This is a genomic window from Streptomyces sp. NPDC087263 (assembly GCF_044744645.1).
Classification (GTDB): Bacteria; Actinomycetota; Actinomycetes; order Streptomycetales; family Streptomycetaceae; genus Streptomyces.
In genome coordinates, this window is the sequence record NZ_JBIUYT010000005.1 from 227574 (window position 1) to 683369 (window position 455796).

General features: G+C 70.0%; 397 protein-coding genes and 22 pseudogenes (2 of these 419 running past the window's edge). 188 read left to right on the forward strand and 231 right to left on the reverse strand.

Annotated elements, in window-relative coordinates; all coding sequences use genetic code 11:
* The 13 genes and pseudogenes from ACIPC1_RS18095 to ACIPC1_RS18155 all read left to right on the forward strand — a co-directional run.
* Positions 1 to 364, forward strand: partial view of an NtaA/DmoA family FMN-dependent monooxygenase gene (locus ACIPC1_RS18095; protein ID WP_402518060.1) — the end only. 974 nt of this gene lie to the left of the window's left edge; only the last 364 of its 1338 coding nucleotides appear in the window; its start codon lies beyond the left edge, outside the window; it ends in the stop codon at positions 362 to 364.
* Positions 365 to 489: 125 nt separating this feature from the next.
* A pseudogene (locus ACIPC1_RS18100) lies at positions 490 to 1485 on the forward strand (PLP-dependent cysteine synthase family protein); the annotation flags it as partial.
* 239 nt (positions 1486 to 1724) lie between these two features.
* Positions 1725 to 2492 carry a class I SAM-dependent methyltransferase gene (locus tag ACIPC1_RS18105; protein WP_402518062.1) on the forward strand — a complete coding sequence of 256 codons (768 nt, stop codon included), beginning with the start codon at positions 1725 to 1727 and terminating at the stop codon, positions 2490 to 2492.
* A gap of 81 nt (positions 2493 to 2573) precedes the next feature.
* On the forward strand, positions 2574 to 3698 hold the full coding sequence (locus tag ACIPC1_RS18110; protein ID WP_402518063.1) for a FecCD family ABC transporter permease: 1125 nt from the start codon (positions 2574 to 2576) through the stop codon (positions 3696 to 3698).
* Positions 3699 to 4529, forward strand: a complete 831-nt coding sequence (locus tag ACIPC1_RS18115; protein ID WP_402518066.1) for an ABC transporter ATP-binding protein — start codon at positions 3699 to 3701, stop codon at positions 4527 to 4529.
* A complete protein-coding gene (locus tag ACIPC1_RS18120; protein ID WP_402518069.1) occupies positions 4526 to 5533 on the forward strand; it encodes an ABC transporter substrate-binding protein in 1008 nt (335 codons plus the stop codon). The genes ACIPC1_RS18115 and ACIPC1_RS18120 overlap by 4 nt, the downstream gene beginning before the upstream one ends.
* The gene (locus tag ACIPC1_RS18125; RefSeq protein ID WP_402518070.1) at positions 5530 to 6708 is read left to right on the forward strand and encodes a pyridoxal-phosphate dependent enzyme; all 1179 of its coding nucleotides are present in this window, start codon (positions 5530 to 5532) and stop codon (positions 6706 to 6708) included. The genes ACIPC1_RS18120 and ACIPC1_RS18125 overlap by 4 nt, the downstream gene beginning before the upstream one ends.
* A complete protein-coding gene (locus tag ACIPC1_RS18130) occupies positions 6705 to 7949 on the forward strand; it encodes an ATP-grasp domain-containing protein (RefSeq protein ID WP_402518073.1) in 1245 nt (414 codons plus the stop codon). Before ACIPC1_RS18125 ends, ACIPC1_RS18130 begins: the two co-directional genes overlap by 4 nt.
* Positions 7946 to 9226 carry an MFS transporter gene (locus ACIPC1_RS18135; RefSeq protein ID WP_402518075.1) on the forward strand — a complete coding sequence of 427 codons (1281 nt, stop codon included), beginning with the start codon at positions 7946 to 7948 and terminating at the stop codon, positions 9224 to 9226. The genes ACIPC1_RS18130 and ACIPC1_RS18135 overlap by 4 nt, the downstream gene beginning before the upstream one ends.
* A 145-nt stretch (positions 9227 to 9371) precedes the next feature.
* On the forward strand, positions 9372 to 9812 hold the full coding sequence (locus tag ACIPC1_RS18140; RefSeq protein WP_384382950.1) for a VOC family protein: 441 nt from the start codon (positions 9372 to 9374) through the stop codon (positions 9810 to 9812).
* 87 nt (positions 9813 to 9899) lie between these two features.
* Positions 9900 to 10016 (forward strand): annotated as a pseudogene (locus ACIPC1_RS18145) (fumarylacetoacetase); the annotation flags it as partial.
* 17 nt (positions 10017 to 10033) lie between these two features.
* Positions 10034 to 11617 (forward strand): bifunctional 3-(3-hydroxy-phenyl)propionate/3-hydroxycinnamic acid hydroxylase, encoded by a 1584-nt coding sequence (locus ACIPC1_RS18150; protein ID WP_402518080.1) that lies wholly within the window; start codon positions 10034 to 10036, stop codon positions 11615 to 11617.
* Between the two features lie 256 nt (positions 11618 to 11873).
* Complete coding sequence (locus ACIPC1_RS18155; RefSeq protein ID WP_402518081.1) at positions 11874 to 12509, forward strand: TetR/AcrR family transcriptional regulator; 636 nt, start codon at positions 11874 to 11876, stop codon at positions 12507 to 12509.
* A gap of 101 nt (positions 12510 to 12610) precedes the next feature.
* Here the strand turns inward: ACIPC1_RS18155 and pknB are convergent, their stop codons facing one another.
* The 6 genes from pknB to ACIPC1_RS18185 all read right to left on the reverse strand — a co-directional run bounded on the left by pknB (position 12611) and on the right by ACIPC1_RS18185 (position 20586).
* Positions 12611 to 14554, reverse strand: a complete 1944-nt coding sequence (gene pknB, locus ACIPC1_RS18160; RefSeq protein WP_402518084.1) for a Stk1 family PASTA domain-containing Ser/Thr kinase — start codon at positions 14552 to 14554, stop codon at positions 12611 to 12613.
* 260 nt (positions 14555 to 14814) lie between these two features.
* On the reverse strand, positions 14815 to 15450 hold the full coding sequence (locus ACIPC1_RS18165) for a TetR family transcriptional regulator (protein ID WP_402518086.1): 636 nt from the start codon (positions 15448 to 15450) through the stop codon (positions 14815 to 14817).
* Between the two features lie 220 nt (positions 15451 to 15670).
* Positions 15671 to 17644, reverse strand: coding sequence for an acetoacetate--CoA ligase (locus ACIPC1_RS18170; protein WP_402518089.1), 1974 nt, complete (start codon positions 17642 to 17644; stop codon positions 15671 to 15673).
* A gap of 54 nt (positions 17645 to 17698) precedes the next feature.
* Positions 17699 to 18637, reverse strand: coding sequence for a fumarylacetoacetate hydrolase family protein (locus tag ACIPC1_RS18175; RefSeq protein WP_402518092.1), 939 nt, complete (start codon positions 18635 to 18637; stop codon positions 17699 to 17701).
* Between the two features lie 35 nt (positions 18638 to 18672).
* Complete coding sequence (locus ACIPC1_RS18180; protein WP_402518095.1) at positions 18673 to 19818, reverse strand: VOC family protein; 1146 nt, start codon at positions 19816 to 19818, stop codon at positions 18673 to 18675.
* A gap of 216 nt (positions 19819 to 20034) precedes the next feature.
* Positions 20035 to 20586 carry a TetR/AcrR family transcriptional regulator gene (locus tag ACIPC1_RS18185; RefSeq protein ID WP_402518097.1) on the reverse strand — a complete coding sequence of 184 codons (552 nt, stop codon included), beginning with the start codon at positions 20584 to 20586 and terminating at the stop codon, positions 20035 to 20037.
* A gap of 715 nt (positions 20587 to 21301) precedes the next feature.
* Between ACIPC1_RS18185 and ACIPC1_RS18190 the strand changes: the two genes are divergently transcribed.
* On the forward strand, positions 21302 to 21835 hold the full coding sequence (locus ACIPC1_RS18190) for a GNAT family N-acetyltransferase (protein WP_384382940.1): 534 nt from the start codon (positions 21302 to 21304) through the stop codon (positions 21833 to 21835).
* A 495-nt stretch (positions 21836 to 22330) separates the two neighbouring features.
* Positions 22331 to 23974 (forward strand): GMC oxidoreductase, encoded by a 1644-nt coding sequence (locus ACIPC1_RS18195; protein ID WP_402518099.1) that lies wholly within the window; start codon positions 22331 to 22333, stop codon positions 23972 to 23974.
* Between the two features lie 24 nt (positions 23975 to 23998).
* Here the strand turns inward: ACIPC1_RS18195 and ACIPC1_RS18200 are convergent, their stop codons facing one another.
* Both ACIPC1_RS18200 and ACIPC1_RS18205 read right to left on the reverse strand, forming a co-directional pair.
* A complete protein-coding gene (locus ACIPC1_RS18200) occupies positions 23999 to 24478 on the reverse strand; it encodes a carboxymuconolactone decarboxylase family protein (protein ID WP_384382991.1) in 480 nt (159 codons plus the stop codon).
* Between the two features lie 10 nt (positions 24479 to 24488).
* A complete protein-coding gene (locus tag ACIPC1_RS18205) occupies positions 24489 to 25565 on the reverse strand; it encodes a dihydrodipicolinate reductase (protein WP_402518101.1) in 1077 nt (358 codons plus the stop codon).
* A 286-nt stretch (positions 25566 to 25851) separates the two neighbouring features.
* Here ACIPC1_RS18205 and ACIPC1_RS18210 point away from each other — a divergent pair, with 286 nt between their 5' ends.
* On the forward strand, positions 25852 to 27897 hold the full coding sequence (locus ACIPC1_RS18210; RefSeq protein ID WP_402518103.1) for a SpoIIE family protein phosphatase: 2046 nt from the start codon (positions 25852 to 25854) through the stop codon (positions 27895 to 27897).
* 7 nt (positions 27898 to 27904) lie between these two features.
* Here ACIPC1_RS18210 and ACIPC1_RS18215 read toward each other — a convergent pair whose 3' ends face one another.
* A complete protein-coding gene (locus tag ACIPC1_RS18215) occupies positions 27905 to 28909 on the reverse strand; it encodes a GlxA family transcriptional regulator (RefSeq protein ID WP_402518105.1) in 1005 nt (334 codons plus the stop codon).
* The gene (locus ACIPC1_RS18220) at positions 28897 to 29544 is read right to left on the reverse strand and encodes an HD domain-containing protein (RefSeq protein ID WP_402518107.1); all 648 of its coding nucleotides are present in this window, start codon (positions 29542 to 29544) and stop codon (positions 28897 to 28899) included. Before ACIPC1_RS18220 ends, ACIPC1_RS18215 begins: the two co-directional genes overlap by 13 nt.
* A 300-nt stretch (positions 29545 to 29844) precedes the next feature.
* Between ACIPC1_RS18220 and ACIPC1_RS18225 the strand changes: the two genes are divergently transcribed.
* The 5 genes and pseudogenes from ACIPC1_RS18225 to ACIPC1_RS18245 all read left to right on the forward strand — a co-directional run bounded on the left by ACIPC1_RS18225 (position 29845) and on the right by ACIPC1_RS18245 (position 34579).
* Positions 29845 to 30996 carry a S1 family peptidase gene (locus ACIPC1_RS18225; RefSeq protein ID WP_402518109.1) on the forward strand — a complete coding sequence of 384 codons (1152 nt, stop codon included), beginning with the start codon at positions 29845 to 29847 and terminating at the stop codon, positions 30994 to 30996.
* A gap of 144 nt (positions 30997 to 31140) precedes the next feature.
* Positions 31141 to 32152: pseudogene (locus ACIPC1_RS18230) on the forward strand (metallophosphoesterase).
* A 151-nt stretch (positions 32153 to 32303) separates the two neighbouring features.
* Positions 32304 to 32939, forward strand: coding sequence for a DUF1345 domain-containing protein (locus ACIPC1_RS18235; RefSeq protein ID WP_402518111.1), 636 nt, complete (start codon positions 32304 to 32306; stop codon positions 32937 to 32939).
* Positions 32940 to 33377: 438 nt separating this feature from the next.
* Positions 33378 to 33743: a cupin domain-containing protein gene (locus ACIPC1_RS18240; protein WP_402518113.1), complete on the forward strand. Its 366-nt coding sequence runs from the start codon at positions 33378 to 33380 to the stop codon at positions 33741 to 33743.
* A gap of 215 nt (positions 33744 to 33958) precedes the next feature.
* Complete coding sequence (locus ACIPC1_RS18245; protein WP_384382931.1) at positions 33959 to 34579, forward strand: L-threonylcarbamoyladenylate synthase; 621 nt, start codon at positions 33959 to 33961, stop codon at positions 34577 to 34579.
* A 36-nt stretch (positions 34580 to 34615) separates the two neighbouring features.
* Here ACIPC1_RS18245 and ACIPC1_RS18250 read toward each other — a convergent pair whose 3' ends face one another.
* The 4 genes from ACIPC1_RS18250 to ACIPC1_RS18265 form a co-directional block, all read right to left on the reverse strand.
* Positions 34616 to 34924, reverse strand: a complete 309-nt coding sequence (locus ACIPC1_RS18250) for a hypothetical protein (RefSeq protein ID WP_402518787.1) — start codon at positions 34922 to 34924, stop codon at positions 34616 to 34618.
* Positions 34924 to 35118, reverse strand: coding sequence for a hypothetical protein (locus ACIPC1_RS18255; protein ID WP_384382929.1), 195 nt, complete (start codon positions 35116 to 35118; stop codon positions 34924 to 34926). The genes ACIPC1_RS18250 and ACIPC1_RS18255 overlap by 1 nt, the downstream gene beginning before the upstream one ends.
* A gap of 116 nt (positions 35119 to 35234) precedes the next feature.
* The gene (locus tag ACIPC1_RS18260) at positions 35235 to 35945 is read right to left on the reverse strand and encodes an AAA family ATPase (protein ID WP_402518115.1); all 711 of its coding nucleotides are present in this window, start codon (positions 35943 to 35945) and stop codon (positions 35235 to 35237) included.
* 47 nt (positions 35946 to 35992) lie between these two features.
* Entirely contained in the window at positions 35993 to 36229 is a 237-nt protein-coding gene (locus ACIPC1_RS18265; protein ID WP_402518117.1) for a DUF6296 family protein, read from the reverse strand.
* 180 nt (positions 36230 to 36409) lie between these two features.
* Between ACIPC1_RS18265 and ACIPC1_RS18270 the strand changes: the two genes are divergently transcribed.
* Complete coding sequence (locus tag ACIPC1_RS18270) at positions 36410 to 39154, forward strand: SpoIIE family protein phosphatase (RefSeq protein ID WP_402518120.1); 2745 nt, start codon at positions 36410 to 36412, stop codon at positions 39152 to 39154.
* On the opposite strand, the gene ACIPC1_RS18275 is transcribed toward ACIPC1_RS18270, so the two are convergent.
* Positions 39145 to 40761 carry a DHA2 family efflux MFS transporter permease subunit gene (locus tag ACIPC1_RS18275; protein WP_402518123.1) on the reverse strand — a complete coding sequence of 539 codons (1617 nt, stop codon included), beginning with the start codon at positions 40759 to 40761 and terminating at the stop codon, positions 39145 to 39147. The two genes, ACIPC1_RS18270 and ACIPC1_RS18275, sit on opposite strands and share 10 nt — an antisense overlap.
* A gap of 195 nt (positions 40762 to 40956) precedes the next feature.
* On the opposite strand from ACIPC1_RS18275, the gene ACIPC1_RS18280 reads away from it, so the two are divergent.
* Complete coding sequence (locus ACIPC1_RS18280; RefSeq protein WP_384382924.1) at positions 40957 to 41139, forward strand: antitoxin; 183 nt, start codon at positions 40957 to 40959, stop codon at positions 41137 to 41139.
* A gap of 39 nt (positions 41140 to 41178) precedes the next feature.
* On the opposite strand, the gene ACIPC1_RS18285 is transcribed toward ACIPC1_RS18280, so the two are convergent.
* The 5 genes from ACIPC1_RS18285 to ACIPC1_RS18305 all read right to left on the reverse strand — a co-directional run bounded on the left by ACIPC1_RS18285 (position 41179) and on the right by ACIPC1_RS18305 (position 45242).
* The gene (locus ACIPC1_RS18285) at positions 41179 to 42039 is read right to left on the reverse strand and encodes an ABC transporter permease (protein WP_402518126.1); all 861 of its coding nucleotides are present in this window, start codon (positions 42037 to 42039) and stop codon (positions 41179 to 41181) included.
* Positions 41999 to 42931, reverse strand: coding sequence for an ABC transporter ATP-binding protein (locus tag ACIPC1_RS18290; protein WP_402518129.1), 933 nt, complete (start codon positions 42929 to 42931; stop codon positions 41999 to 42001). Before ACIPC1_RS18290 ends, ACIPC1_RS18285 begins: the two co-directional genes overlap by 41 nt.
* Positions 42928 to 43383 carry a MarR family winged helix-turn-helix transcriptional regulator gene (locus tag ACIPC1_RS18295; protein ID WP_402518130.1) on the reverse strand — a complete coding sequence of 152 codons (456 nt, stop codon included), beginning with the start codon at positions 43381 to 43383 and terminating at the stop codon, positions 42928 to 42930. The genes ACIPC1_RS18290 and ACIPC1_RS18295 overlap by 4 nt, the downstream gene beginning before the upstream one ends.
* Positions 43384 to 43452: 69 nt before the next feature.
* On the reverse strand, positions 43453 to 44517 hold the full coding sequence (locus ACIPC1_RS18300; protein WP_402518133.1) for an NAD(+)/NADH kinase: 1065 nt from the start codon (positions 44515 to 44517) through the stop codon (positions 43453 to 43455).
* Positions 44518 to 44537: 20 nt separating this feature from the next.
* Positions 44538 to 45242, reverse strand: coding sequence for a GAF and ANTAR domain-containing protein (locus ACIPC1_RS18305; RefSeq protein WP_402518136.1), 705 nt, complete (start codon positions 45240 to 45242; stop codon positions 44538 to 44540).
* Between the two features lie 158 nt (positions 45243 to 45400).
* Between ACIPC1_RS18305 and ACIPC1_RS18310 the strand changes: the two genes are divergently transcribed.
* Together ACIPC1_RS18310 and ACIPC1_RS18315 are read left to right on the forward strand one after the other, a co-directional pair.
* The gene (locus tag ACIPC1_RS18310; protein ID WP_402518788.1) at positions 45401 to 46240 is read left to right on the forward strand and encodes an alpha/beta fold hydrolase; all 840 of its coding nucleotides are present in this window, start codon (positions 45401 to 45403) and stop codon (positions 46238 to 46240) included.
* A 310-nt stretch (positions 46241 to 46550) separates the two neighbouring features.
* On the forward strand, positions 46551 to 46958 hold the full coding sequence (locus tag ACIPC1_RS18315; protein ID WP_402518139.1) for a hypothetical protein: 408 nt from the start codon (positions 46551 to 46553) through the stop codon (positions 46956 to 46958).
* A gap of 171 nt (positions 46959 to 47129) precedes the next feature.
* Here ACIPC1_RS18315 and ACIPC1_RS18320 read toward each other — a convergent pair whose 3' ends face one another.
* Positions 47130 to 47303, reverse strand: a complete 174-nt coding sequence (locus ACIPC1_RS18320; RefSeq protein ID WP_384382916.1) for a CsbD family protein — start codon at positions 47301 to 47303, stop codon at positions 47130 to 47132.
* A gap of 206 nt (positions 47304 to 47509) precedes the next feature.
* Between ACIPC1_RS18320 and ACIPC1_RS18325 the strand changes: the two genes are divergently transcribed.
* Both ACIPC1_RS18325 and ACIPC1_RS18330 read left to right on the forward strand, forming a co-directional pair.
* On the forward strand, positions 47510 to 47896 hold the full coding sequence (locus ACIPC1_RS18325; RefSeq protein WP_402518142.1) for a DoxX family protein: 387 nt from the start codon (positions 47510 to 47512) through the stop codon (positions 47894 to 47896).
* On the forward strand, positions 47886 to 48353 hold the full coding sequence (locus tag ACIPC1_RS18330) for a peroxiredoxin (RefSeq protein WP_402518144.1): 468 nt from the start codon (positions 47886 to 47888) through the stop codon (positions 48351 to 48353). Before ACIPC1_RS18325 ends, ACIPC1_RS18330 begins: the two co-directional genes overlap by 11 nt.
* 387 nt (positions 48354 to 48740) lie before the next feature.
* Here the strand turns inward: ACIPC1_RS18330 and ACIPC1_RS18335 are convergent, their stop codons facing one another.
* Complete coding sequence (locus ACIPC1_RS18335) at positions 48741 to 51563, reverse strand: AAA family ATPase (RefSeq protein WP_402518146.1); 2823 nt, start codon at positions 51561 to 51563, stop codon at positions 48741 to 48743.
* 155 nt (positions 51564 to 51718) lie between these two features.
* Between ACIPC1_RS18335 and ACIPC1_RS18340 the strand changes: the two genes are divergently transcribed.
* Positions 51719 to 52390 (forward strand): LuxR C-terminal-related transcriptional regulator, encoded by a 672-nt coding sequence (locus ACIPC1_RS18340; RefSeq protein ID WP_402518148.1) that lies wholly within the window; start codon positions 51719 to 51721, stop codon positions 52388 to 52390.
* 219 nt (positions 52391 to 52609) lie between these two features.
* Positions 52610 to 52825 carry a hypothetical protein gene (locus ACIPC1_RS18345; protein ID WP_402518150.1) on the forward strand — a complete coding sequence of 72 codons (216 nt, stop codon included), beginning with the start codon at positions 52610 to 52612 and terminating at the stop codon, positions 52823 to 52825.
* Positions 52826 to 52881: 56 nt separating this feature from the next.
* On the opposite strand, the gene ACIPC1_RS18350 is transcribed toward ACIPC1_RS18345, so the two are convergent.
* From ACIPC1_RS18350 to ACIPC1_RS18385, 8 genes are all read right to left on the reverse strand, one after another.
* A complete protein-coding gene (locus tag ACIPC1_RS18350; RefSeq protein ID WP_402518152.1) occupies positions 52882 to 54081 on the reverse strand; it encodes an SPFH domain-containing protein in 1200 nt (399 codons plus the stop codon).
* Between the two features lie 11 nt (positions 54082 to 54092).
* The gene (locus ACIPC1_RS18355) at positions 54093 to 54344 is read right to left on the reverse strand and encodes a hypothetical protein (protein ID WP_384382909.1); all 252 of its coding nucleotides are present in this window, start codon (positions 54342 to 54344) and stop codon (positions 54093 to 54095) included.
* Between the two features lie 500 nt (positions 54345 to 54844).
* On the reverse strand, positions 54845 to 55726 hold the full coding sequence (locus ACIPC1_RS18360) for a hypothetical protein (RefSeq protein WP_402518155.1): 882 nt from the start codon (positions 55724 to 55726) through the stop codon (positions 54845 to 54847).
* A gap of 117 nt (positions 55727 to 55843) precedes the next feature.
* Positions 55844 to 56758: an ROK family protein gene (locus tag ACIPC1_RS18365; RefSeq protein ID WP_402518789.1), complete on the reverse strand. Its 915-nt coding sequence runs from the start codon at positions 56756 to 56758 to the stop codon at positions 55844 to 55846.
* 29 nt (positions 56759 to 56787) lie between these two features.
* A complete protein-coding gene (locus ACIPC1_RS18370; RefSeq protein ID WP_402518156.1) occupies positions 56788 to 58566 on the reverse strand; it encodes a dipeptide ABC transporter ATP-binding protein in 1779 nt (592 codons plus the stop codon).
* A complete protein-coding gene (locus ACIPC1_RS18375) occupies positions 58563 to 59432 on the reverse strand; it encodes an ABC transporter permease (protein WP_402518158.1) in 870 nt (289 codons plus the stop codon). The genes ACIPC1_RS18370 and ACIPC1_RS18375 overlap by 4 nt, the downstream gene beginning before the upstream one ends.
* A complete protein-coding gene (locus ACIPC1_RS18380) occupies positions 59429 to 60388 on the reverse strand; it encodes an ABC transporter permease (protein WP_402518160.1) in 960 nt (319 codons plus the stop codon). Before ACIPC1_RS18380 ends, ACIPC1_RS18375 begins: the two co-directional genes overlap by 4 nt.
* 4 nt (positions 60389 to 60392) lie before the next feature.
* Positions 60393 to 62186, reverse strand: coding sequence for a peptide ABC transporter substrate-binding protein (locus ACIPC1_RS18385; protein ID WP_402518163.1), 1794 nt, complete (start codon positions 62184 to 62186; stop codon positions 60393 to 60395).
* Between the two features lie 201 nt (positions 62187 to 62387).
* Here ACIPC1_RS18385 and ACIPC1_RS18390 point away from each other — a divergent pair, with 201 nt between their 5' ends.
* A complete protein-coding gene (locus ACIPC1_RS18390) occupies positions 62388 to 63575 on the forward strand; it encodes an ROK family protein (RefSeq protein ID WP_402518164.1) in 1188 nt (395 codons plus the stop codon).
* Positions 63576 to 63609: 34 nt separating this feature from the next.
* Positions 63610 to 65139, forward strand: coding sequence for a M81 family metallopeptidase (locus ACIPC1_RS18395; protein WP_402518165.1), 1530 nt, complete (start codon positions 63610 to 63612; stop codon positions 65137 to 65139).
* Between the two features lie 51 nt (positions 65140 to 65190).
* Here ACIPC1_RS18395 and ACIPC1_RS18400 read toward each other — a convergent pair whose 3' ends face one another.
* Positions 65191 to 65418, reverse strand: a complete 228-nt coding sequence (locus ACIPC1_RS18400; protein WP_402518168.1) for a chaplin — start codon at positions 65416 to 65418, stop codon at positions 65191 to 65193.
* Between the two features lie 203 nt (positions 65419 to 65621).
* Here ACIPC1_RS18400 and ACIPC1_RS18405 point away from each other — a divergent pair, with 203 nt between their 5' ends.
* The 3 genes and pseudogenes from ACIPC1_RS18405 to ACIPC1_RS18415 all read left to right on the forward strand — a co-directional run bounded on the left by ACIPC1_RS18405 (position 65622) and on the right by ACIPC1_RS18415 (position 67121).
* Positions 65622 to 65828, forward strand: a complete 207-nt coding sequence (locus ACIPC1_RS18405) for a hypothetical protein (protein ID WP_402518170.1) — start codon at positions 65622 to 65624, stop codon at positions 65826 to 65828.
* A gap of 253 nt (positions 65829 to 66081) precedes the next feature.
* A pseudogene (locus tag ACIPC1_RS18410) lies at positions 66082 to 66489 on the forward strand (SAM-dependent methyltransferase); the annotation flags it as partial.
* Between the two features lie 89 nt (positions 66490 to 66578).
* Positions 66579 to 67121 (forward strand): hypothetical protein, encoded by a 543-nt coding sequence (locus tag ACIPC1_RS18415; protein ID WP_402518171.1) that lies wholly within the window; start codon positions 66579 to 66581, stop codon positions 67119 to 67121.
* 81 nt (positions 67122 to 67202) lie between these two features.
* Here the strand turns inward: ACIPC1_RS18415 and ACIPC1_RS18420 are convergent, their stop codons facing one another.
* The 3 genes from ACIPC1_RS18420 to ACIPC1_RS18430 form a co-directional block, all read right to left on the reverse strand.
* Positions 67203 to 67721: a hypothetical protein gene (locus tag ACIPC1_RS18420; RefSeq protein ID WP_402518173.1), complete on the reverse strand. Its 519-nt coding sequence runs from the start codon at positions 67719 to 67721 to the stop codon at positions 67203 to 67205.
* 190 nt (positions 67722 to 67911) lie between these two features.
* Positions 67912 to 68415 carry a DUF6624 domain-containing protein gene (locus tag ACIPC1_RS18425; RefSeq protein WP_402518791.1) on the reverse strand — a complete coding sequence of 168 codons (504 nt, stop codon included), beginning with the start codon at positions 68413 to 68415 and terminating at the stop codon, positions 67912 to 67914.
* 65 nt (positions 68416 to 68480) lie between these two features.
* Complete coding sequence (locus ACIPC1_RS18430; RefSeq protein ID WP_402518175.1) at positions 68481 to 69035, reverse strand: ATP-binding protein; 555 nt, start codon at positions 69033 to 69035, stop codon at positions 68481 to 68483.
* A 152-nt stretch (positions 69036 to 69187) separates the two neighbouring features.
* On the opposite strand from ACIPC1_RS18430, the gene ACIPC1_RS18435 reads away from it, so the two are divergent.
* Positions 69188 to 70000 carry an SDR family NAD(P)-dependent oxidoreductase gene (locus ACIPC1_RS18435; protein WP_402518793.1) on the forward strand — a complete coding sequence of 271 codons (813 nt, stop codon included), beginning with the start codon at positions 69188 to 69190 and terminating at the stop codon, positions 69998 to 70000.
* A 35-nt stretch (positions 70001 to 70035) separates the two neighbouring features.
* On the opposite strand, the gene ACIPC1_RS18440 is transcribed toward ACIPC1_RS18435, so the two are convergent.
* Positions 70036 to 71448: a hypothetical protein gene (locus tag ACIPC1_RS18440; protein ID WP_402518177.1), complete on the reverse strand. Its 1413-nt coding sequence runs from the start codon at positions 71446 to 71448 to the stop codon at positions 70036 to 70038.
* A 300-nt stretch (positions 71449 to 71748) separates the two neighbouring features.
* On the opposite strand from ACIPC1_RS18440, the gene ACIPC1_RS18445 reads away from it, so the two are divergent.
* The 4 genes from ACIPC1_RS18445 to ACIPC1_RS18460 all read left to right on the forward strand — a co-directional run bounded on the left by ACIPC1_RS18445 (position 71749) and on the right by ACIPC1_RS18460 (position 74328).
* The gene (locus ACIPC1_RS18445) at positions 71749 to 72570 is read left to right on the forward strand and encodes a helix-turn-helix domain-containing protein (RefSeq protein ID WP_384382987.1); all 822 of its coding nucleotides are present in this window, start codon (positions 71749 to 71751) and stop codon (positions 72568 to 72570) included.
* Positions 72571 to 72573: 3 nt separating this feature from the next.
* The gene (locus tag ACIPC1_RS18450) at positions 72574 to 72819 is read left to right on the forward strand and encodes a DUF397 domain-containing protein (protein WP_384382894.1); all 246 of its coding nucleotides are present in this window, start codon (positions 72574 to 72576) and stop codon (positions 72817 to 72819) included.
* A gap of 157 nt (positions 72820 to 72976) precedes the next feature.
* Positions 72977 to 73492, forward strand: a complete 516-nt coding sequence (locus ACIPC1_RS18455) for a hypothetical protein (RefSeq protein ID WP_402518180.1) — start codon at positions 72977 to 72979, stop codon at positions 73490 to 73492.
* A gap of 26 nt (positions 73493 to 73518) precedes the next feature.
* The gene (locus tag ACIPC1_RS18460; protein WP_402518182.1) at positions 73519 to 74328 is read left to right on the forward strand and encodes an SAM-dependent methyltransferase; all 810 of its coding nucleotides are present in this window, start codon (positions 73519 to 73521) and stop codon (positions 74326 to 74328) included.
* A gap of 20 nt (positions 74329 to 74348) precedes the next feature.
* Here the strand turns inward: ACIPC1_RS18460 and ACIPC1_RS18465 are convergent, their stop codons facing one another.
* The 4 genes from ACIPC1_RS18465 to ACIPC1_RS18480 all read right to left on the reverse strand — a co-directional run bounded on the left by ACIPC1_RS18465 (position 74349) and on the right by ACIPC1_RS18480 (position 81455).
* A complete protein-coding gene (locus ACIPC1_RS18465) occupies positions 74349 to 75746 on the reverse strand; it encodes an FAD-binding oxidoreductase (RefSeq protein ID WP_402518184.1) in 1398 nt (465 codons plus the stop codon).
* A 158-nt stretch (positions 75747 to 75904) separates the two neighbouring features.
* The gene (locus tag ACIPC1_RS18470) at positions 75905 to 78499 is read right to left on the reverse strand and encodes an AAA family ATPase (RefSeq protein ID WP_402518187.1); all 2595 of its coding nucleotides are present in this window, start codon (positions 78497 to 78499) and stop codon (positions 75905 to 75907) included.
* A 37-nt stretch (positions 78500 to 78536) separates the two neighbouring features.
* Positions 78537 to 80675, reverse strand: a complete 2139-nt coding sequence (glgX, locus tag ACIPC1_RS18475; RefSeq protein ID WP_402518189.1) for a glycogen debranching protein GlgX — start codon at positions 80673 to 80675, stop codon at positions 78537 to 78539.
* A 237-nt stretch (positions 80676 to 80912) separates the two neighbouring features.
* Positions 80913 to 81455, reverse strand: a complete 543-nt coding sequence (locus ACIPC1_RS18480; RefSeq protein WP_402518191.1) for a pep a2 — start codon at positions 81453 to 81455, stop codon at positions 80913 to 80915.
* Between the two features lie 305 nt (positions 81456 to 81760).
* On the opposite strand from ACIPC1_RS18480, the gene ACIPC1_RS18485 reads away from it, so the two are divergent.
* From ACIPC1_RS18485 to glgB, 5 genes are all read left to right on the forward strand, one after another.
* Positions 81761 to 82027 carry a DUF5133 domain-containing protein gene (locus ACIPC1_RS18485; RefSeq protein ID WP_384394008.1) on the forward strand — a complete coding sequence of 89 codons (267 nt, stop codon included), beginning with the start codon at positions 81761 to 81763 and terminating at the stop codon, positions 82025 to 82027.
* 78 nt (positions 82028 to 82105) lie between these two features.
* Positions 82106 to 84250 (forward strand): alpha-1,4-glucan--maltose-1-phosphate maltosyltransferase, encoded by a 2145-nt coding sequence (locus tag ACIPC1_RS18490; protein ID WP_402518193.1) that lies wholly within the window; start codon positions 82106 to 82108, stop codon positions 84248 to 84250.
* A complete protein-coding gene (treS, locus tag ACIPC1_RS18495; RefSeq protein ID WP_402518195.1) occupies positions 84247 to 85968 on the forward strand; it encodes a maltose alpha-D-glucosyltransferase in 1722 nt (573 codons plus the stop codon). The genes ACIPC1_RS18490 and treS overlap by 4 nt, the downstream gene beginning before the upstream one ends.
* A gap of 89 nt (positions 85969 to 86057) precedes the next feature.
* Entirely contained in the window at positions 86058 to 87431 is a 1374-nt protein-coding gene (locus ACIPC1_RS18500; protein WP_402518197.1) for a maltokinase, read from the forward strand.
* Between the two features lie 103 nt (positions 87432 to 87534).
* Complete coding sequence (glgB, locus tag ACIPC1_RS18505; RefSeq protein ID WP_402518796.1) at positions 87535 to 89718, forward strand: 1,4-alpha-glucan branching enzyme; 2184 nt, start codon at positions 87535 to 87537, stop codon at positions 89716 to 89718.
* Positions 89719 to 89724: 6 nt separating this feature from the next.
* On the opposite strand, the gene ACIPC1_RS18510 is transcribed toward glgB, so the two are convergent.
* The gene (locus ACIPC1_RS18510; RefSeq protein ID WP_402518199.1) at positions 89725 to 90828 is read right to left on the reverse strand and encodes an FAD-dependent oxidoreductase; all 1104 of its coding nucleotides are present in this window, start codon (positions 90826 to 90828) and stop codon (positions 89725 to 89727) included.
* A gap of 174 nt (positions 90829 to 91002) precedes the next feature.
* On the opposite strand from ACIPC1_RS18510, the gene ACIPC1_RS18515 reads away from it, so the two are divergent.
* Positions 91003 to 91620, forward strand: a complete 618-nt coding sequence (locus ACIPC1_RS18515) for a TetR/AcrR family transcriptional regulator (protein ID WP_402518200.1) — start codon at positions 91003 to 91005, stop codon at positions 91618 to 91620.
* 43 nt (positions 91621 to 91663) lie between these two features.
* On the opposite strand, the gene ACIPC1_RS18520 is transcribed toward ACIPC1_RS18515, so the two are convergent.
* The 14 genes from ACIPC1_RS18520 to ACIPC1_RS18585 form a co-directional block, all read right to left on the reverse strand.
* The gene (locus tag ACIPC1_RS18520; protein WP_402518202.1) at positions 91664 to 92452 is read right to left on the reverse strand and encodes a PIG-L deacetylase family protein; all 789 of its coding nucleotides are present in this window, start codon (positions 92450 to 92452) and stop codon (positions 91664 to 91666) included.
* Between the two features lie 107 nt (positions 92453 to 92559).
* Entirely contained in the window at positions 92560 to 93234 is a 675-nt protein-coding gene (locus tag ACIPC1_RS18525) for a response regulator (RefSeq protein WP_402518203.1), read from the reverse strand.
* Between the two features lie 99 nt (positions 93235 to 93333).
* Positions 93334 to 94656 carry a lasso peptide C-terminal Trp epimerase gene (gene mslH, locus ACIPC1_RS18530; protein ID WP_402518206.1) on the reverse strand — a complete coding sequence of 441 codons (1323 nt, stop codon included), beginning with the start codon at positions 94654 to 94656 and terminating at the stop codon, positions 93334 to 93336.
* Entirely contained in the window at positions 94653 to 95402 is a 750-nt protein-coding gene (locus tag ACIPC1_RS18535) for a DsbA family protein (protein WP_402518208.1), read from the reverse strand. The genes mslH and ACIPC1_RS18535 overlap by 4 nt, the downstream gene beginning before the upstream one ends.
* A gap of 2 nt (positions 95403 to 95404) precedes the next feature.
* Complete coding sequence (locus ACIPC1_RS18540; RefSeq protein ID WP_402518210.1) at positions 95405 to 95878, reverse strand: MauE/DoxX family redox-associated membrane protein; 474 nt, start codon at positions 95876 to 95878, stop codon at positions 95405 to 95407.
* Between the two features lie 20 nt (positions 95879 to 95898).
* Positions 95899 to 96774 carry an ABC transporter permease gene (locus ACIPC1_RS18545; protein ID WP_402518212.1) on the reverse strand — a complete coding sequence of 292 codons (876 nt, stop codon included), beginning with the start codon at positions 96772 to 96774 and terminating at the stop codon, positions 95899 to 95901.
* Positions 96771 to 97736 (reverse strand): ATP-binding cassette domain-containing protein, encoded by a 966-nt coding sequence (locus tag ACIPC1_RS18550; protein ID WP_402518215.1) that lies wholly within the window; start codon positions 97734 to 97736, stop codon positions 96771 to 96773. The genes ACIPC1_RS18545 and ACIPC1_RS18550 overlap by 4 nt, the downstream gene beginning before the upstream one ends.
* Positions 97733 to 98161 carry a lasso peptide biosynthesis B2 protein gene (locus ACIPC1_RS18555; protein ID WP_402518216.1) on the reverse strand — a complete coding sequence of 143 codons (429 nt, stop codon included), beginning with the start codon at positions 98159 to 98161 and terminating at the stop codon, positions 97733 to 97735. Before ACIPC1_RS18555 ends, ACIPC1_RS18550 begins: the two co-directional genes overlap by 4 nt.
* Positions 98158 to 98421 (reverse strand): lasso peptide biosynthesis PqqD family chaperone, encoded by a 264-nt coding sequence (locus tag ACIPC1_RS18560; RefSeq protein WP_365442559.1) that lies wholly within the window; start codon positions 98419 to 98421, stop codon positions 98158 to 98160. The genes ACIPC1_RS18555 and ACIPC1_RS18560 overlap by 4 nt, the downstream gene beginning before the upstream one ends.
* Positions 98418 to 100229 (reverse strand): lasso peptide isopeptide bond-forming cyclase, encoded by a 1812-nt coding sequence (locus ACIPC1_RS18565; protein WP_402518219.1) that lies wholly within the window; start codon positions 100227 to 100229, stop codon positions 98418 to 98420. The genes ACIPC1_RS18560 and ACIPC1_RS18565 overlap by 4 nt, the downstream gene beginning before the upstream one ends.
* A 60-nt stretch (positions 100230 to 100289) precedes the next feature.
* Positions 100290 to 100421, reverse strand: a complete 132-nt coding sequence (locus ACIPC1_RS18570; RefSeq protein ID WP_266822533.1) for an aborycin family tricyclic lasso peptide — start codon at positions 100419 to 100421, stop codon at positions 100290 to 100292.
* 119 nt (positions 100422 to 100540) lie between these two features.
* Entirely contained in the window at positions 100541 to 101293 is a 753-nt protein-coding gene (locus tag ACIPC1_RS18575) for an ABC transporter permease (RefSeq protein ID WP_402518221.1), read from the reverse strand.
* Entirely contained in the window at positions 101286 to 102188 is a 903-nt protein-coding gene (locus ACIPC1_RS18580; RefSeq protein ID WP_402518224.1) for an ABC transporter ATP-binding protein, read from the reverse strand. Before ACIPC1_RS18580 ends, ACIPC1_RS18575 begins: the two co-directional genes overlap by 8 nt.
* A 101-nt stretch (positions 102189 to 102289) precedes the next feature.
* Positions 102290 to 103420: a sensor histidine kinase gene (locus ACIPC1_RS18585; RefSeq protein WP_402518226.1), complete on the reverse strand. Its 1131-nt coding sequence runs from the start codon at positions 103418 to 103420 to the stop codon at positions 102290 to 102292.
* 334 nt (positions 103421 to 103754) lie between these two features.
* Here ACIPC1_RS18585 and ACIPC1_RS18590 point away from each other — a divergent pair, with 334 nt between their 5' ends.
* The 4 genes from ACIPC1_RS18590 to ACIPC1_RS18605 all read left to right on the forward strand — a co-directional run bounded on the left by ACIPC1_RS18590 (position 103755) and on the right by ACIPC1_RS18605 (position 107798).
* On the forward strand, positions 103755 to 104558 hold the full coding sequence (locus tag ACIPC1_RS18590; RefSeq protein WP_402518227.1) for a DNA-binding response regulator: 804 nt from the start codon (positions 103755 to 103757) through the stop codon (positions 104556 to 104558).
* 127 nt (positions 104559 to 104685) lie between these two features.
* Positions 104686 to 105579 (forward strand): Gfo/Idh/MocA family protein, encoded by an 894-nt coding sequence (locus ACIPC1_RS18595; RefSeq protein WP_402518228.1) that lies wholly within the window; start codon positions 104686 to 104688, stop codon positions 105577 to 105579.
* A 76-nt stretch (positions 105580 to 105655) separates the two neighbouring features.
* Positions 105656 to 106651, forward strand: a complete 996-nt coding sequence (locus ACIPC1_RS18600; protein WP_402518230.1) for an NADPH:quinone oxidoreductase family protein — start codon at positions 105656 to 105658, stop codon at positions 106649 to 106651.
* Between the two features lie 205 nt (positions 106652 to 106856).
* Positions 106857 to 107798 carry an ATP-dependent DNA ligase gene (locus tag ACIPC1_RS18605; RefSeq protein WP_402518233.1) on the forward strand — a complete coding sequence of 314 codons (942 nt, stop codon included), beginning with the start codon at positions 106857 to 106859 and terminating at the stop codon, positions 107796 to 107798.
* Between the two features lie 62 nt (positions 107799 to 107860).
* Here ACIPC1_RS18605 and ACIPC1_RS18610 read toward each other — a convergent pair whose 3' ends face one another.
* The 3 genes from ACIPC1_RS18610 to ACIPC1_RS18620 form a co-directional block, all read right to left on the reverse strand.
* A complete protein-coding gene (locus ACIPC1_RS18610) occupies positions 107861 to 108229 on the reverse strand; it encodes a DUF6479 family protein (RefSeq protein ID WP_402518234.1) in 369 nt (122 codons plus the stop codon).
* A gap of 124 nt (positions 108230 to 108353) precedes the next feature.
* Positions 108354 to 109169 (reverse strand): methyltransferase domain-containing protein, encoded by an 816-nt coding sequence (locus tag ACIPC1_RS18615; RefSeq protein ID WP_402518236.1) that lies wholly within the window; start codon positions 109167 to 109169, stop codon positions 108354 to 108356.
* 38 nt (positions 109170 to 109207) lie between these two features.
* Positions 109208 to 110524, reverse strand: a complete 1317-nt coding sequence (locus ACIPC1_RS18620) for an MFS transporter (protein ID WP_402518238.1) — start codon at positions 110522 to 110524, stop codon at positions 109208 to 109210.
* Positions 110525 to 110990: 466 nt separating this feature from the next.
* On the opposite strand from ACIPC1_RS18620, the gene ACIPC1_RS18625 reads away from it, so the two are divergent.
* Positions 110991 to 113522 (forward strand): SpoIIE family protein phosphatase, encoded by a 2532-nt coding sequence (locus ACIPC1_RS18625; protein ID WP_402518239.1) that lies wholly within the window; start codon positions 110991 to 110993, stop codon positions 113520 to 113522.
* A 77-nt stretch (positions 113523 to 113599) separates the two neighbouring features.
* On the opposite strand, the gene ACIPC1_RS18630 is transcribed toward ACIPC1_RS18625, so the two are convergent.
* Positions 113600 to 114271 (reverse strand): NUDIX domain-containing protein, encoded by a 672-nt coding sequence (locus ACIPC1_RS18630; RefSeq protein ID WP_402518242.1) that lies wholly within the window; start codon positions 114269 to 114271, stop codon positions 113600 to 113602.
* Positions 114272 to 114378: 107 nt separating this feature from the next.
* Between ACIPC1_RS18630 and ACIPC1_RS18635 the strand changes: the two genes are divergently transcribed.
* A complete protein-coding gene (locus ACIPC1_RS18635) occupies positions 114379 to 114747 on the forward strand; it encodes a hypothetical protein (RefSeq protein WP_402518244.1) in 369 nt (122 codons plus the stop codon).
* A 3-nt stretch (positions 114748 to 114750) separates the two neighbouring features.
* Here ACIPC1_RS18635 and ACIPC1_RS18640 read toward each other — a convergent pair whose 3' ends face one another.
* The 4 genes from ACIPC1_RS18640 to ACIPC1_RS18655 form a co-directional block, all read right to left on the reverse strand.
* Positions 114751 to 115494, reverse strand: a complete 744-nt coding sequence (locus ACIPC1_RS18640) for a fibronectin type III domain-containing protein (RefSeq protein ID WP_402518245.1) — start codon at positions 115492 to 115494, stop codon at positions 114751 to 114753.
* 10 nt (positions 115495 to 115504) lie between these two features.
* A complete protein-coding gene (locus tag ACIPC1_RS18645) occupies positions 115505 to 116107 on the reverse strand; it encodes a hypothetical protein (protein ID WP_402518247.1) in 603 nt (200 codons plus the stop codon).
* A 147-nt stretch (positions 116108 to 116254) separates the two neighbouring features.
* Positions 116255 to 118147, reverse strand: a complete 1893-nt coding sequence (locus ACIPC1_RS18650; RefSeq protein WP_402518249.1) for a discoidin domain-containing protein — start codon at positions 118145 to 118147, stop codon at positions 116255 to 116257.
* A 246-nt stretch (positions 118148 to 118393) separates the two neighbouring features.
* Positions 118394 to 119389: a LacI family DNA-binding transcriptional regulator gene (locus ACIPC1_RS18655; protein ID WP_402518250.1), complete on the reverse strand. Its 996-nt coding sequence runs from the start codon at positions 119387 to 119389 to the stop codon at positions 118394 to 118396.
* Between the two features lie 242 nt (positions 119390 to 119631).
* Here ACIPC1_RS18655 and ACIPC1_RS18660 point away from each other — a divergent pair, with 242 nt between their 5' ends.
* Positions 119632 to 120159 (forward strand): DinB family protein, encoded by a 528-nt coding sequence (locus ACIPC1_RS18660; protein ID WP_402518252.1) that lies wholly within the window; start codon positions 119632 to 119634, stop codon positions 120157 to 120159.
* A gap of 184 nt (positions 120160 to 120343) precedes the next feature.
* Here ACIPC1_RS18660 and ACIPC1_RS18665 read toward each other — a convergent pair whose 3' ends face one another.
* On the reverse strand, positions 120344 to 121216 hold the full coding sequence (locus ACIPC1_RS18665) for a universal stress protein (protein WP_402518254.1): 873 nt from the start codon (positions 121214 to 121216) through the stop codon (positions 120344 to 120346).
* A gap of 434 nt (positions 121217 to 121650) precedes the next feature.
* Here ACIPC1_RS18665 and ACIPC1_RS18670 point away from each other — a divergent pair, with 434 nt between their 5' ends.
* A complete protein-coding gene (locus ACIPC1_RS18670; RefSeq protein WP_402518256.1) occupies positions 121651 to 123447 on the forward strand; it encodes a coagulation factor 5/8 type domain-containing protein in 1797 nt (598 codons plus the stop codon).
* A 25-nt stretch (positions 123448 to 123472) separates the two neighbouring features.
* Here the strand turns inward: ACIPC1_RS18670 and ACIPC1_RS18675 are convergent, their stop codons facing one another.
* The 7 genes from ACIPC1_RS18675 to ACIPC1_RS18705 form a co-directional block, all read right to left on the reverse strand.
* A complete protein-coding gene (locus ACIPC1_RS18675) occupies positions 123473 to 124729 on the reverse strand; it encodes an SGNH/GDSL hydrolase family protein (protein WP_402518257.1) in 1257 nt (418 codons plus the stop codon).
* Entirely contained in the window at positions 124726 to 127143 is a 2418-nt protein-coding gene (locus tag ACIPC1_RS18680) for a glycosyl hydrolase family 95 catalytic domain-containing protein (RefSeq protein WP_402518260.1), read from the reverse strand. Before ACIPC1_RS18680 ends, ACIPC1_RS18675 begins: the two co-directional genes overlap by 4 nt.
* Positions 127144 to 127361: 218 nt before the next feature.
* Positions 127362 to 129203: an alpha-galactosidase D gene (locus ACIPC1_RS18685; RefSeq protein WP_402518263.1), complete on the reverse strand. Its 1842-nt coding sequence runs from the start codon at positions 129201 to 129203 to the stop codon at positions 127362 to 127364.
* Between the two features lie 77 nt (positions 129204 to 129280).
* A complete protein-coding gene (locus tag ACIPC1_RS18690; protein ID WP_402518266.1) occupies positions 129281 to 130207 on the reverse strand; it encodes a carbohydrate ABC transporter permease in 927 nt (308 codons plus the stop codon).
* Positions 130204 to 131136 carry a carbohydrate ABC transporter permease gene (locus ACIPC1_RS18695; RefSeq protein WP_384386047.1) on the reverse strand — a complete coding sequence of 311 codons (933 nt, stop codon included), beginning with the start codon at positions 131134 to 131136 and terminating at the stop codon, positions 130204 to 130206. Before ACIPC1_RS18695 ends, ACIPC1_RS18690 begins: the two co-directional genes overlap by 4 nt.
* A 26-nt stretch (positions 131137 to 131162) precedes the next feature.
* Positions 131163 to 132476: an ABC transporter substrate-binding protein gene (locus ACIPC1_RS18700; RefSeq protein WP_402518268.1), complete on the reverse strand. Its 1314-nt coding sequence runs from the start codon at positions 132474 to 132476 to the stop codon at positions 131163 to 131165.
* A 67-nt stretch (positions 132477 to 132543) separates the two neighbouring features.
* Positions 132544 to 133722, reverse strand: coding sequence for an ROK family protein (locus ACIPC1_RS18705; protein ID WP_402518270.1), 1179 nt, complete (start codon positions 133720 to 133722; stop codon positions 132544 to 132546).
* Between the two features lie 185 nt (positions 133723 to 133907).
* Between ACIPC1_RS18705 and ACIPC1_RS18710 the strand changes: the two genes are divergently transcribed.
* On the forward strand, positions 133908 to 136016 hold the full coding sequence (locus tag ACIPC1_RS18710) for an alpha-galactosidase (RefSeq protein WP_402518272.1): 2109 nt from the start codon (positions 133908 to 133910) through the stop codon (positions 136014 to 136016).
* A 98-nt stretch (positions 136017 to 136114) separates the two neighbouring features.
* On the opposite strand, the gene ACIPC1_RS18715 is transcribed toward ACIPC1_RS18710, so the two are convergent.
* Positions 136115 to 136753, reverse strand: coding sequence for a hypothetical protein (locus ACIPC1_RS18715; RefSeq protein ID WP_402518274.1), 639 nt, complete (start codon positions 136751 to 136753; stop codon positions 136115 to 136117).
* A 224-nt stretch (positions 136754 to 136977) separates the two neighbouring features.
* Between ACIPC1_RS18715 and ACIPC1_RS18720 the strand changes: the two genes are divergently transcribed.
* Positions 136978 to 138174 (forward strand): glycoside hydrolase family 64 protein, encoded by a 1197-nt coding sequence (locus ACIPC1_RS18720; protein ID WP_402518276.1) that lies wholly within the window; start codon positions 136978 to 136980, stop codon positions 138172 to 138174.
* 60 nt (positions 138175 to 138234) lie between these two features.
* Here the strand turns inward: ACIPC1_RS18720 and ACIPC1_RS18725 are convergent, their stop codons facing one another.
* Complete coding sequence (locus ACIPC1_RS18725) at positions 138235 to 139353, reverse strand: sulfite oxidase (protein ID WP_402518278.1); 1119 nt, start codon at positions 139351 to 139353, stop codon at positions 138235 to 138237.
* A gap of 36 nt (positions 139354 to 139389) precedes the next feature.
* Positions 139390 to 140043, reverse strand: coding sequence for a TetR/AcrR family transcriptional regulator (locus ACIPC1_RS18730; RefSeq protein ID WP_402518280.1), 654 nt, complete (start codon positions 140041 to 140043; stop codon positions 139390 to 139392).
* A 116-nt stretch (positions 140044 to 140159) separates the two neighbouring features.
* Between ACIPC1_RS18730 and ACIPC1_RS18735 the strand changes: the two genes are divergently transcribed.
* Both ACIPC1_RS18735 and ACIPC1_RS18740 read left to right on the forward strand, forming a co-directional pair.
* Positions 140160 to 140723 carry an NADPH-dependent FMN reductase gene (locus ACIPC1_RS18735; RefSeq protein ID WP_402518281.1) on the forward strand — a complete coding sequence of 188 codons (564 nt, stop codon included), beginning with the start codon at positions 140160 to 140162 and terminating at the stop codon, positions 140721 to 140723.
* 105 nt (positions 140724 to 140828) lie between these two features.
* Positions 140829 to 141506, forward strand: a complete 678-nt coding sequence (locus ACIPC1_RS18740) for an AIM24 family protein (protein WP_402518283.1) — start codon at positions 140829 to 140831, stop codon at positions 141504 to 141506.
* Positions 141507 to 141574: 68 nt separating this feature from the next.
* On the opposite strand, the gene ACIPC1_RS18745 is transcribed toward ACIPC1_RS18740, so the two are convergent.
* The 3 genes from ACIPC1_RS18745 to ACIPC1_RS18755 form a co-directional block, all read right to left on the reverse strand.
* Positions 141575 to 143329 (reverse strand): M4 family metallopeptidase, encoded by a 1755-nt coding sequence (locus ACIPC1_RS18745; RefSeq protein ID WP_402518285.1) that lies wholly within the window; start codon positions 143327 to 143329, stop codon positions 141575 to 141577.
* A gap of 205 nt (positions 143330 to 143534) precedes the next feature.
* On the reverse strand, positions 143535 to 144599 hold the full coding sequence (locus tag ACIPC1_RS18750) for a polyprenyl synthetase family protein (protein WP_402518286.1): 1065 nt from the start codon (positions 144597 to 144599) through the stop codon (positions 143535 to 143537).
* The gene (locus ACIPC1_RS18755; RefSeq protein ID WP_402518798.1) at positions 144596 to 145657 is read right to left on the reverse strand and encodes a tetratricopeptide repeat protein; all 1062 of its coding nucleotides are present in this window, start codon (positions 145655 to 145657) and stop codon (positions 144596 to 144598) included. Before ACIPC1_RS18755 ends, ACIPC1_RS18750 begins: the two co-directional genes overlap by 4 nt.
* Positions 145658 to 145958: 301 nt before the next feature.
* Here ACIPC1_RS18755 and ACIPC1_RS18760 point away from each other — a divergent pair, with 301 nt between their 5' ends.
* Together ACIPC1_RS18760 and ACIPC1_RS18765 are read left to right on the forward strand one after the other, a co-directional pair.
* Positions 145959 to 146870 carry an aminoglycoside phosphotransferase family protein gene (locus tag ACIPC1_RS18760; RefSeq protein ID WP_402518287.1) on the forward strand — a complete coding sequence of 304 codons (912 nt, stop codon included), beginning with the start codon at positions 145959 to 145961 and terminating at the stop codon, positions 146868 to 146870.
* 78 nt (positions 146871 to 146948) lie between these two features.
* Entirely contained in the window at positions 146949 to 147575 is a 627-nt protein-coding gene (locus ACIPC1_RS18765; RefSeq protein WP_402518289.1) for an alpha-ketoglutarate-dependent dioxygenase AlkB, read from the forward strand.
* 12 nt (positions 147576 to 147587) lie between these two features.
* Here the strand turns inward: ACIPC1_RS18765 and ACIPC1_RS18770 are convergent, their stop codons facing one another.
* The 3 genes from ACIPC1_RS18770 to ACIPC1_RS18780 all read right to left on the reverse strand — a co-directional run bounded on the left by ACIPC1_RS18770 (position 147588) and on the right by ACIPC1_RS18780 (position 150930).
* Positions 147588 to 148193 carry a TetR family transcriptional regulator gene (locus ACIPC1_RS18770; RefSeq protein ID WP_402518799.1) on the reverse strand — a complete coding sequence of 202 codons (606 nt, stop codon included), beginning with the start codon at positions 148191 to 148193 and terminating at the stop codon, positions 147588 to 147590.
* Positions 148190 to 149614: an MFS transporter gene (locus ACIPC1_RS18775; protein WP_402518801.1), complete on the reverse strand. Its 1425-nt coding sequence runs from the start codon at positions 149612 to 149614 to the stop codon at positions 148190 to 148192. Before ACIPC1_RS18775 ends, ACIPC1_RS18770 begins: the two co-directional genes overlap by 4 nt.
* Positions 149615 to 149724: 110 nt before the next feature.
* Positions 149725 to 150930, reverse strand: coding sequence for an FAD-dependent monooxygenase (locus tag ACIPC1_RS18780; RefSeq protein WP_402518290.1), 1206 nt, complete (start codon positions 150928 to 150930; stop codon positions 149725 to 149727).
* Positions 150931 to 151126: 196 nt separating this feature from the next.
* On the opposite strand from ACIPC1_RS18780, the gene ACIPC1_RS18785 reads away from it, so the two are divergent.
* Complete coding sequence (locus tag ACIPC1_RS18785; RefSeq protein WP_402518292.1) at positions 151127 to 151495, forward strand: tyrosinase cofactor; 369 nt, start codon at positions 151127 to 151129, stop codon at positions 151493 to 151495.
* Between the two features lie 33 nt (positions 151496 to 151528).
* On the forward strand, positions 151529 to 152353 hold the full coding sequence (locus ACIPC1_RS18790; protein ID WP_402518294.1) for a tyrosinase family protein: 825 nt from the start codon (positions 151529 to 151531) through the stop codon (positions 152351 to 152353).
* A 154-nt stretch (positions 152354 to 152507) separates the two neighbouring features.
* Here the strand turns inward: ACIPC1_RS18790 and ACIPC1_RS18795 are convergent.
* From ACIPC1_RS18795 to ACIPC1_RS18805, 3 genes and pseudogenes are all read right to left on the reverse strand, one after another.
* Positions 152508 to 153205, reverse strand: a pseudogene (locus tag ACIPC1_RS18795) (ribonuclease H).
* Positions 153206 to 153218: 13 nt separating this feature from the next.
* A complete protein-coding gene (locus tag ACIPC1_RS18800; protein ID WP_402518295.1) occupies positions 153219 to 154238 on the reverse strand; it encodes an ArsR/SmtB family transcription factor in 1020 nt (339 codons plus the stop codon).
* A 105-nt stretch (positions 154239 to 154343) separates the two neighbouring features.
* Complete coding sequence (locus ACIPC1_RS18805; RefSeq protein ID WP_402518297.1) at positions 154344 to 155141, reverse strand: VOC family protein; 798 nt, start codon at positions 155139 to 155141, stop codon at positions 154344 to 154346.
* Between the two features lie 143 nt (positions 155142 to 155284).
* On the opposite strand from ACIPC1_RS18805, the gene ACIPC1_RS18810 reads away from it, so the two are divergent.
* The 6 genes and pseudogenes from ACIPC1_RS18810 to ACIPC1_RS18835 form a co-directional block, all read left to right on the forward strand.
* Positions 155285 to 156301: a zinc-binding alcohol dehydrogenase family protein gene (locus ACIPC1_RS18810; protein WP_402518802.1), complete on the forward strand. Its 1017-nt coding sequence runs from the start codon at positions 155285 to 155287 to the stop codon at positions 156299 to 156301.
* Positions 156302 to 156365: 64 nt separating this feature from the next.
* Positions 156366 to 157040, forward strand: coding sequence for a SpoIIE family protein phosphatase (locus tag ACIPC1_RS18815; RefSeq protein ID WP_402518298.1), 675 nt, complete (start codon positions 156366 to 156368; stop codon positions 157038 to 157040).
* Between the two features lie 383 nt (positions 157041 to 157423).
* Complete coding sequence (locus ACIPC1_RS18820; protein ID WP_402518300.1) at positions 157424 to 158098, forward strand: response regulator transcription factor; 675 nt, start codon at positions 157424 to 157426, stop codon at positions 158096 to 158098.
* 7 nt (positions 158099 to 158105) lie between these two features.
* Positions 158106 to 159791: an ATP-binding protein gene (locus ACIPC1_RS18825; RefSeq protein WP_402518302.1), complete on the forward strand. Its 1686-nt coding sequence runs from the start codon at positions 158106 to 158108 to the stop codon at positions 159789 to 159791.
* A gap of 126 nt (positions 159792 to 159917) precedes the next feature.
* On the forward strand, positions 159918 to 160847 hold the full coding sequence (locus tag ACIPC1_RS18830; RefSeq protein WP_402518304.1) for an SGNH/GDSL hydrolase family protein: 930 nt from the start codon (positions 159918 to 159920) through the stop codon (positions 160845 to 160847).
* Between the two features lie 93 nt (positions 160848 to 160940).
* A pseudogene (locus ACIPC1_RS18835) lies at positions 160941 to 161437 on the forward strand (ATP-binding cassette domain-containing protein); the annotation flags it as partial.
* Between the two features lie 65 nt (positions 161438 to 161502).
* Here ACIPC1_RS18835 and ACIPC1_RS18840 read toward each other — a convergent pair.
* A complete protein-coding gene (locus ACIPC1_RS18840) occupies positions 161503 to 161985 on the reverse strand; it encodes a VOC family protein (RefSeq protein WP_384386104.1) in 483 nt (160 codons plus the stop codon).
* Between the two features lie 320 nt (positions 161986 to 162305).
* On the opposite strand from ACIPC1_RS18840, the gene ACIPC1_RS18845 reads away from it, so the two are divergent.
* From ACIPC1_RS18845 to ACIPC1_RS18855, 3 genes are all read left to right on the forward strand, one after another.
* Positions 162306 to 162959 carry an ATP-dependent Clp protease proteolytic subunit gene (locus ACIPC1_RS18845; RefSeq protein WP_365442448.1) on the forward strand — a complete coding sequence of 218 codons (654 nt, stop codon included), beginning with the start codon at positions 162306 to 162308 and terminating at the stop codon, positions 162957 to 162959.
* Position 162960: 1 nt separating this feature from the next.
* The gene (locus ACIPC1_RS18850) at positions 162961 to 163563 is read left to right on the forward strand and encodes a ClpP family protease (protein WP_384386108.1); all 603 of its coding nucleotides are present in this window, start codon (positions 162961 to 162963) and stop codon (positions 163561 to 163563) included.
* A 548-nt stretch (positions 163564 to 164111) separates the two neighbouring features.
* Positions 164112 to 165317, forward strand: coding sequence for a serine hydrolase domain-containing protein (locus tag ACIPC1_RS18855; RefSeq protein ID WP_402518306.1), 1206 nt, complete (start codon positions 164112 to 164114; stop codon positions 165315 to 165317).
* A gap of 137 nt (positions 165318 to 165454) precedes the next feature.
* On the opposite strand, the pseudogene ACIPC1_RS18860 reads toward ACIPC1_RS18855, so the two are convergent.
* The 5 genes and pseudogenes from ACIPC1_RS18860 to ACIPC1_RS18880 all read right to left on the reverse strand — a co-directional run.
* Positions 165455 to 165565 (reverse strand): annotated as a pseudogene (locus ACIPC1_RS18860) (IS5/IS1182 family transposase); the annotation flags it as partial.
* 163 nt (positions 165566 to 165728) lie between these two features.
* Positions 165729 to 167498 carry a hypothetical protein gene (locus ACIPC1_RS18865; protein WP_402518308.1) on the reverse strand — a complete coding sequence of 590 codons (1770 nt, stop codon included), beginning with the start codon at positions 167496 to 167498 and terminating at the stop codon, positions 165729 to 165731.
* A gap of 12 nt (positions 167499 to 167510) precedes the next feature.
* Positions 167511 to 167765: pseudogene (locus tag ACIPC1_RS18870) on the reverse strand (hypothetical protein); the annotation flags it as partial.
* 28 nt (positions 167766 to 167793) lie between these two features.
* On the reverse strand, positions 167794 to 168249 hold the full coding sequence (locus tag ACIPC1_RS18875) for a helix-turn-helix domain-containing protein (RefSeq protein WP_402518311.1): 456 nt from the start codon (positions 168247 to 168249) through the stop codon (positions 167794 to 167796).
* Positions 168250 to 168351: 102 nt separating this feature from the next.
* Positions 168352 to 169191, reverse strand: coding sequence for a helix-turn-helix domain-containing protein (locus ACIPC1_RS18880; RefSeq protein WP_402518314.1), 840 nt, complete (start codon positions 169189 to 169191; stop codon positions 168352 to 168354).
* A 154-nt stretch (positions 169192 to 169345) separates the two neighbouring features.
* Between ACIPC1_RS18880 and ACIPC1_RS18885 the strand changes: the two genes are divergently transcribed.
* Positions 169346 to 170095: an SDR family oxidoreductase gene (locus ACIPC1_RS18885; protein ID WP_402518316.1), complete on the forward strand. Its 750-nt coding sequence runs from the start codon at positions 169346 to 169348 to the stop codon at positions 170093 to 170095.
* A 5-nt stretch (positions 170096 to 170100) separates the two neighbouring features.
* The gene (locus ACIPC1_RS18890) at positions 170101 to 170457 is read left to right on the forward strand and encodes a nuclear transport factor 2 family protein (protein ID WP_402518318.1); all 357 of its coding nucleotides are present in this window, start codon (positions 170101 to 170103) and stop codon (positions 170455 to 170457) included.
* A gap of 99 nt (positions 170458 to 170556) precedes the next feature.
* Here the strand turns inward: ACIPC1_RS18890 and ACIPC1_RS18895 are convergent, their stop codons facing one another.
* Positions 170557 to 171924 carry a DUF6777 domain-containing protein gene (locus ACIPC1_RS18895; protein ID WP_402518321.1) on the reverse strand — a complete coding sequence of 456 codons (1368 nt, stop codon included), beginning with the start codon at positions 171922 to 171924 and terminating at the stop codon, positions 170557 to 170559.
* A gap of 226 nt (positions 171925 to 172150) precedes the next feature.
* On the opposite strand from ACIPC1_RS18895, the gene ACIPC1_RS18900 reads away from it, so the two are divergent.
* On the forward strand, positions 172151 to 173464 hold the full coding sequence (locus tag ACIPC1_RS18900) for a streptophobe family protein (protein WP_402518324.1): 1314 nt from the start codon (positions 172151 to 172153) through the stop codon (positions 173462 to 173464).
* Here ACIPC1_RS18900 and ACIPC1_RS18905 read toward each other — a convergent pair.
* The 5 genes from ACIPC1_RS18905 to ACIPC1_RS18925 all read right to left on the reverse strand — a co-directional run bounded on the left by ACIPC1_RS18905 (position 173461) and on the right by ACIPC1_RS18925 (position 179494).
* On the reverse strand, positions 173461 to 174945 hold the full coding sequence (locus tag ACIPC1_RS18905) for an alpha/beta hydrolase (RefSeq protein WP_402518326.1): 1485 nt from the start codon (positions 174943 to 174945) through the stop codon (positions 173461 to 173463). The genes ACIPC1_RS18900 and ACIPC1_RS18905 overlap by 4 nt on opposite strands.
* Before the next feature lie 76 nt (positions 174946 to 175021).
* On the reverse strand, positions 175022 to 176026 hold the full coding sequence (locus ACIPC1_RS18910) for a serine/threonine-protein kinase (protein ID WP_384386138.1): 1005 nt from the start codon (positions 176024 to 176026) through the stop codon (positions 175022 to 175024).
* Positions 176027 to 176057: 31 nt separating this feature from the next.
* Entirely contained in the window at positions 176058 to 176639 is a 582-nt protein-coding gene (locus ACIPC1_RS18915; RefSeq protein ID WP_402518328.1) for a hypothetical protein, read from the reverse strand.
* A 5-nt stretch (positions 176640 to 176644) separates the two neighbouring features.
* Positions 176645 to 178978: an FHA domain-containing protein gene (locus ACIPC1_RS18920; RefSeq protein WP_402518330.1), complete on the reverse strand. Its 2334-nt coding sequence runs from the start codon at positions 178976 to 178978 to the stop codon at positions 176645 to 176647.
* Between the two features lie 105 nt (positions 178979 to 179083).
* A complete protein-coding gene (locus ACIPC1_RS18925; RefSeq protein ID WP_402518333.1) occupies positions 179084 to 179494 on the reverse strand; it encodes a hypothetical protein in 411 nt (136 codons plus the stop codon).
* Positions 179495 to 179850: 356 nt separating this feature from the next.
* Between ACIPC1_RS18925 and ACIPC1_RS18930 the strand changes: the two genes are divergently transcribed.
* A complete protein-coding gene (locus ACIPC1_RS18930; RefSeq protein WP_402518336.1) occupies positions 179851 to 180228 on the forward strand; it encodes a nuclear transport factor 2 family protein in 378 nt (125 codons plus the stop codon).
* A gap of 92 nt (positions 180229 to 180320) precedes the next feature.
* On the forward strand, positions 180321 to 180608 hold the full coding sequence (locus ACIPC1_RS18935; RefSeq protein WP_402518339.1) for a DUF1905 domain-containing protein: 288 nt from the start codon (positions 180321 to 180323) through the stop codon (positions 180606 to 180608).
* 13 nt (positions 180609 to 180621) lie between these two features.
* On the opposite strand, the gene ACIPC1_RS18940 is transcribed toward ACIPC1_RS18935, so the two are convergent.
* Positions 180622 to 181551 carry an AraC family transcriptional regulator gene (locus ACIPC1_RS18940; protein ID WP_402518342.1) on the reverse strand — a complete coding sequence of 310 codons (930 nt, stop codon included), beginning with the start codon at positions 181549 to 181551 and terminating at the stop codon, positions 180622 to 180624.
* 99 nt (positions 181552 to 181650) lie between these two features.
* Here ACIPC1_RS18940 and ACIPC1_RS18945 point away from each other — a divergent pair, with 99 nt between their 5' ends.
* Entirely contained in the window at positions 181651 to 182649 is a 999-nt protein-coding gene (locus ACIPC1_RS18945) for an oxidoreductase (RefSeq protein WP_402518344.1), read from the forward strand.
* Here ACIPC1_RS18945 and mgrA read toward each other — a convergent pair.
* The gene (gene mgrA, locus ACIPC1_RS18950; protein ID WP_402518345.1) at positions 182630 to 183631 is read right to left on the reverse strand and encodes an L-glyceraldehyde 3-phosphate reductase; all 1002 of its coding nucleotides are present in this window, start codon (positions 183629 to 183631) and stop codon (positions 182630 to 182632) included. The two genes, ACIPC1_RS18945 and mgrA, sit on opposite strands and share 20 nt — an antisense overlap.
* A 148-nt stretch (positions 183632 to 183779) precedes the next feature.
* Between mgrA and ACIPC1_RS18955 the strand changes: the two genes are divergently transcribed.
* Positions 183780 to 184664, forward strand: coding sequence for a LysR family transcriptional regulator (locus tag ACIPC1_RS18955; RefSeq protein ID WP_402518347.1), 885 nt, complete (start codon positions 183780 to 183782; stop codon positions 184662 to 184664).
* 61 nt (positions 184665 to 184725) lie between these two features.
* Positions 184726 to 185226: a DinB family protein gene (locus ACIPC1_RS18960; protein WP_402518350.1), complete on the forward strand. Its 501-nt coding sequence runs from the start codon at positions 184726 to 184728 to the stop codon at positions 185224 to 185226.
* A gap of 41 nt (positions 185227 to 185267) precedes the next feature.
* On the opposite strand, the gene ACIPC1_RS18965 is transcribed toward ACIPC1_RS18960, so the two are convergent.
* On the reverse strand, positions 185268 to 186338 hold the full coding sequence (locus ACIPC1_RS18965; protein ID WP_402518352.1) for an adenosine deaminase: 1071 nt from the start codon (positions 186336 to 186338) through the stop codon (positions 185268 to 185270).
* A 33-nt stretch (positions 186339 to 186371) separates the two neighbouring features.
* A complete protein-coding gene (locus ACIPC1_RS18970) occupies positions 186372 to 186779 on the reverse strand; it encodes a VOC family protein (protein ID WP_402518354.1) in 408 nt (135 codons plus the stop codon).
* Positions 186780 to 187350: 571 nt separating this feature from the next.
* Between ACIPC1_RS18970 and ACIPC1_RS18975 the strand changes: the two are divergent.
* Positions 187351 to 187584, forward strand: a pseudogene (locus tag ACIPC1_RS18975) (phosphatase PAP2 family protein); the annotation flags it as partial.
* A gap of 348 nt (positions 187585 to 187932) precedes the next feature.
* Positions 187933 to 188643 carry a dienelactone hydrolase family protein gene (locus ACIPC1_RS18980; protein ID WP_402518803.1) on the forward strand — a complete coding sequence of 237 codons (711 nt, stop codon included), beginning with the start codon at positions 187933 to 187935 and terminating at the stop codon, positions 188641 to 188643.
* A gap of 33 nt (positions 188644 to 188676) precedes the next feature.
* On the opposite strand, the gene ACIPC1_RS18985 is transcribed toward ACIPC1_RS18980, so the two are convergent.
* The 6 genes from ACIPC1_RS18985 to ACIPC1_RS19010 form a co-directional block, all read right to left on the reverse strand.
* Positions 188677 to 189351: an NAD-dependent epimerase/dehydratase family protein gene (locus ACIPC1_RS18985; protein ID WP_402518355.1), complete on the reverse strand. Its 675-nt coding sequence runs from the start codon at positions 189349 to 189351 to the stop codon at positions 188677 to 188679.
* A gap of 184 nt (positions 189352 to 189535) precedes the next feature.
* The gene (locus ACIPC1_RS18990) at positions 189536 to 189706 is read right to left on the reverse strand and encodes a hypothetical protein (RefSeq protein ID WP_402518356.1); all 171 of its coding nucleotides are present in this window, start codon (positions 189704 to 189706) and stop codon (positions 189536 to 189538) included.
* A gap of 336 nt (positions 189707 to 190042) precedes the next feature.
* Positions 190043 to 190948 (reverse strand): aldo/keto reductase, encoded by a 906-nt coding sequence (locus tag ACIPC1_RS18995; RefSeq protein ID WP_402518359.1) that lies wholly within the window; start codon positions 190946 to 190948, stop codon positions 190043 to 190045.
* Positions 190949 to 191032: 84 nt separating this feature from the next.
* A complete protein-coding gene (locus ACIPC1_RS19000; protein ID WP_402518361.1) occupies positions 191033 to 191923 on the reverse strand; it encodes a glycoside hydrolase family 19 protein in 891 nt (296 codons plus the stop codon).
* A gap of 334 nt (positions 191924 to 192257) precedes the next feature.
* Positions 192258 to 193580: an aldehyde dehydrogenase family protein gene (locus tag ACIPC1_RS19005; protein WP_402518363.1), complete on the reverse strand. Its 1323-nt coding sequence runs from the start codon at positions 193578 to 193580 to the stop codon at positions 192258 to 192260.
* 196 nt (positions 193581 to 193776) lie between these two features.
* On the reverse strand, positions 193777 to 194223 hold the full coding sequence (locus ACIPC1_RS19010) for a MarR family winged helix-turn-helix transcriptional regulator (RefSeq protein WP_402518365.1): 447 nt from the start codon (positions 194221 to 194223) through the stop codon (positions 193777 to 193779).
* A gap of 99 nt (positions 194224 to 194322) precedes the next feature.
* On the opposite strand from ACIPC1_RS19010, the gene ACIPC1_RS19015 reads away from it, so the two are divergent.
* From ACIPC1_RS19015 to ACIPC1_RS19045, 7 genes are all read left to right on the forward strand, one after another.
* Complete coding sequence (locus ACIPC1_RS19015; protein WP_402518368.1) at positions 194323 to 195435, forward strand: substrate-binding domain-containing protein; 1113 nt, start codon at positions 194323 to 194325, stop codon at positions 195433 to 195435.
* Positions 195436 to 195767: 332 nt separating this feature from the next.
* Positions 195768 to 196991, forward strand: coding sequence for an urea ABC transporter substrate-binding protein (gene urtA, locus ACIPC1_RS19020; protein WP_384376683.1), 1224 nt, complete (start codon positions 195768 to 195770; stop codon positions 196989 to 196991).
* A gap of 63 nt (positions 196992 to 197054) precedes the next feature.
* Positions 197055 to 197951, forward strand: coding sequence for an urea ABC transporter permease subunit UrtB (gene urtB, locus ACIPC1_RS19025; RefSeq protein ID WP_402518371.1), 897 nt, complete (start codon positions 197055 to 197057; stop codon positions 197949 to 197951).
* Positions 197948 to 199099, forward strand: coding sequence for an urea ABC transporter permease subunit UrtC (gene urtC / locus ACIPC1_RS19030; RefSeq protein WP_402518373.1), 1152 nt, complete (start codon positions 197948 to 197950; stop codon positions 199097 to 199099). Before urtB ends, urtC begins: the two co-directional genes overlap by 4 nt.
* Positions 199096 to 199911 (forward strand): urea ABC transporter ATP-binding protein UrtD, encoded by an 816-nt coding sequence (gene urtD, locus ACIPC1_RS19035; protein ID WP_402518376.1) that lies wholly within the window; start codon positions 199096 to 199098, stop codon positions 199909 to 199911. The genes urtC and urtD overlap by 4 nt, the downstream gene beginning before the upstream one ends.
* A 9-nt stretch (positions 199912 to 199920) precedes the next feature.
* Entirely contained in the window at positions 199921 to 200613 is a 693-nt protein-coding gene (gene urtE, locus ACIPC1_RS19040) for an urea ABC transporter ATP-binding subunit UrtE (protein ID WP_402518804.1), read from the forward strand.
* 155 nt (positions 200614 to 200768) lie between these two features.
* Positions 200769 to 201830, forward strand: coding sequence for an acyl-CoA dehydrogenase family protein (locus tag ACIPC1_RS19045; protein WP_402518377.1), 1062 nt, complete (start codon positions 200769 to 200771; stop codon positions 201828 to 201830).
* A 1-nt stretch (position 201831) separates the two neighbouring features.
* Here ACIPC1_RS19045 and ACIPC1_RS19050 read toward each other — a convergent pair whose 3' ends face one another.
* The 6 genes from ACIPC1_RS19050 to ACIPC1_RS19075 all read right to left on the reverse strand — a co-directional run bounded on the left by ACIPC1_RS19050 (position 201832) and on the right by ACIPC1_RS19075 (position 207485).
* Positions 201832 to 202974 (reverse strand): LLM class flavin-dependent oxidoreductase, encoded by a 1143-nt coding sequence (locus tag ACIPC1_RS19050; RefSeq protein WP_402518380.1) that lies wholly within the window; start codon positions 202972 to 202974, stop codon positions 201832 to 201834.
* Between the two features lie 13 nt (positions 202975 to 202987).
* Positions 202988 to 204172, reverse strand: a complete 1185-nt coding sequence (locus tag ACIPC1_RS19055) for an SfnB family sulfur acquisition oxidoreductase (protein ID WP_402518381.1) — start codon at positions 204170 to 204172, stop codon at positions 202988 to 202990.
* Positions 204173 to 204176: 4 nt separating this feature from the next.
* Positions 204177 to 204731, reverse strand: a complete 555-nt coding sequence (gene ssuE, locus ACIPC1_RS19060) for an NADPH-dependent FMN reductase (protein ID WP_402518383.1) — start codon at positions 204729 to 204731, stop codon at positions 204177 to 204179.
* Between the two features lie 56 nt (positions 204732 to 204787).
* Positions 204788 to 206005, reverse strand: a complete 1218-nt coding sequence (locus ACIPC1_RS19065; RefSeq protein WP_402518385.1) for an acyl-CoA dehydrogenase family protein — start codon at positions 206003 to 206005, stop codon at positions 204788 to 204790.
* Positions 206006 to 206064: 59 nt separating this feature from the next.
* Positions 206065 to 207186 (reverse strand): dimethylsulfone monooxygenase SfnG, encoded by a 1122-nt coding sequence (gene sfnG, locus ACIPC1_RS19070; protein ID WP_384377175.1) that lies wholly within the window; start codon positions 207184 to 207186, stop codon positions 206065 to 206067.
* Positions 207187 to 207401: 215 nt separating this feature from the next.
* Positions 207402 to 207485, reverse strand: a complete 84-nt coding sequence (locus ACIPC1_RS19075; protein ID WP_384377178.1) for a putative leader peptide — start codon at positions 207483 to 207485, stop codon at positions 207402 to 207404.
* Positions 207486 to 207622: 137 nt separating this feature from the next.
* Between ACIPC1_RS19075 and ACIPC1_RS19080 the strand changes: the two genes are divergently transcribed.
* On the forward strand, positions 207623 to 208558 hold the full coding sequence (locus ACIPC1_RS19080) for a LysR family transcriptional regulator (RefSeq protein WP_402518386.1): 936 nt from the start codon (positions 207623 to 207625) through the stop codon (positions 208556 to 208558).
* Here the strand turns inward: ACIPC1_RS19080 and ACIPC1_RS19085 are convergent.
* On the reverse strand, positions 208533 to 208973 hold the full coding sequence (locus ACIPC1_RS19085; RefSeq protein WP_402518388.1) for a hydrolase: 441 nt from the start codon (positions 208971 to 208973) through the stop codon (positions 208533 to 208535). The genes ACIPC1_RS19080 and ACIPC1_RS19085 overlap by 26 nt on opposite strands.
* A 374-nt stretch (positions 208974 to 209347) precedes the next feature.
* Between ACIPC1_RS19085 and ACIPC1_RS19090 the strand changes: the two genes are divergently transcribed.
* Positions 209348 to 211603 (forward strand): carbohydrate-binding protein, encoded by a 2256-nt coding sequence (locus tag ACIPC1_RS19090; protein WP_402518390.1) that lies wholly within the window; start codon positions 209348 to 209350, stop codon positions 211601 to 211603.
* Positions 211604 to 211723: 120 nt separating this feature from the next.
* Positions 211724 to 212164, forward strand: coding sequence for an SPW repeat protein (locus ACIPC1_RS19095; RefSeq protein ID WP_402518392.1), 441 nt, complete (start codon positions 211724 to 211726; stop codon positions 212162 to 212164).
* Between the two features lie 93 nt (positions 212165 to 212257).
* Here the strand turns inward: ACIPC1_RS19095 and ACIPC1_RS19100 are convergent, their stop codons facing one another.
* Positions 212258 to 213025, reverse strand: coding sequence for an ArsR/SmtB family transcription factor (locus tag ACIPC1_RS19100; RefSeq protein ID WP_402518394.1), 768 nt, complete (start codon positions 213023 to 213025; stop codon positions 212258 to 212260).
* Between the two features lie 135 nt (positions 213026 to 213160).
* Here ACIPC1_RS19100 and ACIPC1_RS19105 point away from each other — a divergent pair, with 135 nt between their 5' ends.
* Complete coding sequence (locus tag ACIPC1_RS19105) at positions 213161 to 213700, forward strand: hypothetical protein (RefSeq protein ID WP_402518396.1); 540 nt, start codon at positions 213161 to 213163, stop codon at positions 213698 to 213700.
* A gap of 42 nt (positions 213701 to 213742) precedes the next feature.
* Here ACIPC1_RS19105 and ACIPC1_RS19110 read toward each other — a convergent pair whose 3' ends face one another.
* Positions 213743 to 215179, reverse strand: coding sequence for a hydrolase (locus tag ACIPC1_RS19110; RefSeq protein WP_402518398.1), 1437 nt, complete (start codon positions 215177 to 215179; stop codon positions 213743 to 213745).
* A 277-nt stretch (positions 215180 to 215456) separates the two neighbouring features.
* Between ACIPC1_RS19110 and ACIPC1_RS19115 the strand changes: the two genes are divergently transcribed.
* Both ACIPC1_RS19115 and ACIPC1_RS19120 read left to right on the forward strand, forming a co-directional pair.
* Complete coding sequence (locus ACIPC1_RS19115) at positions 215457 to 215738, forward strand: GlsB/YeaQ/YmgE family stress response membrane protein (protein ID WP_402518401.1); 282 nt, start codon at positions 215457 to 215459, stop codon at positions 215736 to 215738.
* 382 nt (positions 215739 to 216120) lie between these two features.
* Positions 216121 to 217002 (forward strand): GNAT family N-acetyltransferase, encoded by an 882-nt coding sequence (locus ACIPC1_RS19120; RefSeq protein WP_402518402.1) that lies wholly within the window; start codon positions 216121 to 216123, stop codon positions 217000 to 217002.
* A gap of 45 nt (positions 217003 to 217047) precedes the next feature.
* Here the strand turns inward: ACIPC1_RS19120 and ACIPC1_RS19125 are convergent, their stop codons facing one another.
* The 4 genes and pseudogenes from ACIPC1_RS19125 to ACIPC1_RS19140 form a co-directional block, all read right to left on the reverse strand.
* A complete protein-coding gene (locus ACIPC1_RS19125) occupies positions 217048 to 217842 on the reverse strand; it encodes a GNAT family N-acetyltransferase (RefSeq protein ID WP_402518405.1) in 795 nt (264 codons plus the stop codon).
* Between the two features lie 135 nt (positions 217843 to 217977).
* Positions 217978 to 218178, reverse strand: a pseudogene (locus ACIPC1_RS19130) (catechol 2,3-dioxygenase); the annotation flags it as partial.
* Positions 218168 to 218436, reverse strand: a pseudogene (locus ACIPC1_RS19135) (PIG-L family deacetylase); the annotation flags it as partial. The pseudogenes ACIPC1_RS19130 and ACIPC1_RS19135, both read right to left, overlap by 11 nt.
* A 136-nt stretch (positions 218437 to 218572) precedes the next feature.
* On the reverse strand, positions 218573 to 219223 hold the full coding sequence (locus ACIPC1_RS19140; protein ID WP_402518407.1) for a GntR family transcriptional regulator: 651 nt from the start codon (positions 219221 to 219223) through the stop codon (positions 218573 to 218575).
* 166 nt (positions 219224 to 219389) lie between these two features.
* On the opposite strand from ACIPC1_RS19140, the gene ACIPC1_RS19145 reads away from it, so the two are divergent.
* From ACIPC1_RS19145 to ACIPC1_RS19190, 10 genes are all read left to right on the forward strand, one after another.
* Positions 219390 to 220070 (forward strand): DUF998 domain-containing protein, encoded by a 681-nt coding sequence (locus ACIPC1_RS19145; RefSeq protein ID WP_402518410.1) that lies wholly within the window; start codon positions 219390 to 219392, stop codon positions 220068 to 220070.
* On the forward strand, positions 220070 to 222184 hold the full coding sequence (locus ACIPC1_RS19150) for a glycosyltransferase (protein ID WP_402518413.1): 2115 nt from the start codon (positions 220070 to 220072) through the stop codon (positions 222182 to 222184). Before ACIPC1_RS19145 ends, ACIPC1_RS19150 begins: the two co-directional genes overlap by 1 nt.
* Complete coding sequence (locus tag ACIPC1_RS19155) at positions 222153 to 222896, forward strand: response regulator transcription factor (RefSeq protein ID WP_384376747.1); 744 nt, start codon at positions 222153 to 222155, stop codon at positions 222894 to 222896. The genes ACIPC1_RS19150 and ACIPC1_RS19155 overlap by 32 nt, the downstream gene beginning before the upstream one ends.
* Positions 222896 to 224023, forward strand: coding sequence for a sensor histidine kinase (locus ACIPC1_RS19160; RefSeq protein WP_402518415.1), 1128 nt, complete (start codon positions 222896 to 222898; stop codon positions 224021 to 224023). The genes ACIPC1_RS19155 and ACIPC1_RS19160 overlap by 1 nt, the downstream gene beginning before the upstream one ends.
* Before the next feature lie 293 nt (positions 224024 to 224316).
* A complete protein-coding gene (locus tag ACIPC1_RS19165; protein ID WP_402518417.1) occupies positions 224317 to 225108 on the forward strand; it encodes a 2,3-dihydro-2,3-dihydroxybenzoate dehydrogenase in 792 nt (263 codons plus the stop codon).
* Between the two features lie 57 nt (positions 225109 to 225165).
* Positions 225166 to 226362 carry an isochorismate synthase gene (locus tag ACIPC1_RS19170; protein WP_402518419.1) on the forward strand — a complete coding sequence of 399 codons (1197 nt, stop codon included), beginning with the start codon at positions 225166 to 225168 and terminating at the stop codon, positions 226360 to 226362.
* Positions 226359 to 228026, forward strand: coding sequence for a (2,3-dihydroxybenzoyl)adenylate synthase (locus tag ACIPC1_RS19175; RefSeq protein WP_402518420.1), 1668 nt, complete (start codon positions 226359 to 226361; stop codon positions 228024 to 228026). Before ACIPC1_RS19170 ends, ACIPC1_RS19175 begins: the two co-directional genes overlap by 4 nt.
* A 16-nt stretch (positions 228027 to 228042) precedes the next feature.
* Positions 228043 to 228675 carry an isochorismatase family protein gene (locus ACIPC1_RS19180; RefSeq protein ID WP_402518422.1) on the forward strand — a complete coding sequence of 211 codons (633 nt, stop codon included), beginning with the start codon at positions 228043 to 228045 and terminating at the stop codon, positions 228673 to 228675.
* A 5-nt stretch (positions 228676 to 228680) separates the two neighbouring features.
* Entirely contained in the window at positions 228681 to 228911 is a 231-nt protein-coding gene (locus ACIPC1_RS19185) for a phosphopantetheine-binding protein (protein ID WP_402518425.1), read from the forward strand.
* Complete coding sequence (locus ACIPC1_RS19190) at positions 228908 to 232840, forward strand: amino acid adenylation domain-containing protein (RefSeq protein ID WP_402518426.1); 3933 nt, start codon at positions 228908 to 228910, stop codon at positions 232838 to 232840. Before ACIPC1_RS19185 ends, ACIPC1_RS19190 begins: the two co-directional genes overlap by 4 nt.
* Positions 232841 to 232875: 35 nt before the next feature.
* Here ACIPC1_RS19190 and fes read toward each other — a convergent pair whose 3' ends face one another.
* Positions 232876 to 234141 carry an enterochelin esterase gene (fes, locus tag ACIPC1_RS19195; RefSeq protein WP_402518427.1) on the reverse strand — a complete coding sequence of 422 codons (1266 nt, stop codon included), beginning with the start codon at positions 234139 to 234141 and terminating at the stop codon, positions 232876 to 232878.
* Between the two features lie 431 nt (positions 234142 to 234572).
* On the opposite strand from fes, the gene ACIPC1_RS19200 reads away from it, so the two are divergent.
* Positions 234573 to 235334 carry an MBL fold metallo-hydrolase gene (locus ACIPC1_RS19200; protein WP_402518429.1) on the forward strand — a complete coding sequence of 254 codons (762 nt, stop codon included), beginning with the start codon at positions 234573 to 234575 and terminating at the stop codon, positions 235332 to 235334.
* On the opposite strand, the gene ACIPC1_RS19205 is transcribed toward ACIPC1_RS19200, so the two are convergent.
* Positions 235327 to 235710, reverse strand: coding sequence for a MerR family transcriptional regulator (locus ACIPC1_RS19205; protein ID WP_402518431.1), 384 nt, complete (start codon positions 235708 to 235710; stop codon positions 235327 to 235329). The two genes, ACIPC1_RS19200 and ACIPC1_RS19205, sit on opposite strands and share 8 nt — an antisense overlap.
* 74 nt (positions 235711 to 235784) lie before the next feature.
* On the opposite strand from ACIPC1_RS19205, the gene ACIPC1_RS19210 reads away from it, so the two are divergent.
* On the forward strand, positions 235785 to 237029 hold the full coding sequence (locus tag ACIPC1_RS19210; RefSeq protein WP_402518432.1) for an MFS transporter: 1245 nt from the start codon (positions 235785 to 235787) through the stop codon (positions 237027 to 237029).
* Here the strand turns inward: ACIPC1_RS19210 and ACIPC1_RS19215 are convergent.
* Positions 237026 to 237880 carry a GNAT family N-acetyltransferase gene (locus ACIPC1_RS19215; protein WP_402518436.1) on the reverse strand — a complete coding sequence of 285 codons (855 nt, stop codon included), beginning with the start codon at positions 237878 to 237880 and terminating at the stop codon, positions 237026 to 237028. The two genes, ACIPC1_RS19210 and ACIPC1_RS19215, sit on opposite strands and share 4 nt — an antisense overlap.
* Before the next feature lie 152 nt (positions 237881 to 238032).
* Between ACIPC1_RS19215 and ACIPC1_RS19220 the strand changes: the two genes are divergently transcribed.
* Complete coding sequence (locus ACIPC1_RS19220; RefSeq protein ID WP_402518437.1) at positions 238033 to 238560, forward strand: GNAT family N-acetyltransferase; 528 nt, start codon at positions 238033 to 238035, stop codon at positions 238558 to 238560.
* Positions 238561 to 238667: 107 nt separating this feature from the next.
* Here the strand turns inward: ACIPC1_RS19220 and ACIPC1_RS19225 are convergent, their stop codons facing one another.
* On the reverse strand, positions 238668 to 239399 hold the full coding sequence (locus ACIPC1_RS19225) for a chaplin (RefSeq protein ID WP_402518438.1): 732 nt from the start codon (positions 239397 to 239399) through the stop codon (positions 238668 to 238670).
* Positions 239400 to 239689: 290 nt separating this feature from the next.
* Between ACIPC1_RS19225 and ACIPC1_RS19230 the strand changes: the two genes are divergently transcribed.
* From ACIPC1_RS19230 to ACIPC1_RS19245, 4 genes are all read left to right on the forward strand, one after another.
* Positions 239690 to 241411, forward strand: coding sequence for an alpha/beta hydrolase (locus ACIPC1_RS19230; RefSeq protein WP_402518441.1), 1722 nt, complete (start codon positions 239690 to 239692; stop codon positions 241409 to 241411).
* A gap of 180 nt (positions 241412 to 241591) precedes the next feature.
* Positions 241592 to 242119 (forward strand): DUF4232 domain-containing protein, encoded by a 528-nt coding sequence (locus ACIPC1_RS19235; protein WP_402518443.1) that lies wholly within the window; start codon positions 241592 to 241594, stop codon positions 242117 to 242119.
* Positions 242120 to 242235: 116 nt separating this feature from the next.
* Positions 242236 to 243333 (forward strand): chemotaxis protein, encoded by a 1098-nt coding sequence (locus tag ACIPC1_RS19240; RefSeq protein ID WP_402518446.1) that lies wholly within the window; start codon positions 242236 to 242238, stop codon positions 243331 to 243333.
* A gap of 51 nt (positions 243334 to 243384) precedes the next feature.
* Positions 243385 to 244410 carry a Gfo/Idh/MocA family protein gene (locus tag ACIPC1_RS19245; protein ID WP_402518449.1) on the forward strand — a complete coding sequence of 342 codons (1026 nt, stop codon included), beginning with the start codon at positions 243385 to 243387 and terminating at the stop codon, positions 244408 to 244410.
* A gap of 60 nt (positions 244411 to 244470) precedes the next feature.
* Here the strand turns inward: ACIPC1_RS19245 and ACIPC1_RS19250 are convergent, their stop codons facing one another.
* On the reverse strand, positions 244471 to 245523 hold the full coding sequence (locus ACIPC1_RS19250; RefSeq protein WP_402518452.1) for a medium chain dehydrogenase/reductase family protein: 1053 nt from the start codon (positions 245521 to 245523) through the stop codon (positions 244471 to 244473).
* 114 nt (positions 245524 to 245637) lie between these two features.
* Between ACIPC1_RS19250 and ACIPC1_RS19255 the strand changes: the two genes are divergently transcribed.
* Both ACIPC1_RS19255 and ACIPC1_RS19260 read left to right on the forward strand, forming a co-directional pair.
* Positions 245638 to 246318, forward strand: a complete 681-nt coding sequence (locus tag ACIPC1_RS19255; RefSeq protein ID WP_402518453.1) for a TetR/AcrR family transcriptional regulator — start codon at positions 245638 to 245640, stop codon at positions 246316 to 246318.
* 329 nt (positions 246319 to 246647) lie between these two features.
* On the forward strand, positions 246648 to 248114 hold the full coding sequence (locus tag ACIPC1_RS19260) for a PP2C family protein-serine/threonine phosphatase (RefSeq protein WP_402518456.1): 1467 nt from the start codon (positions 246648 to 246650) through the stop codon (positions 248112 to 248114).
* A 24-nt stretch (positions 248115 to 248138) separates the two neighbouring features.
* On the opposite strand, the gene ACIPC1_RS19265 is transcribed toward ACIPC1_RS19260, so the two are convergent.
* Complete coding sequence (locus ACIPC1_RS19265) at positions 248139 to 249635, reverse strand: hypothetical protein (protein WP_402518459.1); 1497 nt, start codon at positions 249633 to 249635, stop codon at positions 248139 to 248141.
* A gap of 232 nt (positions 249636 to 249867) precedes the next feature.
* Here ACIPC1_RS19265 and ACIPC1_RS19270 point away from each other — a divergent pair, with 232 nt between their 5' ends.
* Together ACIPC1_RS19270 and ACIPC1_RS19275 are read left to right on the forward strand one after the other, a co-directional pair.
* On the forward strand, positions 249868 to 251010 hold the full coding sequence (locus ACIPC1_RS19270) for an aminoglycoside phosphotransferase family protein (RefSeq protein ID WP_402518460.1): 1143 nt from the start codon (positions 249868 to 249870) through the stop codon (positions 251008 to 251010).
* Between the two features lie 492 nt (positions 251011 to 251502).
* Positions 251503 to 253482 carry an N-acetylmuramoyl-L-alanine amidase gene (locus tag ACIPC1_RS19275; RefSeq protein ID WP_402518463.1) on the forward strand — a complete coding sequence of 660 codons (1980 nt, stop codon included), beginning with the start codon at positions 251503 to 251505 and terminating at the stop codon, positions 253480 to 253482.
* A 39-nt stretch (positions 253483 to 253521) separates the two neighbouring features.
* Here the strand turns inward: ACIPC1_RS19275 and ACIPC1_RS19280 are convergent, their stop codons facing one another.
* The 7 genes from ACIPC1_RS19280 to ACIPC1_RS19310 form a co-directional block, all read right to left on the reverse strand.
* Positions 253522 to 254019, reverse strand: a complete 498-nt coding sequence (locus ACIPC1_RS19280; protein ID WP_402518467.1) for a hypothetical protein — start codon at positions 254017 to 254019, stop codon at positions 253522 to 253524.
* Between the two features lie 81 nt (positions 254020 to 254100).
* Positions 254101 to 256992: an ATP-binding protein gene (locus ACIPC1_RS19285; RefSeq protein ID WP_402518470.1), complete on the reverse strand. Its 2892-nt coding sequence runs from the start codon at positions 256990 to 256992 to the stop codon at positions 254101 to 254103.
* A 269-nt stretch (positions 256993 to 257261) separates the two neighbouring features.
* Positions 257262 to 257504: a DUF397 domain-containing protein gene (locus ACIPC1_RS19290; protein ID WP_384376807.1), complete on the reverse strand. Its 243-nt coding sequence runs from the start codon at positions 257502 to 257504 to the stop codon at positions 257262 to 257264.
* 83 nt (positions 257505 to 257587) lie between these two features.
* Positions 257588 to 258754, reverse strand: coding sequence for a thiolase domain-containing protein (locus ACIPC1_RS19295; RefSeq protein ID WP_402518472.1), 1167 nt, complete (start codon positions 258752 to 258754; stop codon positions 257588 to 257590).
* A complete protein-coding gene (locus ACIPC1_RS19300; RefSeq protein WP_402518475.1) occupies positions 258751 to 259800 on the reverse strand; it encodes a thiolase domain-containing protein in 1050 nt (349 codons plus the stop codon). The genes ACIPC1_RS19295 and ACIPC1_RS19300 overlap by 4 nt, the downstream gene beginning before the upstream one ends.
* The gene (locus ACIPC1_RS19305; protein WP_402518477.1) at positions 259797 to 260753 is read right to left on the reverse strand and encodes a Zn-ribbon domain-containing OB-fold protein; all 957 of its coding nucleotides are present in this window, start codon (positions 260751 to 260753) and stop codon (positions 259797 to 259799) included. Before ACIPC1_RS19305 ends, ACIPC1_RS19300 begins: the two co-directional genes overlap by 4 nt.
* Before the next feature lie 45 nt (positions 260754 to 260798).
* Positions 260799 to 261599 carry a crotonase/enoyl-CoA hydratase family protein gene (locus tag ACIPC1_RS19310; protein ID WP_384376819.1) on the reverse strand — a complete coding sequence of 267 codons (801 nt, stop codon included), beginning with the start codon at positions 261597 to 261599 and terminating at the stop codon, positions 260799 to 260801.
* Between the two features lie 318 nt (positions 261600 to 261917).
* Between ACIPC1_RS19310 and ACIPC1_RS19315 the strand changes: the two genes are divergently transcribed.
* The gene (locus ACIPC1_RS19315; protein ID WP_402518479.1) at positions 261918 to 263537 is read left to right on the forward strand and encodes an acyl-CoA synthetase; all 1620 of its coding nucleotides are present in this window, start codon (positions 261918 to 261920) and stop codon (positions 263535 to 263537) included.
* Positions 263538 to 263617: 80 nt separating this feature from the next.
* Here ACIPC1_RS19315 and ACIPC1_RS19320 read toward each other — a convergent pair.
* A pseudogene (locus ACIPC1_RS19320) lies at positions 263618 to 264588 on the reverse strand (transposase).
* A 58-nt stretch (positions 264589 to 264646) separates the two neighbouring features.
* Positions 264647 to 265108 (reverse strand): GNAT family N-acetyltransferase, encoded by a 462-nt coding sequence (locus tag ACIPC1_RS19325; protein WP_402518482.1) that lies wholly within the window; start codon positions 265106 to 265108, stop codon positions 264647 to 264649.
* A gap of 147 nt (positions 265109 to 265255) precedes the next feature.
* Between ACIPC1_RS19325 and ACIPC1_RS19330 the strand changes: the two genes are divergently transcribed.
* Positions 265256 to 265798, forward strand: a complete 543-nt coding sequence (locus ACIPC1_RS19330; RefSeq protein ID WP_402518485.1) for a DUF1707 domain-containing protein — start codon at positions 265256 to 265258, stop codon at positions 265796 to 265798.
* A gap of 371 nt (positions 265799 to 266169) precedes the next feature.
* Positions 266170 to 266712: pseudogene (locus tag ACIPC1_RS19335) on the forward strand (AMP-binding protein); the annotation flags it as partial.
* Between the two features lie 204 nt (positions 266713 to 266916).
* Here the strand turns inward: ACIPC1_RS19335 and ACIPC1_RS19340 are convergent.
* Positions 266917 to 268410 (reverse strand): acyl-CoA synthetase, encoded by a 1494-nt coding sequence (locus ACIPC1_RS19340; protein WP_402518488.1) that lies wholly within the window; start codon positions 268408 to 268410, stop codon positions 266917 to 266919.
* A 140-nt stretch (positions 268411 to 268550) separates the two neighbouring features.
* Between ACIPC1_RS19340 and ACIPC1_RS19345 the strand changes: the two genes are divergently transcribed.
* Positions 268551 to 270962: a penicillin acylase family protein gene (locus ACIPC1_RS19345; protein ID WP_402518491.1), complete on the forward strand. Its 2412-nt coding sequence runs from the start codon at positions 268551 to 268553 to the stop codon at positions 270960 to 270962.
* A 69-nt stretch (positions 270963 to 271031) separates the two neighbouring features.
* Here the strand turns inward: ACIPC1_RS19345 and ACIPC1_RS19350 are convergent, their stop codons facing one another.
* Both ACIPC1_RS19350 and ACIPC1_RS19355 read right to left on the reverse strand, forming a co-directional pair.
* On the reverse strand, positions 271032 to 272585 hold the full coding sequence (locus ACIPC1_RS19350) for an acyl-CoA synthetase (RefSeq protein ID WP_402518806.1): 1554 nt from the start codon (positions 272583 to 272585) through the stop codon (positions 271032 to 271034).
* Positions 272586 to 272590: 5 nt separating this feature from the next.
* Complete coding sequence (locus tag ACIPC1_RS19355) at positions 272591 to 273703, reverse strand: NAD(P)H-dependent flavin oxidoreductase (protein WP_402518493.1); 1113 nt, start codon at positions 273701 to 273703, stop codon at positions 272591 to 272593.
* A 172-nt stretch (positions 273704 to 273875) separates the two neighbouring features.
* Between ACIPC1_RS19355 and ACIPC1_RS19360 the strand changes: the two genes are divergently transcribed.
* Entirely contained in the window at positions 273876 to 275669 is a 1794-nt protein-coding gene (locus ACIPC1_RS19360; protein WP_402518495.1) for a serine hydrolase, read from the forward strand.
* Positions 275670 to 275741: 72 nt separating this feature from the next.
* Here ACIPC1_RS19360 and ACIPC1_RS19365 read toward each other — a convergent pair whose 3' ends face one another.
* The 4 genes from ACIPC1_RS19365 to ACIPC1_RS19380 all read right to left on the reverse strand — a co-directional run bounded on the left by ACIPC1_RS19365 (position 275742) and on the right by ACIPC1_RS19380 (position 281294).
* Positions 275742 to 277313, reverse strand: coding sequence for a phytoene desaturase family protein (locus tag ACIPC1_RS19365; RefSeq protein WP_402518497.1), 1572 nt, complete (start codon positions 277311 to 277313; stop codon positions 275742 to 275744).
* A 218-nt stretch (positions 277314 to 277531) separates the two neighbouring features.
* Positions 277532 to 279811 carry a tetratricopeptide repeat protein gene (locus ACIPC1_RS19370; RefSeq protein WP_402518500.1) on the reverse strand — a complete coding sequence of 760 codons (2280 nt, stop codon included), beginning with the start codon at positions 279809 to 279811 and terminating at the stop codon, positions 277532 to 277534.
* 63 nt (positions 279812 to 279874) lie between these two features.
* On the reverse strand, positions 279875 to 280768 hold the full coding sequence (locus tag ACIPC1_RS19375) for an oxygenase MpaB family protein (protein WP_402518502.1): 894 nt from the start codon (positions 280766 to 280768) through the stop codon (positions 279875 to 279877).
* A 49-nt stretch (positions 280769 to 280817) separates the two neighbouring features.
* Positions 280818 to 281294, reverse strand: coding sequence for a MarR family winged helix-turn-helix transcriptional regulator (locus ACIPC1_RS19380; RefSeq protein ID WP_402518503.1), 477 nt, complete (start codon positions 281292 to 281294; stop codon positions 280818 to 280820).
* A gap of 287 nt (positions 281295 to 281581) precedes the next feature.
* Between ACIPC1_RS19380 and ACIPC1_RS19385 the strand changes: the two genes are divergently transcribed.
* The 3 genes from ACIPC1_RS19385 to ACIPC1_RS19395 all read left to right on the forward strand — a co-directional run bounded on the left by ACIPC1_RS19385 (position 281582) and on the right by ACIPC1_RS19395 (position 286236).
* The gene (locus ACIPC1_RS19385; protein WP_402518505.1) at positions 281582 to 281998 is read left to right on the forward strand and encodes a nuclear transport factor 2 family protein; all 417 of its coding nucleotides are present in this window, start codon (positions 281582 to 281584) and stop codon (positions 281996 to 281998) included.
* Between the two features lie 99 nt (positions 281999 to 282097).
* A complete protein-coding gene (locus ACIPC1_RS19390; RefSeq protein WP_402518507.1) occupies positions 282098 to 284785 on the forward strand; it encodes an MGH1-like glycoside hydrolase domain-containing protein in 2688 nt (895 codons plus the stop codon).
* Positions 284782 to 286236, forward strand: coding sequence for an alpha-amylase (locus ACIPC1_RS19395; RefSeq protein WP_402518508.1), 1455 nt, complete (start codon positions 284782 to 284784; stop codon positions 286234 to 286236). The genes ACIPC1_RS19390 and ACIPC1_RS19395 overlap by 4 nt, the downstream gene beginning before the upstream one ends.
* A gap of 377 nt (positions 286237 to 286613) precedes the next feature.
* Here the strand turns inward: ACIPC1_RS19395 and ACIPC1_RS19400 are convergent, their stop codons facing one another.
* The 14 genes and pseudogenes from ACIPC1_RS19400 to ACIPC1_RS19465 form a co-directional block, all read right to left on the reverse strand.
* On the reverse strand, positions 286614 to 287381 hold the full coding sequence (locus ACIPC1_RS19400; protein WP_402518509.1) for an MMPL family transporter: 768 nt from the start codon (positions 287379 to 287381) through the stop codon (positions 286614 to 286616).
* Positions 287345 to 287884 carry a lipocalin-like domain-containing protein gene (locus tag ACIPC1_RS19405; protein WP_402518511.1) on the reverse strand — a complete coding sequence of 180 codons (540 nt, stop codon included), beginning with the start codon at positions 287882 to 287884 and terminating at the stop codon, positions 287345 to 287347. The genes ACIPC1_RS19400 and ACIPC1_RS19405 overlap by 37 nt, the downstream gene beginning before the upstream one ends.
* Positions 287885 to 288023: 139 nt before the next feature.
* Entirely contained in the window at positions 288024 to 288179 is a 156-nt protein-coding gene (locus ACIPC1_RS19410) for a hypothetical protein (protein ID WP_402518512.1), read from the reverse strand.
* Between the two features lie 190 nt (positions 288180 to 288369).
* Positions 288370 to 288837, reverse strand: a complete 468-nt coding sequence (locus ACIPC1_RS19415) for a MarR family winged helix-turn-helix transcriptional regulator (protein WP_402518514.1) — start codon at positions 288835 to 288837, stop codon at positions 288370 to 288372.
* A 4-nt stretch (positions 288838 to 288841) separates the two neighbouring features.
* Positions 288842 to 289333 (reverse strand): transposase, encoded by a 492-nt coding sequence (locus tag ACIPC1_RS19420; protein WP_402518516.1) that lies wholly within the window; start codon positions 289331 to 289333, stop codon positions 288842 to 288844.
* A 94-nt stretch (positions 289334 to 289427) separates the two neighbouring features.
* A pseudogene (locus ACIPC1_RS19425) lies at positions 289428 to 290192 on the reverse strand (hypothetical protein); the annotation flags it as partial.
* Between the two features lie 94 nt (positions 290193 to 290286).
* Complete coding sequence (locus ACIPC1_RS19430) at positions 290287 to 290841, reverse strand: ABC transporter permease (RefSeq protein WP_402518518.1); 555 nt, start codon at positions 290839 to 290841, stop codon at positions 290287 to 290289.
* 39 nt (positions 290842 to 290880) lie between these two features.
* Positions 290881 to 291819, reverse strand: coding sequence for a fumarylacetoacetate hydrolase family protein (locus tag ACIPC1_RS19435; RefSeq protein ID WP_402518520.1), 939 nt, complete (start codon positions 291817 to 291819; stop codon positions 290881 to 290883).
* 71 nt (positions 291820 to 291890) lie between these two features.
* Positions 291891 to 292451, reverse strand: a complete 561-nt coding sequence (locus ACIPC1_RS19440; protein WP_402518522.1) for a VOC family protein — start codon at positions 292449 to 292451, stop codon at positions 291891 to 291893.
* A gap of 573 nt (positions 292452 to 293024) precedes the next feature.
* Positions 293025 to 293897 carry an enoyl-CoA hydratase-related protein gene (locus tag ACIPC1_RS19445; RefSeq protein WP_402518523.1) on the reverse strand — a complete coding sequence of 291 codons (873 nt, stop codon included), beginning with the start codon at positions 293895 to 293897 and terminating at the stop codon, positions 293025 to 293027.
* A 68-nt stretch (positions 293898 to 293965) separates the two neighbouring features.
* On the reverse strand, positions 293966 to 295678 hold the full coding sequence (locus ACIPC1_RS19450) for an FAD-dependent monooxygenase (RefSeq protein WP_402518525.1): 1713 nt from the start codon (positions 295676 to 295678) through the stop codon (positions 293966 to 293968).
* Between the two features lie 181 nt (positions 295679 to 295859).
* Positions 295860 to 296561, reverse strand: a complete 702-nt coding sequence (locus tag ACIPC1_RS19455) for an alpha/beta fold hydrolase (RefSeq protein WP_402518527.1) — start codon at positions 296559 to 296561, stop codon at positions 295860 to 295862.
* A gap of 454 nt (positions 296562 to 297015) precedes the next feature.
* Positions 297016 to 297666 (reverse strand): FMN-dependent NADH-azoreductase, encoded by a 651-nt coding sequence (locus tag ACIPC1_RS19460; protein ID WP_402518529.1) that lies wholly within the window; start codon positions 297664 to 297666, stop codon positions 297016 to 297018.
* Positions 297667 to 297839: 173 nt separating this feature from the next.
* Positions 297840 to 298163 carry a DUF6059 family protein gene (locus ACIPC1_RS19465; protein ID WP_402518531.1) on the reverse strand — a complete coding sequence of 108 codons (324 nt, stop codon included), beginning with the start codon at positions 298161 to 298163 and terminating at the stop codon, positions 297840 to 297842.
* 503 nt (positions 298164 to 298666) lie between these two features.
* Between ACIPC1_RS19465 and ACIPC1_RS19470 the strand changes: the two genes are divergently transcribed.
* Positions 298667 to 299287, forward strand: a complete 621-nt coding sequence (locus ACIPC1_RS19470) for a TetR/AcrR family transcriptional regulator (protein WP_402518532.1) — start codon at positions 298667 to 298669, stop codon at positions 299285 to 299287.
* Between the two features lie 176 nt (positions 299288 to 299463).
* On the opposite strand, the gene ACIPC1_RS19475 is transcribed toward ACIPC1_RS19470, so the two are convergent.
* Positions 299464 to 299604, reverse strand: a complete 141-nt coding sequence (locus ACIPC1_RS19475) for a hypothetical protein (RefSeq protein WP_402518533.1) — start codon at positions 299602 to 299604, stop codon at positions 299464 to 299466.
* A 115-nt stretch (positions 299605 to 299719) separates the two neighbouring features.
* On the opposite strand from ACIPC1_RS19475, the pseudogene ACIPC1_RS19480 reads away from it, so the two are divergent.
* Positions 299720 to 300407, forward strand: a pseudogene (locus ACIPC1_RS19480) (response regulator transcription factor); the annotation flags it as partial.
* 101 nt (positions 300408 to 300508) lie between these two features.
* On the forward strand, positions 300509 to 301621 hold the full coding sequence (locus tag ACIPC1_RS19485) for a sensor histidine kinase (RefSeq protein ID WP_402518534.1): 1113 nt from the start codon (positions 300509 to 300511) through the stop codon (positions 301619 to 301621).
* Between the two features lie 588 nt (positions 301622 to 302209).
* Here ACIPC1_RS19485 and ACIPC1_RS19490 read toward each other — a convergent pair.
* From ACIPC1_RS19490 to ACIPC1_RS19505, 4 genes are all read right to left on the reverse strand, one after another.
* Entirely contained in the window at positions 302210 to 302935 is a 726-nt protein-coding gene (locus ACIPC1_RS19490) for a molybdopterin-dependent oxidoreductase (protein WP_402518536.1), read from the reverse strand.
* Positions 302936 to 303253: 318 nt separating this feature from the next.
* The gene (locus ACIPC1_RS19495; RefSeq protein WP_402518538.1) at positions 303254 to 304432 is read right to left on the reverse strand and encodes an acyl-CoA dehydrogenase family protein; all 1179 of its coding nucleotides are present in this window, start codon (positions 304430 to 304432) and stop codon (positions 303254 to 303256) included.
* Positions 304433 to 304561: 129 nt separating this feature from the next.
* Positions 304562 to 304936 carry a ferredoxin gene (locus ACIPC1_RS19500; protein ID WP_402518539.1) on the reverse strand — a complete coding sequence of 125 codons (375 nt, stop codon included), beginning with the start codon at positions 304934 to 304936 and terminating at the stop codon, positions 304562 to 304564.
* 57 nt (positions 304937 to 304993) lie between these two features.
* The gene (locus tag ACIPC1_RS19505) at positions 304994 to 305386 is read right to left on the reverse strand and encodes a nuclear transport factor 2 family protein (protein WP_402518808.1); all 393 of its coding nucleotides are present in this window, start codon (positions 305384 to 305386) and stop codon (positions 304994 to 304996) included.
* A gap of 102 nt (positions 305387 to 305488) precedes the next feature.
* On the opposite strand from ACIPC1_RS19505, the gene ACIPC1_RS19510 reads away from it, so the two are divergent.
* Together ACIPC1_RS19510 and ACIPC1_RS19515 are read left to right on the forward strand one after the other, a co-directional pair.
* Positions 305489 to 306076 (forward strand): PadR family transcriptional regulator, encoded by a 588-nt coding sequence (locus tag ACIPC1_RS19510; protein WP_402518541.1) that lies wholly within the window; start codon positions 305489 to 305491, stop codon positions 306074 to 306076.
* A 158-nt stretch (positions 306077 to 306234) separates the two neighbouring features.
* On the forward strand, positions 306235 to 306930 hold the full coding sequence (locus tag ACIPC1_RS19515; RefSeq protein WP_402518543.1) for a type 1 glutamine amidotransferase domain-containing protein: 696 nt from the start codon (positions 306235 to 306237) through the stop codon (positions 306928 to 306930).
* 83 nt (positions 306931 to 307013) lie between these two features.
* Here the strand turns inward: ACIPC1_RS19515 and ACIPC1_RS19520 are convergent, their stop codons facing one another.
* The 4 genes and pseudogenes from ACIPC1_RS19520 to ACIPC1_RS19535 form a co-directional block, all read right to left on the reverse strand.
* Positions 307014 to 307904 (reverse strand): NAD(P)-dependent oxidoreductase, encoded by an 891-nt coding sequence (locus tag ACIPC1_RS19520; RefSeq protein ID WP_402518545.1) that lies wholly within the window; start codon positions 307902 to 307904, stop codon positions 307014 to 307016.
* 131 nt (positions 307905 to 308035) lie between these two features.
* Complete coding sequence (locus ACIPC1_RS19525; RefSeq protein ID WP_402518547.1) at positions 308036 to 308458, reverse strand: PPOX class F420-dependent oxidoreductase; 423 nt, start codon at positions 308456 to 308458, stop codon at positions 308036 to 308038.
* Positions 308459 to 308600: 142 nt separating this feature from the next.
* Positions 308601 to 309119 (reverse strand): hypothetical protein, encoded by a 519-nt coding sequence (locus tag ACIPC1_RS19530; protein ID WP_402518549.1) that lies wholly within the window; start codon positions 309117 to 309119, stop codon positions 308601 to 308603.
* Positions 309120 to 309131: 12 nt separating this feature from the next.
* Positions 309132 to 310034, reverse strand: a pseudogene (locus ACIPC1_RS19535) (sensor histidine kinase); the annotation flags it as partial.
* Here ACIPC1_RS19535 and ACIPC1_RS19540 point away from each other — a divergent pair.
* A pseudogene (locus ACIPC1_RS19540) lies at positions 310026 to 310212 on the forward strand (DUF3152 domain-containing protein); the annotation flags it as partial. The pseudogenes ACIPC1_RS19535 and ACIPC1_RS19540 sit on opposite strands and share 9 nt — an antisense overlap.
* Before the next feature lie 216 nt (positions 310213 to 310428).
* Here ACIPC1_RS19540 and ACIPC1_RS19545 read toward each other — a convergent pair.
* A complete protein-coding gene (locus tag ACIPC1_RS19545; RefSeq protein WP_402518550.1) occupies positions 310429 to 311337 on the reverse strand; it encodes an NAD(P)-dependent oxidoreductase in 909 nt (302 codons plus the stop codon).
* An 83-nt stretch (positions 311338 to 311420) separates the two neighbouring features.
* On the opposite strand from ACIPC1_RS19545, the gene ACIPC1_RS19550 reads away from it, so the two are divergent.
* The gene (locus ACIPC1_RS19550) at positions 311421 to 311792 is read left to right on the forward strand and encodes a winged helix-turn-helix transcriptional regulator (RefSeq protein ID WP_402518552.1); all 372 of its coding nucleotides are present in this window, start codon (positions 311421 to 311423) and stop codon (positions 311790 to 311792) included.
* Between the two features lie 423 nt (positions 311793 to 312215).
* Positions 312216 to 312792, forward strand: a pseudogene (locus ACIPC1_RS19555) (carboxylesterase family protein); the annotation flags it as partial.
* A gap of 55 nt (positions 312793 to 312847) precedes the next feature.
* On the opposite strand, the gene ACIPC1_RS19560 reads toward ACIPC1_RS19555, so the two are convergent.
* Positions 312848 to 313963, reverse strand: a complete 1116-nt coding sequence (locus tag ACIPC1_RS19560) for a Gfo/Idh/MocA family protein (RefSeq protein ID WP_402518554.1) — start codon at positions 313961 to 313963, stop codon at positions 312848 to 312850.
* A gap of 112 nt (positions 313964 to 314075) precedes the next feature.
* On the opposite strand from ACIPC1_RS19560, the gene ACIPC1_RS19565 reads away from it, so the two are divergent.
* Positions 314076 to 314429: an ArsR/SmtB family transcription factor gene (locus ACIPC1_RS19565; protein ID WP_402518555.1), complete on the forward strand. Its 354-nt coding sequence runs from the start codon at positions 314076 to 314078 to the stop codon at positions 314427 to 314429.
* 47 nt (positions 314430 to 314476) lie between these two features.
* On the opposite strand, the pseudogene ACIPC1_RS19570 reads toward ACIPC1_RS19565, so the two are convergent.
* Positions 314477 to 315052: pseudogene (locus ACIPC1_RS19570) on the reverse strand (transposase); the annotation flags it as partial.
* Positions 315053 to 315644: 592 nt separating this feature from the next.
* Between ACIPC1_RS19570 and dhaK the strand changes: the two are divergent.
* Genes dhaK through ACIPC1_RS19585 form a run of 3 tightly spaced genes read left to right on the forward strand, consistent with a single transcriptional unit; the run spans position 315645 to position 317710 of the window.
* Positions 315645 to 316637 (forward strand): dihydroxyacetone kinase subunit DhaK, encoded by a 993-nt coding sequence (dhaK, locus tag ACIPC1_RS19575; protein WP_384376911.1) that lies wholly within the window; start codon positions 315645 to 315647, stop codon positions 316635 to 316637.
* A gap of 46 nt (positions 316638 to 316683) precedes the next feature.
* Entirely contained in the window at positions 316684 to 317283 is a 600-nt protein-coding gene (dhaL, locus tag ACIPC1_RS19580) for a dihydroxyacetone kinase subunit DhaL (RefSeq protein ID WP_402518557.1), read from the forward strand.
* Positions 317276 to 317710: a PTS-dependent dihydroxyacetone kinase phosphotransferase subunit DhaM gene (locus tag ACIPC1_RS19585; RefSeq protein ID WP_402518559.1), complete on the forward strand. Its 435-nt coding sequence runs from the start codon at positions 317276 to 317278 to the stop codon at positions 317708 to 317710. Before dhaL ends, ACIPC1_RS19585 begins: the two co-directional genes overlap by 8 nt.
* 27 nt (positions 317711 to 317737) lie before the next feature.
* On the opposite strand, the gene ACIPC1_RS19590 is transcribed toward ACIPC1_RS19585, so the two are convergent.
* Positions 317738 to 318439 carry a glycoside hydrolase family 75 protein gene (locus ACIPC1_RS19590; protein ID WP_402518561.1) on the reverse strand — a complete coding sequence of 234 codons (702 nt, stop codon included), beginning with the start codon at positions 318437 to 318439 and terminating at the stop codon, positions 317738 to 317740.
* 433 nt (positions 318440 to 318872) lie between these two features.
* Between ACIPC1_RS19590 and ACIPC1_RS19595 the strand changes: the two genes are divergently transcribed.
* Positions 318873 to 319850 carry a fibronectin type III domain-containing protein gene (locus tag ACIPC1_RS19595; RefSeq protein ID WP_402518563.1) on the forward strand — a complete coding sequence of 326 codons (978 nt, stop codon included), beginning with the start codon at positions 318873 to 318875 and terminating at the stop codon, positions 319848 to 319850.
* Between the two features lie 215 nt (positions 319851 to 320065).
* Positions 320066 to 320599 carry a hypothetical protein gene (locus ACIPC1_RS19600; RefSeq protein ID WP_402518565.1) on the forward strand — a complete coding sequence of 178 codons (534 nt, stop codon included), beginning with the start codon at positions 320066 to 320068 and terminating at the stop codon, positions 320597 to 320599.
* A 57-nt stretch (positions 320600 to 320656) separates the two neighbouring features.
* Here the strand turns inward: ACIPC1_RS19600 and ACIPC1_RS19605 are convergent, their stop codons facing one another.
* From ACIPC1_RS19605 to ACIPC1_RS19615, 3 genes are all read right to left on the reverse strand, one after another.
* Positions 320657 to 321202, reverse strand: a complete 546-nt coding sequence (locus tag ACIPC1_RS19605) for a PadR family transcriptional regulator (RefSeq protein WP_402518567.1) — start codon at positions 321200 to 321202, stop codon at positions 320657 to 320659.
* 31 nt (positions 321203 to 321233) lie between these two features.
* Complete coding sequence (locus tag ACIPC1_RS19610; protein WP_402518569.1) at positions 321234 to 323249, reverse strand: FAD-dependent oxidoreductase; 2016 nt, start codon at positions 323247 to 323249, stop codon at positions 321234 to 321236.
* 136 nt (positions 323250 to 323385) lie between these two features.
* A complete protein-coding gene (locus tag ACIPC1_RS19615) occupies positions 323386 to 324159 on the reverse strand; it encodes a putative protein N(5)-glutamine methyltransferase (RefSeq protein WP_402518570.1) in 774 nt (257 codons plus the stop codon).
* A gap of 274 nt (positions 324160 to 324433) precedes the next feature.
* On the opposite strand from ACIPC1_RS19615, the gene ACIPC1_RS19620 reads away from it, so the two are divergent.
* Positions 324434 to 324925, forward strand: coding sequence for a MarR family winged helix-turn-helix transcriptional regulator (locus ACIPC1_RS19620; protein ID WP_402518572.1), 492 nt, complete (start codon positions 324434 to 324436; stop codon positions 324923 to 324925).
* Between the two features lie 33 nt (positions 324926 to 324958).
* Here ACIPC1_RS19620 and ACIPC1_RS19625 read toward each other — a convergent pair whose 3' ends face one another.
* From ACIPC1_RS19625 to ACIPC1_RS19635, 3 genes are all read right to left on the reverse strand, one after another.
* On the reverse strand, positions 324959 to 325651 hold the full coding sequence (locus tag ACIPC1_RS19625; protein ID WP_402518573.1) for a GNAT family N-acetyltransferase: 693 nt from the start codon (positions 325649 to 325651) through the stop codon (positions 324959 to 324961).
* Positions 325648 to 326568: an NADP-dependent oxidoreductase gene (locus tag ACIPC1_RS19630; protein ID WP_402518574.1), complete on the reverse strand. Its 921-nt coding sequence runs from the start codon at positions 326566 to 326568 to the stop codon at positions 325648 to 325650. Before ACIPC1_RS19630 ends, ACIPC1_RS19625 begins: the two co-directional genes overlap by 4 nt.
* 766 nt (positions 326569 to 327334) lie before the next feature.
* The gene (locus ACIPC1_RS19635; protein ID WP_402518575.1) at positions 327335 to 328228 is read right to left on the reverse strand and encodes a universal stress protein; all 894 of its coding nucleotides are present in this window, start codon (positions 328226 to 328228) and stop codon (positions 327335 to 327337) included.
* A 291-nt stretch (positions 328229 to 328519) separates the two neighbouring features.
* Here ACIPC1_RS19635 and ACIPC1_RS19640 point away from each other — a divergent pair, with 291 nt between their 5' ends.
* On the forward strand, positions 328520 to 329485 hold the full coding sequence (locus ACIPC1_RS19640) for an acetylxylan esterase (protein ID WP_402518576.1): 966 nt from the start codon (positions 328520 to 328522) through the stop codon (positions 329483 to 329485).
* A gap of 16 nt (positions 329486 to 329501) precedes the next feature.
* Here the strand turns inward: ACIPC1_RS19640 and ACIPC1_RS19645 are convergent, their stop codons facing one another.
* Complete coding sequence (locus ACIPC1_RS19645; RefSeq protein WP_402518577.1) at positions 329502 to 330542, reverse strand: phosphatidylinositol-specific phospholipase C domain-containing protein; 1041 nt, start codon at positions 330540 to 330542, stop codon at positions 329502 to 329504.
* 195 nt (positions 330543 to 330737) lie between these two features.
* Here ACIPC1_RS19645 and ACIPC1_RS19650 point away from each other — a divergent pair, with 195 nt between their 5' ends.
* Entirely contained in the window at positions 330738 to 331904 is a 1167-nt protein-coding gene (locus tag ACIPC1_RS19650; protein ID WP_402518578.1) for a serine hydrolase domain-containing protein, read from the forward strand.
* 180 nt (positions 331905 to 332084) lie between these two features.
* A complete protein-coding gene (locus ACIPC1_RS19655) occupies positions 332085 to 332810 on the forward strand; it encodes a GntR family transcriptional regulator (RefSeq protein WP_402518579.1) in 726 nt (241 codons plus the stop codon).
* On the opposite strand, the gene ACIPC1_RS19660 is transcribed toward ACIPC1_RS19655, so the two are convergent.
* Complete coding sequence (locus tag ACIPC1_RS19660) at positions 332780 to 333271, reverse strand: hypothetical protein (RefSeq protein ID WP_402518580.1); 492 nt, start codon at positions 333269 to 333271, stop codon at positions 332780 to 332782. The two genes, ACIPC1_RS19655 and ACIPC1_RS19660, sit on opposite strands and share 31 nt — an antisense overlap.
* A 206-nt stretch (positions 333272 to 333477) precedes the next feature.
* Between ACIPC1_RS19660 and ACIPC1_RS19665 the strand changes: the two genes are divergently transcribed.
* Complete coding sequence (locus ACIPC1_RS19665; protein WP_402518582.1) at positions 333478 to 334299, forward strand: alpha/beta fold hydrolase; 822 nt, start codon at positions 333478 to 333480, stop codon at positions 334297 to 334299.
* Between the two features lie 104 nt (positions 334300 to 334403).
* Here the strand turns inward: ACIPC1_RS19665 and ACIPC1_RS19670 are convergent, their stop codons facing one another.
* From ACIPC1_RS19670 to ACIPC1_RS19680, 3 genes are all read right to left on the reverse strand, one after another.
* Positions 334404 to 335858, reverse strand: coding sequence for an MFS transporter (locus tag ACIPC1_RS19670; RefSeq protein WP_402518583.1), 1455 nt, complete (start codon positions 335856 to 335858; stop codon positions 334404 to 334406).
* Positions 335848 to 336714, reverse strand: a complete 867-nt coding sequence (locus ACIPC1_RS19675; protein WP_402518585.1) for an acyl-CoA thioesterase — start codon at positions 336712 to 336714, stop codon at positions 335848 to 335850. Before ACIPC1_RS19675 ends, ACIPC1_RS19670 begins: the two co-directional genes overlap by 11 nt.
* Positions 336715 to 336913: 199 nt before the next feature.
* Positions 336914 to 338014, reverse strand: a complete 1101-nt coding sequence (locus tag ACIPC1_RS19680; protein WP_402518587.1) for a class I SAM-dependent methyltransferase — start codon at positions 338012 to 338014, stop codon at positions 336914 to 336916.
* Between the two features lie 54 nt (positions 338015 to 338068).
* Here ACIPC1_RS19680 and ACIPC1_RS19685 point away from each other — a divergent pair, with 54 nt between their 5' ends.
* The gene (locus tag ACIPC1_RS19685; RefSeq protein WP_402518589.1) at positions 338069 to 339658 is read left to right on the forward strand and encodes an alpha-amylase family glycosyl hydrolase; all 1590 of its coding nucleotides are present in this window, start codon (positions 338069 to 338071) and stop codon (positions 339656 to 339658) included.
* Between the two features lie 97 nt (positions 339659 to 339755).
* Here ACIPC1_RS19685 and ACIPC1_RS19690 read toward each other — a convergent pair whose 3' ends face one another.
* Positions 339756 to 340535, reverse strand: coding sequence for a nuclear transport factor 2 family protein (locus ACIPC1_RS19690; protein ID WP_402518591.1), 780 nt, complete (start codon positions 340533 to 340535; stop codon positions 339756 to 339758).
* Between the two features lie 149 nt (positions 340536 to 340684).
* Between ACIPC1_RS19690 and ACIPC1_RS19695 the strand changes: the two genes are divergently transcribed.
* The 3 genes and pseudogenes from ACIPC1_RS19695 to ACIPC1_RS19705 form a co-directional block, all read left to right on the forward strand.
* The gene (locus ACIPC1_RS19695) at positions 340685 to 341545 is read left to right on the forward strand and encodes a class I SAM-dependent methyltransferase (protein ID WP_402518592.1); all 861 of its coding nucleotides are present in this window, start codon (positions 340685 to 340687) and stop codon (positions 341543 to 341545) included.
* 302 nt (positions 341546 to 341847) lie between these two features.
* Positions 341848 to 342987: a transcription termination factor Rho gene (rho, locus tag ACIPC1_RS19700; protein ID WP_402518594.1), complete on the forward strand. Its 1140-nt coding sequence runs from the start codon at positions 341848 to 341850 to the stop codon at positions 342985 to 342987.
* 89 nt (positions 342988 to 343076) lie between these two features.
* Positions 343077 to 343973: pseudogene (locus ACIPC1_RS19705) on the forward strand (D-alanyl-D-alanine carboxypeptidase family protein); the annotation flags it as partial.
* 11 nt (positions 343974 to 343984) lie between these two features.
* On the opposite strand, the gene ACIPC1_RS19710 reads toward ACIPC1_RS19705, so the two are convergent.
* From ACIPC1_RS19710 to ACIPC1_RS19750, 9 genes are all read right to left on the reverse strand, one after another.
* Positions 343985 to 345421 carry a glycosyltransferase 87 family protein gene (locus ACIPC1_RS19710; RefSeq protein ID WP_402518596.1) on the reverse strand — a complete coding sequence of 479 codons (1437 nt, stop codon included), beginning with the start codon at positions 345419 to 345421 and terminating at the stop codon, positions 343985 to 343987.
* Positions 345418 to 346806, reverse strand: a complete 1389-nt coding sequence (gene mptB, locus ACIPC1_RS19715) for a polyprenol phosphomannose-dependent alpha 1,6 mannosyltransferase MptB (protein WP_402518598.1) — start codon at positions 346804 to 346806, stop codon at positions 345418 to 345420. The genes ACIPC1_RS19710 and mptB overlap by 4 nt, the downstream gene beginning before the upstream one ends.
* 145 nt (positions 346807 to 346951) lie before the next feature.
* Positions 346952 to 347875: a glutaminase gene (locus tag ACIPC1_RS19720; RefSeq protein WP_384376985.1), complete on the reverse strand. Its 924-nt coding sequence runs from the start codon at positions 347873 to 347875 to the stop codon at positions 346952 to 346954.
* A gap of 553 nt (positions 347876 to 348428) precedes the next feature.
* On the reverse strand, positions 348429 to 349451 hold the full coding sequence (locus tag ACIPC1_RS19725) for an asparaginase (RefSeq protein WP_402518810.1): 1023 nt from the start codon (positions 349449 to 349451) through the stop codon (positions 348429 to 348431).
* A 118-nt stretch (positions 349452 to 349569) separates the two neighbouring features.
* Positions 349570 to 350247 carry a FadR/GntR family transcriptional regulator gene (locus ACIPC1_RS19730; protein WP_402518811.1) on the reverse strand — a complete coding sequence of 226 codons (678 nt, stop codon included), beginning with the start codon at positions 350245 to 350247 and terminating at the stop codon, positions 349570 to 349572.
* Between the two features lie 118 nt (positions 350248 to 350365).
* On the reverse strand, positions 350366 to 351199 hold the full coding sequence (locus ACIPC1_RS19735; RefSeq protein WP_402518599.1) for an undecaprenyl-diphosphate phosphatase: 834 nt from the start codon (positions 351197 to 351199) through the stop codon (positions 350366 to 350368).
* Positions 351200 to 351271: 72 nt separating this feature from the next.
* Entirely contained in the window at positions 351272 to 351646 is a 375-nt protein-coding gene (gene crcB / locus ACIPC1_RS19740; protein ID WP_402518601.1) for a fluoride efflux transporter CrcB, read from the reverse strand.
* A gap of 26 nt (positions 351647 to 351672) precedes the next feature.
* Positions 351673 to 352137 carry a fluoride efflux transporter CrcB gene (gene crcB / locus ACIPC1_RS19745; protein ID WP_402518603.1) on the reverse strand — a complete coding sequence of 155 codons (465 nt, stop codon included), beginning with the start codon at positions 352135 to 352137 and terminating at the stop codon, positions 351673 to 351675.
* A 299-nt stretch (positions 352138 to 352436) separates the two neighbouring features.
* The gene (locus ACIPC1_RS19750) at positions 352437 to 352724 is read right to left on the reverse strand and encodes an ArsR family transcriptional regulator (protein ID WP_384376997.1); all 288 of its coding nucleotides are present in this window, start codon (positions 352722 to 352724) and stop codon (positions 352437 to 352439) included.
* Between the two features lie 649 nt (positions 352725 to 353373).
* On the opposite strand from ACIPC1_RS19750, the gene ACIPC1_RS19755 reads away from it, so the two are divergent.
* Positions 353374 to 353766 (forward strand): MarR family transcriptional regulator, encoded by a 393-nt coding sequence (locus ACIPC1_RS19755; protein ID WP_402518605.1) that lies wholly within the window; start codon positions 353374 to 353376, stop codon positions 353764 to 353766.
* A gap of 88 nt (positions 353767 to 353854) precedes the next feature.
* Here the strand turns inward: ACIPC1_RS19755 and ACIPC1_RS19760 are convergent, their stop codons facing one another.
* Positions 353855 to 355045 (reverse strand): hypothetical protein, encoded by a 1191-nt coding sequence (locus ACIPC1_RS19760; protein ID WP_402518607.1) that lies wholly within the window; start codon positions 355043 to 355045, stop codon positions 353855 to 353857.
* Positions 355046 to 355207: 162 nt separating this feature from the next.
* On the reverse strand, positions 355208 to 356056 hold the full coding sequence (locus tag ACIPC1_RS19765) for a LysR family transcriptional regulator (protein ID WP_402518608.1): 849 nt from the start codon (positions 356054 to 356056) through the stop codon (positions 355208 to 355210).
* Positions 356057 to 356424: 368 nt separating this feature from the next.
* On the opposite strand from ACIPC1_RS19765, the gene ACIPC1_RS19770 reads away from it, so the two are divergent.
* From ACIPC1_RS19770 to ACIPC1_RS19810, 9 genes are read left to right on the forward strand one after another with little or no spacing between them, the layout of a single operon-like run.
* A complete protein-coding gene (locus ACIPC1_RS19770) occupies positions 356425 to 357156 on the forward strand; it encodes an alpha/beta hydrolase (RefSeq protein ID WP_402518610.1) in 732 nt (243 codons plus the stop codon).
* Positions 357153 to 358001 carry a sulfurtransferase gene (locus tag ACIPC1_RS19775; RefSeq protein ID WP_402518612.1) on the forward strand — a complete coding sequence of 283 codons (849 nt, stop codon included), beginning with the start codon at positions 357153 to 357155 and terminating at the stop codon, positions 357999 to 358001. The genes ACIPC1_RS19770 and ACIPC1_RS19775 overlap by 4 nt, the downstream gene beginning before the upstream one ends.
* Before the next feature lie 23 nt (positions 358002 to 358024).
* The gene (locus tag ACIPC1_RS19780; RefSeq protein WP_402518614.1) at positions 358025 to 358921 is read left to right on the forward strand and encodes an ABC transporter permease; all 897 of its coding nucleotides are present in this window, start codon (positions 358025 to 358027) and stop codon (positions 358919 to 358921) included.
* Between the two features lie 2 nt (positions 358922 to 358923).
* The gene (locus ACIPC1_RS19785; protein WP_402518616.1) at positions 358924 to 359640 is read left to right on the forward strand and encodes an ABC transporter ATP-binding protein; all 717 of its coding nucleotides are present in this window, start codon (positions 358924 to 358926) and stop codon (positions 359638 to 359640) included.
* Positions 359637 to 360608, forward strand: coding sequence for an ABC transporter substrate-binding protein (locus tag ACIPC1_RS19790; protein WP_402518618.1), 972 nt, complete (start codon positions 359637 to 359639; stop codon positions 360606 to 360608). Before ACIPC1_RS19785 ends, ACIPC1_RS19790 begins: the two co-directional genes overlap by 4 nt.
* A 57-nt stretch (positions 360609 to 360665) precedes the next feature.
* A complete protein-coding gene (locus ACIPC1_RS19795; protein ID WP_402518620.1) occupies positions 360666 to 361766 on the forward strand; it encodes an LLM class flavin-dependent oxidoreductase in 1101 nt (366 codons plus the stop codon).
* 28 nt (positions 361767 to 361794) lie between these two features.
* Complete coding sequence (locus ACIPC1_RS19800; RefSeq protein WP_402518622.1) at positions 361795 to 362799, forward strand: ABC transporter substrate-binding protein; 1005 nt, start codon at positions 361795 to 361797, stop codon at positions 362797 to 362799.
* On the forward strand, positions 362796 to 364004 hold the full coding sequence (locus tag ACIPC1_RS19805) for an acyl-CoA dehydrogenase family protein (protein WP_402518624.1): 1209 nt from the start codon (positions 362796 to 362798) through the stop codon (positions 364002 to 364004). The genes ACIPC1_RS19800 and ACIPC1_RS19805 overlap by 4 nt, the downstream gene beginning before the upstream one ends.
* Positions 364001 to 365374 carry an FAD-binding oxidoreductase gene (locus tag ACIPC1_RS19810; protein WP_402518626.1) on the forward strand — a complete coding sequence of 458 codons (1374 nt, stop codon included), beginning with the start codon at positions 364001 to 364003 and terminating at the stop codon, positions 365372 to 365374. Before ACIPC1_RS19805 ends, ACIPC1_RS19810 begins: the two co-directional genes overlap by 4 nt.
* A gap of 170 nt (positions 365375 to 365544) precedes the next feature.
* Here the strand turns inward: ACIPC1_RS19810 and ACIPC1_RS19815 are convergent, their stop codons facing one another.
* From ACIPC1_RS19815 to ACIPC1_RS19840, 6 genes are all read right to left on the reverse strand, one after another.
* A complete protein-coding gene (locus ACIPC1_RS19815; RefSeq protein ID WP_402518628.1) occupies positions 365545 to 365958 on the reverse strand; it encodes an SseB family protein in 414 nt (137 codons plus the stop codon).
* A 438-nt stretch (positions 365959 to 366396) separates the two neighbouring features.
* Positions 366397 to 367329: a PfkB family carbohydrate kinase gene (locus ACIPC1_RS19820; RefSeq protein ID WP_384377038.1), complete on the reverse strand. Its 933-nt coding sequence runs from the start codon at positions 367327 to 367329 to the stop codon at positions 366397 to 366399.
* Positions 367326 to 368330, reverse strand: a complete 1005-nt coding sequence (locus ACIPC1_RS19825) for an ADP-ribosylglycohydrolase family protein (protein WP_402518630.1) — start codon at positions 368328 to 368330, stop codon at positions 367326 to 367328. Before ACIPC1_RS19825 ends, ACIPC1_RS19820 begins: the two co-directional genes overlap by 4 nt.
* 34 nt (positions 368331 to 368364) lie before the next feature.
* Positions 368365 to 369072: a GntR family transcriptional regulator gene (locus ACIPC1_RS19830; RefSeq protein WP_402518632.1), complete on the reverse strand. Its 708-nt coding sequence runs from the start codon at positions 369070 to 369072 to the stop codon at positions 368365 to 368367.
* Positions 369069 to 369632 carry a cysteine hydrolase family protein gene (locus tag ACIPC1_RS19835; protein WP_402518634.1) on the reverse strand — a complete coding sequence of 188 codons (564 nt, stop codon included), beginning with the start codon at positions 369630 to 369632 and terminating at the stop codon, positions 369069 to 369071. The genes ACIPC1_RS19830 and ACIPC1_RS19835 overlap by 4 nt, the downstream gene beginning before the upstream one ends.
* Positions 369629 to 371137 carry a purine-cytosine permease family protein gene (locus ACIPC1_RS19840; RefSeq protein WP_402518636.1) on the reverse strand — a complete coding sequence of 503 codons (1509 nt, stop codon included), beginning with the start codon at positions 371135 to 371137 and terminating at the stop codon, positions 369629 to 369631. The genes ACIPC1_RS19835 and ACIPC1_RS19840 overlap by 4 nt, the downstream gene beginning before the upstream one ends.
* Positions 371138 to 371328: 191 nt before the next feature.
* On the opposite strand from ACIPC1_RS19840, the gene ACIPC1_RS19845 reads away from it, so the two are divergent.
* The 5 genes from ACIPC1_RS19845 (at position 371329) to ACIPC1_RS19865 (ending at position 379389) form a co-directional block, all read left to right on the forward strand.
* Positions 371329 to 372348 carry a permease gene (locus ACIPC1_RS19845; protein ID WP_402518638.1) on the forward strand — a complete coding sequence of 340 codons (1020 nt, stop codon included), beginning with the start codon at positions 371329 to 371331 and terminating at the stop codon, positions 372346 to 372348.
* Positions 372345 to 373100, forward strand: coding sequence for a TIGR03943 family putative permease subunit (locus ACIPC1_RS19850; protein ID WP_402518639.1), 756 nt, complete (start codon positions 372345 to 372347; stop codon positions 373098 to 373100). Before ACIPC1_RS19845 ends, ACIPC1_RS19850 begins: the two co-directional genes overlap by 4 nt.
* A gap of 435 nt (positions 373101 to 373535) precedes the next feature.
* Entirely contained in the window at positions 373536 to 375863 is a 2328-nt protein-coding gene (locus ACIPC1_RS19855; RefSeq protein ID WP_402518641.1) for a transglycosylase domain-containing protein, read from the forward strand.
* 60 nt (positions 375864 to 375923) lie between these two features.
* Complete coding sequence (locus tag ACIPC1_RS19860) at positions 375924 to 377228, forward strand: hypothetical protein (RefSeq protein WP_402518643.1); 1305 nt, start codon at positions 375924 to 375926, stop codon at positions 377226 to 377228.
* 139 nt (positions 377229 to 377367) lie between these two features.
* Complete coding sequence (locus ACIPC1_RS19865; RefSeq protein ID WP_402518645.1) at positions 377368 to 379389, forward strand: trypsin-like serine peptidase; 2022 nt, start codon at positions 377368 to 377370, stop codon at positions 379387 to 379389.
* A 15-nt stretch (positions 379390 to 379404) separates the two neighbouring features.
* Here ACIPC1_RS19865 and ACIPC1_RS19870 read toward each other — a convergent pair whose 3' ends face one another.
* The 9 genes from ACIPC1_RS19870 to lnt all read right to left on the reverse strand — a co-directional run bounded on the left by ACIPC1_RS19870 (position 379405) and on the right by lnt (position 393199).
* Positions 379405 to 382293 (reverse strand): AAA family ATPase, encoded by a 2889-nt coding sequence (locus ACIPC1_RS19870; RefSeq protein WP_402518647.1) that lies wholly within the window; start codon positions 382291 to 382293, stop codon positions 379405 to 379407.
* Positions 382294 to 382492: 199 nt separating this feature from the next.
* Positions 382493 to 384106 carry a serine/threonine-protein kinase gene (locus ACIPC1_RS19875; RefSeq protein ID WP_402518649.1) on the reverse strand — a complete coding sequence of 538 codons (1614 nt, stop codon included), beginning with the start codon at positions 384104 to 384106 and terminating at the stop codon, positions 382493 to 382495.
* Positions 384107 to 384274: 168 nt separating this feature from the next.
* On the reverse strand, positions 384275 to 385633 hold the full coding sequence (locus ACIPC1_RS19880; RefSeq protein ID WP_402518651.1) for an MFS transporter: 1359 nt from the start codon (positions 385631 to 385633) through the stop codon (positions 384275 to 384277).
* A gap of 232 nt (positions 385634 to 385865) precedes the next feature.
* Positions 385866 to 387086 (reverse strand): alpha/beta hydrolase fold domain-containing protein, encoded by a 1221-nt coding sequence (locus tag ACIPC1_RS19885; protein ID WP_402518652.1) that lies wholly within the window; start codon positions 387084 to 387086, stop codon positions 385866 to 385868.
* A gap of 233 nt (positions 387087 to 387319) precedes the next feature.
* Entirely contained in the window at positions 387320 to 388000 is a 681-nt protein-coding gene (locus ACIPC1_RS19890) for a TetR/AcrR family transcriptional regulator (protein ID WP_402518653.1), read from the reverse strand.
* A gap of 118 nt (positions 388001 to 388118) precedes the next feature.
* Positions 388119 to 390119 (reverse strand): helix-turn-helix domain-containing protein, encoded by a 2001-nt coding sequence (locus tag ACIPC1_RS19895; protein ID WP_402518654.1) that lies wholly within the window; start codon positions 390117 to 390119, stop codon positions 388119 to 388121.
* Between the two features lie 76 nt (positions 390120 to 390195).
* Complete coding sequence (locus tag ACIPC1_RS19900; RefSeq protein ID WP_402518656.1) at positions 390196 to 390996, reverse strand: 3-hydroxybutyrate dehydrogenase; 801 nt, start codon at positions 390994 to 390996, stop codon at positions 390196 to 390198.
* A gap of 60 nt (positions 390997 to 391056) precedes the next feature.
* Entirely contained in the window at positions 391057 to 391530 is a 474-nt protein-coding gene (locus tag ACIPC1_RS19905) for an NUDIX domain-containing protein (RefSeq protein ID WP_384377075.1), read from the reverse strand.
* A 34-nt stretch (positions 391531 to 391564) separates the two neighbouring features.
* Positions 391565 to 393199: an apolipoprotein N-acyltransferase gene (lnt, locus tag ACIPC1_RS19910; protein ID WP_402518658.1), complete on the reverse strand. Its 1635-nt coding sequence runs from the start codon at positions 393197 to 393199 to the stop codon at positions 391565 to 391567.
* 251 nt (positions 393200 to 393450) lie between these two features.
* Here lnt and ACIPC1_RS19915 point away from each other — a divergent pair, with 251 nt between their 5' ends.
* Positions 393451 to 394518: an O-antigen ligase family protein gene (locus tag ACIPC1_RS19915; protein ID WP_402518659.1), complete on the forward strand. Its 1068-nt coding sequence runs from the start codon at positions 393451 to 393453 to the stop codon at positions 394516 to 394518.
* Positions 394519 to 394536: 18 nt separating this feature from the next.
* Here ACIPC1_RS19915 and ACIPC1_RS19920 read toward each other — a convergent pair whose 3' ends face one another.
* The gene (locus ACIPC1_RS19920) at positions 394537 to 395082 is read right to left on the reverse strand and encodes a hypothetical protein (protein WP_384377084.1); all 546 of its coding nucleotides are present in this window, start codon (positions 395080 to 395082) and stop codon (positions 394537 to 394539) included.
* Positions 395083 to 395208: 126 nt separating this feature from the next.
* Complete coding sequence (locus ACIPC1_RS19925) at positions 395209 to 395994, reverse strand: glutamate racemase (protein ID WP_402518661.1); 786 nt, start codon at positions 395992 to 395994, stop codon at positions 395209 to 395211.
* A gap of 58 nt (positions 395995 to 396052) precedes the next feature.
* Here ACIPC1_RS19925 and ACIPC1_RS19930 point away from each other — a divergent pair, with 58 nt between their 5' ends.
* Positions 396053 to 397228: a glycosyltransferase gene (locus tag ACIPC1_RS19930; protein WP_402518663.1), complete on the forward strand. Its 1176-nt coding sequence runs from the start codon at positions 396053 to 396055 to the stop codon at positions 397226 to 397228.
* A 4-nt stretch (positions 397229 to 397232) separates the two neighbouring features.
* On the opposite strand, the gene ACIPC1_RS19935 is transcribed toward ACIPC1_RS19930, so the two are convergent.
* Positions 397233 to 398573, reverse strand: a complete 1341-nt coding sequence (locus ACIPC1_RS19935; protein WP_402518665.1) for a TerD family protein — start codon at positions 398571 to 398573, stop codon at positions 397233 to 397235.
* A 280-nt stretch (positions 398574 to 398853) separates the two neighbouring features.
* Here ACIPC1_RS19935 and ACIPC1_RS19940 point away from each other — a divergent pair, with 280 nt between their 5' ends.
* From ACIPC1_RS19940 to ACIPC1_RS19955, 4 genes are all read left to right on the forward strand, one after another.
* Positions 398854 to 399294 carry a DUF6643 family protein gene (locus tag ACIPC1_RS19940; protein ID WP_402518667.1) on the forward strand — a complete coding sequence of 147 codons (441 nt, stop codon included), beginning with the start codon at positions 398854 to 398856 and terminating at the stop codon, positions 399292 to 399294.
* A 60-nt stretch (positions 399295 to 399354) separates the two neighbouring features.
* A complete protein-coding gene (locus tag ACIPC1_RS19945) occupies positions 399355 to 400179 on the forward strand; it encodes an MOSC domain-containing protein (protein ID WP_402518669.1) in 825 nt (274 codons plus the stop codon).
* A 188-nt stretch (positions 400180 to 400367) separates the two neighbouring features.
* Complete coding sequence (locus tag ACIPC1_RS19950; protein WP_402518671.1) at positions 400368 to 400973, forward strand: hypothetical protein; 606 nt, start codon at positions 400368 to 400370, stop codon at positions 400971 to 400973.
* A 157-nt stretch (positions 400974 to 401130) separates the two neighbouring features.
* The gene (locus ACIPC1_RS19955; protein ID WP_402518673.1) at positions 401131 to 403566 is read left to right on the forward strand and encodes a right-handed parallel beta-helix repeat-containing protein; all 2436 of its coding nucleotides are present in this window, start codon (positions 401131 to 401133) and stop codon (positions 403564 to 403566) included.
* On the opposite strand, the gene ACIPC1_RS19960 is transcribed toward ACIPC1_RS19955, so the two are convergent.
* The gene (locus tag ACIPC1_RS19960; protein WP_402518675.1) at positions 403536 to 405938 is read right to left on the reverse strand and encodes a hypothetical protein; all 2403 of its coding nucleotides are present in this window, start codon (positions 405936 to 405938) and stop codon (positions 403536 to 403538) included. The genes ACIPC1_RS19955 and ACIPC1_RS19960 overlap by 31 nt on opposite strands.
* A 273-nt stretch (positions 405939 to 406211) precedes the next feature.
* Between ACIPC1_RS19960 and ACIPC1_RS19965 the strand changes: the two genes are divergently transcribed.
* Together ACIPC1_RS19965 and ACIPC1_RS19970 are read left to right on the forward strand one after the other, a co-directional pair.
* Positions 406212 to 407042: a DeoR/GlpR family DNA-binding transcription regulator gene (locus ACIPC1_RS19965; RefSeq protein ID WP_384377110.1), complete on the forward strand. Its 831-nt coding sequence runs from the start codon at positions 406212 to 406214 to the stop codon at positions 407040 to 407042.
* A gap of 106 nt (positions 407043 to 407148) precedes the next feature.
* Positions 407149 to 407628, forward strand: coding sequence for an SRPBCC family protein (locus tag ACIPC1_RS19970; protein WP_402518677.1), 480 nt, complete (start codon positions 407149 to 407151; stop codon positions 407626 to 407628).
* 56 nt (positions 407629 to 407684) lie between these two features.
* On the opposite strand, the gene ACIPC1_RS19975 is transcribed toward ACIPC1_RS19970, so the two are convergent.
* On the reverse strand, positions 407685 to 408809 hold the full coding sequence (locus tag ACIPC1_RS19975) for a PLP-dependent cysteine synthase family protein (RefSeq protein ID WP_402518679.1): 1125 nt from the start codon (positions 408807 to 408809) through the stop codon (positions 407685 to 407687).
* 347 nt (positions 408810 to 409156) lie between these two features.
* Here ACIPC1_RS19975 and ACIPC1_RS19980 point away from each other — a divergent pair, with 347 nt between their 5' ends.
* Both ACIPC1_RS19980 and ACIPC1_RS19985 read left to right on the forward strand, forming a co-directional pair.
* Positions 409157 to 409480 (forward strand): hypothetical protein, encoded by a 324-nt coding sequence (locus ACIPC1_RS19980; RefSeq protein ID WP_384377119.1) that lies wholly within the window; start codon positions 409157 to 409159, stop codon positions 409478 to 409480.
* A gap of 216 nt (positions 409481 to 409696) precedes the next feature.
* Positions 409697 to 410212 carry an ATP-binding protein gene (locus tag ACIPC1_RS19985; RefSeq protein ID WP_384377122.1) on the forward strand — a complete coding sequence of 172 codons (516 nt, stop codon included), beginning with the start codon at positions 409697 to 409699 and terminating at the stop codon, positions 410210 to 410212.
* A gap of 26 nt (positions 410213 to 410238) precedes the next feature.
* Here ACIPC1_RS19985 and ACIPC1_RS19990 read toward each other — a convergent pair whose 3' ends face one another.
* From ACIPC1_RS19990 to ACIPC1_RS20000, 3 genes are read right to left on the reverse strand one after another with little or no spacing between them, the layout of a single operon-like run.
* Positions 410239 to 412800 carry an ABC transporter permease gene (locus tag ACIPC1_RS19990; RefSeq protein ID WP_402518681.1) on the reverse strand — a complete coding sequence of 854 codons (2562 nt, stop codon included), beginning with the start codon at positions 412798 to 412800 and terminating at the stop codon, positions 410239 to 410241.
* Complete coding sequence (locus ACIPC1_RS19995; protein ID WP_402518683.1) at positions 412797 to 413555, reverse strand: ABC transporter ATP-binding protein; 759 nt, start codon at positions 413553 to 413555, stop codon at positions 412797 to 412799. The genes ACIPC1_RS19990 and ACIPC1_RS19995 overlap by 4 nt, the downstream gene beginning before the upstream one ends.
* The gene (locus ACIPC1_RS20000) at positions 413552 to 413842 is read right to left on the reverse strand and encodes an SHOCT domain-containing protein (RefSeq protein WP_402518813.1); all 291 of its coding nucleotides are present in this window, start codon (positions 413840 to 413842) and stop codon (positions 413552 to 413554) included. The genes ACIPC1_RS19995 and ACIPC1_RS20000 overlap by 4 nt, the downstream gene beginning before the upstream one ends.
* Positions 413843 to 414040: 198 nt before the next feature.
* Between ACIPC1_RS20000 and ACIPC1_RS20005 the strand changes: the two genes are divergently transcribed.
* From ACIPC1_RS20005 to ACIPC1_RS20025, 5 genes and pseudogenes are all read left to right on the forward strand, one after another.
* The gene (locus ACIPC1_RS20005) at positions 414041 to 414622 is read left to right on the forward strand and encodes a TetR/AcrR family transcriptional regulator (RefSeq protein ID WP_402518685.1); all 582 of its coding nucleotides are present in this window, start codon (positions 414041 to 414043) and stop codon (positions 414620 to 414622) included.
* A gap of 18 nt (positions 414623 to 414640) precedes the next feature.
* Entirely contained in the window at positions 414641 to 415225 is a 585-nt protein-coding gene (locus ACIPC1_RS20010; protein ID WP_402518686.1) for a DUF4865 family protein, read from the forward strand.
* Positions 415222 to 416154, forward strand: coding sequence for a phosphotriesterase (locus ACIPC1_RS20015; protein ID WP_402518687.1), 933 nt, complete (start codon positions 415222 to 415224; stop codon positions 416152 to 416154). The genes ACIPC1_RS20010 and ACIPC1_RS20015 overlap by 4 nt, the downstream gene beginning before the upstream one ends.
* A gap of 34 nt (positions 416155 to 416188) precedes the next feature.
* Positions 416189 to 416788: a TetR/AcrR family transcriptional regulator gene (locus ACIPC1_RS20020; RefSeq protein WP_402518688.1), complete on the forward strand. Its 600-nt coding sequence runs from the start codon at positions 416189 to 416191 to the stop codon at positions 416786 to 416788.
* 90 nt (positions 416789 to 416878) lie between these two features.
* Positions 416879 to 418016, forward strand: a pseudogene (locus tag ACIPC1_RS20025) (MFS transporter); the annotation flags it as partial.
* Between the two features lie 35 nt (positions 418017 to 418051).
* Here ACIPC1_RS20025 and ACIPC1_RS20030 read toward each other — a convergent pair.
* Entirely contained in the window at positions 418052 to 419299 is a 1248-nt protein-coding gene (locus ACIPC1_RS20030; RefSeq protein WP_402518690.1) for an ROK family protein, read from the reverse strand.
* 63 nt (positions 419300 to 419362) lie between these two features.
* Entirely contained in the window at positions 419363 to 420007 is a 645-nt protein-coding gene (locus ACIPC1_RS20035; RefSeq protein ID WP_402518692.1) for an alpha-ketoglutarate-dependent dioxygenase AlkB family protein, read from the reverse strand.
* A 66-nt stretch (positions 420008 to 420073) separates the two neighbouring features.
* Between ACIPC1_RS20035 and ACIPC1_RS20040 the strand changes: the two genes are divergently transcribed.
* Complete coding sequence (locus tag ACIPC1_RS20040) at positions 420074 to 421207, forward strand: methyltransferase (protein WP_384377151.1); 1134 nt, start codon at positions 420074 to 420076, stop codon at positions 421205 to 421207.
* A gap of 518 nt (positions 421208 to 421725) precedes the next feature.
* Here ACIPC1_RS20040 and ACIPC1_RS20045 read toward each other — a convergent pair.
* Together ACIPC1_RS20045 and ACIPC1_RS20050 are read right to left on the reverse strand one after the other, a co-directional pair.
* Positions 421726 to 422577 carry a class II fructose-bisphosphate aldolase gene (locus ACIPC1_RS20045; RefSeq protein ID WP_402518693.1) on the reverse strand — a complete coding sequence of 284 codons (852 nt, stop codon included), beginning with the start codon at positions 422575 to 422577 and terminating at the stop codon, positions 421726 to 421728.
* 33 nt (positions 422578 to 422610) lie between these two features.
* Positions 422611 to 423501: an SIS domain-containing protein gene (locus ACIPC1_RS20050; RefSeq protein ID WP_402518695.1), complete on the reverse strand. Its 891-nt coding sequence runs from the start codon at positions 423499 to 423501 to the stop codon at positions 422611 to 422613.
* Positions 423502 to 423622: 121 nt separating this feature from the next.
* Here ACIPC1_RS20050 and ACIPC1_RS20055 point away from each other — a divergent pair, with 121 nt between their 5' ends.
* From ACIPC1_RS20055 to ACIPC1_RS20065, 3 genes are all read left to right on the forward strand, one after another.
* The gene (locus tag ACIPC1_RS20055; protein WP_402518697.1) at positions 423623 to 424402 is read left to right on the forward strand and encodes a DeoR/GlpR family DNA-binding transcription regulator; all 780 of its coding nucleotides are present in this window, start codon (positions 423623 to 423625) and stop codon (positions 424400 to 424402) included.
* Positions 424403 to 424570: 168 nt separating this feature from the next.
* The gene (locus tag ACIPC1_RS20060; RefSeq protein ID WP_402518699.1) at positions 424571 to 425377 is read left to right on the forward strand and encodes a DUF427 domain-containing protein; all 807 of its coding nucleotides are present in this window, start codon (positions 424571 to 424573) and stop codon (positions 425375 to 425377) included.
* A 128-nt stretch (positions 425378 to 425505) separates the two neighbouring features.
* Positions 425506 to 427035, forward strand: a complete 1530-nt coding sequence (locus tag ACIPC1_RS20065) for a metallophosphoesterase (RefSeq protein ID WP_402518701.1) — start codon at positions 425506 to 425508, stop codon at positions 427033 to 427035.
* A 64-nt stretch (positions 427036 to 427099) separates the two neighbouring features.
* On the opposite strand, the gene ACIPC1_RS20070 is transcribed toward ACIPC1_RS20065, so the two are convergent.
* From ACIPC1_RS20070 to ACIPC1_RS20100, 7 genes are all read right to left on the reverse strand, one after another.
* Positions 427100 to 427552 carry a phospholipase gene (locus ACIPC1_RS20070; RefSeq protein ID WP_384377169.1) on the reverse strand — a complete coding sequence of 151 codons (453 nt, stop codon included), beginning with the start codon at positions 427550 to 427552 and terminating at the stop codon, positions 427100 to 427102.
* 235 nt (positions 427553 to 427787) lie between these two features.
* Positions 427788 to 428453, reverse strand: a complete 666-nt coding sequence (locus ACIPC1_RS20075; RefSeq protein ID WP_402518703.1) for a hypothetical protein — start codon at positions 428451 to 428453, stop codon at positions 427788 to 427790.
* A gap of 202 nt (positions 428454 to 428655) precedes the next feature.
* Positions 428656 to 429519, reverse strand: a complete 864-nt coding sequence (locus ACIPC1_RS20080) for a MurR/RpiR family transcriptional regulator (protein WP_402518705.1) — start codon at positions 429517 to 429519, stop codon at positions 428656 to 428658.
* 196 nt (positions 429520 to 429715) lie between these two features.
* The gene (locus tag ACIPC1_RS20085; RefSeq protein WP_402518815.1) at positions 429716 to 430636 is read right to left on the reverse strand and encodes an ABC transporter substrate-binding protein; all 921 of its coding nucleotides are present in this window, start codon (positions 430634 to 430636) and stop codon (positions 429716 to 429718) included.
* Positions 430637 to 430683: 47 nt separating this feature from the next.
* The gene (locus ACIPC1_RS20090) at positions 430684 to 431373 is read right to left on the reverse strand and encodes an ABC transporter permease (RefSeq protein WP_384382310.1); all 690 of its coding nucleotides are present in this window, start codon (positions 431371 to 431373) and stop codon (positions 430684 to 430686) included.
* Positions 431370 to 432035 (reverse strand): ABC transporter permease, encoded by a 666-nt coding sequence (locus ACIPC1_RS20095; RefSeq protein WP_402518708.1) that lies wholly within the window; start codon positions 432033 to 432035, stop codon positions 431370 to 431372. Before ACIPC1_RS20095 ends, ACIPC1_RS20090 begins: the two co-directional genes overlap by 4 nt.
* Positions 432032 to 433195 (reverse strand): ABC transporter ATP-binding protein, encoded by a 1164-nt coding sequence (locus ACIPC1_RS20100; protein WP_402518710.1) that lies wholly within the window; start codon positions 433193 to 433195, stop codon positions 432032 to 432034. Before ACIPC1_RS20100 ends, ACIPC1_RS20095 begins: the two co-directional genes overlap by 4 nt.
* 260 nt (positions 433196 to 433455) lie before the next feature.
* Here ACIPC1_RS20100 and ACIPC1_RS20105 point away from each other — a divergent pair, with 260 nt between their 5' ends.
* Genes ACIPC1_RS20105 through ACIPC1_RS20115 form a run of 3 tightly spaced genes read left to right on the forward strand, consistent with a single transcriptional unit; the run spans position 433456 to position 437032 of the window.
* Positions 433456 to 434457 carry an ornithine cyclodeaminase family protein gene (locus ACIPC1_RS20105; RefSeq protein WP_402518712.1) on the forward strand — a complete coding sequence of 334 codons (1002 nt, stop codon included), beginning with the start codon at positions 433456 to 433458 and terminating at the stop codon, positions 434455 to 434457.
* Positions 434454 to 436136: a histidine ammonia-lyase gene (gene hutH, locus ACIPC1_RS20110; RefSeq protein ID WP_402518714.1), complete on the forward strand. Its 1683-nt coding sequence runs from the start codon at positions 434454 to 434456 to the stop codon at positions 436134 to 436136. The genes ACIPC1_RS20105 and hutH overlap by 4 nt, the downstream gene beginning before the upstream one ends.
* Entirely contained in the window at positions 436133 to 437032 is a 900-nt protein-coding gene (locus ACIPC1_RS20115; protein WP_402518715.1) for an amidohydrolase family protein, read from the forward strand. The genes hutH and ACIPC1_RS20115 overlap by 4 nt, the downstream gene beginning before the upstream one ends.
* Here ACIPC1_RS20115 and ACIPC1_RS20120 read toward each other — a convergent pair.
* From ACIPC1_RS20120 to ACIPC1_RS20155, 8 genes and pseudogenes are all read right to left on the reverse strand, one after another.
* Positions 437016 to 437372 (reverse strand): annotated as a pseudogene (locus tag ACIPC1_RS20120) (hypothetical protein). The gene ACIPC1_RS20115 and the pseudogene ACIPC1_RS20120 sit on opposite strands and share 17 nt — an antisense overlap.
* Before the next feature lie 329 nt (positions 437373 to 437701).
* Positions 437702 to 441118, reverse strand: a complete 3417-nt coding sequence (locus ACIPC1_RS20125; protein ID WP_402518717.1) for a CARDB domain-containing protein — start codon at positions 441116 to 441118, stop codon at positions 437702 to 437704.
* Between the two features lie 612 nt (positions 441119 to 441730).
* The gene (locus tag ACIPC1_RS20130; RefSeq protein WP_402518718.1) at positions 441731 to 442627 is read right to left on the reverse strand and encodes a S1 family peptidase; all 897 of its coding nucleotides are present in this window, start codon (positions 442625 to 442627) and stop codon (positions 441731 to 441733) included.
* Between the two features lie 420 nt (positions 442628 to 443047).
* Entirely contained in the window at positions 443048 to 444238 is a 1191-nt protein-coding gene (locus ACIPC1_RS20135) for an MFS transporter (protein WP_402518720.1), read from the reverse strand.
* The gene (locus tag ACIPC1_RS20140; protein WP_402518722.1) at positions 444216 to 444821 is read right to left on the reverse strand and encodes a GNAT family N-acetyltransferase; all 606 of its coding nucleotides are present in this window, start codon (positions 444819 to 444821) and stop codon (positions 444216 to 444218) included. The genes ACIPC1_RS20135 and ACIPC1_RS20140 overlap by 23 nt, the downstream gene beginning before the upstream one ends.
* Positions 444818 to 446008: a type III PLP-dependent enzyme gene (locus ACIPC1_RS20145; RefSeq protein ID WP_402518724.1), complete on the reverse strand. Its 1191-nt coding sequence runs from the start codon at positions 446006 to 446008 to the stop codon at positions 444818 to 444820. The genes ACIPC1_RS20140 and ACIPC1_RS20145 overlap by 4 nt, the downstream gene beginning before the upstream one ends.
* Positions 446005 to 447324 carry a DUF6271 family protein gene (locus tag ACIPC1_RS20150; RefSeq protein ID WP_402518726.1) on the reverse strand — a complete coding sequence of 440 codons (1320 nt, stop codon included), beginning with the start codon at positions 447322 to 447324 and terminating at the stop codon, positions 446005 to 446007. The genes ACIPC1_RS20145 and ACIPC1_RS20150 overlap by 4 nt, the downstream gene beginning before the upstream one ends.
* Positions 447306 to 448370, reverse strand: coding sequence for a phytanoyl-CoA dioxygenase family protein (locus tag ACIPC1_RS20155; protein WP_402518727.1), 1065 nt, complete (start codon positions 448368 to 448370; stop codon positions 447306 to 447308). The genes ACIPC1_RS20150 and ACIPC1_RS20155 overlap by 19 nt, the downstream gene beginning before the upstream one ends.
* A 558-nt stretch (positions 448371 to 448928) precedes the next feature.
* Here ACIPC1_RS20155 and ACIPC1_RS20160 point away from each other — a divergent pair.
* From ACIPC1_RS20160 to ACIPC1_RS20185, 6 genes are all read left to right on the forward strand, one after another.
* A complete protein-coding gene (locus ACIPC1_RS20160; protein WP_402518728.1) occupies positions 448929 to 450440 on the forward strand; it encodes a glycoside hydrolase family 3 protein in 1512 nt (503 codons plus the stop codon).
* A gap of 238 nt (positions 450441 to 450678) precedes the next feature.
* Complete coding sequence (hppD, locus tag ACIPC1_RS20165; protein ID WP_402518729.1) at positions 450679 to 451884, forward strand: 4-hydroxyphenylpyruvate dioxygenase; 1206 nt, start codon at positions 450679 to 450681, stop codon at positions 451882 to 451884.
* A gap of 90 nt (positions 451885 to 451974) precedes the next feature.
* A complete protein-coding gene (fahA, locus tag ACIPC1_RS20170; protein WP_402518731.1) occupies positions 451975 to 453165 on the forward strand; it encodes a fumarylacetoacetase in 1191 nt (396 codons plus the stop codon).
* 82 nt (positions 453166 to 453247) lie between these two features.
* Entirely contained in the window at positions 453248 to 453925 is a 678-nt protein-coding gene (locus ACIPC1_RS20175; protein ID WP_402518732.1) for a GntR family transcriptional regulator, read from the forward strand.
* Positions 453926 to 454360: 435 nt separating this feature from the next.
* Positions 454361 to 455584 carry an amino acid ABC transporter substrate-binding protein gene (locus ACIPC1_RS20180; RefSeq protein WP_402518733.1) on the forward strand — a complete coding sequence of 408 codons (1224 nt, stop codon included), beginning with the start codon at positions 454361 to 454363 and terminating at the stop codon, positions 455582 to 455584.
* A protein-coding gene (locus tag ACIPC1_RS20185; RefSeq protein ID WP_365430740.1) for a branched-chain amino acid ABC transporter permease crosses the window boundary here: on the forward strand, positions 455584 to 455796 show its beginning. 672 nt of this gene lie beyond the right edge of the window; only the first 213 of its 885 coding nucleotides appear in the window; the start codon lies at positions 455584 to 455586; its stop codon lies beyond the right edge, outside the window. Before ACIPC1_RS20180 ends, ACIPC1_RS20185 begins: the two co-directional genes overlap by 1 nt.

Here is a 455796-nt window from a genome sequence, read left to right on the forward strand (position 1 = left end):
CCGCCGTCGCGGCCGGGTCGACATCTTCACCGGCTACGCGCGACAGGGCTACACCCTGCGGGAGCTCGTCATCGCGGCCCAGGACACCGGGCACTGGGCCGTCGCGGGAACACCCGAGCAGCTCGCCGACGCCATTGAGGAACGGTTCCGGGCAGGTGTTCTGGACGTGATCTCGCTCGGCGGCCTCGCGGACCCACGGCTGCACGACTTCGTCGTCAACGGCCTGCTGCACGAGCTGCGCAAACGAAAGATCGTCGCCGACGACTACACCGGCACCACCCTGCGCGAGAACCTCGGACTCGAACTGCCGCCCCGCGCCGGCGTGCCGGTCCAGGTCGGACCCGAAATGCGGAGGAGTCAATAGCCGAGCAGGCCGACGCCGAGCCTCCACTCGCCGTACGCGGTCGGCCTCGTCTCGTTCGTCCCGGACCCCACCGCGGCCCCGGTTTCCAGAATTCGGCGGCACAGTCTGACGCAAGGAGCACAGCCTTGGACGTCCACGCATCCCTGGCCGACGTGGTCGGCAACACCCCACTGGTGCGGCTCAACCGCGTCACCGGCGCGGTGTCCACTCCGGTCTACGTGAAACTGGAGTACGTCAACCCCGGCGGCAGCGTGAAGGACCGCATCGCGCTGGCCATGGTCGAGGCGGCCGAGCAGGCCGGGTTGCTGTTGCCCGGCGGCACCATTGTCGAGGGCACCTCGGGCAATACGGGAGTCGGCCTGGCCATGGTCGCCGCGCAGCGCGGCTACGGTTGCGTTTTCGCGGTCCCGGAGAAGAGCAGCGCGGAGAAGATCGCCGTACTGCGTGCCTACGGCGCCGAGGTCATCGTCTGCCCGTCCGACGTACCGCGCGAGCATCCCGACCATGTGCACTCCGTGGCCGTCCGTCTCGCCGAGGAGACGCCGGGTGGCTGGCTGGCCAACCAGTACGACAACCCGGCCAATCCGCAGGCTCACTACCGCACCACGGGACCGGAGATCTGGCGGCAGACCGACGGACGGATCACCCACCTGGTGTGCGGCATCGGCACCGGCGGCACCATCACCGGGACCGGCGAATACCTCAAGAAGGTGAGTGACGGCCGGGTGACGGTCGTCGGCGCCGACCCGGAGGCCTCGCTCTACTCCGGCGGCGACGGGAGCCCGTACTACGTGGAGAGCATCGGCCGCTTCCGCCACCCGGAGACCGTGGACGACACCTGGCCGGAGTCCTACCACCCGGCGGTCGTCGACCGGTTCGAGCGGATCAGCGACCGCGACTCGCTGTGGACCGCCCGGCGGCTGGCCCGCGAGGAGGGACTGCTGGTCGGCGGCTCCGCAGGCACCGCGGTGGCCGCCGCACTTCGGGTGACGGCCGAACTGGGCCCGGACGACCTCGTCGTCGTCCTGCTGCCCGATTCCGGCCGCAACTATCTCTCCAAGGTCTTCGACGACGACTGGTTGCACCGACTGGGCCTGCTGGACGACGACGGTTCACATCCGGAAGACCACGGCTGAGCTCTCCGTACGACTCGTCACCGAACGCCCGAAACCGGAAGGCGTTCGGGCCGTGCCCTCTTGAACCCGCCCGAAACCGGAAGACGTTCGCGCCACGCCCCTCCTGAACCCTCCTGGAACCAGAGCCGATCGGCATCCGACCACTGCAGGAGAAGCACCGCGCTCACGAGGTCGCGGCGCTCCGGCTTCCGGTCCCACCCGGCCCGGTGAGAGGTTGCAGCCGTATGCACTGGTACGAGGACGACGGATTCTGGTCGGACTTCTCCGAGACCATGTTCTCCGAGCGCAGGCGATCAGAGACGGCGGACGTCGTCGCCGAGTCGCCACTGCTGCAATTCCCGCCCGACAGCCGGGTGTTGGACCTGTGTTGCGGGCCCGGCCTGTATCTGGTGCCGCTGGCCCGTCGGGGTCACCCGGTGACGGGGGTGGATCTGAGCCCGGTCATGCTGAAACGGGCCGAAGCCGCCTGCGCGGCGGCCGGGGTCGAAGTCCGGCTGATCCAGGCGGACATGCTGACGCACGTCGAGCCGGAGTCGTACGACGTGATACTCAACGTCTTCACGTCGTTCGGCTACTTCGACGAACCGACCGACAACGCACGCGTGTTACGCAACGCCCACGACTCACTCGCACCGGGCGGGCAGCTGCTGATCGACGTGCTGGGCAAGGAGGTCCTCGCGGGCTGGATCGGCCGGCCCAAGATCGTCGAGCTCGACGGCGGCGCGTACGTGGTGCAGCGCGACACCGTCCTGGACAACTGGACACGGCTGCGCACCGACTGGACGCTGGTGCGCGACGGGGTGGCGCGCGAGGCGTCGATCACCTCCTTCCTCTACAGCGCGGCCGAACTGCGCGCCCTCCTCGAGGCGGCCGGCTTCACCGACGTGCGGTGCTACGGCGACTTCGACGGCGGCCCGTACGACAACCACGCGCGACGGCTGATCGTGCGCGGAACACGGCCGAAACTCAATCCCGGTACGCGGGAACTCTGAGGCACCCCGCTCCGACTACTGATCAGTGGGCGGAGTTCGACGCGCCCCGCCGAGCAACTTCCGTGCGAATGAGGGGACTTCATGACCGGGGCCGCATCCGGGACCTCTTCCGCAGGCCCCGCCGTCTCCTCGGAGAGTGAGCCGCACCAGGATCCGGAGGACCGCCCCGCAGGCCGCGGCAGACTGCTGAGCACACTCGTGGCGCTGTCCGTCACGCTGGTGGTCTCCGTCGTGGCCGGCATCGCGCTGGGGCCGACCGTCGTACCGCCGGCCGACGTCGTGCACTTCCTGTGGGCGGCTCTCACCGGCGGCGGCATCGGGGCGGACGAGGTGACCGGGTACTCCATCGTCTGGCATGTGCGCACCCCCAGGGTGCTGCTCGCGGCGGTCGTCGGCGCCGGGCTCTCCGTCGTCGGCGTCGCCATCCAGGCACTGGTGCGCAACGCTCTCGCGGACCCGTTCGTGCTGGGTATCTCGTCGGGTGCGTCCGTGGGGGCGACGGCCGTCGTGGTGTTCGGGATCTTCGCGGGTCTTGGGGTCTTCGCCCTGTCGGCCGCCGCGTTCCTCGGGGCCCTCGGTGCGACGGTGCTGGTGTACCTGGCCGCGCGCGGTCCGCTCGGCCTGACGCCGCTGCGGCTGGTGCTGACCGGGGTGGCGCTGGCGTACGGATTCCAGGCGTTGATGAGTGTCCTGGTCTTCCTCTCCCCGAACGGGCAGGCCGCGCGGACGGTGCTGTTCTGGCTGCTCGGCAGCCTGGGGTCGGCGACTTGGGAGTCGCTGCCCCTGGTGGCGGCGGCGGTTCTGGTCGCGGTCGTGGTGCTGTTGCGGCAGAGCCGGTCGCTGGACGTGCTGTCGCTGGGGGACGAGACGGCGGCGAGCCTGGGCGTGGACGCCGACGCCCTGCGGCGGAGGCTGTTCGTGCTCACCGCGGCCGTCACCGGGCTGATCGTGGCGGTCAGCGGCGCGATCGGCTTCGTCGGTCTGGTGCTCCCCCATGTCGTACGGATCTGGGTCGGCTCGACTCACCGGCGGGTGCTGGCCGTGGCGCCGCTCGCCGGGGCCTGCTTCATGGTCTGGGTCGACCTGGTGGCCCGTACCGCCTTCGCGCCCGAGGAGTTGCCGCTCGGCGTGATCACGGCACTGATCGGTGTGCCCGTGTTCGTCGTGCTGATGCGGCGGCGCGGCTATCTGTTCGGAGGCCAGTAGATGGCCCCCTCTGTCCTCTCGCTGCGCGACCTGTCCGTCCAAGCGGCCGGGCGGGCGCTCGTCGACCGGTTGACCATCGACGTGGCCGCCGGTTCGATCGTGGGGCTCGTCGGGCCCAACGGCAGCGGCAAGTCCACCGCTCTGCGCTGCGTCTACCGGGCGCTGAAGCCGACCTCCGGTGCCGTCCTGCTCGACGGCACCGACCTGACCTCGCTGAAGCTGCGTGACAGCGCCCGCTCGATCGCCGCCCTGACCCAGGAGAGCCACAGCGAACTCGACTTCACCGTCGAGGAGGTGGTGGCCCTCGGCCGCGCTCCGCACGCACGCGGCAACCATCCGCTGACCGCTCGCGAGCGCGAGCTGTGCCGGCAGGCGATGGACCGGCTGGACATCGCCCACCTCGCGGACCGCAGCGTGCTGACCCTGTCCGGCGGCGAGCGCCAGCGCGTACTCGTCGCCCGCGCCCTCGTCCAGGAGCCCCGCGTCCTGGTCCTGGACGAGCCCACCAACCACCTGGACGTACGGCACCAGGTCGAGCTGCTCTCCTTCCTGCGCTCATCCGAACTGACCGTCCTCACCGCCCTGCACGACCTCAACCTGGCGGCCCAGGTCTGCGACCGCATCGCCGTGCTCGGCTCCGGATGTCTGGTCTCCTCGGGTACTCCCGCGGAGGTCCTGACGCCCGAGCTGGTCCGCAAGGTGTTCGGCGTCGACGCCATGGTCGTGCCCCATCCACGGACCGGAACCCCGCAACTGCTCTACGACCTCGCCCCGGCGCCCGCCGGCACCCCCACAGCAGCCGACGCTCCCCCGGAAGGACCACACTCGTGATCAGACCACCGTTCCCCCGCGCCCTCACCGCCGGACTACTGGCGACCGGGTTCCTGGTGACCACAGGATGCGGCGCGGACGTCGAGCCCGCTGCAAAGGCCGGGCCCGCCACCGTCACCGTCTCCAACTGCGGCGAGGACGTCACGTACGCCCGGCCCGAACGCCCGGTCGCCTACGACGTCAGCGGCGCGGAGAAGATGTTCTCCCTGGGCCTGGCGGACCAGATGCGCGGTTACGTCATGAACGAGCTCGGCGACCCGTCCATCGAGGGCTCGCCCTGGCGCAAGGACTACTCCGAGGTCGAACGGCTGGGCACCGAGCGCATCACCCGGGAGATCGTCGTCGACGCCAAGGCCGACTGGGTACTGGCCGGATGGAACTCCGGCTTCAGCGAGGAACGCGGTATCACCCCGGCCCTGCTCGACAAGGTCGGCATCGCCAGCTATCTGCACACCGAGACCTGCTGGGACTACGGCGACAAGAGCGTCGACGTGACACCGCTGGAGGCGCTCTACACCGACCTCGACAACCTGGGGAAGATCTTCGGTGTCGAGAAGCGGGCCGACGAACTCGTCACGGACCTCAAGGACCGTGTCACCGCCCTGAAGAAGACCTGGCCCGCCGGGGACGACCCGGCCAAGGTGTTCGTCTACGACTCGGGCACCGACCAGCCGTTCACCGCCGGCCGGCACGCCGCTCCGAACGACGTCATCACCGCGGCCGGAGGCACCAACGTCTTCGGTGATCTCGACAAGGGCTGGACATCGGTGGGCTGGGAACCGGTCATCAAGGCCAGGCCCGAGGTGATCGTGATCATCGACTACGCCGACCAGCCGGCCAAGGACAAGATCGCCTACCTCAAGTCGCTGCCCAGCCTGAAGTCGATACCGGCGGTGCAGGACAACCACTTCCTCGTCATGTCCTACGGCGACGCGGTCAGCGGCCCGCGCAACGTCACGGGTGCCGAGGACCTGGGCCGCTACCTGCGCTCGGTCGGGCTGTGACGGTGACCCCAGCGCGCATCGCACCCGCCGCACCGGGCGCCCCGGTCCACGAGCACATCACCGACGCGATCAAGGCTCCGGACCTGCTGCGGCTGTCCGGCAACGTGGTCCTGGCCCGCTTCGAGACGCTGAAGGTGTACGCCGCCCTCGGCGCGGTCCGCACCCTGCTGGAGCGCGGGACCGTGAAACCGGGGCAGACCCTCGTCGACAGCTCCAGCGGCATCTACGCCCTGGCCCTGGCGATGGCCTGCCACCGCTACGGCCTGCACTGCCACATCGTCGCCTCCACCACCGTCGACGCCACGATGCGCGCCCAGTTGGAGATCCTCGGCGCCACCGTGGACCAGATGCCGCCCTCGAAGGATCTGAGACTCGACCAGGAGGGGCGGGTCCGGCGGGTCCGGCAGCTGCTGGCCGAACGGCCGGGCCTGTACTGGATGCGTCAGTACCACGACGGCGTCCACTACACCGGCTACCAGGAGTTCGCCGACCTGGTGGACCGGGCGCTGCCCGATGTGCCGCTGACCGTGGTGGGAGCCGTCGGCACAGGCTCGTCGAGCGGCGGGCTGGCCGAGGCGCTTCGCGGACGCGGGCGAGACGTACGCCTGCTGGGACTCCAGCCCTTCGGCAGCGTCACCTTCGGCAGCGAGGGGTTCAGCGACCCCGAGGCGATCATCGCCGGGATCGGCAGCTCGATCCCGTTCGACAACGTCCGCCACGACCTCTACGACACCCTTCACTGGCTCGACTTCCGGCACGCCATGGCCGGCGCCGTCGGTCTGCTGCGGGAACACGCCGTGTTCGCCGGCCTGTCCACCGGCGCCGCCCACCTCGTCGCGGGCTGGGAGGCCGCCCGCGACCCCGAGCGCACGCACCTGGTCATCGGCGCCGACACCGGTCACCGCTACACCGAACGCGTCTTCGCCCGCCACCACGAGGCCCTCGACCCGCGCACGCTCAAGCCCCACCAGATCACCAGCCTCACCGACCTCGCGCTGCCCTGGTCGGTCATGGAGTGGAAACGGCGGCGGTACGACGTACGGCAATCTGCCGTGCCCTCTGCTCCGACTGTTCCCGCCGTGCCCGCTGTTCCGACTGTTCCCGCTGTTCCCGCTGTTCCCGCGCAGGCAGCGGTCTCGCTCGCCGCATCGACCAAGGAGGACCAGGCATCGTGACCATCGCCGCCCTGGAGGCACTCACCTTCGGCCTGGGACGCCTGATCGAGGCGGCCGACAACGCCGGACACCGCCTGTGTCTGCTCACCGGCAACCGGGACGTCTACCGCCACGAACTCGCCCACCTCGACCCCACGGCACTGGACATCGTCGACCTCGACACGACCGACGAAGCCGCCTGCGCCGCCGCTCTGGCCGCCGTGCCCGACCTGCGCGGGCTCATCAACTCGACCGACACCTGGAGCGTCCCGGGCGCCGACCTCGCCGCCAAACTCGGGCTGCCGGGACCCGACCCGACCGCGGTCCGTCAACTGCGGGACAAGAGCCGGGTGCGCAACCTCCTCCACGAGCGTGGTCTCAGCCGCGGTGGCGCTCTCGCCGTTCCCGTCGATCCCTCCTCGGCGGCCGTCGAGATCCTCCGTGAGGTCGGTCTGCCCGCCATCCTGAAGGACTCCGCGGGCACCTCCTCCCGCAACGTCTGGCCGGTACGCGACGAGCACCAGCTGCATACGGCCCTCACCGAGGCCGCCCAACGCCCCTTCAACGGACGACTGTTCGCCGAACCCTTCTTCTCCGGCCCCGTCTACAGCGCGGAGACCCTCAGCTGGGAGAACGAGACGAAACTGCTCGGTGTCCTCAGCCGGCAGATGTCCCCCGAGCCCTCCGTACGCGAGGAGGCGGCGGCCTTCCCCGTCGCCCTCCCCCGCCCCGAACTCGACCTGATCCAGGACTGGGTGGCGCGCGTACTGGCGATCGCCGGCCACGACAGCGGCTTCGCACACGTGGAGTTCGTCCTCACCACCGAGGGCCCGGAACTGGTGGAGATCAACCGTCGTATCGGTGGCGCGCTCGTCGGCGAGGCACTGTGCCGCGCCCTGGGCACAAATGTCTACGACGCCATGGTCGACACGGCTCTCGGCCGCCGCCCCGCGCTGCTGGACACCGTTGCTGTCGATGACACCCCCGGTCCCGCGACCGCCTTCGTGCTCGTCTACCCCGACCGGCCCGGCACCCTCACCGGCTGGACGGGCCTGGGCGGTCTGTCCGCCTTCCCCGGCTCGCCCGAGTGGTACCCCACCGCCGTCCCCGGCCGGCGCGTGGAGCACCTGAGCGACCAGCGCAGCTGCACAGGCATCGTCCTGGCCGAGGCTGCGACGGCCGAACTGGCCCTGCACCGGGCGCTCAGCGCCGCCGGGAGCGTACGGCCGGTCATCGCGACGGACGACGACGACCGAGGATGACCACGACGTCGTCGCGGAAGCCGGGCGGAGGTCCGCGCTCCCGCCTCGCTCCGCTCAAGGCACTCACCGGCCCGCAGTACTTCCTGCTGGCCGGTTCATTCCTGATCCCCTTGGGCAGCTTCGCCGTGCTGCCGTTCATGTCGATCCTGCTGCACGAGCGGCTGGGCATCGGGCTCGGCACCGTCGGCGTGGTGCTCGCCATCGCCTCGCTCGTGCAGTTCTCCGGCGGCGTCGTCGGGGCCGCGATCGCCGAGCGGATCGGACTGCAGCGCACCATGCTGCTCGCCCTGGTGATCCGTACGGCGGGCTTCGCCTGCTTCCTGCCGGGGCTGAGTCATCCGGCCGCGGCTGTCACCGCGCTCTTCCTCGTGTCCTGCGGCGCAGCGCTCTATCTGCCTGCCAACAAGGGGTACTTGGTGCACCACGTGGAGGAGGAGCAGCGCCCGCTGCTGCTGTCCGCGAGCAGTTCCGCCCTCAACGCCGGTGTCGCCCTCGGCCCGATCGCCGCCGCGCCCTTCGTACTCAGCGCCTCAGCGGGGCTGTTCACGGCGGTCTCCGTGCTGTTCGCAGCGATCACGGTGGGGCACGCGCTGCTGCCCGTGGAGAAACCCGACCGCCGACCGGACGAAGGGAGAGTCGACATCGAGGGGCCGCCCCGGCGCCGGGAGAAGACACTCGCCGGACTGGCTCCGATGCCCTTCGCGATCACCGTGCTCAGCGTGTACGTCTTCATGTTCTTCCAGCACTACCTCGCGGTCTACGCGGTGCCCCGGACCTCGACGTTCTTCTACGCCCTGGTCCTCGCGCTGTACGCCCTGCTTCTGGTCGTCGCTCAGCCCCTCCTGTCGGACTGGATAGCCCGCCTGCCCTACCCCCGGGCCCTGCGACTCGGCTTCGCCGCGCTGGCCACCGGGATGGCCACCCTCGCCCTCGGCCACCCGGCCGCCATCCTGGCCGGAGCCCTGCTCATCTGCCTCGGCGAGATCATCCTCTTCCTCAAGAACGACCTCGAAGCCCTGAACCGGTCCAGCCGCACACCCGCCGTCGTCTTCGGCCACCAACGCCTGGCGGCCGGAATCGGCGCGTTCGCCAGCGGCATCGCAGGAGGCGGGGGCTACGAACTGGCAGAACGCTCCGGTCACGCCGGACTCTTCTGGACAGCGGTCGCGGTGCAGGGCGCGCTGCTCCCCCCGCTGCTGATCCATACGCTGCGCCGTCTCCGGCCCGGCGCCACCACAGCCGACCCGGACCGCCCGGCCACAGCACGGACGCGTTGACTCGGTCGGGACAGGCACTGGTACTAGTACTGGTGCGTCAAAGGGGTCTCGGCGAAGAAGGGGCAGAGGATGTCGAGAACGGCCTGGCGGCTCCGTCCCAGGGGCAGATGCCGCCACCGGGGCACTACCACCAAGGAGACCCGTCATGACGATCCAGCGGATGGACAACGTCCTCATCGTTGTCGCCGACCTTGACGCCGCTATCGCGTTCTTCGTGGAACTCGGCATGGAGTTGGAGGGCAGGATGCCGATCGAGGGACGTTGGGTGGACCGTGTCATCGGGCTCGACAACGCCCGACAGGACCTGGCGATGCTGAGGACCCCGGACGGCCACAGTCGGCTGGAGCTCACGCAGTTCCATACACCGCAGGCGATCAGCGCCGAGCCTGCCGTCGCACCGACGAACACGCTGGGCATTCGCCGCATCATGTTCGCCGTCGACGACATCCAGGACGTCCTGGCCCGCCTCCAAGCCCATGGCGCCGAACTCGTCGGCGAGGTGGCGCAGTTCGAGGACAGCTATCTGCTCTGTTACGTCCGCGGACCCGAGGGCATTCTCGTCGGACTGGCCGAACAGCTCAGTTGATGGCCTGAGGAATCTATTGACGATCGCATTACCAGATCTGATAATTTCATCATTACAGCAACGTTGCCGGGAGGGCACCGTGAGTAGAACAGTGATCCGCGTCAGGACCGCGCCCTCACCGCCACGAGCCTCCGCCCGGCACAGGCCCTCCCGCTGCTCGCCCGCTTCAAGCCCCTGGACCCCGGCGAGCTGCTGCTGACCGGACCCGAAATGAGCCGCGCATGAGCATCGAGCACCCCTCCTCGGACATCCCCGTCGCCATCATCGGCGCCGGGCCGGTAGGCGTGACCACCGCACTCCTCCTCGCCCGCCGCGGAATCCGCAGCATCATTCTCGAACGCCACCAGGACGTCTATCCGCTCCCCCGTGCCGTCGTCGTCGACGACGAGGTACGCAGGATCCTCCAGGCCGCGGGCGTCGGCGAGGCGTTCGCCGCGATGGCCCGCCCTGGCAAGGGGCTGCGGCTGCTCGACGCCCGGCACCGGGTGATGGCCGAGTTCCGCCGCGTTGAGCAGGGCCCGCACGGCTACCCGCAGACCAGCATGTTCGAGCAGCCCGCACTGGAACGACTGCTGCGCGACGCCCTGGCCCGGCGCCCGGAGTGCGAACTGCGGAACGGAGTGGAGGTCACCGGTATCGCACCGGACACCGAGGGCCCGGTGCGCGTGACGTACCGCGCTCCCGACGGCGAGCACCACCTGTGGGCCGACGCGGTCCTCGGCTGCGACGGTGCGAACAGCCTCACCCGCGAGGCGATCAGCGCCGTATGGGAGGACCTGCGCTTCGAGGAACGCTGGACCGTCATCGACGTACGGACGAAGGCCGAGGTCCGCTCCTGGGAGGGCGTCGACCAGGTCTGCGACCCGGACCGGCCGGCGACCTTCATGCGCGTCGGCGAAGACCGCTACCGCTGGGAGTTCCGGCTGCGCGACGGGCGGGAGCCGGTCCGCGAGCTGGTCGCTCCGTGGCTGCCGCCCTCGTACGACGGGGACTTCGAGATCGTCCGCGAGAGCGAGTACACCTTCCGGGCGCGGGTCGCGAACCGTTGGCGAAGCGGCCGGGTCCTTCTCCTGGGCGACGCGGCCCACCTCACGCCGCCGTTCATCGGACAGGGGCTGTGCTCGGGGTTGCGCGACGCCTACAACCTCACCTGGAAGCTCGCCCGGGTCCTCCAACAAGGCGGTGACGAGCGGCTGTTGGACACCTACGAGAGTGAGCGCAAGCCGCACGCACGGCATGTGATCCGGCTCGCGGTCGCCCTGGGCTGGGCCATGACCGGCGGTCAGGACGGCGCCGCCGCGCTGCGCCGCAGGCTCCTGGCCGTGATCTGCCGCATACCCGGCCTGACGGAGGCGGCCAACCGCGACCTCAGCCCGGCACTGGCCGCCGGGCCTCTCGTGAGGCGCCGTACCCGCCGGGGCAGCCGCCTCGTGGGAACCCACTGTCCGCAGCCGTGGATCGACACCGACGGACGGCGGGCCCGTCTCGACGACGTACTCGGCGACACCTTCACCATCCTGACCGCCGCCGACCCCTCACCCTCGCTGAAGGCACTCGCCCACGGGCTCGGCACCCGGGCGGTGCCCGTGGGCGAACTCCGCGACGACGGCACCCTCGCCGCCTGGCTGCGGGGAGGCCGCGCCGACGCCGTCCTGCTGCGCCCCGACCGCGTCGTGATGGACGTTGTCCCGACGAACGGCCGGGCCTTCTTCGACACAGCCGTCTGGGCACCCCTGCTGTGCACCACCCGCGGGTACGTCGCACAGAGCTCGCTCGCCGCCCTGTCGTGGAGTGCCACGCGATGACTGACACCGCCGCTCAAGGCGGTCTGCCACACCCGAGTCAGGAAGTTCTGGGGGACTCCGCAATGTCGTACGACGCGACCCCGTACGGATCCCTCGAGCAGCACTCCGGCACAGGCACCGAACCCGGCAGCGCATCGGCCATGTGAAGGGAGAACGCCTCGTCCGTCAATTTCAGGGTGGTGATGAGTTCATCAGCGATGTACTGACCAACTCATCAGAACTGTGGCGGATGGGTCACATTGATAGAGTCGCACGTATGCCCACGTCAGCGCCCCCTCGCAACCGCTTCGAACGACGCCGCGCCGAGAGTCGTCAGGCGCTCGTCCGCGCGGCCCGGCAGATACTCGCCGAGACCGGCGACACCAGCGCGAGCATCCAGACGATCGCCGACCGGGCGGACGTCGGCTTCGGCACCTTCTACAACCACTTCGAGTCGAAGGTCGAGTTGTTCGACGCGGCGGTGCGGGACGCCCTCGAAGAGTTCGGCCAAGCCTTCGACGAGCACCTTCAGGGAGTCGACGACCCTGCGGAACTCCTCGCGGGTGGATTCCGCCTCAGCGCACGCCTGGCCGACTCCCGGCCCGAGCTGATGCAGGTTCTGCGTCACCGTGGCCTCAGCCACCTCCACGCGGACTCGGGCCTGGCTCCGCGCGCCATGCGTGACCTGGAGGTCGGCATGGCCTCCGGCCGCTTCGCCATCACCGACCCGACCATCGCGGTGACCGCCCTGGGCGGTTCCTTGCTGGCACTGGTGGAGCTCCGGTTCGCCCAGCCCGAGCGCGATGGCGACGAGGCGGCATCAAGCCTGGCCGAAATGCTGCTGCGCATGCTGGGCGTCCCGCCCGAGGACGCCCGCGAAGTCGCCTGGCGACCCCTGCCCGATCTTGACTGAAGAGAGAGTCCTGAGGGCCGACACCGTCGTCGCCCACCCGAGCCCTCAACCGCATGCGGTCGGTTGAGGGCTCGCGGACGTCCGGCGTCGGTGAGGTCGTCTCACTGACCGCCGTCCGTCGGCGACGTCGCCGCCGTGTCGTCGGCCGGTGTCTCGTCGCCCGACGACTCGTCACTCGTGTCCTCGGTGACGACGATCACGGTGCTGCCCGCTTCGACCTCACTTCCCGCCGCCGGGGTACTCGACGTCACCACGGCGTCGGACGCCTGGGAGTACCCGGAGGCGACCCCGACCTGGAGTCCGAGCCCGCCCAGTTCGTCCTGGACATCGCCGAGGGTGCTGCCGACGATGTCGGTGGGGATCTGCACGGTCTCCACGGTTTTGGCGACCTGGATGTCGATCGTGGAGCCCGGATCGACCTCTTCGCCGGAGGGGACGCTCTGTCCGACGACCGTGCCGGCCTCGGCTCCGTTGTCGACCTCGGTCGTGTCACCCAGCTTCAGGTCATTTTCGGCCAGCAGTTCCCGGGCCTCGCTCGCCGTTTTGCCCGTGAGGTCCGGAACAGTGGATTTATCGGCCTCCTTGGCCACCGTGAGGGTGATCTCGGTGCCCTTCTCGACCTTGTCGCCGCCCTCGGGGTCCTGCTCGAGGACAGTGCCGGGGTCCTCCGTGGACTCGACGTGCCGGAGCTTCACCTTGAAACCCTCGTCCTCCAGGATGCCGGAGGCGTCGTCCTCGTCCTTGTCGACGACATCCGGCACCTCCACCTTCGGCGCGCCGGTGGAGACGGTCACCGACACGGCCTCCCCCTTGTCGAGTTCGCCGTCCGTCGGACTCTGCGTACAGACGTAGTCCGTGGGCTGGTCGGCGCAGGCCTCCCGCTTCGCCACGGTGAGCGTGAGGCCGACGTTGTCCGCCGCGCTCCGAGCCTCGTCGAGAGTCATGCCTACCAGCGCCGGAACGGCCACCTTGCCGTCGTCGGCCCCGCCCCGCCCGAAAATGAACCAGCCGACCACGAGCGCCGCGACCAGCACGGCGACGCCGGCCACGACCAGCGCCACGCTCCCTCGGCGGCGCCCGGCCCCCTCCTCGCCACCCTGCGAGGCGTCGCGGTCGTACGAGCCGCCTCCGTCGTACGAGTCGTCGGTCCCCTCCGTCCAGGGCGCGGCACCCGCCGCCGATCCCGTAGTCGATCCCGTACTCAACAGTGCCTCGATGTCGGCGAGCATCTCCCCGGCGGACTGGTGGCGGTACCAGGGATTCTTCTGCAGGGCGCGCAGGACGATCGCGTCCACGTCGGGACCGATCCCGGGGTTGAAGAGGCTCGGCGGGCTCGGAGCCTCCTGGATGTGCTGGTACATCACCGCCATCGGCGAGTCACCGGTGAACGGCGTGCGGAAGGTGAGCAGTTCGTACAGCAGGCAGCCCACCGAGTACAGGTCGGACCGGGCGTCGATGTCCTGCCCGAGCGCCTGTTCCGGCGAGAGGTACTGAGCGGTGCCGATGACGACGGACGTCTGCGTCATACCGACGTCCCGCGCGTCGCGGGCGATCCCGAAGTCCATGACCTTGACCTGACCGGCCTGCGTCACCATGACGTTGGCCGGTTTGATGTCCCGGTGCACGATGCCCTGTTGGTGGGAGTGGTCGAGGGCCCGCAGGACACCGGCCGTCAGCTCCAGAGCACGTTCGACGGTCAACGGCGGTCCGGAGTAAAGGGCTTCACGCAACGTCGTCCCGTCGACGTACTCCATCACGAGGTACGGCAGCGGGAATCCGGCGCCCGCCCATCCGCCGCCGTACGACATGGTGGCGTCCTCGCCCGTGTCGTACACCGCGGCTATGGCGGGGTGGTTGAGCGACGCCGTCGACTGGGCCTCCCGGCGGAACCGTTCCTGGAACTCCGCGTCGTGGGCGAGATCGGCGCGCGGGGTCTTCACGGCGACGAGTCGGTCGAGCCGGGCGTCGTGCGCGAGGTGCACTTCGGCCATCCCCCCGGAACCGAGCAGCAGGCGCAGCTCGTACCGGCCCCCGACGACGGCCACCGGCACCGGATGGGAGAAAGTCAGGTCGTCTGGTCCGCCGAAATTCACTGGCTTCTCCACTACGGGATCGGGAAGTCGGGGCCTGCGCAGGGGTCGACAGCGCGCCGAGCCACCACGTCACAGCAGCACGAGCACGAGCAGATAATTGCACAGCTGAGGGTAATTAAAGAAGTTGGCTTATGCGGGACGGCCCCGGTGCCTTCGCGCCAGGGTCCGTTCGAACCGTTTTGTCGACAGCCACGCCGCGGCCCAACCGTCGGCTACAGGCTCCCTGCGGCCGTCGCGGCCGCGTCATCGACCACGACGCGTGCCTGCTTCTCCGGCACACCGGCCGCGATGAGGGTGGCGACGGCCGTGCGCGTCCCGTCGTCCTCCAGTGCCCCGGTGTTGACCTCCGCCAGCAGGGCGACCGTCATCGCCTCCAGACCGGCGCTCAGTACCGCGGGTGGCAGATGGGAGGGGAAGACTCCCTCCCGCTGCCCCCGCTCCACGATCGCCGTGACTTTGAGCCGGGCGGGTTCGAGGATCTCGGCGACACGTTCCATGCCCAAGTCCCGCTGGGCAAGCGCCAGGAGCATCCGGTACTGGTCGCCGACCGGCCACACCGACAAGGAGAAGTGCGCGAGGGCCCGCTCGGCCGGCTCCGTCACCTTCCCGCCGACCGCCACGGCGGCCCGGACAGCCTCGGCGGCCTCCTCGGCCAACGCGTCCAGGAGCGCCGCCCGTCCCGGGAAGTGCCCGAAAAGAGTGCGCCTGACCACACCGGAGGCGCGGGCCAGCTCCTCCAGAGTGATGTCGGGGTTCCGCCCGAGCTCCTGGCGCGCGGTGGCCAGGATGCGCGCCCGGTTGGACCGTGCATTGCGTCGCTGCGGCACGCGGCCAACGGACTGGGACACGGAAGAACCTCGATGAAGGCGGGACGAAGAACGGGCACCTTCATTCTGTCACGCACGCCCCGGCCCGAACCGTGGCCGATTCGCGAGGCCCGAACCGTGGCCCATCCGAGCAGCCCGAACCGTGGTCGATCCGAGGGCCGGGCCACCTGAAACCCCGCCTCGTACGACGGCACTCATAAGACCGGGGAGAGCACGGACGCGAGGGTGATCGGGGCGGTTGTCACGCGGACCCTTCCCGGCGTTCGGCGCCCAGCCGAACGAAGTAGTCGATGAGGCCGGGCTCGTCCACGACATCCGGGTTGACGACCTGCTCCACCGGCGCGCCCTGGAGCAGGCGCTTGATCGGGACCTCCAGCTTCTTGCCGGTGCGGGTGTGCGGGATGCCCGGCACGCCGAGGATCTCGTCGGGGACGTGGCGCGGGGAGACCTCACTGCGGATGGCGCCGCGGATCTTCTCCTGGAGGGTGTCGTCCAGGCTCGCGCCGGCGGCGAGGACCACGAAGAGTGGCATCCAGTAGCCGCCGTCCGGCTCCTCGGCGCCGATCACCAGCGCCTCGGTGATCTCCGGAAGCCGTTCGACGACGTCGTGGATGTCGGCGCTGCCGAGCCGTACGCCGTTGCGGTTCAGGGTGGAGTCCGAACGGCCGTGCACGGTCACCGAGCCGTGTCCCGTGACCGTGATCCAGTCGCCGTGCCGCCACACGCCGGGATACGTGGAGAAGTAGGCGTCGTGGTAACGGCTGCCGTCGGGGTCGTTCCAGAAGTACAACGGCATCGACGGCATCGGCCGGGTGACGACCAGCTCGCCGACCTGGTCCACGACCGGGAAGCCCTCGTCGTCGAACGCCGCCAGCGACACTCCCAGGTGCGGCGCCGACAACTCGCCCGCCCAGATGGGGGTGTTGGGCGCGCTGCCCGCAAAGCCGGCCACCACGTCCGTGCCACCGCAGATCGAGGCCAGCAGCACGCGGTCGCCCACGTGGTCGCGGACCCATGGGTAGGCGGAGGCGGGCAGCGCGGAGCCGGTACAGCCCACCACGCGGACGGAGGACAGGTCGTGCTCGGACGGATCGATACCGAACTTGGCCATGCCCAGCAGGTACTGAGGGCTGGTGCCGAACGCGGTGACCCGGTGGCGCGCCGCCAGCTCCCACAGGATGTCGGGCTTGGCGAAGGGCGCCGGGCTGCCGTCGTAGGTGCATGTCGTGGCACCGGTCAGCAGCGTCGAGGCGACCATGTTCCACAGCATCCAGTTGGTGGTGGTGTACCACAGGAGGCGGTCTCCGGGGCCCAGGTCGGAGTGCAGGCCCAGGGTCTTCAGGTGCTCCACCAGCACGCCGCCATGGCCGTGCACGATGCCCTTGGGCAGACCTGTCGTGCCGGAGGAGAAGACGACCCACAGAGGGTGGTCGAACGGTACCGGCGTGCAGGCGAGTTCCTCGATGCGGGTGGACGCGTCCTCCCACGGGACGACCAGCGACGGGTACGCCCTCGACGGCCACGGCAGGCCCACGTGGTCCACCAGCAGCGTCGCCTTCAACGCCGGGAGCGCGGCGGCGAGTTCGAGGGCGGCGTCGCGTCGGTCGTGGGTGGTGCCGTTGAACAGGTAGCCGTCGGCGGCGATCAGCACGGTGGGTTCGAGCTGGCCGAACCGGTCGGCGGCCGCCTGGGGCGCGTAGTCCTGCCCGCACACCGACCACACGGCACCCAGGCTCGCGGCGGCCAGGAACGCGACGATCGCGTGCGGGGTGTTGGGCAGGTAACCCACCACCCGGTCGCCCGCCCCCACGCCCAGGTCGCGCAGGGTTGCCGCGACGGAGGCGACCTGGGCACGCAGTTGTTCTCCCGTCACCTCGTAGCCGCTGCCGGTCTCGTCCAGGGCGATGATCGCCGGACCGTCGGAGGGCAGGTTGCGCAGGGCGTGGTGGGCGTAGTTGAGGGTGGCACCCGGGAACCAGCGGGCGCCGGGCATGATTTCCTCGGCAAGTACCCGTTCGTACGGAGTGTCCGCGTCGATGTCGAAGTACTCCCACACCGCAGCCCAGAAGCCGGTCAGATCGGTGACCGACCAGCTGTGCAGGGCAGCGTAGTCGGTGCCGTCCAGGCCGACATGGCGGGCGAAGTCCACGATGCGGCTGTCGGCGACAGCCTGCGGATCGGGTGTCGTGAAGGGTTCAGGGCACGGCCTGATCATCGTGCGGCGCTCCTCAAATTGTGCTCGGCGCTCATGTGCGGCTCGTTTCGGGTTCTACTTCGCGTGCGTGACGGGTGTGTGCTGCTCGCCGAGGTCGATCCGGCCGTCCGGGGTCGCGATGGTCGCCGTGATCACGTCGCCCGTGTGCAGGTAACGCGGGTTCCTGGCCTGGCTCTTGAAGAACGCCTTCCACTTCACGGCGGGCGGCAACAGCGCGCCGATCTTCTCGACCGGCTTCGGCGGGGCCTTGAGGGCGGTCCCGCCGGGGGTGCCGGTCAGGAGCAGGTCGCCGGGGTCCAGCGCCTGGAAGCGGGCGAGCAGGGTGAGGGCCTGCGCCGGACGGACGATCATGTCGGCGAGGGTGCGGTCCTGGCGCAGCTCACCGTTGACGGACAACTTCAGTCGCAGATCGAGAAGACGAACGAAGTCCTCCGGATCGAGGAGCGCCAGGTAGGGGCCGGTCGGCGTGAACGTCGGGTACGACTTGCTCTCGTAGAACTGCGTCTTGGTCAGCTGTACGTCACGGGCGCTGACGTCGTTGGTGATCACGAGCCCGGCGACGTACGACGGCAGGTCCCGCTCCTCGACCACGGTGCCCACCGGCAGCGGTGCGCCCATGACGAGGCCGAGTTCGATCTCGTAGTCGAGGAGCTTCACATGGGAGGGCCGGACGATGCTGTCCCGCGGGCCGCCGACCGAGCCGGACGCCTTGCGGAAGAAGGCGGGCGGGATGTCACCGGTGAAGCCGGAATCACGGGCGTGGCTGCGGTAGTTGACCATCTGCGCGACCACTCGGCAGGGGGTGGTCACCGGGCTGAGCGCCACCAGGTCGGTGACCGGCGTGCCCGCTTCACCCGAAAGGGCTGCCTCTCGCACGGCGGCACGGTCGGCGATCAGTTCGGCCGTGGTGACGGCCTTGGTGTCGACGGGGACGGCTCGGTCGTCGAGAACGACCCACCAGCCGTTGGCGGTGCGCAGGACGTTGGTGCTCATGTCTTTGCCTTCATCAGAGGGGTGGGGGGTGGGGGTCAGGAGTTGGCGGCCTTGAGCAGACCCAGCAGACGCGCCGGGTCCATCTCACTGTCGCCGCGCAGGGCTTCGAGGACGTCTCGGACCCGCTGCGGGGAGGGGCTCGCGCCGAGGAAGTCCCTGGTGGCGGGTGGGCCCCACTGAGCCAGTCCGCTCGTCGACATGGGAGCCCAGCCGGGTTCCAGGTCGCAGGAGAACAGGTCGCCGTCGGCGAAGTGCTCCAGCATGAAGCGGTCCGGGTCACGCCAGTAGTCGAAGAGCTGACTGCCCAGGACGTGCCGCCCGATGCCCCAACTACGCTTGTAGCCACGCTCGTTCAGGTACTCGCCGCCGGCCGCGATCGAGTCCAGGTCGGCCACCTGGTAGGCGGAGTGCACATAGCCGTTGCCCGGCCCCAGATGCATGGCCAGGGTGTGGTGGTCGACGGCCCGGCCGCCCAGATCGCAGCGGATGAACGCCATGGACGGGCCACGCCCGCGTTGCCCGTCCAGGAACAGGAAGTCGGACACGATCATCCCGAGGGTGTCCAGGTACCAGTCCAGAGCCCGGGCGAACACCCGCGTCTCCAGCACCACATGGCCCAGCCGCTGAATGCGGGACGGCTCCCGCGGCGGGCGCTGGGTTGCGTTCGTACGACGGTGTTCCGTGCCGAAGTTGAGCAGCAGCGGCTGCTGTCCGGGTAGCTCCGGGAGCGGTTCGGCGCAGTGCACGACCCGCACCGGAAACCCGGACGGGTCGAGCAGGCCGACCACCGTGCCGCCGCCGGGGACGTCCGCGTCCCGTACGTCCGTCCCCGTCGCCCGGGCCAGCCGGTCCAGGTCGGCCCGCTCGGCCGCGCGGAACGCCGGGCCGATGAAACGGGACGTACGGCCGCGTCTGATCACCATGCAGGGTGAGCCGGCGAAGGTGCCGCGCAGCCACAGCTCGTTCTTGGTGCGCGCGGCGATGTGAAAGCCGAAGTCACGGGCGAAGACCTCGGCCCGGTCCAGGTCGGGCTTCTCGAACTCCAGCCAGGCCAGGTCCGCCACCTTGATCACGGGATTCCGGGATCTGCCCGGATGCTCGCCGCGCAGGGCGCCCTGCTCGCTGTGGAGGTCCTGGTGAGCGGTCTTGGCATCGGCCCCGTGGATGCGGGTTTCAGACATGGTGTCCTCCGAGCAACATCATTTCAATGATGAAATCATCAAGTGTGAGCATCGCGTCGTCAAGACAACAACAGCAGAACTTGATGAATCTATCAAGACTGCTACTGCCATCATCCAAACAGCTGGACGCGTCCGAGCTCTACGCGCCGATGCACTCGGACCGGTCGAGCCTTCGGACACGCGTGACGGCGAGACCGTCGTCCACTCCTACAGCGATCAGGGCGGCGATCGCCGTGCGCGTGCCGTCGTCGGCCCAGGTCCCGGCGTTGACACACTCCAGGAGCCCCACCACGAACCCTCCAGCGCCCGACTCAGCGGGCCGGGCGGAATGCTGGTCTGGAAGACCCCCTGCCGCTGCCCCCGGGCGATGATCGCCGCCGCCATGTCGCGGGCGGGGGCGAGGAGTTCATCCACCCGCTCGGCCCGGAGGTCCTGGAGGGCGAGGCGGAGCAGGATGCGGTAGCGGTCGCCGACGGGCCACACGGCGAGGACGAAGCGCGCCAGCTCCGTGACGGCGTCCGACGCGTGATCCTCCGGTACCGCCAGCGCCTGCCGCAGCGCCCGTGCGGCTTCCTCCGCCAGCCCCTCCACCAGCGCCGCCCTGCCGCTGAAGTGGCCGTAGACCGTACGACGCACCACACCGGCCGCCTCGGCGATGTCACCGACACTGCTGTCGGGGTCGCGGCCGAGTTCCTGCCTGGCCGCCTCGAGGATGCGGGCCCGCGTGAGGCGGGTGCGGCTGCGTTCCGCGACGTATGCACTGGTCATGCCGGGACCTCCGGTCGTCGTTGGGGAGGGCAGCCCGATAGTTGCACGCTAACGGGTAATTAACTAGCCTGCGCGTCCATGGGCAGACACGGCCAAGGACCTGGATCTGTCCAGCAGCGACATGCAGGGGGGGCATCGACGGCTACACCGCCCTACGGCGCACCGATGCCGGTGCCGGGCTCGATCGGCGTCACGTACAGCCGCCGCAGCGCGCTGTCATCGGCCCCGGAGGCATCGGCAGACCGCTGATCGGGAGCTTGGCCACCGGCTTCACCCGAGCCGGAAGAGCTCTCCGTGACGTGGAGGTGGTAGCTCGGTGCCGTGCAAAGGCGGGCCGGAAGCGTCAGCGGAGAGGCCTGCGGGTGATCGACACCGGCGGCATCAAACTCACCGGCGGCCCGTTCACGGACAGGCACAAATCGTCCAGCTCGATCAGGACGGCCTTCCACCCGCATCTCTGCGTCTCCGCGTGGTCGCGGCGGCCCGGGGCAGGGACCTGGAACCCTGCCGCACGCACATCTGCAAAGCCGTCCGGGCACCCACTCCCGCCGGCTGGATCTACGAGTAACACCGGGCCGACACAGCAACGGACGACTGACACTCCCACCGAGGACCTCCTCAGGCGCCCACCGAGCGGTAAGTGCTGCTCACCGTGGCGAGCAGGTCTCCCCCTGCCATTGGCCGGACGATCCGTCCGTCAGGCAGGATGGGCGCCATGACCGAGATCCACACCCCCCGCCTCCTCCTCCGCCGCTGGTACGACGACGACCTCACGCCGATGGCGGACATCAACGCGGACTCCCAGGTCATGCACTGGATCGACGACGGCTCGGTGCGCGACCTGGAGTACACCGCCGAGGAGATCGAGCGGTGGGAGGAGGAGTGGGACGAGGAGGGGTTCGGGATCTTCGCGGTCGAGCTGCTGGCCTCGGGCGAAGTGGCCGGCTTCGCGGGGCTGTCCGTGCCCGAGTTCCTGCCGGAGGTGCTGCCCGCCGTGTCGATCAGCTGGCGGCTCGGCTCACAGTTCTGGGGCCAGGGGTACGCGTCCGAAGCCGCCCATGCCACGCTGGAGTTCGCGCTCCAGGACCGCGGCCTCGACCGTGTCATCGCCATCAACCGGATGGGCAACGACGCCTCCGAGAACATCATCACCAAGCTCGGCATGGTGCAGGAACGCGAGACGACCCACCCGGTGTACGGCTATCCGCTGCACGTTCATGCCATCGATCTCACCGAGTTCGAAGGCTGATCACGAGGCGCCGGCCGCGATGTCCGGCGCCGCGATGTAGGCAGGTCCGCCGCGTCGGCCATGCCCGGGAGGCCGGCCGCGAGCGCGAGGGAGGCTCCCGTCACGCCGAGCACCCGGCGCCGCGACGTCCCGGGGCGGCGGCGGTTTCGGTACGTCGCGCAGGGGTCGCACTCGTGGACATGGCGGGGCGCTCCAACCGGGCGGAGGGACGGAAGAGCGTGCTGTACCCCGGGAAGCAACGGGCGCCCGGCGTCCCGGTTCTGATGCGGCGTCAGGAAGGCTGCGCGGGGGTCTTGTGAAGTCAAGGGGCGGCACGCCTGGCGCCGAGAAGCACCGCGCCAAGGGGTGGTTCACCCAGGACGACCCGTCGCTCCCCATGGCCGGGAGCCGCCCGCCGTCCCGAAATCGGACGCAAGTTACCTAGAGGTATGTAGTGACTTAACACGCTCGCAACAGTAGAACGTGTTCTCACTCGTCAAGAGTGAGGAGTGTCACATGAACGACACTATCATGCACAACAAGCCCACCAGGGGTGTCTCGCGTCGTAGATTCATCACTGGAACAGGTTCTATTCTCGGCGCGGTAACCCTCTCGGCTCACGTCGCGTCGGCCCAGACGCAGGCGGTCACGGCAGCCGGACCGATCACTCCCGGCGCCCATGTCGCCGCCCTGGTGATCGGCACCGGGTACGGCGGTTCCGTCGCCGCCCTGCGTCTCGCCCAGGCCGGCGTCGACGTACACATGATCGAGATGGGCATGGCCTGGGACACCCCCGGCACGGACGGCAAGATCTTCGCCAACACCACCACCCCGGACTACCGGTCGTACTGGCTCCGCACCAGGACCAAGCAGCCCCTCAGCAACTTCCTCGGCTTCCCGATCGACAAGGACATCCCCCGCTACACCGGGATCCTGGACGCCGAGGAGATGGGCGGCATCATCGTCTACCAGGGCCGCGGGGTCGGCGGCGGTTCCCTGGTCAACGGCGGCATGGCCGTCACACCCAAGCGCGAGAACTTCGCCGCCGTCCTCCCCTCGGTCAACGCCGATGAGATGTACGGCACTTACTACCCGCGGGCCAACGCCGCGCTCGGGGTCGGCACCATCGACCCGGCCTGGTTCGACACCACGCCCGGGTACCAGTACGCGCGGGTCGGCCGCAAGCACGCCCAGCGGTCCGGGTTCCCGTTCGTCTTCGTCCCCGACGTATACGACTGGGACTACATGAAGCAGGAGGCAGCCGGAACGGTTCCCAAGTCGGCGATGGCGGGCGAGATCCTCTACGGCAACAACTACGGCAAGAAGTCACTGCAGAAGACCTACCTCGCTCAGGTCGCGGCCACCGGCAGGGTCACCATCTCGCCGCTCCACAAGGTCACTTCCGTCGCCCCGGCGGCCGGCGGCGGCTACACGGTCCTCATCGACCAGATCAACACCAACGGTGACACCACGACCACCAAGACCGTGACGGCGGACCGCGTCTTCTTCGCGGCCGGCAGCGTCGGCACCAGCAAGCTGCTGGTCAAGCTGAAGGCCACCGGCGCGCTGCCCGCCCTCAACTCCGAGATCGGCAAGGGCTGGGGCGACAACGGCAACGTCATGTGCGGTCGCGCCAACCACCTGTGGGACGCGACCGGCTCCCTCCAGGCGAGCATCCCGTGCGGCGGCATCGACAACTGGACCGCCGGTGGCGCGTTCGCCGAGGTCGCACCGCTGCCCACCGGAATCGAGACGTGGGCCTCGTTCTATCTGTCGATCACCAAGAACCCGAACCGCGCACAGTTCACCTGGAACGCCGCGACAGGCAAGGCCGAACTCGACTGGCAGACCGCCTGGAAGCAGCCGTCCATCGACATGGCCAAGTCAATCTTCGACAAGATCAACGCGACGGAAGGCACGATCTACCGCACCGACCTCTTCGGCGTCTACAAGATCTGGGGCGATCACCTGACCTACCATCCGCTCGGCGGCGCGGTGCTCAACAAGGCCACCGACAACTACGGGCGCCTGCATGGCTATTCGGGCCTGTACGTCATCGACGGTTCGCTCATTCCCGGCAACACCAGCGTGAACCCGTTCGTCACCATCACCGCACTCGCCGAACGGAACATCGAGAAGATCATCGCCACTGACCTGTAACGGCGGCGACCACGCCCACCCGGTTCAGTGCGTGGGCAGCACGCACACGGCGTCGAGGCCGAGAACATGGTTGAGCCGGCCGAACGCCAGCCAGGAACCGATGCTCATGCTCAGCTCCACGATCTCGTGCTGACTGTAGTGCGCGGTCATCCGCGTCCAGAACTCGTCATCGAGACCGTGGTGGTCCAGGGCGTACCGCTCGGCGTACTCCGCGGCCAGCCTGGTGCGGTCGTCGAAAACGTCGGTGGTACGCCACTGGGTCACCGCCTGCGCGAACTCCTCCTCGACCTTCTGGCCCTCGCGTTCGGTCCGCCAGTCGAGGCAGAAGAGACAGCCGTTGATCTGCGCGATGCGCAGCCGGGCGGCCTCGAACTCGCGCAGCCCCAGGGTGGTGTGCTCGTACACGGACAGTGAGAAGTTCGCGGCGGCCATGCCGATACCGGGGACCATCTCGCCCCACACGTACCCGATCGGTTCCTGGCCCTCGGGGATGTCGATCTGCATGGTCATGGGGTCACTTCCTTCCGAGTCGGCCGACTGCCGGGCGCAGCGGGACGTCGAGCGCGTCGTAGAGTCCGGGTTCGGCGTCCACCAGCCAGTCGATGGCGCCCACCAGCCGGCCCACCGCGGTGGCGTTCCCGCCCGCGGACCGGTTCTCGCCCTCGTCGGTGGCCTCGACGGTGACCTCGATGCGGGGGCTGCCCTCGATGATGACGCGGTGTGCTCCGTCGCCGCCGTCGGGCGGTGTCGGCCAGTCCGGTGCGCAGGACGCGTGGATGCGGGTGACATGCTCGATGACGATGCGGGGTTCGCCTCCGACGATCCCCTGCACCTCGAACCGGACGGCGCCCTGGGTACCCGCCTCGAACTCCCCCATCGTCCGGGTGGTCACCGTGGTGTCGAGCGCCCTGCGTTCCAACGTCTCGCGGATGTCGTCGAGTTCGACGCCGAGGGCCCGGGCCATCAGCCGTATCTGTCCGCCCCAGACCATGGTCGGGATCGACGGCGCGAGCATCAGCGGCTCGTAGTCCATGGCATGCCCCATACCGATCAGGTGGCGTACGGAGTCCTCCTGCTCGTACGTGGAGTAGTCGAAGATCTCCTGGCAGCGGACGGCGTCGATCGTGGTGCCGAGTCCGCTGATCAGCAGGGGCAGCACGTCGTTGCCCCAGCCCGGGTCGACACCGGAGACGAAGAGCGAGCCGCCGCCGTCGGCGATGGCTCCCAGCACCGGATCGCGGAACTCGGGCGGGGCGTTGCGCTGGTCGTAGAGCGGGTACAGCGCGGGGGTGACGACGACTGCGCCGGCGCGGATCGCCCTGCCGATGTCGTCGAGCGCCTCGTCGGGTCGGATGTCGCCGGTCGCCGCGTAGACGACGGCCCCGGGAGCGGCGGCCAGTACGGCGTCGATGTCGTCGGTCGCCGTGACCCCCAGTCCGTGGTCGAGACCGGCGAGCTCGCCCGCGTCGCGGCCGACCTTGGCGGAGTTGTGGACGAGTACCGCCGCGAGTTTCAGCGCCGGGTGGGCGTCGACGGCGCGGATCGCCGCGCGGCCCACATTGCCGGTGCCCCAGACCACCGTGGAAATCATGCGGCGGAGAGTAGCCAGAGGACCGCGAGGTTCATAGGGCCATGACCGGTGAAAATGTCTGACCGGGCGCGAGCCACGGAGGTCCGATTTCGGACAGCGCGGGCCGTCACCCGTACGGCCGCGTGCGGGATACCGGGCAATCCTGGCACTACGCCCGCCACCTGCGGTTTCCGGGCTGCTCCGTGGTTCAGGTGTTGCCCTCCGGGGCACGGTGTGACGTAATCGGAGGACCCGAAGGGCGGGACTTGGCGATGCCGATGGTGCCGCGCCGGAAGGAGCGGCTGGAATGCACGGGTACGCAACCGGGAACGACGACGGGGTCACCGCCGCGCCGGGAGGACTGCTCGACCTGTTGCAGGTCGCGGCCGTGGTGGTCGACAGCTACGGGCACATCATGCTGTGGAGTCCCGAGGCCGAACAGCTGCTCGGATACCGGGCCGAGGAAGCTCTCGGCCACCGTACCGACGAACTCCTCGTCTCGGCCGACAACCTGCAACGGGCACGCCAGGTGTTCGCCCAGGTACGGTCGGGAGCACGCTGGGCGGGGGTCTTCCCGATGCGGCACAAGGACGGCACGGAACGCCCCGTCGAGTTCCGCACCATGCGGCTGCACGACAGGGACGGGCGCATCCACCTGCTGAGCCTGGTGACGGACGCCACCACCGTACGGCGCGTGGAGCGGGACCTCGCCCTGTCCCACAGCTTTGTGCAGCAGACGCCGATGGGCATCGCGGTCTTCGACAACGATCTGCGCTGGGTGGGCCTCAATCCGGCGCTGGAGCGGATCAACGGCCTCCCTGAGGAGGCGGTCCTCGGGCACCGGATGGCGGAGATGCTGCCGGGACTCGACGTGGCGGCCATCGAGTCGCGCATGCGCCTCGTCCTGGCCAGCGGCAGGCCCCTGCTGGACCAGCAGTCCGTCGGCAGGACGCCGGCCGACACCGAGGACCACGCGTACTCGGAGTCCTACCACCGCATCCAGGACGCGGAGGGCCGCGTCCTGGGCCTCGCGATGTCCATCATCGACGTCTCGGAGCGGCAGCAGGCGGCGGCCGAGATCTCCCAGGCACGCGAGCACCTGTCCGTGATCGCGGATGCCGGTGCCCGCATCGGCACCACACTGGATCTTCAGCAGACCGCGCGGGAGCTGGCCGACGTGGCCGTACCACAGCTCGCGGACCTGGCCGCCGTCGACGTACTCGAAGCCGTGGTCGCCCATGGCACCACCACGGCGGTCGTCGGGGACGCCCAGGCCGAGTTCCGGGCGCTGGCCGTGGCGGCCGGATACCTCACGGACGCCATCCACGCCGCCGACCCGGTCGGCGAACTGGCCACCTACAGTTCGACGCGGATCATCACCCAGTGCGTCCGGGAAGCCAGGCCGATCCTGGTGGAACAGGTGGATTCCGCCACGATGCGGAGCATCGCCAGGGACTCGCACGCCGCTCAGACCCTGCGGGCGGCCGGAGTCCATTCCTACCTGGCCGTCCCGCTGGTCGCCCGGGGCGAGGTACTGGGCACGCTCAGTCTCTATCGCACGATCAACACCCGGCCGTTCGACGAGCAGGACCGCATCCTCGCGTCGGAACTCGCCGCGCGCGCCGCGATCTGTGTCGACAACGCCCGGCTCTACGGCCGCGAACGCAGCGCCGCGCTCACCCTCCAGCGCAGTCTGCTCCCCCGCACTCCCGTGAACCACGACGGTCTCGACATCGCCGTCCGCTATCTGCCTGCCCTGAGCGAGGTCGGCGGGGACTGGTACGACGTGCTGCCGCTGAGCCGGGGACGGACCGGTCTGATCGTCGGTGACGTGATGGGCAAGGGAGTCCAAGCGGCCGCGGTCATGGGGCAGTTGAGCACCGCCACCCGCGCCCTGGCGCGGCTCGACCCGTCTCCCGCCGAGCTGTTGGGCCACCTCGACGACATCGCGGGTTCGCTCGGTGACGCGATCGCCACCTGTGTCTACGCCGTGTGCGATCCGCGTAGGGGCACCTGCGAGTTGTCCAGCGCCGGTCACCTCCCGCCGGTCCTGATCCGTCCCGACAGCGATGCGGACCTGCTCGACATCCCCGGCGGCGTACCCCTCGGCGTCGGCGGCGTGCCCTTCGGCACGATGGAGGTGGAGCTGCCGCCGGGCTCGTTGCTCGCCCTGTACACCGATGGTCTGATCGAGAACCGCACCGAGCCCATCGACGCGGGCCTGGACACGATGACGCGGCTCCTTCAGAGCACGCGGCTGCCCTTGGAGCGGATCAGCGACATGCTGCTGGACGCGTTGCGCCCCGAGCCCGACGACGATGTCGCCCTGCTGCTGGCCCGCATGCACGAGTGACGGCCGCTCACGCCTCCGCCGCCCGGCCCGTCGTACGGAAGCGTGCCCGGTACGCCGTCGGTGAGACGCCCAGGGACTGCTGGAAGACCCGGCGCATGGACTCCGCCGAGCCGAAGCCCGCCTCCTCGGCGACCGCGTCGACGGTGTCGGTGCCGGATTCCAGGAGGGCCCGCGCGGCTTCGAGGCGTACCGACTCGACGTACTGGCCCACGGTCATCCCCGTCTGTGCGCGGAAGAGTCTGCTGAGGTGGCGGGTGCTGACTCCGGCGCCGCGGGCGAGCGCGTCCAGATCGCGGGCCGCGGCGGGGTCGGCTCCCACCAGGTTCATGACGCGGCGGACGACCAGGTGGGTGGCGTCCCGTGGCGTCAGGCGGGCGCTGAACTGGGACTGACCGCCGGGGCGCGCCATGAAGACGACGAGTTCGCGGGCGACCTCGCGGGCCACGTCGGGGCCGTGATCCTCCTCGACGAGGGCCAGGGCGAGGTCGATGCCCGAGGTGACGCCCGCGGAGCTGATGACGTTGCCGTCCCGTACGAACAGCGGATCCGTCTCGACCGTCACCCTCGGATAGGCGGCGGCCAGCTCGGGGGCGAGCTGCCAATGGGTCGCGGCCCGGCGGTCGTCGAGCGCTCCCGCCTCCGCCAGCAGGAAGGCGCCGGCGCACACGGACGCGACCCTCTTCGCGCGCCCCGCGAGGTTCACGGCGGCGGCCACCAGGTCGTCGTCGGTGACCACCTGCCGCCATTCGCGTCTGCCGGGGACGATCAACGTGCCCAGTCGGCCCGGTAGTTCGGCCCAGCTGCCGTCGACGCCGATGCGCACGTTCGCCGAGGTGCGGATGTCGGCGCCGGTGACGGACACCAGGCGCAGGTCGTATCGGGCTCCGTAGGCGTTGGCCGTAGTCAGGACCTCCACCGGACCGGTGACGTCCAGCAGTTGTACGCCGTCGAAGGCCAGCACCGCGACGACGTGGGCCGCGGTGCCGAAGACGGCGGGGGTCACTCGGGCCACGGAGAGTCCAGGATGGTCCGGACGAAGTCGCCCCGCTCGAAACCGGGTACGTAGTGCTCCAGTACGTCGGCCTTGACGTTGCCGAAGGTGGTCTCCGGCTTGGGGCTGATGCCGTCGGTGAAGGCGCCGAGGATCTGGTTCTTGAAGTCGGGCCGGGGGTGCAGGGCGACGATGCGCGCGCGGTCGGCGGCGGAGATGTCCTCGTATCCGATGCCCAGGACGTCGTATTCGACGCCCGCGGTCACCAGGGCCACCTCCGGTTCCATGAACTGCGGGATGCCGGGCGTGGTGTGCAGGGCGATCGCCGTCCACACGCGGCGGATGCTGTCCTCGGGCACGTCGTGCGTCCGCAGGAAGCGGCGGGCCTCGTCCGCTCCGTCCACCTCGAAGCGGCGTCCGCTGGAGTGGAAACGCTCGGACAGTCCGAGGTCGTGGAACATCGCGCCGAAGTAGAGGAGTTCGGGGTCGAAGCTCAGGTCGCGGTTGCGGCCCTGAAGCGCGCCGAACAGGTACACGCGGCGCGAGTGGTGATAAACGAGGTCGCTCGTGGTGTCCCTGACCAGTTCGGTCGCCTCCCTGGCCAGCTTGGTGTCCAGCACGCTCACCCCGGCGACCGGGTTGGAGTCGGTGGTCATCGCGTTCACCCATCCCTCTTGCTCGCTGTCGCCGCCGGTCCGTCCGGCGTCACAGTCCAGCCTCGTCGGATCGGTCGCGCGGCGCCACGGCGGCAGGGCCAGACAACCCACAGATACGGACACGCGGGCCGTACGCAGCTGGTGGCGCCCCTTTGGAGACGCAGGTCAACAATTCCCTGCGCTTGGCATGGACCTGCCCATGATCACCGGCTACCGTCATCGGCGCACGCTTCAGAGAGCGCTCTCACCCTGCCCTTCCGCTCCCCTACCCCACGACCGGAACGACGAAAGGCAACTCCCTTGAGACGCACCACAGTTCTGCGATCCTGTCTGTCCGCGACCCTGCTCCTCAGCACCGTGGCCGCCGGTGTCGGCACCCAGGCATCCGCTGCCGAGACCCCCACCGCCGCGGACAGCGCTCCGGCGTCGGCGGGCCTGATCACTGCCATGCAACGAGACCTGGGCCTGACCGAGACCCAGACCACCGCCCGGCTCAAGGCCGAGGCCACGGCCCGTACCGTCGAGCGCGCGGCCGAGCGGGCCGCGGGCGGCTCGTACGGCGGGTCGTGGTTCGAGGCGGAGAGCGGAGAGCTCACCGTCGCGATCACCGACAACGCACGGAGGCAGGCCGTCGAGGCCACCGGCGCCCGGGTCGCTCTCGTCGAGCACAGCGAGCGGCAGCTCGACGCCGCCATGGCGCGGATCGACAAGCTCGACGCCCCCTCCGGCGTCAGCGGCTGGCACGTCGACCCCAAGAGCAGCTCGGTCGTCGTCGACGTGGTCGCGGCGCAGAAGAATGACAACGATGTCCAGGCCTTCGTGACCCAGGCCCGCCAGGCCGGTCCGGTGACGCTCGACGAGACGGGACGGACGCCGCGCACCCTCGCCGCCGGGACCGTCGGCGGAGACCCGTACTACACGGGCAACGTCCGCTGTTCCATCGGCTTCTCCGTGTACGGGGGCTTCGTCACCGCCGGACACTGCGGACAGCCCAGCGCCGGTGTCAGCGGCTGGGACGGCAGCTACATCGGCAACTTCCAGGGTTCCTCCTTCCCCGAGAACGACTACGCCTGGGTCAACGTCGGCAGCGGCTGGTGGACCGCGCCGGTCGTCCTGGGCTGGGGAACCGTCTCCGACCAGCTCGTCCGCGGCTCGGGTGAGGCTCCCATCGGCGCCTCCATCTGCCGTTCGGGCTCGACCACCCACTGGCACTGCGGCACCGTGCTCGCCAAGAACGAGACCGTCAACTACAGCCAGGGCGCCGTGCGCCAGATGACGAAGACGAACGTCTGCGCCGAAGGCGGCGACTCCGGCGGCTCCTTCATCAGCGGCGACCAGGCCCAGGGCGTCACCTCGGGCGGCTGGGGCAACTGCGGCAGCGGCGGCGAAACCTGGTTCCAGCCGATCAACGAGATCCTCAGCCGTTACGGGCTGACCCTGCACACCGCCTGATCGGTCGTCAGGACCGTTCCGGCACGCGCCATGTGCCGGAACGGTACGGCGCCCACCTCGAAGTCGTTCCCACTCACTGTGAGTTGTCCAGCTCGAACCATTCCCACCCCTCAGGTGTCAAAAGATCGTTGTCACGGTTCACCGATGTCCGACTCATCACGCGACACCTCTGAGGGCGCCGGCTGGGGAACACCGGAACCCGGCGACTACAAGCAACTGATGCCGCACCGGGCGTGGGGCGGGGTGAAGGACCTGATCCGGACGACTTCTCCTTCATGGTCATCGGCGACACCGGCGAGGGCGACGACCGTCAATACGCCGTGGTTCCAGGCTTTCTGAAGGTCAGTCAGGACACGAGGTTCGCCGTACTCGTCGGCGACGTGATCTATCCGGTCGGCAGCGCCGCGGACTACGGCACGAAGTTCTACCGCCCGTACAGCGACTGTCAGGCACCCATCCACGCGATACCCGGCAACCACGACTGGTACGAGGACCTCCAAGTCTTCATGCGCGAGTTCTGCGACGCGCCGACGCCGCAGGTCTCGCCGCAGGCCGCGCCGCGTCGGCCGTCGAGGGCCTGGCTGCGGTCGCTGCTGTGGGCACACACCGGGCCCGCCCGACGAGCAACGCCTCACCAAGGCACGGGAGATGCGTTCCGCGGCCGCCCAACAGGCCGTCCAGCCGGGCCCGTACTGGGCCATCGATGCCGGACCGGTACGCGGCGACTCCCGCGCCTTCTCCAGCAGGCTCCACGGTCGCCGCCTCCGCATGCGCCGCTTCTTCACGCTCGCCGAGGCGCAGGCCACGGCTGTCGTCGCCGAGCGCCTGGGCATCCCCCCGACCCGTGACCAGGGTGAGCCCGCCGAGGTCGCCCTGCGCACCCGCCTGGTGACGAGCCTGCTGGGCGCCGGCCGCCGCCCCGGTGCCCCCTCTCGATTCCGCCTCCCGGTGCGCAAGACCTACACCCAACTGTTTCTCGCCCGGCTCGGCGACGTACAGCCCGCCCTTCTTCAAGTGCTTCCTGCGTCTGGACGCCACCCCGGACTCCATCCGGCTGCGCTGCTTCTCCGCGACAGGGAACCGGAGGCAGGAACTCGACCCGCCCGTCGAGGCCGAAGTGACCATTCCTCCCGGGACAGTTCCTCCGGGCCCGTAGTTTCCTTCTGACGTGCACTGATGCCTGGCGTTCGCGTATGCACACCAGACTCCAACTGCTTCGCGGTCACCACGCCGAGTCGGGGCGCCCCGCTCCCGGAGTCACGGGGCCGTCGGGCTCACCTGCCGCGACACGGCTAACGTGCCTGTGTATGAGGATGAAGCTCCCCCTGGATGCCGTGCCGCGCCTGACGGGCTCGGTGGTTCTCGGTGCCGGGGTCGGTGCGGCCGTAGGTCTTCAGACGGACGTCCTTCTGGGGCTGCTGGCGGGGATCGCCGCGACGGAGCTGTTCTTCGTTGTGGCGGGCTGGCTGGTGCTGTGGCCCATGGACGCCGCCGCCACCCGCCGCAATGCGCGGCGCGAGGACTTCCAGCCCTTGACCGACGAGATCGTGGTGGTCGCGGTGGCCCTGTGCGGGCTGTCCGCGATCGTGCTCCTGCTGGTGCGCGGCAGCAAGGCCGCCGACGGCCAGGCCGCGGCCGTCACCGCCCTGTGCGCGGTGTTCCTGGCCTGGTCCGCCCTGCACCTGATGTACGCAGCCCGCTACGCCTACGTGTACTACGAGGACAACGGCGGAATCGACTTCAACTCCGACCAGCCGCCCTCGTACCGCGACTTCTTCTATTTCAGCTACAACCTCGGAATGACCTATCAGGTCTCCGACACCGACGTCTCGAGCTCCAAGATCCGCTCAATCGTGCTCAGACACACGCTGCTGTCGTACGTATTCGGCACCAGCATTCTCGCCACGGTCATCAACGTCGTCGTGGGGATCGTGAGCGTCTGACGGACAGCGGCGCGTGACCTCCTGAAGGAAGAGGCTGGCGCGCGACCTGCCACATGTTCCTGTACTGATTGGCCTTGCTCGGGCGGCGCAACGCCAGCGATGCTAGGGCGGTGCCAGGACAGCGGAAGAGGAAACGCCAGCAGCAGGACCTCAGTCGGCGGGCTACCGCTCGCACTGCTCCTGGCACGGGCCGCTGGACAGTGATCTTCGAAACTCAGGACGCGTCGGAGTGGCGTTCACACCTACGCCACCTGCGTTCCGTGGAGGAGCGGATCGACTGGGCCATGACCCGGGTCGACACGCTCTGTGGGCGACTGGTGCAGCCAACCACCTACCGGCTGAGCCTGTTCGTGCCGGGCCCGGAACTCCCCCCAATGGCGCACCCAGCTGGACAGGCAGAAGATGGAGTGCAGGGGTTCTGATGTGAAGGGAGCCGTCATGATCGAGGTCAAGACGGTCGACAAGCCGGATGAGCGGCGGGATTTCCCTCGCGGTCATCTCGAAGCCGTGCACCTCACCGGGCTCGACTTCGCCGTGGGTACCTTCGAGCCGGGCTGGCGCTGGTCCGAGTCCGTGGCCCCCATCGCGGGGACCGAGAGCTGCCAGGTCCACCACAACGGTTATGTCGTCCAGGGACGAATGCATCTGCGCATGGACGACGGCGGCGAGAGCGAGGTCGGGCCCGGCGACGTGTTCGTCGTCCCGCCCGGACACGACGCGTGGGTCGTGGGAGACGAACAGGCCGTGGTCCACGACTTCGCCGGGGGCATGGCCAAGGAGTACGCGAGGGCATCGGACGCTTAACCGGTAGCACCGGTAGCACCAGTGGTCCGGGGCGGGTCGTCGGCACGTCGGCGCACGACGGGCAGCAGGCGACCTACCGCGGGCTGCGGGCACCTGGGGAGGCGGTCGGTGGGGAGCATCGACGTGACACCGCTGGAGGTGAGGCGCTCCACACCGACCTCGACAACCTGGGGACGCGGTCGGAAACGGTGCCTCCGCGGTTCTAAGCTCGGCGTATGGCCAAGTACTTTGACGTGCACCCGGAGAACCCGCAGCCGCGCACCATCAGCCAGGTGGCTGAGATCATCCGCGGCGGAGGTCTCGTCGCCTATCCGACGGACTCGTGTTTCGCGCTCGGGTGCCAGCTCGGCAACCGCGAGGGGCTCGACCGGATCCGCTCGATCCGCAGGCTCGACGACCGCCACCACTTCACGCTGATGTGCCAGGACTTCGCGCAGCTGGGCAATTTCGTGCACCTCGACAACACGGTGTTCCGGGCGATCAAATCGTCGACCCCAGGCAGCTACACCTTCATCCTCCCGGCATCGAAGGAGGCACCGCGCAGGCTGCTGCACCCGAAGAAGAAGACCGTCGGCGTCCGGATTCCCGACCATGTCGCAGCCCAGGCTCTCCTCGCCGAACTCGGCGAGCCGCTGCTGTCGAGCACCCTGCTCCTGCCCGACGAGGACAAGCCCCTGACCCAGGGGTGGGAGATCAAGGAGGAACTCGATCACGTGGTGGACGCCGTCCTCGACTCCGGTGACTGCGGTACCGAGCCGACGACCGTCATCGACTTCTCCAGCGGGGAAGCCGAAATCGTACGGCGGGGAGCCGGAGACCCTTCCCGGTTCGAGTAGTCCGCCCTCGGGGCCGGGGGCTGCGCACACCGCAGGTCACAAGTCGAGGACCGCGCGGAGTGCGTTGTCGACGAGCGCCTGCTGTTCGGAGCCGATGTTGCCGTGCGGGGTCCCCGTCTCGAAGCGGGATGCCGACAGCTGAACGAGGTTGACGGCGACGACCGACGCCTCCACCGGGGCGGCCAGGCGCACGCTCATGGCGGTGTCGGGGTGCACGGCCGGGGCATGCAGGATGAGCGCGACCACGGCCCCGTAGGCGTCGGCGAGCCCGTCGAGGCTGACGACCAGCACCGTGCGGGTGCCTTTGCCGGTGTCGACATCCCACACGTCGCCCTTGCGGATCATCACAGGGCGTCGCCCTCACCGTCGAGGTCGAGGGCGGCGTGGGCAGCGACGACGGCCAGCTTGCGGGCGGCGTCGAGCGTCATCTGTCGGCGCACGGCCTGCACGATGTACGCGTTCAGCGAGGGCGCGTCGGCGGCTGCTGCGCGCAACGCGTGGTCCATGGTGTCGGGGATCCGCACGGTGACTACACTCATGCAGCCAAATGTAGTGGCACAGAGCGAGCCGCCGCCAGTGCCACCGGCCCGGGGAGAGCGCGACGTCGTCTCCCGTCCCGTGACCGACGGCGAACCGACCGAGCAGCAACTGAGCTCTACGGCTCGACGATGTGCCGCAGATAGGCGTGAGGATCGGCGAGGTAGCGGCGCCAATGGTCCACCACGCCGAGTTCCCGCCAGGCGACCCTGCGCATGCCGTGCTCGCCGACCTCGACGATGTCCGCGCCCGGCAGGGCGGTCAGCAGTGGGGAGTGGGTCGCGCAGATGACCTGGCCGCCCTCCTTGGTCAACCGGTCGATGTGGCCGATGAGTTCGAGGCAGGAGGAGAACGAGAGGGCGGCCTCCGGCTCGTCCAGGACATAGAGCCCGGCCTGGAGGAACTTGCCGCGGAACGCGGCCAGAAAGCCTTCGCCGTGGCTCACCGACTCCGGCGAGAGGCCCTCCCTCCCCAGGGCGTCGAGCGCGGTCTCGGCCCGCAGGAAGAAGCCCTTGCGGGCCGACCAGCTGGACGCCATACGGCGCCCGCGCGGGGCCGCGTCGAACCTCATCCGCTCGCCGAGCACCGACTTCCCGCGCCGGGAGGCATAGCGCCAGTCGTGCGAGCCGCCGTAGGAGTCCAGACCGAACGCCTCCGCCAGCGCCTCGACCAGGGTCGACTTCCCCGAGCCGTTCTCGCCGACAAGAAAGGTCACCGGCGCAGTGAAGCGCAGCCCCTCGTCGAGCAGCTGCCGTACGCAGGGCACCGACCACGGCCAGGTGTCCTGGTCGTACGAGGAGAGGTGGGCATACGCACGTTCGACAATCACCTGGCCAGTGTCACCCACCGCACGGACACGCCGAGGGGCGCGGGCTCTCAGGGAAGCGGTTCGGCGGAGGGGGACGCCGGCGCCTGGTAGGCGCCGCTGGCCAGCATCCGGACCTCCCCCGCCGGGCTGATCTCGGCACGGAGGATGCCGGTCGGGTCGCAGTACACCGGGTTGCCACCCGGCCCCACGGTGTCGGTCCGTTCGACTATCACCTCATCCGTCGTGGTGTCCCTGTCTGATCGCTGATGGGTGAAGGACAGCCGGTAGCGGTCCGTGGTTTCCATGACGACCTCCAGCGCTTGAGACGGCCCCGAGAGACAAATGATGCTAAATAGACCCACCTCCATGATGCAGCCGGACGAACCCGGCAGAGATGCGCAACGGGCTCGCCGAGTCACCCCTGCCTCTGTCACAACGGGTGACGCCTCTCGCCTCCGGGCGCCGGGCAGTGTAGACATATGCACATGGTCCGACTAATGGGTCGATCCCGGGCTCGGTCGACCCGGACACCCCACAGACCGCCTCATCCGCGGGCGCCCCAGGGCCTGTCCCCCCGGAAGCCGTACGGACGGCTGTGGTCGGCGGTGAGCGGGCGCAGCGTCGCCGGTCAGGTGTTCCTGCTGCAAGTGGCGATCGTGCTGCTGCTGGTCGTGTCCGCGGTCGTGGCGCTGGTCCTACAGGTACGGCATGACAGCACGGTGGAGGCCCACAACCGTTCGCTCTCCGTCGCCGAGACGTTCGCCAACTCGCCCGGCATGGTCGAGGCGCTGCGCTCCCCCGACCCCACGGCTGTGCTCCAGCCGCGGGCCGAAGCCGCGCGGAAGGCGACGAAGGTGGACTTCATCGTCGTCATGAACACGGACGGGATCCGCTACACCCACCGCTTCCCGGACCGGATCGGCAAGAAGTTCGTCGGGGACATCTCACCCGCCCTGGCCGGTCACTCCATCACCGAGGACATCACCGGGACCATCGGCCCGCTGGTGCAGGCGGTGGTTCCCGTCAAGGGGCCGGACGGATCGGTCGTGGGCCTGGTGTCGGCCGGTATCACGACGGCGAACGTGGGCGGTGTCGCGGACCGGCAGCTGCCGCTCCTGCTGGCCGCCGCGGCCGCCGCGCTAGCCCTGGCCACGGCCGGGACGGCACTCGTGAGCAGACGGCTACTGCGCCAGACCCGGGGACTGGGCCCGTACGAGATGACCCGGATGTACGAGCACCATGACGCGGTACTGCACGCCGTCCGGGAGGGCGTGATCATCATCAGCGACGAGGGACGGCTGCTGCTCGCCAACGACGAGGCGCACCGACTGCTCGACCTGCCCAAGGACGCCGACGGAAGGCTGGTCGTCGATCTCGACCTCGATGCGGACATCGCCGGCCTGCTGGCCTCGGGACGGGTCGCCACCGACGAGGTACACCTGGTCGGAGACCGGTTGCTTGCGGTCAACCAGCGGCTGACGGATCTCCAGGGCGGCCCGTCCGGCAGCGTCGCGACGCTGCGTGACTCGACCGAGCTGAGGGCACTGTCCGGCAGGGCCGAGGTGGCACGCGAACGCCTCAAACTCCTCTACGACGCGGGGGTGGGCGTCGGCACGAGCCTGGATGTGACCCGCACCGCCGAGGAGCTGGCGGAGGTGGCCGTGCCGCGGTTCGCGGACTTCGTCACCGTGGACCTGGCCGAGGCCGTGCACAGCGGAGAGGAGCCGGAGACGATCGGCAGGATGCGCCGCACGGCGTCCAGCGGAATCCGCGACGACGCTCCCCTTTACCCGGTGGGCAAACAGATCACTTTCGTAGCCACCTCGCCGCAGGCCCGCACCCTCAGTACCGGGCAGTCCGTCGTCGAACCCGACCTCAGCAAGGCCACCGGCTGGCACGCCCAGGACCTGGAGCGCTCCGCGCAGGTCATGGAGTACGGAATCCACTCGCTGATCACCGTCCCGCTGCGGGTGGGCCCGCTGGTGATGGGCGTGGTCCAGTTCTGGCGTTCCGAGAAGCCGGAGCCCTTCGACGTGGAGGAGCTGACGCTCGCCGAGGAACTGGTGGCCCGTGCCGCGGTGTCCATCGACAACGCGCGCCGCTACACACGCGAGCACACCATGGCCGTGACGCTGCAGCGCAGTCTGCTGCCGCGCAACCTGCCCGAGCAGGCCGCCCTGGACATCGCCTACCGCTATCTCCCCGCGCAGGCGGGGGTGGGCGGTGACTGGTTCGACGTACTGCCGCTGTCGGGCACCCGGGTCGCCGTCGTCGTGGGCGACGTCGTCGGACACGGGCTGCACGCCGCGGCCACGATGGGGCGGCTGCGTACCGCCGTGCACAACTTCTCGGCGCTGGACCTGCCGCCCGACGAACTGCTGGGTCTCCTCGACGAGTTGGTCGGCCGTATCGACCAGGACGAGGACACGGAGGACGGCGGCGGCGCCGTCACAGGTGCCACCTGCCTGTACGCGATCTATGACCCGACGTCCCGGAAGTGCACGATCGCCCGGGCCGGCCACCCACCGCCGGCGCTGGTCCTTCCGGACGGCAGCGTGGAGTTCCCCGAGGTGCCCGCCGGTCCGCCGCTGGGCCTCGGCGGTCTTCCGTTCGAGACGGTCGATCTCGTACTGGAGGAGGGCAGCCGGCTGGTTCTCTACACGGACGGGCTCGTCGAGGACAGGGAACGGGACATCGATGTGGGTCTTGAGATGCTGCGTACCGCCCTGGCCGGGGCCGACCGGTCACCGGAGGACACCTGCCGGGTCGTGCTGGACGCTCTGCTCCCGGCCCGGCCCAGCGACGACATCGCGCTGATCGTGGCCCGCACCCACGCACTCGGTGCCGACCGGATCGCCGAGTGGCAGGTGCCCTCCGACCCGGCGGCCGTCGGTGAGGTACGCGCGTCGGTCACCCGGCAGCTCGCCCGATGGGGACTGGACGACATGGTGTTCGCCACGGAGCTGATACTCAGCGAGCTGGTCACCAACGCGATCCGTTACGGCAGTGGACCTATCCGGGTCCGGATGCTGCGCGACCGCAGTCTGATCTGCGAGGTGTTCGACGCCGGCAGTACCTCACCCCACCTGCGGTACGCGGCCAGCACCGACGAGGGCGGACGCGGACTGTTCCTTGTCGCGCAGCTCTCCGAACGCTGGGGCACCCGCTACAGCCCCGCGGGCAAAGTCATCTGGACCGAGCAGCCGCTGCCTTCCGAGGCTCAGGCCTGAGGAGGACGGGTGTCACGCGCGCCTGTGTCGGCCACCGGCGGCTCCTGAGCGTCCTCGGGCTGGGCGAGCGGCAGGCCGGCGCCGCCCTGGAGACGCTTAAGGTCGTCGGGGCGCACCTGGATGACGAGCAGAGCGACCAGCGCGGCCACGACGGCGAAGATCGCGGCGACGATGAACGAGCCGGAGATGCCGGAGGCGAGCACCTGATCGCTCCAGGGCTTCGGGAGCTGCCCCGTCCTGCGGAACTCCAGCCGCTGGGCCGGGGTCCCGTCCGCCATGAACCGGGCGACCTGGTCGGTGGCCTCGTTGCGGCTGGCCGTGCCGTAGACGGTGACCAGTACGGACAGACCGAGGGACCCGCCCACCTGCTGGGTGGCGTTGAGGATTCCGGAGGCCGCTCCCGCCTCCTGGGGCGCTACGCCCGACACCGCCATCAGCGTCAGTGACACGAACTGCAGGCCCATGCCGAAGCCGAAGACCAGTATGGGACCGAGGATGCTGCCCGCGTACGTACTGTCGACATCGGTCAGCGCCAGCCAGCCGAGTCCCACGGCGGCCAGGATCGCGCCCACCGCCATGAAGGGCTTGGGACCCCATTTGGGCAGCAGTTGCGAGGCGAACCCGGCGCCGATCGCGATGATCACGCTCACCGGCAGGAAGGCGAGTCCGGCCCGCAGCGGGCTGAACCCCAGGATGTTCTGCACGAAGAGGGTCAGGAAGAAGAACATGCCGAACATCGCCGCGGCCAGGGTCAGCATCATCGCGTAGACGCCGGCGCGGTTGCGGTCGCGGAACATCCAGAGCGGGGTGATGGGCTGCCTCGACCGGCGCTCGACAATGATGAACAGGGCCAGGAACACGACCGCGGCCACGAAGGCCATGACACTCACGCTGTCGCTCCAGCCCTCCTCCGAGGCACGGATGAAGCCGTAGACCAGCAACACCATGCCGAGGGTGGAGGTGAGCGCGCCGAGGAGGTCGAAGTGGCCCGGGTGGCGCTCGGATTCGCGGATGTAGCGGGGTGTCGCGAGCACGATCAGCAGGCCGATGGGCACGTTGACGAAGAGGACCCAGCGCCAGTCGAGCCACTCCACGAGCACCCCGCCCGCGAGCAGCCCGATCGCGCTGCCGCCCGCCGAGACGGCCGCGAAGACGCCGAACGCCCTGTTGCGGTCGGGCCCTTCACGGAAGGTCGTGGTGATCAGCGACAGAGCGGTGGGGGAAGCGATGGCGCCGCCGACACCCTGAAGCGCGCGTGCGGCCAGCAACTGCCAGGATTCCTGGGAGAGTCCGCCGAGCAGCGACGCGAACACGAAGAGCAGCACGCCGAAGATGAAGACCCTGCGCCGGCCGAGGATGTCGCCCAGCCGCCCGCCGAGCAGCAGGAGACCACCGAAGGTCAGCGTGTAGGCGTTGATCACCCAGGACAGGTTCTCGGTCGAGAAACCGAGCGAGGTCTGGATGTGCGGCAGTGCGATGTTCACGATGGTGATGTCGAGGACCACCATCAGCTGACACGAGGCGATGACGAGGAGTGCGATACCACTGCCTTTGCCCCGCTCCGGGGATTCGGCAGGCTCCGTGGGTGTCGTCTGAGCGCCTGTCATGGGATGTCCTGCGTGCGTCTCAGGTCAGAAGTGAACGTGGACGTTCACCAGACCGACGTTAGTGCCGCGTGGCCGACCCCACCAATCGATCATGTCCGCGTCGGGGCGGGCGCCGTTTCCCGCAGCGCTGAGATGCGGGGACCCGGCTCCACGGGAACACTGGGACCGAGGGGGCAAGAGCGAGAGGACACCATCATGTCCGTAATGGACAAGCTGAAGAGCATGCTCAAGGGCCACGAAGCGCAGGCCGACAAGGGCATCGACAAGGCGGGCGACGCCATCGACGACAAGACCCAGGGCAAGTACAGCGGTCAGGTCGACACCGGCCAGGACAAGCTCAGGGACCAGTTCGGTACGCGCCCCGACGACAACCGGTAGCCACCGGCCGCGTGTACGCGGCCGGATGCCTCGCCGGGCTCAACGGGCCAGGCGGCCCAGCAGCGACGAGGCGGACCAGATGCCGAGAGCCGCGGCCACGGCCAGAACGCCGAAGTCGAGTGCCAGGTGGGCGGGCGTGCCGAGCAAGAGCCCGCGCAGCGCGTCCACTTGGTAACTCAGTGGGTTGATCCTGCTGATGACCTGGAGCCAGCCGGGCATGATGTTCACCGGGTAAAGGGCGTTGGAGCCGAAGAACAGCGGCATCGTGATGGCCTGGCCGATGCCCATCAGGCGGTCCCTGCTGAGCACGATGCCCGCGATGGTCATCGAGAGGCAGGAGAAGAAGGCCGACCCGAGGATGACGGCCACCACAACGCCCAGCAGGCGAAGGGGGTTCCACGTCATCCCCACCCCGAGCAGTGCGGCGATGAGGACAACCACGACCGCTTGGATCACCGCTTTGACCCCGGACGCGAAGGCCTTGCCCGTGATGAGCGCCGAGCGCGGGGTCGGGGTGACGAGCAGTTTCGTGAGGATGCCGGCGTCGCGCTCCCAGATGATCTGGATGCCGTAGAAGATGGCGATGAACATCGCGGACTGCGCGATGATGCCGGGCGCCATGTAGTCGATGTAGGGGATGCCACCGGTGGGTATCGCCTTGATCTTGGTGAAGGTCTCGCCGAAGATCAGCAGCCAGAGCGCCGGCTGGACGGCCCGCGTGTACAACTCGGTGCGGTCGTGGCGGATCTTCTGCAGCTCCACCGCGCACATCGCGGCGACCCGGGCGGGCAGCACGCGCCAGCCGGTACGGGCCTGCGGCGGTACGAGGAGCAGGTCGAGGCCGGTCGGGTGGACGTGGTCAGCCGACACGGGTCGCGGTACGGCGGGTGCTTCGGACATCGCTGAAGTCTCCTGACTTGTCGCCGAGGCCGCTGCCCGCGATGTCGCGGAAGACGTCCTCCAGCGTGGGCAGTTCGCCGGGCTTCGTGATTCCACGCCGTTCGCCGAGGCCCTCCCTCAGCTCTTCGGGGGTGCCGAGGGCGTGGACGCGGCCCTGGTGCATCAGCGCGACGCGGTCGCAGTACTGGTCGGCCTCGTCCATGTAGTGGGTCGTCACGAGGACGGTCATGCCGGTGGCGGCGCGTACGGCGTTGATGTGGTCCCACACGCTGGTCCGGGCGATCGGGTCGAGGCCGATCGTCGGTTCGTCGAGGATCAGCAGCCGGGGCGCACTGACCAGGGCCTGGGCGAGTTCGAGGCGGCGGACCATGCCTCCGGAGTACGTCTTGGCGAGCCGGTCGGCCACCTCGGAGAGGTCGACCGCGGCGAGCGCCTGGTTCACACGTGCCGCGCGTTCCTTGCGCGAGACGTCGAAGACGCGGGCGAACAGCTCCACGTTCTCCCGGCCGGTGAGCCCGGAGTCGGCGGAGAGCTGCTGCGGTACGTAGCCCAACAGGCGGCGTACCGGCATACGTTCGCGGGTGGCGTCGTGCCCGAACACGCGGACCATACCGGCGGGGACCGGCAGGAGCGTGGTGATGCAGCGGATGGCGGTGGTCTTCCCGGCGCCGTTGGGGCCCAGCAGGCCGAACACCTCGCCGTCGCGGACGGAGAGGTCGAGTGCGTCGACCGCGGTCGTCTCGCCGAAGGTGTAGGTGAGGCCGGAGCAGGTGACGGCGTCCGTACGGGGATCGGTTGCTCCCGCCCGTATGTCGTCGGCGGGTGCCTCCTCGCCGTTCACCGTGTTCCCCTGCCGCACGGGGTCTCCCCTTCCGGTCGTGTCGCTCGTCATGTCTCCTCGGCCTCCTCGTGCAGGTTCGCCGCCAGCTTGCGCAGGGCCGGGAGGGCTGCCTCCAGTGCGGCGCGGTCGGCCTCGTCGAGACGGGTCACCTGCCGGCGTACGAGCGCGGCGCGGCGCTCTCGCCAGTCGCGCAGCCGTGCTTCGGCCGCCGGTGTGGGCAGCAGTCGCGCGGCCCGCCGGTCGGCGGGGTCCGTCTCGCGGATCAGATAGCCGTCCCGCACCAGCTGGTTGACCAGCGTCGAGACCGAATTGCCCGCCAGATAAAGGTCCTTGGCGGCCTCCGACACACCGATGCCCGGGCGGCCCACGACCAGGCGCAACAGGCCGATCTCGGCTCCGCGCAGTTGCGGTGTGGTCATGCCGCTGCGCAGCCGCCGCCTGATCAGCCGTTGCACTCCGGCCAAGGTGTCGGCCAGGGCCTCGGGAAAGCTCTCTGACTCCACACCTCGACAATAGCTCTGCATCAGAGGTATTTCGGGAAAGGGAGAGTCAAGAAGGGGCAAGCAGTGGGTTCAGCGGGGCACGGGGGGCGGCGGGAGTCGCAGGTTCGCGAGATCCGCCGGTACCGGGGAGTCGGGCCGGAAGAACGGCGCCGGTTCCCCGTCCGTCGCCGTGGCGGGTGCGTCGGTGAGCCGGAAGCGGTCGCGGAGCCTGCCGTAGAAGTCGGTGGGGCGCAGGCGGATGAGGCGCGCTCGCTGCGGGGCGCGGAAGACGCCGATCCAGTCGCCGGGGTCGAGCACCCCGCGCAGCTGGCCGTCGACACTGACCGCGGCCTGTCCCGAATGCGGCAGGACACGCAGGGCCACCGGTTCGTCGGGGGCGGCCACGACACTGCGGTTGAAGGTCATGTGGGGTGCGATCGGGGTGAAGACGAGCCCGTCCATGTGCGGGGAGAGGATCGGGCCGCCGGCGGCGAAGCAGTAGGCGGTGGAGCCGGTGGGGGTGGCGACCGCGACGGCGTCGGCCGAGTAGAAGGCCAGCAGGCGGCCCGCCAGGTAGACACCCAGGCTCACCTGGTGGTCCCGGGCCAGCTTCTCCACGACGATGTCGTTCAGGGCCAGGACGTCGAGGGCCAGGCCCCAGCCCTCCCCCTCGGTGGTCTCGGGGCGTACCTGGGGCGGCGGAAGCGCGGGGCCGCGGCCGTAGCGCAGCAGGGCTTCCATCCGCTCGGGGATCTCCAGGGCCCGGGAGGCGCGCATGGTCAGCGTCATGCGTTCCTCGACGGTGGCACTGCCGTGGTGGACGGCTTCGAGCGCTTCTACGACGTCGCACGCCTGTACTTCGGTGAGGAAGCCCACCTTGCCCAGGTCGACGCCCAGGACGCTCGCCCCGCTCTTGAGCGCGATCCGCGCCCCTCTGAGGAACGTACCGTCACCACCGAGGGTGACCACGAGGTCGGGGTTGCCCGCTGCCTGCGCCTCCGCCCGGCCGCCCAGGCGTTGGCGGTCCTTGGCCCACACATCGATGTCGGTGCAGGGGATGTCGTGGGCGTCGCACCAGTCGTGGACCGTGCGGGCGACGTCCTTGGCGGCCGGGCGGCCCAGGTGGACCACCAGGCCCACACGCTGTACGGCCATGGAAACCTCCAGGTACGCGCTCAGGCCGGTCTGTCGCCCGTCTCGCAGATCCGGCGGGCGATCTCGCGGAGTTTGATGTTGTGGTCCTGGGAGGCCTTCTTGAGAACGCCGAAGGCCGTTTCCTCGGTCAGGCCATGGCGTTCCATGAGGATTCCCATGGCCTCACCGATCTCGTGGCGGGTTTCCATGGCGTGGCCGAGCTGCTGGTGGGTGCGGGCCGCGGAGAAGGCGACGGCGGCGTGCGAGGCGAGGATCCAACCCGCTCTCTGGGCCACCTCGTCGAAGGTGCGCGGGTGGTGGGAGTAGAGGTTGAGCGCGCCGAGTTCGTCGTCCTCGGTGAAGAGCAGAAAGCCCATCATGCTTCCCATGCCCAGCTTCCGCAGCTCGGGGGCGAAGCGGGACCAGCGCTCGTGCGGGCGGTTCAGGTCCTCGATGGCGTAGACCTGCGTGCGGTCGGTCACCGCGTCGAAGCACGGCCCCTCTTCGAGGTCCTGCTGGATCCGGTCCGCCGTGCGCACCACCTCGCTCGTCGCCGACAGGGCCTTCACTTCGCCCCGGTGCACGGTGAGGATGCCGGCCTCGTCGCAGCCGTTGATCAGAACCGTCGCATGCTCCACGATGCGGTCCATGGTGGCCTGGACCGAGTCCTGGGCCAGCAGATCCCGTGCCATCTCCGCCAGAGCGACGGCGAACCGTTCCCAGTCCTCGCGGGTCTCCTGCGACATGTACCACCTGCTTCTCCGTGGAAGCGTGACCGCCGCCCACCAGGATTACCATCGTGCCACCAGGAGGCCTCGCCCGCGCAGAGCAGCCCCTTCCCGGGCCTTCCGGCACCGGTCGAATCCGGTTGCTCCAGCGGTACGACGCTGTCAGGGTCATGGCCATGCCCCACTTCTCCGCACCTGACGCCACCAAACTCGCCTACCACGTGTTCGGAGAAGGCACTCCCGTGATCTGCCTGCCCGGCGGACCGATGCAGGCGTCGGTGTACCTCGGTGACCTCGGCGGCCTCTCCGCGCACCGGCAGTTGGTCATGCCGGACCTCCGGGGCACGGGACAGTCACAGACACCGGAGGACGCCTCCTCCTACCGCTGCGACCGTCTTGTCGACGACGTGGAGGCCCTGCGCGAGCATCTCGGTCTGGAGAGGGTGGACCTGCTCGCTCATTCCGGCGGTACGAATCTGGCGGCGCTGTACGCCGCCCGGCACCCCGAGCGGGTGGGCAGGCTCGCCCTGATCACGCCGAGCGTCATGGCCGTCGGGCTTGCGATCACCGGAGAACTACGGCGCGAGACCGCGCGGCTGCGCCGGGACGAGCCGTGGTTCCCGGCCGCTTTCGCGGCCCTGGAAGCGATCACCGCGGGCCGGGCGACGGACGACTCCTGGGAGGCCATCGCGCCGTTTCTCTACGGCCGTTGGGACGAGAGGGCACGAGCTCATCACGCCGCCGAGGACGGTCAACGGAACAACGAGGCCGCGGCCGCCTACGGTACCGAGGGCGCTTTCGACCCGGACGCCACGCGCGCGGCGCTGGCACAACTCGGGGCGCCGGTCCTTCTGCTCGCCGGCGAGGCCGACCTGAACTCACCTCCTCGTGCGATGACCGAGTTCGCGGAGCTTTTCCCGAACGCCACGCTGGTGGTTCAGCCGGGCGCCGGACACTTCCCGTGGCTCGACGACGCCGAACGGTTCGTGGCGACCACTGCTGCGTTCCTGGGGTAGGTGACCGGCAGTGCGGGGACATCCGCGCGTATACGAGGCGAATGCGGACGTCGAAGATGTGAGGGACCCGGGAACATCACCGAGGTGTGGAACGCGTGAAGTTGAGCATGCGTCTGACAAGACAGGTGGCGCTCCGGAGCGCTGCCCCACCCGCGTTGTCAGTGCCCTCGGGAACAATGCTCAGCAGCGAGAACGTCACTGCTCCCGGCGGTGCGCGATCGATCCCCGTCCGTCGAAAGGCCGCCCGCACATGACGCCCCCTCTCCACCGCCGCGCCATGCCGCAGGCCCCGACCGAAGGCCGGTGACCCATGCTCCGAGCACTCCCCCGCACAGGCGCTCCGCTCAGCCCCGGTAGCGCCGAAGTCCTGCGTCTCGTCATGGAGCAGCGCGGTCCCGTCTTCCTCACGGTGCACGCCAACGGGCGTCGGCGGTACGGCTACTGGCAGTCCGTCGGTTCGCAGGCCGCGCGCGGAGGCTGCCATGTCGCGCTGCCCACCGACGAGTGCGACGCGTTGCACGCGGCGGGCCTGCTCGTGCTGGGAGATCCGGTGGTGGACCCGGCGAAGACCACGTATCCGGTGGGGGTGGCGGTGCGCGACGCAGCATCCCTGGCAGCCGCACCGCGGCAGGCACTGGCAGCCGCGCCGCGACAGACGCTGATGGCCGCACCGCGGCACACGCCGACGGCCGCCCCGCGGCAGGCGCTGACGGCGTGAGGGCGCGGGCGGGGGCCGCCTTTTGTCCGTGCCCGGGAACGCTGACCGGGGTCACCTTTTGCCCGCCCCGGGAACGCACACGGAGGCCGTCTTTTGTGCGCCCCCAGGAACGCACGACGAAGCGGGTCCGCCACACCTGAGTGCGGCGGACCCTGCGGCGTAGGTGTGGCGTCAGTGCCGGAAGGCGTCCTTCGCCTTCTCCTTGGCCTGGCGGGCGTCGCCCTTCGCCTGATCCGTCTTTCCCTCGGCGGTCAGACGCTCGTTGCCGACCGTGTGTCCGGCGGCCTCCTTGGCCTTGCCCTTGGCCTGCTCCATCTTGGCCTTCGCCTTCTGGTTCTTGGCCATCGCGGTTCACATCCTCGCTCGCTCGACACTTGCGATCCACCTGTACGACTCACCGAGAAAATCCGCTCCAAACACACTGATCGCGCCTGGCCGGTCCTTCTCGGGTGCGGGCGTCGGCCCGGAGGAACATCAGGCGAGCGGCACCCCCCGCAATCCCACCGACTTACCATCCAGTAATGTCGCGCGACAGGTCCAGAGGAGGAACCGTGCCACGGTCGGAACGCTCGCCCCTGTTGCTCGCCGGCCTGTTGGCTGCCTCAGGCGCCGCTCACTTCATCGCTCCGCGCCCGTTCGACGCGATCATCCCGAGTGCTCTGCCCGGGACGCCCAGGGCGTGGACGTACGCGAGTGGTGCGGCGGAACTCGCGCTGGCGGCCGGGGTGGCGCTGCCGCGTACCCGGCGAGTCGCCGCGCTGGCCACCGCCGCCTTCTTCGTCGGGGTGTTTCCGGCCAATGTGCAGATGGCCGTGGACTGGCGTCACAGGCCCGCACCGCTCAAAGCGGCGGCCCTGGCGCGGCTTCCGCTGCAAGTACCGCTCGTGCTGTGGGCACGTGGCGTCGCCAAGGGTGGAGAGGAACGGCATGTCGAGTAGTGCGGTTGTGGGTGACACGGTCGAGGACTTCGCTCTGCCGGACGAGACGGGTACGGTCCGGCAACTTTCGGAGCTGCTCGGCGAGGGACCGGTGGTGCTGTTCTTCTATCCCGCCGCCCTCACCGCGGGCTGCACCGCCGAGGCGTGCCACTTCCGTGATCTGGCCGCCGAGTTCGCCGCCGCCGGAGGGCGGCCGGTCGGGATCAGTGGTGACTCGGTCGACCGGCAGCAGGAGTTCGCCGGGCGCCACACGCTCGGCTTTCCGCTGCTGTCGGACACCGAGGGAACGGTCCGTGAGCAGTTCGGGGTGAAGCGTGGCTTCGCCCTGGCGCCCACGAAGCGGGTCACCTTCGTCATCGCGCAGGACCGCACGGTCCTGGAGGTGGTCCGCAGCGAACTGCGGATGAGCGCCCACGCCGACCGCGCCCTCGCCGCGCTGCATGCCCACAAAGGCTGAGTCGCCCATCGGGCCAGTACTCCGACAGGTACATCGCCCCGATCGAGGGGGCGTGCGCACCCGATTCGGCGTCATCGGCCGGTCCGGGCGTACCACCGCGAGTCATCCCGCGTTGCGGCGGCATCGACAGCACATCCGCCACGACCGGGAGCCTCCTGGGCCCGACACGGTGGCGCGCCCACGTGAACAGGCCCCGCCCCTCTGCGGATGGTGGGCGGGACCTGTTCACCGGGCCTCATTCTCAGCGCCTCGTCCGGCTTCCGGGAGGGAGTGAGACCGGGCGCTCCGGCAAGGCGGGTGGCGCCCCGTGTGAAGGGTGCGCCTCCCGTGTGCGAACCCAGGACAGCGGCATCGCTGCGCGAAGGGCCGAGGATGTGCCCCCCGGCCTCAGGCGCCCCGCGTCGGGTCTGGCGTCCGTTCGCCCATCGCGGCGGGGAGTTCCGCCCTGCGGCGGATGCCGAGCTTGCGGTAGGCGCTGGTGAGGTGGGTCTCGACGGTGCGCCGGGCCAGGTGCAGGAGCTCCGCGATCTCGGTGTTCGTCCGGCCGTCGGCGGCGAGCGCGGCGATGCGGCGTTCGCTGCCGGTCAGTGCCGCCCAGCCGGTGAGCGCCGTCACGGCGCCGCGGGAGCGTGCTTCGGGCAGCGCCTGCTCGGCGAGGGCCCGCATGCGCACCGCGCCCAGCCGTTCCGCACGCTCGGCGGCCTCCCGCAGAGCCGCCCGGGCCCGGGCCCGGTCACCCGTCGCAGAGAGCTGCCGCCCCTGCGCGATCAGGGCGGGGATCAGCTCGGTCTGCGCGGCGGCGTCCCGGAGCATGCGCACGGCTCTGTCGGCCAGTTCCAGGCCGCGCCGGCCTCCGGTCGCCGTGGCGAGCCCCCGCAGCGCGCGGCCCACCACCCGCGGGGTGTTCCACACCAGCGCGAGCCGCATTTCCTCCCGGGCCAGGGCGAGGGCCTCCTGCGGGCGTCCGAGCGCGACACGGCAGTCGGCGGCCGCGCTCCGCCAGGGCGTGACGACCGGGCTCACCACATCGCGCGCGGACTGCCGCCGCCCACATTCCAGGAAGTCGGCGAGCGCGCCCGCCTGATCACCCGACGCGGACCGCAGCACGCCCCGCGCGTACAGGAATCGGTTGAGTTCCCAGGAGTCGTGCGCGTCCCGGAGATCGAAGCTGTCCGCGAGATGCGCCGCCTCCGCTGTGCGCCCCGTCTCGACCAGGGCGAGTACGGCGTGTGCGTGCGCGTTGGACGGATCGGACCGGTGGGGACGGGATTCGGTGACCTGCCAGTCCCAGGGGTCGGCCAGCAGATCCGGGTACGCTCCGCGGCCCGCGGCGATGTCCGCCCGTACGTTCAGCAGCGCCGGATGCATGGGGTGGAGCAGTGACGGGCGCTGCCCCGCCAGTCCGCGGGCCACCAGTCCTTCGGCCTCGTCCGGTTCGTCGGCCCACTGCGCGACGGCGGCGGCGGTGCCCAGCAGGAAGGGTTCCGCGTACGGGTCGGCGGGTTCGTCGAGGAGTTCGCGGATCCGCTCCATCGCCGTGGCCGCGGAAATGTGGCCTGCCGTGGACTCGTAGCGCACCAGGAGTGCCCGGCCTGCCGTCCCGATGAGGTGCGGTGACCGTTCGGCGGTGTCGTACAGCCATCGGTAGGCCTCCTGCCTGATCGCCCGGTCGTGGTCCGACAGCAGCGCCGAGGCGAGTTGCAGCAGACGGATCAGGTCGGGGTGGTCCGCCAGCTGCTCGTCCAGGCCGCGGAGCGCGTCGACCGCCGCACGCCCCTCGCCCCGCAGGGCCAGCGCCGTACCCAGAGCGACCGCCGCCCGCGCCCGGTCCCGGGGCATGCCCGGCAGCCGTACCGCCTCGGCGAGCCGCGGTATCCCGGCCGAGGAGCGGGCGGCCGCGAACTCCAGGGAGCCCAGTTCCATGAGGACCGTCGCCCGGCGGGCGGGTGTCAGCGGTTCCTCCAGCGTCCGGCGCAGATAGGACACGGCGTCCTTGGTTCTGCCGTGCCGGACCGCGACGCTCGCGCCGTCCAGGAGCGCGGCCGTGGCCCATTCCGCGCCCGCGCCGACCGCGGGCGTCCGCAGGAGCTGTCCGGCCACCGCTTCGGCGTGAGCGCCGCGGCGCAGCATCACCTCGGCCGCCGTACGGTGGGCCGCCTGCCGCCGGGCGCCGGGCCAGCCGCTCAGCACCGCGTCCCGCAACAGGGGGTGGGCATAGCGCGGCCTGCCGTCCGGATCGGGGCGCAGCAGTCCCAGGCGGGTCATGGCGGTGAGCCAGCCCGGCACTCTCGCGGGGTCGACTCCTGCCATCCGGGCGAGCAATTCGGCCGTCCCCTCGCCCTGCCCGTCGTCCAGGACGTCACCGTCGAGCGCCGCGAGGGCGCGGGCGACATCGGCCGTCGCGGGTCCCGCGCTGTCCAGCCACCAGGCGACGGCGGCCGGGTAGGCACCCGGATACAGGGCCGCGCAGGTCTCCGGCACGGCTTCGGGCGGGGTGCCCTCTGGCTCGGCCGCACGGAGATCGTCCAATAGGGCGCGCAGCAGCAGCGGACTGCCCGCACCGGCCCGTACGCAGTCGTCCACCCACTCGGGTTTCGCGGCCGCGGCGTCCGAACGGACCAGCTGCGCGGCGGCGTTCGCGCTCAGCGGGGCGAGCGTGTGGGTGTGTACGAGGGTCGGTGAGAGCGTGTGTGCCAGGCCCTGCGAGGGCGGATCGATGTCGTACTGGCAACGCTCGGTCACGACCAGCAGAAGGGGTAGTCCGTCGAGTCGCCGGGCGGCGTCGACGAGCCAGCGGCGCGAGGACTCGTCGGCGAAGTGCACGTCGTCCACGGCCACCAGGAGGGGCTCGCCGTCGGCGTACGCGCGCAACCGGTTCCACAGCTGTGCGGCGTACGTCCGGTCGTACCCCGTGTCGCCGTGCTCCGGGCAGGGCTCGGCAGCGCTTGTCACCCCGGCCGTGAAGGACAGCAGCCGGAGCACCGCGGCGAAGGGGAGGGCGTCGTCGTCGGGCGGGCAGCGGGCCCACAGCACCCGCGTACCGCGCGCCTGTGCCTGTTCGGCGACGGCTTCCAGGAGTGCTGTGCGGCCTGTGCCGGTCGCCCCTCTGAGCAGCACCAGGCGGCCGGACCCGGCCCGGGCACGATCCGCCTCGGCCGCCAGCAGCCGCAGGGCCTCCCGGCGTTCACGCAGCGGTCCGGGTTCACACATCGATACCTCCTCCGGTGGGGGTTTCATGATCGATCTCGTGGTGCGTCTCGTGGTCCTCCACGATTGCGCGGGCGCACCCGGCCCAGAAGTCTGGAACAAGCCCATCGGGCACTGACGGCACGGGGGCCACCGGCATGCGGACTTGGGAGTAACGGTTGCGCAGCTCACCACCGACCACTGACGCAGGCGGGTCGCACCGGCCCACCGGGCGCATCCCCGTGGTGGTCCAGGCACCGGACCCGATCTCCCGGGCCGGAGTACGCAGTCTGCTGGGGCAGCAGCCGGTGATCGATCTTCTCGACGAGGTGGAGGCCGGTCCCGGCACGGTGGCCGTCATGGTGAGCGAGACGCCGGACGAGAGCACCCTCTCGCTGTTGCGCAAGCTGGTGCGCGGCGACGGCGCGAGTGCCGTCCTCGTGGTGGGCGCGATCCGTGAGGCCGAGCTCCTCGATGTCGTCGAGTGCGGAGTAGGGGCGATCGTCTGGCGCCACGAGGCCGGTGCGGACCGGCTGGTGCAGGCCGTGCTCGCCGCTTCTCGGGGCGACGGTGATCTGCCGGCGGATCTCCTGGGACGCCTCATCACTCAGGTGGGTTCACTCCAGCGCACTGCCGCCGGCCAGGCCGGTGTCCCGCTCACCGGCCTGGTACCACGTGAGGTCGATGTCCTGAGGCTGGTGGCCGAGGGAATGGACACCGGGGAGATAGCGGGCAAGCTGTCCTACTCCGAACGCACGGTCAAGAACGTCATGCACGGGCTGACCACCCGGCTGCAGCTGCGCAACCGCGCACACGCCGTGGCCTATGCCCTCCGCGAAGGCTACCTCTGATCGAACGGACCTTCGCACAGGGGCCGTTCGGGCAACTCCATCGACGGACAGACGCAGGCGGACCCGTATCGCCCGCGCCGACACACCAACTCGCGCCCTGAACATGTCACTCCTTGGCCGCGTGCTTCCGGTTCTGTCCGAACTGGGAGGATGAGTCCTGCGGCGACGCCGCGGCCTTACCGTAGAGGCGAGGCACCGACCCGAGGAGAAGCACCAACCGTGCACGACGCACCCATCTACGCCCAACTGATATCCGAGCGCGGCGACATACCGCTCCAGGTCCGCACCGAGGCGCGCAGGCTCCAGCGCGAACTGGACTGGATCGTCAACGCCGATCCCGCATCGGGGGGTCTTCTTCCCAGACCCCCCGCCGCCTCCGTCCCGAACTCCCGTGCTCTTCCCCCGGGGTCGGGATCCACCGGCTGGCTCGCCTGACGCAGCGTCAACTGCGGAGCGCGGTCCCGTGTTCGCGCGGTCGCACCGAAACCGCCCTAACGGGCGTCACCGGGGCCGTCCTCCCGCTCTCCCTCGCCGGCGCCCTTCCCCGACGTACTCGAGTACCCCTGCAGTTCCGGTAGCCCCTTGACCTTCTCGGCGCCGCCGTCGGCGTTCTGGCCGTTCAGGTTCTGGCGGACGGAGTCCAGGATCGTCAGGCCCTGGGCGACCAGGCCCGCGGCGATCTCACCAAGGCCGTCCGCACCGTTGAGGACATTGACGTTGGCGCCCGCGAGGCCGCCCGCGGCCTCCTTCACGATGAGCGGAAGCTGGTCGATCAGCATCCGGTCGAGGGCGACGCGGTCGTACGACGCGGCAGCCGCGGCCTGGATCTTCATGCGCTCCGCCTCCGCGATGGCGAGCACCCGGATCCGCTCGGCCTCGGCCTCGGCGGGCTTCACGATCTCGGCCACCAGCTGCTGCTGCCGCAACTTGGCGGCGCGCTGGGCCAGTTCGGTCTGGGCGGCGAGTACTTCCTGCTGCGCGTGGGCCTGCGCGAGCGGTCCGGCCTGCGCGGCCTGCGCCTGCGCGCGGTCCACCTCGGCCGAGTACTCCGCGCGCACGATCGCGGTCTGCCGGGCGTACTCGGCCTGGTTGCGCGCGGCGACCTGTTCCGCCTCCACCGAGGCCTGGGTGGCCTGGGCCTGGGCTATCTGCGCCTGCCGCTGGATGGCCGCCTTGTGCGGAGCGGACATGGCCTCGATATAGCCGGTGTCGCCGTCGTCGATCGACTGGATCTGCAGCGAGTCCACGATCAGGCCGATCTTCGCCATCTCGATCTTCGAGGTGTCCAGGACCTCCGCGGCGAGCTTCTGCCGCTCGGTGACGATCTCCTCGACCGTCATCGAGCCGATGATGGAGCGCAGGTGCCCGGCGAAGATCCGGCCGGTCAGCACCGACATCTGTTCCTGGTCGGAGAGGAAGCGCTGCCCCGCGTTGATGATGCTCTCCGTGTCGTTGCCGACCTTGAAGGCGATGACGGCACGGACGTGCAGCGAGATGCCCTGCCGGGTGACACAGGTCTCGGTGACTTCGGCCTCGCACATCGACAGCGTGAGGAAGCGGGTCTTGCGGAAGACCGGGAGCACGAACTTGCCATGCCCCGTCACCACGCGGAAGGGCGCGCCGCCCAGTCCCCGCCTGCCTCCCGAGATCAGCATCGCCTCATCGGGAGCGGGAACGCGGTAACCAAACATGCTTCTCCTCCTCAGCCGGCGTCGGCGTGGCCGTCGCCCAGTACATCCAGCGGATCGGCCCACTTGATGACGTCGACCTCACGACAGCCCCGGGACTCGATCACGAGCACCGTCGCTCCCGTGGGCAGGGGCTCCTGGGACCAGGCGAGAAAGGTCTCGGAACCGCCTCTGACGCGCACCAGGATCTCGCCGGGGCCGGCGGTTCCGCGCGTGCCGATGATCAGCTCCCCCGTGCAGCCGATCACGGCCTCATCCTGCACCACCGCCGGAATCCCCCCATCAATAGGGTTGTGCTATCGACTGTAGTCCTACCGGTACTGCTTGGGCAGTTTGACCCCGCTCGATCGGCAGGGTGCGCGGCAGGTCCGGGGGGGGTCCAGGATCCGCACGCCGGTCTCCGGGCCGTGAGCGAAGGGGGCGGGTGTCTTCTCCGGGCGCAGTCCGAGCCCGGAGCGGTGGGCCTGGACGCAGGTCGAAGGCCCTGGGCTTGGGCCGGTGCTGCTCGCTCGCGCCGACGGGGCCCGCGAGGACGCCCGCGGGGCGGCGGTGTCGGCGGGCGTGGTGGCAGCGGCGGGGGTACGCCATCCGATACCCGGTGGGCCATTCCTCTCGGTCCGTTCACGCGTCCGCGCCGAGTCCGGCCCACAGGGTGGAGCGAGGTGGCCGCGCCGGGGAGGGCCCGAGGTGGTGGCGGGGCGGAGTCCGGCTCAGATCCGGCCGGACGGGCACCACGTACCCCTCGGACACCCCCCGGCGTCGGTGCTCAGCTCTTGGTGAACTTGTAGGTCATGCTGTCGGTCAGGACGCAGAAGCCGGGCGAGATGACGATGACGCGCAGGGTGCCGGTGCGCCGGTCGTAGTCGATGCCCTCCGCCTCGAAGGTGCCCGTGCAGCCGCTGCGCAGCGGGAGTTGACGCAGGGCCGTGACGTGACCCGTCACATTGGCGCTGCCCGGCTCGGCGGACAGGTCGATCTGGAGCAGCGGCTTGGTGTAGCCGAAGAGCGTGCCCGCCGGGTCGTCGGACGAGCAGAGCAACTGCGTCGAGGTGACGAAGTCGCAGCCCTGTACGTCACGTACGGCGTGGTCCAGGGTGATGGTGGAAGCCAGCGGGAGGTCCGCCGAGGGCGAGGTGCTCGGGTTCACTCCCGGGGTCGGGAAGACCAGGAATCTGGTCATGGTGCCGTACTCGCCGTTGACCATCCACGAGCCGCTCGGTGAGATGGCGACCCAGGAGTTGTTCAGCGCTTCCCAGGAGTTCAGCGTGTGGACGTACTCCGACCACGCGCCGCCGCCCGGCGCCTGCACCCGGAACATCTTGGCGGTGCCGCCGTCTGCCTGGTACGGCTCGATGTAGTAGCCGTTGGAGGAGGCGTCCGGGTCGCCGACGTGGTTCCAGCCGCGGGCGTAGACGTCGACGGGGATGGTGCCGACCCCGGTGTAGCGGTTCGGGCTTCCGGCCGGCACCTCGACCGAGGTCAGGCCCTGGCTCTCGGCCAGCGGGTCGGCGCGGTCCGAGCCCACCTCGGTCCAGGTGTCCGCCGCGGCGGCGGGCGCGGTGGCGGAGACGGTGAGGACACCGGCCGTGGCGAGCGTGACGAGACCGGCCAAAGCTGCCTGACAACGTTGCCTGACGAGCATGCGCATGTGTCTACTCCTCGGTGGGGGGCGCTGGTTCGGCGCACAGTCTGGCCTGGAAACGCGGGCATGTACAAACCAATGCTGAGAACGCCAGGCGTCAACTCGGCATCCAGGACAGGACAGTTACACCTGTGCGACCACGCCGAGTTCCGTACGCGCACGGGAGGCGGCCCCGATCGCGACGGCGCCGCTACCGAGCCCGGCCTGCACGACCCGGATCGGATGCCCGCTGACGGGCGGCTCGGCGGCTAGTGCGGCCCGTATCGATGGCTGGAGCAGATCCCATGCCCCGCTGACACCGCCGCCGATCACGACCGTCGTGATGTCGGCCAGGCCCGCCGCGATCAGGATCGCGCGTGCCACTCCCGCGCCCGCCGCCTCGTACACGGCGATCGCGTCGGGGTCACCGTCGACTGCCGCCTCCGCGACACCTCGTGCGGTGAGCAGCCGTCCGGTCCGCTCGCCGTACCTCGCCCGGATCGCGCGGCCCGAGGCGAGTGTCTCCAGGTGCCCGCGACCGCCGCAGGTGCAGGGGAGGTCGCCGAATCCCGGGACGTGGCCCACCTCGCCCGCCGCTCCGTGCGGGCCGTCGAGCAGTTCGCCGTTCAGCCACAGCGCACCGCCGACGCCCGTGCCGAGCGTCATCCCGAGCACGTACGGTTCGCCCCTGACGGCGCCCTTGGCCGCCTCGCCGCGGAGAAAGGCGTTCACGTCGTTGTCGAGGAAGGCCGGCACGCCGAGCGCCTCCTCCACGGTCGCCGTCACCGCGAAGCCGGCCCAGGAGTTGAAGGAGTCGCTCGCCACGAGGATGCGCCCGGCGCGGCTGTCCACGACACCGGCGGCGCCGATGCCGATCCCGAGCAGCCGTGCGGGAACCCGGGCTCGCAGGACGCCGAGTGCATCGAGCGCGGCGCGGACCATCGCCTGCCCGCCCTCGCTCGCCGGTGTCGGCACTTCCGTGGAGTCGACCACGTCGAGGTCGGGCGTACAGAGCAGGACCTGTGTGGTCGTGCCGCCGATGTCGACACCGGCGAACACCCCGGGCGCCGGGCGGACTTCGGAGGTGCTCACGCCTTCACCCCCTGGACGGCCTGACGTTCCTCGCGCCGTCGGCGTTGCAGGACCGGGTCGGGCACGGGTACGGCGGCGATCAGTCGGCGCGTGTAGTCCGTCCTCGGGTGCAGGAGCGTGGTCGCGGTACTGCCCTCCTCCTCGATGCGCCCGGCACGCATGACGACGACATGCTGGGCGAACTGCTGCACGACGGCGAGGTCGTGGGACACGAACAGACAGGCGAAGCCCAGCTCGTCCTGGAGCTCGGCGATCACTTCCAGTACCGACTGCTGCACGCTCACGTCGAGGGCGCTCGTCGGTTCGTCGGCGACCAGCAGCCGCGGCTCAAGGACCAGTGCGCGGGCGAGACTCACCCGCTGACGCTGGCCGCCCGACAGCTCGCGCGGGCCGCGCTGCGCCAAGTCCCTAGGCAGCCGGACGAGTTCGAGCACCTCGCCGACCCGGGCCCGGATCTCCGCCGATGACATCCCGCGGCGGTGGACACGCAACGGCTCGGCGACGCACTCCCCCACGCTCATCCGGGCGTCGAGGGAGGCCACCGGGTCCTGGAGGACCACACCGACGCCGGAGAGCAGGGCGCGGCGGGCCCGTCCCCGGGTCCGGCCGAGGTCGGCGCCGAAGAGCGCGACCGAACCGGACGACGGCGACAGGAGGCCGAGGGCGACACGGGCCGCGGTCGACTTGCCCGAGCCGGACTCGCCGACGAGGCCGACGGTCTCGCCGGGCCGGACCGTGAGCGAGACCTCGCTCAGCGCCCGTACGGCCCGCGGCCCACGCCCGAACCGCACCGACACCTCCCGCAGATCCACCACTGGATCGGCGGAGGGCCGACCGTCGACGGGGCTGTCCCGCACCGCCCCCGGCTCGGCAACCGTCACCTGCGGCACCGCCCCCCGCAGATCCACCACCGCGCCGGCGGAGGACCGACCGTGGACGGCCCCGTCCCGCACCGCCCCGGGCTCGGCGACCTCAGCGACCTCAGCGACTGTCAACCGTGGCACCGCCCCCAGCAGTCGCTGGGTGTACTCGTGCGTGGGACGCAACAGCACCTCCTCCACCGGACCCGTCTCCACGACCTCTCCCTGGAGCATCACGGCGACACGGTCCGCGAAGTCCGCCACGACCCCCATGTTGTGGGTGACCAGCAGAACCCCCGTGCCGGAGTCGGCGGCCAGTGCGCGCAGCAGGTCGAGGATCTCGGCCTGCACGGTGACGTCGAGCGCGGTGGTGGGCTCGTCCGCGATGAGCAGGCTCGGCGCGTTCGCGATCGCCATGGCGATGACCACGCGCTGCCGCTGTCCGCCGGAGAGCTGGAAGGGGAACGCGGACGCCCTCGTCTCCGGGTCCGGGATGCCGACGCGGCGCAGGAGTTCGACCGCTTCCCGGGCCGCGTCCTTGGAAGTGACGCGCCGGTGGTTACGTACGACTTCGGCTATCTGCGCGCCGATCCGGGTCAGCGGATCGAGTGCGGTCGCCGGCTCCTGGAACACCATCGACGCCGTACGGCCCCGGAGGCCGATGAGGTCGGCCTCGGCGGCGGCGATGACGTCGGTCCCGTCGACCAGGGCGCGGCCGGTGGCGCGGGCGCTGCCCGGCAGCAGCCCCATCGCGGCGAGCGCGACCGTCGACTTGCCGGAGCCCGACTCGCCGACGAGGGCGAGCGTTTCACCGGGGCGCACGTGCAGCGACACCTCACGTACGGCGGGCACGTCGCCCGTCTCGGTCGAGAACGTGACGCCCAGGTTCTCGATCCGCAGGATGTCGGCGGTCATCCGCGCCCCCGTACGTCGAAGGCGTCGCGCAGACCGTCGCCGATCGCGTTGAACGCGCAGACGACGACGATGATGGCGAGCCCGGGCGGCACGATGAGCCACCAGCGGCCGGAGTACGCGGCGGTGAGACCGGCCGACAGCATGCCGCCCCAGTCGGTGGCCGGTGGCTGGACTCCCAGGCCCAGATAGGAGACGTAGGCGACGAGCAGGATGGCGTCGGCGACCTGGAACGTCGCCGCCACCACGATCGTCGAGACCGAGTTCGGCAGGATATGCCGGGCGATCGCCCGGCCGTGCGTGCCGCCGATCGCGCGGAGGGTCAGTACGTAGTCGCGGCCCTTGAGGGTGAGCGTCTCGGCCCGGATGAGGCGTGAGGGCACGAGCCAGGACACCAGTCCGAGGATGAGGACGAGGCCCCAGGTGTCCGGGGTCGTGATGGCGGAGACGACGAGGAGGATGAAGAGCGCCGGGATGGCGATCCCGGCGTCGACGACGCGCATCATCACCGCGTCGATCCAGCCTCCCGCGTACCCGGCGACCGCTCCCCAGAGCGTGCCGATGACGGTCGCGAGGATGCCGGCCGCGAGGCCGACGAGGAGCGACACCTTGCCGCCGAACATGAGCCGCCCGAGCTCGTCGTGCCCGACGGCGTCGGTGCCGAGCAGGTGCGCGCCGCTCGGCGCGAGATTCACCTGGGTCAGGTCCGTGTGGGTCTGGTCGGTCGAGTAGATCCACGGGCCGACGAAGCAGAAGAGCAGGAAGAGGACGACGACGGCCAGTCCGGCCACCGCGAGCCTGTTCCGCCTGAACCGGCGTACGGAGAGGCTGTAGCCGGCGGCGGTCTCCACGGTCAGTACGGCGCTCATGTCCGGCCCGCCTTCACTCGGGGATCGACGATCCGTTGGACGATGTCGGCGAGCAGGGTGCCGATGACGGTCGCGACGGAGATGACCAGGACGCAGCCGAGCAGGACCGGATAGTCGGAGGACTGCGCGGCGCTCCAGAACAGCAGCCCCATTCCTGGGTAGTTGAAGAGCTGCTCGACCACGAGCGCACCGCCGAAGAGCACCGGAATGTAGTAGCCGAGCATCGCGATGACGGGCGTGAGCGAGTTGCGGAACACATGCCGCCACAGGATCGCGCGCGGCCGCGCGCCACAGGCCCGCGCGGTCCGTACGTAATCCTCGGAGAGGTTCTCCAGGGTCGCGGCGCGCATGTACCGGCTGAACACGGCGACCATCGAGGCGGCTCCCGCGACGACCGGCAGGACGAGTGCGTTCGGCTGTGCGAGCACCTGCCCGAGTGTGTCGCCCTGGGGCGCCTGCGAGGGGAACCAGGGCAGGAGTTGAGTGAACACGAGGACCAGCACGAGGCCGAGGAAGTAGACCGGCGTCGCGTACGCGACGAAGCTCAGCGTCGTGATGACGTAGTCCGCCGGCTTGTTGCGCCGCACCGCCTGCCACATGCCGAGCGGGATCGCGAGCGCGAGCCCGACCAGCGCGGACAGCACGGTGAGGACGAGGGTCTTGGGGAGTCGCTGCTCGATGAGCCGCGACACCGCCTCGTTCAGGGTGTACGAGGTGCCGAGGTCGCCGTGCAGGAGGGTGCGCAGGTAGTAGACGTACTGCACGGGGAGTGAACGGTCCAGGCCCTGCTCGTGGTTGAACTGCGCGATCTGCTGGGCCGTGGCCTGCGGGCCGAGGATCCCGCGTGCGGGACCCCCGGGCAGCGCGTGCAGGAGACAGAAGACCACCACCGTCACGATGAGGATCACCGCGAGGGACTGGAGGACGCGCCGGGTCAGATAGAGGAGCGTGTCCATGCGGTCAGCTGTTCCACTTCCACTGGGCCGGGTGGAAGTTGGCGAGCGAGTCCTGCGAGAAACCGCCGAGGCCTTCCTTGACGACCGAGATCTGGTAGTCGGGCTCCGGCAGCCAGATGACCGGCAGGTCCTTCGCGACGGCCGCGCTGTAGTCCTGCACCGCCTGCGCGTCGTTCGACGTCGTGGACGCGGAGATGAGCTGGTCGACCTCCGGGTTGGAGTAGTTGCCGAAGTTCGAGCCGCCCTTGGTCTGGAAGAGCGAGTCACCGGTGGGGAAGGCGTTGAAGTACCAGCTGCCCGCGGTGCCGAAGTACGAGAGCTGCCACTTGCAGATCGACTCGCTCGCGGTGCACGGCGGAGTCTGGGACAGCACCGAGTTGACGGGCGCGGTCTTGATGGTGAACTTGATCCCGGTCTTCTCCAGCGAGGACTGGATCGCGCTCATCATGTTGTCGGTGACCGTCGAGCCGGACTGCGACAGCACCTCCATCTGGAACTTGGTGCCCTTGGCGACCCCCGCGCCGCACTGCGAGGCACCACTGCCGGCGTCCGTGCAGACCATGACGCCGTCCTGTTCGGTCCAACCGTGGCCGGTCAGCAGCGACTTGGCGGCCGAGGTCGAGAACGGGTACGGGTTGTTCTTCTGCGTCGGCGAGAGGAAGTCCGAGGACTGGCCCTGCGGGATCGGGCCGTAACCCGGGACGGCGGTGCCGTTGAAGATGACCTTCGCCAGGGTGTCCTGGTCGATCGACTTCTGGACCGCCTGGCGCGCGTACAGCTGCTTGAACACGGCGCCCATGGAAGGGTTGTTGAAGTTGTACGGCATGTACGTGATCGCCCAGCCGGACCACGGCTTCACCGAGTAGCCCTGCGCGGTGAAGCTGTCCTTCTGGTCGAGGTCGGTCGCCTCGATGTAGCCGTAGTCGACGCTTCCGGAGCGCAGCGCGTTCTTCTCGGCGTCGGCCGTGGTGAACGGAAGCAGGTTCACGGTCGCGATGCCGGGCTTCTCACCGCCGTCGTACTTCGTGTTGGCGGCGAGCACGACCTTGCCGGAGGTCGAGAAGGACTTGACCGAGTAGGGGCCGCTGATGGTCTTCCACAGCGAGTCCTTCGCGTACCCGGAGATGTTCTTCGCCGCGTTGTTGAGGTAAGTCCACACCTGCTTGGCGCCCGCGGCCGTCCGGTCGGCGTCCGACACCGCGGCCGTGGCGCTCGTCCTGTCCCAGGCGTGCTGCGGGAGCGGGTGGATGTCGACCAGCTCGTTGGCGAGCATCCACTGCGAGTTGTAGGCCTTGTCGAAGGTGATCGTGAAGTGACGGTCGTCGACGGTCTTGAGCGAGGTCCAGTTGTCCGGCGCCTTACCAGGGTTGTAGCCCGCCCACTCCTCCTTGTTCGCCTTGATGAGGTTGAACCAGAACTCGACGTCGCGTGAGGTGATCGGCTTGCCGTCGCTCCAGGTGCGGTCGCCGAGCGTGATCTTGACGCTCTTGCCGTCGGAGGCGAAGTCGGCGGCGGTGGCTATCGACGCCTTCTTGTTCCAGGCGACCTTGCCGGTCGAGCCGTCGTACGCGACCAGCCGCTCCCACAGGCTGTCGGAGATGGAGCTGTTGTTGGTGTTGAGGTGGGCCGCGGTGCCGATCGGCAGGATCCAGTTCGGGGTGAAGTTCGCCGGCAGCGCGTAGTTGATGGAGTCGGGGGACGCGGACGAGGTGCCGCCCGTCCCTGAGCATCCGGCGAGCAGCAGTGCGCCCGCCGTGACGACGGCACCGGCGACAAGTGTCGTGCGAGCAGGGGACATGGCTCTCCTCGGAATCCGCAGGGGGAACAACGGCGGGTGGCGGGAGCCAGTCAACGACCCGACTGGTCGAAGAAACAGACGCGTTCCTGTAAAAAGTCTGTTTCTGCTGTTCTGAAAAAAGTAGAAGAGCCGCTTCTGGACGTACTCTCATCGCCTCGGACCCCACGTCGGAAGTTATTTCGTCCATGACTGAAAAAACCCATGCCTGACAAGGGCGCGACGCACCGCAGGGGTGTCACCGGCGTCTCGTCCCTGGCCGAGCGGGTCCTCGAACTGCTCTCCTCCGGGCAGGCGACCACCCGCACCGAGCTCGCCGAACTGCTCGGCGCCGCGCCGTCGACGATCTCGCTCACGGTCGGCCAGCTCGTCGCCCTCGGACTCGTCGCGGAGGAAGGCACGCGCTCCTCCACCGGAGGCCGCCCGCGCAAGGTCCTGCGCCTCGGCGGCAGCGAGGGGTTCGCGATCGCCGCCGAGCTCGGCGGCAGACATGCTCACGTCGGCGTCGTACTCCCCGGTGGCGGGATCACCGATGTCTCGACCGTGCCGTTCCCGACGGCTGACGGGCCCGAGGCCGCGCTTCCCGGGCTCGCCGAGACACTGGAGTCCCTCGCGGAGCAGCACGGCCGGCACCTGCTCAGAGGTGTCGGCCTCTCCCTGCCGGGGCCGGTCGACGTGGCCTCCGGCGTGGTGACACTGCCGTCCCGCATGCCCGGCTGGAACCGGTTTCCCGTCCGGGCCTGGCTTCAGGACCGCTTCGGCGTGCCGGCCGCGATCGAGAACGACGCCAACTGCATGGCCGTCGGCGAGCACAGCGTCCAGCCTGCCGGGCGACGGCAGTCGATCATGGTGAAGACGGGGTCCGCGATCGGGGCGGGGGTCATCGTCGACGGGCGGCTGTACCGGGGCGGGTCCGGCGCCGCGGGCGAGATCACCCACGTACGGGTCGAGGCGGGCCACGCCATCCCCTGCTCCTGCGGCAACACCGGCTGTCTGGAGACCGTCGCCTCGGGCGCGGCGCTGGTCCGGATCCTGCACGAGAAGGGACTCGACGTCACGTCGATCGAGGACGTGGTCCGTCTCGCGTCCGACGCCGACCCGGAGGCGACCCGCGCCGTCCGCCAGGCCGGCCGCTACCTCGGCATGGTGCTGGCCGCGAACGTCAACTTCTTCAACCCCGACGCCGTGTACCTCGGGGGCATCGTCTCCACCCTCGAACCGTTCGTCGCCGCCGTACGCAGTCAGCTGTACGAGGGCTGCCATCCGCTGGTGACCAAGCATCTGGTGATCGAGCGGGCGAGCCTCGGGGCCGATGCCGGGCTCGTCGGCGCCGGGCAGTTCGCGCTCCAGCACGCCCTGGCGCACGCGCTCCAGGCCGTGACCACCACCTGACCCACCGGCCAAGGCCATGTCGCAAGGAGGAGCCATGCCGCGATCCCGTACAGCAGTCGCCCGTCCCGTCATCGCCATCGCCGGACTCGGCATCGAGTCGTCGACGTTCTCGCCCGCGCGGACCGGCGCTCCCGCCTTCCATCCACTGCGCGGCGAGGACGTCCTGACGCGCTATCCCTTCCTCGCACCCCGGACACCGCTGCGCGAGGCCGCCGAGTGGCACGGCGCGCTCGTCGGCAAGGCGCTGCCCGGCGGCACGGTGACCGCCGCCGCCTTCGCCGAGCTGAGCGACGAACTCGTCGAGCGGCTCGCGGACCTGCCGCGTCCGGACGGCCTCTGGTACGACATCCACGGCGCCATGACGGTGGAGGGCATCGACGACGCCGAGGCCGTCCTGCTGGCCCGGGTCCGCGCGACCGTCGGGCCCGAGGTGATCGTGTCCACCTCGATGGACCTGCACGGCAACGTGTCGCGCGAGCTGGCCCACATGAGCGACCTGATCACCTGCTACCGGATGGCCCCGCACGAGGACCACCTGGAGACGAAGGAGCGGGCCGCGCGCAATCTCGTGAACCTGCTCACGACCGGTGCACCCCGGCCGCTCAAGGCCTGGATCCCGGTGCCCGTCCTGCTGGCCGGCGAGCAGACCTCCACGCGCATCGAACCGGCCAGGAGCGTCTACGCCGCGGTCGAGGAGGTGGAGGCGACGGACGGCGTCCTGGACGCCGCGATCTGGGTCGGATACGCCTGGGCGGACGAGCCGCGCAACCGGGCCGCGGTCCTCGTCACCGGCCCGTCCGCGCCCGCCGTCACCGCGGGTGCGGAGCGGCTGGCCCGCGGATTCTGGGAGGCACGGCGCGCGTTCGCGTTCGTCGCGCCGACCGGGTCGCTGGACGAGTGCCTCGACGAGGCGCTCGCCTCCTCCGCCGACGCCCGGCCGTACTTCGTCAGCGACACCGGCGACAACCCGACGGCGGGCGGCGCCGGAGATGTCACCTGGGGGCTCCAACGCGTGCTCGCCCGGCCGGAGTTCAAGGACCCGTCAGGCCCTGTGGTCATCTACGCCTCGGTGCCGGGCCCGGACGCCGTCGAGGTCGCCGAGAAGGCGGGCGTCGGTGCGACCGTCACGGTCACGGCCGGAGCGGAGGTGGACGACCGGCATGCCGGTCCGCTCACGATGACCGGGGTGGTCCACGCGGTGCGGCACGGGGACCGGGACGCCGGGACCGAGGTCGTCCTGCGGGTCGGCAGCGTGCACGTGATCCTGACCCGGCTGCGCAAGCCGTACCACCACGAGCACGACTTCACCGACCTCGCGCTCGACCCGCGCGGCGCCGACGTCGTGATCGTCAAGATCGGCTACCTCGAACCGGAACTGTTCGACATGTCCGAAGGCTGGAAGCTCGCGCTCACCCCGGGAGGTGTCGACCAGGACCTCGTCCGCCTGGGCCACCGCCGCATCCGCCGCCCCATGTTCCCGTTCGACCCGGACATGACCGAGCCCGACCTCACGGCCCGGCTCATCGCGCCCTCGAACGAGCCGCTCACCGGGGAGGACGACTGAGCGGGCGGAGCAACGCCGGGCAGGGAATCCCTGCCCGGCACCGCACTCCAATCAGGGGCACTCGTTCCCGGAGGCCGGGTTCAGCAGCCCCACCACGTTGATGGAGTTGCCGCAGACATTGAGGTCGAGGTCGACAGGGATCTGGACGACGTTGCCCGACAGGACACCGGGGCTGTCCACGGCGACACCGTCCGGGTGGGGGTCGGCCGCGGCGGCTCCGGCGGTGAGCAGCAGGGCGGCGCCCGCCAGCCCGGTGGCGGCCATCAGACGGATACGCATGACAAGCTCCGATCAGTCGCGGGGTTGCGAGTGCCTCCACCATCACCTCGGCGGCCGCCGGACGACATTGCTGTACGCCCGAACGGGGACGCCCCTCGGCGAGGGCCACCGAGCTGCGCCTGGGCAGGACGCGTCACGCGGGGCAGCGGGGCTCGCGGAATACCCGTAGCGTGAGAGGAGATCAGGTGGAACAGGGAGAGATCATGTCAACCAGCCAGCCCGATTCGTCCTTGCCGTCCGACGACATGGCGACCCCCGACGCGCTGCTGCACACCGGCTCCGGAGGCGATGTGACGCCCGAGGACCTGGTCCTCGCGGCAGGCCGGGACATCACCCCGAAGAACCTCGCCTGGGCCGAGCGCAAACTGGCGGCGGAGGGGCCCGCGGCCCTTGACAAGCTGCTGCCGTAGGTTCGAAATTCCGCTGGTCCCTCCAAGCGGCCGGAGTCCTCCGGCCGCTTGGCCAAAATCCCTATCCCCGCAAGGAGTTGGGGCATCGGATCGAGGCGTGGAGCGCACCCGTTCGTCCAGGTTGACGGTCGACCGTCGAACACCGCTGCTCAGGAGGCGCCCTCGTGCCGGACCCGGACCCTCAACTCGTTGCCGCCGGGATGCGTGCTCGTATCGACACCACCAAGCCGCACTCGGCGCGCTTTGGGAACTACTTCATGAACCCGACGCCATCCTCAAAGCCGCCACGGCCACGCTCGACCTGTCCCAGCCTGTCGCGCTGATGATCCTCAACACCCTCGGCCACGTCGCCGACCACGACCAGGCGCGTGGTCCGGTGTCCCGGATCCTGGGCGGGCTCCCCGCGGACAGCTACCTCGTGATCAGTGACGGCACCGCCACCCGTGAGGCAATGGTCGCCGCCTCGGACGCGTACAACTCCAGCGGCGCCGTGCCGTACTACGTCCGCAGCGTCGAGGAGATCGGCGGCTTCTTCGACGGGCTCGATCTGGTGGAGCCGGGCATCGTCCAGGTCACGAAGTGGCGTCCGGACGCCGGGGGTTCCGAGGGCACCGGCATCGCCGTCGACGCCTACGGCGGGGTGGGCCGCACGGTGTCCTGATCCGGACGTACCTGATGGGGCGGTGAGCCCTTGCGCGAAATCACCCGCCCCCTCACTCCGGAACAGGCCCTCCTGCGACACTGAACCGTATGGATCCCCGACACCTGAGGCTCGGCCGCCGTCGCATCTGGATGCTCAGCGGGGTCTGCTTTCTGGTGCTCGGGCCCATCGGTTTCTCCCTGGGTGGCTGGATTCCCCTCGTGGTGCTTGCCGTCGCCCTCCTCGTGGCCACCTCGGTCTCGCACTGGCGGGCACCGAAATGGCTCGCGCCCGCCGTCGCGAAGGGACAGCGCGAGAGCCGCCAGGACATCGCCACCTTCTGTGTCGTCATCGCCGTCAGCGGGTACGCACAGCCCGCGGCGCTGCCTTCCGCTTCTTCCCGGGACATGGCGGCCCTCCGTCTGGAGGCGCACCGGGCCGCGGCCGACGACGATCTGGCCGAGGAACTGCGGGGTCTCGCGGCCGACGCACTCGGCGCCGCGGACCACGCGCACGCGGAGGACACGCCGGCGGCCTGGCGGGCGGCGCGGGCGGGCTCCGAACGGCTGGCGCACGCCGCCCAGGAGGGCAACCCCTATGTGCGCCAACTGCTCATTCAGTGGGTCGAGGGGAACCCGGCCGCGGAACACTGAGGACTGCCCGGCACGTCCTGGCGTGCGGGAGACGCCGACCGTGCCGGAGGCAGCCGCGCCCCGCCCGCCGGAACGCGCGGTTCACGGCCCCGCTTCCTTCCGCAGAAAGTTGCTCACCTGGCAGGCCAGGCTGTCCCTGCCCGGGTCGGGACGCTCTCCGGTGTCCTCGGGAAGCTCGCGGGAGGCGATTCCGCCGGCCCACAGATAGCGCTCGGTCCACTCCTCGTCGACCTTCAGCTGGATCTGGATGTCCACCCGGGACAGCCGGGCGTCGGGGCAGGCGGCGTACAGGACGGAGGTGGCCCGGCGCAGCGGGTAGAGGTCGTAGCCCTCGATGAACTGCGAGTTCCGCCAGTCGAGGAACGCGCTCTCGCCGTCGTCGCCGACGCGGATATCGATCTGACCGTCTTCGAGATGGATACCGAAGTGCTCACTCGTGCGGTTTTCCACGGTGACGCGAAATCGGAAGTAGGTGAGTTCCTCGGCGGCGTCGTCACGCCCTCGTGGTGGCTCCGCCTTTTCCACACCGTGGACGCGGACGCGGAGGCCGGCATGCTCCTCGTACTCCTGCCAGTCCCCGACCACGTTCAGCTCGCGCACAGTGCACCTCTCCACCTCAGAGAGCTGTTTCCTATCTGTGCTCCCGACACAGTGTCAAATGAGCGGGACATGCCGTGGCCAGGGATTTCCCTCTGCTTGATCGGCGATCAAGCCGTGCGCAGCCACAACCCCTCGCGGGGCGGTTCGCCGGTCTTTCGGTACGTGCCGCACATCACGTTCCCCGGCTGTCTCACCCGCCCGCGCGCAGCGTCCGCATCTGCTCGTCGAGCGGGCCCAGGCCGACATCGTGGCGGCGCTCGTCGAGGGTCTGCGGTCGGCGGATCGGATAAGGGCGCAGGGTCACGGGATTGACGCGGGTGCCGTAGAACTGCGGCTGCCCCTGTTCGACGGCGCAATGGTCGGCGATATAGGCGTGATGCAGGGCGGGGCAGCGCCCGTCCGCCGCGGCCTGCGCGATCAGATCGCGGCACTTGAGCTGGAAATCGAGGTCCGTGGCGTGCAGAAGGATCACGAGGGCTGCCGTGGAGGCGGGTGTGCCGACGAGGTCGGCGTCCGGCCAGCCATGGTGGTCGACGATCGCCCTGAGGGCCGCGGCGTTGGCCCGGCGGCGCTCGTTGATGGCACGGCGGGACTGCGGGGCGGGCCTGGCCCCGGCCTGGCGCATCAGGCGACGCTCCTCGTCGGCCCTGCGTTCCAGTTCGTCGGCGAGCGCCGTCGCGAGTGCCGGAACCATCCGGCGCTCCTCCGTCCGGTCTCGCCGCGCGTCAGGACTGACGGCCAGGTGACCTGCGTAACTCTTCATCGCGTCTCCTGAAGCGCCAGCGCGAACCACACCCTCTTGCCCGTGGTGCCGGGTTCGGGCGGCGCGATGCCCCAGTCGTCGGCCAGCGCGGCCACGATGGCCAGTCCGCGTCCCGACTCCTCGGCTCCCGCCGCCGTACGGGGGCGCGGTAGGGCGGACGAGCGGTCGGCGACCGTCACGCGCAGGTCGCGCCGGGTGCACTCGACGGTGACGGTGATCGAGTCGCCCGCGCCGGGGCGGCTGCCGTGTCTGATGGCGTTGGCGAACAGCTCGCCCGTCGCCAAGACAGCGTTGTCAACGCTCTCCGACGGAACGCTCAGGCGCGTCAGGTACTCGGCCACCATGGACCGCACGCCCGACGCGCGTGACGGGTGGGCGGGGACCGTCGTCCGCAGGAGGTGGGTCCTGCTCTCGGGGATCAGTGGGGCAACCGGAGTCACGGCGGCCCCGGCGGGCCTGCTCCGCCCCGCCGGTGCGTGGTCATCGGCCGGGTGGACGTCACGTGCCAGTGAGGGCGACGGCCCGCGGCGATGCGCCCTGGATGCCGTCATCGATCCTCCTTCGAGTGCAGCACGGTGGGGACGGTCTCGATGGCTACTTCTGCAGCCAACACGCCGGACCAGGGCGGGGACCAGGGGGAACAGGGGTTGTCCGGTTGCTGGGCCGTAGTGGCGTGGCAGGTATGTTCGATCATGTGAGGGATGTGAGCGAGGGCCGAGCAGGGGTGCACCGAAGCGGTGGCGCCGGGTGGCCCGGCGTGCGCGGCAAGCGCGTACTGGTCACCGGTGGCACCCGAGGGCTCGGTGAGCAGATCGTGCGGCTGTTGGCGGCCGAGGGGGCGCGGGTGGCGACCTGTGCACGGACCCCGCTCGGCCTGGCGGCACTGGCCGGCTCGCTGGACGCTCCCCTGTTCACCCAGCCGCTCGATGTCACCGAGCCGGAGCGCCTGGAGGCTTTTGTCATGGCCACGGCAAAACGTTTCGGCGGTCTCGACGGAGTGGTGGCCTGCGCGGGCGGATCTCGCGGGGGCTCCTTCGAGCAGGCGCAGGCCGCGGACTGGGCGGCCACCTGGGAAGTGAACGTCGGCCATACGGCACGGCTGGTGCGGGCCGCGGTCCCGCATCTGCGGGCCGCCGGCGGCGGCTCGGTCGTGGTGATCTCGTCGATCTCCGGCTGGAAGCCCGGTCCGCCCATCCAGTACGGGGTCGCGAAGTCCGCGCAGATCCACCTGGCGGCATCGCTCGCCCGGGAGCTGGGTCCGGACGGGATCCGGGTGAACGCGGTCTCGCCCGGGTCGATGCTCATCCCGGGCAGGCGCTGGGACCGTATGCGGCGGGAGGACCCCGAGGCCTTCGCCGGATTCCTGGCTGCGGAGTTCCCGGGCGGACAGCCGGTCGCGCCCCAGGAGGTCGCCCGTGTGGTGGCCTTCCTGCTGTCCGACTGGTCGAGCGGGATCTCCGGAGCACATCTCCCCGTCGACCGGGCCCAGAACGCGCCCTCGCCCGACGGCTACTAAGAGGCCGGGGGTTTCCAGGACACGAGGTCGCTCCGTCATGCCACCGCCCCCAGCACCGGACGGGCCTTGCGTTCGAAGTCCTGCACAAGGGGCTCGCCGCGGCGCGACTCCAGCCGCCCGCGAAAGTCGCGCAAGGCCTGGATGGACCGTTCGCTGTGCACCGTGCTCAAGGTGTCGAGAGCCTCGGTGGCGGTGCCGAGGGCCTCGTCGAGGCGGCCCTGCTGGAGATGGGCGGTCGCCAGCACGGAGCGGCTGATGGCCTGGCGCCTGCGCCGGTCGGCGTTGGCGCTCAGCGACTCGCCCGCGGTGCGCTCCGCCTGCGCGGCAAGCCCGAGGTCGCGGAAGCAGAGCGCGGACTCGGCCTGGAGATAGTGATGGTCGAGGTAGCGCACCCAGGCGGATTCCTGCCCGGATCCCCGGCTGGCGTCCAGTTGCCGCTCCGCCATGCGCAGGGCCTCGGTGGCCTCGCCCGAGCGGCCCTGGGCGGCGTGTCCGCGGGCCGACATCGCGTACAGGCGCATCAGACCGAGCGGGCTGCCCGCGTCCTTCGCGGTGGCGATACCGGCCCGGGCCAGGGCCACCCCCTCGTCGGGGCGGCCGAGGTTGGTGGCCAGATGGGAGAGCCCGGCCAGGATCTGGCCGCCGAGGACCCGGTCGCACCCTTCGGCGCACAGGCGCAGCGCCTGGGTCATGTAGCGCTGGGCGAGGCCGTACTCCCCCGCGTCGTACGAGCTCCAGCCGGCCATCGCGGCCAGGCGCGCGGCGGCGGCGTACAACGAGCGCTGCAGATGCGGCGGCGTACCGCGACGCTGCAACATCGGGACGACCTCGGTGGAGAGGTAGTGAATGATGCTGGTGCGCACTCCGCCGCCGCCGTACTGGTTGTCCATCTGGTCGAACATGGCGATCATCGCGTGGACCTGCTCGACCGGTCCGCCGCTCGCCGCCAGGTTCGGCCGGTCGTCGTCCTGGTGCTCCAACAGCCAGAGCAACCACTCACGTTGGGGGTTCGTCAGCGCGGCGGCGACGAAGGGGACCGAGCCGAGGAGGCTGCGGCGGGAGATGTCGGTGGACCCCAGCTCGGCCAGGGTGTGAAGAGTTTCCGCGACGTCCTCGCCGTAGACCAGCGCCCGGCCCGCGACGGGCCGCTGCTGATCGGCGAGGAAGCCGAGGTCCGCGGGCGACACGGCGCGACCGAGCCGCTCGGACAGCACGGCTGCGATCAACTCGGGCGTGGTGCCCCGTGGTTGCTGACCCTGGAGCCAGCGAGTGACCGATGCCTTGTCGTAGTGGGAGTCGGCGCCCTGACGGCGGCCCAGTTCATTGACCCGGAGGGCGAGTGAGGCGTAGGAGCAGGCAGCGTCCTTGAGGGTCACCGCCAGCGCCTTGTTGGCCCCTGCGGGTGCCCTGCCCGGGTTCCTCGATTGTCCGTCGGTCACGGTGGCCATCCCGGTCTCGCATCACGGTCACGTGCAGCCGCATCCGGCCGTATGTGCCCCGATGCACCAATTCCCGTACGGCCCAACACAGTTGACCCTTTCTCACCAGTGACGGTGCGACAGGTCACTCGATCACTATGGTCGCCGACACACTCAACATGCAACCGGCGTTCTGATAATTTCAGAACGATCCGCATCGCTCTGTCTCTGTCAACGACCGCGTGGCACACTGCACGCTGTGATTGCCGTTCAGGGAGGTAGGACGTGAGCGACAACCGCTCCGGCGGCAGCGCACCGACCGTCCTGCGGATGGTTCTCGGCAAACGGCTGAGGCACCTGCGGGAGACGGCCGGGGTGTCGTTCGAGGACGCGGCCCGCGCGATCGAGGTCACCCCCCTCACCGTTCGCAGGATGGAGAAGGCCGAGGTCGGACTCCGCATCCCGTATGTAAGGGAGTTGCTGCACACCTACGGTGTTCCGGCGGCGGAGATCGACGACTTCCTCACCATGGCCAGGGAAGCCAACCAGCCGGGGTGGTGGTACAAGTACCGCGACGTGCTGCCCGACTGGTTCAGCGCCTACGTGAGCCTGGAGAGCGAAGCCAGCGTCATCCGTCTCTACGAACCCCACTACGTTCCCGGCCTGTTGCAGACGTACGACTACGTCACCGCGCTCATGCGGGTCGGCTTCCCCAACGAGTCGAAGGAGGAGATCGCCCGCCGCGTCGACCTGCGCGTCAGGCGCCAGGACCTGTTCGCCAAGCCGGACGCGCCCGCGATCTGGGCCATCCTGGACGAGACGGTGCTGCGCCGTCCGGTGGGCGGCGTCGAGGTGATGCGGGCTCAGATCGACCGGCTCCAGGAGGTCCTGGACATGCCGAAGGTCAGAATCCAGATCATGCGCTTCGAGGTGGGGGCACACCCCGGCGCGTTCGGTCCCTTCCACCACTTCCGCTTCGGCTTCTCCGAACTGCCCGACGTCATCTACACCGAGAGCCTCGCCGGCGCGGTCTACGTCGACCGTCCCGACGACGTCGTCACCTATCTCGAAGTACTGGACCGGATGTCCGTGCAGGCGGAGCCGGTCGCTCGAACCAGGACCATCCTGGCTGAACTGCGTAAGGAGTTGTGATCCATGGAACCCATGGGCCCCATCCACAGCGGCATGCCGGCCGTCGACCTGGGTACCGAGGGCTGGCAGAAGCCCTGGAGCGGTACCAACGGCGGGAGTTGCGTCGAGGCGAAGCGGCTGCCCGACGGCAGTGTCGCCTTCCGTCAGTCCAGGGATCCGGAGGGTCCCGCGCTGGTGTACACCCGGGACGAGATGGTCTCGTTCCTCCAGGGCGCCAAGTCGGGCCAGGCGGACTTCCTGATCGCCTGAGGCCCGCCATCGTTTTGCCGTAGGGCCGCCACCGCGTCACCCGCGGGCCGCCACCACGGCTGCACAACCGGACAACCCGCACGCACCCTCCCGCCGTGCGGGTTGTCCCCTCCATACTGAGGAAGTCGGTCGTCCTGCGGAGGGAGTGGGTGCGGGGATGCTCCTCCACCAGGCCCTCACCGAGTGCCGGACGCTGGTCGTCGAGGGCCCGGACGGCATCGGCAGGAGCGGCCTGACCTCCGAGCTCACCCAGCATGGATTCCTGATCCGGCGCTCGCGCGGGCACCTCCACCACGTGGACCCGATCCGCCCCTACCGCGAACTCCTCGACGCCCCGGGGCGGTTGGCCGTCGAGGGCGGCATCATCCACGAGCTCGTCTACGGGCCACTGCGCCATGGGTGCTCCCGGGTGACCTGGATCCAGGCGCTCGACTTCGCCGAGGCGGTCGCCGAGCGCGACGGCGCGCTCGTCCATGTGAGAGGCACAGCGGACGACGATGCCGAGGCGGTCAGTGCGTACGAGCGGGCGTTCCGCACCCTGGCCGAGCACGCCCCCGTCGTGACCGTGGACGCGGGAGACCCGGGCCGGCCAGACCACGGCCCCTCGCCGCCCCGCCCCCAACTCAGGCGCTGCACACAGAAGTTGACGATAGGTTGGCGACAGACCGCGTGACGCACGGTAAAGGTAGGAGATATTCCATGGCAGACGGCCGGCCCACCCCCGACCAAGAGGCATTGTCCAAGATCGACACCACGGTGCCGCACTCGGCCCGCATCTGGAACTACTGGATGGGCGGGAAGGACAACTACGAGGTCGACCGGGAGGCGGGCGACGCCTACCGCGAAGTCGCCCCGAACATCGAGACGATGGCCCGCGCCTCCCGCGACTACCTGATCCGCACGGTGACCTTCGTGACGGCCGAACTCGGCATCCGCCAGTTCCTCGACATCGGCACCGGCCTTCCCTCGTACGACAACACCCACCAGGTCGCCCAGCGCATCGCGCCCGAGTCGCGCATCGTGTACGTGGACAACGACCCTCTGGTGCTCCGCCACGCGCAGGCCCTGCTCACCAGCACTCCCGAGGGCGTCACGAACTACATCGACGCCGACCTGCACGAGCCCGAGAAGATCATCGAGGCGGCAGCGGAGATCCTGGACTTCGACCAGCCGATCGCCCTGATGCTGATGGGCATTCTCGGCCATGTCCAGGACTACGAGGAGGCCAAGTCGATCGTCAGCCGGCTCCAGGCCGCGCTGCCCTCCGGCAGCTACTTCGTGCACTACGACAGCACCGACACCGACGCCGCGCTCAAGGAGGCTCAGCAGGGCTACGACGACACCGGCGCCGTCCCGTACGTGCTGCGCAGTCCCGAGCAGGTCGGCGCGTACTACGAAGGTCTCGAACTGGTGGAACCCGGCATCGTGTCGTGCCCGCTGTGGCGTCCGGAGCCCGGTACCTCGCCCGAGCCCACGGACGTCCACGGCGGTGTGGCCCGCAAGCCGTGACGGTCAGGACGCTGTGACCGTCAGGACCCCGACGCCGGTTCGATGTTCTGGTTGAGCCGGAACAGGTTGTCGGGGTCGCGGTCGGCCTTGATACGGGCCAGGCGTGCGTAGTTGTCGCGATAGCTGGCCCGCACGCGCTCCTGGCCCTCGTCCATCATCATGTTCACGTAGGCCCCGCCCGCGGAGTACGGGTGCAGTGCGTCGAAGTAGTCGACCGTCCACCGCTTGATGAGGTCGGCGTGGGCCGGGTCGGGGTCCACGCCGGCGAAGACGGACGCCCAGCGGGCGTCGCGGTAGCTCCACGCGGTTTCCGTCGGGGCGTGGTCGTGGACGGCGCCGTCGATCGGGTACAGGTGCATCGTCGACTTCCACGAAGGCAGTTCGGCACCGAACTTGGCGTGTGCGTCGACCGCCTCGGCGGGGATGTCGTTGACGAAGTCCGCACGCCAGTACCACTGGTCGCCGGGCGGGTAGACCGGGTCGAAGGCCGACTGGATCGCGGGGTGCGGCATCGGCGCGGGGCCGTGCAGCAGCGGCTGGGGCAGGCCGTCGAGGAGCGGTGCCATCAGTCGCGCGGCCTCGTCCGTGTCGTCTCCGATGTAGCACCACACGACGCCGCAGACCTTGCGCAGATGGAGTTCCTCGGGGAACGGCGGGGCCGGCGGGACGGACCCGATCAGGAAGAAGGCGTTCAGCTCGCGGGGCGCGTGGGAGATGAAGTCCCGGTAGGCGGGCAGGACTTCGGCGGTGAGTTCGACGGGCCAGAAGGTGGGGCCCGCGACGACCGTGTTCACCTCGTGCAGCCGCAGGAGGAACGAGGTGACGACTCCGAAGTTGCCGCCTCCCCCGCGGATCGCCCAGTACAGGTCGGTGTTCTCGTCGGCGCTCGCGTGCACCTGCTCGCCGCTCGCGAGTACGAGGTCGGCCTCGATGATGTTGTCGATGGTGAGCCCGCACTTGCGGGTGAGATGCCCGAGACCGCCGCCGAGGGCGAGGCCTCCGACGCCCGTCGTGGAGATGATGCCGCTGGGTGTGGCCAGACCGTGCACGTTGGTGGCGCGGTCGACCTCGCCCCAGACGCAGCCGCCGCCGACCCGTACCGTGCGTGCCCGCGGATCGACCTCGACGTCCTTGAGCAGGGAGAGATCGAGGACCACGCCTTCGTCGCAGGTGCCCAGGCCCGCTCCGTGATGGCCACCGCCGCGGACCGCGAGCGGGAGGCCGTGGTCGCGGGCGAAGCCCACCACCTGTGAGACGTCGTCGGCGCTCGTACAGAGCGCCACCAGGGCGGGCCGCCTGTCGATCATCCCGTTGTACACACTGCGGGCCTCGTCGTACCCGGAGTCGTTCGGGCCGATCAACTTGCCCTTGAATCCGGCGAGTTCCTGACTTGCTGCTTGCGCAGGCGAAATGGACATGTGCGTCCCCCGTGTCCGGGGAGCGGTTCCGGGTTCCCCTGTCCGGGTCCCCCGTTCCAGTCTCCCTCTGATGGATCCGATTCGCCTGTTCTAGTCCGGTTCGTGGTACGCGGATATCCGTGCCCGCCACCCACCTCGCCCCGGCGGCTACCTACCTTTCACCGACGGGGCAGCATGCCCAGCTGCACGGCACGGGCGGCGGCCTCGCGCCGGGTGCGGACGCCGAGCTTGTCCAGGACGGCGGAGACGTGGTTGTCGACCGTGCGCACCGACACCACGAGCCGCTCGGCGATCTCGACGTTGGTCATCCCCTGCGCCAGCAGCCCCATGACCTGCAACTGGCGTTCCGTGAGACCTGCGGGATTCTCCCGTGTCGCCGCGTGCGGGCCCCGCGGGATCCGGCGCACGCCCAGTGCGCGCAGCTCCGTGCGAATCAGGTGGGCGAGCGGCTCCGCGCCCAGCGTGTCCAGCTCGGCGAGGGCGCCGAGCTTGTCGTCGGGGTCCGGGCTCTCGGCGAGGGCGGCGGCATGCTCGTAGGGGCATCCGGCCGCCTGCCAGGCCCGTGCCGCTGCGCGCCAGTGCCCCGCGGTCTGGAGCGCGTACGGATGCTCCGATCCGTCCGCGGGAACCGGGTGCCCGGCCTTGGCGAGCCAGTAGCCGAGTTCCGCCCGGTGCGCCGCGGCATCCAGCCGACCGGCCTCCGCGAACGTGGTACTCGCGGCGGCGGTCACCGCGGGGTGATCGCCGCGCAGCCAGGCCGACTCCGCCCGGGCGGCCGCGACCGGTCCGGTGCGCTGGAGTTCGCTGCTGCGCACCGCGATCTCCCAGGCCTGCGTGAGCAGTTCGTCGCCGCCGCTCCTGCCGCGGCGCACCCGTACCCGGCCCAGCACGGTCAGCGCGGGGCAGCGGGCGGGCACGAAGTCGTGCGCACCGACCTCGGCGTATTTCTCGGCGTCGTCCCAGGCGCCGGCGGCGAACCGGCGCAGGGCCATCTCGACGTTGAGATAGCTGAGGAAGCCCAGGTGTTCCGCCCGGTCGGCCAGTTCCATCGCCGGGGCCAGGAAACGGTCCGCCTCGGCGAACTCCAGGTTCTCCAGCAGGCTCCAGATGATGTTGGCGTAGGCCCGGCAGGCGTGCTCGACCTCGTCCGCTCCCAGGGCCACCTTCAGGCTCTCCTCGACCTGTGCCCGCCCCAGCGGGTCACCGGCCCGCCACCGGGCGGAGCCGACGTTGTTCAGGGCGTGCGCGAGGATCTCCGCGTCGCCCTCCCGACGGGCCAGGTCGATGGCGCGCTCGCCGAACGCGATCGCCTGCGCATGCCGGTCGGACAGCATGTGCAGCTGGGAGGTGTTGCTCAGAGCGAGCGCGAGCAGCCGGTCGTCGCCCGCCCCCTCCAGTACGGCGATGGCTTCTCTTGCCGCCGTCCGCGCCTCCTCGGCGTCACCGGCCCACCAGTGGATCCGCGACAGCCACCGCAGGTCCGCGCCGAGCGCCCGCGCGTCTCCCAGGGACCGGCGCAGCGCGACCGCCTCCCGCTCCGCTTCGACGGCGGCCACGGAGTCCGCGATGGTGTAGCTCTCCACCGCGTACCGCTCAAGGAGTCCGGCCAGCTCGGCCGGGGTGAGCCGCTCACGGTGACGGAGTACGAGCCCGAGATGGGCGGCGGCTTCGCGGTGGGCGCCCGCGCGGGACGCGTCGTGTGCGGCGCCTGGGCCGTGCCGGGCGATCGCCTCCAAGTCGCCTGCCTCCGCCGCGTGGTGGACGATCCGGGAGGCGTCGGAGCCCGGTACGGCGACGAGCGCGGCCAGTACGCTCCGGTTCAGCTCGATCCGCCGTGCGGCGGGCAGGGAGTCGGCGATGGCGCGGCGGATCAACTCGTGCCGGAAGTCCGCCCGTTCCGGGGTGACGACCATCAGCCCGCGCTGCTCGGCCGCCGCCAGCTCGGCCACGTCGTCCCTCAACAGAGCCTTGACCAGCGGGCGTTCCACCGCGGAGGGGACGACGGCCAGCTGCTCCAGCGCATCCCTGGTGGCGTCGTCCAGTCCCCGCAGCCGGGCCAGTACGGCGTCCACCACCGTCGGCGGCACACCACCGGTACCGCCTGCCGCCACCACCTCGGCCACGAAGAACGGGTTGCCCGACGTCACCTCGTACACCTGCACCGGATCCAGTTCACTGGCCGCGCTGAGCCGGCGTACGGCACCCGGGGAGAGCCGGGACAGCGGCAGACGGTGCACGCGCTCCGCCCGGGACACCTGGCCGAGCAGATGGCGCAGCGGGTGTTCGCGGCCCAACTCGTCGTCCCGGTAGGTCAGGACCAGCACGGCGGGGAGCCGCTCCACCCGGCGGACGAGAAAGCGCAGCGCGTCGAGGGAGGCCTCGTCGGCCCAGTGCACGTCCTCGACGACGAGTACCGCAGGATGCGGCGCTCTTCTCAGCTCCGCCCGCAGGGCGTCGTACACCAGATGGCGGTCGCCTCCCACGGTGAGCACCCGCGCGAGTTCCGGGCCGACGCTCCCGACCAGATCACGGAAGGGCCCCAGTGGCCGTCGGGTCGTGAGGTCGTCGCACTCCCCCAGCAGCACGCGTGCGTCGGGGGGCAGCACCTCCGGCAGTACCTTCACCAGGCTGGACTTGCCGATGCCGGCCTCTCCGAAGACGAGCGCCACGGATCCGGCGCCGTCGGCCGCTTCGCGCGCGGCGGCTGCCAGTTGGGCGAGCTCGTGGTCGCGCTCGAGGAGCCCCCGTTCCACGGGACGATTCTGGCACGCGCGACGCCCGTCCAGTACGTCAGAACGCGGACCGCGCCTTCACCGCCTCGCCCCGGTGGGGCCGGGACAGCAGCAGCAGACTGCGTGCCTCGACGCAGACTTCGGTGTCCGCCTTGCGTTCGGACTCGTCCGGCAGCCCCTGCGGATCCGCGGTGTCGATCCGTACGGTCCACCGCTCGCCGTAGGACACGTCGGGAAGGCGGAAGGTCACCGGCTCCCAGTGGCTGTTCAGAAGCAGCAGGAAGGAGTCGTCGACCATCGGGTCGCCGTAGGGGTCCGGCTCGGCGATGGCGTCGCCGTTGAGGAAGACGGCGACGGCGTGGGCGTCGGGGCGCAGCCAGTCCTCGTCCGTCATCTCGCCCGCGTCGGGGCGCAGCCACATCAGGTCGGGCAGCGGCTGGTGTTCGTCTCTCGGGGTGTCGCCGAGGAAGAAGCGGCGGCGGCGCAGGACGGGATGGGCGGCGCGCAGCTCGATGGCACGCCGGGTGAAGTCCATGAGCTCGCGCTGCTCTTCGCTCAACCGCCAGTCGATCCAGGAGACTTCGTTGTCCTGGCAGTAGGCGTTGTTGTTGCCCAGCTGGGTGCGGCCCAGTTCGTCGCCGTGGGCGAGCATCGGGATGCCCTGGGACAGCAGCAGGGTGGCGAGGAGGTTGCGCTGCTGGCGGGCGCGCAGTTCCAGCACCCCTTCGTCGTCGGTGGGACCTTCGGCGCCGCAGTTCCAGGAGCGGTTGGTGCTCTCGCCGTCCTTGTTGTCCTCGCCGTTGGCCTCGTTGTGCTTGTCGTTGTACGAGACCAGGTCGCGCAGGGTGAATCCGTCGTGCGCGGTGACGAAGTTGATGCTGGCGCGGGGCCGCCGCCGGTCGTGCTGGTAGAGGTCCGAGGAGCCGGTCAGCCGGGAGGCGAACTCGCCGAGCGTGTGGTCGCCGGAGCGCCAGAAGTCCCGTACGCAGTCACGGTACTTGCCGTTCCATTCCGACCACAGGGGCGGGAAGTTGCCGACCTGGTAGCCGCCTTCGCCGACGTCCCAGGGCTCGGCGATGAGCTTCACGCGACCGACCACCGGATCCTGCTGGATCAGGTCGAAGAAGGCGGAGAGGCGGTCCACCTCGTGGAACTGCCGGGCCAGGGTGGCCGCCAGATCGAAGCGGAACCCGTCGACGCGCATCTCGGTGACCCAGTACCGCAGCGAGTCCATGATCAGTTGGAGCACGTTCGGGTGCCGCATCAGCAGGCTGTTCCCGGTACCGGTGGTGTCGTAGTAGTGCGCCTGGTCGCCTTCCACCAGGCGGTAGTAGGAGGCGTTGTCGATCCCGCGGAAGGAAAGGGTGGGGCCGAATCCGTTGCCCTCGGCGGTGTGGTTGTAGACGACGTCGAGGATCACTTCGAGGCCGGCGGCGTGCAGGGCCTTCACCATCGACTTGAACTCGGTGACCTGCTCCCCGCGCGTGCCGTGCGCCGCGTAGGCGTTGTGCGGCGCGAAGAAGCCGATCGTGTTGTAGCCCCAGTAGTTGGACAGCCCACGGTCACGCAGGAAACCGTCCTGGACGAACTGGTGCACCGGCATCAGCTCGACCGCCGTGACTCCGAGCGAGGTCAGGTGCTTGATGACCGCCGGGTGGGCGAGCCCGGCGTAGGTGCCACGCAGTTCGGCGGGGACCTCCGGGTGCGTACGGGTCAGTCCCCGCACATGGGCCTCGTAGATCACCGTCTCGGCGTACGGGCGCATCGGCGGGCGGTCGTAGCCCCAGTCGAAGAACGGGTCGGTCACGACGCCGAGCAGGGTGTGATCGGCGCTGTCCGCCGGATCGGGCCCGTGCGCCGCGCGCTCGAAGAGGGAGGCGTCGTTGTCCGGCTGGCCGTCGACCGCCCTGGCGTACGGGTCGAGCAGCAGCTTCGCCGGATTGCAGCGGTGTCCGGCTACCGGGTCCCAAGGTCCGTGCACCCGGTAGCCGTAGCGCTGCCCCGGCCCGACGCCCGGCAGGTAGCAGTGCCAGACAAAGCCGTCGACCTCGGTGAGCGTGACGGTGCGAGGAACGCCGAGCGCGTCGATCAGTACGAGATCGACGCGCTCGGCGACTTCGGTGAACAGGGCGAAGTTGGTTCCTTCGCCGTCGAATACCGCGCCCAGTGGATAGGGGCGGCCGGTTCGGATGCGCACGTGATCACGGTACGACGATCACGGCGTCCGCGCCGTGGCGAGACCTGTGGTTGGCGACCACGGCCTCGTTGCCGTCACGGGACCTGCGGTCGGCTACCACGGCGCCGCGCGGTTACCGGACCTGCGGTCGACGACCACGGCGTCCGCGGCGTCACAGAACCTGCGGTCGACTACCACGGCGTCCGCTCCGTCAGGGGGGATGTGGTTCACGTCCACCACGTCCGTACCGTCGCGGGATCACTGGACGGCGACCGCTGGCTCGGTGTCGTCATGGGAGTCGATGAGCACGACTCCGGGGTGATCGCGGGATCCGGCGAGCGCCGGCACGGACAGGGCGCGAGGCATCCCGCGCGCCTCCCGCAGGCTGGGCGCGGGTGCCGGCGGCATGAGCGGGGCGCGTTCGGCGGCCCGGGCCCGCCACGAGAACCAGATGATCTTGCCGCCGGCTCCGGTGGCGCAGCAGCCCCAGCCGTCGCTCAGAGCGGCGATCTGCGCGAGGCAGCCTTGTGGTGTGTTGTGCGGACGGATGTCCTGGTCGTTGTCCGACACGGCGGTGATGAGGTGCTGACCGTTCCACCACATCTCGATGGTCGTGTTCTTGTCCGCCGCGTGCTCCTCGATCGTATGGAGCAGCGCTTCGGCACAGTGACAGACGGACTCGACGAGATTCTCCAGGTTCCAGTACCGGAGGTGAGCGGCCAGAATGCGTCTGACCTGTCCTACCCGTTCCGGGCTGACCTCCACGTCGAGGTGGTAGTAGCAGGGCACTGCAGCTTTCATTGTCGTTGGCTCCTCACCGGCGAAGCTCCCGCTCCTCCTCGCCCCTGCGGGCCGAGCCCCGAACACGTAGCGTGAGCGCTGGTCGCTTCTGAGTCAGTACCAGAGTGGGAGTACTGCTCCATTCGTGCAACACGAGGCCGGTCCCGATGTTGTTGAAGAGCCAACAAGACGCTCGGTGTCCGCGCAGGCACCATGGGTGAGGGTGTTGATCTCCGTAACGGATCGGTGCCCCTGCGTGCACGGCCCTCACTCGCCATCCGGGCGAGCCGTGACGCGTTTGAGAGAGAGGGAAGGTGACCAGCGTGATGCTGCTGCCTGCCAAGGCCGAGGTCGCCAGGCATCTTGAGCGGTACCGGGCCTGGGAACGTCTGCTGCTCGCGGCCCCCGCCGACCACACGGTGCGGGGCAACTTCGAGAACACGGGATACACGCTGTGCGTGCTGATGGGCAAGCGCTGCGCGCGCGAGGCCGCGGACGCCGCCGAGCACTATCTGCGTGCCGCTTCGTCGCTGGCAAGGGCGCGAGGTGCCCAGGGCCGGGGGCCGAGCCGGACGGTGGGCCAGTGCCCCTGAGCGCTCCGAGGCGTCGGGGCGTTCCGACGCGGATCTGAAACCGCAGGCTGGGCGAGAGGACGGCGGAGGCGAATACCCATGGACGTTAATCCGGACAGCGGCCGTATCCCGACCGTGGATGTCGGCGCGCTCGACATCCCGACCAGGGGAGGCCGCTCGTTCAGTGTGCCGATCAGGGATACGCGCTCGGCCTCCGTGCCGGCCGTGGACGCCCGCTCGGCCTCCGTCCCAGCCGTAGCGGTGCCTGTTTCGGATGCCCACGCTGTCGGCATCCCGGTCGTGGACGTCCACCCGGTCGTCGAGTGCGGCAGGCGGCCGGCCAAGGCGGTGTGCGGCGAGACCTTCCAGGTCACGGCGACCCTCTTCGGCGAGGGCCATGACGCGGTCGCCGCGAATGTCGTCCTGTGCGACCCGAGCGGCCGCCCGGGGCCGTGGACCCCGATGCGCGAGCTGGCCCCCGGCACCGACCGCTGGGGCGCCGACATCACGCCGGGAGAAATGGGTCACTGGACCTACCTGGTGGAGGCGTGGCGCGATCCCCTGGCCGCCTGGCGCCGCGCCGCCGGGATCAAGGTTCCGGCCGGTATCGACTCCGGGCTGATGCTGGAGGAGGGCGCCGAGCTGTACGAGCGGGCCGCCGCCGGAATCCCGGAAGCGGCAGGCCGGGGCATGGTGCTCGCCGCCGCGAACGCCCTGCGCGACGAGTCCCGTCCGCCGACCGACCGTCTCGCGGCCGCCCTCACCCCGGCGGCGGACGCCGTCCTCGCGGAGCACCCGCTGCGTGAACGGGTCTCCCGTTCCCTGCCGTTGCCCCTGCTCGTCGAGCGGAAGCGGGCCCTGTACGGCTCCTGGTACGAGTTCTTCCCGCGCTCCGAGGGCACGCCCGAGCGACCGCACGGCACGTTCCGTACCGCCGCCGAACGCCTGCCCGCCATCGCGGAGATGGGCTTCGACGTCGTCTACCTGCCGCCGATCCACCCCATCGGCACGACGTTCCGCAAGGGCCCCAACAACACGCTGTCGGCGAGCCGATCGGATGTGGGCGTGCCCTGGGCGATCGGTTCCCCGGAGGGCGGGCACGACGCCGTCCACCCGGACCTCGGCACGATCGACGACTTCGACGCGTTCGTACGCCGGGCAGCGGACCTGCGTCTCGAGGTCGCCCTGGACTTCGCGCTCCAGTGCTCTCCCGACCACCCGTGGGTGCAGAAGCATCCGGACTGGTTCCATCACCGCCCGGACGGCACGATCGCGTACGCCGAGAACCCGCCGAAGAAGTACCAGGACATCTACCCGATCGCCTTCGACAAGGACATGCCGGGCCTGGTCTCCGAGACCGTGCGGCTGCTCCGTTTCTGGATGGACCATGGCGTACGGATCTTCCGCGTCGACAACCCGCACACCAAACCGGTGGTGTTCTGGGAGCGGGTCATCGCGGAGGTCAATCACACCGACCCGGACGTGATCTTCCTGGCGGAGGCGTTCACCCGGCCCGCGGTCATGCACAGGCTCGCGGCGGTCGGTTTCCAGCAGTCGTACACCTATTTCACCTGGCGCGACACCAAGGAGGAGCTGACCGACTATCTCTCCGAACTCGCCGGTGAGACAGCCGCGTTCATGCGCCCCAACTTCTTCGTGAACACGCCGGACATCCTGCCCGAGTACCTCCAGCACGGCGGGCGGGCCGCCTTCGAGGTGCGTGCCGTCCTTGCCGCGACCCTCTCGCCGGCGTGGGGAATCTACGCCGGGTACGAGCTGTGCGAGAACACGCCGGTCAGGGCGGGCAGTGAGGAGTACCAGGACTCCGAGAAGTACCAACTCCGGCCGCGCGACTGGGAGTCCGCGGAACGCGAGGGCGACACGATCACTCCGCTGATCACGGAGCTGAACGCGATCAGGCGGCGCCACAAGGCCCTGCACGAACTCAGGAATCTCCACTTCCACCAAGCCGACAACGACGCCCTGATCGCGTACAGCAAACGCACGGGCGACGACACGGTCGTGGTGGTGGCCAATCTGGATCCTCACCACGCTCAGGAGGCGACGGTCTCGTTGGACATGCAACGACTCGGCCTGGACAGGGACGACACCGTGCCGGTGCGCGACGAGCTCACCGGCGAGACCTACCGCTGGGGCAGCGCCAACTACGTACGCCTGGAGCCGGGCGCCGCGCATGTGCTCGCCGTCGGTGCCGCACAGCGGATCGGAGGGTCTCCCGCATGATGGTCAACGAGCCCGTCCCGGACACGTTCGAGGACACCCCGGCCAAGGACCGCGATCCCGAGTGGTTCAAACGCGCCGTCTTCTACGAGGTCCTGGTCCGCTCCTTCCAGGACAGCAACGGCGACGGAATCGGCGACCTCAAGGGCCTGACCGCGAAACTGGACTACCTGCAATGGCTGGGCGTGGACTGCCTCTGGCTGCCCCCCTTCTTCAAATCACCCCTGCGCGACGGCGGCTACGACGTCTCCGACTACACCGCCGTCCTGCCCGAATTCGGTGACCTCGCCGACTTCGTGGAGTTCGTCGACGCCGCCCACCAGCGCGGCATGCGCGTCGTCATCGACTTCGTCATGAACCACACCAGCGACCAGCATCCGTGGTTCCAAGAATCCCGCGCCAACCCCGACGGCCCCTACGGCGACTACTACGTCTGGGCCGACGACGACAAGCAGTACCAGGACGCCCGGATCATCTTCGTCGACACCGAGGCCTCCAACTGGACCTTCGACCCGGTCCGCAAGCAGTACTACTGGCACCGCTTCTTCTCCCACCAACCCGACCTCAACTACGAGAACACCCGGGTCCAGGAAGAGATTCTGGCCGCGCTGCGGTTCTGGCTGGACCTGGGGATCGACGGCTTCCGCCTCGACGCGGTGCCCTACCTGTACCAGGTCGAGGGAACCAACTGCGAAAACCTTCCGGCAACCCACGAGTTCCTCAAACGGGTCCGCAAGGACATCGACACGCACTACCCCGACACGGTCCTCCTCGCCGAGGCGAACCAGTGGCCCGAGGACGTCGTCGACTACTTCGGCGACTACTCCGCCGGCGGCGACGAATGCCACATGGCCTTCCACTTCCCCGTCATGCCCCGCATCTTCATGGCCGTACGCCGCGAATCGCGCTACCCCGTCTCCGAAATCCTCGCGAAGACCCCCGCCATCCCCTCAGGCTGCCAATGGGGCATCTTCCTGCGCAACCACGACGAGCTCACCCTCGAAATGGTCACCGACGAGGAACGCGACTACATGTACGCGGAATACGCCAAAGACCCCCGCATGCGCGCCAACATCGGCATCAGGCGACGGCTCGCCACCCTCCTGGACAACGACCGCAACCAGATCGAACTCTTCACCGCCCTGCTCCTGTCACTCCCAGGCTCGCCGATCCTCTACTACGGCGACGAGATCGGCATGGGCGACAACATCTGGCTCGGCGACCGCGACGCCGTCCGCACCCCCATGCAGTGGACCCCCGACCGCAACGCGGGCTTCTCCTCCTGCGACCCCGGCCGCCTCTTCCTCCCCACGATCATGGACCCCGTCTACGGCTACCAGGTCACCAACGTCGAAGCCGCCATGTCCTCCCCCTCGTCACTGCTGCACTGGACCCGCCGCATGATCGAGATCCGCAAACAGAACATGGCCTTCGGCCTCGGCTCCTACACAGAACTCCCCTCCTCCAACCCCGCCGTCATCGCCTTCCTGCGCGAGTACAAGGACGACCTCGTCCTGTGCGTCCACAACTTCTCCCGCTTCGCACAACCCACAGAACTGGATTTGCGGGAGTTCGACGGCCGCCACCCGGTCGAGCTGATCGGCGGGGTGCGTTTCCCGGCCATCGGCGAACTCCCCTACCTGCTGACCCTCGCGGGTCACGGCTTCTACTGGTTCCGGCTCCGCCGCGCGGTCGCCCCCACCGTCATCAGGCGATCCTGACCGTCTCTCTCCCCCCGATCCCGATCGCGTGCCTCTCATCCCCACCGCGTGCCCTTGAAATCCGCCCGCCCTTGAAAGGACGTGTCGCCATGCAGAAGACCGCGCCGCACCGTCCGAGCGGCCTCAGCCCCGCTCCGCTGCTCACCTCGCTCGCCGAGCTGCTGCACGCATGGCTGCCCCGGCAGCGGTGGTTCGCGGGCAAGGGCCGCCCCGTCACGGATCTGACGCTGGTGTCGACGACCGAGCTGTACCCGGGGTGCCTGCACCTCCTGGTCCGCACCGAACACTTCGGGCTGCCCGCCCACGGCGGCACCGGCACTCCCCCGCCCGACGACTGCTACCAACTCCTCCTGGGGGTGGGGAAGTCACTGCCGCCCCGCCTCGCCCACGCCGTCATCGGACGGCCGAGCAAGGGCCCGCTCGCCGACCTGATCGTGTACGACGCCCTCCACGACCCCAAGGCGGCGGGCATGCTCCTTGAGCGGCTGCGCGCTCCGGGAACGGTGGGCCCGCTGCGCTTCGAACGCGACGTGCAATTCGCGGTTCCCGCCGGCCTCGCCCCGCGCCTCCTCGATGCCGAGCAATCCAACTCCTCGCTGGTGTACGGGGATTCGTTCATCCTGAAGGTCTTCCGCCGCGTCCAGCCCGGCATCAACCCGGACTTGGAGGTACCGGCGGCACTGGCCAGGCAGGGCTGCACCCGGGTACCGGCGCCCGCGGCCTGGATCCGGACCTCGTACCCGCGCGACGCGACGCTCGGCGTCCTCCAGCCGTTCCTGCGCGAAGCCGACGACGGCTGGACCCTGGCGCTCCAGTCGCTGGCCTCGGGACGGGGGTTCACGTCCGAGGCGTACGAACTGGGGCGCGCCACCGCCGAGGTGCATCTCGCGCTGTCCGCGGCCTTCCCCGTCGAGGCCCCAAGCCGGCGGCGGAACGGGCTGCTCGCGGAGGGAATGAGCGAGCGCCTCGACGCGGCCGCGCGATCCGTGCCCGAACTGCGGCCGTACGCGGCCGGGCTGTGGTCCGCCTTCGACACGCTCGCCGCCCTCGAGTCGGCGGTCCGTCCCGCACAGCGGATTCACGGCGATCTCCACCTCGGGCAGGTACTGAGGGCCGGCCGGCAGTGGTCGGTCATCGACTTCGAGGGTGAACCGGCCCGCCCGCTCGCCGAGCGCCGCCGCGTGCAGTCCCCGATACGCGATGTCGCGGGCATGCTCCGCTCCTTCGACTACGCCGCCCTGTCCCGCCATCCGTGGCGCCCCGAGTGGGCGCAGCACTGCCGGGAGGCCTTCTGCGCGGGCTACGCCGCCGAGGCGGACTGGGACCCGCGCGAAGAGCCCGAGCTGCTGCGCGCGTACGAGACGGACAGGGCCGTGTACGAGGTGCTGTACGAGGCGAGGCACCGTCCCGACTGGCTGCCCGTGCCGATGGCGGCGGTCAAGCGCCTGGCCGAGGGCCGCTGACATGCGCCCGGCGACCAACCCCACCCATCCCCTTTACCCCCTTGAGGAGGCTGAAGCCGTGACAGTCCGCACCGCATCGGTCGGCGTACGGCCGGCCACTTCGATGGACGCATTGCTGGACACCGCGCTGGACGCGACGGACCGGGCGCGTCTGCTGTCCGGCACCCACCACGATCCGCACGCGCTGCTCGGCGCACACCCGGTGCCGGACGGCGTCCTGTTCCGCGTGCTGCGTCCGTACGCCCAGGCCGTGGCCGTGGTGGTGAACGGGCTGCGCAGTGAGCTGGAGGACGTGGGTGACGGGCTCTTCTCGGGCGTACTGCCCCTCGACACGATCCCCGAGTACACCCTGTCGGTGACGTACGACGGCACCGAGTTCGCGGTGCAGGACCCGTACCGCTTCCTGCCCGCGCTCGGCAAGCTCGATCTGCACCTGATCGGCGAAGGACGACACGAGGAGCTGTGGCGGGCGCTCGGGGCCCACCCGATGACCCACCAGGGCGTCGTCGGCACCCGCTTCACGGTGTGGGCGCCGAACGCCCAAGGGGTCAGGGTCTGTGGGGACTTCTGCCACTGGGACGGCGCCGCGGGATATCCGATGCGGTCGCTCGGTTCCTCCGGGGTGTGGGAACTGTTCGTGCCCGCCATCGGTGACGGCGAGCTCTACAAGTTCGACATCACCCGCCCGGACGGTTCACACACCCTGCGCGCGGACCCGATGGCCCGGCGCACCGAGGTCCCGCCCAACACCTCCTCGATCGTGACCTCGTCGTCGTACGTGTGGGACGACGCCGCATGGATGGCGACCCGCGCCTCACGTCCCGTCCACGAAGCACCCTTCTCCGTCTACGAGATCCACCTGGCGTCCTGGCGCCCGGGACTGACCTACCGCCAACTGGCCCAGGAACTCCCTGCCTATGTAACCGACTTGGGCTTCACGCATGTGCAGTTCATGCCGGTGGCGGAGCATCCCTTCGGGGGCTCCTGGGGCTACCAGGTCACCGGCTTCTACGCGCCCACCGCCCGCCTCGGCACCCCCGACGACTTCAAATTCCTGGTCGACGCACTCCACCGGGCCGGCATCGGCGTCCTCATGGACTGGGTCCCCGCGCACTTCCCCCGCGACGACTGGGCCCTGGCCGAATTCGACGGCCGCCCCCTGTACGAACACGAAGACCCCCTCCGCGCCGCTCATCCCGACTGGGGCACCCTGGAGTTCGACTACGGCCGCCGCGAGGTCCGCAACTTCCTCGTCGCCAACGCCGTGTACTGGTGCGAGGAATTCCACATCGACGGCCTCCGCGTCGACGCCGTCGCCTCCATGCTCTACCTCGACTACTCCCGCGAACCCGGCCAGTGGACCCCCAACGAACACGGCGGCCGCGAGAACCCCGACGCCGTCGCCTTCCTCCAGGAGATGAACGCCACCGTCTACCGCCGCAACCCCGGCGTCATCATGATCGCCGAGGAGTCGACGGCGTGGGAGGGCGTGACGCGGCCGACCGCCGACGGTGGTCTGGGTTTCGGTCTGAAGTGGAACATGGGCTGGATGCACGACTCCCTCGAGTACGTGGAGCACGAGCCGGTTCACCGCAAGTACCACCACGACGAGATGACCTTCTCCATGGTGTACGCCTACAGCGAGAACTACGTCCTGCCCATCTCCCACGACGAAGTCGTCCACGGCAAACGCTCACTGGTATCGAAAATGCCGGGCGACTGGTGGCAACAACGCGCCACCCTCCGCGCCTATCTGGGCTTCATGTGGGCCCACCCCGGCAAACAACTCCTCTTCATGGGCCAGGAATTCGCCCAGGGCGCCGAATGGTCCGAAACCCACGGACCCGACTGGTGGCTCCTGGACCCCGCCTACAGCGCCGAACCCGACCACCGCGGCATCCGCGACCTCGTCCGCGACCTCAACACCACCTACCAACGAGAGCCTGCGCTGTGGGAGCGCGACACCGACCCCGCAGGCTTCACCTGGATCGCCGGCGACGCCGCCGACGACAACGTCTTCGCCTTCCTCCGCCACGACGCCGACGGCAACCCCCTCCTGGCCGTCACCCACTTCTCCCCCGTCGTCCGCCACGGCTACCAACTCGGCGTCCCCGACGACATCCCCGCCTGGCACGAAATCCTCAACACCGACACCACCCGCTACGGCGGCAGCAACGTCCACAACCCCGACCCCGTCAAACCAGAACCCCACCCCGCCCACGGCCGCCCCGCCAGCATCCAACTCACCCTGCCCCCACTGGCAACGGTGTGGCTGCGACCCGCCTGACAACGGCTAGGACAGAAGTTGTTCAGCGCCGCCTTCGAGCTTCTGGGCTATTTCGGCCGAGCGCTGGAGCATCGACTTCTCGTAGGTGTGTACAGCCTCGTCGATGGTGGCGGAGTGGACGAGTGCGAGCGCGAGTTCGACGGCATCGAGCATGGCGAGGTTGACACCGACGCCGAGCGGCGGCATGAGGTGGGCGGCGTCTCCCAGGAGGGTCACGCAGGGCGAGTGCTCCCATGTGTGCGGCACCGGCAGCGCGAAGAGCGGACGATCGACATAAGGGCCGTCGTTGTCGGTGATCATCCGGAGTGTCCCCGGTGACCAGGCCGCGTACTCGCTCAGCAGATGGGCGCGGATGCCCTCGGTGTCCTCGGGGCGAAGCCCGCTCGCGGTGATCCAGTCCGCCGGGATGCGCTGCATGATGTAGACGCGCATGTGGCTGCCGCTGTTTCGCTGTGCGAAGAGGCCGCGCTCGCCGTCGGCGATGTGGGCGCTGCCCTTCCCGACCAGTTCGGAAAGCGCGGGGTGCGCGGTCTCCATGTCGTCGAACCGTGCCTCGAGGAAGCTCACCCCGGTGTAGCGCGGTGTGGCGGGCGACACGGCGGTGCGGACGCGGGAGGAGGCGCCGTCCGCACCGATCACGAGATCCGCGTCAACGGCCGTCCCGTCGGTGAAGGTCAGCGTTCGCGGCCCGTCGGCCGGTCCGCTCACTGATTCGAGGGTGCGTCCCCACTGAACCGTCCCCGTAGCAAGTGAGCGCAGCAGGAGATCGCGAAGCTGTCCGCGGTCGATCTCCGGCCTGGACGTCTCACCCTCGTCCGGCAGATGGTGGGCAAGGACGCGCCCCGCAGGGTCCATGCGGCGCATTTCCTGGCCCTCGATCCTGGCGAGGGCGAAGAACTCATCCAGTAGACCCGCTTCGCGGAGTGCGAGCTGGCCGTCGTCCTCGTGCAGGTCGAGCGAGCCGCCCTGGTTGCGGGAGTTCGCATCCGGATCGCGGTCGTACACGGTCACCGCGATGCCGTGCTGCTGGAGGACGCGTGCGCAGGTGAGGCCTCCCGGGCCGGCGCCGATGATGCTGATTCGCGCGTTTGCGGGCGTCGGAGAGTCCACGGTGGATTCCTTTCGTCGGTGGGGCTCCCGGTGACGCCACGGCGCGGCGGTGACCGGCGCCGCGACCCCACCGGGATGCGGCAACCCCTACGGAGACCACCAAAGCAGAAGCGAGTCCATAAGTGCAACCGTTACAGTTTCTGCCTCATTCCAGTTGTGCGGTACAGTGACGTCATGCCCGACTCCCCGACCGTTGGCCGCCGCGAGCGCAAGAAGGCCGCCACTAGGCAGGCCCTCGCCGACGCCGCCCTGGAGCTCTTCCTGGAGCACGGTTTCGAACAGGTGAGCGTCCGCGACATCGCCGAAAAGGCCGATGTATCGACGACGACACTCTTCGCGCACTTCCCGAGCAAGGAGGCGCTGGTCTTCGACCGCGAGGAGGAAGTTGACGCAGCGCTGACCGCCGCCGTCCGCGAACGGCCCAAGGGCCAGAGCGTGGTCGAGGCGCTCCGCACCCACGCGCTGCAGTCCTGGGTGCTGATCGCGTCGGATCCGCGCCTGCATCAGCTCACCGCACTGGTGGACCGAACGCCCGCGCTCCGCGAGTACTCGGAGCGGATGTGGATGCGGCACGCGGGCACCCTCAGCGCCGTAATCGCGGAGGCACTCGGCCGAGAAGCGGATGATGTCGCGTGCTCGGCGCTCGCGCGGTTCGTCCTGGAAGTCCCGACCCTGTCCAAGGGCCGACACGATCCACGCGCGACCGTGGAGACGGTGTTCGACCTACTGATCCACGGTTGGCAGTCACAGCACGATTCCGGGGATGCCCTCACAAGCTCACCCAAGAACTGACGCCGCGAGCCGCCCGCCCACCACATTCATGGACGACCTGTCATCACACCCAGGGCGGCGGGCCCTCCGGAATCAGCTCATGGACCTCGAAGAGGATCGCGGATTCGACGCCCAGCGCCGGGCCGCCCATTCCCGCCGCCCAGGTCAGGAACGGGCGCGGCTCGAAGGCCCCGGCGCCAAGGCCCTTGGTGTATTCGGCATGGGCCTCGAGCGAGGCGATCCCGCGTTCGAGGGGGTCTCCCGAGACGTCCACGGCGTGGGTGGGCTGCTGAGGGCCCGCAAGGCACACCATCCGGATTCCGTTCCAGGGTTCGAGCCCTTCGTCGGCGAGTTCCGGGAAGATCCAGCGGTTTCCCGCGTCGCGTGCGGCGTCCAGGGTGGCGAGGCCCACCACACGGTGGTCCGCCTGGTTCGTGATGCCGCCGATCATGCGCACCGTGAACGCGCCTGTCACCACGACCTGGGGCCGGTGCCGGCGCATGGCTCGCACGATGTCGCGGCGCAGCACGGGCCCGTACTCGACGACGCCGTCACGGTGATCGAGGAACTCGACGGTGTCGACGCCTACTTCGCGAGCCCCCGCCCGCTCCTCCGCCTCGCGCAGGGGCGCCGCCCGGTCCGGGTGCAGGCTGTCGATGCCGGCTTCGCCACGGGTCGCCAGCAGATACGTGACCTTCTTGCCCTGCGTGGTCCAGCGGGCGACGGCGCACGCCGTCCCGTACTCGATGTCGTCCGGGTGGGCGGCCACGGCCAGACATCGCTGCCAGTCCTCCGGGAGCGCGAGCAGAACAGGGCCCTCCGCGGTGCCTGGTTTGTCTTTTGTGGGATTCATACACCGAATGATGGCGCGGAATGCACCTTGACCGTCAGAGGCGCGAACGCGCCTGCCGCGCGCGCCGGTGCACACAAGGCCTGGGCATCAGCCCTTCACCAGCCTCGTCAGGTCGGCATCCCACGCTCGGCGAGACCGCTCTCGTAGGCGATGATGACGAGCTGCGCGCGGTCGCGAGCATGCAACTTGGCCAAGAGGCTGCTGACATGGGTTTTCACGGTCGGCAGGCTGATCACCAGTTGCCCGGAGATCTCGGCGTTCGACAGCCCATTCGCGATCAGGACGAGCACCTCCTGTTCCCGTTTGGTGAGCCCGACCAGCCTTGGCGCGGGCCTGATCGCTTCGCTACGGCGCGAGAAGTTCCCGATGAGGCGTCGCGTGACCGTCGGTGCCAGCACACCTTCGCCGGTGGCGATGACGCGAATTCCGGCGACCAGGTCGGACGGCGAGGCGTCCTTCAGCATGAATCCGCTAGCACCCGCCTGAAGGGCCGGGTACACGTACTCATCCATGTCGAACATGGTGAGGGCCAGTACCCGTACGCCTGCCATCGTCTCGTCGGAGCAGATCTGCCGCGTGGCCGCGATGCCGTCCATGACCGGCATGCGTAGATCCATCAGAACGACGTGTGGTCTGAGTTGGCGGGCCAGTTCAACGGCCATGGCGCCGTCACTCGCTTCGCCGATCGCTTCCATTCCGGGTGTCGAATCGACGAGGAGTCGAAAGCTGCCGCGCAACAGTGCCTGATCGTCCGCGATCAGCACCCGGACCACCTCGGCCATCACGTATTCCTCGCACACTGCTCGTTCTCGGGCTATCGATTTCCGCTATTTTAACAGTGCCGCTTTCTCAACGACCTTGACTTCCAGGGCTGTTGGGGACTACTCGATCACCAACTCGCCCGTACTCGTGTCCCCCACCGTGATAGTCGTGCCGTACGGCTCCGCGAGCCGGGCGAAGTCGGTGAGGATCTCCTTGGCTTCGGCCGGTCCGGCCGCACGCGGGCGGCCCCGACGATGGACCGGCTCGCCGAAGCCCAGCTCGATCGGATGGAGACGGCCGCCGACGAGCGCCCCGTCGTCGAACGTGAGGAGCGGCACGAGCGACTGCCAGTACCGGCGATGCGGGGCGAACAACCGTCGCCCGTGGCCGCTGAGTTCGTCGAAGTACCGTCCCGGTGTGAGCTGCCCGGCGGCGGCGACGTTCGCGTAGTCCTCGGCCGGGATGCGGTCGGCGAGCTCGATCTGGCTGACGATGTTGCCCAGGCTGTAGAAGATGGGTTTGTTCCGGTAGAGCTCCACGCCACGGAGGAAGTGCGGGCCATGACCGACCACGATGTCGGCGCCTTCGTCGATCACGCGGTGGGCGAACGCGCGGAGGAACTCGCCCGGCGTCTCCGGCGTCGGGCCGGGCTCGTGGGAGTGCACGCTGACCATGACGAGGTCCGCGCGGCGCCGGGCCTCGCCGACCCACTGGGAGATCTCGTCGAGGTCGGTCCGGTCGCACACGGTCGTGAAGCCCGGTTCGTCCGCCATACGGAAACGGGCGCCGAACAGGGTGAGCCACTCGGGCGAGGGCATGGCGGGATCGATGCCGAGCAGAGTGCGCGCCTCGGCCCGCCGGGCCCGTAAGCCCGTCTCGGCGTCGATCTCCCGGAGCACGCCCATCTGGGCGGCCGTCACCTCCAGCGTGGAGCTGTGCCTCAGTGGATTCAGTCCGGGCCTGCCCGGCAACTCCGGTGACGGGGCGGCCGCTTCCTGCCCGGGCAGGAAGGTCGAGCTGCATGAGATCAGGGCCAGGCTGCCGCCGGGGCGGTCGACGTAGACGGGTCGCCGGGCGGCGGGGAGGTCGGCGCCGATCCCGGCGAAGGGGATCTGCTTCTCCGTCAGCAGCTCCGCCGTGCGGAGCACACCGTCCACGCCCATGTCCAGCGCGTGGTTGTTGGCGCAGCCGAGCACCGTGAAGCCCGCGTTCACGATCTCGTCGAGCACGCGGGAGTCCGCGATCAGGCCGCCGCCGCCCGCCGCGTTGTGCACCGGGTGGCCGCGCCCGTCACTGGGGACCACCTCGAGGTTGGTGAAGGCGAAGTCCGCGGCGTGCAGCAGTTCGCGGAGTTCCACGGCGGCGGGATCGGAGGTGATCAACGCTCCTCTGGTCGCCATACAGTCCCCGGACAGCGCCACGGTCAGCCGTGTCCGCGTCATCGGCCGGCCTCGTCCACCGCGCGGGCGAGTGAGGCGCCCGGGTCCGAGCCGGTGACGTCGACGCGCCGGCCGTCCACCATGACGACCGGGGTCAGCGCCACGTTGTCCGAGGCAGCCACGTCGGACACATACGTCACCCAGGGGTCGTACGTACCGTCATGAACGCAGGTCGCGAAGGAGTCCTCGGTGATTCCCGCGTCCCGGCCCCCGGCGACGATTTGGGCCTCGCTGAGCCCCGGGCCCCGTTCCGCGGGCTGCTTGTCGAACAGCACCGCGGCGTACTGCTCGAACTTCCCCTCGTCCGCCGCGCACGCCGCGGCGGAGGCGGCCCGCGCCGAATAGCCGCTGGGGCTGCTGTAGTCGTTGAGGAAGGCTACCGGGTGATAGACGAGCGTCACGCTCCCGCTCGCTTTCAAGGTCAACAGGTCGGCGGCCAGGGCCCGTTCGGTGTTGCGGCATTCGGGGCAGAGGTAGTCGAGGTAGAGATCGACCCGTACCGCACCGCTGGAGAAGACCAGCCCGGCCTTGTCGCCCGTCGCCCCGGCGGGCACCCGGCTCGGCGCCTCGCCGGCGTCGGAGTTGGTGGCCCTGACCAGGCCGGCGCCGACCAGCGCGGCGGCGCCGATGACGACCGTGGCCACGAGCGACACCACTAGGGTGCGCCGCCGCCGGTGCCGCCTCAGCACCATCTCCCGCACCAGGGTGTCCGTGCTCTCCGCTGTACCTGTGGTGTCCGTTGACTGCATGCCTAGCCCTCCTTCACGTCCAGGACCCAGCGGTCCAACGCGTAGCGAGTTCGCGGATTCCAGATGAGGAGGACGGCCGCGCCGAGGAAGAGGAGGTCCCGCGCGATGTCAATGACGTAGCCGCGCTCGGCCCCGTCCGTGAGGGTGCCTCCGCCGCCGAAGCAGCCGCAGTCGATGGACAGTCCCCGTGCCCATACCGAGACGATGGCGGCGATGTACATCGCCATCAGGGCGGCCGTGGCGGTCGCCGCCGCCCTGGTGGCCAGCCCGGCGATCAGCAGCAGAGCGACCGCCATCTCGACGAACGGCAGTGCCCCGCCGACTAACTGAGCGGCATCGGTGGGCACGATCTGGTAGACGGCGACCGAGCGGCCAGCCTCACTGAGGTCCTTGATCTTCACCAGGCCCGCGTAGCCCAGCATCGCCGCCAGGAGCAGCCGTGCCGCGGTTCCCGTCCATGCCTTCGTGACACGCACCGTGCGCACCATCCTTCTGCTCACTTCGTACGGGAGAACCGGTACGTGGCCAGGCCGAGCGTGACGGCCGCGATGGCCGCCAGCAGGCCCAGCTCCGCCACCACGGGTGGGTTCCAGTCCCCGATCAGCAGGCGCGTCTGTTCCGAACTCAGGGAGTCCGGACCGGGCAGTGTCCGGCGGACCGCGTCGACGCCGTACGTGAGCGGATTCAGTTTGACCACGATGGCGAGCCAGCCCGGCAGCCCGTTCGGCGGGAACATCGCGCCGGAGAAGAACATCAGCGGCATCAGGCTCAGGTTCACCACGATCTGGAACGTCTCGACCTGTCTGATCGTCACCGCAGCGAGCAGCCCGAGCGATGTGAACATCAGTGAGACGAGCAGTACTTCCACCAGCACGACGAGCAGGATCGGCGTGTACCGGATACTGGCGATGCCTCCGACCGACAGGACCAGGAGTCCGTAGATCGCGCCCGTGGTGGCTCCGCCGAAGGCGAGACCTAGCACGATGCTCGACCGGGGAAACGGCGCGACGAGCATCTGCCGGAGTACGCCGAGCCGGCGGTCCCACACGAGCGAGATACCCACCGCGATCGCCGGGGCCTGCACGGACATGATCAGCACGCCGGGGAAGAGGTAGGCCCGGTAGTCGTTCAACTGCGCCTTGCCGAGGCTGGACGACGCGGCGTCGAGACCGGTGCCGAGGACGACGAGGAACAGCAGCGGAGTCACCAGACCCATGGCGAGCCGTACGGGGTTGTGCCGCAGCCGGATCATCTCCCGCCGCCAGAGCAGCAGGACCGGCCTGAGGGCATGCCGAGGCCTGCCGATGGGCGGCGGGCCGACGGTGACGGGCTTGCCGCCGGGCGTCTCCAGCACCGTGTCCGTCCGGGTCATCGCAGTCCCTCCCCGATGTTGCTGAGCGTGTGCGCGCCCGTCCCGCTCTCCCGGATGGCGGACCCGGTGTGGTGCAGGAAGACGTCGTCGAGCGTCGGTGGTACGACGGTCACCGAGTGCACGGTCAGGCCGAGTTCGGTGCACAGCCGCGGCACCAGGGTGGAACCGTTCGCGACCCGGAGCAGCAGCCCGTCCGGGGTGAGCTCCGCCGCCAGGCCGAAGCGCTCTGACACGGCGTCCGCGGCGCGCGAGTCGCACTCCGTGCGCAGCACGACGACATCGGATCCGATGATGGACTTCAGCTCCGTGGGCGACCCCTCGGTGATCATTTTGCCCCGGTCGATGATCGCGATCCGGTCGCAGTGCTCGGCCTCCTCCAGCTGGTGCGTGGTGAAGAAGACGGTGATGCCCAGCTCCCGTCGCAGCCGGTCCAGGTGGTCCCAGACGGCCGCGCGGGTCTGTGTGTCGAGGCCGGTCGTCGGCTCGTCGAGGAAGAGGACCCGGGGAGCGCCGAGCAGTCCCCGTGCGATCTCCAGCCGGCGGCGGAGCCCTGTGGAGAACTGTCGTACGGGGGTCCTGCCGCGCTCTGACAGTTCCATCAGGTCGAGCATCGCGGAGATGGCGCCGCGTGCCTCGCGGCGGGGAAGCCCGCACAGGTCGGCCTGGAAGCGGAGGTTCTCGGCCGCCGTGAGGTCCAGGTCGAGCGTCGATTCCTGGAAGACGATGCCGATCCGGCGGCGGACCTCGGCAGGCCGGGTCGCCACGTCGAAGCCCGCCACCTCCGCCCGGCCCGCCGTGGGCTTGAGCAGCGTGGTCAGCATGCTGATCGTGGTCGTCTTGCCGGCGCCGTTCGGGCCGAGGAAGCCGTACGTCGCGCCGGTGGGCACCGTAAGGTCGAGACCGTTGACGGCCGGTGTGGTGCCGTAGAAGGCGTAGAGGCCTTCGGCTCTGATCGCCGTCATGAGCGGCTCCCGTCGGGACTGCGCACCGCGAGTACCGTTCGGAAGGCACTCAGTTCACCGGGCTCGTCGACCGGACGTCCGTCGACCTCGACCCAGGCGTGCGCGCCGAAGGGCTGGGTCCTGAACCCGGTGCACCAGTCGGCCCACCGGCCCCGCGCTCGGCACAGCAGGACGGTGGCCACGGACCGCTGGAGGCAACCGAGGCCCGCGCAGCGCGTACTGACCGATACGACCGACCGCCGGGCTCGCGTGACCTCGGCGTGAGCGGCGGGCCGGGTTCCCCTGCTGACCAGGCGCAGCACCCGTTGCAGCCGGGACGGGGGCAGCCGGACCAGGAGACGTGCGACGCCGGCGGCGCATCTGGGCGCGAGCTGTCGACGCAACGGGAGACGTGCCGCCTGCTCGGCGACGACGGGGGTGGTCATTGCGAGACCTCCAGGAGGTTGGCCGCGCTCAGTGAGTCGATGAGCGCCATCACGTCCTGGCGCGCCTGGTCGTCGCTCACCGGGGCGGCGGCGGACAGGCTCGCGGCGGCCACATCGGGGGTGTCTCCGTCGAGCAGCTTCCGCAGAATGGTGGAGCCGGACGCGTTCAGTTGCCAGTAGCGGCCTCGGCGTCCGTCGAGCAGTACGGCCCCCGACTCGACGGGCGTGAGGGTGACGTCGCGGGCAAGGCTCAGCTTCATCGGCGTTCTCCCGTGTCCTGGGTGTGCGATCGGAGCCAGCTCTCGCACGCCACGGTGGTCGTGATGGGCTGGAGGTGGTGGGACATCGGCCCGGGGTTGAGGACCGCGGACCGGAACGCCGCCGGGTCGATGAGGCCGAGCCGGGAGAGGTGCGAGTCCTCGCAGAGTTCCAGGAGCCGGGCCCGGTTCCGCTCGATGCCCCGGAACGTCTCCGCGCTGAACTCGCCCTTGTCGCGGCGGTCGAGGATGTCGGCGGGCACGACGCCCCGCAGTGCGGTGGTCAGCAGGGGCTTGAACCGCCCGCCCGCCAGGCGCTGGTCGACCCGCGTGGCAAGGGCCGCCGCCAGTACGCGGTCGTCGAGGAACGGCGCGTCCCAGTGGATGCCCGTGCCCGTGAGGGCCGTGTTGAGGTGGCGGATCGTGGCTCCCTCGAAGACGAGGGACGCGAGCGCCTGGTGCCGGGTCCGGTCGGCGTCCAGCGGTTCGGGCGCCTCCGCGGCCGTCGTGGTGAGCAGCTGCCGGACCGCCGTCACGGCGTCCGGTGTGGCCCAGGCCGGCATGCGGGGCGCGGACACCCAGCCGAAGTCGGGTTCGTTGAGCGGCGGGAGCGGGGCGCCGATCCGGCTGGCGACCGCGGTGAGGTTCTCCGCGAACGTCGACCGGTCCGTGAGCGCTCGCACGGTCGCACCCCACGACCAGCGGTTGGCCAGCCGGTAGCGGTTCACCAGCCGGAGGCCGTCGACCGGTTGGGCGCGGGCCAGGGACCACGCGCAGGCGGGCATCCGGCCGAACAGCTCGTCCCCGCCGAAGCCCGTCAGGTGCAGGGACGCGCCCTCCGACGTGGCCCGCTTCGCGAGGTCCCGGATGTGCGCGAGCCCTGAGGCCCAGGTCGAAGGTCCCTCCGGGGCCATGTTCGGGTGGTCGGCGGTGTAGCCGACATCGAACAGGTTCTCGGCGCGGTCCGCGGCCAGCGTGTGGTGCCGGGCCGCCGGGAGCAGCGCGGCGGCCTTGTGTGCCCACGCGGTGTCCCCGTTGGCGCTGTCGAGTGGCGCGACGTGGAAGGTGACCAGGTCGGCGCCGGCCGCGTCGGCGAGGAAGCAGAGGCTGGTGGAGTCCAGCCCCCCGGACAGGTCGGCGCTGATCGTTCCGCCCGAACTCAGCCTTGTGGCAACCGCCTCTGACAGCGTCGAGCGCACGGCCGCCGCGCCCTCATCGAGCGAGAGGGTCGCTTCCGGCAGCTCCCACCAACGTATTTGCTGCGAACGGCCGTTGGCGTCCAGCTGAAGCCAATGCCCTGTGTTGAGCGGGTCGATCCCCCGGCGGACCGGACGCTGGGCGAGCGGCCAGGGCGCTCCGCCCGGCGCCAGCAGCCGGGCCGCCAGTACCGCCTCGTCGATGCCCGCACCGGTGAGCCGCAACAACGGCTCCACGCCGCTTGCCGCCAGCGTGACCCCGTCGACCACGGCCGTGAAGATCTGCCGTACGCCGGCGACCGAACCCTGGGCCCGGGTCCTGCCGTCCATCGAAGCCATCAGGTGAAAGACACCCGGCAGCCGGGACACGACCGCGTCCACGTCGTGGAGCGAACCCATCCGGTCGAGCGCCGCCGCCGTGGCCGCCTCGTCCAGCCGGGTGTGGCCAAGGAGTACCATCCGCCGCGGGCCCGCGTCGACCACCGTGGCCTCGCCCTGGGGCCAGTCGCCCAGAATCCAGGGCCGCCCCGACGCGTGGTCGATCCGGTGTGTCGCCGGCAGACGCGCGGCCGACGCCGCACCGGCCGGGCAGTCCGGAAGCACTACGAATTCCATGTCGCCTCGTTCCCCCGGGCCCGGTGCCGGTGCGCCTGAGCGCACCGGCACCGGACGTGATCACCAGAAGCAGACGATGGCGTAACCACAGCCCGCGAAGTCGTTGCAGCTTCCGACGCCGAGGCACTTGGTGAGCTCGTCGAAGTCGCCGACTTCCTGAAGGGTCGGGGGCTCGTAGATCGCAACAGACATGTGTTACCTCCCAGTTGGGTCAGATCGTTCGGGCCGACCAGTTCGGTCCGTGATCTGTCTGGGAAGTTACGGCGCGGCCTGTCCCACGGGCATGGGGCAGGAGCCTCAGCCGAGTCCCGTCACACGTCCCAGCGACGGTGCCGGAGGTAGCCACAGGCCAGCGCCACCACGGTCCACACGACCAGCACGGCGAATCCCATGTACGCGTCGGGCGAGTTGACGGTGAGCATCTCCATGCCGACCCGGTCGGGGAAGTACCGTGCCACCTCTTTCGTGGCTCCGATGACGGAAAGGATCTGGGTCCCGGCGAGCACCATCGGCAGCAGAACGGCCAGCGGAACGATGGCGCTGCGGGCCATCGCGGCCGTACTCGCCGCGAACAGGGACATCAGTGTCAGGTAGACCACCGCGCCGGCCAGGGCGCGCGGCACACCGGACGCGCTGATCGAGACGCCGTGGGATCCCAGGGCGAGTTGGGTGACCAGATAGCTGACGACGGTGACCGGGATGGCGACGCACGCGGCGGCGGCAGCGGTGACGACCATCTTCGCCGCGTAGAGCCGGCCGCGCCGGGGCACGGCGAGCAGCGATACGCGCATCATGCCGGACCCGTACTCACTGGTGACGATGAGCACGGCGAACACGATCAGTGCGAGCTGGCCGTAGAGGATGCCGTCCAGACCGGCCTGCTGGGGGGTGAAGTCGGCCCGGAGCCCGGGGTTGTCCGATTCGAGCGCGGACTTCGCGGACCAGCCGCCCAGGGCGGCGATGAGGACGCTGATGGGGACGAACAGCAGCAGCGCGACGAACGTACTGCGGACACAGCGCAGCTTGGTGAACTCGGCGTGGATGGCCGCGACCGTCTCAGACACGGGTGTTCCTTCCGCCCTTGCCGACGAGTCCGAGGAAGACGTCCTCGAGTGACCCCGTGTGGGTGCTCAGTTCGTCGAGCGGGAGCCCGCCCGCCGCGGCCAGCCGGTTGATCTCGGCCGCCGACATCCCGCCGACCTCCAGGCTGCCGTCCGGCGCGAGTGTCAGCGAGGCGCCTTTCCGTTCCAGTTCCCTGCCGAGGAGCCCGGGTTCCGCTGTTCGCACGCGTACGTACGTCCTTCCGTGGCGTTGGATGAAGTCCGACATGCTGGTGTCCGCGAGGAGTTGCCCGTGGTCGATGACGATCAGATGGTCCGCGACCATGGACATCTCGGCCATCAGGTGGCTGGAGACGAGAACGGTCCGGCCTTCGGCGGCCATCGCGCGCAGTAGTTCGCGCAGCCACCGGATTCCCTCCGCGTCAAGGCCGTTGACCGGCTCGTCGAGCACCAGGACGGGCGGGTCGCCGAGCAGCGCCGCGGCCAGGCCTAGCCGCTGGCCCATACCGAGCGAGAACGTGCCGACCTGCCGCCGGGCCACGTCCGTCAGGCCGACCATCTCAAGGACCTCTCCGACCCGTCGCCGGTCGATCCGGTTGCTCTGCGCCAGCCACAGCAGGTGGTGAGCGGCGGTCAGGCTGCGATGCGGAGCCGATGTCTCCAGCTGGGCGCCGACATGCCGGGCCGGGTACCGCAGTTCGTGATAGGCGTGCCCGCCGATCCGTGCGGAGCCTTCGTCGGGACGGGTCAGGCCGAGCATCATCCGCATCGTGGTCGACTTCCCGGCTCCGTTGGGGCCGAGAAATCCGGTGACGGCACCTGCCCGCACCGTGAAGGTGAGGCCATCCACGACAGTGTTCTCGCCGTACCGCTTCGTCAAATTCAGGACGTCAATCACACACTGAGTCTCGCCGGGCGTCCGCCTCACCACATCGGTCCCTGGGGGGGAGTACCGGACGTCCTTCGCGGGCCGAAGCCATACTTGCGAATGAGTCCGGCTCAGTACTGCAGTGTCGCCGCGACCCGGAAGCCGCCCCCCGCCCGCGGTCCGGCGGCGATGGTGCCACCGTGCGCGGCGGCCCGCTCCCGCATCCCGACGAGGCCGAGTCCGCCGCCGGGCACGGCCGGCCGTCCGGGGGATGCGGGGCCCTCGTCGGTGACGTCGATCGTCAACTCGCCCCACTCCGCGACGAGGTGCACCCTGCATCGGGTCGGCGCCGCGTGCTTGATGACGTTGGTCAGAGCCTCCTGGACGATCCGGAACGCGGACAGCGCGACACCGTCCGGGGGTTCCTCGGTGCCGCTGGACCGCAGGTCGACGCGCACGCCCGCCGCCTCGGCCGTCTGTACCAGGGAGGGCAGGTCCGACAGTCCGAGAACGGGCCGGAGGTCCTCGGCCCCCTCCTGGTCCCGGCGCAGCACCTTGAGGGTGGCCCGCATGTCGCGCAGCGCCCTGCGGCTGACGTCCTCGATCACCGCCAGGGCTTCCTGCGCCTCCTGGGGATGGGTGTCGACCACATGGTTGGCGATACCGGCCTTGACGGCGATCAGGCCCACGCTGTGCGTGACGACGTCGTGGATGTCACGGGCGATGCGGAGGCGTTCTTCGACCTTCGCACGCTCGGCCGTCTGCTCAATGACGCGCCGCATGCTCTCGCGCCGCTCCCTGACGGCCGACCCCGCCGCCCAGGTGGCGCCCAGGACCAGCAGACCGAGCACGACCTGCACCGCCTGGGTCCCGCCCTGGTAGCCCTGTGCACCCGTCATCGTCAGCCCGGCGGCGCCCGCCGCACTCACTCCGCCGACGAAGACCGCTGACCGGCCTGTTGGCCGCTTCCGCGTCACGGCCACCAGGTACAGCGCGTAGGCGGCGGCCAGGAACGAGGTCGGTGCGAGACCGAACGGCAGGGACACGCAAGCGACGGTCAGGACGAACACGAAGACCGGCACGGGCCAGAGCCGCCGGACGACGAGCGGCAGCGCGGTGCTCAACGCCAGCAGCCACACGGTGGCGTTGTTCACCTCGCCGCTGATGTACGGGCGCAGCGGCGCCAACTGCGGGAGCAGTGCGAACCCGAGTGCGGCCAGCACATCGAGCACGATCAAGCGCCGACGCGAGATATCGACCATGCCTTGAAAGTATTCGTTCGCTTCGCCGTACGTCCAACGCGTTCGTGGGCCGGCGGTGACTGCGCGGGTGCACGCGCGCGGTCGCGAGCCCGCCCGCACCGCCGCGAGCGGGGCCACGACTGTGCGTCGATGAGGTCGAGGCGTCCGTCAAATTCCTGGAGATTTCCAGGGGATTACCTGTGCCTCGGCCGAAAGTCGCCCATCAAGTGGAACTGAATCCTTCGTTTAAGAGGCGCACTTGCGTTCCCCTCAATCACCTCCTCATACTCGGCACCCAATCGTGTCATGCACCCTTCCACTCTCATGCGGATGAATGATGACCAGAAGGAGACTCGTGCAACCGAATTCGTGCTCTGGAATCAACCTGTTCATTCTCACCGAAGACACGGTCACCCTTGCCGGGCTGGAAGCGATTATCGATCAGGATGACAACGTTAGCCTGATCGGTCGTGCAGTGGATGGCGCACACGGCATACGATGTCTCGAAAAGACCGATTTACAGCCCCATGTCATCATCATTGGAGAGCCGCCCTCGAAAAGAACCATCTGCGAGAACGTCCAGCAGATCTTCTCGAAATACCGCCACGAGAAGTCCCGGCCCAAAATGATCGTCGTGTCGCAGAACGATGACGACGACGTGATCTTCGCCGCCTTACGCCTCGGCGTCAACGGCTATCTCGCGAGAGTCGGGTCGTCCGTGGAACTACTTCACTCCATTCAGATAGTGGCCAAGGGGGGCGCTGCTTTCAGTCCGTCGATAGCCGCCCGGTTCAGCAGGTACTTCTCCAACATGCGGAGCCTTCCGGAGCTGACGGGGTTCTCCGATCTGACCAACCGAGAGCTGGAGATACTTGAACTGCTCGCAGACGGCCTGGGCAACCAGCAGATCGCACGGCGACTTTTCCTGGCCGAAAAGACAGTGCGCAACTATGTCTCGCGGATTTTCGCCAAACTGGAGGTGCACGACCGAGCCACGGCAGCGGTACGAGCACGCGACGCCGGTTTTGGCGGGCAGAACGACAGTTCTGGAGTCGAAGGACGCGTGCACGATGGCGAAGTGCCGGCGGCCCCGGAATTCGGCCGGCAAAGGGATCGCGCCCTCGTACTTATAGAGGAAGCGCACGCGGAGTTTCGGTGAAACGCCGGGGAGTCCGGCTCCTTGCCGGGCCACGGGCCGGCCGCGGTCCACCCACCGACACCCTCCTGGTCGAAGCCGCAGCCAACGTGATGAAGTTGGTGCGCTCACACCGCAAAGGAGACTTCTCGTGACCGGCGCCTCGCTTCCCTGGACTCATCCACCCGTCAAGGTCGGGCTCGTCGGCGCCGGGCCGTGGGCGCGTGCCGTGCATGCACGGGTGCTTGCCGCCGGGCCCGAGACACAGCTGACCGCGGTGTGGGCTCGCCGCAGCGAGGCGGCCCGTGAGACCGCCGCACCCTACGGAGCCGAGGTCGCCGAGCGCTTCGAGGATTTGCTCGACACCTGTGAGGCGGTCGCCTTCGCGGTTCCGCCCTCCATTCAGGCGGAGCTCGCCTGCCGTGCCGCGGAGGCGGGCAAGGCGCTGCTTCTGGAGAAGCCGCTCGCGCTGGACCTTCCGTCGGCGCAGCGACTCGTCGATGCCGTCGACGCGGCAGGCGTCGTCTCCCAGCTCGTCCTGACGAGCCGTTACAACCCGGCCACCCGGCAGTTCCTGGCTGCCGCCCAGAGCGTCGACGCCGTGGGAGCCCGCGCCTGCATGGTGACCGGCGCCTTCCTGGGCGGCGAGTTCGCCACCCCTTGGCGTCTGGAACACGGCGCGCTGCTGGACCTCGGACCACACGTTCTCGATCTGCTGGACGCGGCCATGGGGCCCATCGTGCGGGTGCGCGGCACCGGAGACCCACGCCGTTGGATCGAGCTCACCTGCGAGCACGCGAGCGGAGCGGTGAGCCAGGCGTCGCTGTCGGGGTCGGTCAACGTCGAGCAGGGCATCACACGGATCGAGTTGTTCGGGCCACAGCCGGAGCTCGTGTACGACGGCGCCGCGCTCGACCACGAGGAGAGCTGGCCCGTGCTGCGCCGGGAGTTCGCCACCAACGTGCGTACGGGAAAGCCCGGTGAGCTCGATGTCCACCGCGGGCTGCATCTCCAGACCCTGATGGCGCAGGCGTTGGGCACATGAGTTCCCACCGGTGGTGAAACTCGTCGTGCAGTATCTCGTCTTGAAGATCGTCCCCAACTGAATCGCGAGGTCCCAGATGTTCTCTGGTCGTGCGTGGCGTGTGCTGAGGTTCGGCGAGCCGAAGGAAGCGGTCGAGCTCCAGGAGATGACCTGGGGTGAGCCGGCGTCCGGGCAGGTACTGATCCGGGTACGGACCGCGGGTGCCGGGTTCCCCGACGTGTTGATGACGGCCGGCCATTTCCCGCTGCTCGGAGCACCTCCCTTCGGCCTGGGGGAGGAAGCGGCGGGGGAGGTCGTCGCCGTGCCGCCGGGCTCTCGGTTCGCCGTCGGCGACCAGGTGACGGGCATCACCGCGTTCCTGGAGGGGTGGGGCGGGTACGCGGACTACGCGTATGTACGTGAGGGGTCGGCCATCCGCATTCCGGCCGACATGACGGATGAAGAGGCCGGCGGCTTTCCCATCGGGTTCCGCACGGCGTACGCGGGTCTCGTGGATCGCGCCCCGGTGGAGGCCGGACAGACCCTGCTTGTTCTGGGCGCTGCGGGCAGCAGCGGCGCCACCGCCCTGCAACTCGGCAGGGCGTTGGGCGCCACGGTGATCGCGGTCGCGGGAAGCCAGGAGAAGCTGGAGTTCTGCACGCGGTACGGGGCGGATCATGTCGTGAACTACCGCACGGACGATTTGACGACCCGGATCGATGAGATCACGGGCGGACGTGGCGTGGACCTGATCTATGACCCGGTGGGCGGAGACACGGCGGCCACGGCGTTGAAGAGCATCGCGCGCAACGGTCGTATCGTCATCATCGGCCTTGCGAGCGGCGCTCACGTTCCTCTCGACTCGGGTGACATGCTGCTGCGGAACTACACGGCGGTCGGCGTGCTCGCCAGGCCCCATGCCGACCCGGCCACGGAGACTGCCGTGTGGGACCGCCTGGCGAACCTCGCGAAACAGGGGGCGATCACCACGCCGGTGGGCACGGTGTACGGATTCAACGAAGTACCCCGGATGATCACCGAGCTGGCGGCCCCGGGATCGGGCAAGTCAGTCGTCCGGGTGGCGCCTGAGTAGCAGGGCGAGCGGGGCCTGTTCGTTCCTCCTCCGCCCAGGCCACAACCTCCCTTGCGCGGCGGTGGCCGTGGGGCAGAGGACGGTCAGGTGTCCGTGTCCCGGGTTCAAGGGGGCGACGCCGTTCAGGCGAAAGGGCGGGCCAGCGTGCGTGGTCGACCGGGAGCCTGTCGACAACACACCTGTGAGACTGCCGCGAATCGCTCCCATGCTCGCCACACCCGGCGTCCTGCCGCCCGCCGGGCAGGACGCCCGATGGGCGTACGAGACCAAGCACGACGGCCAGCGTGCGGTGATCTACCTGCCCGGGGACGGCAGCGTGGTACTGCGCGCGCGCTCTGGGGAGGACATCACGGCCGCGTACCCGGAATTCGGTGCGCTGGGCGGCGTCCTCGGCCCGGTCCCCGCGATTCTGGACGGTGAGGTCCTGGTCCTGGACGAGCGGGGGCGTGGTGACTTCCAGCTCCTGCAGTCCCGCATGGGGCTGGCCCGGTCGCCGGCCAAGGCCGCCCGTCGTGCGGCGCAGACGCCCGCGCACCTCGTCCTGTTCGACGTCATGTATCTACGGGACGACGTGACCTCACTCCCCTACGTCCGGCGGCGGCAGGAACTGGAGGGGCTCGCCCTCGTCGGGCCGTTCTGGTCGACGCCTTCCGCGCTCGTCGGCCATGGGGAGCTGGCGTTGCGGGCGACGCGCGAGGGTGGCCTGGAGGGGCTGGTGTGCAAGCGGTTGGACTCCGTGTACGAGCCCGGGGTGCGCTCGCGCGCCTGGATCAAGATCCGCAACGCACGGACCGTGGACGTCGTCGTCGGCGGCTGGGTCCCGGGGAGGGGACGGCTCTCGGGGCTGCCGGGCGCGGTGCTCGTGGGCCAGCGTGATGCGGGGCGGCTGCGCTACGCCGGGAGTGTGGGCACCGGCTGGAGCGAGGCCGAGCGGTCGCAACTCGCCGAGCTGTTCCGGACCGCCGAGACCGACAGCTGCCCCTTCGACGAAGTCCCGCCGGTGGCCGCGGCGCACTGGGTCACACCGCGGCTCGTCGGCGAGGTCCGCTACAGCGCTCGTACCAAAGCCGGGCTGTTGCGGCAGCCGTCCTGGCTACGGCTTCGCCCCGACCTGACTCCCGAGGACTCAGCGGCCGACTTCCCCTAGGACACGCGAAAAGCGGCGCCGAGGCGATCTCGCACCGCGTGGGGGAATGCGCCGGGCGCCGGTTACGTCGTACCCGAGCCGCTCCCGCCACTGTCGCGGCCGGAGCCGCTGCCCCAGCGCCGTCGGCTCTGGTCGTCGGCGTGCTTGCTTCCCGAAGCGTGCATCTGGGTCGGCTTCAGCCGCTCGCTCTCGTCCGCGGCGCGCGGTACCTCGTCCGGTTCCCGCCTCTCCCGGAGTTCGTGGATCGCCCCGGAAGCGGGAAGGGTGGGCTGTTCTTCAGCGGTGGGCGGCCGCGACTCCTGGACCCGCACCCTGATGCCCATCCGGACAGCCCAGATGAGGCCGGCCACGATGATGAGACCCCCGATGAAGGCAGCGCCCGCTTTGAGTGCCCCGCTCGCTGCGATTACTTCATAGCTCGCCGTGTTCATTTTGCTCGAGTACCCGCAATGCCGGGGAAAAACCCGCTGAGTACTCCGTTCGGCGACGGCCGAATAGTTATATTCCGTCAAACGCTCTTATTCGCCCAATGCACTGTCTCGTCCGCGGGTTCTCCTACGGGCGGTGCGCGACCGCTCCGAACATCGTCACCGACATGTGCAGCGCCCCCTGCTCGGCGGCCTCGGTGATGTCGGCGTACAGGCGGTCGCGCTGTTCCTCTGTGATCAGTTCACGGCGTACGGCGGACTCGCCCAGCATGCGGATCAGCGGCCAGGCCACCGAGGTGTGGTCCTGGAGAAGCGCCTGCGATCCGCGGTCGTCGATCACCAGCCCGGCGGCCGTCAGCCGGCCCACCACTTTGCGCCCGGAGTAGGGGTCGGCCGCCGCGGACAGCGCGCCGGAGGTGACCGCCGCCACGGTCTCGGGGTCGCCGGGGTGCAGGATCGTGGTCGCCCAGTCGGTGTCGAGGAGGGCGACGCGGCCGCCGGGGCGCAGCACCCGGGCGATCTCGGCGACGGCCTTCTCCGGCTCCAGGAGGTGCTGGAGCACCCGCTCGCACCACACGATGTCGACCGAGGCGTCGGGCAGGTGCAGAACGAGCGCGTCGCCGTCCACGAAGCGGGCCTGGCTGCCGGCGGCCACCGCGCGCTGCTCGGCCACCATGCGCAGACCGTTGTTCGGCTCGATACCGAGGACCTCACCGTGCGGCGCGACGGCGGCCGCCAGCGCCTGGGTCTGTGATCCGGTGCCCGAGCCGATGTCGATCGCCCGTTCTCCGGGGCGAGCGGCGACCGCTGTGTGCGCCCATGCGCGCAGCCGTCGTACGCCGTCGTTGGTGTCCTGGGCGTCCAGGGCCGCCACCAGCCGGGCAACGCTCTCGGCGTTGATGTTCGGCGCGTGGAATTCCGAGGTAGGTCGTGTTTCCCCCATGCGGGTCACTCTATGGCCGACGGGGGCAGCTCCGCCCATCAGATCGTGTAACGCCTCAGAGCCGGTGTGGCGGTGGCCAGGACCAGCGTGGCGGCAATCACCAGCACGCCGCCGCCCACGACCGCGCCGCGGGCCCCGAAAACCGAGCCGGCGGTTCCGTGCAGGACGTCCGCGAGACGCGGGCCGCCCGCGACCACGACCGTGAACACGCCCTGCATGCGGCCGCGCATCTCGTCCGTGGCGGCGGAGAGCAGGATCGCGCCGCGGAAGACCATGGAGACCATGTCGGCGACTCCGGCCGCGGCGAGGAAGGCCACCGCCACCCACAGGCTGGTGCTCAGCCCGAATCCGGTGATGGCGGCTCCCCAGGCCACCACCGCGACGATGACCATGAGGCCGTGCCTGCGGAGCCGGGAGAACGTGCCCGACGCCAGGCCGCCGAGTACCGCGCCGATGGGGATCGCCGCGAAGAGGAGACCGAGCGCGAGTCCTTCGCCGTAGGGCGCGTACGTCTGGGCGGCGAGTTGCGGGAACAGGGCGCGGGGCATGCCGAAGACCATGGCGATGATGTCGGCGAGGAAGGACAGCAGCAGCACCTTGTGCAGGGCGATGTAGCGGAATCCGGCGGCGACCTCGTGCCATCCGGCCCGCTTGGACGCCGCCTCCGTCAGCGGCGGCAGCGCGGGAAGCCGCAGGACCGCCCACACGGTGACGCACAGGGCCACGGCGTCGATCAGATAGAGCTCGGCCAGGCCGATGACGGGGATGAGTGCGCCGGCGAGCAGCGGTCCGGCGACCAGGCCGGTCTGCATGACGGTCGAGCCGAGCGCGTTCGCCGCGGGAAGTTCGTGCTTGGGGACAAGGCGGGCGATGGAGGCTTGGCGGGCCGGGGAGTTCAGGCCGAAGAACGCCTGCTGGAGGGCGAGCAGCACCATCAGGACGAGAACCGAGTCGAGTCCGGCGGCGGCCTGTATCCAGAAGAGCACCGCCGTGACGGCCATGCCGGTGTTGGTGATCAGGAGCAGCTTGCGCCGGTCCATGCTGTCGGCGATCGCGCCGCCCCACAGCGCGAACACCACGAGAGGCAGCAGGCCGGCGATGCTGGCGTAGCCGACCCATGCCGAGGAGCCGGTGATGTCGTAGATCTGCTTGGGCACGGCGACCGCGGTGAGCTGACTGCCGACGGACGTGACGATGGTCGAGGACCACAGCCGGCGGAACGCCGGGCGCCGCAACGGCGTCGTGTCCATCGCCCAGCGACGCCATCCGGGCCTGCTCGCCGACACCGGCACCGGCACCAGTGGCTCGTCGTCCGTCGCGGGGTCGCTGTCCGTGCCGCTCTTGCTCGTGTCCACACTCGTCCTGGTTGCTCGCTACATCTTTTGTCTTCAGGGATCACTATGACCGAGTCGGATCCATGTGTGTCGGTGGGGTTCACACGCGTGTGCCCCTTCCAGGCGCACGACGGTCAGGCTCCCGCGACCAGCAGCGCGCCGGACCGGGTCGACGTTCCGCTGTTCCGGCAGCAGTGGGAAGTTCGGCTTTCCCCCGCTCGCCGCAGTGGCCGAGGCCATGGCGGCCGTCGTCTCCGAGACCCCGCCCCGAGACGCTCTTCGCCGGGCCGGATTCATGAATCACTCACTGCCGAGCGGCTCCTCAATTCCTGTGAACCGGGTATCTTCGCGCTGGGCACAGCAGATCGCGACGGCCGGAGGCGACCGGCGCGACCGTGCTCCGGTGGGCGTCGAGGTGCGGTCAGGGGCCTGGCAGGCGCATTCTTGCTGTGATACTCCCTGGCGGCGGGCGGACGAGGGCAGACCGATGACTGGGAGCGCCGAGCAAGAGGTCCGGGCGCTGGAAAGCCTGCCCACCTTGCTCACCGGTGCCGTGGCGGACGCCGTCCAGGCGGCCCGCGGCTTCGCGGGCGGCGTCTACCTGCGCTCGAGCACCCCCGGACTGCTGCGGATGGCCGTCCTCGCGGGTCTGCCGGGTCAGCTGTTCCGCTCCTGGTGGCGGATGCACGTGGATCTGCCGTTCCCGGTCGCCGACGTCCATCGGCTCGGTGAGGAGGTACTGCTCAACGATGCCACGGAGACCATGCGGCGCTACCCCCAGCTGGCGGCCGGGCTGCCGTTCCCGTTCGGTTCCCTGTACGTCCCCGTCGTGGGCGCGTCGACGTCCTTCGGGGTTCTGACGGTCCTGCGTCCGTCGGCCTCGGACGCCACCGAGGTGCTGCCCGACCGTGACCGGATGACGGCGGTGGCGGAGGAGCTGGGTGCCGCTCTGGCTGCACTGGACAAGGACAGCCCCGAGCTCGTCCTCTGGGACGACGAGCCGCTGTGTGTGCAGGCGCCCTCCGACGGTCCTTCCGCACGCTGTGTCGGAGGGTTCACCTGGGATCCGCAGGACGGCACGGTCACCGCGGACGACGCACTGCTCGGCACCACACCCGACGGCTTCGACGGCACGACGGAGGCGCTGGCCGACGCCCTGTCCCACGAGGATCCGCGCCTGCTGCTGACCGCCCTGCGGGAGACGGCCGCCGGCCGGCCGCCCGCTCAGCCGGTGCCGGTGCGCACCGCGGACGCCGAACTGCGTCTGCTGGCTCTGGGCACCTCGGCCACGGCTCCCGGACCGCCGTACCGGGTGAGCGGCGCGGTCATCGATCCGGGCCCGGGCCTGGCCGCGGACGGGGCGGCGGATCTCCTGCCGGAGGGCGTCTTCGCACTCGACCGGCTCGGGCTGATCACCTACAGCAACCCGCGCGCCGCCGAACTGCTCGGCCGGCCTCGCACCGAACTGCTGGGGAGGCCGCTCTGGGAGGCCGTGCCCTGGCTGAACCGGCCCTCGTACGAGGATCATGTGCGCGGCGCCCTGCTGTCACCGGATCCCGTGCACTTCCAGGTCAGACGCCCGCACGGAAACGGTCATGGGCAGACACCGGGACGGCACGGCGGTGAGTGGCTCACGATGTCCATCTACGCCGGGCCGGACAGCCTGACGTGCAAGCTCGTGCCCATGGGGCGGGTGGCGGACGCCGCCGGGGGCGATCCGTTCGAGTCGACGGGCCGATGGGGGGCCGAGGTCGACGAACCGACGGACGGCGCCGCCACGACTGCGTCGCTGTACCGGCCCATCGTCCTCGCCATCGCGCTGACCGAGGCGGTGACGGCACGCCAGGTGTCCGAGGTGGTGATGCGGGAGCTGCTGCCCGCGTTCGGCGGCCGCCGGCTCGCCATCTATCTGCTCCAGGACCGGCGCCTGTACCTGGCCTGGGAGACCGGCTTCCCCGAGGGGTTCCTCGCCCCCTTCGACGGCGTGGGTCTGGACACCCGGCTGCCGGGGGTCGAAACGCTCACCAGTGGTCGGCCGCTCTTCTACGAGTCGATGCAGCAGCTCACCGCGGCCTATCCCGGCATCGCGCTGGACGCCGAGGAGGGATCCCGGGCCTTCCTGCCGCTGATCGCCTCCGGGCGGCCGGTCGGCTCCTGCATCCTCGGCTTCGACCGTTCGCGCGCCTTCAGCACTGAGGAGCGTACGGTTCTGACGGCGCTCGCCGGGCTGATCGCCCAGGCCATGGAGCGAGCCCGGCGCTACGACAACGAGTCCGCTCTCGCCCGCGGTCTCCAGGAGGCCCTGCTCCCGCACCGCCTCTCCGCGCACCCCCTGGTGACCACCGCCGGGCGGTATCTGCCCGGCACCCTGGGCATGGACGTGGGCGGCGACTGGTACGACGTCGTGGAGGCGGGCGACGGGCTGGCCCTGGTCATCGGCGACGTCCAGGGGCACGGTGTCCAGGCCGCGGCCACCATGGGCCAACTGCGCAGTGCGGTAAGGGCGTTCGCGCTCAGCGACCGCTCCCCGGACGAGGTGATGAGCGGCACCAACCGGCTGCTCATCGACCTCGACCCCGGCCAGTTCGCCAGCTGCTGCTACGTACGCCTGGATCCGGTCACCGGTATCGCGCGGGCTGCCCGGGCCGGGCATCCGCAGCCCCTGCTGCGCCACCCCGACGGCCGTACGGAGATCCTCGACCTGCCCGGCGGAGTGGTGCTCGGGGTGGATCCGCAGGCCCAGTACCCGGTGACCGAGCTGCTACTGGAGCCCGGTGCCATCCTGGCCCTCTACACGGACGGTCTGGTCGAGCGGCCCGGCACCGACATAGACGAGGGCGTCGAGACCCTCCGCGCGAGCCTGGCCCGAGCGGCCGTGCGGCGCGGACGGGCGGGCGGCCCCTCCGTTTCCGCCGCGGCCGACCTGCTCACCGCAGAGGCCCGGCAGGCCACCGAGCGCCCCGACGACATCGCCCTCCTCCTCACCACACGCCGGTCCCCGAGCGAAGAGGGCACATAGGCTTGAAGGTCACTTCACGTCAAGGCATCCGGCATCCGGCATCCCAGGTCGGGTCGGGTCGGGTCGGGGAGCACCTGTCACCGCGCGGAACCCTTGAACGGGCCCTCCAGGGCCGCCCACTGCAACAGCATGATCGTCTTCGCGTCGGCGATCTCGCCGGTGCAGATCATCTCCAGGGCCCGACGGAAGGGCAGTTCGACGATCTCGATGTCCTCGCCCTCCTCGTCCAGCCCGCCGCCTTCGTGGGTACGGGTCGAGGGACCGTAGGAGGCGGCGTAGAAACTGACCCGCTCGGTGACCGAACCCGGGCTCATATAGACGTCGAAGACGTGGTGGACGTCGCCGACGGTGTGCCCGGTCTCCTCGATGACCTCGCGGCGTACGGCGACCTCGGGATGTTCGTCGTCCTCGTCGAGCAGGCCGCCCGGTGTCTCGACCAGCATCCCGTCGGGGTGTCCGTTGACGTACACGGGGTAGCGGAACTGCCTTGTCAGCAGCACGGTTTCGCGCTCGGTGTCGTACAGCAGGAGGGTGGCTCCGTTGCCGCGGTCGTGCGTCTCGCGCTCCTGGGTGCTCCAGGTGCCGTCCGCGCGCTGGAAGTCGAAGGTCGTGGTGCGCTGCACGTACCAGTGGCTGGACAGGAGTGTCACCTCCCGGATCTTGATCCGGGGGTTGCCGGTCAGGTCGCGGCCGACCTGGTCGAGTCCGGTGCGGCCTCGGCGGTCCGGGGTGTCGATGCCGGCGGTCATCGGGCGGGGGCCTGGCGGGAGCGCGAAAGGTTGTTCACGCGCACTGTCTACCATCACGACCCGAACACCGAACCCACAGCCGGGTATCGCCCGTCTAGGCTCACGGCATGGAACAGACGGAGATCATCCTGCGAGCCATCGGCGTCCTCACCGAGACCAACGCCATGGTCCGCAGGATTGCCCAGTCCGATGACGACGAGGCCGACGACACCGAGGTCGAGTCGGCCGAGACGCAGCTCGGCGCGCTCGTGACGGAGGTTTTCCCCAGGGTCGAAGTGCCCTCCGACGCCGGACCCGCCGAGGCGGGCCAGGCCGTCGCGGACGCCTACCTGCCCGCCACCATCTCCCTGGTGGGCGCCTTCGCCTTCCTCTTCTCCGAACTCGCCGACCTCCATGACTCCGGACGTACCGACGTCAAGACGGCCGACCTGCTCCAGGATCTCGCCCTGCGTATGTCGAGGGCCGACAGCGCGTAGGAGTCACTCGCCGGTGGTCAGGTGGACCACGTTCGACACTTCGCCGTAGGTGAAGGCCCGGACTCGGTAGGAAGCCTGCTTCTCCGTGGGCAGGGTGATCAGTCCGGTGGAGTTGATGTCGGGATCGAGGACCACGAGGGGCTCGTACTCGGTGCTTTCCGGCGTACGAGCCTCCAGGAGGAAGCCCGCTTCGTCGGATGCGTGGTCCGTCCACGTGAACTGGATGCCGTTCGCATGCTTGACCACGGCCTTGAATCCGGTGGGTGCGCCCGCACCGGAGACCTTGAGGGGCCGCCCCGGGACGACGCGTGCCGGGTCCTTGCGGGCGGGGAGCCAGTCGTGGCCCGAGTCCTCGTCCGCTTGTGTCAGTTCCCCGGGCGGGAGGGAGACGCTCAGCGGGGCCGAGGCCGGGCCGTGAAAGGCGCGAAGCCGGTAGAAGAAGGTCGTGTTCGGCATCAGATCGGGGTGCCGGTAGGCCGTCACGCCCGGCGGGAGGTACTGGAGGACGGTGTACGGGCCCGACTCCTCGGTCGCGAACTCCAGTGCGTGGCCGGATGCTCCTGAGCTGTCCTTCTGCCAGCTCAGATCGATGTCCGTGGGAGAGGTGAGGGAGGCGCGCAGCGCGGAGCCCGCTGCGGCGGCGACGGCGGCGTCGCGACCGGCCTCGTCGGTCGTCTGCGGCGCGGAGCAGGCCGACAGTGCCAGCAGGAGCACTGTCGGCGCTGCGATGCGCAGGGATGTCCGCATGCGGTGACCGCTACTTGCGCCAGAACTGGACGTTGCTCCAGACGACGGTCGCCGGTCCGGTGCCGCTGTCGGTGCGGTAGGCGCCGAACTTGTCGTAGAAGCTTCCGGACGGGCTGGCGTAGGTGTGCTGGAGCGAGCCGTTGATGTAGGTGCGGTGCGAAGTGCCCACCTGGTGGACCGTGTTGACACGGACCGTGGCCCCGACGGTGCCCGCGTTGGAGAGCGTGGCGCCACCGTGGACCGCGTAGAGCCTTCCACCGCGTTCGACCGCGAGCATGAAGTAAGGGCCCGCCGCCGACTCGTTGAACGTCTGCTTGAGGCTGATCCGGGTACCGCTGAGGCTGGAGATCCTGAAATAGCCCTCGAATTGGCGCGTACCGCCGGTGTACGTGGCGTACCGCCGCTCGGCCCGCTGGTCCCCGCTTGCGGTGGAGCAGGTGAGCGTGAACGTCAGGCCGGAGACCGTACCGCAGCCCCGCTCCTGCACCGTGTACGTGGGCGAGACAGATGTCCAGCCGCCGGGTTCCACTTCGGCGAAGGCCGACGGCGCGGCCAGTAACGACGAGGCGCACACCGCGCCGGCCACACCGAGTGTTCGAAGACGTGTGAGCATCCGGGCTCCCTTGGGTGGGGGGTGCTGACGTTCACGTGGGTGAACTTCAGCCCAGTCTTTGAACGGTTGACTGGAAGGTAGGACTAGACCAAGTTTTCGTCAAGAGCCCCTGCGCACACCCGTGTTCACGGCCTGGCGGCGGTCCGGTCACCTCTTCTGCTCGACGCGCACCCAGTCGATCTCGGCCTGCACTCCCCCGGCCGCGACCTTGTCCACGCTCGACTGCGGCAGACCCCAGTAGGGCGTGGTGACCTGGTTCCAGCCCGCCGGGTAGGCCCCGCCCAGGGCGAGGTTGAGGATGACGTACTGGTTGTGGTTGAAGACCCACTGACCTCGGGTCGACTCCAGCTTGTTGCGCGTCGTCTCCTGGACGAGCACGTCGTCGACGTAGAAGCGCATGCCGGTCGGTGTCCACTCCACCGCGTAGTTGTGCCACGCGTCCACGCGGCCTGCGGCCGGGAAGATCTGGCGGGCGCCGATGTTCCCGTCGGCCGAGTAGCCCGGGCCGTGCAGGGCGGTGCTGGTCCAGTCCGCGTAGCCGACGTTCTCCATGATGTCGGTCTCGCCGGACGCGGGCCACGAGACGTTCGGATCGTCGACGTTGCTGCCGAGCAGCCAGAAGGCGGGCCAGAAGCCGTCGCCCACCGGCAGTTTGATACGGGCGCTGACCTTCCCGTACGTGAAGTCGAACTTGGTGCTGGTGTCGATGCGGCCGGAGGTGAAGTCGTAGGTTCCGGCCGGTGTCGCGGTGCAGTCGTCGCAGTACCTGGACTTCAGCAACAGGCTGCCGTTCTGGGTGACGATGTTGTCGGTGGAGTCGACGTACGCCTGGGACTCCCCGTTGACCGGTCCCATCTCATAACCGGTGCGCACGACCCGCCACTTGGAGCGGTCCAGGCTCGCCCCCGTGAAGTCGTCGAAGAACGTCGTCTGGTACGTCCCCGACTGTTCACCGGGCAGGGCGGGGTACGCGGCCGCGGCGCTGCCACCGGTGCCCCAGACCTGGAACTCGTAGAGCGAGTAGCCGAATTGGGCGGTCGCGGGCGCCGGGTTGTAGAAGGAGCGGCGCTCCTTGCCGAGCATCCGCACATACCGTCCGGTCGCGGGCGTCGCCAGCGTGACCGTGTCGCGGCGGCCCACCGCGTCCGCCGGGGCCTTCACGTCGGCGCGGCGGGCGGCGACCTCCGCGGCGGACGGCTGGTAGACGGTGCGCCAGTCCACGTTGTCGTCGGAGACCTGGAGTTGGTAGTCGACCGCGAAGGCCGCCTCCCAGTACAGGTCGACGGAGTTGATGGTCGAGGTGGCGCCCAGGTCGACGGAGACCCAACGGTTGGCGTTCCAGTCGCTGGACCAGCGGGTCTGGTCGGCCTTGAGGTCGGCGGGCCAGCCGCCGTCGGTGACGAAGGCGGGTGAATTGCCGGCGTGCTGGTAGAGGTTGGAGTAGGCGGGGTGGTTGAGGGCGAGGTTCGTACGGGTCGTCGAGGCAGGGGCCGGTTCGCCGCCGTAGATCTTGAACGCGAACAGTGAGTAGCCGTACGACGTGGCACGTTCGACTCCGCGCAGCCGCACATAGCGGCCCGTGACCTCCTGCGGGTACGTGTGCGCGGTGACCGATCCTCCGGTGCCGGCGGTCTCGGTGTAGAAGGGCGTCCAGTCGGTGCCGTTCTTGGACACCTCCAGGACGTACCGCTTGCCGTAGGCCGCCTCCCAGTCCAGGACGACCCGGTCGACGCGGAGGGTGGAGCCGAGGTCGACGCGGATCCACGCGTCGTCCGCGAACTGGCTGGACCAGCGGGTGGCGGCGTTGCCGTCGAAGGCGAGGCCCGGGCCGGCGCCGGCGTTCTCGCTTCCCGAGGCGGTGACCGCGGCGGGGTTCACGGCGTAGGCGGCCGCGGCCTGGTCGGCGTCCCAGGCCGCGACGGCCGCCACGGATTCGGCCGCCGGGCCGGCGAAGGCCTGTCCTGCCGCCAGCAGCGACAGGGCGGACAGGGTGGCCAGCGCGGTCATGACGGTGCGTGGAGGTGGAGTACGGGATGGCATGCGGCTCTCCTAAGGAGTTGGGGGTGCCAGTGCTCCGTGCGGGTGTGCGGCGGTTCGCTCCGAGGCCGCCGTCCTGCGGCCGGGGAGCTCGGACGTCGGCGTGCTCCGGTACTGCCGGTGGGCTCCGGTACTGCCGGTGGGCTCCAGTACTGCCGGTGGGCTCCAGTACTGCCGGTGGGCTCCGGTACTGCCGGTGGGCTCCGCCCGGCAGTGTGTGTGGGGGGGGGTGTGGGGTGCTCGGCGGCCTTAGGCCGTCGGCGCCGACCGGCGCGTGATCATTTCCGTCGGCAGGACGACGGGATCGGTCGGCAGTTCCTCACCCGCCAGACGGGTGAGGAGCATGCGTGCGGCCGTCTCCCCCATCTCCCGCATGGGCTGGCGGACCGTGCTCAGTGAGGGCTCGGTGTGCGGGGCCATCGGGATGTCGTCGAAGCCGATCACCGAGACGTCCTCCGGCACGCTCATCCTGGCGTCCCGCAGGGCGCCCAGGACGCCCACCGCCGCGAGGTCGTTGTGTGCGAAGACGGCGTCGAACTCCCGTCCCTCGGAGAGCAGTCGGCGCACGACCTCGCGGCCGTCGGTCTCGGTGAAGTCGCCCTCGACGACCAGATCGAGCCCGACGCCGTGCTCGGCGAAGGTGGCACGGAACCCGGCGAGCCGGTCTCGTACGCAACCGAACCGTGCGGGCCCGGTGAGCACCAGTGGCTTGCGCCGGCCAGCGGCCAGAAGGTGGCGGGCCGCGGAGGCCCCGCCCTCGAAGTTGGTGGCCGTGACGGACGGGAACTCGGGGTGGTGTCCGCGGTCGTCGATCAGGACGACGGGCAGCCCCTCGCGGTGCAGCGCCGTCAGCATGTCGAGGGTGTTCTCCGGCTCCACCACGAGCAGCCCGTCGAAGGCCCGCGCCGACACCTGACTGGTGAAGCGACGGACGGATTCCGTGCCCCGGTTGCAGGTGAACAGCAGCAGACCGAAGTCGGCGGCTTCCACGGTGTCGACGACGCCCTGCAGCACCTCGCCCATCCACGGCCAGGTCAGCGAGGGCACCAGCATGCCCACGGTCCGGCTGCTGCCCCGGGCCAGGCCGACCGCACCCGAACTGGGCACATATCCCATGCGGTTGATGACCTCACGGACCCGGGCGGCCGTCGACGCGTCGACCTCGCCCCGGGTGTTGAGCACCCGGGAAACGGTCGTCTTGCTCACGCCCGCCGCGTGGGCCACGTCGGCGATGGTCACAGCCATGACTGCCTCCCGGAACACGGGGGTCGCGTCTTCGCGCCCAGGGCCGGTACCGGTACCGGAACCGGTTCCGGCGCTGGGCGGGGAGTCAACCGGACTGTCATGTTGTCGTCAATAGTTCACGCCAAAACTGCTTCTCCCCGGCCCCAACGTGCCTGCCGCGTACGGGACTTGAACGCTGCCGGACAGAGTGGTGCCCAGCGCCGATAATCGCGTGTAAGAGCAGCCCGCAGCGAAGAGCCGACTTGTTCACCGCGCCTGACCAGGGGCACCGCCGTCTCAACGCCCGTACGACCGGGGACGAGCGCGGCATGCTGGTCTGCGTGCCGGCGGCCCAGCGCGCGACGCTGGAGCTCAAGTGCGCGGGCCCGGGTGCGGAGTTGTCCCGGCGGTCCGTGGAACCCTCGACGCTTTCGCTCCTCGGGCTGGTCAGACACCTCGCCGATGTGGAGCGCCGCTGGTTCCGGAGCGTGCTGGCCGGGCAGGACGCGTCGTCCCGGTTCGCCACCGAAGCCGCTCCCGACGAGGACTTCGACGGAGCGGTGGCCGACCCCGCGGTCGCCGCCACGGCCTGGGAGGCCTGGCGCGCCGAGGTGGCGTTCGCCGAACGCTTCCTCACCGAGGCGCCCGATCTGGACGTCGAGGGCCAGGACTCCCGGCTCGGGGCGGTGTCGCTGCGCTGGGTGCTGATCCACATGATCGAGGAGTACGCCCGCCACAACGGCCACGCCGACCTGCTCCGCGAACGCATCGACGGAGCGGTCGGGCTGTGAGCGGGCCTCGGCGTATGAGACACCCTCGACGCGTGAGTCGGCCTTCAACGTGCGAGGCACCCTCGGCACGTGAGCCGCCCTCGGTGCAGGAGCGGCCCTCGGTGCAGGAGCGACCCTCGGTGCGTGAGGCACCCCAAGACCGGCGGCCTGTGAGCCACCCCCGAAACCGGCTCCGCGCCGGTCCTCAGGCGTGCGGGACGACCGCCACGGGGCACGGCGCGTGGTGCATCACCGCGTGCGCCACCGATCCGATCCGTGATCCCACCGCCGAGCGTTCGGCGCGGCGCTGGACGACCATCAGCTGGGCCCGCGCGGCCAACGAGAGCAACACCTGCCCGGCGCTGCCCATCTCGACGTACTCGGTGACAGGCACCGCGGGAAACCGTTCGCGCCACGGCTTCACCGCCTCGGCGAGAGCCTTCTTCTCGAACGGCTCCAGGCCGCCGGCCTCGTCGAGCAGCTTCAGCGAGCCGGGGCTGTAGGCGAACAGGGGCGGCAGGCTCCACGCACGGACCACGCGCACGGAGGCGCCGCGGGCCGCCGCCGTCTCGAACGCGAATTGGAGGCCGGCGGCGCTGTCGTCCGGGCCGCCCTGCTGTCCCACGACGATCTCGCGGCCGGCCGCCTCGGACGTGGCACGGTCATCGGCACGTACCAGCACGACGGGACGGGCGGCCTCGGCGATCACCTGCTGTCCGACCGAACCGATCAGGAAGCCGACGATCGCTCCGTGCCCGCGCGAACCCAGGACCAGCGTCTCGGCGTCCGAGGCCGCGGAGACCAGTGAGTCGACCACGCTCCCGACCAGGACCTCGGCCGAAACGGCGAGGCCGGCATGCCGTTCGGCTACCGTGCGGGCGGCCTCCTCCGCCAGTTCCCGCGCCCACTGCGCCTGTTCCTCAGGGTCAGGCCCGCCGACCAGTTCGTGCGGTTTCCCGTGCCAGGCATACACCACCCGCAGGGGTAGTCGGCGCCGGACGGCCTCCCTGGCGGCCCACGTCACGGCGGCCCGGCTCTCGTCCGATCCGTCCACGCCCACGGTGATCGGGTGCGTCATACATCCGCCTCTCTTTCGGCTACGAACACGGCCTGCCGACCTCTCCACAGCCGCCGACAGTCGAGCGGCGCACTCCAGCGTGGGAGTTTGTCCGCCCGCCCCCGCACCTTAGGGGCCCGCTTGTCGTAGCTGTCGTAGAGCGCTCTCAGGGAAGGGGGTGCAGGACGCCGACCGGCGAGCGCTCCGCGCGGCCGAGCCTGCCGTTCGCGCACCTCTTGAACGCGATCGACGCTCCTACGCAAGAGACCGTTCGGCCGCATAAGGGCATGAACTAGCGCATAACGCCGACCAGTTGACCGTTCACTCGGCAACAACATTCGGGATCCCGGTCACAACTCTTGACGCCTGGTTCACACGGATGAAGCATGCATCGGCAAGAGAGCGCTCCCCGCACCTTCCCCCGTTCACTTCCTGAACCAGGAGAGTCGCCCCCCATGCCCTCTGACTTCACAGATTCCTCGGACTCCGTCCCCGCCACGCCCGCTCGCCGGTCCGTTCTCGGAGCGATGGCCGCCGCGGCGGCCGCGCCCGCACTGCTCGGCCTGTCCACGCCGGCATCCGCCGCGCCCGTCAAGCCGCTGGCCCTGCCAGGCGGCGGTGACCTCGGCCCCAACGTCATCGTCTTCGACCCCTCCACCCCGGGTATCCAGGCCAGACTGGACCAGGTGTTCGCGCAGCAGGAGACGGCCCAGTTCGGCACGGGTCGCTACCAGTTCCTGTTCAAGCCGGGCACCTACAACGGGCTCAACGCCCAACTCGGCTTCTACACCTCGATCTCGGGCCTCGGCTTGTCCCCGGACGACACGTCGATCAACGGCGACATCACCGTCGACGCGGGCTGGTTCGGCGGCAACGCCACGCAGAACTTCTGGCGTTCGGCGGAGAACCTCGCGATCACGCCCGTCAACGGCACCAACCGGTGGGCCGTCGCGCAGGCCGCGCCCTTCCGGCGGATGCACGTCAGGGGCGGCCTCAACCTCTCCCCCAACGGCTACGGCTGGGCCAGCGGCGGCTACATCGCCGACAGCCGCATCGACGGCACGGTCGGGCCGTACTCCCAGCAGCAGTGGTACACCCGCGACAGCTTTGTGGGCGGCTGGCTCAACGCCGTCTGGAACATGGTCTTCTCGGGCGTCGACGGTGCCCCGGCGCAGACCTTCCCGACCCCGCCGTACACTACGCTCACCTACACGCCGATCTCCCGCGAGAAGCCGTTCCTGTACCTCAACGGCGCCGAGTACCGCGTCTTCCTCCCGGAGAAGCGCGTCAACGCGCGCGGCACGACCTGGGGAGCCGGTACGCCTCGCGGTACGTCACTGGCGCTGACGCAGTTCTACGTGGCCAAGCCCGGTGTCACCGCCGCCACCCTCAACGAGGCGCTCACACAAGGCCTCCATCTGCTGCTGACGCCGGGGATCTACCACCTCGACCAGCCGATCCAGGTCAACAACGCCAACACCGTGGTCCTCGGCCTCGGTTACGCCACCCTGATCCCGGACAACGGCGTCACCGCGCTCAAGGTGGCCGACGTCGACGGCGTCCGCCTCGCGGGCTTCCTCATCGACGCGGGCACCGTCAACTCCGCCACTCTGCTGGAGGTCGGGCCCACCGGGGCTTCGGCGGACCACTCCGTCAACCCGACCACCGTGCAGGACGTCTTCGTCCGCATCGGCGGCGCGGGCGCCGGCAAGGCCACCACCAGCATCGTCATCAACAGCCGCAACACCATCATCGACCACACCTGGATCTGGCGCGCCGACCATGGCACGGGAGTCGGCTGGGAGACCAACCGGGCCGACTACGGCCTCCGCGTCAACGGCAACAACGTGCTGGCCACCGGGCTGTTCGTCGAGCACTTCAACAAGTACGACGTCCAGTGGTTCGGCCAGGGCGGTCGCACGATCTTCTTCCAGAACGAGAAGGCGTACGACGCGCCGAACCAGGCCGCCATCCAGAACGGCTCCATCAAGGGGTACGCGGCCTACAAGGTCGCCGACACCGTGACCACGCACGAGGCATGGGGCCTGGGCAGCTACTGCTACTACAACGTCGATCCGACGATCCTCCAGCACAACGGATTCGCGACGCCGGTCAATGCGAACGTGAAGTTCCACAACATCATGGTCGTCTCGCTGGGCGGTCAGGGTCAGTACGAGCGCGTCATCAACGACACGGGCTCGCCGACCTCGGGCACCACCACCGTTCCCTCGGTGGTGGTCAACTTCCCCTGACCGCACCGCTGTCCGGAGCCTGGCCTCAGCAGGAGGTCAGGCTCCCGATGTCGACCGCGTCGGCCATCGCGCCCATCCCCACGTCATTGGGGTGCAGGTGATCGCCGTTGTCGAAGAACGGCGAGATCCTTTCGTGGTCGTAGGGGCTGCGCAGGATCTTGTCGAAGTCGGTGACGGCGTCCAACTCGCCACTGTTCCTGACGAATTCGTTGATCTCCACGCGTACGGACTCCGCCGCCGCATCCCATTCGGACCAGCCCTTGAAGGGGGCGATGGTGGAGCCGACGACGCACTTGCCGGCCGCGTGGGCCTGCTCGATGATCTTCCGGTAGCCCTCGATCATGTCCTGGGCCGTGACTCCCGAGTGCGCCTTGATGTCGTTGACGCCCTCGAACAGGAAGACCGTGCGCACGCCGGGCTGGGAGAGCACATCGCGCTGCAGCCGGTTCAGCGCGCTCTGCCCGGCCCCGTCCGCCAGCACCTTGTTCCCGGAGATCCCTTCGTTGGCGACGCCCTTGACAGGGGTGTTCGCCTCCTGGAGACGACGGGAGAGGTAGTCAGGCCAGCGCCGGTTCAGGTCGGTGCTGGACTGCCAGCCGTCGGTGATGGAGTCACCGAGGGCCGCCAGGGAGCCGATGGACGTGGAGGTCTCGACGTCCACGGCGTCCAGCCAGTACCAGGACCCCATCGGATCGGTCCAGGCGGCCGCACCCTCCTCCGCGGCGTGGTTGCCCGCGGTCGCGTAGTTGGTCTGCATGGCCATGCCGTGGCCGGTCGTCGGTCCCTTGGCACCCGTCACGTACAGGCTGATGACCAGATTGCTCTGGGCAGCCAGTTTTCCGGGCAGCGGATCACTGAGCACGGTCTGGCCGGCCGGAACGGTGACGGACTCGGCCCCACCGAACGACAGCTTCCGGTTGGAGCCACGGACCAGCTCCGCGCCCTGCTTCTGCAGACCCGCGTAAGCGGTCGTGAAGGTCACCGGGTTCTCGCCAAAAGCGTTGGACAGCCGGATCCGCATGTTCGAGCCGCCGACGCTGGTACGCACGATCAGCCGGTAGCTGCGGTCGGCCGGACCCTCGCTCTGCCGGTCGGCGCTGGCGCCCCAGGTGACGACGGAGTGCTTGCCCTTCGCGGCGGCCGGGGTCGCCGTGGTGACCGTCGGGGCCTCCGGCGGAGACTGCTGCTGCGTCGCCGATGAAGACGTCAGGGGTCCGCAGACCGCTATGACCAGCGCTGAGACGGCGCCCACCACCAGGCGCCGGTAGGAGGCCGGCCTCATCCCAGGTTCCGCAGCGTGACGGACTCGCCGGGCTTCAGGCTGATCTTCCGCGAGGCGCCGCCCGCGACGAGTGTCGTGGCACGGCCGCCGACGCTCGTGAGCTTCACCTGCGTGACCTTGCCCAGCTTCCAGCTGAGGTCGGCCACGAAACCGCCGCGGACGCCCACACCGGACACCGAGCCCGATTCCGCCCAGGCGGCGGGCAGCGCGGGCAGCAGCTCGACGTGTCCCGGGCGCGAGTAGAGCAGCATCTCGATGACCGCGGCGGCGGTACCGAAGTTCGACTCGATCTGGAAGATGCCGCGACCCTGCTCGACCTCGTAGATGTCGAAGAGGTTCATCGCGCTGCCGTTGCTGCCGTTGACCGAGGGATTCAGGTTGTGGACGACGAGCTGGTACGCCTTGTCCGCGTTCTTCAGCCTCGCCCAGCACAGGGCGCGCCAGGCCTGGGCCCAGCCGAAGCTGGTCATGCCGCGCGCGGTGAGGAGGGCCGTCGCGCCGTCCAGGATGTCCTTCGGCGTCGATTCGTCGGGGCGGATCCGGTCGCCGGGGAAGAGGTTGATGAGCGGGGACAGGTGCCGGTGCGTGGTCTCGCCGAGGTTGTCCGGCGACATCCACTCCTCCAGCCAGCCGGTCTTCGGGCTGACCACCGGCAGGTACAGGCGCTCACGCAGACCGTCGACGGTCTTGCGATAGGCGGCGTCCTTGCCGAGCAGGTCGCTCGCGGTGTGGAAGTTCTCGAAGAGGCCCCACACCAGTTCCTGGGCGTAGGTGATGCCCTTGGCGTCGAGCGGGCCGTGCTCGGGGGACCAGTCGCTGTCGGCGATCAGGACCTCGCGCTTGGCCCCGGACGCGTCGGTGACGGTCGTCGTGATGAGGCGGGTCTCCCAGAACTCCACGGCGCCCTTGATGAGCGGGTAGATCTTCTTGAGGTAGGCGCGGTCCTGGGTGTACTCGTAGTGCTCGAACAGGCTTTGGACGAGCCAGGCGTTGCCGGCCGGGTGCCACCACCAGCCGCCTCCGCCGTAGGGGTTGGTGGAGATGCCCACGGTCCAGCCGGCGATCTTTCCGCTGGAGTTGCGGTACCTGTTGCTGGGGTCGTTGAAGAGCCGCTTGGTGACGTCCGTCCAGTCGGGCAGCTGCGCGACGCAGTAGTCCGTGTAGGCGTCGAAACACTCGGACAGGCCTGCCCGGTCGGCCATCCAGTAGTTCATCTGGATGTTGATGTCGGTGTGGTAGTCGGCCATCCAGTCCGGGTCGTTGCCGTCCAGCCACGGGCCCTGGAGGCCCATCGGCAGGCTGCCCCGCGATCCGGAGATCATCAGATAGCGGCTGAACTGCAGGTAGGCGGCTTCGAGTTCCGGGTCGGGAACGTCGTCCCGGTAGCGCGCCTGCACCCGCTCCCAGGTGTCGAGCTCGCGCTGCGCGGCGGACGAGGTGCCCAGGCTGATGTCCAGCTGCCCGAACAGCGGACGGAAGTCGGCGACATGGGTGTGCAGCAGGGTGCTCGCCGAGTGGCCGGCCGCGTCCAGGACCTTGGTCCTGGCCAGCTGCTGAGGGTTTACGGACGGGTCGCGGTACTTCGCGGCGGCGTCGGGCGCGTAGTTGGTGCCGCCGCTGACCACGACGGTGAGGTCCTTGCAGCCGCTGAAGGTGATCGACGTACCGTCGACGCGGACCCGGCCGGTGCCGCTGTAGGCGGTGACGGCGGCGCCGTACTTCAGGCCGTTGGCGAAGGTGGCGCCGAACGAGGCGTACCGTCCCGCGCTGTTGGCGGTGGTGGACTCGCCGTGGGTGCCGGCGAGGTCGACGGTACCGGTGTAGGAGCCGCCGCCCAGCTGGGAGAAGTACAGGACGACGGCGTCGTCCGGGCGGCTGGCGAAGACCTGTCGGCGGTAGGTCACGCCGGAGATCTCGTACGAGGTGCTCAACAGGCCCTGGGCCAGGTCGAGGGTGCGCCGGTAGTTGTTGACGTTGCCCAGGTCGTGGTCGGGGATGGCGACGGTGAGCTTGGCGAGCAAAGTCAGGGAGCCGAAGTCGGCGCGGCCGTAGGGGAACTGGCCGTCGCTCTCCAGCTTGTCGTTGAGACCGCCGGTCCACAGGGTGGCGTCGGTGATCATCAGAAGTTCGCTGGAGGGGTCGTTGCTCGCGAGCGCGCCGAGGCGCCCGTTTCCGACCGGCAGCCCCTGCTCGATCATCGAGTTGGGGGAGCCGGGAGCCTGCCACCACAGCTGGTTCTTCGCGGCGTCGGCCGCGGAGAGCATGGGCGACTCGGTGGGGCGCAGGGGGGCCGCCGAAGCGGTGAAGGTGGGCAGGATGCCGAGTGCGGTGCCTGCGCCGGCAGCGGCGGCGAGGGCCAGGAAGCCTCTGCGGCTGGGGGTGTTGTCGCGGGGTTCGGTGTGCTGGATGTCCACGGTTGTGCACTCCATATCCGGGGGAACGGCTCATGCAGGAACCGCCGGTGGGGGAACGACCGCTGCGGATACGGAAGATGGGGGAATCACCGCAGGCGACGTCGGCGTTGGGCGGTTCCCCGCGGGGCCCGGGTCGTGTCACCGGGCCCCGCGGGGAAGCGGATCGGACGGACCGTGAACTCGGATGAGCTGCGGAACGACGATCCTGTCGGGCGAACTCAGACGGACTGCGGAACGACGATCCTGTCGATGTCCGGCGCGTATCCGCTGCCGCTGTCGAGGGAGATCGTGTTGGTGCCCGCCTTCAGCGCCAGCTGGACGCTGATGGTCTCGGCCGTGCTCCAGTCGCCCGTGGAGGGGAACTTCTGGCTGGTGCCGTTGCCGCTGTTGGAGAAGACGTTCACCGAGCGGGCGTCGCCGCTGACGTAGGCGATCTTGACGGTGTAGATCCCGTCCTTCTTCACCGTGACGTCGTTGAACTGCAGCTTGCCGCCGCTGTAGAGGTTGCCGACCTTCTTGCCGCCGGAGCAGGCGTCGCAGCCGCCGACGGAGGCGTTGCCCGAGAGGGTGTTGGCCGGGGCCTCGGCCTCGTAGCTCGTGGTCGCCAGGGTGGTGGTGCCGGGCTTGACGGTGAACAGCCGCGAGCCGTGCGCGGGCAGCGTCGCGGTGATCTTGTTCTGGTAGGTGCCGAGGTTCGACTTGTTCCACAGGTCGCGCACGGAGGCGTTGCCGGTGAACCCGAAGGACGCCCAGTTGGCGGTGACGGAGGCCGGCGAGTCGCCGAGGTTGAAGAGGGCGACGGTGTAGCTGCCGTCGGCGTTCTTGGTGCCCCAGACCTGCTGGTCGTTGACCGAGGTGACCGGACGCGCGACGGGCGAGGCGCTCTGGTCGACGGCGATGACTTCCTTGTTGGTGAGCAGGGACACGCCGTAGCTGTCCAGCTTGGTGAGGTCGTCACCGGTGTAGAGGGGCGACTTGTTGATGGCCCACAGGGTCATGTAGCTCTGCCGCTCGGCCTTGGTGAGGCCGTCCATCTCGCCGTTGCCGACGTCGATGGCGTCGAGGTCGTTCCAGCCGCCGGGGCCTGCCTTGTTGCTCCACGCGGGGGAGTCGTCCCAGCGGTCCTCGACCGAGTTCTCCCAGGTGACCAGCGTGTTGCAGTAGCACTCGACGTCTGTGTCGATGCGCCAGCCGTTGGAGTACTGCTTCCAGTCGGCGGCGTGTGCGATGTCGAGCGACCAGGAGATCTCAAAGTGGATCGGTCGTCCGGCGGTGGCTATGGCCTTCTGCCACGCGGCCACGTCGGCGACGTTGTTGTACTGGTCACCGCTCTTGAAGGAGCCGGGACCCACGCCGTCCAGCTTCAGGAAGTCGTAGCCCCAGTCGGCGAACTGCTGCGCCTGGGAGTCGATGTACTTCTGCGCGCACGGGTTCGAGAAGTCGATCTTGTACGCGCTGTCCCAGCCGTTGGTGGTGCGCAGGTCGCTGTAGACGATGTCGGCCGTGGTGCAGCCCTCGGCGTTCCAGATCGGCGTCTTGCCGTCGTTGTACGCATCCTTCTCCAGGCCGACCGGCAGGTAGATGCCGGCCTTGAGTCCCTTGGAGTGGATGTGGTCGGCAACTGACTTCATGCCACTGGGGAATCGGACCGGGTCGGGCGTCTGGCGACCGTACTGGTCGAACCCGGACTTCCAGTTCTTGTCCATCCACCAGCCGGCGTCGATGTTGACGTACTCGTAGCCGTAGGGCTTCAGCTTGGCCGCGAGGGCGTCCGCCTGCTTGAGGATGTTCGCCTCGGTGAGGTAGCTGTAGTCGCCGTCCGGGTTGAGGCCCGGGTACTTCGACGACTGCATGCTCCAGCTCGACCAGCCCATGAACGGCTTGGCGGCCGTCGCGGTGGTCGCGGCCGGCGTGGCGGCGGGGGTGGGCGTTTCCGCCTGAGCCGCCGGGACGGCGGTCGCCACGCCCGCGGTGAGGGCGATGACGAGCATGGCTCTTATGGCACGACGGCCGGAGCGTGGAGTGGCTCCGGGCATGGTGAAGAACGAGGATGACCGCATGGGTCCGACCTCCAGGACGACGTTGTCAACGGGACGGTTGGGGCACAGGGCGGCTCAAGCCCCTGCGTTCCGGCGGCTCAGCCCTTGCCGGAGCCGATCGTGAGCCCGCTGATGAACTGGCGCTGAAGCGCGAAGTACACCAGCAGCGTGGGGATCGCGGTCATGAGCGCACCGGCCGCGATCAGGTTGGGGTTGGTGAAGTATGCACCCTGGAGGTTGGCCAGGGCGGAGGTGACGGGACGCTTGTCGCCGGTCTCGATGAGGGCGAGCGGCCAGAAGAAGTCGTTGTAGATCCAGATCGACTCGAGGGTCGCGAGAGCGGCGAAGGCCGGCCGGCACAGCGGCAGGATGATCTGGAAGAACTGCCGCCAGATGGGAGCGCCGTCGACGAGTGCCGCCTCGGAGATCTCCTTGGGGATCGTCTTCATGTAGTTACTGAGGACAAAGGTGCAGAACCCGCACTGGTAGGCGATGTGGATGAAGATGATGCCCCAGATCGAGTTGTACAGAAGCAGCGAATCAGTCATCCAGTAGGGCAGCGGGATGAGGAGATACAGCTTGTACAGCGGGGTGATGAGGACCTGGGCCGGCAGCAGGTTGCCCGCGGTGAACAGCATCAGCAGGACGATGTTCCAGCGGAAGTCGAAGCGGGAGACGAAGAAGGCGACCGCCGCCGAGAACAGCAGGGTGCCCAGGACCGCCGGAACGGTGATGAGGACCGAGTTCCAGAAGAAGTGCGGCATCCCGGACTGTTCCCAGGCGTCCGTGAAGTTGCCGAAGCTCAGGCTGTGCGGCCAGGAGAGGTAGCCGTTCTTCGCGGTGTCCGAATAGGGGCGCAGCGAGGTGTAGATGGCCCACAGCAGCGGCACGAGCCAGAGCAGGGCGATGCTGCCCAGCATCACGTGGCGGCCGACCTGGCTACGGGGCTTGGAGGGGCCGTCATGGGACTGGGGATCGCGCCTGGCCCGCAGACGGGAGGCCGGACGCGGCACGGTCGTGGTCACTGGTCCTCCTTGCGGACGGTCTGGAAGAGGAAGGTGCCGATGGCGGCAAGGGAGACCAGGAGCAGGATGACCGCGAGGGCGGACCCGTAACCGATGTGACTGGACTCGCCGATGATGTTGTCGGTGATGAGGAGGGAGAGCAGTTCCATGCCGGGTTTGCTGCCGACGCCGCCGCCGAGGACGTACACGATGTCGAAGGCCCGCAGGGACTCCATGACCGTGACGACCAGGATGATGATGTTGACCGGCTTGAGGGCCGGGAAGACCACGCGCAGGAAGGTCTGACGGCCGTTGGCGCCGTCGAGCGCGGCGGCCTCCTTGAGCGCCGGGTCGAAGCCCTTCAGACCGGCCAGGTAAAGGATCATGATGTAGCCGGTGTGCCGCCAGGCCGAAGCGACAAGCACGGCCCACAGGTTGAGGTCGGGGTTGCCGAGCCAGTCGATGTGCTGGCTGGAACCGAGGGAACTCAGAAGGCCGTTGAGGAGCCCCGTGTCCGGGTTGTAGATGATCTCCCAGATGAAGCCCACGACGGCCAGGGAGAGCACCATCGGCAGGAAGATCGCGGTCTGGTAGATCCTCGTGAAGCGGATCTTCCGGTCGAGCTGGTAGGCGAGGAAGATACCGAACGGCGTGGGCAGCAGGGCCGTGAACAGCAACCAGATCACGTTGTGCTGCACCGCAGGCCAGAACGGCGGGTAGTTGGTGAAGATCTCCTTGTAGTTCTCCAGGCCGATCCACTGGATGTCGGTCAGTTCGATGCCGTCCCAGGTGGTGAAGGACAGCGCGACCGAGGCCAGTGCGGGGAGCCACACGAAGAAGAGCAGCGCGGCAAGCGGGATGCCGATGATGACGGTCAGGAAGATCCGGTCGCCGCGGCCGAGACTGCGGGCGCGTTTGCGGACGGTGCGGAGTGAGGGTACGGAGGACACGGTGCGTGCGACCTTTCCGGTCCTGATCAGGCCGTGAAGTAGCGTGAGCGCTGGGACTCGATCTTCTTCAGCGTCTCGGTGCCGTCGTCGGGGTGGCTGAGCCACTCGGTCAGGCCGGGGAGTACGACGGTGGAGATGAAGCCCGGATCACTGTCGCGGTCCGCGAACTGGCTGATGTTCTTGGCGGAGCCGATGAGATCGGCCGACTTCTTCTGCAGGGCGTTGTACGAAGCGGTGGAGGTCGTGTCGTTGACACCGAGGTTGCTCGGGTCGACGCCCGCGTACAGTTCCTCGGCCTTCGCGCCGCCGAGGAACTCCAGGAACTTCGTGGCGCCGTCCTCGTTCTTGGGGCTGCGGCTGAGCATGAACCCGTCGGTGGGTGCCTCGACGGTGTCCTGCCCGTACGCGGAGTCGATCTCCGGGAAGGGGAAGAAGTCGAGGTCGGCGCGGACCGCCTCGTCGGTGATCTGCTGGCCGATGAAGAGGCCGGTGACCGACATGCCGGACTTCTTGTCGATCAGGCTCTGCGCGGCGTCCTGCCAGGAACGGCCGCCACCGCTGGCCTGGTAGTAGGGGGTCAGTTCACGCCAGGTGTCGAGGATCGCGACGGCGCGCTTGTCGGTCCAGGAGGTCTCGCCGCGCAGCAGGGACATGTGGAAGTCGTAGCCGTTGGCCCGCAGGTCGATGTAGTCGAAGGCGCCGAGGATGCTCCAGGTGTCGCCGCCGCCGTACCCGGAGGTGATCGGGTCCAGGCCGTCCGCCTTCATCTTCTTGGCGAGCGCGACGAACTCGCTCCACTTCTGCGGGACTTCGTAGCCGCGGTCCGCGAACACGCTCTTGAGGTAGAAGACCCCCCACGGGTAGTTGTACAGCGGCACGAAGTAGTACTTGCCGTCCTCGCCCTTGGAGAGCTGCTTGGCGGCATCGCTGAAGCCGCCGCCTATCTTGTCCCACACCTCGTCGATCGGGCTGGCGAGCTTCTTCTTGGCGAAGTACTGCATGCGGTAGCCCGCGAACCAGGTGAAGACGTCGTCCGGGGTGCCCTGGAGGTAGGTGGTGATGCTCTTCTGGAAGGTGTCGTGGTCGACGGTGTTCGTCTTGACCGTCAGCCCGCTGTCCTTGGTGAAGGCGTCGGTGACGGTGGTGTAGGCCTTCTTCGGGGTGGCGTCGGCGCCGTTGGACCCGAAGGTGACCGTCTTCGGGTCGGCTCCCGGTCCCCCACCGCACGCGGTCAGAACGGGCGCGGCCAGGGCGGCGGCCCCGAGCCCCATCAGACCACCGGTCACTCTGCGGCGGCTGGGTCCGCGCGCAGCCAAGGGATTGCGGCTCTGCTGCGTCATCGTTGCTCCTCGTGCGAATCAGTGCTTGTCACTGCTGGTGGGTTTGGGGTGTTGGCGCGTCTCAAGATCAGTATGTGTCGGCTCGGATGAAGGACTGGATCGCGGTGGCCGCGGCCCCTCGCGCCCATTCCTCGAAGGGCAGGGGGCGGGTCTGTACGTCGCACCGCCCGGCCGACCCGAAGGCGGCCGCGGCGAACGTGTCCCGGATCTGCTCGGCGAACAGGTCGTACGCCGCCAGCCCCTCACCGGAGATGATCACACGCTCGGGGCCGAACAGATTGGCGACGGTCGCGATACCGCGGCCGATCGCCTCCCCCGCGCGTGCGTACACCTCCCGCGCTCCGGGGTCCCCGTCATGGGCGAGGTCCAGGGCCTGGGCGGCGTCGGCGACCTGAACGCCGGTCACCTCCCGGATCCTGCTGACGATCGCCGAGTCCGCCGCGATCGCCTCCACACAGCCGCGGTTGCCGCAGTGGCAGAGGGGACCGGCCGGGTCGATGGCGATGTGGCCGATCTCGCCCGCCACGCCGTACGCACCGTTCACGACCTGTCCGTGCACCACGAGACCGCAGCCGATGCCGGCGCCGACCGTCACCACGGCGAAGTCGGACAGGCCGACTCCGGCGCCGAACCACTGCTCGGCGACGGTCAGCGCCCGGACGTCGTTGTCGACGGTGACCGGCAGTCCCGTCGTCATCCGGGCCAGATCGGCGAGCGGCACGTCGCGCCACTCCAGGAAGGGTGAGTACCGCACCACCCCCGCCGCGCGGTCCACATCGCCGGAGACCGCGATGCCCAGGCCCTGTACCTGGACCCCGAACCCGTCGGCCTCCGTCAGCAGCTCCTGCACAAGACCCGCGGTCGAGGCCAGCACCGCCTTGGGGTCGCGCGCGGTGAGCGGCACATGCCGGGCGACCCGGATGCGGCAGCACAGGTCCGTGAGTACGGCGATGAGTTCGTCGCCCGTCATCTTGATCCCGATGAACAGCGCCCGGCCTCCGTCGACCAGCACCGGGTTGGCCGGCCTGCCGAGGGACGCCTGCCGTGCGTCCTCGTCGACGTCCTCCTGGAGGTACCCGGCCTCGATCAGCGGCCGGACCGCCTTGGTCACCGCCGCCGCGGACAGCTGGGTCCGCCCCGCTATCTCCGACCGCGTGAGCGGACCGTGGGAGAGCACGGTGGTGAAAATCTGGGAGACGGCCGGTGTGTGACCGGGGAACGTCTCTGTTCGACTGGTCGAGCGCATGGCCGGAACCTAAGTCCCTTATTTTCTGCTGTCAATAAAAGAAGCACGATTATCTTGGGCGCCTTCCCTGACGTACCCCTCGCCTGCAAAAGACAGATGCGGACAAGGTGTTGACACATGATCGAAGGTCGCGGTTGGCTTTCGACCATCTCGTGGCACCACCTGGAACGTGAGGACCCCTGTAGATGATCTCCTTCGCCCCGGACACCGGGGTCTGGCTGCTGGCCACACCGAACACGTCGTACGCGCTGAGAGTCGACGAGACCGGGGCGCCCTGCCATCTCGCGTGGGGGCCACGGCTGACTCTCGCGGAGGCGGAGGCCCTCGTCGTACCCCCGGCTCCGGCGGCCAGCAGCTTCGAGGGCATCTCCCCGGTCGGGGAGGAACTTCCCGTCGACGGCGGCACGCGCTACGGACCCCCTTCGCTCCAGGTCCGGTTCGCGGACGGATCACGCGCCTTCGAGTGGCAGTCCACCGGACTGCGGGTCACCGACGACGAGCTGGCGCTGGCCTTCCGCGACCGCCACTACCCCCTGCATGTGACGCTCCACTACCGCGTCCAGGGCGACACGGACGTCATCGAACGCTGGACCGTCGTCCGCAACGCCGGTGACGAGCCCGTCACCCTGCTGCGCACCGACTCGGCCGCCTGGACCCTGCCTCCGCTGCGGGACTACCGCCTCAGTCACGTCACCGGTCAGTGGTCCGCCGAGAGCCAGCTGCGCCGGGACCAACTGCCTTACGGCGAGACGGTGTTGACCAGCCGTCGCGGTATCACCAGCCACCACGCGAACCCGTGGGTGATGCTCGATGCGGGCGAGGCCACCGAGGAGCACGGCCGGGTATGGAGCGCGGCCCTCGTCTGGAGCGGGAGCTGGCGGATCACCGCGCAGCGCACCCCCGACGGCCGGGCCGGATTCACCGGAGGCGTCGGCCACGACGGTACGAACGTGCCGCTCACGCCGGGCGAGGAGTTCACCACTCCCCCGTTCGCCGGCCTGTTCACCGAAGGCGGCTTCGGTGCGGCCAGCCGCGCCTGGCACGCCTACACCCTGGCCCATGTCCTGCTGCATCCGGACGAGGTCGCGCCGGTGCTCTACAACTCCTGGGAGGCGACGGGCTTCGACGTCGACGAGGTCAGCCAGAAGGCGCTCGCCGAACGGGCGGCGGAGCTCGGGGTCGAGCTGTACGTCGTCGACGACGGCTGGTTCGGAGCGCGCCGCAGCGACCACGCGGGCCTCGGCGACTGGACACCCACCCCCGACCGCTTCCCCGACGGACTGACCCCGCTGGTCGACGCGGTGCACCGACTGGGGATGAGTTTCGGCCTCTGGGTGGAGCCGGAGATGGTCAATCCTGACAGCGACCTCTACCGCCAACACCCGGACTGGGTCCTGCACTTCACCGACCGTCCGCGTTCCGAGCTGCGCAACCAGCTGGTCCTGAACTTCGCCCGCCGCGATGTCGCGGACTGGGCGTACGACTGGCTGACCCGGCTGGTCGGGGACCACGGCATCGACTTCCTCAAGTGGGACATGAACCGGGCGTTCAGCGAGGCCGGCTGGCCCGGCCGGCCCGACGGCACCGACCGCCTCGGACCCCAGTACGTCCGCAATCTGTACGGCGTGATCGACCGCCTCCGCGCGGACCATCCGGAGCTGCGGATCGAGGCGTGCAGCGGTGGCGGCGGCCGCGTCGACCTGGGCATCCTGTCCCGTACGGACCAGGCGTGGGCGTCGGACAACACCGACGCCGCCGACCGGATGGGGATCCAGCACGGCTACGGCCAGGTCTATCCCGCGCGCACGATGGGCGCGTGGGTGACGGACGTACCGAACCAGCTCACCGGCCGCACGGTTCCGCTGCGCTTCCGCTTCCACGTGGCGATGGCCGGAGCGCTGGGCATCGGAGGCGATCTCACCCACTGGTCCGAGGAGGAACTGCGGGAGGGCGCGGCCCTGGTGGCCGAGTACAAGCAGGTGCGCCATCTCGTGCAGCACGGCAGGCTCGACCGTCTGGCGCCACCGGCCGAGGACGCCGTCTCCGCGGTGCAGTACACCGCCTCTGACGCCTCGGAGAGCCTGCTCCTGGTGTACCGGCGCGTCTCCCGCCACGGCGCCCCGCACCTGCCGGTCCGGCTGCGCGGCCTGACCCCCGGGGCCCGCTACCGCGACGCCCGCACGGGTGCCGTGCACCACGCCGCCGTGCTCGCCGAGTACGGCCTGCACGTCGCCCTGCCGCCGGGCGACTGGTCCAGCGCGGCCCTGCACCTGGTGCGGGAACCGGCAGCCTGAGGTTTCTCAACGGTCGTGGACGCGCTCGGTGTTGAGCGCGTCCACGACCTCTTCCAAGTCCCCGTCTCCATGCTCCGCCACCGGGGACGGGCGGCGCGTCAGTACCTCTGGGCCTTCGCCAGCCGCGAGGTCAGCCTGGGTTCGACGGGCTCCCTGCTGATGGCGACGGGCTCGGCCCGCTCGCCGGGTTCGAGGTCCTGCGCTCCCACGAACCGGCTCTCCACAACCTTGCCGTCGGAGTCCTCGAAGTCGATCTGCACGGCGTACGAGGCCTGCTGGTCGGACTTGTTGGTGATGGCGACGAGCACGGCGAGCAGCCCACCGGTCCGCGCCCTCGGCAACCCGGTGACGGCGACCTCTGACCTCGCGTTGCCGCTGCCCCGTACGTTCTTCAGCTCGGCCTGCGCCGCCGCAGCGGCCCGCGCCGTGTCGGCCGAGACCGAGGCCTCGAACGCGGAGGCCTCGGCGGACGCGGAGGAAGTAGCCGCCGACGCCGAGGCCTGGACGGAGCCGATGGCCGAGGCGGCCTCGGAAGCCAGCGCGGACGGCGCCTCCCCCGCGAAGGAGGACTCGTCGGGCGCGGTGGGGCGCGGGCTCACGGACGTACCACTGTCGTTGTCACTGTCCGAACCGCACGAGACGAGCGCGGCGCCGCAGGCGAGCATGGCCAGGAGCGCGGCGGCGATCCTGCGGGATCGGTCCGATCGGCCGGTACCGGAGGGGATGCGTCTGGTCATGGGGCTCGTCCTCTTCCTTCCGTACGGGACTCCCTCATGCTCCGTGTGGATGCCGGGGTCCGCGAACGGCACGGACCCATTGGAGTACCCCCCGGCCCCGATTCGAGCCGCCCCACCGGACCAGACCAACTCTGCGCGAAGCGTTGACATGTACGCAGCCCGGCGCAATCGTGAGAGCGCTCTCAGAAAAAGCGGAGGCATCCCGTCCGAAGGAGGACCAGAGCGTGCTCAAAAGACTCAGGTGGCGGTCCCTGGCGGTGGCCGCGGCCACCCTCGCCGCAGCCCTGTTGACGTTCGGGGCCCCGTCCGGGGCCGAGGCCGCCGTCCCGGCGACCATCCCGCTGAAGTTCACGAACAGCTCGGGCCGCGCCGACCCGATCTACATCTACAACCTCGGCACACTGCTGACGACCGGGCAGCAGGGCTGGGCCGACGCGAACGGCACGTTCCACGCCTGGCCCGCCGGCGGCAATCCGCCGACGCCCGCACCGGACGCCTCGATCGCCGGGCCCGCCAACGGGCAGTCGGTGACGATCCGGATCCCCAAGTTCTCGGGCCGGATCTACTTCTCCTACGGACAGAAGCTCGACTTCCGGCTGACGACCGGCGGTCTGGTGCAGCCGGCCGTACAGAATCCGAGCGACCCGAATCGCAACATCCTCTTCAACTGGTCCGAGTACACACTCAACGACGCCGGTCTGTGGCTCAACAGCACACAGGTGGACATGTTCTCGGCCCCGTACGCCGTTGGCGTCCAGCTCGCCGACGGGACGACGAAGTCGACCGGTCACCTCAAGGCGGGTGGGTACAACGCGGTCCTCAACGCCCTGCGCGGCCAGTCCGGCGGCTGGGCGAATCTGATCCAGACCCGGTCCGACGGCACCGTGCTGCGGGCCCTCGCCCCCGGCCACGCGGTCGGGTCCGGCGTACTGCCCACCACCGTCATGGACGACTACATCAACCGCGTGTGGACGAAGTACAGTTCGTCGACGCTGACGGTGACGCCCTTCGTCGACCAGCCGAACACGAAGTACTTCGGCCGGGTCTCGGGGAACGTCATGAACTTCACGAACAGCGCCGGAGCGGTCGTCACCAGCTTCCAGAAGCCGGACGCCGACAGCATCTTCGGCTGCCACAAGCTCCTCGACGCGCCCAACGACCTGGTGCGCGGCCCCATTTCCCGCACCCTGTGCGCGGCCTTCAACCGCTCCACCCTCCTGGTCAACCCCAACCAGCCGGATACCGGCTCGGCGAGCTTCTATCTGGACGGTGTGACCAACCAGTACGCCCGTCAGATCCATGCGCAGATGGCCGACGGCAAGGCCTACGCGTTCGCCTTCGACGACGTCGGCGCCCACGAGTCGCTCGTGAACGACGGCAACCCGCAACAGGCCTACATCACGCTGGATCCGTTCAGCTGACAGGTCTTCACGTCAGGGCGGCCGGAGTCGGTGTGCGACTCCGGCCGCCCGCACGGGGATTCAGTCAGGTTCCACGCAGAGCACGGGAACCCGCTGGACAAGGTTGTTTGCGAAGCCGCCCCGGTTCCACGGTTGATCGAGCGGCTGTGTGTGCCCCTCCGCGTCGGTGGCCCGCACGCTGAGCACATGGCTTCCCGGCGCGGCCGTCCAGTCGAAGTGCCAACTCCGCCAGGACCAAAGGTGCTTGTGCACCGGGTCCAACTCCGCCTCGTACCAGCCGCGTCCGTCGTCCGTGCTCACCTCCACCCGGGCGACCGGCGCGCACCCGGACCAGGCCCGCCCCTCCAACGGCACCGGGCCGGGCCGGACCACCCGCACCCTGGACATGAAGTCCGGGAATCCGGGCGGGACCAGCAGGGCACGCGGGGCGATCCGGGTGACCGGCTCGCCCTCGTCGCCGACGTCCTGCCGGAGTTGGTAGGCCACGGCCTGCTGGAAGCCCGTGAACGGCGTGTCGGTCACTGTGATGTCGCGCAGCCACTTCACATGGGCCATGCCGTACCAGCCGGGCACCACCAGTCGCAGCGGACGCCCGTGCTGCGGCGGCAGCGGGGCCCCGTTCATCTCGTATGCCACCAGAACCTCGGGCTCGCCTCCGGTGGCCACGTCCAGTGGAAGCGCACGCCGGTAGTCCTGCTCGACGCCTCGCTCGACCCCATGGTCGGCGCCGGTGAACACCACGTCCACCGCCCCGGCCCGGACTCCGGCCTCGGCGAGCAGCACCCGCAGCGGCACACCGGTCCACTCCGCCGTACCGACCGCCTCGACCAGCCACGGCTGACTCACCGGCCGTGGTGTCAGCAGGGCCCGGCCATTGCCCGCGCACTCCATGGTCACCCGCTCGGTAACCGCGGTATACGACTTCAGCTCGTCCATTCCGAGTGCCCGCGGCTGCCGCACCCGGCCCCCCAGGTCCAGGCGCCAGGAGGAGCCCTCGACGTACGGGATGTCGTAGTGCGTGAGTACGTAGTGCAGCCCCGGAGGGGTCACGTCGTACCGTAGGGCCTCCAGTGGCAGCCCATGGTTCCGGGCGGCGAGGGCCAGCTCCTGTCGGCTGATCCCCTCGCCCGCCGCGGCCACCTGGGCAGGCCCGCTCACGTCACCAAGGCGATGCGCCATGGCCGTATTGTCCTCCCGCACCGCGGGGTACCGCCATCAGATCGAGCAGGTGCTCCGGTTCACGAGGTCGTGCCAGCCCGACTCCAGCCGTTCCAGGGGCATACCGCACTGGCGGGTCAGGTGGTTGATCAGGGCGGGTTCCAGGTATCCCATCAGGGTCTGCGCGATGAGGTCGGTGTCCGCGGCCGGGACAGCCTGGCGGAGCAGCATGGTGACGTGCATGAGACGGACGCGGTACGGGGCCGAGCTGAAGCGGCGGGAGGCGTCCGGTTCAGCGGCGAGGTAGAGGTCGAGCCGCTCGGAAGCCTGCCGCAGGGTGGCGCAGCCGAAGGCATGCAGGCGCTCCACCGGTGAGGCACCGGGGCCCAGCGGGGGCGGGCCGCTGAAGAAGCCTGTCTGGAACCGCTGTTCGGTGTGGTCGAGGAGCGCCATCAGGAGGCCGGTGCGGTCGCCGAACCGCCGGAAGACGGTCCCCTTGCCCACCGATGCGGCGCAGGCGACGGCCTCCATCGTCACATTGGCCACCCCGCGCTCCTCCACCAGGCGGGCGGCGGCCTCCAGGAGACGCGCACGGTTGCGCGCGGCGTCGGCGCGCAGTTGCGGTGCGTCGCCCCGGGGTGCGAGCTCCATCAGGACCGGCTCGTCGGTCGGTTCCTGTCGCTTCGGAAAGGGCGGCAGTGGGGTGGACATGAAGCCAGCGTAACGGCACTCCAGGACAACTGGACTGCGGTCCACTTCGGTGATACAACTTTAAACGGACCTTGGTCCGCTTTATTGCAGCAGTGTTTCAGCTTCGGGAGTTATCCATGTCCGTAAACATCGTCGCCCTCGTCGGCAGCCTTCGTGCCGGCTCCCACAACCGCCAGCTCGCCGAGGCCGCCGTCAAGCTCGCGCCCGAGGGCGCGGAGGTGGAGCTTTTCGAGGGCCTGGCCGAGATCCCCTTCTACAACGAGGACATCGACGTCGAGGGCAGCGTGCCCGCCGCCGCCGTCCGTCTGCGTGAGGCCGCCGCCCGCGCCGACGCGTTCCTCCTCTTCTCGCCGGAGTACAACGGCACCATTCCGGCCGTGCTGAAGAACGCCATCGACTGGCTGTCCCGCCCCTACGGCGCCAGTGCCCTCGCCGGCAAGCCGACCGCCGTGGTCGGCACCGCTTACGGCCAGTTCGGCGGCGTGTGGGCGCAGGACGAGGCCCGCAAGGCCGTGGGCATCGCCGGCGCCACCGTCCTGGAGGACGTCAAGCTGTCCATCCCGGGCTCCGTGACCCGCTTCGCCGAGACCCACCCGGTCGACGACGCCGAGGTCGCCGCTCAGCTCACCGAGGTCATCGGCACCCTCTTCGGTCACGCCGGTACGCCGAGCGCCGCCTGACAACTCCCGTGCGGGGCCGGTCCGGTTCACCCGGGCCGGCCCCGCACGTCTTTCCCGCTCACCCTGATCCTGGCGGAACGGCACCCTCTGGGCGAAGATGCCCGCATGAAGGGTGATCTCTTTTCCAGTGACCACATGGTGCAGCCCGCCGTCGCGCCGGGCATGACCATCCAGAACGCCAAGTCGATCAAGTACGCGGTCAACGGCGACATGCTCGCGCGCCAGGGAGCGATGATCGCCTACCGGGGGAATCTGCAGTTCGAGCGCAAGGGCCAGGGCGTCGGCGGCATGCTCAAGCGAGCTGTCACCGGCGAGGGGCTGCCGCTGATGACCGTCCGCGGCCAGGGCGAGGCCTGGTTCGCGCACGAGGCGCAGAACTGTTTCATCGTCGACATCGAGCCCGGCGACGTGTTCACCGTCAACGGGCGCAACGTGCTGTGCTTCGACGCCACGGTGTCGTACGAGATAAAGACCGTGAAGGGCGCGGGAATCTCCGGGGGCGGTCTCTTCAACAGCGTCTTCACCGGCCACGGGAAGCTCGGCCTGGTCTGCGAGGGGAACCCGCTGGTCATCCCCGTCTCGCCGCAACAGCCGGTGTTCGTCGACACGGACGCGATCGTCGGCTGGACCGCCCATCTGCACACGTCGCTGCACCGTTCGCAGTCGATCGGCTCGATGATCCGCGGCGGCTCCGGTGAGGCTGTGCAGCTCAAGCTGGAGGGCGAGGGGTACGTCGTCGTGCGGCCCAGTGAGGTGACACCGCAGAAGGCTCAGCAGCACTGAGGCAAGGACCGGCGAAGGGTGCCCCGCCCCTGCTCAAGTTCCGATGAACGTGGCGGGGCACCCTCATGTCATCCGTTGGTGGCAGTCACATTGACGGCGGTCCAGGCCGTCGCCACCGTCTTGTACTCGGTACTGCTTGCGCCGTACAGGTCGGCGGCGGCCTTGAGGGTGGCCTCGCGCGCGTCATGGAAGTCGGTCGTGGAGACCATGTAGCGGGTCAGCGCACGGTAGAAGATCGCCGTGGCCTTGGTACGTCCGATGCCCGTCACCCGAGAACCGTCGTACGTGGGCGAGTCGTAGGTGACCCCGCCGATCGTCTTCCTGCCGCTGCCCTCGGCGAGCAGGTAGTACGCATGCGAGGAGACGCCGGAGCCCGCGTGGACCTCGGTGTCGTAGGCCTCGGGCGACCAGTAGTCGACCGCGCCCTCCAGCTTGTCCAGCGAGGGACGGTCGAGGCGGCGCAGGAACTTCTGGGCCAGACCGAGCTTCTCGCCCACGAGGTAATTGGGCGGGTTCTTCGGGTTGTTGGCGGAGAACTCGACCGCAGAGCCGAAGATGTCGGCGAGGGACTCGTTCAGCGAACCCGGCTCGCCGTACTGGTTGCCGTCCCGGTCCACCCGGGTCGGTTCGAGGGCGGCGGTGGCGTCGACGACCCCGTGGGTCAGCTCGTGGCCGGTGACGTCGAGGACGACCAGCGGCTTCTTGAGCATGTCGCCGTCTCCGTCGCCGTACAGCATGCAGCCGCAGGTCGAGTCCCAGAAGGCGTTGCCGACCTTGTTGCCGAAGTGGACCATCGCGCGGGCTCCGGCGCTGTTGTTCTTGATGCCCTTGCGGCCGAAGGTCTTCTTGTAGAAGTCCAGGGTCTTGGTGATGCCGTACTGGGCGTCGACCGCGGCGGTGACCCTGCTGGACGTGGCGCCGTTTCCCCACTTGTTGTCGGCGTCGGTGAACTTCTTGCCGCGCGAGAAGGCTTCCAGTTCCTGGCCCCTGGCGTCCCGGGTCTCGGTGTTCCAGCGGGTGGGGTCCCTGAGGAGGTAGCTGGTGCGGGCCGTCCGGGTGGTGGTCAGCGTCACCTTGCCGACGAAGAGGGAAGCGCCGCTGCCGGTGGCCTTGACCGGATAGGTGGTGGCAGCCGCTGCACTCAGGAGGCTTACCGGCTGGGCCGAGGTGCCCGTCTCGGGGTTCAGTTGTTCGCCGCGCTCGCGCAGTGTCTCGTCCAGGGACGGCGAGATGAACTCGTCGCTGTCGGGAACATCGCTGCGGATCCGGCCGGACCCGGCGTCCACGACCACCGTGCGGGAGCCGCCTGCCTCGGTCGTGTCGCTGTCCGTCACGCGCACCTGGTAGGCGAGCGCGCTCGCGCCGTCACGGGCGTCGACGACGAGTCGGGCCTCGCCCGCGTCGCCCTTCGCGACCTCGGCTGCCTTCCGCTCGGCCTGCTGGGGCGTCAGTTTCGCCTCGGTCGTGGACGGTTCGACGGCGTGGTCGGCGGCTCTGGTCACACCGAGGTACGCGGACCGCCGGTTGAGGTGGACGACGAGGTCACCGCCGAGGACGGGCATACCCAGGTGGTCGCGCACGAAGCGGACGTGCTGCTTGCCGTCCGGATCCGTCATGACGTCCTTGGCCCGCAGGGTGTCGCCCTGGCCGACACCGGTGGCCGACGCGTGCGAGAACGCGGCCACCCGGGCGGCGTCCACCGGCGAGGAGGCCGCGGCCGGGGCGCCGACGGGCGCGGCAGCGAAGGCGGGGCCCGTCGGGAGCGTGACGGTCGTGGTCACCGCGACGGCGATCGCCACGCGACGTATGTGGGGTATACGCACTGAGTTCCTTCGAACAGGGGCGGCCGGGATCGCCAACCGCCCTCACGCACGGCACCGTTGAACGCCGTGGGGGCTGTCCTGCCCCGGGGCGACAGATGTGCCGGAAGATGAAGAGGTTGCCTGGTGGGACGCGTTGACACGTGAATGTGACCGACGTCGCAGCCCGCCTCCGGTCCGGTTCGCCCCGGACCGGAGGGTCGGAGTGTCAGATCACCCGGTGGGCCAGGGAGGACAACAGGGTGCGCAGGTCACGGGCGGGCCACGGGGCCAGGGGTGCGCCTGCCAGGAGGGCCTGCGCGGCGGTGAGATGACGCCGGGCTTCGCGCAGGGCCGCGGCACGACCGCCCGCCTGTTCGACGAGGGTCGCCGCCCGGCGTACGGCGGAGTCGTCCAGGGCGGCCCGGGAGGTGAGGAGTTCGGCCAGCGCGGAGTGGCCGGGGGCGTTCAGGGCGACGAGGACCGGGAGTGTCTTCTTCCCTTGGCGCAGGTCGCTGTGGACCGGTTTGCCGGTGACCGCCGGATCGCCCCAGATGCCCAGCAGGTCGTCGGCGATCTGGAAGGCCACACCCAGGTGACGACCGGCGCGGTCCAGGGCGTACGCGGTCTCCCTTTGTGCGCCCGCCAGTTGAGCCCCCAGGGCCAGCGCGCAGCCGAGCAGGGCACCGGTCTTGTGCTCGGCCATCGCCTCGTACTCCCCCACGCCCACCGCGTCGGGACCGGTCCAGGGACGGTGGGCGAACAGCAGGTCGTCCGCCTGCCCGCGGACCAGATCGCCGAGGGCCGTCGTCACCTGCCGTACGGCCGTGGCACCGTGCGCGGTCGCGGGCACCGCCGTGAGGGTCTCCACCGCCAGGGCGAAGAGCGCGTCCCCGGCGAGTACGGCGGGGCCGGTGCCGTACGCCTTCCACACCGCGGGGCGGCCCCGGCGCAGTGCGTCGCCGTCCATGACGTCGTCGTGCAGCAGCGAGAAGGTGTGCACCAGCTCCACGGCGACCGCACCCGGCACACCCACGTCGGCACATCCTCCGGCCGCCTCCGCACCGAGGACGGCCAGCGTCTGCCGTACGCCCTTGCCCTGGCTGTACGTCGCGGGGGCGCCGCCCACCTCGCAGCGGCCCAGGGCGTATCCGGCCATCTCCGCGACCCAGGGGTGCAGTCCGCCGATCGCCTTCGTCAGTGCGGGGGCGACAAGTTCGCGGCAGCGGTGCAGGATCTGCGGGGCGGCGGGGGCGTTCGGCGGGGACTGGGGGGATGTGGACAGGAGCGTCATCGCGCCACCTCCGTGTCAGAGCTGGCGGCCGGTGCCACAAGGCCCAGCTCCACCCGCGCTCCCTCGACCATCCGTCCCGCGTGGCGCAGTCCGATGTTCTCCAGGACCCGGGCCAGGTCGGTCAGGTCCGCGTCGGTCGCGGCGCGGTCGCGGCCCAGCCGGGCCAGGGACTTGACCAGACCGAGGCGGGCCAGTGCCCGGCCGCGGGGCTCGCTCATCGCCTCGAACTCCGCCAGCGACTGCGTATAGACATCGCGTGCCTGCTCGTAACGCCCCGCCCGGTACAGGACGTTGGCGCGCATCTTGTGGTTGTAGGCGAGCGCGCCGGACAGGTTCATCGCACGGCACGACACCTCCGCCTCGCTCAGCAGTTCCAGCGCGCGGTCGGGGTCCTGGTCGCGTACGGAGACAAGGTCCGCCAGTCCGCGAAGGGCCCAGGCGTGGCCGCGCCGGTCCTCGGCGCGAGCGGCGATCCCGGCCGCTTCCTCGAACATCGCGTAGGCGGTGTCGTAGGCGCCTGTGTTGCGGTGTATCTGCGCGATGCCCTCCAGGGCCCACACGGTGTGCCGGGCCTCTCCCCGCTTTCGCGCCTCGGCCAGGAGTTGCTCGTGCAGTGCGGTCACGGCCGCGTAGTCGCCCTGGATGCGGCCCGTCTCCGCCATCCCCGCCAGGGAGTAGCCGCGGACCACGATGTCACCGGCGTGCTCGCCGAGTTCGGCGGCCAGCCGCAGCAGCCGCCACGCCAGCGGGAGGGCGCCGCGCTGCCGGGCCAGCGTGCCGCCGCTCCACAGCGCCCACGCCATGGCTGCCGCATCCCCGGCCTCGCGGGCGGTGCGGTAGCTCGCCTTCCACGCCCGGTCGGCTTCCGCCACCTGTCCAAGACGGCGGTGCGCCTCGGCGACCGCGAGACCCGAGCGGGCCGCCTCCGCCCGCGCGCCGGCCCGCTCGGCCGCGCGGAGTTGCTCGGTGCCCGCCGCGAGAACATCGGTGAGCGAGGAGTTCACGGACAGGGTGGTCAGTGCGCCCTGGTATTCCGGGGCGAAGGCCTTGCCGTACATGAATGCCTTTCTGTCTGCCATCGGTCGGCCACGTCGGAACGCCCGCCGGTGGTACTTGCCGTCACCGGGCAGCGCGCGAACATCCCGCTATACACGTCACGTATACATGCCATGTATACACGGAGCGTATAGTGCGCCGGATTTCCCTCCGGGAATCCTTTGCTCGGTACGGTCGACGTGCTGCCCAGCCGTTGCCGATCAAGACGAAGACGGCGACCGCAGGGTTGCCTGGCATTGCGAACGAGCTCGAAACAGCCCAAGGATGACGGAAGTTGACCTTCGACACCGAGAGCAGGCGCTGATGTCCGCAGGCCCGATGCATGCCCACGAAGCGCCGATCGACGAATCGCTCGTACGGGAGTTGCTCGCCGCGCAGTTTCCCCACTGGGCCGACCTGCCGCTCAAGGGCGTCACGTCGTCCGGAACCGTCAACGCCCTCTACCGGCTCGGCGACGACATGGCCGTACGCCTCCCCCGCATCCTGGAGGGCGCCGGTGACGTGGAGAAGGAACGGCGCTGGCTGCCACTCCTCGGCCCGCTGCTTCCGTTCCCCATTCCCGAGATCCTCGCCACCGGTGTACCCGGGGCGGGGTATCCGTGGTCCTGGAGCGTGGGCCGCTGGCTCAACGGCGAACTCCCGGTCGCGGACGACCTCGCCGACCCGGACGGGCTCGCCGCCGACCTCGGCCTGTTCGTCGCCGCGTTGCGGCAGGTCGGCCTGGCGGGCGGACCAACCGCCTACCGGGGCGGACCACTGGCATCCGTGGACGTCGCGACGCGCGACGCGCTCGGCGAACTGGACGGCATGATCGACACCCGTGCCGCCACGGCCGCCTGGGAAGAGGCACTGGCGGCACCCCCGTGGACCGGTCCGCCCGTGTGGCTCCACTCCGACCTGATGCCCATGAACCTCCTCACCCACCAGGGCCGCCTCAGCGCCGTCCTGGACTTCGGCACCCTCGGCGTCGGCGACCCCGCCTGCGACCTCATCCCCGCCTGGAACCTCCTCCCCGCGGAGGCGAGACCCGCCTTCCGGCACGCCACGGGCGCCGACCACGCCACCTGGGCACGCGGCCGCGGCTGGGCCCTGTCCATGGCTCTGAACCAGCTCCCGTACTACCGCACGACGAACCCCGTGATGGCGACCAACGCCGAGCATGTGATCCGCGAGGTCCTCGCCGATACGGAGGCCGCCTTCGGGGACGAGCGCTGAGGGCCGCCGCGACCTCTCGGCTCACAACACCACACCCACCGATGGAACACACATTCGATTCTGGAGTACGCTGGGCCCATGTCCACGCACCTCCAGGCCTCGCTCTTCGACCAGACCGACGAACTGCGCCTCGCCCCGCTGAACGGGATGCGCCGGACCGTGCTGGGCTTCGGCGCCTGGATCGATCTGCTGCCGGGGTGGCTGGCGGGGGCCGACGCCCTCTTCGCGCGGCTGGTCGCCGATGTGCCCTGGCGGGCCGAGCGGCGGCAGATGTACGAGCACGTCGTGGACGTACCGAGACTGCTCTCGTACTACGGTGCCGGCGATCCGCTGCCGCATCCGGTCCTCGACGAGGCGCGGGACGCGCTGTCCGCGCACTACGCCGCCGAGCTGGGTGAGCCGTTCAGCACGGCCGGGCTCTGCTACTACCGCGACGGCCGCGACAGCGTGGCCTGGCACGGGGACCGGATCGGGCGGGGAGCACGTGAGGACACCATGGTCGCGATCCTCTCCGTGGGCGCACCGCGCGATCTGGTGCTGCGCCCGCGCCGCGGAGGGGAGAGCGTGCGGCGGCCGCTCGGACACGGCGACCTGATCGTGATGGGCGGCTCCTGCCAACGCACCTGGGAGCACGCCGTCCCCAAGTCGGCGCGGGCGGCGGGGCCACGGATCAGCGTCCAGTTCCGCCCGCACGGGGTGAACTGAGCCGCCGGTTCCTCACACCGGGCGGGTGATGTGTGCCTGCACCGTCGGGCCGTACCGGTCGACGATTTCCTCGACCGGGGTCGCGCGCAGGCTGGTGCCGCGGGCGATGCCGTACATGACACCGAGGCCGAGCAGTGCACTGACGGCGAGTTCGGCGCGCAGGCCCGCGTCGGGGCCGCCTAGGCGTTCGGCGAGCCGGCCGCTGACCTGGGTGCGGAAGTTGGCGCGCAGTATGTCGCCCTGCTCGCCCTGGAGCGGGGCGAACACGATGCGCAGGACGGGATCCGCGCCACGCTCGGTCTGGCCGATGAGCAGATGCCGGACCATGTGCCGGCCGAGGTCCTCCAGCGGCGCGTCCAGCAGGTCGTCGGCGTCGGACTCGAAGGAGATGACGCGTGCGAAGAGGGCGTCCTTGTTGCCGAAGTACTTCAGGATCAGCGGCGCGCTCACTCCCGCCCGCTCGGCGACCGCCTTGAGCGTGATGTCCGCGTGGGCACGGCGGGCCAGCAGATAGCGGGCCGCGCGGAGGATGGCCGCCTTCGTCTCCTCGGCGTCGCGGCGCGGCGGAGCGGTGGCGGGTGCCACGAGACCGGGGGGCGGGGTGGTCACGGTGGTCAGGCTCCTTCGAGTGCCTTGTCGTGGGTCGCTTCCGTACGGTCGCGGGTCGGTACGGCGTCACGGGAGGCGGGTTCGGCGGGTATGGCGAGCGCGGCGGCACACGCCACCAGGGCGACCGTACCCGCGATGGCGAAGGCCAGCAGATAGCCGTGCAGCGTGGGTATGGAGACGCCGCCGACGAGGCTGGTGTGGTGGACGAGTACGGCGGCGACGGCGGCGCTGCACACGGCCTGGCCGACGGTCCGCATCAGGACGTTGACGCCGTTGGCGGACGCGGTCTGCCCGGCGGGCACGGCGCGGATGATGAGGGTGGGCAGGGCCGAGTAGGCGAAGGTCGTTCCGATCGACACGACCGTGGCGCCCAGGATGATCACCCACAGGTCGCGGCTGTCCGCGATGCGTACGACATAGCCGCAGGCGATGATCGCGGCGCCGATGGCCAGCGTCACGCGCGGGCCCCGGGACGTCGAGATGCGTGCCGAGACGGGCGAGAGGAGCAGCATGGTCACGCCGCTGGGCAGCAGGCACAGACCGGTCGCCACGATCGACAGGCCGAGCCCGTAGCCGGTGGCCACGGGCGCCTGCACGAGCTGGGCCGTGACCAGCGTGTTGGCGTAGAAGGAGAAGCCGGTCAGGAGCGCCGTCACGTGCGGCAGGGCGACACGCGGGCGGGTGGCCAACTTCAGGTCGACCAGGGGCCGTTCGGCGCGCCGCTGCTGTATCGACCACAGGGTCAGGACGACCGCGCACGCGGCGAACAGGCCCAGGATCCGAGGGCTGGTCCAGCCCCACTGGCCGCCCTGCGACACGCCAAGGAGCAGACAGACCAGGCCCGCGGCAAGGCCAAGGGCGCCGAGCGTGTCGAAGCGGCCGGGCTCGCGGACGGGTGACTCCCGCACTGCCCACCGGGCGAGCGCGAGGCCGGTGGCGCTGAGCGCGGTGGTCACCCAGAACATGACGTGCCAGTTGGCGTACTGGACGATCAGGGCGGCGAGCGGCAGGCCGAGGGCGGCGCCGATACCCAGGGTGGAGCTCATCATCGCCACGGCCGAGCCCGTACGCTCCGGCGGCAGTTCGTCCCGCAGGATGCTGATCGACAGGGGGATGACGGCGGCGGCCGCGCCCTGGAGGGCCCGTGCCGCGATCAGTATGGCGATCTCGGAGGTGAGGGCGCACACGAGCGAGCCGAGGGTCATCAGCGCGAGGGCGATCAGCAGCACGCGCCTCTTGCCGTACATGTCGCCCGCGCGGCCCAGCACAGGGGTGAGTACCGCTCCGGACAGCAGGGTCGCCGTCACCATCCAAGAGACCGCGGCTGCCGAGGAGCCCGTCAGCCGGGGCAGGTCGGGCAGCAGCGGCACCACGACCGTCTGCGTGACCGCCATGAGGATCCCGCCGAACGCCAGCACCGGGACCGTCATTCGCTCACGCAGGGCCGCCACAGATACTCCAGAAGTCCACAAAAAATGGGTGAATAGCGATTCACCATAGCCGGTGAATCGCTATTCACCCAAACAGTTTTGGCAAACGGCTACCCGCGGACGCGGGCGGCCTGCACCGTGCGCGCCAGCCGCGGCCCCAGCCAGCGCTTGAACCGGCGCAGCGCCTCCAGTTGTCCGGCCGCGCGGTCGATCCGGTAGTACACCTGCGGCGGGATGTACGGCAGCAGCGGCGAGTGGCGCTGGCCGAGCAGGGCGAACATCTGCGCCGGCGGGAGGTGGATGTAGCGCGGGAGGTTCTCGTACCACTGGGCGCTGTGGCGGGCCGCGCTCTGGATCGACAGGAGCTCGGCCTTGCGCTCCCGCTCGTAGTGGGCGAGGGCGGCGCCGAGGTCCGGGATCTCGCGCAGCGCCCCGGCCAACGAGAGGGCGTCCTCCAGCGCGAGGGTGGTGCCCGCGCCGATCGAGTAGTGCGTGGTGTGGGCCGCGTCGCCGATCAGGACCAGATTGCCGCGGTGCCAGGTCCGGTTGGTCAGCGTGCGGAAGTTCAGCCACTGCGCGCTGCCGTCGCTCTGCGCCCGCCCGATCAGTGCGTGCCCGTCCAGGAGGTCGGCGAAGAGTTTCTCAAGGAGAGGCAGGCCCTCACCCTCGTTCGCCGTGTCGAGCCCGAGGCCGGTCCAGGTCTCGGGGGAGCACTCGACGACGCAGGTGCTGTGCTCCCCGCTGAACGGATAGGCGTAGCACCAGATCCAGCCGTGCTCCGTCTCCACGAAGGAGAAGGTGAAGGAGTCGAAGACCTTGGTGGTGCCGAGCCAGACGTAGGTGTTCCGCCCCAGCGTGACATCACTGCCGAAATGCTCGGCGTGGGGCTCGCGCAGTGCGCTGTTGACTCCGTCGCCCGCGACGACAAGATCGGCGTCGGGCAGCTGGTCGGCGGCCACGTCGTGCTCGAACTCGACGTGCACGCCGAGGGATTCGGCCCGTTCGGCGAGCAGGTCGAGCAGGCGGCGGCGGCCGATGCCGAAGCCTTCGTCGCCGGGGTGCACCGTCCTGGATGCGCCGACCTGGGCGACCCCTTCGCTCCAGCGGACCGAGTTCTCGCTGACAGCGAGCGCGGACTCGGGGTCGCCCTCGCGGAGTTTGTCGAGCAGGCCCGCCCAGTACGTCACTCCCCAGCCGTAGGTCGACCCGGCCGGATTCCGTTCGTAGACGGTGATGTCGTGTGACGGGTCCTGACGCTTCATCAGGATCGAGAAGTACAGGCCGGCCGGTCCGCCGCCGACGCACGCGATCTTCACGCGCACTCCCTTTGTTGCACGTTGCGGTCAAGTGACTGCGAAGCGTAACAGCGAGGTGCTGTGTGCCAGGTCGCACGCGACATTTACTTAATTGTCCGGATCACAGCCAACCGGCATGCGCCGATTTCTCCCACTCTCCGACGAACCGATAGGCATACCGAGTCGTTCAACAGAGCCCGATACAGGAGGACTTCGTATGCCAGAGCTCACCCGTCGCCGCGCCCTCGGTGCCGCGGCAACGCTGGCCGCCGTGGCCGCTCCCCAGTCCGTCACCGCACCCACGGCTTCCGCCACCGGACACGACCATGGCGGTCCTGAAGCCTTCGACGAGGTCTACCGGGGCCGCCACATCGCGGGCGGCCCCCTCAGCGGGAGCGGGCACCATCACGGCGCCGGGTACGCCGTGTTCGTCGACGGCCTGGAGCTGCACGTGATGCGGAACGCCGACGGCAGCTGGATCAGCGTCGTCAGCCACTACGACCCGGTGGCCACCCCGCGCGCCGCCGCCCGCGCCGCGGTCGTGGAACTGCAAGGGGCCCCGCTCGTTCCGTTCCCGGCCAACTGACCCGCCCCGCAAGCAGACTGTGGAGTCCCGCACATGACCGTACGCAAGAACCAGGCGAGCCTGACCGCCGACGAGAAGCGGCGTTTCACCGACGCGCTGGTGCAGCTCAAGCGCAGTGGCCGGTACGACGACTTCGTCACCACGCACAACGCCTTCATACTCGGCGACACGGACGACGGTGAGCGGACGGGCCACCGTTCGCCTTCCTTCCTGCCCTGGCACCGCAGATTCCTCATCGAGTTCGAGCAGGCGCTGCAGTCGATCGACTCCTCCGTCGCGCTCCCGTACTGGGACTGGAGCACCGACCGCTCCACGCGCGCATCCCTGTGGGCGCCCGACTTCCTGGGCGGCACCGGCCGCAGCCGTGACGGCCAGGTGATGGACGGCCCCTTCGCCGCCTCGGCCGGCAACTGGCCGATCAACGTACGCGTCGACAGCCGTACCTATCTGCGCAGGTCGCTCGGCGGAAGTGCCCGGGACCTGCCCACCCGGGCCGAGGTGGAGTCGGTGCTCGCGATGGCGACGTACGACATGGCCCCCTGGAACAGCGCCTCGGACGGCTTCCGCAACCACCTCGAAGGCTGGCGGGGCGTCAACCTCCACAACCGGGTGCACGTCTGGGTGGGCGGCCAGATGGCAACCGGCGTCTCCCCCAACGACCCGGTGTTCTGGCTCCACCACGCCTACATGGACAAGCTGTGGGCCGACTGGCAGCGCCTCCACCCCGGCTCCGGCTATCTGCCCGTGGCCGGGACCCCGGATGTCGTCGACCTGAACGAGACGATGAAGCCGTGGGGCGACGTCCGGCCGGCCGATCTGCTGGATCACAGCGCGCACTACACGTTCGACACGGTCTGACAGTAGGAGGCGCCCTACTGGTCGGCCGTCTCCGTCGTACGGACAGGCTTCATGCGCCGGCCCTCTACGTCGTACGGACAGGCTTTATGCGTCGGCCCTCTCCGTCGTACGGACAGGCCCTACCCCTCGGCCGTCTCCGTCCTGCGGTCGAGCCCTACGCGTCGGCCGTCTCCGTCGTACGGCACTCCGGGTGCCCCCAACCCGAGCCGTTCTTGGCGATGGGCTCGCCCGCCGCGTAGGAGCGGCCGCACAGGCAGCGGCCGGGGAACTTCGCCTTGATCGTGCGGGCCGGGCCGCCGCCGCCCTGTCGCGCGGTCTTCGCGGGTGCGCGGCGCCGCGCGGAAGCGGTCGGGGCCGTGTCGGGGCGGCCGGCGGCCGCGGGGAGCCGAGGTCGCTGCCCGCGGGCTCCTGGACGATCGCCGCCTGGCTCGCCGCGCGGTCCGCGAAGTCGTTGAGGCGGTCGCCGTCGACCTGGTGCGCGGGGACGTAACGGAACTCCACAGAGCGGCCGGCGAGGAGTTCGTCGATGCGGGCGACCAGTTCCTGGTTGGCGACGGGCTTTCCGGAGGCCGTCTTCCAGCCCTTGCGCTTCCAGCCGGGCAGCCAGGTGGTGACAGCCTTCATCGCATACTGGGAGTCCATCCGGATCTCCAGCGGAACATCCGGCGCGATCGCCGTCAACAGGCGCTCCAGCGCCGTGAGTTCGGCGACGTTGTTCGTCGCCGTGCCCAGCGCGCCGGCCTCCCATCGAGTGGGGATCTCGTCCCCGTCGGCCACGACCCAGGCCCAGCCGGCGGGTCCCGGGTTCCCCTTCGAGGCCCCGTCACAGGCGGCCACAACGCGTTCAGGCATGGCCCCGATGATGTCACGGCCGGACGGCTGCTCCCGTACCGGGTCGAAGGCCGCCGCGCTCCCCGATCAGCCGCTGCCCCAGCGGGGTGGCCGTGTGAAGGACGTATTTGCCGTCTCGGCGGCTGGCCACAAGTCCCCCGTCGCGCAGGACGCCGATCTGGTAGCTGGCGCTGGGCAGCGCGATCCCCACGGCCGCGGCGACCTCGGAGGTGGTCCGCGCGTGCCGGCCCGCCACCTCGGCCAGTACGGCGCTGCGGGTGCGGCCCAGCAGACGTTCGACGCCGTCGTCCGTGGCGCGCGCGACGGTGAGCGGTGCCTTCCCCACCGGGTAGACGAGCACCGGGTCGAGGCCGGGGTCCGCGAGCGCGGTCGGCCGGCGCCAGCAGAAGTAGGAGGGGACGAGGAGCAGGCCGCGCCCCTCAAGATGGAGATCGCGCTCGATGGGGTAGTCCACTTCCAGTACAGGTGCCTTCCAGCGCGCCAGGGGACCCAGCCCGTCCAGGAGCGCCTGGGTGCCGCCGTCGAGGAGGTGCCGGGAGCGCAGGTCGACGTCGTCCGCGACCGCCCTACGGATGTGCGGCCAGTACGGCTCCAGCAGGGCACGGAAGTAGATCCCGAGAGCGTTGGCCAGGGACCTCAGTGAGTCGCCGCCCGGTCTGCCGAGCGAGGTCGCCCAGTCCGGAACGGGGCGGGAGTCGGCCAGCCGGGTCAGGTCGCGCACCAGCTGGGTGCGCGGGGTGCGCCGCAGCTGGTCGAGACCGGTCGGCAGATCGCCGCCGGGCACGGACGGTGTGAGGAAGTCCGGGATGTAGCCCGCTGCGGGAATCAGCGTCCGCAGCGGGCGCAGCGCACGGCTCGCGACCGGGTCCGTGGAGAGCCGGTCGCGGGCGGCGCGGCGCCAGTGACCGAAGTCGAGCGGTCCTTGCCCGGTCTCCAACCGGCAGACGCTGCAGACCAGTTCCCACAGCGGATCCGGTTGCCGGGCCACCCGGACGTTTTGCAGATCGTGTGACGTGAAGTGAATGCGGAGCATGTGGTCTCCCGCGATTCTTGTGGGGGTTCGGTCACCCGGAGGTGCGGCGGCCACAAGAAGGGACGATCAACCAGGTCCGCACGGTTGCCCCGGCGGCCGACGGGTTCAGGGCACGTCGGTCAACTTGGGCATGTCGCCTTCGGTCGTGTTGAGGTCGATGACGGAGAACGACGCGCCCTGCGGGTCGCTCAGCGCCGCGAACCGGCCGAACGGGCTGCCCATGGGCCCGAAACGCAGGACGGCGCCGCGCTCGGTCGCCTTCGCCACCGCCGCGTCGCAGTCCTCGACGGCGAAGTAGACATTGACGTACGACGGGACCTCGGGCGGGAAGTCGTCCGTCATCTTCATCCGGCCCAGGACGGTGTCCTCGCCGACGTTGAAGATTCTGAAGTCGAACTCGGAGTCGTCCATCTGCTTCGCCGTGAACGGGAAGACGGCGGGCAGGAACCCGTCGGTCTTCTCCGGCTCACGGGTGAAGACCTCGGCCCAGGCGTACGCGCCGGGCACGGATGTGGCTTCGAAGCCCTCGTGGACGCCTGCCTGCCAGACACCGAAGACGGCGCCGCTGGGCTCACTGGCCAGGGCCATGGTGCCGAAGTCGCCGACCTGCATCGGCTCCATCAGGATCGCGCCGCCGTTGTCCCGGATCTTCTGCGTGGTGGCGGCGGCGTCGGGCGAGGCGAAGTACAGGCACCAGGCGGACTGGCCCTCCGCCCCCGGCATCGGCGGGACGACGGCGGCCACCGCTTTGCCGTCCTTGTACGCCTGCGTGTAGTTGCCGTACTCGCTGGACGACTCGCCGAACGTCCAGCCGAGCACGTCGCCGTAGAAACTCTTGGCTCCCTCGACATCGCTGAACATCGCGTCCGCCCAACAGGGCGTTCCCTCGGGTTGTACGGCCATGACGTCCGACCTTCTCCGGTTGGGTGACTGGTTCCACGCTTCACGCTAGTCAGCCGCGGCTCCGGCCGCGCGCCGAACGGGACGTTCCGCATGAAAATGGAGAGCGGGCACCGGCAGTCGGCGACGGGACGGGGCACGGGATGATGCGAGCGTGGGAGGTGGCCCGGCCCGGGCCGATCGAACAAGGGCCGCTGCGCCTCGTCGAGAAACCGGTGCCGGTGCCGCGGGCCGGCGAACTCCTCGTCCATGTCCGCGCCTGCGGGGTCTGCCGCACCGACCTGCACGTCGCCGAGGGCGACCTGCCCGTGCACCGGCCCGGTGTGACACCGGGGCACGAGGTCGTCGGCGTGGTCGCGGCACTCGGTGAGGGTGTGCGCGACCACGCCCTCGGCGACCGGGTGGGCGTCGCCTGGCTGCGCGGCACGGACGGTACCTGCGGGTACTGCACGCGCGGCGCCGAGAACCTCTGCCCGGCGTCCGCGTACACGGGCTGGGACGCCGACGGCGGCTACGCGGAGTACACGACCGTCCCGGCCGATTTCGCGTACCGGCTGCCCGGCGACGTGGACGACGTCGCGCTGGCCCCGCTGCTGTGCGCGGGCATCATCGGCTACCGGGCGCTGCGGCGGGCCGCGCTGCCGCCGGGCGGCCGGCTCGGACTTTACGGGTTCGGCGGCAGCGCCCACCTGTGCGCACAGCTCGCGCTCGCGCAGGGTGCCACCGTGCACGTACTGACGCGGGACCCGGCGGCCAGGCGGCTGGCGCTCGGCCTCGGCGCGGCGTCCGCGCGCGGAGCATACGAGGAGCCTCCCGAGCCGCTGGACAGCGCGATCCTGTTCGCGCCGGTCGGTGACCTGGTCCCGGTGGCCCTGCGGGCGCTGGACCGGGGCGGGGTCCTTTCCGTCGCCGGGATCCATCTGAGCGACACCCCGCCCCTCGACTACGAGCGGGAGCTGTTCTACGAGAAGGAACTGCGCAGCGTCACCTCGAACACCCGCGAGGACGGGCGGGCGTTTCTCGCGCTCGCGGCACGCCACGGCGTACGGGCGACCACGCACACGTACCCGCTGTCACGCGCCCAGGAGGCCCTCCAGGACCTCAAGGCCGGCCGCTTCGACGGTGCTGCCGTGCTGGTGAACGACGTGCCGCCCCGACACTGACCGGGGTGCGGGCCCTCTCCGCCGTGCGTGGATGGACCCAGGTGTGCAGGGCGGTGGAGGTGGCATGACGGACCCAGTCGGTGAGGACGCTCCGGGTGCGCAGTCACCGTTCGCTGCCATGGCGGATGCCTTCGATTCGATCGGGACCACGCTGGACGAGCGGATCACCGGCGAGGAGCTCGCCGCGTTCGTGTGCCGGCACTTCTGCGAGGCCCCGGCGGTGGACCTACCGCCCGCGGACGCCCCTGCGGCCACGCAGCACCCGCACGCACCGGACCTGTCGCGCGTGGCGACGGCGGGAGACCCCGAGCTGCTAGGCCCCGTGGCCCGCGCACGAGGCACGGCCCCTGTCCGCGCAGGCACTGGACGAGGGGTATCCGATCAGCGCTTCGATCGACCTGACCGGGCGGGTCCCACGGTCGTCCTCACCGGCGACGGCACCGGTGAGCTGCTGCGACTGCCGGTCGGTCCCCCGCTGGGCACCGGAGTGGGCGGCTATGAACGGGCCACGCGCAAGCTCACTCCCGACGACACCCTGATGATGTGCACAGACGGTCTGGTGGAGCGGCGTGGGGAGGACCTCGACGCCTCGCTCGCCCGGCTGGCCGAGATGCGGCTGCCGCCGGGAGCGGGCGTGGACGAACTGCTCGACGAGGTGCTCGTGCGTCTCAACGCCCGGCACGCGGAGGACGACGTGGCGGTGCTCGCCGCCCGCATCCGCCGACGGAACACCACGTGAGACATGGCGGACGCTGCGAGCGGTTCTACCCGGACGACGTCGGTGTCCGCCTCTCCGGCCTTCTGCCGGTCGAAACCGCTCTCCCGGCGCCGGACGCCCGGCATCACACGGCTGACCCCGAGCGGACCGCACGCCGGGGTCGTACGCCGTACGCGGCCGGGTCACCCTGCGCCCGGGAGGTGACAGTCGGCGCGCCCCCGGCACGGGTTCGCACCGCGGGTAACGATCCCCGCACCGTACGAGCCCGCGCCGGAACTCCCCCCGGGCGGCTCCCCCTTGAACCGTGGGCGGTATCTGCTCTACCTTCGCCACATGGTCGGGGCATCAACGCCCGCTCACCAGCGGCACAACCTGGGGGCGGCAGCTGGGCCGGGTGGTGCGGAATGCGTCCACACCTCGCGCTGATCGAGGACGATCCCGACTTCGCACTGATGTGCCGTTCCTATCTGGAGCGTGCGGGCTGCACCGTCGCGTGGGCCATCGACACACGGGCCGGGAAAGCCGGGATGTACGACGGCGGTATCGATCTGATCGTCCTCGATCCGGGACTGCCGGACGGCAGCGGTCCGGAACTGCTGCGGTCGCTGCGCTCCAGCAACCGTCTCCCGGTGATCGTCGTCTCCGGGCGGGGTGAGGAGGCGGACCGGGTCGCGGGGCTGGAGATCGGGGCCGACGACTACCTGGTCAGGCCCCTCTCGCAGCGCGAACTCGTGGCCCGTATCCGCGCCGTGCTGCGCCGTTCGCAGCCGGCCGAGGCGCCGGCCGTCCTGGAGGTCGGGGCGCTGCGCGTCGACACCGCGGCCCGGCGGGCCGACATCGCGGGCGTGCCGCCGGCGCTGCGGCCCAAGGAGTACGCCCTGTTGGAGCCGCCGGCCCACTCCCCCGGCCGGGTCTTCTCCGCCGCACAGCTCCTGGAGCAGATCTGGGCAGCGTCCTGGCAGCAGCCGGCGACCGTCGTCGAACACGTCTACCGGCTGCGCGGCAGGCTCACCGGCCTGCCCACCCCCGCGCCACGGATCACCACGGTGCGCGGTTTCGGCTACCGACTCGATCCCTGAGGCCGCCATGTCCGCGAACACCCCCTACCCCGGGCCTGACTTCCGGCTCCTGTTCGACTCGACGCTCTCCCCGCTGCTCATCCTGGCGCCCGACTTCACGATCGTGGAGGTCAACCGCGCGTATCTGACGGCCACTCGCACCGAGCGGAGCATCGTCGGGCGGCCCATCTTCGAGGTGTTCCCCGACAACCCGGGCGACCCGTCCGCCGACGGCGTCGCGAACCTGCGCCGCTCCCTGCGGACGGTGGTGGACACCGGGCGTACGGACACCATGGCGCTACAGCGCTACGACATCCCCACCGGCGGGGCGGGCGCGTTCGTCGAGCGGTACTGGAGTCCCGTGAACACACCGGTGCTGGACGGCGGCGGGCACGTCACGCACATCATTCACCGCGTCGAGGACGTCACCGAATTCGTTCATCTGCGGCGGGTCGGACGGGAGCAGGAGCGTGCCGTCGCCGACGCGCAGATGCGCGCGCAGGGTATGGAGATCGATCTCTTCGTGCGCGCGCGGGAGATCCGCGAGGTGAACGAGCAGTTGAGCCGTGCCAACGCCGATCTCGACGCGGCGGGCGAGACGTTGCGGGAGGAGCAGCGGGCCAAGGACCGGTTCATCGCGACCCTCTCGCACGAGCTGCGCAATCCGCTGGCGGCCGCCACGGCGGCGACCGAACTGCTGGCACTCGACCTGCCGGACGGCCATCCGGCCCTGTCCGTCCTGTCGGTCCTGGAACGGCAGCTTGCCACGCTGGTGCGGATGAGCAACGCCCTCCTCGACGGAACGCGCGCCGTGACCGGCCGCATGGAGCTGGTGCGCGGGCGGACGGATCTGCGCTCGGTCGTCGACAGCGGCTGCGCGGACATGCGCAGCCTGTTCGGCCAGGAGGGCCGCACGCTCGACGTGGAGCTGCCCGCCGGTCCGGTACTCATCGACGGGGACCGGCTGCGGCTGGCCCAGGTGCTGACCAACCTGCTGTCCAACGCGCTCAAGTACACGCTCCCGGGCGGCTGTGCGCGGGTGCGGCTGTCGACGGCCGACGGGCAGGCGCGGCTCACGGTCGAGGACGACGGAATCGGCTTCGAGCCGTCCCAGGCCGAGGAGTTGTTCGGTGTTTTCATTCGGGCGGCTCCCGCGGGCCCCCACACACCGGAGGGTCTGGGTCTCGGGCTCGCGGTCGTGCGGACGATCGTCGAACTGCACGGCGGCCGGATCACCGCCCGGAGTGAGGGTCCCGGAACCGGCGCCTCGTTCGCCGCCATGCTCCCCCTCGCCCCCTCCGGCACCCCGCGACCACGCCCCGTGGCGCAGGTCCGCCCCGCGCCACGGCAGCTGGCCATCCTGATCGTCGAGGACAACACGGACCTGGCCACGACCTACCGAGCCCTGCTGGAAAGACAGGGGCACCACGTCACGGCTGTGCACACCGGAACGGACGCACTGCTCGCGACCGAGTCCAGCCTCTTCGATGTCGTCCTGTGCGACCTCGGCCTGCCCGACATCGACGGATACACGGTCGCCCGCGAGGTGCGCTCACGCCCGCACGGCGACAAGCTGCGGCTCATCGCGGTCTCCGGGTTCAGCCGGGGCTCCGACCGCGGCGAGTCCCGGGCCGCCGGATTCGACGCCCACATGGCGAAACCACTGCCGCTCGCGGACCTGCTGGAGCTTCTCTCGGGAACTGTCCAGGGCTGACAGCGACACCTGGTCCTCCTTCAACTCGATGGAACCCGGGGAGAGTTGTGACCGGGGTGTCTTCCCCCCTGGGCCCGGCTGTGCTTGCCTGGGGACCCTTTCAGTGGGCGGGGCGGGAGTTGCCGTATGCGCGGACGGTGGATCGTGGGGGCGCTGCTGGCCGGTTTGCTGCTCGGCGCGTGCGGCGACCCGGCGTCGGGCCCCGAGGCGGCACCGCCCGCCCGCGCGACGCCCGACGCCTCTTCCGCACCGACCTCGACGACACGTCAGCGGCCCGCCGCCTCCACCTCCCCCGACACACCCGACGCCCCCTCGAAGGCTCCTACGGTGCTCTACCTCGGGGACTCGCTCGCCATGGAGAACCAGAAGGTGCTCGGCGATCTGCTGCGGGACCAACTGGACGCGCAATACACGAGTGCCCCGTACTCGGGCACCACCCTGTGCGACTACCTCGAAGGCACCGCGGACAGATCTCTCGTACCGCCCGCCGACAAGGCGGCCGCCCTGGTGCGCTCGCTGCGGCCGGACTTCGTGGTGCTGCAGTTCTGGGGCAACTCCTGGGGCTACACCCCGTGCATGGACGGCATCACCTACGACAAGACGAGGAAGACGTACTTCGAGCGGTACGAAGCCGACATGAAGCGGCTGGCCGGGCAGATCACCGACGCGGGCGGCACGCGGCCACCCAGGATCGTCTGGGTGCTCCAGGGCCCCGACCCGATCACCCCCGACCGGGTCCGGGACGTCAACGCGCTGTACGAGGAGCGGGCCCGCGCCACCGGCGAACTGCTCGCCGACGCCGGGAAGACCGTGAGCCCCGCATCGGCACGCAACACCTGGGTCCAGTACCTGCCGTGCACCTCGTACGAGCACGAGCACCCCGAGTACTGCACCCAGCCGGGCCACGACCGCACCGCCCTGCACCGCGAGGACGACTACCTGCACTTCTGCCTGGCGCCGACCACGTCCACACCGAAGCCGTGCCCGGTCCGCTCGCCGGGGATCATGCGCCTCACGCGGGCGATCACCCGGGTGATCGCCGCCCACGCCGACTGAAGGACTGGTCCGGGCCCTGGTCTCCGGCGTTCCGGTGGTCGAACCGCGGACGCCGTTGGCGGTCGGTGTCCTCCGTGAACAGCGCGCGTCGACGAGGCGCCCGAGCTGGAGGCCAACGAGGCAAGGCGGAGGTGACCTCGCTGCACGGCGCCTTCGCCTTCGCCTTCGAGGGAATGGGCACGCGTACGACGAGAACCGGCCGACCCCGTACGGGACTTCAGTCTGTCCGTCTCCCCCGGCGAGACCATCGCCCTCGTCGGTGCCTCGGGGGCCGGGAAGTCCACGGTGCTCAATCTCGTGATCGGCTCCATCCGTCCGGCCTCGGGTCGGCCGCTGCTCGACGGAACCGACATGAACACCCTGGACCTGCGCACCTGCCGCCAGTGCGGGAGGCGTTGCGCGACGCCGACGCGCTGGAGTGCGTTGACCGGTTGCCGCAGGGGCTCGACACAGTGGTGGGCGAGCACGGGGCCCGGCTCTCCGGGAGCCACCGGTAGCCGCTCGCCATCGCGCGGGCGTTGATCCGCGATGACCCCCGGGTGCTCATCCTGGACGAGGCCGCCTCGGCGCTGCACAGCGGTCAGCCCGCCCGAGCCTCAGGGGGATGCCGGCCGGCCGCTGTGCGCCAGGGTCTGCGAACCGTGCGCCGGGTCCGCTACTCGCCCGCGTACGCCCTCTCCAGGGCCGCGAGGTCCAGCTTGCCCATCTTGAGCATGGCCGCGGTCGCGCGGGCCGCCTTCGCCTGGTCCGGGTCCATGACCATGTCGATGAGCTTCACCGGGACGATCTGCCAGGACAGGCCGAACCTGTCCTTGAGCCAGCCGCAGGGGCCGCCCTCGCCGCCGCCCTCGGTGAGCTTGTTCCAGTAGAAGTCCACCTCGTCCTGGTCCTGGCAGTCGACCTGGAAGGAGATGGCCTCGTTGAACGTGAACTGTGGGCCGCCGTTCAGGCCGATGAACTTCTGCCCGTTGGCCACGAACTCGACGGTCAGCACGGAACCGGCGGGGCCCGGACCGGCCTCCGTCACTCGGGCGATCCGGCCGAGCTCGGAGTTCTTGAAGACCGAGACATAGAAGTGCGCGGCCTCCTCGGCCTGACCGTCGAACCACAGACAGGTGGTGAATCCATTGGCGGACATGAGTACCTCCTCGGGCGGGGAAACGTCGTCACTTCTGTCGACTGATCCTCGCCCGAGAACTCATCGGCGGCGCGGGCACGGGTTCAGCTCATCGTGCCGAACACTCCCGGGTTCGGGCTCTCCGGGCCGACGCGGGTCACCCGGCCGGGAGTCGCAGCGGACCCCGTACCCACTCACCTCCGCACCCACTCACCTCCGCACTCCTCTGCCCGTAGCGAATCTGCTGCCGGCCGAGAAACCCCAATCCCGAGCGCAATCGGTCCGAGAGTGGAGATCGCGGCGACGAGAACCGCGCCGCGCCGACACACCACGGAGGACCGATGACTCCACTCATCACCGGCTGGGACCCGGCCCGCGCACCGCGGGCCGACGAGGGCGACACGCCCGCGACGCGCTTCGACGACCATCTGGCCGCACAACTGCTCGCGCAGCGCATCGTCCTGCTCGGTACGCAGGTCGACGAGGTCTCCGCGAACCGGGTCTGCGCCCAGTTGCTCCTGCTGTCCGCGGAGGACTCGCGGACCGACATCAGCCTGTACATCAACAGCCCGGGCGGATCGGTGACCGCGGGCCTGGCGATCTACGACACGATGACGCTGATCCCGAACGACGTCTCGACGCTTGCCATGGGATTCGCGGCGAGCATGGGTCAGTTCCTGCTCAGCGTCGGCGCGCACGGCAAACGCTTCGCGCTGCCGAACGCGCGCATCATGATGCACCAGCCGTCGGCCGGTATCGGCGGAACCACCGCGGACATCGAGATCCAGGCGCAGAACCTGGAGTTCACGAAGAAGGCCATCGAGCGGATCACCGCGGAGCACACCGGCCAGAGCGAGGAGACGATCTCCCGTGACGGCGACCGCGACCGCTGGTTCACGGCCGAACAGGCGAAGGACTACGGCATGGTGGACCGGGTCGTGGAGTCGCTCGACGACGTCCGCCCGGCTGCGTCACGGCGACGGATGGGGCTCTGACATGGGTACGTACACGATTCCGAATGTGGTCGACCGGACTCCACAGGGCGAGCGCTCGTACGACGTCTTCAGCAAGCTGCTGTCCGAGCGGATCATCTTCCTCGGCACGGAGATCGACGACGGGGTCGCGAACGTCGTCATCGCGCAGCTCCTCCATCTGGAGTCGTCGAGCCCCGACAGTGAGATCGCGATCTACATCAACTCGCCCGGGGGATCGTTCACTTCACTCATGGCGATCTACGACACCATGACGTACGTACAGGCGCCGATCTCGACGTTCTGTGTCGGGCAGGCGGCCTCGACCGCGGCGGTACTGCTGGCCGGCGGCGATCCCGGGCGGCGGTTCGTGCTGGAGCATGCGCGCGTGCTGCTGGGTCAGCCCGCGAGCGGCGGCCGGCAGGGCACGGTCTCCGACCTCGCCCTCCAGGCCAAGGAGATGCTCCGCATCCGCTCGCAGGTCGAGGAGGTCCTCTCGCGGCACACCCACCACGATGTCGCGACCCTCCGCGCGGACATGGACCGCGACAAGGTCTTCACCGCGCAGGAGGCCGTGGCGTACGGGATCGCCGACGAGGTGGTGAGCCGACGTCTCCCGGTGGCCTGACGCTCCAAGCGCCCTCCCGACCACAACGGGGGCCTGCCAGTTGTCGTTGGCATGTCCGTCCACCTACGTTGAGCCGAACGGCAAGCGGCTCGCCTCGACGTGATCTGTCCGACGCGTGCTGGCAGTTGATCGAACCGGTGCCGGCCGCCTGGCACTTCGAGTGCCGGGGGCTGAGCATCGGCGGCAATGCTCGGTACCTGTGGATCAGCTCGGAGGGCACGCGGAGGGCGTGCCTTCCCGATCTCGACGAGGATGCTCCAGCGCGAGGTCGAGGATGCGTCCGGCAGACGTGACGCCCACCTCGGGCGGGTGACGTACCACAGGAGTTCCCGCGGTACCGCTGAGTGCCATCGTTGCCCCGCGCGATCGCCGCCCCCCTCCTCGCGGCAGGGGGTTAACCCCACCACTGATCCGGATGACCGCCCCATCGCGCCGGCTCGCACTCCGCGGACATCGTGGGACGGCACAGGGAGGCGGGCTTGAGGAACATAGATCGCGCCGAACACCGCGATCCCCAACACAATGGCTCTCACGATCAAGGAAGCAACGTGATCAAGCACAGCCGCGCGCTGGGTGGCGCACTCGCACTGGCCGTGGCGGTCGGTGTCGCGGTGGGCGCGCCGACGGATGACGACGTGCCGCTACGGAACGCCGCCGCTACGGTCACCGCCGCCGAGTCCACCAGCACCGCCGACCACACTCGGCTGCGCGAACTCCTACAACGGCTGACCACGGTCGACGGCGGGCCCGGCGCGCTTGTCGAAGTGCGGGACCGACGCGGCAGCGCGGTGTTGACCAGCGGTGTCGCGGACGTGAAGAGCCACGCGCCGGTGCGCAGTGACAGCAGGTTCCGGATCGGCAGCATGACCAAACCGTTCGTGGCGACGGTCATGCTCCAACTGGTGGGAGAGCATCGCGTCGTCCTCGACGCGCCGGTGGAGCGCTACCTGCCCGGCGTCGTCCGCGGACACGGCAACGACGGGCGGGTGATCACCGTCCGTCAACTGCTCCAGCACACCAGCGGCGTGCCCGACGTCCTCGACTACCTCAGCCCGCAGGAGATCCTCAAGGACCCGCTGGCCCACCACGACACACGTGACCTCGTGAACATCGCGCTCGCCCACCCCCCGACCTTCGAGCCGGGCACCGGCTGGCGCTACTCCAACACCGGCTACCTGCTGGCCGGCATGATCATCGAGAAGGCGACCGGCCACACGTACGGCGAGGAGATCCGCCGGCGCATCATCACGCCGCTCGGCCTGCGCGATACGTTCGTGCCGGGTGATGCCTCGGCGATTCCCGGACCGCATCCGCGCGGATATGTGCGGCCGGGCGAGGACGCGCCGCTCATGGACATCACCGCGATCAACCCCTCGGTCGCGGGCTCGGGCGGCGAGATGATCTCCAGTGGTACCGACCTCAACCGGTTCCTGGACGCGCTCGTACGCGGCAGGCTGCTGCAACCGGCCCACCTTCGGGAGATGATGAAGACCCGGCCGACCGGCAACTCGGACGGCCGGGCGTACGGTCTCGGCCTGGAGAGCAGGCCGCTGCCCTGCGGCGGCCTCTACTGGGGGCACACCGGCGACTTCCTCGGGTACGAGACGGCGGGCGGTGCCACGGTCGACGGCAGGCAGGCGACGGTCATGGTGAACCTCGACCCGGGTGGTTCGGACGCACAAAGCGACGACATGAAGGCCGCCGTCCAGACGGCGCTCTGCGAGGGCGGGCCCTCGGCCTCTAGTGGGGGATGACCCTGCGGTTCCACGATCCGCAGCTCGGCGCGTTCCGGTCGACGTGGCCAACGCTTCCAAGCCCGCCGCGCGCTGTCTTCGTGATTCCACCACCCACCTCTTCGGCAACAGAACGAGGCACAGTTCGCGATCCTCGTTCAGGTGGTGCGGCCGTGTTCAAGCTGGAGCAGGACGAGGGCGGCGCGGGCGATGGCGGCGGGGTCGAGGCCGACCCTGCACAAGGCCTTGAAGGTGACCTTGAGTAGGGCAACGAGTTCGACGTCCTACGACCCTGGCACCGCAGAACCAGGTCGCGAGCGGACACCCACACCCCATGACACACCGCAATTATCAGGTTGCCGAGAAGACCTCAATGTGCGGTGCCAGGCCAAGAAAGCCTGCGGAGTCCTGACTCTCTCGCGCGTCTGACGATCACCTGCCCATCCTGACGGAGACATGGCGGATTTTACCTGCTGCGGCATAGAGAACCCGGTAGACGAACGAAGGGAACGGGTCGCTCGTGACCCGCTGCCAGGAGTGTCCGACCGCGCCGGGATCCTGCGCGCGGGCCCGGGTGAACGCGCTGACGCAGATTGCGTGGATGTTGGTGTGCTTCGTCCGTCTTGCCAGGGCGAGCAGACTCCGCAGAGCGGTGACGGCGTCGTCGGCGCGTCCCTCGTTCAGGCGGGCTTCTGCCGTTGTACTGAGCATGTACGCAAGGTCGGTCAGCGTGTCGGCGAGGGTGGCTTCGTAGGGTGCCGGGTCGCCGTCGCCCAGGAGTTCCCGCAGGAGGGTTTCGGCCTCCTCGTAGCAGGCCAGCGCCCCCGCTTCGTCCCCGGTCCGGTACAGGGCGCGGGCGAGGGGCTGGAGGCATTTGGCAAGCAGGGGCTGGTACGCGTCCCAGTCGGACTCGGCGAGCCTGCGCGTGATCGCCAGGGCCTCCGTGCCGCTGACCACGGCGGCCTCCGGCATGCCGTGGCCGAGCTGCTTGATGCCGAGGCTGGCCAGCGTCCGGGCCAACTCAGGCTCGAAGACACCGGGTTGGCACTCCGCGACGCGACGGTAGGCGTCGACGCTCCGCCCCCAGGCCTCGACGGACTCCTGGTGGGCACCCGCACGCCAGTGAAGCTCGGCCAGCTCGCCCAGGGCCTCGGCAAGCTGCGGCCCGTAGATGTCGGGGTGGGTGACAGCGAGCCGGGCGCACAGGTCCGCCAGTTCACTGCGGGCGAGCTGCTCTTCTGCGGGGGCGTCCAGCGCGCCGAGGTAGTGGGCCCGGCATTCCAGGGCGAGGGCGAGCCGGGGCTCACCGTCGGCCGGATCGCGCTCGGCCAGGGCTCGGGCGACGGCGACGGCCTCCGCAGCGGTGTCGCAAGCCTGACGCAGGTCACCGGTCGCCCCGTAACACCAGGCCAGATCGGTCAGGTGCTGGGCACGCTCCGGCATCATCTCGGGTTTGCGCCGCGCCCACAGACCGACGACGTACACCCGCGCTTCGACTCCGGTGCGCAGGGCCTCGTCGTACCGGCCGAGGGCGCGCAGTCCGCCGGTGACCTCGAGCAGCACGTAGGCTTTCACCATCTGTAGACGGAACAGCCGCTGCCACGGGTTCCTGGCACGCAGGAGCTCCAGGCACTCCAGATAGGCGGCGACGGATTCAGCCGTGCGGGAGAGCCGGCCCAGCACCCGCGCGCGCAAAAGGAGGGCCATGATCAGGCTCCCCAGCGTTCTGTCCCTGCGCCGTGTCCCGGCGGACCTGTACGTCTCCACGCTCTCCCGGGCCGCGGCAAGTGCCTCGTCGAGCCGGCCCATCTCCGCCAGGGACCCTGCGCGGAGGAAGAGGGCATAGGCGGTCTGTGTCCCGGAGGCACGGGATCCCGGGACGGAGGACAGGGACTCGTCCACCGCGGCGAGCGCCTCTTCGAATCGGTGGGTCGCGAACGGCACACGGGCATGCAGGACGAGGGAGCGCGCCAGGCCATCCAGGTGGCCCGGGCGAGGGCGTTCGAGGGCGACGAGGATGCGGTACACAGCGACCGCTTCCTCGCTCCGTGCGAGCAACTCCGTGATCGGCCACGCCCGCCGCGGCGCCCGCCCGGGCGTGAGGCACCGCAGCAGGACGGCCCCCAACAACGGTCCACCCGCCCGGAGGTTGACCCGGGTCAACCTCCGCAACGGCGGCAGCAGGATACGCACCAGCATCATCCGGTCTTCTCCTCAGCCGTCGCCCTTCAAGGGATTGACATCCGCTGGGGCGTACTGGTTCCGCTTCGGGACCGGGGTCTTCTTCGTCTGCCGATTCGCCGGCTGGGTTTTGCGGGGTGTGTGCACGTCGCGGCGTGGTGTGGGCCGGATGTTCTTTCGGCCCGGTGGTCGTCCGGAGCCGGTGCGCGAGGGTTTCGGTGCTCTGGCCGGGCAGGCGGCGTTGGGGCGAATGCACCGGAAGTCGCGGCGGACGCGGGCGGGAGTGAGTCAACAGGCGGAAGGTGCGCTCGATTTCTCAGGCGGCCAGGCACATTCCGTCGTATTGAGAGGTCGACGTGGTGCGACTCCGGCCCAGCCTGACCTGAGCGAGTCGGGTGAGCTCGTCCTGGGCCAGCGAGAGCAGGTCGCCCAGGCCGAGGCCCAGGGCGCGCGCGGCGGCCGCGAGGACTTCGGACGAAGCCTCCTTGCGGCCGCGCTCCAGCTCCGAGAGGTAGGGCATGGAGATCCGGGCCGTGTCGGCCACATCCTTGAGCGTGCGCTCCTGGGCGAGCCGCTCGCGCCGCAGGACGTCACCCACGAGGTCGCGCCACAGCGGCTCCTTGGTCGCGGGAGGGGCGGCCGGTGGCGCCTGGCGGGGCGCGAGGACCGGACGGGGCCGCTGCGGCACTCGCGCCGGAGCGGCGGCCGGAGTCGGCGCTGCCGCCGGGCGCAGAGGGATGACGCGGGCTTCGTTCGGCGCTTGGTTGCTCACCCCTTCAGCCTAGAAGCGGTGGGCCGCAGGGGAAGGGAGCGGCGTTCCGCTCTCGGTGGAATCGCACGTCGGCCGTACGGCGCCTGCGGTGAAGTCCGCGGATCAAGTGCCGTACGGTCGCGGAGCGTCGGCGTGCAGGGCGCCGAGCAGGGCGAGGGAGTCGGCGTCCGCCGTGCCCGGTTCGGCGCTGCCGACGAGCAGGCACTGCCCGGGGGCGTCCTGTACGTCGAAGGACTGGTAGGTGAGCGTGAACCGGCCCACGTCCGGGTGGTTGAACACCTTGGTCTTGCTGCCCAGCCGGCCGACGCCGTGCTCGCGCCACAGCGCCGCGAACTCCTCGCTGCTGTCGAGGAGTTCCTCGACCAGCGCGCCGGTCTCGGGGTCGCCCCGCTGGTGTCCGTACGCCAGTCGCAGCGCCGCCACCGTGTCACGTGCGACGGCCGGCCAGTCGGCGAACAGCTGCCGGGCGGCGGGGTCGTGGAAGAGCGAGTGGACCATGTCACGAGGATTCGCGAGGGGAGAGAGCAGCGCCTGGGCGGGAGCGTTCGAGGCAAGGATGTCGAGGCGACGGTTGGTGATGTAGGCGACGGCGGCGGGAAAGCCGTCCATCAGCCGCAGCAGGGCGGGAGCCACCCGCTCCTGGCGGCGGCCGACGGGGGATGTCTTCGGCACGAGTCCGGCCAGCCGGTACGCGTGCCAGCGGGCGTCCGTGTCCAGGCGCAGCGCGCCGGCGATCGCGTCGATGACCTGCCCGGAGGGGTGGCGTTCCCGGCCCTGCTCCAGGCGCGCGTAGTAGTCGGCGCTGACGCCTGCCAGGACGGCGACCTCCTCGCGCCGCAGCCCCGCGACCCGGCGTGCCCCGGAGCCCGGGAAGCCCACATCGGCGGGGTTCAGGCGGGAGCGACGTGCCCGCAGAAACTCGCCCAGCTCGTTTCCGCTCATGCAGAAATCGTACGTCGGTGTTTCCCGCGTCACGGCTTCCTGGGTGTGGCGCACCCAGGAAGACACGTCCTGCCGCCGCGGCGGAATCCGGCACATGCTCGGACCCTGACCGGAAACAGAGCCGCAGGTCGCGGACATGTCCGAAGGGGTTCTCATGACCGTCCCAGCCACCACCGCCGCCTCCCCGGGCAAGGTCGTGCTGATCACCGGGGCAAGCAGCGGGATCGGCGAGGCCACGGCCAGGCGGCTCGCCGCCGCCGGCCACCGAGTGGCCCTCGGGGCCCGCCGCACCGACCTCGTCGCCGCTCTCGCCAAGGAGATCCGGGCCGACGGGGGCAGCGCACTCCACCACGAGCTGGACGTGACCAGCCTGGACAGCGTGCGCACCTTCGTCGGGGCCGCGCACGACCGGTACGGAAGGGTCGACGTCCTGGTCAACAACGCGGGCGTGATGCCGCTGTCCCCCCTCGACGCCCTGAAGGTCGACGAGTGGAACCGCATGATCGACGTCAACATCCGGGGCGTCCTGCACGGCATCGCAGCCGTGCTCCCGCTGATGCGCGCCCAGGGCGCGGGTCACGTGGTGAACATCGCCTCGGTCTCGGGGCACCGCGTCGACCCCACCGCGGCCGTCTACAGCGCCACCAAGTTCGCGGTCCGCGCCCTCTCCGAAGGCCTGCGCCAGGAAAGCCGCGACCTGCGCGTCACCGTCATCAGCCCCGGCCTGACCCGCAGCGAGCTCACCGAAGGCATCAGCGACACCGGCGTACGTGAAGCCGTCCAGGATCAGATGGGCATCGCGATCCCCGCCTCGGCGATCGGTGAGGCGATCCACTACGCCATCAGCCAACCCCTCGATGTCGACGTCAACGAACTCGTCATCAGGCCGACGGCGCAGGGGTGAGCGCGATGGTGACGAAGCAGCGGGTCGAGGCCTGGGTCGAGGAGTATGTGCAGGCCTGGAGGAGCAACAGCCCCAAGGACATCGCGGCGCTCTTCGCGGCGCACGCGGAGTACCACGAGTGGCCCTACGCGACGGACTGGACCGGCCGTGAGGAGATCGTCGAGGGATGGCTCGGCCGGGCGGGGTGGCAGGAAGGCGGCTGGGAGTTCGAGTGGTCCGTCCTCGCCGTCAACGGGGACACGGCGGCCGTCGGGGGCACCGGCCGCTACAAGGAGCTCGGCACCTTCGCCAACCTGTGGACCGTGACCTTCGACGGCCACGGGAAGTGCGCCATGTTCCGCATGTGGAACAACGAGGTGTGATTCCCGCACCCCGCCGGGACGGCTACTGGCCCCGCCCTCCCGTCGATCCGCCGGCGCGGGATGCCGGCGTGGCCGTGTGCCGGGCGTACTCCTCGATCATCAGAGCCGCGGAGAGGTCGCGGACGACACCGGGGCGCTGAAAGCCGAGGACGCCTCCGTCATCGATGCTGTCGCCGTCCCTGTCGCCGTCCCCGTCATCGTCTCCGTCGTCGTGGCGGAGGACGCCAGGTCGGGTGACGAGGACGAGTCCGATGCCGTCGTCGGAGGCTCCGATGGCGGGGACTGCGAGTCGGACTGGGACTCCGACGGTGCGGACGAGGACGACGAGGGCGAGGACGAGGACGGTGCCGGGGAGGTCGACGCGCACAGGCTCGGGCTCGGAGAGCCGCTCGGCGTCGTACCGGGCGAAGAGGCGCAAGGGGACTGGGAGTTCGGAGTCGGGGACGAGACGCTCGCCGACGGGAAGGGCAGGTGCGCCGGCGGCTTTGTCTGCTCGTCGTGGTGGCCGGTGTCGCCCTTGTGCCGGGCGATCCACTCGTCGCTGTCCGGGTCGAAGATGACGAACACGTTGATGACCGTCGTCGAGGGCGCGACGACCACGACGTTCTGCGTCCGGTACGACGGCCACGAGTCGCCGGTCCGCCTGGGCGTGGTCTTCTGCGCGACCGGCTGGCCCAGCGGGTTGCCGCAGGCGCAGCGCACCCGGGGGACGCCGTGATCGTCGACGAGAACGGCGGTGCCCGACTGGAGGACCGCCTGGTAGCTGGTCGCGGCGCCGTCGCGGTAGCCATGGTTGGTGACCCGGGTGTCATAGCCCAGTTGCACCGGGGTGAGCGCCCGCAGATAGCCGGGGACCTGGGAGGTCCGCAGGCCCGCCACCGAGGCGAACGCGTTGTTCTTCGCCGGGTCGGCCTGGAGGAACTTGATCTGCTTCTCCACGTCGCAGCTGGAGACGTTGCGGGTGCCGCCGTAGAGGCCGGGTGCCGAACCGTCCACGCCCCGCGTCACGTTGGCGGACTCCGACGCGGTGGACGCCGAGGGTGTCTCGGGCGGGGTGGAGCTGTCGTTGGCCGTCGACTCCGTGAATGGGTCGGGTCCCGACTTGGCCGCCGCCTGGAGGAAGACCTCGCCGCCGCTCGCGGAGGTGTCGCTGTCGCCGTCGTCGCGGGTGAAGACCAGGCCGAGGACGACGGCGGCCACCAGTACGCCGGTGATCAGTGCGACGCGGGGCGCCGATTTCCACCAGGGACGGCCCGGGCCCTTGCCGGGCTCACCCGGTTCGCCCGGTCCGCCGGGCCCGGAGGGTCCACCCGCGCCGCTTCCGCCCGCACCGCTCGGCGGACCCGAGGGCACACGGCCACTGGGCTGGGTCGGACTCGGCTCGGAAGGGCCCGGCTGGGACGGACCCGACAGCGGGCCCGAAGGCGGTCCGGTGGGGCGGCCTGAGGACGGCGGTTCGACGCTCACGAGGTCTTCTTCCCGGTGTAGGGGTCCCGCGGCACTTCAGAAGCTTTGTGGTGCTTCAAGCAGAGACCTTGCGATGCTTCAAATGATTCGCACAGGTTTCTTACGTTTGTCATCGCTTTCTTACACAACGAGCCCATTGTGTGCTCCGGTCCCGTGTCGCCCGCAAGCCGACGCGGTCGGCCCCTCCCGGCGGGCGGACCGCGTCGGCGCTGCTTAGCGTGGCAGCGTGAGCCCCCAGACACCGTCCGACCAGGCAGTTGTCCGCCCCGGTGGCAAACTGGCCGCCCACCACGGCTGGCTCCAGGCCGCCCTGGCGGTGCTGGCCGGGATGATCGTCATGGGGGTGGTCGCCGCGCTCGGGCTGTGGGCGGCCGGTGCGGCGGACCTGCCCTCCAACGCGTTCCCCCGGGTGGTCGCGGCCACCGTCGTCACGGCCGTCGGCGGCACCATCGAGCTCTCGGGCGGCGCCGGAGTGATCGCCGACACGAAGGCGGGCCTGACGGTGATTCCCCTGTCGGTCACCCTCGCCGGAGCGCTGGTGATGGCCGCCGGGTTCCTGCGGCCGCTGCGGCACCGGGCGGTCGCCGGAGCCACCGAACTGGCCGGATGGGCCGCCCGGATCGCCGTCCTGTGGCTGCTGGCCCTCGTCGCCCTCGCGCTCTTGGCCCGGCAGAACTTCAGCATCTCCCTCGGTGACGGAACCATCGGCGACATCGGCGACCTGTTCGGTGCCGCTCCCAAGGTCGGCTTCACAACCGATGTGCCGCTGACGCTGGTCTTCGGCGTGCTGTGGCTCGTGGGCGTCCTCGTCCTCGCCCTGCTGGTCTCGCGCGCGGCTCCACTCCCGCCCCGGCTGCTGCGCTTCCAGGAGTCGGTGCGTCCGGCCGCGTACGCCATGGTCGCGCTGCTCCTCGCGTACGTCGTCCTGGGCGTCGTCATCGCCCTGGTGGTCGCGGCGAGTCGCGGGCACACCGCCGAGACGTTCGCCGTGCTCCTGCTCGGTCTCCCCAACCTCGTCTGGCTGGCCTTCACTCTCGGGCTCGGCGTCACGTGGAACGGGCGCGTGGACGGGCCGTTCGGACTGCCGATGCCGCATCTCCTCGACCAGGTGCTGCGCACCCCGGACATCTCCACGCTCAATCTGCGCACCCTCGCCGACTTCGACGGCAAGGTGTGGTGGCTGTTGGTCCTCGACGCGGTGCTGCTCCTCGCGGCGGCGTTCCTGATGGCCGCCCGCTCACCGGCCCGGATGCGGCTGTGGCAGCACGCCGTGCACATGGCGGTCGCGCTCGCGTTGACCGTGCTCATGGTCTGTCTCGTCGGCCGGATCTCCGCGCACTACGGTCTGTCGGTCCTCGGGATCGGCGACATCGGCGGCGGTCTGAACGGGGAGCTCTTCCTCCGGCCCGAGCTGTGGACCGCGCTCGGGTTCGCCGTGCTGTGGGGGCTGGTCACCGGGTTCCTCGGCGGTCTGCTGGCGAAGGGTGTCCACCGGCGGGGCGAGATCCACGCCGAGGGACCCGGGGTCCAGGTCGGCTAACCGCAGTAGGTGTCCCTGGCGGGGCGCTCCCCCGTCGCCAGGTAGTGGGAGACGGTACGGTCGCCGCACTCGTTGCCGTTGGCGAGGTAGGCGTCGTGGCCGGTGGAGTTCACGGTGACCATGGTGGCCCGCTCGCCCAGGGCGTCGCGGAGTTTCAGGGCGCCGCTGAGCGGGGTGGCCACATCGCGCTCGTTCTGGATGAGCAGGATGTTCGACGGGCCGCGGTCGGTGATCCGTACCGGCGGCTCCTTCGGCGTGAACGGCCAGGCGGCGCAGACCATCGCGTTCCTTGTCATGCCGGCGGTCAGCGGGTACTTGGCCCGGCTCCGGGCAACGTCCTTCTCGTACGCGGCGGCCGTCTTGGGCCATGCGATGTCGTTGCAGAGGGTCCCGGCGCCGACAGCGGTGACGTTCTGCAGCACCGACTCGGGCGGCGCGGGGGGCGCCGGCGGCAGGGTGCCCTTCTGCGCGGCAAGGACCAGCCGGGCCAGGTCGGGGAAGCGGCTGGGCGAGTAGAGGCTGTCCAGCATCGTCTGGCGCAGCACATTGCCGTTCAGCTCCTCCGGGTTGGCGCCGGGCCAGGGGATCGGCTCGCGGTCCAGTCTCGCGGCGAGGTCCAGGAACAGCGGGCGGACCTCGTCCGCCGTCTCGGCCAGCCGGTCCGGGTTGCCGGGCGCGGACGCCCACTTGGCGAACTCGGGGAAGGTGTCCTCGACGCCCGCCTCGTGACCGGCGAGCCAGGCGCGGGCGACCCGGGTGTGGTCGGGGTCGTCGTTGCTGTCCAGCACGACGCGGTCGGTGCGGTGCGGGAACAACTGGCTGTAGACGGCGCCGACATACGTCCCGTACGAGACACCCCACGCGGACAGCTTGCGCTCGCCGAGCGCCGCCCGGATGCGGTCGATGTCGCGGGCCTCGTTGGCGGTGCTGATGTGCTTGATGAGCTCACCGCCGTTGCGCTCGCAGGCGTCGGACAGGCGCTGTGCGGTGGCCATGTTCTCGGTGATCGATCCGTCGGGGGCGGGCCAGGGGCGCAGTTTCGACGTGGCGAGGTCGCTGTGGTCGAGGCCGCAGGTGACGGGGGTGGAGCGGCCGAGTCCGCGGGGGTCGAAACCGATCAGGTCGTAGGCGTCCCGCACCTCCTGCGGCAGCTGCTGACCCTTGCCCGAAGGGTTGTTGAGGCTGGAGCCGCCGGGTCCGCCGGGGATCAGCAGCAGAGCGCCGCGGCGCGCCTGCGGGTTCTCGCTGGGGATCCTGGAAACAGCGATGGTGATCTTCCGACCGTCGGGGTTGGCGTAGTCCATCGGCACCTCGACGGTCGCGCACTGCTGCCGCGGATCGAGCCCGCTTCCCTCGCACTTCGCCCAGTCGAGAGGCTTGGGTACAGCGGCGGTCGAAGCGGTCGCGGTGAGCGGTGCGGTGAGGCCGAGCACGAAGGCGGAGGCGGCGAGCAGGGCGGCGTTTCGCTGGATCTTCGTCATGCGACGAGCTTCGCCGATCTTCGCCGACCGCCACATCCTGCCAACCGGCGTGTGTTCAGGGGGGTTTGCCCCCCATCTAGTCGCCCGGAAACACCGGCCCGGCCCAGCCCGGCGGATCCGGTGGCGGGCCGTACTCGGATGTCCCGACAACCCGTCCGTCCACCTGGGTCGGCGCGTGGCCGGCATCCGTGGCGCCGCTCGCGGCGACCCGCAGCGCTGCCACGAAGGCGAGGCAGGAGTCGTACCGGTCGTCGGGGCTCTTCGCCAGCGCCTTGGCGAGGACGTCGTCGACGGGAGCGGCGATGTCGGGGCGTTTGCCGGTCAGTGGCGGCGGCTCGTCGTACTGGTGGGCCCAGAGCAGCGCCATGTCGTCCTCGCGCTGGAAGGGCGGTTTCCCGGCCATGGTCTCGTAGACGACGCAGGCAAGGCTGTAGACGTCGCACCGGCCGTCGACCGGCTTGCCCGAGATCTGCTCGGGAGCCACGTAGTCGAGCGTTCCGACGAACTGGCCCACGCTCGTGAACCCGGTGAGCGACAGCGACTTCTTCGTCAGGCCGAAGTCCGTGAGGTACACGTGCTCGGGGTGGTCGCTGTCGGTGCCCTGGGCGACCAGGATGTTGCCGGGTTTCACGTCCCGATGCACCAGACCGTGGTCGTGCGCGGCGTCGAGCGCGGAGGCGACCTGGACGGCGATCCGGGTGGCCACCTTGACCGGCAACGGGCCCTGGCGGTCGAGCAGGTGGCGCAGGTCGCGCCCGGCGACGTACCGCATGGCGATGTACAGGACGCCGTCCGTCTCGCCCGCCTCGAAGACCGGCACGATGTTCGGGTGGTCGATCGCGGCGGCCACCCGGGACTCGTGGGTGAAGCGGCCGCGGAAGGTGTCGTTGCGGGCCAGTTCAGGGGCGAGCAGTTTGAGGGCGACGGTCCGGTCGAGCCGCAGGTCCTTGGCGCGGTAGACGACGGCCATGCCGCCGCGGCCGATCTCCTGCTCGATCCGGTAGCCGGCGATCCGCCGTCCGATCAGGTCGGAGGGGCGCCCGGAGAAGAGGCTGGTGTCGTGGCGCCCGCCCTCGCCCATCAGAGGTCACTCCAGTCGTCCTCGTCGTCCATCAGTGGTCACTCCGGTTGTCCTCGTCGTACGTGACGACCCGCGTGGGTTCGCGGCTCACCGGAGCTTCCTCCCGTGCCGGCTCCTGAGCCGCTGCCGCGGGGCCCTGCCCCTCCGCGTAGGTACTCAGCCGCGTCCCGTCGCAGTACACCCACCGCTCGTGCTCGCCGTCGTACAACCAGAGCGACTCGCCATCGACGATCACCCCGATCCGCTGCCCCTGCGTACGGCTGCGGAAGGACTGCCCGTCGAGCCGTCCGGCGGCGAGATCCTCGGCGGCGCCCCGATAGCGGGAGAGCGCCTCTTCGACGCGGGCCAGGAGGGGGCGCGGATCGGCGGTCCGGGTGAGGGGGCTGCCCGCGGCGGGCGGCGCCTGCGGTACGGCGACCAGCAGGCGGCCGTCGACCCAGGCAGACCAGCCGTTGGCGCACAGGACCCGGCCCCAGTCGCCGAGCCGGTCGATCAACTGGACCGGCAGCAGCGCGTCGAGCGGCACCGTGGGCCGGGAAGGATCGGGGGTCTCCCAGGCGTGCAGGCCGTCCTGGGGGATCACGTGGGTGGGGCGGAACTCGGCTGTCGTCATCGCGCCTACTTCCGCATGACGGCGGGTTCGTGCCGCCGCAGCAGGCGGATCACCACGTACCCGAAGACGACCGAGAGGACGACCAGCATCCCCATGTTGAGAAGCCAGACGCCGGTCTCGTGCCGGAACAGCGGGTCGCCGGTCAGCTTCCCAGGGACGATCCGGGCCAGCCCGATGGTCCCTGCCATCGCGCCCAGAGCCCAGCGCGAGGGCACCAGCCAGGCGAGCTGTTCGATGCCGGGCACACCGTTCAGTTTCAACAGCGCGCCGCAGAAGACCACTTGGACGATGGCCAGCAGCACGAGCAGCGGCATGGTGACCTCCTCCTTGCGCACCATGGCGGAGACGAGGAGACCGAGCATCATCGCGGTGAAGGCGAGCAGGGCCACGGCCACCGTGATCTCGACGAGCGGCGGCATGAGGACGCCTTCTCCGCCGGGTGCGTTGAGATCGACGCCGAACAGACCGACGAGGCTCAGCACAACGGCCTGAAGCACGGTGATGGCGCCCAGAACCACGACCTTGGACATGAGGTACGCCGATCTGGACAGGCCGACGGCGCGCTCGCGCTGGTAGATGACCCGTTCCTTGACCAGTTCGCGCACGGCGTTGGCCGCGCCCGTCAGGACTCCCCCCACGCACAGAATGAGCAGTGCGTTCATCGCCGTCTCCTGCGTCAGGCGGCTTCCGGCCAGTGCCCGGGCCATCGCGCCCATCACGAACGGCAGCGCGATCATGATGATGAGGAAGGTCCGGTCGGCGCTGAGGGCGGCGGCGTAGCGGCGGATCAGGGTGCTGAGCTGGGCACCCCAGCTCTGTGGCTTGGGCGGTGGTCCGACGGGGGCGACCGGGGCGGCCTGAGCCTGATACGGCTGCGAGGTGGAGTTGTCGATGTACTGGCGGTGGAAGGGTGACACCCGGTAGTCGCCCGCCCAGTCCCGGTCGTGGTCCCGCTCGAAGTCCTCGAAGGCCTCCGGCCACTGCTCGTAGCCGAAGAAGGCGAGGGCGTCCTCGGGTGGTCCGTAGTAGGCGACCTTCCCGCCGGGCGCGAGCACGAGGAGCCGGTCGCAGACGTCGAGGCTGAGCACACTGTGGGTGACCACGATGACCGTGCGGCCGTCGTCGGCGAGGCCCCGAAGCATGTGCATGACCGAGCGGTCCATGCCGGGGTCGAGGCCGGACGTCGGTTCGTCGAGGAACAGCAGCGACGGCTTGGTCAGCAGTTCCAGGGCCACGCTGACCCGCTTGCGCTGACCGCCGGAGAGGCTGTGAATGGGCTGGTCGGCGCGCTGCCCAAGACCCAGCTCACCGATCACCTCGTCGACCCGGGCCTGCCGCTCCGCCTTCGCGGTGTCCTGCGGGAACCGCAGCCGGGCGGCGTAGGTGAGGGCTTTGCGCACGGTCAGCTGGGTGTGCAGGATGTCGTCCTGCGGAACGAGGCCGATGCGCTGGCGCAGCTCGGCGTAGTCGCGGTAGAGGTCACGGCCGTCGTAGAGGACCGTGCCGCGGTCGGCGGGGCGCAGACCGGTCAGGGCGTTCAGGAGCGTGGACTTCCCGGCGCCGCTCGGGCCCACGACGGCGAGCAGGCATTTCTCGCCGACGGGAAAGGACACCTGGTCCAGCAGCGTCTTGCGTCCGTGGTCGACGGCGACCGTGAGGTCCTGGACGTCGAGGGAGACCTCGCCCGTGTCGACGTACTCCTGAAGCTGGTCGCCGACGAGACAGAACGCGGAGTGGCCGATGCCGACGATGTCACCGGGCGTGACCGGCGCGCGGCTCACGGTCCGGCCGTTGAGGAAGGTGCCGTTGTGGCTGCCGAGGTCGACGATCTCGTACGACCCGTCCGGCAGCGCGCGGAGCTCGGCGTGCCGTCGCGAGACGACCAGGTCGTCGATGACCAGGTCGTTGTCGCCGCCGCGGCCGATGCGGACGGTGCGGGCGGGCAGCGGCCGTACGGTGGTCGGCCGCCGGAAGGTGCCGGTGGCGGAGGGCAGCGAGACGGCCGACGGGCGTTCCGGAGGCCGGTCGGCGAGTACCGCGCGGGGACCGTCGGAGGGGTTGCCGAAGCGCAGGACGCTGCCCGGTCCGACGCCCCACTCGTGGACGCGCCGGCCGTCGGCGTACGTGCCGTTCGTGCTGTTCTCGTCCTCGACCGTCCAGTGGTCGGCCTCGGGGCGAAGCACGGCGTGGTGCCACGAGACCCGGGCGTCGTCGATGACGACATCGCTCAACGGGTCGCGTCCGACGTGGTAGTCGCGGCTGGGAGTCATCACCATGGAACCCGTCTCGGTTTCGAGCACGAGTTCGGGCGCGATGGGCATGACCGGCCGCTCTGCCATGCCTGAATTCTAGCTATTCGTCCATATATTCGCCTGACGGGTGTCTTCACGGGGCGCCATCGAGGGCCCCTGGCGGATTGCGGGCCGGGCGGGCAGCTCCGCAGGTCAGGCCGCCGAGCTGCCGAGTACGGCGGCGGTCCGCTGCATGCGCCGGGCGTCCACGGACTCGGCCATCAGCTCGTACTCGGTGGTGTCGTCATTGGTGGCGACGCGGACGAGCCTTCCGGCGGCCAACTCATCGGCGACCAGCTCCTGTTGCGTCGAGTCGCCGCACCAGGCACGCAGGACGCCGGGCACGTCCGGGACGGTCGGCCCCACCGGCGCGATGGAGTTCGGCGGGAAGGTCGGATCCTCGGGCTGCGGGTCGAGCCGCTCGGCCATCCACGCGGCACGGTCCCGCATCCACCACAGGGCGAGCGCCAGAGTGGGCGCGCGATAACTTCCCAGCGGCACACCCACCCGCTGACCGCCGCATATTCCGTACGCGGTGACATAGCACAGGAATTCATCGTGCACGATCGCTCCCCCATCGCGTCGCTCGCTGCCGGAACTGCCTCACTTTCCCTGCGGCTCGCCTGCTGTGCATGATGGCGCTGTTGTGCATGATGACGCTGTACGGGCTTGGCTGAATTGCCCTTGGATTCGAGTATCGCCACTCCTGACACACTGTCACCACGCCATTCCAGCCAGTCTCCTGGCATATTCGTCACCAGATTTGGCCGAAACCCAACGGGCCACCTTTACCCCAGAGGTAATCGACGCTTGCGAGGGCCTCCGGGCATGGTTGCGATATCGGATCCCAGCAGCGCATCACCCCCCGGAATCCGGATCCCGACCTGCACGAACCCCGATGCGATGGAGGCTGATCAACCATGTCCGCAAGCAACGACCGTTACGAGAGTGCCGTAGCCCGCTACTTCGAGGCCTGGAACGCCGCCGAGCCGGACGCGCTCGCGAAGACGGTCGCCGCCGCGTGGGCCCCGGACGGCGACTACACCGACCCGCTGGCCGAGGTCCGCGGCCACGAGCAGATCGCCGCCGTGATCGCCGCGGTGCACGAGCAGTTCCCCGGCTTCGCCTTCCACCTCACGGGCACGATCGACGGACACCACGACACCGCGCGCTTCGGCTGGGAACTGGTCCACGAGGCGGACGGTTCGGCGCCCGTCGCCGGATTCGACGTGATCACCCTCGACGGCGAGGACCGTATCCGGAGTGTGCACGGATTCCTGGACCGCGTCCCCGCCTAGGTCGTCGGGGCACGGACAACTGTCTCCCCGCGATGAGTTTTCCGGCTCACGGTGGTCTCTTGAGTAGGGCACCTACGGAAAGGGAGAACCCCATGAGCACCGTGAGCAAAGTGGACGCGCACTTCACCGCTGTGTTGAAGAAGAGTCCCGAAGCCGGCAGTTGGACCTACGTCAAATGGGCGGAGTCCGTCGCGTTCTTCGGGACCCGCGGACTGGTCAAGGTCAGCGGCACGATCGACGGCCATCCTTTCCGCAGTTCCTTCATGGCCCTGGGGGACGGCACCCACATGCTGCCGGTCAAGGCCGAGGTGCGCAGAGCGATCGGAAAGGCGGAGGGCGACACGGTGACGGTGCGACTGGAGAAGCGGCTCAACGCCTGAGCCCGGCCGCGGCTCAGGTCGTGACCACGGTCCGTGCCGCGTCCCGGTAACGCTTCGGGGCCATTCCGGTCGTGCGCTTGAAGGCGTTGCTGAACGCGCTCTCGGACGTGTAGCCGACCCGCTGAGCCAGCGCCGACAACGAGGTCTCACCGTCCCGCAGGGCACGCCGGGCCAGACTCATGCGCCAGTCGAGCAGATAGGTCAGGGGCGGTACGCCGGCCACCGCACGGAAGCGCTGGGCGAAGGTGGTCCGTGACATCGCGGCCGCTCGGGCGAGTTCCTCCAGCTGCCAGGGGCGGCCGGGCTCGGCGTGCATCAGCCGCAGGGCGGGGGCGATGCGGTCGTCGGCGAGGGCCCGCAGCCGCCCGGCCGGAAGTGCGTCGGCGTCCGCGAGGTAGGCGCGCAGGACCTGGACGAACATCAGCTGGGCGAGCTGGTCGGACGCGAAGTCGGCGCCGGCATGGCCGGCGGTCAGTTCATGGACGAGTTGGTCGAGCAGCCAGCCCAGCACGGGTGCCTCGGCCGCGGCGGCGCGGACATGCAGCAGCGGCGGCAGAGCGTGCAGCAGCAACTCCTCGCCGTTTCGCCCCAGTTCGACATGACCGCCGATGGAGACGACGTCCGTGCCCGCACCGAACCGGACCATGGGGCCGGCCGCGCCGGCGAACAGCGTCGACGCGTCGGCCGGTTCCAGCGCCGGATCGCTGGAGACCACGAAGGGGCGGCTGCCGTCGAAGACGGCCACGTCTCCGGCCTCCAGCAGCACGGCCTCCGGCATGTCGTCGAGGGCCACCCAGAAGCTCCCCTTCACCACAGCGGTGATCTTGAGCCGACCGGGCCGGGGGAAGCGCAGCGCCCAGTCACCGCCGGCCGTGAAGCCACCGGAGATGACGCATCGGGCGTCGGTGAGAGCGAGGGTGTCGGAGAGGGGATCAGCAGGCATATCCGTACTATCGCGCAAGTAATACGGACTCTCAAGCATTCAGCGTACGGATCTCCGGTCATACGGTGGCAGGACAGCCCACTGAAGGAGATCCGAGCCATGACCACCGTCCAAGAGCCCCTCCACTCCGGATTCGACGCCGCGTCCACCGCCGAGGACGTCATCAAGGGCATCGACCTGACCGGCAAGGTCGCCGTCGTCACCGGCGGCTATTCCGGCATCGGCCTGGAGACCGCGCGCGTGCTGCGTTCCGCGGGCGCCGAGGTCGTCGTACCGGCGCGCGACACCGACAGGGCGCGGGCCGCGCTGAAGGAGGTCGACGGCGTCGAGGTCGAGACGATGGATCTGCTCGACCCCGCATCCATCGACGCCTTCGCGGAGCGTTTCCTCGCCTCCGGCCGACCGCTCCACATCCTCGTGAACAGCGCGGGCATCATGGCGACTCCACTGATGCGCGACGCGCGGGGTTACGAGGCGCAGTTCGCCACCAACCACCTCGGCCACTTCCGGCTGGCCGCCCGGCTGCGGCCCGCACTGCGCCGGGCGGGCGGGGCGCGGGTCGTCTCGGTGTCGTCCTGGGGACACCGCTTCTCACCGGTCGTGTTCGACGACCCGCACTTCGAGCGCCGCGAGTACGACCGCTGGGCGGCCTACGGCCAGTCCAAGACGGCCAACATCCTGTTCGCGGTCGGGCTGGACGCCCGCGCAAAGGCTGACGGAGTGCGGGCCTTCTCCCTCCACCCGGGAAGCATCGTCGCGACCGGCCTGAAGAAGTACCTCGCGGAGGAGGACCTGAAGGCCGTCGGCGTACTCGACGACGACGGGCAGCCGGTGCTGGACCCCGAGCGGCAGCTGAAGACGGTCGAGCAGGGAGCGGCCACCAGCGTGTGGTGCGCCACCAGCCCCCTGCTCGACTCCCTGGGCGGCCTCTACTGCGAGAACAGCGACGTCGCTCCCCCGATGTCCCTGGAGGAGGGTCGCGACTGGACCCTCATGAACAGGTCCTGGAAGGCCGGCGTACTGCCCTACGCCGTCGACCCCGAGGCGGCCGACCGGCTCTGGGAGCTCAGCGAGCGCCTCATCGACCCGCAGGCTTGATGATCGCGTCGATCCGGGCCAGCTCTTCCGGGTCGAAGTCCAGGGCGCGGGTGGCCGTCACGCTGTCCTCCAGCTGCTGGGTGCTGCTCGCGCCGATGAGCGCGGAGGTCACCCGGCCGCCGCGCAGCACCCAGGCCAGCGCCAGCTGGGCCAGGGACTGGCCACGGGACTTGGCGATCTCGTCGAGGGCGCGCAGCTGTCGTACGAGATCCTCGGTGACCGTGTCGGCGCTCAGGAACGGGCTGTCACTGGCGGCGCGCGAGCCCTCCGGGATGCCGTCGAGGTAACGGCTGGTCAGCAGGCCCTGCTCCAGCGGCGAGTAGGCGATGGAGCCGACTTTCAGCTCGTCCAGGGCGTCCAGGAGCCCCTCCTCCTCGGGCCGGCGGTCGAGCATCGAGTAGCGCGGCTGGTGGATCAGCAGCGGGGTGCCCAGTTCGCCGAGGATGCGGGCGGCCTCGCGGGTCTGCTCCGGCGAGTAGTTGGAGACGCCGACGTACAGCGCCTTGCCCTGCTGGACCGCCGAGTGCAGGGCGCCCATCGTCTCCTCCAGGGGAGTCTCCGGGTCGGGGCGGTGCGAGTAGAAGATGTCCACGTATTCGAGACCCATGCGGCCAAGGCTCTGGTCCAGCGAGGACAGCAGGTACTTGCGCGAACCCCATTCGCCGTACGGGCCCGGCCACATCAGGTAGCCCGCCTTGGTGGAGATGACCAGCTCGTCGCGGTAGGGCGTGAAGTCGGCCTTCAGGGCGTCGCCGAGGGCGGACTCGGCGGCGCCGGGCGGCGGGCCGTAGTTGTTCGCCAGGTCGAAGTGGCTGACGCCGAGATCGAAGGCGCGGCGCAGGATCGCGCGCTGGGTGTCCACGGGCCGGTCGGGGCCGAAGTTGTGCCACAGGCCGAGCGACAGCGCGGGAAGCTTCAGGCCGCTGCGTCCGGTGCGCCGGTAGGGCATGTCCGCGTAACGGTCGGTGTGTGCGGTGTACAACGCGTACTCCTGAGATGCCGGGAAAATCAGGTCTCCACTCTCGCGCGTGCCCGGGGCAGCGGTCCAACGGGAGAATCGGATGGCATTCAGCGCCGGCGCTTCTCAATCGGCGAGGGCGGTTTCCGCGCGGCGACTACCCTTGTCCCTCATGGAACTGCGCCATCTCCAGCATTTCGTCGCCGTCGCCGAGGACCAGCACTTCACCCGGGCGGCCGAGCGGCTCATGGTGTCGCAGTCGGGCCTGTCGTCCTCGATCCGCGCTCTGGAACGGGAGCTACAGGCTCCACTGTTCGTCCGTACCACTCGCCGGGTCACGCTCACCGAGGCCGGCCGGGCCCTGCTCGGCGAGGCGGAGCGGATCCTCGCCCAGGTCCGCTCGGCCCACGACGCCGTGGCCGCGGTGCAGGGTGTGCTGCGCGGCACGCTCGCCCTCGGCACCGAGCAGTGCATCGCCGGAGTGCATGTGGCCACGCTGCTTGCCGCGTTCCGGCGGCGCCACCCCGACGTGGAGATCCGACTGCGACAGGCGGGCTCCTGGGCGCTGGCCGAGGAGGTCGCCGCCGGGCGGCTCGACCTGGCCTTCGCCGTGCGGACCCAGGCGGACACCGACCAGTTGCGTTCGGTGCCGCTGACCAGCGAGCCGATGACCGTGCTCTGCCATCCGAAGCACCGCCTCGCGAGCGCCGCGGTGCTCGCGCCCGAGGAACTGGGCGGCGAGGACTTCGTCGACTTCCACCCCGACTGGGGGCCGCGCCGCACCACGGACGCGGCCTTCGTCGCCGCGGGCGTGCAGCGGACCGTGACACTTGAGGTCAACGACGTACACAGCCTGCTGGAGCTCGTCCACGAGGGCCTCGGAATCGCTGTGGTGCCACGGCACTTCGGCTTCAAGCGCGAGGCCGGCGATCTCACCGCCCTCCCCTTCAAGGGCGTCTCCGAGGCGTCGTACGAGACGGTCGCCATGCTGCCGCCGGCGGACGCCACCAGTCCGGCCGCACGGGCGCTGATGGTCCTGCTCGACTCCCCGGAGTAGCGCGCCTGACGCCCCTGGGGAGTGGCGCGCGCGGCGGACCGCGATGCGCGATGGTGGACGCATGCACGCAAAGGACATTCTCATCGACGCGTACAGCCGCATCCAGGAAGAGGTCCATGCCACGGTCGACGGACTGTCCGCGGACCGCCTCAACACCCCTCCTGCCGTCGGCGCCAACTCGATCTCCTGGCTGATCTGGCATCTCACCCGCGTCCAGGACGACCATGTCGCCGACGCGGCCGACTTCGAACAGGTCTGGCTTGCGCAGGGGTGGGCCGACCGCTTCGCGCTGGGTCTCCCCCATCGGGACACCGGGTACGGGCACGCGACCAAGCAGGTCGCCCAGGTCCGGGTGGAGTCGGGCGACCTGCTGCTGGGTTACTACGACGCCGTGCACGAACAGACGCTGGGGTTCGTCCGCGGACTGGGCGCCCAGGACCTGGAGCGCGTCGTGGACGAGCACTGGGACCCGCCGGTCACCCTGGGCGTGCGCCTGGTGAGCGTTCTTTCCGACGATCTGCAGCATGTCGGCCAGGCAGCGTACGTACGCGGGTTGCTCTAGGTCCGGTCGTCACGAGGCAGACGGGAATGTGACGACGGGACCTAGAGCGCGGCCTCGTAGCCGGGCAGCACCACGTCGCGGATGAGGGCGTTGCGCTCCTCGAAGGGGAGGAACGCGCTCTTGACCGTGTTCACGGTGACCGTGCGCAAATCCTCGACGGTCCAGGCCGCCTGCTCGACAAGGAGTGACATCTCGCGGGTCATCGTGGTGCCCGACACCAGACGGTTGTCGGTGTTGAGGGTGACCCGGAAACCGAGATCGCGCAGGGCGGTGATGGGGTGCTCGGCGATGGAGGTCGCGGCGCCGGTCTGGAGGTTGGACGTCGGGCACATCTCCAGGGCGATACGGCGGTCGCGGACCCAGCCCGCGAGCCGGCCGAGCTTGCCGTCGACGATGTCCTCGGTGATGCGGACGCCGTGGCCGATGCGCTGGGCGCCGCAGACCTGGAGGGCCTGGTGAATGCTGGGCAGACCGTGCGCCTCACCGGCGTGGATGGTGAACGGCACGTTCTCGCGGCGCAGGTGCTCGAAGGCGGCCAGGTGGTCTGCGGGCGGGAAGCCGTCCTCGGCGCCCGCGATGTCGAAGCCGACGACGCCACCGTCCCGGAAAGCAACTGCGAGGTCCGCGATCTCCCGGGTGCGGTCGAACATCCGCATCCCGCACAGCAGCGTGCCGACGCGCACCGGGGTGCCCGCGGCGGCCGCCTTGGCCATGCCCGCCGCCAGGCCCTCCTGCACGGTCTCGACGACCTCGGGCAGGTTGAGCCCACCGTCCAGCATCAGCTCGGGTGCGTACCGCACCTCGCCGTAGACGACGCCGTCGGCGGCCAGGTCGAGGACGTACTCCTCGGCGGTGCGCAGCAGGCCCTCGCGGCTCTGCATCACGGCGAGGGTGTGCTCGAAGGTGGCTATGTAGCGCACCAGGTCCCCGGAGTTGGCGGCCTCGTAGTACCAGGCGGCCAGGGCCTCGGGATCGGTGGTGGGCAGGGTGTGGCCGACCGACTCGGCGAGCTCCACGAGGGTGTCGGGGCGCAGGCCGCCGTCGAGGTGATCGTGCAGGACGGCCTTGGGGAGTCGGCGGATGGTGTCGATGTCGATGCGGGGCGCGGTCATGCGTGTGTTTCCTCGGCAGCTTGGTTCGGTGGTTTATGCGGTGGGGGCGGGCTGGAGCAGGTCCCAGCGGTTTCCGTACAGGTCCTGGAAGACGACGACCGAGCCGTACGGTTCGTGGCGCGGTTCCTCCAGGAAGGTCACACCGGCGGCGCGCATCCGCGTGTAGTCGCGGGCGAAGTCGTCGGTGTGCAGGAAGAAGCCCACACGCCCGCCGGTCTGATCACCGACCCGCGCGCGCTGTGCCTCGTCCTTGGCGCGGCCCAGCACAAGACCGGTGCCCTGGCCTCCCTGCCCTTCCGCGCCCGGTTCGACCACGACCCAGCGGGAGCCGTCGGGTCGCGGCGTGTCCTGGACCAGCCGGAATCCGAGGGCTTCGGTGTAGAAGCGGATCGCCTCGTCGTAGTCGTCGACGACGAGGGTGACCAGGGCGACGTGTCTCATCGGGACCTCTCCGGAGGATCGTGGGTTATACGTAACACGTAGAGTACGGCATCCTGGATCGAGGGCTCGGCGGACCGTCGTTCCTCGCGGGGCTCACGGCATGGGAACGATCCCGACTCCGCGATCGTCTACAGTTGTGCCGACCGTCTACAGGATTGTAGTCAGCGCGGACGCGGCCGTCCGCCGCGCCCGCGCGCCGTTACGGAAGGGGTCCACGCCGATGCCCGCAGCGCCGCGTACCGCGCCGCCGCTCAAGGACGCCAGGGATCTCGCCGGTTCGATGGCGTTGGGGAGCCTGGTCGCGTTCGTGCTGCTGGCACTGACCGTGTCCGGCCGGGGCGGCGCCGCCCTGTTCGGCGACGAGGACCTCACCTCGTGGTCCGTGGGACACCGTCCGGCCGTCGCGGTCGCCCTGGCGCGCCTGGTGACGAACAGCGGCACGGGGATCATCCCGTTCGTCCTGGTCGGCGTGGCCGGGATCGTTCTCGGGCGCACCGGCAGGCAGCGGATCCTCGCTGTCGTGGGCTGTCTCAGCTGCCTCGCCGCTGCGCAGTCCGTGCGTTACGGCGTGATGTCCTGGGTCGCCCGGCCCCGCCCCGCCACAGCCGACTGGGCCGCGCACGCCTCCCGCTGGTCCTTTCCCTCCGGCCACACCACCACGTCCGCGGTCACCGGCGGGCTGCTCATTCTCGCGGTGCTCGCGCGGGCCGGGCGCGGCAGAACGTCGCTCACCCTTCTCATCGGCTGCTGGGCCGCACTGGTCGGGCTGTCCCGCGTCTATCTGGGCGTTCACTGGTTCTCGGACGTCCTGGGCGGCTGGCTCTTCAGCCTCTGCTGGCTGAGCCTCACCACGTACGCCGTCGCACGGTTCGCTCCCGGCGCCTACTCCGCGATATCGGCGCCGCCACCCCGCCTGGACACGACGGCGGAAGACGGCAACCATGCAGCCGCCCAGCACCGTGAGGTCCCCGTCGGCCCTTCGCCGCAGCCTTCTCTTACGGGCCGTGGGAGCGGCCTGGGTGACCGGGAGTCGGGTGCCGGGCGGGGCGGGGCGGCAGGAAGCCCTACAGGTACGCGTGGCATGGTGGAGATCGATTCGGGGCCGGCCCCGCCGCGCCCTGTGCCGATGCCGCCTCCCCAGGAGTTGAGTGCCATGTCCGAGCTGCCGAAGTCGACCGGAGCCCCGGCCCATCAGAACGTGACGTTCCCCAGCGCCGGGACCACCGCGCACGGATATCTCGCGCTGCCGCCCTCCGGCAGGGGACCCGGCGTCATCGTCATCCAGGAGTGGTGGGGTCTCACCGATCACATAGCGAATGTCACCGACAGGCTGGCGGCGGAGGGATTCGTGGCTCTCGCACCGGACCTGTACGGCGGCAATGTCGCCCACGAGAAGGCCGAAGCGCTGCGGATGGCGAAGGAGCTGCCGGTCTCGCGCGGCGTCGAGCTGCTCTCCGGCGCCGTCGACCACCTCCTCGGGCTGCCCGAGGTGACCTCCGACACGGTGGGCTCGGTCGGCTTCTGCATGGGCGGCGGCTTCGTCCTCCACCTGGCCAGTGTGGACCGGCGCGTCACCGCGGCGGTGCCGTTCTACGGCGCGATCGCGGACCCGGAGCACGACTACTCCGGCCTCAAGGCGCAGATCCAGGGTCACTACGGCGAACTCGACGCGAGTATCTCCAAGGAGGGCCTGGAGCAGATGAGCGCGGCGATCCATCGGCAGTCCGGCATCACTCCGGACATGCACCTGTACCCCGCTCAGCACGCCTTCTTCAATGACGGACGTCCCAGCGTGTACGACCCCGAGTCGGCCGCGCTGGCCTGGCAGCGCACGGTGGCCTTCCTGCACGAGCAATTGGGCTGAGCCTTCGGAGGCCGCCCGCCTCCGGGCAGGGACTCACACCACCTGATGGGCGGCGAGACTCCGCGCGCAGTCGATGATGGCCTCGGCGGCGGGGCGCGGCTGCCACGTCAGCGTCTGCCGAGCCTTGTCGGCGGTGTGCAGATGCCTGCGTCCCAGGTAGGGCGCGACCGCGCGAACCCCGGGATCGAAGCACGCCGGCAGGCGGACCGCGAAGTCGGAGAGTTTGCGCATCGGCACCTGCGCCGCCGCGTCGCCGAGCGCGGCGCGCAGCTCCTGTGCGATGTCGGCCATCCAGCGGAACTCCCCGGCGGCGATGAAACGCTGCCCCGCCGCCTCCGGTGAGGTCATGGCGCGTACGTGCAGGTCGGCGAGGTCACGGACGTCGACGACCTCGAACCCGATCCGGGGTGTCCCGGGCATCCTCCCGCGCAGCAGCCGCTCGATCACCTGCACCGAACCCCGGTTCGCCGGGTCGAGCAGCGGCCCGAAGACCGCTCCCGGCAGAACCGTGGCCAGCGTGGTAGGTCCCTTCCGGTCCCGCATGTACTGCCAGGCGGCCTGTTCCGCGACGGCCTTCGAGTTCCGGTAGGCGGTCAGGGTCGGGTCGTCGGTGTCGGTGTCGGTGTCGGTGTCGGTGTCGGTGTCGGTCCAGCGGGTTTCGTCGCTGACGCTGTCCGGAGCGGCCAGGGGTGGGGCGCGGCGGCGCACGCGGACGTCATGACCACCCGCCGCACCCCTGCGTCCGTGGCGGCGCTCAGCATGCGCAGGGCCCCGTCCCGGGCCGGAGCGACCAGGGCGTCCGAGTCTTTGGGCGCATCTCCGCCCAGCGGCGAGGCCACGTGCAGGACGTGTTCGCGGCCCGCGACCGCCTCCGCCCAGCCCGCGTCCGACGTCAGGTCCGCGACGTCGAACTCAGGCGGCCCGCCGGGTCCACCTCGGTGGAAACGGCAGCCAGTACGGCTTCCTCACGGGACGAACCGCGCACCGTGGTGCGCACGTCGTATCCCTGTTGCAGCAGTTCGACGATGCACCAGCCGGCGACGAATCCGGTGCCGCCGGTCACCAGGACGGTCCCGGTCGTGACGTCACCGCCGCGAGAGGCAGGGCACCGAGGCCGTTGATCTCCGTGCTGGTGAGGACACGCGGTCCTCGCCCCTTCAGTCGGGTCACCCCCAGCATGGCTCGCCCCAGCGTGTCGGTCACCCGCTCCTGAAGTCCGCCGCGCTCACGCACCTGGCACCGCTGCGGCGGATCCCTGGGAAACCCACCCCTCAAGACCACCATCACTCACGCACCCGGCACCCCCGCGGCGGATCCCTCGGAAACGCACCCCTCAAGACCACCCTCCCTCACGCACCCAACCCCCTGGGAAACCCGCCCCCAAAGAACGGCCCCGCTCTCACTCTCCTCGCGCGTGGCGTGCGTCGAGGCGGGTCGTTTCTTCGTCGGTGAGCCGGAGCGCGCCCGCGGCCACGTTCTCCGCGAGGTGGTCCGGGTTGCCGGTGCCGGGGATGGCGAGCACGTGTGGGCCCTGCCGCAGGGTCCAGGCGAGCCGGACCTGTGCGGGGCTAGCGCCGTGCGCACGCGCGACGGCGAGGACCTCGTCGTCATCGGCGCCGCTCGCGCCCTGGGCGCCGCCCTTGCCCGCGATCGCGAAGAAGGGCACGAAGGCGATGCCCTGTTCGCCGCAGATCCGCAGGAGGGCGTCGGTCTCGGGGTCCGGGAAGTCGAGGCCGTACTTGTTCTGCACGCTCACCACGGGTGCGATGGCCTGTGCTTCGGCGAGGTGCCCGGATCCGACGTCGGAGAGGGCGAGGTGCCGGATCAGGCCGGCGTCGCGCAGCTCGGCCAGCGCCCCGAAGTGCTCGGCGATGGAGTCCTGTCGCATTCGGCGGAGATACACCACGTCGAGATGGTCACGGCCGAGCTGCCGCAGGTTTTCCTCGACCTGGCCGCGCAGTTGGTCCGGCCTGGCGGCGGTGCCCCACTCCCCCGAGTAGTCGCGGTGCGGCCCGACCTTCGTGGCGATGACCAGGCCGTCCGGGTACGGGGCGAGCGCGCTGTTGATCAGTTCGTTCGCGGAGCGCAGCGACGAGAAGTAGAAGGCGGCGGTGTCGATGTGGTCGACGCCGAGCTCGATCGCGCGCCGTAGCACGGCGATCGAGCGTGTGCGGTCGCTCGGCGTGCCCAGGTGAAAGGCCGCACTGCCCGTCAGCCGCATCGCGCCGAATCCGATGCGGTTGACGGGCAGATCGCCGAGTTTCCAGGTGCCCGCGGCTGCCGCGGTGATCTTCGCTGAGGTCATCGCGGCAGCCTTGCACACGACCTACGGGTACGTGTACGCGCCCAGGACACCGCTCACACGGACACGGTCAGGGAGATGACGGCGTCAGCAGTAGAGGTTGGCGCCGGCGGTGGTGCCGAGGATGCCGACGAAGCGGTTGTAGGCGTCGACGCGGCTCTGGACCTGCGCGGGGTTCTTCCCGTCGCACTCCAGCGAGCCGTTGATGCTACGGATGGTCTGGCCGAAGCCCGCGCTGTTGACCATGGCGTTGTGGGGGGTCATGGTGCCGGGACCGGTCTGGGTGTTCCAGTACCAGAGGCCGGTCTTCCAGGCCACGGCGGCGTCGGTCTGCACGAGCGAGGGGTTGTTGAGCAGGTCGATGCCGAGCGCGTCGCCGGCGGCCTTGTAGTTGAAGTTCCAGCTGAGCTGGATCGGCCCACGGCCGTAGTACGCGGACTGGCCGGCCGGGCAACCGTACGACTGGCTGTAGTCGCAGTAGTGCGGGTAGTTGGCCGTGTTCTGCTCGACGATGTAGACGAGGCCGCCGGTCTCGTGGTTGACGTTGGCGAGGAAGGCCGCGGCCTCCTGCTTCTTCACCGTGTCGCTGCCGGTTTTGGCGAAGGCCGGGTAGGCGCTCAGCGCGGCGACCAGACCGCTGTAGGTGTAGAAGGAGTTCCGGCTCGGGAACATCTGGTTGAACTGCGCCTCGGTGACGACGAAGCTGGCGGCGGGGGTCCCGGTGCCGCTGTCACAGGCGTAGGGCTCCCAGTACCAGGTGCTGACGGTGGGGTCGTAGCCCGGGTTGTCGTGCTCGGCGATGTAGGCCTTGCCGTCGGTGTAGCGGACGATGTTGCCGGTGACGTACGCCTTGCCGGCCACCCAGCTCGAGTAGCTCGAACAGGCCGCGGCGGAAGCGCTCGTGGCCGGCAAGAGCGCCGGTGCGGCGGTTCCTATGATGACTGCGGCCATGACTGCGGAGATGCGGCGCCTCGACACAGGATCAACTCCTCTTCGGAGCACGGCCGCGCCCGACCAAGAGCAAAGCGAAGCAAAGCCTTGTGCGCACGCGCCGGCGGGGCCGGACACGGCGTCGGGAGCGGCCGTGGTGGGGGGTGTGGAGGCACACTCAACCGTATTGGTCTGTACCAGTCAAGGTCTAGACCAGATGGATCCGACACCGTTGGCGGGTGAACTGCCGAGCATCCGGCGACAATTGGGGAGTACTCCCGATATCGGGTCATTCCATGACACTTGTGACACTTGAACAGCGCGGTGGCCCGGGCCGGTTCACCACCGGCCCGGGCCACCACCCGCCACGTCCCTGACCGCGTCAGCCGAGCGGCTTCTCCAGCACCGCCTTGCGGTGGCTGAACGTCTCGATCGAGTAGCGCCCGTGGTAGCTGCCCATGCCGCTCTCGCCTACCCCGCCGAACGGCAGGTCGGAGACGGTCAGATGGGCGAGCGGCAGGCCGAAGCCGAGACCGCCGGACGAGGTCTCGTCGGCGAGCCGCCGCCGGGTGGTGTCCGAGTCGGTGAAGACGTACAGGGCCAGCGGCTTGGCACGGTCATTGATGAAGCCGATGGCCCCGTCGAGGTCCGCCGCCGTGATGATCGGCAGGATCGGGCCGAAGATCTCCTCCGCCATGACCGGCGACTTGGGGTCGACGTCGGCCAGGACGGTCGGCGCGATGTACTTGACGCCGCGGTCGCTGTCGCCGCCGGTGACCGCGCGGCCGGAGCCGAGCAGCGAGCTGAGCCGGTCGAAGTGCCGTTCGTTGACGATCCGCCCGAACTCGGTGGACTTCTTCGGCTCGGCACCGAAGACCGCCTCGACCGCCCGGACCAGCTCGGGCTCCAGGGCGCGGGCGGTCTCGGGGTCGGTCAGGACGTAGTCGGGTGCGACGCAGGTCTGCCCGGCGTTGAGGAACTTGCCGCGGACGAGCCGGTCGGCGACGACGGCCAGGTCGGTGCCGCGGTCGACGAACGCCGGGGACTTGCCGCCCAGTTCGAGGGCGACGGGGGTGAGGTGCTCGGCGGCGGCGCGCATCACGATGCGGCCGACCGTGCCGTTGCCGGTGTAGAAGATCTGGTCGAAGCGCTCGGCCAGCAGGGCCGTGGTCTCCGGAATCGCACCCTCGACGACGGCGACCGCGTCGGTGTCGAGGTACTGCGGCAGCAGCCGGGCAAGGACGGCGGACGTGGCGGGGGCCAGCTCACTCGGCTTGGCGACCACCGCGTTGCCGGCCGCGAGGGCGCCGAGCAGCGGGGTGAGCAGGAGTTGCACCGGGTAGTTCCAGGGAGCGATGACCAGGACGACGCCCAGGGGGTCGTACTGCGTCCAGGCCGTCGCGTCGTCTCCGAGGTGCGCCGGGACCGGGGCGGGCTCGGGGCGCAGCCAGCTGTCGAGATGCTCCAGGGTGTGGTCGATCTCGCGCACGGTGAAGTTGATCTCGGTGCGGAAGGCCTCCGTGGAGCTCTTGCCGAGGTCAGCGTGGAGGGCGGCGGCGATGTCCTCACCGTGCGTGGTGAGCAGTTCGCGCAGTCGGCGCAGCTGGGTCTTGCGCCATTCGACGGGCTTGGTCCGGCCGGAGCGGAAGGTGGAGCGCAGCCGGGAGACGACGTCGGCGGGCTGCTCGGGGGTGGACTGGTTCACGATGCCTCGCTGGTCTGGCGCGGACGGGTGGGGCCACCGCGCGACGTACTCGATCGCTGGACGTGGAGAGCTGCACGTAGAGAGCTGCACGTACAGCCGAATGTAACAGCTGGATGTATATACCAACCTTTCACGTGCCCAAATAAATTCCGGGCACACGAAAGCACTCTCCGCGACCATAGCGATCCGGAGAGTCTCAGAGAGCGGTCTCGGCGTTCGCCCCGTCCAGCGTGTCCACCAGGCGTTCCAGCAGAGCTCGCAGCAGTTCGTCGTCGCCGTCGCTCAGCACCGGCCACCGGGCACGGACCTCGCGGTCGAGGCGTCGCCAGTACGTCTGACCGCGCGGGGTGAGGTACGCGAGGATGCGGCGCCGGTCGAGCGGGTCGACCCGGCGGTGGACGAGGTTCTGGTCGACGAGGTGGTCGACGAGCTTGGTCAGCGTCGGCGGCGGCAGGAAGGCGGCCTCGGCGAGCGACGTCATGTGTTGCCCCTGGCCGTCACTGAGCAGGGCGAGCACCCGCCACGCGTCGAGCGAGCAGCCGTCCTCGTCCAGCACGCTCTGGAGCCGGCGCGCGGCCAGCCGCTCGGCCCGTGTCAGGAGGTGCGCCAGATCCTGGGGGTGACGCGGAGTTGAGGTTGACATCCTGCTCCTCGGTCCCGGGGCATTACATGGTACGAGCCGCGGCTGTACATGGCATGAGACAGACTGGAGTTCACCGGGCGGACCCGGAATCATGACGCCATGTTCCGGCACGATCCGCCTCCGCCCGACTGGTTCACGGCAGACGACTCCGTGTTCCGGGTGGCGCTCGTGTTCCCCATGCAGGGATCGGCGGGGATCTTCGGACCGACCTGCGAACTCTGCGCACAGCTGGCCGCCGAGGAGGTCAACCGTGCCGGCGGTGTTCTCGGCAGGGAACTGCGGCTGCTGCCGGTCGACGGCGGCAGCGGACCACGCGAAGTCGCCGACCACGTCGAGGCGTTGGTGGACCTGGGAGTCGTGCAGGGCGTCACGGGCTGGCACATCTCCTCGGTGCGGCAGGCCTTGGCGCCGAGGATCGCCCATCGGGTGCCGTACGTCTATACCGCGTTGTACGAAGGTGGCGAGAACACCGCGGGTGTGTTCCTCACCAGCGAGACGCCTCGCGATCAACTCCGGCCCGCGATGGGCTTGTTGGCACATGAGCGCGGGGTGCGGCGCTGGTTCGTCGTGGGCAACGACTATGTGTGGCCCCGCCGTACGGCCCGGGCCGCGCACGGCTACGCGCGGGAGGCCGGCGGCAGGATCCAGGGAGAGGTCTATCTCCCCCTGGGCACGCATGACTTCGGCGCGGTATTGCGCCGTATCGAGCGGTCGGACGCGGACGGCGTACTCATGCTGCTCGTCGGCAGCGACGCGGTCCGCTTCAACCGGGCGTTCGCGGCGGCCGACCTCGACGCGCGCTGTCTGCGGCTGAGCACGCTGATGGACGAGAACATGCTGATGGCGAGCGGGCCGACGGCCACCGTCGACCTCTACAGCACCGCCGGGTTCTTCGCCTCGCTGGCCAACCAGGACACCCTCGACTTCCACGGCCAGTACGCCGGACGGTTCGGCATCGAGGCACCGGCCCTGGGGAGCCTCGGCGAATCCTGTTACGAGGGCGTGCTGTTGCTCGCCGCGCTGATCGGGCGGGCCAGGGCCCTCGACGTGTCGGCGATCGGGGCGGCGGCCGAGACGGTGTCGTACGAGGGCCCGCGCGGGCTGCTCCATCTGCGGGGCGGTCATGTCCGCCAACGCATCTATCTGGCACGGGCGGACGGTGTGGGCTTCGACGTGGTCGCCCAACTCGACCTTCACGGTTCCCACCCTTGACATGCCGCACCCTCGCCAAGATACTTCCCACAGGAAGTAACTAGAATGCCTCGGGCGAATGATGAATTCGGGTGACGAATTCCGCCCCGGGCATTTTTTGTTGCCCGATATTTCCCCGCGCCCACCCCATGAGAGCGGGAAGATACCGCCGGGAAAGTATCGCGAAACACCTTGGAAACAGGGTCACTTGAGGCTGTGGACCGCACTTCAGGAAGTCGTCTCCTCCACAGCCCGAGGGGGTTCTTTTGTCCAGCGGTTCAAGCGGTCCGAGTGATTTCAGCGATACCAGCGTTTCCAGCAGTTCCAACGATTTCAGTGGTCTCCGACGCCGGGTGCTGGCCGGCGCCGCCGCACTCGCGGCGGTCGTCGCGCTCTCCTCGTGCGGTGCGAAGACCGACGCGGGCGGTACGTCCGACAGGGCCGCGCAGGCGGACGTGAGCGGCGACACCGTCAAGGTCGGACTGCTCAACTCGCTGTCCGGCACGATGGCGATCAGCGAGGTGACCGTACGCGACTCACTGAAGCTGGCGATCGACGAGATCAACGCCTCGGGCGGAGTGCTCGGCAAGCAGATCAAGCCGATCAGCGAGGACGGCGCCTCCGACTGGCCGACCTTCGCCGAGAAGGCGCAGAAGCTGATCTCGGAGGACCGGGTCGCGGCCACCTTCGGCTGCTGGACCTCCGCGAGCCGCAAGGCCGTCAAGCCGGTCTTCGAGAAGAACAAGTCGCTGCTGTTCTACCCCGTGCAGTACGAGGGGCTCGAGGAGTCCCCGTACATCTTCTACACGGGCGCGACCACCAACCAGCAGATCATCCCCGCGCTCGACTACCTCAAGAGCCAGGGCAAGAAGAGGATCTACCTGGTCGGCAGCGACTACGTCTTCCCGCGTACCGCCAACAAGGAGATCAAGGCGTACGCCAAGGCGAATGGCATGACGGTGCTGGGCGAGGACTACGCGCCGCTGGGCTCCACGGAGTTCAGCACGATCGCCAACAAGGTGAAGGCGTCGAAGGCGGACGCGGTCTTCAACACCCTCAACGGCGACTCGAACGTGGCCTTCTTCAAGGAGTACAAGTCCGCGGGCCTGACCGCCAAGGGCATGCCGGTCGTCTCCGTGTCGATCGCCGAGGAAGAGGTCAAGTCGATCGGGGCGCAGTACCTGGAGGGCCAGTTGACGGCCTGGAACTACTACCAGACGACTCCGGGCGCGGCGAACACCAAGTTCGTCAAGGCATACAAGGACGAGTACGGCCAGGACAAGCCGACCAGTGACCCGATGGAGGCCGCGTACACCTCGGTCTACCTGTGGAAGGCGATGGTCGAGAAGGCGAAGTCGTTCGACCCCGAGAAGGTCAAGGCCGCCTCGGACGGCATCACCTTCGACGCGCCCGAGGGCAAGGTCACCGTGGACGGCGCGAGCCAGCACATCTACAAGACCGCCCGCATCGGCAGGATCGGCGACGACGGGCTGATCGAGCAGGTCTGGGACTCCGGCAAGCCGATCAAGCCGGACCCGTACCTCAAGGGCTACGACTGGGCCGCCGGCCTCTCCTGATCACCCGTGCGCGGGGGCCCTTCGCGAAGTGGCCTCCGCGTCCCGCCTCCCCGGAGTCGCCGCATGACCGTGATCCTCGGGCAGATGTTCACCGGCGTCAGCATCGGTGCCGTTCTGCTGCTCATCGCGCTCGGCCTCTCGCTCACCTTCGGCCAGATGAATGTCATCAACATGGCCCACGGCGAGTTCATCATGGCCGGCGCCTACACCACCTATGTCCTCCAGAAGTCCATTTCCAGTGCGGGAATTTCACTGCTCGTCGCGCTGCCCGTCGCCTTTCTCGTGTCGGGGGCGCTCGGTGCGCTGCTTGAATGGCTGCTCATTCGCCGCCTTTACCTCCGGCCACTGGACACACTTCTCGTCACGTGGGGCGTCTCCCTGATGCTCCAGCAACTCGCCCGTGACATTTTCGGCGCGCCCAATGTGCAGACCCGTGCGCCCGACGTTCTCACCGGGAACATCACCGTCATCGGCGGCGACGACCCGCTCACGTTCGCCAACAGCCGCCTGTTCATTCTCGGTCTTGCGCTCGCGGCGGTCCTCGCGCTGGCGCTGACGCTGCGGCTCACCCCGCTCGGCCGCCGGATCCGCGCCGTCGTGCAGAACCGGGACCTGGCCGAGGTGTCCGGCATCTCCACCGGCCGCGTCGACCGCACCGCGTTCTTCATCGGGTCCGGACTCGCCGGAGTCGCCGGGGTGGCCCTGACCCTGGTCGGTCCGATCGGGCCGACGATGGGCACCAACGTCATCATCGACGCCTTCCTGGTGATCGTGGTCGGCGGCATCGGACAGCTCAAGGGCACCGTGATCGTCGCCTTCGTGCTGGGCGTGCTGCAGTCCGTACTCGAGTACTCCACCACCGTCAGCGTCGCGAAGGTGCTGGTCCTGGTGGCCATCGTCGCGTTCCTCCAGTGGCGGCCGCAGGGGCTGTACACGCTGCGTACGAGGAGTCTCGTATGACCACCACCAGTCCTGTCGCCCCGAAGCAACCCGCCGGTATCAAGCGGCGGTTCACCGCCCTGCGCCCCGTGGCCGGCTTCGCCGTGGGCGCCGTCGTGCTCTTCGCCGTGGCCCCGCTCGCGCTCTCCGACTTCCGGCTGGGGCTGCTCGCCAAATACCTGTGCACCGCGATCGTCGCCGTGGGCATCTGCCTGGCCTGGGGCCGCGGCGGACTGCTGACACTCGGGCAGGGCGTCTTCTTCGGGCTCGGCGGTTACGCCATGGCCATGCACCTGAAGATCGCGGACGCGGGGCCAGGCAACCTCCCCGACTTCATGCAGTTGTACGGCACCGCCACCGAACTCCCCTGGTGGTGGCGGCCGTTCGCCAATCCGCTCTTCGCGCTCGCGGCGACCGTACTGCTGCCGATGGCCGTCGCGGCGATCCTCGGTTCGTTCATCTTCCGGCGCCGGGTGAAGGGCGCGTACTTCGCGATCCTCAGCCAGGCCCTCGCCGCCGCGTTCGCCATCTGGCTGATCGGCCAGCAGGCCACGACCGGTGGCACCAACGGACTCACCGACATCCAGGGCTTCTTCGGCTACGACCTCGACGACCCGGTCAACCAGCGGATGGTGTACTTCATCATCGCCGCGGTCCTGCTCCTCCTGATGGCCCTGGCCCGCCAGCTGATCCACAGCCGGTACGGCGAACTCCTCGTCGCTGTAAGGGACTCCGAGGAGCGGGTCCGTTTCCTCGGGTACAACCCGGCGAACGTGAAGCTCGTCGCGTATGTGGTGGCGGCGGGCATGGCCGGGCTCGCGGGCGCGCTGTTCGTGCCCGCGGTCGGGATCATCTCCCCCGCCCTGATCGGGATCGTGCCGTCCATCGAGCTGGTCATCGGCGCCGCGGTCGGCGGCCGCGCGATCCTGCTGGGCGCGGTGCTCGGCGCGGTCGGTGTCGCCTGGGCCAAGACGGCGCTGTCGGAGGAGTTCCCCGCGGCCTGGACCTACTTCCAGGGGCTGCTGTTCATCGTCGCCCTGGCTTTCCTGCCCGGGGGTCTCGCCTCGCTGGTGGGGATCGTCCGGCGCCGACGCGGGTCCTCCGGGCCGGCCGACGAGCAGGGGACCGACGAGAAGGCGCCCGCCCTTCCAGTGGGAGAACCGGTATGAGTGAGCTCTCAGGTCTTGAGATACGCCAACTACGGGTGTCCTTCGACGGTTTCACCGCCGTGGACGGAGTCGACCTCGACGTACGCCCGGGCGATCTGCGTTTCCTCATCGGGCCGAACGGCGCGGGCAAGACGACCCTGGTCGACGCCGTCACCGGACTGGTGAAGGCGCAGGGATCGGTGCGCTTCGGGGGCGAGGACATCCTCGGGCGCAGCGTGCACCGGATCGCCCGCTCGGGGATCGGCCGGACCTTCCAGACCGCGACTGTCTTCGACGAGTTGACGGTCCTTCAGAATCTGGACATCGCGGCGGGCGCGGGCCGGGGCATGCTCACGATGCTGCGCCGCCGCAAGGGAGTGCCGGAACCCGTCGCCCGCGCGCTGGACACGGTGGGCCTCACCGAGCTCGCCGACAGCCCGGCCGGGACGCTCGCACACGGTCAGAAACAGTGGCTGGAGATCGGGATGCTGCTCGTCCAGGACGTACGGCTGCTGCTGCTCGACGAACCGGTGGCGGGCATGAGCCACGACGAACGGCAGTCCACCGGTGAGCTGTTGGAGCTCATCAGCCAGGATCGGACCGTCGTCGTCATCGAGCACGACATGGACTTCATGCGCTCCTTCGCCCGCAGCGTCAGCGTGCTGCACGCGGGCAAGGTGCTGAGCGAGGGGACGGTGGCCGAGGTGCAGGCGGATCCGAGAGTGCAGGAGGTGTATCTCGGGCACGCGGCCGATACACCGACCGCCGAGCCTCCGATCGGCGAGGGGCCTATTGGCGAGCCCGCTGCGGGCGTCGCCGTACAGGAGGCGTGAGCGGACATGATGCTGGAGATCGACGACGTACGCGTCGGCTACCACCGCAGCTCCGTCCTGCACGGGGTCTCCGTCGAGGTCCCGCACGACGGCGTGGCAGCCGTCCTCGGACACAACGGCGCCGGCAAGAGCACCCTCCTGCGAACCGCCGTCGGACTGCTCACCCCGCAGAGCGGCACCGTCCGTCTCGACGGTGAGGACATCACCCGGCGAAAGCCCCATGAGCGCGTGGCCCGCGGCATGGCGTACGTCCCCCAGGGACAGCAGGCCTTCCCGCACCTCACGACCGCGGAGAACCTCCAACTGGTCGCCGACGGGCGAGCGCGCGGCAAGGAGGCGGTCGCGGAGGCGCTGGACCTGTTCCCGGCGCTCCGGACCCTCTCAGGTCGGCGGGCCGGGCTACTCTCCGGTGGCCAGCGGCAGCAACTCGCCATCGCCCGCGCCCTGGTGACGAGCCCTCGGCTGCTCCTCCTCGACGAGCCCACCGAGGGCATCCAGCCCTCCGTGGTGGCCGAGATCGAGGAGACGATCCTCGCCCTCGCCGCCCGCGGCGGGCTCTCCGTCCTCCTGGTCGAGCAGCACGTCGGCTTCGCGATGCGGGCGGCGCAGCGGTACTACGTCCTGGAGGCCGGACGGGTCACGTCCTCGGGCGAGGGCGGACAGGAGGCGGAGCGGTCGGTGCGGGAGGCACTCAGCGTGTGAGGGGTTCAGCCTGTGAGGGACGCGTGCGCCGCCGGCGGCCCACCGGCCCCCTGAGCGCACGCGCGCGCTCCTCCGGTCGATGGCCAGGTTCCCGGTGCTCCCCGTGTGGAAGGTTGAATCGGCACCGGACACCTCGATCCCGGGAGATTCCTCCGATGAGCACCACACCGCATCCTCTCGTCACCCGCGCGCGACGCCTCGCCGCCGAGGTACTGGCGCCCCAGGCGGAGCGGGTGGACCAGGAAGGTGTGCCGACGAGCAGTATCGAGGCGGTCAAACGGTCCGGGCTGCTGGGGGTGAGCGCGCCGGTGGAGTACGGGGGGTCGGCGGCGCCCGCTGCGGTGGCCCGGGAGACCGCCGAGATCCTGGCCGGGGCGTGCTGCTCGACCTGGTTCGTGCAGACCCAGCACCACACACCGGTGCAGATGCTCACCAAGGCTCAACTCCCGTTGCGAGAACGGCTGTTGGGACCGCTGGCGGGTGGGCAGCTGTTGTCCGGGGTGGCGTACGCCCAGTTGCGCGCCCATCCGCGCGTACCCGTCCGGGTCACCCGCGAGCGCGGCGGCTGGCGCTTCGACGGGACGGTGCCCTGGTACACGGGCTGGGGGCTCAACGACGTGATGCTGCTGGCCGGAGTGACGGAGGGGGACGAGGCGCTGTTCGCGTTCACCGAGGCGCGTGAGCAGCCCGGCCTGCGGCCCTCTCCCCCGATGCGGCTCGCCGCGCTCACCGCCTCCCGGACGGTCTCCCTGGAGCTGGACGGCCTGTGGCTGCCGGATGACGCGGTGGCATTGCGTACCCCGTACGAGACCTGGGCCGTCACCGACCGCCCGAGGAACACCAACGCCTCACCGGCCGTCTTCGGCGTCACCGCGTCGGCACTCGGCCTGCTGGAGTCGTACGACGGCGACCCCGCCACGAAGGAGACCGCGCGTGCGCTGCGCGGTCGCCTGGACGAGGTCAGGCAGCAGGCGTACGAGCTGGCCGACCACCCGGTGCCGACCGAGCGCGTCGACGAGCGGCTGGCGGTCAAGACGCGGTCGTACGACCTTCTGCGCGCGGCCACGACCGCGGCGGTCGTGGCCGGTGGCGGGCGCTCCATCGACCTGGGCAGTCCGGCGCAGCGGCTGGCGCGCGAGGGAATGTTCCTGCTGGTGCAGGGGCAGACGGCCGAGGTGCGGACGGCGCACCTCGGTTCGCTCGGCTCGCCCGGCTGACTCAGCTCGCGAAGGGCACCTGTGCCGCCGGAGCGGCCGGCTTCGCGAACGGGTGCTGCCACAGGCCCTGTGCGGCCAGTCGCGGCAGGACGCCCTCGCCGAACCAGTACGCCTCCTCAAGGTGCGGATAGCCGGAGAACACGAACTCGTCGATACCGAGGCGGTGGTACTCGGCGATACGCTCGGCGACCTCGTCGTGGCTGCCGACCAGGGCCGTGCCCGCGCCCCCGCGGACCAGCCCGATCCCGGCCCACAGGTTGGGGTGGATCTCCAGGCCGTCGCGGCTGCCGCCGTGCAGCGCGAGCATCCGCTGCTGGCCCTCGGACTCACTGCGTCCGAGTCCGGCCTGTACGGACTTCACGGTCTCCGGGTCGAAGCCGTCGAGGAGCTTGTGGGCCTCGGCCCAGGCCTGCTCGGAGGTGTCGCGGGTGATGACGTGCAGCCGGATCCCGAAGCGGACACTGCGACCCTCCTTCTCGGCGAGGCCGCGTACCCACGCGATCTTCTCGGCGACCTGCGCGGGCGGCTCGCCCCAGGTGAGGTAGACGTCCACGTGACGGGCGGCGATCTCACCGGCGATGGGTGAGGAGCCGCCGAAGTAGATCTCGGGAACCGGGTCGGGTACGCGGGCCAGCTTGGCGTCCTCGACCTTGAGGTGTTCGCCCGCCAGGTCCACGGTCTTGCCGTCCCACAGGTCCCGGACGATCTGGAGGAATTCGCCGGTACGGCGGTAGCGGGCGTCCTTGTCGAGGAAGTCGCCGTAGGCACGCTGCTCGTGGCTCTCGCCGCCGGTCACCACGTTCAGCAGCAGGCGTCCGCCGGTCTGCCGCTGGAAGGTGGATGCCATCTGCGCGGCGAGCGTGGGCGAGACGAAGCCGGGCCGGAAGGCGACCAGGAACTTGAGCCGTTCGGTGTTCTGGCTGACCATCGCGGTGGTCAGCCAGGCGTCCTCACACCAGGCGCCGGTGGGCGTGAGCGCGCCGACGAAGCCCAGGTCCTCGGCAGCGCGGGCGATCTGGCTCAGATACACGACCGTCGGCGGCCGGTCCCGTCCCGAGACGGTCGCCGGGGTGCCATGGCCGCCGCCGACGACATGCCGACTGTCGCCGTTGGTGGGCAGGAACCAGTGGAAGGTGAGGGACACGTGAGGTCTCCGTTCAGAGCAGGCCGTGCCGAGGGGGCTTCGTGCCATTGAGTACGTAACGGCCGATGTGCTGGATCTTCCAGCGTGCCGGGTCGTGCAGCGTGTGGGTCCGGGCGTCGCGCCAATGCCGGTGCAGGTTGAGTGAGTTGAGGGCCGAGCGGGTGCCGGACACCTCGAAGAGTGCGCCCGCCACCTCCAGGGCGGTGGTGGCGGTGTGCACCTTCGCGGCAGCCACCGCGATCGACGCCTCGGCAGCCGAATCCTCGTCGAGGTCCTCACGAGCCGCGTCGACCGCGCGGGCAGCCGCGCCGAGCAGCGCCTCGGACGCCCGTACCTGGATGGCGAGTTCACCGAAGCGCTGGATGAGCAGCGGATCCTCGGCAGCGGTGTCGAGACCGCTCTCGAACCAGGGCCGGCTCTTGGTGCGGACGAACTCGACGGCCTCGGCGAGGGCGCCCGCGGCGATCCCGGCGTCGATGGCGGCGTGCAGCAACTGTGCGACGGCGCCGTGGAGTTGGGGACCCTGGAAGGTGAGGTGGTGTGGGACGACCCGGTCGGCGGGGACTGCCACGCCGTCCAGGCGGACGGTGCCGCTGGCCGTCGTACGCTGCCCCATGCCGTCCCAGTCGTCGACGACCGTGACGCCGGCGGCGTCCCGTGGGACGTACGCGACGTGCAGATTGTCGTCCTCGGCGCGGGCGAGGACGGGGATCCAGTCGGCGAAGAGCGCGCCGGTGGAGTAGTGCTTGACGCCGGTGAGCACGTAGGAGCCGTCCGGGCGGGGTTCCAGGCGGGTGCGGATGTCCTGGACGTGCTTGGTGCCCGCTTCCGACTGGGCGTTGCCGAAGCGGCGCCCGGCCAGTACCTCTGCGAAGAAGAACTCCCGCTGCCGTGCTGTGCCCTGACAGCTTATCACGTTCACGTACACGAAGTGGTTCTGCGGGATCTGCGCCAGGCTGGCGTCGGCGGAGGCCAGCAGCCGGAAGATCTCCGCGAGGGTCTCCTGGCGCACGTCGGCGCCCCCGTACGCGGCGGGCACGGTGACGGCGAGCAGCCCTGAGGCGGAAAGCCGCTCCAACTCCGCTCGCGGGAGCCTTCGTTCGGCATCCCGCGCCGAGGCACCGGCGCGGAACTCGTCGGCGAGCGCGGCGGCGACGGCCAGCGCCTCGACGTCGTCGGCGATCACTTTGGCGGTCATGGTGTCAGCCTGTCGCAGCCAGCAAAGGCGTGCGGCCGAGAGCCGCCGAGAACTGGTCGACCACCTGGGCCAGGGCCTCGGCGGTGCCCGGCGCCACGGTGATCCTGCCGTCCTCGCCCGTCGTGATGTCCTTGTCGAGGGTGAACCAGCCCTGGACTATGTGCGCGGCGCCCATGGAGTTGAGGACGGGGCGGAGCGCGTAGTCGAGGGCGAGGACATGCGCGGTGCTGCCCCCGGTGACCAGCGGCAGCACGGTCTTTCCGGTGAGCGCGTACTGCGGGAGCAGGTCGAGCAGGGCTTTGAGGACGCCGGAGTAGGCGGCCTTGTAGACGGGGGTGGCGATGACGACACCGTCGGCGCGGGCGAAGAGTTCGGTCGCCTCCACGATGGCGGGGTGCTTGAAGTCGGCGCCGAGCAGGGCCTCGGCCGGGATCGTGCGGACGTCGAGCGGGATGACCTCGTGGCCCTGCGCCGCCAGCCGGGTGTCCAGGTGGCGCAGGAGTTTGGCGGTGCGGGAGGCGACGGAGGGGCTGCCGGAGACGGACAGGACGGTGGCCATGGGCCCTCTTTCTGCGGAGTGGGGCGCCTCCCGACGGAGGCGCCCCGGGCGAGCGGTCAGGAGTACCAGGTGGGTTCGGGCAGTTCGCCCTCGAGTACCCAGCGGCCGACCTCGCGTCGCTTGTAGGCGACCGGGTCGTGGAGGGAGTGCGTGCGGATGTTGCGCCAGAACCGGTCCAGCCCCTCGGCGCCGGCGGTGGAGCGGGCGCCGGTCACCTCGAAGATCCGGTTGCCGATCTCCAGGGCGACGTCCGTGGCGCGGGCCTTGACGGCGGCGACCCTGACCTCGAAGTCGCCGCGCGTCTGCTCGGTGACGGCGTCGGGGTCCTCGTGCAGCTTCTGCCCCTCGGCGGCGACGGCGTCGGCGAGCGCCTCGACCGCCCAGAGCTTCGCGGTGAGGTCGCCGTAGGTGTCGATGACGTACGGCTCGTCGACCGCGCGCTCGTAGCCGCCGTGCAGCCAGGACCGGGTCTTGGTGCGGGTGTAGGTCGCCGCGGTGTCCAGGGCGCCGGCGGCGATGCCGAGGTAGAAACTGACGAAGACCAGCTGGATGGTGGGGACGTTGAGGGTGTTGTAGATCCGGGGCTGGAACTCCTTGTCGACGTACCCGGCGGCGCTCGCCCAGGGAGTGCGGACCCGGTCGAGGGTGACGCTGCCGCTCTCGGTGAGGCGCTGGCCGATGTTGTCCCAGTCGTCGTGGAAGGTCAGGCCCTCGGTGTCGGAGGGCACGATCGCGAAGACGTGCCGGTCGGTGCCCTCGAAGACGCCTTCGAGGACGGTGACGTCGGAGACCTTGCTGCCGGTGGAGAAGGACTTGTGGCCGGTGAAGAGGAGGTCGTCGCCGTCCTCGGTGACCACGACGTCCTTGTCCCGCGGGTTGACGGCTCCGCCGAAGAACCAACGGTTACGGGCGGCTTCGGCCTCGACGTGCTCCCACTGCTCGCGGGTGCCGACCAGGCGGGCGGCCCAGTTCCACAGGTAGTGGTAGCCGAGGAGCTGGCCGATGGAGCCGTCGGCCTTGGCGACCTCGCGGATGACGCGGTAGGCGGTGGGCCAGTCCTGGCCCGCGCCGCCGTGCTCGGTGGGTCCGAGCAGGGTGACGAGGCCGGAGTCCTTGAGGAGCTGGATCTCCGCGTGCGGGGTCGCTCCGGCGTGGTCGCGTTCGGCGGCGTCGGTGGCGAGGACGGCGGCGACCGCGGCGGCGCGGGCGATCCAGTCCTCAGCGGTCTCCGGAGCGGGGCGGGTCTGCCAGTCGGTGGGGGTGGCGGTAGTCATGCTTGTCGACCTCTTTCGCAGAGCGGTGCGGAAGGAGCGGGGGGAGAGGGCAGAGATGGTCACGCGTGGACGGACACGGACTCGGCCTCGGACTGCGGCAGTTGGGCTTCCAGTTCGCGTACGAGGGGCAGCACCCGGCGGCCGAAGTACTCGACCTCCTCGTGGTAGTGCAGGAAGCCGAGGAGAAGGAGGTCGACGCCGAGACGCTTGTAGGCGACGATCCGCTCGGCGATCTGCTCCGGGGTTCCGATCAGGCCCGTACGGAAGCCGTCGTTGTACTGGACGAGGTCCTCGAAGCTGGAGTCCTGCCACATGCCCTTGCCGTCGGCGGTGGACTGGCCGGCCTGCTTCACGGCGGCGCCGAAGCCCTCGACGGCCTCACTGTCGGCCTTGGCGACGATCTCACGGAGGGTGTCGCGGGCCTCGGCCTCGGTGTCACGGGCGATCAGGAAGGCGTTGAGGCCGAACTTCGGTGCCTTGCGCCCGACCTCGGTCGCGGCCTTCTGGACGTCCGCGAGCTGCTCGGTGACGCCGTCGAAGTCCTTGCCGTTGGAGAAGTACCAGTCGGAGACCCGGCCTGCCATGGCGCGGGCGGCGGTGGAGTTGCCGCCCTGGAAGATCTCCGGGTGCGGGCGCTCGGGGGTGTTGAGGGGCTTGGGCTTCAGCGAGAAGTCCCTCAACCGGTAGAAGTCACCGGCGAGTTCGGTGTGGTCCTCGGTCCAGATCTGCCGCAGGGCGCGGATGAACTCCTCGGAGCGGCGGTAGCGCTCGTCGTGCTCCAGCCACGGTTCACCGAGGGCGGTGAACTCGCCCTTGAACCAGCCACTGACGACGTTGACCGCGAAGCGGCCCTTGGAGAGGTGGTCGGCGGTGGCGCCGAGTTTGGCGAGGACGCCCGGGTGCCACAGGCCGGGGTGGACGGCGGCGATGACCTTCAGACGTTCGGTGGCGAGGAGCAGGGCGAGGCTGAAGCTGGTCGACTCGTGCTGGAACTCGGCGCCGTAGCTGGCCATGTAACGGACCTGGCTGAGCGCGTAGTCGAAGCCGTTGTTCTCGGCGAGGACGGCGAGCTCGCGGTTGTAGTCGTAACCCCAGTCGGTGCGCTGCTCGATCTTGCTGGTGACCAGGCCGCCGCTGACGTTGGGGACCCAGTAGGCAAAGCGGACGGGCTCGCTGGTGATCTCTGTGGGGGTGTCGGTTGCGGATTCCGTTTCGGGCACGGAGAACTCCCGGTGTTCGATACGAGGGCATGACGAATTACGGGCCCGGCTTTTCCACGGGAATGCGGGCGGTGAAAGGGGGCGGCGGGTGCCGGAGAACACAGAGATCTACCCTGCGGGAGAATTCACCGGTGGGCAGGCTGGTCTGTGCGAAGGGGACCCTACCGTCGGGATCGTCAGGCTTCGCTACAACAGAAGGAACTGGAGACACGCGCGAGGTCGACGTGGCGTCGCCGCGTGAGGTCCGGTCGCATCTTCATGTCGTCGATCGTCGCAGCCCCCCGTCCGGACCGTCAAGGAATAGCCGACCGGTCTCGCATCCCGGACCGGTGTATTTCACGAAGGTGTGACAGGGAAACCCTTGAACACGGCCGGCCGGCGACCACATTCTGCAGGGGTGCGAATAGAGCAGCTGGAATACATCGCGGCGGTCACCCGGCTCGGCTCGTTGCGCCGGGCCGCCGAGGAACTCCACCTCTCCCAGCCCGCGCTCAGCGAGACCGTACGGAACCTGGAACGCGAACTCGGCGTCGACCTGCTGGAACGCAAGCGGACCGGCGCGAAGATGAGCGCCGAGGGGCGGGACCTGCTGCCGCACATCATCAACGTGCTGGACGCGGTCGACCGGCTGCGGGGCGCGGCGGGCGAACAGCACCGCATCAGCCGTATGGTCCGCGTCGGCACGGTGAACGCGGCGACCGTGCCGTTGCTCATCCCCACGGTCCGGGAGTTCCGCGCGACGCATCCGCTGACGCAGGTGGAGGTGGTCGGCGCCCAGCAGTCGGACATCCACCGGGCCCTGACGGAGGGCGGCTTCGACCTGGGTCTGGTGAACCATCTCGACGGCGACGACCTGCCCGCCGACTTCGAGACCACCGAGCTGCTGCGCGGACGGCCGGTGCTGTGCGTACGCCCGGACAGCCCGCTCGCCGCGCGGGACACGGTCTCGGCGGCCGACCTCCTCGCCGAGCACGAACCGCTGATCACCATGCGTACCGGATACGTCATGCACCGCTATCTGCACCGGCTCCTGGAGGGTCACGCCCCGTCCTTCTCGTACTCCACGGACGGCGCGGAGATGGGCAAGCTGATGGTCGCCGAGGGCCTGGGTGTGACGGTCCTGCCCGACTTCAGCGTGATGGACGATCCGCTGGAGCGATGCGGCGCGATCACCTACCGGCCGCTGGAGGACGATTCCACCCAGGTGGTGCTGATGCTTCAGCGCCGCAGGGCGGACTCGGTGCCCCGCGCGGCCGACGACCTGCACGAGGCGTTCGTCCGCAGGGCCCGGGAGCTGGGCGGGCGGCTCACGCCCGCCGCAGGACCCGCTTGAAGCCGATGAGCGTGCGATAGCGGTCCCGGGCGGCGAAGTCCGCCATGCCCCACACGGCCGGACGCCCCACCTCGGCACTGAGGTGCAGGACCCGGTCCTCCCCCACGACCACGCCGACGTGCGCGCCCCAGGCGTTGTCGGCGGCGTTGAGGAGCACCAGGTCCAACGGCCGGGCGTGCGCGACCCGTTCGGTGCGTCCGGTGTCGTCCCACAGATCACTCGACCGCCAGTCGGGGACGGTCAGGGAGCAGTGCCGCAGTACCTCGTAGGCGAAGAGCTGGCAGTTGGCGCCCTCCGCGAGGCCCGGCTTCTCGGCGACCGCGCGGGAGCCGGGAAAGCGCCTGCCGACGTACCGCGTCTCCCAGATCGACTCGGGCAGCCGCGCCAACGGCTCGTCCTCGCTGGGCTCCCACACTGCTGCCTCCGCCTGCCGTCACTGCGTTGCACCGGTACCCGCTTTACCGGGACGACTTTTTTCAAGCCTTGACTTAACACCAAGGATATTGCTTGGATCTGCCGCATCGGTGGGGCGGGAGGGAGTTGCCGTGGTGGCTGTCGCCGCATCAGGACGCATAGGTACACCCCTCTGTCGGCTGCTGGACGGCACCGGCACGACCACCGACTCCGAATACTTCGTGGAGGCGCGCCGGGTCGTCGGGACGTATCCGGCGTCGCGGCGTTCCCTCTTGAACCGCCCGTTCACGCCGCGCCGTTGGCGGCGGAACGGTCGCGTGCCTCTCGTTCAGCGCAGCGCCACCCCCCTCTCATCCACCGAGCCCAGGAGCAGCTGTGAGACGTACTCTCACCGCGATCGCGGCCATCACTGTCACGACACTGTCCACGCTGGTCGGCACGGGTCCGGCCGCGCACGCGGACCTCGCCGCCGACGGGTCGGCCGGGAACGGCCAGGTCGTGACCGGCACCTACTCGACCGGCGGTGAACAGGCCTGGCAGCCGCTGCCGAGCGTCCGGACAGGCACTGGTTCCGGCGGCTCCGTCGATGCCACCGTGGTAGTCGACCCCAGTGCCGCCCGGCAGGAGTACACGGGCATCGGTTTCTCCCTGGACGAGACCAGCGTGTCCAACCTGTGGAAGCTCACACCTGCCAAGCGTGAGGAGGCCATCCGGCTCCTTGTCGACCCCAAGACCGGCGCCGGCCTGGACCGGTTCCGGCTGACCATCGGCAGCCCCGACCTCATCGAGCACCTCCCGTTCTGGTCGGAGGACGACCTGCCCGCCGGTGTCACCGAGGACTTCGGTCTGAAGTACTTCTCCATCCAGCGCGACATCGACCTGCACATCATCGACACGATCAAGCTCATTCAGCGCTACAACCCCAAGGCCACCTTCTTCGCCTCGGCGTGGAGCGCACCGGCCTGGATGAAGACGAACAACCGGTTCACCGGTGAGGTCACGCTCAAGCCCGGAAGCACCACGGACTACTACCAGGCCGGCAAGTTGCGCGACGACTGCATCGACGTCTTCGCGCGGTACTACGTCAAGTTCATCCAGGCGTACGCCAAGAAGGGCATCCCTGTTGACGCGCTGACTCTGCTGAACGAGCCGGGCATGGACGTCGTCTACCCGGCGATGGACATCAGTGTCGAGCAGCAGCAGAAGCTGACCCTGGCGATCAAGCGTGAGTTCCAGAAGGTGCAGCTGAGCACCGAGCTGTATGTGCACGACTTCAACTTCTGGGACTGGCGCGACCCCAACAGCACGGCTACCAAGAACTACTACCGCATCTTCGAGGACGCCCCGGACGGCTCGGTGACCGGCGAGGAGGTCCGCGACGCGTCGGACGCCATCGCCTTCCACCCCTATTGGGGGGACCCGAGCGTCATGCGTGACGCCTATGAGGAGACGGGAAAGCCGGTCCATCTCACGGAGACCAGTGATCTGGCTCCCTCGACGATCCTCAACGACTTCCGCCTCGACGCCGGTTCCTACATCCTGTGGGCCCAGGCCACCGACCAGGACGGCGGGACCCTGCACTGGACGCCTTCCCGCGACAACAACATCGACTGGGACCAGGTGGCGGCCACCACCAAGTGGCCGGACCGGCTGGTGAAGGTGAACACGCTCACGAAGGACTTCACCGTCCGCGACGAGCTGTACGCGATCGGACAGTTCTCCAAGTATCTCTCCCCGGGTGACGTGCGCCTGGAGTCCAGCGCCGCGGAGCACGGTGTCAGCAACGTGGTCTACCGCTCCGGGAACGGCACGTTCACCGCCGTCCTCGGCAACAGCGCCGGCACCGACAGCAAGGTCCGGGTCGTCCTCGCCGACCAGACGTTCGTCGTGACCGTTCCGGCGGGCTCCTTCGCCACCTACCGGTGGAAGGGCAAGGTGCCGACGGGTTCCCACAACCACGCCCCGGTCTTCGCGCAGGCCACCGATGTCGTCGCCGACCAGTACGGCACCGCTAGCCTGCAGTTGAAGGCGACCGACCGGGACGGGGACCGGCCGGCCTACTACGCCACCGAACTGCCGGGCGGCGTCACCCTCGACCCGGCGACCGGTCTGGTCACGATCCGTCCGGCCGTCGCCGGCGAGCAGGACCTGACCTTCTACGCCACCGACGGCAGGGCGCACGACGAGGTGACCGTCCATCTCACCGTGCGGCCGCACGCGGCCCCTGTGGGTCAGAAGATCGAGGCCGAGTCCTACACCGGTCAGCAGGGCTGGCCCGCGGACGGCAGCAACCTCATCGAGAACAACCCCGCCGCAAGTGGCGGCAAGAACGTGGGCTGGACAGCTGCCGGCAACTGGCTCACGTACGCCGTCGATGTCCCGCAGGCAGGCTCCTACGATCTTGAGCTGCGCGTCGCCAACGGCACGGACACCACGGCGGCGAACGCCGTGTCGTTCCGCGACGACAGCGGCACCACACTGGCAACGGCATCGGTGCCCGCCACGGGCGGCTGGGGGACCTACCAGTCGGTGCACGTACCCGTCGACCTCCGGGCCGGGGAGCAGACGGTCACCGTCTACTGCGAAACCGGTGGCTTCAACCTCGACTACCTGCTCATCTCCACCGGCTGACGCACCTCCCGCTACACATAAAGAAGAAATAAGAGCACAATGGGGTGAACGCGGCACTTACCGCATACCGGACCAGAGCGGTCGGGCCGAGAGATCGAGAGAGCTCTAAGGAGACGAGTCATGGCCAATGTCTCGCACCCCAGGGGTGACATCAGCAGCCACCCGGACGTCGGCGAAATGCGGGATCGGTATGCCCGCGTGGTCGGCGCCCGCGATGTGGCACTCGTGGACGGGCCGGTGTTCCTGCTCGGCCTGTACTGCGCAGTGTCCCCGTGGATACTCCACTACACGACAAGCCAGCCCGCCCTCGTGGCGCACAACCTCATCATCGGCATCGCGATAGGCCTGCTGGCGCTCGGATTCACCATCACGCCGGAGAGGATGTACGGCCTGAGCTGGGCGATCTGCGCAATGGGCGCGTGGATGATCATCTCGCCGTGGGTCGTCGGCACCAGTCCGGACACCGGAGTCGTCCTCAACAGCATCATCATCGGCGCACTGGCCGTGGTGCTGGGCGCGCTGTGTGCGGTCACGGCCAGGGGCAGCGCACCTCGGGCGTAGCCGGCAGGACGCGGCAGCGAGCCACGGAAGGGAACCCGGCCGGGGGCCGGCCCGCCTCACGCGGGCCGGCCTCTGCGCTGCCCCGTCGACGCGTCAGCTGCTCGGCACCAGCCACGGCTCCTGCGGCAGCGGGCGGCCGGTCTCGAGCAGGGACTTCAGGTTGGACAGCACCGCCGGCCAACCGGAGCTCACGTCGTTCAGCGCGCCCTCGTCGGCCAGGTCCTCATGGGTCACGGTGAGCCGGACGATGTCGGCGTGCGGCCGGATGTCGTAGGTGACCCTTGAGTACCGGTCGGCCTGCCCCTCGTCCTCGGGCGCGGCCCAGGTGGCCACGAGCCGGGTCGGACGCTCGCTCTCCACGACGGTGCCCACCACGTCGGCGATGCCAGAGCCGTCCGTACGACGGTGTTCCCAGCGGGAACCGGGCTGCCAGTCCGAGACGTTGCTGTGGCCCCAGTACGCGGCCGTCAGGTCCGCGTCGGTGAGTGCGTCCCAGACCTTCTCGGGTGTGCTCTGGATGTAGATGACGTACACATAGCTCGGCTTGTCGGTCATGACTTCCTCGGCTCGTCGCTTGAGTGCACTGAGCGCGCGCAGCCGCGGGCGCTCGAACTTGTCGATCCATCGCTCCTGGATCTCGTGGAGCGGCACCGGATTGAGGTAGTGCAGCTTCTCCCGCCCCCGCCGCACCGTGCTGACCAGGTTCGCGGCCTCCAGGACCGCCAGATGCTGCGTCACCGACTGGCGCGTCATGTCGATGTGCTCGCACAGCTCACCCAGCGTCTGACCGCTGTGCGCGTGCAGCCGGTCCAACAGCTGCCTCCGCGTCTCATCGGCCAACGCCTTGAACACCTGGTCCATCCCGGGCTGATTCTCCGATCGCACACTCAAAGTTATGCAGGCAATTACCTGCATGTCAAGCGGCAGTCATGGCGGACATGCGCGACCGGACGCGTATCGATCGCCCGGCGGACCCCGGGCTGGCACGCTTTTCGCATGGACCAACCGGAGGTACTGCTCATCGGCGGGCGCGCGGGCGTCGGCAAGTCCACCGTGGGCTGGGAGGTCTCGGCGCGGCTGAGGTTCGCCGAGGTCGCGCACGCGGTGATCGAGGGCGACTTCATGGGATACGTGCATCCGGCGCCGGACGGCGATCCGCACCGCGCAGGGATCACCGAGCGCAATCTCCGGGCGGTGTGGGGGAACTTCGCCGAGCTCGGCCACCGGCGCCTCGTCTACACCAACACCGTGAGTGTGCTGGCCGAGTCGGCGAGCCTGTTCCAGCGGGCGATGGGCGGAGAGGTACGGATCATCCGCGTGCTGCTGACTGCCACCGACGACACCACGGCCCGGCGGCTCAAGGGGCGGGAGATCGGCTCCGAGTTGGAACGCGAGATGGCGAACAGCGCCCACAAGGCACGGCTGTTGGACGAGCGGGTGCCCGCGGACACCGTGCGGGTGGCGACCGACGACCGCACGGTGGTGGACATCGCGAGTGAGGTCGTGGCCGCCACCGGGTGGGTTCACGCCGGGTGACACGGGCGGGCCCGGACTCGGGCCCGCCCCTTCGCGCGTCGGTCAGCTCACGTTCAGGGCCGTGTCGTCGATGACGAACGACGTCTGGAGAATGGAGCCCTCGACGCCGGTGAACTTGACGGTGACCGTCTGCCCGGCATAGCTGCCGAGGTTGAACGTGCGCTGGGTGTACCCCGTCGCGGCGTTCAGGTTCGAGTACGTGGCCGGCGTCGCCAGGACCGTGCCGCTGCTGTTGAGAACCTGGGCCTTGAGGGTGTCGTACGCCGTGCTGGTGGTTGTCTCTGCCGTGTCCACGTGGAGGTAGAAGCTCAGGGTGGCCGCGCAGCCGGCTGGGATGGTCACCGACTGGGAGAGGGTTTCGGTATTGGCTGCGCCGTTGCCGTTCAGCCAGGCCTTGTAGGAGCCGGTGCGGGCGGCCTGACCGGTGGCGGTGGTGATCACTCCGCTACTGGCGGTCCAGGACGAACTGCCGGACTCGAAGCCGGGGTTGGCGAGGAGCTGCGCGGCCGTGCAGGTGCCGCCTCCGCCGCCACTGTCGCTGGTTCCCGCGAGCCACTCGGTGGCGTTCAGGGCGAGCGCGGCATTGGTGCCGGCGGTGTCGTTCCAGCCGTCATACAGCGTGTTGCCCGACTGGCCGGTGCCGTCGTCGATGGGTGAGCTGTCGCCCCAGAACGCGACCCGGCCGCTGCCGAAGGTGCTGGTGGCGAAGAAGGCACCGGTGTTTCCGGAGTAACCGGAGCGGTAGAGGAGGCCCTTGACCGCGGCGTTGGCGGTCGGGCTCAGGGTGGCCGTCGTGCCGCTGCGAATGATGCTGCCGGTGACCTTGCCGAAGGAACCGTTCAGGACCGGGTCGGTGGTGCTGGAGATGGCCCTCGGGTCCTCGGTGCCGACATTGAGCGTGTCGACGGTGAACCCGAACGGGTTCGTGCTGTCGACGCTGTTGTTGGCCATCAGGTCGTTGATGACCTCGACCGCGTCCTCGCCGTCGTTGTTGCGGTCGGATCCGGTGTGGTCGGAGACGAGGAAGAGGCCGCCGCCGTTCTGCACGAACGTCATGACCGCGGTCTTCTCGGCGGTGCTCAACAGGATGTTCGGTTCGGGCAGGACGAACGTGTCGAAGTTCTGCAGGTCGGTCGCGGCCGTGGTGCCGTACGTGATGCTGCTGCCCGAGGGAAGCGTCTTCAACGAGTAGTTGCCGGTCTTCTGGAGGGCGACGCCCCACGCGGAGAGCGCTCCGGTCCAGTCGGTCTCGGCCGACGGTGTGGAGTCCTGGCCGAGCGGGTCCGGCTGGCTGGTGCCGATGATCCAGTCGGCGTTGCCGGCGGTCTCGGCCTTGGTGTTGTCGAACAGGATGCGGTGCGGGGTCGCCGCGGCGGCCGCGCCCGCGGTGGCCGTCTGGACGGCGGCGCCCGTCAGGAGCAGCCCGAACGCGGCCAGCGCGGTGGTGAGTCTGTGGCGGGACCTTCTGAATCCGAGCATCCGGCAAAACCTCCGTGAGGGGTGGGAGAGGCGGTGCGGGCGCCAAGTCTGCGCGCGTAGAACGGGGCTTGGCCGTCCTCCGGGCAACAGATTATTGAACGGTACATGACGAGAGGGGGGCTGAACAGGAGGCCGCCGGAGCACGCGCCCGGTCGCGCGAAGGCCAGACCAGTGCCTGTCGAAAGTCGGTCGGGTGCCGGTTGAAAGCCGAGCGGACTGCCCGCGCATCCAGCGGGCACACGCATAACTACGAGGGCAACGACAAAGAGGGGCGGAGATGGAGATCTCAGGCATCATCAGTGCCATCATCATCGGCATCATCATCGGCGTACTGGGCAGGCTGGTCGTCCCGGGGCGCCAGCGCATCGGCATCCTGCTGACAATCGTCGTCGGCATCATCGCCGCGTTGGTCGGCGCCGCGATCGCCAACGCGTTCGACGTGTCCGACACCAACGGCATCGACTGGATCGAGTGGCTCATCCAGATCGGGCTGGCCGCACTGGGCGTGGCGGCACTCGACCGCTCCGGCGGGCGAAGCAGGGGAAGGGTTCGGCGCTGAGGGCGGAGCGGGCGCAGGTCGGACGGGGGGACTCGCCGCTGAGGGCCGAGCGGACCCTGGTCCGGCGAAGGACTCACCACTGAAGGCCGAGCAGGCCCTGGTCCGGCCAAGGACTCACCACTGAAGGCCGAGCAGGCCCTGGTCCGACCAAGGACTCACCACTGAAGGCCGAGCGCGCGCAGGTCTGGGGCGCGCAGGTCGGGCGCGCGCAGGTCCGGCGAAGGGTTCGCTGCTGAGGGCCGAGCGGCGGGCCCGGCTTGTCGCGCCGTCGCCAATTCTCTTGCCGGGCGCGTGCCGTGGCGTAATTTCCTTGCGCGTCGCTCTCCGTGGCGGCTAGGTTCTGCGGGCTTCCCCGCACCCACCCTGCCGCCACGGAGAGCCCTTGCCCCCGCGCATCACACCGCTGACCGATCCCGAGATCACACCGTCGAGCCGACGCCTGGCGTGGCTGGCCTCCGACGCCGACGGTGTTCCGCTGGGCTCCGCCTTCCTGCGGCTGTTCACGAAGGCGGGGCAGGAACATCTCGCGGAGATCGAGATCGCCGTACATCCGGATGAGCGGCAGCAGGGGGTGGGCGGTCTCCTGCTGGACGCGGCTGTCGCCGCGGCGCGGAGCGAGGGGCGGCGGTCGCTCGTCGCGCAGGCCGGGGACGGCTCCCCCGGCGACCGCTTCCTGGCGGCGCGCGGCTTCCACCGGGTGCTGGCGCTGACGTACGCGAGGCTGCCGCTCCCCGACGTGGACCTCGCCCGGATCAACGGGATCGTCCAACACCCGCACCCCGGCTATGAGTTGACGCACTGGGACGGCGCCGTGCCGCCCGCGCTGGCGCGGACCTTCGCCGACTCTCGCCGGGCCATGGACGACATGCCGATGGAAGACACCGACTACGGGACGGTCGGGTGGGACGTGGAGCGGGTCCGGTCGGTGGCCGACGCCGTCGCCAAGCGCGGCGAGCTGCTCCACACCGTCGCCGTGGTGGACCGCTCGGACGGCTCGATCGCAGGGTTCTCCGAGCTGGTCGTGCCGGGCGACGGCCGCGGTGACGGTCAGCACTACGGCACCGGCGTGCTGCCCGAGCACCGCGGGCACGGCCTCGGGCTGTGGATGAAGGCGGAGTCGATCCGTCAGGCCCGCGTACGGCACCCCGAACTCGGCGGCCTGCTCACCGACACCGCCGACAGCAACGCGCCCATGCTCCGTATCAACGACGCGCTCGGCTATCTGCCGACGCACAGGGCCGTGGAGTACCAGCTCACGCTGTGAGCGACGCCGGGCAGCGGCTGTTCCCCGGTCGCGGGGCCGACGGCTCTACGCGGACCCGGCGTCGTCCGGTGCGTACACGTACGGCGTCGTCGTGGTCAGCGGCTGGAAACCCAGGCGGGCGAGGACGGGGCGGCTCTGGCTTGAGGCGTCGACCTGGACGTAGCGGTAGCCGCGGTCGGCGGCGACGCGGGCACGGTGGGCGACGAGGGCGCGGTAGATGCCGCGTCCGCGCCAGGCCTCGACGGTGCCGCCGCCCCAGAGCCCGGCGAACCGCGCCCCGGGCGGAAGTTCCATGCGGGCCGCGCTGACCGGAACGTCACCCGCGAGGGCCACCACCGCGACGACCGTGTCCTCGTCGCCGGTCAGCTGGGCGAGCAGCTGGTGGCGCAGCCGCGTACCGTCCGTGCCGAACGCCTGCTCGTGCACGTCGGCCACGAGGTCCACGCCCGCGCGGTCGGTGACCGGAAGGAGCCGTACGCCCTCGGGCGGCTCGGCGTCGAGCACGAGATCGCCCAGTTCGGCGATCATGAGCGTCTCCTCGGGCTCGGCGATGAACCCGGCATCCCGCAGCCGCTGCCCGAGGTCCTCCGGCTGGTCATGTCCGTAGAGCTTCCACTCGAAAACGAGCCCGAGTTCGGTGAAGTACCGGATCTGCTCGGCGATCGCCGCGTCCGCGCTCCCCTCGTCGAGATCCGACCAGGTCACCCCGCTCCAGCCCTGCCCGGTGCTCACCTGTCGCACCACCTTGCCGGTGTGCTCGATCCGGGCACCTGGGGCGTCCGGCCGCGCCCCCTCTCGCATATCCCGGTCGAACAAGGCAAGTACCGCAACGTGATCCATGGGATCACTCCAGCATCCTGGGGCGGCCAGGGCAATGGCATAACGTTCTTGAACCACACCCCGTACGGACTTCGTCTCCTTGATCGCACGCGCAGCGTTGGTTCCGATTCTCGCTGTACGAGACCGTCGTTGCCGTCAGTCGACGGGCGGTGTGCCGTGCGTGTGGAAGGACTCGATGGTCTTCAGCCCCAGGCCCGCCCCTTGGCCCGCTCTTTCCTGGTCCAGGTGATCAGCGGCCAGTCGGGGGCCAGCACCAGCCGGGTGAGCGGGTTGCAACAGCTCGACGCGGTTGCCGCCCGGCTCGTAGACGTACAGGAAGAACGTCTGCTGGATGGCCCCGGTCGCCGTTGTACGGGTCCTCGACGGGGTGGGTGAGCACGACGTCGGGCTGGATCTCTCCTCAAGGTTCCTGCCCTCGCGCCAGGCCTTGGCGGACTCACCGCGTTCACCGAAGGTCAGGCACGCGATGGTGGTCTTCTCTCCGCGGGAGGCGGCCAGGGCGATCGCGCCCCCGGCCCGCCACACGAAGTCTCCGGCGTGCGCGGTGACGACAAGCGTCGATCGTGAGGCGACGGGCACGGAGCCGTGCGTCATTGCTCATCTCACCTTGGTGGACAGGTGTGCGCCCGCCTCGGCCGCGTCAGTCGCCTCGGCCGTGTCGGCCGTGTCGGCCGTGTCGGCCGTGTCGGCCGTGTCGGCCGCTTTGGTCGCCTCGGCCGCTTCGGCCGCCTCAGTCGCGCAACGCGTCGATCACGCTGCTGAGGTGGGCGCGGACGGCTGCCTCGGCCGCCTGCGGGTCCCTGGCCGTGATCGCCTCGATCATGGTCAGATGCTCACCCAGGGACTGCTGTGGCCGGCCCGGCCTCAGTGCGAGCTGGAAACGGTGGCGCACCAACTGCGCGTTGAGCCGCTCCACCAGCTCCACGGCGACCTGCTGGCCGCTGAACTGCCTTACCCGGGCGTGCACTTCGTGATTGAGCTCGGAGTAGGTGATCGGCTCGCCGTCGGCTACGGCCTTGGTCATCGCCTTGCCCAAGTCCGTGAGTTCCGCGAGCTGTTCGTCACTGGCGGCGACGGCCGCCTTCGCCGCGCACAGCCCTTCGAGGGCCATACGGCACTCGGTGATGGCCACCGCTTCCTCGACCGTCACCACCCGCACCCGTGATCCACGGTTGCGGATCCGCTCCACCAGTCCGTCCGACTCCAGCTCGATCAGCGCCGCCCGGACGCTGGCCCGTGTCACACCGAACTGCTCGGCGAGCTCGTTCTCCACCAGCCGCTGGGCAGGTGCCATGTCGCCGCGCAGAATCGCCTGCCGCAACTGCGTGAGCGCATGCTGCTTGGCCTGCTCTCCGGTGCTCGGACGGGCTTCCTTCGGCATGCGCCCTCCCTGAGTGAGTGCCTGTCGAAGCTAAATTCAGTCCGCCGAGATTGTCAACAATTTTGTTCTCGATATTGCCGCCTCATGGAAGCTCCAGCAGCCACCTCACGGAAGCTTCATACGGCGAGTGGTACCGGCCTCATCGGCCGCCCGTTGTCTGACGGTCATGCACGTTCTCCTCTCACCGCAGGTCGCCGCCGGTCGCGGTGGTCACAGACAGCTGGCCTCGGCGGCGCGCACCGCTCTCACCGGGTCGGTCGCGCTGGCCGCACTGCTGCACCTTGGGTGGTCCGAGCAGGTCGATCCGGTCGGCCAGACGCTCAGCGACTACGCGCTGCACGACGGCGCGGCGACCCTGTTCACGGCCTGTGTCGCATGCGCCGCGGCGGGGTCGGCCGCGCTGCTCGCCGCACTGCTCCGCAGCCGACTCCCCGTCGGAACCGTCGCGCCGGCGGCGCTGGCGGTGGGGTGCGGGGGGTTGTCGCTCTGCGCGGTCTTCCGCACCGATCCGGCGGGCGGCGCCCAGTCCCTGAGCGGACTGGTTCACCGCCACGCGGCGGGCGCCTCGCTGGCCGCGCTGCCCGCCGCCGGTCTGCTGCTGGCCCGTCGGCTGCGCGGTCACCGGTCGACGAGCGCGCGGGCACGACGAATACGCCACCTGTCCTGGGCGAGTTCGGGGGCCGCGCTGCTCTTCCTCGGTACGCATGTGAGCGCGAGCCGACCACGTACGCCGGGATCCGTCCCGGCGGCCCGGCTGCTCGGGCTGGCCGAGCGGGCGACGCTGGGACTGGAGATCGCCCTGCTGTTCATGATGGCCGACGCACTGCGCACCTACCGGAACCGCTGATGACCGAACTCGCCATCGTGCTCAGCGTGTTGAACGCGTGCTGCTATGCGGCGGGCGCACGGCTCCAGTACGACGCCACGCATGGCACATCGCCCGGCGGGCCGACAGCCCTGTCGGCCGTCGTACGGCGGCCTCGCTGGCTGGCCGGTCTTGCCCTGCTGGGGACGGGTACGACGCTGCACATCACCTCCTTGCGGCTGGCGCCCGTGACGGTCGTGCAACCGCTGGGTGTGGGTGCCGTCGTGGTGAGCGTGCTCTGGGGGCTGCGGGTCCGCCGTGTCGGGCTCGACCGGGCGACGGGGCTGGCGCTGGCCGCGATCGTCGCCGGAACGGGTGCCTTCGCGGTGATCGCTTCGGGTGCCACCGTCACCACCTCCGTCACGACAGCGGCGCAGTTCCAGGCCGGGGGCCTGGTCCTGCTGATCGTGGTCTGCTGTGCCGGGCTCTCCAACCTGCTGTCCGGGCAAGGGCGTTGTGTGGCACGTGCCGTCGGTGCCGGGAGCGCGTACGGCTGTATGTCGGTGCTGCTGCGGGCGACGGGCGAGGAGTTCACGTCGTCCGGTGTGAGCGGTGCGCTGTGCGGCACGCTCGCCGGACTGGCCCTCGTCGCCCTCGCCGGTTTCTGGCTCACGCAGGGCGCCCAGGCCGCGGGGCCGCCCGAGGTCACCGTCGCCTGCCTGACCCTCGTCGATCCGTTCGTCGCCGTGGTGATCGGGGTCGGTCTGCTCGGCGAGGCCCCCGGGCTCTCCTTGGCCACCGTCGGCACGGGACTCGGCTGCTGGGCGCTCGCACTCACGGGGGTGCTCCACATCACCCGCTCCACCTCCTTTCCCCACCTCACCTCGGGTCGCCGACCCTCAGCACCGCAGGAGTACGTCATGCAGCGCCCTGGCCCTTGGCGCATCGTCATCGGCGCCGACACCTTCCCGCCGGACGTGAACGGCGCCGCGAACTTCGCCCAGCGGCTCGCCGAGGGGCTCCTGGGCCGGGGTCACGAGGTCCACGTCGTCTGCCCCGCGACGGAGGCGGGTCCAGGTACCGCTGTGGAGAAGGGGATCACCGTGCACCGGATCGCCTCCCACCGCACCCCTTTCCATCCCACCTTCCGTGTCTGCCTGCCCTGGCGGACCGCCCGGCCCGTGACCCGGCTGCTGGACCGGCTCTCCCCCGACGTGGTGCACATCCAGTCCCACTTCGCCGTCTGCCGGACGCTGGCGACCGCCGCACACCGGCGCGGTACACCCGTGGTGGCCACCAACCACTTCATGCCGGAGAACCTCCTGGGCTACACCCGGCTTCCGGCCCGGCTGACCCGCGCGGTCTGCCGGTTCGCGTGGCGTGACCTCGTCCGTGTCTTCCGCCGCGCCCAGGCCGTCACCGCGCCCACCGCACGGGCGGTGCGGCTGCTGCACGACAACGGGCTGCGCGTCCCGGCCAGTTCGGTGTCCTGCGGGCTGGACCTGGAGCGCTTCTCCCAGCCCTCCGTGGACACCGGTGGCAGGGAAGCGCAAGTGCTGTTCGTGGGCCGGCTCGACAAGGAGAAGAACGTCCATGAACTCCTGCGTGCGCTGGCGCTGCTGCCGGGCGTGCGGGGCGAGATCGTCGGAGAGGGCTCCTGCCGCCGCGCACTGGAGGAACTGGCCAAGGACCTCGGCATCGCGGACCGGGTCACCTTCCACGGACTGGCCACCGACCAGGAGGTACTGGACGCCTACGCCCGGTGCGACATCTTCTGCATGCCCGGCACCGCCGAACTGCAGAGTCTGGTCACCATGGAGGCGATGGCGGCCGGCAAACCCGTCGTCGCGGCCGACGCGATGGCCCTGCCGCATCTGGTCCACCACGGCCGCAACGGCTACCTCTTCCCACCCGGTGACGTGAGTGCCCTCGCCCATGCCCTCACCAGGCTTCTTTACGATCCCGTGGCCCGCCTGCGGATGGGCGAGGCCGGCCGCGAAATCGTCGCCGAACACGACATCCGCCGTACGCTGGCGGCGTTCGAGGACCTGTACCTCCGGGCCGCCGGAGGATCCGCAGCAGTGGCCGGGGCCCTTGCCACGCCTGTGACGGAAAGTGAGCACGATGAGTACACAGCGCGTTCTGGTCGTCGATGACGAACCCAAGATCCGGATGACCGTACGGGGCTATCTGGAGGCGGACGGGTTCCAGGTGGTGGAGGCCGCCGACGGGCCCTCCGGGCTGCGGGCCGTCGCCCAGAACCGGCCCGACCTGGTGGTCCTCGACGTGATGCTGCCGGGCCTCGACGGCTTCCAGGTACTGCGCCGGATCCGGCAGTCCAGCCAGGTCCCCGTCATCATGCTCACCGCGCGGACCGAGGAGGTGGACCGGCTCATCGGCTTCACCAACGGCAGCGACGACTACGTCACCAAACCGTTCAGCCCGCGCGAACTCGCGCTGCGGGTACGGGCGATCCTGCGGCGCACCGACAACGGCCCCGGAGGGACTCCGGACGATGACGGCACACTCCGCTTCGAGGGCCTCACCGCCGATCCGGCCACGCGGACGGTCCTGATCGACGGCGACCACACGGCGGAGCTGTCCGCCCTCGACTTCGACCTGCTGGTCGCCATGGCCCGCGCTCCCGGCCGCGTGTTCACCCGGCGCGGTCTGCTCGCCCAGGTGTGGGGCGAGGACTTCTTCGGTGACGAACGACTCGTGGACGTACACATTCGTACGCTGCGCCGGGCGCTGCGCGACGACGCGAACGCGCCCCGGTTCGTGGGCACGGTGCGGGCCGTGGGCTACCGGTTCGTCGGCCGTCCCACCCAGGGCGTACCGGCCCCGAACCCACAGGACACGCCGTAGTGGCCAGGGGAAAGGACACCGCCACGCGCCCCTCCGGCATCTGGCGTGCCCGGCTGCGGCGGATCCACTCCCGCCTGTCGCTGCGCAACCGTCTGGTGCTGTCCCACGTCACGGTCCTGGTGGTGACGCTGGGGGCGACATCGGTGGCCAAGGAACTGGTCAGCGGGCCCTGGCACCACCGCGTCGACCCCGACAACATCGGCTTCTGGACCGGGGTGGCAGCCGCCGTCCTCGCAGCCGTCGTGCTGTCCCGGTTCCTGGTACGCCCACTGGACACCATCCGCGCGGCCACCCGTCGGCTCGCCGAAGGGCGTTACGACACCGTCCTCGAACTGCCCAGCGAGCCGGGCCTCGCCGCACTGGTCAACGACGTGAACACGCTGGCGGCGGCGCTCGCCGACACCGAGCGGCGGCGCGCCCGGCTGGTCTCCGAGATCGCCCATGAGATGCGGACCCCCATCACGATCCTGCACGGTCAGATCGAGGGCATGGCCGACGGCATCTTCACACCGGACGACGCGATGTTCGCCTCGCTCTCCGACGACCTGGACCGGCTGCGGCGGCTGGCGTCCGACCTGTCCAGTCTGTCGCGGGTCGAGGAGGGGGCCTTCGCCCTGCACTGCGAGGACGCGGACGTCGCCGCGCTGGCCCGCGCCACGGCGGAGCGGCTGCGCCCCCAGTACGACGACCAGAGGGTGGCCCTCACCGTCACGGCGGACTCCCCCGTCATCGCCTTCTGCGATCCCGACCGGATCGCCCAGGTCCTGGTGAACCTCCTCGGCAACGCGCTGATCGCGTGTGACGCGCACGGCGCTGTGTCGGTCTCCGTCCACAGCGAGGACGAACCGCGGCCCCGTGTCATCGTCCGCGTCACGGACGACGGCGTCGGCATTCCCGGGCACGACCTGAACCGGATCTTCAGCCGCTTCGAACGCATTGAGCACCCGGGACGGCCCGCCCCGGCCGGCGGCAGCGGCATCGGCCTGACCATCGCCCGAGGCATCGCCCGAGCCCACGACGGTGACGTCGTCGCGGCGTCGCCGGGACCGGACAAGGGGGCGACGTTCACGCTGTGGCTGGGTGACGTCAAGGTGAGGGAAGGCGGCGGGGGCACTCAACAGGGTTGATGCTCCAAGGCGTTGGGGCCCTGCGGGGGTTCTTCGCACTTCGCGAAATTGTTGACACATATGTCGACGCCCCATTTCCATAAGGTTAGGCTAACCTAAGTTCTGCGGCTCCGGGCTCGACGGAACGGATTGCTTTCGTATGCCTGAAAGTGCCTCAACTGCCCTGCGGTGCAAGGCACCTGAGACGTCGGAGCCCACTTACACAACCGCCCACTCGAACAGCGACGGAGACCCAAGGCCATGGCGCCGAACCCGCTCTTCCCGTCCCGTTGCCTCGCTCCTCCGGGCGCAAAGTGAGCGCCGGCCCGGAACTCGCCGGACGGCTCGCCCTCGTGACCGGAGCGGGCCGGGGAATCGGCGAGGCGGTGGTCGCGGCGCTCGTCGAGCACGGCGCCCGCGTCCTCGCCACCGACGTGGCCCCCGAGGGCGTGGCGGCCCTCGCCGACAAGTACGGCGAGCAGGTCACCGCCCGCCCGCTCGACGTCACGGACGCCGCCGCGGTCGAGGCCCTGGTCGCCGAGGCCGAGCGCACACTCGGACCGCTCGACATCGCTGTCAACGTCGCCGGAATCCTGCGGAGTTCGGAGGTCGTGGACCTGACGGACGAGGACTGGGCGGCCACCTTCGCCGTCAACACGAACGGCGTGTTCCACGTCTCGCGATCCGTCGCCCGCCGGATGGCCCGGCGCGGCCGGGGCAGCGTCGTCACCGTCGCCTCGAACGCGGCCGGGATCCCCCGCACGGGCATGGCCGCCTACGCCGCCTCGAAGGCCGCGGCCGTGATGTTCACCAAATGCCTCGGCCTGGAGGTGGCCTCACAGGGCGTCCGATGTAACACCGTCTCCCCCGGCTCGACGCTCACCGACATGCAACGCGCACTGTGGACCGACTCCACCGATCAGGCGGAAGCGGCCCGGCGCGTCATCGAAGGTGACCTCGCCTCGCACCGCACGGGCATCCCGCTCGGCCGGATCGCCGACCCTGCCGACATCGCCGACGCCGTCGTCTTCCTCGCCTCCGACCGCGCCCGTCACATCACCATGCACGACCTGTACGTCGACGGCGGCGCCACCCTCCGGGCCTGAGACCGGCCCCTGCCCCACCGACCACGGTCATGCCACCTCTCCCCACTGGAGACACCCATGTCTGCATCTCTGCACGAAGCCACCAGCCCCACGCTGCTGTCCCCCGGCGCGGCAACCGCCCTGCTCGACGCCTACCGCCCCGGCCCCGACCGGTTCCTCGCCTCTCCCCGGCACACCCTCCTCGGCCGCGGCACCGCCGCCGAAATACCCCACGACACAAGACCGTTGGCCCGACGGGTATGCGAGGTCCTCGACGCCCGCCGCCGTGCGGGCGACCCTGCTCCGATCGTGGTGGGCGCGCTGCCCTTCGCCCCGGACGCCCCGCACTCGCTGGCCGTCCCGGAATCCGTACGGTGGGCGCCCCCACTGCGCGAGGACCCACTGATCGCGCTGCCCGTTCCCGACACCGACGAGAGAACCGACTGGCAGGTGAGGGAGGTTCCGGCCGCCGCGGGGTACGGCGCGGCGGTCGCCGCCGCCGTCGAGCGGATGCGTGCCGGGGAGTTCGACAAGGTCGTTCTCGCCCGCACCCTGGAGCTCACCTCCCCGCGCGAGCCGGACCTGCCGGCCATGCTGCGCCGGCTGGCGCGCCGTGACCCGGCCGGATACACCTTCGCCGTTCCCAGCGGGCCCGGCCGCACGCTCGTGGGGGCCAGTCCCGAACTCCTGGTCGCCCGCCGGGGCGGCCTTCTGACCGCCAATCCGCTGGCCGGATCCGCACAGCGCAGCACCGATCTCGCCGAGGACGTCCGGCGCGCGGCCGCGCTGCTGGAGTCCCCGAAGGACCTGCACGAACACGCCGTCGTGGTGGCCGCCGTACGCGAGGCGCTCGCGCCGTTCTGCACCCGCCTGAAGGTGCCCGACCGGCCCACCCTGGTGCGTACGGCGGCCATGTGGCACCTGTCGACCACCATCACCGGCGAGCTCACGGACCCTGCTGTCTCCGCCCTCGACCTGGCGTCCGCGCTGCACCCCACTCCGGCGGTGTGCGGAACGCCGACCGAGCTGGCCCGCGCCGTCATCGCCGAGCTGGAGCCCTTCGACCGGGGTCCCTACACCGGCATGGTCGGCTGGCAGAACGCGGACGGCGACGGCGAGTGGGTCGTGACGATCCGCTGCGCGGAGGCCGAGGGACGCTCGCTGCGGCTGTTCGCGGGGGCGGGTGTGGTGGCCGCCTCCTCGCCCGAGGCCGAGACGGCTGAGACGGGCGCCAAATTCCGTACGTTCCTCAGTGCCGTGGGGGCCGCGCTGTGACCGCCGCCCGGTCTGGCCTCGCGGGAAGTGCCACCACCCCCGGTGTCGACGCGCCGACCTGGCCCGCCGAGTTCGCCGAGCGCTATCGCGCGGCGGGTTACTGGCGCGGAGAGACGTTCGGCGGCATGCTGCGCGAGCGCGCCGTCGCCCATCCCGACCGGATCGCCCTCGTCGACCCGGCGCCGGAGCGGCGCACCTGGACGTACCGCGAACTGGACGAGCGCGCCGACCGGTTGGCCGCCGGGTTCGCGGCGCGCGGGATATCCAAGGGCGACCGGGTCGTCCTGCACCTTCCGAACGTCGGCGAGTTCATCGAGGTAGTCTTCGCGCTGTTCCGGATCGGCGCGCTGCCGGTGTACGCGCTGCCCGCACACCGCGAGTCGGAGATCGGCTACTTCTGCGCCTTCACCGAGGCCGTCGCCTATGTGATCCCCGAACGGCACGCGGGCTTCGACCACCGCGCCCTCGCATCGAGGGTCAAGGAACGCACGCCGAGTCTGCGGCACGTCTTCGTGGTCGGCGACCCGGGCGAGCACACGGCCCTCTCCGAAGTGCCGTGCGATCCGTCCGGCCCGCTCCCTCCCGGTCCTCAGCCGCACGAGCTGGCGTTCCTTCAACTCTCGGGCGGTACGACGGGCGTGCCGAAACTCATCCCGCGCACCCACGACGACTACCTGTACTCGCTGTGGGGCTCGAACGAGATCTGCGGCGTCGACGCCGACACCCGCTTCCTGGTCGTGCTGCCCGCCGCGCACAACTTCCCGATGAGCTCGCCCGGTTGGCTGGGTGTGCTGTACGCCGGGGGCACGGCCGTGCTGTGCCCCGCGCCCGATCCGGCGACCGCCTTCCCCCTCGTCGAGCGGGAACGGATCACCATGACGGGTCTGGTTCCCCCGCTCGCTCTGGTGTGGACGGAGGCCGGTCCGGGGTCCGAACACGACCTGTCGAGCCTGGAGTTGGTGCTCGTCGGCGGTGCCAAGTACAGCGAGCAGGCGGCACGCCGTCTGGAACCCGCGCTGGGCTGCCGGCTGATGCAGGTCTTCGGGATGGCCGAGGGGCTCGTCAACTACACCCGGCTGGACGACGACCGGGAGACGGTCGTCACCACACAGGGTCTTCCGATCTCCCCGGACGACGAGATCCGTATCGTCGATGACACCGGACTCGACGTCGCGGAGGGGGAGTTCGGGCATCTGCTGACGCGCGGCCCGTACACCGTCCGCGGTTACTGGCGGGCTCCCGAGCACAACGCGACGGCCTTCACCGAGGACGGCTTCTACCGCACCGGCGACATCGTGCGCCGTACGCCGAGTGGTCATGTCGTCGTCGAGGGCCGGGCCAAGGACCAGATCAACCGGGGCGGCGAGAAGGTCGCGCCGGAGGAGGTCGAGAACATCATCCTCGCCCACCCGTCCGTGCACGACGTGTCCGTCGTCGCGGTGGCCGACGAGTACCTCGGCGAACGCTCCCTCGCCTACGTGATCCTGCGCGAGGGCGTCGATCCGCTGAAATCCGTCGCCATCAAGCGATTCGTCCGCGAGCGCGGCGTCGCCGCCTACAAGGTCCCCGATCTCGTCGAGTTCGTCGACGCCTTCCCGCGGACCGGGATCGGCAAGGTCAGCAAGAAGCAGCTGCGTTCCACCGCCGTCGCCGAGCAGCACTGAAAGGCCCAGATTTTCCATGGCACTTCCGGCCATAGCCTCCTATCCCCTGCCGACCGAGGACGAGCTGCCCGCGAACCGCGTCGCCTGGACCGTGGATCCCGCGCGCGCCGTGCTGCTCGTCCATGACTTGCAGAACCACTTCCTCGGCGCGTTCCCGGCCGGTGAACCGCCCCTGACCGGGATGCTCGACAACACCTCACGCCTGCTCCACCACGCCCGCAGCCGCTCCATACCGGTCGTCTACTCGACGCAGCGGGGCGGGCAGACCGCCCGGCAGCGCGGCCTCCAGCTCGATTTCTGGGGCCCCGGTGTCGCCAACGACCCGTATGCGCTCAGCGTGCCGGAGGTGGTCGCGCCACAGCCCGGCGACCGGATGCTCACCAAGTGGAAGTACAGCGCGTTCGTGCGCACCCGGCTGGAGGAACTGCTCCGGGACGAGGACCGCGACCAGCTGATCGTCGTCGGCGTGTACGCCCACATCGGCGTCCTCATGAGTGCCTGCGACGCGTGGATGCGGGACATCCAGGCGTTCGTCGTGGCCGACGCCGTCGCCGACTTCTCCCGTGCGGACCACGACATGGCGCTGCGCTGGGCCGCGGGCCGCTGCGCGGTCGTCACCACCACCGACGCGCTTCTCAAGGAGGTCTGAGCCCGATGGCCCTCACCCTGGAGCAGATCCGCAGCGACGTCGCCGACTCCCTCGGCGAGAATCCCGCAGACATCCCCTTCGACGAGAACCTCATGGACTACGGCCTCGACTCGGTCCGGGTCATGGCGCTGCTGGAACGCTGGCGCCGCGACCACGGCGTCGAGGCGGCCTTCGTCGACCTTGCCGAGCAACCGGCAATCGAGGCCTGGGCGCCACTGCTGGGGGTCGTCTCATGACGCTCCTCCTGACGAACGACACGGGCACCGCGGTAACCGAACTGCCGTTGACTGCAGCCCAGTCGGGCATGTGGTTCGCGCAGGCCCTCGATCCGCTCAGCCCCGCGCAGAACACCGCGGAGTGCCTGGAGATCGACGGGCCGATCGACCTGGAACTCTTCGCCGCCGCCCTGCGGCAGGTCGTCGCCGAGGCCGACTCGCTGCGCGTGCGCGTCGAGGACACCCCGGACGGCCCGCGCCAACACCTTTCCGCCACCGTGGAGTTGCCGCTCACCGTGCGCGACCTGCGGAGAGCGGAAGACGCCGAGGAGCAGGCCGAGGCGTGGATGCGCGCCGACCTCACCGAACCCTTCGACCTGGCGGCGGGACCGCTGTTCCGGCACGCCCTCTTCCGCGTGGGCGAACAGCGCTGGCTCTGGTACCAGAGCATCCATCACCTCGTCATGGACGGCTTCGGCTACTCGCTCCTCGTGCGGCGCACCGCCGAGGTCTACACGGCGCTCGCTCGGGGCGAGGAGCCGGGTCCGCGCACCTTCCGGTCGCTCGCCGAACTCGTCGCCGACGACGCCGCGTACCGCTCCTCGGACGCCTTCGCGGCCGACCGCGCGCACTGGGCCCAAGCGTTCGCCGACCGACCCGAGGCGCCCCGGCTCGCGGGTCGCGGCGCGCTGCCCTCGCGCACGTTCCGCCGTCGTACGACGTATCTGCCGCCGGAGACCACGGAGCGCCTGCGCGAGCTCGCCGCCCGCTCCCGCGCGACCTGGCCGGACGTACTGATCGCCGCGCAGGCCCTGTACACCTCCCGTGCCACCGCCCAGTCGGACATCGTGCTCGGCCTGCCGATGATGGGCCGCATGGGCTCGGTCGCGCTACGCGTGCCGGGCATGGTGATGAACGTGCTGCCGCTGCGGCTCACCGTCTCCCCCGACGCGACCTTCGCCGAGCTGGTACGGCAGGTGGTCCTCGGCATCCGGGAGGTCCGCCGCCACCAGCGCTACCGCTACGAGGACATCCGCCGCGACCTGGGGCTGCTCGGCGAGATGCGGGGCCTGGTCGGCCCGCTCGTCAACGTCATGCCCTTCGACTACGGCGTCGACTTCGCCGGAGCACCGACCCTGGCGCGGAACCTGTCGGCCGGCCCGGTCGACGACCTGACGGTCAACATCTACGACCGTACCGACGGCCACGGTCTGCGCATCGACCACGACGGCAACCCGGCCCTGTACGAGGAATCCGAACTCGCCGCGCACCAGGAGCGGTTCCTGCATCTCCTGGACCGTCTCGCCAACGCCGACGCGCAACTCCCGCTCGCCGCCCACGGCATCGCGACTCCGGCCGAACACGCCCTGGTCGTGGACGAGTTCAACCACACGGACCGCAAACTGCCACCGACCACGCTCATCGGCCCCATCGAGTCGCGCGCCGCGCGGACCCCGGACGCGACGGCGCTGGTGTACGGGGACACCACCCTGACCTACGCCGAGCTCAACGCCCGCGCCAACCGACTGGCCCGGCATCTGCAGACCCTCGGCGCCCGGCCGGGTGCGGTGGTGGCGGTCTCGGTGCCGCGCTCGGTGGAGCTGATCGTCTCACTGCTCGCCGTGTTGAAGGCGGGTGCCGCGTATCTGCCGCTCGACCCGGACTACCCGGAGCAGCGGCTCACGTTCATGCTCCGGGACGCGGCGCCGGTGTGCGCCGTCACCGACCGCGTGGGACGCCTCCCCCAGGACACCGGTACCCGGCTCGTCGTCCTGGACGGGCTGGACGTGTCCACGCACTCGTGGGTGAACCCGCCGCGGGCGCTCACTCCGTCCGATCCGGCGTACATCATCTACACCTCCGGTTCCACGGGCCGCCCCAAGGGCGTCGTCGTCTCCCACGCGGCGATCGACAACCGGCTGCGCTGGATGCAGCACACGTACCAACTGACTGCCGAGGACCGGGTATTGCAGAAGACCCCGTCTTCGTTCGACGTGTCCGTGTGGGAGTTCTTCTGGCCGCTGCGTCAGGGCGCGGCGCTCGTCGTCGCCGAGCCCGGCGGCCACAAGGACCCCGTCTACCTGGCCCGGCTGATCCGTGAACAGGCCGTCACCACCTGCCACTTCGTGCCGTCGATGCTCCAGGTGTTCCTGGCGGAGGCGGACCCGGCGCAGTGCGAGGGACTGCGCCGAGTCTTCTGCAGCGGGGAGGCCCTGCCGCGGGAGACCGCGAACGCCTTCGGGCGCACGCTGCCGGGCGCCAGGCTGCACAACCTGTACGGGCCGACGGAGGCCGCCGTCGACGTCTCCTACCACGCCTGCGCCCCGGAGGGCTCGGGCCCGGTGCCGATCGGACGGCCGGTGTGGAACACCCGCCTGTACGTGCTCGACGCGGCGTTGCAGCCCTGCCCGCCGGGAGTTCCGGGCGAACTGTACTTGGCAGGCGTGCAGTTGGCGGACGGCTATCTGAACCGTGCGGAGCTGACGGCGTCCCGGTTCGTGGCCGATCCGTTCGGCCCCTGCGACAGCCGCATGTACCGGACGGGAGACCTGGCGCGCTGGACGAAGGCAGGCGAGGTCGAGTACCTGGGCCGCACCGACCACCAGGTGAAGCTGCGCGGACAGCGCATCGAACTCGGCGAGATCGAGGCCGCGTTGGCCGCCCAGGACGGCGTGTCCGGTTCCTGCGCGCTGGTCCTCGACGACCGGCTCGTCGGGTACGTGACCGGCGTCGCCGACCCCGCGACCGTACGGGCGGCACTGGCCCGTGAGTTGCCGGAGCACATGGTCCCGGCGGCGGTCGTCGTCCTCGACACCTTTCCGCTGAGCCCCAACGGCAAGCTGGACCGACGTGAGCTCCCCGCCCCGGTCTTCGCGGGCAGCGAGGGTGCCAGGCGCGCTTCAGGTCCGCGCGAGGAGGCGCTGACTCGGCTGTTCGCGGAGGTGCTCGGGGTCGAACAGGCCGGTCCCGACGACGCGTTCTTCGACCTTGGCGGCACCTCCCTCCTCGCGGTGCGGCTGGTGGCTCGCGTACGGGAGGAGCTCGGGGCCGAGCTGACGATCGGCTCGCTGTTCGAGGCGCCGACCCCGGCCGCGCTCGCCGCCCGGCTCGATGCGGCGGGACCGGCTTCCGGGGACGCGCTGGACGTCGTACTGCCGCTGCGCGCCGAGGGCGGTCGGCGGCCGCTGTTCGCGTTCCATCCGGCGGGCGGCATCTCCTGGTGCTATGCGGGACTGTCCGCCCGGCTCGGCCCGGGACAGCCCGTGTACGGCATCCAGGCGCGCGGCCTGGTCCGTGACGAGCCGCTGCCGAGCACACTCCAGGACGAGGCGGCCGACTACGTGGAGCGGATCCGCGAGGTCCAGGAGCACGGCCCGTACCGTCTCCTCGGCTGGTCGGTCGGCGGGATCCTCGCGCACACCGTCGCGGTACTGCTCCAGGACGCCGGGGAGGAGGTCGAACTCCTCGCGCTGCTCGACGCGTTCCCGGCCGAGCAGTGGCGCGAGCGGCCCGCGCCCGAGGAGGGCGACGCGCTGACCGCCGTACTGCGCATGGCGGGCTTCGACCGCACCGACGAGCGCACCAGGGACGACGTACTCGCCACCCTGCGCCGGGCGGGCAGCCCGCTCGCCGGGCTCGGCGAGCACACCCTGTCGAAGATCGTCGACATCGTGCCGAATCACGCACGAATGATGCGTGAGCACCAACACCGGTTGTACAAGGGTGACTTGCTGTTCTTCACGGCCGCAGCCCCGCGCGCCGAGGACTGGCTCACCCGGGAGGCCTGGGGCGCGCATGTGACCGGTGCGGTCGTCAACCACGACCTGGACTGCACGCACCCGCAGTTGATGCGGGACGGGCACCTCGACGACATCGCCGCGCAGCTCGCGGCCCGCCTGAAGGAGCTCGACGAGGCGTACGCGGGCCGGGTGGAGACGGGGCGGGGATGAGCGACCCAGCGCACACCGCCTCTGCGCACCCCACGTCAGGTGGCTGTGCTGGTCAGCAACTCGACCAGCCCGTCGGTCAGTTCGGTGCGCCAGCACAGGTAGTCGTGGCCGCCGTTGAACTCGCGGTAGGAGGCGTCGTCGTAGCCGGCGGCGGTGAGGGTGTCGCGCAGCCGGCGAGCGGCGGGGAGCGCGACCCACTCCTGCTCCCCGAAGGAGAGACGGAAGCGCACCGGAAGGCGGGGGGCCTCGGCGATGCGCCGGGTCAGCCACTCCGGCTCCGGGCCGACGGGCCACCAGAACGAGCCCGACTGAACGAGCACGTTGCCGAAGCGGTGCGGGGCCGCGAATCCGGCATAGGCGGCGGTGAGTCCGCCGAGGCTCTGGCCGGCGATCACCGTGCGCGCGGGGTCGTCCGTGACCGGCAGCCGGCCGGCCGCCCACGGCAGCAGCTCGTCCGCGAGGAAGGCGACGAAATCCGGACGGCACGTCAGCTCCGCCCATCGGGTCTCCGCGTCCACGGACTCGGGCAGCACGGCGGCGAGCGGCGGGATACGGCCGTCCGCGATCAGGTTGTCGAGGAGGTGCGCAAGACCGAGCCCCGGCCCCCAGTGCTCGCCGTCCAGCAGGACCAGCACGGGCAGGTCCACCAACTCCCGGTCCGGCAGGGACGGTTCATACAGCCAGACGCGCCGTCGGCCTCCAAGGAGCGCACTCTCCACCTGGTGCTCGGTGGTCGTGCCGCGGGCGACCTCCGGCCTCGGCGTCCAGTCCAGCGCTTTCGGAGCGCCCGGGAGTTCGACGTACGGGACGGGGGCGCCGCCCCAACGACCTTGAAGCGTACGGGCGTTGAGCGGGTCGGTGCGCCGCCGGCTGCGCAGCCAGCGCCAGTAGTCGGGGGTGCCCGGGTCCGGCCCCTCCCCCTCGTCGACGTAGAACTCGTAGGTTCCGCGCCAGTCCTGGCGCAGGCGGAGTGTCCAGTGCCAGATGTCGGTTCCGGGGGCCCGCTCCATCAGGTTGCCCTCGGGGACGCGCGGGTCGCCGAGCTTGTTGGGCAGGACCTGGACAGCGCGGGTGGCGGGAGTGCCGCGCCACAGGTACGTGACGGCCAGATGGTCGGCGCTGCCCCAGGGATCGGGCGAGACGAGCGGCGTACCACGCCGGCGGATCCCTGCCCAGAACTCCTCGACGCCCTGCGGCCCGGGCAGCGGGCAGCCCGGTTCCTGGAGTCGCGGCAGCGCGTCGGGGCGCGGCAGTCGGGGCGGGTGGTGCGGGGTGCCCTCGGGCGGCACGGGCTCGAACATGCGGCTGGACTCCGGAGGGAGGGGGGACTGAGCTGACCGCACTTAGGTTAGCCTACCTTAATATGACTAATGGCCATATCTCGCACCCCTCTTCACAGACGCCTCGCGCCACCGCGAACTCGAACGGGGCGTACACCGCGCCCATCGTGGCACTCACGGCCGAACAGCGGATCCCGCCGCCACGCTGGGCACCACCTCCGTGAAGCCCGGCGGCGACGTGTCATTCACGGCCGCCGGGCGCAGCGGCCCTGACCGGCACCGCGACCGCCGAGGGCGGCGCGACGACCGGCGCGGGCGCACCGGACGACACCCTCGGCCGGCACCCCCGGCGAGGCGGACGGTGTGCGGTTGGGAAGCTCTCAGGCAGGCGCGCTACCGTCCCCTGAGACGGCCGCGCTCGGCCGGGAAAGTTTTGAGAGGTCGGTAGAGTCATGAGCGACGGGATGATGGACGAGAAGATCGTCGAGGTGGCCGCCGGAGTCCATCTGGTACACGGCAGCAACACGAACTGGGTGATCCTGAGCGAGGGCGACGCCGTCACCCTGGTCGACACGGGCTATCCGGGCGACCGGCAGGCGGTCCTGGCCTCACTGGACACGCTCGGCCACTCCCCCGAGGCCGTCACGGGCGTCCTCATCACGCACGCGCACAACGACCACCTGGGTTCGGCCGAGTACCTCAGCAGTACGTTCGGCATCCCCGTCCACCTGCATGAGGCCGAACTGCCGCACGCGCGCCGGGAGTTCCTGCACCAGGTCGGCGTCGGCCAGGTGCTGCTCCAGGCCTGGCGCCCTGGCGTACTGCCGTGGGCGCTGCACGCCATCAAGTCAGGTGGCAAAGCGGACGTCAGCATGACCAAGCCCGAGCCGTTCCCCAAGGAGGGCGCGCTCGATCTGCCCGGCCGTCCGGTTCCGGTGCACACGCCCGGCCATACGGCGGGGCACTGTGCCTTCCACCTGCCGGACGCCGGAATCCTGATCTCCGGAGACGCCCTGGTCAGCGGCCACCCCACGTCACGGGTACGGGGTCCGCAGCTCCTCCCGGCCATGTTCGACGCCGAGCGTGCGAAGGCCCGCGCGTCGCTGGCCCGCATCGAGGCCCTCGCCGCGGACGTCCTGCTCCCCGGACACGGTCCCGTGCACCGCGGCCCGGTGAGCGAGGCCGCACGACGCGCGCGGGAGCTGGCTAGCTGACGCGGTCAGGACGGTCGGGCTGAACCGCCGCCAGATACGCCCGCAGCGCGTCGCGGTTACGGGCCAGGCAGTCGATGCGGCTCTGGATGCGGTCGATCTCGTCACGCAGCAGCGCGGCGGTCTCCGGAGTCAGGCACTCGGGGTGGAGGTGGATCTCGCCGGGGGCGGACAGAAACGGCAGGATGGCGCGGATGATCTCGGTGGTGAGTCCGGAGTCGAGCAGTCCGCGGATCTGCTGGACGCACGGGACAGCCGTATCGCCGTACTCGCGGTAGCCGTTCTCTCCCCGTGCCGGGTGGAGCAGGTTCTGCTCCTCGTAGTACCGCAGCATCCGGGTGGGGACGCCGGTCCGGCGCGACAGTTCACCGATCTTCATGGCTCCCCCTCTTCATGGCTCCCCTGGAGGCCGCGCTTGCCTTCACACTGATGTGAAGGTTTCAGCATGGTCCCATGACCGTCGCCCCGCCCGTCGGCAGCACGACCACGCCTGCCCCCGCGCTGCCGCTGTCAGGGCTCCTGGCCCTGTGCACGGCCGCCTTCACCGCCGTCATGACCGAACTGCTGCCCGCCGGCCTGCTGCCGCGGATGGCAGCGGACCTGAGTGTTTCGGAGGGGCGCGTCGGGTTCCTGGTGACCGGTTACGCGCTCGCCTCCTTCCTCGCCGCGATTCCGCTCACCGCCGCGCTGCGCGGTCTGCCGCGCCGCCCGGTACTGATCGGCGCGCTTGTGGGCTTCGCCTGCTGCAACGCGGTCACCGCGCTGTCGTCCGCGTACGCGCTCACCTTCGTGGCCCGGCTCGCCGCCGGGGTGATGGGCGGCCTGATGTGGGCGATGCTCGTCGGGTACGCGGCCCGTATGGTCCCCGCCGAGCGGCGCGGTCGCGCCATCGCGATCGTCCTCGCGGGAATCGCGCTCGCCCTGTCGCTGGGTGTCCCCGCGGGCACCGCGCTGGCCGACGCGCTCGGCTGGCGCACGGTCTTCGCCCTGCTGACGGTCATCGCCCTGCTGCTCGTGGGCTGGGTGCGGTGGCGGGTTCCGGGCTTTCCCGGTGAGGCGGCGGGCGCGCGCGTGCCCTTGCACCGGGTCGCCGCCCTGCCCGGGATCGCGACCGTTCTGTCCGTCACCCTGCTGCTGCTCCTGGGACACCAGGTGATGTACACGTACGTCGCCCCGTTCGCGGAGCATGTGGGGTTCGGCCACACAGGTCTGGTCCTGCTGGTGTTTGGGGCGGCCACCGTCGTCGGGATCTGGATCACCGGCATACTGGTCGACACGCACCTGCGACGGATGCTGCTGACGGCGCTCGCCACGATCGCGTGCGCCCTGCTCGCCCTCGGGCTGTACGCAAGCAGCCCCGCCGTACTGCTCGTCTCGGTGGTGCTGTGGGGCGCCGCGTTCGGCGGAGCGCCGACCCTGATCCAGACCGCGCTGGTCGACGCCTCCGGCCCCGTCAACGCCGATGTGGCCACCTCGCTGCAGACCACCGTCTACAACGCGGGCATCGCCGCCGGTTCGCTCACCGGCGGGCTCGTCCTGGAGGGTGCGGGCGCCGGGGCCCTGTCCTGGACAGCGCTGCCCCTGATCGCGGCCGCGCTGACCGTCGTGGCGGCGGGGCACCGACGGGCCTTCCCCGTACGGCGCCCCGCCGTGAGCCGACCGAAAACAGCCGTCACCGCCAACGGCCCACGCTCTTAGCCGAGTTCGAGGGTCGTGACTCCGTACACGCGCTCACCCGCGAACGGCCTCACCGGACCCGTGTACATCCGGGCCGTGTCGAACGAAGGGCTGAGGCCGAACTCCACCGCCAGAGCGACCGCGGCCGCGTTCGTCCCGGGGATGTCGATGGCGACCTCCCGCCCGGCGGCCTCGCCGGCCAGCGCGAGGAGCAACTCCCGCGCGTCCTCGGCGGTGTCGGCGAACAGCGGGCCGATGCGCAGGGCGTCCCGGCCCGGGCGGATCACGCCGTACCCGGTGAGGCGTCCCTCCGTCCGGCGGACAAAGACCCGGTGGCCCGCGCCGCTCAGCCACTCCCGGAGGAAGCGCGGCCGGTCGGCCGGGTAGCAGGCACTGTCGTACGCCGTGACGGCCGCGAGGTCCGCCGCCTCGGCCGCCCGGACTCCCGTCGGCGCTTCGCCCACGGAGACGGTCCCCCCGAAACGAGAGGTGCGGTAGGCGAGTTCGAAGCCGGACCGACGGTAGTTGTCCTGCTGCGCGACCACCCCGTCGAGACCGACGGTCCGGTCACCGGCGTGCGCGAGGGCCGTCTTCCAGGTGGTGAGGCCGTAGCCGCGACCGCGCAGGTCGGGGCGTACGAGATAGAAGCCCAGGAAGGCGTATTCGGCGCCGTAGTTGACGACCGAGACGGCCGACGCCGGTTCACCGCCGAGCCGACCGAGGAAGAACCCGTCGGGGTCCTGCGCGAAGAAACTCACGCTGTCGGCAAGTCCCGGATTCCAGCCCTCGTCCGCCGCCCATCCGCGGACCACCTTCCAGTCGTCGAGCGAGGCGCGCGCGACCACAAGGTCTTCCGGTCCCGGAGAGGTCATATGGGGCTCCCATTCATACGCAGGTGCGTCTGTGCGGTGGTCGGCCGCGCACGCAGCATCCTTCCCGATCTCCACGACGATTGCCTCGCGCGACCGGGGGATCCGGCCAGGGCCATACACACGGCCCGGTCCCAGACTTAGGGTTGCCGCTCATGAGCGTCGATCGTGTGGCACTGCGCCCCGTGGCCGAGGACGACCTGCCGGTCATGGAGCGGTTCCTGTCGGACCGGGAGACCGCGGAGCCCTTTCAGTGGTTCGGCTGGTGGGACACCCGTCGCTGGCGACGTCAGTGGGCGGAGCACGGTCTGCTGACGGACGACGCGGGGCAGCTGATGGTGGTGCGTGACGACGAACGGCTGGGATTCGTCTCCTGGCGGAAGATCGCCTTCGGCCGGCCCTCGTACTACTGGAACATGGGCATCGGTCTGCTGCCGGAGGCACGCGGCAAGGGCGTGGGGACCGAGGCCCAGCGGCAGTTGGTCGAGTACCTCTTCGCGCACACCCTCGTGCCACGGATCGAGGCGGACACCGAGGTGGGCAACATCGCCGAGCAACGCGCGCTGGAGAAGGCGGGGTTCACGCGTGAGGGTGTGCTCCGCAGTGTCGTGTTCCGAGACGGTGGCTGGCGTGACCTGGTGCGCTACAGCATCCTCCGCGACGATCTCCACCCGCCCCATTGACGACATGGGGGCCCAGGCCTTCCAGTGCCCAGAAGCAGGCCCCACCGGTCACGCGGCCCGGTGGGGCCTTTCCCGGTGGGGCCTTGCGGCCCCGGTGGGCGGTGGGGTCAGCGGGGCGTGACCGGGCGGGATCGCCGGTACAGGGCGGCGCCGGCCAGGAACAGGGCGGCGCTCGTGGCGATCGCGGGCAGTGTCTGGTCCGCGCCGGTGTGGGCGAGGGAGGCCACGGGCTGCGGCGGGGCCTGGTGACGGGGTGTGCCGGGAGGCGTGTGCGCCTTGGCGGGCGGGGTGGGCGGCTTCGGGGCGGGCTTGACCGGGCGGTCGGGCCCGCCGGAGTTGTTCGTGGACTCGTTGCCGACGGCCGCGTTGCCGATGCCGACGATGCTCACGGAATTGCCTGTGACATTGACGGGGAGATCGACGGGAAGCTGCAGGCCGTTCCCGGAGAGCACACCTGGCGAATCCTTTCCGCTGCTGTGCGCGAGGGCACCGCCCTGCGTCCCTCCGGGCGCCTCTCCGCCGCCACCGCCTCGTGTTCCTCCGGGCGCCTCGGCCCCACCGCCGCCCCGTGTTCCTCCGGGCGACCCGGCCCCACCTGCGCCCTCATTGGCGCAGCTGTTGCCCGCCGCCGGGTTGAGGAGCCCGACGACGTTCACGGTGTTCCCGCACACGTTCACCGGAACGTGCACCGGGAGCTGGATGGTGTTGCCGGAGATCAGACCGGGCGAGCCCGCCGCGGTGCCGTTCGCCGCGGAGTCGGCGTACGCCGGCATGGTCACGGCCATCGCGCCCGAGGCGGCGGCTGCGACGATCAATCCATTTCGGGTAACCCGTTTCATAGGGTCCCTGCCTTCCAGACATGGTCGCGGGCGGTCGCCCGCATGCCATAAAACGCGGGAGAACCATCCGAGTTATGGCTTATCGGTCTTTCACCCCATCGAGCGTCCCGTTTATCGAACTGGCGAGGGGGCTCGCGCCATCGGCATCGGCGCTCCTGAAAGGTCGTGGGCGACCTCCCGCCGGGCGCGCAGATTAAGGCACCGCGGCCCGTTCCGCTCGCCCAGAGGCGTCCCCCGGGACCCGCGCTTATCGTGAGCGAGGGGGCAGCCGGGCATACCTGGAGGCATGCATGCCGTCCGTGCACCAACGCTGCGCGTTCACCGGAGCCACGACCGTGACGCTGGTCCTGCTGGCGGCCGGCCTGCCCGCGGTGGCGACGGCCGCCGACGCTCCCGACCTGTCCCGTTTCTACGGTCAGAGGATCAAGTGGTCCGCGTGCAAGGACTACGAGATGCCCAAGGACATGCAGTGCGGGAAGGTGACCGTCCCGCTGGACTACGCGAAGCCCGGTGACGGAACACTCGACCTGGCGTTGGCCCGCTATCGCGCGACGGGAAAGTCACGGGGTTCGGTACTGCTGAACTTCGGTGGCCCCGGCGGTGCGGGGATACCCCAACTCGCCGTCGGCGGCGAGGACTTCATGGGCCTGACGAACGGCTACGACGTGGTCACCTTCGACCCCAGAGGCGTCGGCCAGTCCTCGCCCGTGAGCTGCGGCGAGGGTGTCGACGAGGGCGACACCACGACGGACGACACCACCGACGACGGCGATCCGCAGGACTCCCTCGAGGCCTTGCGGAAGGCCGCGGACGAATGCGCCAGGCACTCGGGGCCCGTGCTGCGCCACATCGGGACGGTCAACGCCTCCCGGGACATGGACGTGATGCGCCAGGCCCTCGGCGACAAGAAGCTCAACTATCTCGGTTTCTCCTACGGAACGCGTCTGGGCGCGGTCTACGCGGCCCAATTCCCCAAGAAGACGGGCCGGTTGGTCCTCGACGGCGTGGACACACTCACCGAATCGCTGGCCGAGCAGGGGCTGGTGGGCGCGGCGGGCCAGCAGACCGCGCTGGAGGACTTCCTCACCTGGTGCACGAAGGACCTGACCTGTCCGTTCGGCCAGGATCCGCGCAGCGCCCGGACACAGGTCGTCCAGCTCATCGAGTCGCTGGACGCGGACCCGGTCCCGGCCGACTTCGGCCAGGAGTTCTCCGGCCAGGACCTCGTGGGCGCCATCAGCCAGGCGCTCTACAGCCGCCAGATGTGGCCGACGCTGGAGCAGGCCCTCAACTCCCTGCTCCAGGACGGCGACACGCGCTGGCTCGTGCAACTGTCGGGCGGCGCGGCCTTCCCCGGCACCACCGTCGGAGCCCGGCCGGTCGGCAAACCGGGCGTGGCAGCCCGTCCGGACAGCGAACCGGCCACAACGACCCGTCCGGACAGCGAACCGGCCACGACAACCCGTCCGGACAGCGCATCGGCCACGACAACCCGGAAGGACGACGAACTGACCGTGACGGCCAGCCCGGATGGCGGTCTCGTCGATCCGGTGGACGTCCCCATCGACAACCTTCCGGCCGCCCTGATGGCGATCAACTGCGCGGACGACCCGGACCGGCCCTCCGCCGACCAGGTCACCAAGGAGATCGACCGGCTCCGCGCCGAGTACGCGCAGGTGTCCCCGGTCTTCGGCGAGTACCGGCTCACCCAGGTGCTGATGTGCTACGGCCGTCCCAAGGGCACCGACTACATACGCGACAAGGTACGCGACGTAGGCACCCCCAAGATGCTCCTCGTCGGCACCCGTGGCGACCCCGCGACCCCGTACCGCTGGACCATGGAGACCGCCGAGCGGCTCGGCTCGTCCGCCGTCGTGCTGGACAACAAGGGCGACGGTCACACCGGGTACGCGTCCTCCAAGTGCGTGCACCAGAAGGTCGACGACTTCCTGCTGTACGGCTCCCTGCCGGACGACGGCAGCTCGTGCGGGCCGCCGGACTCCGGCGACTGAACCCGGAGCTCGCACGGAGAACCGTGAACACCAGGAACTGCAACAGCCGTGTAACACGGACAAGTCGGCTACAACCTCCTGATCGACACGGCCGTCACACTGGGCAGGCGTCGCCTCGACCGGGCACGCCGAAGTAGCCGTACACATGCCCATCGCAGCTTCACAGGGGGAACAACACCGATGCGTATCCGTCCCGTGCTCGCCCTCGCGACCGCCGCCGCGGCGCTGCTCGTCGCCGCGCCTCAGGGCTCGGCCGCCACGGTCCAGACGTCGACCGCCACGAAGGTCGCCGCCTGCCCGGAGAAGGCCCTGACCCTCGCGGCACAGCAGTCCGCAAAGGACGCCACCGTCGTACACATCAGCGTCACCAACCACTCCGGGCGGACCTGCACCGTCGACCGCATCCCGACCGTCACCTTCGGAGACCTCGACGGCGCAGCCCTGCCGGTGCCCACCGGGGACAGCGGGCCCTACCGGGTCGGCGCGGGCAGGACGGCGTACGCGGCCGTACGCACGATCGTGAACCCTGCCGACCCCGAGGCCCGCCGGGTGGACTCGATCACCGTCTCCGCCGACCCCGCACGGTTCGGCCGCACCTTCACGGCGCCGGAGCTGGGCGCCGGTGACGAGGTCCTGGTGTGGGAGCCGGCGACGACGTGGTGGAAGCCGTCGGTGGCCGCCGCGGACAAGGCACTCGGGCTCAAGTAGGCATTGAAGCCCCTACGAGATCCGGGTCGCGGGACTGCGCGAGAAGCCGACGCGAGCGGCTCCAGCAATCAAATGCACCAAGTGCCCGATAAGCGAATTAGCCCTATCGTGCAGGTATGGAGCACGCACTCAGTCCCGCGACCCTGACCGAACTGCGCAGGCCCCGGCCCTATCCCGCGGTCTCCGTGCTGACGCCGACCCACCGCCGCGAACCCGACAACGCCCAGGATCCGGTCCGGCTGCGCAATGTGGTGGCCGAGGCCAAGAAGCAGCTGGAGGCCGATCCGTCGGTCACCCGCGAACGGCGGATGGACCTCGTCGAGCAGCTCGACCGGGCCCTGGCGGAGGTCGATCTGACGCACGCCGAGGACGGCCTGGCGATCTTCGCGGCCCCCGGCGAGCACCAGGTCTGGTCGCTGGCCCGCACCGTGCCGGAGCGCGTGGTCCTCTCGGACACCTTCCTGACCCGCAATCTCGTCGCCGCGCAGGCCTCCGAGCGGCCGTTCTGGGTACTCTCGGTCTCGGCGGACCGGATCACGCTGTGGAACGGCGGTGTCGACCGTGTCGCCGAGGAGCACTCCGGGGGCTTCCCGCTCACGCGGAGCCTGGAGGACCCGGACGCCGAGCGCCAGGAACGCGTCGGCAACCTGCCCAGCTCCTTCCGTGACGAGCAGACGCGGCACTTCCTGCGGGACGCCGACACCGCCGTCGGCGCCGTCCTGCGCAGGCACCCGCGGCCGTTGTACGTCACCGGTGAGACCACCGCTCTCTCCCTCCTCGACGAGATCGGCACGGTCACCAAGGAGGCGGCGCACATCCCGCACGGCGGCCTCGCGCACGGCACGCCCGACGCCGTGTGGCACGCGGTACGTCCGCTGATCAGCGCCGCGGAGAAGAAGGACGTCGACGTGGTGGCCCGGGAACTCGAATCGGCACGCGGCCGCAAGGCGTTCGCCGCCGGGGTCGACGAGGTGTGGCAGAACGCGTCCGAGGGCCGCGTCCAACTGCTCGCCGTCGAGGAGAACTTCCGCGTGACGGTACGTGACGACGGCGGCGACCATCTCGTCCCGGCCGAGAGCGGTGACCTGGAGGCCCGCGAGGACATCGTCGACGAGATCGTCGAACAGTGTCTGGAGACCGGCGCCGAGGTCCGCTTCGTGCCCGACGGCAGCCTCGGGGACGCGAAAGGGATCGCAGGGGTGCTGCGTTACTGATCTCTTCGGCCGACAATGATCCCTGTCGTCGGCTGGAAAGGTGCGGAGCGCGTGAGCGAACTACTGGGTGTGGCGGTCCTGGGTGCGGGACACATGGGCGCCGACCACATACAGAGAATCGACCGGGTGGTGAACGGCGCCCGGGTCGCGGCGGTCGCGGATCCCGACACGGAGCGGGTCAAGGACGCCGTGGCCGGGATCGACGGCGTCTCCGTGCACGCCGACGCGACGTCCGCGCTCGACGCACCCGACGTACAGGCCGTGTTGATCGCGTCCCCCGGGCCCGCGCACGAGGAGGCGCTGCTCGCGGCCTTCGCGCGCGGCCTGCCGGTGCTGTGCGAGAAGCCGATGGTTCCGGAGTCGGCCGGGGCGTTGCGGGTCGTGGAGGCCGAGGCGCGGCTCGGCCGGCGGCTGGCGCAGATCGGGTTCATGCGCCGGTACGACGCCGAGTACCAGCGTCTCAAGTCGCTGCTGGACAGTGGGCAGTTGGGCCGCCCGCTGATGCTCCACTGCACGCACCGCAATGTCTCCTCGCCGGCTCACTTCACCACCGCGATGCTGGTCAACAGCTCCGTCTCGCACGAGATCGACGCGGCACGCTGGCTGCTCGACCAGGAGCTCACCGCGGTGACCGTGCTGCGGCCGCGCCCGACCTCGCACGCTCCGGAGGGCCTCCTCGATCCCCAGCTCGTGCTGTTCGAGACGGCGGAGGGCGCCCTGGTCGACGTCGAGATCTTCGTCAACTCCGGCTTCGGCTACCAGGTGCGGTGCGAGGCGGTCTGCGAGAGCGGGAGCGCGCGGATCGGGGACGAGCACACGATGGTCGTGACGACCGATGGCGGCGCGTACGAGGACGTGGCGCAGGACTACCTCGTACGGTTCGCGGACGCCTACGACCGCGAGGTGCAGACGTGGGTGAACGCGACCCGCGAGGGCCGGGTCGTCGGACCCAGCGTCTGGGACGGGTACGCGGCGTCCGCCGTCGCCGAGGCGGGAGTCCTGGCGCAGGAGACCGGCGGCCGGGTGACCGTCGAACTCGCCCCGCGCCCCGGACTCTACGACCGGGTCAACCGCTGACGCTTCGATGTGCCCGGTGAACCGTGGGCAAAACCGTGCGGCAGCAGGTGGCTGCACGGCTCAGATGCGGGTGTCGGGCACGAGGATCACCTTGCCGGTGACCGTGCCGGACTCCGCCAGCCGCATGGCCTCCGCGGCCTGACTGACCGGGATGCGGGCGGCGACCTGTGCGGTGATGGAGCCGTCGGACAGCAGGGCGAAGACGTGTCCGAGGTCGGTGCGGAGCCGGGTGTGGAAGGCGGCCGAACGGCGCTTGCCCGCCCAGATGTTGTAGAAGTGCGTCCGCCGGCCGTTGGGCAGCAGCTTCCAGAGGAAGAGCCGTCCCACGAGCTTGAGGACGGGCAGTTGGGAGGATCCGGCGACGTCCCGGGTGGCGGCGCTGCCGTACGAGACGAGCGTGCCCCCGCGGGCCAGCAGCTGGAAGGAGTCGACGATCCCGTCACCACCCACGTGGTCGAAGACGGCGTCGACGCCGTCCGGTGCCAACTCCCGCACCCTGGCGGGCAGATCGGCGGCCCGGTAGTCGAGTGGCGTCGCACCGAGCGTGCGCACCGCGTCGTGGTGGCGGGGCGAGGCGGTGCCGATCACCCGGATGCCCGCGTGGGTGGCGAGCTGCACCAGGGTCGAGCCCACGCCTCCGTTCGCTCCGTGCACCAGCACCGTCTGCCCGGCACGGACCTTGGCCACGCGGTGCAGCATCTGCCAGGCGGTGATGCCGTTGACGACGACCGTCTCGGCGTCGGCGGGGTCCAGTGCGCCGGGAACCTCGACCAGGTCGGCGGCAGGCAGCACGATCTGACTGGCCCAGCCGCCGACCTTGGTCAGCGCGGCGAAGCGGCGTCCGATCAGCGCGGCGTCCACTCCCTCGCCGACCCGGACCACGACCCCGACCAGGTCGTAGCCGGGCACGAAGGGGAACGGCGGCTGGTCGTAGTACTTGCCGCGGCGCATCTGCTGTTCGGCGAACGACACTCCCGAGGCCTCCATGGCCAGGACGACCTCACCCGCGCCGGGCTGTGCCGCGGGACGGGTGCGGATTTCGAGTCCGGACGGCTCCACGACGCCGGGGAGGACGACTTCGGTCACCACGTCGGCGACGGTCTCGTTGCCCATGGGATCAGGCTCCTTCGTTTCGCAATAGGTTCACGTGTTCGTGATAGGTTCTAACTAAAGCTTGCTCCTCTATATTCCGTAAGTCAAGGACCACCCACAGCAGACGAAGAGGCGATGACGATGGCCGCAGAGAGCCGGACAAAGCCCGGCCCGCGCGATCGGTTCCGCGCGCAGGTACGGCAGGAAGTCAAGGCAGCGGCGCTGCGACAGCTGGCCGAAGGCGGCCCGGAGGCACTGTCGCTCAACGCCGTCGCCAAGCAGATGGGCATGACGGGCCCGGCGCTCTACCGCTACTTCGCCAACCGGGACAGCCTGCTCACCGAGCTGGTCATCGACGCCTACGGAGACCTGGCGAGCACCCTCGCCCGCGCATCCGACGCCGCCGCGACGGACGCGGTCGCCCGCCTGACCGCGGTCGCCCAGGCGTACCGGGCCTGGGCACTGGCCGAGCCGCACCGCTACCGACTGCTGTTCCGCGCGCCCCTGTCGGGTTACGACGCGCAGTCGACGAGTCTGGTCGAGGCGTCGCAGCCGGCCATGGCCGTCGTACTGGACGTGGTGAGCGCCCTCGCGAAACCGGGCACCGCGGCTCCCCAGGGCTCGGCAGCCCAGTTCCGGGAATGGATGAAGCGCCACGGAATCGAGGACGTCACGGCGGCGGTCGCCGCACGCGCCACGATTCTCTGGGCCCGCCTGCACGGTCTGGTGAGCCTGGAGATCGAGGGCAACTTCTCCTCGATGGGCATCGATCCGGCCCCCCTCCACGAGGCCGAGCTACGGGACTTCGCCCACTAGGGGACCGCACGCCCCGGCACCGGCCCTGCCGGTATGCCCGATTCCGTAACACAGCAGGGCTAGCACAAACGACCCTCGAACAAGAGAATGAGTAATGTGCAGGCGTAGCCCTCAGCGCCGTCAAGTCACTTACACCGCCCACGACTTGGCGACACCGGACACGGAGCGAACGCGGCCGGGCCAAGCGCTCCATGGGGACTGTGGCATATGCCAGATGCACCACCAGGTCGTGTGTTGCCAAATCCCTTACAGCGCGTCGCGGGCTGTGCGAGAGTCGTAACGGTCCTTCCGTCAGCCTTGGTCGTACCGTCCCCGCATCGGAGTACGTCATGCCCTCCCATCTCTCTGCGGACCGCTCAGCCGCCCAGCCGCCCCAACGCGGCACGGTCGATGCGCTCATTTCGCAGACGCGGCGGCTGCGCGGCGAGGTGGACGCCGTACGACGGGAAGCACCCGCCGACGACGAGGACCCGCAGGGGCGCTGGCAGCGGGCGCTGTGCAATCTGGCGCTGCATCAACTCAGCGACCTCGACGAACACTTGGCCCAGCTGCGGGACGGACCCCTACCCGCACCCGTCCAGCCCGCGCCGGTCCCCGCCGCCCGAGCCATGCCGGCCACACCCCGGCGCGGCTCACTCCTCAGCCGGGTCGGCAGTGCCGAGTGGAATCTACTGACGGACGAGGCCAGTTGGTCGGGGGAGCTGTACGAGATCCTGGGGCGCGACCCGGCCGCCCCCCCACTCACGCTCGATGAACTGCCGTCGCTGGTGCACGACGACGACCGGCCGATGCTGACGGCGATGGTCACGGACTGCCTCATCGACGCCAAGCCCATCGACGGAGAGTTCCGCATCCTGCTCCCCGACGGCGGGGTGCGGACCGTGCACATGATGGGCGAACCCGTGCTCGACGCCGACGGCAGCACCGTCTCGATGTGGGCCGTGCTGCGCGACGTCAGCGAACTGCGCCGCAGCCAGCGGACGCTGAGCGAGACCCGTGACTCGTTGCAGCGCCAGCGGCACATCGCGCAGACCGAGCACCGGCTCGCGGTAGAGCTGCAGGAAGCCGTGCTGCCGCCGTGGCGTGGCTCCCTGCGGTTCCCGCGGCGAGGTCCCGAGACACTGGACCTCGCCGCCCGCTATCTGCCGTCGTCCAGCAGCGCACTGGTCGGCGGCGACTGGTACGACGCGCTCGAACTTCCTGACGGCGAAACACTGTTGAGCATCGGCGATCTCACCGGCCACGGAGTATCCGTGACCTCGGGCATGGCGATGCTGATCGGCGCCCTGCGCGGGATGGCCATGGCGGGCACCCAGCCGGGTCAACTCATGTCCTGGCTCAATCAGTTACTGGACGCCTCCGTACAACCGGCCCTCGGCAGCGCCGTCTGCTGCCGCTACCGGCCCGAGACCCGCACCCTCACCTGGGCACAGGCAGGACACCCCGCCCCGCTGCTGTTCCGCAACGGGACGGGGCGCATGCTGACAGCACCGGACGGCGTGCTGCTCGGGGCGACCTCGGGTGCCACCTACGGACAGGCCGAGGAGACACTCGAGGACGGCGACCTGCTGCTCCTGCACACGGACGGACTGGTCCCCCGGCGATGGGGAGCCCACAACCCGGGCGAGTCCGACAGCGACGAAGGAACGGCGGCCGCCCCGAGACTGCTCGCCCTGGCCCCGCGCTTCAGCGAGGCGCGCACCGCCCAGGAGTGCGTACGGACGGTTGTCGAGGAGTTCGGTGAGACCGAGCGCGAGGACGACGCCTGCGTGCTCGTGGCCAGGGTCGGCCCCTGACGATCGGGCATCCCTCCCTGGGGCCTACACCTTGGCACTGCCATCCTTCGGCTTCAACGTACCTTTGGGAAGAGCGAGTTCGATCTCCTCACGCAGTTCGTGGATCTTCGGATAGCTGGAGTACTGCCCGGTGAGCCGGTACATCTCGCGCAGCCGGTCCCAGGTGCGGTGGGAGGAATTGGCCCCCATCGACGTCAGAGCCAGTCGCGCGTACCGGTCGGCCTGTTCGGGGTCGTCGGCGATGAAGCAGGCGGACGCCAGGGAGATGTGGTCGAAGATCTGTGACCTCTCCCTGCCCGACCCGCGCAGCTTGAGCGCCTCCTTCGCATGGCGCTGCGCGGTCACGGCCGCGGCCGGCTCGTGTTCGGCGAGGGTTCGGTAGGCCAGGGCCTGCATGCCGTGCATGTCGGCCTCGTCGAACATCTGCATCCAGCTCGGCGGATCCACATCGCCCCGGTCGGAGACGAACAGTTCCTCCGCCTCGCCGAGGGTGCGCCGCATGGCCTGGCCCTTGCCCATGGAAGCCTGTGCCCAGGCCTCGATGGTGTAGAGCATGGCCCGGGTGCGGGGCAACACCTCTTCGCCCGAACCGGACTTGGCGAGTTTCATCAGGTCGAGTGCGTCGTCTGGCCGGCCCAGGTGCACCATCTGGCGAGCCGCTCGTGAGAGCGCCTCCCCGGCGCGGGGCCGGTCGCCGCCCTCACGGGCCGCGTGGGCGGCGATGACGAAGTACTTCTGGGCCGTGGGCTCCAGGCCGATGTCGTGCGACATCCAGCCCGCGAGTACGGCGAGATTGGCGGCGACGCCCCACAGGCGCCGCTGCAGATGGTCAGGATGTCGGTAGGAGAGCATTCCTCCCACTTCGTTGAGCTGGCCCACCACAGCCTTGCGTTGCAACCCGCCGCCGCGGGCCGCGTCCCAGGCCCGGAACACCTCGACCGAGCGCTCCAGTTCTTCGATCTCCTGCGACCCGATGGGGGCGGCCTCGTAGCGGTCGAACCCAGCGGGGTCGGCGTGCAGGGGATTGTCGAAATCAGGGGCGTCGGCCGCGAGGGCCGGATCGGTGTGGAGCCACTCGTGCATGGCAGTACTGAGTGCGGAGCCCGCGGCAAGCGCGGCACCCGCGCCCACCAAGCCGCGTCGGTTGAGCATGAGGTCCATTCCCGTGAATTCGGTGAGGACCGCAGCAGTCCGCTCGGGCGCCCACGGCACTCCGTCGGGATGTTCCACATTCCCGCCGCCCTGCCGTTTCCCCACGCGCCCGTGCCGGACCAGACCGAGGTCCTCGATGGTCACGACACGGCCGAGACGCTCGGTGAACAGGGCAGCCAGCACTCGCGGCACCGGATCGCGCGGGATCTCTCCCATGTCGATCCACCGCCGCACCCGTGAGGTGTCGGTCGCCAGCTGGGGGTGGCCCATGGCCGCCGCCTGCCGGTTGACCATTCTCGCGAGTTCGCCCTTGGACCAGCCGGCCAGGCCGAACAGGTCCGACAGACGAGTGTTGGGTTGTCCGTTCACGTCAAGCCCCCAGGTTCTCGGCTGAATTGACAGTAACCGTCTGTCAGTTGCTGAGCGACTATTCGCCAGGGTTCGCCAGGGTGCGCCAGATGGTGTGCCACTGGGCATCCGGTGTCAGGTAGGAATGCGCCACCCCGACCCGGTTGTCCCAGGACATTCCCCAGGGTGCACCAGGGCAGCCGGGGCGGGTAGCGCGACATCTTGCAGGCACACGAAGGGATCTGTCTCGCCCATGTACACAGCATCGTCCTCCGTGTCCGCCCCGCCCCGGTCGTTGCACCCCCGCCCGGCGGGCAGCGGCCCCTACCTCGACCCCGCGCGTCCTTCGGCGGGCCCCGTGCTCGGGGCCGGCCGGACTCGGCGCGTTCCGGGGCTCGGCACCCAACCGCTCAGCGGGAGACTCGACTTGTCCGGCCCTCAGGGCGCGCAACTGCGCACGGCGATCGCGTCGGTGCACCGGATCTGTCCGGAGTTCGCTCCGGTCCAGGTACTGCGCCGCAGCGGACGCTCCGTACTCCTGGTCGGCACGACCGGGCGCAGCACGGCCGTCGCCAAGTGTCTACTCGACCACTCCCCGGTCTGGGCCGAGCGGATCCGGCATGAAATAGCTGCATACCGCTCGTTCGTGCGGCACCGGCCGCCGGTCCGGGTGCCCCGCCTGATTGCGGCGGACCCGGACAACTGCACCCTCGTGATCGAGCGGATGCCGGGCCGGGTGGCCGCGCTGCAGCGGCACCCGGTGGAGGCCCCGCCCCGCGCGGACATCCGGGCGGCACTGGGTGCCATCTGCCGGCTGAACGCATGGCGGCCACCGGCGGGGACGTTCAACGCCCCGATGGACTACGCGGAGCGGATCTCCCGTTTCCATGATCTGGGGCTGCTCACGGACCGGGACATGGGCGATCTGCAGAAACTGGTGCACGGCATCGCGCACTCGGCGGGGCGCCAGGGCATGGGCCAGTTCTGTCACGGCGACGCCCTCCTGTCGAACATCCTTCTCTCACCGGCCGGTCCAGTGCTGGTGGACTGGGAGCACGCGGGCTGGTATCTGCCGGGGTACGACCTCGCGACCCTGTGGGCGGTCCTCGGTGACGCTCCGGTGGCGCGGCGGCAGATCAGCCAGCTCGCGCAGTCCGCGGGACCGGCGGCACGCGACGCGTTCCTGGTGAACCTGATGCTCGTACTGACCCGGGAGATCCGCACCTACGAGACGGCCGTGCAGCGTTCGATGCACGACGCGACCCCGGCGGCACCGGGACCGGCCCATCCGGGTGCTGCGCCGTCCGGCGAGGAACAGCGGCTGCTGCTGAGGCGGCTGCACGACGACTGCCAGATGGCCCGGCGGGCCGTTCGAGCGGCGGTCGGCACTCGCTGACGGGGATGGTGGTCCGCGGTCGCGCCTTGAACAGGGGCGCACCGCGGACCTTCGTCATGTCGGGCCGGGCTCGGCTCGGGCTCGGCACGGGCACGGGCACGGCACGGGCACGGGCACGGCACGGGCACGGGCACGGCACGGGCACGGGCACGGGCACGGGCACGGCACGGGCACGGGCACGGGCACGGGCTCGGCACGGGCACGGGCACGGCACGGGCACGGGCTCGGCACGGGCACGGGCACGGCACGGGCACGGGCTCGGCACGGGCTCGGGCACGGCTCGGTTTGCGCATCCCCCAACCGGGTTATTGGTCCACGCCACTGACAGTCCGCAGGCGGCACCGTTGCCGCCACGAATTCTCGTTCGTCCCTCCCTGACATGGGAAATCGTCTGCACCTGGGCATGATTGACGAATCGTCGAAGAGCCGATAGCACTGACGCACGTTCGGCCCCGCACGCCCCACCGCGCTCGACCGTCCCAGGAGGCTGCTTTGCGAGGACCCGCCACCGACCCCAGGACCATCGCCGGACACAGACGCGCACGAAGGACCGCGGGCGCCGTCGCCTCGGCAGCGCTGCTGCTGCCACTGCTCGGCGCGGCCCCCTCCGACAACACCGCGCCGGCCTCCTCGGCACAGCTGCAGAGCGTTTTCGCCGCTGCGGCCGCCGAGTACCACGTGCCGCAGAGCGTGCTCCTGGCCGTCTCCTATCTGCAGTCCCGCTGGGACGCGCACGCCGGAGCGCCGAGCGTCAGCGGCGGCTACGGCCCCATGCACCTCACCGACGCGCGTACGGCGATCGCCCAGGCGCCGCACCACAGCGAAGGCACGGAGGACGCCCGCGGCGACAGCTCACGCCCGGCCCTGCACCCCGACACGGCGGTGCCGCAGAACTCCGAACTCCCCGCCCGCCTCAAGACCTTGACGAAGGCGGCCGAGCTCACCGGCCTCCCGGCGGAGCAGCTGCGTACGGACACGGCGGCGAACGTGGCCGGCGGTGCCGCGCTCCTCGCCGCCGCACAGCGGGACCTCGGCGAGCCGCTGAGCGGGGACGCCGCCGACTGGTACGGCGCGGTGGCACGCTTTTCGGGTGCGGACGACAGCTCGACGGCGGCGACGTACGCCGATGACGTCTACGACCTGATCCGCGGCGGCGAACAGCGCACCACGGACACCGGTCAGCGGGTCCGGCTGGCGGCCCGGCCCGGACTGAGTCCGGACACCTCGCAGCTGGGGCGAGCCGGTCTGCGTACGGTCTCCGCAGCCGGTACCGAGTGCCCGACGACCGTGTCCTGCGAGTGGATCCCGGCGCCCTACGAGGAGTTCGGCGACGGCGACTACGGAAACCACGACCTCGGCAGCCGGCCCACCTCGCAGAGCATCAAGTACATCGTCATCCATGACACGGAGGGCACCTGGAACGGTGTCCTGCAGATGGTCCAGGACCCGACCTATGTGTCGTGGAACTACACCCTTCGCTCGACCGATGGGCACATCGCCCAGCATGTGAAGGCCAAGGACGTGGCCTGGCACGCGGGCAACTGGTACGTCAACGCCAAGTCGATCGGCCTGGAGCACGAGGGTTTCCTCGCCTCGCCGGACGCCTGGTACACGGAGGAGATGTACCGTGCCTCGGCGCGGCTGGTGGTCTACCTCGCCACGAAGTACGGCATCCCGCTGGACCGGCAGCACATCCTCGGCCACGACAACGTTCCGGGCCCGACGACGTCGACCATCCCCGGCATGCACACCGACCCAGGTCCGTACTGGGACTGGCAGCACTACTTCACCCTGCTCGGCCACCCCTTCCACGCCACGGCGAAGGCCGCCGGCGGGCTGGTGACCGTGCTGCCGGACTTCACCGCGAACCGGCCCGCGTACACCGGCTGCGTCACCGCGGGCGCGCCCTGCGCCGTGCACGGTTCCAGCGAGGTGCGGCTCTTCAGCGCGGCGGACGAGAACGCGCCCCTGATCAAGGACATCGGTCTGCGACCGGGCGGCGGCGCCTCGACGATCGGCGTGAACGACATCGGCTCACGGGTCTCCACCGGTCAGCGGTACGCGGTGGCCGACCGCGACGGCGACTGGACGGCGATCTGGTACCTGGGCCAGAAGGCCTGGTTCAAGAACCCGCTCGAGCAGCCCACGGCGGTGAGTGCGTCAGGGCTCGTCATCACGCCCAGGACAGGGCTCTCGGAGATCCCCGTCTACGGCCGCGCCTACCCGGAGAAGGAGGCGTACCCGGCGGGCGTACCCGTCCAGTCGGTCTCGCCCCTGCCGTACAAGCTCCTCGCGGGCCAGGAGTACGCGGTCGGTGACAAGGTGCCGGGCGAGTACTTCTACGCGCCCACGTTCGACACGGCACCGCACAAGGTCGTGATCGGCAAGGACATGTACTACGAGATCCAGTTCGGGCATCGGGTGGCGTTCGTGCGCGCCGCCGACGTACGACTTCTCTCGTCGGCCTCGTAAAGACGACGGCGGGTCCGCGCGACGCGCGGACCCGGCCGCTCAGCCCTGCTGGAACAGCTCCGCCGGCAGCGGCTTGAGCAGGGCGTACAGATCGTCGGTGATGGGGCGGTCCCAGGCGGCGATGGTGACCAGCACCTTGTCGCTGCGGTCGAACTGCACGCACGAGATGCGGGTCTCGGAGAGCTTGAGGCGGCGCACGATCAGTAGGTTGTCACCCTGCATCACCGGCATGTCCTCGGTGCCGACGACGGTGACCTCCTCGTCGTTCTCCAGCGCGAGCAGCAGCTGGGCCACCTCGAAGGGGACCTCGTCCTCGGGCACGTCACGGGCCGGGGAGCCCTCCGGCAGGTTACCGATGATCATCGCGGGGCCACGGCCGCCGAACAGGTCGTAGCGCAGGAAGACGCCCTGGCAGCTGCCGTCGGGAGCGGGCAGCAGGCCCGCGCCGAGATTGCCCGGCCAGTCGCCCGGGTCCATGGCCAGAACATCGAAGTCGGGCCCGGCGGGTGTGGCGCTGCGGCGGCGGAGGAAGGACATGCCGCAATGGTACGTGCACGGGGGTGAACCGGGCCCCGGGGGCGCCCTTGCGAGCGGCCGCGTGGACGGCTGTTCCCCCGCCTATCGAGCCGTCCGCTCGCCCAGCGCGGCACCGAGCCCCGTACGCTCCGTGCCCACCTTCCGGTAGACCGCCGACAGCAGCCGTACGACGGTCGGCTCGTCGGTGTGCAGCTCCGCGGCGATCTCTGCCGGAGTGCGGCCCCGCACCGTCAGCGTGGCAGCGGTGCGCTCACGGGCGGTGAGCGTGTCCGTCTCGGTGCTGTGCAGGCGGCGAGGTCCGAGGCCGGCGGCGGTCAGCTCGTCCCGGGCCTCTTGGACGCGTCCGTCGGCGCCGCACTGCACGGCCGCGTCGAGCCCCCGGTAGAGGTGTTCGGCGGCTTCGACGGGGCGTCCGCCGCGGCGCAGTTCGGTGCCGAGCGCGATCAGGGCGCAGGCGAGTTCGTACGCGGCCGGTGAGCGCTCCAGGTGGCTCACGGACTCTTCGAGGAGTTTGACGCGGGTCGAGCCGGCGGAGACCTCGGCGGCGGCACGGAGTGCCTGTCCGATTGCCGAGGGGGCGCCGAACTGGCGGGCGCGGTTCACCGCTTCGAGTGCCGTGGCGACAGCGCGTTCCGGGGCGTCGTAGCTCTCGGCGCGGGCGAGGTGGAGCTGCCAGGGGCACCAGGCGGGGTTGCGCATACCGCGCGGGTCGAGGCGGCGCCCGGCAGCCGCCAGCTCGGCCGCGGCGTCCTTGGTGAGGCCGCGGGCGAGCAGCAGTTCGCCATGCACGGTCTGGACGTCGGGGAAGGTCACGGCTGCCGGGAAGGGCGCGCCGAAGGCATGGTCCTCGCCGGTCTGCGTGGCCTCGGTGATCCGGCCGCGGGCCAGCAGGATCTCGATGAGGACGCCGACGGCGTACCAGTGCACGGGGGTGCCGGGCCCGACGCGCTCGGCGAGCCTGAGGCCGGCCCTGGCGAAGTCCTCGGCCTCGGTGAGGCGACCGCGGCGGTAGCGGACGTACGCGAGGAGGGTGTAGCCGAAGGAGAGATGGGCGCCGTGCCAGCCCTGGGACTCGAAGTCGGCGATCCCGGTGGCGAACAGCTCCTCGGTGCGTCCCGGCCGGTCCGCGAACATGAAGGTGAGGGCGACCAGGACGGGCACCTCGAAGCCGCGGTCGGCCTCGGCCCAGCCGAGTCCTCCGGCGAGGGCGCGTTCGGCGTGGTGGAGGGCGACGGCGGCGGGTTCGCCGCGCAGGGTGGCGTCCCAGGCGCGCAGACCGATGACATAGCGCTCGGTGAGATCGTGGCCGGTCAGCCGGTCGGCGAGGCGGGCCAGGCGGCGCGAGCGGGCGGGTGAGTCGGGTTCGTCGGCGCGGAAGGCGTCCCACATGAACTGCTCGGACTGCAGGCGCAGCCGCACCCGGGCGTCGCCGGTCACGGGGATCTCGCGGGCGAGCGTCTCGGACGCCTCGGCGAGGCGGTCACTGTGCGCCAGGACCTGGGAGAGGCGGTAGACGATGTTGTGGCGCAACTCCGGTTCGTGGATGGGCTCTTCGAGTGCGGCGCGCAGGTGGTTGACCGTGGTCGCCGGTTCGGTGAGCAGGGAGGCGCAGCCCAGTTCGTAGAGCACCGCTGCGCGGTCCTCGAAGGGGGGCGGTTCGCGCAGGGCGCGGGCGAGGTAGCGGCGGGCTGCGTCGGGGGCGCCCGCGCGGAGGTTCTCGCGGGCGGCGGCGCGCAGTTGCTGAACGACCCAGTTGTCGCCGTCGGGGTGGGTCTCCATGAGGTGCCGCGCGGCGGCCGACGGGCCGAGCCCTTCGTCGACGACACACCAGGCAGCCTGTCCGTGCAGGGCCACGCGGACGCCGCCGGGGATCGCGCGGTAGACGGCGGTGGCGATGAGCGGGTGCACGAACTCCAGGGTGTCGGCGCCGGTGAGGATGCGGGCGCCGCGCAGGGCGTCGGCCGCGTCGGCGGCTTCCTCGGAGCCGAGGCCGGCAACGGCGGCGGCGAGCGTCGGATGGATCTCGGTGCCGAGGACCGCGCAGGCCCAGGCGAACCGCACGGTCGAGGTGCCGAGCCGTTCCAGGCGGGCGATCAAGCCGCTGCCCTTGACGGCGGCCGCCAGGTCGCGCAGCAGATGTGCCCCGGCCTCGGTCGGGGCGAGCCCGCGGTCGCGTACCTTCGCGGTCAGTTCGACCGCCTCGAACGGATTGCCCGCGGTGACCGCCCAGCATTCGCGGCAGAACGCGTCGTCGGCCTGGGCGCCGAGATTCTCCCGTACGAGATGGGCGACGGCCGCGGCGCTGAGGGGTTCGAGGCCGAGGGGGCGCTGGCCCGCGCGACCGGGCAGTCCCCTGAACGCCTCGGCGTGCTTGGGGAGTTCCTCGGGCCGGTAGGCGACGACAAGGAGCAGCGGCAGTTCCTCCGCGCGCGGCGCGAACGCGGCGAGCCAGCTGAGTGATTCAGGGTCGGCCCAGTGCGCGTCGTCGAGGACGAGCACCATCGGCGCGCGCTGCACGGCGAGGTGGGTCAGCACCCAGTCGAGTCCGTCACGCAGGCCCTGCTGGTCGGGCGGGGCGCCCTCGGCCGGCGCGCACAGTCCCAGTGCCGGGCCGACGATCGCGTACCAACTCCCCAGGGAGGCACGGATCTCGGACTCCGCGGCCCCGGCGAGCTGCGGTTGCAGCAGCTGGCGGGCGACATGGAAGGCGACGCGCTGCTCCTGGTCGCCGCCGCGCGCGGACAGTACGGTGCAGCCTCTGACCGCGGCGCGGCGGCGGACCTCGGCGAGAAGCGTCGTCTTGCCCAGTCCGGCGCGTGCCGCGAAGGCGAGGAGAGTGCCACGGGGGCGCTCCGGCGGTTCGACGCCGTCGCCGCGCAGCCCGGTGAGCTCGCTCAACGCCTCCTCGGCCGCGGCGAGTTCACTCTCCCGTTCGAAGAGCGTCCTTCTGCTCCGTGCGTTGCTCCGGCCCATGGTGCACCCCCTGCCACGGTGGTACAGCCGGCGCGGGGAGCAGGTGCACACCGTGGCCTACAGGCATCTCAGCGTACGCCGGGAGCGGTCCGGTGGGCTCCTGTTCGACCACAGTCGAGCGCCCTCACATCGCGTCGGAACACCCTCTCGGTCGGCCTTGCAGGATGACGATCTCGGTGCCGCCGACGTCGAACTCGCCGCGTGCGGCGGCCATCCACCCCTCCTGTCCTGAGGAGGAGGGGAGGATCACCTCCGTAGCGGCAGGGAGCTCAGGTCAGGTCGAACTCACCCTCCCGGGCGCCCGACACGAACGCGCCCCACTCCGCCGGCGTGAAGATCAAGGAAGGACTCTCGGGTCGGCCGCTGTTGCGCATCGCGATGAAGCCCTCGACAAAAGCGATCTGGACGTCTCCCCGCCCTCGGCTGCTGGAATGCCACTCGGCCCTGCTGAGGTCCAGCTCCGGCTTGTCCCAGCCCGCGAGCGGGTGCTGCTCAATGGTGCTTTCGGCCACGTCCCTGCTCCTCCCGGTTCGTCGTCCGCGGCCAGCCTAGCGATCGGTTCGGGCGGCGGACAGGCCACGTGAGGGGGACGGTTTCAGGAGGCGGGTGGCGCGGCCCCGACCAGCCACATCGAGAAGAACTGGGATCCGCCGCCGTAGGCGTGCCCCAGCACCCGGCGCGCCCCGTCTACCTGGTGATCTCCCGCCTGCCCGCGTACCTGAAGTGCCGCCTCGGCGAAGCGGATCATGCCCGAGGCGCCGATCGGATTGGTGGAGAGCACCCCGCCCGACATGTTGACGGGCAGGTCCCCGTCAAGCTCCGTCACCCCCGCCTCGGTGAGCTTCCAGCCCTCGCCCTCCTCGGCGAAACCGAGGTTCTCCAGCCACATGGGCTCGTACCAGGAGAACGGTACGTACATCTCGACGGCGTCGATGTCACGGCGCGGGTCGGCGATGCCGGCCTGCCGGTACACGTCGGCCGCGCAGTCCTTGCCCGCCTGCGGCGACACGAAGTCCTTGCCCGCGAACATGGTCGGCTCGCTGCGCATCGCGCCGCCGTGCAGCCACGCGGGCGGCCGGGGCGAACGGGCGGCCCCCGCCCGGTCGGTGAGGATCATCGCGCACGCCCCGTCCGAGGACGGGCAGGTCTCCGAGTACCGGACCGGGTCCCACAGCATGGGCGAGGCCTGGACCTTCTCCAGCGTGATGTCGTGCTCGTGCAGGTGCGCGTACGGGTTCTTCAGCGCGTTGCGGCGGTCCTTGTACGCGACCAGCGAGCCGACCGTGTCGGGCGCGCCCGTGCGCCGCATGTACGCGCGTATGTGCGGCGCGAAGAAGCCGCCCGCCCCGGCGAGCAGCGGCTGGGTGAAGGGGATCGGGAGCGACAGACCCCACATGGCGTTCGACTCGGACTGCTTCTCGTAGGCCAGGGTCAGGACGGTGCCGTGGACGCGCCCGGCGATCAGGTTGGTGGCGACGAGTGCCGTCGATCCGCCGACCGAACCCGCCGTGTGCACCCGGAGCATCGGTTTGCCGACGGCGCCGAGCGCGTCGGCGAGATACAGCTCCGGCATCATGACGCCCTCGAAGAAGTCGGGCGCCTTGCCGATGACGACCGCGTCGATGTCGGCCCACGTCAACTCGGCGTCCGCCAGCGCTCGTTGGGCGGCCTCGCGGACCAGTCCCGCGATCGACACATCTCGTCGCGCGGCCACATGCTTGGTCTGGCCGATGCCTACGACGGCCACGGGCTCCTTGCTCATCGGGCCTCACCTTCCAGTACGGCGACCAGGTTCTGCTGGAGGCACGGGCCCGAAGTGGCGTGGGCCAGCGCCCGGTCGGACTCGCCGCGGTGGATACGGGCGGCGGCCTCGCCGATGCGGATGAGCCCCGTCGCCATCACCGGGTTGGCGGCGAGCGCGCCTCCGGAGGGGTTGACGTCCACGTCGTCCCCGAGGCGCAGTGCCTTGCGCAGGACGACCTCCTGCGAGGTGAAGGGTGCGTGCAACTCGGCAGTGTCCACGGGGCGTTCGAAGGCGCCGGCCCGCTCTCCCGCGAGGCGCGTGGACGGCGAGTCGGTCAGGTCACGCACGCCGAGGCTGTGCGCCTCGATGCGGTGGTCGATGCCCCGGATCCACGCGGGCCGCGGGCACAGCTCCCTGGCCCGCTCCCCCGCCGCGAGGATCACGGCGGCGACCCCGTCACCGATGGGCGGGCAGTCGCCGGTGCGCAGCGGACGTACGACGTACTCCCCCTGAGGCACCGAACCCCGGAGCTGGGCATGGAAGTTGGCGGATGCCGAGGCGCGGCTGCGGGAGGCCACCGCGGTGAGCGCGGGTTCGTCGGTCTCGCCCGCGTCGATGAGCGCCTGTGCCTGCAGCGCCGCGAGTGCGACGGAGTCCGGCCACAGCGGTGCCAGGTAGTACGGGTCGAGCTGCCGGGTCAGGACGTCCCGTACGGAGCCGGGTGACGACTTGCCGTGCGCGTAGACGAGTGCGGTGTCGGCGTCCCCTGTCAGCAGTTTGGTCCAAGCCTCGTACAGCGCCCACGCGCCGTCCATCTCCACGTGCGACTCGGAGATCGGCGGCCAGGCGCCCACCCCGTCGAGTGCCATGGTGAAGGAGAAGGCGCGACCCGCGAGATAGTCCGTGGATCCGGAGCAGGTGAAACCGATGTCGCTGGTCTTCAGCCCCGTCTGGTCGAGTACGTCGTGCAGGACCGGGATGAGCATCTCCACCTCGGAGTGCTCGTCGCTGGTGCGCCGGTGGTCGCTCTGCGCGAAGGCGACCACGGCAATCTCACGCGTCACAGCAGCTCCTTGTACATCTCGTAGTCCGCGTCCGGTTCGCCGTTGGGCCGGTAGTGATCGGGGTAGCGGCCGCCCTCCGTCCACACCGGCTCGACCCGCAGGCCCATGCGTACCTGGTCGTAGGGGATGCCGCCGATACGGCCGTGCAGGGCGAGGTCGGCGCCGTCGAGGGCGATGTGCGCGTAGACGTACGGCACCTCGATGTCGAGATTCGCCGTGTGACCAGCCTTGATGTTGACGATGCAGTACGTGGTGACCGTGCCGCCCGGGCCTACTTCCACCTGCTCGGATGTGGCCACGCCACATGTGGGGCAGGCACCCCTGGGCGGGACGTACACCTTGCGGCAGGACGGACAGCGCTCGCCGACGGTCCGCCGCTCGGAGAGGGCGCTGATGTAGGCCGACTGGGCGCGCCCGGGCGAGTAGACGTAGTCGAGGCGGGCGGGGGCGACGATTCCGGTCACCATGTCGTCGAAGCGGCCGTCGTGCGCCGGCCCGGTCGGCTGCCCCGGGTCGCCGTCGTACGGCTCAAAACAGGCGATGTCCGTGATGGCGCCGGAGCGTTCCTCGGCCCAGCGGACGCGGACGCGCATTCCCGTGCGTACGGCGTCGGGGCCGGGGGCGTCGAGTGCGTGCAGGAGGCCGGTGTCGGCGCCGTCGAGCCGGACCAGGACCCAGGCGAACGGGGTGTCGAGGGGCTGGCCGCGGCGGGGTGCGTGGTTCCAGGCCCAAGTGGTGACGGTGCCGGTGGGGGCGACCTCCACGAGCTCGCGTATCTCCTCGGCGGTGACGGGGTCGTACTCGACGGGCGGTACGAGGGTGCGGCCGTCGCCGGTCCGTACGCCGAGGACGACGCGCTCGCGCAGGCCGGTGAGGAACGCGCTCTGGACGGGCCCGAGCGAGCGGGTGAAAGGGAACTCGACGACGAGAGGGGCTTTGAGGACTTCGGGCATCCCGGATCTCTCCTTCGGAGGTCGGGCGCGTGTCTCCTTCGGAGATCAGGCGCGCCGGTAGACGGGCGGGCGCTTTTCGGCGAAGGCCCGGGAGCCCTCCTTGGCGTCGGCGGTGTCGAAGAGCGGCCAGCCGCGCGCCAGTTCGGCGGCGAGTCCGTCGGCCTCGGTCATCTCGGCGCTCTCGTACACGGACGCCTTGACGGCCTCGACGGCCAGCGGGCCGCAGTCGTTGATCTGCTCGGCGACCGCGAGGGCCTTGTCGAGGGCGGTCCCGTCGGGGACGACATGACCGATCAGACCGATGTCGGCGGCCTCCCGCGCCGTGTACGGGCGGCCCGTGAGCAGCATTTCGAGGGCGTGGGTGCGCGGGATCTGGCGCTGGAGGCGGACGGTGGAGCCGCCGATCGGGAAGAGTCCGCGCCGTACCTCGAAGAGCCCGAAGGTCGCGGACCGGCCGGCGACCCGGATGTCGGTGCCCTGGAGGATCTCGGTGCCGCCCGCGACGCAGTGCCCTTCGACGGCGGCGATCACCGGCTTGCGGGGGCGGTGGTGGCGGAGCATCGCCTTCCAGTGCAGATCCGGGTCCGCCTTGAGCCGGTCCCGGTACTCCGAGCCTTCCATGCCCCTGCCGGCCAGCGCCTTGAGATCCATCCCGGCGCAGAAGGCACCTCCCGCGCCGGTGAGCACGATCGAGCGGATCGCGTCGTCCTCGTCGGCCTCGATCCAGCCGTCGTACAGACCGACCAGCATCGGCAGTGAGAGCGCGTTCTTGGCCTCGGGCCTGTTGAGCGTGAGCACCAGCGTGGCGCCTTCGCGCTGCACGGTGAGGTGTTCCGTCCCGCCCATGGGTTCCTCCCGTCTCGGACCGTTCTGGCCGCCTCGGACCGTCCCGGCCGCCTCGGACCGTCGTGGCCGTCCTGGCCGTCCTGGACCGCATCTAGCCATGGCGACCGTCTCGGGCCATTGCGACCGTCTCGGATGCGAGAACAGGGTGCAGGAGACGCGGGGCGGGTACAAGGGTTTTCTGACAGGTAGTCAGATTACTTGTGCGCGGCCCCTTCACAGTTGGGTCCCGCTTTGCTCTGATGACCGTCGAGCCGATGGCGCCCAGCTGATGGCGTCGCACCGATGGGCAGCCACGATCGTCCGGGGTCAGGAGGAGCGGTGGAGTACAACCTTGCCGACCTGTTCGAGTCGGTCGTCGACGTGGTCCCCGACCGCGAGGCGCTTGTGTACATCGACCACCCCGGCACCGGCGCCGAACGCCGGCTGACGTACGCGCAGTTGGACGCGGCCGCGAACCGCGTTGCGCACCACCTGATCGACAGCGGCGTTCGCCCCGGCGAGCACCTCGGGCTGCACCTCTACAACGGCGTCGAGTATCTACAGACCGTACTCGGCTGCCTGAAGGCACGGGTCGTTCCGGTCAACGTCAACTACCGCTACGTGGAAGAGGAATTGGCCTACCTCTATCAGGACGCGGATCTGGTGGCCCTGGTCTTCGACGCGGAGTTCACGGAGCGGGTGGCGGCGGCACTGCCACGGGCTCCGGCCCTGCGCCATCTCGTACGGGTGGGAACGCCCGCCCCCGATGCCGCCGCCGTGCCCGCCGTCGAATTCACCGACGCCGAGAGCACCGGATCCCCGGAGCGCGGGTTCCCGCAGCGCTCGGCGGACGACCAGTTCATCATCTACACCGGTGGCACGACCGGGATGCCCAAGGGAGTGATGTGGCGTCAGGAGGACCTGTTCTTCTCCGGGTTGGGTGGAGGCGCTCCGACGGGTGAGCCGGTCAGGAGTCCGGAGGAACTGGCCCAGCGCGTCGCGGCCGGCGGCGAGGGCATCACCTTCTTCCCCACTCCCCCGCTGATGCACGGCACTTCGACCCTCACGGCCTTCATCGGCTTCAACTTCGGCCAACGCATCGTGATCCACCGCAAGTTCGTGCCGGAGGAGGTACTGCGCACGATCGAGAAGGAGCAGGTCACCAGCGTGTCGCTGGTCGGCGACGCGATGCTCCGGCCACTGATCGACGCGCTCAACGGGCCCTCGAAGGGCACCGACTGCTCCTCCATGTTCAGCGTGTCCTCGTCCGGTGCGGTCATGTCGGAGACGGTGCGCGAGCAGTTCCAGGCGCTCGTCCCGAACGTGATGCTGCTCAACAACTTCGGCTCATCGGAGTCCGGCTTCAACGGCACGGCCACGGCGGACTCGGGCCCGGAGCGAGGATTCCGGGTGCGCGTGAACTCCCGTACACAGGTGGTCGATCCGGCCACCTACGAACCGATCGCCGTGGGCGAGCCGGGCCGCATCGCACAGCGCGGTCATGTGCCCCTCGGCTACTACAACGACCCGAAGAAGACCGCCGAGACCTTCTTCCAGAAGGACGGCGCACGCTGGGTGCTCCTCGGCGACATGGCCACGGTCGACGAGGAGGGCATCGTCACCGTCCTCGGCCGCGGCTCCCAGTGCATCAACACCGGCGGCGAGAAGGTCTATCCGGAAGAGGTCGAACAGGCCCTCAAGTCCCATCCCGACGTCTACGACGCCGTCGTCGCCGGAGTGCCCGACGAGAAGTGGGGCAATCACGTGGCGGCGGTGGTCCAGCTCCGCGGCGGCGCTGCCCAGTTGTCCCTGGACGACATCCAGACCCACTGCCGCTCCCACCTCGCGGGCTACAAGATCCCACGTCAGCTCGTCCTCACGGAGACCATTCAGCGGTCGCCCAGCGGGAAGGCGGACTATCGGTGGGCTCGGTCGGTGGCGGCGGAGGCGGCTCGCTGAGGGCTCCCGGTACACCGCACACCCGTCCGCCTCACCGCCAAGCGGCTAGATGAATGAGTCCGAGGGCTGTCGTCGCGGGGTCAGTGATCGAAGGCGATCAGTGACCGCTTGACGGGCTGCCCGGTCTTGTCGTTGTGCCAGACGGCTGCGGTCAGCGCGAGGCTCCGACTCAGAATCCGGACTGCGACGCCGGCCGGACTCCTGCCGCCGTGTCGCTCCAGGTCGAGCTGGCCTTTGAGGGTCTGGTTGATCGACTCGATGGTCTGCCGTAGCGGCTTGAACAGGTGCGAGCCGACCCGTTCGGATTCGCCCTTGCGCGTCGGCCGCAGCAGGACCAGGTCACGTTCGGTGAGATCTCGCTCGAACTCGCGGCCGTGGTAGTTCTTGTCGCCGATGATCGTCTGGTCGGCATGGGTGCCGTCACGTCCGGTGCGGCGTCGAGCATGTCGCGTAGCGTTTCGCGCTCATCGGCCTTCGCGCCGGTGAGCGCGAACAGCACAGGCAGCCCGCTGAGCGTGCACACCATGCGCGGTCGCAGACCCCGGAAGTACCGGGAATGCGACGCGCAGGAGCCGTACTGGGCCCAGCCTGCCAGGTCCGAGCGCGTGGCTGTCTCCCGCGAGCAGCCGCAGCCAACGGTGACCCAGGTGGAGGACGACCGGGGGCCCTGGTAGCGGTGGGCGGCCCCCGGGTCCGGGCGTGGAGTCGACCACCCACACGTCGTCGTTCCCCAAGACGGTGTCGGTGGCCAGCATCCGGATCACGGCCGTCATCAGGCCGGATGCGGCGCGCAGTCGCTTGTTGTAGCCCGACTGCTGAGGCAGATACGGGAAGAGGTGGCGAAGTCCCGCCCGGCCCTGCGCAGCCGGCGCCGCTCGGAAGTGCATCCGAGCAGCGCCGACATTACCGCCAAAGTGACCAGCTCGACATCGCTGATCGTCGGCGCGATCCCGACCGCCGGACGCCACGGGGCCGGCTCCGGGAAGTCCTTCAGCGCATCATCGATCTTGACGTAGAGCGCCGTTGGGAGAGTGTCCAGGTTGTTCGTCACAAAACGATCATGGATGCTCTCGCGTCATGTCCGCAGGCAATCTCATGGACTCATTCATCTACAGCGCGAGACGCACGATGACCTCGCCGTTGCCGTCCAGATCGCCGGTAGGCACGAACCCGAGCCGCTGGTAGAACCCGGCCGGCCCGCCGTCCAGCGGTACGTAGCTGGTCAACAGCTCGGACGCACCCTCGGCTCGGACGAGATGCGCGACCTGTCGCAGAGCCTCAGCACCGTAGCCGCGGCCCTGATATCCCCGGTCGACGAGGAGCTTCCACAGGAACCACGGGCCGATGACGTCCGGGGGCTGTGGCTCCACGTTCCAACTCAGCATCACGAACCCGACCAGCTCCTCGTCGGCGTAGACAGCCCGGTACCACGGTTGCGCGTGGGGAAACTTCGCGGCATCCGCCAACGCGTCGCGCACCGACCCGACGAACCTCTCCTGCTCCGCCTCCACGCGAAGTGCCAGGGCGGCATCGCGGTTGTCGTCGGTGATCTCGCGAAGAGAAACAATCACGGCAACCAGCCTATCCACACCAGCATCGCCGGTCATTGGTATGACGGACGAAATCTGCGGCTGCCGGCACCACGAGCCATCATCCGGAATGGTCACCTCGCACCTCAACGCAAGGATCCCTTGGACTCAACCGGCTAGTGTGAAACGGTGAGTTCGCAGCCGGAAAAGCCGCCGACGCCGATCAGTGACGACGACCGCGACACGGCCGTGCGGCGCGTACAGCAGGGGTACGCCGAGGGCCACCTCTCGCACGAGGAGATGGACGAGCGCCTGCACCAGGCACTCACCGCCAAGACGCACGGCGAGCTGGTGTCGGCTCTGTCCTCGCTCCCGGAGGAGCCCGCGGAGAGTACGTCGGTGATTGCCGCCGCAGGCGGACGGATCCGGCGGCGCGGCGCCTGGCGGGTACCTCGGACCCTCAAGGTCGAGTCCGCCTTCGGCCGAGTGCGTCTGGACCTGTCCCGGGCGGTCATCGAGCATCCGGTGGTCGACATCGAGCTGCAGCTCGGCACCGGAGGGGCCAGGATCACGGTGCCGCGTGACGCGACCGTCGAAGTCGGAGAACTGCACACCGGGTGGAAGGACTGGCGCTACAAGGTCCCGCGCCGCTCACACCCCGCCGGACCGACGATCCGGATCTCCGGGTCCATGGGGTTCGGACGGCTCAAGATCCGCCACGCACGGCGATGACGATGCGGATGCCGGCGTCGCGCCATCGACCATAGACAGGCGAACCCGGCGAACCCGCGGATCACAGCAGGCACGGGAGCTCAGGTCACGGAGATCCGGATCGTCGGCCCGGCCGGGCCTGCTCGAAGCGGGCGGGCGGCTCGACCCGGAGGGCGTGCGAACGCTCCAGCTGGAGCGGCTGCGGGCATCGCTGCCGTACGCGTACGAGAACGTTCCCTTCTACCGGGAGTCCTTCGACAAGGCCGGCGTACACCCGGACGGCTACCGCACGCTCGCCGACCTCGCGCGGTTCCCGTTCACCGTGAAGGCGAACCTGCGCGAGAACTACCCGTACGGGATGTTCGCCGTGCCCTCAGGACGAGATCAGGCGCATTCACGCGTCGAGCGGCACCACCGGACGCCCCACGGTCGTCGGCTACACGGAAGGCGACCTGTCCATGTGGGCCGACATGGTGGCCCGTTCGATCCGGGGGAGGGCGGGTGGACGGCCCGGCGACAAGGTGCATGTGGCGTACGGCTATGGGTTGTTCACCCGTGGGCTCGGCGCACACTACGGCGCCGAACGGCTCGGCTGTACGGTCATCCCCGCCTCCGGGGGGCATGACGGCACGCCAGGTCCAGCTGATCCAGGACCTGAAACCGAGATCATCATGGTGACCCCCTCGTACCTGCTGACGCTTCCCGACGAGGTCGAGCGGCAGGGCGTCGACCCGCGGGAGACGTCGCTGCGCGTGGGCATCTTCGGGGCCGAGCCGTGGACGGAGGAGATGCGGCGCGAGATCGAGGAGCGGTTCGCGATCGACGCGGTGGACATCTACGGGCTGACGGAGGTGATCGGCCCGGGCGTCGCGCAGGAGTGCGTGGAGACCAAGGACGGTCTGCGCATCTGGGAGGACCACTTCTTCCCCGAAGTCGTCGACCCGTTCACCGGCGAGCTGCTGCCGGACGGCGAGGAGGGCGAGCTGGTGTTCACCTCGCTCACCAAGGAGGCGATGCCCGTCGTCCGCTACCGGACACGGGGCCTGACGCGCCTGCTGCCCGGTACCGCGCGCGTCTTGCGCCGGATGGAGAAGATCACGGGCCGCAGCGACGACAGGACCTGGGCCGGAGCCCGGATCTCAGGCGAACCGCTCCCGCAGCTCCCGCTTGAGGATCTTCCCGCTCGCGTTGCGCGGCAGCTCGTCCACGAACAGCACCCGCTTGGGTGCCTTGAAGTGGGCGAGCTTCTCCCGTGCGTGTGCGACGAGTTCGGCCTCGGTGACCTCGCCGCGGGGAACGACGACGGCGGTGACGGCCTCGATCCAGCGGTCGTCCGGGAGGCCGATGACCGCCACTTCGGCGACCCCCTCGTGCGTGTACAACGCGTCCTCGACCTGGCGTGAGGCGATGACCACGCCACCGGAGTTGATGACGTCCTTCACCCGGTCGACGACGGTGAAGTACCCGTGGGCGTCCCGCACGGCGAGGTCCCCGGAGTGGAACCAGCCGTCGCGAAAGGCCTCGGCCGTCTCTTCCGGCTTGTCCCAGTACCCCTCGCACAACTGCGGTGATCGGTAGACGACTTCACCCTGCGTCCCGTCGGGGACCTCCTTGCCGTTCTCGTCGACCACCTTCGCGTTCACGAACAGGACCGGGCGTCCGCAGGAGTCCATCCGCCCCTTGTGCTCGTCCGGCGCGAGGACCGTGGCCAGCGGGCCGATCTCGCTCTGCCCGAAGCAGTTGTAGAAGGCCAGCTTCGGCAGCCGTTCGCGCAGCCGCTGCAGTACGGGCACCGGCATGATCGACGCGCCGTAGTACGCCTTGCGCAGTCCGCTCAGGTCGCGGGCCGCGAAGTCGGGACGGTTCGACAGACCGATCCACACGGTGGGCGGGGCGAAGAGGCTGTCCGCGCGGCCGGTCTCGATCAGCTCGAAGATCTGGTCCGCGTCGGGCGCGTCGATGATGAGGTTCGTCGCGCCGACCGCGAGGTACGGCAGCAGGAACACGTGCATCTGTGCCGAGTGGTAGAGCGGCAGCGCGTGCACGGGCCGGTCCCCCGGGCTCAGGTCCAGGGCCGCGATGGCGCTCAGGTACTCGTGCACCAGGGCGCGGTGCGTCATCATCGCGCCCTTGGGGAGAGCGGTGGTGCCGGACGTGTAGAGCAACTGCACGAGCATCTGGGTCCGCGACTCGGCACCCTCGTACACGGGCGCCGCGTCCAGCCGCGCGAGCAGTGAGTCGTCCGCGTCCCGCAGCGGCAACGTACGTACTCCCTGTGGGAGTTGGGCGGCAAGGTCCGGGTCGGTCAGGACCAGGGAACTGCCGGACTGGCCGACGATGTACGCGAGGTCGTCGCCGGTCAGGTTCTGGTTGACCGGCACGTGGACGAGTCCCGCGCGGGCGCAGGCGAGGAAGCCGATCAGGTACGCGTCCGAGTTGTGGCCGTAGGCGCCGACTCGGTCGCCGGGGGTGAGCCCCTGTTCCAGCAGCACGCTCGCCGCGCGGGACACGGCGTCGTCGAGTTCCGCGTACGTCCAGGAGCGCTCGCGGTACTCGACCGCGACGCGGGCCGGGACACGCCGGGCGCTGCCCTTCAGCACTCCGTCAACCGTGCTGCCGTGTTCAGGCGTCATGACACATGATCCTCGTTGCCCCGCATGAAGGAGGTCAAGCCGGGCGCACGGTGACGGGAACGGACAGCCTGATCACTTCACCCGGCACAAACCCCTAGAAACGCTCAACCGCCCCTTCCCTCAACGATGTTGGGAGCACCATGCGCACCCGCCTGAGACGGTTCGCGATCACTGCCGTCACCCTGCTCACGGCCGCGGCTTCACTGCCCTCGGCCGCGGCTCAGCAACAGGGAAGTCAGCAACGCCCCTCACGCGGCGGCCTGTCGGCCGTGATCCGCTACACCGAGTACGGCATTCCGCACATCGTTGCGAAGGACTATGCGAACCTCGGTTTCGGGACCGGCTGGGCGCAGGCCGCCGACCAGGTGTGCACGCTCGCCGACGGCTTCCTCACCTTACGCGGCGAGCGTTCCCGCTACTTCGGTCCCGCCGGGGTCCCGGACGGCTCGCTGTCCTCCGCGACCAGCAACCTCTCCAGCGACCTGTATTTCCACGGCGTACGCGATGCGGGCACGGTGGAGAAGCTGCTCGCGGAGCCCGCGCCGCAGGGCCCCGGCCGCGAGGTCAAAGATCTGACGCGCGGCTGGGCGGCCGGGTACAACGCCTGGCTCGCCCAGAACCGGATCACCGACCCGGCGTGCGGCGGCGCCGCCTGGGTGCGTCCGGTGACCACCGTGGACGTGGCCGCACGGAGCTTCGCGCTGGCCGTGCTCGGCGGTGAGGGCCGCGGGGTGACCGGCATCACGGCCGCGCAGCCGCCCGCGGCGACGACGGTCTCCGTCGCCGCCGCGCCTGACGCGAAGAGCGCCGCTCTCGCCGCGCAGGACCTCTTCGACACCGCCGACATGGGGTCCAACGCGGTCGCCTTCAGCGGCGCCACCACGGCAGACGGCCGCGGTCTATTGCTCGGCAACCCGCACTACCCGTGGCAGGGCGGCCGCCGCTTCTGGCAGATGCAGCAGACGATCCCCGGCGAGCTGAACGTCATGGGCGGTGCGCTGCTCGGTTCGGCGACGGTGTCCATCGGGCACAACGCGCAGGTGGCGTGGAGCCACACGGTCGCGACGGGGACAACCCTCAACCTCCATCAGCTGACACTGGATCCCGCCGACCCGACCGCGTATCTGGTGGACGGCAGAACAGAACGTATGACGAAGCGGACCGTCACCGTCGACGTGTTGGACGGTGCGCCGGTGACGCGCACCCAGTGGTGGACCCGGTACGGCCCGGTCATCACCTCCCTCGGCGCGCAACTGCCGCTCCCCTGGACGTCCACGACCGCGTACGCGGTGAACGACCCGAACGCCGCGAACCTCCGCGCCCCCGACACCGCACTCGGATTCAGCAAAGCCCGCAGCACGGCCGACGTTCTCACCTCCCTCAAGCGCACTCAGGGGCTGCCCTGGGTGAACACGGTCGCCGCCGACGCGGGTGGGCACTCGTTGTTCACGCAGTCCCAGGTACTCCCGCGCATCACCGACGAGTTGGCGCAGCGTTGCTCGACGGCGCTCGGCAGGGCCACCTATCCGTCGAGCGGCCTGGCCGTCCTTGACGGCTCGCGCGGCGACTGCGCACTCGGCAGCGACCCCGACGCCGTACAGCCCGGGATTTTCGGGCCGGCGAAGATGCCGGTGCTCAAGGACGCTCCGTACGCGGAGAACTCCAACGACAGTGCCTGGCTTGCCAATGCCGACCGGCCGTTGACCGGATACGAGCGGGTCTTCGGGTCGCTCGGCACGCAGCGCTCGATGCGCACGCGTGGGGCGGTCGAGGACGTGGCGGCGCTGGCCGAGCAGGGCCGGCTGACCGTACGGGATCTCCAGGCGCAGCAGTTCGCGAACCGGGTGCCGGCCGGTGATCTCATCGCCGACGACACGGCACAGGCGTGTGCCGCGCTGCCGGGTGGCATCGCAACAGGCAGCAACGGCACGGCCGTTGATGTGAGTGAGGCCTGTGGTGTGCTCAATGCGTGGGACCACAGCACGAACACCGACAGCCGGGGCGCGCTCCTCTTCGACCGGTTCTGGCGGAAGCTGACGGCCGCCGTCCCGGCCGCGCAGCTGTGGAAGGTCCCGTTCTCGGTGGCGGACCCGGTCCGCACCCCGAACACGCTCAACACCGACGCGCCCGGCGTCGCCAGGGCTCTCGCCGACACGGTCACCGAGTTGCGTGGGGCGGGCATCGCGCTGGACGCCCGGCTCGGCGCGAACCAGTACGTCGTACGGGGCGGTGAGCGCATCCCGGTCCCGGGCGGCACGGAGTCGCTCGGTGTGTGGAACAAGATCGAGCCGGTGTGGAACCCGACGGCCGGCGCCTACACGGAGGTCATCACCGGGTCGAGCTACATCCAGGCCGTCGGCTGGGACGGCAGTCGCTGCCCGGTCGCCCGTACGCTCCTGACGTACTCCCAGTCGTCGAACCCGAACTCGGCGCACTACAGCGACCAGACACGGCTGTTCTCGGGCGAGCGGTGGGTGACGTCCCGGTTCTGCGAGAAGGACATCCTGTCCTCGCCCGGACTGAAGGTCGTGCGAGTGAACGAGCGCCGCTAGGGACCTTGGTGTGGTCCCGCCGCACATAGGGCGGGACCACACCAGCGGTCCCAGGTAGTCGGGTGCCTGTCACACCACCCGCTTGCGTCCCTCCCAGTACGGATCGCGCAGCCTCCGCTTGTACAGCTTGCCGTTCGGATCACGCGGCATCGTCTCGATGAAGTCGACGCTCTTGGGGCGCTTGTAGCCCGCGAGCTGCCGTTCGCAGTGGTCGAGAATGTCCGCGGCGAGGGCGGCGCCCGGCTCGTGTCCGGGAGCGGGCTCGACCACGGCCTTGACCTGCTCACCCCAGCCGTCGTGCGGGATGCCGAAGGCGGCCGCGTCGGCGACGGCGGGGTGGGCGAGCAGCGCGGCCTCGACCTCGGCCGGGTAGATGTTGACCCCGCCCGAGATGATCATGTCGATCTTGCGGTCGCGGAGGAAGAGGTAGCCGTCCTCGTCGAGGAGACCGAGGTCGCCGACGGTGAAGAAGTCGCCGATGCGGCTCTTCTTCGTCTTGGTCTCGTCCTTGTGGTACGAGAATCCGCCGGTGCTCATCTTCATGTAGACGGTGCCGAGTTCACCGGGCGGCAGCCTGTTGCCGTCGTCGTCGAAGACGGCGAGTTCACTGATCGGCCAGGCCTTGCCGACCGTACCGGGCTTCTTGAGCCAGTCCTCGGCGGTCGCGAAGGCCCCGCCGCCCTCGCTGGCCGCGTAGTACTCCTCCACACACTCGCCCCACCACTCGATCATCGCCCGTTTCACATGGTCCGGGCAGGGGGCCGCGCCATGGATCGCGTGCCGCATGGCGGAGACGTCGTATCGGGCCCTCACCTCGTCGGGGAGTGCCAGCAGCCGGTGGAACTGGGTCGGGACCATATGGGTGTGCGTGCACTTGTGTGCGTCGATGACACGGAGCATCTCTTCGGGTGTCCACTTGTCCATCAGCACCAGACGGTGGCCGATGTGCAGGGACGCGCCCGCGAACTGGAGCACGGCGGTGTGGTACAGCGGCGAGCAGACGAGGTGCACGTTGTCGTCGTACGGCTTGATGCCGAAGATGCCGAGGAAGCCGCCGAGGTACGTCTCCTCCGGGAGCTTGCCGGGCAGCGGGCGCCGGATTCCGCGCGGGCGGCCCGTGGTGCCCGAGGTGTAGTTCATGACCCAGCCGAGCGTGCGGTCCTCGGGCACCGATTCGCTCTGCCCGTCCAGGAGTTCGGCGTACGGCCGGAAGCCTTCGACCCGGCCGACGGAGTAGCGGTGGGTGACCGGAAGCTCGGCCTCGTCGGCGGCGTGACGTGCGGCGTCCACGAAGTGCTCGTGCGCGATGAGTACCTTGGCGCCCGAGTCGGCAACGATCCAGGCGATCTCGGGACCGACGAGGTGGTGGTTGACGGGAACGAGGTAGAAGCCCGCCTGCGAGGCGGCGAGGTAGGCGACGAAGAACTCGACGCTGTTGGGCAGGACGACCGCGAAGGCGTCCCCGCGTGCGAGTCCTGCGGCGCGCAGTCCATGGACCAGTTGGTTGGCCGAGGCGTGCAGCCGGCCGGCGCTCCATTCCTCTCCTGCCGGAGTGACGAGGACCGTTCGCTCCGGGTCGGACGCGGCCTGGGCCCAGAAGCCGTTCGGCGGCGCACTCTCCACCTTGCTCACGACTGGTCGCCCCTTCCTGCGATGCGGTTGATACGGTCCACGGCGTGCTCGAACCCCCGGGTCAGGTCGTCGAAGACCTCCTGGACACTGCGCTCGCTGTTCATCCGCCCGACGATCTGCCCGACGGGTGTGCCGAGCAGCGGCTCCACCTCGTACTTCTGGATCCGGGAGAGCGCCTCGGCCACGAGCAGGCCCTGCAAGGGCATGGGAAGCGTGCCGGGCCCGCTCGGGTCGTCCCAGGCGTCGGTCCACTCGGTGCGCAGTTGCCGTGCCGGTTTCCCGGTCAGCGCGCGGGAGCGGACCGTGTCGCCGGACCCTGCGGCGAGCAGCTTCCGCGTGACGCCGCGGGAGTGCATCTCGGCCTCCGTCACGGTCAGCCATATGGAGCCGAGCCACACGCCTTGGGCGCCGAGGCTGAGCGCGGCGGCCACCTGCTGGCCGCTGCCGATGCCACCGGCCGCGAGTACGGGCAACGGATCGACGGCGTCCACGACCTCCGGTGTGAGCACCATCGAGGCGATCTCCCCGGTGTGGCCGCCCGCCTCATAGCCCTGCGCGACGACGATGTCGATGCCCGCCTCGGCGTGCTTGCGGGCGTGCCGGGCGCTGCCCGCGAGCGCGGCGACGAGCACCCCGCGCTCGTGGGCACACTCGACGACATCGACGGGCGGGGACCCGAGCGCGTTGGCCAGCAGCTTGATCGGGTAGTCGAAGGCGACGTCGAGCTGGTTGCGGGCGACCTGCTCCATCCACCCCGTGATCCTCCACCCCGACACCTCGCCCTCGGCGAGCTCGGGCACCTCGTACTTGGCCAGGGTGTCCCTGACGTACTGCCGATGCCCTTCGGGGATCATCGCCTCGACGTCGGCCTCGGTGACACCCTCGACCTTCTTGGCCGGCATGACGACATCCAGGCCGTAGGGCATGCCGTCGACGTTCGCCTCGATCCAGTCGAGGTCGCGTTTGAGGTCGTCGGGGACGGTGTAGCGGACCGCGCCGAGCACTCCGAATCCGCCCGCCCGGCTGATGGCCGCGACGACCGCGGGAAACGGCGTGAAGCCGAAGATGGCGTGCTCGACTCCCAGTCTCTTGCTCAGCTCCGTCTGCATGGCCGCAGGATGCCGCAGTCCTCCGAACGAGGGAAGGGCTTTTCTGATGCTCCGTCAGATTCGCCGGAACCGCCTGCCACGGTTGACACGCCCCCTCCCCTGACAGGAAAGTTTCACTCCGCACAGCGAACCCGGAAAGATACTTTCAGGCGGCGCGGCGGGAGACTCCTGGATGACCGAAGAAGCAGTGGGCAATTCGGCGGGCGGGCCGACCCGTCGTCAACTGGGCAGAAGGGCGCTGGCTTTGGGCGGCGCGCTGGCCATCGCCCCCTTCCCCGCAGGGCCTGCCGCGGCCTCCGAGGGAGACGGCGGCAGGCGGCCGACCCTGCGGCACGGATCGGCCGAGCGCGCCGGACTGCTGCCCGGCCATCTGCGCCAACTGATCACCGACGCCGAGGCGTTCCTCAACCCCTCCCCCAAGCACCCCTGGTACGCGGGCGCCGTGCTTCTCGCCGGTCGCGGCGGCACGGTGGCGCTGCATCAGCCGATCGGTATGGCGGTGCGCTATGCGGCGTACGACGAGAAGGCCGACAAAGGCGTCGAGTTCCCTGCCCAGCAGCAGATCGCGGCGGCCCAGGACACCGTCTACGACCTCGCCTCCGTGTCGAAGCTGTTCACGTCGATCCTCGCGGTCCAGCAGATCGAACGCGGCGCGCTGGAACTGGCCGCGACGGTCGCCTCGTACCTCCCGGAGTTCGCGGGCGCGGGCAAGCAGGACATCACGATCCGTCAGCTCCTCACCCACACCTCGGGTTTCCGCGCCTGGATCCCTCTCTACAGCGCGCCGACCCACGAGGGAAAACTCCAACTCATCTGGAACGAGGCTCCACTCAACCCGCCGGGCACCAAGTACCTCTACTCGGACCTGAATCTGATCTCGCTCCAGCTCGTCCTGGAGAAGATCACGGGCCGCACCCTCGACACCCTCCTCCGCGAGGAGATCACCGCCCCGCTCGGCATGCACCACACCCGCTACAACCCGCCCGCCTCCTGGAAGCCGAAGATCGCCGCCACCGAGGACGCACGGCTGCCCTGGTCGGGGCTGAACCGGGGGCTCGTGTGGGGCGAGGTGCACGACGAGAACGCGTACTCCCTGGGCGGGGTGGCCGGCCACGCGGGCGTGTTCTCCTGCGCCTGGGACCTCGCGATCCTCGGCCGTACGCTGCTCAACGGCGGCGTGTACGGCAAGGCGCGCGTCCTGGAGCCGGGGACGGTGGACCTGATGTTCACCGACTTCAACACGGCCTTCCCGGGTGACGAGCACGGTCTCGGCTTCGAGCTCTACCAGCACTGGTACATGGGCGCGATGGCCACCCCGCGCACCGCGGGCCACACCGGCTTCACCGGCACCTCACTCGTCCTCGACCCGACGACCGACTCGTTCCTGATCGTCCTCGGCAACTCCGTTCATCCCGCTCGCAGTTGGCGATCCGGATCCGCTCCCCGGGTCGCCGCGGCGAACAACCTGGCGCGCGCCGTGCCGGTACGCCCCGCACGCGGCCGTACGTCCTGGTTCTCCGGGATGGCGAGCGCCACGACGGCCACGCTGGCGCTGCCCGTGCTCGACACGGGCGCCGGTCCGGCACATCTGCGCTGCTCCTTGTGGTGGGACACCGAACCACAGTCGGACCTCCTCTTCCTGGAGGCCTCCACCGACGGCGGCGCGAGCTGGCAGCCGGTTCCCTTCACGACGGCGGCCCCGCACGGCGAGGAACCGCGGGAGCATCCGAGCGGCTCGGTCACCGGCTGGTCGGGCCGGGTCTGGCACCGGCTCACCGCCGAGCTCCCCCAGACACCGCTGCTCACCACACGCTGGAGGTACAGGACCGACCAGTTGTACGTCGGCCGCGGCGCGTACGTCGACGGGCTTCGGGTCGAGTCCGGCGACCGGGTCCTCTTCGACGAGGCACGACCGGTGGACGCCGTACGGATCGAGGCGGTGGGCTGGGCGGAGTCCGGCGACTGAGGCCGCCACACGCCTTCCCTGGCCGCCCGCCACAAAAGCCACCCGCACAACCTCCCCGGCCAGGTGAACGGCCTAGCCGAGGCCCCCAGGGTCTCGCTCCTCCAGCACGGCCATTGCCGCGTTGTGCCCGGGCACCCCGCTGACCCCGCCGCCGCGCACCGCGCCCGCCCCGCACAGCAGGACGTTCGGGTGCCGGGTCTCCACGCCCCAGCGGCCCGTGCCCTCCTGCGCGTAGGGGAAGGCGAGGTCGCGGTGGAAGATGTTGCCGCCCGGCAGCCGCAGGTCGCGTTCCAGGTCGAGCGGGGTCTTCGCCTCGATGCAGGGGCGGCCGTCGGCGTCGGTGGCGAGGCAGGAGACCAGCGGTTCCGCGAGGTGGGCGTCCAGCTGCGCCAGCGTCGACTTCAGCAGTTCGTCACGTACGGCCTCGTTGTCGCGTGCGAAGAGCCGGGCCGGCGTGTGGAGTCCGAAGAGCGTGAGGGTCTGGTAGCCCTGCTCTACCAGGTCCCGGCCGAGGATGCTCGAGTCGGTGAGTGAGTGGCAGTAGATCTCGGAGGGCGGCGCGGTGGGCAGCTCGCCCGACGCGGCCTGCGCGTGGGCGGTGGCCAACTGCTCGTATCCCTCGGCGATGTGGAAGGTCCCGGAGAACGCCTCGCGCGGGTCGACGGAGGTGTCGCGCAGCCTCGGCAGTCGCTTCAGGAGCATGTTCACCTTGAGCTGGGCGCCCTCGGCGGGGGTGGGCGGTTCGTCGCCGGTGAGGCGCGCGAGCTCCTGCGGCGAGGCGTTCACCAGGACGTGGCGGGTCGCGATGACACCCTCGCCGTCGGCGCTGCGGTAGGTGACCTCGGCGGCCTGCCCGTCCGTCTCGATCCGTACCGCCTCGTGGCCTGTCGCGATCACGACACCCGCATGGCGCGCCGCCGCGGCGATCGCGTCGGTCAGGGCGCCCATGCCGCCGACCGGCACGTCCCAGGCTCCGGTGCCGCCGCCGATGACGTGGTAGAGGAAGCAGCGGTTCTGCCGCAGTGAGGGGTCGTGAGCGTCCGCGAAGGTCCCGATGAGGGCATCGGTGAGGACGACACCGCGGACGAGGTCGTCCGCGAAGTACTCCTCCACCGCGGCACCGACCGGCTCCTCGAAGAGAACCCGCCACGCCTCCTCGTCGTCGACACGCCGGCGCAGCTCGTCGCGCGTGGGCAAGGGCTCGGTGAGCGTCGGGAACACCCGCTGGGCGACGCGCCCCGTCATGCCGTAGAACCGCTGCCACGCCGCGTACTCGCTGTCCGATCCGGTCAGCCGCGCGAACGCCTCGCGGGTGCGCCGCTCGCCCCCGCCCACGAGCAGCCCGGTCGGCTTTCCGTCCCGCTCGACGGGCGTGTACGAGGAGACGGTGCGCCCGCGTACCCGGAAGTCCAGGCCGAGATCCCGCACGATCTTCCGGGGCAGCAGGCTGACCAGGTACGAGTAGCGCGACAGGCGCGCGTCGACCCCGGCGAACGGCCGGGTGGACACGGCGGCGCCACCGGTCGTCCCCAGCCGCTCCAGCACCACCACCGACCGCCCGGCCCGGGCCAGGTAGGCGGCGGCGACGAGCCCGTTGTGGCCCCCGCCTACGATCACGGCGTCGTATCCCTCGAGTGCAGCCATGGTTCTTGGTAGCACGCGATGATCTACGACGGCCAGGGTTACGCGGCAGGCGGCGGGCGCCCGTACGGGGGCCGCGCCCCCGCAGGGGCGCGGGGAACCGCGCGACAAGCCCCCACAGCCCCGCAGCAAACAAGCGACCCAGGGGGTCTGGGGCGCAGCCCCAGAAAGATGGGACGGGTAGGGGCGGCAGGGGCGAAAACCCACTGCCCCAACCCCCCTCACTGCCCCCCGGACGCCCGCTGCTGCCGCAAGGCGGCGACCCTCCGGTACATCTCCACCGCCTCCTGCCGCCGCCCGAGCTGTTCCAGGCAGTGGGCCTCGTCGTTACGGCTGGCGAGCGCGTCGGGATGATCGGCGCCGAGGACGCGTTCCCGAGCGGAGGCCACCCCTCGGTACTCGGCGAGCGCGTCGGCCCAGCGACCGAGCCAGCCGAGGCCGACCGCGACCTCGCGCCGGCTGACGAGCGTGTCCGGATGATCGGCGCCGAGGACGCGTTCCCGGATGGCGCACACGTCGCGGGACTCCGCGAGCGCCTCCTCCCAGCGGCCCATCCGGCCGAGGTTGACGCCGAGGCCGTGCCGGGCGCGCAGGGTCTCGGGATGCGCGGCGCCGTGTACGCGGGTGCGGTCGTCGATCAGGTCCCGGTACAGCTCCAGGGCCTGCGCGCTGCGGCCGAGACGGCCGAGGCTGATGCCGACCTCGTAGCGGGCGGCGAGCGTGTCCGGGTGATCGGGACCCAGGGCCTGCGCGCGGGCCTCGGCCACCTCACGGTAGGCGTGCAGCGCTTCGGGCCAACGCCCCAACTGACCCAGCGCATAGGCGACTTCATACCGGGTGACCAAGGTGTCGGGGTGCGTCGCGCCAAGTACCCGGGCACGGGCGGCCGCCACCTCGCCCGCCATGCGGTACGAGTCCTCCAGCCGGCCCAGTCTGCTCAGGTTGAAGGCGAGGTTGTGGCGACAGCGCAGGGTGTCCGGGTGGTCGGCGCCCATGGCACGCTCCCGGGCGGCGAGCACGGACGTATAGGCCTGGTGTGCCTCGAAGTGACGGCCCAACTGTCCGAGCACGTACGCCATTTCCTGCCGCGCGGCGAGCGTGTCGGCGTGGTCCGGACCCAGCACCCGCTCCCTGGCCTGGGCGACATGCGCGTACTCGCGCAGCGCCTCGGCGGGGCGTCCGGTGCGACTGAGGGTGAACCCGACCTCGTAGCGGCTGGCGAGCGTGTCGGGGTGACCGGGCCCGAGGACGTGTTCGCGCTCGGCGGCGACCGCGCGGTGCACCTCACCCGCCTCGGTCCACCGGCCGAGCCGCCCGAGGCTCAGCCCCGCGCTGTGCCGCCCTGCCAGGGCGGTGACCACCTCCGGTGAAGGGGTGGGACGTTCGGTGCGCTCGGGCGCCCGCGCCACAGCCGTGGACGGACGCGCGATCCACTCGCCGGTGAGGCCCGCCGAGGCGTCCGGCGGTGCGACGCGCAGCCCGGAGCCGGTCGCCTTGTGGCCTGTCGTCATGCCACGGGTCCAGGAGGGCAGCCGGGACTCGCGCGACGGCGGCTCGTCCGGGCGCGCCTGAACCGAGGGCGCCAACGCACGCCGTTCCGGAGCCGGTTGTCGTACGACGGGAGACACCACGGTCGGCACGTACATGCCGGTCGTGCGGCCCGCGCTGATCCGGCGGCCGAGTTCGCGGGCGTCCTGCGGGCGCTCCTCCGGCTCCTTGGCGAGCAGATCCAGGATGATCTTCTCGAAGTACTCGGGGAGTTCGGCCCGGTGTCGGCGCGGCGGTTCCGGCGGCGTGTCCCGGTGGCCGACGAGGACCGCCCATGCGTCGTCGAGGTCGAACGGCGGTGCCCCGGTGGCAATTTCGTAGAGCACGCAGCCGAAGGAGTACAGGTCGCTGCGCTGGTCGACATGGGTGCCGCCGATCTGCTCCGGCGACATGTAGTGCGGGGTGCCCATCGCGATGCCGGTGCCGGTCAGACGCGAGGTGAACCCGATGTCCTGGGCGAGCCGCGCGATGCCGAAGTCGCAGATCTTCACCGTGCCGTCGGTGAGCCGCATGATGTTCGCGGGCTTCAGGTCGCGGTGCACGATGCCCTGTTGATGGGTGTAGGCGAGGGCCGCGGCCACCTGGTCGGCGACATCGATGACGTCGGCGACCGGCAACGGGTGCTGCTTGTTGTCCTCCAGGAGCTGGCTGAGGTTCCGCCCTTCCAGCAGCTCCATCACCAGATACAGCACGCCGTCGGACTCGCCGAAGTCATGGACGACCGTCACCCCGCGGTGCTGGAGCGCGGCGGCCACCCGAGCCTCGCGCCGGAACCGCTCGCGCAGCACCCGGGTGAAGGACTGATCGTGGTGCGGGCCAAGGGGCTTGAGGCACTTGACCGCCACCTGCCGGCCAAGGGACTCGTCCCGCGCCCGCCACACCTCACCCATACCGCCGCGCCCTATGAGATCGAGCAGCCGGTACCGGCTCTGGATCAGTCTGGTCTCCGCCATCTCCTGCGACCGCCCCCGTCGATGCTCACTGCGCGCCCTCCCCGGCCCGTCCAGTATGGCGAGTTATCTGTCGACTTTGTACGGCGCCGGGCGGGAGCCGGGGCCCAGTCGTGACATGGCCCGCAGAATGTGTTTGGGCGGAAGTTGCCAGCGCAGACGTGCGGGAACACAGCGCAGCGTGGTGCCGACGACACGCAGGCGCCGGGTCACCACGGCGGGCGACGGGGCGGTCCTGCCGTACAACTCGTGGGCGTACGGCGGCAAAGAGGCGTACGCCAGCTGCGCCACGCGCCTCCACAGCAGGGCGCGCGCCGGTACGAGCAGCGGGTGTGTCGGCGGGCGCAGCAGGAAGTCGTCCACGTCCCGCGCCTCCGGACCCGCCACCAGCTCGGGCAGCATCCGCTTGAAGTACCCGGCCAGTTGGGCCCGGTCCGCTGGTACGTCGCCGGGGTCGAGCCCCACCAGCCGTGCGCTCACGCGGTGTTCACCGATGTACTGGTCGGCCTGCGCGTCGGTGAGGCGGAACCCCGAGCGCCGTACGACGTGCAGATAGGAGTCGATCTCCGCGCAGTGCACCCACAGCAGCAGCTCGGGCTCGTCGATCCGGTACCGCTCCCCCGTCTCCGGGTCGGCCGCTGTGAGCATCGTGTGAATCTTCCGTACGCGCGCCCCTGCCTTCTCAGCGGCTTCACTCGTCCCGTACGTCGTCGTCCCCACGAAGTTCGCGGTGCGCATCAGCCTGCCCCACGCGTCATGCCGAAAATCCGAGTTCTGCATGACTCCGCGCACCGCGCGCGGGTGCAGGGCCTGCAGATAGAGCGCGCGGACTCCGGCGACCCACATCATCGGGTCGCCGTGCATCTGCCAGGTCACCGACTCCGGAGTGAAGAGTCCCGGGTCACCTGCTGGAAAGGCGTCCACACCAGCAGTGTGGCCGGTCCTTCCTGTCGGCACCATCCGCGCCATCGGCTTTTTCGCGGTGCCCGGACACGTTCCCGCAGCGTGGTCAGCCGCGGCGGGCGGCGGCGTAGGTGCGTTCGAGCTCCGCGACCGTGGCGAGGAAGCCGGCGCCCTCGGTCCTGCGCAGGGTGTCGGTGGCGAGCCGGTCGAGGCCGGCCCACAGCTCGGCGAGCGGCTGACGGAATGCCTCACCGTCGGCGGCGAGGGAAACGATGACGGCTCGGCGGTCGTGCTGGGCGGGGGCTCGGACGAGGAGCCCGGCGTCCTCCATGCGACGGATCGACCGCGAGACGGTGGAATGGTCGAGCCCGACCGCCTGCTGGATCTCGGCCTGCGTCTGACCGTCCCTGTCGAAGAGCTGCATGAGGATGAGTTCCTGGCCGGGGTGCAGGCCGAGCTTCAGCAGCAGCTCAGCGCCGTAACCGTGCAGTTCACGGGAGAGCGCGAAGAGCCCGAAGCTGACCGGGGCGCAGTCGACGAGGCTCGGCCGAGGCATCACCGGGTCGGGCTTCGCGGCTGGCATGACACTCCTCGGGCGGCTGCGGGCCAGGTGTAGCACCTGACCACGGATACGGACGGAACTCGGCGCCCCGGGTGCGACCTGGACTGAGACCACTGTAATCGCCGCGGTGGGACCGCCGATCGGCCCCCGCGGGTCTCCGGTCACCATTGACATAGGTGGCTAGACACACAAGTATGTGTCTAGCCACTGATTCGAGCGCGGGGTCTTCCTTCGACGAATCAGCCCAGGTGGAGGCGGTGCACACCCACACCACCACTGCCCCGACCCACGATTGGTTGGAACGAACAATGAGCGAAACCCGCACTGCCGCAGATCTGTTGCGGCGCAGCCTGGACACCTTCCTCGCCAAGGACATGAAGGGCTGGGTGGACCTGTGCGACGAGAATGTCGTCCTGGAGTTTCCCTTCGCCCCCGCGGGCAGCCCCGCCCTCCTGGAGGGCCGGACCGCCGCCTACGAGTACCTGCGCGGCTACCCCGACCTCATCGACGTGCACCGGATCACGTCGCTGCGTATCCACTCGACCGACGACCCGGACGTGGCCGTCGCGGACTGGAGTGTCACCGGTCGCGTCCTGACCAACGGAAACCCGTACGAGATGAGCTACGCCACTTTCGTGACGTTCAAGGACGGCCTCATCGTCAAGTACCGCGAGTACTGGGACCCGATGGCGTTCACCACCGCACTGACCGGCTCGGCTTTCTAGGCCGGTCACCCGCGAATTGGCCCTCTGAGCGCCAGGCCGTTGCGGACGAGTCCCGGACGCCGGAGTCTGGGTGAAGGTGCTACACCGGGAGGGCGTGCGATGACGGAGAACAGCGGCGGGGCGGACTCCGAGCGGCTGCGACTGGCCGATGCCGACGCGGGTCGGGCGGCGTGGCGGCGCTGGGGGCCGTATCTGAGCGAGCGGCAGTGGGGCACGGTCCGCGAGGACTACAGCCCCGGCGGCGACGCCTGGTCGTACTTCAGCCACGACCAGGCCCGCTCGCGCGCCTACCGCTGGGGCGAGGACGGCATCGCGGGTGTCAGCGACGACAAGCAGCTGCTGTGCTTCGCGCTCGCGCTGTGGAACGGCCGGGACCCGATCCTCAAGGAGCGGATGTTCGGCCTGACCAACGCCGAGGGCAATCACGGGGAGGACGTCAAGGAGTACTACTTCCACCTCGACTCGACGCCCACCCACTCGTACATGAAGTACCTCTACAAGTACCCGCAGGAGCCGTACCCGTACGACGACCTGGCAGCCACCAACAGGACCAGGGGCCGCCAGGACCGCGAGTACGAGCTGCTGGACACCGGAGTCTTCGACGAGGACCGCTACTTCGACGTGTTCGTCGAGTACGCCAAGGCGGGCCCCGAGGACCTGCTGATCGAGATCACCGCGCACAACCGCGGCCCCGACGAGGCCACCCTGCATCTGCTGCCGACCCTGTGGTTCCGGCACACCTGGTCGTGGGCGGGCGAAAGCGCCGTACCCGGTCTGCGCCGGACGCCGGGAGCCATTCGCGCCGATCACGAGGAACTCGGCACGCGGTGGCTGTACTTCACCGGTGAGACGCAGACCCTGTTCACCGAGAACGACACCAACAACGAGCGGATCTTCGGCAGTCCGAACACCACCCCGTACGTCAAGGACGGCATCGACCGGTACGTCGTCCACGGCGAGACCGGCGCCGTCAACCCTCTACAGACGGGCACCAAGGCCTCCGTCCACCACGTCCTCACCGTGCCCGCAGGCGACAGCGCCACCGTACGGCTGCGCCTGACCGACACCGAACTCATCGACCCCTGGGCCGAGTTCCCGCAGTTGCTCGACGCGCGCCGCACCGAGGCCGACGTGTTCTTCGAGGGAGTCGTCCCCGACGGCCTGTCCGAGGACGCACGGCGCGTGGTGCGACAGGCCCTCGCCGGAATGCTGTGGAGCAAGCAGTACTACTACCTCGACGTGGAGCGCTGGCTCACCGAGCACGGCGTCGATCCGCTCGCCGCCGACCCACGCGTCCGCAACAGCGCCTGGTACCACATGATCAACGACGAGATCATCTCGATGCCGGACACCTGGGAGTACCCCTGGTTCGCTGCCTGGGACCTCGCCTTCCACAGCATCGCCCTGTCCATGGTCGACATCGGCTTCGCCAAGTCCCAGCTCGAACTGCTGCTGCGCCGCCTCTACCTGCACCCCAACGGCCAGATCCCGGCGTACGAATGGAACTTCGGCGACGTCAATCCGCCCGTGCACGCCTGGGCGGTGCTCTTCGTCTACGAACTGGAGAAGCACCGCACCGGCCACGGCGACCGCGCCTTTCTGGAGAACGCCTTCCAGAAGCTGATGAAGAACTTCAGCTGGTGGCTCAACCGCAAGGACGTCGACGGCAACAACGTCTTCCAGGGCGGCTTCCTCGGTCTCGACAACATCGGCGTCTTCGACCGCAGCGCCCCGCTGCCCACCGGCGGCCACCTCGACCAGGCCGACGGCACCGCCTGGATGGCCCTGTACTGCCAGAACCTTCTGGAAATCGCCATCGAACTGGCCGTCGACAACCCGGTGTACGTCGAGCACGCGCAGACACTGTTCGAGCACTTCGCCTGGATCGCGGTCGCGATGAACCGCATCGGCGACGACAACCAGAGCCTGTGGGACGAGGAGGACGGCTTCTTCTACGACGTCCTGCGCCTGCCCGACGGCAGTGCGACCCGGCTGAAGGTGCGCTCCCTCGTCGGGCTGATCCCACTCGCCGCGACCAGCGTGATCGGCGGCTGGGCGGACCGCCGTTTCCCCGAACTGGTCGAGGGAGCAGAGGAGTTCGTGCGCAGGCACCCGGCGGTCGAAGCTCTCGTCTCCTCCCACCATGCTCTCGGGTCGGGCGAGGCGGGGCGTCACCTGTTCGCCCTGTTCGACGAGGACCGGCTGCGGCGCGTCCTGTCCCGCATGCTCGACGAGGACGAGTTCCTCGGCCCGCACGGCATCCGCTCCCTGTCGCGGTACCACGCCGAACACCCCTACACCTTCGAGGTGCACGGCGAGCCGTACGGGGTCGGCTATCTGCCCGCCGAGTCGGACTCGGGCATGTTCGGGGGCAACTCCAACTGGCGTGGCCCGGTGTGGTTCCCGGTCAACCTGCTTCTCATCCGCGCCCTGCTGAACCTGCACGCCTACCACGGCGACGACTTCACCGTGGAGTGCCCGACCGGCTCCGGACGGCGGATGAACCTCTACGAGGTCGCGCGTGAGATCTCCGACCGGCTCACCGCCACCTTCCTGAGCGACGGCGACGGACACCGCCCCGCACACGGCGCCCAGGCCGAGTTCGCCAAGGACCCACACTGGAAGGACCTGATCCTCTTCTACGAGTACTTCCACGGCGACACCGGCGCAGGCCTCGGCGCCTCCCATCAGACCGGCTGGACCGGTCTGGCCGCGGTCACCGCCACCCTGTTCCATCTCGTCGGCGCCGGTGACTGGGGCACCCTGCGGGAGGAGCCGCTGTCATGACGGTGATCTACGAGATCAACACCCTTGTCTGGCTGGGTGAGTTGAGCGTGCGGTACGGACGTCGCGTCACCTTGGGCGAAGTGCCCGGCGAGGTCTGGGACGAGGTCGCGCGGCCTGGTGCGGACACGGTCTGGCTGATGGGCGTGTGGGAGCGCAGCCCGGCGGGACTGGCGATCGCCCTGCGGGACGACCGGCTGCTCGCCTCCTTCCGCGAGGCGCTGCCCGACCTCACCCCGGCGGACATCGCCGGGTCCCCGTACTGCGTACGGAACTACGTCGTCGACGAGAGCCTCGGCGGCCCCGAGGGTCTGGCCGCGGCACGGGCCGAACTCGCCGCGCGGGGCGTGCGTCTGATCCTGGACCACGTCCCCAACCACGTGGCCCCCGACCATCCTTGGCTCACCGAGCGCCCGGGCTGCCTGGTCCGGGGCACGCCGGACGACCTGGCCCGCGCACCGGAGGCCTTCCTGGAGGCGGGCGGACAGGTGTACGCGCGCGGCCGCGACCCCTACTTCCCGCCGTGGCCGGACGTCGTCCAGCTGAACGCCTTCAGCGACGAGCTGCGGACGGCGACGGTGGACACGCTGGCAGCGATCGGCGAACAGGCGGACGGCGTCCGCTGCGACATGGCGATGCTGCTCATGAACGACGTGTTCGCGAAGACCTGGGGAGACCGGGCGGGACCGGCACCCGCCGAGGACTTCTGGCCGTACGTCATTCCCCGCGTCCGCGCCCGGCACCCCGGCCTCCTGTTCGTCGCGGAGGCGTACTGGGACCTCGAATGGGACCTCCAGCAGCAGGGATTCGACCACTGCTACGACAAACGGCTCTACGACCGCCTGGTCCACGAGGACGCCGGAGCCGTCCGCGACCATCTCGGCGCAGACCTCGGTTACCAGCGCGGGCTCGTCCGCTTCCTGGAGAACCACGACGAACCCAGGGCCGCCGCCACCCTGCCCGGCGGACGGGAACGCGCGGCCGCCGTGGCCGTCGCCACTCTGCCCGGCGCGACACTGTGGCACGAGGGCCAGTTCGAAGGACGCCGGGTCCGCCCGCCCGTGTTCCTCTCACGTCGGCCCCAGGAACCGGCCGACGCGTCCCTGCGCGACTTCTACGGCCGCCTGGTGACCACCGTGGCCCCGGTACGCGAGGGCGACTGGCAGCTGCTGACCTGCACGGGTTGGCCGGACAACGACACCCACCACAACCTGCTCGCCTGGTCCTGGACCGCCGGCCAGGAGCGGCACCTCATCGTGATCAACTACTCGGACCGGCCGGCCCAGGGGCAGGTTCCGCTGCCGTGGACCGACCTTCAGGGACAGTCCTGCGAACTGACCGAACTACTCGCCGGGATCACCTACGGTCGGGAGGGCGGCGAACTGCTCGACCCGGGCCTGTTCGTCGCCCTCGACGCCTGGCAGTGGCACCTGCTCTCGCTCCACATCTCCTGAGACCGTGACCGTCGAGTCCGGTGTGACGAAGCCTCATGGCACGGCGCAGGTCACAGGGGGTGCAAAGCGGATCTCGATCCCGGCCGGACGCGGTCGGCGGCTCATTCCTGGCATGAAGTTCCACTCCGGTCTTGGAGTGAGGATGCCCCGAACCCCGACACTGCTGCCACACGGCGTGATCAACTGCTCGGACCTGAGGGCTGACCTCGTGCGGTCACACAACGCCCGTATGGTTCTGCCGGGTTGAGGATGTCGGTCCGGTTGCGATGCTTCGACGAAGGCCGTCTCACCGAAGCGCGGAGCGCCGGTCTCTCCGGTCCCGGCTCATCATGTAGCGAGTCAGGTCCATGGCAGATCCGACGGCTTCGGCCCCGGCTTCAACGGATCGCTGACCGTCCTCGCCGACGCCAAGGGGTCCGGCGATGTGAAGGCGGCAGCGACCACAGTCTTTGTGTCGGTGACTTCTGGCGCCGTGTACGAGTTGGCATGCGTGGCGGTTGACGCGGGCCGGCGACGGCAGCCTCGCCTTCCTTTGCAGCCTGGCGAGAAGCCCGGATCGACCTGCAACCCTGATGAGATGCCCTACCGGCACCATGTTCACCTCCCGGACGACGGCACAGCAGATGACTTCCGCAGCGCACCATAGGCACGGCGCTCGGTGGTCGAAGCGACTTGGACTCGTCGCCGGGCATGCCCAGTCGGGCTGCGGTCTGGGAGTCATCCCCCTCCGTACGCTGCCCGCGCCTCCTGCCCCTGCCGTCGCCATTGCGAACGGAGCGCGGCAACTCCGAACGTTGGAAGAACCCGAGCAGCGCGGGCAGCAGAGTCAGCGCGACCTGCACGGCGACGAATACCGTGAACACCGTGGCCCTGCCCATCCGCGAGAGCACCGGGATGCCCACCACGGAGAGACCCACGCGGTCGATGGCGCGGCAAGTCCTGCGAAGACGACTGCGGATCCCGAGGTACCGACGGCACGAGCACAGGGCACGCTGCCGTACAGGATCCTGCCTCAAGGGCAGGATGTTCGGGTCTCGATCAAGCGGGCACGATCTCCGGCTGGGCGCTGACGGTCGAGCCGGCAAGCCGCCCACTTGATGTCGGACGGTCATGTGGTCGAACCCGGCTGCTCGACCCGCTCCCATCTCAGGACGGCGGTAAGTTGCTGCCCTCCGAACGGCAGGGGCTCCGGCGTGATCAGCTCGAGACGCGGCTCGACAAGTACGACCTTTCGAGCCATGGACGCGTGGACCCAGTTCGGGAACAGGCTCACTTCCGGCTCGTGTACGACCATCGAATCGCCTTTGACGTGGTAAGAGCCGGCGTACGCCACATAGCCACGGGCGGCGGCAGCAGACTCGACATCAGTGCCGTCGCCGAGTCCGCCGGCCTGATAGCGCGGTCGGTCGAGCCGCATGATCTGTACCGACATGAGGCCGTCCGCTGTGTAGCGAAGATAGCCCGCGGCATCGTCTCCCAGCGGGTAGCCGACAAGCACGCCGAGCCCGTCACGCACCTCGTACGACTTCAACCGCCAGTAGCCCACCAGTCGCTCTTGGAGTGACCGGCCATCGGCACCAGTCTGCATGGATACGTCACTTTCCTTTCCGGTGGATCTCGTCAAGGCCCCGGCCACGTCGATGCGCATCTCGCGCCAGGTCGGCCCAAGGCTCAGCCCCGCACAGCAGCGGTGCGGCAACTCGATGGCGCCGACCAGGTCGACAGCGAGCGGTCCGCACGATGAAAGCCATTCCCGGGGGCTGATCGCGAAGGCCGGGCACAGGAGTTCAGAGGGAAGGTGCCACCGAGTCGGCGGCTCGGAGGCAGATGACGCGGACGGCCCGAGGGAACCTGGTCCAGTCCAGTCCAGTCCAGTCCAGGTCGATGTCGACTTCGGCGGCTGCCTTGGCGATCAGGTAGTTGGTCACGTGGCGGGAGAGCACGCACCCGAAGATCTCTCGACCGACGGCTGCGTCAGGACTTTGGGCCGCACCTGTCCGAGGGTTCGCAGGGAGGCTTCCTGATCGGGACGTCGGCCAGAAGCCTCGTTTGGATCGAGGTTGACGCCACCAAAACAATGATATTAACCAAGATATTCTTAGTCAAGACTAGTTCACCGGTGCCTGGCCTCGGTTACTTCCGCAGGCGACGGGTGAACTCAGGAGCGTCGACGAACTCATCGAAGGCATAGAAGCGGAGCACCTCAAGAAAGACATCGCGTTGGGCCGGATCGAGGAGGCCGAGCAGCTCCCGCTCGACCTTCTCCGTCGCCGCACTCGCACGCAGGCAGACCTGGCGGCCGCGGGGGGTAAGCGTCGGCCTGCGGACCCTTCGGTCCCGCGGGTCGGGCACTCGGACGACCAGCCCCTTGACCTCAAGAGAGTCGACGGTTGCCGTGATGACAGACTTGTCGATCTTGACGAGTGCGGACAACTCGAGCTGCGCCATCGGCGTGGTCATCAGCGCGACCATGACAAAGTGCTCTTTGATGTTGATGCCAACCGCCTCTAGAGCAGCCGTCTTACGCTCGCCGAAGCCGAGCCACGCCCGATTCAGCAGCCAATTGACATCGCCGTTCAACGGATGCTCAGCGTTCCCCATTCAACTATGGTACCGAGTACCCCTCGTCCGATGGCACTCTCCGCAAGCTGATCAAGTGTGTGATCTGGGCGTTCACCGGCGGGGACACGTCCCAGGCAGCGAGCTCGTCGAGGATGTCCAGGGCGAGCAGCCACTTCTCGTATGCCCGGCAGCGTCGGGAACTGGCCCGCCCTTCCCCATCGTCCGCCCACTCCTCGGGCAGGAACAGATGCCACCGCACTGAACACGACGCACGGCGGAGACGGCGCGCATGCTCACCACGACCGGACAGTTGGCCCGTTTCCCGAAGGCTCCGCAGCGCTGAGGAGCCACGCCGACCGGTGTCCGGCCGCCCTTCGGGAACTGACGCGCCGTCGATAGCCCATGCGTCCGGGGCGAGGGACGTCGTCATACGTTCGGCGATCCGGCGCCTGACAGGTGGCACATCCCATGGTGGCTGGTCAGCACGATCCCGCCGGAGCGCTGAGGCGAACGCGTCCGCAGCGAACTCCGCCAAGCCGGTTCGAAAAACCCTCTACTCGCCCGATGTCCATACGCCCAACATGCTCCTGATCAGACCGAACAAGAGGGCCTAACGGAGTCCTCCTTGGGCGCCGCTCGTCGACTAGGCGCTGGATCTTGCCGACCGAGCGTTCCGGCGTCTCCGAGTCCACGATCTCGACCTGCACGCTGACGCCGAGGCCCGTCCGGCACCGCGCTGGGACAGGTACAGCTGGAAAGTGCGGGGCGGCCCCGTCCATGCTCAGCACGATCTCCGCGATCTGACCGGGAAAGATGTTGACCCCGCGCAGGATGATCGTGTCGTCACAGCGACCGGTGACCTTCTCCATCCGCCGGAAGGCGGGCCGGATGGTGACCGGCAGCAGCCGGGTGAGGTCACGGGTGCGGTAGCGGATGACCGGCAGGGCTTCCTTGGTCAGCGAGGTGAAGGCCAGTTAGCCGCTCTCGCCGTGGGGCAGCACCTGGTCGGCGAGCGGGTCGACCATCTCCGGGTAGAAGTGGTCCTCCCAGATGTGCAGCCCGTCCTTGGTGTCCACGCACTGTGGAACGGCCGGTGGTACCGCTGGAGGTGTGGATCCGCCGCACCTGGTCCATCGGCGCCGCGAACACGCGAAGGGATAGGTGTCGCGAAGGTCCGCATTTGTGGTGAAGAAGAACCGGGCCAGGTCCGACAGCGAGCGGCAGTCGCCCGGGGGCAGGCCGGCCTCGTCGAACTTGCGACGGTAGAGCTCCGCGTTATCGAATGCATGCTGCAACGTGCGCCGCATAGCCGCCAGTTGATGGTTGCCCAGTTCCTCGGGTGACATCCGCTCGCCCGTGTCCAACAGCTCCCCGGATATCGGTTCGCCCTTCATCGAGACTCCTTCAGGAGCTCTGTACGGTCTGTATGCGCTGGCTCCGCGGCGGAGGCCAGAGGGATGCGGCATCGTCGGCTCAAGGCGTCCGTTGTCAGGTTCGGGTCGCCGTCACTGCGCCCTCGGCGGCGATCGCTTCGAGTTGCCTTCGACGTGCGTGCGCGACTCGTGCTCGGGACGCCCACCCCGCCAGGGCCACGGCAACGACCAACGCTGTTCCGTTGAAGGCGGGCTGGACCCACGCCGCTACGCCCATTTGTTGCAGACCCGACACCACGACAGCCAGGAACAGAACCGCGACCAGCAGCCCCGGGACGTTGAATCGTCCGGGAGAAATGGTTGTCGATCCGAGGTGAGCTGCGGCGAAGATCGGCAACAGCAGTGCCGGATTGCCCGCCGCCGTTGCCGCTCCCAGGGTCGCCCCCAACACGACACCGGCTACGCCTGCGAGGAGACCGCCGGTTGTGAATGCCGCGATCCGATAGCGATCTGCAGGGATGCCGGTCAACCGCGCGGCACGGACGTTGCCACCCACGGCATTCATCCGACGCCCCACGGCGGTGTAGCGCAGAACGCCATGAAGGACCATCGCGATCGCCAGAGCATCGAAGACGGACAGGGGCAGCCGAAGCGACTCGGTCCGAGCCAACGCCGTCAATGAGGTCGGCGCGCCTCTGCTCCAGCCATGTCAGCCATCGCTTCCGCCTCCGCCTCCCGCTCGTGCGCCCTGCTCGTCGAGCACGGGTGTGTTCATCCGGCCGAGTCCGGTCATTTCGATGCGGACAGTGTCGCCGGGCACCAGCCACTTGGGGGAAGTCATCCCGGCCGCAACGCCGCCAGGAGTGCCGGTGGTGATGATGTCGCCCGGCTGAAGCGTCGTGGTCGCACTCAGCCACTCAATGATCTTGTAGGGGCTGTGGAGCATCTCCTTTGCGTACGCGTCCTGTCGCAGCTCGCCGTTGACCCAGGTCTGGATCCGGATGTCCTCGTAGCTGCGGGCCTCGTCGAGCGTGACCAGCCAGGGGCCGGTCGGCTGGAAGGTGTCCCAGCCCTTGGTTCGCATCAGCTGGAAGAGGGCCGGCGCGTTGAGCTTCCTACTCTCTCCCTCGCCGAGGTCACGGGCGCTGACGTCGTTGGTGATCATGAAACCGGCGATGTGTTCAGCAGCGCGCTCCGCAGGGATCCTGCGCCCGGCCTTGCCGATGACGACCACGAGTTCGGCCTCGTAGTCGAGGCTCACGCATTCGAGCGGACGCACGATCGTGTCCGTGGGGCCTGCCAGCGCCGAGCTCGGCTTCTGGAAGACCACAGGAAGCGTCGGCGTCGCCTCAGCGCCGATCTCGACGAGGTGGGAGAGGTAGTTCGCGCCGCAGTTGAAAAGGTTCGGAGGGTCGGTGATCGGAGGGCCAAGACGTGTCTGGGCCACCGGGATCACCTCGTCGCCGCGGTCAACTGCCGCTGCGACGCCCTCACCGGCCCGGTCAAGGAACGGCAGTAGGTTGCGAATGGTTCCGTTCGGCGCGATGCCGATGTCCGCCATCACCCTCGACAGCGGGAGGATGGAGCTGTCGTTGACCAGAACGCCCGGACGTTCATTTCCGCGAGGGCCGAAGCTGACGAACCGCATGAGCGTGTGTCCTTCCGAGTGGTACATCGTGGAGACGAGGCCGGACGCTGGGTCGACCTCATCTGCCGGCCCTATCGCTTGCCCGGCGGGGACCATGCGATGAGTTCGGCCACCGACTTTCCGCTGCGGAGGCCTTGCAGCATCTCCGCAGGGTCGAAGGGGGTGGCGCCGAAGGCGTTGCTGTCGCCGCCCGCGTAGAACTCGACGATCTGCTCTTCGGTGTAGGCGGTGTCAAAGAACAGTTCGACGACGTTCTTGTCAGGGTCCGTGTAGTACATGGAGATCGTGGCCCCGTGGTTGAGGCACATCGTCGGCGCGATGCCGGCATCCGCGAGCCGGACGTGAGCATCGAGCAGCTCAGGCAAGGTCGGGTGCTCGAATGAGAAATGGTGGAGTCGGGACTGCTGGATGAGCTCGTCAACACCGGGCGGCACAACGGCAGTCGAGTCGTCGATCTTGGCGGCCTTGAAGATACCGAAGCGATGGTGGCTCTCGTCCGTGCGGAGGAAGCACACGCTGTGGTCCGAGGTCTCGACGCCGACCGTCGCCTCGAGAACCTGCATGTACCAGTTCTTCACCGTTTCGAAGTTGCTGGTGTTCAAGATGACGTGGGCAAGCTTGGGCGAGGGCATCACTGCCTCTTCTCTTAGTGGGCCGCGCAACTGCGCTCGGGCCTTTACGTTGGTGAGCCGGCCAGAATCAACCGCCTGGGCGCAATCCGGCCGGCATATGTTCTGCGAACCAGAGCCCTTCTACTTCCTCCCAAATATGCTATGAAGCGAGATGTTCTCTGTCAAGAGCACTTTCGATGCTACTGCCGAGTTGGAGATCCGGCTACGCCGCGCATCAAATTTGACGTATCTGGTGACAGCAGAATCCGGATTGTTATCCAGAAGCCTCTTGGGAACAACAGATCGATGGCCGCGTGGAACATGTCAATGAAGGCGGTCAAATACTGACGGTTGCCGGAGTGCAAGTCCCGCCAGACTCTGATGGTGGCAACCGCAGGCTCGCCCCGGACCGGCGCCAGACATCCCGGGCCTGCCGGCCCTGACTTCCGATCACGGTGCAGACCGTCACCAGTTCCGCTCCGGTGTCGGCCGACGCGCGCATGTCTCGCTACAAGAATGTGCAGGAACCGGCGCACCCGGGCGCGGGGCATCCGTCTTCCGACAGACGTCCACCGAAGCTGGAGAGCGTTCCGGTCAGTCAACGTCGCAGAGTCTGGGCAGATCGAGCTCGACGGCGCGACTGAAGGGCAGCCCACCCGCCTTGGTCATGATCCGCATCGCGACTGCCTGCGCCGCGTCCGACGACTGCAGGGCGCCTGCCACGGCGAGGGTTCCAGCCATCTCCTCCGGGAGAGGAATGGGTTGCAGTTTCGTGAGGCCGCTCTTGACCGCGGCAATCGAGGCCGGAGTGAAACTCGCGATGCGACGGCCGAGCTTGTGGACAAACTCGTCAAGCTCGGCATCGCCTATCGACCGGTTAACCAACCCGTACAGCTCGGCGGTGTCGCCGTCCAGGTCGTCAGAGCTGAGCAGGAACTCCATGGCACGTGCGCGGCCGGCATGCAGTTGAGCCCACTCGATTCCTCCGCCGCCCGGGAATGCGCCGAAGCCGACCTCAGGCAGACACAGGCGGGTGTTCTCCTTGCTCGCGAACCGCATGTCGGCGGCTGCGGCAAAAGCGAATGCGAACCCGCGGGCCCGCCCGCGAAGGATGGCGATACTGACGACCCGGGTGGTGCCGAGCCAGTAACTGAACGCGGGCCACTCCTGGATGATCTCCATGGGTTCGTTCACCTCATGGCCCGGGCCGCCCAGGTCGCCGCCCATGAGATCCAGGTGAGCACCGAAGAACTCCGGATTCGCGCTCTCGAAAACGAGTACCCGAACGTCATTCGCCGAGTCCTCGGCAAAGGACTTCACGGCCTTCAGACCGGCGAAGACCTGCGAGTCGATCAGGTTGAAGGGTGGATTGTCGATCACCACCCCGAAGCAACCCGGCGAGATCTCGCGGAGGCGGACCACCTCATTCTTGATCAACGAATCCTTTGAAGCAGCACCGTTCTCCATGCCTTGGTCTCCTTCGACGTATGGCTCAAAACGCGCTTCGAAAAGCAGTGTCCGACGCTTGAGGGGATTCAGATGCCGTCGGCGGATGCCGGGCCACGCTCGGTCCGGGGCAGATTCAGGATCTGGTGCAGCGCGTCGCCCAGCGCCTGGTGCGCGTCGTCAACGCCCGCGCCGGAGCGGAAGCCGACGAATCCGTCCGGACGGATCATCAGAGCACCGGATGGCTGCAGCTCGTAACGCTGCAGGAGTTCGGCGACGGTCTCGTCGACCGGCAGGAGGTTCGAGCCCAGGCCGAACGTCCTGAGCGGGACCTGCAGCTGCTCGCGAAGCTCATCGGCCGCCCTCGTCCAGTCGGCGTTGTCCGGACCGGTGAGAAGGATGAACCCGCCGTCGTAGAGGTCGATGGTCGAGATCGTCTCGCCCTGGGAGTGCACCCAGGAGTGCGGCACCCGGGCGCCCGGCCGGGCCGTCGGGCGGTACTCGGCGATGCTCGACTCGATGAGCTCTGTGCCGTCCGGGACAATCGCCTCGCTCCGGTACTGGTATCCGAATTGCTGGCCGTGCGAGGCCAGCATGGCCCGCTGGGCGGGTATGCCTTCGGCGATGGCCTGGCGCGCGGGCGCCCCTTCCGGCGTCTCGAGCATCACAAGAAAGTTCTTGTCCTGCATCATGAAACCGGTCTTTTCCATCTGCCGCGTGTTGTGCATCATCTGTTCGCCGTTGAACTCCGCGACCGGGAGCCGCTCGTCCTCGTACGTTGCGAGCAGTCCGTCGCCGGCGTTCCAGCGAAGCCTCGCAGCCAGCTTCCACGCGATGTTCTGCGCGTCCTGTACCCCGCTGTTGAGTCCGAAGCCGCCGTGGGGTGGGAAGTGATGGGCTGCGTCGCCGGCCAGGAAGACACGCTCGTCCCGCCACTTGTCCGTGACGGACAAGTCATGGCTCCAGGACCAGATGTGGCGGATCTTGATGGCGACGGTCTCGCCGATCGCTGCGGCGACCTGCTTCTCGCAGTCCTCTGCCGTCACGGCAGAGGGATCGGCTCCGGGCGCGATCTCGAAGTTGTAGCGCCACCGGGTGGCGCCGTCACGGATGAACGCTCCCTGGGTATCGGCGTTGATGATCCAGATGATGGGGACGAACTGTCCGCCCAGAAACGGTTCCAGGTCAGCGTCGAACTGGACGTTGATCGCGGTGCCGAGTGATTCCTGGCCGTGCTCACCGATGCCCAGAGTGCGACGAGTGATGCTGCGGATACCGTCCGCCGCGATCACGTACTGTGCGACGACCGTGTGCCGCGCACCGTCGGAGTCGGTGTAGGCCGCCGTAACCGAGCCGGGGCCACTGGCCAGGTCCGCAACCTCACATCCGAGTCTGATCGTCACGCTGTCCATGTCCTCAGCCACCCGCGCGAGGATCGGCTCGAACATGTGCTGGCCCGCTGTCGAGATGCGCTCGGGCGATTGCCCGTCGAACAGGCGAGAGGTCTCGTCGGCATCGCTGACGGACATTCGGCCGATCTCGATACCGTTCAAGCGTGTCATCCACGCGATCGTGATGTCATCGGGCATGCCCGCGGTGAGGTCCCTTATGGGGTTGGCGACGCCCCACTCACGAAAGATCTCCATAGTCCGCGCATGCACCCCGTTGGCCTTCGGGTACCTGGAGAACTCATTGCGTCGTTCCAGTACCAGGCATCTGATGCCGGCCCGGCCGAGAGCCAGCGCGGCGCTCAGGCCCACCGGACCCGCCCCGATGATCAATACTTCGGTTTCTTCGCTCATTATCAACGTCTCCTCGTCATGATGCGGGGGCGCTGGACTGCGATCTGGCACATATCAAGATCTGGCACTTCTCAAGCCGAGCTGGGCGGCGGCACGGGCGGTCTGCTGGAACGGGCAGTAGGCGTGTATTGCGTCTACACCACGCCGAGAGGGCCGGCCCGTGCCCGGCCTACGTCGGCTGTTAGCCGGCCTTGTTGATGAACGTCTCGACTTCCTCCTCGCACTGCTTGCTGGTCGGGATGTCGAAGTGGTCCGCGTCGTCGACAGTGAAGCGCGTCGCGTTCGGAATCTTCTTCGCCACCAGCTCCGACGGCCCGGCCCCGTCGGAGCCGCCGTCGACGACCAGGGTTGCGGCCCTGATCGCACCCAAGCCCTCGACGGTGACGAAGCGATGGCTCGACGCGAGGTGGGCTGCGACCGCCTCTCGGTCGTTGCCCGCGTCGGCGATCATCGTGCGGATCAGCAGCGCCATGAGATTGTCCGTCGGCTCCTCGGCCGAACGCAGACCCTCGACGAGCGGCTGCTGCATGTTCTCGTGATGCAGCCCGGCGGTCAGCACCATGTCGGCGGCACCGAGAACGGCAATCCGCTCGAACAGGGCCGGCTGCTCGCTGGCCGCCAGCAACAGGGCCCAGGCGCCGGCGGAAAATCCAATGGCGTCAACCGATCCGTGCTTGGCAGCCTCTTCGAGAATGAGGTCAGCGGCGTCGCGGCCCACGGCATCCGTGTTTTCCCCATGGCCGGGAAGGTCGACGCCGATCACAGTTCGACCCGCCGCCTCCAGACTGTCGACCCAGCCGCCTCTGCGCCACTGCGTCTCGAAGTTGGACGCCATGCCGTTGATGAGAATGACCGGACGATTGGGAGAAGTATTAATGCTCATGCCTTGTCTCCTTGTGACGCGAGGTGCAATACGCGCCTCGCATACGTATCTGCGGCGCCGGCCTGTCGGCTCTCAATGCTGTCTCGATCGAGTGGACGAATGCCTGTTCGCCCGACTCGCGGCGGGCGGGCAAGTCCTCGGCCGGGAAGGCACTTCCGCGACTCAGGGTCAGCGATAGGCTCTACCTAGATGATACGAACCAAGATGTTCTTGCGCAAGACTATCGGACGAAACAAGGTGCTGATATTCGCGTGGAACCGACGGGTGAGCTCGGAAGCATCGACGAACTCATCTCACGTTCAGCAGCAGAACGCCCACGGCATTCGTACCTGTTGAGAGCCACACCAAGAAACCAGCGGGGGCTGAGGAGTTACCGCAGAGTGTGGAGCTCAAAACGATGCCGCTGATGCGTCAAAGTCGCCACGTACAGGTGACCTCTGGCGATGGGTGGGCGTCAGACCCTGATCGCGCCGGCCAAGCTACGGCCGTGCTCGCGTGCCGTCTGCTCGGCGGCGGCGCGGATCTGCGTGGCCAGAACCTTGAACGGCTCGAACGCCGGGTTCACACCGGCCAACGTGAACTCCGACTCCACGACCTTCAGGTCCAGTTTCCACACATCGGCAAGGATGCGGTGCATCCAGGCGGTCGCGTGGTCCCACCCTTCGCGAGGTGTGCCTTGTGCGTAGCTGCCGCCGCGTACGGTCACCAGCACCGTCGGCTTGCCCGCAGTTGCCGGCTCGACGCCCGCGGTCATCCTCGGATCGCAGATCACCAGGTCCACCCAGGCCTTGAAGTGCTGTGACACACCGAAGTTGTACAGGGGCACAGCGAACAGCAGGGCGTCTGCGCCGATCAGTTGACCGGCCGCCTCTGCGGCCAGGTTCAACGCCCCGATCTGGTCCGGGGAGCGGCGGTCCTCCGGCACGTAGGTCGCGTTCACCGCGGTCAACCATGCGGTCGCCGGGATCGGGTCTATGCCGATATGCCGCGTGACGACCTGCGAATCGGGGTGGGCGGTGCGCCACTCCTGCTCGACGATGTCGGCGATCTCGCGGCTGTGTGAGCCCTCGACTCGTATGCTCGCGTCGAGACGGAACAGGGACATGACTACCTCCTGGTCGCTATGTGGATGCCAGTCGGCTTGCTGCGGTCGCCGGCCGAGTGGGGCCGCCCCGCGCGCTGGGGACCGACAACTCAGCAGGTGCGGTACGGGCCTGCTCGACGGACTCCGTCCGCCCAGCGGACCTCCTGACCTCCCGACTCAACGCCTGACCCCCTTCAACCACTGGGCGTCCGGTCGAGGATGTCGGCCCACAACATCCACTCCTCAGCGTCCAGGGCGGCGTTGTGGACAAGCCGTTCCGGGTGACCTGGAGGCGGACCGACCAGCGGTTGCGGGACACCCGCCAACGCCCTGCCCATCTGCACCTGTCCCGCCCAGAGGTCGCGCAGCACTTGGCCGACGGCGCGCCGCAGCCGCCCCAGCACGTCGACATCCGCAGCGGGTTGTTCTGTCCGTATGACGACGAGGCGGGCCTGGTGGCCTCCTGGCCGTGGGAACAACCGCCCCACGCCCCAGCAGGACATGTATATGGAACGCAAATCGGACACCGCAGACCCCTGACTAGGTGACCCCCCGGCCCAACTACGCCGCAAGAGTTGGAGATCCAGCCGATCCTCCTCGGGCCGGCGCAGGCGTATTTGTCGGCGTGCCAATCCGGCGACTTGAGGAAGTAACCGTCTCGTGGCTCGCCTCAAGAGAGATCCGCACGGCGTTGTGGCCGAGCCCCTGCGACGGTGTCGGGTAGTGCTTGCTGTTCGTTGCCGGTCCGGCCGGTCGTCGCCTCGCGACCGTCCAGGTACCAGCACCTCACGGTCCTCTTCTCCGAGGAGCCGCTTTAATTCGGGACAGTAACCATGGGCCCTTCCTCCGTCAAGGACAGTTTCGTCCTTATCTGACGCCGGTCAGTCCACAACTCGCGAAGTAGCAGGTCGAGTGCGGTTTCCGCGTCAGCACTTCTGCTGATCCCTGGCCACCGCGCACCCGTACCACCCTCACTCGATGCGTCATACTTCGGCGCGCCCAGCTCGTATACGCTTGCGATATGGCCAGCCGTCACAGCACCGCTGATCTCACCGAACGCCCTGTCCGTACGCGGCGACGGGGAGCCGTCGTGGAGAAGGCGATCTCCGATGCGGTCCTCGCCGAACTGGCCGAGGTCGGGTTCGGACGGCTTACCTTCGACGGCGTCGCCGAGCGCGCGGGCACGGGCAAGAGCCCGCTGTACCGGCGGTGGCCCGACACGACGTCTCTGGTGATCGACACGTTGGAGAAGCTGGGCTCGGATCCGGACAGCTACGAACGGACCGGGCAACTGCGGGACGACCTCATCGGGCTCACCCGCCACATGACCGCGTCGCTGGCAGGCGAAAGGGCCGACGCGTTCCGCAGCCTGTTGGGAGAAGCACACCGCTACCCACAGCTTCTGGCCAGGTTCACATCTCAGATACTCGAGCCGCTCTTCGCGGCGTTGACCGCCGTGCTGCTCGATGGCGCCGAGCGCGGCGAGGTGAATCCCGAACGGCTGACCCCGCCCGTCCTGGAGGTCCTTCACGCGCTCGTCATCAAGCGCGCCCTTCTCGACACGCACGATCTGACGGAGCAGGACATCGCCGAGATGATCGACCAGGTGCTGCTCCCCCTCGTCCTGGTCTCCCCGAGATAGCACTGCCTCGGCGATTTCGACAGTCAGCGTGAGCCTCCGCGCCCGATCGTCCAGTGACAGCTTGAGCAGGTCGCTTGCACCACGGTCCCCTGCGGGAGCACATGAGCTTCAGTCAGGCTTCGTGGACGGTGCCGTCGGCGCCGGCAAGGGAGCCGAACACAGGCAGGTCACCGCCTTCAGACGCAAGCGACGCCTACCCCGAACCACTGGGCCACGAAGTCGTGTTCGCCCACGGCCCGTTCCAACGCCTCGTCGAGGCAGCGCAGCACGACGTCGCCCCGGACAAGCGTCACCTGCACTGAGGAGTGGTGAGTCACGCACCCACTCTACGAAGCAGACATAAAGGGCTTTGGTTCTTACGAAACACGGACATCGGCCGAGGAGCCGGGATCGAGCGGAACGGTCGCACGCGCGTGGTGCGAGGCTGGTGGCATGCAGAAACCTGACGCCGCGCCGGCCGACGCCCTCCGTGTCCTCGTCGTGGACGACGACCTCACAGTCGCCGAGGACGTCACGGGTTGCCTCGACCGCGCCGGTTACACCGTGGACCGAGCCGCGGTCGGCCCCCGCGGCCCTGGAGTGCGCCGCTCGTCACTGGCCCGACCTGATGGTCCTCGACCTGATGCTGCCCGGCATGGACCGCCTGGAGGTCTGCCGCAGGCTGCGCACCAAGGGGCCGGTGCCAGTGGTCATGCTCACGGCCCGCGGCGATGAGGACGACCGCGTCCTGGGCCTGGAAAGAGGAACCGACGACTACGTCACCAAGCCGATCAGCCCCCGTGAACTCATCCTGCGTGTCGAGTCGGTGCTGCGCCGCACCGCCGCCACGGCACCCGGCAGCCCCGCAGCCCCGCTGCGGGTGGCCGGGCTCACGCTCGACGCGGCTGCCCGCCGAGCCGGCAAAGACGGCGTTGAACCAACCCTGACCACGCGGGAGTTCGGCCTGCTGGCCTACTATCTGCGCCACTCCGGGCAGGCATTCACCCGCGAGGAACTGATGCGCGAGGTGTGGGGCCGGGAGTTCGGCGACCTGTCGAAGGTCACGGTGCACATCCGGCGCCTGCGCGGCAAAGTCGAGGACGACCCGGTGGGTCCCCGGCTGATCGAGACGGTGTGGGGGTGGGCTACCACCTCGACGTACCCGACGGCAATCAGACCTCGGGGCATTCGGCGCCTTGCCTCCCCGCCCACCTCGACCGATCCGAAGGCTGGCCGACGAACATGCAGCACATCCTCCCCATCGCCCTCTTCGCCTTCCTGGGCGCTGGGGCCGCCGGCCTGCTGGGCGCGCTGGCCCTGCGACTGCTCCGGCATCGCTCGCTCATAGTGGCCCTGACCGCCGTTGCGGCGGTCGCAATCCTCACCATGTTCGCGGGCACCCTCACCGTGGCCCGGAGAATGTTCCTGTCGCAGCACGACCTGAGCGTGGTCACCATCGTCCTCACCATGGCCGCTGTCGTCTCGCTCGCCATCGCACTGCTGCTCGGCCGCTGGGTCGTCGCCCGCAGCAACGCCCTGACCGAGGCGACCCGCTCCTTCGGCGACGACGGCAGCTTCGCCGCACCGCCGTTTGCTGCGACCGCCGAACTCGCGGCACTGAGCCGTGAGCTGGAGTCCACCAGCGCCAAACTGACCCAGTCCCGCGAGCGCGAGCGCGCCCTGGAGAAATCCCGTCGCGAGCTGGTCGCCTGGATCTCGCACGACCTGCGCACACCGCTCGCCGGACTGCGCGCCATGTCCGAGGCCCTCGAGGACGGCGTGGCCGCCGACCCTGACCGCTATCTGCGCCAGATCCGTGTCGAGGTCGAGCGTCTGAACTCCATGGTCGGCGACCTCTTCGAGCTCTCCCGCATCCACGCCGGCGCCCTCGCCCTGACCCTGTCCCGGATCTCCTTGTACGACTTGGTCGGCGACGCCCTCGCAGGGGCCGACCCGATCGCTCGCGAACACGGCGTCCACCTCATCGGCGATGTCATCGAGCCGGTCCCGGTCGAGGTTGACGGCAAGGAGATGAGCCGCGTCCTGGACAACCTGCTGACCAACGCGATCCGCCGCACCCCTGTCGACGGCACCGTCGCGGTGGCTGCCGAACTCTCCCCGCAGGGCGTCGTCCTATCCGTGACCGACGGCTGCGGCGGCATCCCCGAAGAGGACCTTCCGCGCGTCTTCGACACGGGCTGGCGCGGCGCCCACGCCCGCACGCCCCCCGCCGGGGCGGGCCTTGGCCTCGCCATCGTGCGCGGCATCGTCGAGGCACACCAAGGACATGCGGCCGTACGCAATGTGACGGGCGGCTGCCGCTTCGAGGTCACGCTGCCAGCAGCTCGAGTCTGACGGCCCGGCACGGGAGTTGCGGCCGCATGGCCCCCATCGAGACCTTCGCGAACCGGGCCATCCCCTCGGCGAACTCGGCCTCGGCGCCCACCCAGCCAGACCGCGCCGGCCACCGGCACCCGACCCGCGGCGAGTCTCCTGTGATCGGAGCTCAAAAGCGATCCACGAATGCTCAGGAGTTTATCTGGATCTGGGCTTAGCCAGAATGACGGCTCCGTCGAATGCGGCGGCGCCAAGAGAAATACACCATGCCGACACCCACCAGTGCCAGTATGGCTCCCAGTACCGCGTACTGACTTTCTCCAGACATTCCCGATCCGGTCGCAATATTGGTGCCCTGAAGGACCCATAGGACTCCGACGGCCACAAAGACGAATCCAACCACAAGAATCAACATAACTGCTCCTGCTTTTGACGACGGACGAAATATTGTACGTATAGCCAATCGGCCGGATTCGGCGACGAAGCTGAGGCCGCGCTTCCGATGCAGAGTGCCATCAGCGCGGCCAGGATCCTGTGCACCCGCTTCTCGACCCGTACGAAGCGGCGGACGGTATAACGCCCAGGACTGGCAGTGCCGGGCTTACCTCAGACGGTGGGGTCATCACTTCGCCCATTCGACTTACCGACCCAGCCGTCGATGTCGTATCCGCGCTTCTCCCAATAGCCGGGCACCACCTCGTCGGTCACTGTGATACCAGAGAGCCACTTCGCCGACTTGTAGAAGTACATTGGGGCCACGTACAGGCGCACGGGACCACCGTGGGCGTGCTCGACAGGCTTGTCTTGCATCTTCAGCGCCACGAGTACGCCTTCTCCGCGCGCCTGTTCCAGGGTCAGACTTTCGCTGTAGACACCGTCAAAGCAGGTGAATCGTACGGCCTTGGCCTGAGAGCGAACTCCTGCGGCGTCCAGTAGCGTGCGCAGCGGCACTCCCTCGAACGGAGTAGAGGGGACACGCCAACCCGTGACGCACTGCACGTCCTTCACCAGCCTGCGTTGCGGCATCTTCCGAAGGTCCGCGAGTTGGAACTTGGCTGGGTGACTGACCAGCCCGTCGACTTTCAGCTCGTAGGTCTCCTCGCTCTTGTGGGGCACGGAGGACGCAACCGAGTAGTAGCGAAAACCAGTTCCGTTCGGCAGTAGTTGAACGAGGCCTGTTGGATCTTTGGCGGAGGCAGCGGCAAGGACGGACTCTGCACGGGGCTGCAGCCAAGGGGCTGCAGCGAGGGTGGATCCGCCAAGTCCCAGCACGCCGAGGACCAGACGGCGGCCAACAGGCTTTCCGTGAGTATCCGGGTCGTTGTCTTGCATATGCCGAGTCGATCACCCGCAGCCGGATCGGCACCAGGGGCTCCAGCGATCCGTCAGACTTTCGTCATATGTAATGGCGCAACTCCAGGCTTTCGCGCGTCCACTCTGCGAGGAAGCAGAGCCGGCCCCGCGGAAGCGATCGTATGTGGCGCCCTGCTCCTGGCCGCCGACAGCCTCCCGGGAAACCGAGAGCCTCAAACCCTGATCGGGCGTGGTCACTCGGGCCGAGGCCCCGCACTGCCCCATCGTTCAGAAGGTACAGCGAGTGGGAGATGCTCGGTCGCTCACATCCCGTACCGGCGCACTGGCCTCGTCACACTAACGCCGTACCCGTGGCATCCCCAGACCGATCCACGAGATGATCTCCCGCTGGATCTCGTTGTTGCCACCGCCGAAGGTGAAGATCACCGCTGACCGGTAGCCGCGTTCGAGTTCGCCGTGCAGGACCGCGCCCGCGGAGCCCTCCTTGAGGGCGGCGGGGGCGGCGACGACTTCCATCAGCCAGGCGTAGGCGTCCCGGCGGGCTTCGGAGCCGTACACCTTGACGGCGGAGGCGTCCTGCGGGGTGAGGGTGCCGTGCTGGACGGCGTTCACCATCTGCCAGTTGAGGAGTTTCATGGCGTCGAGCCTGGTGTGGGTCTGGGCGAGTCGGCGGCGCACCCAGGGCAGGTCGATGACGCGGCGGCCGTCGGCGAGCTTGGTCTCCATCGCCCAGTGCTGGACGTCGTGCAGGGCGCGGATCGCCATGGTGCCGTGCGCGGCGAGGGTGACGCGCTCGTGGTTGAGCTGGTTGGTGATCAGCCGCCAGCCCTTGTTCTCCTCGCCGACACGGCGCGAGACGGGGACGCGGATGTTCTCGTAGTAGCTCGCGGTGGTGTCGTGCGAGGCCAGGGTGTTGATGAGGGTGCAGGAGTAACCGGGATCGGAGGTCGGGACCAGGAGCATCGTGATGCCCTTGTGCGGCGGGGCGGTGGGGTCGGTGCGGACGGCGAGCCAGACCCAGTCGGCCGTGTCGCCGTTCGTCGTCCAGATCTTCTGCCCGTTGACGATGTAGTCGTCACCGTCCCTGACCGCCTTCGTCTTCAGGGCGGCCAGGTCCGTGCCCGCGTCCGGCTCGCTATAGCCGATCGCGAAGTCGATCTCGCCGGACAGGATCCTGGGCAGGAAGTACTTCTTCTGCTCCTCCGTGCCGAACTGCATGATCGTCGGGCCGACCGTGTTCAGGGCCATCAGCGGCAGGGGGACGACCGCCTGGGCCGCCTCGTCGAAGAAGATGAACTGCTCCATCGGGCTCAGCCCGCGCCCGCCGTACTCCTCGGGCCAGCCCACGCCCAGCCAGCCGTCCGTGCCGAGCCGGCGGATGGTGTCGCGGTAGAAGCGCTTCTGCGCGGCCGGGTCTGCGTACCGGGCGTAGGCGTGGTCGGGTACCAACTCGGCGAAGTAGCCGCGCAGTTCGGTGCGCAACCGCTGCTGCTCTGGCGTGTATTCGAGATGCACGGCGCCTCCTGGCTCCCACTGAACGAGCTGGTTCTCCCGGGCTTGACGGCGCACACGGTAGAACGCGTTGCAGAAATTGGGAATGCCAGTGACGGCTTCACAGATATCGAGTCCCGGGCTGAGGGGCGCTCAGCTCAGCGTGGCGACGAACTCCACGCACACCTGGGCGCATTCACGGCAGGCCTTCGCCGCGTCCTGGGCCCCGGCGAACTCGTCGAAGACCTGGGCGCTCTCCAGACAGACCGCGCGGCACCACTCCACCTGGACCCTGATGCCGGCCTCGTCCTGATGGAGCTGCTGGGACAGCACACGACAGGTCGCGTCGCACACTTCCGCGCACAGGATGCCCTCGCGTCGCATGAGTTGGTGTTCCTTCGGCCCGTCCGGATTCACGCAGCTCGCGGAGATCGCACACGCCCGGGCGCATTCGGTGCAGGCCTGGGCGCAGGCGAAGCGGTCCTCCAGGAATCGGAAGAGCTCCTGTTGGGATGTCGTCGTGGTCACAACGCGCGGGTAGCCGAAGGGAACCGTGTCAAACCCAGGAGGAGCGATGGACCGTGGTCACGCGCCTGCCGCCTCCTGCGCGATCCGCTCGAACTGTGCCCCCATCGCCTCGGCGAGCGCGTGGGCCGCCGACAGCGGACGGACCATGACCGTCAACTCGTCAATCCTGCCGTCCTCGTCGAAGTGCAGAAAGTCGCAGCCCTCGATCTCCTTGCCGCCCACCGTCGCCTTGAAGACCAGCGCGTGGTCACGGCCGCCGGCGTCGGCGATCTCGCGGACGTAGCGGAAGTCGGTGAACACGCGGGTGACGCCGCGCAGGATGGCCGCGGTGATCGCCTTGCCCGGGTAGGGCTTGAAGACGACGGGGCTGGTGAACACGACGTCGTCAGCCAGCAGATCCTCGATCGCGGCGAGGTCGCCCGCCTCCACGGCCTTACGGAAGGAGTTCATCACGCCCGCCTCTCTGACTCGAACACTCATACCGGTACTCAACTAATTGATTAGGTGCGGAACAGATTAGTCGCGAGCGCGGGTGCCGTCTAGCCTTGGGGTATGGCACTGCGCAACGCGGTTCTGGCCGCACTTCTGGAGGGCGAGGCGTCGGGCTACGACCTGGCCAAGGGGTTCGACGGGTCGGTGGCCAACTTCTGGATGGCGACCCCGCAGCAGCTCTACCGCGAGCTCGACCGGATGGAGTCGGAGGGACTCATCGAGGCCCGGCTCGTACGGCAGGAGCGGCGCCCCAACAAGCGGGTCTTCTCCCTCACCGAGGCGGGTCTCGGCGCCCTGCGCGCCTTCACCGCCGAGCTCCCGAAGCCCACGGCCATCCGCGACGAGCTGCTGGTCAAGGTCCAGGCCGTCGACGCGGGGGACGAGGAGGCCGTACGGGCGGCCATCGCCGAACGGCTGGCGTGGGCGCGCGCCAAGCTGGCCCGCTACGAGCGGATGCGCGACCGGCTCCTCGACGGGCGCGACGAGGAGGAGTTCCTGGCGCGCAGTGAACGCGTCGGCCCGTATCTCACGCTGATGCGGGGCCGCTCCTTCGAGGAGGAAAACATCAGGTGGGCCGAACGCGCCCTGCGCGTTCTGGAACAGCGCGCCGCGGTGCGGCAGCAGGCCGGACCGTTGGATGTCAGGTGACCGCCCGGGGTCCCTGCTGGCCCCTCGTCTCCGGGCGGCATAGCGTCGAGGACGTCGCCGCCCTGATGACGTGAACACGGAGTGTCAGGGCAGGTGAGTGAAGCAGATCCCCTTCGCTGTCCATGCCCGTCAGGGCCCGACCCCCCGGAGAAACGCACATGTCGAAGATCTTGTTCGTACTGACCGGCGTCGACCACTGGACGCTCGCCGACGGCACCCAGCACCCCACCGGCTTCTGGGCCGAGGAGGCCGTCGCACCGTACGAGGCGTTCAGGGCCGCGGGCCACGAGGTTGTCGTCGCCACACCGCGCGGTGTCGTGCCGACGGTGGACCAGGGGAGCCTGGCGCCCGAGTTCAACGGCGGGCAGGAGGGCTCCGACAGGGTCGCGGCGGCCCTCGCATCGTTCGACGAGTTCCACAAGCCCGTCAAGCTGGAGGAAGTGGACCTGGACGGCTACGCGGCGGTTGTCTACCCGGGCGGTCACGGTCCGATGGAGGACCTCGCAGTCGACGAGGAGTCCGGCCGGCTGCTCACCCGCGCGCTGGCCTCGGGCAAGCCGCTCGGCGTGGTGTGCCACGGCCCGGCGGCGCTGCTCGCCGCCACCGGCCCGGACGGCGCCAACGCGTTCGCGGGCTACCGGATCACGGGCTTCACCAACGTCGAGGAGACGCAGGCCGGTTTCGCCGACAAGGCCAAGTGGCTGCTCCAGGACCGTCTCGTGGAGGCGGGCGTCGACTTCCAGGAGGGCGAGCCGTGGGCCCCGCACGTGGTCGTCGACCGCAATCTGGTCACCGGCCAGAACCCGGCCTCCGCTGCCCCGCTCGCCGCCGAACTGCTGAAGAAGCTGGCCTGAGCGACGGACGGCGGCCCGTTCGAGGAGTACGACCGCACTCGGGTCGGGAGCGCCGCCCGCTCATCAGTTGTCGCCGCCCGGGGTCAGGGCTCACGCCCCTCGTCGAAGCTGGCGAAGTAGGCGGCTGCCATGTCCTCGTCGGCGTGCCCCTGGGCCGCGGCGCGGGCGAGGCGCTCGGCGCCGGCGGCCGCGATGTCGAGACGGACACCGTATCGCTCGGCGGCTTCGACGATCAGCCGGGCGTCCTTGGCGGCGGTGGACACGGCGAAGGCCGCCGGGGTCAGTCGGCCCTCCAGGATCAGCCCGGCCTTCGCCCGCAGATAGCCCATGTCGAGCGGGCCTCCGGCGATGGCGTCGAAGAAGCTCTGCGGGTCCACTCCGAGAGCCTTGGACAGGGCCAGGACCTCGCCGGCCGCGTTGTTGGTCGCGACGACCCAGCTGTTGGCGACGAGCTTGAGCCGGGTGGCGCTGCCCGCCGCAGCGTCCTCGCCGGTCCACACCGTGCGAGCGCCGACCGCCTCGAAAACGGGCGTGACGGCGTCCCGGCCCTGGCTCGGGCCCGCGGCCAGGACGAGCAACTGGCCGGCTTCCGCGGGCTGCCGGGTCCCGAGCACCGGGGCGTCGAAGAAGACCAGCCCGTTCTCGCGGGCGAAGCCGGCCAGCTCGCCGATGGCCTCGATCCCGGCGGTCGTCGACTGCACCCAGGCGGTGCCGGGGCGCAGCGCGGGAGCGGCCTGCCGCATCACGTCCAGTGCGGCGGGACCGTCGTACAGGATGGTGAGGACGACGTCGGCGCCCTCCACCGCCTCGGCGGGCGTGCCGCCGACGTGCACGCCGTCGGCGGCGAGCGGCTCGGCCTTGTCCCGGCTGCGGTTCCAGGCGCGGACGGTGTGCCCGGCGCGGGCGAGGTTGCGGGCCATCGCGGCGCCCATGATTCCGGTGCCCAGGACACTCACGGTGAGCTTGTCGGTCATGTCGTCAACTTCCTGATCCATGTGGTGCGGTGGAACATTCCTGGTCCATGCAGTGATGTGGAACGTCCTGGTCCATGCACGGCGGCGGAACTTTCCTGGTCCGTGCGGGGCGTTGGCTGCTCGACCGGTGGCTAGCCGGACGTCTGGTCGCTGTCCCGCAGGCCACCCCAGCCGTGCCAGCGGTCGACCTCGATCCACGCGCTGACGCGACCTCGGTCGCGCTGCGAGTACGGCTTGCCGAGGTACTGCATGGACAGCCGGTCGATGTCGGCCAGCCCCTCGTCGTCGCGCATTTCGACGACGCGTCCGATGAGCGTCACGTGGGTGTACCAGTCGGCCTCGTCGAGCACCGTCAGCGTGACCCGGGGGTCGTTGCGCAGGTGGTCGAGCCTCTTGCGGGCCTCGTCCATGTTGACCAGCACCCGCCCGTCGTCCCAGAGGTACCAGGTGGCCGTGGACACCGGCTGCCCGTCGGACCGCAGGGTGGTGATGACCGCATGGTTGGGCTTGCCCAACATGGCGACTGCGGCCTCGGGAAGCGGCGGCTTGGACATGGGTTCTCCTCTACGTCGTCTTGCGCGCGGCCCCGCAGCGGTGGAACTCCGGGGTTGATCCATCCAGCACGCATCCACGCTGCCACATTCCCGGAGCGGGATTCCGCACCGCCCCACTGGACATCGGCCAGGAGTTACGTCGTCAGTCGGCGCCCGTGGCGGATGGGCACGTCTCGCTGGAACCTTCGGCGGACCAGGCGTCGGGGACCGTGATGGTCACGCTTGTCGAAGCCGTGTCGGTGCCGGACGCCGGATCGAGGTCCGCCTCGGCGGCTGTGCAGGCCAGTTGGGTGACGGCTGTCGCGGTCATCGGCCCGATGTCCCGGGGCAGCTCGATGGATACCTGCCCGCCATTCGTCCGGACCCTGGGATCGCCCGTCAGCGACGGAAGTTCGGTGGTCATGCCCTGGCTGCGCTCCCGGACGTCCGGTCCCCGGAACAGCAGCTCAATGGCCGTCTCGATGCCGATCGGGCCGACGGTCCGGCGACGGACGGCGAACAGGTCTCCCGCGCTGAGAAAGTGGAGGATCTGGACCGGCCGGATGCCGGTGGCGGGTTCTCCGGCCTCCACCACACCGGTCTCGGGGATGCCGCAGGAGGAGAGCAGGAGGGCGGTCGTGACCAGCAACGCGGTCCGCAGAACCCGGCGTGGAGGTCTCATGACTGTTCCCCTTCACCGGACCGTTCCGGAGGCTGCCGCAGAGGCAGCGGCAAAAGGACCCTGCGGAGGTCGTTGCAGGGGGATCTCGACGGTGAACACGGCGCCGCCCTCCACCCGGTTCGTCGCCCGGACCGTGCCACCGTGCAGACGGACGTTCTCGGCCGTGATCGAGAGTCCGAGGCCGCTGCCCTCCGTTCTGGTCCGGGCGCTGTCCGACTTGTAGAAGCGGTCGAAGACGTGCGGCAGGACGTCGGACGGAATACCCGGCCCGCTGTCCAGCACCTCGATGACCGCCCACCCCGCTGCGTCTGCGGGCGCCATCTCCCTTGCGTACAGACGCAGTTGTACGGGCCGTGCGCCGTGCCGGAGCGCGTTGCCGACCAGGTTCGCGACGACCACGTCGAGGCGGCGCGGGTCGACCCGGCCGCGCAGTTCGCCGGGAGGCGGCAGCCGGGTGTCCACCATGTCCAGCCAGGCGCGGGCGGCGAGCGTACGCCGAAGGGACTCGGCGAGATCGAGCTCGTCGAGCTGGAGGCCGGCCGCGCCCGCGTCGAAGCGGGAGATCTCCATCAGGTCGTCCACCAGGCGGGCCAGCTTCAGGGTCTCCCCGCTGATGAGGCGTACGGCCGTGGCGGTGTCCGGGGGCAGGCCCGCCGCGTCCTCGTCGAGGATGTCGGTGACCGCCGACGTCGCGGCCAGCGGAGTGCGCAGCTCGTGCGACACGTCGGCGACGAAGCGGCGGGCGCGGGCTTCCGTCCGGCGCAGCTCGGCCACGGACTCCTCCAGCGCGGCGGCGGTCTCGTTGAAAGCGTGCGACAGGTCGGCGAGTTCGTCGGAGCCGTTGACGGCGAGCCGGGTGTCCAGATGCCCCTCGGCCATCCTCCGGGCGGCGCGGCGCAGCTCCCGTACCGGGCGCTGATCATCAACCACGAGGTCGGCCACTTCCTCGCCCACGGCCACGTGACCTGCCCCGGCGCGGGCAGGCCTGCCCCGGCGATTGAGGCAGCAGATCAACGGCATGCACGGCTGCACCCCCAACGTCTGGCCGTACGACACCAAGGGCCGTCTCATCACCGGACCTGCCGCACCTTGACCTGGCCCACCGCGCCCTGACCTGACCTGCCGCACCTTGTCCGGCCTCGGGCCGTGGCGAGAGTCCCCGTCAGACCCGCTGCCCCTCCTGCTGTCGCCGCCCGCTGCCCCCTCCGAGCGGGTCAGGTGCCAGGTCACGGTCCGCCGAGGGCGCGAGTAGGCGGTGTGCTCTGGGCGGAGTCGCGGCCGGGAGGGTGTTCATCAGTCCTGCGTTCGGTCAGCGTGGCTCTCGGATGCTGTCGATGATGCGGGTCCAGTTGTCGCTGCCGTGCCCGTCCTCGATCGCACGCCGATAGTGGGCCTGCACGGCCAGCGGGAGCGCGAGGTCGAGGCCGAGTGACGTGCTGGTTTCGACGATGTGATCGGACGTCGCGCCCATCATGTTGACCGTGCTGAGGTCGCCGGGATGCTCGCCGGCATCAAGCGCGGCACCAGGCCTCTCTTCACCGGCCCTCAGGATGTCGCCGATCGAGTCGGCGGAGGAGAGCAACTCCGGCAGCACTTCTTCGGCCTTCATCCCTGCGGTACCCAGCATCGCGGTGGCGTGCATCAGTCCCGACAGGGTGGTGAGGAACACCGCGAGTTGGGCTTGGTACATCATCTGGGCGAGACCCGGATCCTCGCCAAGATGCTTCGGTGTGCCGAACAGTGCCAACGCCGCCCGGTGGTTCTCCATCACCTCGTGGGGGCCGCTGTAGTAGACATGGGCCGCCTCCGAACCGACCATCGGCGCCGGGACCATGACGCCACCGCTGAGGAAGTCGGCGTCGTGGCCCGCCGCCCAGGATGCTGCCTTGCGTGTGCGGTCGGGGGTGTCAGAGCTCAGGTTGACCAGTGTCCGGCCGGCGAGCGATGCGGTGGCGCTGTCGAGGATGTCGTACATCGCCTGGTAGTCGGTGAGGCTGAGGATCACGAGGTCACTCGCTTCGACCGCCTCGGCAGGTGTCGCCGCGAGCGTTGCTCCGTCGGCGACGACACCGTCGGCCCGGCCGACGGTGCGGTTCCAGACGGTGACCGAGTGGCCGGCGGCGAGGAGGGTGCGGGTCATCGCCTGTCCCATCGGGCCAAGCCCGATCACGGTGACAGCGCTGTCTTGCCTGGTGGTGTGGTGCTGTTGTTCGTTCACCTCTCCATACTTGGAGAGCGCCACTATTCTTGGAAGTACCCACTATTTTCTGCGGTACTTACCTTTTAGTAAGGGGATCAGCGATGGCCAAGGCGCCGAGATGCGGGCCTTACATCTGCGGCATCGACGCTGCGCTCGACGTGGTGAGCGGCAAGTGGAAGGGACTGATCCTCTGGGAACTCGACGCCCATGGCGTACGCCGCTTCGCTGAACTCCGTCGCGGTCTGCCGGGAGTGAGCGAGAAGATGCTGACGCAGCACCTGCGCGAGCTGGAGAAAGACGGACTGGTACACCGGAAGGTCTATGCCGAGGTGCCGCCCCGGGTGGAGTACACCCTGACCGAGCACGGGCGCACGCTCAATCAGGCGCTCGGGCCGCTCGGTGCCTGGGGCGTTGAGCGGATACGCCGTGAAGGCTCCGAAGTGGTCGACGTAGCCGAGCCATCACACAGCTAGGCATCCCCGGCGACCAACCCGTGCGTACGCACCCCTCCTGGGGGCTGAAATGCTGCGAGGCACCGCTCCACACAAGGGCGTCAGCAACGTGTTGCGCCGCAACAACCTGCTTTGCTTGACGCCGGATTCTCTGGCCGAACGACTGTTGATCCGGGCCATGAGCTCCCGGTTCGCGGCGCGTGTGGCGGAGAGGTCCTCGCCCCGTTCGACGAGTTCAGCGCGGAGATCGAGGATCTGCTGTTCGAGCTCGGTGGTACGGCGTGTGAGGGTCTCGACCTCGGCCGGGGCACCGAGGCCGGAGGCTCCCCGAGCCGCCTGTCCCAGGGTCTCGGACGGGCACCGTTCCCGCCCGCGGAGCGCCTCCCGGTCACCGACCGCCTGCCTACCCGGACCGTCCCACCCGCGATCACTCGGGAGTCATCGATGACGACAGCCACGTCACGCGTGGCTGAAGGCGGTTTCGCCCAGCCCGTGGTGCGTACTGCCGCCGGCGCGGTACACCGGCGCCGAGAGGACGGGGCGGCCTGGCCGGCTTCCGCGTCATGCCGTTCGCCGAACCACCGGTGGGGGACGCACGGTTCCGGGCGCCGCGCCCCCAACGCGCCCGGGGCGGAACACGCGACGCGTTCACCTTCGGCCCGCCGTCCCCGCAGGAAGCGGGCTTCCAGGGCCGCACCCTCGTGCTGGACACACCCATGGGCGACGACTGACTGACGGTCGACGTCTGGACCCCCGACCCGGACCCGGCCGCCCACCGCCCGGTGATGGTGTGGATCTACGGCGGCGCCCCTACAAACTGGGCCGTTCCGCCAGCCCCGGCTACGACGCCCGGCGCATCGCCGGCGACGGCGACGGCGACGGCGACGGCGACGGCGACGTGGTCGTGGTCGTGGTCACGCTCAACCACGAGGTCGGCATCGACGGGTTGACCCACGTCGACGGGGCGCCCGCCAAGCGTGGCCTGCTCGATCAGGTCGCGGGCCTCGAATGGGTGCGGGAGAGGTCGGACAGGACGACGACCGGGACGGCAGGGCCGATCTCGTCCTGATAGGGCATCAGTTGCGTTTGGCAGCGTCCTCAATACGGTCGAAGAGCTGCTGGCGGCGGTGGGCGTGGGTGAAGTCGGCGACTCGGTGGGTGCCTTGGGCCAGGTCTTCGCGGATGCCGGCGTAGGCGTGGCCGACGGTGTAGGCCCTGCTGGTCCGGGCGTCGGCGAGGGCGGGCAGCTCGTAGGCGGTGGGCAGGGGCAGCTCGGCCAGTTCGCTGTTCTCGCCGCGGACCCCGCGGAGGGTGACCTGTCCCATCTGGAGATGACCGGTGGGCCCGGTGATCTGAATGTCGCCCTGGGTGCCGTTGATCTCCCACAGGAAGTTCGTGCCCCGGCTCAGTCCACCACGGTAGTGGGCGGAGACAACGGTGCCGGACTCCAGGACACCGTGGACGACGATCTGGTCGGCCGTGCGCATCGCCACTTCCTCGCCGGTCTGCGCGACGCGGACGGTGGTGCGGCGGGTGACGGCAGTCGCGTCGATGTCGGCGAACTCCCCTAGCACCATGGTCAGCGCGTCGATGGTGTGACCGAAGGGGATGGTCAGCATCGTCGCGCCGTTCGCGGGGTCGAGCAGGTAGAGGGCGCTCTGGTCGACGGTGTCGCCGAACGCGCCTCCGGAACCGACCAGGGTCGTGGACAGCACGTCACCCACGTAGCCGTCCGCGATGAGATCGCGCAAGTACCGGACGTGCGGCGCAGTGCGGGCCTGGAGACCGACGAAGGTACGGATGCCCTTGGCCTGAGCGGTCTCCGCCAGCTCCTTCGTCTCGGCCGCGTTCTTGCCCAGCGGCCATTCACTGAGCACCATCTTCCCTGCGTTCAGTGCGGCCATCACGTTCGCGTAATGGTCGGGAGCCTTGACGCTGACCACGACGAGGTCGACGTCCGGGCTTTCGGCCAGTTCCTTGGCGCTGCCGAAGGCGAGCGGCACCCCGTACTGCTCGCCCGCCCTGCGGGCGGATTCGGGGTTGGACGTGCTCAGTGCGCGCACGTCGAACCCGTCAAGGGCACGCAGCGCGGGCAGGTGGGAGGCGGCTGCCCAGCCGCCTGAGGCGCTGAGGCCGATGATCCCCACACCGATGGAAGATCCGGACGCAACCGGGGACGAGGCCAAGGACATGAATGTCTCCTACAAGTGGAGGGACGAGGGCATAGATCACTCCAGCCGCCCCACCGTAACCGATGTACACACTCTCGCGAACATAGCGGCGGTGACCCGGTACCCTTGCCCCATGGCCAGCCGCACAGCTTCCCCGCTCACCCACCCCGACAGGGAAGACTTCGACCTCTTCAAGATCATGAGCGCGTTGGCCGAACCCACCCGACTGGCCATTGTCGTGACGCTCGCCTCCCGGCCCGGCCTGGCGTGCAAGGGTTTCCATTCGGCCGTCACAAAATCGGCCCTTACCCGCCACCTCCGCATCCTGCGCGAGGCCGGCCTCATCCAACAGCACGACGTCGGCACGCTTCGCGTCAACACCCTGCGCAAGGACGACCTCGACCGACGCTTTCCTCACCTGATGGACCTGGTCATCAACGAAGGCGCCGACCATCCGGTCCTGGCAGCGGACACCGAGAGCGCCTGACGCCCACCGAGCCGTGGCACCAAGTTCGTTTTCGACTGCCGGCCACGTGCGGTGACCTCTTCCGCCTCACCACCGTGGGCGACGAACGCGACGAACGCGACGAACGGATGGTGCCCGAAGGTCTTCTTCCAGGTCGGTGTGGCGTCCTGCTTCTCGAAGTGCGCGAGGACGAGCGCCCCGTCGATGTCCACGATCACCGAGCCGTCGGCGGCCGGACTACTCACACCGGCCAACTCCCAGACCCGCGTCCGCACTTCGGCCCGTGCCGCCCGGATCGCGGCCAGGGTCTTGGGCCCGAACGAGGCAAGGACACCGACCAGGCGGGAGACAGTCGGATCGGAGGCCACCGGGCCGCCGAACGCCTGCGGCTGGGTCCGCAGTATCGCCACGTCTGCCGGGCAGTCGCCTCCCAGCGCGACCGCGAGCGCGACATCCAGGAGAACCTTGCCCGGGTCATGGACCGCCCACGGTTTGCGCCACGGTGCCAGTGCCGCCGATATCGCCGTATCCAGCCCGGACTTGCGGATGGTCTCCACCAGCAGCACACCGCCGGCCTGCGAGACCACCGAGCAGCCGCCGCCTTCAACGCGGACACGAGGACAGGACCCGCTACCCCTATTCACCCGGGAAAGCGCCTCTGCCACTCCCCTCTACAGGACCTCAGCAAGCCCTGCCTTCGCAGGTCAGGGGCGCTTCCTGCTTTCCCTGTCACCTACCGGACAGCCCGCTCCGTGAAAGCGCGAGCCCAACGCGGCCAGCCCCTCAAAGATCGGAAGGGGCCCCCGGCACACGTCGGAGGCCCGGTGTCAGCGCCCCCGGCGGATTCCAGCTCATCGACGGCCGGGGAGTGGCGGCCCGCACCTACGTCCCTCCGCCGGTCCGTACCGGAAGTACCGGCGGCCCTGGCCGCGGCTCGTACGTATGCGGGCCGGGCGGCGTCGACCGTCACGATCTGATCCATCTCCCGCGGACCCAAGGGTGTCCCTACAGGTGACCACCACACTCTGAACGCCGATACTGCAAAGAGTGGACCGCTCGGCCGGCCCACGTGCATGACATCAGCACCTGACACCCCGCCGCGGAAGTCGGCATCAGTCCCGCCGGACCCCACTTCCAACCGCTACGGACCGCCAAGATCGAAAACCGGCAGCACCCACACTGACCAGGATAGATACCGCTCAACGGCTCAGCCGCTTATCTCACCAGGAGGCACCCATGAAGATGCTCATCAACGTGGCGGAGACCGTGGTCGCGGATGCCCTGCGGGGTATGGCGGCCGCGCATCCGGAGCTGACGGTGGACGTGGAGAACCGGGTGATCGTACGGCGGGACGCTCCGGTGGCCGGCAGGGTGGGCCTCGTCTCCGGCGGCGGGTCGGGGCATGAGCCGCTGCACGGCGGTTTCGTGGGCCCCGGAATGCTGTCGGCGGCCTGTCCCGGCGAGGTTTTCACGTCGCCGGTGCCGGACCAGATGCTGCGGGCCGCGGCCGCCGTGGACAGCGGCGCGGGCGTGCTGTTCATCGTGAAGAACTACACGGGTGACGTGCTCAACTTCGACATGGCCGCCGAGCTTGCCGAGGACGAGGGCATCCGGATCGCCAAGGTCCTGGTCAACGACGACGTCGCCGTCACCGACAGCCTCTACACGGCCGGGCGGCGCGGCACGGGCGCGACGCTGTACGTGGAGAAGATCGCGGGCGCCGCCGCCGAGGAGGGCGCACCGCTGGAGCGGGTCGAGGCGCTGGCCCGCCAGGTCAACGAGAACTCGCGGAGTTTCGGTGTCGCCCTCAGCGCCTGCACCACCCCGGCCAAGGGCAGCCCCACCTTCGACCTGCCGCCCGGGGAGCTGGAGCTGGGCGTCGGCATCCACGGCGAGCCGGGCCGGGAGCGACGCGCGATGATGACCTCACGGGAGATCGCCGACTTCTCGGTGCACGCCATCCTGGAGGACCTCGATCCGCGCAATCCGGTGCTGGTCCTGGTCAACGGCATGGGCGCGACGCCGCTACTGGAGCTGTACGGCTTCAACGCGGAGGTGCAGCGGGTGCTGACCGAGCGCGGGGTGGTCGTGGCGCACACCCTCGTCGGCAACTACGTCACTTCGCTCGACATGGCCGGCGCCTCGGTGACCTTGTGCCAGATCGACGAGGAGCTGCTGCGGCTGTGGAACGCGCCGGTGAAGACAGCAGGCCTGCGCTGGGGCGTCTGACGCCAACGCCGGCTTGGTCAACGTTCGTACCACGCAAGGAGATTCCGTGCTCGACGCCGATTTCTTCCGCCGTTGGATGACGGCCACCGCCGCGTCCGTGGACCGCGAGGCGGAGCGGCTCACCGCCCTGGACTCGCCGATCGGCGACGCCGACCACGGCAGCAATCTGAGGCGTGGGTTCACCGCCGTGGTGGCCACGCTGGAGAAGGAGGCCCCGCAGACTCCGGGCGCCGTCCTCACGCTCGCCGGACGGCAGCTGATCTCGACGGTCGGGGGCGCGTCCGGACCGTTGTACGGCACGCTGCTGCGCCGTACCGGCAAGGCGCTCGGGGACGCCGCCGAGGTCACCGAGGAGCAGTTCGCCGAGGCGCTGCGTACGGGCGTGGACGCGGTGATGACGCTGGGCGGAGCCGCACCCGGCGACAAGACCATGATCGACGCGCTGGTGCCCGCCGTCGACGCGCTCCCCGAGTCCTTCGCCGCGGCGAAGGCCGCCGCCGACGAGGGCGCCGCCGCGACGATCCCGCTACAGGCCCGCAAGGGCAGGGCGAGCTATCTGGGCGAGCGGAGTATCGGGCACCAGGATCCCGGTGCCACGTCCTCGGCGCTGCTGATCGCGGCGCTGGAGGAGGCGGACGATGAGTGACGCAACGGGCTCCCTCGATGCCGGCCCTCCGCTCGTCGGCATCGTCCTGGTGTCTCACAGTGCGGCCGTCGCCGCCTCGGTCGCCGAGCTGGCGGCGGGTCTGGCGGGCGGCGGCAGGAGGGCTCCCGTCGCTCCGGCGGGCGGCACGATGGACGGCGGTCTCGGTACGAGCGCCGAGCTGATCGCCGCCGCGGCCGCCTCCGTGGACCGCGGCGCCGGCGTCGCCGTCCTCACCGACCTCGGCAGCGCGGTCCTCACCGTGAAGGCCCTGCTCGCCGAGGGCGACGAACTCCCCGAGGACACCAGGCTGGTGGACGCGCCCTTCGTCGAGGGCGCGGTGGCCGCGGTCGTCACGGCCTCGGCCGGCGCCGACCTCGCCGCGGTGGAGGCGGCCGCGGCAGAGGCGTACGCGTACCGGAAGAAGTGACGTCGGCTCCGCCGGGGGCCCGCCTGCTCAGTTCTCGTCGAGGAACTTGCGCGCCAGGCCCTCCCCCAGCGTCACCGCCGCCCGGTGGCTCTCGATGGGTGCGACCCGGGAGTCCTTGAACACCAGGTAGGTGACTCCGGCGTTCGTCCCGCCGCCGGTCGGGTCGGGGCGGATGCCGAGGGCCTTGGCGGTGGCGTACGAGGCCTCGCCGATGATGTGCCGCGGTCCGATGTCGCCGACGACCGCGTACTGGACGCGGTCCCGGTAGATCACGGCGGCCACCGAACCGGCTCGGACGTCGTGGTCCCGGTGGTTCCAGATGCTGCTGACGCCGGGGACGACGATGTACGGGAGGGTCTCGGCGTCCAGCTGGCGTCCGTCGGACTGCTGGTAGGCGGTGGCGTCGGAGAAGAGCGGGTCGGTACGGCTGTTGCAGCGTCGGCCGGGGCGGCCGTCGCAGTCGATGTCCATGTCGGCCTTCCAGAACACCGCGCCCTGTTTTCCGCAGACGGGGATGTTCGCGCGGGCGCCGTCGTCGCTGCGGTAGCGCCCGTTCGAGACCTGGGCGCAGCCGCTTAGCTTCGCGAGCAGGGCGGCGGCCTGGACATCCCCCTCACGCACCACTGCGGGAGCGCTCGCGCGGGCGGCGGCGGGAAGCGCCGCGGAGGCGGGGGCAGGAGCGAGCAGGGCGGCGCCTGCCACGGCCAGCGTCAGCGACTGGACACGCACGATGAGAGACCCTCTCCTGGGGGACATTGACGGTCACTCGCCCAAATCTGGTGCGGATCTGACGGCCCGTCCACTGGGAGGGGTCCGGACGGTGCACGGCCCACCGCAACAGGCGGCGTGCGACCTCCGCGGCAGGCGGTGTGCGGCCTCCGCGGCAGGCGGTGTGCGGCCTCCGCGGCAGGCGGTGTGCGGCCGAGGGCCCGAGCCGCAGGGGCTCCGGCCACTCGACCGCCTTCGCCGGCGCGGGAACAGCGACGACAGCGGTCCGCGCCGTGGACACGAACTCCCCTGGAAGAGGGCCGAGTTCGCATCGCGTCAAGAATCAGCATACGTACCCCACGGCGGTGCGACGAACGGCCACCGCCCTCTTGATGTGATCGCGTCGGCGGTGTCTTATAGGTACAGACCAATCCCGTCGAGGGAAGGCAGGACCGTGCGACGCGTCCCCCACGCGCTGATCTGCGGCTCGCTGCTCGTCCTGACGTCCTGTGGGCTGGGCGGACAGAGCGACATCCAGGGCGGAAAGCTGCCCTCGGCACCGATGGGCGTCACCGCCGCGGCGGGCAGCGCCACCAGCGTGCACGTCATGTGGAACCGGGCTTCCGGAGATCCCGAGGTCTCCCGGTACGTGGTCTATCACGGCATGACGAAGCTCAAGGAAGTACCCGGTGCGGAGTACATGGTGGACATCACCAGGCTCAAGCCGTCCACGACGTACGTCCTCACGGTCCGCGCGCTGAACACCGAAGGCAATCCCGGTCCGCCCAGCAAGCAGGTCCGCGCCACCACTCCGGCAGCCGTCGCGGCCGACGACAAGGCCCCGTCCCGCCCGGGCAGTCCGAGCGGAAAGGCGGTCGGAAGCGGAGCGGCACAGCTGTCCTGGGAGAAGTCGACGGACGACCGTGGCGTGGCCTCGTACGACATCTATCAGGGCGGCTCGAAGATCCACAGCGTGGGCGGCGGGCAGACCGCGACCGTGGTGACCGGGCTGCGGCCCGGCACCAGCTACTCCTTCACCGTGAAGGCGCGTGACGCGGCGGACAACGTCTCGCCCGCGAGCGGCGCCTTGCGGCTCACCACCGCTCCCGGTTCGGACGACGGGAAGGGCACCGCGCCGACCGACTTCCGCGCCACCACACACCTCGCGGACGGGGCGTACTACCTCGATCTGTCGTGGGTTCCGCCGGACGCGGGCGGGGTGATCACGGAGTATCAGATCGACCTCGACGGGCAGGACGCGACCTCGCTCGTCTGGGGTGGCACCGCGCCGAGCAAGAAGGCGACGTACAGCTTCTATGTGGGACGTGACGCCGGCGAGACCCAACGGGTGCGGATCCGGGCGAAGCTGCCGGACGGTACATGGGGCGGCTACTCGGTGGAGCGGACGGTGACGACGGGCAGCGAGGGATAGCCGCGGCCCCGAGTTCCTCGGACCTTCCCCTGCCGCGTACCTTCTCGCGGTGCTCGGCCGTCGGCCGGACGATGGAATCCGTCACCTGCCCGGTCCCCGTCCGCATGCGGGCCGGGTCAAAGACACGTTGGCTCTCCCTGAAGGCAGCACGGGCCTTTCCAATCCTCGGCGGCGCATCGGATGTACCGCCAACCGTGCCGCTGGAGGGCAGTCCTATGCGTACTACTCAGATACTTCTCCGCTCCGGCCTGACCGTGGCCGCCGCCGCTGCGCTTCCGCTCACCCTGGCCGCTTCGTCGGCCGTCGCCGTGGGTTCGGGTATCTCGGTGAGCACCAGCGGTTCCACGGTTTCGGTCACGACCAGTGCCTGTCCCAGCAAGGGCAGCAGCTTCGGCAACGCCTCGCTGCTCTCCAGTGGACAGGGAAGTTTCGCCCAGGGGAAACAGGTGGCCCTGACCGGGACGAGCACCAGTCAGGCGGCGTCCTGGTCGGCTGTGAGTGCCGGCACCTACACGGTCATCGTGGTCTGCCAGGACGGGACGACGGCGGGCACCCAGTCCATCGTCGCGTCGGCCGCCTCGACACCCAGGGTCTCCGCGACGCCGTCGCTCGGGGTCATGGGCGGTCTCGGCGGAGCCGCCAAGGACTACGGCGCCGTCACCCTGGTGGGCGGCGCGGCGCTGGTGGCCACGGGCACGATCGCGGGGGCCTGGTTCCTGCGCCGCCGGGCCAAGCCGCACCGGCTCTGATCCGGGGTTCGTCACCACGGCGGCCGTCCACCCGACTCCGGTCGGCGGGGCGGCCGCCTACTCGTGCGCGGGCAACTGCTCGAACTCCTCCAGTGCGTGGGTCAGCCACTGGGTCCAGAAGGTCTCCAGGTCGATTCCGGCGCGCAGGACGAGGTGCCTCAGGCGGTCCTGCGGGGTGTCCTTGCCGGGCGGGAAGTCGCGCGTCTCGATCTCCTCGTACTCGGCCAACTGCCGCTCGTGGAGGCCGAGATGGCGGCGCAGATCGGCCTCGATGCCCGCGGTGCCGACGACGGCCGAGGCGCGCAGCCGCAGCAGCATCGCGTCGCGCAGGGGCTTCGGCTCCTGGGACGCGGCCGTCCAGCGGGCGAGTTCGTCGCGGCCCGCGGACAGTACCTCGTAGCTCTTCTTCTGTCCCCGGGCCGGCTGCTCGGACGGCAGCGCCCGGATGTGACCCTCGGCCTCCAGTTTTCCCAGCTCGCGATAGATCTGCTGATGCGTCGCCGACCAGAAGTAGCCGATCGACTTGTCGAACCGCCGGGTCAGTTCGAGGCCCGACGACGGCCTCTCTAGCAGGGCCGTGAGGATCGCGTGCGGGAGTGACATGGGGTCAATCCTAGGGACGGGTCGCCGGCCCCTACAGGGCCGCCGCCAGCTCCGTGCCCTGCTTGATGGCACGCTTGGCGTCCAGTTCGGCGGCCACGTCGGCGCCGCCGATGAGGTGCACGTTCCCGCCCGCGGCGAGCAGTTCCTCGTACAGGTCGCGGCGCGGGTCCTGTCCGGTGCAGAGCACGATCGTGTCGACGTCCAGGACCTGGCTGTGCCCCTCGACGGTCACGTGCAGTCCGGCGTCGTCGATCCGGTCGTACTGGACTCCCGGGACCATGGTGACGCCACGGTGCTTGAGTTCGGCGCGGTGGATCCAGCCGGTGGTCTTGCCGAGTCCGGCGCCGACCTTGGAGGCCTTGCGCTGGAGGAGGTGGACGGTGCGCGGCGGGGCGGGCCGCTCGGGGGCGCCGAGGCCGCCGGGGAGCCGGTAGTCCATGTCGACGCCCCAGTTCCGGAAGTACGCCGCCGGGTCCTCGCTCGCCTTGTCGCCGCTGTCGGTCAGGTACTCGGCGACGTCGAAGCCGATGCCGCCGGCGCCGAGGATCGCGACACGGTCGCCGACGGGGGCGCCGTCGCGGAGCACGTCCAAGTAGCCGACGACGCTGGGGTGGTCGACGCCGGGGATCTCGGGGGTGCGTGGGCCGACGCCGGTCGCGACCACGACCTCGTCGTATCCGGAGACGTCCTCGGCGGTGACCCGGGTGTTCAACCGCACGTCCACGCCGTGCAGTTCGAGCTGGGTACGGAAGTAGCGGATCGTCTCGTCGAACTCCTGCTTGCCGGGGACCTTGCGGGCCACGTTGAGCTGTCCGCCGATCTCCGGCGCGGCGTCGAACAGTGTGACGTCGTGGCCGCGCTCGGCGGCGGAGACCGCGCAGGCGAGTCCGGCGGGACCCGCGCCGACCACGGCAACCCGCTTGCGCAGCTTGGTCGGTGAAAGGACGAGTTCCGTCTCGTGGCAGGCGCGCGGGTTGACCAGGCACGAGGTGATCTTGCCGCTGAAGGTGTGGTCCAGGCAGGCCTGGTTGCAGCCGATGCAGGTGTTGATGGCCTCGGGCCGGCCCGCCTGCGCCTTGGCGACGAAGTCGGGGTCGGCGAGCATCGGGCGGGCCAGCGACACCATGTCCGCGTGGCCGTCGGCGAGCAACTGCTCGGCGAGTTCCGGGGTGTTGATGCGGTTGGTGGTGACAAGGGGGATCGAGACCGCGCCCATGACCTTCTTGGTCACCCAGGCGTACGCCCCGCGCGGCACCGAGGTCGCGATCGTGGGGATACGGGCCTCGTGCCAGCCGATGCCGGTGTTGATGATCGTGGCTCCGGCGGCCTCGACGGCCCGGGCGAGCTCGATCACCTCCGCCAGGGAGGAGCCGCCCGGCACCAAGTCCAGCATCGACAGCCGGTAGATGATGATGAAGTCCTCGCCGACCGCCTCACGCACCCGCCGGACGATCTCCAGCGGGAAGCGCGTGCGGTTCTCGTACGAGCCGCCCCAGCGGTCCTCGCGTCTGTTGGTCCCGGCGGCGATGAACTCGTTGATCAGATAGCCCTCGGAGCCCATGATCTCGACGCCGTCGTAGCCGGCCTGCCGCGCCAGCCGGGCCGCGCGCACGTAGTCCTCGATGGTCTGCTCGACCTCGGCGTCGGTGAGCGCGCGGGGGACGAAGGGGCTGATCGGCGCCTGGAGTGCGCTCGGCGCCACCAGGTCCTGGTGGTAGGCGTACCGCCCGAAGTGCAGGATCTGCAGGGCGATCCTGCCGCCCTCGCGGTGCACCGCCGCGGTGATCTCCGCGTGCTGCCCGGCCTCCGCCTCGGTGGTCAGCTTGGCGCCGCCCTCGTACGGCCGTCCCGCCTCGTTGGGCGCGATGCCGCCGGTGACGATGAGGCCGACACCGCCGCGGGCCCGGGTGGCGTAGAACTCCGCCATCCGCTCGAAGCCCCGCTCGGCCTCCTCCAGGCCCACGTGCATGGAGCCCATGAGCACGCGGTTGGGCAGTGTGGTGAAGCCCAGGTCGAGCGGGGTCAGCAGGTGCGGGTAACGGCTCATCGGGCAGCCCTCCGTGCGCGGTGTCGTGTCTCTGTTGTAGACGACGGGGCGCACCTTGTGCAACTAGTTGCACAATGCCGTAGCTCACTACTCGCAGGCGCCGGATGCCGGATGCCGGACGAGCCGAAGGGCGTGACTACTCCCGGGTGCCGATCACGACGTTGGCGTACAGCTCGTCGGAGACGGCCAGTCGGCCGGTCAGGCCGCCGCGGGTGAAGGCCTCGACGGCCCGAGGCGCCTGGCGCTCGCTCGTCTCGATGAGGAGGCAGCCGCCGGGGGCCAGCCATCGGGGGGCCTCGGCGGCGACGCGGCGCAGGACGTCGAGTCCGTCCCAGCCGCCGTCGAGAGCGACGAGGGGTTCGTGCTCGCGGGCCTCCGCCGGCAGCAGGCCGACCTCGTCGGTGGGGACGTACGGCACGTTGGCGGCCAGGATGTCGATGCGGCCGCGCAGGGAGTCGGGCAGCGCCGCGAAGAGGTCGCCCTCGTGGACGTGTCCGCCGAAGGGCGCGACGTTGCGGCGGGCGCAGCGCACGGCGGCCGGGTCGATGTCGGCGGCGTGCAGTTCGGGCCCGCCGAGGGAGGCGGCCAGGGCGGCGCCCACCGCGCCGGAGCCACAGCACAGGTCCACGACGAGGGACGCGTCGCGTGCGAGGGCGACCGCCTGGTCGACGAGGAACTCGGTGCGGCGGCGGGGCACGAAGACGCCCGGTTCCACGGCGATGCGCAGACCGTGGAACCAGGCCCAGCCGAGGACGTGTTCAAGGGGAAGTCCGGCGACGCGCCGGTCCACCATGGTGGCGATGTCGTCCGGATTGCTGGCGGTGGAGAGGATCAACTCCGCCTCGTCCTCGGCGAAGACACAGCCGGCGGAGCGGAGTACGGCGACAACGGAATCGAAAACAGGGGGCATGAAAGCCGAGAGCCTTTCGGTGAGCCGAAGGGCGCTCTCGCGGCGGCCGCCTACGGGCGGTGAGCTGTGTTGCCTTGAGGTGAGAGCACCCGACCTGACCTGGCGGTAATGGGTCTCACCTCCTGGGCAACTCCTTGGCTGGGGCGATCCACAGCCGACGCGGCACACAGTAACAGGGTCGGTCGAACGGCGACCGGCTCCTCCGCTTTTCCTCGGCAGGGCACTCCCACCGGTCAGGTTGTACTGTGCAACGAGTAGTGCGAGGGAGGTCTCCATGAAGCCGGCCGACGAGCCCGACGAGAGTGTTGTCACCGCCGCCGACGCGGCCGTCGAGACCATCCAGCGCGAGATGACCGCCTTCGCCCGGCGAGCCAGGGCGACGGCCGGCCGTATGCACCCGGAACTGTCGTTGGTCTCGTACACCCTGCTCGGCCATCTGGAGGAGCGTGGCGGCTGTAGTGCCACCGACCTCGCGGCGCACTACGCGCTGGACAAGTCCACGGTGAGCCGGCAGGTGGCCGCGCTGGAGCGGTCCGGGCTCATCGGGCGGCGGCTCGACCCGGCGGACCACCGCGTACAGGTGCTGCATCTGACGGACAGGGGCACGGACATCCTCGCCCAGGTGACCGCGAGCCGCCGGGTCGCGTTCCGTGAGCGGCTCGCGGGCTGGCCCGAGGAGGATCTCGCGCGTTTCGCCTCGTATCTGCTGCGGTACAACGCGGCGGCGACGGACGAGCCGGTCAGCGACTCGTCCACGCACGCGTAGTCGGCCTCGGCGTGCTCCGGCACGAGCGCCTGATCAGGCCTCGGCGTGTTCCGGCACGCGTGCCGCCGAGAAGAGGGTGCTGCGCCGGAGCCGGAAGCCCAGGGACTCGTAGAGGCGGATGGCGGTGGTGTTGCTCGCGGCCGTGTGCAGGAACGGGGTCTCACCGCGTTCGCGGATGCCGTGCGCGACGGCCAGGATCAGCCGGGTGGCCAGGCCCTCGCCGCGGAAGTCCGGGTCGGTGCAGACCGCGCTGATCTCGGTCCAGCCCGGCGGGTGCAGCCGCTCGCCCGCCATGGCTATCAGCGCGCCGTTCCGGCGTATCCCGAGGTAGGTGCCGAGCTCGACGGTGCGTGGCAGGAAGGGGCCGGGCCGGGTCCGTTCGACCAGGTCCAGCATCTCGGGTACGTCGGCGGGGCCGAGCCGTACCGCTTCGGGGTCCGGCGCCGCGGCGATCCCGTCGTCCACCAGCTGAACGCCCTCCAGGCTGAAGGTCACCTCCCAGCCGTCCGGGGTCTGCCCGGTGTAGCCGGCCAGCGGTGCGTCGCCGCCGGGGCCGACCAGGGCGGCGAGGTCCGCCCAGTCCTCGGCTCCCGGGTCGTCGGGGAGGGCCAGCCACGGCGATACGTCCACGGGGTAGCGCAGGACGCGGCCGCGGCGTTCGGCGAAGTGGGCGTGCGGGCCGGTCAGCGCACCGAGCGCCGGATTGTCCAGGGGGTGCGCGCTCATGCGCCGACCTCGATGACGACCTTGCCGCGCGCGTGGCCTTCCTCGACCGTGCGCAGCGCCTCGCCTGCACGGTCGAGCGGGAAGGTCTGCGTGACGAAGGGCTTCAGCTTGCCTTCGACCACGAGCTTCGCCACCTCGTCGAGCACGGCGGCGTTGCGGGCCCGTTCGACGGGCGCGCCTCCGAGCCGTGCGGCGGTCTGCCGGTCGGCACCGGTGATCAGCTTCGAGCGGTCGGTCAGCAGCGTCGCCGCGGCTTCCTGGACCTCGCCCCCGACCAGGTCGAAGACGCCGTCCACGCCGTCCGGCGCCGCCCCGCGCAGGCGCTCCGCGAGGCCAGGCCCCGAGGGGACGTGCACGGCGCCGAGCGACTCGACGAAGTCCTTCTTGCCGTCGCTCGCCACGCCGACGACCCGCACCCCGAAGGCGCGCGCGATCTGCGTGGCCGCGACGCCGACACCGCCGCCCGCACCGGTGATCAGCAGGGTCGCGCCCGCGGGCAGACCCAGCTGGTGGATCCCGTCGTACGCGGTCGCCGCCGCGACGGGCAAAGTCGCGGCGTCCGAGTACGCCAACTCGGTGGGCTTGTGCGCGGTGACAGTCACCGGAAGCAGGGTGTACTCGGCGTATCCGCCGGTCACCGGGTTGCCGAAGACCTCGTCCCCCACGGCGAAGCCGGTCACGTCGGCGCCGACCTCCTCGACGACCCCCGCGACCTCGTTGCCGAACACCGCGGGCAGCTCGCGCGCCGCGCCGCCCGCGGGGCCGTAGCCCGTCCGCTGCTTCCAGTCGACGGGGTTGACGCCCGCCGCGCGTACCGCGACGAGTACCTGGCCGGGGCCCGGCGTCGGCCGGTCCAGCTCCACCAGGGCCTCGGCCTCCGGGCCGCCGTACCGCGTGAAGACGTACGCCTTGGGCATGTGCTCCCTCACTCTCCTTCGCTGTCACCGGTTGCCGGGACCACTGTCACCTGCTGTGGCAGCCGGGGCCACCGGCGTCGGCAATAGCAGCAAGGAAGATCACGGCACGGCTATTCCCGGACCCCGGCAGAGTTCATGTGTCCGCAATGATCGAGGGCGCTCGGGGCAACACCCGCATGACGGTCACCCGAGACTTAAAGGGACGTACGCACAATCCCCCCCCCGTAGCGTTTAAGGCATGGGAGGTTGCCCCCCCGGCGCCGGACTGCCGCCCGGCCAGTACGACGCGGGCGACGACTGGCCCGTCCTGTCCGCGGCGGCGTACGAGGACGAGGGACCCGACGAACTGACGCTGGACCGTGTGAGGGTGGCGAGGTCTCCGGCTGGTGCCACGCCGTGGCCGAACCCGGCGACTCGGTGTAGGTGCGGAGCCTGCTGAGCGGCTTCTTCGCCTGGCCCGGCGGACCGGCCCGCGCTGTACATCGGCGTCGCGGCTCGGTGACGTACCGCTGATGTCGATGCCGCGTCGTACCGCTGATGTCGATGCCGCGAGACCGTCGGGCGCTCGGTCTGGACGTGCCGCTGCGACTGCCTCGTCTCGGCGCGCGGCCCCGAGGAGCTCATCCACGCGCGGGAGTACGGCGAGGGGACGACGACCGTCTTCACGCGCAGCGCGCCGGACTGTGTGCCGGTAGCCGGTAGGACGTATGGCGGCGGCACATGTGGCACCGCTCCTGGCCGAGCAGCCGCCTGGTGGCTGGGAAGCCTATGTGTGCGGCACCACCGCGACCGGACACATCGCGTGCTGGATGAGCGCGTGCACGGCTCGGCCCAGACCCTTGCCCGATCGGCGGCCGGTGACCAGCAGGCCGGCCCGGGCGGAGGCCATCAGCAGATGGTGCCCGGGATGGCCGTAGATCACCTGCTCGGAGACGGTCGTCTCGGGGAACTTGTGACGCCACGGCTGCAAAGTGCTGGTCAGCACGTGCCAGGTGCCGTCCGCCCGCTTCGCCGTGCCACCGGACAGTGGCACGACGGCCGCGGGGCCGCGCGGCGGAGGCACCGTCCAGGTGTGCACGACGTGCAGGGGCGCGGAGCGGACGGCGGCCCTGTCGAAGGCGTACCCGATGAGGTCGTCGGCCGGGTGGGTCAGATCGAGGCCGAGGACCACCGGCAGATAGGGAGCCGCGCTCGGCGGTGTGCCGTCGACTGTCGGCATCCGTTCGTCCTCGGGCAGTTCGCCCGCGCGCACGACGACGACCGGGCCTTCGGCGCGGGCCGTGACGTCGAGGGCGACCGAGCCGACCAGGAAACCCGCGAACCCGGTCAGACCGCGTGAACCGAGCACCAGGGTCTCGGCCTCCAGCGCCGCCGCGAGCAGTGCCGGTACGGCGGGTGCGTCGGTGCTCCGCGCGATGATGTCCAACGCGGGGTGGGCGTACGCCAGTCGGATCGCGGCCCGGTCGAGCGCCTTATGGGTGTACCCGGCCGGAACGTCGACGTCCGGGATCCGTGCGGACACGGCCGGTCCTGGTGCCGCGTGCAGCAGACGCAGCGGGAGGCGGCGGCGCTGGGCCTCGCGGGCGGCCCAGTCCGCCGCGTCGAGACTCGCCCGCGAACCGTCGATGCCTACCGTGATGGTGCGGGTGCCGGAGTTCATGACGGGTGCCTTTCGGGTGTCGGGGCGGATGCCTTTCGGGTGTGGGGCCTTTCGGGTGTCGGGGGGGTTGCCTTTCAGGTGTCGCGGCAAGTGGCCCTCAGGTATCGGGGCGGGGGCAGCCGGCGGCCGGCCCCTTGCCGGTGCTGGGTGGGTTCCACGGCGGGCGCCGATCAGTCGTGCGGGGACGGATTCTCTCGTGAAGCGCGGCGGGGGAAAACCGGGTCTGGCGGCCCCGCCGATGACCGACGTACGGTGTGATCATCCGCGCCCCGATGCCAAAGGTGGACCTTCATGGCCCTGTTCGACCTTCCTCTCGACGAACTCCGCGAGTACCGGAGTGCGTCCGTCGAGCCCGAAGGTTTCGACACCTTTTGGGCCAAAACACTCCAGGAGACCCGCGAACACGACCTCGCCGCCCGCTTCGAGCCGGTCGAGACGCACCTGAAGACGGTCAAGGTGTACGACGTCACGTTCGCCGGGTTCGGCGGCCACCCGGTCAAGGGCTGGCTGACGCTGCCGGCCTGGGCGAACTCACCCCTGCCCGCGGTCGTCGAGTTCGTCGGATACGGCGGCGGACGTGGCCTTCCGCACACGCATCTGCTGTGGGCGTCGGCGGGATTCGCGCACTTCGTGATGGACACGCGCGGTCAGGGCAGCGCCTGGGGCGGCGGCGGGACGCCGGATCCGGTGGGCAGCGCGTCCGCGTACCCCGGATCCATGACCCAGGGTGTCGACGCCCCCGAGAACTACTACTACCGCCGGGTGTTCACGGACGCGGTGCGCGCCGTGGAGGCGGCCCGCTCGCACGACCTGGTCGACGCGGCGCGTACGGCGGCCATCGGCGTCAGCCAGGGCGGCGGCATCACGATCGCGGTGGGCGGGCTGGTCCCCGACCTGGCGGCGATCGCGCCGGACGTGCCGTTCCTGTGCGACTTCCCCCGCGCCATCAGGCTGACGGACCGGAACCCCTACCGGGAGATCGGCAACTACCTCAAGACGTACCGCGGCCGCACCGACGAAGTGCTGCACACGCTCTCCTACTTCGACAGCGTGCACTTCGCCGCGCGCGGCCGGGCACCGGCCCTCTTCTCGGTCGCCCTGGAGGACCAGACCTGCCCGCCCTCCACGGTTTTCGCTGCGTTCAACGCGTGGGCGGCACAGGACAAGGCGATCGAGGTGTACGACTTCAACGACCACGAGGGCGGCGACACCTACCAGGAGGCGGCCAAACTGCGCTGGCTGCCGTCCTACCTCTGAGGTCGTCCCGGCCCGCTCACCCTCGCGGTACGACCGTGGACAGGACGGCGGGCAGCGGGTACCAGTCCGCGGAGACGACGGTGGCGTGCTGCCCGGCCAGCAGGGCGAGCCGGTCGAGGGCCTGCTGCTGGGTGGGGTTGGTGCCGTCGATGGCCGGGGCCACGTTCTGGGCGTCGGTCATGACCACGAGGTAGTGGCGGTCGTCGTACCAGGCGGTGTCGATCGTGCCGTTCGCGTACGTGGCCGCGTCGCCGTCGAAGACGACGAGCCAGGGACGGATCGTGGCGTCGGTGTAGCGGGTGCGGGGGTCGCCGGTGGCCGCGCCGTGCACGGCGGCGAAGGCGGCCGCCTCGCGCAGGCGTCCGGCGGCGGCGAGGTCGCGCAGGTAGGTGGCGTACTCGCGGTCCGTCCACAGCGTGTCGAAGGGGTTGCCCTCCTCGACGGTGCCGGGGATCAGCTCGACGATGAACTTGCCCGCCAGGGCGGAGCGCGCGGGCCAGCCGTCGGCGCGGACGGCCGTGTCGAGGTCGGAGTGGGAGCCGACGACGTCGGCGGGGCGGAGCAGGGCGTTGCCGAGCTTCGAGGTGAGCAGGGCGTCCAACTGGGCGGGCCCACGGCCACTGGTGCCCAGGAAGCCGTCCTTCATCTCTATCTTCAGCTGGATGGGCCGGTGTCCGGGGTGCGCGTCGTGCCAGGCCTTGATGTCGGCGAGGCAGCCTGCGAGGTCGCTGTTGGTGGCCTTGGTGCGCAGTTCGGAAGCGTTGGCCGCGTTCACGCAGTTGTTGTCGTTGCCGAACGGGTTGTCGTGCGAGACCCGCCAGGAGACGCCGAACACATTGGTCCACACGTCGAGTTCGAGCATTCCGGCGCCGGAGTCGAGGGCGTCGGCGAAGTAGGGGTACTTCGCCTTGTCGTAGGCGTTGTGGACGCCCACGGAGGTGCTGGACGAGTATGACAGGTCCGCGGCCGTCGCCTGGGGGCCGGTGGCAAGGGCCAGCACACTCGCCGTCGCCACCGCGATTCCGATACGTGCCAACACCTTCACATGTCTCCGCATTGTTCCTGTGCCTCCTGCGACTGATCGGTCAACTGGGCAGCACAGTACGGGTGTTGGGTGGCCTGCGGGAGATCACGCGATGACGAATGCGGTCCGGTCGCCGCCAACCCGTCCGACCAGTCGGTACGCCCCCTGCGGTACGGTCGACCCGCCCCGGATCCAACTCCGGGCCTCCCCACGGGCGACGGAGGTCCCATGTCCCAGTACGCGCCGCACGTTCAAGGCCACTGCGACCCGCGCTTCTCGGCGGTGCGCGGCGCGTTCGAGGAGAACTTCCGCGACCGCGACGAGCTGGGCGCGGCCGTGACGGTCACGCTCGACGGCGAGACCGTGGTGGACCTGTGGGGCGGCTGGGCGGACGGGGCGCGCACCCGGGCCTGGGAGCGGGAGACCCTGGTCAACGTGTGGTCGACGTCGAAGGGTCCGACCGCCCTGTGCGCGCACATCCTGGCCGACCGCGGGCTGCTCGACCTCGACGCCCCGGTGGCCGCGTACTGGCCGGAGTTCGCGGCAGCGGGCAAGGAGTCGGTGCTCGTACGACACCTGCTGTCGCACCGCGCCGGGCTGGCCGGGCTGCGCGAGCCGCACTCTCTCGCCCAGCTCCTGGACTGGGAGCTGACCGTCGAACGCCTTGCGGCGCAGGAACCCTGGTGGGAGCCGGGGTCGCGGTCCGGCTATCACCCGATCACGTTCGGCCACCTGGTGGGTGAGGTGGTGCGGCGGGTTTCGGGGTTGCTGCCGGGCGCGTTCCTGGAGCGGGAGGTGACCGGGCCGCTCGGGATCGACTTCAGCATCGGGCTGCCGGAGAAGGAGTCGGGGCGGGCAGCCGAGGTGGTGCGTCAGCGGGCCGCTACGACCAGCGAACAGGCGGCGGTCCTCGCGAAGTTGACGCCCGTGGCACTGGCGGCCCTCAGCAATCCGCTCATCGCCGCCACCGAGGCCAACACTTCGCGGTGGCGGGCCGCCGAGATCCCGGCCGCGAACGGCCACGGCACGGCGCGAGCGATCGCCGCGCTGTACGGGATCCTCGCCGGGCGGGGGTCGTACGGCTCACGGCGGGTGCTCTCACCTGAGGCCGCCGAGCGGGTGCGCGAGGGGCAGGGCAGTTGCCGTGACCTGGTGGTGGGCGCCGGGTTCGAGTACGAGACGGAGATCGGGCTCGGATTGTGGCTGAGCGGACCCAACGGTTCGTTCGGGCCCAACCCGAGGGCTTTCGGACATGACGGCTTCGGTGGCTCCTGCGGGCTCGCCGATCCGGAGGCAGGCATCTCTCTGGGGTACGTCATGAACCGCATGGGCCCGCACATCGCCGACGACCCAAGGAAGATGGCACTTGTGGATGCCCTGTACAGCGCGCTGTGAACGCGTCTGGCCACGCGGAGGCGGCGGACTGAAATCGGCCGAACTACCCCACCACCCTTCCCTGGTGGTTTAGACCAATGCATAGACTGGTCGCGCAATGAGCCCGCACGGCTACGTTTCGTCACCACGTCTGGGTTGTCACTACACGTTTGTCTTTTCACACGCAGGAGGGGCGCGGACATGGCCCGCACCGTCCACCCATCCGACCACGAGCCCCGTTATTCGCGGATCGCCGCTCAACTGCTCGGCGATCTGCGCGACGGGACCATTCCGCCCGGCGAGCGCCTGCCGGGAGAAAGGGAGTTGGCCCATCGGTTCGGCGTGAGCCGCGAGACCGTACGCCAGGCGCTGAACATGCTGCGGCGCGGCGGTCTGGTCTCCACCGACCGGCGCGGCAGCCACGCGACACTGCCCGGCAGCACGGCCGAGCACGTCCCGTCACTGGACTTTCCGCTGGGGGCGCACACCCCCGAACCGGGCAGCGTCCCCCGGACCACCGTGACCTGGGAGGCTCCGCCACCGGAACACGCGCACGCCCTGGGGCTCCCCCCGCGGCTGCCGACGCTGGTGCACCGCTACGAGTCGGCCGCGGCGGACGGGAGCGGTCAGCGTACGGCCGTGACGTCCTTCTCCGCCGTCGCGGTGGCCGAGGTGGAGGAGCTGGCCCGCTACCGCGACCGGGCCGACGGCACCGCGTCGGCGCAACTGGGGCGCGCCTACGACTGGATGCGCAAGGCAGGGCTGACCCTGCACCACCGGGACTCGATCACCCAACTCCCCGAGTCGGTGAAGGTCACCCGGCGCGTGCACGACCAGTACCACCGGCCACTGGAGATCACCGACCTTGTCGTGGACGCCCAACAGGACGCACTCGTCTACGAGTTCACCCTACCGGCGGCCGGGTGAGATCCCCGGGGCGGCGGAAGTGCATGCGTACGACGGAGCCCGAGGGACCGGGATCCTCGGCGACGAGGTCGCTCAACCGCCGCACCACCCACATGCCGTGAGCGCACGGCGTTGACCACCGCCTCGTCGTACGTCCGCTGCTCGGGCAGTCCCGAGCGGCGGGCGTAGGCGGCGAGGGCCACGCGCACGGCAGCCGGCCTGCCCCGCCCGAAGGGGATGCCGCCGGCGCCGTCGGGATGGCGCACGGCCGGGCGGCCGGTGTCGCACTCGGCGTAGAAGTCGGCCGGGTCGGTGCAGTGACTCGTAGCACGTCCGCTTCCGTGTCTCGAACCCCGGGCGACCGCGCCTATGGCACGGGTGCGCCCGACTAGCCAGGCCGGGGTCACACGGGCGCCTTCGAGAAGCTGCTCGATGATCCACTGCTCCAGACCGCGCTCGGCGTTGCGGGACGCGTTGCACACTCTGGGGATCCTGGAGACTATGACATAAGCGCATAATTGTGCGAGGTGAAGGTCGATGCCGAGAACCCGGGCCACGGACACGTGCCGGCCATCGACCACAGGTGGCGGGAGGTCGTGGTCACGGCGCCGGAGGTGATCAGCCCGCTTCGCCTGGCGCGAACCGACGTTCGTAGGTCACCTCGACGATCTCTCGAAAGGCAAGCCTTATGAGCACGTTCACCACCTCTGACGGGACCGACCTCTACTACAAGGACTGGGGCACCGGTCAGCCCGTCGTCTTCAGTCACGGCTGGCCGCTCAATGCCGACGCCTGGGACGGGCAGTTGAAGTTGGTCGCCGACAACGGCTTCCGCGCCGTGGCGCACGACCGCCGCGGCCACGGTCGCTCCGCGCAGCCGTGGCAGGGCAACCACATGGACCAGTACGCCGACGACCTGGCCGAACTCATCGAGTCGCTCAATCTCAACGACGCGATCCTGGTGGGGCATTCGACCGGCGGGGCCGAGGTGGCCCGCTATATCAGCCGGCACGGCTCCGCGCGGGTCGCCAAGGCGGTGTTGGTGGGAGCGGTTGCACCGCTGATGCTGAAGACGGACACCAATCCGGAGGGCACGCCCATCGAGGCGTTCGACGAGATCCGTGCCGGGGTCGCGGCGGACCGTTCGCAGTTCTTCCAGGACCTGAGTTCACCGTTCTACGGCGCCAATCGCGAGGGCTCCACGGTCTCGCAGGGCAAGCGTGACGAGTTCTGGCTCCAGGGCATGCAGGCCGGGCTGAAGGCGGCGTACGACTGTGTCGAGCAGTTCTCGGAGACCGACTTCACCGAGGACCTGGCCCGGATCGATGTGCCGACGCTCGTCGTACACGCAGACGACGACCAGATCGTGCCGATCGCGGCGGCGTCCCTCAAGACGGCCCAGCTCGTCAAGGACGCGACGCTGAAGGTCTATCCGGGCGGCTCGCACGGCATTGCGGGCGCTTACGAGCAGGCCTTCAACGGCTACCTTCTCGACTTCATCCGTGGCTGACCTGACGACGCGGAGTGGGACGGCGCACTGACGGTCCTCGGCGGACGTGGTGTCCGACCGGCCTGCCCCTGCGACCCAGGGCCGGGGGACAGGCCGGTTTGCCGTCAGTGCTGCCCGGCCGGCCGTGGTGCGGCGGCGCGCCGGGCCCATCCGGAGAGCCCGAGCGACAGCGCGGTGCCGACCACCAGCACCGCCACCACGACCCACGCCGCGTAGCCGACCGCGTCACTGAAGGCGACCCGTGGGTCGCTGACCTGGGTGACGTGGTCGTCGAAGCGCGAGGTCATCAGCGTGCCGAGGATGCTGGTGCCCAGGACGGCGCCGATCTGCCGGGCGGCGTTCACCGTGCCGCCCGCCTCGCCCTCGCGGCCGCGTGGGACGTGGCTGACGGCGAGTGCGGTGGACGGCGCGTTGACGAGACCGCAGCCGAGGCCGAAGAGGACGAGGGCCGCGGCGTATCCGCTGAAGGTCGTGCCGGCGCCCACGCGCGCGAAGAGCGTGGCTCCGACGGCCGCGATCAGCATCCCCACAGTGATCAGCGTGCGCGGTCCGAGACGGCGCAGGAGCAGTCCCGCGAGCACCGAGGCGGCGATGAACGTGCCGAATTCCGCGAGGAGTTGGGTGCCCACCTGGAGCGCGCTCAGACCCCGGACCCGTTGCAGCCACAGCACTTCAAGGACGGCGAGGCCGACGAAGGCGAACATGACGGTCGCGGCGAGCAGCAGCGAGCCGGCATAGGAGGGGTCGCGCAGCAGGCGCAGGTCGATCATCGGGGCGGTGCGGCGCAGTTCGACCGTTGCGAAGGCGGCGAGGAGCACGACCGCCCCGGCAGCGGCCGTGAGCGCCCGGCCCGAGCCGTAGCCGTGATGGCCGCCGTCGATCAGCCAGAAGACCATCAGGGCGAGCCCGCCCATGGACGTCAACTGTCCTGTCCAGTCGAACCGTTGAGAAGAGTTCCGGGACTCCGGCACAGAGCGGAGTGCGACCGCCGCCGCGAGCGCGGCGACGACGAGGTTGAGCCAGAACGCGGTGTGCCAGCTCCACCAGCGCAGGGCGAGTCCCGCGGTGACGGGGCCGATGGCGAGGCCGAGCCCGGAGGTGGCCGCCCAGGCGGCTATTGCTCCGGCGCGGCGCCGGGGGTCGGGCACGGCGTGCGTGATGAGCGCGAGGGAACTGGGCGTGATCAGTGCGCCGCCGAGCCCCGCGACCGCCTGCCCGACGAGAACGACGGCCAGGCTCCCGGCGAAGACCAGGATCACTCCGCCCACCGCCATCGCTGCGGCCCCGGCGAGGAAGACGCGCCGTCGCCCCCATCGGTCGGCGAGCGCACCCGCGCCCAGCACGCAGGACGCGACCACCAGCGTGTACATGCTGGCCACCCACACGAGGTCCGCCGAGGCGATGTGGAGGTCGTCCTGTACGGCACTGAGGGTGCCGATGGTCTGGGTGGTCTGAAGGAAGACGGTGAACAGGCCCAGGCAGGCGGCGACCAGGACCGGCAAGGGGCGGCTGCCGTGCGTGACGTGGGCACCGGTCTTCTCGCGGAGATCAGTTGCCATGGTTCGGCCCACCCGACACCGCGGTCCGGGCGTCGCCGGGCTCCTGGTCCTGTGTGCTCCGGACCACCCGCGCCTGCCTGGCCACGGCCAGCAGCCGGCCGTCCACCGACCACACCGCACTGTCGTCGATGGCCCAGCCGCTGCCGGCCTGCTCGGTACGGATCCGGACCAGGGCCCAGCCCTCCGGAGCGCCCGCATCCAGTGCGTCGGTGAAATGGACGGTCAGCTCCGCGGTCGGCACGGGGCGCGGGGTGCGCCATCGCGCGTAGAGGGCGGGCGGCAGGACGTCGGTGAGGGTCACGACCGCGCCCGCGTCCAGGGGCCGGCCGTCGGCGAACCGCACCCACGCGAGCAGTTCGGCCTTCTCGCCCCCGGCGAGCGGCAGGTCCTCGGTGGCGGGGCGCAGCTCCACCTGTTCGGCGAAGGGCGCCAGCCCGGCGGGCAGGTCGAGGACCGGGCAGTCCGCCGGACTCGGCACTTCGGGGGCGGTTTTGCCCTCGTACGAGGGTCCCGGGCGGGCCTGGCCGAACAGCGCCGAGCCGGCGAGCACCGGCTTCCCGTCCTGGTGGCCGGTGAACGCGCAGGTCGCGGCGCGGCGCCCGGCCGACGGGACAGTCACGGAGAGAGTGATCGGGCGTGCGTCGACCGGGGCCAGAAAGTGGGTGGTCAGGGCACGCGCGGGGCGTATCCCTTCGGCGGCTGCGCGATCGCGTACGGCGGCGAGCACGGTGGCCGCCACGTGTCCACCGTGTGCGCCCTCCCAGGACCACCACAGAGGGTCGATACAGGTCACGGCGTCATACGGGTCGTGCGTGCCGTTCGTGGCATGTGTGCTGTCGGGTGGTGCGGCCCTCATCACGGTTCCTCGCACAGTCGGTTCTGGAGTGAGCCTTGAGACGGGGTCTCGAGCTGCTTGGTTTGGAAAGCAGACTCACCATAGCCGAGCGAGTTGGAAAACCAAACCCTGCTCTGGTCAAGCGTCTGCCATGACCGGTGGATCTGGGGATCTGGGGATCTGGGGATCTGGGGATCTGGGGATCTGGGGATCTGGGGATCTACGCGGGCGTCGGGTCGCTCTCCCGTGTGGCCACGACCAGCCGGCACCGCGGGCTGCCGTCCGGCCGACTGCCGAACTCGGGCAGGGTCTGTAGTTCGACGTCGAATCCGGCCCGTGTCAGCTCCCGGCGTACCTCGTCGAGCCGAAACGCCCGGTAGTACATGACGAACGGCGGCCGCCACACCGCGTTGCGCACCCGCATGGCCGCGTCGAAGCCCAGCAGGGCCCAGTACCAGGGCGAGCTCGGCCGGGGCGGAGGCACGATCGGGAACGCGAAGCGACCGCCCGGCCTCAGCACGGAGTGGACCTGGGCGAACAGCCCCGGCAGCTCACGCGGCAGGAAGTGCCCGAACGCGCCGAAGCTCACCACCAGGTCGAAGGCGGGCGCGAAGGGCAGGGCGCGCGCGTCACCGCGCACCCACGTGACGCGAGGCGCCTGGTCGGGGCGCGCCTGCTCGCGCCCACCAAGGCTCGCGTGCTGCCGAACACCGGCGCTCACCGGCTCCTGCCCAGCGGGGGTCAAGTGTCCTTGCGCGCTGGGGTTCGCGTTGCCCTGCGGTCCGGCATGCGCCTGCCCCTGCGCGCTCGGATTCACGCAACCCTGCGCGCCGGGGCTCGTATGACCCTGCGCACCGGGGCCCGTCTGCCCCTTGACGCCGGGGCTCACGTGCCCTTGCCCACCGGAGTTCCCATGCCCCTGGACGTCGGCGCCGCCCTGCCCGTCGGCGTCCGCCCGGTTCTGCCCACCGGGAAGTGCGTGCCTCGTCGCCTCACCCTCCGCGCGATCCCGCGTACGGGCGGCATCCGCCCGCTCCCGCCCCACGGCGAGCATCCCCGCGCTGATGTCCACCCCGGTGACACTCCCCCGGCACAGCTCGCGCAGTACCTGCATCCCCGCGCCGGTTCCACAGCAGAGGTCGAGCCCGTGGTCGAAGGGGCCGATCCGGTCCAGCGCCGAGGCCACGGCGTCCAGGATCGAGTCCGGTGTCCGGAACGGCGTGTGGTCGAACTTCGGCGCGAGCAGGTCGTAGCCGTGCTCGATGGACGAAAGAGCCTGCACGGCCAGTTCGCGGAGGGTGGGACCCTGAGGGGTGAACATCCAGCTCACCTTAGGGGCAGCGTGCGCCCTGTGTGCTGGCTTATGGTCCACTTCATGACTTCGTTCCGCCCCGCCCCCGCCTGGCTGGCCAACGCCGTCTTCTACCAGATCTACCCGCAGTCGTTCGCCGACTCGAACGGCGACGGCATCGGCGACTTCAACGGAATCGCCGAGCGCCTCGACCACCTCGCGTGGCTGGGCGTCAACACCGTCTGGCTCAACCCCTGCTTCGTCTCACCGTTCCGGGACGCCGGATACGACGTCTCCGACTACCTGACCGTCGCGCCCCGCTACGGCTCGAACGACGAGTTCGCCAAGCTGGTCGAGGAGGCGGGCCGCCGCGGTATCCGCGTACTGCTGGATCTCGTGGCCGGTCACACCTCCGACGAGCACCCGTGGTTCACGGCTTCGGCGAACGACCCGGGAGACGACCGGTACATCTGGGCGCCGGACGCCCACCAGGACGGTTTCATCCCCTCCCCCGGCAGCCGCCCCGGCGCGTACCTCCCGAACTTCTTCGCCTTTCAGCCCGCCCTCAACTTCGGTTACGGGCGCGGGAATCCGGCGGAGCCGTGGCGTCAGCCGGTCGACGCCGACGGCCCGCGGGCGAACCGCGCCGCACTCCGCTCGATCATGGACCACTGGCTCGGCCTGGGCCTGTCCGGCTTCCGTGTCGACATGGCCGCGTCGCTCGTCAAGGACGACCCGGGCAGGACCGAAACGGCGAGCATCTGGACGGAGCTGCGGCACTGGCTGGACGACACACATCCGGACGCGGTGCTGCTCTCCGAGTGGGGCGAACCCGAGGTGTCCGTTCCCGCGGGCTTCCACGCGGACTTCTTCCTCCAGTTCGGCGGCCCCACCGACGGAGGCGCCCTGCGCTCGTTGTGGAGCAACGCGGCCGGCACGGTCAATGAGTCCTGGGACCCGCTCGACTGCTTCTTCGACCCGAGCGGCAAGGGCTCGCCCCGCCCGTTCGTCGAGGCCTGGCGCGAGGCGTCGGCCGCCGTGGCCGACCGCGGCTTCATCTCCCTCCCGACCGCCAACCACGACTTCTCCCGCCTCAACTGCGGCCCCCGCTCGGCCGAACAGCTCCCCGCCGCCTTCGCCTTCCAGCTCTCCTGGCCGACCCTTCCGGCGATCTACTACGGCGACGAGATCGGCATGCGCTACGTCCCGGGCCTCCCCGACAAGGAGGGCAGCGTGCTGGGTCCCCGCTACAACCGCGCGGGCTCCCGTACCCCGATGCAGTGGGACGACGGCCCGAACGCCGGTTTCTCCCCCGCCCCCGCCGACCGCCTCTACCTCCCGCTCGACCCGGCGCCCGACCGCCCCACGGTCGCCGCCCAACGCGCCGACGACACCTCGCTGCTCCATTTCGTACGCCGACTCATCGCCCTGCGCAAAGCGACACCGGAACTCGGCTCCGACGGCTCGGTGGAAGTCCTGCACGCCGGATACCCGTTCGTCTACGTCCGGGGCGGGCGATACCTCGTCGTCGTCAATCCGCAGCGCAATGCGGTGAGTTACCCGTACGACATCCCGGCGGAGCCACGACCGCTGGAGGTGTCCGGCGTCCGTGCCGACGGAGGGACCCTCACCGCGGAAGGCTTCGCGTACGGGATCTTCGACCTCGGGCGATAGCCAAGCCGACGGCGAGACGGTGAGGCAGTGACCGAGCGCGCCGGATGCCCTGGGGAATCCGGCGCGCTCCGAGTTGTGCGGATGAACAGCGCGTACTTCATGACGGGCTCCCCGTGATTCCGGCGTCGAAGGGGACCGATGTGTGCTGGTGGACGATCTGCCGCCGGTCGCCGGTCGCCGGTCGCCGGTCGCCGGTCGCCGGTCGCCGGTCGCCGGTCGCGCGGTAGCCGGTGGTGGCCCGCGCCGTGGTGTCCAGGGGCACACCGCCGGCCGGCGTGGCGCGCATCCGCACGAGCGCGTGGCTGAACGCGACGCTCTCGTCGACCCGGACGCGGAAGTCGAGCACCTCACGCTCCACGGGCCCGGTCAGCGTCGAGAACCACAGCTCCTCCGCCTTGCGGAGTGCCTCGATCCCCCTCTGCTCCAGACCGCTCACGGGGTGGAAGACCTCGACGTCCGGGGCGTAACAGGCCATCGCCCGGTCGAAGTCCCGCTCCCGGCCGGCCGCGGTGAGCTCCGCATCGATCCGGCGGATCTCCGCCTCGGCGTCCTCGTCGTCCCAGAAGGCGCGCACCTCCATGGCACCGACACTCGCCACGGGGTGCTTGGCGGCCGCCTCCACGGCCTCCTCCCGGATGTCGCACTCGAGGATGTCGTAACCGGCGATGTACTCCTTGGTCTCCGCGAACGGCCCGTCGGTGCGCGGCACTTCACCATCGCGTACCCGGACGGTGACCGCGTCGGCGGGGAGCCGGAGCCGGTGGCCGTGCAGCCGTACGCCGCGCTCGGCGCCCAGTTCCTCGACCCAGGGTTCGACGGGCGCCATGCCGGAGGCGTCCACGGTGTCGTCACCACAGACCAGCAGCATGTACTTCATGGGTTCCTCCCGGTGCTCATGAACTTCCTGCACCCCACCGACGAACGGGCCGGCGCCGAATCGACACCCTTCCAGGTTCGCGTGCGTACGACCGGACGCATCCGGCGTTCTCGCCACGGCACCCGGGCCGCGCACGATTGGATGTCCCCATGACCGAGATGACCGAGACGGCCGACGGGCACGAGCACGAGCACGAGCGGATGATGCGGGCCAACCAGGCCAACTGGGACGCGCGCACCCCCATCCACCTCGCCAGCCGCTTCTACGGGCTGCACGAGAAACTCGACCCGGCCCGCTGGTTCGCCGCCTTCGAGTGGGAGGACCTCGGTGAACTGGCCGGCCTCGATGTGCTCCACCTCCAATGCCATCTCGGCACCGAGACGATCGCCCTCGCCGAACGCGGCGCCCGCGCCGTCGGCCTCGACATCTCCGAGGCATCCGTGGCGGCCGCGGCGGACATCGCGGCACGGGCGGGCGCCGACGTCGCGTACGTACGGGCCAATGTGTACGACGCCGTCGAGGCCCTGGGAGGGCGAAAGTTCGACGTCGTGTACACCGGCAAGGGTGCCCTGTGCTATCTGCCCGACCTGGACCGCTGGGCCACCACCATCGCCCAACTCCTGCGCCCCCAGGGGCGGTTGTACATCGCCGAGTTCCATCCCCTGCTCAACTCGCTGGGCCCCAAGCCGGCCGAGGGCGAGAGCGGTGAACTACTCCTGCGGCACGACTACTTGGGCGGGCGGGACGCCGTCCACCGGGATGCGACGTACACCTACACGGACGGTCCGGCCGTAAACGGCGCGACCGACAGCTACGAGTGGATGCACGGCCTTGACGACGTCATCAACGCGCTGATCGGGGCGGGTCTGCGGATTCGGCGGCTGCGGGAGAGCGACGAGCTGCCCTGGCCCCGGTGGCCGCAGATGACCCGTACCCCGTCCGGATGGTGGCGGCTGCCGGAGACCGAACCGCGTATCCCGCTGCTGTACGGCCTGCTCGCGGGCCTCTGAGACTCACATCACAGCCGAGCCCGGCCACGGGGTGCTACAGTGCCATCAGCACTTGTGTACGCCCCGTCTCGGGCGCCGGTGTTTGCACCACTTCTTCTCGCTGACACGCCCCTCGCTTGCCGACCGGCGGACCAGCTTTCCAGCACATCACCTCTTGAGCGCGGCCACCGGCAGATCCTGCCGTCCGCCGTACGCGAGGTGCTGTCTCCCCGCCGCACGGAGGCGTGAGCACGCCGCCTCCCCCGGCACATCCCCTCCCTTCCTCATGACCTCATGAACCCGTCCTTGAAAGGACCCCCATCATGACCACCACACTCGAACCTCCAGTACGACAGAAGCAGCTCCCGGCGCATGCCAACGGTGTTCTCGACATCGCGAACAACGGGCAGGGGTACCTGCGCGCCGCGACAAGCTGCCTGCCCACGCCGACCGACGTCCAGGTCTCCGCCGCGCTGATCCGCCGCTACGGCCTGCGCAAGGGCGACACCATCGAGGGCGTACGCGGCGGGCCCCGCGCTCTCACCGAGGTGGAGCGGATCAACGGGCGTACGCCCGAAGAGCTGCGCCGCCGCCCGCACTTCCATGACCTCACCCCGCTGCACCCTCGTGACCGGCTCCGCCTGGAGCACCCCGCGAGCGGTCTGGCCGGACGCGTCGTCGACCTGGTCGCACCGGTCGGCAAGGGCCAGCGCGGACTGCTCGTCGCCCCGCCCAAGACCGGCAAGACGGTACTGCTCCAGCAGCTCGCGGCGGCCATCGCGGGCAACCATCCCGACATCCACCTGATGGTGCTGCTGCTCGACGAGCGGCCGGAAGAAGTGACCGACATGCGGCGCTCCGTCCGGGGCGAGGTGTTCGCCTCGACCTTCGACCAGACGCCCAAGCACCACATCGCACTCGCCGAACTCGTCATCGAGCGCGCCAAGCGGCTCGTCGAACAGGGTGAGGACGTCGTCATCCTGATGGACTCGCTCACCCGGCTGTGCCGGGCGCACAACAACGCGGCCGCCTCCGGTGGCCGCACCCTCAGCGGCGGCGTCGACGCGGCCGCGGTGCACGGCCCCAAGCGGTTCTTCGGCGCCGCACGCCTGGCCGAGGAGGGCGGCTCCCTCACCATCCTCGCCACCGCCCTGGTGGAGACCGGCTCCCGTGCCGACGACTACTTCTTCGAAGAGCTCAAGAGCACCGGCAACATGGAGCTCCGCCTCGACCGCACCCTGGCCTCCAGGCGGGTGTTCCCGGCCGTCGACATCACTCCTTCCGGCACCCGGCGCGAGGAACTCCTCGTACCCGCAGCCGAGTTGAACACCGTACGAGGACTGCGCCGCGCCCTGCAGACACGGGACGGCCAGGCCGGCCTGGAAACCCTCCTGGAGCGGATGCGCGCCACCCCGGACAACGCGGCCTTCCTCCGCCAGGTCCACCCGACGCTGCCCTCCTGACCTTGCCCACATGCGGCATCCGGGTGCTCGATCCCGCCGCTGTGGCCTGGCAGCCAGGCGCAGGGCGTGCCGGTTCCTACGTTTGCGGAATGACCATCGGATTCTCTTCCCGCGCCGCCGTCTGCTGTTCCGCCGTCTGCGCGGTCGGCGCCCTGGCCCTCGCGCCGAGCGCCGCGGCTCTCGCACCGAGTGCGGCCTTTGCCCGAGCCGGCACGGACCCGGGGACGCCCAAAGCCTCGGCCTCACAGCCGCCGCTGTACCGGGCCGGGACGCAGGTACGGCCACGGCCCGGAGCGCCCGAGATCCCCGACGACGTCTCCGCACTGTCGTGGCTGGTGGCCGACGCCCGCACCGGCGAAGTACTCGCCGCCCACGACGCGCACCGCAAACTGCCGCCCGCCAGCACCTTGAAGACCCTCTTCGCCCTCACGGTGCTCCCGCTGCTGCCCGGCGGCATCCGGCACACCGTCACCGAGAAGGAACTACAGGGCATCGGAGAGGGCAGCAGCCTGGTGGGCGTCGCCGAGGGACGCACCTACCGGGTGGCGGACCTGTGGCGCGGTGTCTTCCTGAACTCCGGAAACGACGCCGTCCATGTACTGGCCGCGATGAACGGCGGCTGGCGCAACACGGCCTCCCACATGCAGGCCAAGGCCCGCGCTCTGGGCGCCCTGGACACGCACGTCATGTCCCCCGACGGATACGACACGCCGGGGCAGGTCTCGTCGGCGTTCGACCTGGCGGTGTTCGGGCGGGCCGGGCTGCGCAACGCCGAGTTCGCGCGGTACTGCTCCACCGCCGAGGCGAGGTTCCCCGGCGGGGGCGGCTGGTCGTACGAGATCGAGAACACCAACCGGCTGCTGACCGGCGCCGACGGGGTGGAGCCGTACCCGGGCCTGGTCGGCGTCAAGAACGGCTCCACCAGCAACGCGGGCAGCACTCTCGTGGCCGCCGCGCGCCGGGGCGGCCACACCGTGATCGTCACGGTGATGAACCCTCAGGAGGGCGGCGGCTTCGCGGTGTACGAGGAGACCCGCTCACTGCTCGACTGGGGATTCAAGGCGTCCGGGCGCGTCGAACCCGTCGGCTCGCTCCTCGACACGCGGCCCGTGCCGACGGCGGCACGGACCGCTCTCCCGGCCGCGCTGCCCGCGGCCGACGGACCCGGCCGGCCCGGTGCTGCCGCCGCGATCGCGGGCGCGGCCTGTCTGGGCGCGGGAATTGTGGCCCTGGCCCTGCGGAACAGGGGCGGACGGCCGACGCCCGGCTGACCGACCGGCAGCCACAGCAGCAGCCCGAGCGTGATCCACGTATAGGCGTTGCTGCCGATGAAACCGTCGAGGCCGGACGCGTCGTCGAACCACAGCCACACCACGCTGCTGCAAAGGATCGCGTACAGGATTCCCGCGGTCCGCACCCGGCTGCCGCGCAGCAGCACGGCGAAGGACGGCAGGAGCCAGACGAGATGGTGCACCCAGGTGATCGGGCTGACGAGGCAGGCCGTGAGGCCGGTGAGGGCGAACGCGGCGATCCAGTCCTCGTCGGCCACGGCACGCGAGGCCCGCCGGGTCCATACGCACAGGACCAGCACGGCGGCCGCCGCCCAGAGCACCTTGCTCGGTTCGCCCGGTGCCGCGAGCCGCGCCAGGACGCCCTGGAGCGACTGGTTGGAGACATAGCCGAGGCGTCCGATGCGGTCCGTGTCCCACAGTGCGTGGGTCCAGTAGAAGCGCGAGGCGTCCGGCGCCACCCAGGCAGCCAGGGCGGTGGCCGCCGCGGCGACGGCCGTTGCGACCCCGGCGGCGCGCCATCGACGGGCCAGGAGCAGCATGCCGATGAAGATCGCGGGGGTGAGCTTGACGGCGGCGGCGAGGCCGATTCCGACGCCCGCGCGGCGGCCCCGGCCGGTGGACAGCAGCCACGCGTCGCTCAGGACGAGGGCCAGGAGCAGCAGGTTCACCTGGCCGAAGCTGAAGGTGTCGCGGACGGGTTCGAACAGGGCCAGCAGGCAGGCCGCCATGGCGAAGCCGAACCAGCCGTACCGGCGCAGCGCGGGCCCGGCCAGGATCCACACCACGGCGGCGAGCGCGGCCAGGTTGAGCAGCAGTCCAATGGCGATCGCGGTGTGCAGTCCGACCAGCGCCATCGGCAGCATGCTGAGGGCCGCGAACGGCGGATAGGTGAAGCCGTACGCCGTCCCGGGCACGAGGTAGTCGTAGATCCGGCCGTCGTGGTGTGCCCAGGCGTCGATCGTCCCGTAGTAGACGCGCAGGTCGAACCAGTCGCGCAGCAGCGGCACGGTGGCGGTGAACACGGTGACGGCGGCGGCGAGTCCCAGCACCAGGAACAGGCGTCCCCGGTCCGTGCGGGGAAGCCGGGGAGAGACTGAGGGAAGCCTCCAGGACATGCCGGGGAAGGTGCGGGGGCGTCTCATGCGGTGCGCTCCAGTACCGGCGCCTGCGCCGCTTGATGGGCCTGCCAGAGCACGACGAGGGCGAGCAGTCCGCCGGAGACGGCCAGGACCACCTGTTGGGCGTCCGGCGCGTACCCGCTGGGCAGCACGGCGAGGGCGAGCACTCCGCTCGCGGCCGCGACCCGGTGGCGCACCGAGCCGCTGGGCGCCGCGGCGGCGATGAGGAACAGCCCCCACAGCGCGTACCAGGGCCTGATCGCCGGGCCGAACACGGCCACGGCGGCCAGACTCAGGCCCAGTGCGTAGATCGGTCCGGGCCTGAGGCGCAGCCATATGAAGAGGACGATGAGCACCGTCAGCACGAGTCCGGCGGTGTGCCAGGCGGGGAGGGCCAGAGGGGCGAGTCCGCTGCCGAGTTTTTCGAGCAGGGTGCCGGTGGCTCGGCCGAGCAGGCTGGTGAGCGACCAGTTCTGTGGGGACACGGGGGTCTTCAGAGCCGCGATCCAGCCGTAGCCCGTACCTGTCACGGCGGTCACCACGGCCGTGGTGGCGAGAGCACCGAAGGCGGTGGTCAGGACGGACGGCACCAGCCCCCGCCGCCCGCGCAGCGCGATCACCGCCAGCAGGCCGAGCGCGGCGGGTGCCTTGACCAGCGCCGCGAGGGTGATGAGGACGACGCCCAGGACGGGCCACCGGCCGCGTGCGGCCACCAGTCCGACGCCGAGCAGTCCGAGCATGATGGCGTCGTTGTGCGCGCCGGCGATCAGGTGCAGCAGGACGAGGGGATTGAGGGCCCCCAGCCACAGCGCGGCGGCCGGATCCGCGCCGCTGTGCCGGGCGAGGCGGGGCAGCGCCGCCGCCATCAGCGCGACGCCGAGCAGCGCGACCAGGCGCATGCCGAGCAGTCCGGCGGGGATCTCCCCGCGCGTGAGTCCGGACAGCGCGGAGGCGACAGCGAGGAAGACCGGGCCGTATGGCGTCGTGCTCTGCTGCCACACCGGCGCCACCTCGTCGGCGAGCGGACCGCCGAGCTGGGCGGGCCCGTGCGCGTACACGTCGATGTGCGCGTCGACCATCGCGCCCTGCGCGAGGTAGCTGTACACATCCCGGCTGAACAGCGGCGGCGCGAGCAGCAGCGGCGCCGCCCAGACGGCCAGAACGAGCAGCAGAGAGCGCGGAGTCGGCGGTTCGGGGCCGCGTACGACGGTGCCGAGGAGCGCCCACGCCGCTATCAGCAGGACGACGCCGAAGTACACGCCGACCAGGCCGAGTACGGCCTCGGCGGACTCGGGGGCGAGGAACTCCCGCACAGGCAGGGCTCCGGCCGTCTCACCGCCCAGAGCGAGAAAGGCGGAGCCGGCCAGACCGAGAGCCTGACAGCGGCGGAGATCGACGGGAAAAGCCATGGCCAACACTCGGAAAGCGTGTCAACGCCGGGTGACCGTAAAGCGACGTACTTCCCTCCGTACGGCGGCCTATGCGTGACCTCCGTGTGAGACCCGCGCGACGGGAGCCGGTTCCTGGCGCGGACAGCCCCGCCACGGTGCCGGATCAGAAGACGGACACCCCTGTCAGCGTCGTGAAACGGTCGAGTGCCGCGACGCCCGCCACGGAGTTGCCGCGCTGGTCGAGGCCCGGACTCCACACGCACAGCGTGCAACGTCCCGGTACGACCGCGATGATCCCGCCGCCGACACCGCTCTTGCCCGGCAGCCCCACGCGGTACGCGAATTCGCCGGCCGCGTCGTAGGCGCCGCACGTGAGCATCACCGCGTTGACCTGTTTGGACTGGCTCTGGGTGAGCAGCCGGGAACCGTCGGACCGGATGCCGTGTCTGGCCAGAAATCCGGTGGCCAGCGCCAGATCGGCGCAGGAGGCCTCGATCGAGCACTGCCGGAAGTACTGGTCCAGCAGCACCGGAACCGGGTTGTCGATATTGCCGTACGACGCCATGAAGTGGGCGAGGGCCGCGTTGCGGTCGCCGTGCGCGGCCTCGGAGGCGGCGACCTCCTTGTCGAAGTCGAGGCTCTGGTTGCCGCTCTCGGCGCGCAGGAACGCGAGCAGGGACCCGGCCGCGTCTTCGGTCTGGGTCTGGAGCCGGTCGGTGACCACCAGGGCGCCCGCGTTGATGAACGGGTTGCGCGGGATGCCGTTCTCGTACTCCAGCTGCACCAGGGAGTTGAAGGCGTTGCCGGAGGGCTCACGGCCGACGTGCTCCCACAACTCGTCGCCCTCACGGGCCAGATCGAGGGCGAGGGTGAAGACCTTGGTGATGGACTGCGTGGAGAAGGGCTGGCGCCAGTCCCCCACGCCGTACACCGTGCCGTCGAGCTCGGCGACGGCCATGCCGAAGCGGCGGGGGTCGCAGGCGGCGAGCGCCGGGATGTAGTCGGCGGGCCGCCCGCGTCCGGGAGTCTGCGCGATCTCGACGGCGATGCGTTCCAGGACCGGCTGAAAGGTCAGCGACGGGGACATGATCACTATTGTGCCGCGCGGCCGGTCCTGGTGCTCAGCGGGTCGGAGCGCCCGCAGGACGGTGTCTGCGAGGTGGCCTTCGGGTGCCGCTGTCCGCGAGTGACTCGGGGCAGAACACATCCGCATGGCGTTCGGCGGGCAACAGGCCGTCCTCCAGGCCGAGTTCGACAACTCCGGGGCCGGCGGCGGTCTCCGTCCAGCATCAAGGCGTACGACGTGAAGCCCCGCCCCGGCGTGATCGGCACCGCGTGCCGGCGCCGGCGTGAGTGAGGCACAGAGGCGGAGGTAGGAGACAGCGGGCCTGCACGCCCCAAAGTCCCCTTCGCGCCGCGCTCACGCGCACATGTCACGCCCCGGAAGCGGATCGAGCGCGCGGGCAGGACGGATGTGGCCGACCACCACACCACACCCGAGGAGCGGCGCACCGCTCGGCAAGGGCGACCTGGTCGCCCCCGGCGCGGGCCACGAGGCAGCCGCCCCAAGAGGGCGCGGGGAACCGCGCGACCAACCACAACAGGCCCGCACCCGCCCCACAACCCTCCTCACACAGCACTCAGGCGCACATGTCACGCGCCGGAAGCGGATCGAGCGCACGCACAGCGCGGATGTGACCGACCACCACACCACCCCCGAGGAGCGGCGCACCGCCGAATCCGGCAAGGGCGGCCGGGTCGACTCCCGCGCGGGCCAGGGCAGCCGCGGCCACCGGGATCCGCGCCCGGTCGGCGCCGTCGGCGATCTTCACGGCGACGGACCGGCCGTCCGGCAGCGCGGCGAACTGGACGCCTTCGAAGCCGTCCTTGCTGAGCAGCCCCGGTACGGCCCGCATCAGCGCGGCGACGTCGCGCCCTGAGCCGGATGCCATCTCGGCGTGCTCGCGCATCGCGTCGGCCACCTGCGCCTCGGGGGTGCCCGGGGCCGCGGTGGTGATCCTGGCCGCGGCGCGCGCGAGTCCGTGCAGCGAGACGGAGAACAGGGGCGCGCCGCAGCCGTCGACGGTCACCCGTGCGATCGCCTGTCCGGTGAGGTCCTCGACGATCTCCGCGATGGCCTGCTGGAGCGGGTGCGCGGGGTCGAGGTAGTCGTCGAGCGACCAGCCGTTGAGCTTGGCCGTGTACAGCATGGCGGCGTGCTTGCCCGAGCAGTTCTGCGCGAGCCGCGAGGGCAGTCGTCCCTCGCGGATCCAGGCCTCGCGAACGACGGGGTCGAACGGCAGGTCCGGGACGTTGCGCAGCCGGTCCTCCGTCAGTCCGGCCAGCTCCAGGATCCGCCGGGTCCCGGCCAGATGGCGCTCCTCGCCGGAGTGGCTGGCCGCGGCCAGCGAGAGCAGCTCGCCGTCGAGCGGCAGCCCGGCCCTCAGCATCGCCGCCGCCTGGAGGGGTTTGACCGCCGAGCGCGGATAGAAGGCGGCCTCGATGTCGCCGATCTGGAGCTCCACGGTGCCGTCGGCGGCCAGCACGACCACCGAGCCGTAGTGAATGCCTTCGATGACCCCGCCGCGTACGAGATGGGCGACGGGCGCGTGCAGGGGCTCGCGGATCACCGGTGCCGCCGCGAGGGAACTGCCGTACTGCATGGGCCGGTTCACGCTCCCGCTCCGGTAGGTATCCCGGAGACCCGGGTGCGCACCCCGTACCGGCCGACGTCGACATGGCCTGCCGTCGCCGGTGTTTCCTGCTTCAGGGGCTGCTCGCTCACGCCTCGAGTCCGCCTTTCGTGGGGGTGTCCGCGCGCTCGGGATGCACGATGGAGGTGAGGGTGGTCTCGACGCGGTCGAGGTGATGGGACATGGCCTCCACGGCGTCGTGCTCGCTTCCGTCGACCAACGCCTCGACGATCGCGCGGTGTTCGCGGTTGGACTGCTCACGGCGGCCGCCGAGTTCGTTCAGGAAGGCCGACTGGCGGGCCAGTGCGTCCCGGATCTCCTCGATGACCTTGCGGAAGACCGGGTTCTGGGAGGCCTCGGCGACGGCGATGTGGAAGACCGTGTCCATCGCCACCCACGCGGCGGTGTCGGTCTCCCCCTCCATGCGCGCCAGGAGATGGGTGAGCTGGTCGAGGTTCTCCGGGGTACGGCGCAGCGCCGCGTATCCGGCGACGGGGATCTCGACATGACGGCGCACTTCGAGGAGGTCGCCTGCCGCGTAGTCGCCGAAGGTGGGTTCCTCGACGGCGTGGGCGAGGACGAAGGTGCCCTTGCCGGTACGGGACACGGTCAGGCCCATGACCTGCAGGGCCCGCAGCGCCTCGCGTAGCACGGGGCGGCTGACCTCCAGGCGGCGGCAGAGCTCCGCCTCGGAGGGGAGCTTGTCGCCGATGGCGTACTCGCCGCGCTCGATGGCGCCGCGCAGGTGGGTGAGCACCGCTTCCATGGCGCTGACGCGCCGCGGCACCGACCCACCTGTCTGGCTGTCTGACAGGTTCACGGGAGTGATACTCCGCGGAACGGGAGGCGGCTGTCAACCGGCCGAAGGATTCACCAGGGCGGCCTCAGCTGAGCACACCCGCTCCGAGCAGGCCGAAAAGTGCCACGCCGATCACGAGCCGGTAGATCACGAAGGCGTTGAAGGAGTGCTTGGCGACGAACTTCAGCAGCCAGGCGATGGAGCCGTACGCGACCACGAAGGAGACGAGCGTGCCGACGGCCAGCGGGGCGGCGCCGACCCCCGTGCCCAGGGCGTCCTTCAGCTCGTACAGACCGGCGCCGGTCAGGGCGGGAATGCCGAGGAAGAAGGAGAGCCGGGTGGCGGCGACGCGGTCGAGGTCGAGGATGAGCGCCGTCGACATGGTGGCGCCGGAGCGCGAGAAGCCCGGGAAGAGCAGGGCGAGGATCTGGGAGCTGCCGACCAGCATCGCGTCCTTGAACGTGGTGTCGTCCTCGCCGCGCTTGTGCCGGCCCATCTGGTCCGCCACCCACATCACGCCACTGCCGACGATCAGCGAGGCCGCGACCACCCACAGCGAGGCGAGCGGCCCCTCGATGAGCGGCTTCGCCGCCAGGCCCACGATCACGATCGGGATGGTCGCGTAGATGACCCACCAGGCGAACTTGTAGTCGTGGTGGTAGCGCTCCTCGCGATGGCGCAGGCCACGCCCCCAGGCGGAGACGATCCGCACGATGTCCTTGAAGAAGTACACGAGGACGGCGGCGATCGCGCCGACCTGGATGACCGCCGAGAAGCCGACCACCGCGTTGTCGTCGACGGGGATACCCATCAGCCCCTCAGTGATCTTGAGATGGCCGGTGGAGGAGACGGGGAGGAATTCGGTCACCCCCTCGACGGCTCCGAGGACGACGGCCTGCCCGACGTTGATGACGCTCATGTGTTCCAGTTCTGGGGAGTTGGTCGACAGTGCTGTAGACAGTCTTACTACGCGCGGGTGCTCGCCCGTCGCCTAGGACCACACAGCTTGCGCGAACGAAACCCCCGCGAACGCCGCCCCGAGGCCCGCCATGACGCTCGCGACCACGTTCGCGACGGCGAGGAACCCGGCACCCGTCTCGGTCAGCCGCAGCGTCTCGTACGAGAACGTCGAGTACGTGGTCAGCGCCCCGCACAGGCCCGTGCCGATCAAGAGTTGCAGGTGGGAGGAGGCATGGCCCGCCGAGGCCGCGCCCGTCAGGACGCCGAGGACCAGACAGCCACTGACGTTGACGGCGAAGGTGCCCCAGGGGAAGGCCGTGCCGTGCCTGAACTGCACCGCGCGGTCGGTCAGATAACGCAGGGGCGCGCCGACCACGGCACCGATGATCACCAGCAGCCAGTTCACAACCAGTTCTTACCTTCCTCGCCTGCTCATCGCCGCTTCCACACCAGGGCGCGACGCGACGCCACCATCGCCAGCCATACCGCTGCGAGCGCGGCGAGCAGGGTCGCGGCGAGGTAGGCGAGGCCGGTCGCGGGGTGGCCCTCGTCGAGCAGTTTCTGGATGTCGACGGCGTACGTGGAGAACGTGGTGAAGCCGCCCAGCACCCCGGTGCCGAAGAACGGCCGCACCAGCCGGTGCACCGCCCACACCTCGGTGACGGCCACCATGAAGACACCGATCACCGTGCAGCCGACGACATTGACCCAGAACGTGGTCCAGGGGAATCCGCCCGCCTGGGAGGGCCACAGCGGCGACGCGGCGTAGCGGGCCGTGGCGCCGGTCGCGCCACCCAGCGCGACCGCAGCGACGACCGGTCCCTGGCCCTGCCACGGGGACGCCTGCCGTGCGGGCATCCCGGCCCGGTCGGCTCGCTCTTGTCCCGGGGCTGTCATGTGCGTACGCCTGCTGGCTCTTGTCGCTCTTGTCGCTCTTGTCGCGAGGCTGTCACGTGCGTACGCCTGCTCGCGTCTTGTCGCCGGGCTGTCATGTGCGTACGTCTCCTACTCGCCGGGGCCCGGTTACCCGAGCACGCTCGTTCGCAAGCAGGGACCGTTGGCGGCTCTGTCGCGCCGCGGTTCGGGTACGGCGGGCCCCACCGCCGCGCCGCGAGACAAGATCACGGCCGGTGAACAGCGTAACGCCGGGGCGACCGGCCCCGCACACCCGGCAGGAGCCGTGAAACGGGCGGCTCCTACCAGCCCTTCTCGAAGAAGTGGCTGACCTCGGCGATGCGGTACTCGTCGCGGCGGTAGTAGGTGCGACGTCTGATCTTCTTGGTCCGCAGCAGCCCGATCCCGGCGAGGAGGTCGAGGTGGGTGCGCGCGACGGCACGGCGCACACCGAGCTTGGCGGCGAGGGTCGCCGGGGTGACGCCGTCCTCGACGAGGTCGCCGTGCCGCTGCGGAGAAAAGTGCGCCACGGGGTCGCGCAGCCACTCCAGGATCTCCAGGCGTTGTCCACTGACGGGAAACTTCAGCATCTCGTCCCCCTCCGTCACGGCGGTCTCCCGCCACTGTCCCGCAGCCCGGGGCGACGCGCACGGGCTTCGGCGACGCTCGCGAAGGCCGAACGCCGCCGGGAAAGCCCGGGCCCGGCTGCCGCGGGATGTCGTCGGCGTCACAGATGTCCCTGGCTGTGGGCTTCGCCGCAGTCCTGTTCCTCTCTCCTCCGTCACCACGGCGGCCGCGGAAGCGCAGCCCTCACGGATCGCCTCCGCCGCCGAGCCGGTCGCACACACCGGTTCCCGCTGCCGCCCCAGCCCGTACGGCGCAGTACTGGACCCCCGAGCGTATGGCCGCGGCCGTGCCCGTCGAGTCGACCCGACATCGACGTGAGTGAGGAGCCGTCCGGGCCGGTGATCCGGACGTGGTCGCCCTGCGGCAGCGGCGAGAACCCCTCGACGGTCAGGCCGAGTGCGTCACTCAGGGTGTCCTGGCCGCGCCGCGCAAGGCCGGCCGCCCCGGGTCCCCGAGGACGTGTCGGCCGGCGACTTCGACGACTCCCCCGCCGCCACCGCGGTCACCCTCGCCCTCGCCACCATCCGCCGACCCTGGGACCGCATCAGCACTGGATGCAACTGCACTAGTTGCATACTCAAGTACTGGCCGGATCTCTGTTACCGTTCAGTTATGGCAGCGAACACTCCGGACACTCGGCTTGAGGACCAGTGGCGGGACATTCTCTCGGTGCACGCGCGCACGATGTGCGAGATCGACCGCGAGCTGCATCCCTACGGTCTGGGCGCCAGCGACTTCGAGGTGCTCGACATCCTCGCCTCGGGCGTGGCCGCCGATCCCGGCGCGCTGTGCCGCGTGCAGAACATCGCCGACCGTGTCCATCTGAGCCAGAGCGCGCTGTCCCGTCTCATCGGGCGGCTGGAGAGGGACGGCTTGGTGGAGCGCACCCTCTGCGAGGACGACCGACGGGGGGTGTGGGTCGCGCTCACCACGAAGGGACACGACCTGCACGCCGAGGTACACCCTCTGCAACGCGCCACCCTCGCCCGCATGTTGGACGGATAGCAACGATCCACCCCGCCTGCGTGGTGGGCGGATAGCAACGGTCCACCCCGCCCGCATGGTGGGCGGACAACACCGCGCCGGGAGCCAACTATTCGGCGGAACGCGGCCGTTGTTCCGGGCGCCCCTCACCGCCTGAGCGCCCCTCGCCTCCCGAGCCTCGCTCGCCGCCCGAGCCCTCCTCGTCCCCGCTGCCCCCGTCGTCCCCCGGGCGCCGGTCCATCGGCCGTTGCGGACCGACCGGGCCGACGGCGAAGTCCCGCGGCCCGGTCCACAGTGCGGGGACCGCGTCACATCGACGGCACAACTCGTAGGCGATCGCCTCGTAGTTGACCCGCCAGCCGTGGAAGTGCGGCCACGCCTGCTTCGCCGTCCGCTCCGCGGGGAACCCCGCCGCCTCGGTCGTCGCCACGGCCGCCTCGAACTCCGGCAAGGTGAGCAGGATCGGCGCGTTTGGCGCCGGGTCGGTGTCGAAGCCGAAGCGCAGCGAGCGGGCGATGTCGCGCAGCGCCGTGAAGCCCGCGCGCAGCACCAGGCGGGCCTCGGGCGGAGCACTGCTCGGCGCGAGGGAGAGCTGAAGGGCGGCGGCGTCCATGACGGCGACGAGACCGACGATCCAGCTGCGGTACGGCCGCGGTGACCGGAACGTCAGCAGAATCGGATACGTGGAGTGGCTCTCGCCGATGTCCGAGGCGAGCCGCTCCCAGGCCCGGTACAGCTCGGGCAGCGCGGTCTCGGTGTCGACCAGCCACTGCCGGGCCAGGATCTCCGGCCCCCAGGCGGGTTCGCCCGCGCGCGACTGGAGCAGGGTCACCTCCAGTTCGCGGCGGTTGTAGGCGGCGTACAGCGTCGGCAGATAGGCGATCTGCAGGGCGATCACGATCGGGCCGGTGGCCGCCGCCAGGAAGTCCACGACGGACAGGTGCAGCCGGTCACCGCTGGCGAAGCCGAGCGTGAACAGGCTGGAACCAGCCTCCCGAACGGCATTGGTCCAGGTCAGCGTGGACACGGCGTGCAGGAGCAGTCCGAAGCCGAGCAGTGCCCCGCCGAGCCAGGTCGCCAGCATGCCGACCAGCATCAGCGGGGCCAGCCAGGTCTGCGCGCGGTCGTGGGCCTGGTAGCTGCCGCCCGGAGCGGCGAGTCGCAGAAGCAGCCGCAGGGTGCGCCACCAGCGGATCACCAGCGAGGAGTAGAGCCCCCTGGGCACCACGAGAGTACGCAGGACGCTGACGAGAACCACCGCCAGGAGCAGTGTCCCGGCCACGCCCGAGATCCATTTCATGGGGTCATTGTCATGCTGTGCACCACAACCTCAGATCACACGTGTCGTGTCACGCCCCTCGTGTCACACGCTCCGCGTCACCCGTCTCGTGTGATCCGCCCCATGTAGCCCGGCCCCACGCCACCCACCCCGTGTGATCCACCCCACGTAACCCGCCCCACGTCACCGCAGCAGATCCCGTACCGCGTCGAACGCGGCGGCGACCGTCGCCGGGTCCGCGCCGGGGCGGGCCAGCGCGCTCATGGGGATCGGGGTGACCGGGGGCAGCCCGTCGTACGGGGTCAGGCCGTCCGGCGCGGGGCCGACCGCGGCGAGCAGGGCCACGCCCTGACCGGTGCGGGCGATGTCGAGGACGCCCGCGAGATACCCCGCGTCGCCCACCACCCTGGCCGCGACGCCGTGTGCGGCCAGGGTCGCGATGGCCCGGCGACGGATCGCGCAGGGGTCCTCGATGGCGACCAGCGGCACGGGATCGGGCGTGGCGGGCGGCGCCCAGCCGGGCGTGGCGTGCCAGGTGAGCGGCAGTCCGCCGACCGGGGTGCCTTCGGTGGCGGCGGCCTCGGTGACGTACACCGCGACGTCCACGCTGCCCCGCTCCACGGCCTCGACGAGGCGTGCCGAGCGGTCGATGCGGAAGCGCACCCGGCAGCCGGGCCGCACCGACTGCACGGCCGCGGTGAGCCGAGGCAGGAACTGGTCGGCGGCGTGCTCGGTGGTGCCGATGGTCACGGTGTCGCCGTCCACGTCCAGGAGGGCGCGTACGGCCTCGTCGTGGACGGCGAGGATACGGCGGGCCTGCTCCACCAGCAGGCGTCCGTCGGTGGTGAACCGCATCCCGCGGCCCTCACGCTCGACGACCGCGCGGCCCAGCGTCTTCTCCAGTCTGCGCACGTGCTGGCTGACCGCGGACTGGCTGAGGGCGAGGGAGTGGGCCGCGCGATGGAAGCCGCCGCAGTCGGCTATCGCGGTCAGGCTGCGTAGGGCCACGATGTCGAGCACAGGTTGGGACATGCTTCGAACGTAGCCCGAATCCGGTATCGATCGCGATTGCTGATCGATTTCGATGCGGAATCGTCGTTGGACGTGGTCGGCCACGGCGAGTCATGATGAGGGCATGCTTCACGCCACCGCTTCCGCTGCCTTCCTGACGCGGCGCCGAGTCATCGACTTCGGCGTGGCGTGCAGCGCGCGCTGTCGCTGACCTGCTGAAGCACTCCGCCGCCGGCCATCACTGAGGCGTTCGGCGCTCCTTCCTCCCGCGAGCCGCTTCCGGCTGCGCGTATGACACGTGGCACCGGTCCTGAGCCGCGCCCGCGTATCTCCACCCCCACGTTGCCCCGTCCCGCCCTGCCCTGCCCTGCCAAGGGAGTCGCCCCCTCATGCCCGCATCCCCGTCTTCCCCGCCCTCCTCGCCATCGTCTTCCTGGAACGAACCCGAAGGCCTCGCCGCACGCGGCACGCTCATCGTGCTGGCCGGGCGCGGTGAGCACGGCGGCCTGTACGAGCGTTTCGGCCGTCGGCTCGCCTTCGACGCCTACCGCGTGGTCGCGCTCGGGGATCCCAGTGCCGACCCGTCGGTCCTTGACCAGGCCGCCAAGCTCCTCGCCGACGAGTCGCTGCCCGGCCCGAAGGTGCTGGTCGGTTCGGACACCGGTGCCCGGTACGCCGCCCATCTGGCCGCCGAGCAGACGCCAGGGGTCGACGCGCTGATTCTCGTCGGCCTGCCCACCGCTCGCTGGGAGTCCGGCAGTTGGGACGCCGAGGTGCAGGCGCGCACCGCCTGCCCCACCCACCAGGGCCGGCTCACGAACGACCCGGACTTCCGGCGCGGAGCGCTCGACGCGACGGTCGATCTGCCGGAGCTGCGCCTCGATCTCGTACGCGTCCCGGTGCTCGCCCTGCACGGCGCGGACGACACGGTCAGCCACCTCGACCAGGCGCTGAGCCTGTACGCGAGCCACCCCGGAGTGCGGACCGTGACGTTCAACGCCGGCCGTCATGACGTACTCAACGACGCCCAGCACCGCACGGCCGCCGCCACGGTGGTCCTCTTTCTGGAGCGGCTGCGCCTCTCCCCCGAGCTGCCCCTGATCGCCGAGGGTCTCGCATGACCGCCCGGGTGACGACGACGGTCGCCGAGCTCGACGCCCTGCTGCGCTCCGCCGAACCGCCCGCGGTACTCGACGTCCGCTGGGCGCTCGGCGATCCGCACGGCCGCGACCACTACGCGGCCGGGCACATCCCCGGCGCCGTGTACGTGGACCTGGACACCGAGTTGGCCGCGCCGCCGAGCCCGGAGGGCGGACGCCATCCGCTGCCGGATCTCGATGACCTGCGGGCGGCGGCACGGAGGTGGGGGCTGCGGGCCGGTCAACCGGTCGTCGTGTACGACGACTTGGGCAACACGGCCGCGGCCCGGGCGTGGTGGCTGCTGCGCTACGCCGGGGTGGCCGATGTGACGCTCCTGGACGGGGCGTTGGGCGCGTGGCGGTCGGCCGGACTGCCGCTGGAGTCGGGCACACCCACCGCTCCGCCGCAGGGTGACGTCGTCCTGCGTCCGGACAGTCTCCAGACCATCGACGTCGACGGGGCCGCCGAACTCGCCACGACGGGGCTGCTGCTGGACGCCCGCGCGGCCGAGCGGTACCGCGGCGAGGTCGAGCCGGTGGACCCGCGCGCCGGTCACATCCCAGGTGCGGTCTCCGCTCCGACGGGGGAGAACCTCGCGGCGGACGGCACCTTCCTGCCGCCCGACGTGCTGCGCAAGAGGTTCGCGGACAAGGGCGCCGACGCGACCGCGCGCATCGGCGTCTACTGCGGCTCGGGCGTCACCGCGGCCCATCAGATCGCCGCACTCGCCATAGCCGGATACGAGGCGACCCTCTTCCCCGGCTCCTGGTCCGCCTGGTCCGCAGATCCCGCACGCCCCGCCGCGACCGGCCCCCTGCCGTCCTGAGGCGACGCGAGAGGAACCCCGCCATGACGACGAAACCCCTGACCACGGCGCCGGCCGTGCTGCCCGGCCCCACTCCCGACACCCCCGCCGCTCCGGCTACCCGGAGCACCCCGCGGGTCACCATCCGCGGCACCGCCCGCACCACCCGCCGCTTCACCGTGCCCCGCTCGGTACGCCGTGCCTCCGGCCCCGTCGGACTCGTACTCCTGTGGTTCCTGGCCTCGGCCACGGGCGTTCTTCCCGAGACCGTGCTCGCCTCCCCCGTGGACGTACTGCGCCAGGCCGTGGATCTGACCAGGAACGGTGAACTGCCGAGCGCCATCGCCGCGTCGGGACGGCGGGCCGGCATCGGGTTCCTGATCGGCGCGACCATCGCGCTGAGCCTCGCCCTGGTGGCCGGGCTGTTCCGGCTCGGCGAGGACGTCATCGACTCGTCGATGGGCATGTTCCGGGCGATCCCGTGGGTGGGTCTGATCCCGCTGTTCATCGTCTGGTTCGGCATCGACGAGACCCCGAAGATCGCGCTCGTCGCACTCGGCGTCACCTACCCGCTCTACTTCAACATCTACGGCGGCATCCGGTCCACCGACTCCCAACTCATCGAGGCGGCACGGATGATGGGGCTCGGCAGGCTGGGCCTGATCCGGTACGTGATCCTGCCGAGCGCGCTCCCGGGGGCACTCGTGGGCCTGCGGTACGCGCTCTCCACCGCCTGGCTCGCGCTCGTCTTCGCCGAGCAGGTCAACGCCGACGCGGGCCTCGGCTATCTCATGAGCAACGCCCAGCAGTACTTCCGCACGGACATCATCGTGCTCTGCCTCGCGGTGTACGCGCTGCTCGGTCTGACCTGCGACTTCGCCGTACGGGTTCTCTCACGCCGCCTGCTGACCTGGCGCGCCAACTTCGAGGGCGAGGCCTGATCATGACCAACAGCGTGGAAATACGGGGGCTCTCGCGGGCCTTCGACGGCAACACCGTCCTGCACGATCTCGACCTCGACATCCGCGAGGGCGAGTTCGTGGCCCTCCTCGGACACAGTGGCTGCGGCAAGTCGACGCTGCTGCGCATCCTCGCCGGGCTCGACGACGAGATCGGCGGCGAGGTGAGCGTGCCCGCGCGGCGCAGTGCCGCGTTCCAGTCTCCGCGGCTGCTGCCCTGGCTGAAGGTGTGGCGCAATGTGGTTCTCGGGCTGCCCGGCCGCCCGGACCGCAAGCTGGCCGACCGGGCACTGGACGAGGTCGGTATCGCCGAACGCGCGACCGTCTGGCCCAAGACCCTCTCCGGAGGCCAGGCGCAGCGCGTCTCACTCGCCCGCGCCCTCGTCCGCGAGCCCGAACTCCTGCTCCTGGACGAGCCGTTCGGCGCGCTGGACGCGCTGACCCGGGGCAAGGTGCAGCAGCTGGTCGGCGAGCTGTGGAAGCGGCACGGCTGCGCGATTCTCCTGGTCACGCATGACGTGGAGGAGGCGCTGCTGCTCGCCGACCGGGTGCTGGTGATGGACGAGGGGCGCATCGCCCACGACCTCGCCGTCGATCTGCCCCGCCCGCGCGATCTCACCGCCCCCGAGTTCGTCACCCTGCGCGCCCGTGTCCTCGGCTGGCTCGGTGTCACCCCCACCCTCGAAGGAACCCTCTCGTGATACGCAGAATCGCAGCCGCCGCACTGAGTCTCACCGCACTGCTGGCGCTGACCGCCTGCGGCGCCGACTCCTCCGCGGACACGGCCACCAGCCAGGACGAGGTCACCCTGACCATCGGCGACCAGGCCAAGACACTCCAGACCATCTTCGACGCCTCCGGGGCCCTCGACGGCGCCAAGTACAAGGTGAAGTGGGCCGAGTTCGAGGGCGCCGCGCCGCTCTACCAGGCCGTCCAGGCGGGCGCCACCGACACCGCGTACTCCGCCGATCTGCCCGCCCTCCAGGCGCTCAGCGGTGGCGTCAAGTTCAAGAACATCGCCGCGCTCAAGAACGACGGGCACAGCACCGGGATCATCGTTCCCAAGAACTCCGACGTGAAGAGCGTCAAGGACCTCAAGGGCAAGACGGTCGTGGTGTCCTCGGCGAAGGGCAGCATCGCCGAGTACCTGCTGGCCAACGTCCTCCAGCAGAACGGGCTCAACTACTCCGACGTCAAGGTGCAGTACCTCCTGCCGACCGACGCGCAGGCGGCCTTCGTCTCCGGGAAGATCGGGGTCTGGGCGACCTTCGGCACCTACATGGCCGTCGGTCTGCAACAGGAGGGCCGGCTCCTCGTCGACGGCACCGACGGACGCATCAGCGGGTACGGCTTCATCGGCGCCTCCGAGCAGGCCCTGGCGAGCCCGGCGAAGAAGACCGCGCTCGGCGACTTCCTCAAGCGCCTCGGTACGGCCCTGGAGTGGACGGACACGCACGAGAGCGCGTACGCGGACGCCATCGTGAAGCTGAACGGCGCCGACCCCTCGGTCGCGAAGACGCTCTCCACCTCCGCGTACAGCAAGGTTCTCCCCATCACCTCCGAGGTGACCTCGAAGGTCCAGGACGTCGCCGACCTCATGAACGGCATCGGTGTGCTCGAACCGAACGTCGACGTGGCGAAGTCGGCCGACACGTCCGTCCTCAAGTGACCGCTTCCCCGACCGACCCCTTTGAAAGCACGTGACCTTGAACGCCAGGAGTTCACCATGCCCGTAGAGTTCATCAGCGCCGTCCACACCGACTCCGGCGCGAACGGTCCCGCCGCCAGCGCACGCACCGGCTTCGACCCCGAATACGTACGCCGTTACGCCCGCGTTCTGGACGACGGCGGCTTCGACCACACTCTGGTCGCCTACCACTCGGCCTCACCGGACGCCCTCCAGCTCGCCCAGTTCGTCGTCAACCACACCGAGCGGATCCGCCCGGTCCTGGCACACCGGCCCGGCGTGATCTTCCCGACCCACGCGGCCCGCGCCTTCGCGACGCTCGACCGGATCAGCAACGGCCGCCTGTCCGTGCACATCATCTCCGGCGGCAGCGACGAGGAGCAGCACAGGGAGGGCGACTACCTCAACAAGACCGAGCGGTACGAGCGTTCGGACGAGTACATCCAGATCCTGCGGAAGGTGTGGACGGCGGACGGGCCGGTGTCGCACGAGGGCAAGCACTACAAGTTCGAGGGCTTCCACTCGGACGTACGCCCGGTGAACGGGCTGGTGCCGATCTCGGTGGGTGGTTCCTCGCAGGACGCCTACCGGGTGGGCGGGCAGCAGGGCGACATCTTCGGGCTGTGGGGCGAGCCGCTGAAGGAGACGGCCGAGCAGATCGCCGCCGTCAACGCGGTCGCCGACGCCGCCGGGCGCCCCCATCCCCGTATCTGGGTGTCGTTCCGCCCGATCATCGCGCCCACCGACGAACTGGCCTGGGAGAAGGCGCACCGCACACTCGGCGTGCTCAAGGAGCAGACCGCGAACACCGAGGTGTTGCGCCACTACAAGACGTCCGGGCGGCCGGCCAACGTCGGCTCGCAGCGGCTCCTCGACATCGCCGAGCGCGGCGAGGTCCACGACCGCTGCCTGTGGACGGCCCCGGCCATCGCGACGAACGCCGCCGGCGCCTCGACCGCGCTGGTCGGCTCCCCGGAGACCGTGGCCCAGGCGCTGCTCGACTACGTCGACATCGGCTGCGACCTGCTGTCGATCCGCGGCTACGACCCGCTCAACGACGCGATCGACTACGCCCGTTACGTCCTTCCGCTGGTCCGGCAGGAACTCGCCCACCGCGCCGCCACCTCCCAAGCCGCCTGAACCCCCTCTGAGCTCTCATGGAGATTCCGTGTTGCGTCATACCCTGCGTGCGTCCGCCGCCGCCCTGGCCCTTCTGCTGCCCTTCGCGGCGGCCTGCGGAAACGAGGCACAGGCCGAATCCTCGTCCGACATCTCCTCCGTGACCCTGGACGTCGGCGCCACCGGCTGGAAGACCGACGAGGCGATCCTCAAGTTCGCCCACCTCGACGACACCCCGTACAAGGTCAGATGGAGCGTCTTCCAGGGCGGTGACCAGCAGCTCCAGGCCATCCGGGCGGGAGCGCTCGACCTCGCCACCTCCAGCGAGATCCCGCCGATCTTCGCGGCGGCCGATGGCAAGCCCAACTTCAAGGTCGTCGCCGTGGAACGGGCCGCGACACTCAATCAGGAGGTCGTCGTCCCCAAGGGCTCCAAGGTGACCGACATCGCGGGCCTGAAGGGCAAGAAGGTCGGCTACGTCGCGAACACCACCGCGCACTACTTCCTGTACGAGCTGCTCAAGCAGGCGGGCCTGAAGTGGTCCGACATCGATGCCAAGCCCCTGCTCCCCAATGACGGGCTCGCGGCGCTGAACGGCGGCGGCATCGACGCCTTCGCCTCCTACGGCACGTCGATCATCACCGCCCACCAGCAGGGCGCCGTCACCGTCGGTTCGGGCAAGGACATCCTGTCCGGCAACTTCCTCTGGTCGGCGCGGGACACCGTGTTGAAGAGCTCCGCGCAGACCGCCGCCGCGGCGGATCTGATCGCCCGGACCTCCCAGGCGTACGCGTATGTCAGGGACGGACACGAGGCCGAGTTCGCCAAGGTCATCGCCGACGCCACCCACCAGCCCGTGGAGCAGGCCGAGAAGGACCTCGTCGCCCAGCAGACCCAGCGGCCCAACCAGGTCGAGACGGTCAGCGACGCCACCATCGCCTCGCAGCAGAAGGTGGCCGACGCCTTCACCGAACTCGGCGCGCTCAAGTCGCACCTGGACGTCGGCGCCTTCTGGAGCCGCGACCTCAACGCCGATCTCAAGAAGGCACTGTGACCTCCCGGATAACCCTTCGCCTCGCTGAACTGGCCCCCGAATACGATCGATCGGCCACCTTCCCCGCCGAGTCCCTCCAGGCCGTGCACGAGGCGGGACTGCTCACCGCGACCGTCGGCGAACGCTACGGCGGCCCGGGCGGCAGAGTCGCCGAGACCGCACGCATCCTGCACACCCTCGGCCAGGGCGACCCCTCCGTCGCCCTGATCACGGCGATGACCCTCAACACCCACGCCCGGCAGGCCGTCCAGCCGCACTGGCCCGACGAGCTGTACGCGAGCCTGCTCAGGGAGTCCGAGAAGCGTCCCGTCCTCATCAACCACGCGCGCGTGGAGCCCGATCTGGGCTCCCCCGCGCGGGGCGGACTGCCCGCCACACTCGCGCGGCGCACCGCCGACGGCTGGTCGCTCAGCGGCCGCAAACGGTTCGTGACCGGAGCCGACGGTCTCGACTGGTTCCTCGTGTGGGCCACCACCGACGAACCGGAGCCGCGCGTGGGCACCTTCCTGGTCCCGGGCGGCTCCCTGGGCATCGAGATCGCCGACCGATGGGACCAGTTGGGCCTGCGGGCCAGCGGCAGCCATGACGTGGCCTTCCACGGCGTGGAGATCCCGTACGAGAACGTCATCGGCCTGGGTCCGCACGGGCCCGCCGCCGAGCAGGACAACCGGGCGGGTGCCGCGCTCCATCTCCCGCTCGCCGCCCTCTACTTGGGCGTCGCCCGAGCCGCGCAGGCCTTCTTCCACACCTTCGCGCACTCACGTGTGCCGGCCAACCTCGGTCATCCGGTGGCCCGTACGGAGCGCTTCCGTCGGACGGCCGGGGAGATCGAGGTGCTGCTGGCCGCCGCCGAGCAACTGGTGTTCGGCGGTGCCGCCCTGGTCGACGCCAGCGACTCGTCGTACACCCCGGAACAGGCGCTCGGCGCGCGCGTGCTGGCCGACCGGCACGGCGTGCGGGCCGTGGAACTGGCCGTGCGGCTGCTCGGCAACCCGGGCCTGGCCCGAGGCAACCCGCTGGAGAGGCACTTCCGCGACATCCAGTGCGCGCCCGTGCACGCACCGCAGGAGGACATCTCCCTGCTCGCGATCGGAACGAAGGCGCTGAACGGTACGAACGCCACGACGGACGCAAAGGCACTGAACGGAACGACGACATCGGGCGAAGCCCAGGCGCCGACCGACACGAAGGCTCTGATCCCATGACAGCACCAGCCATCACCGCCTCGGCCCAATTGCTGGGCCTCCTTGCCCGTGACCTGCCCCCCGACCGCCTCACCACGGACCCGGCCACGCTCACCGCACACGCCACCGACCGCTCCGGCACCCGCCTCGACGGCAGCCCGCTGGCTGTCGTACACGCCAGACGGACCGAGGACGTGACCGTCACCCTCCGGCACGCGCACGCACTGCGCGTGCCGGTGGTGCCGCGCGGCGCCGGCACCGGCCTGTCGGGCGGCGCGACGGCGGGCGAGGGCACGCTCGTCCTCGACCTGTCCGGGATGAACCGCATCCTCGAACTGTCGCCGGACGACCAGCTCGCCGTCGTCGAACCCGGTGTGATCACCGCCGAGCTGGACCAGGCGGCCGCCGCGCACGGTCTGCGCTACGCACCCGATCCGGCGAGCGCGGCCATCTCCACGATCGGCGGGAACATCGCGACCAACGCGGGCGGTCTGCGCTGCGCCAAGTACGGCGTGACGCGGGACAGCGTGCTGGGTCTTGAGGCGGTGCTCGCGGACGGCACCGTCGTGCGCACCGGCCGCCGTACCGTCAAAGGCGTCACCGGCTACGACCTGACGGCGCTGCTCACCGGCTCCGAGGGCACCCTCGCGGTGATCACGTCGGCGACGCTGCGGCTGCGGCCCGTTCCGGTGGCGACGGCCACGCTCGCCGCGTACTTCGCCTCCTTCGAGGACGCCGCCGAGGCCTCGTACGCGATCGGGCGGGCCGGGGTCGAGCCCGCGCTGGCCGAGCTGGTCGACGGGCCGGTTCTGCACGCCATCGACCCCGCGCTGCGCGAGCGCGGTGCGGCCCTGCTGCTCGTGCAGTGCGACGGCGCGGGCGCGGCGATCGAGGCGGAGACCGTCGCCCGGCTGTTGGCACCGCTGGCCACGACGGTCGAGACGGCGGCGGACCCGGCCGAGGCCGACGCACTGCTCGCCGCCCGCCGCCTCGCGCTGCCGGCGCTGGAGCGCCTGGGCCGTCCGCTGATCGAGGACATCGCGGTACCGCGTTCCCGCCTCGCGGAGGCGGCCCGTGAGATCCGCGCCATCTCCGCACGCCATGACGTGCCCGTCTTCACGATCGCGCACGCCGCGGACGGCAACCTCCACCCGATCATCGTGGTGGACCCGGCGCTGCCCGTCCTGCCGGACGCCGCCTGGGAGGCGGCAGGTGAGATCTTCGCGCTGGCCCTGCGCCTCGGCGGCACGCTGACGGGCGAGCACGGGGTGGGGATCCTGAAGCGGCAGTGGGTGGCGGACGAGCTGGGGCCCACGGCCCACGCGCTGCAACGGCGGCTGAAGGACGCCTTCGACCCCCACGGGATCCTCAATCCCGGCAAGAGCCTCTAGGACCCTCTAGGGCCTGTCCGGCCAGTCAGTCTCAGGAAATCGGCGGCAACTGATCAGCGCTGGTGAGCGGCGTGTGGTGCGTGCAGCAGCTGCAAGGCGGAGGAGGGAGTCGACGCGATGGGGGTCCCCCCGTCACCGGCATGATCGGCCGGACAGGTCCTTGGGAAGCTCTACGCCTGGGGCCTGGCGAGCAGGGTGCGTACGCCCTCGGAGGTGAGGGTCAGGCCGTGCGGCGAACTGCCGTCGATCGTGAGCGCCAGGTCGCTGGACGGCCACTGCGAGGCGAGCGCGCCCAGCGGCACCATGCGGTAGCGGGAGACGGACGGGAGCAGCTCGGCCATCTCCAGCTCCGAGGTGAACACCGGCACGACCTGCTCACCGCCCGGCGCCTCCAGGACGGGCAGCGCGACGGCCGTCGGGTCGGCGACCTCCTCCTCGCTGACGTCGTCCGGCACGGGGACCAGGACATCGCTGCCGGCCAGCGTGTCCAGAGCCGCCGCATCCTCGGTGTTCCGGGTGAGGACGTCCAATGCCTCCTGGGCGGGTGTCGTGGGTGTGGTGTGGTCGTTCGTGGGGGTGTCCATGGCAAATCCCGGGGTAGTACGGACGGGCCTCCCGGGACGGGGTCCGCCCCGGGCACATCCTCGTCGCGTACCCACCCGGTGCCGGGGCATTCCTCACGCTTCTCATCCAGCAGAGACCGGGCCACAGGGCGAAAACGGACCAGTAGTGGTGCCCGGCGCCCACGCCCGGGCCGCGTAGCCGTGCCTGGCTCGCGCGCATACCGATACAACCCTCCCCGGGCCCATCGACGCCCTGCGCGAGCGGGACCTCAAGGTCGGCGGCTGCTCCTCGCACGCCGACCGGAACCACCCCGACCACCCGAGCCTCCAGCAGCCCTGGCCGAGGTACCCGGCGTGACCTGGATCGGGCGGCCGACCGGGTCGCGACGCTCCCGCCTCGGCGCACCTCGACGAGTACGCCACCGTGCCGGCCGTCGAACTCGACGGGGGGATGGATCTCTAGCGGGGAGCCGGGCGCGACTGACGGAGGAACTCGTCGAGCACGTGCGCGTCGGGCGCGGTGGCGGGTCCGGATCGGGTGACCGCCAGCGCGGCGCCCGCGTTGGCGCGACGGGCGGCATCGGACGGGGGCAGACCGCTCGCCAGGGCGGCCATGAAGACGCCGGTGTGCGCGTCGCCCGCGCCGTTGAGGTCGACTGCCCGGACGTCGAATCCGGGGACCGCGGTGAGTGTGCCTTCGTGGTGCAGGAGGCAGCCGTCCGGTCCGGTACGGATCAGGGCCGAGCCGCGCTTCAGACGGGACCGCACCGCGTGGGCAGATGCGACAGGGTCGTCAACCCCCGTGAGCAGCGCGGCTTCGCGGGCGTTGCAGCTCCACCAGTCGGCTCGCGCCATGAGCAACTCCAGCGCCTCAAGGGGGATTTCGCCCGCCAAGGGGCCAGGGTCCACGATTACCGTGACGGCCGGGTCCAGCCGGGGCACCCATGCGGAGAGCGCGGCGCGATTGGCCTCGTACATCAGGCTGTAGCCGGAGATGTAGACCAAGTCAGCGGCCTCTGGACGCAGTTCGGCGAGATCGGTGAAGGACAGCGTGGCTTCGGCGCCCGGGCTTGTGACAAAGGTGCGCTCGCCCTCGGCGTCGACGAGGCAGACGCAGAGACCGGTGTCGAGGTCGGGGCGGGGTGCCAGCAGGACGTCGATGCCCTCCGCGCGGAGGGCGCTGCGGGCCCGGTCGCCGAAGGGACCCGTGCCGTGGGCGCCCGCGTAGGTCACGGGCAGTCCCTGCCGGGCTGCCGCCGCCATGCCGTTGAAGCCGCCGCCCGGCGTCCGGTCGGTACGGGTGGCGAGGACGTCGCCACCGCGCTCGGGCAGCGCCGGAACCTCCAGGACCAGGTCCATCATCACGTTGCCGAGGTGCAGGAGCCGGCTCACGGCCGCCCTCGCAGGGTGAGAAGCGCGGCGGCGGTCGCGTCCAGGTCCAGGTGGGGGTTCACCCGTACCAAGGTCGCCCGTGCGTCGGCCGGGAAGGCGTCCACTCCGTGGCAGGCGCCGCCGACGGCACCTGCGATCGCGGCGATGGTGTCGCAGTCGCCGCCGACGGACGCGGCGAGCAGCACGGCCCGCCACGGGTCGTCCGGGCAGGCCGCCAGGACGGCGAAGGCGGCGGGGACGGACTCCTGGGTCGCGAGGCTGGTGCCCACCAACGTGTAGACCCGGTCGCAGACTTGGGCCTCATCGAGGCCTCGTACGAGCTCGGTGGCCCACACGATCCGCTCGGCCACGTCGGCGGCGGCCACCCAGTGGCCACGGTCTGCCGCCGACCGGGCCGCCGACACGGCGACTTCGACGGCCTGCGGAACCGACGCACCGTCAAGTCCCGCGCTGACGGCGGCGGCCACCGCTGCCGCGCCCGCGAGGGCGACCCCGGTGTTGTGGGTCAGCCGACTGGCCTCCACGACCCGGTCCACCAGCGCGACCGGATCCGTCCCGGACACGGCGATGCCCACGGGCGCGATCCGCATCGCCGCGCCGTTGGTGGTGCCGTACCGGCCGACCTCGTCCACGGGCGTACCCGCCAGGACCAGTTCGACCGCCCGCTTGGTGGAGGGGCCGAGCAGATCCAGCGAGCCACGGGCCCGCATGTCCTCCTCCCAGGCCACCAGGCGCCTGGCCAGCTCCGCCGGGTCGATGCTCCCCTTGCCGTCGAGCAGCAACCGGGCCAGCAGGACGGCCTGTTCGGTGTCATCGGTGATCGCCCCGGCCGGCATCCCGGCGGCCAGCGGGTGGTCGGGGTCGGCGGGCTCGAACCCGGTCAGCACCGGCCCGTAGCGCGCGAGGATCTGCGGGCGCGACAGCATCTGGGTCGGCATGCCGAGGGCGTCCCCGAGGGCGAGCCCGTACAGGGCTCCGGCGGCGCGGCTCTGGAGAGTCATGAGTACTTTCCGTAGGGGTCGGTCAGGCGAGGGGTCAGCCGAACTCGAGGGAGAGCTGGAAGTGGTCGGGGTCGAGCAGGCTCGCGACATGTTCGACGAAGGAGCCGTCGACCGCGCGGCTCGTGCGCCGCGTGTCGAGGAACCAGTCGCCCGGTTCGCGGCGCAGCACCTCCGCCTCCCGGACGTCGATCCGCCGCCCGGCCAGCCGCTGTTCACCGTGGTCGGGGCGGAGTCCGGCCTGCAGCATCACCTCGGTGAGGGAGAGGTCGTCGAGACCGCGTCCCGGAAGTTCTCTGACGCCGGGAACGGGCGGCAGACAGCTGCGTTCGTACGAGATCACGGAGCCGTCGGCGACGAGTTCCCGGATCCGCTCGACCCGTATGAACGTCGGTATTTCCAGGGCGAGTTGACCCGCCAGCTCCTTGTCGTGGACCTCCCGTACCGCGAGTGTCCGCACGCGCGTGTCGATGCCCTGGACGGCCATGGCGTGCGCCCAGCCGAGCGGGTCGTCGAGCGGGCGGCCGTCGAAGAGTACGTACGAGCCCTTGCCGGAGCGGGTGGCGATCAGTCCGGCGTCGCTCAGTTCGGCGAGCGCGGCGCGCACCGTGGTGCGGCTGACCCCGAAGCGCTGGGCCAGGGCATGCTCCCCCGGCAGCTGCTCCCCCACCGGCCGGTGTCCGCTGCGGATCTCCCTCGCGAGTACTTCGGTGATCTGCTGGTGCTTCAGCGGGATTCCGGTCATGCCGCGCCCCCGGCGAGGACCTCGTCGACGGTGACGACCCGGATCAACGGCCGGTACAGATCCAGCACATGGAGAGCCTTGGCATGCGAGTCGTCGTCGACGCCCGCGCAGGCGTCGGCCACGACCAGCACCTCGGCTCCGGCGTCGGCGGCGGCGAGAGCGGTGGACAGGACGCAGCAGTCGGTGCTGACCCCGGCGAGGACCAGCCGCCCGTCGGCGCCGACACGCGCCGCGAGCTCGGGGGTCCACTTGCCGAAGGTGGTGGCGTTCACCAAGTGCCGTGCCTGTACGGCGAATTCGTCCGTCAGCTCCCACAGCCGGGCGTCGGGTGGTTGCAGCGCGAAGGGCCACTGATCGTAGTACGCGCGCCAGGCGCCGGCGGGTTTCTCCGGCGCGAGGAAGCGGGTGAAGGTGACACGGTCACCGAAGGCCGGCAGCAGTCGACGTACGCCTTGGGCGGCTTCGTCGAAGCGTGGCGTCGCCCAGGGGCTGTCGGGCTCGGCGAACACGCGCTGCATGTCGATGACGGTGAGCAGTCCGTGAACCGGTTCGGCGTTCATACGGCGCTGAGCACCTCCTCGCTCGGGTCCTGCCGCTCCTGGGTGTGCACCCGGCCGCGACCGAGCGCCAGTGTGCCGAGGAAACCGAGGGCGAGGGCGAGCAGGACGCCCAGGTTGGCGTAGGCCCAGGCGCCCGTCTTGCCGCCGAGTCCGAACGCGTCGAGCAGATAGCCCTGCCAGTCCAGCCAGCTCGCGGCCGAGTTGGTGACCAGGCCCCAGCCGAGCGCGGTGGCGGCGAGGGTGAGCAGCAGCGGCTGGAGCTGGATGTCGCCGTACCGGCCGCCGGTGCGGAACAGGTCCCGCTCGTCGTAGTCGCGGTGGCGCATCGCGAGGTCGGCGAGCATGATGCCGCACCAGGCGGCGACGGGGACGCCCAGGGTGGTGAGGAAGCCGATGAACTGGGCCAGGAAGTTGTCGGTGAGGAAGACGATGTAGACGGCGCCCGCGATCATCAGGACTCCGTCGACGAGCGCCGCCAGATAGCGCGGCACGCGCAGACCGGCGGAGAGCAGGGCCAGACCCGACGAGTAGATGTCCAGGACCGCGCCGCCGACCAGACCGAGCACGGCGACGACGGCGAAGGGGACCAGGAACCAGGTGGGCAGGATCGTGGTCAGCGCGCCGATCGGGTCGGCGGCGATGGCCGTGCTGAGGTCGCTGGAGGAGCCCGCGAGGAGCAGGCCGAAGACCAGCAGGAGCAGGGGTGCCACCGAGGCTCCGAAGGTGGTCCAGCCGATCACGCCCCGGCTGGCTGTTCCGCGCGGCAGGTAACGGGAGTAGTCGGCCGCGGCGTTGACCCAGCCGAGTCCGAAGCCGGTCATCATGAAGACCAGCGCGCCGATGAACTCCTGCGCGGAGCCCGCCGGTACGGCGCTGACGGTGCTCCAGTGGATATGGTCGGCGACCAGTGCGATGTAGACGACCGTGAGCACCGCGGTGATGACGGTGATCACCGTCTGCAGGCGCATGATCAGGTCGAAGCCCATCACACCGCCGACCACGACGAGAGCGCCGACCACGATCAGGGCGACCACCTTCGTCTCGGTGCCGCCGCCCCAGCCGAGCCTCCCGAACACGGTCGCGGTGGCCATCGTCGCGAGCGCTGTCAGCACGGTCTCCCAGCCGACGGTCAGCACCCACGAGATCACCGAGGGCAGCCGGTTCCCGCGCACTCCGTAGGCGGCCCGGCTGAGCACCATGGTCGGCGCGGACCCGCGCTTGCCGGCCACGGCGACGAAGCCGCAGAGCAGGAAGGAGAACACGATGCCGATCACTCCGGCGATCAGTGCCTGCCAGAAGGAGATACCGAAGCCGAGCGCGAAAGCGCCGTAACTCAGCCCGAGGATCGAGACATTGGCTCCGAACCAGGGCCAGAACAGGGTCCGAGGAGTGCCCTTGCGTTCGGCGTCGGCGATCACGTCGAGGCCGTGTGCCTCGACCTGGAGCTGCCTGCCTGCGGGTCTGTTCTCCGGGCTGTTCTCGGAGGATTCGCGGGAGTCCGCCATCTTCGACCTACCTGTCTAGACGTGTTCAGTGGAGGCTAGGTCGGCCGCCCGGAGTCGTCAAGGGGCGCGAGCGAATCGGGGACCGGCCCGCGGACGTTGCTCGCCGCGATGAGACGCTGTGCCCGAACCGGCGTACTGAAGGTGGAGGGGCACCAAGCCACCGAGCCCTTCCTTACCGGAGGTACCTCACCGTGACCATCACCAAGCCGGCCCCACCGCCGGTCGAGCACCGCACCGCGGGCGACCCGCAGGGGCGGCGGGGCTGGCACTTCAGCTCCCCTCTCGTCCTGACCATGGTCCTGCTCCTGCTGGTCACCTTGCAGGGACCGATCCGGAAGGCGCTGTCCGCGCCGGTCATGCAGAGCTGGATGACCGTGTTCGTCGCGGTGATCATCCAGGCTCTCCCCTTCCTCGTCCTCGGGGTACTCCTGTCGGCGGTCATCGCGGTGTTCGTCCCGCCCTCGTTCTTCGCCCGCGCCCTGCCGAGCAGGCCCGCTCTCGCGGTGCCGGTCGCCGGGATGGCCGGGGCGGTCCTGCCCGGCTGCGAGTGCGCCTCCGTTCCGGTGGCCGGAGCGCTGGTGCGCCGGGGTGTGACGCCCGCGGCGGCGCTGGCCTTCCTGCTGTCCGCGCCGGCGATCAACCCGATCGTGCTGACCGCCACGGCGGTCGCGTTCCCGCGCAATCCGGAGATGGTCCTCGCCCGGTTCGTGGCGAGCCTGCTCGTGGCGTGCTCGATGGGCTGGCTCTGGCAGCGGCTGGGGCGCGCGGACTGGCTGCGCCCGCCGGACCGCCCGGCACACGAAGGCCTCGGCAGGGGCGCCGCGTTCTGGGGGTCCGTACGGCACGACGTGATGCACGCGGGCGGCTTCCTGGTCGTCGGCGCGATGGCCGCGGCCACACTCAAGGCCGTCGTACCGGCGAGCTGGCTACAGGCCGCGGCGGGCAACTTCCTGGTGTCCGTCCTCGCCCTGGCGGTCCTCGCGGTACTGCTGTCGATCTGCTCCGAGGCCGACGCGTTCGTGGTCGCGTCGCTGACCCAGTTCTCCCTCACCGCCCGACTGGCGTTCCTCGTCGTCGGGCCGATGATCGACCTGAAGCTGTTCGCCATGCAGGTCGGCACGTTCGGCCGCGGGTTCGCCCTGCGGTTCGCGCCGGCCACCTTCACCCTGGCGATCGTCATGTCGGTACTCGTCGGGGCGGTGCTGCTGTGAACCGGCAGGCGCAGGCGGCCGTCCTGTTCCTCCTCGGTGCGGCGGTGCTGAAGGCCGGCTCCAGCGATCTCTATCTGCGGTACGTCAAAGCCGGGTTGCGCCCGCTGCTCCTGGCAGCCGGCGTCGTCCTGATCGTCACGGCCATCGCCACCGTGTGGTTCGAACTGCGGCAGGGACGCACGCGCCGGGCGAGTCCTCCCGACGACGGCCGGGACGACGAAGGGCACGACCACGGCCACGCCCACCGCGAGCCCCGTATCGCCTGGCTCCTGGTCCTCCCCCTGCTCGCCCTCATCCTGGTCGCCCCGCCCGCGCTGGGCTCCTACAGTGCGATGCGCACCGGCACGGCCCTGCAACCCCCCTTCGGCTACGCCGACCTGCCCGCCGACGATCCGCTTCCGCTCAGCCTGGTCGACTACGCGGGCCGCGCGGCCTACGACCACGGGCAGACCCTCGGCGACCGGCGGATCAAGGTCACCGGCTTCATCGCCCTGGGCCACGACGGCACTCCCTACCTCGTCCGCATGGCCCTCAACTGCTGTGCCGCCGACGCCCAGCCGGTCAAGATCGGCCTGACCGGACGGATTCCCCCCGTCCTGCAACCCGACTCCTGGCTCGAGGTCACCGGCACCTACACCAGCAAGCAGACCAAGGACCCCGTCAACAACGGCGTCATCCCCTTCATCGAGGTCGGCGAGGCCAAGCCCGTCGCGGCCCCGCGCGATCCGTACGACGAGAGCTGGAACAACTGAGCGCTTCTCCGGGGAGTCGCCGGGCCCTTTCAGGAGGGTGCCGGGGAGAGATCGTCGCCCCGTCGCTCGATGGACGCGGGCTTGCGGGAGCGATCAATTCCAGCCGATCTTCAAGCCTGCTCGCCCCTCCGGCGGGGCGACGTCCGGGCGAGCCGCCCGGCCTTACATTTCGCGAAAACTCCAACTCCGACACAAATCGATCACCTCTGGTCACATTCTGAACGCATCCGACCGAAGAGTTCACAGTGACCACTGCTAATTTGTGGAGGCCGCGATGTGCCGAAAGGTCGGGGAGGGGGCTCACAGCCGCATTTGCGGCAGCTGAATCTACCCGCGCGAGCAAGCACGAGCGCGGAGGAGACACAGGCATGTCCAGGCCATGGCAGCGAATACATCGGGGACTCCCCGGAGGGGACACATACCCGGCAGACGTCCATGGCTAGGCCGGAGGAAGGCAGCCTGGGCCGCCGCCTGACCGCCGCGAGACAAGCCAGGTTCCGTCGCCGCAACAACCGCACCGGCGTCGAGGGGACGGACGCCTCCCACCCCGCGGCCGACTCGCCGGACACCAAGGCTGACTCCTCGTATCCGCAGGCCGGACCCTCCCTTCCCGAGCCCGGCAGTGAACCCGACGCACATGACACGGCGGGCACATCCGTTCCGCCACCGGCCGACCCGGACTCCACCATCATGCTGCGGGTCCTCCGCATACCCACAGCCGCTCGCCTCGGCCCCCGGCGCAAGCCCGCGCCGCCCACGGCCGCTCGCCGTGTCGCGGCCGGTGTCACCGCACGCCTCGCGCCGGTCCTCCAGGGCATCGCACCCACAGCACGCCGCCTTCGTCCCCGTTATCCGCGACCGGGCCGCACCGGCTGGCGGCGATGGACACCGTCCTGGCGCCAGTGGCTGGGGGCCTGTCTGACACTGATCGCCGTGACCGGTTCCCTGCTGACCGTCCTCTACGTCACCACGGACATCCCGGAGGACCTCAACACGTACGCCACCCAGCAGGACAACGTTTTCTTCTGGTCGGACGGGACGCCCATGGCCCGTACCGGCTGGGTGCAGCGGCAGGAGATGCCCCTCAAGGACATCCCCGAGGACGTGCGCTGGGCCGTGCTGTCCGCCGAGAACGCGAGCTTCTACTCCGACCCCGGAATCTCCCTGAGCGGCGTCTCCCGCGCGCTGTGGCGCACGGTGGGTGAGGGCGACACACAGGGCGGTTCCACCATCACCCAGCAGTACGTCAAGAACGTCTACCTGTCCCAGGACCGCTCGGTCAGCCGCAAACTCACCGAAGCGATGATGGCCATCAAGCTCGACCAGCAGATGAGCAAGGACGAGATCCTGGAGGGCTACCTCAACACCAGCTGGTTCGGCCGGGGCACCTACGGCATCCAACGGGCCTCACAGGCGTACTACGGCAAGGAGGTCAGCGAACTCGACGTCAGCGAGGCCGCGTTCCTCGCGTCCCTGCTGAAGGGAGCGGGCCTCTACGACCCCACCCTGAGTGCGGACAACCACGACCGAGCCGTCGAGCGGTGGTCCTGGATCCTCGACCGCATGGTGGAGCTCGGCAAGCTGTCGCCGACCGAGCGCGCGAAGTACAAGGAATTCCCCGAGCCCCTGAAGCAGTCCCAGGTCTACGACACCGGCCACCAGAGCGACTACCTGGTCGAGTTGGCGACCCCGTACGCCAAGAAGGCCGCGGGCATCTCGGACAAGCAGTTCGACCTGGGCGGCTACCAGATCTACACCACCTTCGACCGCAAGCGGGAGGACGCGCTCACCAAGGCCGTCACCAGCGCCCGCCAAGATGCCGAGGAACGCGACGCCTCGACGGCGAAGACCGCGCACTACGGCGCCGCCTCGGTCGCCGACGACGGTCGGATCCTCGCCGTCTACGGCGGCCCCGACCACCGCACGCAGGGGTTCAACGAGTCCAACGCGACGACGGTCCCGGCCGGTTCCGCGTTCCTGCCGTTCGTCTACGCCGCCGGCCTGGAAAACGGCGTCACCACGGAACGGGGCGCGCCGACGACACCTGTCAGTCCGGACTCCCTCTACAACGGAGACAGCGACGTGCCGGTCAGCACACCCGAGGGCCCCTACTGGGACCGTAGCGGCAAGAAGGTCACCGCCCACAACGACAACGACACGTCCTGGGGGCAGATCTCCCTGCACAAGGCGCTCGCCCATTCCGTCAACGCCCCGTTCATGCAGCTCGGCATGGACACCGGCCTGGACAAGATCCGTCTCACGGCCGAGGCGGCCGGCATGCTGCCGTCCAGTATGGGCTCGCAGGTACCCGCGCTGACGCTGGGCAGCTCGACGCCCAGCGCGATCCGAATGGCCGACTCCTACGCCACGTTCGCGGCCGAGGGCATCCACACCGAGCCGTACTCGGTACACCGCATCACCCGCAACGGAACCGACGTCCTCCTGGACAAGCCCGCATCGGACCGCGCGATCAGCTCCAAGGTCGCCGACCAGGTCACCGAGGCGCTCACGGAGTCGTTCGTCACCCAACACCCCGACGCGGCTGAGGAGTTGGCCCAGGTCGCCGGCAAGGGCGGCACCACCGAGAAGGACACGGCCGCCTGGTACGTCGGCACGCAGACGTCGGTGTCGACGGCGATCGTCGTCTACCGCATGGATCTGACCAAGAGCCTCGAACCGCTGCCGTTGAAGGGGGTGGCGGGCTCTCCCGCCACCGACGTTCCCTACAGCATCTGGTCGAGTGCCATGAGCCCACTCAGCTGACGCGAGCCGCGACGGCGAAAGAGCCCCCTTCCGCATCCCTTCTCGCAGAATGCGCCACCGATGACCTCCAAAGCCCACGGCCGTCGCCGCAGACGGAACAGCGCTCACCTCCTCGGCCGGCTCACCGCCCGCCCAAGGATCCTGATCGCCGCCATCGCTCTCGCCCTCGTGTGCATCGCCGTACCCCTGCTGGTGCTGGGGAACGGAGACGATCCGGTGGTCACCGGAGCGGCGGACGGCAAGGCAGCCGCAGACGGGGAGAACTCGACGAAGAACGACACGGAACCCTCCTGGGACGGCAAGACGAAGGTGATCGGGGACGGCTCCACGTCGTACACCGGACCGCAGACCGAGGAGCTCAAGGCCGAGCCGCTCAAGCCGGGAGAGAAGCCGCCGCAGTTCGTCGTCTTCTCCTGGGACGGCGCCCTCCAGGGCGACGACGAACTCTTCTCGCACTACCGGGAGTTGGCGAAGGAATACAACGCCCATATGACGTTCTTCCTGACCGGCATCTACCTGCTGCCGAAGGACAAGAAGACGCTCTACGATCCGCCGATGCACGATCCCGGGGCAGCGGCGATCAGTTACCCCACCGACGAGCACATCCGCACCACGCTGGAGCAGCTCTCCTTGGCGTGGGAGGAGGGGAACGAGATCGGTTCCCACTTCAACGGCCACTTCTGCGACGCCAAGGGTGGCGGCGACTGGAGCGTCGCGGAGTGGAAGAGCGAGATCAGCCAGTTCTACTCCTTCGTGGAGAACTGGAAGACCAACACCGGCTACACCGACCTGCCACCGCTTCCCTTCGACGCGGAGAAGGAGATCATCGGCGGCCGGGCGCCCTGCCTGGAGGGCCAGAAGAACCTGCTCGAGGCGATCAAGAGCTTCGGCTGGCGTTACGACGCCAGCTCGCCGGGCGACTTCCAGATATGGCCCACCAAGAAGGACGGCCTCTGGGACTTCCCGCTTCAGATGCTTCCCTACGAGGGGGGCGAGTACCAGGGCCTGTCCATGGACTTCAACTTCCTCTACAACCAGTCCGACGGCGAGACCGAGGGCGACCCGGCCAAGTACGAGTTGTGGCGGCAGGAGACCGTCGACTCCTATCTCGCCGGCTTCGACCGCGTGTACTACGGCAGCCGGGCGCCCCTGTTCATCGGCAACCACTTCGAGGACTGGAACGGCGGCATCTACATGAAGGCCATCGACGACGTCATCAAGAACGTGTGCGTGCGCAAGGAGGTCCGCTGCGTCTCCTTCCGCGAACTGGCCAACTGGATGGACGTCCAGAAACCCGAGGTCCTGGAGCACCTGCGCAGCCTCGACCCGGCGCAGTCACCGGACTGGTCGACGGTCGTCAAATAGCCCTGGCCGACGTCCCGTTGCGTTTTCGACTGCCAGGATCCAGGGATGTAGGGAGTTCCCCGATGCGGCACCGCGGAAGACCCGGCTAAGCAGAAGGCAACCCGCTTTCTGCCTCGGCCTCGCCTTCGGGATGGTGCGCATGGACGACCACGACTTCACCGCGGACATGTACGAACGAGTACGGCACTCCCGGCAGCGTCATGACGAAGCGGCGGCCGAGCGATTCGGCGCGGCGCTCCCGGAACGCGAGGCGGCCGAGGAACTGGCCGGGCAGGGCGCGTCCTTGCCGGACAGCGAATCCCAGCTCCAGGCCCGCGCGGAGCATCTGATCAGCGGGGGCGCACTGCCCATGGAGACGGTGATGTCGCTCGTCTCCCAGGAACTGCCGGGGCGGCGGCTCCTGGAGCGCATCATCGGCGCCTCCAAGGACCTCCAGGCGGTCAACTTCCTCTCGCGCGGTTCACGTGCCGCCGCGACCGTGGGCCGTATCTCGGTGTTCGACAACGGCCGCGTGCTGCCGCTGGGAACGGGGTTCCTCGTCTCCCCGGATCTGCTGCTGACCAATCACCATGTGCTGCCGGACGCGGACGCGGCCGCACACGTCGTCGTGGAGTTCGCCGCCGAGACCGGAATCGACAACTCCGCGGCGCAGCCTGCCGTGTACCGGCTGGTCGGGGACCTCGTCCCGCTCACCGAAGAGGAGCTGGACTTCTCCCTCGTACGTGTCGAGGCGGGGGCCGACGGGCGCCCGCCGGGGGCACAGTTCGGCTGGAACCGGCTCATCGGCGCGCAGGGAAAGCTGGTGAACGGCGAGTCCGTCAACATCGTGGGGCACCCGAGCGGCCGGCTCAAGGAGATCGCCATCCGCCGCAACGAACTGCTCTTCCAGCTTGAGGACTTCCTGCACTACGAGACGGACACCGAGCCCGGGAACTCCGGTTCGCCCGTCTTCAACGACCAGTGGGAAGTGGTGGCGCTGCATCATGCCGGTGTCCCCCGCAAGGACGACCAGGGCAGGGAACTGCGGCGCGACGGCACTCTCGTCCAGCCCGGCGACCCGGACGAGGTGGTGGACTGGGTCGCCAACGAGGGCGCCCGGGTCAGCCGTATCGTGGCGCGGCTGCGGACATCGCTGTCCGGGACCGCGCGGGAGCAGTTGCTCGGGGACCTGGGTCTGCTCCCCGCCACCGCGCCCACAGCACTGCCCGCCGCCGAGGCCCTGCCCGCGCGAGCCGCCGCGGCGGCCTCCCAGCGCCGGGGGCTCAGGGGCCGTACGGGAGCGTTCGCGGGGCGTGGCAGCCTGCTGTTCCTGCACGGACGGGGTCAGGAGAACGCGGATCCCGAGGGCATGCGTCGCTCCTGGACGGCGGGCCTCAACCGGGGTCTCACCCTCGCCGGTCTGCCGACGGTGGATCCGGTCGACGTATGGCTCCCGTTCTACGGCAACCGCACGGCCGGTACGTCGGGCCGCGAGGCCCTGCTCGGTGACGAGTCGGCGCTGGGCTTCGCCTCGGCGACCCCGCCCACCGACCCCACGACCCGCGTGCTCTACGAGGAGATGATCCAGGAGGCCGCGGTCAAGGCCGGTATGCCGGAGGAACTGCTCACCGCGCAGGAGGGTTTCAGCCTGCCGGGCGGCGCGTCCGGCGCGCTGCGGCGCTCGCTGGCCTGGCTGGCGGCCCGCACGGACCTGGACGGCTTGTTCATGTCGGCCGTTCTGGGGGACGTGGCCCGCTACCTCGAGGACCGGAAGACCCGGCAGGCAGTCCTTGACGCCGTGCGCGAGAGCGTGCCCGACTCGGGCGGGCTGACCATCGTCGCCCACAGTCTCGGAACCGTGGTGGCCATGGACCTGTTGACGCAGCTGGACGCCGCGGTGGACGTACGGCTCCTCGTCACGGCCGGCAGCCCGCTCGGGCTCGACGCCGTGCACGAGCGGCTGCTCGCCCCGAAACTGCGGCGTCCGGAGCGGGTGGCGCGCTGGGACAACGTCTGGTGCCCGGCCGACCCGGTCACCATCGGATGCCCGCTCCGTCCCCGGTGGGGCGGCGACCTCCATGAGTCCGTCGTCACGAACCCGCGCGAGCAGGCGCACGCCATCCACGAGTACCTGGCGCATCCTGACATCGCCCGGGCCGTGACTCGGGGGCTCCTCCCGTGACAGTGCTTGTCGTTGTCAGTGCGCCACGTCGGCGTGCGCCAGGTAGCGGGTCAGTTCGGACCGTGAGCGCACACCGACCTTCCGGTAGACGCGCGTCAGATGGGCCTCCACCGTCTTGCGGGACACGAACAGGGCAGCGGCGGCCTCGCCGTTGCTCAGTCCGTCCCCGATGGCCAGCGCCACCTGCAGTTCCTGGGCGGTGAGGCGGTCGATCCGCGACACCGGTGTCCGCGTGTCGGCGGCCCGGTGTCCGGCGGCGGCGAGTTCCGCGGCCGCCCGGGACCGCCAGGGGGCCGCGCCGAGGCCGGCGAAGGCCAGCTGGGAGGCGAGGAGCAGCCCGCGGGCCGCCGTGGGCCGCCGGAAGCGGCGCAGCAGCTCTCCGCAGACCAGCTGGGTTCGCGCGAGCTCGAAGGTCATCTCCTCGCGTGTATGGACGTGTTCAGCGACGGTGAGCCATTCCTGTGCCTCGTCGGCGGTCTCGGAGAGCATGATTCTGCAGTGCGCGTGGGCGGCCGCCGGCCAGGCGAGCCCCGTGGTACGGGCCAGTCCCCCGATCCAGCCGGCGAGCCGGGCCGCACTGTCCCGCTCGCCGGTGCGGAGGTACGCCTCGGCGAGCTCGGTCAGGAACGGCATCAGGTTGGGATTGCCGAGCCCCGTCTCCCGCGCGAGTGACAGGGCCCGTTCCAGATGCCCGGCGGCCGCCTGCGGTTCTCCTCCGGTGAGCGCCGCCGAACCCAGCGCCGCCTGGGCGAAGACCTCCAGCCCGCGCACCTTGCCGCAGTGCCGCTCGTAGGCCGCGACACGGTCCTCACAGCCCGCCCGGTCGCCGCGCAGCCCGTCGAGTCGCGCCAGCAGGAGCAGCACGTAGCCGGTCATCGCCCGGTGCCCGAGTTCCTGGGCCCAGCGCAGGGCTTCGGCCCCGGCGGCCCTGGCCATCGGCCAGCGACTCCACGACATGACCTCGCACCGGCCGACGAGGGCGTACGGCAGGAGGGCGGGCACTCCGTCGCGCCTGGCGCCGTCGATGACCGCGTCGAGTACCGCCGTCGCCGCCTCCCTCTCGTCCACCCAGGAGAGCGCCTGGCCGATCTGCACCGCCAACTGCTGCTCCTCCAGGGGCCAGTCGCCGTGCAGTGCGGCCCGTCCGGCGAGGAGCAGCTCGTGACTCTCCGCCACCTGTCCGGCGAGTGCCAGCGCGCAGCCCCGCATCACATTGGCGAGGTGCCGGGAGGAGAGGGTGGCCGGCTCCGGTCCGGCTTCCTTCTCAAGGAGGTCGGCCAGGGCCGCGGATCGTGCCGCGGTGTCGACCGCCCGGTCGATACGGCCGTCCATCGTCGCGGGCATGACGGCCGCCCCGTACAGCGCGCAGGCGCGGAAGGGGTCCACCGGTTCCACCGCCTCGGCCGCCGCCACCAGCGAACGGTGGGCCCGGCCGGGATCGCCGAGCCAGCCGCATGCCTGGCCGCGCAGCAGCTCGATATCGGCGGTCAGCCCTGCGTCCTCGCTCCAGCGCAGGGCCTGCTCGCACCAGTCGACGGCATCGCGGGAGGCCCCGCCGTAGAAGGCGTCCCGTGCGGCGTTGAGCAGACGTTCCGCCCTGTCCGCGGCCGAGGGCGACAGCTCCGCGGCGCGGTGCCAGGCGTGCGCCGCCGCGCCGAGTGCGCCGCGGCGGCGGGATCGTTCGGCCGAGCCCGCGAGTGCCGCGGCCACCGTCTCGTCCGGACCGGCCGCGGCGGCGGCCAGGTACCACGTCCGTACCTCCCCGTCGGAGAGATCCGCCAACGTCCGGTAGGCGCGCAGTCGTTGGGCGATCGAGCAGTGTCTGAACACCAGCGGCCGCAGGACCGGGTGCCGCAGCTCGTAGCCGTGGTCAAGGGCGCGGATCAGTCCGCTCTCCTCGGCCTCGTCGAGGGTGCCGAGCGACAGCCCGTCGACTGCCAACGCCTTTTCCAACAGGGCGAGTTCAGGGACATGGCAGGCCGCGACGTACACGAGGGCAGTGCGCGTCTCCCGGGAGAGCGTACGCATCCGTCCCCACCAGGCCCGTTCGACCATCGGCCCCGGCATCTCCCAGGCTGTTTCGGCCAGTTCGTCGCCGCGTTTCCTGGCGTCCACGAGCGCCGCCGCGTACTCCACCAGAACCAGCGGATTTCCCGAACTCAACCGGACCAGGCGGGTGACCGGGGGCTCCGCCGGGTCGACTCCGGCGCGCTCCAGCAGTCGTCGGCAGTCGTCCTCCGCCAGCGGCGCGACGGTCAGCCGGTGCACACCCTCCCAGGTCACGTCGTCGTCGGGAGCGGGACGGGCGGCCATCACCAGGGCCACCCGCTCGGTGGCGAGGCGGCGTGCGACGAACTGGAGGGCCCGTCGCGACGAGGGGTCCGACCAGTGCAGGTCGTCCACGAGCACCACCAGGGGCCCGGCTTCACCGGCGGCGGCGAGCACATGAAGGGTCCCGGCGCACACGGCGTACGGGTTCGGCTCATCGGCGTCCACCAGCGCGAAGCACGTTTCCAGCGCTCTGCGTTGGCTCGACGGCAGGTCGGCGAAGTGGGGGCGCAGCGGGAGCAGCAGGTCGGCGAGCACCGCGTAGGGCAGTACCGCCTCCGACTCGACCCCGTGCGCCCGCAGGACCCGTACCGGCGCCTGCCGTGAGGCCCCGCATGAGGGTTTGGACACAGCCTGATCCCCGGCGCGTGCCCGTCGTGCGACGTAGTCGAGCAAGTTGGTCTTCCCGATGCCGGGATCACCCCGCAGCAGCAGCGCGGCCCCCCGGTCGGGCAGCGACTCCAGCAGTCCGTCGAGGAGTGCGCACTCCCGCTTGCGCCCGACCGGTACCCGCACCCCGTGGTCGTCCGCGATCCGCTGTTCGCGGAGACCACCCGTCGGCGTCGGCTCGTTCATGAGGCCCCCGTATGCCCTGTACGCCCGCATACCCCCGTATGCGCACCACGGCCGCGGCTCTGGGCCGCTCGCCCAGAATGCTCCCCTCGCGATGGTCACCGGGAGTCACCGGCGGGCGTTCATCCCGCACTACGCCATCCGACGGATGCCCTTGTCCGCCACGGAAGTCGGGGAATCTCAAGGTGACGGTGTCCAGGGATCAGCCTGCCGCGCCGAAGTGGCTGCCCGTGATCTCACCGTCGTCCGTGCTCGCCGCGCCGACGCAGCGGAAGACGCGCAGACCGTCCGCCCACTGCTGGGCGGTCGGCGGAATGATGTCGGCCCTCCACTGTGCGGTCACCTGCCGGCCCGCGGCCGACCTGGAGCCGAGCATGACCTCCTGCGCGCACAGGGACCGGACGTCGGGGTGTTTGATCAGGTCCCGGGCGTTGTTCGTCATCCCGTCTTCGGGCAGCGGGGCGATGGCGAAGGTCTCCCAGACGTGTTTCACCTGGCAGTCCTCGCGGCTGACGGTGATGGTCCCCGAGATGTCGGTGATCCCGCTCCAGCACTCGGGGGTCGTGACGCACCTGCCGCCCAGGCCCTCGACCCCCGCGGCCGGGCAGTCCTGCGTGCTGGTCGGCACCCCGCCAAAACCCGCGTTCCCGTCCGTGCTCGCGCTCGTGTCCGTCTCCGGAGTCACGGCCGAGTCGGCGCCAGGGGTGTCGGACGGCCGGTTCTGATACGTGATCACCGTGACCGACACGCTCACCGAGACGGCCACCGCCGCCAGTACGGCGATCAGCCGCGGGCGTTTACTGTTCGGCTGCCGGTCGCCCGGCCCCGTGCCGGTGCCCGTCGTTCCCGCCTCGTCCGGCCGATCCGGCATTCGGGGAGCGAGCGTCGGAGGTAGGGAGTCCTGAAGGGCATAGTGCGACGGCGCGGTGTCCCGGTCTGCGGGAACAGTGGCTGTCGTGGGGAATGGCTGCGCGAAGCCGCTCCGATGGACGGTGCCCGTGTGCACGGCGGCGAGGGCGTCACGCAGCACTCCGGCGTCGGATATCCGGTACGCCGGGTCCGCTGCCAGGGACTGTCCGAGGACCTCGTTGAGGCCCGGCGGCACTCCCGGCAGGTCGGGATAGGGCAGCGTGTGACGCACGATCAGTTCCGCGATGCCGAGCTGGCTGCCGTCCTCGGGGAAGTGCGGCGGGCGGCCGAGAAGCAGGGCGTAGACCGTCGCGGCGAGTGAGTACACATCGCCTGCCGGGGTCGGTTCGGCCATGCGGAAGGCCTCGGGCGGCGCGTACGCCGGAGTCAACGCCTCCCGGGTGACCGAGACTTCCCGGCCCGGCCTGGGCATGGCGGCCAGTCCGAAGTCGGCGAGGGCGACACCGCCGTACCGGTTGATCATGATGTTGCCCGGTTTGATGTCGCGGTGGAGCACTCCGGCGGCATGGGCCGCGGCCACTGCGTCGGCTATGCCCACGCCGATGTCGCAGGCCTCCTTGACGGACAGCGGTCCGTGGCTGCGCAGACGGTCGCCCAACGAGCCGCCTGGGCACAGCTCCAGCACCATGTACGGACGGTTGTCGCCGAGTACCCCGGCGTCGTACACGGAGACCACATGCGGGTGTCCGGACAACTGGCCGGCGGCGGTGACCTCCCGCAGGAATCGCTGCCTGTCGCGGGGCGAGGCCAGCACCCTGCTGTCCACCTTGAGCGCCACCTCGCGACCCACGGCAAGCTGGGATGCCCGGTACACCGTGGCGAACCCGCCCTGCCCCAGGATCCCTTGGACCTCGTAGCCGGACAGTTCCAGTCGTTCATGCCCCATCGTGCCGTCATCCCCCAGCGCGCACCCACCCGCGGCGGAGCGCCTGACCGGGGAAGCGCCGACTCTAGCTGAGGCCTCCGACACCGGTACGGAACGGTGCCGCTCCCGCCGCGCGCAGCTCCGGGAGGCCGCGCGATCACGGCGTCCCGGAACCATGCGCTGCAACCGTCAGGCGTCCGTCCGGGCAGCCACCGGCACCGGGCCGGTCCGGGCAGGGTTGCCGAGGCGGCCGGCGAGGGGCACCAGGGCGATGGCGATCGCGCCGGTCACGCCGGCCAGCGCGAAGGCGATGAAGCCCCAGCTCTCGCTGCCGTTGGAGGCGAGGGTGCCGACCAGCGAGGGCCCGACGACGGCACCGGCGCGGCCCACACCGGTGACCCAGCCGAGTCCGGTGGCCCGTTCACTGTCCCGGTAAAGGGAGTTGGAGGTCGCGTACACCATCACCTGGGCGCTGAACAGCCACACACCGGTCACCGCCACGACGGCATACGTCAGGCCGAGCGACAGGTGCGACTTCAGCAACAGCGCGCCAACCGCGGTCAGGGTGAACCAGATCGCCGAGATCCGTACCGGACCGAAGCGGTCGGCGGCCCGGCCGGCGATCAACATGCCGACGATTCCGCCCGCGTTGATGACCAGCAGGAAACTCACGGAGGACGTCATTCCGTAGCCGGACGCCTTCATCATCGTGGGCAACCAGGTGCTGACCCCGTAGACCAGGAGCAGCCCGCAGAAGGACGCCAGCCACAACAGCGGGGTGGCCCACCGGGATTCGGGGCGGAACAGCGCGAGGACGGCGTCCAGCCGGCCCCGGGCTCCGGCGGCCGGGCTCGCGACCGCCGTTGGCCGAGGCAGACCGTAGCGGTCGGCTACCTGGTCGGCCTTCTCCCGTTGGCCTCTGGAGAGCAGGACGCCGGGCGACTCGGGCAGGAGTTTCAGCAGCAGGGGGACGGCGATCATGGCCGGCAGCACACCGGCCCAGAACACCCAGCGCCAGCCCGCCGAGGGGGCGACGGTCAGGCCGAGGACGGTCGCCGCCATACCACCGGTGTGGTACGAGGTCATCAACAGCCCCGTGGTGAGCGCTGCCCGGCGGGGCGGCGCGAACTCCATCACCATGGCCAGGCAGAGCGGCATCAGACCGCCGAGCCCGAGTCCGGCGATGAACCGCCCAGCGCCGAACAGTGTGGTTGTCCCGGCCATGGCACAGAGCGCGGAGCCGAGGGAGAAGAGCGTCACGCTGCACGCCAGGACGGGCCGGCGGCCGAGCCAGTCCGTGATGTTGCCCGCGGTGAGCGCGCCGATGAGCATGCCGAAAGTGGTCCAGCTGCCTATGGTGCCCGCGGTCGAGGTGGTCAGGCCGAGGCCGTCGTCCTCGAGCATGTGCGGCATGACAGCCCCGTAGATATTGACGTCCATACCGTCGAAGAACACCGCCAGCCAGCACAGGGCCAGCACCGGGAAGACGGAACGGAAGGTGTGCTCGGGGCGCGTCGGGTACGCGTCAGTGGTGCCGGAGAGAGTCATCGTCGACCCCTTGGGTGGGAGCGGAATGGGTGTGCGGTGCGCTGGTGGGGTGGGGTGGGAGCGTGTGGTTCGCCTGATACAGGTGGAGGTCGGCCGATGCAGGTACGGTCCGCCCGATGCAGGTGGGGTTCGCCTGATGAAGTTCTCTTCACCCGTAAATGTGTGACCTGCGAGCCCGGAATTTACGGGTGACGGGGGTGGGGGATGTTTCCGGGCGGCCGGGGTGGGTCGGTCAGTCGCCGAGGTGCTTGCCGAGGAACGTCACGATGTCACCCATCACCTGCTCCGTCGACCACTTGAGTCCGGCCGAGGAGTCGCCGCCCATGAACGTCAGGTCGCCGTGGTCCGCACCCTTGAGGACGTAGCGGGTGCTGTCGACGCCCTTGGCCAGCAGGGTGTTGTGCAGGGTCAGGGTCTGACTCGGTGAGACGAGGTGGTCGTCGCTTCCGTGCAGCAGTACGAACGCGGGGTCCGAGGAGTCGGCATAGGTACTGGGATCGGCTGCCTTGATGGCTGCGGGATCGTCCGTGAGCGTCTTCTTGGTGCCGGCGCCGAAGACGAACTGCGCGGTGTTGGTTCCGGCCGCCAGGTATGTCTTCTGGGTCGCGGCGTCGAAGTCGGAGGCGGTCTTGGACAGTTCGGAGGGACCGAATTCGTCGACGACCGCCTGCACGTCGCTGCTCTGGTCCAGGTTGTCGCCGGCTTCGAACTCCTTGACACCGTTGGTGGTTCCGGTCATCGCGGCGAGGTAGCCACCGGCGGACTGCCCCCACACGGCGACGTTCGCCGGGTCGATGCCGTACTCGTCGGCGTGTGCGCGCAGGTAGCGGATCGCCGACTTGACGTCCTGCAGGGCCTCTTTGTAGGTGGCGCCGCTGGTGACGGTCCGGTACTCGATGCTGGCGACGGCGTACCCCTGCTCGGCGACGTACGTCCGTTGGTTCAGGTTGCCGGTCTTGTCCGCCATGGCGAAACCGCCACCGGTGATGTAGACGACGAGCGGTTTCTTGCCCTCCGTCTCGGGGACCTGGAGATCGAGCTTCAGCTCCGCCTTCTTGCCGTTGGTCGTCGGCGAGGAGTAGACGACGTCACTGTGCGTCGTGACCTTCGTCTTCCCGCACTGGATCTGCGCACCGGTGGGGTCGATGACGGTGCTCGTACTGGTGTCGCTCGCCTTGACGGTCTTCGCAATGGATATGGACGCGCCTCCGGCCGCACCACTGGGAACTCCACCGCTGGGGGCTCCTCCCCCGGCGCCGCCCGGCGCCTGAGAGGCCGGGCAGTCCGTCGCCTTCGCCTTCGCCGAGGCTGACGCGCTGGAGGCCGTACTTTCACCGTCCGAGGAGCAGGCCGTGAGGGCCAGCCCGAGCACCACGGATGCCGCGAGTCCGACACCGACCCTCTTGCGCAGCCTCCTGCTCCCGGTCGCCTTCATGTTCTCGTCCTTGGCCATGCCACTCCTCTGGTCGTCCGCACAGACAAATGGGAAGGTGATTCCCACTTCCCGGGTCACGATAACACTAAGTGGGAATTCGATTCCCACTTATGCGAGGACGGCGTTCAACACCCCGGGAGACCGGGCAGCAGGTAGGTCGGTGGCCAGAGCCTTTGCGGAGGATTACGTGACCTCGCCGGAGGCTCCAGGCGGATTCCGTGGCCCGGGCGGAGGCCCGGGCGAACGCTGACCTAGCGAGGGGCCCGTTCGCGGGCCTCGCGCTCGATCGAGTCGTCGATCGCGTTCATGAACCCCGCGTCGCCAAAGGCCATTTCGGGCAGTGGGGAGGGCGCGCCGGGTTCCGCCCGCAGACCGTCCAGGAGCAGTCGCAGATAGCGGCGCCACAGGTCGGGCTGTCCGGTACGGTCGGTGACCGCGGCCACCATCAGCTGGATCATGGGAATGTCCACGGGCACGATGTCCGCGCGCAGCGCGCCCTGCTCCTTCGCCCGGGCGATCAGGGCGCCCATGATGGGCGTGATCCGGGTAAGGACCTGGGCCTGCCGCCGCGGCCCGGCCGCGGCTCCGAGCAGCGCCTCGCGCAGTCCCCGGTCGAAGGCCTGGATCTCGCAGCCCTTCTCCAAGCTCGTCACCAGCCCGTGCCACGGATCCGGGTCGGCGAGACCCTCTTCCGTCGCGGCCACGAGAGTGTCGATCATGTCGTCGAAGAGCGCGTCCAGCAGCTCTTCCTTGTTCGAGAAGCGCCGGTAGACGGTGCCCAGGCCCAAGCCCGCATGGGCGGCGATGTCGCTGAGGCTCGCTTCCGTCCCCCGCTCCCGGAACACCTCGCGGGCCGCGGTGAGGATACGACGGCGATTCGCCTCGGCATCCCGGCGCAGCGGGGGCCGGTCAGTCCCGGGGCTCGACGCCATCTCGATCGTTTGCCTCCCAGAGAGGGGGTAAATTTCCGGTTCATGCTACAACGGGGCGCGGCCGCGACCCTCTGCGGGCGTTCCCGTCGGCCTCTGTCACGGGGCGCCCTCATGCGGGTCAGTGTGGCCCGGCCGACGCCAACCGGTGCAGCCGCAGAGCGAGTTGGATCTCCAGCGCGCGGGCCGGGCTCTGCCAGTCGTCCCCGAGCAGCCGGCCCACACGCTCCAGCCGCTGCGCGACCGTGTTCACATGCACATGCAGGTCGTCCTTGGTGCGTGCCGGACTCATGCCGCACGCGAAGTACGCGTCGAGGGTGCGCAGCAGGTCGGTGCCGCGTCGTTCGTCGTACGCCACCACCTGGCCGACGGTGCGGTCGACGAAGCCGGAGATGTCCCGGTCCCCGGCGAGCAGCAGGCCCAGGAACCCGAAGTCCTCGGCGGCGGCGCCGTCCCCGGCGCGGCCGAGCAGGCGCAAGGCTTCAAGGCAGCGCTGCCCCTCCGCGTACGCCGCGGCCACGGCGCCCGGGCGGGTGGCAAGCTGCTGGACGAGTCGGTCGACGGGAGCGGAGGAGCCGACGGTGACCTCCTCGTGCACGGCGCTGCCGAGGTGCTTGGCCATGCGACGGGCCAGGTCTGTCGCGGTGTCGCCGGGGCCGAGGGGCAGCAGCAGGACGGTGCCGCCGTCGCGGGCGGCGGCCAGTCCCCGCCGGGTGGTGGCGAGACGGGAGGCGGCCGACCAAAGGCGTCTGCGAGCGGCGGCCTCCTGGTCGGCATCGGCCGCCGGTGCCTCAAGCCGAGCGGCCAGCACCACGTGGGTGCCGTCGAGGTCGGCATGCAGTCGGGAGGCACGCTCGCGCAGGAGTCGCGGGTCACGGTCGCGGGCGTCGAGGAGGTCGTCCAACAGCTCTCCCCGGACGCGCTGTTCGGCCTCGGAAGCCGAGCGTCTGGCGAGCAGGAGGAGTGAGGTGACCATCGCTGCGCGTTCCAGCGTGCGCTGGTCGACAGGGTCGAGGCCCGGATGGCCGTGCAGCACCAGCGCGCCGAGCAGTTCACCTCCGGCCGCTACTGCGGCGACCCAGTCGTGGCCGCGTCGCACGGCGTGTCCCTCTGCCCTGGATGATTCCAGTGCGGCGGCGGGTGCTGCTCCCGCCTCCGCGAACTCGACCGTGCCGTCAAGGACTTCGGACACCGCGGCGGCCACGTCGTGGACTCCGCCGCCGCGCAGGACGAGTTCCGCGAGCCGGTCGTGGACGTCGGACGCACGCTCGATGACCCCGCTACGGTCGCGGATGATCTCGTTGGCGCGGCCCAGGCGGTCGAGGGCCGAGCGGGTCTCCGCGAGCCAGTTCGCCGTGTCGATGGCTGCCGCGGCGAGAGCGGCGAAGGAGCCGAGGAGGGCGATCTGTTCCCGCCCGAAGACCCGTGCGCGCCGGTCCGCGGCGAACAGCACGCCGATGACCTGGGGCCCGATCATGAGCGGCACACCGAGAATCGCGACCAGACCTTCGTCCCGTACGCCCGCGTCGATGGTCAGGGTGTGCTGGAAGCGCTCGTCCTTGAAGTAGTCGTCGGTGACATACGGGCGGGCGGTCTGCGCGACGAGCCCGCCGAGCCCTTCGCCCATACCGAGCCGAAGTTGCTGGAAGCGAGCGGCGACCGAGCCCTCGGTGACCCGCATATAGGTGTCGCCCCTGCCCGCGTCGTTCAGGCTGAGATACGCGACGTCCGTGCCCAGCAGTGACCGGGCCCGCTGCACGATCGCCCGCAGCACGGCGTCGAGGTCGCGCAGTCCCGCCAGATCGTGGGCGGTCTCGAAGAGCGCGGAGAGCTCCGCCTCGCGGCGGCGACGTCCCTCCATCTCCGAGCGCACACGCAGCGCGAGCAGTTTCGCCTGTTCGAGGGCGGTGACGTGCTCGGTGGGCCGGCCCTCGGCGCGGGCGAGCAGCACCGGCTGCTCGTAGGCATCGGCGGACGCGCCTCTGGCCAGCAGCTCCAGGAACGGCGCCTCGGAACTGCTGACGGCTGACTCGGCACTGCCAACGGCCGGCTCAGCACTGACGACAGCGGGCTCAGTGCCGTCAGCGGCGGCCTCGGCGGACTGCGTGTGATCGCGGGACATGCTCCCAGGATCACCCATCGGAAGATCGCCGCCGCCAGCCTGTGGATAACTCACCGTAGCCACCCGCCGCTCCCGCTCAATGCGCGGTCCAGCCGCCGTCCAGTGCCAACGACGTACCGGTGATGAAGGACGCATACGGGCCGCACAGATACGCGACGGCCTCGGCGACCTCCTCCGGTTCGATGAGCCGCTTGACGGCGCTGTCCTGGAGCAGCACCTCGGCGAGCACCCGCTCCTCGGGAATCCCGTGTGCTTGTGCCTGATCGGCGAGCTGCTTCTCGACCAGGGGGGTACGCACATAGGCGGGGTTCACACAGTTCGAGGTGACTCCATGGGGCGCGCCTTCAAGGGCGGCGGTTTTCGAGAGCCCCTCAAGACCATGTTTTGCGGCCACGTACGCCGACTTGAACGCCGAGGCTCGCAGTCCATGGACCGACGACACATTGACGATACGGCCCCAGCCCTGCCCGTACATGTGGGGCAGCGCTCCGCGGATGAGCCGGAACGGTGCCTCCAGCATCACGGTCAACACGGTGTGGAAGACGTCGGGCGGAAACTCCTCGATGGGGCGGACCAGTTGCAGCCCGGCGTTGTTCACGAGGATGTCGGCGCCCGCCGCGGACCGCTCCGCCGCGTCGAGGTCGGTGAGGTCGAGGACGTGCGGCTCGACGGTGCCCGCGAGTCCTTGAGCCCCTTCGGTGAGCGCGCTCAGCCCCGCGGAGTCGCGGTCGACCGCTCTCACCCTGGCCCCGGCGGCGGCGAGCCGCAGCACACAGGCACTGCCGATTCCACCCGCGGCGCCCGTGACAAGGGCGGTGCGGCCGCCGAGGTCGAGTGCGGGGGTCTGGGTTCCCGGGAGGGCGCTGGGCTCGGTCATGTCTCGACCCTAAGTAGGGCCCCGGACCCAACCCATGTGGTCAGCTCACACACTTCGCGCTCAGGTCGTAGGGTCGAACCATGTGGGTGCGTCGGAGAGTGCCTGCTTGATCCGCAGCAGGCAGAACTCGTTCAGCTCCGGCAACGCGTCCACGTCGAACCAGCCGACGTCCAACGACTCGTCGTCGTTGACACGCGCCTCACCACCGACAGCACGGCACCGGAACGTGATGTCCATGTACTGACAGGTGTCGCCGTTCTCGTAGGTGACCGGTGCGAGGGCCTGGACGAGCACGACGCGCTCGACGACGCACCGCACCGCGGTCTCCTCGAAAACCTCCCGGACCGCTCCGGCGGCGGGCTGCTCCCCCGGGTCCGGAATGCCACCGATCACCGACCACTTGCCCGTGTCGGAGCGGCGCCCCAGCAGCACTCTGCCCTCGTCGTCGAAGACGATGGCGGTGACTCCGGGCAGCCAGAGCAACTGGTGGCCGGCGGTGGCCCGGATCGTACGGATGAAGTCGGGAGTAGCCATGTACCGACCCTAACGGCCCCGTTCCGCAGCTCCGTTACGGTCCGGAGACCGCGGCCTGAACGCCGCTGCCGCGTCGTCCGCGCACCGTCCTCGCCACCGCCCAGCCGAGCCCGCCCGCCGCAACCAGCACCAGGACCATCTCGGGAAGGATCCCCAGGCGGGTGGCAGGTGTCTCGGACGATCGCAGCGGCACCTTCTGGACGAGCGAGTCCGCCACGAACATCCCGGTCTTCTGGGTGATCTTCCCGTCCGGCATGATGATGGCGCTGACGCCGCTGGTCACCGGCACCGTGACGGTGCGGCTGTGCTCCACGGCGCGGACGCGCGACATGGCGAGTTGCTGGTAGGTCATCTCGCTGCGGTCGAAGGTGGCGTTGTTGCTGGGCACCGAGATCATCTGCGCTCCGTCGAGGACGGTGTCGCGCACGTCCCAGTCGAAGGCCGCCTCGTAGCAGGTGGCGAGGCCGACCTTGGTGCCGTCCATGGTGAACACGCCCGCCTTGGCGCCGCGGCTGAAGTCCTGGCTCACCATGGACGTCCAGTTGCTGTTGATGGCCCCGATGAGCGAACGCATGGGCAGGTACTCACCGAACGGCTGGATCTGCCGCTTGTCGTACGTGTCGACCGGGCCCTTGTCCGGGTCCCACAGGATCTGCTCGTTATAGAGCTTGCCGTCCCGCTCGACGACTCCGCCGACCGAGATGGGGGCGCCGATCGCCTTGGCCGCGCCGTCGATCACGGCGCGGGCGTCGGGGTTGGTGAACGGGTCGATGTCGGAGGAGTTCTCCGGCCACAGCACGAAGTCGGGCTGGGCGACCTTGCCCGCCTTGACCTCGGCTGCCAGCCTCTCGGTCTCCCGCGCGTGGTAGTCGAGAACGGCACGCCGCTGGGCGTTGAACTCCAGCCCCGCACGCGGCACATTGCCCTGGATGACCGCGACGGTCGCCGTGCCGTCCTCGGCCTTGTCACTCACCAGCGACCGTGCGGCGAGCGCCCCCAGCACGGGGACGACGATGCTGAGCAGTGCCACCGCGGCGGCCCCGCGGCGTACGACCCGGGTGCGGCGGCCTTCGAGAAACAGGCGTACGGCCTCGTACAGCCCGAAGCCACAGAGCACGACCGCGAAGCCCAGTACCGGCGTTCCGCCCACCGCGGCGAGCGGAAGGAAAACCCCGTCCGCCTGCCCGAAGGCGATCTTTCCCCAGGGGAACCCACCGAACGGCACGCGTGCGCGTGCGGCCTCGCTCGCAATCCACAGCGTCGCCGCCCACAGGGGCCACCCCGGCAGCCGGGAGACGGCCGTGATGCCCGCGCCCACGAGTGCGGTGAAGACCGACTCCGCGATGACGAGTGCGATCCACGGCCCGGGGCCGACCTCGACACCGGTCCACACGAGCAGCGGCAGAAAGAAGCCGAGGCCGAACAGGTAGCCGAGCCCGAGACCCGCCTTCCAGGTGCGACCGCGCAGGGTCCAGCCGAAGACCGCGAAGGCCGGAAGGGCCAGCCACCAGAGCGTGCGTGGCGGGAAGCTGACGTACAGCAGCACGCCGGAGAGCGCCGCGGAGGCGGCCGGAACGAGACGGAGGGCCAGTCCGGCCCCGCGCGATGCGCGCGCGGCCTGGGGTTCGAGCTGTTCCGGCTCGTCTACGGATGTCGCGGTGGCGGTCACTCCGGGAGTGTACGGCGCATGACCTGGGCGCCGACAGCGTGGTCCACCCGGCCCCGAACAGGAACCGGTCCGGTGGGAAGGCCTCTACCCGACCGCGCACCCTCCACATCTAATGCAGTTTTCCTCCGCAACTCGTCCACAAGTCGGCGCATCACCCGTTACGGTGTGCCCGAACCTCTGACGTGCGGACGGACAGCCGCCACGGCCGGGGTCCGGCACGGTCGGGGGGCGACGGGGTGGGATCCACGGGGATGACGTCTGCGGCCGATTCCGCGGCCGCGGGCGACAGACGCAGCGCGTCCGACGTCACGGGCCTGATCGCGCTCGGGGCGTGCGCGATCTGGTCCTTGATCACGGCGGGCGCGCACAACGGCCGGCCCGAGGGCGTGCTCCTGGCGGTGCTCGCCGTGACAGCCGGCTACGCGTCGGGACGGATCCTCGGGGCGCTCCTGCCCGTCGCCGCACCCTGCACGGGCGCGCTCGCCGGACTCGGCCTCGCGGTCGCCGCCCCGCACACCGCTCCCGGCGCGGGAGTCACCTCGCCGCTTGGGCACGCCGGCGCCACGGCCGCACTGCTGGCCCTTTCCGCCGGAGCCGCGTGCTGCGCGGCCTGGGCGGCACATCCACCGGTGCTGCGCCTCTCGCTGGGGCTGCTGGCAGCCGGAATCACCGTGACCGCGGCAGCGCTGGGCTCGACCACCGGCTTCGTCCTGTGCACGGGGGTGCTGCTGTACTCCCTCGCCGCCGCCCGTATGCGCCGCCGCGCGCTGGGACTGGCGGGCCTCGCGCTCACCGCTGCTCTGGCGACGGGAATGTCCTTGGCCATCGCCGAAGACGCCTTGCCCGACGGCCTCACCTCGGCATTGGAAGGCCCCCTCACTCGGCATCGGGTCCTGCTCTGGCGCGACGCGCTGCACCTCGCCCGCGAGTATCCCGCCCTGGGCGCCGGGCCGGGGCGCTACGGGGAACTCAGCCCTACGGTCACCCAGTCGCTCCTGCCCGACGGCAAGCCGCACTCCGCGCCACTACAACAGGCGGCAGAACAGGGCGTGATCGGCGTACTGCTGCTCGTGGCGGTGTTCTGCTGGGTTCTGTACGCACTGTGGCGCACGCGGCGTCCCACACCGATCGCCCTCACGGCGGGCGCGACCCTGACCATGCTGGCCGTCGTCGCGTCGGTCGGCAACGCCCTGAGCTTCACCACGGTGACGGCCGGGGCGGGCCTGCTGGCGGGGCTCGCCACATCACGACCGCTGTCCGACGAAGAAAACACCACGGCCCTGGGAGCACATCCCCGGAGCGACCGTCCGGACCCGTGACGGCAGACGGCCGAGGGATCAGAGCGCCGTGCCCGGCGTGGTCGTACGCAGATGGTCGCGGATGATCCGTACGGCCGCCTCCGCGTTGTCCACCGTGATCGTGAACGTATGGCCGTCCCCCAGGAGGAGCACCACGCCCTCGCCACGCCGGACGATGACGGCGGTTCCCATCTCGGGACGCCAGCGGTAACCCCAGCCGCCCCACTGGCGGGGTGTGACCGAGGGCGCGAAGTCGGCCCCGACGACGTTCGAGAGCGGGATACGGCGACGCGGCAGCCCTATGTGGCCGCAGCGCACTTCGAGGGAGTCCTTGTCGACCTTCACGGCGACATGCACGAAGGCGAGCGTGCCGAACAGGATGAGCAGCCCTGCCGCGATGCATCCGACGACGGACATGACGAGTGGGGCGCTGCCGGCCGTCCAGGTGGAGTCGACGGCCAGTTCGATGCCGAGCGCGATGCAGGCGGCCCCGCCGAGCGCGGGCAGCCACTGGACGCGGTTGGTCGCGCGCCCCGTCCAGATCGCGGGATGCGAGGTCTTCTCGCGGTGGGGGTGGTCCCTCATGGCAATGAGACTACTCAGGTTCCGCAGTGCGGGCACCGGGTTGCGGAGGGTTACTGCTCCGGGTGGACGTCCTTCCTGGGCAGAGCGTCCACACCGTGGCCGAGGGTGCCCACCGGTGACCGACGGTCAGCGCGCCGGGGTGACCGCGGACAGGAGTCGGCCTTCTTCGTAGGCCAGTGCGGGGGCGGGAAGCGCACCCTCCCGGCCGCTCAGGAGCACCGTGAGAGAGCCGTCGGCGGGGGCCTCCGGGTCCGGGGCCTCACCGATCCGGCGCAGCGCCTGGGCGGCGACCGCTCCGGCGGAGCCGTGCAGGACCAGCGGCGGCAGCCCGGGCTGCTGTACGGAGGCGCGGATGCGCTCCGCGACCAGCTCGTAATGGGTGCAACCCAGGACGACGACCCTTACATCGTCGGGGGTACGCGCCGCAGCCGCGGTGATCGCTGCGTCGATGGCCTCCTGGTCCGCGTGCTCCACGGCTTCGGCGAGGCCGGGGCAGGCCACTTCGGTGACGTGCACTCCGTCCGCGAACTCACGGATGAGACCGCGCTGGTAGGGGCTGCCGGTGGTGGCGGGCGTGGCCCAGATCGCGACGGGTCCGCCGCCGGCCGCGGCCGGTTTGATCGCCGGTACGGTGCCGATGACGGGCACGCCGGGCTCCAGCCGGGCACGCAGCGCGGGCAGGGCGCGTACCGAGGCGGTGTTGCAGGCGACAATCAGCGCGTCGGGGCGGTGCTTCGCGGCGGCCTCGGCGACGGCGAGAGCTCGCACGGTCACGTCCTCCGGCGTGCGCGGTCCCCACGGCATGCTGCCGGGATCCGAGGAGAGGATGAGATCGGCGTCGGGTCGCAGAAGGCGTACCGCGGCGGCGGCGGCGAGCAGTCCCATACCGGAGTCCATGAGCGCGATCTTCACCCGGTCACCATAGACGATCCGCCTCGACGGGCCGCCGGGGTGGGGCAGACTTCGGCGGGTGAACGCCGTTGCGTGGACCGCTGTTGGATCACTGGCCGCCTGGCTCTGGCTGCTGCTCGGCCAGGGCTTCTTCTGGCGTACGGATGTGAGACTGCCGCCGCGCGGGGAGCCGGACGACTGGCCGTCCGTCTGTGTCGTCGTACCGGCGCGCGACGAGGCCGCCGTACTCCCCGAGAGTCTGCCGTCACTCCTCGCTCAGGACTATCCGGGGCCGGCCGAGGTCTTCCTCGTCGACGACGGCAGTTGCGACGGCACCGGGGAGCTGGCCCGTGAGCTGGCACGGGGGCACGGCGGGCTGCCGCTCACCGTCAGCTCTCCCGGGGAGCCGCCCGCGGGCTGGACGGGCAAGTTGTGGGCCGTTCGCCACGGCATCGGCCTGGCACGCGCGCGTGATCCCGAGTATCTGCTGCTGACGGACGCCGATATCGCCCATGCGCCGGACAGCCTGCGGGAGTTGGTGGCGGCGGCGCGCACCGGCGGCTTCGACCTGGTCTCGCAGATGGCCCGGCTACGGGTGGAAAGCGTGTGGGAGCGGCTCGTCGTGCCCGCCTTCGTCTACTTCTTCGCACAGCTCTATCCCTTCCGCCGGATCGGCATGCGGGGCTCGCGCACGGCTGCCGCGGCGGGCGGCTGTGTCCTGCTGCGTGCGGACGCGGCCGAGCGGGCCCGGATTCCCGACGCCATCCGGCACGCCGTCATCGACGATGTCGCGCTCGCGAGGGCGGTCAAGGGGAGCGGGGGCCACATCTGGCTGGGGCTCGCGGAGGGCGTGGACAGCGTGCGCCCGTATCCGCGGCTGCACGACCTGTGGCGGATGGTGTCGCGCAGCGCGTACGCCCAGTTGCGGCACAATCCGCTGCTGCTCGCCGGAACGGTCGCCGGCCTCGCCGTCGTCTACCTGGTGCCGCCGCTCGCGCTCTTCGTGGGCCTCGCCGCGGGGAGTGCGTGGGCCGCGACGGCCGGGGGGCTCGCGTGGCTGCTGATGACGGCGACGTACCTGCCGATGCTGCGCTACTACCGGCAGCCCCTCTGGCTGGCTCCGCTACTGCCGGTCACCGCGTTTTTGTACCTCCTCATGACGGTCGATTCCGCGGTGCAGCACTACAGGGGGCGGGGCGCGGCCTGGAAGGGTCGCACCTACACGCGTCCGGACGCCGCCCTGGACGAGCGCTGACCGCTCACTTCCTGCCGGGGGTCCAGTTCATGCCCCACCCGTAGGTGTAGTCGACGGTGCGCTGGGGGCTCACTCCGCGCTCGGGGACCAGGAACCGGGCCTCGCGCTGGACGATCAGGTCGCCGCCGTTGTTGGTGATGAGAGCGAGGGCGCAGACGGTGGAGGGCACTGTGCACTCACCGAGCGAGAAGTCGATCGGCGCGCCGTTCAGGGGCTGGAGGGTGACCGTGGCGTCCAGGTCGGCGAAGGAACGTGCTCCTTCGTAGATGGTCACGAAGATGAGGATGCGCCGGAAGCTCTGCTTGTGGTCGAGATTGATGGACAGGTTCTCGCCGCTCGCCGATGCACCGGTGCGGTCGTCGCCGTCGAGATGGATGTACGGCGGCTGGTGCAGCGCTCCGTAGGCGTTGCCGAGTGCCTGGACGACTCCCTTGCGGCCGTCGGACAGTTCGTACAGGGCGCAGAGGTCGAGGTCGAGATCCGCGTGCATCGCGACGGCCCGGCCCAGCTTGCTTCCCCACCCCGAGAACTGCTTACGCACCTCCCAGTTGAGGTTCACGCGCATGGCGCCGGACGTGCCGCCCTGCTTGCTGAGCGAGACCGACGGTGCCTCCTTGGTGAGCGTGACCTTGGTCAGGCGCACCGGGGCCGGAGGGGCTGAGGGCGGGACGGGGGGCGGCGTGGTGACGGGCGGGGCAGCCGGCGGCCGCATGGTGACGGGCGGGGGGACCGGGGGCCGCGTCGTAACGGGCGGGGCAGCCGGCGGCCGCACGGCCGGCTGCGGAGCCACGGGCGGTGCCACGTACTGCGGCTCGTCCACCGTGATCCCGTAGTCCGTGGCCAGTCCTTCCAGTCCGCTGCTGTACCCCTGCCCGACCGCACGGAACTTCCAGGCGCCCTGACGCCGGTAGAACTCACCGAGTACGAAGGCGGTCTCGACGCTCGCGTCTGCGCTGTCGAAGCGGGCGACCTCACTCCCCCGCTGTACGTCGAGCACCCGGATGTACAGTCCGGGCACCTGCCCGAAGGGGCCGCCGTCCGTGGAGGCGGCCAGTACCACGGTCTCGATCGCGGGCTCCACGCGCGCGAGGTCGACGAGCAGTGTGTCGGTCACCTGACCGCCCTCGCTCCGCTTGCCCTCGTGCCGCACGGCGCCGGAGGAGTGCACGGGCTGGTTGTAGAAGACGAAATCGCCGTCCGACCGGACCCTTCCGGAGACCAGCAACAGCGCGGAGGCGTCCGCGTCGGGCACCCCCGGCGCCGAACGCCATCCCAATTCGACGCGCAGCGCGGTCGTCGGCACGGGAACATTCGATCCCTTAGACATTGGCATGTACGCCCCCATCACGTGTCTCCGCGCCGAAGGGCGCCTCGGTCGGTCCGTTGGCTGCGCTCCCGCCAAACCTAATCCCCGGCGTGACGAACTCCCAAGATCCGCACCGGAAGACTGGTGGTCAACCGCCGGTAACCTGCCAGGAACTAGGCCTTTACACGATCTGAACGCGCTTCGGTGCCCTTTTTTGCCGAGTTCGCTCGCATTGGGGATCCCACGTCACTGCCGACACGGAAAACAACCCTCTTATCGGTCTCCCCAACCAGCACATCGTGGGCTTAACTTATGTGCCATGACCTCCCCCCGCTCCACCTATGGCGGCGGTTACTACTCCGCGCCGTCCTTCCCGGACACCCCCATCTATGACTCCCTCGTCGCCGAGCGGGGCACTCCTCAGATCGCCCCGATCCGGGTTCCCGCCGCCTACGACTCGGGCAACAGCTACCTGCCCGCCCTCCCGTCGGCACTCCCCGCCCTGCCGCCCGGCCCCTCGCAGCAAGCTCCGATGTACGGCTACCCGCAGGCCCAGCAGCCCGCACCGCTGCAGCAGGCCCCGGCGCCCTACATTCCGCAGCAGGCCGGCGTCCCGCGCGGCTACCCGGGTGGCCAGCCCCAGCAGCAGCGCCCGATGGCGCCCGGCACGGGCTACGAGGCCATGCGCCCGGCGGCTCCCCGTCCGGCTCCGGCCCCCTACCAGGATCCGTACAACGGCCAGCAGTACCGCGGGTACTGAGGCAGCGGGCACTGAAGTTATCGGAGCGAGGTGGTCAGTGCCTGCTGGCACGATGGCGTCATGGGGAACACGAAGCTGCACTCGATCCATGTCCACCCGGTCAAGGCCTTCACCGGCCAGGCGGTCCGGGAAGCCATGGTGGAGCCCTGGGGGCTGACCGGAGATCGACGCTGGGTACTGATCGACGACGGGGGAAAGGTCGTCACTCAGCGCCAGCAGCCACGTCTGGCACTGGCCGCCGCCGAGCTTCTGCCCGGCGGCGTCCGTCTGTCCGCGTCCGACCGTGAGCCGGTGACCGTTCCCGTGCCCGAGCCGCTGGACACGACGACGCTGAGCATCTTCGGGACCAAGGTGGACGCGGTCCCGGCCGACGACGCCGCGCACGCCTGGTGCAGCGCGTTCCTGGGCGCCGACGTGCGCCTCGTCCACATGGATGACCCCGCCACGCGCCGCCCGATCGACGACGCCCCGTACTCCCGGCCGGGCGAGACGGTCAGCCTCGCCGACCGCTACCCCCTGCTGCTCACCACGCTCGCCTCGCTGGACGCCCTCAACTCCCTCATCGCCCAGGGCGATCACGCCGAGGAGGGGCCGCTGCCCATGAACCGCTTCCGGCCGAACGTGGTCGTGGCGGGCACGGAGGCCTGGGCCGAGGACGACTGGTCGCGGATCTCGATCGGCGAGGTCACCTTCCGGGTCGCCAAGATGTGCGGCCGGTGTGTCGTCACCACCACCGACCAGGGCACCGCCGAGCGCGGCAGGGAACCGCTGCGGACACTCGGGCGCCACCGCCGCTTCGGGGACCGGCTGGTCTTCGGGCAGAACCTCGTGCCCGAGTCCACGGGCAGGGTACGGATCGGCGATGCCGTCACGATTCTCGAATGAACCCTTCGGTCAAGTTCCGTGAATAGGCCACGCATAATGGGAACCCGGTCCCCGAGCACGGTCGTTGACACTTCGCGAGGAGTTCACGAAAGGCCCGGGGCGGGGTGATTTCGCTCTCTCTTCCCCGAGCTCGTCGCGCGAACGCCCCTGCGGTGGGTTATCACGGAAGCGGAAGAGGGTGCGGAACGGTGCGAGCAATCGGCGGACTCTGGCGCTGGCGGCACAACCCGCTGCGCCGAGGGACCGATCTGGCCGAGGCCTGGGTGGCTCTGGCGGCCATTGTGCTGATCGTCGCTGTCGTACCCCTCGTGGGAGTCGCCGTCGGCGCCGCGGCGCAGAGCGCCCTCCAGCAGTCCGTACGGGACCAGCGTGCGGCCCGCCACGAGGTGGCGGCCACCGTCGTCAGGAAGCTGGCCCTCGGTCCGATGGACCCCGACCCCGAGACAGCTGCGGGACGGGACGCCCACAGCCGCGTGATGGCCAACTGGACGGCACCGGACGGCACCTCACAACACGGCGCGGTGACGGCCGCTCTCAAGTCCCCCGTGCCCGGGGACCACTTCACGATCTGGACCGACCTGCACGGCCGAACAGTCCCCCGCCCGCTGGACGGTGCCACCGCGACGACCCATGCGGTGCTGGCCGGGTTCGGCGTGGTCGTGATGGCTGTGGGACTCGTCGAGGGCGGCAGGCGGCTGATCGTCTGGCGCATGGTCCTTCGCCGGTACGTCCGTTGGGACCGTGCCTGGGACAAGGCGGGTCCCGACTGGGGCAGGACCGGCGCGGGCAGCTGACCGCCTTCCCACTACGGTCAACTCGGCATGCCCACGCACGCTACGGTGGACCGGCGAGGTCTTCGGCACCGTCGTGAGAGGCTTTCCGTCATGCCGACGAGGTTTCGGTTCGGCCTCGCAGGACCCGCGTATCACGAGGTGGGGGCAGAACAGCGCCATGGCACAGGGCACGGTCCAGGTGACGCACACCGGCACCTCGCGGTGGCGGCGCCGTACGGGTGAATACGCATCGCTGGCCGCCGCACTGGAAGCGGCGGCCGACGGTGATGTCCTCACTGTCGCTCCGGGCACCTACCGGGAGAATCTGGTGGTCCAGCGCGCGGTGACGCTGCGCGGCCCCGAAGGGTCCCCCGGCTCCGTACGCATCGCGCCGGTCGACGGAGTGCCGCTGACCGTCCGCGCCTCCGCCGTGGTCCAGGACCTTCATGTGGAGGGCCAGGACTCCGCCGCGCCCGCGCTGCTCGTCGAGGAGGGCACCCCGGAGCTGCTGGACGTACGGATCGTCACACGCTCCGCCGCCGGGATCGAAGTGCGCGGCGGCGCCCGCCCGACCGTCCGCCGCTGCACCGTCGACAATCCCGCCGGTATCGGCATCGCCGTACTGGACGGCGGCGGTGGGGTGTTCGAGGAGTGCGAGGTCGTCGCGGCGGGCCAGTCGGGCATCGTCGTCCGTGGGGGCGGCCGTCCGCGCCTGGAGCGCTGCCGGGTCCATCACGCCTCCGGCGCGGGCCTGTCGGCTACCGGCGAGGGCTCGTCGCTGGAGGCCGTCGGCTGCGAGGTGTACGAGGTCAAGGGCTCCGGCGTGCAGATCACCGGACGGGCCACGGCCCATCTCACCGACTGCGATGTGCACCGCACCACCGGGGACGGCATCACCCTCGACACGGACGCGGTGCTCACACTCGCCGACTGCCGCATCCACGACATCCCGGAGAACGCGGTCGATCTGCGCTCGCGCTCGGTCCTCACGCTGACGCGCACCACCGTGCGGCAGTTCGGGCGCAACGGTCTTTCGGTCTGGGACCCCGGCACGCGGGTGGACGCCAACCAGTGCGAGATCTTCGACAGCACCGGCGACTACCCCGCGGTGTGGATCAGCGACGGCGCGACCGCGGTGCTCGACTCCTGCCGGGTGCACGACGTGCCGGACGCACTGTTCGTCCTGGACCGCGGTTCCCGCGCGGACGTCGTCGACAGCGACCTCTCGCAGGTGCGGAACACCGCCGTGTCGGTCAGCGACGGCGCGACCGCCCAGCTCGACGACTGCCGCATCCGGGACGCCGCGACCGGCGCCTGGTTCCGTGACCATGGCAGCGGCGGCACCCTGTCCGGCTGCACCGTGGACGGCACCCAGACCGGCGTGATCGTCACCAAGGGCGCCGATCCCACCATCGAGCGCTGCACGGTCACCTCCCCCGCCGAGGCGGGCTTCTATGTGTCGGCGGGTGGCCGGGGCAGCTTCCACAACTGCCGCGTGACGGACAGCGGGGGCTACGGCTTCCATGTGATCGACGGCGCCCGCGCGACACTGAAGAAGTGCCGTACGGAGCGGTGTGCACGCGGGGGCTACGAGTTCGCCGACGCCAAGGCGACACAAGGCGCGGGCGACGGACCTGTCATGGAGGACTGCACGAGCGACGAGAGCGCGGGGCTGCGGTCCCCGGCGCACGAGAGCGCCGTACAGACGTCGAGCGCGACGACGGGCCTCCTTGGCGCGATCCCGGGCCAGCGCACCACCGAGCAGGAGCCTCTCGTCGCGGCGCAGGAGCCCGAGCAGCCGACGCGTTCGTCGCACGACGTCCTCGGTGAACTCGACACGCTGGTCGGCCTGGAGAGCGTCAAGCGCGAGGTGCGCGCCCTGACCGACATGATCGAGGTGGGCCGCCGCCGCCAGCTGGCGGGCCTCAAGGCGGCCTCCGCCCGGCGCCACCTGGTCTTCACCGGCTCCCCCGGCACCGGCAAGACCACCGTCGCGCGGCTGTACGGCGAGATCCTCGCCTCGCTCGGCGTCCTGGAGAACGGGCATCTCGTCGAGGTGTCCCGCGTGGACCTGGTAGGCGAGCACATCGGTTCCACCGCGATCCGCACGCAGGAGGCGTTCGACAAGGCGCGCGGCGGGGTGCTGTTCATCGACGAGGCGTACGCGCTGTCGCCGGAGGACTCGGGCCGCGACTTCGGGCGGGAGGCCATCGACACGCTGGTGAAGCTGATGGAGGACCACCGGGAGGCGGTGGTGGTCATCGTGGCGGGTTACACGGCCGAGATGGACCGTTTCCTCACCGTCAACCCCGGTGTGGCGTCCCGCTTCTCACGGACCATCACCTTCAGCGACTACGACCCCGAGGAGCTGCTGCGGATCGTGGAGCAGCAGGCCGAGGAGCACGAGTACCGGCTGGCCCCGGGGGCGCCCGAGGCGCTGACGAAGTACTTCACCGCGATCCCCAAGGGACCCGCTTTCGGTAACGGCCGCACCGCGCGGCAGACGTTCGAGGCGATGGTCGAGCGGCATGCGGGGCGGGTCGCCCAGCTCACGGAGCCGAGCACGGACGACCTCACCCTCCTCTACTCGGAGGACCTCCCCGAACTGCCCTGAGGCGGTCCGTCGTCCCGGGTTCGAAGGGCGGCCGGCGCGCTGTCGTCCTGCCGCGCGCGTGGCAGCGGCACGTCCGGCGTCAGCCGGGCCAGCAACTCCTCCCTCTCGACAGCGAAGGCGGGGTCCGCCTGGTAGTCGGAGTGACCCAGGATCGGCGCGGGCAGCGGGTGCTGCGGGGTGCGTCCATAGGCCAGCGGATCCTTGAGGGGCGCCCGGTCCACCTGGGGGCCGCACTCCCCCGTCAACCGGACGCTTCCGCCGATGGGGTCGCTCAGCCGGTACAGGTTGCGCCAGCAGGCGACGTCACGGTGCAGGGAGGCGAGGGCGGCCGGACCGAAGTGGGCCGGGAACCAGCGCCCGTACAGACGCTCCAGCGGTGAGCCGTAGGTGAGGAGCGCGACCCGCTTGCGTACGGACGGCTTCAGCTGCCAGGCGGCCGCGGCTGCCAGCACACTGCCCTGGGAATGCCCGGAGATGACGAGCCGCCCGCCGGTGGCACGGGTCCAGGTGGCCATCCGCCAGGTCAGGTCGGGCACGGCGCGCTCGGCGTAGCAGGGCGGCGCGAAGGGGTGGGCGGCGCGCGGCCAGAAGGTGCCGACGTCCCAGAGGATGCCGATGGTGCGGCGGGCCGCCGGGTCCTTGTAGGCGCGGCGGCCCCAGGTGACGAACAGGATGAAACCGAGGCCGATCAGCCAGGAGCCGAGCGCCTGGGCGGTCTCGGCGGCGCCCTGGACGAACGCGTACGTGCCGTGCGCGGCCTCACTGGGAGCGTCCTGGGTCGCCAGTGCGCCGGCCAGTGCTCCGGCGCCGAGCAGCCAGGTCACGGACGAGATGACGGCGACCAGGAGGGGCGCCCTGTCGGTGAGGGAGGCCATCGCGCGCGTGCTCGCGATGCGGCGTGTACGGACGGGGTCCTGGGGCTCACCCTCGTAGTCGAGCTCAACACCTCCCATCTCACGCTTGCGCAACAGCCAGGTGCGCCAGGCGAGCCAGCCGATGACGAAGGCGAGCACGACGAGCACGACGGGGATCGTGGAGGCCTGCCAGGTCAGCAGGACGGGCGGGCCCGGGATCGAACTCCGGGTGCCGTCGAGCCAGTCGGCGACGCGCTGGCACACCCCTCCGGACATCACGCCGCCCAGCGCGCAGGCCAGCATGGCGACGGCGGGACCGGCCAGTCCGCGCATCGCGGTGCGTGTGTCGGGCCGGGCGCGGAACAGGATGTGGGCCACCACGCCCAGCACGATGACGAGCAGCCCCTGGAGGAGGGCGATGCCGCCGAACGTCATGTCGCCGGGCAGCCGCCCCTGTGAGTGCCAGCCGGGCCGCGACCAGCCGGCGTACAGCAGAGTGAGGGCCAGCAGGATGACGGAACCCATGGGCAGTCGGCGCACCAGGGGCTGGTCGAGTTCCTCGTCGAGGCGGTTCTCGGTGCGGCCCCTGCGGCACACCACCCACACCACGACGACGAAGCCCGCAACGAGGATCACGTCCAGGAGCAGGCCCAGGGTCGCCAGTACGCCAGGGCCGTGTGACGTGCGGTCGTAGCGCGCGGCGGAAGTGCCCACGGCGGCGGCAACCGTCAGCAGGCCCGCGGCGGTGTGCGCGGCACGCAGCCGGGCGACCAGTCGGCGCCCGTACCAGAACCCCGGCCGCCCGAGCCCTGAACGGCCGGTCTCCTCGTCGGGTTCGGGCTTGCGGGACATCGGCTGCTGCGACTCGTAGGCGCTCCAGGTGCGGTGGGACAGGTACCACAGGAGAGCGGTCAGCGCGGTGGGCACCAGGGAGGCAAGGGCGAGGCGGCGGCCGGGCTGACTCCACCAGCCGGCATCGGAGGCAGCCGGTGAGAGGAAGTCCAGCCAGGAGTGGTCCTCTGCACACGCGTGCGTGCCCGCGCACTGCCAGGCGGCCAGGTCGAGGGCTACCTCGCAGGCGGCGGCGACCAGGAGCACGGTGAGGGTGAGTCCTGCCAGGCGGACGAGCAGGCCGTAGAGGCGGACCGTGCGTCTGCGGCCCCGGGTGGTGGGACGCATCCAATGCGCGAGGTTGACCACCATGAAGGGCAGCAGTAGCAGCCACAGGGCGCGGGAGCCGTTGCCCGACGTGAGGTTGCACCACACATAGGCCTCGGGGACCGGTTGGCCCCGTTGGGCGTCAGGGTGCCGCTCGGCGTCGGCGTCGGCGATGCGCCGGTAGACGGCCGCCGTCTCGTCGCCGGTGATGCGGACCGTCCGTGGGTCGTCGAGCATCCCCTCGGGTGAAGCGCCGCCCACTCCGTGAACCAGGAGTTCCAGGGCGGGCGCGGCCGCTTCGGGCCGCTGTACGGGGCTGCCGAGCTCCCCCGTCGAACCGTTTTCCCGTGCAGATTCCACCGCTTCGCACTTCCCCCGTGCCGCGTGTCTCCCATGTGTCATGTGCAGGCACAAGGATCCCGCCCGCGGACGCTGTGTGCACCCGTCGTCACGGAATCTCCCCGATACGTGTGACACCAGCGCGAGAGGAGTCTGTACGGGCAGTGGCGCGGCTGTCCGTGACCCGTGCGAGGATGAGGCGTCCTGAAGCCCTCTGACGGGGAAAATGTCCACGTGGGAGTGGGTTCGGACGGAGTGTCGAACAGGTTTGGACGAAAGGAAACCGGAGCGGACGTGAGTGAGAATCAGAACCTCCTCGCGGAGCAGCGTCGCGCCCTGATCCTCGATGAAGTACGACGCCGCGGTGGCGTCCGCGTGAACGAACTGACCCGCAAGCTCGGCGTCTCCGACATGACGGTCCGCCGCGATCTCGACGCCCTCGCCCGCCAGGGCATGGTGGAGAAGGTGCACGGCGGCGCGGTCCCGCTGGTCGAGGCGAGCACGCACGAGCCGGGTTTCGAGGCCAAGTCCGGCCTGGAGCTCACCGCCAAGGAGGACATCGCGCGCGCCGCCGCCGAGTTGGTCGGGCCGGGCACGGCGATCGCGCTCTCGGGCGGCACGACGACGTACGCGCTGGCCCAGCACCTCCTGGACGTCCCCGACCTGACCGTGGTCACCAACTCGGTACGGGTGGCCGATGTGTTCCACTCGGCGCAGCGCGTCTCCGGTCAGCGGCAGGGCGCCGCCACCGTCGTCCTGACGGGCGGGGTGCGCACGCCGTCCGACTCCCTGGTCGGCCCGGTGGCCGATCAGGCCATCGGGGCGCTCCACTTCGACGTGTTGTTCCTGGGTGTGCACGGGATATCGGTCGAGGCCGGTCTGTCGACGCCGAACCTGGCGGAAGCCGAGACCAATCGGCGGCTGGTGCAGTCCGCGCGGCGAGTCGTCGTGGTCGCCGACCACACCAAGTGGGGCACCGTGGGCCTGAGTTCGTTCGCCGCGCTCGAACAGGTCGACACGCTCGTCACCGACGCGGGTTTGCCGGCCGACGCCCGCGAGGAGATCTCGGAGCACCTCATGCGCCTGGTGGTGGCCGGCGAACCCGAAGACGGTACAGACATCTGACGGTCCGCCAGTTATGGTGACGCTGCCCCCGCCGCCGCGCGGTACGGGCGCGTTCCGTCCTTGCCCGTCTCCGCCCGGGACCGTGTCCCGCCAGGGGGTTCCGCACATGGCCCGCCGACTGCGCCCGGTAGGACCCGAGTTCATCGACAGCGCTCCGGTACGTCTGGTGTTCGCCAGGGTGGTGACCGCGTCCCCGGAGTCGGTCTTCCGCGCGCTCGCCGAGGACGTTCCCGGCTGGACCGAGTGGTTCGCGGCGGTGACGCTCGCCCGGCCGACCGAGGACGGCGCCGGGCGTGAGATCCGGCTCCGGGGCGGCATTCGTTTCCAGGAGACGGTCCTCGTCGCCACGGCTCCCGAGGTGTACACGTACCGGGTGGACGTCACGAACGCGCCCGGGGCCCGCGCCCTGGTCGAGGAGTGGCGGCTGACGCCCGACGGAACGGGCACGCGGGTCCAGTGGACCTTCGCCACGGACGGCACGGCACCCTTCCGACTGGCCCTCGGACTGGGCCGGGCCGGCCTGGGGCGAACGTTCCGCGACGCGGTGACGGCACTGGACCGACGGCTGGCGTCCACGAACGTCTGACCGGCAACCTCAGCACCCGATCGGCGCCTGACCGTCCCACCGGCGTCTCACATGCGTCAGTCCTGCCAGACGCCCGTCTCCAGCAGCGACGCGATCGCCCTCGTGTACGGCGCGAGATCCAGCCCTTGTTCGGCCAGCCACGCGTCCGAGTAGTACTTGTCGAGATACCTGTCGCCGGGGTCGCACAACAGCGTCACCACGCTCCCTGTACGCCCCTCCGCGACCATCTCGGCGACGATCTTCAGCGCGCTCCACAGGCCGGTCCCGGTGGATCCGCCCGCCTTGCGCCCGATGGCCTGTTCCAGCGCGCGCACTGCGGCGATGCTGGCCCCGTCCGGCACCTTCATCATCCGGTCGATGGCGCGCGGCACGAAGCTCGGTTCCATCCGCGGTCTGCCGATGCCCTCGATGCGCGAGCCGCAGTCGCAGGTGACGTCCGGATCACCGGTGATCCAGCCCTCGAAGAAACACGAGTTCTCCGGATCGGCAACGCAGATACGGGTGTCGTGCTGCATGTAGTGGACGTAGCGTGCGAGGGTCGCCGAGGTGCCGCCGGTACCGGCCGTGGCGACGATCCACGCGGGCTCCGGGAACCGCTCCAACTGGAGCTGGCGGAAGATGGATTCGGCGATGTTGTTGTTGCCGCGCCAGTCCGTGGCCCGTTCCGCGTAGGTGAACTGGTCCATGTAGTGGCCGCCGGTCTCTGCCGCGAGGGCGGCGGACTCCTCGTACATCTTGCGGGAGTCGTCCACGAAGTGGCACCGCCCGCCGTGGAACTCGATGAGGCGACACTTCTCGGCGCTCGTCGTGCGGGGCATGACCGCGATGAAGGGCACGCCGATGAGCCCCGCGAAGTAGGCCTCGGAGACGGCCGTCGAGCCGCTGGACGCCTCGATGACCGGGCGGCCCGGCCGGATCCAGCCATTGCACAGTCCGTACAGGAACAGCGAGCGGGCGAGCCGGTGTTTGAGGCTGCCGGTGGGGTGTGTCGACTCGTCCTTCAGATACAGGTCGATGCCCCAGTGCTCGGGGAGCGGGAAGCGCAGCAGATGGGTGTCGGCCGAGCGGTTGCCGTCGGCCTGCACCTTGCGCACGGCTTCTTTGAGCCAGGCCCGGTACCCCGGGTCGCTGTGGTCGACGTCGAGGGTTTCGCCGGTCCGGGTCTGCTGAGGGGTGGTCACGGCGGGCTCCTTCGGATCGTGCCGACGCCGGATCGCGAGGTCGGACACCTTCGATCATAGGCACCTTCCACACGCTTCTCACCTGCATAAACATGTCTTTGGGTGCCCCAAAGGAACCCCTGGACCACGGGCCTTCGGGACGGCGGGGGCGCATTGGGGAAAGTGCTCCCGTTCTCGTCATGGCCTCGCCATGCACCCTGGTGCTCGCCGCCGGGTGCGGGCAGACTGCACCGCGGGGACAGGGTCCGGCAGCGCGGCGCTCGTCAAGAACGAGCCGGGCCCTCCTGGTGGGGTGCACACTGGATCACGGCACAGCACAGCCGAAGCGCACAAGGGGGCGGGGCATCATGGCGGAGCCGGAGTTCACGGCCACGGGCGTGCGGATCGGGAAGAGGCTGCGTTCGCTCACCCGGGCCGGACAGGTCCGGATCAACGACGGCAGGCTGGAGTTGCTCACCAGTTACGGGAGCGAGATCGACAGCGCGCCCGTGCAGGCGGTGCGCGCGTCCAAGCCGTGGTTCGCGCCCGAGGACCGGGCGTTGGCGGACGTCAACGGCACCCGCTACTCGCTCACCCTCGGCGAGCACGACCCCGCTCCCGGCAAGCCCGGGCCGCCCTCGGCCCGCCGTTTCATAGAGGCCGTACGCAAGGCGGCGGGACGCAAGCACTGAAGCCACGGCGACAGGGGCTGCGGGGGCAGAAGCGCCCGCGAGTTGCAGGACCGCACCCCTTGAGTCACTCTGTTCTCACATCACTACTCTGGGTTTACCGGCGATAACGCTGCGAACCAGCCCGCCGGCCACGTCAGCAGGCGGCCGTTCCACTCAGCCACTCTGCTGGATCCGATCTCCGTCTTCTTCCGGACCTCAATTCGGGGAGTCGCAGCCGTGATCAGCCAGCCAAGCAGGCATTGCACGGTGGAGCTCCAAGCCCTGCCGTCGCGGATCGGCCAGGTCCGCAGAATCGTATCTGCGCAGTTGCGCTACTGGCATCTGGACCCCTTGATAGACCCGGCCGCGCTCGGTGTGACCGAGCTGCTGACCAACGTCCACCGGCACGCCCAGCCCGACAAGCTGTGCACCGTGAAGATCGAGCTGCTGCTCGACCGGCTCACGGTCTCGGTGCACGACCACGACCCCCGCCTTCCCGAGGTTCGGGAGGCGGACCCCGCCGCTACCTGCGGACGCGGCCTCGCCATGGTCGCCGCGGTCAGCGAGAGCTGGGGGGTGCGTCCCGACGGCGAGTCCGGCAAGGTCGTGTGGTTCACACTTCCGGCGTCGGCGCCCGCCGTGGCGGTGCCCGCGCTTCCCCCGTACGACACGGCATGCGAGGCCCCGCGCCTGCACCCGGTCGACGGTCGCAGGCCCGAACACGCTCCCGCCCGGTCCGCCGTTGGCGGCTGACCGGGCGGTGACACCCTCCTCGTACGTCATTCGGTGGCGATGGCGCGCAACACGTCCAGGCGTGCCGCCCGACGCGCCGGACGCAGGCCCGCGAGGCCTCCGGCGGCGAGGCCGACCAGGGCGACCACGACCAGTTGCACGGGCGGTATCGCGAAGGCGAAGGCGCTGTCGCTCGCGCCGTCCGAGGCCTTGACGAGCACCCAGCCGAGGAAGCCGCCGAGGGCGAGTCCGCCCGCCGTACCGAAGGCGGCGACCAGGACGGACTCCCAGCGGACCATGGCGCGCAGCTGCGCACGGGTCTGTCCGACGGCCCGCAGCAGGCCGAGTTCGCGGGTGCGCTCGTGGATCGCGAGCGTCAGCGTGTTGGCGATGCCGAGCAGCGCGATGAGCACCGCGAGGGCGAGCAGGGCGTAGACCAGGGTCAGCATCATGTCGATGCCGCCGGCCGAGGACTGCGCGTACTCCTCGCGGGTCTGCACCTCGGGACTGCCGTACTGGTCCGCGACCTTCTGCACGGCGGCCTTGCCGTCGGCCGTGCGCACGCCGTCCTTGAAGGAGACGGCGACGAGTGTGTCGGCGTCCTGGGTTCGGTGCGGGTTCCAGGCGGCGCGAGTGATGACGTAGTCGCCCGCGAGTTCCGACTGTCCGTAGACCGCGCGGACGGTGAAGGTCTCCTTCTCGCCATCGGTGAAGGCGAGTTGGGCGGTGCCGCCGACCTTGAGGTGTTGCTTGTCGGCCTCGTTCCCGGTGATCGCGATGCCGTCGGTGCCCAGGTCGTCGAGCGAGCCGCGTACGTCGCCGAGGTCGAAGACCTTGCCGAGGGTGACCGGGTCGGTGACGGTCAACGCCCGGCCCTTGCCGTTGACTTCGGCGACCCCCCGGCCCAGGCCGACGGCGTTCTCGACCGTGGGCTGCTCGGCGATCGCGGGGGCCAGCTTCGGGCTCAGACCACTGCCGCCGGCGCCGAACGACGGGGTGCTGACGGCGACATCACCCGCGAAGGACCGGGAGACCGTCTGGTCCATGGTGGCCTTGAGTGAGGCGCCGAAGACCGTGAACAGTGAGACGACGGCGACACCGATCATCAGGGCGCTCGCGGTGGCGGCGGTCCGCTTCGGGCTGCGCAGGGCGTTGCGCCGGGCAAGGCCGCCCGTGACGCCGCGCAGCCTGTCGAGGGGCATACCGAGGGCCCGTACGGCCGTCGAGGACGCGACAGGACCGAGGACCACGAAGGCGGCGAGGGCCAGGACGGCGCCCAGGCCCGCGAGCCACAGGGAGGGACTCGCCAGTACGCCGAAGAGCGTGATGCCGATGGCGAGGGCGGCCAGACCGCCGCCGGCCACGGCGCGGGTGCGGGAGGCCCCGGACTGGTCGACGGCCGTCTCACGCAGTGCGGCCAGCGGTGCGGTGCGTCCGGCGCGTACGGCGGGCAGCAGCGCGGAGCCGAGGCAGACGATGACGCCGACAGCGAGCGGCAGCGCCATGGACAGTCCGCTGATCACCAAGTCGCCCTCGGGGAAGGGGAATCCGATGGCCGGGAACAGCGCTTGCAGTCCGGCCGCGACGCCGATACCGCCGGCGAGACCCACGACCGACGCGGTGACGGCGACAACGCTCGCCTCGATGAGCGTCGAGACGGTCACCTGCCGACGGGAGGCGCCGAGGGCGCGCAACAGGGCGTTTTCGCGGGTGCGTTGGGCGACGACGATCGCGAAGGTGTTGTGGATGGAGAAGGTCGCGACGAGCAGCGCGATGCCGGAGAACACCAGGAGGAGGGTGGTGAAGATGCTCAGAAACTGGCTGGAGATCATGTCGGTGTTCTCCTGGGCCGACTCCTGGCCGGTGATCGCCTCAACCCCCTTCGGCAGTACGGGTGTCAGAGCGGAGACGAGTTCCTCCTGGCTGACTCCGGGGCCGGCCCGTACGCGGATGCTCGCGGCCTCGCCGGGCCTGGCGGTGAGGTACTTCTCGGCGTCGGCCCGGGTCATGCCGGTGAAGGTCACCTGGGCCATGCCGTCCTCGCCGCCGAAGGTCGCCAGGCCCACGATCGTCACCTTGACGGGGTCGGGCGTGCGCAGCGTGGTGGTGTCGCCGATCTTCAGGTCGCCCTTGTCGGCGGCGCCCCGGTTGACGACGACCTCGCCGGACTTCGACGGGGCGCGGCCTTCGGCGAGTTGGTAGGCGTTGAGCTCCGGGTCGTCGATCCAGTTGCCCGCGAGAGTGGGCGGTCCCTGGCCGCCGATGGGCTTGCCGTTGGCGCCGACCAGCTGGCCGGCGCCTTGGATGTCGGGCACTGCGGCCGCCACACCCGGGGTCTTCTCGATCGTCGACGCCAGGTCGGTGTCGACGGGCTGCCGCACTCCCTCGCTCTCACCGGGCGTGGTGATGGTGTCGGCGCTGCGGACGACGGCGTCGGTGCCGCCGCTCGCGTTGCCGAACATCGTGTCGAAACTGGCGCGCAGGGTGTCGCCCATGACGAGTGTTCCGGCCAGGAAGGCGACACCGAGGACCACCGCGAGGAACGTACCGGCGAAGCGTCGCCTGTGGGCGTGCAGGGAGGAGACGCTGATGCGCAGGGAGGCGTTCATGACGACGCCCCCTTGCCGTCGAAGGCCTTCAGGCGATCCAGGACCTTGTCCGCCGTCGGGGATTCCATCCGGTCCACAAGGCGGCCGTCCGCGAGGAAGACGACCTCGTCGGCGTGCGCGGCGGCGACGGGGTCGTGGGTGACCATGACGACCGTACGGCCCATCTGGCGCACCGCCCGGCCGAGGAGGCCGAGCACCTCCTCGCCGGAGCGCGAGTCGAGGTTTCCGGTCGGTTCGTCGGCGAAGACGACATCGGGCTGTCCGGCGAACGCCCTTGCCACGGCGACACGTTGCTGCTGTCCGCCGGAGAGCTCGCTGGGGCGGTGGTGGAGCCGGTCGCGCAGGCCGACGACGTCGACGAGCGTGTCGATCCACTCCCGTGAACCCTTCGCCCCCGCGAGGTCCAGCGGCAGGGTGATGTTCTCCGCGACGGTCAGCGTCGGGACCAGGTTGAACGCCTGGAAGACGAAGCCGACGCGATCGCGGCGCAGCAGGGTGAGGCGACGGTCGTCGAGCGTGCTCAGCTCGGTGTCGCCGATGAAGGCCGCACCGGAGGTGAGAGTGTCCAGCCCTGCCGCGCAGTGCATCAGGGTGGACTTGCCGGAGCCCGAGGGCCCCATGATCGCGGTGAAGCGCCCGGTGGGAAAGCCGACGCTCACCCCGTCCAGGGCCCGCACGGCGGTGTCCCCGCTGCCGTACACCTTGACGGCTTCGGCGACACGGGCCGCCGTCCGAGTGACCGTCACGGTGGTCATGCCGCACCGCCCTTGCCCGTACGCCCGAACTGCTCGTCCAGGACGGAGAGCCGCCGCCAGTACTCGTCCTCGTCGATCTCGCCCGAGGCGAAGCGGCGGCCGAGCAACGCGATCGGCGAGTCACCCGTCGGGCGGGCGTCGGACATCGCGCGCCACGGGCCGCGACGGCCACGCCAGATGGTGCGGCGCAGGACGGTCACGACGCCGAACACGACGGCCGCCCAGATGAGCGGGAAGAAGAGGATCCACGGCCCGGGGCCGCCGTCCCAGTTCGCCAGGGTCTGCATCTCAGTCATCTCCTCTGCGGGACCGTTTCCGATCCACCGCGGGATTGGTTTCCGATGCCTTGAGACTCGCTCCGGAAGGGGGTCGCAGTCGTCGTACGGCCAGCGGCAGTGCGCGTACCTCCGAGGGAGTACATGGGCTCCGTTCGACTGCTTCCCCAGCGTCTAGCGTCTGTACCTACTAGTATGTACAGTACGGTCATGAGTACTCCGGAGCGGCTGATCGAGTCCACGCGCGAGCTGTTGTGGGAGCGCGGTTACGTCGGGACCAGCCCCAAGGCGATCCTGGAACGCGCGGGCGCGGGGCAGGGCAGCATGTACCACCACTTCAAGGGCAAGCCCGATCTGGCCCTCGCCGCGATCCGTCGCACCGCCGAGGAACTGCGTGCTACCGCCGAGGGAGTACTGAGCGCGCCCGGGTCGCCGTACGAACGCATCGAGGCGTATCTGCGCCGCGAGCGTGACGTCCTGCGCGGCTGCCCCGTCGGGCGGTTGACGATGGACCCGGAAGTGGTCGCGAGCGACGAGCTGCGCGCGCCGGTCGACGAGACGCTCGACTGGCTGCGTGAGCGTCTGGCGGGAATCGTCGAAGAGGGCAAGGAGCAGGGCGAGTTCGCCGCCTCACTCGACGCGGAGGAGATCGCCGCGACGATCCTCGCGACCGTGCAGGGCGGCTATGTGCTGGCGCGCGCCTCAGGTTCACCGGCCGCGTTCGACACGGGAGTTCGCGGACTGCTCTCCCTGCTCAGGCCAGTCGGCTCCGCCCATTCGACACACCGCTGAACCTCCAGGAGACAAACGATGCATGCCATGCAGTACGAGCTCACCCTGCCCGCCGACTACGACATGGACATCATCCGCACCCGGGCGACGGGCAAGGGGCCGCTGCTCGACGACTTTCCCGGCCTCGGTCTGAAGGCGTATCTGATGCGCGAGCGCGGGGTCGACGGGTCGCCGGTCAACCAGTACGGGCCGTTCTATCTGTGGAACGCCCCGGAGGGCATGAACTCCTTCCTCTGGGGACCGGGTTTCCAGGGTCTCGTCGACGACTTCGGGCGGCCGGAGGTGTGGCACTGGACCTGCCTGTCGTACGAGGAGGGGGTCGCCGCGGGTTCCCCGGCCACGGTCGCCGTGCGGCGGCGGCAGAGCGTGCCCGAGGGGGTGCGGCTCTCCGAGGTGATGGCGGAGGCGGTACGGGAGACCGAGCGGCTGGCCGCGCTGGACGGTGCGGTGTGCGCGGCCGCTGTTGTCGATCCGCGTCATTGGGAGCTCGTGCACTTCTCACTCTGGGACCACGACGCTCCGAAGGCGCCGGGTGAGGTGTTCCAGGTGCTGTACGTCAACACGCCCGAGCGTGACCGGCTCCCGCGTGGCCGGCAGTGGTGAGCAGGGTCCGTACCGTCCTCGGGGACACGCTCCCACAGGACTTGGGGGTGTGCGACGCGCACGACCACCTCTTCCTGAGCAGCCCCCGACTCGCCGGGCAGGAACTCGACGACGCCTCCGCCGCGCGGGCCGAGCTGACGGCGTTCCGCGCGGCGGGCGGTGGGAGCGTCGTGCAGTGGACGCCGTACGGCATGGGCCGACGCGCCGCGGACCTGCCGCTGATCGCCCGTGACACCGGCGTCCAGGTGATCGCCGCGACCGGACTCCACCAAGCGGCGCACTACACACCGGAGTTGCTCACTCAACTGCACGGCAAGCTGGCCGACGTCTTCACCTCCGAGCTGACGACGGGCATCGGCACCTCCGGTGTCCGGGCCGGACTGATCAAGGTCGCGGGCGGCTTCCACACCCTGGACGCGTACGCCCGCTGGACGATGACCGCCGCGGCCGAGGCCCACCACGCCACGGGGGCGCCGATCGCCGTCCACCTGGAGCTGGGCACCGGCGCGCTGGACGTACTCGACCTTTTGTCCGGCGAGTTGGGCGTGCCCGCGCACCGAGTGATCCTCGGCCATCTCAACCGCTCCCCTGACTTTATGACCCAGCGTCAGGCAGCGGAGTCGGGCGCCTACCTCGCCTTCGACGGCCCCTCCCGCGCCCACCACGCCACCGACTGGCGCATGCCCGATGCCGTACGCGCCCTCGCCGACGCCGGCTTCAGCGACCGTCTGCTCCTGGGCGGCGACACGACGACCGCCTCGGCCCGCTCGGTCAACGGCGGTCCGGGGATGCCGTATCTACTGCGCAGGGTGCGACAGAGGCTCGAACTCGCTCTGGGCGAGGGCCTGGTGGAGCAGATGCTCACCGTGAACCCTGGGCGCGCTTTCGGTGTGGACTGGCGTCAGGCCACGACGCGGAGCACCTATTGAACTGATCGATCCAATACCATGCTACGGTTCCCGCATGGCCCGACCAAGGACGTTCGACGAGGACCGGGCCCTCGAAGCCGCGATGCGCACCTTCTGGGCGAATGGCTACGAGGGGACCTCGACCCAGGATCTGTGCGACGCCACGGGACTGGGGCGCAGCAGCATCTACAACACCTTCAACAGCAAGCACGAGCTGTTCAAGAGGGCGCTGGCTCGCTATATCGACGTCATGACGACGGCTCAGATCGAGCTCCTGGAGGATGCGGAGCGCCCACCCCTGGAGCGCATCCGGGCATACTTCGAGGGCGTCATCGACGGTGAGATCGAGAACCGGCCCGGGGGGCGCAGTCTGGGCTGCCTGACGGTCAACACGACGGTGGAGCTCGGCGGGCGCGACCCGGAGGCGGGCGCGATGCTCGAACGCGACCTGGCCCGGCGGATCGCGGCACTGCGGGCCACCATCCAGGAGGGGCAGCGCCACGGCGAGATCGCCTCGACGCGGGACGCCGACGCGCTTGCCCGCTTCATCAACGCCCTGATCGGCGGCCTGCGGGTGTCGGCACAGGGGGGCGCCGACCGCGCCGTACTGGAGTCCATCGCGGCGACAGCACTGGACGCACTGACCGCACACTGATCCCACCCACCCTCGCCTCTTCTTTCCCACGCCATTGTTTTGAACCAATCAATCCAAAACAACCCGAGACACAGAGGAGTACCCGAACACATGCCTCGCGCCGTATACGTCCTGGCACTCGGCATCTTCGCCATGGTGACGAGCGAGTTCGTCGTCGCCGGCCTGATGCCGCAACTGGCCGAGGGACTCGACGCCTCGATCCCAGAGATCGGTTACCTCATCACGGCCTTCGCCGTGGCCATGGCGGTGGGCGGGCCGTTCCTGACCGTGGCGGTGCTGAGGCTCCCTCAGAAGAACGCGCTGCTCCTGCTGTTCGGGATCTTTCTCGCGGGGAACGTACTGGCGGCGACCGCGTCCTCGTACGGCGCGATGATGACGGCCCGTGTCGTCACGGGTATCGCGTCCCAGGCCTTCTTCGGCGTCGGCATCTCCCTGTGTACCCAGCTCACCCGTCCCGAGCTACGCGGTCGGGCCATCGCCCTGGCCATGAACGGTTTGATGCTGGGCACGCTGCTGGGCCTGCCGCTCTCCACATTGATCGGTGAACGGCTGGGCTGGCGTGCGGCGTTCTGGGCCATTACCGCCCTGACGGTACTTGCCGCACTGTGCACCCTCGCCGGGGTGCCGCGCCTGGGGCGAGCCGTCGGCGACCCGGATCTGCGCCAGGAGCTCAAGTCCTTCCGCAGGCCCCGGCTGTGGCTGGCCTTGTCGACCAGCACGCTGGTCATCGGTGCCACCTTCTCCGCGTTCAGCTACTTCAACCCCATCCTCACCGAGGTCACCGGCTTCGGTAACGGGACCGTGCCACTGCTGCTCATCGCGTACGGCGCCGCCACCGTGCTGGGCAACACGGTGGTGGGGCGGCTCGCCGACCGGTACACCCTCGGCGTGCTGCTCATAGGTCTGGTACTCAACGCGGGCTTCCTGACCGGCTTTGCCCTGCTTGCCCGACTGCCCGTCCCCGCAGTGGTGTTCATGATGGGTATCGGCCTGGTCGGCGTCACCATGAATCCGGCGATGGTGACCCGCGTGCAGCGCGAGGGCAACGCGCGTCCTCTGGTCAACACGGTCCACTCGTCGTTCATCACGCTCGGCATCATCATCGCGACGTCGCTGGGCGGCCCACTGATCGGTGCCTTCGGGCTGCGCGCGCCGTTGTGGCTCGGCGCGTGCATGGCCCTGCTCGGGATCACGACGGTCCTGCCGGTCCTGGCCCGCCGTACCGAGCCGGCCCGCCTGCCCGAGTGCGCGGTGGAACCTGACCTAGTCTCCGGCCTCGGCCAACGCCCCCAACGGATCGTCCAGCACCGGCTGCCACGCCAACTCGGCTGCGCCGACGAGGCTGTTGTGGTCCAGGGTGCAGGCGAGGATGGGTACGCCGCCGCTCCGGCCCCAGAGACTTCGGGCGGCGACGACGGCGCGTAGGCGATCGGGGTCGGCGTCGAGGAGGGTGCGGTGCAGGCCGCCGAGGATGATGCGGTCCGGGTTCAGGATGTTGACCAGGCCGGCGAGGCCGAGGCCGAGGCGGTCGATCAGGGCTTCGGTGGCCAGGCGGATGGCCGGGTCGGCGTATTGGTGGCGGATCAGGTCGTTGGCCTGCTGGAGCAGCGACACCTCGGGGCCTGGATCGAGGCCGACCGCGGTGAGGAAGGCCAGCGGGTCCGCCTCGACGTCGAGACAGCCACGGCTGCCGCAGTGGCAGGGGCGGCCCTCCGGGTTGACGGTGAGGTGGCCGACTTCGAGAGCGAGCCCCGAACTGCCCGTGTGGAGGCGGCCGTCGAGCACGAGCGCGCCGCCGACACCCCGGTGTCCGGTGGCCACGCAGAGCAGGTCGCGGGCGCCGCGGCCCGCGCCGTGCCGGTGTTCCGCCAGGGCGGCGAGGTTCACGTCGTTGGCGGCGAACGCGGGCCCCAGGATTCCGGCCGCGCGCACCTTCTCGGCGAAGATCTGGCGCACCGGGGAGCCCGCGGGCCAGGCCAGGTGCAGCGGGTTGAGGGCGAGCCCTTCGGGTTCGGCGACGGCGGACGGCACGGCGAGGCCGGCGCCCACACAGCGCAGCCCCGTCTCGCGGAGCAGCTCCGCGCCGGCCTCGACGACGGAGCCGAGCACCTTGCCCGGATCGGCCTCGACCGTCTCGCAGCCGGGTGCGGTTGCGACGAGACGCCCGCCGAGACCGACCAGCGCGGCGCGGAATCCGTCGGCGTGCACCTGCGCGGCGAGTACGACCGGACCGTCCTCGGCGACCTCCAGACGGTGCGAGGGCCGGCCCTGCGAACCCGCCGCCGCTCCGGGCCGCGCGTCGACCCTGATCAGCCCCAGTGCCTCCAGCTCCGCGGCCACCGCGCCTGCGGTCGCCCGGGTGACGCCCAGCTCGGCGGTGAGTACGGCACGCGTCGGCGCACGTCCGGTGTGCACGAGCTCCAGCGCGGGGCCGAGCGCCCCGCGCCCCCGGTCCAGCCGCGCCCGCGTGTTCGCTTCCCCCGCCGCCCGGGGGCCCGCCTTGCCGTTCATGAGGGCGAGTCTCCCATGATCCGCTCCTGCGGGGGCCCGTCCTGTCGTCCAGGTCCTGTCGGCCTAGAGGCCACTCACCCGCAGCGTGATGTTCAGCCGTCCGGTAAGCCCCAACTCGGGCGGCGCCGTGTCCGCGTACACCCGCGGCACTCCGTGATAGGCGAGCCGGGACGCCCCGCCGAACACGAACAGGTCACCGCTGCGCAGTTCGACATCCGTGTACGGCCGGGTCCGCGTCGCGGTGTTCCCGAACCGGAAGACGCACGTGTCGCCCAGGCTCAGCGACACCACCGGCGCGTCCGACTTCTCGTCGCTGTCGCGGTGCATACCCATGCGTGCGTCGGCGTCGTAGAAGTTGATCAGTGCGACGTCGTACGCGGCGGTCGCGGCCCCGGCGCCGAGGGCATCCGTGACCGCGCGGCGGCCGAGGTCGTCCAGCCACCCCGGGAACGGCTTCACGGGGCTGTCGTCGCCGTCGACGACCGTGCGGGCGTAGCCGTACGGGTACCAGTGCCAGCCCAGACAGACCTGCCGGGCGGTCATCGTGCCGCCGCCGGGGGTGCGGACGGTGCGCAGGCCGGACGGTGGACGGGCCCAGGCACGGCACGCATCGAGAAGCTGCCTTTGACGGTCGGTATCCAGCCAGTCGGGCACGTGGACCGCGTCCGGAGCGGTCTCCGTACGGTGCCTGGGGAACAACATCGACATCGGCCTATCCTCGCCCACCGCGCTGAGCTGCGGCTCCGTTAGCCTTGACCCACGATGACCGACTCTATGGCTACACCCTGGGGCGAGTACGCACTCGCCCGTTTCCCCGAGGACACCCGCGACCAGCTGCGCGCATGGGACGCCGCCGACACATATCTGCTGCGGCATCTCGCGGAGAGCGGGACCCCTCTGTCGGGCTCGGTCGTGGTGGTCGGTGACCGGTGGGGCGCGCTCGCCACGGCGCTCTCGGCGCACCGGCCGACGCAGATCACCGACTCCTTCCTCGCCCGCGAGGCGACGCGGGCGAACCTGGCGCGGGCCGGTGTCGAGGAGTCCGCGGTGCCTCTCCTCACCACACAGGACACGCCTCCCGACCGCATCGACGTGCTGGTCGTCCGGGTGCCGAAGAGCCTCGGGCTCCTGGAGGACCAGCTGCACCGGCTGGCGCCCGGCGTGCACGAGGGGACGGTCGTCGTCGGCACGGGGATGGTCAAGGAGATCCACACCTCGACGCTGCACCTCTTCGAGCGGATCCTCGGCCCGACCCGCACCTCGCTGGCCGAGAAGAAGGCCCGGCTCATCTTCTGTACGCCGTTCCCCGGGATCGCCCGGAACTCCAACCCGTGGCCGTACAGCTACGAGCTCCCCGACGGTGTCGGTACGGTCTCCGGCCGGACCGTGATCAACCACGCGGGCGTCTTCTGCGCCGACCGTCTCGACGTCGGCACCCGGTTCCTCCTCCAGCACATGCCCCGCAGCCGCGGTCCCGAGCGCATCGCGGACCTGGGATGCGGCAACGGAGTCGTGGGTACGGCGGCCGCGCTGGCCAATCCCGAGGCGGAGGTGCTGTTCGTGGACGAGTCGTACCAGGCGGTGGCCTCGGCACGGGAGACGTTCGCCGCGAACGTCGAGGGCACGAAGGCGGAGTTCCGCGTCGGTGACGGGCTGACGGACTTCGCCGACGGCAGCGTCGATCTCGTACTCAACAATCCGCCGTTCCACTCGCACCAGGCGACGACGGACGCCACGGCCTGGCGGATGTTCACGGACGCGCGCCGCGCGCTGCGGCCGGGTGGCGAACTGTGGGTGATCGGCAACCGCCACCTCGGGTATCACCTGAAGCTGCGCCGCCTCTTCGGCAACAGTGAACTCATGGCCAGCGACGCGAAGTTCGTGGTTCTTCGGGCGGTCAAGAAGTAGCTCCCCGCAGCGTTCGGGGCGAGGCCCCGAGTTCTCTGCGGCAGGCCTTGTTGAAGGCCCGTAGGTCCGGGATGCGGACGGACGCGGCGGCCACCGCAGGGATGGAGAGCGCAGAGGTGTTCGGAGCGGCTCCGGCATAGGTGGCGGGCCGTGGTGCCGAGCGGTACGAGGCCCACGCGGCCGGGGCGGATGACGTGGGCCGTGCCGTCGACGGTCGGCTCGGCCTCGTGCTGGTTGAGGTGCAGTTGCCACAGCTCGGGCAGCCGGAAGCCGTAAGACGTCCGTGCGTCGCGCGACACCGTGCACGCCGACGCCGATGTCCACGACGACGGCGGGCGGCTCGCCGAGGTGAATCAGCGTCTCCCTCATAGGGAGAAACCAGCGGTGGACATGGGGGTCCCGTGCCCTCGCGACCGAGGTCCGCGGCCTTCATAAGGGGGGTGCCGCCCTCGCGAGCGAGGTCCCCACGCCCTCGCGAAGGCACCCTTCCTGCGTCGGAGCGCGGCTTCCTGACGTCGTCACTCGCGCAGTACCCCGATGAGCCGCGCCACCGCCCCCGTCATCGCCGCCCGCCCCACGCCAAGGTACTCGCGCGAGTCCACGGCCGACGGGTGGGCGGCGAGGAACTTCCGTATGGCGCCGGTCATGGCGAGGTTCAGGGCCGTTCCGACGTTGACCTTGGCGATGCCGCCCGCGACGGCCGCCGCCAGCTGTTCGTCCAGCACGCCGGAGGAGCCGTGCAGGACGAGCGGTACGTCCAGTGCCGCGGTCAGACGCTTGAGCAGGTCGTGGTCGAGGAGCGCGGTGCGGGTGGTCATCGCGTGCGAGCTGCCGATGGCGACGGCCAGGCCGTCCACGCCGGAGTCGGTGACAAAGGCGCGGGCCTCGGCGGGGTCGGTACGGGCGCCGGGCACGTGGGCGTCGAGCGGAGGCTCGCCGTTCTTGCCTCCGACCTGGCCCAACTCGGCCTCGATCCACAGCCCTTGGGCGTGTGCCCAGTCGGCGGCGGCCCGGGTGGCGGCGAGATTCTCTCCGTACGGCAGCCGGGCGGCGTCGTACATCACGGAGCTGAATCCGGCGCCGGCCGCCTGTCGCAGCAGCTGGTCGCTCTGGACGTGGTCAAGGTGCAACGCGACGGGGACGCGGGCGCGTTCGGCAGCGGCGGTCGCGGCGCGGGCCAGCGGGAGGAGCCGCCCGTAGCGGAACTTGACGGCGTTCTCGCTGACTTGAAGGACGACCGGCGCGTCCACGGACTCGGCGCCCGCGATGACGGCCTCGACGTGTTCCAGGGTGATGACGTTGAACGCGGCGACCGCGGTCCGCGCCCCGGCGGCCGCGAGGACCAGTTCACCGGTTGCTGCGAGTGGCACAACTCCTCCTTCTCAGTGGGCGGTTGAGCCGACTCAGCCAGACACCCGGGTGAGGATCACCGAGCGGGTGAGATGGCGCGGCCGGTCCGGGTTCAGCCCGCGGGCCGTGGCGACCGCGACCGCCAGCCGCTGGGCGCGGACGAGTTCGGCGAGCGGGTCGAGTTCGCCCGCCACCCACAACCCGCCGGTGGCCCGGACCTGTTCGGCCAGACCTTCGGGCGCCCGGCCGAGCATCCAGGTGGCGGTCCCGTACGTGGTGACGCTGATGGGGCCGTGCCGGTACTCCATCGCCGGGTAGGACTCGGTCCAGGCCAGTGCGGCCTCGCGCAACTTGAGCCCGGCCTCGTTGGCGAGCCCGACGGTCCAGCCACGGCCGAGGAAGGTGAACTGCCGACAGCCGACGAGCCCTTCGGGCAGCGGTTGCCCGAGGGCGGTACGGGCGTCGGCGACGACGGCGTCCGTGTGGAGACCGAGGTGGGCGCGGAGCAGGGTGAGCGCCGTGGTCGCGAACCGGGTCTGCACGACGGACTGTTCGTCCGCGAAGCCGAGCACCACGACCTCGTCCGCGGAGTCCACGACGGGCGTGTGCGGATCGGCGGTGATCGCTGTCGTGCGCGTGCGGCCCTTCAGATTCCCGAGGAGTTCGAGCACCTCGGTGGTCGTGCCGGACCGGGTGAGGGCGACCACCCGGTCGTACGAGCGGGCATCCGGGAACTCCGACGCGGCGAAGGCGTCCGTCTCACCCTGGCCCGAGCGTTCACGCAGCGCGGCGACGGCCTGTGCCATGAAGAACGAGGTACCGCACCCCACGATCGCGACCCGCTCCCCCGCCACGGGCAGTGCGGCAGCATGTGCCGCGGCCTGCTCGGCGGCGCGGGTCCAGCACTCGGGCTGACTGTTGAGCTCGTCCTCGACATGGGTCATGCCACACCCTCCCAGTGATGCTTGTTTGTGCAAGATATAGCGAGTTTTCGAGCATGAACAAGCATTCTGCCACAGGAAAGGTGCGCTAGGGTCGCGGAAGATCGAGGAACGGAGTGTGCGGATGTCGCGCGACGCCCGCTGGAAGGCGCTGCTGGAACTGCTCGTGGAGCGGGGCCGGCTGGATGTCGAGGACGTCGCGACCGAGCTGGCGGTGTCGGCCGCGACGATCCGGCGCGACTTCGACCAGCTCGCCGAGCAGCAGATGCTCATCCGCACCCGCGGCGGCGCGGTCGTGCACGGGGTTTCGTACGAACTGCCGTTGCGCTACAAGACCGCCCGCCACGCCTCCGAGAAACAGCGCATCGCGAAGGCGGTGGCCGGCCTCGTCACGCTCGGCGAGGCGGTGGGTCTGACCGGTGGCACGACCACCACCGAGGTGGCGCGCGCTCTCGCGGTGCACCCCGATCTCGCGTCCGGTTCACCCGCGCTGACGGTGGTCACGAACGCGCTCAACATCGCCAACGAGCTTGCCGTGCGCCCCCAGTTCAAGATCGTGGTGACCGGCGGGGTCGCACGCCCGCAGTCCTACGAGCTGATCGGCCCCCTCGCCGACGGCGTGCTCGGCCAGATCACCCTCGACGTCGCCGTCCTCGGCGTGGTCGCCTTCGACGTCACGCACGGCGCGGCCGCCCACGACGAGGCGGAGGCCGCGATCAACCGGCTGCTCTGCGAGCGGGCCGAGCGCGTGATCGTCGCCGCCGACTCCAGCAAGCTGGGCCGGCGCGCCTTCGCCAGGATCTGCGCGGCCGAGTCGGTGGACACGCTGGTGACGGACACGGCGGTGAGCGAGGACGTGGTGCGGGGGTTCGAGGAGGCGGGGGTCCGGGTCATCGCCGTTTGACCGCCGTAGTCGGCTGTCGACGACTCACGCCCGACCGCTGCAACCCGCCGACGGTCGCTTGATGATCGGCTCGCGGTGGGAGGCGTACGTCGGGACACTGCTCTCGGAGGTGCCGGGCTTGTACCGCCGGGCACCTGCGGGTCCCAACCAACCGAGGGAGACCGGACGATGAGTGCATTCCCCACCGCGCAGTCGGTACGGACCACGCCGGAGGGCCTCCGCTGGGAGCCCAGCGAACGCTGGGTGCGCGGCCGCAAGGGCGACGTCACGGTCGTCGACAGCCGGCACCCCGTCCTCGTGTGGGAGCCCGCACTGCCCGTTCCGACGTACGCCTTCCCCCGCGAGGAGGTCCGCGAGGACCTGCTCCGCCCGGCGAAGAACCCCCGGACGGGCACGCACACGGGGTCTCGGATCTTCTACGACCTCGAGGTCGACGGCGAGCTGGTGGAGGACGCGGCCTGGACCTTCCCCGGCGACGACCTGGCCGGGCACATCGCCTTCGAGTGGTTCCAGCGCAACGGCAGGGGGCTCGACCACTGGTACGAGGAGGAGGAAGAGATCTTCGTCCATCCCCGGGACCCGCACAAGCGGGTGGACGCCCTGCCGAGCAGCCGCCATGTCCGGGTCGAGATCGACGGCACGGTCGTCGCGGACACCAGGCGCCCGGTGCTGCTCTTCGAGACGGGCCTGCCGGTGCGCTACTACGTGCCGCGTGAGGACGTACGCCTCGACCTCCTCGTCCCGACCGGCCACAGCACCGCGTGCCCCTACAAGGGAACGGCCGAGTACTGGTCGTGGCGGGGCGACGCCGACGTGCCCGCGAACCTCGTCTGGAGCTACCCGGACCCGCTGCCCGCGGTGGCCACCGTCACAGGGCTCCTCGCTTTCTACAACGAGGCGGTGGACATTACGGTGGACGGAGAGCGCGTGGAGCGCCCCGTCACTCCGTTCAGCAAAACGTTGTCGACGAGCTGACCGCCGGTCACTGGACCGGCCGGTTCCACCCACGTCGAGCCGCGCCCGGACGGAGATGTCGCGTGCACTACCTGGTGCCGCCGTCGGCAACACTGCCGGCGTTCACTGCGCGGGGGCACGCAGGGGGCATGCGCTGTTGCCTGTCCGCTCCCCTCGCGTCCCTGTCCGCTCTGGCCGCCCTCCCCGCTCCGTACGAAGTCCTGCGATCCGGCGTCCTGCTCGCCCCCTCGCTGCTGCGGGCCGCCCTGCACGGCCCGGCACACCAGAGCAGTCTCCATCCCCCCGACGTCCTTGCCGCCGTCCACCTGGAACTGGTCACCCTGACCGAGGACAGCGCCGTCATCACCTGGCACACCGGAATACCCGGCACCAACGACGGGACGGGCCACATGCTCCCCGCGGTCACGGAGGGCGAGGTCGTCTACGGCACTCACCCCACCCGGCTGAACCGCAGCGCAGCGGAGGCCCGCCCCACCGCGCACCACCATGTGGAGCTCACGGGCCTGGAGCCGGGGCAGACGTACTACTACCAGGCCCGCTCCCGGGGCGTGGCCGCCACCCCCACCTCGCTGCACCTGATCCGCGGCAACGCCGTCGGCACCAACCGCTACGGACTGGGGACGCGCGGAGGCCCGTACTCCTTCACCACCCCGCAGCCCCCACCCGGGCAGCACCTGCTGACGATCGCCCTCTGCAACGACCTGCACGTCGGGGAGACCACCTCCGGTCTGGTCGGCGGCGTGCCCCTGATGCGCGGGGTGTCGCAGGAGGCGGGGCTCGCGCCGTATCCGGAGATCATGAGCCGGGCGGTGGTGGAGGAGGCCCGGCGGCGCGGGGCGGACGTACTGCTGGCCGCCGGGGACATATCGGCGGGGGGCGCACCGCGGGACCTGGCCGAGGCCAAGAGGATCCTGGACGGGTTCGGCGCGCACGGGCGGGACTACTTCGTCGTACGGGGGAACCACGACCGTCCCCGGCCCGGCCACGAGGACGCGGACGCCTTCCGGACGGGGTTCCTCGGCGGCGGGGCGCCCTCGTACTTCACCCACGACCTCGGCGGGCTGCGGATCGTCGGGCTCGACACGTATCTGAAGGAGGGCAACGGCTCCGACGCCGGCGGGCTCGGCGCCGAGCAACTGTCCTGGTTCCGGGCCCGGTTGAAGGAAGAATCGGATCGGCCCACCGTGGTGTTCGGCCACCATCCGCTGACCGTACGGGACTCCGTCTTTCCGGTGACCAGGGGGCAGCAGCTCGGCCGACGCCAGGCCCGGGCCGTCCTCGACGCCTACGCCGACGCCCCCGGCGTCTTCCTCCACCACGCGGGGCACACCCACCGCAACAAGCGGACCGTCCTGCCGCAGGCTCCGCACGTCACCTTGCAGGAGGTCAGCGCCGTCAAGGACTATCCCGGCGGTTTCTGTCTGCTCCGGATCCACTCCGGCGGATTCGCCCTGAACCACTACAAGTCCAGCAGCACGGCGGCCCGCGAGTGGGGCGAGCGCAGTCGCCGGGTGGCAGCCGGGTTGTGGCCGCACCATGCGCTGGGCCGCTCGGTCGCCGACCGCAACAGTGTCACCGCCCACGACCTGTCCGGCGTCACCCGCCCGGCGCCCCGAACGGCCTTCCAGGACACACCTGGTGAGCCGGTGGCGGGCTGAACGGGGGGACGACGAGGGCGGGACGCCGCATGCGCGGCGCCCCGTTTCTCCTCGGCCGACGGTCTCAGCCGAACACCTTGACCGCCTGGTAGTACGTCCACGCCGTACCGTCGCAGGATGTCTTCGTCGCCCCGCTGTAGTTGAGGCAGACGCGCTCGAGGTCTTCGTAGAAGGCGCTGTCGAGGCGCGACTTGTTGGCGTCGAAGGTGCCCGCGGCCTTGTAGTTGCGGTAGCCGAAGTCGTGGCGGGCGCAGGACGTGGAGAAGGGGAAGCCGAACGGGTTGTCCGGCGAGGACGAGCAGTAGTCGGTGGACCAGTCGAACGCGTACGCGGACCACGCGGCCTGGTTCGCGCGGGCGGCGTTCCAGGTGTTGTAGCTCGACGCACTGGTCTGGGTCCAGTTCGAGAGGACCTGGGTCTTGTCTGCGGGAACTGCGTCGGCCGCCGTGGCGGTACCGACGACGGTGATCAGGGCGAGAGTTGAGGCGGCAAGGCCGGCGGCGAGTCTGCGGTGCATCCCACACCTCCACGAGGCGACGACCCGTCCATCGGGCCGCAGGTTCATGACAAGAGGATCGCCATTATGGCTGTGCCTTCACACCTCGGATCCCTTAATGACCCATTAACTTTCGGCTGTGCCAGGGGATCGGACCATGAACCGGGCGGGAGGTACCGCGAGTTCTCGCCGTCGGACGAAGAGTGGCGGGGTGCGGAGGCTGTTCCTCCACACCCCGCCACTCACACCGCCACCGCTACGAAACGGTCGCCGGGCTGCCGGCGGCGGGCAGTGCCGGAAGCGCGGGCAGCGCGGACGTCGCGCCGCCCAGGAGCCCGGTGACCAGGCCGAGCACCGGCGACAGCAAGCCGGTGACCGCGCCGAGCACCGCGCCCAGGTCGAGCGAGGTCAGCGCCTTGACCAGGCTGTCGATCGCCGCCTGGAGCTGGGCCACCAGATCGGAGACCGGGTCGGCTGCGGCCGCCCCGGCCCGATCCGTCGTGTTCGAAGTGACGCCGGCCCGATCCGTCGTGTTCGAAGTGACGCCGGCTCGGTCCGTCGTGTTCGAGGTGATGCCGGCCCGGTCCTTCAGCCGCTGCTGGAGCGAGGCGTTCGCCGTCTCCACCGCTGTCGCGAGACCGGCCGCCTCGACCGCGCCGAGAGGGCCGGCGGGCCGTGCGGTGAGGGTGGACAGCACGTCCAGCAGAGGGTCGAGCAGGTCGTCGTGGTGGTTCACCCTGTCCAGTACGTCAAGCCGTTCCAGTACCGCGTCCGCCTCGGCGGAGGACCATGCCGCGGCGGCACCGCCCGGAGCCGTCCGGGAAACGTCGACAGCGGCAGCGGCGGTGCCGAGCGGACCGAAGACCAGAGCGGCGCAGACCAGAGGTGACAGGAGGAGTCCGCGGGAAACAAGGGCACGCATGCACAGTCCTTTCGAGAGCTGCAGTTCCTGGGGCCACCGTGGGAACCACCGCTCCTTCCCGCAACCGATCATGTATCCGCCATTCGGCCCCCGTGCTTCGCCGACAAGGCGCTGACCAGCATTTTCCGCCCGCATGATGCGGCTGCCGATACCTCGACGGCATTCGGCTGTCAGGGGACTGACGCATCGCCAGGTGGATCGTTCAGTCGACGAACAGCCCTCGCGCCGCCGCCCGTGCGTCGAACTCCTCCAGGCGGACCTGAGCGTCCGGCAGACCGTCGCACATCACCTCCAGGAGTACCTGGCCCAGCAGCATGGGAGCGCTCACCGTGTCGAAGACCAGGCCGGTGCCCACGGCGGCCGGGAGGAGCAGGTCGCTGTGCGCGGCCACCGGGGCGAACGTGCCGTCGGCGATCGTCACCACGGTCAGTCCGGTGGCACGGGCGTGGCCGAGCGCGTCCAGGAGCTCGCGCGGATGACGCGGCAGCGCGAAGCACAGGAGTGCGCTCGCCCCGGCGTGCCGGGCGGTGTCGATGCGGTCGGCGAGCAAGGACCCGCCCTCGTCGAGCAGTCGTACGTCGGGATGCACCTTCGCGGCGAAGTAGGCGAAGCCGCGAGCCTGGGCGGCGGAGGCGCGCAGCCCGAGTACCGGCAGCGGGCGCGAGGCGGCGAGCAGCCGGCCCGCGCGTTCCACCGGCCCGGTGTCGGCGAGCAGGGAGGCCAGCTGCCGCAGGTTGTCGATCTCGGCCTGTACCGCCTGCTGGTACTGGTTGCTCGGCCGCCCGTCCACGGCGACAGCGGCGGGTGCGACTTCCCGCAGATGTCTGCGCAGTGCCGGGTATCCGTCGAAGCCGAGGGCGACCGCGAAGCGGGTCACCGACGGCTGGCTCACCCCGGCCAGTTGGGCCAGCTCCACGCTCGACAGGAAGGGCACGGCCGCCGCCTGCCGGACCAGGCAGTGCGCGATGCGGCGCTGCGTGGGGGTGAGCCGACGCCCCTCGAAGAGCTGGTGCAGCCGGGTGGAGGCGCCGGGTGTGCCGGCCTCGTCGACATCGCTCTCGCTCATCTCGATCCCCCAGCCGGTCCGGTCGCACGCAACTCCTCGTCAGCCCGTTGCACGCATCCCCTCGTTCCTGCCTGGCTCTCGGTGCCGCCCGGTGGGACTCACGGCCGGGCGGGCGGTGGCCGGGTGGTCGGACCCACGGCCGGTACCGCCCGCTCCGGGCCGGCATGCCCCAGGAACGGTCCGGGGACCATCTCGGTCAGCTGACGAGGCCGACCTGAGTCAGCCACTCCTTGGCCACGGTGCTGGCGTCCTCCTTGTCGTTGACGAGCTTCTTCATCATCTCCAGCAGGTCCTCGGTGGTGAGCTTGGCCGAGACTCCGTTGAGCGCCGCCTTGGCGGTGTCGTTGACCGCGGACTTGTAGACCAGGGGCGTGATGTTCTGCGAGGAGAACAGGTTCTTCGGGTCCTCAAGCACCACCAGCTTGTCCTCGACGATGGCGGGATCGGTGGTGTAGAGGTTGGCGGCCTGGACCGTGTTCTTCTTCAGCAGGTCGAGCAGGGTGCTCTGGGCACCCGCGTCCAGCGGCTGGAACTTCCCGAACTCCACGCCGTAGATCGTCTTCAGACCGACCGCACCCTGCGTGCGGGTCTTGAACTCGGAGCCGGCGCCGATGGTCATGTCGCCCGCAACGGGCTTGAGGTCGGCGAGCGTCTTGAGGTTGTACTTCTCGGCGGTCTCGGAGGTGACCGTGACCGAGTCCTTGTCCTCGGCCGCGGCGGAGTCGAGTATCTCCACCGACGAGGGGAGTTTCGCCTTCAGCTGGGTGTTGATGTCCGCGGTGCTGGTCGCGGTGCTCTCCTTGTCGACCGCGACGGCCAGCAGCGCGCCGTTGTACTCGGGGAAGACACTGATGCCGCCCTTGACGATCTGGTCGTAGTAGACCTCGCGGGCCCCGATGTCGAACTTACGGGTCACCTTCAGGTCCTTGGCCTCCAGGGCCTGGGCGTAGATCTCGGCGAGCAGCTGGTTCTCGGGGAAGTTCGCCGAGCCGACGACCAGGGCCTTGCTGTCGCTGTCGCCGCTGCTCCCCGTCAGCGGGTTCGCGTCGCTGTCGCTGCCGCCGCAGGCGCTCAGGGACAGCGCGGCGATCAGGCCGAACGCAGCGCCACGGATCATGCTTCTCATGGGTTTTTCCTCTCTCAAGAGCCCTGGAGCTCAGAAACTCATGACTTTGCTGCCGGGCCCTGAAGTCCCGGCGAGACGATGACGCGCCGCAGCGCGGTGAAGAGAACCTGGACGAGGAGAGCCAGCACGACGACGACGGTGGAGCCGCCGATGACCAGTTCGTAGTCGTTGCGGGCGAGCCCGTCGACGATGAAGCGGCCCAGGCCCCCAAGACCGGGATAGGCGGCGATGGTTGCGGTGGCCACGACCTGGATCGCGGCGACCCGCAGCCCGAGCAGGATAAGCGGCAGCGCCATCGGCACCTCCACCCGCACCAGTACCTCCCACTCGGTCATGCCCACCCCGCGTGCGGCATCCCGGGTGTCGGCGTCCACACCGCGGACGCCTTCGAAGGTGTTGATGAGGATCGGCGGGACCGCCAGCGCGACCAGGGCGACCAGGACGGGCGTGGTGCTGAGTCCGGCGAGCGTGACGACGAGCACCACCAGGCCGAAGGTGGGGATCGCCCGCGCCAGGTTCGCGACACTGGCGACGGCGAAGGCCCCACGGCCGGTGTGTCCGACCAGGAGCCCGAAGGTGAGCCCGATCAGGGTGGCGAACAGCAGCGAGATGCCGCTGTAGGTGAGGTGTTCCAGGAGACGCTGGGGGATTCCGTCGTCGCCGTGCCACTGCTGCGAGGACGTCAACCAGTCGCCCACCAGCTGGAGTTGGTTCACCAGGTCGTTCATGCCGCCGCCCCCTTGCCCCGGGCCCAGGGTGTGAGCAGCCGCTGCGCGAGGACCAGCACCGCGTCGGTGACGAGCGCGAGCAGCATGATCAGGACGATCGCGGTGATGATCGGGGTCGGGAAGTCGAGCTGCAGGCCCCGGATGATGTAGAAGCCGAGACCGCCCTGCCCGATCAACTGCCCCACGGCGACGAGGCTGATGGACGAGACGGCGGCGACGCGTACACCGGCCACGACGACCGGAACGGCGATCGGCAGTTCGACCTGGACGACACGGCGCACCGTGCTGAATCCCATCGCGGTGGCCGCCTGCCTGACCGGTTCGGGAACCGAGGCGAGTCCGTCCACGACGTTGGGCACGAGGACCGACAGCGTGTAGAGCGTCAGCGGGATCATCACCGTGCGTTCGGTGAGCCCCGTATAACGGACGAAGATCATGAACATGGCCAGGGACGGGATCGCGTACACCACGTTGGTCACGGTCAGAATCGGTGGGTACAGCCATCGCCAGCGATGACAGAGGATGCCGAGCGGCACCGAGATGATCAGGCCGAACAGCACCGGCAGCAGGCCCAGTTGCAGATGGACACCGGTGTAGTGGGCCAGTTCGTCGACATGATCTCCGATCCAGTCCCACCGGACCAGGGGCTCCCCGTCACTCATCGTTCACCCCCGGCCGTCTTCGCCGCGGCGGTCTCTCCCGCGGCCGACTGGTCCCCGGCCTCGCCCCCGGCCGTGTCCCCGGCCATCGCCGCGGACAGCTCGTAGGCGTCCGCGACGCCGATGACCGCGCCCTGTCCGTCCACGCCCACCGCGAGCCGGGAGGGCGACAGGAGCGCCGCGTCGAGGGCGGCCCGCGCCGAGTCGCCGACAAGGCTGAACGTGTGGCCGAGCGGTGTCAAAGGTGCGTCCGCGAGCGTGCCGCCCTCCGGCAGCTCGGCGACCGCGGTCCAGCCGAGCGGTCGCCGGTCACCGTCGACGACGAGCACCCACGGGTCGGTGGCCGCCCGGGCCACCGCCACGGAAGAGCTCGCCGGCAGCACCGGACCGTCGCGCAGTGGCAGATCGGCCGCCTTGACGAAGGACAGTCGGCGGATACCGCGGTCCTGGCCCACGAAGTCGGCCACGAACTCGTCGGCGGGATGGGCGAGAAGACGCTCGGGGGTGTCGAACTGCGCGAGCTTGCCGCCGGTTCGGAACACCGCGATGTTGTCGCCGAGCTTGATCGCCTCGTCGATGTCATGGGTGACGAACACGATCGTCTTGTGGAGCTCCTTCTGCAGCCGGATGAACTCCGCCTGGAGCTCTCCCCGCACGATCGGGTCGACCGCGCTGAACGGCTCGTCCATCAGGAGGACCGGCGGGTCGGCACCCAGCGCCCTGGCGACCCCGACGCGCTGCTGCTGTCCGCCGGAGAGCTGGTACGGGTAGCGCTTGGCCATCTCGCCGGGCAGTCCCACCAGTTCAAGCAGTTCCGCAGCCCGCGCCCGCGCCTTCTTCCGGCTCCAGCCGAGCAGCAGCGGCACCGTGGCTATGTTGTCGAGGATGGTGCGGTGCGGGAACAGCCCGGCGTGCTGGATCACGTAACCGATGCCGCGGCGCAACTCCGGGGCGTTGACCTCCCGGATGTCCTGGCCCCGCAGGCTCACCGTGCCGGCTGTCGGCTCCACCATGCGGTTGACCATGCGCAGGGTCGTGGTCTTGCCGCAGCCTGAAGGACCCACCAGAACCGTGATGCCGCCCTCTTCCAGTTCCAGGGACAGCTCGTCCACGGCTGTCGTGCCGTTTGGATAGTTTTTGCTTACCGCGTCGAACCTGATCAAGGCTGCCCCTTACCCCGACTGCATATGGTCATGCAGAGTTGCCCGTGACTGAATGGCAGTCAATGCTCTTTCGTAAACGGCGCGTTACGTTCCTGCGAAGGCGAGACCGGAGCTCGCGAAATGTGCCGATTGATGACTCCATATACCTTTCCATGTAAACCACATCCACCCCGACAGTTGTCGTCGACGGTCACGTCTCGGCCACACCGCCCGCGTCGCGCCGTCCCCCATCAGCCATCCCCCAGGCAGGGAGCCACCCCATGGAACCGGTCCGGTTCACTTTCCTGAACGGCTCGGACATCGAGCAGCTGGAGCTGTCCGACACCGAGGTGCTCGACGCCGTCGAGCAGGGGCTACGCGCCCAGGGCCGCGGAGAGACGGTCATCGAACCGCGCGTCCACCTCACGCCCGATCCCGCGTTCAACGGCCACTTCAACGTCCTGCGCGGTTATGTCGCCCCGCTCGGGCTGGCCGGAGTCAAGATCGTAGGTGACTATGTCGACAACTACAAGGCCGGGCTGCCCTCCGAGATGGCGTTGCTCAACCTCTTCGACCCGCGCACCGGCATGCCGGTGGCCATCCTCGACGCCACCGCCATCACCGAGATGCGCACCGGCGCCCTCACCGCGCTGGGAGCACGCCATCTGGCCCGCCCGGACTCCAAGGTGCTCGGCCATATCGGCGCCCGCGCCACGTCGTACTGGAATGTCCGCCTGCTGGACCGGATCTTCGACCTCACCGAGATACGTGTCCACTCGCGCCGTCCCGAGAGCCGCAAGGCCTTCGCCGAGCGGCTGGAGCGCGACCTCGGCAAGCCCGTCATCGTGACCGAGGACTGGCGGACCTGTGTCGAAGGCGCGGACATCGTGGTGGAGGCCTCCAGGCTGGAGCGCCCGGAGCCACTGCTGAAGACCGAATGGATCACACCGGGGGCCCTGGTCGTGCCGTACGGAACGATGAGCGCGGTCGAACTCTCCCTCACCGACGTCATGGACAAGATCGTCGTCGACGACTGGGGCCAGTGCCGGTCCGGGCCGTTCGGTGCGCTGCGCGCCCACGTCGCGTCCGGCAGGCTCAGCGAGGAGACCCTGCACGGCGAGCTGTGCGAGATCATCGTTGGTGACAAGCCCGGCCGTGAACGCGCGGACGAGACAACGCTCTTCTGGCATCGCGGGCTCTCCCTCTCCGACATCGCGCTGGGCGCCGCGATGCTGGCGAAGGCCGAGGAGCGCGGCCTCGGCCAGAAGCTGCGGTTCTCATGACGGGCCCGCGTTCCGGTGACGCGATCGCAGCCGGCAAGGGGAGCCTCTCCGGTGATGCGATCACGTCCGACAGGCGGAGCCTCTCCGGTGACTCGGTCGCCGTCGACGGGCGGACGCTCTCCGACGGCTCGGCCGGCGCCGGCGAGCGGACATCCTCCGACGTCGTCGTCGACGGGCGGACGCTTTCCTACGACGACGTCGTCGCCGTCGCCCACCACGGCGCCCAAGTCACCCTGGCCGCCGACGTGTTCCCCCGGCTGGTCCGCGACCGTGCCGTCGTGGACGATGTCGTCGACCGCCAGGTGCCGACGTACGGCCTGACGACGGGGCTGGGCAACCGGTCGTCCTACGCCCTGCCGCGCGACGAACTCACGGAGTTCAGCGTCCGTACGGTCCGGGGCCGAGCCAACGGGATCGGTGATCCGCTGCCCGTCCCTGTCGTACGCGCCGCCCTGCTCGCCCGCGTGAACGGGATCGCCGGCGGCGGCAGCGGAGTGCGGCCGGAGATCCTGAGCCTGCTCGTCGCCCTGCTCAACTCACGTGTGCATCCGGTGATACCCGAGGTCGGGTCGATCGGCGCGTCCGACCTGTGCCAGATGGCCCATGTCGGTCTGGTCGTGATGGGCGAGGGCCGTGCCGAGTTCGACGGTGAGGTGCTCGACGGCGCCACGGCGCTGCGACGGGCCGGTCTCGCCCCGGCCGAACTGGGTCCGAAGGACGGCCATGTGCTGTGCAGCGCAAGCCCGTTGGCGGCGGGAAACGGCGCCCTCGCCCTCCACGAGACGGCCGCCGTCCTCACGTTGGCCCAGGCGGTCACCGCGCTGACCTTCGAGGGTTTCCGCGCCAACACCAGCCCGCTGGATGCCCGCGTGCTGGAATTGCGTCCGGCACCGGGACAGTCGCGGGCGGCGCGTGAGTTGCTCGCCCTGCTGGACGGCGGCGAGTTGGGCGATCCCCGGAACGCGCGGCGGGTCCAGGATCCCGTCAGCCTGCGCTGCGCGGCCCAGGTGCACGGCGCTCTGTACGCCGCACTGGACTTCGCCGTCGCCGCGCTGGACCCGGAGCTCAACGGCTGCGGTGACAATCCGGTGGTGCTGGCCGACACCGGAGAGATCCTCTCGTCCGGAAACTTCCACACCCCCGCCCTGGCCCTCGCCTTCGACACCCTCGCGCTGGCCCTGACGCAGACCGCGGCGATCTCCGCGGAACGCATGCGGCGGCTGCTCAACCCGGCCGTCAGCGGACTGCCCGCGAACCTCACGTCGTACGGCCCGGAGCGCTCGGGTTTCGCCCCGCTGTCCAAGACGGCACAGGCGCTCGTCGCCGAGATCCGCATGCTGTCCGCGCCGGTGTCCACCGACCCCCGGCACGGCGCGGACGCCGTCGAGGACGACTCGACCAACGCGGCGCTCGGGGCAAGGCGGTTGACGACGATGCTCGTCCGGCTGCGTCAACTGCTCGCCGTGGAGGCCCTGGTGGCCACCCAGGCGGTGGACCTGGCCGCACCGACCACCCTCGGACGGGGACCGGGGCTCCTGCACCGCGCGGTCCGTAACATCGTCCCCCCGCTGGACGACGACCGGCCCTGTGGAGTGGACGTGGAACGCGTGAGCAGCGACGTGCTGGGGTCCGCCGATGTCCGAAGCGCCTTGCGCGCCATGGCAGGGGGAGCGTCGTGACCAATATCGACGTGCACCAGCATCTGTGGAGCAGCTCGTTCGTGGCGGCCCTGCGGGCGCGCGACAGGCCGCCGTTCCTCGACGGATGGACGCTGTACGTCGAGGGCGAGCCGCCCTACGAGGTCTCCCCCGCCGACCATGACGTGGCCCGGCGTACGGAACTCGCCGCCGCCGACGGCCTGGGCCTGGCGCTCGTCTCGCTGTCCGCCCCGCTCGGTGTGGAGTGGCTGCCCGCCGAGGAGGCACGGCCTCTGCTCGACGCCTACCACGAGGACGCGGCCGGGTTGCCCGAACCGTTCGGTGCCTGGGCCGCCGCCTGCGTCCGGGACATCGACGCCGACGCGACGGCCGCCGTACTCGACCGGGGGTTCGCCGGGCTACAGCTGCCGGCGAACGCCCTTGCCGACGCGGCCGGTTATGCGCGGTGTGCCCCGCTGCTCGACCTGGTCGAAGCGCGCGGCCTCCCGCTGTTCGTCCACCCGGGGCCCGCGTCCGGCGAATCCTCGGCGCCCGGCTGGTGGCCCGCGCTGGTCCCCTACGTCCAGCAGATGCACGCCGCCTGGTTCGCCTTCCGGGCCTTCGGCCGGCCTCGCCATCCGCGGCTTCGGGTGTGCTTCGCGCTGCTGGCCGGGCTCGCCCCGCTGCACGGGGAGCGCATCGCGGCCCGGGGCGGTGGCCGGGACGAGGTGGATCCGGGCGTGTTCGTGGAGACGTCCTCGTACGGTCCGCGCGCTGTCGAGGCGATCGTCCGTGCCCTCGGTGCCGAAGCCGTCGTCCAGGGCACGGACCGGCCCTACGCGGAGCCGCCGCAACTCCCCGGCTTCGGACTGGGCGCAGGCGCGGAGCACGCCTTCCGGGTCGCCAATCCGTGGCGCCTGCTCACCGGAAAGGAGTGACCGAGCCCAGATCGAGGCCCGCCTCCCGAGCCTTGCCGGCGGCCTCCTCGTATCCGGCGTCGGCGTAGCGGGCCCCGCCCAGGGCGGGGTCGGTCCAGAACATCCGGCGGATCTTGCGTTCAGCGAAATCGGTGCCGTCCGCGACCAGGGTGAGGCCGGTGTGGATGCTCCGGCCCACCCCGACGCCGCCCGCGCTTCCGACGGATACCCAGGTCGCGCCCTACGCGGCGTTGAGCAGCGCGGCGAGGACGGGCCGGTCGGCGATCGCGTCGCTGCCGTCGAGCATCCCCTCGGTCTCCCGGGACGGCGAGGCGACGGGGTTTATGTGGATCCGGCCCAGGAGTCACCGGTGGGGGCCCGTGCCGCGCGCGCCGGTTCGGGGCCGGCGAGTCCTTCGCGGTTCCGGGATCGGACGTCCGCCGGATGGACCACGACGCCGGCGCCGTCATCGTCCATGTCTGCTCGCCGCCCATCCGGGCCATCGGCCACTACGAGATCATCTACGGCGAACTCCCTCGCACACCGGGCGAGCCGACGAGGGTTCGCCCGCGAGCCCTCGCCTGCTCTCCGCGCTCAATGCGATCTCCCGGTGACTGCGACCACAGGCTGATGGGCCCGCCCCCTTTCCGGAGCGAGCCCATCAAGTCCGGTTCTGTGCCCGGGGATCCCCTACGGCTGTGGGGGCCTGAGCCCGTTGCTCGTGACGCTCTGGTTGATCACGAACTGTGAGCCGGGTTCGATGAGGATGTTCCCGTCGCGCGAGTTGGTGATGGTGACGTTGCTGAGGGTGGCGCTGCCGCGGGCGCCGCCCATGGCGAGGATGCCGGATCCGTTGTTGGACTTGTCGATGGTGACGTTGGAGATCTGGGCCGTCACCGTGCCGCCGCCGGTCTTGAACTGAATGCCGTCGTACGTCGAGTCGCGGATGTCGGTGTCACGGATGACCACCCCGGGGATGGCGAGGTTCTGGGCGAACAGGGTGATGGCTCCGAACTCCTGATCCTCGTTCCAGAACGCACCGCCCGTGCGGTACAGCCCGTTGTTGGCGATCAGCGTCTGCCCGGAGAAGGGCAGCGGGTCGTGGTCGGTCGCCAGCATGATGCCCGGGTAGTTCATGGTGTCGTAGATCAGGTTGTTCTCGATGGTGTTGCCGTAGCCGCCGTAGACGGCGATGCCGTTGGCCCGCCAGGGCAGTTGGACCGTGTTGTTGCGGAAGTGGTTGTCGTGGCCGATGTCGACCGCCTGGTCCTTGACGTACTTGCTGGCCCACACCGCGAGGGCGTCGTCACCGGTGTTGCGGAACGAGGAGTTCTCCACCGTCGAATTGCGGGTTCCGTTGGCGAAGTTGATGCCGTCGGCGTAGGTGTTGCGGACCCGCACTCCGGTGAACTCCAGCCGGTCGCCCGGCCCCCAGAGCTCGGGGATGTTGGTGTAGTCGCGGCCCACCCACACGCCGACGTTGGCGTGCTCGATCCACACGTTGGTGATCTTCGTGTCCTGGCCGAAGCGGCCGTTGAGACCGACCCCGCCCTCGGCGTTGCCGTCGCCACCCCGGATGGTGCCCGAGCCGAAGATGGCGATGTCCGAGATCTTGGTGTTGTCGTCGATGTCGAACCCGAAGTTGCCCTCGTGCGGATGGTTGATGCCGCCCGCCGATTGGGGCGGGGTGAGCGTGTAGAGCTGCGAGTGCCACATGCCGGCACCTCGGATGGTGACGTCGCTGATGCCGACCTGGTTGTACTCACCGCGGTTGAGCGGGTCGTCGGTGAGGATCTTCTGCTCCTGGCGCCACTGGCCCGCCGGGATCCACACGCAGTCGATCTGGCCGTTCTGGTCGGCGGTCACGGCACGCTGGATGGCGTCCGTGTCATCGATGCCGTCGTTCGGCACCGCACCGTACTGCGTGATCGAGACGCAGCCGACCGGCTGGGAGACGGGCGGGGCCACCTGCTCCAGGTCGATCAGGTCGACGATGTAGAAGGAGGCGGTGTCGCCCGCGTCGCGCTGCAGCCGGAAGGTGGTGCCCGCCGGGTAGGTCTGTGTGAGCAGCGCGTTCGACTCGTCGAAGAGTCGGCGTGCGTCGGTCCCCGGGGTGTTGGTGAGCCCCTCGGGTGAGTCGGTGTTGCCGTACAGCCAGCTGTACTTGGAGCTGAGGTTGATCTTCCGTACGAAAGTGCCGTTCGCGTAGAGACTCAGGGTGGCCTCGGTGCCACCGCCGCCCGCCGCGTCCGGGATGGAGTTGCGTACGACGATCGAGTTGGCCGGGCTGGTCGAGGTGAACTGGACGTACTGTCCGGTGGAGTTGAGGCGGACCGAGGCACGGCCCGACGACTCGGTGGCGAAGTTGGTGTGACCGAAGGTCCGCAGCTGATCAGTCGTCAGGAGCGTTCCCTGGTACGTCCCGTCCTCCGCCTCGTACTCGATGTAGGGCACCGCGGCTCCGCGGCCGACCACGATCGAGTGGGAGTAGATGTTGTTGTTCTCGTTGGTCTCGGTGACGGTGTTCGTGGCGTCGGCGGTCGCGGTGAGCACGCTCGCACCGCTCGTGGCCGTCCACGTCCCGCTGATGGTGACGTTGGCGGTGGCGCCTGCGGCGATCGCACCCGCGGTGCCGTTGAGTGTGGTGCCGCCCACCTGGAGGCGGGCCACGGAGCCCGCGGGCGTGGGCGAGATGCCCCGGTTGTGCACCGCGACGGTGAAGGACACGGACGCGCCGGCTGCGGGGCTGGCCGGGTTGGTCGTGATGCCGGTGACCTCAAGGTCGGGTCCGGGACTCTGGGTGACGGTCAGCTTGTTCGCCGCGGTACGGCTGTTGTTGGTGCTGTCCAGCTCGGGCACGGTGTCCGTCGGATCGACCACGGCGGAGACTGTGTAGCTCCCCGTGGCCCGCTTGCCCACGGCCACGGAAGCGGTCTGGGAGGCGCCCGCTGCGAGCGCGCCGACCGGGGCGCTGCCTGCGACGGTGCCCTCCAGGCTGACGTTCACCGTGGTGGCGGGGGCGGCGGCCGTACCGGAGTTGCGCACGGTCGCCTGGACCGTGACGGTGTCCGACTCGGTGGGTGCGGCCGGCGTCCAGGTCAAGTCGGTGACGACGAGGTCGGGGTTCGGGGCCGCGGCGCCGATGACCTCGAACTCCGCGACCTGCGCGCCGTATCCGCTCGAATTGCTCGTGAACCTCAACTGCACGTCCGCGTACCGGCCGCTGACCGGGATCGTGACCGAGTTGGCGTTCGAGGCGGGGTTGAAGGTGTAGTCGGCGGCGGCCTTGAGCGAGGTGAATCCACTCGCGGACTGCTCGCGTCCCAGGACCTGGATGTTCTGTGTCCTGGTCGCCCAGGCCGCGTTCGGGTTGAGCTTCACGGTGATTCCGCTGAGGTCCGCGTTGGCGCCCAGTTTGGTGGTCAGCGTCGCGGGCTGGCCGTTGGACTCCCAGTAGGTGCCCACCTGCCCGTCGTTGGCGTTGGTCGCCACGAACGACTGGACCGTCGAGGAAGCCTCGATCGGCTTGTTGAGGGAGAGGTTGGTCCCGTCGACGGGCGGCTCCTCGGGTTCGCCCCCGCTGTCGGTGCCGTAGACCTCGACCTCGGACAACTGGGCCGAGTTCCAGCCGGTGTTGGCGCTCACCTGCACGCGGACGTGACGCACGCTCTGGGCGGTGAAGTCCACGGTGACCGTGTTGGCTCCGGCCGGGTCGAAGCGACGCGCGGCCGAACCGGACAGGGACGTGAAGGTGGAGCCGTCGGTGCTGCCCTCGACGGAGAGGGTCTCGGTCCTGGCCTCCCAGGTGGTGGGCAGTTTCAGGACAACCTGGTTGGCCTCGACGGTGCCGCCGAGATCGACGCGTATCCACTGCGGGAACGACCCGGACGGGCCCTCCCAGTAACTCTGCTGGCTGCCGTCGGTGACGTTCGTGGCGGGATAGCCGCTGAGGGACCCGCTGTTCGTGGCGCTCTTGCCGAGCGCCAGGTTGGGTCCGCGCACCGCCGCCGGTGCGGCGGTGGCGGTGCTGGGTTGGAGACCGACGGTGACCAGGCCGGCCAGAAGCAGGCCGATGGTCGTCCGTAGGCCGAAGCGCTTCCGTCTCATGGCGTCCTCGTTCCATGGCAGGGGGACGACGGGGGAGCGTGCTGAGAGATGCAGAGGGGCCGGCCGGGGGCCGGGAAGTCAACGGTGAAGCGCGAAGGTACGCGAGGTGGCAGGGGCGGACCAAGGCCCGCCTGCCGAGGATTGCCGCTAGGCAGTCGTTAATTTGCGTGATTCGATCGGCTCTTTGCTCTCGCATGACAGATTTCTGGCTACGGTTCCGTTTGTCAATGGCATGCGCACGACGTGTCGTCGTGGGGTGAGCCGGTGCCGGGGAGAAGGCTGGGACGGTGGGCCGTCAGCCGGGTGTCGCGCGTGCCGGTCGCATGGCGTAGCCCGGCGGGCGGGGCGAGTTGGGGGTTCGGGGAGCATCGCGGCGGTCACGGACCGGCGCGGCGTCGGCCGGGTCCCGAGGCGCCAGGTCCCTCAGCGCACAGCGGTGTTCGAAGACGGGCGGGTCACCTCGGAGGACTGAGCGGACCGCGTGGTCGGTCGACCCACCAGGGGCATCTCACCGGCGCCTCCGCGAGGCGAACAGGGCGATGCCGCGGATGCGCGACCGGAACCGGCCCCGGTGACGGTGACGGGCGCGAGATGCTGAGGTCCGACGCTCCGTCAGGCGAGTGACAGGCCGTAGGCGTTCAGCACTTCCTGGATCGGCTGGTAGTAGGTGGTCCCTCCCGTGGTGCAGTTCCCCGAACCGCCGGACAGGATGCCGATGACCTTGTCACCCGAGAAGAGTGGCCCGCCGCTGTCTCCCGGTTCGGCGCAGATGTTGGTCTTGATCAACCCGGAGACGACGTCTCCGCTCCCGTAGTTGACGGTCGCGTTCAACGCGGTGACCACGCCGCACCGGACAGCCGTGGTGGCGCCCCGGCGGCAGACGCTCTGGCCGACGTAGGCAGCCGCGGTCCCGGTGATCAAGACGGTTCCGATGGTCCCGGGGTGCGGCACGGCCGGGTTGGTGTACCGCACGAGGCCGTAGTCGTCGCCGGGGAAGCTGGTGGCGGTGGTCGGGCCTACCGGCGTCGTCATGGCGGAGGTCGTGTACCAGGTGGGCAGGCCGGCGGTGCAGTGGCCTGCGGTGACGAAGTAGTAGGTGGACCCGGTTCGCACGTTGACGCCCGCCGAGCAGCGCCAACCGGAGGCGTAGACACCGTCGCCGCCCGAGAGGAGGGTGCGCAGCCGCCCGTCGAGGCGTTCGAGGGTCATGGCACCGGCGAAACGGCTGCCGGCGCGGCGGAGTCCGGCCAGGTCCGCCTCGGCGACCGTGGAGTCGGCGAAAACCCGTAGCCTCCCGGTTCGCTCGTCCACGGTCCACGTCGTCCCGGCGATGTCCAGGGATTCGACGGCAGAGGTCACGCCGGACACCGCGGCGGTGGAGGGTGCGGCGCCGGCCGTGGGCGCCGCGGACGCGTGAGAGCCGGACACCGCCAGCGCGGCGGCGACGAGCAGGCTCAGCCCCGAGGCGATCAGCCGGGAACGCCGGATGGTGGTACGGCGTGCTCTCATCACCGAATCTCCCCGAGGACGGTCCGTCAGGTTCGCCACGCGCGGCTGGACACCGGGCGTGCCGCGCTTCCGTGCCGTGCTTCTGTGCCGCGCTACTGTCGTGCCTTGCTGCTGTCGTGCGCACCGACGACGTACGTGCTGCTGGTGCGTGCACACCGACGACGTGCACACCGACGACGTACGTGCTGCTGTGCATGCACACCGACGAAAGGTGCCCCGCCGAAGCGCGCGGGGACAAGTCGTGGCGCGCGGGAAACGGCCGACCGACGAGATCCAGTGACAGCCGATCAACGCCTCATTGTCCCCGGCCGTGCCAGGCACCGGTAGGCCAACACCGGCCGCAAAGCCGGAGTTGGCCCACTGGGAGCCGAGAGCGGTCTCGGTTGCCCGCACGGAACCGTTCGCAGGACCCGGGACGACTCAGCCACTCACCGGTGTCCAGCGGATCTGCGTACCGCACAGGGTCACCACGAGTGCCGCGGCCGCGACCACGCCAAGCCCCCACACCAGGCTGCTGGAGTTCGCCACGAAACCGATGAACGGCGGGCCGGCCAGCAGGCCCGTCGTGCCCATGGCGGCGACGAGCGCCAGCGCGTCCGAGCCCTGTTTGGCGGCGGCCACGTAGACGCACGGGGTCACGGCCGCGCATCCCAGTCCGACACAGGCGAACCCGACGAGGGCCGGCACCACTCCCCCGCTCACGAGGGCGAAGGCCAGGCCGGCGGCGGCAAGCGCGCTACCGAGGACGACGACACGTCCGTCGCCCCAGCGGCTGCGCCAGCCGTCGGCGAAGAGGCGGGCCACCACCATCATTCCCGCCACCACGGCGATGCCCAGGGGGGCGAGTTCCGCCGACGCCTTGGCCACGTCCTTCATGTAGAGGGCGGACCAGTCGTTCATGGAGCCCTCCGTGACGGTGCCGAACGCCATGGCGAGGCACATCCACAGCGTCATACGGGACGGAAGCGTCCAACGGCTACGGCTCTTCTCCTCTTTCTCCTTCTCCTCGGCACGCGCGTCCTCGGCGAGGAGACAGGGCCGCGCGCCGGCGGCCAGCAGGACGAGGACCACGGCCGCCACGCCGAAGTGCGTCGCGACCGACGAGGTCGCCGCGTTCATACCGGATGCGAGGAGTGCCGCGAGCAGCGAGCCGGCACTGAAGGTCGCGTGCAGCCGGGCCATGGTGTTGCGTTCGTACCGCGCCTCAAGCGCTGCTCCCTGCGCGTTCATGGCGACGTTCAGGCATCCCACAAGGACGCCGTCGGCACACATGACCAGCAGGGCGACCGGATAGTTCGGCGCCGCGGCCAGCGCCAGGAGCAGGAGGGTCAGGCCGAGGGTCGACAGGAGTGCGAGCCGCGCCGAACCCAGCCGCTTCATGAGCACCGGGACCAGGGGGAACGACGCCACAGCGCCGATCCCCGCCGCCATCAGCAGCACCCCCACCTCGGCCGCGGTCAGGTCGAGATCCGCCTTGATGGCGGGGATCCGTGCGGCCCAGGTGGCGTACTGGAAACCGAGCGAACAGAACAGCGCGGCGATCGCCAACTGGGCACGGAGGAAGGGGTCGTGGGCACGGACGGAGGGTTCATGGACACGGGACACGGACATCAGCTCGCTTCGTCGGGGAGGAGGGGCCGCGCGGCACCACGCCGGTCGGCTCAGGCTGTGCACCCAGGTCGGTCGGCACCGCCTTGGACATGTAGACGGCGTTCGTGCCGTAACCGCCGGGAGAGATCCCCGGGTGAGCGGTGAACCCGCGCGCCGACCAGAAGCTGTCGCTGTGGCCGACAGCGATCAGCGAGATCCGCTCGTCCCCACGCCTCCGGGCGGTCAACGCGAGGTGGTGGAGAAGGCGCTGGGCCAGTCCCCTGCCGCGTAACTCCTCCGTGATAACGATGTCATGCAGGTGCAGATTGCCCGATGCGGGCCCCGGGCGCGGTGGGACCACCGCCTCCTCGGCCCGTTCCAGATCCGGGTACCGGAAGGCCGGATAGGGCATGGCCAACAGGTAGCCGGCCGGCCCGAACCCGACGTCCAGGACGAAGCACGTACTCGGTGAGACGACCGCCCTGGACCGAAGCGCGGCCCGCCCCTCCGACAGGCCGAGTCCGGTGTAGGCGCGGGACTCCATCGCCACGATGCCGTCCCAGTCGGCGTCCGTGATGGGGCGTATGTGTACGACGTCGCTCATGGGCGACCCGCGTTCGTCAGGGTGTACGGGAGCGGGGCGAACCCGTTGAAGCCCTCGGTCATGTAACTGATCGAGTAGGCACCGCTGGACAACACCCAGACCGGGTCCCCCGACGTCAGGTCCTTGGGTACGTCGACCAGGCCGTGTTCATGGTGGTAGGCGTCGTCGCTGTCACAGGTGGGCCCCGCCACGACGGCGGGGACGCACTCGGCGTCGCGGTGCGTGGGGAACACGAGCCGGTACTGCAACGCGTCCATCTCGTAGAGGCCGTTGAACTTGCCGGCGCTCAGATAGAGCCAGTACTGACGCTCACCGTCCGGTCCCCGCCGCTCGGACAGCCGGGCCACCTGGGCCCGGATGGCGCCATGGTCGGCGACCATGTAGCGGCCCGGCTCCATGACGAACTCCAAGTGGTCGCCGTGAACGCCCCTGAGGTACCGCATCCCCTCGCGGATCACGGCGAAGATCTTGTCCATCGGCGGGTCGAGCGGCAGGCCGAACCTGTCGAGGTATCCGAGCGCCGGAAGACCGCCGCCGAGGTTGACATGGTCCAGCGTCATCCCACGGCTGCCCAGCTCGGTCAGGACGTCCGCCACGCATTCGACGGCGCTGTGCCAGGCGTCCGCCGTCATCTGCTGGGAACCGACGTGCACGGACAGGCCCGAAGGTGTCAGGCCCTGATCCCGCGCCGCCTCCAGCACCTGCACCGCGTCGGCGGGCGAGCAGCCGAACTTGTTGCTGAGGCCCCACAGCGCCCCTTCACCGCTGGTCGACAGTCTGCAGAACACCCGGGCTCCCGGAGCATGGGCCGCGATCGCCGCCACGTCCTCCAGGCTGTCGGTCGCGAAGTCCCTGATGCCGAGACGGTAGGCGTCGGCGATGTCCCGGTCGGACTTGACGGTGTTGCCGTAGTGCATGCGGCCGACCCGTACCCCCGTCCGCAGCGCCTGTTCCAGTTCACGCGGGCTTGCCCCGTCCACTCCGGCGCCCTTGCGCGCCAGGCACGCGAGCACCTCGTCCACCGGGCAGGCCTTCATGGCGAATCGGACGTGAACGCCGGGCAGTTCGCGTTGCAGCGCCTCGTACCGCTCCTCGATTCCGGCCAGGTCCAGGACGATCCGGTCCTCGTCGGCGGCGGTCAGAGCGGCGAGCAGAGGTGCGGAGAGTTGCGTCGTGGTCTCGGTCACCCCGGCCGCCCCGGTGACAGGTGTACGGGGGTGCGCCTGGCCACGCGCACCAGCGGGCCCCATGCCTCGACCAGGAGGGCGAAGTCCTCGATGTCGCTGCGCGCTTCGTCGAGGAGGCGTTCGCGGCGCGTCGCCAGAAGGTCGGCGAACTCGGCGTAGATTCCGCCCAGTTTGCGGTAGGAGGTGTCCAGGATGTCCAGACGCCGGACGTTCTCGGTGCGGTCGAGCCCCGTGCTCTCGCTCGCCAACCGGGCGACGACGGACGCGCGTAGCTGTCCTTCGTCGTCGAGCAGCGCCGGGCCTGCCGCGGCCATCTGGTCGTAGATGGAGTTGAAGTAGAGCATCGACAGCAGGAACTTGACGTAGCGCAGCTGGTAGGCCATGAACCCGGCGTCGGTTCTTCGTTCGCCGGTGTAGAAGTTCTCGATGTTGCGGTTGTGCAGCACACCGGGCAACGCGGCGTCGTGGACCAGGTGGATCAGGAAGTAGTCGCTGCCGATCGTGTCGGTGGCGGGCGGCAGCGGCACGCGTTCGTGCACTCCGTGGAAGCTGATGTTGCACATGTCCACGCGCATGGGGTCCACGAGGGCGAGCGTCGAGTGGTCCTTGACGAACGGGTCGGTGCCCGCGCCGCGGAAGGAGTCGTCGACGAGTTCCTGTTTCATCTCGCGGGACCAGTGGGCAGGTGCCCACAGGCTGACCATGTCGTAGTACACGTCGGGGTCGATCCGGAGTATGTCGCCGATGTCCACGGACAGTTCGCCCACGAAGGAGCTGCCGACCATCGCGACCCGCTTGTCCTCGTGCTGCGCGGCCAGCGTGGTCTCGGTGACATGCGGCGCGACGTCGGCCGCGCGTCTGCCGAGCGCCGTCAGCTCGTGATGAACGGGGAAGACGGTCTCGCCGTTCACGACCTGGTACCGGCTGTCGGAGTCCCTGCGGTGCACGGACTCGCAGCCGAGCGCGACGGCGATGAGGAACGCGCGGTTGGTGCAGGCGCCGTAGGAGAGGCCTTCGGGGAGCATCAGGTCCAGCAGGAGGTCGGGCTTCATGGTCCCGGCCCGGCCGATCACCCGCTGGAGGAAGTCCTGTTGCTCCGCCTCGTCGATGTGGTGGACGACGATCCGCTCACTGGCGGGGAGGCGGCGCACGGTCTCGGCGTGTTCCGCATAGGCGGGTGTGTCGCAGGAGTCGAGGATCAGCAGGTGCACCTCGGCGTCGAAGTGCTCGGCGGCGTAGGCCGCTTCCTCAGCGATGGCCTCGATCGTCGCGGAGCACGGTCTGTTCGTGGGAAGGGTCAGGCATATTCGGCGCATGCCGCTTCTCCGACCGGCTCGTCCAACTCCACACCGCTCCAGGACGCGAGGCCCAGCAACTTGGCGCCCAGTTCGTCGAGGTCGGCCCTGTCGTACCTCAGTGACTCGTGCAGCCTGGCGTCACCGAGCAGCGTCGCGTTCCAGTCCGGTGTGCTGAGGTGGCTCCACGAGTCGACCCGTGAACGCCTCAAGGTCTGGTGGGTGTCCAGTGCCGGCATCATCGACAGGTACTGCGCCGCCCGTACGCCGTTCTGGGAGGTGTTGGGGGCCACACCGTGTGCCAGCAGGCCGTTGAATATCAGCAGGTCGCCGGCCTTGAGTTCCGGGCGTAGGACGGGGAACTCGGCCCGGTCGATCCGGGGCCGGATCGGGTCACGGTCGTCCGGCTGGAGTGCCTTCCAGTGGTCCAACTGCCGGAAGAGCTCCGGAGAGCACTGGAAGCCGCCGAGTTCCGGCGTGATGTCGTTGAGCGCGATGATCCCCTGGACCCGCTGCGGCGGAATTCCGAGTGAGGTGTCGACATCCCAGTGCAGCTCGATGTCGAAACCCTCATCCGTCCGGGGTATCAGGGCCCGGTCGCGGTTCTTGATGTTGGGCGGGTTCAGGTTGAGCCGGTCGAGGGTGACCCACAGCTCTTCGCAGTCCCATACGTCGACGAAGGCGTCGTAGACCCGCTGCGCCTGGCGGCTGTCCCAGAGGAGTTGGTGGTGGTACGCCTCGACGAACCCGTAGATGTGCAGGTCCCGGTCCAGGTCCGAGCGGTACTTGCGCTCCTCGTACCAGGTGTCCGGGCGCTCGGGGTCGAGCCCCTGGAAGTCCCAGGTGAAGTCGAGCAGGCTCCGGGCCGCCAGGGCGGGTATGGCCTCCTTCACGATGACGTAGCCATAGGTCTGCCATGAGGCGAAGTCCTCTTCGGACAACACCCTGAGCGGGACGGTCTTCTTCAGATCACGCAGGGGGGTCTGCGCCAGATAGGTCTCGGCGTCCGCACTGAAGTAGGGGACGGGAGAAGCAGCTCGATGGAGAAATCGGTCAGGCGTGGGCATGCAGTGCTCCAGACCTCGGTCTTCCCCGTCGACAGATGTGTCCACGAGGACGGAAACGCGGTCACCGATGACTTGCGGCACGTTCGCCACGTGGATCCGGACGTGCGACGGTCTGCGCACCTGCCGTCCGGACGCGCACCGGCGTTGTACGACGGAGCCGGAAGCGGCGCACGTCGCACAACAGGGAAAAGGGATGGTCGGCCTGCAGGGTCACTGCATCAGGTGCCACACCAGCCCCTCTTCGAACTCGCGCCCCACCAATTTGGACTAGACCAACTCACGCTGTCAAACATGTATTTGAGTGCATGTCGCACTCAAAAGGCCTACATGGACGGCCGGTTGAAAGCGGGCGGAAGGTGGTCACCTCGTACACAGGAAGGCGGTCACCTCGGACAACAGCCCCAGAGTCATGCCCTGCGCCGACCCAGGCCGGCCCTTGACACGAATGGTTAGCCTTGGGCCAAAGCTCGTTGGTCTGTACCAAGTCCATGTCGTCATGTCGATGCGAGCATCGGCGGCACGGATGCGCGGACTCTTCCCGAAAGGCGAACGCACTCGATGGTCTCCAGCAAGCACAGCAAGGAGTTGCGGCGGCTGGCGCTCTCCGTCCTGCAACCGGGGTTCGTGGGTACCGAGGCACCGGCCTGGGTTCTGCGCGAGATCGGTGACGGACTGGCGTCCGTCGTCCTCTTCGCCCGCAACATCGTCTCGCTGGAGCAGATCGCCGAACTGACCGGGCAACTACGCGCGGAGAACCCCGCGTTGATCATCGCGATCGACGAGGAGGCCGGCGACGTCACCCGGATCGAGTCCGCGACCGGCTCCACCCGGCCGGGCAACTTCGCACTCGGAACCGTCGACGACACCGATCTGACCGAGTCCGTCGCCGCCGGCCTCGGCCGCCAACTGCGCGCCGCCGGAGTGAGCCTCGACTACGCGCCCAGCGCGGACGTCAACTCCAACCCGGACAACCCGATCATCGGGGTCAGATCCTTCGGCGTCGACCCGACGGTGGTGTCCCGGCACACCGCCGCGTGGATCCGGGGGCTCCAGTCGGCCGGAGTTGCCGCCTGCGCCAAGCACTTCCCCGGCCACGGCGATGTCGCCGTCGACTCCCACCACGGCCTGCCCACCTACGGTGCCACCCGCGACGAGATAGCCACCCAGGCCCTGCCTCCGTTCCGGGCCGCCCTGGACGCGGGTGTCCGCGCGGTGATGAGCGGCCACCTCCTGGTCCCCGCGTACGATCCCGACCTGCCCGCCACTCTCAGCCCGCGCATCTTGGACGGCCTGCTCCGCCGGGAGCTCGGATTCGAGGGCATGATCGTCACCGACGCCATCGAGATGGGCGCCGTCGCCGACCGCTACGGAATCGACGGCGCCACGGTACGAGCAGTCGTCGCCGGTGCCGACGCGATCTGCGTCGGCGGCGAGAACGCCGAGGAGGCCACCGTCGGTCTTCTCGCCGGTTCTCTCGTCGACGCCGTGGTCCGCGGCGACCTCAGCCATGACCGACTCGAGGAGGCGGCCGGGCGCGTCCAGGAGTTCGCGGGCTGGTCGGCGGGCCTGACCCAGGCCGACACCGTCGACACGATCAGCAACGACATCGGCTTCGCGGCCGCCCGCCGCGCCATCCGGCTGGCCGGAGCGGTACAGGACGCCCTACCCCTGTCCGCCGCACCACACGTGGTCGAGTTCGTCGCCACCACCAACCTGGCCATCGGCAAGGAAACCCCGTGGGGTGTCGCCGCCCCGCTGCTCGAACGGCTCCCCGGCACGACCATCGCCCGCGTGCGGCACCAGGATCTGCACTCGCAAAGCGCCGCCCTGGAGGCCTGCGCGCTGGAATCGGCCACGGGTCGCCCGTTGGTGGTCGTCGTCAGGGACGCCTCCCGGCACGAGTGGATGGCCCGCGCCCTGGCGGACCTGATCGCCGTGCGTCCCGACGCGATCGTCGTGGAGATGGGCCTGCCGGGCGCCGCGGTACCGGGAGCGCGGCAGATCTTCACCCACGGTGCCACCGCCGCCTCCGGGGTGGCCGCCGCGGAGGTACTGGTGGGGTCCCGCTAAGCCATGGGCCCCGGGTGCGCCGGTTGAAACCGGTCCCTGTGCCGGAGCGGCTTCTCGCTGAACATTCTGTCCAGCCTGGAGCCGCTCCGGCTATGCAGATTGGGCACTCTGTTCAGCACTCAGAGCAACTCTTGCACAGGCTGGCTTCAGGAGCTGTGCTGTCTGTCATCGCGGGCTGCGACTTCGGTGGGCCCGGGACGGTCCGCCTTTCCGCCTTCGCCTGAAGGAGAGCTCCGTCATGAGCATCGAGCAGACTCTCACCAGCCAGGAGCGCCTGGCCGAGCTGGACCTGACGCAGCTTCAGCAGCTGGTCGGCCTGGTCGAGTACGACGAGAACAGCGACCCGTTCCCCGTGACGGGCTGGGACGCGGTGGAGTGGGTGGTGGGCAACGCCACGCAGGCCGCCCACTTCTACCAGTCGGCGTTCGGCATGGAGCTGATCGCCTACTCCGGCCCCGAGACCGGCAACCGTGACCACCAGGCGTACGTGCTGCGCAGCGGTGCCATCCGCTTCGTCCTCAAGGGAGCCGTGGCCCCGGGCAGCGCCCTCGCCGACGTCCACCGCGAACACGGCGACGGGGTGAGCGACATCGCGCTCGAAGTACCGGACGTCGACCGCTGCGTCCGGCACGCGCGGGCCCAAGGGGCCACGGTCTTGGAGGAGCCGCACGACATCACCGACGAGCACGGCACCGTACGCCGGGCCGCGCTCGCCGCGTACGGGACGACTCGGCACTCGTTGATCGACCGGTCCCGCTACAACGGGCCCTACCTGCCGGGGTATGTGGCCCGCTCGTCCTCGTACGTGAAGCGGCCCGGTGCGCCGAGGCGGGTCTTCCAGGCCCTCGACCACGTGGTGGGCAATGTCGAACTCGGCAGGATGGACGACTGGGTGGACTTCTACAACCGGGTCATGGGCTTCACGAACATGGCCGAGTTCATCGGGGACGACATCGCCACCGAGTACTCGGCGCTGATGAGCAAGGTGGTGGCGAGCGGCAACCACCGCGTGAAGTTCCCGCTCAACGAGCCGGCGGTGGCGAAGAAGAAGTCGCAGATCGACGAGTTCCTGGAGTTCTACCAGGGTCCCGGGGCACAGCATCTGGCGCTGGCCACCAACGACATCATCGCCTCGGTCGACGCCCTGCGTGCCGAGGGGGTGGAGTTCCTCGCGACCCCCGACTCGTACTACGAGGACTCCGAGTTGCGCGCCCGGATCGGCGAAGTGCGGGTGCCGGTCGAGGAGTTGCAGCGGCGGGGCATCCTCGTCGACCGCGACGAGGACGGCTATCTGCTGCAGATCTTCACCAAGCCGATCGGCGACCGTCCCACCGTGTTCTTCGAACTCATCGAGCGGCACGGCTCGCTCGGTTTCGGCAAGGGCAACTTCCAGGCGCTGTTCGAGGCGATCGAGCGCGAGCAGGCCAGGCGCGGCAACTTCTGACCGGGAGCAGTCCGTGACGGGCGCCGACCGAAGGATCCCGTCACCGACCCGGTCCGCCCACCACTCTTCGGACACCGGAAGTGACGCCCCATGACCTGGCTGGACCTGCCGACCGACGACCTCTTCGGGATCAGCAATCTGCCCTACGGAGTGTTCTCCCCGCGCGACGGCGCCCCGCGTGTGGGGGTCCGTGTGGGCGCCCAGGTGCTGGATCTCGCGGCGGTGCTCGACGACCGGATCTTCGCCCGGCCGTCGCTGAACGCGTTCATGGCGCAGGGCCGCGACCGCTGGACGCAGGTGCGGGCCCGGGTGACCGAACTGCTGGCCGACGGCCGGTACAGGCAGGCGGTCACGCCACATCTGCACCGGCTCCAGGACGTGCGACTGGACCTGCCCTTCGAGGTCGCCGACTACGTCGACTTCTACGCCAGTGAGCACCACGCGACGAATCTGGGGCGTCTCTTCCGTCCCGGCAGCGACCCGCTCACCCCCAACTGGAAGCATCTGCCGATCGGCTACCACGGCCGGGCCGGCACCGTCGTCGTGTCGGGTACGCCCGTCACCCGGCCCAATGGACAGCGCAAGAGCCCCGAAGCCGCCTCGCCCGTCTTCGGGCCCTCGCAGCGGCTGGACATCGAGGCCGAGGTCGGTTTCGTCATCGGCACCGGCTCACGTCAGGGGGAACCGGTGTCCGGGGCCGACTTCCGCGACCGCGTCTTCGGGATCTGTCTGGTCAACGACTGGTCGGCGCGCGACCTCCAGGCCTGGGAGTACGTTCCCCTCGGACCGTTCCTGGGCAAGTCGTTCGCCACGTCGGTCTCCCCGTGGATCGTTCCGCTGGACGCCCTGGACGCCGCCTGGGCCACGCCGCCCCCTCGCGATCCCGAACCGCTGCCGTATCTCGCCGACACCGGCAAGCAGGGACTCGACCTGGAACTGGCGGTCCGCCTCAACGGCTGCCTCATCTCCACGCCCCCGTTCGCCTCGATGTACTGGACCGGCGCACAGATGCTGGCTCATATGACGGTCAACGGGGCCTCCACCCGCACCGGTGACCTCTACGCGTCGGGCACCGTCAGCGGCCCCCGTGCCGACGAACGCGGTTCCCTCATCGAGCTCACCGAGGGTGGCGCCCGCCCCCTCGCCCTGCCCGACGGTTCGGCCCGCACCTTCCTGGAGGACGGCGACGAGGTCACCATCAGCGGCACCGCGCCCGGCATCACGGGGGGCCGTATCGGCCTGGGCGAAGTCACCGGCCGGATCCACAGCGCCGCGGAGTGACCCGGGGCGGGCGTACCATCCGGTCGGGAGCGTGCTCCGCATGGCATTGCCTCCATGACTGAATGCAATGTATACGTTGTACATGCTCTCTTCCGGTGCCCGTCCCGAAGAACGTCCAGGGCTGCACAACCAAGCCGAACTCGCCTACCGGCGGCTGCGCGAGCGGCTGATCGACGGGCACTACACGCCCGGCGACCGGCTGACGGAGCTGGGTATCTGCGAGGATCTCGGCATGAGCAGGACGCCGGTCCGCGAGGCGCTGCGCCGACTCCAGAGCGACGGCCTGGTGACCTCGACGGGCCGGGGTGTGGTGGTCAGTTCACTCTCCGCGCAGGAGATGCTGCACGCGACGCAACTGCAGGGCGCGCTGGACGCGCTGGCCGCCAAGCTCGCCGCCACCGCACAGCGTGACGGCCAGTTGTCCCCCGCGCAGCTCAGCGGGCTCAAGGAGGCCTCGCGCCGGGTGGAGGAGCAGGCCGAGGCCGGCGACCCGGCAGGGGCCTGGCGCGCGAATCTCGACTTCCACATGATGCTGGCCCACCTCTCGGGCAATCCTCTGCTGGAGGACACGCTCGACCGCATCTGGGCCAGGTTCGCCATCGTGAGCCTCAGTAACATCAACCGGCGCAAGGACCTGACACCCCGCCAGCACGACGCGATCGTCAGTGCCATCGTCGACGGCGACCCGGCGAGGGCGGAGGCCGCCGCGGCCGAGCACGCACGAGAGGCGGCGGAGATGTACGGAGAAGGTCACCACTGAAGTAGCGGTACGCGCCTGTCCTGCCTCATGGCACCGCGCCGATTTGCCACCGCGGTCGGCGAACGGCACGCGTTCACACAACCGGAACCCATACTTACCGGCGAGTAGAGCTTTTTGCGGCAACCCTTGTCCGATCCCTTGTCGACCCTTGATGTGCAATGTATACATTGCACATCAAGGGCGAGGGTGCCTGCGGGCGCCCCAGCCGTCACCACCCACGGTCGGGCGTCGCCTGCACGCCTGGGGAGACGTTCCACGCACACGGGACAGGCGTAAGGAACAGGCGCCAACGGTCGCCTCCGGAGCGGCATTTGACGAGCCGTCACCACTTCCGGTGGCCGCCTTCCGTCCCGGTCCGTGTCATCCGGCACGGCACCGGTCCGCGGGGCTGTCCATGTGAACCGCCATCACGATCACCAACTTGAGGTGAATGTCATGCCAGGAATCGGCCGAAGCGGACGACACTCAGCCCTGCTCAGTGCGACGGCGGCGGTGCTGCTGCTCGCCTCCGCGTGCGGATCGGGGTCGGGTTCGAGCAGCGGAGCGATCAAGATAGGTGCCTCACTGCCGCTGTCGGGCCCCGTCGCCGATGCCTCCAAGCCCGCGTACGAGGGCTACAAGGTGTGGCTCGACCAGCTCAACGCCGACGGCGGGCTGCTGGGCCGCGACGTCGAACTGAAGGTGCTCGACGACGGCTTCGACCAGAACACCGTCGTCACCAACTACAACCGCCTCATCAGCCAGGAACGCTCCGACCTGCTGCTCGGCACCTTCTCGTCGAAGCTCAACCTGCCCGCCTCCGCCGTGGCCGAGCGCAACAAGATGCTCTACGTCGAGCCCTCCGGCGGCGCCGAGGAGATCTTCAACCGCGGTTACGACTACCTGTTCTTCGCGCAGCCCAGCACTTCGCTGGACCTGCCGGAGCAGTTCGTGCAGTACGTCAAGTCGCTGCCGGCCGCCGAGCGGCCGAAGACCGCCGCCTATCCCACCCAGGACGACCCCAACACCGATGTCACCGTGGAGGAGTTCCGCAAGGAACTCACCAAGCTCGGTGTGAAGACGGTCTACAGCGAGAAGTACGCGCCGGACACCGTCAACTTCGACTCGATCGCCAGCGCCGTGGCACGGGCCGAGCCCGACCTGATCATTCACGGCGCTGTCGCGGCCAACGACGGCGCGGGTTTCGTCAAGGCGCTACAGAAGCAGCAGTTCAGCCCCAAGATGATGTTCCAGACCAACGCACCGAGCCTCATCGCGTCCTATCCCCAGGCGATCGGCACGGCGAACACCGAGGGCATCTTCACCTCGGCCGCCTGGAGCCCGAAGGCCGACTACACGGGCAACGCCGAGTTCGTGGCCGCGTACACGAAGGCCTACGGATCGGCGCCGGGTGACGACGCCGCGAACGCGTACACGGCCGGCCAGGTGCTGGAGGCCGCGGTCAAGGGCGTGGGCAGTCTCGACCAGGACAAGCTGGCCGACTGGCTCCACTCGCACACCGTGCAGACCATCGTGGGCCCGCTGAAGTGGGACGAGCGCGGTGTCCCGGACGGCAACATGCTGCTCGCCCAGTGGCAGAACGGGAAGTTCGAGTTCGTCGCCCCGGCGAGCCAGAAGACCGTCGACAAGGCGGTCAACCCCAAGCCCGGGTGGTCGTAGTGGGTACGTTCTTCCAGGCTCTGGTGCTCGGGCTGCTGGTCGGCGGCGTGTACGCGCTGGTCGCCTCCGGCATGAACCTCATCTTCGGCGTGATGAAGGTCGTCAACCTCGCCCAGGGCGGCATGCTCATCCTCAGCGCCTATCTCACGTACTCGCTGTGGAACGCCACCGGCATCGACCCGCTGCTCCTGGTGCTCATCACGACGCCGTGT

Bases quoted from the DNA above. Each gene is read 5' to 3' on its own strand.
- mslH (WP_402518206.1), bottom strand. From the start codon at position 94,656: ATGACGCGGACACGGCTGACCGTGGCGCTGTCCGGGGACTGTATGGCG.
- ACIPC1_RS19750 (WP_384376997.1), bottom strand. From the start codon at position 352,724: ATGCTGAAGTTTCCCGTCAGTGGACAACGCCTGGAGATCCTGGAGTGG.
- ACIPC1_RS18810 (WP_402518802.1), top strand. From the start codon at position 155,285: ATGCGAGCGTGGGAGGTGGCCCGGCCCGGGCCGATCGAACAAGGGCCG.
- ACIPC1_RS19855 (WP_402518641.1), top strand. From the start codon at position 373,536: ATGGCTAGGCCGGAGGAAGGCAGCCTGGGCCGCCGCCTGACCGCCGCG.
- ACIPC1_RS19890 (WP_402518653.1), bottom strand. From the start codon at position 388,000: ATGGCGTCGAGCCCCGGGACTGACCGGCCCCCGCTGCGCCGGGATGCC.
- ACIPC1_RS19900 (WP_402518656.1), bottom strand. From the start codon at position 390,996: ATGACCGAGCCCAGCGCCCTCCCGGGAACCCAGACCCCCGCACTCGAC.
- ACIPC1_RS18315 (WP_402518139.1), top strand. From the start codon at position 46,551: ATGCTCCGAGCACTCCCCCGCACAGGCGCTCCGCTCAGCCCCGGTAGC.
- ACIPC1_RS18140 (WP_384382950.1), top strand. From the start codon at position 9,372: ATGACGATCCAGCGGATGGACAACGTCCTCATCGTTGTCGCCGACCTT.
- ACIPC1_RS19650 (WP_402518578.1), top strand. From the start codon at position 330,738: ATGTCCCAGTACGCGCCGCACGTTCAAGGCCACTGCGACCCGCGCTTC.
- ACIPC1_RS19865 (WP_402518645.1), top strand. From the start codon at position 377,368: ATGGACGACCACGACTTCACCGCGGACATGTACGAACGAGTACGGCAC.
- mptB (WP_402518598.1), bottom strand. From the start codon at position 346,806: ATGGCTTTTCCCGTCGATCTCCGCCGCTGTCAGGCTCTCGGTCTGGCC.
- ACIPC1_RS18500 (WP_402518197.1), top strand. From the start codon at position 86,058: ATGCAGAAGACCGCGCCGCACCGTCCGAGCGGCCTCAGCCCCGCTCCG.
- ACIPC1_RS18885 (WP_402518316.1), top strand. From the start codon at position 169,346: ATGACCGTCCCAGCCACCACCGCCGCCTCCCCGGGCAAGGTCGTGCTG.
- ACIPC1_RS18110 (WP_402518063.1), top strand. From the start codon at position 2,574: ATGACCGGGGCCGCATCCGGGACCTCTTCCGCAGGCCCCGCCGTCTCC.
- crcB (WP_402518603.1), bottom strand. From the start codon at position 352,137: ATGACAGCCCCGGGACAAGAGCGAGCCGACCGGGCCGGGATGCCCGCA.
- ACIPC1_RS20135 (WP_402518720.1), bottom strand. From the start codon at position 444,238: ATGTCCGTGTCCCGTGTCCATGAACCCTCCGTCCGTGCCCACGACCCC.
- ACIPC1_RS18405 (WP_402518170.1), top strand. From the start codon at position 65,622: ATGTCAACCAGCCAGCCCGATTCGTCCTTGCCGTCCGACGACATGGCG.
- ACIPC1_RS19880 (WP_402518651.1), bottom strand. From the start codon at position 385,633: ATGACTCTCTCCGGCACCACTGACGCGTACCCGACGCGCCCCGAGCAC.
- ACIPC1_RS18265 (WP_402518117.1), bottom strand. From the start codon at position 36,229: ATGGAAACCACGGACCGCTACCGGCTGTCCTTCACCCATCAGCGATCA.
- ACIPC1_RS19600 (WP_402518565.1), top strand. From the start codon at position 320,066: ATGCGTACTACTCAGATACTTCTCCGCTCCGGCCTGACCGTGGCCGCC.
- ACIPC1_RS18460 (WP_402518182.1), top strand. From the start codon at position 73,519: ATGGCAGACGGCCGGCCCACCCCCGACCAAGAGGCATTGTCCAAGATC.
- ACIPC1_RS19560 (WP_402518554.1), bottom strand. From the start codon at position 313,963: ATGTCCTTGGCCTCGTCCCCGGTTGCGTCCGGATCTTCCATCGGTGTG.
- ACIPC1_RS18790 (WP_402518294.1), top strand. From the start codon at position 151,529: ATGACCGTACGCAAGAACCAGGCGAGCCTGACCGCCGACGAGAAGCGG.
- ACIPC1_RS18995 (WP_402518359.1), bottom strand. From the start codon at position 190,948: ATGACCTCAGCGAAGATCACCGCGGCAGCCGCGGGCACCTGGAAACTC.
- ACIPC1_RS19075 (WP_384377178.1), bottom strand. From the start codon at position 207,485: ATGAAGATGCGACCGGACCTCACGCGGCGACGCCACGTCGACCTCGCG.
- ACIPC1_RS18270 (WP_402518120.1), top strand. From the start codon at position 36,410: ATGGTCCGACTAATGGGTCGATCCCGGGCTCGGTCGACCCGGACACCC.
- ACIPC1_RS18675 (WP_402518257.1), bottom strand. From the start codon at position 124,729: ATGAGGCCGGCCTCCTACCGGCGCCTGGTGGTGGGCGCCGTCTCAGCG.
- ACIPC1_RS18570 (WP_266822533.1), bottom strand. From the start codon at position 100,421: ATGTCTGTTGCGATCTACGAGCCCCCGACCCTTCAGGAAGTCGGCGAC.
- ACIPC1_RS20020 (WP_402518688.1), top strand. From the start codon at position 416,189: ATGGCCCGACCAAGGACGTTCGACGAGGACCGGGCCCTCGAAGCCGCG.
- ACIPC1_RS19180 (WP_402518422.1), top strand. From the start codon at position 228,043: ATGGCACTTCCGGCCATAGCCTCCTATCCCCTGCCGACCGAGGACGAG.
- ACIPC1_RS18845 (WP_365442448.1), top strand. From the start codon at position 162,306: ATGACTCCACTCATCACCGGCTGGGACCCGGCCCGCGCACCGCGGGCC.
- ACIPC1_RS18830 (WP_402518304.1), top strand. From the start codon at position 159,918: ATGCGCGGACGGTGGATCGTGGGGGCGCTGCTGGCCGGTTTGCTGCTC.
- ACIPC1_RS18195 (WP_402518099.1), top strand. From the start codon at position 22,331: ATGAACGACACTATCATGCACAACAAGCCCACCAGGGGTGTCTCGCGT.
- ACIPC1_RS19605 (WP_402518567.1), bottom strand. From the start codon at position 321,202: ATGTCACTCCCGCACGCGATCCTCACGGCCCTGCTAGAGAGGCCGTCG.
- ACIPC1_RS18440 (WP_402518177.1), bottom strand. From the start codon at position 71,448: ATGGCCACCGTGACCGACGGACAATCGAGGAACCCGGGCAGGGCACCC.
- dhaK (WP_384376911.1), top strand. From the start codon at position 315,645: ATGAAGATGCTCATCAACGTGGCGGAGACCGTGGTCGCGGATGCCCTG.
- ACIPC1_RS18705 (WP_402518270.1), bottom strand. From the start codon at position 133,722: ATGCGCTCGACCAGTCGAACAGAGACGTTCCCCGGTCACACACCGGCC.
- ACIPC1_RS18415 (WP_402518171.1), top strand. From the start codon at position 66,579: ATGGATCCCCGACACCTGAGGCTCGGCCGCCGTCGCATCTGGATGCTC.
- ACIPC1_RS18200 (WP_384382991.1), bottom strand. From the start codon at position 24,478: ATGCAGATCGACATCCCCGAGGGCCAGGAACCGATCGGGTACGTGTGG.
- ACIPC1_RS19505 (WP_402518808.1), bottom strand. From the start codon at position 305,386: ATGAACTCCTTCCGTAAGGCCGTGGAGGCGGGCGACCTCGCCGCGATC.
- ACIPC1_RS19190 (WP_402518426.1), top strand. From the start codon at position 228,908: ATGACGCTCCTCCTGACGAACGACACGGGCACCGCGGTAACCGAACTG.
- ACIPC1_RS18890 (WP_402518318.1), top strand. From the start codon at position 170,101: ATGGTGACGAAGCAGCGGGTCGAGGCCTGGGTCGAGGAGTATGTGCAG.
- ACIPC1_RS18920 (WP_402518330.1), bottom strand. From the start codon at position 178,978: ATGGCAGAGCGGCCGGTCATGCCCATCGCGCCCGAACTCGTGCTCGAA.
- ACIPC1_RS18700 (WP_402518268.1), bottom strand. From the start codon at position 132,476: ATGACGCAGCAGAGCCGCAATCCCTTGGCTGCGCGCGGACCCAGCCGC.
- ACIPC1_RS19730 (WP_402518811.1), bottom strand. From the start codon at position 350,247: ATGGAAGCGGTGCTCACCCACCTGCGCGGCGCCATCGAGCGCGGCGAG.
- ACIPC1_RS18650 (WP_402518249.1), bottom strand. From the start codon at position 118,147: ATGCCATCCCGTACTCCACCTCCACGCACCGTCATGACCGCGCTGGCC.
- ACIPC1_RS19095 (WP_402518392.1), top strand. From the start codon at position 211,724: ATGGCCAATGTCTCGCACCCCAGGGGTGACATCAGCAGCCACCCGGAC.
- ACIPC1_RS19720 (WP_384376985.1), bottom strand. From the start codon at position 347,875: ATGTCCCCGTCGCTGACCTTTCAGCCGGTCCTGGAACGCATCGCCGTC.
- ACIPC1_RS18940 (WP_402518342.1), bottom strand. From the start codon at position 181,551: ATGCCTGCTGATCCCCTCTCCGACACCCTCGCTCTCACCGACGCCCGA.
- ACIPC1_RS19695 (WP_402518592.1), top strand. From the start codon at position 340,685: ATGACCGAGATGACCGAGACGGCCGACGGGCACGAGCACGAGCACGAG.
- ACIPC1_RS19240 (WP_402518446.1), top strand. From the start codon at position 242,236: ATGGAGCACGCACTCAGTCCCGCGACCCTGACCGAACTGCGCAGGCCC.
- ACIPC1_RS19380 (WP_402518503.1), bottom strand. From the start codon at position 281,294: ATGCCAGCCGCGAAGCCCGACCCGGTGATGCCTCGGCCGAGCCTCGTC.
- hutH (WP_402518714.1), top strand. From the start codon at position 434,454: ATGACGGGCCCGCGTTCCGGTGACGCGATCGCAGCCGGCAAGGGGAGC.
- ACIPC1_RS18945 (WP_402518344.1), top strand. From the start codon at position 181,651: ATGACCACCGTCCAAGAGCCCCTCCACTCCGGATTCGACGCCGCGTCC.
- ACIPC1_RS18335 (WP_402518146.1), bottom strand. From the start codon at position 51,563: ATGTGTGAACCCGGACCGCTGCGTGAACGCCGGGAGGCCCTGCGGCTG.
- ACIPC1_RS19585 (WP_402518559.1), top strand. From the start codon at position 317,276: ATGAGTGACGCAACGGGCTCCCTCGATGCCGGCCCTCCGCTCGTCGGC.
- ACIPC1_RS19645 (WP_402518577.1), bottom strand. From the start codon at position 330,542: ATGCGGAGACATGTGAAGGTGTTGGCACGTATCGGAATCGCGGTGGCG.
- ACIPC1_RS18115 (WP_402518066.1), top strand. From the start codon at position 3,699: ATGGCCCCCTCTGTCCTCTCGCTGCGCGACCTGTCCGTCCAAGCGGCC.
- ACIPC1_RS18880 (WP_402518314.1), bottom strand. From the start codon at position 169,191: ATGAGCGGAAACGAGCTGGGCGAGTTTCTGCGGGCACGTCGCTCCCGC.
- ACIPC1_RS19460 (WP_402518529.1), bottom strand. From the start codon at position 297,666: ATGTCCCTGTTCCGTCTCGACGCGAGCATACGAGTCGAGGGCTCACAC.
- ACIPC1_RS20070 (WP_384377169.1), bottom strand. From the start codon at position 427,552: ATGCACCGCAGACTCGCCGCCGGCCTTGCCGCCTCAACTCTCGCCCTG.
- ACIPC1_RS18310 (WP_402518788.1), top strand. From the start codon at position 45,401: ATGCCCCACTTCTCCGCACCTGACGCCACCAAACTCGCCTACCACGTG.
- ACIPC1_RS19935 (WP_402518665.1), bottom strand. From the start codon at position 398,573: ATGGGGGCGTACATGCCAATGTCTAAGGGATCGAATGTTCCCGTGCCG.
- ACIPC1_RS18610 (WP_402518234.1), bottom strand. From the start codon at position 108,229: ATGAACACGGCGAGCTATGAAGTAATCGCAGCGAGCGGGGCACTCAAA.
- ACIPC1_RS18445 (WP_384382987.1), top strand. From the start codon at position 71,749: ATGGTTCTCGGCAAACGGCTGAGGCACCTGCGGGAGACGGCCGGGGTG.
- ACIPC1_RS18775 (WP_402518801.1), bottom strand. From the start codon at position 149,614: ATGACGGTCCCGGTGCTGGCGTTCGGCGGGATCCTCATGGCGGTCACG.
- ACIPC1_RS19515 (WP_402518543.1), top strand. From the start codon at position 306,235: ATGTCGAAGATCTTGTTCGTACTGACCGGCGTCGACCACTGGACGCTC.
- ACIPC1_RS19860 (WP_402518643.1), top strand. From the start codon at position 375,924: ATGACCTCCAAAGCCCACGGCCGTCGCCGCAGACGGAACAGCGCTCAC.
- ACIPC1_RS19370 (WP_402518500.1), bottom strand. From the start codon at position 279,811: ATGGCGGAGACCAGACTGATCCAGAGCCGGTACCGGCTGCTCGATCTC.
- ACIPC1_RS19405 (WP_402518511.1), bottom strand. From the start codon at position 287,884: ATGCGCATCGACGTGGCCGGGGCCTTGACGAGATCCACCGGAAAGGAA.
- ACIPC1_RS19905 (WP_384377075.1), bottom strand. From the start codon at position 391,530: ATGGCTACTCCCGACTTCATCCGTACGATCCGGGCCACCGCCGGCCAC.
- ACIPC1_RS18430 (WP_402518175.1), bottom strand. From the start codon at position 69,035: ATGACGGCATCCAGGGCGCATCGCCGCGGGCCGTCGCCCTCACTGGCA.
- ACIPC1_RS18185 (WP_402518097.1), bottom strand. From the start codon at position 20,586: ATGACCAGTGCATACGTCGCGGAACGCAGCCGCACCCGCCTCACGCGG.
- ACIPC1_RS18235 (WP_402518111.1), top strand. From the start codon at position 32,304: ATGAGGATGAAGCTCCCCCTGGATGCCGTGCCGCGCCTGACGGGCTCG.
- ACIPC1_RS18245 (WP_384382931.1), top strand. From the start codon at position 33,959: ATGGCCAAGTACTTTGACGTGCACCCGGAGAACCCGCAGCCGCGCACC.
- ACIPC1_RS18330 (WP_402518144.1), top strand. From the start codon at position 47,886: ATGTCGAGTAGTGCGGTTGTGGGTGACACGGTCGAGGACTTCGCTCTG.
- ACIPC1_RS18970 (WP_402518354.1), bottom strand. From the start codon at position 186,779: ATGAGACACGTCGCCCTGGTCACCCTCGTCGTCGACGACTACGACGAG.
- ACIPC1_RS18820 (WP_402518300.1), top strand. From the start codon at position 157,424: ATGCGTCCACACCTCGCGCTGATCGAGGACGATCCCGACTTCGCACTG.
- ACIPC1_RS18665 (WP_402518254.1), bottom strand. From the start codon at position 121,216: ATGACGCACCCGATCACCGTGGGCGTGGACGGATCGGACGAGAGCCGG.
- urtB (WP_402518371.1), top strand. From the start codon at position 197,055: ATGACCGTGATCCTCGGGCAGATGTTCACCGGCGTCAGCATCGGTGCC.
- ACIPC1_RS18425 (WP_402518791.1), bottom strand. From the start codon at position 68,415: ATGGTTCCGGCACTCGCGACGGCGCTCGCCGACGAACTGGAACGCAGG.
- ACIPC1_RS18320 (WP_384382916.1), bottom strand. From the start codon at position 47,303: ATGGCCAAGAACCAGAAGGCGAAGGCCAAGATGGAGCAGGCCAAGGGC.
- fahA (WP_402518731.1), top strand. From the start codon at position 451,975: ATGACCTGGCTGGACCTGCCGACCGACGACCTCTTCGGGATCAGCAAT.
- ACIPC1_RS18655 (WP_402518250.1), bottom strand. From the start codon at position 119,389: ATGGCTGTGACCATCGCCGACGTGGCCCACGCGGCGGGCGTGAGCAAG.
- ACIPC1_RS19970 (WP_402518677.1), top strand. From the start codon at position 407,149: ATGGCCCGCCGACTGCGCCCGGTAGGACCCGAGTTCATCGACAGCGCT.
- ACIPC1_RS18290 (WP_402518129.1), bottom strand. From the start codon at position 42,931: ATGACGAGCGACACGACCGGAAGGGGAGACCCCGTGCGGCAGGGGAAC.
- ACIPC1_RS19990 (WP_402518681.1), bottom strand. From the start codon at position 412,800: ATGAACGCCTCCCTGCGCATCAGCGTCTCCTCCCTGCACGCCCACAGG.
- ACIPC1_RS18300 (WP_402518133.1), bottom strand. From the start codon at position 44,517: ATGGCCGTACAGCGTGTGGGCCTGGTGGTCCACCTGGGCCGCCCGGCC.
- ACIPC1_RS18190 (WP_384382940.1), top strand. From the start codon at position 21,302: ATGACCGAGATCCACACCCCCCGCCTCCTCCTCCGCCGCTGGTACGAC.
- ACIPC1_RS19055 (WP_402518381.1), bottom strand. From the start codon at position 204,172: ATGACCGCCAAAGTGATCGCCGACGACGTCGAGGCGCTGGCCGTCGCC.
- urtE (WP_402518804.1), top strand. From the start codon at position 199,921: ATGCTGGAGATCGACGACGTACGCGTCGGCTACCACCGCAGCTCCGTC.
- ACIPC1_RS18850 (WP_384386108.1), top strand. From the start codon at position 162,961: ATGGGTACGTACACGATTCCGAATGTGGTCGACCGGACTCCACAGGGC.
- ACIPC1_RS18785 (WP_402518292.1), top strand. From the start codon at position 151,127: ATGCCAGAGCTCACCCGTCGCCGCGCCCTCGGTGCCGCGGCAACGCTG.
- ACIPC1_RS19810 (WP_402518626.1), top strand. From the start codon at position 364,001: ATGACAGCACCAGCCATCACCGCCTCGGCCCAATTGCTGGGCCTCCTT.
- ACIPC1_RS20130 (WP_402518718.1), bottom strand. From the start codon at position 442,627: ATGAGAGCACGCCGTACCACCATCCGGCGTTCCCGGCTGATCGCCTCG.
- ACIPC1_RS18255 (WP_384382929.1), bottom strand. From the start codon at position 35,118: ATGAGTGTAGTCACCGTGCGGATCCCCGACACCATGGACCACGCGTTG.
- ACIPC1_RS18585 (WP_402518226.1), bottom strand. From the start codon at position 103,420: ATGGTCGATATCTCGCGTCGGCGCTTGATCGTGCTCGATGTGCTGGCC.
- ACIPC1_RS18175 (WP_402518092.1), bottom strand. From the start codon at position 18,637: ATGAGCACCAACGTCCTGCGCACCGCCAACGGCTGGTGGGTCGTTCTC.
- ACIPC1_RS19945 (WP_402518669.1), top strand. From the start codon at position 399,355: ATGGGGAACACGAAGCTGCACTCGATCCATGTCCACCCGGTCAAGGCC.
- ACIPC1_RS19310 (WP_384376819.1), bottom strand. From the start codon at position 261,599: ATGGGCGGGACGGAACACCTCACCGTGCAGCGCGAAGGCGCCACGCTG.
- ACIPC1_RS18915 (WP_402518328.1), bottom strand. From the start codon at position 176,639: ATGACGACAGCCGAGTTCCGCCCCACCCACGTGATCCCCCAGGACGGC.
- ACIPC1_RS19105 (WP_402518396.1), top strand. From the start codon at position 213,161: ATGGACCAACCGGAGGTACTGCTCATCGGCGGGCGCGCGGGCGTCGGC.
- ACIPC1_RS20160 (WP_402518728.1), top strand. From the start codon at position 448,929: ATGGTCTCCAGCAAGCACAGCAAGGAGTTGCGGCGGCTGGCGCTCTCC.
- ACIPC1_RS19205 (WP_402518431.1), bottom strand. From the start codon at position 235,710: ATGAAGATCGGTGAACTGTCGCGCCGGACCGGCGTCCCCACCCGGATG.
- ACIPC1_RS18605 (WP_402518233.1), top strand. From the start codon at position 106,857: ATGCTCGCCACACCCGGCGTCCTGCCGCCCGCCGGGCAGGACGCCCGA.
- ACIPC1_RS19875 (WP_402518649.1), bottom strand. From the start codon at position 384,106: ATGGGGCATGAACGACTGGAACTGTCCGGCTACGAGGTCCAAGGGATC.
- ACIPC1_RS19825 (WP_402518630.1), bottom strand. From the start codon at position 368,330: ATGACTCTCCAGAGCCGCGCCGCCGGAGCCCTGTACGGGCTCGCCCTC.
- ACIPC1_RS19255 (WP_402518453.1), top strand. From the start codon at position 245,638: ATGACGATGGCCGCAGAGAGCCGGACAAAGCCCGGCCCGCGCGATCGG.
- ACIPC1_RS19385 (WP_402518505.1), top strand. From the start codon at position 281,582: ATGAGCGAAACCCGCACTGCCGCAGATCTGTTGCGGCGCAGCCTGGAC.
- ACIPC1_RS18735 (WP_402518281.1), top strand. From the start codon at position 140,160: ATGTCCGTAAACATCGTCGCCCTCGTCGGCAGCCTTCGTGCCGGCTCC.
- ACIPC1_RS18645 (WP_402518247.1), bottom strand. From the start codon at position 116,107: ATGCTCACACGTCTTCGAACACTCGGTGTGGCCGGCGCGGTGTGCGCC.
- ACIPC1_RS20000 (WP_402518813.1), bottom strand. From the start codon at position 413,842: ATGCAGACCCTGGCGAACTGGGACGGCGGCCCCGGGCCGTGGATCCTC.
- ACIPC1_RS18455 (WP_402518180.1), top strand. From the start codon at position 72,977: ATGCTCCTCCACCAGGCCCTCACCGAGTGCCGGACGCTGGTCGTCGAG.
- ACIPC1_RS19640 (WP_402518576.1), top strand. From the start codon at position 328,520: ATGGCCCTGTTCGACCTTCCTCTCGACGAACTCCGCGAGTACCGGAGT.
- ACIPC1_RS19780 (WP_402518614.1), top strand. From the start codon at position 358,025: ATGACGACGAAACCCCTGACCACGGCGCCGGCCGTGCTGCCCGGCCCC.
- ACIPC1_RS18550 (WP_402518215.1), bottom strand. From the start codon at position 97,736: ATGACGGCGATCAGAGCCGAAGGCCTCTACGCCTTCTACGGCACCACA.
- ACIPC1_RS19995 (WP_402518683.1), bottom strand. From the start codon at position 413,555: ATGACCACCGTGACGGTCACTCGGACGGCGGCCCGTGTCGCCGAAGCC.
- ACIPC1_RS20140 (WP_402518722.1), bottom strand. From the start codon at position 444,821: ATGAGCGACGTCGTACACATACGCCCCATCACGGACGCCGACTGGGAC.
- ACIPC1_RS18715 (WP_402518274.1), bottom strand. From the start codon at position 136,753: ATGACCAGACGCATCCCCTCCGGTACCGGCCGATCGGACCGATCCCGC.
- ACIPC1_RS19220 (WP_402518437.1), top strand. From the start codon at position 238,033: ATGAGCGTCGATCGTGTGGCACTGCGCCCCGTGGCCGAGGACGACCTG.
- ACIPC1_RS18825 (WP_402518302.1), top strand. From the start codon at position 158,106: ATGTCCGCGAACACCCCCTACCCCGGGCCTGACTTCCGGCTCCTGTTC.
- ACIPC1_RS18730 (WP_402518280.1), bottom strand. From the start codon at position 140,043: ATGTCCACCCCACTGCCGCCCTTTCCGAAGCGACAGGAACCGACCGAC.
- ACIPC1_RS18135 (WP_402518075.1), top strand. From the start codon at position 7,946: ATGACCACGACGTCGTCGCGGAAGCCGGGCGGAGGTCCGCGCTCCCGC.
- ACIPC1_RS18555 (WP_402518216.1), bottom strand. From the start codon at position 98,161: ATGACCACCCCCGTCGTCGCCGAGCAGGCGGCACGTCTCCCGTTGCGT.
- ACIPC1_RS19815 (WP_402518628.1), bottom strand. From the start codon at position 365,958: ATGGACACCCCCACGAACGACCACACCACACCCACGACACCCGCCCAG.
- ACIPC1_RS18390 (WP_402518164.1), top strand. From the start codon at position 62,388: ATGCCTGACAAGGGCGCGACGCACCGCAGGGGTGTCACCGGCGTCTCG.
- ACIPC1_RS19230 (WP_402518441.1), top strand. From the start codon at position 239,690: ATGCCGTCCGTGCACCAACGCTGCGCGTTCACCGGAGCCACGACCGTG.
- ACIPC1_RS19015 (WP_402518368.1), top strand. From the start codon at position 194,323: ATGTTCCGGCACGATCCGCCTCCGCCCGACTGGTTCACGGCAGACGAC.
- ssuE (WP_402518383.1), bottom strand. From the start codon at position 204,731: ATGGCCACCGTCCTGTCCGTCTCCGGCAGCCCCTCCGTCGCCTCCCGC.
- hppD (WP_402518729.1), top strand. From the start codon at position 450,679: ATGAGCATCGAGCAGACTCTCACCAGCCAGGAGCGCCTGGCCGAGCTG.
- ACIPC1_RS20060 (WP_402518699.1), top strand. From the start codon at position 424,571: ATGAGTGCATTCCCCACCGCGCAGTCGGTACGGACCACGCCGGAGGGC.
- ACIPC1_RS18905 (WP_402518326.1), bottom strand. From the start codon at position 174,945: ATGACGAAGATCCAGCGAAACGCCGCCCTGCTCGCCGCCTCCGCCTTC.
- ACIPC1_RS19100 (WP_402518394.1), bottom strand. From the start codon at position 213,025: ATGGACCAGGTGTTCAAGGCGTTGGCCGATGAGACGCGGAGGCAGCTG.
- ACIPC1_RS19920 (WP_384377084.1), bottom strand. From the start codon at position 395,082: ATGAGGGACCACCCCCACCGCGAGAAGACCTCGCATCCCGCGATCTGG.
- ACIPC1_RS20180 (WP_402518733.1), top strand. From the start codon at position 454,361: ATGCCAGGAATCGGCCGAAGCGGACGACACTCAGCCCTGCTCAGTGCG.
- ACIPC1_RS19520 (WP_402518545.1), bottom strand. From the start codon at position 307,904: ATGACCGACAAGCTCACCGTGAGTGTCCTGGGCACCGGAATCATGGGC.
- ACIPC1_RS19375 (WP_402518502.1), bottom strand. From the start codon at position 280,768: ATGGTGCCGACAGGAAGGACCGGCCACACTGCTGGTGTGGACGCCTTT.
- ACIPC1_RS20155 (WP_402518727.1), bottom strand. From the start codon at position 448,370: ATGCCCACGCCTGACCGATTTCTCCATCGAGCTGCTTCTCCCGTCCCC.
- ACIPC1_RS20035 (WP_402518692.1), bottom strand. From the start codon at position 420,007: ATGTCGATGTTGTTCCCCAGGCACCGTACGGAGACCGCTCCGGACGCG.
- ACIPC1_RS19980 (WP_384377119.1), top strand. From the start codon at position 409,157: ATGGCGGAGCCGGAGTTCACGGCCACGGGCGTGCGGATCGGGAAGAGG.
- ACIPC1_RS18935 (WP_402518339.1), top strand. From the start codon at position 180,321: ATGAGCACCGTGAGCAAAGTGGACGCGCACTTCACCGCTGTGTTGAAG.
- ACIPC1_RS18220 (WP_402518107.1), bottom strand. From the start codon at position 29,544: ATGACCACCGACTCCAACCCGGTCGCCGGGGTGAGCGTGCTGGACACC.
- ACIPC1_RS18535 (WP_402518208.1), bottom strand. From the start codon at position 95,402: ATGCAGTCAACGGACACCACAGGTACAGCGGAGAGCACGGACACCCTG.
- ACIPC1_RS19170 (WP_402518419.1), top strand. From the start codon at position 225,166: ATGTCTGCATCTCTGCACGAAGCCACCAGCCCCACGCTGCTGTCCCCC.
- ACIPC1_RS19915 (WP_402518659.1), top strand. From the start codon at position 393,451: ATGACGTCTGCGGCCGATTCCGCGGCCGCGGGCGACAGACGCAGCGCG.
- ACIPC1_RS18250 (WP_402518787.1), bottom strand. From the start codon at position 34,924: ATGATCCGCAAGGGCGACGTGTGGGATGTCGACACCGGCAAAGGCACC.
- ACIPC1_RS18350 (WP_402518152.1), bottom strand. From the start codon at position 54,081: ATGTTTGGTTACCGCGTTCCCGCTCCCGATGAGGCGATGCTGATCTCG.
- ACIPC1_RS18865 (WP_402518308.1), bottom strand. From the start codon at position 167,498: ATGATGCTGGTGCGTATCCTGCTGCCGCCGTTGCGGAGGTTGACCCGG.
- ACIPC1_RS19785 (WP_402518616.1), top strand. From the start codon at position 358,924: ATGACCAACAGCGTGGAAATACGGGGGCTCTCGCGGGCCTTCGACGGC.
- ACIPC1_RS20050 (WP_402518695.1), bottom strand. From the start codon at position 423,501: ATGACCCATGTCGAGGACGAGCTCAACAGTCAGCCCGAGTGCTGGACC.
- ACIPC1_RS19635 (WP_402518575.1), bottom strand. From the start codon at position 328,228: ATGAACTCCGGCACCCGCACCATCACGGTAGGCATCGACGGTTCGCGG.
- ACIPC1_RS20175 (WP_402518732.1), top strand. From the start codon at position 453,248: ATGCTCTCTTCCGGTGCCCGTCCCGAAGAACGTCCAGGGCTGCACAAC.
- ACIPC1_RS19365 (WP_402518497.1), bottom strand. From the start codon at position 277,313: ATGGCTGCACTCGAGGGATACGACGCCGTGATCGTAGGCGGGGGCCAC.
- ACIPC1_RS18480 (WP_402518191.1), bottom strand. From the start codon at position 81,455: ATGAAAGCTGCAGTGCCCTGCTACTACCACCTCGACGTGGAGGTCAGC.
- ACIPC1_RS19270 (WP_402518460.1), top strand. From the start codon at position 249,868: ATGTACACAGCATCGTCCTCCGTGTCCGCCCCGCCCCGGTCGTTGCAC.
- ACIPC1_RS19485 (WP_402518534.1), top strand. From the start codon at position 300,509: ATGCAGCACATCCTCCCCATCGCCCTCTTCGCCTTCCTGGGCGCTGGG.
- ACIPC1_RS19400 (WP_402518509.1), bottom strand. From the start codon at position 287,381: ATGGGAGCGGGTCGAGCAGCCGGGTTCGACCACATGACCGTCCGACAT.
- ACIPC1_RS18380 (WP_402518160.1), bottom strand. From the start codon at position 60,388: ATGGACACGCTCCTCTATCTGACCCGGCGCGTCCTCCAGTCCCTCGCG.
- ACIPC1_RS18150 (WP_402518080.1), top strand. From the start codon at position 10,034: ATGAGCATCGAGCACCCCTCCTCGGACATCCCCGTCGCCATCATCGGC.
- ACIPC1_RS20105 (WP_402518712.1), top strand. From the start codon at position 433,456: ATGGAACCGGTCCGGTTCACTTTCCTGAACGGCTCGGACATCGAGCAG.
- ACIPC1_RS20080 (WP_402518705.1), bottom strand. From the start codon at position 429,519: ATGAGCGAGAGCGATGTCGACGAGGCCGGCACACCCGGCGCCTCCACC.
- ACIPC1_RS18155 (WP_402518081.1), top strand. From the start codon at position 11,874: ATGCCCACGTCAGCGCCCCCTCGCAACCGCTTCGAACGACGCCGCGCC.
- ACIPC1_RS20055 (WP_402518697.1), top strand. From the start codon at position 423,623: ATGTCGCGCGACGCCCGCTGGAAGGCGCTGCTGGAACTGCTCGTGGAG.
- ACIPC1_RS19215 (WP_402518436.1), bottom strand. From the start codon at position 237,880: ATGACCTCTCCGGGACCGGAAGACCTTGTGGTCGCGCGCGCCTCGCTC.
- ACIPC1_RS18815 (WP_402518298.1), top strand. From the start codon at position 156,366: ATGACGGACCCAGTCGGTGAGGACGCTCCGGGTGCGCAGTCACCGTTC.
- ACIPC1_RS18450 (WP_384382894.1), top strand. From the start codon at position 72,574: ATGGAACCCATGGGCCCCATCCACAGCGGCATGCCGGCCGTCGACCTG.
- ACIPC1_RS19145 (WP_402518410.1), top strand. From the start codon at position 219,390: ATGCACGTTCTCCTCTCACCGCAGGTCGCCGCCGGTCGCGGTGGTCAC.
- ACIPC1_RS18520 (WP_402518202.1), bottom strand. From the start codon at position 92,452: ATGAATCCCACAAAAGACAAACCAGGCACCGCGGAGGGCCCTGTTCTG.
- ACIPC1_RS18640 (WP_402518245.1), bottom strand. From the start codon at position 115,494: ATGCGGACATCCCTGCGCATCGCAGCGCCGACAGTGCTCCTGCTGGCA.
- ACIPC1_RS18305 (WP_402518136.1), bottom strand. From the start codon at position 45,242: ATGTCGCAGGAGACCCGCGAGGACTGGGAACGGTTCGCCGTCGCTCTG.
- ACIPC1_RS19615 (WP_402518570.1), bottom strand. From the start codon at position 324,159: ATGCCCCCTGTTTTCGATTCCGTTGTCGCCGTACTCCGCTCCGCCGGC.
- ACIPC1_RS19295 (WP_402518472.1), bottom strand. From the start codon at position 258,754: ATGAGCAAGGAGCCCGTGGCCGTCGTAGGCATCGGCCAGACCAAGCAT.
- ACIPC1_RS19610 (WP_402518569.1), bottom strand. From the start codon at position 323,249: ATGAGCCGTTACCCGCACCTGCTGACCCCGCTCGACCTGGGCTTCACC.
- ACIPC1_RS19305 (WP_402518477.1), bottom strand. From the start codon at position 260,753: ATGCCCGAAGTCCTCAAAGCCCCTCTCGTCGTCGAGTTCCCTTTCACC.
- ACIPC1_RS18280 (WP_384382924.1), top strand. From the start codon at position 40,957: ATGTCCGTAATGGACAAGCTGAAGAGCATGCTCAAGGGCCACGAAGCG.
- ACIPC1_RS19490 (WP_402518536.1), bottom strand. From the start codon at position 302,935: ATGCAAGACAACGACCCGGATACTCACGGAAAGCCTGTTGGCCGCCGT.
- ACIPC1_RS19685 (WP_402518589.1), top strand. From the start codon at position 338,069: ATGACTTCGTTCCGCCCCGCCCCCGCCTGGCTGGCCAACGCCGTCTTC.
- ACIPC1_RS19125 (WP_402518405.1), bottom strand. From the start codon at position 217,842: ATGGATCACGTTGCGGTACTTGCCTTGTTCGACCGGGATATGCGAGAG.
- rho (WP_402518594.1), top strand. From the start codon at position 341,848: ATGACCACCACACTCGAACCTCCAGTACGACAGAAGCAGCTCCCGGCG.
- ACIPC1_RS18210 (WP_402518103.1), top strand. From the start codon at position 25,852: ATGCACGGGTACGCAACCGGGAACGACGACGGGGTCACCGCCGCGCCG.
- urtD (WP_402518376.1), top strand. From the start codon at position 199,096: ATGAGTGAGCTCTCAGGTCTTGAGATACGCCAACTACGGGTGTCCTTC.
- ACIPC1_RS19775 (WP_402518612.1), top strand. From the start codon at position 357,153: ATGACCGCCCGGGTGACGACGACGGTCGCCGAGCTCGACGCCCTGCTG.
- ACIPC1_RS19155 (WP_384376747.1), top strand. From the start codon at position 222,153: ATGAGTACACAGCGCGTTCTGGTCGTCGATGACGAACCCAAGATCCGG.
- ACIPC1_RS19395 (WP_402518508.1), top strand. From the start codon at position 284,782: ATGACGGTGATCTACGAGATCAACACCCTTGTCTGGCTGGGTGAGTTG.
- ACIPC1_RS19625 (WP_402518573.1), bottom strand. From the start codon at position 325,651: ATGAGCGCGCACCCCCTGGACAATCCGGCGCTCGGTGCGCTGACCGGC.
- ACIPC1_RS19150 (WP_402518413.1), top strand. From the start codon at position 220,070: ATGACCGAACTCGCCATCGTGCTCAGCGTGTTGAACGCGTGCTGCTAT.
- ACIPC1_RS18275 (WP_402518123.1), bottom strand. From the start codon at position 40,761: ATGACAGGCGCTCAGACGACACCCACGGAGCCTGCCGAATCCCCGGAG.
- urtC (WP_402518373.1), top strand. From the start codon at position 197,948: ATGACCACCACCAGTCCTGTCGCCCCGAAGCAACCCGCCGGTATCAAG.
- ACIPC1_RS18465 (WP_402518184.1), bottom strand. From the start codon at position 75,746: ATGTCCATTTCGCCTGCGCAAGCAGCAAGTCAGGAACTCGCCGGATTC.
- ACIPC1_RS20085 (WP_402518815.1), bottom strand. From the start codon at position 430,636: ATGATCCGTGGCGCTGCGTTCGGCCTGATCGCCGCGCTGTCCCTGAGC.
- ACIPC1_RS19525 (WP_402518547.1), bottom strand. From the start codon at position 308,458: ATGTCCAAGCCGCCGCTTCCCGAGGCCGCAGTCGCCATGTTGGGCAAG.
- ACIPC1_RS18560 (WP_365442559.1), bottom strand. From the start codon at position 98,421: ATGAAGCTGAGCCTTGCCCGCGACGTCACCCTCACGCCCGTCGAGTCG.
- ACIPC1_RS18755 (WP_402518798.1), bottom strand. From the start codon at position 145,657: ATGTACGGCAAGGCCTTCGCCCCGGAATACCAGGGCGCACTGACCACC.
- ACIPC1_RS18285 (WP_402518126.1), bottom strand. From the start codon at position 42,039: ATGTCCGAAGCACCCGCCGTACCGCGACCCGTGTCGGCTGACCACGTC.
- ACIPC1_RS19415 (WP_402518514.1), bottom strand. From the start codon at position 288,837: ATGGGGAACGCTGAGCATCCGTTGAACGGCGATGTCAATTGGCTGCTG.
- ACIPC1_RS19045 (WP_402518377.1), top strand. From the start codon at position 200,769: ATGAGCACCACACCGCATCCTCTCGTCACCCGCGCGCGACGCCTCGCC.
- ACIPC1_RS19655 (WP_402518579.1), top strand. From the start codon at position 332,085: ATGGCCCGCACCGTCCACCCATCCGACCACGAGCCCCGTTATTCGCGG.
- ACIPC1_RS19355 (WP_402518493.1), bottom strand. From the start codon at position 273,703: ATGCAGACGGAGCTGAGCAAGAGACTGGGAGTCGAGCACGCCATCTTC.
- ACIPC1_RS18800 (WP_402518295.1), bottom strand. From the start codon at position 154,238: ATGCTCCGCATTCACTTCACGTCACACGATCTGCAAAACGTCCGGGTG.
- ACIPC1_RS18750 (WP_402518286.1), bottom strand. From the start codon at position 144,599: ATGACGCTCCTGTCCACATCCCCCCAGTCCCCGCCGAACGCCCCCGCC.
- ACIPC1_RS19840 (WP_402518636.1), bottom strand. From the start codon at position 371,137: ATGGCGGACTCCCGCGAATCCTCCGAGAACAGCCCGGAGAACAGACCC.
- ACIPC1_RS18630 (WP_402518242.1), bottom strand. From the start codon at position 114,271: ATGACCGCCGGCATCGACACCCCGGACCGCCGAGGCCGCACCGGACTC.
- ACIPC1_RS18965 (WP_402518352.1), bottom strand. From the start codon at position 186,338: ATGACCGCGCCCCGCATCGACATCGACACCATCCGCCGACTCCCCAAG.
- ACIPC1_RS19770 (WP_402518610.1), top strand. From the start codon at position 356,425: ATGCCCGCATCCCCGTCTTCCCCGCCCTCCTCGCCATCGTCTTCCTGG.
- ACIPC1_RS20030 (WP_402518690.1), bottom strand. From the start codon at position 419,299: ATGAACGGCAAGGCGGGCCCCCGGGCGGCGGGGGAAGCGAACACGCGG.
- ACIPC1_RS19830 (WP_402518632.1), bottom strand. From the start codon at position 369,072: ATGACCGGAATCCCGCTGAAGCACCAGCAGATCACCGAAGTACTCGCG.
- ACIPC1_RS18105 (WP_402518062.1), top strand. From the start codon at position 1,725: ATGCACTGGTACGAGGACGACGGATTCTGGTCGGACTTCTCCGAGACC.
- ACIPC1_RS18685 (WP_402518263.1), bottom strand. From the start codon at position 129,203: ATGCGGTCATCCTCGTTCTTCACCATGCCCGGAGCCACTCCACGCTCC.
- ACIPC1_RS19755 (WP_402518605.1), top strand. From the start codon at position 353,374: ATGGCAGCGAACACTCCGGACACTCGGCTTGAGGACCAGTGGCGGGAC.
- ACIPC1_RS19690 (WP_402518591.1), bottom strand. From the start codon at position 340,535: ATGAAGTACATGCTGCTGGTCTGTGGTGACGACACCGTGGACGCCTCC.
- ACIPC1_RS18740 (WP_402518283.1), top strand. From the start codon at position 140,829: ATGAAGGGTGATCTCTTTTCCAGTGACCACATGGTGCAGCCCGCCGTC.
- ACIPC1_RS19870 (WP_402518647.1), bottom strand. From the start codon at position 382,293: ATGAACGAGCCGACGCCGACGGGTGGTCTCCGCGAACAGCGGATCGCG.
- ACIPC1_RS18205 (WP_402518101.1), bottom strand. From the start codon at position 25,565: ATGATTTCCACGGTGGTCTGGGGCACCGGCAATGTGGGCCGCGCGGCG.
- ACIPC1_RS19235 (WP_402518443.1), top strand. From the start codon at position 241,592: ATGCGTATCCGTCCCGTGCTCGCCCTCGCGACCGCCGCCGCGGCGCTG.
- ACIPC1_RS18805 (WP_402518297.1), bottom strand. From the start codon at position 155,141: ATGGCCGTACAACCCGAGGGAACGCCCTGTTGGGCGGACGCGATGTTC.
- ACIPC1_RS19200 (WP_402518429.1), top strand. From the start codon at position 234,573: ATGAGCGACGGGATGATGGACGAGAAGATCGTCGAGGTGGCCGCCGGA.
- ACIPC1_RS19065 (WP_402518385.1), bottom strand. From the start codon at position 206,005: ATGACTACCGCCACCCCCACCGACTGGCAGACCCGCCCCGCTCCGGAG.
- ACIPC1_RS19210 (WP_402518432.1), top strand. From the start codon at position 235,785: ATGACCGTCGCCCCGCCCGTCGGCAGCACGACCACGCCTGCCCCCGCG.
- ACIPC1_RS19725 (WP_402518810.1), bottom strand. From the start codon at position 349,451: ATGCAGTACGGCAGTTCCCTCGCGGCGGCACCGGTGATCCGCGAGCCC.
- ACIPC1_RS19455 (WP_402518527.1), bottom strand. From the start codon at position 296,561: ATGAGCATTAATACTTCTCCCAATCGTCCGGTCATTCTCATCAACGGC.
- ACIPC1_RS19680 (WP_402518587.1), bottom strand. From the start codon at position 338,014: ATGTTCACCCCTCAGGGTCCCACCCTCCGCGAACTGGCCGTGCAGGCT.
- ACIPC1_RS18765 (WP_402518289.1), top strand. From the start codon at position 146,949: ATGTCCACGCACCTCCAGGCCTCGCTCTTCGACCAGACCGACGAACTG.
- ACIPC1_RS19435 (WP_402518520.1), bottom strand. From the start codon at position 291,819: ATGCGGTTCGTCAGCTTCGGCCCTCGCGGAAATGAACGTCCGGGCGTT.
- ACIPC1_RS18170 (WP_402518089.1), bottom strand. From the start codon at position 17,644: ATGATCAGGCCGTGCCCTGAACCCTTCACGACACCCGATCCGCAGGCT.
- ACIPC1_RS19440 (WP_402518522.1), bottom strand. From the start codon at position 292,451: ATGCCCTCGCCCAAGCTTGCCCACGTCATCTTGAACACCAGCAACTTC.
- ACIPC1_RS18370 (WP_402518156.1), bottom strand. From the start codon at position 58,566: ATGACCGCCGACATCCTGCGGATCGAGAACCTGGGCGTCACGTTCTCG.
- ACIPC1_RS19885 (WP_402518652.1), bottom strand. From the start codon at position 387,086: ATGGCCAAGGACGAGAACATGAAGGCGACCGGGAGCAGGAGGCTGCGC.
- ACIPC1_RS18615 (WP_402518236.1), bottom strand. From the start codon at position 109,169: ATGGGGGAAACACGACCTACCTCGGAATTCCACGCGCCGAACATCAAC.
- ACIPC1_RS18910 (WP_384386138.1), bottom strand. From the start codon at position 176,026: ATGGGCGAGGGCGGGCGCCACGACACCAGCCTCTTCTCCGGGCGCCCC.
- ACIPC1_RS19565 (WP_402518555.1), top strand. From the start codon at position 314,076: ATGGCCAGCCGCACAGCTTCCCCGCTCACCCACCCCGACAGGGAAGAC.
- ACIPC1_RS19795 (WP_402518620.1), top strand. From the start codon at position 360,666: ATGCCCGTAGAGTTCATCAGCGCCGTCCACACCGACTCCGGCGCGAAC.
- ACIPC1_RS19225 (WP_402518438.1), bottom strand. From the start codon at position 239,399: ATGAAACGGGTTACCCGAAATGGATTGATCGTCGCAGCCGCCGCCTCG.
- ACIPC1_RS19185 (WP_402518425.1), top strand. From the start codon at position 228,681: ATGGCCCTCACCCTGGAGCAGATCCGCAGCGACGTCGCCGACTCCCTC.
- ACIPC1_RS19675 (WP_402518585.1), bottom strand. From the start codon at position 336,714: ATGAGGGCCGCACCACCCGACAGCACACATGCCACGAACGGCACGCAC.
- ACIPC1_RS20095 (WP_402518708.1), bottom strand. From the start codon at position 432,035: ATGAGTGACGGGGAGCCCCTGGTCCGGTGGGACTGGATCGGAGATCAT.
- ACIPC1_RS18385 (WP_402518163.1), bottom strand. From the start codon at position 62,186: ATGTCCCCTGCTCGCACGACACTTGTCGCCGGTGCCGTCGTCACGGCG.
- ACIPC1_RS18960 (WP_402518350.1), top strand. From the start codon at position 184,726: ATGCACGCAAAGGACATTCTCATCGACGCGTACAGCCGCATCCAGGAA.
- ACIPC1_RS19110 (WP_402518398.1), bottom strand. From the start codon at position 215,179: ATGCTCGGATTCAGAAGGTCCCGCCACAGACTCACCACCGCGCTGGCC.
- ACIPC1_RS19735 (WP_402518599.1), bottom strand. From the start codon at position 351,199: ATGAGCGTCATCAACGTCGGGCAGGCCGTCGTCCTCGGAGCCGTCGAG.
- ACIPC1_RS18725 (WP_402518278.1), bottom strand. From the start codon at position 139,353: ATGGCGCATCGCCTTGGTGACGTGAGCGGGCCTGCCCAGGTGGCCGCG.
- ACIPC1_RS19895 (WP_402518654.1), bottom strand. From the start codon at position 390,119: ATGTCCCGCGATCACACGCAGTCCGCCGAGGCCGCCGCTGACGGCACT.
- ACIPC1_RS18600 (WP_402518230.1), top strand. From the start codon at position 105,656: ATGTTCTCTGGTCGTGCGTGGCGTGTGCTGAGGTTCGGCGAGCCGAAG.
- ACIPC1_RS20005 (WP_402518685.1), top strand. From the start codon at position 414,041: ATGAGTACTCCGGAGCGGCTGATCGAGTCCACGCGCGAGCTGTTGTGG.
- ACIPC1_RS19530 (WP_402518549.1), bottom strand. From the start codon at position 309,119: ATGAGACCTCCACGCCGGGTTCTGCGGACCGCGTTGCTGGTCACGACC.
- ACIPC1_RS19510 (WP_402518541.1), top strand. From the start codon at position 305,489: ATGGCACTGCGCAACGCGGTTCTGGCCGCACTTCTGGAGGGCGAGGCG.
- ACIPC1_RS18375 (WP_402518158.1), bottom strand. From the start codon at position 59,432: ATGAGCGCCGTACTGACCGTGGAGACCGCCGCCGGCTACAGCCTCTCC.
- ACIPC1_RS18400 (WP_402518168.1), bottom strand. From the start codon at position 65,418: ATGCGTATCCGTCTGATGGCCGCCACCGGGCTGGCGGGCGCCGCCCTG.
- ACIPC1_RS18980 (WP_402518803.1), top strand. From the start codon at position 187,933: ATGTCCGAGCTGCCGAAGTCGACCGGAGCCCCGGCCCATCAGAACGTG.
- ACIPC1_RS18525 (WP_402518203.1), bottom strand. From the start codon at position 93,234: ATGGCCGAGGTGGTCCGGGTGCTGATCGCGGACGATCAGGCACTGTTG.
- ACIPC1_RS18840 (WP_384386104.1), bottom strand. From the start codon at position 161,985: ATGTCCGCCAATGGATTCACCACCTGTCTGTGGTTCGACGGTCAGGCC.
- ACIPC1_RS19115 (WP_402518401.1), top strand. From the start codon at position 215,457: ATGGAGATCTCAGGCATCATCAGTGCCATCATCATCGGCATCATCATC.
- ACIPC1_RS19250 (WP_402518452.1), bottom strand. From the start codon at position 245,523: ATGGGCAACGAGACCGTCGCCGACGTGGTGACCGAAGTCGTCCTCCCC.
- ACIPC1_RS18625 (WP_402518239.1), top strand. From the start codon at position 110,991: ATGACTGGGAGCGCCGAGCAAGAGGTCCGGGCGCTGGAAAGCCTGCCC.
- ACIPC1_RS19445 (WP_402518523.1), bottom strand. From the start codon at position 293,897: ATGGAGAACGGTGCTGCTTCAAAGGATTCGTTGATCAAGAATGAGGTG.
- ACIPC1_RS18360 (WP_402518155.1), bottom strand. From the start codon at position 55,726: ATGCGCATGCTCGTCAGGCAACGTTGTCAGGCAGCTTTGGCCGGTCTC.
- ACIPC1_RS19710 (WP_402518596.1), bottom strand. From the start codon at position 345,421: ATGAGACGCCCCCGCACCTTCCCCGGCATGTCCTGGAGGCTTCCCTCA.
- ACIPC1_RS19280 (WP_402518467.1), bottom strand. From the start codon at position 254,019: ATGTCCTTCCTCCGCCGCCGCAGCGCCACACCCGCCGGGCCCGACTTC.
- ACIPC1_RS18545 (WP_402518212.1), bottom strand. From the start codon at position 96,774: ATGACCCGGACGGACACGGTGCTGGAGACGCCCGGCGGCAAGCCCGTC.
- ACIPC1_RS18635 (WP_402518244.1), top strand. From the start codon at position 114,379: ATGGAACAGACGGAGATCATCCTGCGAGCCATCGGCGTCCTCACCGAG.
- ACIPC1_RS19620 (WP_402518572.1), top strand. From the start codon at position 324,434: ATGAAGCCGGCCGACGAGCCCGACGAGAGTGTTGTCACCGCCGCCGAC.
- ACIPC1_RS18485 (WP_384394008.1), top strand. From the start codon at position 81,761: ATGCTGCTGCCTGCCAAGGCCGAGGTCGCCAGGCATCTTGAGCGGTAC.
- ACIPC1_RS18930 (WP_402518336.1), top strand. From the start codon at position 179,851: ATGTCCGCAAGCAACGACCGTTACGAGAGTGCCGTAGCCCGCTACTTC.
- ACIPC1_RS19340 (WP_402518488.1), bottom strand. From the start codon at position 268,410: ATGACGCCTGAACACGGCAGCACGGTTGACGGAGTGCTGAAGGGCAGC.
- ACIPC1_RS20150 (WP_402518726.1), bottom strand. From the start codon at position 447,324: ATGCGCCGAATATGCCTGACCCTTCCCACGAACAGACCGTGCTCCGCG.
- ACIPC1_RS20040 (WP_384377151.1), top strand. From the start codon at position 420,074: ATGGCTACACCCTGGGGCGAGTACGCACTCGCCCGTTTCCCCGAGGAC.
- ACIPC1_RS18515 (WP_402518200.1), top strand. From the start codon at position 91,003: ATGCCCGACTCCCCGACCGTTGGCCGCCGCGAGCGCAAGAAGGCCGCC.
- ACIPC1_RS19140 (WP_402518407.1), bottom strand. From the start codon at position 219,223: ATGCCGAAGGAAGCCCGTCCGAGCACCGGAGAGCAGGCCAAGCAGCAT.
- ACIPC1_RS18565 (WP_402518219.1), bottom strand. From the start codon at position 100,229: ATGGAATTCGTAGTGCTTCCGGACTGCCCGGCCGGTGCGGCGTCGGCC.
- treS (WP_402518195.1), top strand. From the start codon at position 84,247: ATGATGGTCAACGAGCCCGTCCCGGACACGTTCGAGGACACCCCGGCC.
- ACIPC1_RS18760 (WP_402518287.1), top strand. From the start codon at position 145,959: ATGTCCGCAGGCCCGATGCATGCCCACGAAGCGCCGATCGACGAATCG.
- ACIPC1_RS20090 (WP_384382310.1), bottom strand. From the start codon at position 431,373: ATGAACGACCTGGTGAACCAACTCCAGCTGGTGGGCGACTGGTTGACG.
- ACIPC1_RS19010 (WP_402518365.1), bottom strand. From the start codon at position 194,223: ATGTCAACCTCAACTCCGCGTCACCCCCAGGATCTGGCGCACCTCCTG.
- ACIPC1_RS20125 (WP_402518717.1), bottom strand. From the start codon at position 441,118: ATGAGACGGAAGCGCTTCGGCCTACGGACGACCATCGGCCTGCTTCTG.
- ACIPC1_RS19835 (WP_402518634.1), bottom strand. From the start codon at position 369,632: ATGAACGCCGAACCGGTTCACGGACTGCTCACCGTCATCGACATGCAG.
- ACIPC1_RS18710 (WP_402518272.1), top strand. From the start codon at position 133,908: ATGATCTCCTTCGCCCCGGACACCGGGGTCTGGCTGCTGGCCACACCG.
- ACIPC1_RS20065 (WP_402518701.1), top strand. From the start codon at position 425,506: ATGCGCTGTTGCCTGTCCGCTCCCCTCGCGTCCCTGTCCGCTCTGGCC.
- ACIPC1_RS20010 (WP_402518686.1), top strand. From the start codon at position 414,641: ATGCATGCCATGCAGTACGAGCTCACCCTGCCCGCCGACTACGACATG.
- ACIPC1_RS19345 (WP_402518491.1), top strand. From the start codon at position 268,551: ATGCGCACCCGCCTGAGACGGTTCGCGATCACTGCCGTCACCCTGCTC.
- ACIPC1_RS19550 (WP_402518552.1), top strand. From the start codon at position 311,421: ATGGCCAAGGCGCCGAGATGCGGGCCTTACATCTGCGGCATCGACGCT.
- ACIPC1_RS19955 (WP_402518673.1), top strand. From the start codon at position 401,131: ATGGCACAGGGCACGGTCCAGGTGACGCACACCGGCACCTCGCGGTGG.
- ACIPC1_RS19670 (WP_402518583.1), bottom strand. From the start codon at position 335,858: ATGGCAACTGATCTCCGCGAGAAGACCGGTGCCCACGTCACGCACGGC.
- ACIPC1_RS18490 (WP_402518193.1), top strand. From the start codon at position 82,106: ATGGACGTTAATCCGGACAGCGGCCGTATCCCGACCGTGGATGTCGGC.
- ACIPC1_RS19260 (WP_402518456.1), top strand. From the start codon at position 246,648: ATGCCCTCCCATCTCTCTGCGGACCGCTCAGCCGCCCAGCCGCCCCAA.
- ACIPC1_RS18955 (WP_402518347.1), top strand. From the start codon at position 183,780: ATGGAACTGCGCCATCTCCAGCATTTCGTCGCCGTCGCCGAGGACCAG.
- ACIPC1_RS19390 (WP_402518507.1), top strand. From the start codon at position 282,098: ATGACGGAGAACAGCGGCGGGGCGGACTCCGAGCGGCTGCGACTGGCC.
- ACIPC1_RS18670 (WP_402518256.1), top strand. From the start codon at position 121,651: ATGCCCTCTGACTTCACAGATTCCTCGGACTCCGTCCCCGCCACGCCC.
- ACIPC1_RS20075 (WP_402518703.1), bottom strand. From the start codon at position 428,453: ATGCGTGCCCTTGTTTCCCGCGGACTCCTCCTGTCACCTCTGGTCTGC.
- ACIPC1_RS19360 (WP_402518495.1), top strand. From the start codon at position 273,876: ATGACCGAAGAAGCAGTGGGCAATTCGGCGGGCGGGCCGACCCGTCGT.
- ACIPC1_RS19665 (WP_402518582.1), top strand. From the start codon at position 333,478: ATGAGCACGTTCACCACCTCTGACGGGACCGACCTCTACTACAAGGAC.
- ACIPC1_RS19450 (WP_402518525.1), bottom strand. From the start codon at position 295,678: ATGAGCGAAGAAACCGAAGTATTGATCATCGGGGCGGGTCCGGTGGGC.
- fes (WP_402518427.1), bottom strand. From the start codon at position 234,141: ATGTTCGAGCCCGTGCCGCCCGAGGGCACCCCGCACCACCCGCCCCGA.
- ACIPC1_RS18395 (WP_402518165.1), top strand. From the start codon at position 63,610: ATGCCGCGATCCCGTACAGCAGTCGCCCGTCCCGTCATCGCCATCGCC.
- glgB (WP_402518796.1), top strand. From the start codon at position 87,535: ATGGACGCATTGCTGGACACCGCGCTGGACGCGACGGACCGGGCGCGT.
- ACIPC1_RS19940 (WP_402518667.1), top strand. From the start codon at position 398,854: ATGACCTCCCCCCGCTCCACCTATGGCGGCGGTTACTACTCCGCGCCG.
- ACIPC1_RS19765 (WP_402518608.1), bottom strand. From the start codon at position 356,056: ATGTCCCAACCTGTGCTCGACATCGTGGCCCTACGCAGCCTGACCGCG.
- ACIPC1_RS19760 (WP_402518607.1), bottom strand. From the start codon at position 355,045: ATGAAATGGATCTCGGGCGTGGCCGGGACACTGCTCCTGGCGGTGGTT.
- ACIPC1_RS18240 (WP_402518113.1), top strand. From the start codon at position 33,378: ATGATCGAGGTCAAGACGGTCGACAAGCCGGATGAGCGGCGGGATTTC.
- ACIPC1_RS19285 (WP_402518470.1), bottom strand. From the start codon at position 256,992: ATGGGCCGGAGCAACGCACGGAGCAGAAGGACGCTCTTCGAACGGGAG.
- ACIPC1_RS19630 (WP_402518574.1), bottom strand. From the start codon at position 326,568: ATGCCCAAGGCGTACGTCTTCACGCGGTACGGCGGCCCGGAGGCCGAG.
- ACIPC1_RS19470 (WP_402518532.1), top strand. From the start codon at position 298,667: ATGGCCAGCCGTCACAGCACCGCTGATCTCACCGAACGCCCTGTCCGT.
- ACIPC1_RS18180 (WP_402518095.1), bottom strand. From the start codon at position 19,818: ATGTCTGAAACCCGCATCCACGGGGCCGATGCCAAGACCGCTCACCAG.